Origin of the sequence: Lentimonas sp. CC4 (genome assembly GCF_902728235.1) — a bacterium.
Lineage (GTDB): Bacteria > Verrucomicrobiota > Verrucomicrobiia > Opitutales > Coraliomargaritaceae > Lentimonas.
Map to the genome: position 1 here is coordinate 2,983,889 of NZ_CACVBO010000001.1, position 461,373 is coordinate 3,445,261.

384 protein-coding genes, 4 tRNA genes and 2 pseudogenes (2 of these 390 only partly in view) are annotated in these 461,373 nt (G+C 50.4%); 210 read left to right on the forward strand and 180 right to left on the reverse strand.

Annotation, left to right across the window (positions count from 1 at the left end; translation table 11 throughout):
- On the forward strand, nucleotides 1-94 hold the end of the coding sequence (locus tag GZZ87_RS12840) for a metallophosphoesterase (RefSeq protein WP_162024963.1). 1,031 nt of this gene lie to the left of the window's left edge; 94 of the gene's 1,125 nt are visible here — the last part of the coding sequence; its start codon lies beyond the left edge, outside the window; the stop codon is at nucleotides 92-94.
- A gap of 16 nt (nucleotides 95-110) precedes the next feature.
- On the opposite strand, the gene GZZ87_RS12845 is transcribed toward GZZ87_RS12840, so the two are convergent.
- The gene (locus GZZ87_RS12845) at nucleotides 111-737 is read right to left on the reverse strand and encodes a TetR/AcrR family transcriptional regulator (protein WP_162024962.1); all 627 of its coding nucleotides are present in this window, start codon (nucleotides 735-737) and stop codon (nucleotides 111-113) included.
- Between the two features lie 130 nt (nucleotides 738-867).
- On the reverse strand, nucleotides 868-1,329 hold the full coding sequence (locus GZZ87_RS12850; RefSeq protein ID WP_162024961.1) for an acetolactate synthase: 462 nt from the start codon (nucleotides 1,327-1,329) through the stop codon (nucleotides 868-870).
- Between the two features lie 103 nt (nucleotides 1,330-1,432).
- Between GZZ87_RS12850 and GZZ87_RS12855 the strand changes: the two genes are divergently transcribed.
- Both GZZ87_RS12855 and GZZ87_RS12860 read left to right on the forward strand, forming a co-directional pair.
- Entirely contained in the window at nucleotides 1,433-2,422 is a 990-nt protein-coding gene (locus tag GZZ87_RS12855; RefSeq protein ID WP_162024960.1) for an aldo/keto reductase, read from the forward strand.
- A 161-nt stretch (nucleotides 2,423-2,583) separates the two neighbouring features.
- Nucleotides 2,584-4,455 (forward strand): VacJ family lipoprotein, encoded by a 1,872-nt coding sequence (locus tag GZZ87_RS12860; RefSeq protein WP_162024959.1) that lies wholly within the window; start codon nucleotides 2,584-2,586, stop codon nucleotides 4,453-4,455.
- A gap of 105 nt (nucleotides 4,456-4,560) precedes the next feature.
- Here the strand turns inward: GZZ87_RS12860 and GZZ87_RS12865 are convergent, their stop codons facing one another.
- The 6 genes from GZZ87_RS12865 to GZZ87_RS12890 form a co-directional block, all read right to left on the reverse strand.
- Nucleotides 4,561-5,433: a YicC/YloC family endoribonuclease gene (locus GZZ87_RS12865; protein WP_162051198.1), complete on the reverse strand. Its 873-nt coding sequence runs from the start codon at nucleotides 5,431-5,433 to the stop codon at nucleotides 4,561-4,563.
- 68 nt (nucleotides 5,434-5,501) lie between these two features.
- Entirely contained in the window at nucleotides 5,502-5,909 is a 408-nt protein-coding gene (locus tag GZZ87_RS12870) for a hypothetical protein (RefSeq protein WP_162024957.1), read from the reverse strand.
- 31 nt (nucleotides 5,910-5,940) lie between these two features.
- Nucleotides 5,941-6,663, reverse strand: a complete 723-nt coding sequence (locus GZZ87_RS12875) for a potassium channel family protein (RefSeq protein ID WP_162024956.1) — start codon at nucleotides 6,661-6,663, stop codon at nucleotides 5,941-5,943.
- Between the two features lie 82 nt (nucleotides 6,664-6,745).
- Nucleotides 6,746-7,873 (reverse strand): molybdopterin-synthase adenylyltransferase MoeB, encoded by a 1,128-nt coding sequence (moeB, locus tag GZZ87_RS12880; protein WP_162024955.1) that lies wholly within the window; start codon nucleotides 7,871-7,873, stop codon nucleotides 6,746-6,748.
- Between the two features lie 65 nt (nucleotides 7,874-7,938).
- Nucleotides 7,939-8,757: a PPK2 family polyphosphate kinase gene (locus GZZ87_RS12885; protein WP_162024954.1), complete on the reverse strand. Its 819-nt coding sequence runs from the start codon at nucleotides 8,755-8,757 to the stop codon at nucleotides 7,939-7,941.
- An 8-nt stretch (nucleotides 8,758-8,765) separates the two neighbouring features.
- Nucleotides 8,766-9,938, reverse strand: coding sequence for a helix-hairpin-helix domain-containing protein (locus GZZ87_RS12890; protein ID WP_162024953.1), 1,173 nt, complete (start codon nucleotides 9,936-9,938; stop codon nucleotides 8,766-8,768).
- 109 nt (nucleotides 9,939-10,047) lie between these two features.
- Here GZZ87_RS12890 and GZZ87_RS12895 point away from each other — a divergent pair, with 109 nt between their 5' ends.
- Entirely contained in the window at nucleotides 10,048-10,728 is a 681-nt protein-coding gene (locus GZZ87_RS12895) for a 4'-phosphopantetheinyl transferase superfamily protein (protein WP_162024952.1), read from the forward strand.
- Between the two features lie 182 nt (nucleotides 10,729-10,910).
- Here the strand turns inward: GZZ87_RS12895 and GZZ87_RS12900 are convergent, their stop codons facing one another.
- Nucleotides 10,911-11,240, reverse strand: a complete 330-nt coding sequence (locus GZZ87_RS12900) for a hypothetical protein (protein WP_162024951.1) — start codon at nucleotides 11,238-11,240, stop codon at nucleotides 10,911-10,913.
- Between the two features lie 9 nt (nucleotides 11,241-11,249).
- Nucleotides 11,250-12,557: an amino-acid N-acetyltransferase gene (gene argA / locus GZZ87_RS12905; protein ID WP_162024950.1), complete on the reverse strand. Its 1,308-nt coding sequence runs from the start codon at nucleotides 12,555-12,557 to the stop codon at nucleotides 11,250-11,252.
- A 136-nt stretch (nucleotides 12,558-12,693) separates the two neighbouring features.
- Between argA and xerD the strand changes: the two genes are divergently transcribed.
- Complete coding sequence (xerD, locus tag GZZ87_RS12910) at nucleotides 12,694-13,626, forward strand: site-specific tyrosine recombinase XerD (protein ID WP_162024949.1); 933 nt, start codon at nucleotides 12,694-12,696, stop codon at nucleotides 13,624-13,626.
- A gap of 10 nt (nucleotides 13,627-13,636) precedes the next feature.
- On the opposite strand, the gene GZZ87_RS12915 is transcribed toward xerD, so the two are convergent.
- Both GZZ87_RS12915 and GZZ87_RS12920 read right to left on the reverse strand, forming a co-directional pair.
- The gene (locus tag GZZ87_RS12915; RefSeq protein WP_162024948.1) at nucleotides 13,637-14,008 is read right to left on the reverse strand and encodes a DUF5329 domain-containing protein; all 372 of its coding nucleotides are present in this window, start codon (nucleotides 14,006-14,008) and stop codon (nucleotides 13,637-13,639) included.
- Entirely contained in the window at nucleotides 13,995-14,720 is a 726-nt protein-coding gene (locus GZZ87_RS12920; RefSeq protein WP_244652042.1) for an endonuclease/exonuclease/phosphatase family protein, read from the reverse strand. Before GZZ87_RS12920 ends, GZZ87_RS12915 begins: the two co-directional genes overlap by 14 nt.
- A 42-nt stretch (nucleotides 14,721-14,762) precedes the next feature.
- Between GZZ87_RS12920 and GZZ87_RS19770 the strand changes: the two genes are divergently transcribed.
- The 12 genes from GZZ87_RS19770 to GZZ87_RS12975 all read left to right on the forward strand — a co-directional run bounded on the left by GZZ87_RS19770 (nucleotide 14,763) and on the right by GZZ87_RS12975 (nucleotide 33,750).
- On the forward strand, nucleotides 14,763-14,912 hold the full coding sequence (locus tag GZZ87_RS19770) for a hypothetical protein (RefSeq protein ID WP_244652041.1): 150 nt from the start codon (nucleotides 14,763-14,765) through the stop codon (nucleotides 14,910-14,912).
- Between the two features lie 373 nt (nucleotides 14,913-15,285).
- Nucleotides 15,286-15,531, forward strand: coding sequence for a hypothetical protein (locus GZZ87_RS12925; RefSeq protein ID WP_162024946.1), 246 nt, complete (start codon nucleotides 15,286-15,288; stop codon nucleotides 15,529-15,531).
- A 130-nt stretch (nucleotides 15,532-15,661) separates the two neighbouring features.
- Nucleotides 15,662-16,951: a Gfo/Idh/MocA family oxidoreductase gene (locus GZZ87_RS12930; protein ID WP_162024945.1), complete on the forward strand. Its 1,290-nt coding sequence runs from the start codon at nucleotides 15,662-15,664 to the stop codon at nucleotides 16,949-16,951.
- Between the two features lie 145 nt (nucleotides 16,952-17,096).
- Nucleotides 17,097-19,475 carry a glycoside hydrolase family 95 protein gene (locus tag GZZ87_RS12935; protein ID WP_162024944.1) on the forward strand — a complete coding sequence of 793 codons (2,379 nt, stop codon included), beginning with the start codon at nucleotides 17,097-17,099 and terminating at the stop codon, nucleotides 19,473-19,475.
- A gap of 62 nt (nucleotides 19,476-19,537) precedes the next feature.
- A complete protein-coding gene (locus GZZ87_RS12940) occupies nucleotides 19,538-21,145 on the forward strand; it encodes a sulfatase-like hydrolase/transferase (RefSeq protein WP_162024943.1) in 1,608 nt (535 codons plus the stop codon).
- A 7-nt stretch (nucleotides 21,146-21,152) separates the two neighbouring features.
- Nucleotides 21,153-24,206 (forward strand): glycoside hydrolase family 95 protein, encoded by a 3,054-nt coding sequence (locus GZZ87_RS12945; protein ID WP_162024942.1) that lies wholly within the window; start codon nucleotides 21,153-21,155, stop codon nucleotides 24,204-24,206.
- A 42-nt stretch (nucleotides 24,207-24,248) separates the two neighbouring features.
- Nucleotides 24,249-25,523, forward strand: a complete 1,275-nt coding sequence (locus GZZ87_RS12950; RefSeq protein ID WP_162024941.1) for an acetylxylan esterase — start codon at nucleotides 24,249-24,251, stop codon at nucleotides 25,521-25,523.
- Between the two features lie 60 nt (nucleotides 25,524-25,583).
- Nucleotides 25,584-27,401 (forward strand): arylsulfatase, encoded by a 1,818-nt coding sequence (locus GZZ87_RS12955; RefSeq protein WP_162024940.1) that lies wholly within the window; start codon nucleotides 25,584-25,586, stop codon nucleotides 27,399-27,401.
- A 315-nt stretch (nucleotides 27,402-27,716) separates the two neighbouring features.
- Nucleotides 27,717-28,052 (forward strand): glycoside hydrolase family 95-like protein, encoded by a 336-nt coding sequence (locus GZZ87_RS12960; protein WP_348534058.1) that lies wholly within the window; start codon nucleotides 27,717-27,719, stop codon nucleotides 28,050-28,052.
- A gap of 151 nt (nucleotides 28,053-28,203) precedes the next feature.
- The gene (locus GZZ87_RS12965; protein WP_162024939.1) at nucleotides 28,204-29,004 is read left to right on the forward strand and encodes a hypothetical protein; all 801 of its coding nucleotides are present in this window, start codon (nucleotides 28,204-28,206) and stop codon (nucleotides 29,002-29,004) included.
- A gap of 265 nt (nucleotides 29,005-29,269) precedes the next feature.
- Nucleotides 29,270-30,574: a Gfo/Idh/MocA family oxidoreductase gene (locus GZZ87_RS12970; protein ID WP_162024938.1), complete on the forward strand. Its 1,305-nt coding sequence runs from the start codon at nucleotides 29,270-29,272 to the stop codon at nucleotides 30,572-30,574.
- 35 nt (nucleotides 30,575-30,609) lie between these two features.
- Nucleotides 30,610-33,750 carry a ThuA domain-containing protein gene (locus tag GZZ87_RS12975; RefSeq protein ID WP_162024937.1) on the forward strand — a complete coding sequence of 1,047 codons (3,141 nt, stop codon included), beginning with the start codon at nucleotides 30,610-30,612 and terminating at the stop codon, nucleotides 33,748-33,750.
- A 16-nt stretch (nucleotides 33,751-33,766) separates the two neighbouring features.
- Here GZZ87_RS12975 and GZZ87_RS12980 read toward each other — a convergent pair whose 3' ends face one another.
- Both GZZ87_RS12980 and GZZ87_RS12985 read right to left on the reverse strand, forming a co-directional pair.
- A complete protein-coding gene (locus GZZ87_RS12980; protein ID WP_162024936.1) occupies nucleotides 33,767-34,432 on the reverse strand; it encodes a response regulator transcription factor in 666 nt (221 codons plus the stop codon).
- Between the two features lie 39 nt (nucleotides 34,433-34,471).
- Nucleotides 34,472-36,541, reverse strand: coding sequence for a histidine kinase (locus GZZ87_RS12985; protein ID WP_162024935.1), 2,070 nt, complete (start codon nucleotides 36,539-36,541; stop codon nucleotides 34,472-34,474).
- Nucleotides 36,542-36,676: 135 nt separating this feature from the next.
- Here GZZ87_RS12985 and GZZ87_RS12990 point away from each other — a divergent pair, with 135 nt between their 5' ends.
- The 6 genes from GZZ87_RS12990 (at nucleotide 36,677) to pta (ending at nucleotide 46,175) form a co-directional block, all read left to right on the forward strand.
- Nucleotides 36,677-38,779, forward strand: coding sequence for an arylsulfatase (locus GZZ87_RS12990; RefSeq protein WP_162024934.1), 2,103 nt, complete (start codon nucleotides 36,677-36,679; stop codon nucleotides 38,777-38,779).
- Nucleotides 38,780-38,820: 41 nt separating this feature from the next.
- Complete coding sequence (locus GZZ87_RS12995; RefSeq protein ID WP_162024933.1) at nucleotides 38,821-41,307, forward strand: glycoside hydrolase family 95-like protein; 2,487 nt, start codon at nucleotides 38,821-38,823, stop codon at nucleotides 41,305-41,307.
- A gap of 215 nt (nucleotides 41,308-41,522) precedes the next feature.
- Nucleotides 41,523-42,377: an inositol monophosphatase family protein gene (locus GZZ87_RS13000; protein WP_244648093.1), complete on the forward strand. Its 855-nt coding sequence runs from the start codon at nucleotides 41,523-41,525 to the stop codon at nucleotides 42,375-42,377.
- A 51-nt stretch (nucleotides 42,378-42,428) separates the two neighbouring features.
- On the forward strand, nucleotides 42,429-42,671 hold the full coding sequence (locus GZZ87_RS13005) for a DUF6868 family protein (protein WP_162024931.1): 243 nt from the start codon (nucleotides 42,429-42,431) through the stop codon (nucleotides 42,669-42,671).
- A 115-nt stretch (nucleotides 42,672-42,786) separates the two neighbouring features.
- On the forward strand, nucleotides 42,787-44,016 hold the full coding sequence (locus GZZ87_RS13010) for an acetate kinase (protein ID WP_162024930.1): 1,230 nt from the start codon (nucleotides 42,787-42,789) through the stop codon (nucleotides 44,014-44,016).
- Nucleotides 44,013-46,175 (forward strand): phosphate acetyltransferase, encoded by a 2,163-nt coding sequence (gene pta / locus GZZ87_RS13015; protein ID WP_162024929.1) that lies wholly within the window; start codon nucleotides 44,013-44,015, stop codon nucleotides 46,173-46,175. The genes GZZ87_RS13010 and pta overlap by 4 nt, the downstream gene beginning before the upstream one ends.
- On the opposite strand, the gene GZZ87_RS13020 is transcribed toward pta, so the two are convergent.
- A complete protein-coding gene (locus GZZ87_RS13020) occupies nucleotides 46,150-46,566 on the reverse strand; it encodes a hypothetical protein (RefSeq protein WP_162024928.1) in 417 nt (138 codons plus the stop codon). The genes pta and GZZ87_RS13020 overlap by 26 nt on opposite strands.
- A 51-nt stretch (nucleotides 46,567-46,617) precedes the next feature.
- Between GZZ87_RS13020 and GZZ87_RS13025 the strand changes: the two genes are divergently transcribed.
- The 37 genes from GZZ87_RS13025 to GZZ87_RS13205 all read left to right on the forward strand — a co-directional run bounded on the left by GZZ87_RS13025 (nucleotide 46,618) and on the right by GZZ87_RS13205 (nucleotide 105,205).
- Complete coding sequence (locus GZZ87_RS13025; protein ID WP_162024927.1) at nucleotides 46,618-47,076, forward strand: hypothetical protein; 459 nt, start codon at nucleotides 46,618-46,620, stop codon at nucleotides 47,074-47,076.
- Between the two features lie 620 nt (nucleotides 47,077-47,696).
- A complete protein-coding gene (locus tag GZZ87_RS13030; RefSeq protein ID WP_162024926.1) occupies nucleotides 47,697-49,550 on the forward strand; it encodes a histidine kinase in 1,854 nt (617 codons plus the stop codon).
- Nucleotides 49,547-50,200: a response regulator transcription factor gene (locus tag GZZ87_RS13035; protein WP_162024925.1), complete on the forward strand. Its 654-nt coding sequence runs from the start codon at nucleotides 49,547-49,549 to the stop codon at nucleotides 50,198-50,200. The genes GZZ87_RS13030 and GZZ87_RS13035 overlap by 4 nt, the downstream gene beginning before the upstream one ends.
- A gap of 379 nt (nucleotides 50,201-50,579) precedes the next feature.
- Nucleotides 50,580-52,037 carry an alpha-L-fucosidase gene (locus GZZ87_RS13040; RefSeq protein WP_162024924.1) on the forward strand — a complete coding sequence of 486 codons (1,458 nt, stop codon included), beginning with the start codon at nucleotides 50,580-50,582 and terminating at the stop codon, nucleotides 52,035-52,037.
- Nucleotides 52,038-52,086: 49 nt separating this feature from the next.
- Nucleotides 52,087-53,607 (forward strand): arylsulfatase, encoded by a 1,521-nt coding sequence (locus tag GZZ87_RS13045; protein ID WP_162051197.1) that lies wholly within the window; start codon nucleotides 52,087-52,089, stop codon nucleotides 53,605-53,607.
- 5 nt (nucleotides 53,608-53,612) lie between these two features.
- Nucleotides 53,613-55,421, forward strand: a complete 1,809-nt coding sequence (locus GZZ87_RS13050) for an arylsulfatase (protein ID WP_162024922.1) — start codon at nucleotides 53,613-53,615, stop codon at nucleotides 55,419-55,421.
- Nucleotides 55,422-55,510: 89 nt separating this feature from the next.
- Nucleotides 55,511-56,938 carry a sulfatase-like hydrolase/transferase gene (locus GZZ87_RS13055; RefSeq protein ID WP_162024921.1) on the forward strand — a complete coding sequence of 476 codons (1,428 nt, stop codon included), beginning with the start codon at nucleotides 55,511-55,513 and terminating at the stop codon, nucleotides 56,936-56,938.
- A 22-nt stretch (nucleotides 56,939-56,960) separates the two neighbouring features.
- Entirely contained in the window at nucleotides 56,961-59,477 is a 2,517-nt protein-coding gene (locus GZZ87_RS13060) for a right-handed parallel beta-helix repeat-containing protein (RefSeq protein ID WP_162024920.1), read from the forward strand.
- Between the two features lie 12 nt (nucleotides 59,478-59,489).
- The gene (locus GZZ87_RS13065) at nucleotides 59,490-60,935 is read left to right on the forward strand and encodes an alpha-L-fucosidase (RefSeq protein ID WP_162024919.1); all 1,446 of its coding nucleotides are present in this window, start codon (nucleotides 59,490-59,492) and stop codon (nucleotides 60,933-60,935) included.
- Nucleotides 60,936-60,969: 34 nt separating this feature from the next.
- On the forward strand, nucleotides 60,970-62,700 hold the full coding sequence (locus GZZ87_RS13070) for an arylsulfatase (RefSeq protein WP_162024918.1): 1,731 nt from the start codon (nucleotides 60,970-60,972) through the stop codon (nucleotides 62,698-62,700).
- A gap of 74 nt (nucleotides 62,701-62,774) precedes the next feature.
- The gene (locus GZZ87_RS13075; RefSeq protein ID WP_244648100.1) at nucleotides 62,775-64,178 is read left to right on the forward strand and encodes a sulfatase-like hydrolase/transferase; all 1,404 of its coding nucleotides are present in this window, start codon (nucleotides 62,775-62,777) and stop codon (nucleotides 64,176-64,178) included.
- 31 nt (nucleotides 64,179-64,209) lie between these two features.
- The gene (locus GZZ87_RS13080) at nucleotides 64,210-65,265 is read left to right on the forward strand and encodes a glycoside hydrolase family protein (RefSeq protein WP_162024916.1); all 1,056 of its coding nucleotides are present in this window, start codon (nucleotides 64,210-64,212) and stop codon (nucleotides 65,263-65,265) included.
- 32 nt (nucleotides 65,266-65,297) lie between these two features.
- Nucleotides 65,298-66,803 carry an arylsulfatase gene (locus tag GZZ87_RS13085; RefSeq protein ID WP_162024915.1) on the forward strand — a complete coding sequence of 502 codons (1,506 nt, stop codon included), beginning with the start codon at nucleotides 65,298-65,300 and terminating at the stop codon, nucleotides 66,801-66,803.
- A gap of 39 nt (nucleotides 66,804-66,842) precedes the next feature.
- Entirely contained in the window at nucleotides 66,843-69,065 is a 2,223-nt protein-coding gene (locus tag GZZ87_RS13090; protein ID WP_162024914.1) for a right-handed parallel beta-helix repeat-containing protein, read from the forward strand.
- 48 nt (nucleotides 69,066-69,113) lie between these two features.
- Nucleotides 69,114-70,661 (forward strand): arylsulfatase, encoded by a 1,548-nt coding sequence (locus GZZ87_RS13095; RefSeq protein ID WP_244648091.1) that lies wholly within the window; start codon nucleotides 69,114-69,116, stop codon nucleotides 70,659-70,661.
- 20 nt (nucleotides 70,662-70,681) lie between these two features.
- Entirely contained in the window at nucleotides 70,682-71,113 is a 432-nt protein-coding gene (locus GZZ87_RS13100; protein ID WP_162024912.1) for a sulfatase-like hydrolase/transferase, read from the forward strand.
- A 23-nt stretch (nucleotides 71,114-71,136) separates the two neighbouring features.
- Entirely contained in the window at nucleotides 71,137-72,633 is a 1,497-nt protein-coding gene (locus tag GZZ87_RS13105; RefSeq protein ID WP_162024911.1) for an arylsulfatase, read from the forward strand.
- A 47-nt stretch (nucleotides 72,634-72,680) separates the two neighbouring features.
- Nucleotides 72,681-73,649 (forward strand): alpha/beta hydrolase, encoded by a 969-nt coding sequence (locus tag GZZ87_RS13110; RefSeq protein ID WP_162024910.1) that lies wholly within the window; start codon nucleotides 72,681-72,683, stop codon nucleotides 73,647-73,649.
- Nucleotides 73,650-73,701: 52 nt separating this feature from the next.
- Nucleotides 73,702-75,159 (forward strand): alpha-L-fucosidase, encoded by a 1,458-nt coding sequence (locus GZZ87_RS13115; protein ID WP_162024909.1) that lies wholly within the window; start codon nucleotides 73,702-73,704, stop codon nucleotides 75,157-75,159.
- A 278-nt stretch (nucleotides 75,160-75,437) separates the two neighbouring features.
- Entirely contained in the window at nucleotides 75,438-76,931 is a 1,494-nt protein-coding gene (locus GZZ87_RS13120) for an arylsulfatase (RefSeq protein WP_244648090.1), read from the forward strand.
- Nucleotides 76,928-78,328, forward strand: a complete 1,401-nt coding sequence (locus tag GZZ87_RS13125; RefSeq protein WP_162024908.1) for a histidine phosphatase family protein — start codon at nucleotides 76,928-76,930, stop codon at nucleotides 78,326-78,328. The genes GZZ87_RS13120 and GZZ87_RS13125 overlap by 4 nt, the downstream gene beginning before the upstream one ends.
- Before the next feature lie 48 nt (nucleotides 78,329-78,376).
- Entirely contained in the window at nucleotides 78,377-80,131 is a 1,755-nt protein-coding gene (locus GZZ87_RS13130; RefSeq protein ID WP_162024907.1) for an alpha-L-fucosidase, read from the forward strand.
- Between the two features lie 39 nt (nucleotides 80,132-80,170).
- Nucleotides 80,171-81,652 (forward strand): arylsulfatase, encoded by a 1,482-nt coding sequence (locus GZZ87_RS13135; protein ID WP_162024906.1) that lies wholly within the window; start codon nucleotides 80,171-80,173, stop codon nucleotides 81,650-81,652.
- A 43-nt stretch (nucleotides 81,653-81,695) separates the two neighbouring features.
- Complete coding sequence (locus tag GZZ87_RS13140) at nucleotides 81,696-83,894, forward strand: right-handed parallel beta-helix repeat-containing protein (protein WP_162024905.1); 2,199 nt, start codon at nucleotides 81,696-81,698, stop codon at nucleotides 83,892-83,894.
- Nucleotides 83,895-83,961: 67 nt separating this feature from the next.
- Nucleotides 83,962-85,851, forward strand: a complete 1,890-nt coding sequence (locus GZZ87_RS13145; RefSeq protein ID WP_244648089.1) for a glycoside hydrolase family 97 protein — start codon at nucleotides 83,962-83,964, stop codon at nucleotides 85,849-85,851.
- Nucleotides 85,852-85,891: 40 nt separating this feature from the next.
- On the forward strand, nucleotides 85,892-87,391 hold the full coding sequence (locus GZZ87_RS13150) for an arylsulfatase (protein ID WP_244648088.1): 1,500 nt from the start codon (nucleotides 85,892-85,894) through the stop codon (nucleotides 87,389-87,391).
- 25 nt (nucleotides 87,392-87,416) lie between these two features.
- The gene (locus tag GZZ87_RS13155; RefSeq protein WP_244648087.1) at nucleotides 87,417-88,937 is read left to right on the forward strand and encodes an arylsulfatase; all 1,521 of its coding nucleotides are present in this window, start codon (nucleotides 87,417-87,419) and stop codon (nucleotides 88,935-88,937) included.
- Between the two features lie 235 nt (nucleotides 88,938-89,172).
- The gene (locus GZZ87_RS13160) at nucleotides 89,173-91,578 is read left to right on the forward strand and encodes a PDZ domain-containing protein (protein WP_162024902.1); all 2,406 of its coding nucleotides are present in this window, start codon (nucleotides 89,173-89,175) and stop codon (nucleotides 91,576-91,578) included.
- A 62-nt stretch (nucleotides 91,579-91,640) separates the two neighbouring features.
- A complete protein-coding gene (locus GZZ87_RS13165; protein WP_162024901.1) occupies nucleotides 91,641-93,488 on the forward strand; it encodes an alpha-L-fucosidase in 1,848 nt (615 codons plus the stop codon).
- A gap of 66 nt (nucleotides 93,489-93,554) precedes the next feature.
- On the forward strand, nucleotides 93,555-93,767 hold the full coding sequence (locus GZZ87_RS13170) for a hypothetical protein (RefSeq protein WP_162024900.1): 213 nt from the start codon (nucleotides 93,555-93,557) through the stop codon (nucleotides 93,765-93,767).
- A gap of 131 nt (nucleotides 93,768-93,898) precedes the next feature.
- A complete protein-coding gene (locus GZZ87_RS13175) occupies nucleotides 93,899-95,662 on the forward strand; it encodes an arylsulfatase (RefSeq protein WP_162024899.1) in 1,764 nt (587 codons plus the stop codon).
- Nucleotides 95,663-95,756: 94 nt separating this feature from the next.
- A complete protein-coding gene (locus GZZ87_RS13180) occupies nucleotides 95,757-97,361 on the forward strand; it encodes an alpha-L-fucosidase (protein WP_162024898.1) in 1,605 nt (534 codons plus the stop codon).
- Between the two features lie 72 nt (nucleotides 97,362-97,433).
- Nucleotides 97,434-99,011, forward strand: a complete 1,578-nt coding sequence (locus tag GZZ87_RS13185) for a hypothetical protein (RefSeq protein ID WP_244648086.1) — start codon at nucleotides 97,434-97,436, stop codon at nucleotides 99,009-99,011.
- Nucleotides 99,012-99,048: 37 nt separating this feature from the next.
- On the forward strand, nucleotides 99,049-101,505 hold the full coding sequence (locus tag GZZ87_RS13190) for a putative glycoside hydrolase (RefSeq protein ID WP_162024897.1): 2,457 nt from the start codon (nucleotides 99,049-99,051) through the stop codon (nucleotides 101,503-101,505).
- A 354-nt stretch (nucleotides 101,506-101,859) separates the two neighbouring features.
- The gene (locus GZZ87_RS13195) at nucleotides 101,860-102,651 is read left to right on the forward strand and encodes a hypothetical protein (RefSeq protein WP_162071455.1); all 792 of its coding nucleotides are present in this window, start codon (nucleotides 101,860-101,862) and stop codon (nucleotides 102,649-102,651) included.
- A 239-nt stretch (nucleotides 102,652-102,890) separates the two neighbouring features.
- Nucleotides 102,891-104,387, forward strand: coding sequence for an arylsulfatase (locus GZZ87_RS13200; protein ID WP_162028362.1), 1,497 nt, complete (start codon nucleotides 102,891-102,893; stop codon nucleotides 104,385-104,387).
- A 233-nt stretch (nucleotides 104,388-104,620) separates the two neighbouring features.
- Nucleotides 104,621-105,205, forward strand: coding sequence for a hypothetical protein (locus GZZ87_RS13205; protein ID WP_162071456.1), 585 nt, complete (start codon nucleotides 104,621-104,623; stop codon nucleotides 105,203-105,205).
- A gap of 140 nt (nucleotides 105,206-105,345) precedes the next feature.
- On the opposite strand, the gene GZZ87_RS13210 is transcribed toward GZZ87_RS13205, so the two are convergent.
- Nucleotides 105,346-107,163 carry a sialate O-acetylesterase gene (locus GZZ87_RS13210; protein WP_162028225.1) on the reverse strand — a complete coding sequence of 606 codons (1,818 nt, stop codon included), beginning with the start codon at nucleotides 107,161-107,163 and terminating at the stop codon, nucleotides 105,346-105,348.
- 498 nt (nucleotides 107,164-107,661) lie between these two features.
- Between GZZ87_RS13210 and GZZ87_RS13220 the strand changes: the two genes are divergently transcribed.
- From GZZ87_RS13220 to GZZ87_RS13235, 4 genes are all read left to right on the forward strand, one after another.
- Nucleotides 107,662-108,456 carry a PEP-CTERM sorting domain-containing protein gene (locus GZZ87_RS13220; RefSeq protein ID WP_162028223.1) on the forward strand — a complete coding sequence of 265 codons (795 nt, stop codon included), beginning with the start codon at nucleotides 107,662-107,664 and terminating at the stop codon, nucleotides 108,454-108,456.
- Nucleotides 108,457-108,482: 26 nt separating this feature from the next.
- A complete protein-coding gene (locus GZZ87_RS13225) occupies nucleotides 108,483-111,467 on the forward strand; it encodes an arylsulfatase (protein ID WP_244648186.1) in 2,985 nt (994 codons plus the stop codon).
- A gap of 100 nt (nucleotides 111,468-111,567) precedes the next feature.
- A complete protein-coding gene (locus tag GZZ87_RS13230; RefSeq protein WP_162028222.1) occupies nucleotides 111,568-115,050 on the forward strand; it encodes a hypothetical protein in 3,483 nt (1,160 codons plus the stop codon).
- A 15-nt stretch (nucleotides 115,051-115,065) separates the two neighbouring features.
- Nucleotides 115,066-115,782 carry a hypothetical protein gene (locus tag GZZ87_RS13235; protein ID WP_162071457.1) on the forward strand — a complete coding sequence of 239 codons (717 nt, stop codon included), beginning with the start codon at nucleotides 115,066-115,068 and terminating at the stop codon, nucleotides 115,780-115,782.
- Nucleotides 115,783-115,845: 63 nt separating this feature from the next.
- On the opposite strand, the gene GZZ87_RS13240 is transcribed toward GZZ87_RS13235, so the two are convergent.
- Nucleotides 115,846-116,748 (reverse strand): hypothetical protein, encoded by a 903-nt coding sequence (locus tag GZZ87_RS13240; RefSeq protein WP_162071458.1) that lies wholly within the window; start codon nucleotides 116,746-116,748, stop codon nucleotides 115,846-115,848.
- On the opposite strand from GZZ87_RS13240, the gene GZZ87_RS13245 reads away from it, so the two are divergent.
- From GZZ87_RS13245 to GZZ87_RS13265, 5 genes and pseudogenes are all read left to right on the forward strand, one after another.
- Complete coding sequence (locus GZZ87_RS13245) at nucleotides 116,747-117,310, forward strand: glycoside hydrolase family 30 beta sandwich domain-containing protein (protein WP_162071459.1); 564 nt, start codon at nucleotides 116,747-116,749, stop codon at nucleotides 117,308-117,310. The two genes, GZZ87_RS13240 and GZZ87_RS13245, sit on opposite strands and share 2 nt — an antisense overlap.
- 233 nt (nucleotides 117,311-117,543) lie before the next feature.
- Nucleotides 117,544-117,951, forward strand: a pseudogene (locus GZZ87_RS13250) (sulfatase-like hydrolase/transferase); the annotation flags it as partial.
- A gap of 142 nt (nucleotides 117,952-118,093) precedes the next feature.
- Nucleotides 118,094-119,266 carry a glycoside hydrolase family protein gene (locus GZZ87_RS13255; protein ID WP_162028358.1) on the forward strand — a complete coding sequence of 391 codons (1,173 nt, stop codon included), beginning with the start codon at nucleotides 118,094-118,096 and terminating at the stop codon, nucleotides 119,264-119,266.
- 135 nt (nucleotides 119,267-119,401) lie between these two features.
- Entirely contained in the window at nucleotides 119,402-120,901 is a 1,500-nt protein-coding gene (locus GZZ87_RS13260; RefSeq protein WP_162051254.1) for an acetylxylan esterase, read from the forward strand.
- Nucleotides 120,902-121,018: 117 nt separating this feature from the next.
- Entirely contained in the window at nucleotides 121,019-122,086 is a 1,068-nt protein-coding gene (locus GZZ87_RS13265; protein WP_162025846.1) for a hypothetical protein, read from the forward strand.
- Nucleotides 122,087-123,112: 1,026 nt separating this feature from the next.
- Here GZZ87_RS13265 and GZZ87_RS13270 read toward each other — a convergent pair.
- From GZZ87_RS13270 to GZZ87_RS13315, 10 genes are all read right to left on the reverse strand, one after another.
- Nucleotides 123,113-123,194: transfer RNA gene (locus GZZ87_RS13270), tRNA-Leu, on the reverse strand.
- A 106-nt stretch (nucleotides 123,195-123,300) separates the two neighbouring features.
- The gene (locus GZZ87_RS13275) at nucleotides 123,301-124,299 is read right to left on the reverse strand and encodes a hypothetical protein (protein ID WP_162025845.1); all 999 of its coding nucleotides are present in this window, start codon (nucleotides 124,297-124,299) and stop codon (nucleotides 123,301-123,303) included.
- 94 nt (nucleotides 124,300-124,393) lie between these two features.
- Nucleotides 124,394-126,625, reverse strand: a complete 2,232-nt coding sequence (locus GZZ87_RS13280; RefSeq protein ID WP_162025844.1) for a cation:proton antiporter — start codon at nucleotides 126,623-126,625, stop codon at nucleotides 124,394-124,396.
- A gap of 116 nt (nucleotides 126,626-126,741) precedes the next feature.
- A complete protein-coding gene (gene cysE / locus GZZ87_RS13285; RefSeq protein WP_162025843.1) occupies nucleotides 126,742-127,530 on the reverse strand; it encodes a serine O-acetyltransferase in 789 nt (262 codons plus the stop codon).
- Nucleotides 127,531-127,583: 53 nt separating this feature from the next.
- Entirely contained in the window at nucleotides 127,584-128,333 is a 750-nt protein-coding gene (locus tag GZZ87_RS13290; protein WP_162025842.1) for a methyltransferase, read from the reverse strand.
- Between the two features lie 23 nt (nucleotides 128,334-128,356).
- On the reverse strand, nucleotides 128,357-128,971 hold the full coding sequence (locus GZZ87_RS13295) for a hypothetical protein (protein WP_162025841.1): 615 nt from the start codon (nucleotides 128,969-128,971) through the stop codon (nucleotides 128,357-128,359).
- On the reverse strand, nucleotides 128,964-130,760 hold the full coding sequence (locus tag GZZ87_RS13300; protein WP_162025840.1) for an aminotransferase class I/II-fold pyridoxal phosphate-dependent enzyme: 1,797 nt from the start codon (nucleotides 130,758-130,760) through the stop codon (nucleotides 128,964-128,966). Before GZZ87_RS13300 ends, GZZ87_RS13295 begins: the two co-directional genes overlap by 8 nt.
- An 86-nt stretch (nucleotides 130,761-130,846) precedes the next feature.
- Complete coding sequence (gene bioB / locus GZZ87_RS13305; RefSeq protein ID WP_162025839.1) at nucleotides 130,847-131,863, reverse strand: biotin synthase BioB; 1,017 nt, start codon at nucleotides 131,861-131,863, stop codon at nucleotides 130,847-130,849.
- A 91-nt stretch (nucleotides 131,864-131,954) separates the two neighbouring features.
- Nucleotides 131,955-132,368: a hypothetical protein gene (locus tag GZZ87_RS13310; protein WP_162025838.1), complete on the reverse strand. Its 414-nt coding sequence runs from the start codon at nucleotides 132,366-132,368 to the stop codon at nucleotides 131,955-131,957.
- Nucleotides 132,365-132,811: a DUF695 domain-containing protein gene (locus GZZ87_RS13315; RefSeq protein WP_162025837.1), complete on the reverse strand. Its 447-nt coding sequence runs from the start codon at nucleotides 132,809-132,811 to the stop codon at nucleotides 132,365-132,367. The genes GZZ87_RS13310 and GZZ87_RS13315 overlap by 4 nt, the downstream gene beginning before the upstream one ends.
- Nucleotides 132,812-133,098: 287 nt before the next feature.
- On the opposite strand from GZZ87_RS13315, the gene GZZ87_RS13320 reads away from it, so the two are divergent.
- Nucleotides 133,099-136,536, forward strand: a complete 3,438-nt coding sequence (locus tag GZZ87_RS13320) for a pyruvate carboxylase (protein ID WP_162025836.1) — start codon at nucleotides 133,099-133,101, stop codon at nucleotides 136,534-136,536.
- A gap of 200 nt (nucleotides 136,537-136,736) precedes the next feature.
- On the opposite strand, the gene bioA is transcribed toward GZZ87_RS13320, so the two are convergent.
- Entirely contained in the window at nucleotides 136,737-138,206 is a 1,470-nt protein-coding gene (gene bioA, locus GZZ87_RS13325; protein ID WP_162025835.1) for an adenosylmethionine--8-amino-7-oxononanoate transaminase, read from the reverse strand.
- Nucleotides 138,207-138,654: 448 nt separating this feature from the next.
- Between bioA and fabD the strand changes: the two genes are divergently transcribed.
- The 23 genes from fabD to GZZ87_RS13440 all read left to right on the forward strand — a co-directional run bounded on the left by fabD (nucleotide 138,655) and on the right by GZZ87_RS13440 (nucleotide 165,556).
- Nucleotides 138,655-139,560 carry an ACP S-malonyltransferase gene (gene fabD, locus GZZ87_RS13330; RefSeq protein ID WP_162025834.1) on the forward strand — a complete coding sequence of 302 codons (906 nt, stop codon included), beginning with the start codon at nucleotides 138,655-138,657 and terminating at the stop codon, nucleotides 139,558-139,560.
- A 99-nt stretch (nucleotides 139,561-139,659) separates the two neighbouring features.
- Entirely contained in the window at nucleotides 139,660-140,505 is an 846-nt protein-coding gene (locus GZZ87_RS13335) for a glycosyltransferase (protein ID WP_162025833.1), read from the forward strand.
- Between the two features lie 232 nt (nucleotides 140,506-140,737).
- Nucleotides 140,738-142,549 carry a translation elongation factor 4 gene (gene lepA, locus GZZ87_RS13340; RefSeq protein WP_162025832.1) on the forward strand — a complete coding sequence of 604 codons (1,812 nt, stop codon included), beginning with the start codon at nucleotides 140,738-140,740 and terminating at the stop codon, nucleotides 142,547-142,549.
- A 70-nt stretch (nucleotides 142,550-142,619) separates the two neighbouring features.
- Nucleotides 142,620-143,849, forward strand: coding sequence for a signal peptidase I (gene lepB, locus GZZ87_RS13345; RefSeq protein ID WP_162025831.1), 1,230 nt, complete (start codon nucleotides 142,620-142,622; stop codon nucleotides 143,847-143,849).
- Between the two features lie 435 nt (nucleotides 143,850-144,284).
- Entirely contained in the window at nucleotides 144,285-145,496 is a 1,212-nt protein-coding gene (locus tag GZZ87_RS13350) for a TIGR03862 family flavoprotein (protein ID WP_162025830.1), read from the forward strand.
- Between the two features lie 145 nt (nucleotides 145,497-145,641).
- Nucleotides 145,642-146,151 carry a sulfatase-like hydrolase/transferase gene (locus GZZ87_RS19780; RefSeq protein WP_244648122.1) on the forward strand — a complete coding sequence of 170 codons (510 nt, stop codon included), beginning with the start codon at nucleotides 145,642-145,644 and terminating at the stop codon, nucleotides 146,149-146,151.
- A 531-nt stretch (nucleotides 146,152-146,682) separates the two neighbouring features.
- Complete coding sequence (locus GZZ87_RS13360) at nucleotides 146,683-147,642, forward strand: hypothetical protein (protein ID WP_162025829.1); 960 nt, start codon at nucleotides 146,683-146,685, stop codon at nucleotides 147,640-147,642.
- 124 nt (nucleotides 147,643-147,766) lie between these two features.
- A complete protein-coding gene (locus GZZ87_RS13365) occupies nucleotides 147,767-148,498 on the forward strand; it encodes a sugar transferase (protein ID WP_244648121.1) in 732 nt (243 codons plus the stop codon).
- A 4-nt stretch (nucleotides 148,499-148,502) separates the two neighbouring features.
- Entirely contained in the window at nucleotides 148,503-149,675 is a 1,173-nt protein-coding gene (locus GZZ87_RS13370) for a hypothetical protein (RefSeq protein WP_162025828.1), read from the forward strand.
- A 20-nt stretch (nucleotides 149,676-149,695) separates the two neighbouring features.
- Nucleotides 149,696-150,244, forward strand: coding sequence for a heme NO-binding domain-containing protein (locus GZZ87_RS13375; RefSeq protein ID WP_162025827.1), 549 nt, complete (start codon nucleotides 149,696-149,698; stop codon nucleotides 150,242-150,244).
- Nucleotides 150,244-152,310, forward strand: a complete 2,067-nt coding sequence (locus GZZ87_RS13380; protein ID WP_162025826.1) for a PAS domain-containing hybrid sensor histidine kinase/response regulator — start codon at nucleotides 150,244-150,246, stop codon at nucleotides 152,308-152,310. Before GZZ87_RS13375 ends, GZZ87_RS13380 begins: the two co-directional genes overlap by 1 nt.
- On the forward strand, nucleotides 152,303-153,406 hold the full coding sequence (locus GZZ87_RS13385; protein WP_162025825.1) for a response regulator: 1,104 nt from the start codon (nucleotides 152,303-152,305) through the stop codon (nucleotides 153,404-153,406). Before GZZ87_RS13380 ends, GZZ87_RS13385 begins: the two co-directional genes overlap by 8 nt.
- 7 nt (nucleotides 153,407-153,413) lie before the next feature.
- Complete coding sequence (locus GZZ87_RS13390) at nucleotides 153,414-155,120, forward strand: SpoIIE family protein phosphatase (RefSeq protein ID WP_162025824.1); 1,707 nt, start codon at nucleotides 153,414-153,416, stop codon at nucleotides 155,118-155,120.
- A 1-nt stretch (nucleotide 155,121) separates the two neighbouring features.
- Nucleotides 155,122-155,490: a response regulator gene (locus GZZ87_RS13395; protein WP_162025823.1), complete on the forward strand. Its 369-nt coding sequence runs from the start codon at nucleotides 155,122-155,124 to the stop codon at nucleotides 155,488-155,490.
- Nucleotides 155,487-156,635, forward strand: coding sequence for an alkaline phosphatase family protein (locus GZZ87_RS13400; RefSeq protein WP_162025822.1), 1,149 nt, complete (start codon nucleotides 155,487-155,489; stop codon nucleotides 156,633-156,635). The genes GZZ87_RS13395 and GZZ87_RS13400 overlap by 4 nt, the downstream gene beginning before the upstream one ends.
- On the forward strand, nucleotides 156,635-158,278 hold the full coding sequence (locus GZZ87_RS13405) for a DHH family phosphoesterase (protein WP_162025821.1): 1,644 nt from the start codon (nucleotides 156,635-156,637) through the stop codon (nucleotides 158,276-158,278). The genes GZZ87_RS13400 and GZZ87_RS13405 overlap by 1 nt, the downstream gene beginning before the upstream one ends.
- A 15-nt stretch (nucleotides 158,279-158,293) precedes the next feature.
- Entirely contained in the window at nucleotides 158,294-159,553 is a 1,260-nt protein-coding gene (locus GZZ87_RS13410; protein WP_162025820.1) for a glycosyltransferase family 4 protein, read from the forward strand.
- Entirely contained in the window at nucleotides 159,550-160,419 is an 870-nt protein-coding gene (locus tag GZZ87_RS13415; RefSeq protein ID WP_162025819.1) for a glycosyltransferase, read from the forward strand. The genes GZZ87_RS13410 and GZZ87_RS13415 overlap by 4 nt, the downstream gene beginning before the upstream one ends.
- Nucleotides 160,416-161,657, forward strand: a complete 1,242-nt coding sequence (locus GZZ87_RS13420; protein WP_162025818.1) for a glycosyltransferase family 4 protein — start codon at nucleotides 160,416-160,418, stop codon at nucleotides 161,655-161,657. The genes GZZ87_RS13415 and GZZ87_RS13420 overlap by 4 nt, the downstream gene beginning before the upstream one ends.
- The gene (locus GZZ87_RS13425; protein ID WP_162025817.1) at nucleotides 161,650-163,014 is read left to right on the forward strand and encodes an O-antigen ligase family protein; all 1,365 of its coding nucleotides are present in this window, start codon (nucleotides 161,650-161,652) and stop codon (nucleotides 163,012-163,014) included. The genes GZZ87_RS13420 and GZZ87_RS13425 overlap by 8 nt, the downstream gene beginning before the upstream one ends.
- Nucleotides 163,011-163,631 (forward strand): uridine kinase, encoded by a 621-nt coding sequence (udk, locus tag GZZ87_RS13430; protein ID WP_162025816.1) that lies wholly within the window; start codon nucleotides 163,011-163,013, stop codon nucleotides 163,629-163,631. The genes GZZ87_RS13425 and udk overlap by 4 nt, the downstream gene beginning before the upstream one ends.
- Before the next feature lie 44 nt (nucleotides 163,632-163,675).
- Nucleotides 163,676-164,602 (forward strand): hypothetical protein, encoded by a 927-nt coding sequence (locus tag GZZ87_RS13435; RefSeq protein WP_162025815.1) that lies wholly within the window; start codon nucleotides 163,676-163,678, stop codon nucleotides 164,600-164,602.
- Between the two features lie 3 nt (nucleotides 164,603-164,605).
- Entirely contained in the window at nucleotides 164,606-165,556 is a 951-nt protein-coding gene (locus GZZ87_RS13440; protein ID WP_162025814.1) for a metallophosphoesterase, read from the forward strand.
- Between the two features lie 16 nt (nucleotides 165,557-165,572).
- On the opposite strand, the gene GZZ87_RS13445 is transcribed toward GZZ87_RS13440, so the two are convergent.
- From GZZ87_RS13445 to GZZ87_RS13455, 3 genes are read right to left on the reverse strand one after another with little or no spacing between them, the layout of a single operon-like run.
- Entirely contained in the window at nucleotides 165,573-167,252 is a 1,680-nt protein-coding gene (locus GZZ87_RS13445) for an exosortase-associated EpsI family protein (protein ID WP_162025813.1), read from the reverse strand.
- Nucleotides 167,245-169,596 carry a tetratricopeptide repeat protein gene (locus GZZ87_RS13450; protein ID WP_162025812.1) on the reverse strand — a complete coding sequence of 784 codons (2,352 nt, stop codon included), beginning with the start codon at nucleotides 169,594-169,596 and terminating at the stop codon, nucleotides 167,245-167,247. The genes GZZ87_RS13445 and GZZ87_RS13450 overlap by 8 nt, the downstream gene beginning before the upstream one ends.
- Nucleotides 169,597-169,647: 51 nt before the next feature.
- Nucleotides 169,648-170,526: a choice-of-anchor L domain-containing protein gene (locus GZZ87_RS13455; RefSeq protein WP_244648120.1), complete on the reverse strand. Its 879-nt coding sequence runs from the start codon at nucleotides 170,524-170,526 to the stop codon at nucleotides 169,648-169,650.
- Between the two features lie 527 nt (nucleotides 170,527-171,053).
- Between GZZ87_RS13455 and GZZ87_RS13460 the strand changes: the two genes are divergently transcribed.
- Nucleotides 171,054-172,184 carry a PAS domain-containing sensor histidine kinase gene (locus tag GZZ87_RS13460; RefSeq protein WP_162025811.1) on the forward strand — a complete coding sequence of 377 codons (1,131 nt, stop codon included), beginning with the start codon at nucleotides 171,054-171,056 and terminating at the stop codon, nucleotides 172,182-172,184.
- A gap of 532 nt (nucleotides 172,185-172,716) precedes the next feature.
- On the opposite strand, the gene GZZ87_RS13465 is transcribed toward GZZ87_RS13460, so the two are convergent.
- The 16 genes from GZZ87_RS13465 to GZZ87_RS13540 all read right to left on the reverse strand — a co-directional run bounded on the left by GZZ87_RS13465 (nucleotide 172,717) and on the right by GZZ87_RS13540 (nucleotide 190,218).
- Nucleotides 172,717-173,862: a glycosyltransferase family 4 protein gene (locus tag GZZ87_RS13465; protein ID WP_162025810.1), complete on the reverse strand. Its 1,146-nt coding sequence runs from the start codon at nucleotides 173,860-173,862 to the stop codon at nucleotides 172,717-172,719.
- Nucleotides 173,859-174,821, reverse strand: a complete 963-nt coding sequence (locus tag GZZ87_RS13470; protein WP_162025809.1) for a sigma 54-interacting transcriptional regulator — start codon at nucleotides 174,819-174,821, stop codon at nucleotides 173,859-173,861. Before GZZ87_RS13470 ends, GZZ87_RS13465 begins: the two co-directional genes overlap by 4 nt.
- Nucleotides 174,818-175,405: a hypothetical protein gene (locus GZZ87_RS13475; RefSeq protein ID WP_162025808.1), complete on the reverse strand. Its 588-nt coding sequence runs from the start codon at nucleotides 175,403-175,405 to the stop codon at nucleotides 174,818-174,820. Before GZZ87_RS13475 ends, GZZ87_RS13470 begins: the two co-directional genes overlap by 4 nt.
- Nucleotides 175,374-175,889, reverse strand: a complete 516-nt coding sequence (locus tag GZZ87_RS13480) for a hypothetical protein (protein ID WP_162025807.1) — start codon at nucleotides 175,887-175,889, stop codon at nucleotides 175,374-175,376. Before GZZ87_RS13480 ends, GZZ87_RS13475 begins: the two co-directional genes overlap by 32 nt.
- Complete coding sequence (locus GZZ87_RS13485) at nucleotides 175,882-176,691, reverse strand: archaeosortase/exosortase family protein (RefSeq protein ID WP_162025806.1); 810 nt, start codon at nucleotides 176,689-176,691, stop codon at nucleotides 175,882-175,884. The genes GZZ87_RS13480 and GZZ87_RS13485 overlap by 8 nt, the downstream gene beginning before the upstream one ends.
- Nucleotides 176,684-178,636: a hypothetical protein gene (locus GZZ87_RS13490; RefSeq protein WP_162025805.1), complete on the reverse strand. Its 1,953-nt coding sequence runs from the start codon at nucleotides 178,634-178,636 to the stop codon at nucleotides 176,684-176,686. The genes GZZ87_RS13485 and GZZ87_RS13490 overlap by 8 nt, the downstream gene beginning before the upstream one ends.
- A complete protein-coding gene (locus GZZ87_RS13495; protein WP_162025804.1) occupies nucleotides 178,630-179,490 on the reverse strand; it encodes a DUF4114 domain-containing protein in 861 nt (286 codons plus the stop codon). Before GZZ87_RS13495 ends, GZZ87_RS13490 begins: the two co-directional genes overlap by 7 nt.
- 148 nt (nucleotides 179,491-179,638) lie before the next feature.
- Nucleotides 179,639-181,150 carry an oligosaccharide flippase family protein gene (locus GZZ87_RS13500; RefSeq protein ID WP_162025803.1) on the reverse strand — a complete coding sequence of 504 codons (1,512 nt, stop codon included), beginning with the start codon at nucleotides 181,148-181,150 and terminating at the stop codon, nucleotides 179,639-179,641.
- Nucleotides 181,143-182,222 (reverse strand): polysaccharide biosynthesis/export family protein, encoded by a 1,080-nt coding sequence (locus GZZ87_RS13505; RefSeq protein ID WP_162025802.1) that lies wholly within the window; start codon nucleotides 182,220-182,222, stop codon nucleotides 181,143-181,145. Before GZZ87_RS13505 ends, GZZ87_RS13500 begins: the two co-directional genes overlap by 8 nt.
- Nucleotides 182,222-183,241, reverse strand: a complete 1,020-nt coding sequence (locus GZZ87_RS13510) for a polysaccharide biosynthesis/export family protein (RefSeq protein ID WP_162025801.1) — start codon at nucleotides 183,239-183,241, stop codon at nucleotides 182,222-182,224. The genes GZZ87_RS13505 and GZZ87_RS13510 overlap by 1 nt, the downstream gene beginning before the upstream one ends.
- Nucleotides 183,238-185,223, reverse strand: coding sequence for a hypothetical protein (locus GZZ87_RS13515; RefSeq protein WP_162025800.1), 1,986 nt, complete (start codon nucleotides 185,221-185,223; stop codon nucleotides 183,238-183,240). Before GZZ87_RS13515 ends, GZZ87_RS13510 begins: the two co-directional genes overlap by 4 nt.
- A 25-nt stretch (nucleotides 185,224-185,248) precedes the next feature.
- Nucleotides 185,249-186,409, reverse strand: a complete 1,161-nt coding sequence (locus GZZ87_RS13520) for a glycosyltransferase family 1 protein (RefSeq protein WP_162025799.1) — start codon at nucleotides 186,407-186,409, stop codon at nucleotides 185,249-185,251.
- Nucleotides 186,406-187,584: a WecB/TagA/CpsF family glycosyltransferase gene (locus GZZ87_RS13525; protein ID WP_162025798.1), complete on the reverse strand. Its 1,179-nt coding sequence runs from the start codon at nucleotides 187,582-187,584 to the stop codon at nucleotides 186,406-186,408. Before GZZ87_RS13525 ends, GZZ87_RS13520 begins: the two co-directional genes overlap by 4 nt.
- Nucleotides 187,581-188,786 carry a glycosyltransferase family 4 protein gene (locus GZZ87_RS13530; RefSeq protein ID WP_162025797.1) on the reverse strand — a complete coding sequence of 402 codons (1,206 nt, stop codon included), beginning with the start codon at nucleotides 188,784-188,786 and terminating at the stop codon, nucleotides 187,581-187,583. The genes GZZ87_RS13525 and GZZ87_RS13530 overlap by 4 nt, the downstream gene beginning before the upstream one ends.
- Before the next feature lie 14 nt (nucleotides 188,787-188,800).
- Nucleotides 188,801-189,904: a hypothetical protein gene (locus GZZ87_RS13535; RefSeq protein WP_162025796.1), complete on the reverse strand. Its 1,104-nt coding sequence runs from the start codon at nucleotides 189,902-189,904 to the stop codon at nucleotides 188,801-188,803.
- 14 nt (nucleotides 189,905-189,918) lie between these two features.
- Nucleotides 189,919-190,218: an STAS domain-containing protein gene (locus tag GZZ87_RS13540; protein ID WP_162025795.1), complete on the reverse strand. Its 300-nt coding sequence runs from the start codon at nucleotides 190,216-190,218 to the stop codon at nucleotides 189,919-189,921.
- Between the two features lie 211 nt (nucleotides 190,219-190,429).
- Here GZZ87_RS13540 and malQ point away from each other — a divergent pair, with 211 nt between their 5' ends.
- On the forward strand, nucleotides 190,430-191,995 hold the full coding sequence (malQ, locus tag GZZ87_RS13545) for a 4-alpha-glucanotransferase (protein ID WP_162025794.1): 1,566 nt from the start codon (nucleotides 190,430-190,432) through the stop codon (nucleotides 191,993-191,995).
- Between the two features lie 272 nt (nucleotides 191,996-192,267).
- Here malQ and priA read toward each other — a convergent pair whose 3' ends face one another.
- Genes priA through GZZ87_RS13565 form a run of 4 tightly spaced genes read right to left on the reverse strand, consistent with a single transcriptional unit; the run spans nucleotide 192,268 to nucleotide 197,150 of the window.
- Nucleotides 192,268-194,532, reverse strand: a complete 2,265-nt coding sequence (gene priA, locus GZZ87_RS13550; RefSeq protein ID WP_162025793.1) for a primosomal protein N' — start codon at nucleotides 194,530-194,532, stop codon at nucleotides 192,268-192,270.
- Nucleotides 194,519-196,255: an ABC transporter ATP-binding protein gene (locus tag GZZ87_RS13555; RefSeq protein ID WP_162025792.1), complete on the reverse strand. Its 1,737-nt coding sequence runs from the start codon at nucleotides 196,253-196,255 to the stop codon at nucleotides 194,519-194,521. Before GZZ87_RS13555 ends, priA begins: the two co-directional genes overlap by 14 nt.
- A 32-nt stretch (nucleotides 196,256-196,287) precedes the next feature.
- On the reverse strand, nucleotides 196,288-196,650 hold the full coding sequence (locus tag GZZ87_RS13560) for a hypothetical protein (RefSeq protein ID WP_244648119.1): 363 nt from the start codon (nucleotides 196,648-196,650) through the stop codon (nucleotides 196,288-196,290).
- A gap of 14 nt (nucleotides 196,651-196,664) precedes the next feature.
- Nucleotides 196,665-197,150, reverse strand: coding sequence for a Fur family transcriptional regulator (locus tag GZZ87_RS13565; protein ID WP_162025791.1), 486 nt, complete (start codon nucleotides 197,148-197,150; stop codon nucleotides 196,665-196,667).
- A gap of 142 nt (nucleotides 197,151-197,292) precedes the next feature.
- On the opposite strand from GZZ87_RS13565, the gene rplU reads away from it, so the two are divergent.
- Genes rplU through GZZ87_RS13585 form a run of 4 tightly spaced genes read left to right on the forward strand, consistent with a single transcriptional unit; the run spans nucleotide 197,293 to nucleotide 199,170 of the window.
- Nucleotides 197,293-197,607, forward strand: a complete 315-nt coding sequence (gene rplU / locus GZZ87_RS13570) for a 50S ribosomal protein L21 (RefSeq protein ID WP_162025790.1) — start codon at nucleotides 197,293-197,295, stop codon at nucleotides 197,605-197,607.
- A 27-nt stretch (nucleotides 197,608-197,634) separates the two neighbouring features.
- On the forward strand, nucleotides 197,635-197,886 hold the full coding sequence (rpmA, locus tag GZZ87_RS13575; protein WP_162025789.1) for a 50S ribosomal protein L27: 252 nt from the start codon (nucleotides 197,635-197,637) through the stop codon (nucleotides 197,884-197,886).
- Nucleotides 197,887-197,945: 59 nt separating this feature from the next.
- Entirely contained in the window at nucleotides 197,946-198,350 is a 405-nt protein-coding gene (locus GZZ87_RS13580) for a hypothetical protein (protein WP_162025788.1), read from the forward strand.
- Nucleotides 198,340-199,170, forward strand: a complete 831-nt coding sequence (locus GZZ87_RS13585; protein ID WP_162025787.1) for a hypothetical protein — start codon at nucleotides 198,340-198,342, stop codon at nucleotides 199,168-199,170. The genes GZZ87_RS13580 and GZZ87_RS13585 overlap by 11 nt, the downstream gene beginning before the upstream one ends.
- A gap of 236 nt (nucleotides 199,171-199,406) precedes the next feature.
- On the opposite strand, the gene GZZ87_RS13590 is transcribed toward GZZ87_RS13585, so the two are convergent.
- Both GZZ87_RS13590 and GZZ87_RS13595 read right to left on the reverse strand, forming a co-directional pair.
- Entirely contained in the window at nucleotides 199,407-200,615 is a 1,209-nt protein-coding gene (locus GZZ87_RS13590) for a type II toxin-antitoxin system HipA family toxin (protein ID WP_162025786.1), read from the reverse strand.
- Entirely contained in the window at nucleotides 200,608-200,835 is a 228-nt protein-coding gene (locus tag GZZ87_RS13595; RefSeq protein WP_162025785.1) for a helix-turn-helix transcriptional regulator, read from the reverse strand. Before GZZ87_RS13595 ends, GZZ87_RS13590 begins: the two co-directional genes overlap by 8 nt.
- Nucleotides 200,836-202,647: 1,812 nt before the next feature.
- On the opposite strand from GZZ87_RS13595, the gene GZZ87_RS13600 reads away from it, so the two are divergent.
- Nucleotides 202,648-204,285: an RICIN domain-containing protein gene (locus tag GZZ87_RS13600; protein ID WP_162025784.1), complete on the forward strand. Its 1,638-nt coding sequence runs from the start codon at nucleotides 202,648-202,650 to the stop codon at nucleotides 204,283-204,285.
- A gap of 135 nt (nucleotides 204,286-204,420) precedes the next feature.
- On the opposite strand, the gene GZZ87_RS13605 is transcribed toward GZZ87_RS13600, so the two are convergent.
- The 3 genes from GZZ87_RS13605 to GZZ87_RS13615 form a co-directional block, all read right to left on the reverse strand.
- Nucleotides 204,421-205,812 carry a hypothetical protein gene (locus GZZ87_RS13605; RefSeq protein ID WP_162025783.1) on the reverse strand — a complete coding sequence of 464 codons (1,392 nt, stop codon included), beginning with the start codon at nucleotides 205,810-205,812 and terminating at the stop codon, nucleotides 204,421-204,423.
- A 505-nt stretch (nucleotides 205,813-206,317) separates the two neighbouring features.
- Nucleotides 206,318-206,545, reverse strand: coding sequence for a ferredoxin (locus GZZ87_RS13610; protein ID WP_162025782.1), 228 nt, complete (start codon nucleotides 206,543-206,545; stop codon nucleotides 206,318-206,320).
- Nucleotides 206,546-206,556: 11 nt separating this feature from the next.
- Nucleotides 206,557-207,819: a U32 family peptidase gene (locus GZZ87_RS13615; RefSeq protein WP_162025781.1), complete on the reverse strand. Its 1,263-nt coding sequence runs from the start codon at nucleotides 207,817-207,819 to the stop codon at nucleotides 206,557-206,559.
- Nucleotides 207,820-207,952: 133 nt separating this feature from the next.
- On the opposite strand from GZZ87_RS13615, the gene GZZ87_RS13620 reads away from it, so the two are divergent.
- Nucleotides 207,953-208,312 carry a cupin domain-containing protein gene (locus GZZ87_RS13620; protein WP_162025780.1) on the forward strand — a complete coding sequence of 120 codons (360 nt, stop codon included), beginning with the start codon at nucleotides 207,953-207,955 and terminating at the stop codon, nucleotides 208,310-208,312.
- A gap of 185 nt (nucleotides 208,313-208,497) precedes the next feature.
- Here GZZ87_RS13620 and GZZ87_RS13625 read toward each other — a convergent pair whose 3' ends face one another.
- Entirely contained in the window at nucleotides 208,498-208,953 is a 456-nt protein-coding gene (locus GZZ87_RS13625; RefSeq protein WP_162025779.1) for a tRNA (cytidine(34)-2'-O)-methyltransferase, read from the reverse strand.
- A 492-nt stretch (nucleotides 208,954-209,445) separates the two neighbouring features.
- On the opposite strand from GZZ87_RS13625, the gene glpK reads away from it, so the two are divergent.
- Both glpK and GZZ87_RS13635 read left to right on the forward strand, forming a co-directional pair.
- A complete protein-coding gene (gene glpK, locus GZZ87_RS13630) occupies nucleotides 209,446-210,948 on the forward strand; it encodes a glycerol kinase GlpK (RefSeq protein WP_162025778.1) in 1,503 nt (500 codons plus the stop codon).
- A 90-nt stretch (nucleotides 210,949-211,038) separates the two neighbouring features.
- Nucleotides 211,039-212,616, forward strand: coding sequence for a glycerol-3-phosphate dehydrogenase/oxidase (locus GZZ87_RS13635; RefSeq protein ID WP_162025777.1), 1,578 nt, complete (start codon nucleotides 211,039-211,041; stop codon nucleotides 212,614-212,616).
- 120 nt (nucleotides 212,617-212,736) lie between these two features.
- Here GZZ87_RS13635 and GZZ87_RS13640 read toward each other — a convergent pair whose 3' ends face one another.
- The 4 genes from GZZ87_RS13640 to gap form a co-directional block, all read right to left on the reverse strand.
- Nucleotides 212,737-213,138 carry a diacylglycerol kinase gene (locus tag GZZ87_RS13640; protein WP_162025776.1) on the reverse strand — a complete coding sequence of 134 codons (402 nt, stop codon included), beginning with the start codon at nucleotides 213,136-213,138 and terminating at the stop codon, nucleotides 212,737-212,739.
- Between the two features lie 265 nt (nucleotides 213,139-213,403).
- The gene (gene tpiA / locus GZZ87_RS13645; protein WP_162025775.1) at nucleotides 213,404-214,183 is read right to left on the reverse strand and encodes a triose-phosphate isomerase; all 780 of its coding nucleotides are present in this window, start codon (nucleotides 214,181-214,183) and stop codon (nucleotides 213,404-213,406) included.
- Nucleotides 214,184-214,227: 44 nt separating this feature from the next.
- Complete coding sequence (locus tag GZZ87_RS13650; protein ID WP_162025774.1) at nucleotides 214,228-215,421, reverse strand: phosphoglycerate kinase; 1,194 nt, start codon at nucleotides 215,419-215,421, stop codon at nucleotides 214,228-214,230.
- Between the two features lie 188 nt (nucleotides 215,422-215,609).
- Complete coding sequence (gene gap, locus GZZ87_RS13655; protein WP_162025773.1) at nucleotides 215,610-216,635, reverse strand: type I glyceraldehyde-3-phosphate dehydrogenase; 1,026 nt, start codon at nucleotides 216,633-216,635, stop codon at nucleotides 215,610-215,612.
- A gap of 324 nt (nucleotides 216,636-216,959) precedes the next feature.
- Here gap and GZZ87_RS13660 point away from each other — a divergent pair, with 324 nt between their 5' ends.
- Nucleotides 216,960-218,060 (forward strand): fatty acid desaturase, encoded by a 1,101-nt coding sequence (locus GZZ87_RS13660; protein ID WP_162025772.1) that lies wholly within the window; start codon nucleotides 216,960-216,962, stop codon nucleotides 218,058-218,060.
- A gap of 116 nt (nucleotides 218,061-218,176) precedes the next feature.
- Here the strand turns inward: GZZ87_RS13660 and GZZ87_RS13665 are convergent, their stop codons facing one another.
- The gene (locus GZZ87_RS13665) at nucleotides 218,177-219,088 is read right to left on the reverse strand and encodes a LamG domain-containing protein (RefSeq protein WP_162025771.1); all 912 of its coding nucleotides are present in this window, start codon (nucleotides 219,086-219,088) and stop codon (nucleotides 218,177-218,179) included.
- 92 nt (nucleotides 219,089-219,180) lie between these two features.
- A complete protein-coding gene (locus tag GZZ87_RS13670) occupies nucleotides 219,181-221,613 on the reverse strand; it encodes an alpha-amylase family glycosyl hydrolase (protein ID WP_162025770.1) in 2,433 nt (810 codons plus the stop codon).
- A gap of 119 nt (nucleotides 221,614-221,732) precedes the next feature.
- On the opposite strand from GZZ87_RS13670, the gene mnmA reads away from it, so the two are divergent.
- Nucleotides 221,733-222,803, forward strand: a complete 1,071-nt coding sequence (gene mnmA, locus GZZ87_RS13675) for a tRNA 2-thiouridine(34) synthase MnmA (RefSeq protein WP_162025769.1) — start codon at nucleotides 221,733-221,735, stop codon at nucleotides 222,801-222,803.
- 60 nt (nucleotides 222,804-222,863) lie between these two features.
- Here the strand turns inward: mnmA and GZZ87_RS13680 are convergent, their stop codons facing one another.
- Genes GZZ87_RS13680 through GZZ87_RS13690 form a run of 3 tightly spaced genes read right to left on the reverse strand, consistent with a single transcriptional unit; the run spans nucleotide 222,864 to nucleotide 225,369 of the window.
- Nucleotides 222,864-224,327, reverse strand: coding sequence for a hypothetical protein (locus GZZ87_RS13680; protein ID WP_162025768.1), 1,464 nt, complete (start codon nucleotides 224,325-224,327; stop codon nucleotides 222,864-222,866).
- A 51-nt stretch (nucleotides 224,328-224,378) separates the two neighbouring features.
- The gene (locus GZZ87_RS13685; protein ID WP_162025767.1) at nucleotides 224,379-224,966 is read right to left on the reverse strand and encodes a prepilin-type N-terminal cleavage/methylation domain-containing protein; all 588 of its coding nucleotides are present in this window, start codon (nucleotides 224,964-224,966) and stop codon (nucleotides 224,379-224,381) included.
- Nucleotides 224,950-225,369 (reverse strand): prepilin-type N-terminal cleavage/methylation domain-containing protein, encoded by a 420-nt coding sequence (locus GZZ87_RS13690; protein WP_162025766.1) that lies wholly within the window; start codon nucleotides 225,367-225,369, stop codon nucleotides 224,950-224,952. The genes GZZ87_RS13685 and GZZ87_RS13690 overlap by 17 nt, the downstream gene beginning before the upstream one ends.
- Before the next feature lie 178 nt (nucleotides 225,370-225,547).
- On the opposite strand from GZZ87_RS13690, the gene GZZ87_RS13695 reads away from it, so the two are divergent.
- The 3 genes from GZZ87_RS13695 to tsaE all read left to right on the forward strand — a co-directional run bounded on the left by GZZ87_RS13695 (nucleotide 225,548) and on the right by tsaE (nucleotide 227,846).
- Nucleotides 225,548-226,333: an exodeoxyribonuclease III gene (locus GZZ87_RS13695; protein WP_162025765.1), complete on the forward strand. Its 786-nt coding sequence runs from the start codon at nucleotides 225,548-225,550 to the stop codon at nucleotides 226,331-226,333.
- Between the two features lie 92 nt (nucleotides 226,334-226,425).
- Nucleotides 226,426-227,403 (forward strand): thiamine-phosphate kinase, encoded by a 978-nt coding sequence (gene thiL, locus GZZ87_RS13700; protein ID WP_162026327.1) that lies wholly within the window; start codon nucleotides 226,426-226,428, stop codon nucleotides 227,401-227,403.
- A complete protein-coding gene (gene tsaE, locus GZZ87_RS13705) occupies nucleotides 227,400-227,846 on the forward strand; it encodes a tRNA (adenosine(37)-N6)-threonylcarbamoyltransferase complex ATPase subunit type 1 TsaE (protein ID WP_162026328.1) in 447 nt (148 codons plus the stop codon). Before thiL ends, tsaE begins: the two co-directional genes overlap by 4 nt.
- A 350-nt stretch (nucleotides 227,847-228,196) precedes the next feature.
- Here the strand turns inward: tsaE and GZZ87_RS13710 are convergent, their stop codons facing one another.
- From GZZ87_RS13710 to GZZ87_RS13720, 3 genes are read right to left on the reverse strand one after another with little or no spacing between them, the layout of a single operon-like run.
- Nucleotides 228,197-230,455 carry a transglutaminaseTgpA domain-containing protein gene (locus GZZ87_RS13710; protein ID WP_162026329.1) on the reverse strand — a complete coding sequence of 753 codons (2,259 nt, stop codon included), beginning with the start codon at nucleotides 230,453-230,455 and terminating at the stop codon, nucleotides 228,197-228,199.
- Nucleotides 230,418-231,569, reverse strand: a complete 1,152-nt coding sequence (locus GZZ87_RS13715; protein WP_162026330.1) for a DUF58 domain-containing protein — start codon at nucleotides 231,567-231,569, stop codon at nucleotides 230,418-230,420. Before GZZ87_RS13715 ends, GZZ87_RS13710 begins: the two co-directional genes overlap by 38 nt.
- 20 nt (nucleotides 231,570-231,589) lie before the next feature.
- Nucleotides 231,590-232,558 carry a MoxR family ATPase gene (locus GZZ87_RS13720; RefSeq protein ID WP_162026332.1) on the reverse strand — a complete coding sequence of 323 codons (969 nt, stop codon included), beginning with the start codon at nucleotides 232,556-232,558 and terminating at the stop codon, nucleotides 231,590-231,592.
- A gap of 364 nt (nucleotides 232,559-232,922) precedes the next feature.
- Here GZZ87_RS13720 and GZZ87_RS13725 point away from each other — a divergent pair, with 364 nt between their 5' ends.
- The 10 genes from GZZ87_RS13725 to GZZ87_RS13770 all read left to right on the forward strand — a co-directional run bounded on the left by GZZ87_RS13725 (nucleotide 232,923) and on the right by GZZ87_RS13770 (nucleotide 241,660).
- Nucleotides 232,923-233,381 (forward strand): response regulator transcription factor, encoded by a 459-nt coding sequence (locus GZZ87_RS13725; RefSeq protein ID WP_162026334.1) that lies wholly within the window; start codon nucleotides 232,923-232,925, stop codon nucleotides 233,379-233,381.
- A gap of 90 nt (nucleotides 233,382-233,471) precedes the next feature.
- Nucleotides 233,472-233,909: a type II secretion system major pseudopilin GspG gene (gene gspG / locus GZZ87_RS13730; protein WP_162026335.1), complete on the forward strand. Its 438-nt coding sequence runs from the start codon at nucleotides 233,472-233,474 to the stop codon at nucleotides 233,907-233,909.
- The gene (locus GZZ87_RS13735; protein ID WP_162026337.1) at nucleotides 233,896-234,423 is read left to right on the forward strand and encodes a type II secretion system protein; all 528 of its coding nucleotides are present in this window, start codon (nucleotides 233,896-233,898) and stop codon (nucleotides 234,421-234,423) included. Before gspG ends, GZZ87_RS13735 begins: the two co-directional genes overlap by 14 nt.
- Nucleotides 234,420-234,884, forward strand: coding sequence for a prepilin-type N-terminal cleavage/methylation domain-containing protein (locus GZZ87_RS13740; protein ID WP_162026339.1), 465 nt, complete (start codon nucleotides 234,420-234,422; stop codon nucleotides 234,882-234,884). The genes GZZ87_RS13735 and GZZ87_RS13740 overlap by 4 nt, the downstream gene beginning before the upstream one ends.
- On the forward strand, nucleotides 234,884-235,783 hold the full coding sequence (locus GZZ87_RS13745) for a type II secretion system protein (RefSeq protein ID WP_162026340.1): 900 nt from the start codon (nucleotides 234,884-234,886) through the stop codon (nucleotides 235,781-235,783). Before GZZ87_RS13740 ends, GZZ87_RS13745 begins: the two co-directional genes overlap by 1 nt.
- 1 nt (nucleotide 235,784) lies before the next feature.
- Nucleotides 235,785-236,912 (forward strand): type II secretion system protein GspK, encoded by a 1,128-nt coding sequence (locus GZZ87_RS13750; RefSeq protein ID WP_162026342.1) that lies wholly within the window; start codon nucleotides 235,785-235,787, stop codon nucleotides 236,910-236,912.
- A 22-nt stretch (nucleotides 236,913-236,934) separates the two neighbouring features.
- Nucleotides 236,935-238,302 (forward strand): hypothetical protein, encoded by a 1,368-nt coding sequence (locus tag GZZ87_RS13755; RefSeq protein ID WP_162026344.1) that lies wholly within the window; start codon nucleotides 236,935-236,937, stop codon nucleotides 238,300-238,302.
- Nucleotides 238,302-238,871 (forward strand): hypothetical protein, encoded by a 570-nt coding sequence (locus GZZ87_RS13760; protein ID WP_162026346.1) that lies wholly within the window; start codon nucleotides 238,302-238,304, stop codon nucleotides 238,869-238,871. Before GZZ87_RS13755 ends, GZZ87_RS13760 begins: the two co-directional genes overlap by 1 nt.
- 28 nt (nucleotides 238,872-238,899) lie before the next feature.
- Nucleotides 238,900-241,086 (forward strand): secretin N-terminal domain-containing protein, encoded by a 2,187-nt coding sequence (locus GZZ87_RS13765; protein ID WP_162026347.1) that lies wholly within the window; start codon nucleotides 238,900-238,902, stop codon nucleotides 241,084-241,086.
- A 37-nt stretch (nucleotides 241,087-241,123) separates the two neighbouring features.
- On the forward strand, nucleotides 241,124-241,660 hold the full coding sequence (locus tag GZZ87_RS13770; RefSeq protein WP_162026349.1) for a hypothetical protein: 537 nt from the start codon (nucleotides 241,124-241,126) through the stop codon (nucleotides 241,658-241,660).
- Between the two features lie 39 nt (nucleotides 241,661-241,699).
- On the opposite strand, the gene GZZ87_RS13775 is transcribed toward GZZ87_RS13770, so the two are convergent.
- From GZZ87_RS13775 to GZZ87_RS13800, 6 genes are all read right to left on the reverse strand, one after another.
- Entirely contained in the window at nucleotides 241,700-242,209 is a 510-nt protein-coding gene (locus GZZ87_RS13775) for a hypothetical protein (RefSeq protein ID WP_162026350.1), read from the reverse strand.
- A gap of 29 nt (nucleotides 242,210-242,238) precedes the next feature.
- The gene (locus GZZ87_RS13780) at nucleotides 242,239-243,207 is read right to left on the reverse strand and encodes a BadF/BadG/BcrA/BcrD ATPase family protein (protein ID WP_162026352.1); all 969 of its coding nucleotides are present in this window, start codon (nucleotides 243,205-243,207) and stop codon (nucleotides 242,239-242,241) included.
- Between the two features lie 90 nt (nucleotides 243,208-243,297).
- Entirely contained in the window at nucleotides 243,298-243,969 is a 672-nt protein-coding gene (locus tag GZZ87_RS13785; RefSeq protein ID WP_162026354.1) for a hypothetical protein, read from the reverse strand.
- 42 nt (nucleotides 243,970-244,011) lie between these two features.
- Nucleotides 244,012-244,575 carry a hypothetical protein gene (locus tag GZZ87_RS13790; protein ID WP_162026355.1) on the reverse strand — a complete coding sequence of 188 codons (564 nt, stop codon included), beginning with the start codon at nucleotides 244,573-244,575 and terminating at the stop codon, nucleotides 244,012-244,014.
- Between the two features lie 11 nt (nucleotides 244,576-244,586).
- Nucleotides 244,587-246,545, reverse strand: coding sequence for an alpha-amylase family glycosyl hydrolase (locus tag GZZ87_RS13795; RefSeq protein ID WP_162026356.1), 1,959 nt, complete (start codon nucleotides 246,543-246,545; stop codon nucleotides 244,587-244,589).
- Nucleotides 246,538-248,715, reverse strand: coding sequence for an HAD-IIB family hydrolase (locus GZZ87_RS13800; RefSeq protein WP_162026358.1), 2,178 nt, complete (start codon nucleotides 248,713-248,715; stop codon nucleotides 246,538-246,540). Before GZZ87_RS13800 ends, GZZ87_RS13795 begins: the two co-directional genes overlap by 8 nt.
- 285 nt (nucleotides 248,716-249,000) lie before the next feature.
- Here GZZ87_RS13800 and GZZ87_RS13805 point away from each other — a divergent pair, with 285 nt between their 5' ends.
- A complete protein-coding gene (locus tag GZZ87_RS13805; protein ID WP_162026360.1) occupies nucleotides 249,001-249,825 on the forward strand; it encodes an HAD-IIB family hydrolase in 825 nt (274 codons plus the stop codon).
- A gap of 16 nt (nucleotides 249,826-249,841) precedes the next feature.
- Here the strand turns inward: GZZ87_RS13805 and uvrB are convergent, their stop codons facing one another.
- Entirely contained in the window at nucleotides 249,842-251,902 is a 2,061-nt protein-coding gene (uvrB, locus tag GZZ87_RS13810; RefSeq protein ID WP_162026362.1) for an excinuclease ABC subunit UvrB, read from the reverse strand.
- Between the two features lie 374 nt (nucleotides 251,903-252,276).
- Here uvrB and GZZ87_RS13815 point away from each other — a divergent pair, with 374 nt between their 5' ends.
- Nucleotides 252,277-252,693: a DCC1-like thiol-disulfide oxidoreductase family protein gene (locus tag GZZ87_RS13815; protein WP_162026364.1), complete on the forward strand. Its 417-nt coding sequence runs from the start codon at nucleotides 252,277-252,279 to the stop codon at nucleotides 252,691-252,693.
- A 423-nt stretch (nucleotides 252,694-253,116) separates the two neighbouring features.
- On the opposite strand, the gene GZZ87_RS13820 is transcribed toward GZZ87_RS13815, so the two are convergent.
- The 10 genes from GZZ87_RS13820 to GZZ87_RS13865 form a co-directional block, all read right to left on the reverse strand.
- Complete coding sequence (locus GZZ87_RS13820; RefSeq protein ID WP_244648118.1) at nucleotides 253,117-254,595, reverse strand: putative Na+/H+ antiporter; 1,479 nt, start codon at nucleotides 254,593-254,595, stop codon at nucleotides 253,117-253,119.
- Nucleotides 254,596-254,862: 267 nt separating this feature from the next.
- Nucleotides 254,863-255,189, reverse strand: a complete 327-nt coding sequence (gene mnhG / locus GZZ87_RS13825; protein ID WP_162026366.1) for a monovalent cation/H(+) antiporter subunit G — start codon at nucleotides 255,187-255,189, stop codon at nucleotides 254,863-254,865.
- Nucleotides 255,186-255,392 carry a monovalent cation/H+ antiporter complex subunit F gene (locus tag GZZ87_RS13830; RefSeq protein WP_162026671.1) on the reverse strand — a complete coding sequence of 69 codons (207 nt, stop codon included), beginning with the start codon at nucleotides 255,390-255,392 and terminating at the stop codon, nucleotides 255,186-255,188. The genes mnhG and GZZ87_RS13830 overlap by 4 nt, the downstream gene beginning before the upstream one ends.
- Nucleotides 255,393-255,465: 73 nt before the next feature.
- The gene (locus GZZ87_RS13835) at nucleotides 255,466-255,792 is read right to left on the reverse strand and encodes a Na+/H+ antiporter subunit E (RefSeq protein WP_162026368.1); all 327 of its coding nucleotides are present in this window, start codon (nucleotides 255,790-255,792) and stop codon (nucleotides 255,466-255,468) included.
- Nucleotides 255,789-257,303, reverse strand: a complete 1,515-nt coding sequence (locus GZZ87_RS13840; RefSeq protein WP_348534062.1) for a proton-conducting transporter membrane subunit — start codon at nucleotides 257,301-257,303, stop codon at nucleotides 255,789-255,791. Before GZZ87_RS13840 ends, GZZ87_RS13835 begins: the two co-directional genes overlap by 4 nt.
- Nucleotides 257,300-257,647, reverse strand: coding sequence for a Na+/H+ antiporter subunit C (locus GZZ87_RS13845; RefSeq protein WP_162026369.1), 348 nt, complete (start codon nucleotides 257,645-257,647; stop codon nucleotides 257,300-257,302). The genes GZZ87_RS13840 and GZZ87_RS13845 overlap by 4 nt, the downstream gene beginning before the upstream one ends.
- On the reverse strand, nucleotides 257,647-258,093 hold the full coding sequence (locus tag GZZ87_RS13850) for an MnhB domain-containing protein (RefSeq protein WP_162026371.1): 447 nt from the start codon (nucleotides 258,091-258,093) through the stop codon (nucleotides 257,647-257,649). The genes GZZ87_RS13845 and GZZ87_RS13850 overlap by 1 nt, the downstream gene beginning before the upstream one ends.
- Nucleotides 258,090-260,429 (reverse strand): putative monovalent cation/H+ antiporter subunit A, encoded by a 2,340-nt coding sequence (locus tag GZZ87_RS13855; RefSeq protein ID WP_162026372.1) that lies wholly within the window; start codon nucleotides 260,427-260,429, stop codon nucleotides 258,090-258,092. Before GZZ87_RS13855 ends, GZZ87_RS13850 begins: the two co-directional genes overlap by 4 nt.
- 149 nt (nucleotides 260,430-260,578) lie before the next feature.
- Nucleotides 260,579-260,995 (reverse strand): hypothetical protein, encoded by a 417-nt coding sequence (locus GZZ87_RS13860; protein ID WP_162026374.1) that lies wholly within the window; start codon nucleotides 260,993-260,995, stop codon nucleotides 260,579-260,581.
- Between the two features lie 59 nt (nucleotides 260,996-261,054).
- Entirely contained in the window at nucleotides 261,055-261,609 is a 555-nt protein-coding gene (locus GZZ87_RS13865; RefSeq protein ID WP_162026376.1) for a hypothetical protein, read from the reverse strand.
- 137 nt (nucleotides 261,610-261,746) lie between these two features.
- On the opposite strand from GZZ87_RS13865, the gene leuS reads away from it, so the two are divergent.
- From leuS to lpxI, 3 genes are read left to right on the forward strand one after another with little or no spacing between them, the layout of a single operon-like run.
- The gene (gene leuS / locus GZZ87_RS13870) at nucleotides 261,747-264,326 is read left to right on the forward strand and encodes a leucine--tRNA ligase (protein ID WP_162026378.1); all 2,580 of its coding nucleotides are present in this window, start codon (nucleotides 261,747-261,749) and stop codon (nucleotides 264,324-264,326) included.
- Entirely contained in the window at nucleotides 264,326-265,144 is an 819-nt protein-coding gene (locus tag GZZ87_RS13875) for a hypothetical protein (RefSeq protein ID WP_162026380.1), read from the forward strand. The genes leuS and GZZ87_RS13875 overlap by 1 nt, the downstream gene beginning before the upstream one ends.
- 9 nt (nucleotides 265,145-265,153) lie before the next feature.
- Nucleotides 265,154-266,011 carry a UDP-2,3-diacylglucosamine diphosphatase LpxI gene (gene lpxI / locus GZZ87_RS13880; protein ID WP_162026382.1) on the forward strand — a complete coding sequence of 286 codons (858 nt, stop codon included), beginning with the start codon at nucleotides 265,154-265,156 and terminating at the stop codon, nucleotides 266,009-266,011.
- On the opposite strand, the gene GZZ87_RS13885 is transcribed toward lpxI, so the two are convergent.
- On the reverse strand, nucleotides 266,006-266,869 hold the full coding sequence (locus GZZ87_RS13885) for a class I SAM-dependent methyltransferase (RefSeq protein ID WP_244648117.1): 864 nt from the start codon (nucleotides 266,867-266,869) through the stop codon (nucleotides 266,006-266,008). The genes lpxI and GZZ87_RS13885 overlap by 6 nt on opposite strands.
- Nucleotides 266,870-266,929: 60 nt before the next feature.
- The gene (locus tag GZZ87_RS13890) at nucleotides 266,930-268,345 is read right to left on the reverse strand and encodes a PQQ-dependent sugar dehydrogenase (protein WP_162026384.1); all 1,416 of its coding nucleotides are present in this window, start codon (nucleotides 268,343-268,345) and stop codon (nucleotides 266,930-266,932) included.
- Nucleotides 268,346-268,420: 75 nt separating this feature from the next.
- Here GZZ87_RS13890 and GZZ87_RS13895 point away from each other — a divergent pair, with 75 nt between their 5' ends.
- From GZZ87_RS13895 to GZZ87_RS13920, 6 genes are all read left to right on the forward strand, one after another.
- A complete protein-coding gene (locus GZZ87_RS13895) occupies nucleotides 268,421-269,695 on the forward strand; it encodes a mechanosensitive ion channel domain-containing protein (RefSeq protein WP_162026386.1) in 1,275 nt (424 codons plus the stop codon).
- Nucleotides 269,696-269,722: 27 nt separating this feature from the next.
- On the forward strand, nucleotides 269,723-270,475 hold the full coding sequence (locus GZZ87_RS13900) for a TlyA family RNA methyltransferase (RefSeq protein WP_162026387.1): 753 nt from the start codon (nucleotides 269,723-269,725) through the stop codon (nucleotides 270,473-270,475).
- Between the two features lie 628 nt (nucleotides 270,476-271,103).
- Nucleotides 271,104-271,274 carry a hypothetical protein gene (locus GZZ87_RS13905; protein WP_162028602.1) on the forward strand — a complete coding sequence of 57 codons (171 nt, stop codon included), beginning with the start codon at nucleotides 271,104-271,106 and terminating at the stop codon, nucleotides 271,272-271,274.
- Between the two features lie 110 nt (nucleotides 271,275-271,384).
- The gene (locus GZZ87_RS13910) at nucleotides 271,385-271,678 is read left to right on the forward strand and encodes a DUF4190 domain-containing protein (RefSeq protein WP_162026391.1); all 294 of its coding nucleotides are present in this window, start codon (nucleotides 271,385-271,387) and stop codon (nucleotides 271,676-271,678) included.
- A gap of 294 nt (nucleotides 271,679-271,972) precedes the next feature.
- Nucleotides 271,973-272,293: a YbjQ family protein gene (locus tag GZZ87_RS13915; protein WP_162026393.1), complete on the forward strand. Its 321-nt coding sequence runs from the start codon at nucleotides 271,973-271,975 to the stop codon at nucleotides 272,291-272,293.
- A gap of 192 nt (nucleotides 272,294-272,485) precedes the next feature.
- Complete coding sequence (locus GZZ87_RS13920) at nucleotides 272,486-273,157, forward strand: rhomboid family intramembrane serine protease (protein ID WP_162026395.1); 672 nt, start codon at nucleotides 272,486-272,488, stop codon at nucleotides 273,155-273,157.
- Between the two features lie 33 nt (nucleotides 273,158-273,190).
- On the opposite strand, the gene GZZ87_RS13925 is transcribed toward GZZ87_RS13920, so the two are convergent.
- Together GZZ87_RS13925 and GZZ87_RS13930 are read right to left on the reverse strand one after the other, a co-directional pair.
- A tRNA-Val gene (locus tag GZZ87_RS13925) sits at nucleotides 273,191-273,267 on the reverse strand.
- A gap of 67 nt (nucleotides 273,268-273,334) precedes the next feature.
- Nucleotides 273,335-274,324, reverse strand: coding sequence for a phosphotransferase (locus tag GZZ87_RS13930; protein ID WP_162026397.1), 990 nt, complete (start codon nucleotides 274,322-274,324; stop codon nucleotides 273,335-273,337).
- 167 nt (nucleotides 274,325-274,491) lie between these two features.
- Here GZZ87_RS13930 and GZZ87_RS13935 point away from each other — a divergent pair, with 167 nt between their 5' ends.
- On the forward strand, nucleotides 274,492-276,084 hold the full coding sequence (locus tag GZZ87_RS13935; RefSeq protein WP_162026399.1) for an FAD-dependent oxidoreductase: 1,593 nt from the start codon (nucleotides 274,492-274,494) through the stop codon (nucleotides 276,082-276,084).
- A gap of 128 nt (nucleotides 276,085-276,212) precedes the next feature.
- Here GZZ87_RS13935 and erpA read toward each other — a convergent pair whose 3' ends face one another.
- Nucleotides 276,213-276,530: an iron-sulfur cluster insertion protein ErpA gene (gene erpA, locus GZZ87_RS13940; RefSeq protein WP_162026401.1), complete on the reverse strand. Its 318-nt coding sequence runs from the start codon at nucleotides 276,528-276,530 to the stop codon at nucleotides 276,213-276,215.
- Between the two features lie 139 nt (nucleotides 276,531-276,669).
- Between erpA and GZZ87_RS13945 the strand changes: the two genes are divergently transcribed.
- On the forward strand, nucleotides 276,670-277,662 hold the full coding sequence (locus GZZ87_RS13945) for a serine/threonine-protein kinase (protein WP_348534063.1): 993 nt from the start codon (nucleotides 276,670-276,672) through the stop codon (nucleotides 277,660-277,662).
- Nucleotides 277,663-277,686: 24 nt separating this feature from the next.
- Nucleotides 277,687-279,135 (forward strand): RNA polymerase factor sigma-54, encoded by a 1,449-nt coding sequence (gene rpoN, locus GZZ87_RS13950; protein ID WP_162026402.1) that lies wholly within the window; start codon nucleotides 277,687-277,689, stop codon nucleotides 279,133-279,135.
- Between the two features lie 6 nt (nucleotides 279,136-279,141).
- Here rpoN and GZZ87_RS13955 read toward each other — a convergent pair whose 3' ends face one another.
- On the reverse strand, nucleotides 279,142-279,915 hold the full coding sequence (locus tag GZZ87_RS13955) for an SDR family oxidoreductase (RefSeq protein ID WP_162026404.1): 774 nt from the start codon (nucleotides 279,913-279,915) through the stop codon (nucleotides 279,142-279,144).
- Nucleotides 279,916-280,055: 140 nt separating this feature from the next.
- On the opposite strand from GZZ87_RS13955, the gene GZZ87_RS13960 reads away from it, so the two are divergent.
- From GZZ87_RS13960 to GZZ87_RS13975, 4 genes are read left to right on the forward strand one after another with little or no spacing between them, the layout of a single operon-like run.
- Nucleotides 280,056-283,373 carry a UvrD-helicase domain-containing protein gene (locus GZZ87_RS13960; RefSeq protein WP_162051208.1) on the forward strand — a complete coding sequence of 1,106 codons (3,318 nt, stop codon included), beginning with the start codon at nucleotides 280,056-280,058 and terminating at the stop codon, nucleotides 283,371-283,373.
- Nucleotides 283,374-283,395: 22 nt separating this feature from the next.
- Entirely contained in the window at nucleotides 283,396-284,349 is a 954-nt protein-coding gene (locus GZZ87_RS13965; protein WP_162026407.1) for an endonuclease/exonuclease/phosphatase family protein, read from the forward strand.
- Entirely contained in the window at nucleotides 284,346-284,951 is a 606-nt protein-coding gene (locus GZZ87_RS13970; RefSeq protein ID WP_162026409.1) for a hypothetical protein, read from the forward strand. The genes GZZ87_RS13965 and GZZ87_RS13970 overlap by 4 nt, the downstream gene beginning before the upstream one ends.
- 11 nt (nucleotides 284,952-284,962) lie before the next feature.
- Nucleotides 284,963-285,151 carry a CPXCG motif-containing cysteine-rich protein gene (locus GZZ87_RS13975; protein ID WP_162026410.1) on the forward strand — a complete coding sequence of 63 codons (189 nt, stop codon included), beginning with the start codon at nucleotides 284,963-284,965 and terminating at the stop codon, nucleotides 285,149-285,151.
- Nucleotides 285,152-285,283: 132 nt separating this feature from the next.
- Here the strand turns inward: GZZ87_RS13975 and GZZ87_RS13980 are convergent, their stop codons facing one another.
- From GZZ87_RS13980 to GZZ87_RS13990, 3 genes are all read right to left on the reverse strand, one after another.
- A complete protein-coding gene (locus tag GZZ87_RS13980) occupies nucleotides 285,284-285,808 on the reverse strand; it encodes a hypothetical protein (protein ID WP_162026412.1) in 525 nt (174 codons plus the stop codon).
- 1,003 nt (nucleotides 285,809-286,811) lie between these two features.
- On the reverse strand, nucleotides 286,812-287,993 hold the full coding sequence (fabV, locus tag GZZ87_RS13985) for an enoyl-ACP reductase FabV (RefSeq protein ID WP_162026414.1): 1,182 nt from the start codon (nucleotides 287,991-287,993) through the stop codon (nucleotides 286,812-286,814).
- Nucleotides 287,994-288,152: 159 nt separating this feature from the next.
- Nucleotides 288,153-289,511 carry a UDP-glucose 6-dehydrogenase gene (locus GZZ87_RS13990; RefSeq protein WP_162026415.1) on the reverse strand — a complete coding sequence of 453 codons (1,359 nt, stop codon included), beginning with the start codon at nucleotides 289,509-289,511 and terminating at the stop codon, nucleotides 288,153-288,155.
- A gap of 113 nt (nucleotides 289,512-289,624) precedes the next feature.
- Between GZZ87_RS13990 and GZZ87_RS13995 the strand changes: the two genes are divergently transcribed.
- Nucleotides 289,625-290,248 carry a TIGR04282 family arsenosugar biosynthesis glycosyltransferase gene (locus GZZ87_RS13995; protein ID WP_162026417.1) on the forward strand — a complete coding sequence of 208 codons (624 nt, stop codon included), beginning with the start codon at nucleotides 289,625-289,627 and terminating at the stop codon, nucleotides 290,246-290,248.
- Nucleotides 290,249-290,310: 62 nt separating this feature from the next.
- On the opposite strand, the gene GZZ87_RS14000 is transcribed toward GZZ87_RS13995, so the two are convergent.
- The 10 genes from GZZ87_RS14000 to GZZ87_RS14045 all read right to left on the reverse strand — a co-directional run bounded on the left by GZZ87_RS14000 (nucleotide 290,311) and on the right by GZZ87_RS14045 (nucleotide 302,671).
- Nucleotides 290,311-291,468, reverse strand: a complete 1,158-nt coding sequence (locus GZZ87_RS14000; RefSeq protein ID WP_162026419.1) for a methyltransferase domain-containing protein — start codon at nucleotides 291,466-291,468, stop codon at nucleotides 290,311-290,313.
- Between the two features lie 54 nt (nucleotides 291,469-291,522).
- Nucleotides 291,523-293,607 (reverse strand): glycosyltransferase, encoded by a 2,085-nt coding sequence (locus GZZ87_RS14005; protein WP_162026420.1) that lies wholly within the window; start codon nucleotides 293,605-293,607, stop codon nucleotides 291,523-291,525.
- Nucleotides 293,604-295,088, reverse strand: a complete 1,485-nt coding sequence (locus tag GZZ87_RS14010; protein ID WP_162026422.1) for a glycosyltransferase — start codon at nucleotides 295,086-295,088, stop codon at nucleotides 293,604-293,606. The genes GZZ87_RS14005 and GZZ87_RS14010 overlap by 4 nt, the downstream gene beginning before the upstream one ends.
- 28 nt (nucleotides 295,089-295,116) lie before the next feature.
- Nucleotides 295,117-297,381 (reverse strand): NAD(P)-binding domain-containing protein, encoded by a 2,265-nt coding sequence (locus tag GZZ87_RS14015; RefSeq protein WP_162026424.1) that lies wholly within the window; start codon nucleotides 297,379-297,381, stop codon nucleotides 295,117-295,119.
- Between the two features lie 33 nt (nucleotides 297,382-297,414).
- On the reverse strand, nucleotides 297,415-297,795 hold the full coding sequence (locus GZZ87_RS14020; protein WP_162026426.1) for a hypothetical protein: 381 nt from the start codon (nucleotides 297,793-297,795) through the stop codon (nucleotides 297,415-297,417).
- 32 nt (nucleotides 297,796-297,827) lie between these two features.
- Complete coding sequence (locus tag GZZ87_RS14025) at nucleotides 297,828-298,556, reverse strand: DUF547 domain-containing protein (RefSeq protein ID WP_162026428.1); 729 nt, start codon at nucleotides 298,554-298,556, stop codon at nucleotides 297,828-297,830.
- A gap of 19 nt (nucleotides 298,557-298,575) precedes the next feature.
- Nucleotides 298,576-299,379: a DUF6503 family protein gene (locus GZZ87_RS14030; RefSeq protein WP_162026429.1), complete on the reverse strand. Its 804-nt coding sequence runs from the start codon at nucleotides 299,377-299,379 to the stop codon at nucleotides 298,576-298,578.
- 82 nt (nucleotides 299,380-299,461) lie between these two features.
- A complete protein-coding gene (arsS, locus tag GZZ87_RS14035) occupies nucleotides 299,462-300,442 on the reverse strand; it encodes an arsenosugar biosynthesis radical SAM (seleno)protein ArsS (RefSeq protein WP_348534064.1) in 981 nt (326 codons plus the stop codon).
- 247 nt (nucleotides 300,443-300,689) lie between these two features.
- On the reverse strand, nucleotides 300,690-301,724 hold the full coding sequence (locus GZZ87_RS14040) for a Gfo/Idh/MocA family oxidoreductase (protein ID WP_162026432.1): 1,035 nt from the start codon (nucleotides 301,722-301,724) through the stop codon (nucleotides 300,690-300,692).
- A 191-nt stretch (nucleotides 301,725-301,915) separates the two neighbouring features.
- A complete protein-coding gene (locus GZZ87_RS14045) occupies nucleotides 301,916-302,671 on the reverse strand; it encodes a glycerophosphodiester phosphodiesterase (RefSeq protein WP_162026434.1) in 756 nt (251 codons plus the stop codon).
- Between the two features lie 491 nt (nucleotides 302,672-303,162).
- Here GZZ87_RS14045 and purL point away from each other — a divergent pair, with 491 nt between their 5' ends.
- From purL to GZZ87_RS14065, 5 genes and pseudogenes are all read left to right on the forward strand, one after another.
- Entirely contained in the window at nucleotides 303,163-307,080 is a 3,918-nt protein-coding gene (gene purL / locus GZZ87_RS14050; protein ID WP_162026435.1) for a phosphoribosylformylglycinamidine synthase, read from the forward strand.
- Nucleotides 307,081-307,163: 83 nt separating this feature from the next.
- Entirely contained in the window at nucleotides 307,164-307,961 is a 798-nt protein-coding gene (locus GZZ87_RS14055; protein ID WP_162026437.1) for a four helix bundle suffix domain-containing protein, read from the forward strand.
- 12 nt (nucleotides 307,962-307,973) lie between these two features.
- Nucleotides 307,974-308,153 (forward strand): annotated as a pseudogene (locus GZZ87_RS19965) (Fic family protein); the annotation flags it as partial.
- 99 nt (nucleotides 308,154-308,252) lie between these two features.
- Nucleotides 308,253-308,438, forward strand: coding sequence for a hypothetical protein (locus GZZ87_RS14060; protein WP_162026439.1), 186 nt, complete (start codon nucleotides 308,253-308,255; stop codon nucleotides 308,436-308,438).
- Nucleotides 308,423-308,719, forward strand: coding sequence for a type II toxin-antitoxin system RelE/ParE family toxin (locus GZZ87_RS14065; RefSeq protein WP_162028590.1), 297 nt, complete (start codon nucleotides 308,423-308,425; stop codon nucleotides 308,717-308,719). Before GZZ87_RS14060 ends, GZZ87_RS14065 begins: the two co-directional genes overlap by 16 nt.
- A 184-nt stretch (nucleotides 308,720-308,903) precedes the next feature.
- Here the strand turns inward: GZZ87_RS14065 and GZZ87_RS14070 are convergent, their stop codons facing one another.
- From GZZ87_RS14070 to GZZ87_RS14080, 3 genes are all read right to left on the reverse strand, one after another.
- On the reverse strand, nucleotides 308,904-310,166 hold the full coding sequence (locus GZZ87_RS14070) for a PD-(D/E)XK nuclease family protein (RefSeq protein WP_162026443.1): 1,263 nt from the start codon (nucleotides 310,164-310,166) through the stop codon (nucleotides 308,904-308,906).
- A 398-nt stretch (nucleotides 310,167-310,564) separates the two neighbouring features.
- Nucleotides 310,565-310,984 (reverse strand): TA system VapC family ribonuclease toxin, encoded by a 420-nt coding sequence (locus tag GZZ87_RS14075; protein ID WP_162026445.1) that lies wholly within the window; start codon nucleotides 310,982-310,984, stop codon nucleotides 310,565-310,567.
- The gene (locus tag GZZ87_RS14080; RefSeq protein WP_162028589.1) at nucleotides 310,985-311,251 is read right to left on the reverse strand and encodes a hypothetical protein; all 267 of its coding nucleotides are present in this window, start codon (nucleotides 311,249-311,251) and stop codon (nucleotides 310,985-310,987) included. It lies immediately after the preceding gene.
- A gap of 188 nt (nucleotides 311,252-311,439) precedes the next feature.
- Here GZZ87_RS14080 and GZZ87_RS14085 point away from each other — a divergent pair, with 188 nt between their 5' ends.
- The 3 genes from GZZ87_RS14085 (at nucleotide 311,440) to GZZ87_RS14095 (ending at nucleotide 313,708) form a co-directional block, all read left to right on the forward strand.
- Complete coding sequence (locus tag GZZ87_RS14085; protein ID WP_162026448.1) at nucleotides 311,440-311,658, forward strand: hypothetical protein; 219 nt, start codon at nucleotides 311,440-311,442, stop codon at nucleotides 311,656-311,658.
- 206 nt (nucleotides 311,659-311,864) lie between these two features.
- Nucleotides 311,865-312,602, forward strand: coding sequence for a hypothetical protein (locus GZZ87_RS14090; RefSeq protein WP_162051205.1), 738 nt, complete (start codon nucleotides 311,865-311,867; stop codon nucleotides 312,600-312,602).
- A gap of 266 nt (nucleotides 312,603-312,868) precedes the next feature.
- On the forward strand, nucleotides 312,869-313,708 hold the full coding sequence (locus tag GZZ87_RS14095) for a hypothetical protein (protein WP_162026452.1): 840 nt from the start codon (nucleotides 312,869-312,871) through the stop codon (nucleotides 313,706-313,708).
- A 72-nt stretch (nucleotides 313,709-313,780) separates the two neighbouring features.
- On the opposite strand, the gene GZZ87_RS14100 is transcribed toward GZZ87_RS14095, so the two are convergent.
- Nucleotides 313,781-314,632, reverse strand: coding sequence for an SGNH/GDSL hydrolase family protein (locus GZZ87_RS14100; protein WP_162026453.1), 852 nt, complete (start codon nucleotides 314,630-314,632; stop codon nucleotides 313,781-313,783).
- 236 nt (nucleotides 314,633-314,868) lie between these two features.
- Here GZZ87_RS14100 and GZZ87_RS14105 point away from each other — a divergent pair, with 236 nt between their 5' ends.
- Together GZZ87_RS14105 and GZZ87_RS14110 are read left to right on the forward strand one after the other, a co-directional pair.
- Nucleotides 314,869-315,216: a thiamine-binding protein gene (locus tag GZZ87_RS14105; protein WP_162026455.1), complete on the forward strand. Its 348-nt coding sequence runs from the start codon at nucleotides 314,869-314,871 to the stop codon at nucleotides 315,214-315,216.
- 101 nt (nucleotides 315,217-315,317) lie between these two features.
- Nucleotides 315,318-315,752, forward strand: a complete 435-nt coding sequence (locus GZZ87_RS14110) for an MEKHLA domain-containing protein (RefSeq protein ID WP_162026457.1) — start codon at nucleotides 315,318-315,320, stop codon at nucleotides 315,750-315,752.
- Between the two features lie 409 nt (nucleotides 315,753-316,161).
- On the opposite strand, the gene GZZ87_RS14115 is transcribed toward GZZ87_RS14110, so the two are convergent.
- Nucleotides 316,162-317,349: a DUF418 domain-containing protein gene (locus GZZ87_RS14115; RefSeq protein ID WP_162026458.1), complete on the reverse strand. Its 1,188-nt coding sequence runs from the start codon at nucleotides 317,347-317,349 to the stop codon at nucleotides 316,162-316,164.
- A 338-nt stretch (nucleotides 317,350-317,687) separates the two neighbouring features.
- Between GZZ87_RS14115 and GZZ87_RS14120 the strand changes: the two genes are divergently transcribed.
- Nucleotides 317,688-318,524 (forward strand): cellulose binding domain-containing protein, encoded by an 837-nt coding sequence (locus tag GZZ87_RS14120; RefSeq protein WP_162026460.1) that lies wholly within the window; start codon nucleotides 317,688-317,690, stop codon nucleotides 318,522-318,524.
- A gap of 81 nt (nucleotides 318,525-318,605) precedes the next feature.
- Nucleotides 318,606-319,013 carry a Dabb family protein gene (locus tag GZZ87_RS14125; RefSeq protein WP_348534065.1) on the forward strand — a complete coding sequence of 136 codons (408 nt, stop codon included), beginning with the start codon at nucleotides 318,606-318,608 and terminating at the stop codon, nucleotides 319,011-319,013.
- 521 nt (nucleotides 319,014-319,534) lie between these two features.
- Here the strand turns inward: GZZ87_RS14125 and GZZ87_RS14130 are convergent.
- Both GZZ87_RS14130 and GZZ87_RS14135 read right to left on the reverse strand, forming a co-directional pair.
- Nucleotides 319,535-320,392: a formate/nitrite transporter family protein gene (locus tag GZZ87_RS14130; protein ID WP_162026462.1), complete on the reverse strand. Its 858-nt coding sequence runs from the start codon at nucleotides 320,390-320,392 to the stop codon at nucleotides 319,535-319,537.
- 193 nt (nucleotides 320,393-320,585) lie between these two features.
- Nucleotides 320,586-321,569 (reverse strand): MDR family oxidoreductase, encoded by a 984-nt coding sequence (locus tag GZZ87_RS14135; protein WP_162026463.1) that lies wholly within the window; start codon nucleotides 321,567-321,569, stop codon nucleotides 320,586-320,588.
- Between the two features lie 225 nt (nucleotides 321,570-321,794).
- Here GZZ87_RS14135 and GZZ87_RS14140 point away from each other — a divergent pair, with 225 nt between their 5' ends.
- Entirely contained in the window at nucleotides 321,795-322,037 is a 243-nt protein-coding gene (locus tag GZZ87_RS14140; protein WP_162026465.1) for a hypothetical protein, read from the forward strand.
- A 46-nt stretch (nucleotides 322,038-322,083) separates the two neighbouring features.
- On the opposite strand, the gene GZZ87_RS14145 is transcribed toward GZZ87_RS14140, so the two are convergent.
- The 3 genes from GZZ87_RS14145 to GZZ87_RS14155 all read right to left on the reverse strand — a co-directional run bounded on the left by GZZ87_RS14145 (nucleotide 322,084) and on the right by GZZ87_RS14155 (nucleotide 324,987).
- Nucleotides 322,084-322,929, reverse strand: coding sequence for a PEP-CTERM sorting domain-containing protein (locus GZZ87_RS14145; RefSeq protein WP_162026466.1), 846 nt, complete (start codon nucleotides 322,927-322,929; stop codon nucleotides 322,084-322,086).
- Nucleotides 322,930-323,325: 396 nt separating this feature from the next.
- Nucleotides 323,326-324,159 (reverse strand): DMT family transporter, encoded by an 834-nt coding sequence (locus GZZ87_RS14150; RefSeq protein ID WP_244648112.1) that lies wholly within the window; start codon nucleotides 324,157-324,159, stop codon nucleotides 323,326-323,328.
- Nucleotides 324,160-324,339: 180 nt separating this feature from the next.
- A complete protein-coding gene (locus GZZ87_RS14155) occupies nucleotides 324,340-324,987 on the reverse strand; it encodes a peroxiredoxin-like family protein (protein WP_162026468.1) in 648 nt (215 codons plus the stop codon).
- Nucleotides 324,988-325,136: 149 nt separating this feature from the next.
- Between GZZ87_RS14155 and GZZ87_RS14160 the strand changes: the two genes are divergently transcribed.
- Nucleotides 325,137-325,706 (forward strand): peroxiredoxin-like family protein, encoded by a 570-nt coding sequence (locus tag GZZ87_RS14160; protein ID WP_162026469.1) that lies wholly within the window; start codon nucleotides 325,137-325,139, stop codon nucleotides 325,704-325,706.
- A gap of 97 nt (nucleotides 325,707-325,803) precedes the next feature.
- Nucleotides 325,804-326,499 (forward strand): DUF1080 domain-containing protein, encoded by a 696-nt coding sequence (locus GZZ87_RS14165; RefSeq protein WP_162026470.1) that lies wholly within the window; start codon nucleotides 325,804-325,806, stop codon nucleotides 326,497-326,499.
- A 1-nt stretch (nucleotide 326,500) separates the two neighbouring features.
- Here the strand turns inward: GZZ87_RS14165 and GZZ87_RS14170 are convergent, their stop codons facing one another.
- The 7 genes from GZZ87_RS14170 to GZZ87_RS14200 all read right to left on the reverse strand — a co-directional run bounded on the left by GZZ87_RS14170 (nucleotide 326,501) and on the right by GZZ87_RS14200 (nucleotide 333,478).
- Nucleotides 326,501-327,391, reverse strand: coding sequence for a DMT family transporter (locus GZZ87_RS14170; RefSeq protein ID WP_162026471.1), 891 nt, complete (start codon nucleotides 327,389-327,391; stop codon nucleotides 326,501-326,503).
- Nucleotides 327,392-327,465: 74 nt separating this feature from the next.
- Nucleotides 327,466-328,596, reverse strand: coding sequence for a hypothetical protein (locus GZZ87_RS14175; protein WP_162026472.1), 1,131 nt, complete (start codon nucleotides 328,594-328,596; stop codon nucleotides 327,466-327,468).
- Between the two features lie 163 nt (nucleotides 328,597-328,759).
- Entirely contained in the window at nucleotides 328,760-329,323 is a 564-nt protein-coding gene (locus GZZ87_RS14180) for a lytic transglycosylase domain-containing protein (protein WP_162026473.1), read from the reverse strand.
- 85 nt (nucleotides 329,324-329,408) lie between these two features.
- Nucleotides 329,409-330,266 (reverse strand): RluA family pseudouridine synthase, encoded by an 858-nt coding sequence (locus tag GZZ87_RS14185; RefSeq protein ID WP_162026474.1) that lies wholly within the window; start codon nucleotides 330,264-330,266, stop codon nucleotides 329,409-329,411.
- Nucleotides 330,267-330,315: 49 nt separating this feature from the next.
- The gene (locus GZZ87_RS14190) at nucleotides 330,316-331,458 is read right to left on the reverse strand and encodes a TonB C-terminal domain-containing protein (RefSeq protein WP_162026475.1); all 1,143 of its coding nucleotides are present in this window, start codon (nucleotides 331,456-331,458) and stop codon (nucleotides 330,316-330,318) included.
- A gap of 6 nt (nucleotides 331,459-331,464) precedes the next feature.
- Nucleotides 331,465-332,064, reverse strand: coding sequence for a Maf family protein (locus GZZ87_RS14195; RefSeq protein ID WP_162026476.1), 600 nt, complete (start codon nucleotides 332,062-332,064; stop codon nucleotides 331,465-331,467).
- A gap of 43 nt (nucleotides 332,065-332,107) precedes the next feature.
- Complete coding sequence (locus tag GZZ87_RS14200) at nucleotides 332,108-333,478, reverse strand: TolC family protein (RefSeq protein ID WP_162026477.1); 1,371 nt, start codon at nucleotides 333,476-333,478, stop codon at nucleotides 332,108-332,110.
- A gap of 110 nt (nucleotides 333,479-333,588) precedes the next feature.
- Here GZZ87_RS14200 and GZZ87_RS14205 point away from each other — a divergent pair, with 110 nt between their 5' ends.
- The 6 genes from GZZ87_RS14205 (at nucleotide 333,589) to GZZ87_RS14230 (ending at nucleotide 339,771) form a co-directional block, all read left to right on the forward strand.
- Entirely contained in the window at nucleotides 333,589-335,235 is a 1,647-nt protein-coding gene (locus tag GZZ87_RS14205; RefSeq protein ID WP_162026478.1) for an NAD+ synthase, read from the forward strand.
- Nucleotides 335,236-335,368: 133 nt separating this feature from the next.
- Nucleotides 335,369-336,646, forward strand: coding sequence for a glutamate-1-semialdehyde 2,1-aminomutase (gene hemL, locus GZZ87_RS14210; protein ID WP_162026479.1), 1,278 nt, complete (start codon nucleotides 335,369-335,371; stop codon nucleotides 336,644-336,646).
- Between the two features lie 14 nt (nucleotides 336,647-336,660).
- Nucleotides 336,661-337,404 (forward strand): hypothetical protein, encoded by a 744-nt coding sequence (locus GZZ87_RS14215; protein WP_162026480.1) that lies wholly within the window; start codon nucleotides 336,661-336,663, stop codon nucleotides 337,402-337,404.
- 102 nt (nucleotides 337,405-337,506) lie between these two features.
- Nucleotides 337,507-338,961 (forward strand): cardiolipin synthase, encoded by a 1,455-nt coding sequence (gene cls, locus GZZ87_RS14220; protein WP_162026481.1) that lies wholly within the window; start codon nucleotides 337,507-337,509, stop codon nucleotides 338,959-338,961.
- A 114-nt stretch (nucleotides 338,962-339,075) separates the two neighbouring features.
- The gene (locus GZZ87_RS14225) at nucleotides 339,076-339,408 is read left to right on the forward strand and encodes a DUF883 family protein (protein ID WP_162026482.1); all 333 of its coding nucleotides are present in this window, start codon (nucleotides 339,076-339,078) and stop codon (nucleotides 339,406-339,408) included.
- 3 nt (nucleotides 339,409-339,411) lie between these two features.
- Nucleotides 339,412-339,771, forward strand: coding sequence for a phage holin family protein (locus GZZ87_RS14230; protein WP_162026483.1), 360 nt, complete (start codon nucleotides 339,412-339,414; stop codon nucleotides 339,769-339,771).
- 439 nt (nucleotides 339,772-340,210) lie between these two features.
- Here GZZ87_RS14230 and ccsA read toward each other — a convergent pair whose 3' ends face one another.
- From ccsA to GZZ87_RS14250, 4 genes are all read right to left on the reverse strand, one after another.
- Nucleotides 340,211-342,595 (reverse strand): cytochrome c biogenesis protein CcsA, encoded by a 2,385-nt coding sequence (gene ccsA, locus GZZ87_RS14235; RefSeq protein WP_162026484.1) that lies wholly within the window; start codon nucleotides 342,593-342,595, stop codon nucleotides 340,211-340,213.
- A gap of 132 nt (nucleotides 342,596-342,727) precedes the next feature.
- Nucleotides 342,728-344,239: an ammonia-forming cytochrome c nitrite reductase gene (nrfA, locus tag GZZ87_RS14240; protein WP_162026485.1), complete on the reverse strand. Its 1,512-nt coding sequence runs from the start codon at nucleotides 344,237-344,239 to the stop codon at nucleotides 342,728-342,730.
- A gap of 13 nt (nucleotides 344,240-344,252) precedes the next feature.
- The gene (gene nrfH, locus GZZ87_RS14245) at nucleotides 344,253-344,783 is read right to left on the reverse strand and encodes a cytochrome c nitrite reductase small subunit (RefSeq protein WP_348534066.1); all 531 of its coding nucleotides are present in this window, start codon (nucleotides 344,781-344,783) and stop codon (nucleotides 344,253-344,255) included.
- A gap of 305 nt (nucleotides 344,784-345,088) precedes the next feature.
- Nucleotides 345,089-345,853: a hypothetical protein gene (locus tag GZZ87_RS14250; RefSeq protein WP_162026486.1), complete on the reverse strand. Its 765-nt coding sequence runs from the start codon at nucleotides 345,851-345,853 to the stop codon at nucleotides 345,089-345,091.
- A 165-nt stretch (nucleotides 345,854-346,018) separates the two neighbouring features.
- Here GZZ87_RS14250 and metF point away from each other — a divergent pair, with 165 nt between their 5' ends.
- The 5 genes from metF (at nucleotide 346,019) to GZZ87_RS14275 (ending at nucleotide 349,331) form a co-directional block, all read left to right on the forward strand.
- The gene (gene metF / locus GZZ87_RS14255) at nucleotides 346,019-346,909 is read left to right on the forward strand and encodes a methylenetetrahydrofolate reductase [NAD(P)H] (protein WP_162026487.1); all 891 of its coding nucleotides are present in this window, start codon (nucleotides 346,019-346,021) and stop codon (nucleotides 346,907-346,909) included.
- A 156-nt stretch (nucleotides 346,910-347,065) separates the two neighbouring features.
- Nucleotides 347,066-347,377: a DUF971 domain-containing protein gene (locus GZZ87_RS14260; RefSeq protein ID WP_162026488.1), complete on the forward strand. Its 312-nt coding sequence runs from the start codon at nucleotides 347,066-347,068 to the stop codon at nucleotides 347,375-347,377.
- 66 nt (nucleotides 347,378-347,443) lie between these two features.
- Nucleotides 347,444-348,124, forward strand: a complete 681-nt coding sequence (locus GZZ87_RS14265; RefSeq protein ID WP_162026489.1) for a hypothetical protein — start codon at nucleotides 347,444-347,446, stop codon at nucleotides 348,122-348,124.
- Nucleotides 348,125-348,299: 175 nt separating this feature from the next.
- Complete coding sequence (locus GZZ87_RS14270; RefSeq protein ID WP_162026490.1) at nucleotides 348,300-348,635, forward strand: hypothetical protein; 336 nt, start codon at nucleotides 348,300-348,302, stop codon at nucleotides 348,633-348,635.
- A gap of 492 nt (nucleotides 348,636-349,127) precedes the next feature.
- On the forward strand, nucleotides 349,128-349,331 hold the full coding sequence (locus GZZ87_RS14275; RefSeq protein ID WP_162026491.1) for an ester cyclase: 204 nt from the start codon (nucleotides 349,128-349,130) through the stop codon (nucleotides 349,329-349,331).
- An 84-nt stretch (nucleotides 349,332-349,415) separates the two neighbouring features.
- Here GZZ87_RS14275 and GZZ87_RS14280 read toward each other — a convergent pair.
- Both GZZ87_RS14280 and GZZ87_RS14285 read right to left on the reverse strand, forming a co-directional pair.
- Nucleotides 349,416-349,489, reverse strand: a tRNA-Arg gene (locus GZZ87_RS14280).
- A 313-nt stretch (nucleotides 349,490-349,802) separates the two neighbouring features.
- Nucleotides 349,803-350,474 (reverse strand): response regulator transcription factor, encoded by a 672-nt coding sequence (locus GZZ87_RS14285; RefSeq protein WP_162026492.1) that lies wholly within the window; start codon nucleotides 350,472-350,474, stop codon nucleotides 349,803-349,805.
- Nucleotides 350,475-350,560: 86 nt separating this feature from the next.
- Here GZZ87_RS14285 and GZZ87_RS14290 point away from each other — a divergent pair, with 86 nt between their 5' ends.
- Entirely contained in the window at nucleotides 350,561-351,280 is a 720-nt protein-coding gene (locus tag GZZ87_RS14290) for a response regulator (protein WP_162026493.1), read from the forward strand.
- A gap of 65 nt (nucleotides 351,281-351,345) precedes the next feature.
- On the opposite strand, the gene GZZ87_RS14295 is transcribed toward GZZ87_RS14290, so the two are convergent.
- The 5 genes from GZZ87_RS14295 to GZZ87_RS14315 all read right to left on the reverse strand — a co-directional run bounded on the left by GZZ87_RS14295 (nucleotide 351,346) and on the right by GZZ87_RS14315 (nucleotide 355,052).
- Nucleotides 351,346-351,422 (reverse strand) — tRNA-His (locus tag GZZ87_RS14295).
- Nucleotides 351,423-351,514: 92 nt separating this feature from the next.
- Nucleotides 351,515-352,102 (reverse strand): ABC-type transport auxiliary lipoprotein family protein, encoded by a 588-nt coding sequence (locus GZZ87_RS14300; protein ID WP_162026494.1) that lies wholly within the window; start codon nucleotides 352,100-352,102, stop codon nucleotides 351,515-351,517.
- A gap of 7 nt (nucleotides 352,103-352,109) precedes the next feature.
- The gene (locus tag GZZ87_RS14305; protein WP_162026495.1) at nucleotides 352,110-353,117 is read right to left on the reverse strand and encodes an MlaD family protein; all 1,008 of its coding nucleotides are present in this window, start codon (nucleotides 353,115-353,117) and stop codon (nucleotides 352,110-352,112) included.
- Between the two features lie 44 nt (nucleotides 353,118-353,161).
- Nucleotides 353,162-353,920, reverse strand: a complete 759-nt coding sequence (locus tag GZZ87_RS14310) for an ATP-binding cassette domain-containing protein (protein WP_162026496.1) — start codon at nucleotides 353,918-353,920, stop codon at nucleotides 353,162-353,164.
- A 1-nt stretch (nucleotide 353,921) separates the two neighbouring features.
- Nucleotides 353,922-355,052: an ABC transporter permease gene (locus GZZ87_RS14315; RefSeq protein ID WP_244651321.1), complete on the reverse strand. Its 1,131-nt coding sequence runs from the start codon at nucleotides 355,050-355,052 to the stop codon at nucleotides 353,922-353,924.
- A 119-nt stretch (nucleotides 355,053-355,171) separates the two neighbouring features.
- On the opposite strand from GZZ87_RS14315, the gene GZZ87_RS14320 reads away from it, so the two are divergent.
- Complete coding sequence (locus GZZ87_RS14320; protein WP_162026497.1) at nucleotides 355,172-355,834, forward strand: HAD family hydrolase; 663 nt, start codon at nucleotides 355,172-355,174, stop codon at nucleotides 355,832-355,834.
- Nucleotides 355,835-356,497, forward strand: coding sequence for an HAD hydrolase-like protein (locus tag GZZ87_RS14325; protein ID WP_162026498.1), 663 nt, complete (start codon nucleotides 355,835-355,837; stop codon nucleotides 356,495-356,497).
- 3 nt (nucleotides 356,498-356,500) lie between these two features.
- Here GZZ87_RS14325 and GZZ87_RS14330 read toward each other — a convergent pair whose 3' ends face one another.
- Entirely contained in the window at nucleotides 356,501-357,184 is a 684-nt protein-coding gene (locus GZZ87_RS14330) for a UDP-N-acetylglucosamine diphosphorylase (RefSeq protein WP_162026499.1), read from the reverse strand.
- 146 nt (nucleotides 357,185-357,330) lie between these two features.
- Here GZZ87_RS14330 and hflX point away from each other — a divergent pair, with 146 nt between their 5' ends.
- A complete protein-coding gene (hflX, locus tag GZZ87_RS14335; protein WP_162026500.1) occupies nucleotides 357,331-358,599 on the forward strand; it encodes a GTPase HflX in 1,269 nt (422 codons plus the stop codon).
- 278 nt (nucleotides 358,600-358,877) lie between these two features.
- Here the strand turns inward: hflX and GZZ87_RS14340 are convergent, their stop codons facing one another.
- The 5 genes from GZZ87_RS14340 to GZZ87_RS14360 form a co-directional block, all read right to left on the reverse strand.
- Nucleotides 358,878-359,903: a hypothetical protein gene (locus tag GZZ87_RS14340; protein ID WP_162026501.1), complete on the reverse strand. Its 1,026-nt coding sequence runs from the start codon at nucleotides 359,901-359,903 to the stop codon at nucleotides 358,878-358,880.
- 34 nt (nucleotides 359,904-359,937) lie between these two features.
- Nucleotides 359,938-360,867, reverse strand: a complete 930-nt coding sequence (locus GZZ87_RS14345; RefSeq protein WP_162026502.1) for an AAA family ATPase — start codon at nucleotides 360,865-360,867, stop codon at nucleotides 359,938-359,940.
- 42 nt (nucleotides 360,868-360,909) lie between these two features.
- Nucleotides 360,910-361,629, reverse strand: a complete 720-nt coding sequence (locus GZZ87_RS14350) for a hypothetical protein (RefSeq protein ID WP_162026503.1) — start codon at nucleotides 361,627-361,629, stop codon at nucleotides 360,910-360,912.
- A 69-nt stretch (nucleotides 361,630-361,698) separates the two neighbouring features.
- Nucleotides 361,699-362,649 carry a serine/threonine-protein kinase gene (locus GZZ87_RS14355; RefSeq protein WP_162026504.1) on the reverse strand — a complete coding sequence of 317 codons (951 nt, stop codon included), beginning with the start codon at nucleotides 362,647-362,649 and terminating at the stop codon, nucleotides 361,699-361,701.
- A gap of 49 nt (nucleotides 362,650-362,698) precedes the next feature.
- Nucleotides 362,699-363,877, reverse strand: a complete 1,179-nt coding sequence (locus tag GZZ87_RS14360; RefSeq protein WP_162026505.1) for a hypothetical protein — start codon at nucleotides 363,875-363,877, stop codon at nucleotides 362,699-362,701.
- 360 nt (nucleotides 363,878-364,237) lie between these two features.
- Between GZZ87_RS14360 and GZZ87_RS14365 the strand changes: the two genes are divergently transcribed.
- Nucleotides 364,238-365,137 (forward strand): uracil-DNA glycosylase, encoded by a 900-nt coding sequence (locus GZZ87_RS14365; RefSeq protein WP_162026506.1) that lies wholly within the window; start codon nucleotides 364,238-364,240, stop codon nucleotides 365,135-365,137.
- Nucleotides 365,138-365,214: 77 nt separating this feature from the next.
- Here the strand turns inward: GZZ87_RS14365 and GZZ87_RS14370 are convergent, their stop codons facing one another.
- From GZZ87_RS14370 to acs, 5 genes are all read right to left on the reverse strand, one after another.
- Nucleotides 365,215-367,707, reverse strand: coding sequence for an ATP-dependent Clp protease ATP-binding subunit (locus GZZ87_RS14370; protein ID WP_162026507.1), 2,493 nt, complete (start codon nucleotides 367,705-367,707; stop codon nucleotides 365,215-365,217).
- A 21-nt stretch (nucleotides 367,708-367,728) separates the two neighbouring features.
- Nucleotides 367,729-368,817, reverse strand: a complete 1,089-nt coding sequence (locus tag GZZ87_RS14375; protein WP_162026508.1) for a protein arginine kinase — start codon at nucleotides 368,815-368,817, stop codon at nucleotides 367,729-367,731.
- Nucleotides 368,814-369,323 (reverse strand): UvrB/UvrC motif-containing protein, encoded by a 510-nt coding sequence (locus GZZ87_RS14380; RefSeq protein WP_162026509.1) that lies wholly within the window; start codon nucleotides 369,321-369,323, stop codon nucleotides 368,814-368,816. Before GZZ87_RS14380 ends, GZZ87_RS14375 begins: the two co-directional genes overlap by 4 nt.
- A gap of 179 nt (nucleotides 369,324-369,502) precedes the next feature.
- Nucleotides 369,503-370,369, reverse strand: coding sequence for a branched-chain-amino-acid transaminase (ilvE, locus tag GZZ87_RS14385; RefSeq protein ID WP_162026510.1), 867 nt, complete (start codon nucleotides 370,367-370,369; stop codon nucleotides 369,503-369,505).
- Nucleotides 370,370-370,510: 141 nt separating this feature from the next.
- A complete protein-coding gene (gene acs / locus GZZ87_RS14390; protein ID WP_244648114.1) occupies nucleotides 370,511-372,475 on the reverse strand; it encodes an acetate--CoA ligase in 1,965 nt (654 codons plus the stop codon).
- A gap of 215 nt (nucleotides 372,476-372,690) precedes the next feature.
- Between acs and GZZ87_RS14395 the strand changes: the two genes are divergently transcribed.
- From GZZ87_RS14395 to GZZ87_RS14410, 4 genes are all read left to right on the forward strand, one after another.
- Entirely contained in the window at nucleotides 372,691-374,466 is a 1,776-nt protein-coding gene (locus tag GZZ87_RS14395; RefSeq protein ID WP_178106565.1) for a hypothetical protein, read from the forward strand.
- Between the two features lie 92 nt (nucleotides 374,467-374,558).
- The gene (gene hisF / locus GZZ87_RS14400; RefSeq protein ID WP_162026511.1) at nucleotides 374,559-375,323 is read left to right on the forward strand and encodes an imidazole glycerol phosphate synthase subunit HisF; all 765 of its coding nucleotides are present in this window, start codon (nucleotides 374,559-374,561) and stop codon (nucleotides 375,321-375,323) included.
- A gap of 124 nt (nucleotides 375,324-375,447) precedes the next feature.
- The gene (locus GZZ87_RS14405) at nucleotides 375,448-378,123 is read left to right on the forward strand and encodes a phosphoenolpyruvate carboxylase (RefSeq protein ID WP_162026512.1); all 2,676 of its coding nucleotides are present in this window, start codon (nucleotides 375,448-375,450) and stop codon (nucleotides 378,121-378,123) included.
- Between the two features lie 70 nt (nucleotides 378,124-378,193).
- A complete protein-coding gene (locus GZZ87_RS14410; protein ID WP_162026513.1) occupies nucleotides 378,194-379,081 on the forward strand; it encodes an amidohydrolase family protein in 888 nt (295 codons plus the stop codon).
- Between the two features lie 102 nt (nucleotides 379,082-379,183).
- On the opposite strand, the gene GZZ87_RS14415 is transcribed toward GZZ87_RS14410, so the two are convergent.
- A complete protein-coding gene (locus GZZ87_RS14415; RefSeq protein WP_162026514.1) occupies nucleotides 379,184-380,125 on the reverse strand; it encodes a UDP-glucuronic acid decarboxylase family protein in 942 nt (313 codons plus the stop codon).
- Between the two features lie 55 nt (nucleotides 380,126-380,180).
- On the opposite strand from GZZ87_RS14415, the gene GZZ87_RS14420 reads away from it, so the two are divergent.
- Nucleotides 380,181-381,029: a hypothetical protein gene (locus GZZ87_RS14420; protein ID WP_162026515.1), complete on the forward strand. Its 849-nt coding sequence runs from the start codon at nucleotides 380,181-380,183 to the stop codon at nucleotides 381,027-381,029.
- A gap of 45 nt (nucleotides 381,030-381,074) precedes the next feature.
- Nucleotides 381,075-383,405, forward strand: coding sequence for a helicase C-terminal domain-containing protein (locus GZZ87_RS14425; protein WP_162026516.1), 2,331 nt, complete (start codon nucleotides 381,075-381,077; stop codon nucleotides 383,403-383,405).
- A gap of 93 nt (nucleotides 383,406-383,498) precedes the next feature.
- Here the strand turns inward: GZZ87_RS14425 and GZZ87_RS14430 are convergent, their stop codons facing one another.
- From GZZ87_RS14430 to hisG, 4 genes are all read right to left on the reverse strand, one after another.
- Complete coding sequence (locus GZZ87_RS14430; protein WP_162026517.1) at nucleotides 383,499-384,728, reverse strand: alginate export family protein; 1,230 nt, start codon at nucleotides 384,726-384,728, stop codon at nucleotides 383,499-383,501.
- A 439-nt stretch (nucleotides 384,729-385,167) separates the two neighbouring features.
- A complete protein-coding gene (locus GZZ87_RS14435) occupies nucleotides 385,168-386,217 on the reverse strand; it encodes an agmatine deiminase family protein (protein ID WP_162026518.1) in 1,050 nt (349 codons plus the stop codon).
- 36 nt (nucleotides 386,218-386,253) lie between these two features.
- Nucleotides 386,254-387,138: a carbon-nitrogen hydrolase gene (locus GZZ87_RS14440; protein WP_162026519.1), complete on the reverse strand. Its 885-nt coding sequence runs from the start codon at nucleotides 387,136-387,138 to the stop codon at nucleotides 386,254-386,256.
- A 9-nt stretch (nucleotides 387,139-387,147) separates the two neighbouring features.
- Nucleotides 387,148-388,029: an ATP phosphoribosyltransferase gene (gene hisG / locus GZZ87_RS14445; RefSeq protein WP_244648115.1), complete on the reverse strand. Its 882-nt coding sequence runs from the start codon at nucleotides 388,027-388,029 to the stop codon at nucleotides 387,148-387,150.
- A gap of 141 nt (nucleotides 388,030-388,170) precedes the next feature.
- Between hisG and bcp the strand changes: the two genes are divergently transcribed.
- On the forward strand, nucleotides 388,171-388,647 hold the full coding sequence (bcp, locus tag GZZ87_RS14450) for a thioredoxin-dependent thiol peroxidase (protein ID WP_162026520.1): 477 nt from the start codon (nucleotides 388,171-388,173) through the stop codon (nucleotides 388,645-388,647).
- Between the two features lie 4 nt (nucleotides 388,648-388,651).
- On the forward strand, nucleotides 388,652-389,389 hold the full coding sequence (locus GZZ87_RS14455) for a response regulator transcription factor (RefSeq protein ID WP_162026521.1): 738 nt from the start codon (nucleotides 388,652-388,654) through the stop codon (nucleotides 389,387-389,389).
- Between the two features lie 9 nt (nucleotides 389,390-389,398).
- On the opposite strand, the gene GZZ87_RS14460 is transcribed toward GZZ87_RS14455, so the two are convergent.
- The 3 genes from GZZ87_RS14460 to GZZ87_RS14470 are packed head-to-tail and all read right to left on the reverse strand — an operon-like array spanning nucleotide 389,399 to nucleotide 391,711.
- Complete coding sequence (locus tag GZZ87_RS14460; RefSeq protein ID WP_162026522.1) at nucleotides 389,399-391,111, reverse strand: GspE/PulE family protein; 1,713 nt, start codon at nucleotides 391,109-391,111, stop codon at nucleotides 389,399-389,401.
- On the reverse strand, nucleotides 391,108-391,320 hold the full coding sequence (locus GZZ87_RS14465) for a hypothetical protein (RefSeq protein ID WP_162026523.1): 213 nt from the start codon (nucleotides 391,318-391,320) through the stop codon (nucleotides 391,108-391,110). The genes GZZ87_RS14460 and GZZ87_RS14465 overlap by 4 nt, the downstream gene beginning before the upstream one ends.
- Before the next feature lie 10 nt (nucleotides 391,321-391,330).
- Nucleotides 391,331-391,711, reverse strand: coding sequence for a response regulator (locus GZZ87_RS14470; RefSeq protein ID WP_162026524.1), 381 nt, complete (start codon nucleotides 391,709-391,711; stop codon nucleotides 391,331-391,333).
- A 113-nt stretch (nucleotides 391,712-391,824) separates the two neighbouring features.
- On the opposite strand from GZZ87_RS14470, the gene GZZ87_RS14475 reads away from it, so the two are divergent.
- Entirely contained in the window at nucleotides 391,825-393,348 is a 1,524-nt protein-coding gene (locus tag GZZ87_RS14475) for a sodium/solute symporter (RefSeq protein ID WP_162026525.1), read from the forward strand.
- Nucleotides 393,349-393,373: 25 nt separating this feature from the next.
- On the opposite strand, the gene GZZ87_RS14480 is transcribed toward GZZ87_RS14475, so the two are convergent.
- On the reverse strand, nucleotides 393,374-393,610 hold the full coding sequence (locus GZZ87_RS14480; RefSeq protein WP_162026526.1) for a hypothetical protein: 237 nt from the start codon (nucleotides 393,608-393,610) through the stop codon (nucleotides 393,374-393,376).
- A 128-nt stretch (nucleotides 393,611-393,738) separates the two neighbouring features.
- Between GZZ87_RS14480 and dusB the strand changes: the two genes are divergently transcribed.
- The 4 genes from dusB (at nucleotide 393,739) to efp (ending at nucleotide 396,708) form a co-directional block, all read left to right on the forward strand.
- Nucleotides 393,739-394,722: a tRNA dihydrouridine synthase DusB gene (gene dusB / locus GZZ87_RS14485; protein ID WP_162026527.1), complete on the forward strand. Its 984-nt coding sequence runs from the start codon at nucleotides 393,739-393,741 to the stop codon at nucleotides 394,720-394,722.
- The gene (locus tag GZZ87_RS14490) at nucleotides 394,719-395,186 is read left to right on the forward strand and encodes a low molecular weight protein-tyrosine-phosphatase (protein WP_162026528.1); all 468 of its coding nucleotides are present in this window, start codon (nucleotides 394,719-394,721) and stop codon (nucleotides 395,184-395,186) included. The genes dusB and GZZ87_RS14490 overlap by 4 nt, the downstream gene beginning before the upstream one ends.
- Before the next feature lie 10 nt (nucleotides 395,187-395,196).
- Nucleotides 395,197-396,069, forward strand: coding sequence for a fructosamine kinase family protein (locus GZZ87_RS14495; RefSeq protein ID WP_162026529.1), 873 nt, complete (start codon nucleotides 395,197-395,199; stop codon nucleotides 396,067-396,069).
- Between the two features lie 81 nt (nucleotides 396,070-396,150).
- Nucleotides 396,151-396,708: an elongation factor P gene (gene efp, locus GZZ87_RS14500; RefSeq protein WP_162026530.1), complete on the forward strand. Its 558-nt coding sequence runs from the start codon at nucleotides 396,151-396,153 to the stop codon at nucleotides 396,706-396,708.
- A gap of 534 nt (nucleotides 396,709-397,242) precedes the next feature.
- Here efp and pyrC read toward each other — a convergent pair.
- Both pyrC and GZZ87_RS14510 read right to left on the reverse strand, forming a co-directional pair.
- Nucleotides 397,243-398,241: a dihydroorotase gene (gene pyrC, locus GZZ87_RS14505; protein WP_162026531.1), complete on the reverse strand. Its 999-nt coding sequence runs from the start codon at nucleotides 398,239-398,241 to the stop codon at nucleotides 397,243-397,245.
- A 129-nt stretch (nucleotides 398,242-398,370) separates the two neighbouring features.
- Nucleotides 398,371-399,513, reverse strand: coding sequence for a DEAD/DEAH box helicase (locus tag GZZ87_RS14510; RefSeq protein ID WP_162026532.1), 1,143 nt, complete (start codon nucleotides 399,511-399,513; stop codon nucleotides 398,371-398,373).
- 178 nt (nucleotides 399,514-399,691) lie between these two features.
- Here GZZ87_RS14510 and GZZ87_RS14515 point away from each other — a divergent pair, with 178 nt between their 5' ends.
- Nucleotides 399,692-401,110 carry a bifunctional class I SAM-dependent methyltransferase/glycosyltransferase family 2 protein gene (locus GZZ87_RS14515; RefSeq protein ID WP_162026533.1) on the forward strand — a complete coding sequence of 473 codons (1,419 nt, stop codon included), beginning with the start codon at nucleotides 399,692-399,694 and terminating at the stop codon, nucleotides 401,108-401,110.
- On the opposite strand, the gene GZZ87_RS19715 is transcribed toward GZZ87_RS14515, so the two are convergent.
- The gene (locus tag GZZ87_RS19715; RefSeq protein ID WP_206753327.1) at nucleotides 401,097-401,279 is read right to left on the reverse strand and encodes a hypothetical protein; all 183 of its coding nucleotides are present in this window, start codon (nucleotides 401,277-401,279) and stop codon (nucleotides 401,097-401,099) included. The two genes, GZZ87_RS14515 and GZZ87_RS19715, sit on opposite strands and share 14 nt — an antisense overlap.
- A 641-nt stretch (nucleotides 401,280-401,920) precedes the next feature.
- Here GZZ87_RS19715 and GZZ87_RS14520 point away from each other — a divergent pair.
- From GZZ87_RS14520 to GZZ87_RS14560, 8 genes are all read left to right on the forward strand, one after another.
- Nucleotides 401,921-403,132 (forward strand): NupC/NupG family nucleoside CNT transporter, encoded by a 1,212-nt coding sequence (locus GZZ87_RS14520; RefSeq protein WP_162071460.1) that lies wholly within the window; start codon nucleotides 401,921-401,923, stop codon nucleotides 403,130-403,132.
- Between the two features lie 134 nt (nucleotides 403,133-403,266).
- Nucleotides 403,267-403,731, forward strand: a complete 465-nt coding sequence (locus GZZ87_RS14525; protein ID WP_162026535.1) for a hypothetical protein — start codon at nucleotides 403,267-403,269, stop codon at nucleotides 403,729-403,731.
- Between the two features lie 888 nt (nucleotides 403,732-404,619).
- A complete protein-coding gene (locus GZZ87_RS14530) occupies nucleotides 404,620-405,606 on the forward strand; it encodes a DUF4062 domain-containing protein (RefSeq protein WP_162026536.1) in 987 nt (328 codons plus the stop codon).
- A 92-nt stretch (nucleotides 405,607-405,698) separates the two neighbouring features.
- Entirely contained in the window at nucleotides 405,699-406,682 is a 984-nt protein-coding gene (locus GZZ87_RS14535) for a hypothetical protein (RefSeq protein ID WP_162026537.1), read from the forward strand.
- A gap of 505 nt (nucleotides 406,683-407,187) precedes the next feature.
- Nucleotides 407,188-407,604, forward strand: coding sequence for an SMI1/KNR4 family protein (locus GZZ87_RS14540; RefSeq protein WP_162026538.1), 417 nt, complete (start codon nucleotides 407,188-407,190; stop codon nucleotides 407,602-407,604).
- Between the two features lie 73 nt (nucleotides 407,605-407,677).
- Entirely contained in the window at nucleotides 407,678-408,208 is a 531-nt protein-coding gene (locus tag GZZ87_RS14545; protein ID WP_162026539.1) for a hypothetical protein, read from the forward strand.
- Between the two features lie 25 nt (nucleotides 408,209-408,233).
- A complete protein-coding gene (locus tag GZZ87_RS14550; protein ID WP_162026540.1) occupies nucleotides 408,234-408,728 on the forward strand; it encodes a hypothetical protein in 495 nt (164 codons plus the stop codon).
- A 540-nt stretch (nucleotides 408,729-409,268) separates the two neighbouring features.
- Nucleotides 409,269-409,829, forward strand: coding sequence for a GrpB family protein (locus GZZ87_RS14560; RefSeq protein ID WP_162026542.1), 561 nt, complete (start codon nucleotides 409,269-409,271; stop codon nucleotides 409,827-409,829).
- Nucleotides 409,830-410,009: 180 nt separating this feature from the next.
- On the opposite strand, the gene recN is transcribed toward GZZ87_RS14560, so the two are convergent.
- Entirely contained in the window at nucleotides 410,010-411,668 is a 1,659-nt protein-coding gene (gene recN / locus GZZ87_RS14565; RefSeq protein WP_162026543.1) for a DNA repair protein RecN, read from the reverse strand.
- 10 nt (nucleotides 411,669-411,678) lie between these two features.
- On the reverse strand, nucleotides 411,679-412,248 hold the full coding sequence (locus tag GZZ87_RS14570; RefSeq protein WP_162026544.1) for a YIP1 family protein: 570 nt from the start codon (nucleotides 412,246-412,248) through the stop codon (nucleotides 411,679-411,681).
- A gap of 131 nt (nucleotides 412,249-412,379) precedes the next feature.
- Here GZZ87_RS14570 and GZZ87_RS14575 point away from each other — a divergent pair, with 131 nt between their 5' ends.
- The 10 genes from GZZ87_RS14575 to GZZ87_RS14620 all read left to right on the forward strand — a co-directional run bounded on the left by GZZ87_RS14575 (nucleotide 412,380) and on the right by GZZ87_RS14620 (nucleotide 426,087).
- Nucleotides 412,380-414,314, forward strand: a complete 1,935-nt coding sequence (locus GZZ87_RS14575) for an ATP-binding cassette domain-containing protein (protein WP_162026545.1) — start codon at nucleotides 412,380-412,382, stop codon at nucleotides 414,312-414,314.
- Between the two features lie 194 nt (nucleotides 414,315-414,508).
- Nucleotides 414,509-417,499 carry a tetratricopeptide repeat protein gene (locus GZZ87_RS14580; protein ID WP_162026546.1) on the forward strand — a complete coding sequence of 997 codons (2,991 nt, stop codon included), beginning with the start codon at nucleotides 414,509-414,511 and terminating at the stop codon, nucleotides 417,497-417,499.
- A 17-nt stretch (nucleotides 417,500-417,516) separates the two neighbouring features.
- The gene (locus GZZ87_RS14585) at nucleotides 417,517-418,626 is read left to right on the forward strand and encodes a tetratricopeptide repeat protein (RefSeq protein WP_162026547.1); all 1,110 of its coding nucleotides are present in this window, start codon (nucleotides 417,517-417,519) and stop codon (nucleotides 418,624-418,626) included.
- A 59-nt stretch (nucleotides 418,627-418,685) separates the two neighbouring features.
- Nucleotides 418,686-419,471, forward strand: a complete 786-nt coding sequence (locus tag GZZ87_RS14590) for a MotA/TolQ/ExbB proton channel family protein (protein ID WP_162026548.1) — start codon at nucleotides 418,686-418,688, stop codon at nucleotides 419,469-419,471.
- 28 nt (nucleotides 419,472-419,499) lie between these two features.
- The gene (locus GZZ87_RS14595) at nucleotides 419,500-419,904 is read left to right on the forward strand and encodes a biopolymer transporter ExbD (RefSeq protein ID WP_162026549.1); all 405 of its coding nucleotides are present in this window, start codon (nucleotides 419,500-419,502) and stop codon (nucleotides 419,902-419,904) included.
- A 3-nt stretch (nucleotides 419,905-419,907) separates the two neighbouring features.
- The gene (locus GZZ87_RS14600) at nucleotides 419,908-420,342 is read left to right on the forward strand and encodes a biopolymer transporter ExbD (protein ID WP_162026550.1); all 435 of its coding nucleotides are present in this window, start codon (nucleotides 419,908-419,910) and stop codon (nucleotides 420,340-420,342) included.
- Between the two features lie 99 nt (nucleotides 420,343-420,441).
- The gene (locus GZZ87_RS14605) at nucleotides 420,442-421,800 is read left to right on the forward strand and encodes a hypothetical protein (RefSeq protein ID WP_162026551.1); all 1,359 of its coding nucleotides are present in this window, start codon (nucleotides 420,442-420,444) and stop codon (nucleotides 421,798-421,800) included.
- A 195-nt stretch (nucleotides 421,801-421,995) separates the two neighbouring features.
- A complete protein-coding gene (locus tag GZZ87_RS14610) occupies nucleotides 421,996-422,814 on the forward strand; it encodes a DUF4339 domain-containing protein (RefSeq protein WP_162026552.1) in 819 nt (272 codons plus the stop codon).
- Between the two features lie 19 nt (nucleotides 422,815-422,833).
- Nucleotides 422,834-424,315 carry a YihY/virulence factor BrkB family protein gene (locus GZZ87_RS14615; protein ID WP_162026553.1) on the forward strand — a complete coding sequence of 494 codons (1,482 nt, stop codon included), beginning with the start codon at nucleotides 422,834-422,836 and terminating at the stop codon, nucleotides 424,313-424,315.
- A 104-nt stretch (nucleotides 424,316-424,419) separates the two neighbouring features.
- The gene (locus GZZ87_RS14620; protein WP_162026554.1) at nucleotides 424,420-426,087 is read left to right on the forward strand and encodes a peptidyl-prolyl cis-trans isomerase; all 1,668 of its coding nucleotides are present in this window, start codon (nucleotides 424,420-424,422) and stop codon (nucleotides 426,085-426,087) included.
- A 127-nt stretch (nucleotides 426,088-426,214) separates the two neighbouring features.
- On the opposite strand, the gene GZZ87_RS14625 is transcribed toward GZZ87_RS14620, so the two are convergent.
- The 4 genes from GZZ87_RS14625 to GZZ87_RS14640 all read right to left on the reverse strand — a co-directional run bounded on the left by GZZ87_RS14625 (nucleotide 426,215) and on the right by GZZ87_RS14640 (nucleotide 430,607).
- Nucleotides 426,215-426,580: a hypothetical protein gene (locus GZZ87_RS14625; protein WP_162026555.1), complete on the reverse strand. Its 366-nt coding sequence runs from the start codon at nucleotides 426,578-426,580 to the stop codon at nucleotides 426,215-426,217.
- A 699-nt stretch (nucleotides 426,581-427,279) separates the two neighbouring features.
- Nucleotides 427,280-427,783: a cell wall hydrolase gene (locus GZZ87_RS14630; protein ID WP_162026556.1), complete on the reverse strand. Its 504-nt coding sequence runs from the start codon at nucleotides 427,781-427,783 to the stop codon at nucleotides 427,280-427,282.
- 693 nt (nucleotides 427,784-428,476) lie between these two features.
- Nucleotides 428,477-429,253, reverse strand: coding sequence for an acyl-ACP--UDP-N-acetylglucosamine O-acyltransferase (gene lpxA / locus GZZ87_RS14635; protein WP_162026557.1), 777 nt, complete (start codon nucleotides 429,251-429,253; stop codon nucleotides 428,477-428,479).
- Nucleotides 429,254-429,275: 22 nt separating this feature from the next.
- Nucleotides 429,276-430,607, reverse strand: a complete 1,332-nt coding sequence (locus tag GZZ87_RS14640) for a bifunctional UDP-3-O-[3-hydroxymyristoyl] N-acetylglucosamine deacetylase/3-hydroxyacyl-ACP dehydratase (protein ID WP_162026558.1) — start codon at nucleotides 430,605-430,607, stop codon at nucleotides 429,276-429,278.
- 249 nt (nucleotides 430,608-430,856) lie between these two features.
- Here GZZ87_RS14640 and ffh point away from each other — a divergent pair, with 249 nt between their 5' ends.
- The 3 genes from ffh to GZZ87_RS14655 all read left to right on the forward strand — a co-directional run bounded on the left by ffh (nucleotide 430,857) and on the right by GZZ87_RS14655 (nucleotide 433,785).
- Nucleotides 430,857-432,215, forward strand: coding sequence for a signal recognition particle protein (gene ffh / locus GZZ87_RS14645; RefSeq protein ID WP_162026559.1), 1,359 nt, complete (start codon nucleotides 430,857-430,859; stop codon nucleotides 432,213-432,215).
- A 50-nt stretch (nucleotides 432,216-432,265) separates the two neighbouring features.
- The gene (locus GZZ87_RS14650) at nucleotides 432,266-433,327 is read left to right on the forward strand and encodes a 3-deoxy-7-phosphoheptulonate synthase (RefSeq protein ID WP_162026560.1); all 1,062 of its coding nucleotides are present in this window, start codon (nucleotides 432,266-432,268) and stop codon (nucleotides 433,325-433,327) included.
- Nucleotides 433,328-433,407: 80 nt separating this feature from the next.
- Nucleotides 433,408-433,785 carry a GxxExxY protein gene (locus GZZ87_RS14655; RefSeq protein WP_162026561.1) on the forward strand — a complete coding sequence of 126 codons (378 nt, stop codon included), beginning with the start codon at nucleotides 433,408-433,410 and terminating at the stop codon, nucleotides 433,783-433,785.
- A 305-nt stretch (nucleotides 433,786-434,090) separates the two neighbouring features.
- Here GZZ87_RS14655 and GZZ87_RS14660 read toward each other — a convergent pair whose 3' ends face one another.
- Nucleotides 434,091-435,110: a metal-dependent hydrolase gene (locus tag GZZ87_RS14660; RefSeq protein WP_162026562.1), complete on the reverse strand. Its 1,020-nt coding sequence runs from the start codon at nucleotides 435,108-435,110 to the stop codon at nucleotides 434,091-434,093.
- A 314-nt stretch (nucleotides 435,111-435,424) separates the two neighbouring features.
- On the opposite strand from GZZ87_RS14660, the gene GZZ87_RS14665 reads away from it, so the two are divergent.
- Nucleotides 435,425-436,297 (forward strand): glycerophosphodiester phosphodiesterase family protein, encoded by an 873-nt coding sequence (locus tag GZZ87_RS14665; RefSeq protein ID WP_162026563.1) that lies wholly within the window; start codon nucleotides 435,425-435,427, stop codon nucleotides 436,295-436,297.
- Nucleotides 436,298-436,459: 162 nt separating this feature from the next.
- On the opposite strand, the gene GZZ87_RS14670 is transcribed toward GZZ87_RS14665, so the two are convergent.
- From GZZ87_RS14670 to GZZ87_RS14705, 8 genes are all read right to left on the reverse strand, one after another.
- A complete protein-coding gene (locus tag GZZ87_RS14670) occupies nucleotides 436,460-437,680 on the reverse strand; it encodes a carbohydrate porin (protein ID WP_162026564.1) in 1,221 nt (406 codons plus the stop codon).
- A gap of 173 nt (nucleotides 437,681-437,853) precedes the next feature.
- Entirely contained in the window at nucleotides 437,854-438,591 is a 738-nt protein-coding gene (locus tag GZZ87_RS14675; RefSeq protein ID WP_162026565.1) for an SDR family oxidoreductase, read from the reverse strand.
- 14 nt (nucleotides 438,592-438,605) lie between these two features.
- On the reverse strand, nucleotides 438,606-440,078 hold the full coding sequence (locus tag GZZ87_RS14680) for a mannitol dehydrogenase family protein (RefSeq protein ID WP_162026566.1): 1,473 nt from the start codon (nucleotides 440,076-440,078) through the stop codon (nucleotides 438,606-438,608).
- A 77-nt stretch (nucleotides 440,079-440,155) separates the two neighbouring features.
- Nucleotides 440,156-440,815, reverse strand: coding sequence for a cytidylate kinase-like family protein (locus GZZ87_RS14685; protein WP_162026567.1), 660 nt, complete (start codon nucleotides 440,813-440,815; stop codon nucleotides 440,156-440,158).
- Between the two features lie 23 nt (nucleotides 440,816-440,838).
- Nucleotides 440,839-441,807 (reverse strand): ABC transporter permease, encoded by a 969-nt coding sequence (locus GZZ87_RS14690; protein WP_162026568.1) that lies wholly within the window; start codon nucleotides 441,805-441,807, stop codon nucleotides 440,839-440,841.
- Between the two features lie 12 nt (nucleotides 441,808-441,819).
- Nucleotides 441,820-443,298, reverse strand: coding sequence for a sugar ABC transporter ATP-binding protein (locus tag GZZ87_RS14695; RefSeq protein ID WP_162026569.1), 1,479 nt, complete (start codon nucleotides 443,296-443,298; stop codon nucleotides 441,820-441,822).
- Nucleotides 443,299-443,397: 99 nt separating this feature from the next.
- A complete protein-coding gene (locus tag GZZ87_RS14700; protein WP_162026570.1) occupies nucleotides 443,398-444,348 on the reverse strand; it encodes a sugar ABC transporter substrate-binding protein in 951 nt (316 codons plus the stop codon).
- 88 nt (nucleotides 444,349-444,436) lie between these two features.
- Nucleotides 444,437-445,330, reverse strand: a complete 894-nt coding sequence (locus tag GZZ87_RS14705; protein WP_162026571.1) for a carbohydrate kinase — start codon at nucleotides 445,328-445,330, stop codon at nucleotides 444,437-444,439.
- A gap of 137 nt (nucleotides 445,331-445,467) precedes the next feature.
- On the opposite strand from GZZ87_RS14705, the gene GZZ87_RS14710 reads away from it, so the two are divergent.
- Both GZZ87_RS14710 and GZZ87_RS14715 read left to right on the forward strand, forming a co-directional pair.
- On the forward strand, nucleotides 445,468-446,559 hold the full coding sequence (locus tag GZZ87_RS14710; protein ID WP_162026572.1) for a GntR family transcriptional regulator: 1,092 nt from the start codon (nucleotides 445,468-445,470) through the stop codon (nucleotides 446,557-446,559).
- A 49-nt stretch (nucleotides 446,560-446,608) separates the two neighbouring features.
- Nucleotides 446,609-447,274 (forward strand): AAA family ATPase, encoded by a 666-nt coding sequence (locus GZZ87_RS14715; protein ID WP_162026573.1) that lies wholly within the window; start codon nucleotides 446,609-446,611, stop codon nucleotides 447,272-447,274.
- 71 nt (nucleotides 447,275-447,345) lie between these two features.
- Here GZZ87_RS14715 and GZZ87_RS14720 read toward each other — a convergent pair whose 3' ends face one another.
- Both GZZ87_RS14720 and GZZ87_RS14725 read right to left on the reverse strand, forming a co-directional pair.
- Nucleotides 447,346-448,491: a PfkB family carbohydrate kinase gene (locus tag GZZ87_RS14720; RefSeq protein WP_162026574.1), complete on the reverse strand. Its 1,146-nt coding sequence runs from the start codon at nucleotides 448,489-448,491 to the stop codon at nucleotides 447,346-447,348.
- 98 nt (nucleotides 448,492-448,589) lie between these two features.
- On the reverse strand, nucleotides 448,590-449,402 hold the full coding sequence (locus GZZ87_RS14725) for a DUF1853 family protein (protein ID WP_162026575.1): 813 nt from the start codon (nucleotides 449,400-449,402) through the stop codon (nucleotides 448,590-448,592).
- Between the two features lie 167 nt (nucleotides 449,403-449,569).
- Between GZZ87_RS14725 and GZZ87_RS14730 the strand changes: the two genes are divergently transcribed.
- Complete coding sequence (locus GZZ87_RS14730) at nucleotides 449,570-450,625, forward strand: hemolysin family protein (RefSeq protein ID WP_162026576.1); 1,056 nt, start codon at nucleotides 449,570-449,572, stop codon at nucleotides 450,623-450,625.
- Nucleotides 450,626-450,776: 151 nt separating this feature from the next.
- On the opposite strand, the gene GZZ87_RS14735 is transcribed toward GZZ87_RS14730, so the two are convergent.
- The gene (locus GZZ87_RS14735) at nucleotides 450,777-451,859 is read right to left on the reverse strand and encodes a mechanosensitive ion channel family protein (protein ID WP_244654004.1); all 1,083 of its coding nucleotides are present in this window, start codon (nucleotides 451,857-451,859) and stop codon (nucleotides 450,777-450,779) included.
- A 162-nt stretch (nucleotides 451,860-452,021) separates the two neighbouring features.
- Here GZZ87_RS14735 and GZZ87_RS14740 point away from each other — a divergent pair, with 162 nt between their 5' ends.
- Nucleotides 452,022-453,122 carry a mechanosensitive ion channel family protein gene (locus GZZ87_RS14740; protein WP_162026577.1) on the forward strand — a complete coding sequence of 367 codons (1,101 nt, stop codon included), beginning with the start codon at nucleotides 452,022-452,024 and terminating at the stop codon, nucleotides 453,120-453,122.
- A 17-nt stretch (nucleotides 453,123-453,139) separates the two neighbouring features.
- Here GZZ87_RS14740 and GZZ87_RS14745 read toward each other — a convergent pair whose 3' ends face one another.
- From GZZ87_RS14745 to GZZ87_RS14755, 3 genes are all read right to left on the reverse strand, one after another.
- Nucleotides 453,140-453,997, reverse strand: a complete 858-nt coding sequence (locus tag GZZ87_RS14745; protein WP_162026578.1) for an MOSC N-terminal beta barrel domain-containing protein — start codon at nucleotides 453,995-453,997, stop codon at nucleotides 453,140-453,142.
- Between the two features lie 202 nt (nucleotides 453,998-454,199).
- Nucleotides 454,200-455,519, reverse strand: coding sequence for a hypothetical protein (locus GZZ87_RS14750; protein WP_162026580.1), 1,320 nt, complete (start codon nucleotides 455,517-455,519; stop codon nucleotides 454,200-454,202).
- A gap of 101 nt (nucleotides 455,520-455,620) precedes the next feature.
- Entirely contained in the window at nucleotides 455,621-456,682 is a 1,062-nt protein-coding gene (locus GZZ87_RS14755; protein ID WP_162026581.1) for a hypothetical protein, read from the reverse strand.
- A gap of 138 nt (nucleotides 456,683-456,820) precedes the next feature.
- On the opposite strand from GZZ87_RS14755, the gene GZZ87_RS14760 reads away from it, so the two are divergent.
- Nucleotides 456,821-457,435, forward strand: a complete 615-nt coding sequence (locus GZZ87_RS14760) for an SDR family oxidoreductase (protein ID WP_162026583.1) — start codon at nucleotides 456,821-456,823, stop codon at nucleotides 457,433-457,435.
- Here GZZ87_RS14760 and GZZ87_RS14765 read toward each other — a convergent pair.
- The 3 genes from GZZ87_RS14765 to GZZ87_RS14775 all read right to left on the reverse strand — a co-directional run bounded on the left by GZZ87_RS14765 (nucleotide 457,432) and on the right by GZZ87_RS14775 (nucleotide 460,476).
- A complete protein-coding gene (locus GZZ87_RS14765; protein WP_162026585.1) occupies nucleotides 457,432-459,165 on the reverse strand; it encodes an alpha-amylase family glycosyl hydrolase in 1,734 nt (577 codons plus the stop codon). The genes GZZ87_RS14760 and GZZ87_RS14765 overlap by 4 nt on opposite strands.
- 110 nt (nucleotides 459,166-459,275) lie before the next feature.
- Entirely contained in the window at nucleotides 459,276-460,196 is a 921-nt protein-coding gene (locus GZZ87_RS14770; protein ID WP_162026586.1) for an AAA family ATPase, read from the reverse strand.
- 118 nt (nucleotides 460,197-460,314) lie between these two features.
- The gene (locus GZZ87_RS14775; RefSeq protein WP_162026587.1) at nucleotides 460,315-460,476 is read right to left on the reverse strand and encodes a hypothetical protein; all 162 of its coding nucleotides are present in this window, start codon (nucleotides 460,474-460,476) and stop codon (nucleotides 460,315-460,317) included.
- A 247-nt stretch (nucleotides 460,477-460,723) separates the two neighbouring features.
- On the opposite strand from GZZ87_RS14775, the gene GZZ87_RS14780 reads away from it, so the two are divergent.
- Nucleotides 460,724-461,373, forward strand: the 5' portion of a protein-coding gene (locus GZZ87_RS14780; protein WP_162026589.1) for a thioredoxin family protein. Its footprint extends 58 nt past the window's final position; only the first 650 of its 708 coding nucleotides appear in the window; its start codon is at nucleotides 460,724-460,726; its stop codon lies beyond the right edge, outside the window.

Here is a 461,373-nt window from a genome sequence, read left to right on the forward strand (position 1 = left end):
GTCGAATCGGTTCGAAGGGCTACCACCGCTACGCTTCAATTGCCCAACTGAGATGACGCTGATCGAACTAGTGCCGATGCGCTCGATTCGTTGAGGCTGCGCGCCTCGTATTAGAGCAGGTTCGTCGGCAACTGATCTTCGATCGTTACTTCGGTTCCAGATTCACCTTGTGACACGCGGCCCACTGAAATATCTTGCGCGATATGATCAATGCAGTTGGGGCTAACTGGTTCGTCGCAAAGTTCGGCTTCCACTGTCAGTGCTGTGAGTGCTCCGACACGTTTCCACGCTTCACGTGGTTCGTAGTCTAAGCCAGAGGAGAGATGGTCCGCTAGTGTTTGCCAGAGCGCTGCCCACTCACTCGAAAAATGTTGAGTCAGCGGATTTCTTTCGGCCTTACGCCATCGAAGTATTTGGTGGGTCGCCGCGTCCGCTCGAATGTGGCGAGTGAGTATCTTGCAGAGTCGGCTGATGGCGCTAGATGCTGAACTATTCTCTGTCAGCGTGAGTTCACTGCATAATTCGTCAACAGAGGGCAGCCACTGCCGGCTGTCGGCAACTCGTTGGAGTAGGCCGTTTAGATTACCAAAATAACGGTAAATCAACACCTTGTCGGCACCTGCTTGATGCGCGACTGCATTGATGCCTAAGGCACTGCAGCCATCCGCAGCAACAAGCTCCAATACAGCATTGAGGAACTTTTCTTCGGTGTTGGAGCGAGATCGTTTGCGGGGCATTTCGAGAACTTAGAAGAGTTTTGCCGCGAGTCGCAAGTCTTGCTCTGCCTAAATGTAGATTTTTTATTGAATCCCTAACGGAGCTGTTAATTTTTAATAGAGTGCCTGCGTTATCAAGATGTGACAATCTCTAGCGTGCGATGTCGTCTTGGCCGATAATTTTTAGCTGATGCAGTGTAATCGTCTCAGCTGCGAGTTCGTTATCTTCCAAGCTGATTGCTAGGGCAGATCGATTGTTGGGGCGAGAGACGAATGGGTAAGTGTAGTGAATGTTAATTTCAGCTTGAACGAGTGCTGAGGTAACTTTTCGAATGTCTGCTTCACTGACTAGTTCGACTGCGAGGAGTTCACTTTGAACAAATGAGAATTGATGCTCAATGAGTAGCTTTTGAGCCTCTTCAGGGTAGTCGACGATGATTCGAATGATTGAGCTATCTGTGGTGTCGAGGATCGATAGCGCCATGATGTGCACTTCATGGACGGAGAGTAGGCCGATGATTTCGTTCAGCCGACCAACTTTATTGTCGGCATGGATCGAAAATTGAATAACGGGGCGAAAGGCTCCAGGTCTGCGCATCACATCAGTTGGCATAGTGATGAGAACATACCGATACTGTGCCAGCTTGCACGAATATTTTTTACAGCAATAAATACCCGAACTTGCTGTCGAAGTTGATTCATACATTCTGCATGTTATGTCATATACACCATGCTCCAATCGTTATAAAAAATTAGACTATGTTCGCTGCGGCCGCTCAGGACTGAAGTTGCCGTCTATCTCGCTGGGGCTATGGCATAACTTCGGCGATGTGGATGATTTCGAGAATGCGCGCGCGATGCTTCACTGTGCGTTTGATCAAGGAATTACGCATTTTGATTTAGCGAATAATTACGGCCCTTCCGCTGGTTCTGCTGAGAGCACGTTTGGCAAGATACTGAAGAAAGATTTACACCCATATCGAGATGAACTTCTGATTTCGAGCAAGGCGGGCTACACGATGTGGGAAGGCCCATACGGTGACTGGGGCTCGCGCAAGTATCTGATTTCGAGCTTAGATCAGAGCCTTCAGCGGATGGGGCTCGATTATGTCGACATATTTTACAGTCATCGTATGGATCCAGGCACGCCACTTGAAGAGACGATGGGAGCGCTGGACTATGCAGTGCGCTCGGGGCGTGCTCTGTATGCGGGGATCTCCAACTATTCTGCTGAGAAGACTCGTGAGGCGGCGGCGATCTTGCGCGAACTCGGCACACCTTGCGTGATCCATCAAGCACGTTATAATATTTTTGACCGTTGGATTGAGGATGGACTAACCGATGTGTTGGAGGACGAGGGGATCGGTGCGATCGTATTTTGTCCACTCGCACAGGGCATGTTGACCGATAAGTATCTAAAGGACGTGCCAAGCGATTCACGTGCGGCGAAGGCGCATGGTTTTTTAGAAGAAGCGTCTGTGCATAATCATATCAAGAAGATTCGAGCCTTAAACGACATCGCACAGGCTCGCGGGCAGTCGTTGGCGCAAATGGCGATTGCATGGGTGCTGCGGCAGAAGTCGGTGACCTCTGCATTAATTGGAGCGAGTCGACCGCAACAGATCTCGGATAATCTAGCGTCATTGAATGCAGCACCGCTGAGTGATGATGAATTACAGGCGATCGATGCCATTTCTTTGAGCTAATGTGCTGCCACGAAGTATTGGTAAGCTAGCCCGAACTCCCAGTATTCACCCTATATTATGGCCAATTTTCAACTTGTAAATAATTTGGTATGATATGAGCATCTGCGCGTAGTTACCCATGCTCATTTACCGGGCATCGTCGTTACAAATAACTAACTCTTATGAATCTAAAAACTCTTCCTATTATCCCACTACTGGCGGCGGCTGGGCTTTGTTCCTGCCAGTCGTCATACGATGCGTCGAAAATACCTGCTGCAAGTCATCCGACTGATGGTGAGTTGATGGTAAAAGCGGTCAATGACCCGATTGAACCTGTGAATCGTGCATCGTTCGCGTTGACTGAAGGCTTGTTTGATTATGTGCTCTATCCCGCGGCGAAGGGCTACAAGTGGCTGATTCCTGAGCCAGGCCGTAAGAATATTTCCAATTTTGGTGCCAATATTACTTATCCTGTTCGTCTGGTAAATAACTCATTGCAATGGCAATGGAGTGAGAGTTGGACAGAAACCAAGCGGTTCGGTATCAACACTACGGAAGGTGTTTTGGGGCTCTATGACCCTGCAACAGCCAAGTATTCTTTAAGAGCCAGCAAGGAGGACCTCGGTCAGACTTTCGGCAAATGGGGCTGGAATTCCCAAATGTATTTGTTCATCCCTGTCCTTGGGCCGAGCTCTGAGCGTGATGCTCTAGGTATGTTCGGAGATTCTTATCTGAATCCCGTTTCATACGTCGAGAGCCCGTATAACTATGTGAGCAAAGGGTTTCTAGGCTTCAACGAGCTAAGCATACATGCGGATACAATCCACAATTTCCTGGTGGAGAATTACGACCCTTATGAACTATCACGTTTGCTTTATAGCGCGGCTCGTGAGGCAGCAATTAGTAATTATGCGCATGATAGCACCAGCAGCGACGGTGCTGAGACTCAGACGCTTCGTGCTATTTTCGCCAAGCCAAGCAACCCAGATTTCAAGATGCAATGCATCGATGATTCGGCAGTGATTGAAGGATGGAAGCAGGAGTTGCCGTATTCACTCTGGCTACAGCCTGAACCTGCTCCGCTGATGGTTCAATTACCAGGCTTGGGCTCATTCCGTAAGGGCAATATGGATTTGGCGCTGGCTGAATTGGCTTACGAAGAAGGCTATAGCGTCCTAATTTTCAGTAATACCTTTAATTGGGAATTCATGACTTCAGCGCCTCAAGGGTATGCACCAGGGTATGTGAATCGCGATATGGAGCTTCTGCGCGAAGCTTACCAAGCCATTATGATCGATGCTGAGGCTACATATGGTGCAGATCATTTCCAACAGCGTTCACTCAGCGGCATGTCGATGGGCGCTTGGTATACCTTGAACCTTGCAGCTGATTTGAAGCACCGTGGCACTGATCACTTGGTGGATAATGTCATCGCGATCAATCCTCCGGTCAATCTTCTCGATAGCTTGGGCGCGCTTGATTTACTATATCGTGCACCCTATCAAAATGGCGATATGGACCGCGCAAAGCAGACTATTGATTCTGCAATTGCGAAGGCATTCATCAGTGCCAGCATGGGGTTAACGCCCACATCTGATCTGCCATTCACCAATACAGAGGCATCGTATTTGATCGGTTTGAATTTTAGATTGACGCTGCATGAGGCGATTATTGCAGGTGCTTTTAATGAAGAGCTCAGTGTCTTCGGTAGTAAGGGCGCACTCTATAAGGATATGGAAGCGCTGAGTTTTGATGACTATTATAAGAAAATTGCAGTCATGGTGAATGAGCGCCAAGGTGTGACTGAGAAGGACATCCAAGAATCTGTGAATTTGGAAAATCGTAGTGAGCAGTTAAAGCAAGTTAAAGGCTTACACTTGGTTCTCAGCGACAATGACTTCCTGTTGAATCCTAAGGAGTTGAACTGGCTGAAGACTACATTCGCTGGTAAGACTACAGTCTTTGAGCAGGGCGGCCACCTCGGTGAGCTCTGGCGTCCGGAACTGCAGGCAGCAATCCGCGAGCAGTTACGCAAGAACTATAATAATAAGTAGTCTTCACGCGCTTAAGGTTTAAGCATACATTGATAGACAACAAAAGGGCTCTGCAAACACTGCAGAGCCCTTTTTTCGCTTAAAGACGTAATGTTGTTGTCTGAATTACTCGACGTTCTGCACCTGCTCACGGATGCGCTCGAGAGCATTTTTGCCCTCGATCACGGAACGAGTGATTTCAATCGGTGAGGATTTGCTGCCTGTCGTATTGAACTCACGGTGGATTTCTTGGCAAAGAAAGTCCATCTTGCGTCCAGTGGCTTCCTTGGCATCGATGAATTCCTTGAACTGCTCAAAGTGGCTGTTGAGGCGGGTGAGTTCTTCACTGATGTCGGATCGGTCTGCGAAGATTGCGACTTCCTTGAGCACGCGTTCGTCATTGATGTCTAGTTCAAGCTTCAACTGTGTGAGGCGTGCCATGAGGGCATCTCGATAGGATGCGACGGTATTCTCTGCATTACTGGCGATCTGCTGGCGGATCGTATCGAGCTCCTGCATGCGCTCTTTCAAATCTTGTGCGAGTGCGTTGCCTTCGTTGAGGCGCATGGCGTCGATGTCGACCAAGGCTTGGTCAAAGGCTGTTTTGATCGAAGGCTCAAGCTCACGCCAATCAGGGAGTCCGCCATCATCTTTCTGCGTCTTCGCTAGTTCGAGTAGCAAGTGGCTATCTACGACGAAGGGTAGGCTACGGCTTTCAGCATAAGATTCTAATTGCTGTAGGCTCGCATCCATCTTTTTCGCACTCCACGACAGGCCTGTCTGCGCACCTTCGGTCGATTCGACCTTGATCTGAATATTGACACGACCGCGCTGAAACGCGCCCTTGAGCCAAGCATTGCATTGCTGGTCGAGTCCATTCCACTCGCGTGGGCAAGAGACTTGAGCGTCTAAAGTCTTACGATTGACCGAAGTAATTTCTACTTCGATGCGCACATTGTGTTCGGGGGCATCGGCAGAGCCGCGCCCATATCCTGTCATACTTCTCATAGTGCAGTTGTAGTCCGACGCACAGTGTGGCGGCGATAACATTTTTTAGGTCACTGGCATTAGTGCGTCTCAACGACTTCTGCTGTGACTTTACCGTGCGCTCCGATTCGGTAGTGTAGGTGCATCACAGTAGGGTCGTTGGTCGCGTTCTTAGGCAGGATAATCTCTTTTTGATGAAATTGATTATAGTCGTCTGTCCACGAGATGATAGCGTTTTCTGCCATCATGGTGCGTCCATCAAAACCGACGTTTAGGGACTTATGTGGCAGAATGGCATTGGTGGCGCCGACTGTGCCGTTTGGCTCGTGCCTGACATGGACATTGTGGAGTGTGCCTTCAGTGTCATTTTGAATTGTGGCTTCATTGACGACGAAACGTTGGTTTTTAAAGCTTTGGCATCCGGAGGTGCCAAGTGCCAAGAGACATGTGAAGAATAGTGCGAAGTAAGGCGCGAAAGGATATCTCATGATAGGGGGAGTGTGACCTCGTTATTGCTAATTAGTTGCCTTCTTTTTTATGGCTGCCGATGTGTCCGACCAAGCCTGCCACTAGAATTGCGGTATACATGACGCCTGTGACTGCTTCCAGATAGGCAACCATGCGTGCAAATTGGCTGACTGGTAAAATATCACCATAGCCTAGTGTCGTCAGCGTGACGAAGCTGTAGTAAAACAGTGCCGATCCTTTTGCGTGCAAATCGCCGTCGGTGACCGACACGAACGAGAATGAGTTCGGCTGCAATAACTCAATGAATGAATATAGTAGTGCCCAAGCGATGCCGATTAAGATATAAGCGACTATAGAACCACAAAGTTCATCAGCACCCATTTGCTTCTTTCTAAAAATCGAGGACAGAATCACCCAAATCACATAGACAATAAACAGGATCACAGTCGGGAGCAGTATCATATCTATCAAATCATAGTGTTTAAGCCCACTTTCTGATTTCAATATCCGGTTAATCAGTGAAATAAATATCAGTATAAATACAAATCCACCGGTATAGAGTGAGCCTTTGTCGTTATGCTTCTCATCCTGCAATGAAATCGCTAAACTTGACATTGTAATGAGGCACCATGCATTGAGGCATATGTCTCCAAAGCTTTCGTTTTCTACGAGAGGAAATAATATCAACGTAACTAGAAGGCAAATTAGGAACAAGGTGTATTTACCTGTCTTATCTGCGATTTGATGGATCGTATTTCGTATTGGATGTTTCACAATAGTCAGGGAAGGAGGCTTTTTACGAAGCCTGTTTTAGTCAGGTTGCGCAAGGTTTAGTTAATAGGTGATGTTTGCGGAGTTAGTAGGGCTGTATCTTGCAGTCGATTTGTTCGCCCCATGCCAGAATCCCACCTTGCAGGCTTTTGATTTCCGAGAAGCCATAGTGTGCCTTAAGGGCTTTCAGAGCTTTCATACTGCGCACGCCACCTTTGCAATAAACAACAGTTGGCAGGTCGGCCCTCAATCCTAAGGTGCTGAGATCGACCTGCTGCCCTAGCGCGTCTTTCAGAGGTATGTGCAACGAGTCGATTTTACACAGTTCGCGCTCCCATGATTCACGCACATCAATCATTTGCAGCGGCCTCTCGCCATCGGCCAATTTTGCACGGAGTGCTTCGGCGCTAATTTCCTCGCTCGCAGTCTCGGATGAGATTCCGCAGGCGAATTCGACTTCGGTTAATTCGGTTACGTTAGCAGCCTCGGGCACGCGCTTGAATTGCACTACAGTCTGGCTCATTTCCAAGGCATCAAAGATTAGCAGCTTTCCTGACAGTGGTGTGCCGATCCCTGTGAGGACTTTGATCACTTCCGTTGCTTGAATCGTCCCAACCATACCGGGCAACACGCCGAGCACGCCAATTTCGGAGCAATTCGGGGCATCCTTTGGGTTGGGCGGCACGGGGAATAGGCAGCGATAGGTCGGACCACCTTGATAGTTGAAAACACTCGCTTGCCCTTGAAAGGTATACAGCGCGCCATACACCAGTGGTTTGCTCGCGAGCACGCAGGCATCGTTCACTAGGTAGCGTGTGGGGAAGTTATCCGAGCCATCCAGCACGACATCGTAGCCACTGATCAATTCGATCGCATTGTCCACGCTCAGGCGTGTGGGGTGTGCCACCGCATTGATGTCCGGGTTTATCGCCATCAGGCGTGCGGCAGCGACGTCTGCTTTCATTTGGCCGACATCGGCATCGGTATATAGAATCTGTCGCTGCAAATTTGAGCGGCTGACACGGTCATCATCGACGATTCCTAGGGTGCCTACACCTGCGGCGGCCAAGTATTGTAGGGCAGGGCAGCCGAGGCCGCCCGCTCCGATAACGAGCACACGTGCGGCTTTGAGTTGTAACTGCGCGGTCTCACCAAATCCAGGCAGCGTTAAATGGCGTTGGTAGCGTAGGAGTTCGCTTTGGCTGAGATCCATTATTTAGGAAAGAAGCAATTGGATGAAGATCAAGTAAAGCGGACTGAGTTTGTGTGGAGTCTAACTCAGTCGATCTCGATCTCACTCGGATCGTAGTTCACCTTCGGATAGCTCAACTGTAGATCTTCTAGTTGTGCGACGACGATTCGAGCCACGAGTAAGTTACGCGCCCATTTTTTGTTGGCTGGTATCACATACCAAGGAGAGTGCGGCTTACTGGTCTTTTCAAAAACGTCTTCATGTGCGTCCTCGTATGCCTCCCATTTAGCGCGCGCGACAAGGTCGGACTGATCGAATTTCCAATTTTTAGCGGGCACATCGAGACGCTCCTGTAAGCGTTGTTTTTGTGCGTCGCGGTCGATGTGTAGGAAAAACTTTAGTATGATGGTGTCCTCGTCGACGAGTAATTGTTCGAAATCGTTGATGTGGCGATAGCGCTTCTTCCAGACCGATTCAGGTTTCAGATTATTCACACGCACCGCCAAGACATCCTCGTAGTGGCTGCGATCGAAAATCATAATTTCGCCGTTGGCGGGGGCACATTTGTGGACACGCCAGAGATAGTCATGTGCGAGATCATGGCTGGTTGGCTTTTCGAAGCTTGATACGTGAACGCCTTGTGGGTTTACGCCGCGGAATACGTGTCGAATGGTGCCGTTCTTACCGCTGGTATCCATTCCTTGTAGGACGATTAAGAATTTGCGTCGGCGATCGACGTGGAAGCGTTGCTGTAAATCCGCTAGGCGTATGTTCAACTCGTTCAGCTCTTTAAGTGCCTCCTTTTTACTTTCAGGGATATCATCCCAAGGCGATGCATCGATTTCGGAGAGCTTGTTGTTTTGTCCGTTTTGGATTCGGTAGTGTTTGTAGGCTGTTAAACTCATAGGGTCAGTTATTTACGGCTATAGACTAGCACGGTGTTAGCATTATGTTGAAATAGAAGGCCTGTGAATGAGCGCCCCGGTTCTTGATAGTATTGTATAAAAGAGTCGTAGAATTCGTCAGGAATCAAGGCTGGTATTTGCCCGCCCGCCTCATTTTGATTGGCAGTGTCCAACAGAACCGCTCGAAAACTATCTGGAGCACTCAAATCAGACTGTGCAACGGAGGCAACAATCACGGTCGCATCTTTGTTCAAATAACTGTCAATGTCGGCCAAATAAAATGCAGCGGTTTGCGGAGGTGGGGGCGGTTCATCGGTCAGCACTTGGTTGCGGAAGGCATCAATCTTGTTCAGTGTAATACCTGATATTTTTGCCAAATCATCGACTGCCGCGATCGGGCGCGCTGCGATGATCGAGGCAGCAAGGGCTGGGCCAATTCCTGGCAAGGATTCGAGTTGCTCGGCACTTGCGGTATTCAGTATAAGTTTGCCAGTGCGGCTCGCTGTGCTGACGACCACCGCTTTAGTCGAGGACGGCGTTGCGGCGGCGTCACGGTTTTCGATGTCGGCAGTGAGCGCGTTGAGACCAGCGAGTTGGAGTGAATCGGGTGAGTCGCTCCAAATCCCAGTCCGAGTGCGTTGAGCGTTGCGCTCGTGCTGCTTTAGCTTGCTTAAGTGTGTGCGTGGCATCACGCCGTCTGGCCAGCGGCCTTTGGTCGGCATGCCATAAATACGTGCGAGGCCGTTGCGAACTAAAGCTTCAGAGAGCATCTCGCCGGACTTGCTGCGAACGAGTCCGAAGAAGCGTTTCTGCTTACCGCCGCGTGCGTCTGCCCATTGGGTGATGACCGTGAATTCACCACGTAGGAATTTGTGCGTGTAGGCCTTGGCGAGTTGTCCCGCTTTGATGACGTCTGGCGCTGGGATTGAGAAATAACGAGCTTGGTCGCGCACTCGATCCATGTAGGCCTCATTGGTTTCGAGGCAATCGACGAAATAGAGACGAATGATGAAGGTCTGGTCCTCGTGTTTTACTTTAAAGCTATCACCGTCATTATTGGGGTCGCTGACAAGGCGGCAGTCTTCCAGCACTTCCCATACGCCAGTGTTGGTTTCAGCCCAAGAAGTCGCAGAAAGCAGTAAGCTACACAAACTAATCAGAGCAGACAGGCAGATACGCATGGCCTTATTTCTACTATGAATATTGACGGTGGCAAGTGTTGGAATGCGCTGAATTTGATTTCTCCTGAAGCTTGCGCATCTCATCGCCTTCGATTTGCTTTTGTATCTAGTGCCTAATCTGACTTTAACGAATGAATTACTAATAGCCCTGCAAGGAATCGTCCCTGCGGAGATTGTTTCGGCGGTCGATGTTGTCATGAATGAGGCCGAGCCCTTTGAATATAACGAAGAGGGTCAGCATCTGGGCAATGCAGTGGTTGCGCGACGCAATGAGTTTATCGCTGGGCGACGTTGTGCGCGAGCCGCGCTTTCTGGGATCGGCGAAGCGCCGTGTGCCTTGCCGCCTGATGCAGATGGCATTCCAGCATGGCCGAAGACTGCCGTTGGTTCGATCTCGCATTCTCGTGGCCTCTGTTGTGCCGCGGCAGCGACAGCGGAGTCGATGATCTGTGTGGGGCTGGATCTGGAAAAGACGACACGGCTAAGTCCACGTGCGATGGCGCGGGTCGTGCATCCTCTAGAAGCCAGCTTTGTTGACGGCGATCAAGCGAAGGGAAGCCTACTCTTTAGTGTGAAGGAAGCATTTTTTAAGGCACAATTCCCAGAGTGGGGAGCACAGCCGAACTTCAAAGACCTGGCACTTGCGATCGACAGCGAGTCTGAGCAAATGTCGGTTCTGGAGATTGCTCCGCAGTTGCCAGAAGCCTTACGTGATGCGGCCATGCGTATGCAGTTTCGCTACCGTTTTTTCGGCGACTATGTTGTTACGCTGTGTTGGTTGGGACGCTAGAAAGAGGACTGACTCGTAGTCTCAGTTGAAGTCAGTGGATTACTTAGACCCTGTCGTATCGATTCGGATTACGATATAGATTCTGATTAGGGGGATTTTAAAGTTGTAGGATGTGCCTATCGTAGAGGGCGCGTTTAGCTAATCCTAATTCACACGGCCTTTACTGTGCAAAGAACCGCGTCCTACACCTCGTCGCGCAACCAAGGGAGTTGCTTTAAGCCTTCAATGTCGCCGCGTGCCAGTTCCTTCCACAGGTGCAAGGCTTTGTCGCGTTTGATACCAGTCATGTAGCGGGGTTGGTCATCATCGTCATCAAAATTCTCGTATGTTACGACTCCATTGGGATACAGCGTAAGCGACCATCCACTGACATCATGCACGAGCGCTAGGTCAGGGTGGTCTGCTTCGTCAAAGTCAGGCATGTCGAGTTGCTGGATCAGCTCCTCCATACGTTCATCATCCGGATTTAGCTCCGAAATGCCATCCATATCAGTGGTGTGATAGAGATCCATCTGGGCTACCTATAAGTCTTTGTAGAGCACTTTGGAGTTTCGTCCATTTGCCAGATAGTTCGTTTTACGCGCCTCAGGCAGATCATCAGAGCTGCCTTCTTGGAACTCGCAAAGCTTGGTGAAAAAGTGAGTCGCCTGTGTGGTCATTGCGATCACACGCTTTGCACCACGCTGCTTTGCGTCGACTTCTGCATATTCTACCATGCGCCGACCGACACCTTTATTTTGATAAAATGGTTGCACATATACGCTCCCGATTTCGATCACAGCGCCGTCGTCGTAACCCTGCAAATGCACGCAAGCGACGATGCTGCCATCAATTTCGTAAACTAGAAAGTCGTCAATTGCATCTTCGATTTCTGTTTGCGAACGGTCACGCAATGTTTCCGAGCGCACACCGTTGCGAGTGATGTTATAGATCGAATAAGCATCTGCCTTCACTGCGCGGCGTATCGATTGGTATTCGTTACTGTATACCATCGTGCCGATGCCGACTTTATCGAAGATTTCATTGAGCAGTGCACCAAATAGGCGCCCATCGAGAATGTGTGCACGTGGCACGCCAGACTCGATCGCTTTGACGGCATAGTGCGCTTTGCTTAGTAAGCGTTCTGCAATCGTGGCTGCTTCGGTATTTAAAAGTTCAGCCAGTTCTGCGACTGGAAGATTCGTCAGCGGTTCACCATCGATCCGTAGCCCATCTTGTGTGGTGAGGTAAATCAACTTAGATGCGTCGAGTTGTGCTGCGAGTTCGGCTGCAAGCAGGTCGGAGTTGATCCTTAAAGACGCGCCTTCGCGACTAAATGCAATCGGCGTAATGATGGGGATCGTATTCGCTTCCAATAGACTGTTCAGTAGGGCGATATCGAGTTTGTCGACGCGCCCGCTGAGGAGTTGGTCTTCACCCTTGACGATGCCAAATTCTTTACTGCGCACAGCATTACTGGATGCGCAACGTAGGCCATTACGTGTCAGGCCTTGCATCACACTTAAGCTCACCAGTGCAGAGGCTTTGGTCGCTAACTCGAGCGTCTGTTCGTCGGTCTTACCTTCACCGTGTGCGTTGGTGATCTCAATTCCTCGTGTGTCTGCAAGTGTGTTCAGCTGCTGTCCGATGCCGTGCACGAGCACCACTTTGATATTTAGTGAGCGGAGCACTGCGATATCCAATAGCACATTCTGAAAATTCTCATGCGCGACGAGACTGCCATCCAACGCAATGACAAACACGTGATCACGAAACATAGGGACATATTTCAAAATGCCTCGAAGGTCTGTTGGTTTGATGGTGCTTTCGCCTATGGTCTGAGTGGTCATTAAAGTGCGGATTACGTGAATTAACCGGAATTATCAAGGATTCATGCCTGAAATGGAATGCTATAATTGTCTATTGTTTTCTCTGCAGTAAGCGAGGCTTGCCAGTCTAGCTTACCGTGCGTCAATCTACTTAAGAATGCCAACTGATCCTCTATCCACGATACCCGAAGCGTTTGTTGAGCCCGTCGAGAGCTTTCTGGCTTGGCTGGAATTGGAGCGTGGGCTCTCAACGAACACGATTTCGGCGTATGCGCGCGACTTGGCGCAATATACACACTTTTTGCTGCAACAAGGTGTCGCTGACTGGGGCGCAGTCAATGAAGGCGCAGTGAGCGCTTGGACTGTGCATTTGAGCGAAGCTCAATACGCACGCAGTAGTCAGGCGCGCAAGTTGTCTGCAATCCGAATGCTGGCACGTCACCTCGTGCGTGAAGGCGTTCGCAAAGATGACTTTACCGAGTTAGTTTCAGCACCGAAGCTATCGCGCAAGCTGCCCGAAGTGCTCACGCACGATGAGTTGAAGCGCCTGTTAGAAGCGCCACCAGCGTCTACGCCGCACGGTTTGCGTGACCGCGCCATTCTGGAGCTATTCTATAGTAGCGGCCTACGCGTCTCGGAGCTTTGCGGCATTTTACTACAAGCGATCAACCTCGACGACGGTTATGTGCGTGTTTTCGGCAAAGGATCCAAAGAGCGTATTGCCCCCATTGGCAGTGCTGCAGTCACTGCGGTGCGTGATTATTTGGCAGGGGCGCGGCCACATTTTGTGAAGGCGAAGACGGGGAGCGAGCTCTTCCTCAGTCAGCAGGGCAAAGCCATCTCACGTAAGATGGTGTGGGTAATGATTAAGCAATGTGCAGCCAAGGCCGGTATCAAGAAACCGATCAAACCGCACTTATTACGCCACTCCTTTGCCACCCATTTGCTTGAAGGCGGAGCCGATCTCCGGGCTATCCAAGAAATGCTGGGACACTCAGATATCTCGACTACGCAGATTTACACCTCGGTTCAATCCGCTCGCTTAGCGGATGAGCACGCACTCTATCATCCTCGATCTAAAGACGGGTGAAGGAGAGCACTTATTGTGTCTTACGAATCAGCACAAGCTGGGCTTCTAGCCAGACTTGCATGGTGCGCTGATCGCCATTGGGCTCAATAATATGGTAAGGTTTGCCAGACCATGAGCTTTTACTGGCAAGGCGTGTAATGAAGTGCTCGGTGGTGTCGGCGTATTTACCTCCACGTTTGAGCTTTAGACGCATGTGATCGGCACCTTCCTGGGCGGTGTAAGTTTTACCATTGCGCTCAAAGGTGCATCCGCTCTGCTCAACCGCTTCAATGAGCTGCTGAATCTCTTGAGCCGCAGCCGCACTCGGCTTGGCGGCGTTGAGCCAGTTCCCGAGGCTCAGAGAGAGAAGGACGATGGCGAGGAGTGTTTTAAATCGATTCATTGGTAGAAAGTGCGAGTGTTACGATTAGCGGGTTGTGATCAGAGGTATCGACTTCAACCACGCGGGATTGTTTCACTTCAAGGCCACGGGTGAAGATATAGTCGACGGGATGACCCATTTTATGACTGCGGTGATCTGGCTCGAAACCAACCTCCGTGAGGTTGAATTTTGAGGTAAACGGCAGCAGCACGTCTTTGCGCGCCTGCCTCCATGTATTCAGATCACCAGAAAAGACGATCGGGCCACTATGTGCTTCTAAAATACGGCCGACCTCGTCGAGTTGCTTGGTGAATGCTTTGGTGCCGAAGGTGAAGTTGATCGCATGCATATTGACCAGCAGCAGCGAGTTGCCGTCCTGCCCTAGTGGAAATTGCACGATGCTTGTTTTTTTAGGGGAACGCAACCAAGGCTCTGTCGCTTCAAGCGAACAAAAAAAGCTCGGTGGCACACGGCTGACGGTCATGACGCCACTGCTGTGCTTATTGGTTTCGTAACCGGGAGCAAACGACCAAAATAGGGGTTTTTCTCGTGGTTGCTTCATTTCTTCGACGAAGATCGCCTCCTGTAGCAACACAAGCTGTGTATTCGCCGCCATTGCCTTGAGTTCCTGCTTCCAACCTGGATTGCTGCCTTTCTCGATATTCCAGCAAATTAGCTCGAATTCGTCCTTCAACTCATGGTGAGAGGGCGCTGTCACGGTCTGGAGGCTCATGCTGCGAATGCACTCCTCTACAGAAAAGAAGATCGGCGCATCATGGTTCGACAGCCGATCTGGGGCACCATGCAGTGCGACAACGGCAAGCAGGCACGCGATGGTGAGTCGAATTACATTGAATGGCTGGTGAAAGTGCATGTGAGGGGCGATTATTTAGCGCCAGAAACCTACGACGCAACCTTGCACTGACCTTTATATCGCGGGAAAGTTCCATGCCAATCGCATTTGTTGACACATAAGATCAGCTAGTTGATGACACCGTTTTTTAGGTTCATCGTCGATGGCGGGGAGCGGACTCGCGGGGCAGTGAATTACTGAGGCGGAACGAAGCTCAATTGCGTTGTGGCACGGGCATCTCGGAGAGAGCCTGTTTTACGTGGTCGAAGCCATGCTTGCCTGTCATTCGACCAGCACATGGTTATAAAAAAGCAGGCGACGCATGCACCACCATTTTTAATCAGATATTCCCTAGTGCGCTGTGTGCACCAATAGCCATCCCGCGAATCGACGATAATACCGATTTTTATCCCACACATCTTCGGTCCACTCGCAGCTTAAGGTATTGGCAGTTGTTACTACTCATTCAGCCTGTGAGGTGTGGAACTTGATTCAAGGCTACGCCCAGCGTGACGTGGTCGTGCGTTACAAAGCCGGCTGCGAGAGGGTGGCGTCGCAAGTTGTTGCGATGCTTGACGAAGACTTCGGCTTATCCCAAGTGACGGTTTCTCCTTTAACAGTGTTAGTGGTGTCGTCATTGATTTTACTATTCCGCGATCGAACCGCTATGCGTAAGTTAGTGCTGCAGTAAACTAAGCCTCGGCCCCGAATCCGTAAAAAAAAGAAAAGCACAGACCTCGGGTAAACGCACGATTGGTAGATTTAATAAGTCTTGTATACTAGGGACACATAATTAGCTGTGCCCACAAATATCATACCTCATGAAACTACACAATAAATCACCCCGTCGTTCCTTCCTTAAAAAATCTGCCATTGCTGCGGGTGCGATACTCGGAGCTCCGATGATTCTCCGAGCTGAAACGTTGGGAAATGGCTCAAAAGCCGCCGCCAGTTCGCGAATGGGTATCGGTTTCATCGGCACTGGTCTCATTGCCCAAGGGCATTTAAGATCCTTCTCCGCAATGAAGGAGTTACAGGCAGTCGCTGCATGTGATGTTCGCCAGTCCAAGGTGGATGCGGCGCTCAAGACCTTATCCAATAAGGGCGCGAGCTCCGTCCTTGGCACCAACAACTACGAGGAGGTCTTACAGAACCCTGACGTAGATGTGGTGTGTATTGCCACGCCCGATCATTGGCACGCGGCAATCGCGATTGAAGCGATGAAAGCGGGTAAGGATGTCTACGTGGAGAAACCGATGACTCTGACTCTCGAAGAAGGCAAAGCGGTGCTCGCTGCGGAGCAGAAGTATGGTCGCATTCTGCAAGTCGGCTCTCAGCAACGCTCGTCGGCTCACTTCCGTATCGCAGCGAACTTGGTAAGGAATGGGCTGATTGGTGAAGTCAAAGAGATTTACGTAAGACTCGGAAGAATACCTCAACCGCCTGAAAACCCTCAAGTAAAGCCCGTTCCGGAGGGGTTCGATTATGAACGCTGGCTCGGCCCGACACCTTTCTATGAATACACCGATGAACGCGTTGAATCGGCTTACGGTGGTGGTTGGCGCTGTTACTGGGACTATGGCAATCGCAAGTTCGGTGACTGGGGTGCGCACCACTTCGACATCGTTCAATGGGCGCTTGGTCGTGATGATACTGGCCCTGTCGAGTTTATCCCCATGGGATACAACGGTGCTAAGCACCATCACTATCGTTATGCCGATGGCATTACGGTATGGCGCGATAAGGCGCCGAATCATGGGCACATGATTCGCTTCATCGGAACAGAGGGGGAAGTCCATGTCAGTCGCGGCAAGATTGCCACACTGCCGAAGGAACTCGTCCGCTACCGCGTTACCGATGACGATATTAAACTCTACGAGTCAAAGAATCACCGTCAGAACTTTATCGATTGCGTGAAGTCCCGTGAGCCGACGATTTGTCCGGCCTCTGTGGGGCACCGTTCCGGTAGTATCTGTCAGCTCGCTGTGATCGCCGAACGTCTTGTTCGTCCGATTAAATGGGATCCTGTAGCACAGCAGATTCTTGGCGATCCAGAAGCCCAATCGATGCAGACTCGCCCACGTCGCAAGGGCTATGAACTACCGAGCTAAGGTTCGGAGCCAGGTGGCCGTCGTTTGAAGCTGAAATGTATCACTCCGTTTCAGTGCAATAACTGAATGTTGATCACAGATTATGTGATCAAGAAATCCCCTCTGGTCACGCTCACTGTTAGCGCGACTATATATTATTACCATTATGATTAAAGCAGTCCTCACATCTTTATCGATCGGAGTCCTCGTCTCCCAATCCATCAGCGGAGCCAGAGCACCCGTTCCTGAACCACTCAACCCCACGGTCGACCTCAATTTCACGAGCAAAGCCTCCGCGCCAGAGGAGTCGCTGGCACTTTGGTATGATGAGCCTGCCGCGAAGTGGGAAAATAACGCGCTGCCAGTCGGCAATGGCCGCATGGCAGCGATGGTTTTTGGAGGCGTCGATCGTGAACGCATACAGTTTAACGAGGAAACGGTGTGGGAAGGGAAATATATCGACCGCCATAATCCGAAAGCCTTAGAGGCCTTACCAAAGGTTCAGCGCTTGCTTTTCGAAGGTGAAAATGAGGAGGCTAAAAACCTCGCAGCCAGCACCATGATGGGCATTCCGGCCCGGGTGAGATCCTACCAGACTTTGGGTGATCTCTTTCTGGAGTTCTCTAAGCCAGGTGAAGTGGCGAAGTATCGTCGTCAGCTTGACCTGACCACGGGCATTGCACGCACCACCTACCAAAGTGAAGGCACCACTTTTACTCGCGATGTCTTTGTCAGTGAGCCGGATCAAGTGATTGTCATTCGCCTTACAGCCGATCGCCCGAGTCAAATCAACTTCGCCGCACGCTTTGAACGCAAGCATGCCACCATGAGTGAAGGGCAGGGTAACACGCTCGTCATGCGCGGCAAACTCCAAGCGATCAATTATGAGGCGCAGCTAATCCCTAGGGTTCAGGGTGGTAGCGTAAAAACTGAAGATGGCCAGTTGATCGTTCGCAATGCCGACGAAGTCACACTTTTACTGACAGGTGCGACCAGCTATGTCAGCGCCGAAGACTATTCGGCAGACGCCACAAAGCGCTGTGACGCCTTTCTCCTGCCAGCTTCGCAGAAGCCTTACGGTGCGATTCTCGCGGATCACCTCCAATCACACCAAGCCTTATTCAATCGTGTTCAGCTCGACCTCGGCAGCAACAAAGCGCCGAACTTGCCCACCGACGAACGCCTGAAGGCGATGAAGGCCGGAGCAGAGGATCCGCAGCTTGAGGCGCTGTATTTCCAATATGGACGCTATCTCCTGATGGGCAGTTCACGGCCGGGATCTTTGCCTGCGAATTTGCAGGGCAAGTGGTGCCAACATTACCAAGCACCATGGAATAGTGACTATCATTTGAACATTAACTTTCAGATGAACTACTGGCCAGCGCAAGTCGCCAACCTCGCCGAGTGTCATCTCCCATATTTCGATTATATCGAAAGCCTAGTGCCTTACGGGGAGAAAACCGCAGAGCTGCATTACGGTGCTGACGGCTGGGTCGTGCATCACCTCTCTGATATTTATGGTAAGACCACGCCTGCTGATGGTGTGCATGGTGTTTGGCCAATGGGAGCCGCTTGGACTGTGCGCCAATTTATGGAGTATTATTGGTTTACCGGCGACGAAGTGTTTCTACGTGAGCGCGCCTATCCCATCATGAAAAGCTCTGCTGAGTTTGTTCTCGATTTTCTTGTAGAAGCGCCTGAAGGCACACCTGTTGCAGGTCGACTTGTGACGAATCCATCGCACTCACCAGAGAATAGTTTTATTAAAGAGGATGGCTCCGTGTCATTGTTTACCTATGCGTCGACGATGGATCTGCAAGTTATCCATGGTCTGTTCACCAACTTGCTGGAGGCCAATCTCATCCTCGGCCCCAATGGCGACTTCGATCCAGAGTTTCGTGCAGAAATTGAAATCGCTTTAGCGCAACTCGCACCCATGCAGATCAGTGAGAAAACGGGCCGCCTCATGGAATGGGTCGAAGATTATGACGAGCAGCAGCCTAAGCACCGTCACGTTTCGCATCTCTATGGCTTACATCCCAGTAATCAGATCAATAAGAACGACACCCCCGAATTCTTTGAGGCCGCACGCAAGTCGCTTGAAGCGCGCGGAGATAAGAGCACTGGTTGGAGCATGGGCTGGAAGACAAATTTCTGGGCACGCTTCCACGATGGTGAACGCGCTCACACGCTACTACGCACTCTATTGACTCAGGGGACCTTGGATAATCTGTTAGATACCCATGCGCCCTTCCAGATCGATGGCAACTTCGGCGGCACCGCTGCGATTGCTGAGATGCTCGTGCAAAGCCACGCTGGCGAAATCGAGTTTCTACCTGCGCTGCCCAAGGCATGGCCGACCGGCTACGTCAAAGGCTTACGAGCCCGCGGCGGCTTCGAGGTCGATATCGCCTGGAAGGACGGACAGTTAACGGAAGCCACCATACGATCGCTCAACGGTAAACCGCTGAAACTACGTTATGGATCCAAGACTTTCGAAAAAGATCTGGCGAAAGGCGCGTCATTCACTTGGAGCGGGGAATAGTGACCGCGCGCGGGAAAAGGCTACAAAAAGTGAAGCAGGTCAGGTTTAATAAAAACACACCAATGAAAACACATAGAACCCTCTTGTTAGCCGCGACTCTGCTTTCGTTCGCGGTCAATGTCTTTGCCGAAACCGCAGCGAGTCAAAAACCAAATGTGGTTTTGATTTTCACCGATGATCTCGGTTACGGGGATGTGGGGTGCTATGGTGCTAGCTTGGTGCAGACGCCAAATATCGACAGGCTGGCGGAAGGAGGTCGTCGGTTTACGGATGCCCATTCGGCGTCGGCCGTCTGCACGCCGTCCCGGTATGCGTTACTGACGGGGGAGTATCCCTTTCGAGCAAATAACGGGCGTGGCACTTGGGGGCCGTTACGGTATGATGTTGGGCTGTTGATCCCCACTGATACCTTTACGATCGGTAAGCTTTTTCAGGCTGAGGGCTACACCACCTCCTGTTTTGGGAAGTGGCATTTGGGCTGGGGTGATCAGGATAAAAACGATTGGAGCATGCCGCTCGGATCTGGTCCCAATGAGCTCGGGTTTGATTACTATTGGGGTATTCCCCGCGTGAACTGTAACCCGCCGTATGTTTTTGTGGAAAACAATATGATCGTGGGATACGACCCCGAAGATCCGCTTGTCCTCCTCAAAAAAGGCGAGACCCCGACACCTATACGCAGATTCCCAAAGGAGGCATCCACGAAAGGCGGAAACAGGTTCAGAGGTGCTGTGAAAGCGCACGAACTGTATGATGACGAAATGGTAGGAACACGGCTGACTGAACAAGCGGTAGGGTGGATTGAAGCGAATAACCCTTCGACCACCTCGACAGGCTCAGGGCAGGCAGGCTCAGGGCAGGAGAAGAAACCGTTTTTCCTACTGTTTAATACAACCAATATTCATCACCCGTTCACCCCAGCACCGCGCTTTAAAGGAACCAGCCAATGTGGACTATATGGTGATTTTATTCATGAATTGGACTGGATGGTGGGTGAGTTGATGCGCTGTCTGGAAGAGAACGGGCTGAGTGACAACACGCTCGTCATTTTCACCAGCGATAATGGCGGCATGTTTAATATTGCGGCACAAAACGCGTTTAAAGACGGACACCAAATCAATGGCGATTTGCTTGGGTTCAAGTTCGGCGGTTGGGAGGGGGGACATCGCGTTCCGTTTATTGCCAGCTGGCCCGGAAAAATCCCCGCTGGAACCGTGTCGGATCAGCTAATCTGCAGTATCGACATGATGGCTACATTTGCCGCAATCACCGGACAGACGATTGATCCTGTTGACAGTGTGAATATGTTGCCGGCCCTGGTTGGAAATCCGCAGAAACCAGTTCGTGAAGAGCTCGTGCTTGCCGCCGTTAAGTCGTCGCATTTGTCGCTTCGAAAAGGAAAGTGGATATACATTCCTGAACAGGGATCCGGCGGATTTAATGGCACCAATCCGGGTGCCCACGACTTTGGCGGGGCTGCGGCCGCTTCGTTTACTGGGCATCCGAACAGCGATGTTGTCGACGGCGAAATCAAGGCTGGTGCGCCGCCCGCACAACTCTACGATCTGGAAGCGGATGTAAACCAGACTCATAATCTCTACCATGACTATCCCGAAGTGGTTGAAGCGATGCGAAAGGAACTGCAAGGTTTTCGCGAATCCGTTAAATAAAATACAAATGATGTTACTCACCCCACGCTTTCTAAAGACACTCGCTGGCACGGCTTTCCTTTGCGCCGGACTTGGCCTTCCTACGTTGGCTCATGCCAATGCACCCGCGCAAAATATCCTAGTCCCAAAGGATATTGCCGTCGCAATCAAAGACACGGTCAAAGGCGGCCCCAATGTGCTCATTGGTGCAGATGACAACAGCGAGCATGAACAGGTCAGTAAAGTGTTCGACGGGAATATCGGTTCGAAACATTTCAACAAAGGGAAGCAGGCAGGTTTTGTGGTATCACCTGGTATCGGTGCCAGCATTGTCACCGGCATTCGATTTGCCACGGGCAACGACAAGACGGAACGTGATCCACTAAGGATCACCATCGAAGGCTCCAATTCCGCAGAAGCGTTCCATCTGGGCGCCGCCGAGTTTTCGCTCATTTACGAAGGACCGAGCGGCTTGGGAAGTCAGCAGGGACGCCAGAGCTGGGGGCAAACTATTCCGATTGAAAATGCTACGGCCTATAAGAACTATCGCGTCATTGTTACGAAGACACGCGGCGGTAATCGCACGGGTGTTCAATATGGTGAAGTGGAGCTCTTTGGTGTGCCAGAGATCGCCGGTCAGCCACGCGTAATTTACAAGCTTACAGAGGCTCCGGTGCCTATCGCAACTGAGCGCACCGCGATTCGTGCCACATGGCGTGATCGTGCTCCGTTAGACCAAGCGGAGCTCGCCGCTGCTCCTGCGGATACGCGAAACCTACTTTGGTATCGCCAGCCCGCGAAGATCTGGGAAGAAGCGCTGGCTTTAGGCAATGGCCGACTCGGCGCCATGGTATTCGGCGGTGTCGCTGACGAGCGCATACAGCTCAATGAGAGTAGCCTGTGGGATGGTTATCCCTTGAATCCCAGTAACCCGAAGTCGCTGGAAGCGCTGCCGGAAATTCGCCGCTTGTTGTTCGAAGGTCAGAACGAAGCCGCCGCAAAACTCGCATCTAGAACTATGATGGGGCAGCCGTCTGGCGTGAAGCCTTACCAAGCACTCGGTGAATTATTAATTGATGCGCCCGGACTTGCAGGTGCTAGCAATTACCAGCGTTCGTTGAATCTCGGCACCGCCGTCACCCGTGTATCCTACGAAAGCGAGGGCGTCACCTACACCCGCGAGGCCTTTGCTTCCGCGCCTGCCAACGTGATCGCAGTGCGCTTCACTGCCAGCCGCCCGGGCGCGCTGTCCCTGAAGATGACCTTGAAGCGTGAGAAAGATGCCACGTGCATCGCCGCCGATGACCCTCATGCCATCGTGCTGGATGGCCAAATTGACCGTAAGGACGAAGCGGGCGTGCAGCGCGGCCTGCGTTTTGCCGCACAGGTTTCGGCTGTCGCAGAAGGAGGCTCGATTACGAATACGGATGGCATCCTTACCATCGACGAAGCGACCACCGCCACGGTCTATATTACAGGTGCCACAGGTTATCCCGGTCTCAAAGCGATCGGCGAGTTGCTCGCCGAGGATATAAGCGGCAAAAGCTATCTGCCGGAGGGTAATCCCAAAGCGGACTGCGCCACGGCCATCGCGAATGCTCAAGCCCTGTCTTATCAGGAATTAAAGGACGCGCATGTCAGCGACTACCAGCAATACTTTAATCGCGTCAGCCTGACGCTCAATTCGGACAACAGCGCCGCGGCTCTCCTGCCCACTGACGAGCGTCTGCGCGCGCTCAAAAAAGCAGGCACGGCGGATCCAGGACTCGAAGCGCTCTATTTCCAGTTCGGTCGTTACCTGCTCATCAGCTCTTCGCGCCCCGGCACTTTACCCGCTAATCTTCAAGGTATTTGGGCCTGGCAGATGAAAACACCATGGAACGCCGACTTCCACAGCAACATTAACTTGCAGATGAACTACTGGCCGGCGGAGACCACCAATCTTTCGGAGTTTCACACGCCGCTGTTCGACTTGATGGACAGCCTAGTCGCCTCCGGTGGAGAAGTGGCCAGAGTCCAATACGGCGCACGCGGCTGGGTGCTTCATCACCTCACCAACCCATGGGGATTTGCGGCACCTGCTGACGGTGTTCACGGCGTCTGGCCGATGGGCGCCGCTTGGTTGTCCCGCCATCTTTGGGATCACTATACATTTACCAACGATCAGGAATTCCTCGCCGAGCGCGGTTGGCCGCTCATGAAAGGCTCCGCCCGCTTTATTCTGGATTTCCTTGTCGAAGCGCCGGCAGGCACCCCGTTCGCGGGTAAGTTAGTGACTAACCCCTCACATTCTCCCGAAAACAGCTTCCTCTTGCCCGACGGCTCCAAGGCGTTGTTCACCTACGGCGCGACAATGGATACAATGGTGATTCATGAGTTGCTCGAAAATTGCATCGCCGCCAGCGAGACGCTCAACGTCGACACAGAATTCCGTCAGGAATGCGAATCCGCACTGCTCCGCTTGCCCCCTGTGCGCATCAGTCCGCAATCAGGCCGCATCCTTGAATGGGTAGAGGATTATGAGGAAGTCGAACCACATCATCGGCACACCTCGCATCTCTTCGGTCTGCATCCCGGGAATATGATCAACAAATCCACGCCTGAGTTGTTGGAATCTGCCCGCAAGGTGCTCGATAGGCGAGGGGATCGTGGCACCGGATGGGGGCTCGCTTGGAAGATTAACATGTGGACACGCCTTCACGACGGCAATCGCGCTCACCTTTTGTTAAATAATCTTCTCAAAGACAAGACCTACCCGAATCTCTTCGACGCACATCCTCCTTTCCAGATTGATGGAAATTTCGGGGCGACCGCAGCCATCGCGGAAATGCTATTGCAGAGCCATGCGGGTGAGCTCGACCTTCTCCCCGCACTGCCGAGCGCCTGGCCGACCGGGATGGTGCAAGGCTTACGCGCCCGTGGAGGATTTGAAGTCGATATCGCCTGGAAGGACGGAAAACTAGTCGCCGCGAGGATACGCTCGCTTAATGGCAACCCGCTGAAACTGCGTTATGGGAATGTGACCATGGATATGGCTTTGGCGAAAGGAGCCTCGTTTAGTTGGGATGGCTACAGCAAGTAGATCTATCCGAGATAATCACACGAATCTTACTCGGAGACGACTATGAAAAAAGACTCAATTGCTATTTTTATCCTCTTGGCGTTAGGCGCGCAGGCGAAAGAGCTAACTGATCTCGAAAAGGTTATGGCGCTCGGCGGCCTAACGAGCGCACCAGCCGTCTACACAACCAGTGGCGAAGCGACCGAAGTCGATTGTGTGGGGTCGATCCAGTCGATTATGTATGAGGGGCAGGACTACAACGGTAAAGCTACGCGTGCTTGGGCTTATATTGGTATGCCTGCCGGAGCCAGCGAAGAGAAACCAGTGCCCGCCGTGGTGTGTTTACATGGCGGTGGCGGCACCGCATTTTCTGCCTGGGTTCAGAAGTGGAATAGACGTGGCTATGCGGCCATCAGCATGGATACCGGAGGGAATATCGTAGACCCGGAAACAAAGAAAAAAGTCAGACATGAATGGAGTGGCCCACCGCACGACAGAATCTATGCCGATAAGAATAAACCCATTGAGGGTCAGTTCATGTATCATGCTACGGCCAACGCTATTCTAGCCAATTCGCTGCTACGTTCTTTGCCGGAAGTTGATGCCGATAAAGTGGGTCTTACGGGCGTTTCGTGGGGTGGAGTGATCACTTCCACCGTCATCGGCATTGATAACCGTTTTGCTTTTGCCATTCCGACCTACGGGTGCGGTCACATGTTTGATGCATCAAGTCATTGGGGACCCATACTCAAGAATAACAAAATGTATAGAACGGTGTGGGATCCTGTATTGCGCCTGAAGAATGCCACCTTACCCGTGTTGTGGTTCTCCTCGCCGCAGGAAAAAATTTTCCCAATGGATAGTTTTGCTGATTCATATCGAGCCGCATCAGGACCTCGGATGGTATCGCTGGTTTCAGGGATGGGGCATGGGCACGGCAAGATGTGGCTCCGGCCCGAGAGCTATGATTTTGCCGACGACATCCTTAGTCATGGAACTGGTTGGTGTGTGCAGCAGAGTTTAAAGCTGAACGGTTCGACTGTGGAGGTGGTTTTTGCAGCAACCCGAAAATTGAAATCAGCGTCGCTCCTTTACGTCACAGGAACAGGCAATGTTGGCACGCTTGCTTGGACGGAAATCGACGTCACTTCGATGGTCGAAAGACCCTCCTCTGGCATGTGGACGATTACAGCGGAGCTTCCTGTGGATGCGACCGGATGGTTTGTGAATACGACGGCCAAAGCGAACATCGGCGGCTACCTTGGGGCTGGTGCTGTCGTTGCAAGTTCCGACTACCAGGAGGTCATACACTCAAATCCAGTTCCGTCTGATCGGTAGGATCTAAACTTTAATATGTATCCGAACGTATAACCACTTTAGCCTCTACTCAACATACCCATGCAATTAAAATCATTTCTGCTCACCCTCACTGCTATAGCGACTCTGTTGCCGTCTGCCTCTGCTGATAAAAACGATAAGCCGAATGTCATTATTGTTATCACAGATGATCAGGGTTACGGGGACTTCGGCTTTACGGGTAACCCCGTCATTAAAACGCCGAACATCGATAAACTGCGTAGCGAAGGTGTCTTACTCGATAACTTTCATGTCGATCCGACTTGCGCGCCGACACGCTCGGCTTTGATGACCGGTCGCTACTCTGCACGTGTTGGTGTCTGGCACACGGTGCAGGGGCGTAATATGTTGCGCACACGTGAGGTGACTATGGCCGATGTGTTTACTGAAAATGGTTACGCAACCGGACTCTTCGGCAAATGGCACCTTGGAGATGTGTATCCTTACCGTCCACAAGACCGTGGTTTCCAGTATGTATTAAAGCATCAGGCAGGTGGGGTTGGCCAGGCGCCTGACTATTGGGGCAACGATTACTTTGATGATACCTACTGGTTAAACGGGAAACTAGAGCGCTTCGAGGGCTTTTGCACAGACGTTTTCTTTGACGAAGGTATTGAGTTTATCAAAGCAAACAAAGAGGAGCCATTCTTTGCATATATTTCGACAAACGCGCCGCATAGTCCGTTCTACAGTCCATTGGAATACTCTAATCCTTACAAGGGTAACCCCGATGTTTCGATCCCTGAATTCTACGGCATGATCACGAATATCGATGATAATATGGCTAAGCTGATGGCCACACTTGAAGAAGAAGGCTTGGCTGATAATACCATCTTAATCTACATGACTGATAACGGAACAGCTGGTGGGGTCAAAGGTGGTCGCGGTTATGATGGCGGTATGCGTGGGCAGAAAACTTCGGAATATGATGGAGGGCATCGCGTTCCTTTCATTTTGCGCTGGCCGGCTGGTCAAATAGAGCCAGGCAAATCCGTTGAGCATCTGACCGCGCACTTGGATATCCTGCCGACTTTTATCGACCTGCTTGGCCTCAAAGCTCCAAAGGTCAACTTCGACGGATCTAGCCTGCGTGACTTACTTTATTCAGACGGCAAGGAATGGCCCGAGCGTGCCCTCGTGGTCGAGTCGCAACGTGTAGTGACTCCAGAGAAGTGGCGCAAGTCGGCTGTGATGACAGATGAATGGCGTTTAATTAACGGAAAAGAACTCTATAACATGGTGTCCGATCCAAGGCAGGCGAAGAGCGTGGCGAAGCAGTTTCCTGAAGTCTTCGATCGCATGCGCGCCGAATACGAAAAATTCTGGGAGGACGTCTCACAGGAACACGATTTGACAAGCTATATGGTCATCGGCTCGGAAGAATCGCCTATTGTGATGCTTTCCTCTCACGACTGGTTGATCAATCGACTGCCGCCTTGGAATCAAGGGCACATCCGTTCTGGTGGTGTCGCTGAAGTATCCTATTGGGCGATTGAGGTCGAGAAAGCTGGTGAATATGAGATCTCACTACGCCGATGGCCCGTTGAGGCCGACAAGGGCATCAATGATGGCACCTATGGCAAAGCCTTCAATTACACGCAGGCACGTATGCGAATTGGTGACATTGATGTGACTAAGGAGATTCCTGAGGGAGCCAAAGAAGTTACGTTTAGAGTCAACCTCGAAAAAGGCCTTACCGAGCTATCTCCAATTTTCATTGGACCGAAAAAATCAGCAACTCCTTACTACGCTTATGTCACTCACAAAGTGAAACCAGGCTGGCAAACACCCGCAGGTATGGGTGTGCCAATCTACGATCCATCTTTCGGTCGTGTGCCACCACAAAAAAAGCGTAAGTAGATCATCGATTGTCGTTTAAGCCTGTATGATCAGTATCTGAAAGTCGTGCGTCAGCTTAAAGGTTAGTTAGCGAAGTATAAGGCGAGTGACATCGCTTTTTACTCAGCCCAAGAACTCTATTTGATTAGTCAATTAACTAAATTTGTCAGAAAGTCCGCGAGCGTGTTTAATGGCATTTTAAATTACCCCCTTGATTCTTTATGCAACCGATGCGCTTTACCGGCTCTCAGCAATATTCAATGTTGAATGTGAAACCTATCACTTGCTGTCGGTTGCTTCTGTTATTCCTGTCTTTCCGGATGGGAGTGAGTGTTTGTGAAGCCGGGCTTAAAGTTAATTATCGACGCACATCATCCTTTCCAGATTGATGGAAATTCCGGGGCGACCGCAGCCATCGCGGAAATGCGGTTGCAGAGCCATGCGGGTGAGCTCGATCTTCTCCCCGCGCTGCCGAGCGCCTGGCCGACCGGGATGGTGCAAGGCTTGCGCGCCCGCGGCGGATTTGAAGTCGATATCGCCTGGAAGGACGGAAAACTAGTCGCCGCGAGGATACGCTCGCTCAATGGCAACTCGCTTAAGCTACGTTATGGATCCCAGGTCTTCGAAACAGATCTCGCGAAAGGCGAGAGCTTCCAGTGGAGCGGGGAATAGTGAGCATGACGACTAAGTTTAAGTGCAATTCTGAGCACGTGTAAAAGCACTATAGTCGATACATTAATATCTGATAAAGTATGGTTGTTACTCAATTAAAGTAACAAGGCATTCCGATGCCGAGCCATTCTTTACCATAACTAACCCCCCAATGGATCAAAAAATAACGATGAAAAAAATATCATATAAAAAAGTTTTCGGAGCGTTGGCTCTTACGGCCATTTTTACAGGTAGCTTCAGCTCTATTGCAACCGCAGTGACAAAAACACAAGCAAATGTAAATTATGGACAATTTACAGCAGACGCGACTTGGGTTGGTGGTGTTGCACCAGTCAGTGGCGCTGATAGCATTGTAGCCACAACGAACATGACCTATAACGGTTCATTTGAATTGGGTTCAGGTCAAACGTGGACAAGAACAGGAGGGAACTTCGTTTTTTTCGAAGGTGGCCGCGATGGGATAGCAGCCGCTTTGACCCTCAAATCGGGAAGTTCAATGAATTACGCGGGGAGGCTCAATGAAACCACTAGCCATATTGGTGCCAATGATTTAATACTTGAATCGGGATCTTCAATCTCGACGTCTGAGTTTAACGTAAGAATAGATATTGCGTCTAATTGGACGACTACATGGGTAGCCGATGCGACCGGGGTTACCAACTTTAACGCGGCGACTTCAAGAATCACTGGCTCCAGTGCGATCTTTGATTTGAGTAGTTATGACCTCGGAGCAAATGGTTCGACGATCGTGTTTATGACGACGGCTGAAACTGGCACGTTTGGTAGTGTGAGTATCCTTGGCGGTTACACTGCTGACGTTGATTACAGTTATAACGGAAATACACAGATTGCGCTCACTAATATATCAGCGATTCCAGAGCCAAGTGCTTGCGCAATGCTTGCTGGATTGTTGGCGCTTGGTAGTGTGATGATGCGTCGTCGCAAAGCCTGAGTAGTCTCATTATTTTAGGGGAATCTGCGGGGGCAGATTCATATTAGGGGTAAACGTCCGGAGCAATCCGGGCGTTTTTTCGTATCTCAGCATATTCCGGCACGGATCATGATTTGTGAAAGCTGTGGTCGGCTTAGGAAGCCACCTACGACCTCAGGCACTATAAAAACGCATCGCTCGTGTATATACCCTATAGTCAATTGATTGAACGCTGATACACTAATGTTACACCCGATTTACATGTCATCAGCGAGGAGTTATAATTATGATTAACAGACGCGATTTTATAAAAAAGAGCTTAGCTGCTGCAGTTTTTCCGACCATTCTTCCGGCATCCGTCTTTGGGCGCAATGGAGCGGTGGCTCCCAGTAATCGAGTGACGCTCGCTCATATCGGTTGCGGACACATGGCGCGTAACTTGCGCAATGTCTTCTGCTATCTTCCGGATGCGCAGATCGTCGCCTGTGCCGATGTGGAACGTTCGCGTCTAAACGACTTTAAGAATTTCTATGACTCCTTCTATCAAAAGAATCGTGGACAGAACCAGGGGGAAGGGGGCGCATTGTATGATGACTTTCTTGAAGTGTTGGCGCGCCCGGATATTGATGGCGTGATCATCGCCACACCCGATCACTGGCATGCCACGATGACGATTGCCGCCTGCCGTGCGGGGAAGGACGTTTACTGTGAAAAGCCACTGACACATACGGTCGGCGAGGCCTACGATGTGGCTTCTGCGGTTAAGCAATATGGGCGAGTGCTTCAGACTGGTTCGATGCAGCGATCCTCTCAGAATTTTCGCTTTGCAGTCGAGATGGTGCGCAATGGTCGTATTGGTAATGTCCATACCCTCAATGTTGCCGGGGGGGCGCCTCCCAAATTTTTGTATGATCTGCGTGAGGAAAACCAGGATGCCATGAATTGGGATCGCTGGGTAGGGCCTTCGACGATGCAACCGTATAATAGCTTCATTGCGCCGACCTCTGCCGATTATAAGGATTGGCCCGGTTGGCGCTTTTATAGTGATTTCGGTGGCGGGGTGCAGTGCGACTGGGGCGCTCACCAGTATGATATCGCCCAATGGGCCTTAAATCGCGACGGCGATGCACCGGTTGAGGTGATTCCTTCCAATTCTTCCAATCCCGAACAGAAGGCACTTACCTATCGCTATGCCGATGGCGTTCAAATCGTCAATCAGGGGTCTGGCAGTGTATTTACCGGACTGAGTCGCGGCGTAGAATTCATTGGCGATGAGGGCGCGATCTATGTCAATCGGGGTGTCATCGAAACGAAGCCAACTCGTTTGAAATTAGAACCGACACGGGGAGATGAGCTGACGGTTTACGAGTCGACCAGTCATGCTCGGAATTTCGTTGATTGCGTTAAGTCACGCCAAAAGCCGATCTGCGATGAAGTGGTGGGTGCATCGAGTGCGGTCGTGTGCCATCTGGGAAATATCGCCGAGCAATGCGGGGAGGCATTTAAATTCGATTACAAGACCGGCCTGACCGATAGCGCAGCAGCCAACCGCCTGCTCAACCCACCCAAGCGTCCGCAGTATGCGGTCTGATCTTTATATCTGGGAACTCAATGGATCTTTCTAAAATGAATTTATCGCAATCAATTGCTAAACAACTCCTAGTTGGCTGTCTCGTGTTCGGCCAGGCCGGCATCCTACTCGCTCAAAAAAGTCCGGCTGATGTTCGGGTGCTCGCCGAGAATGATCGAGCTGCAATCGCAGCCGCGATGCCGTCGGCATTGCAAACACAGGCGATCAAGCCGCGCAAGCTACTGGTGATGAGTCGCTCGATGGGCTACTATCATAAGTCGACTCCGATGGGGAATGCGTTCTTTGAGCAGGTGCAGTCAAAGTATCACGGCTACACCTTCGATTTCTCTGACAGCCAGGAAGACTACAGCGCGGATAAGTTACAGCAGTATGATGCCTTAATATTTAATAATTGCACAGGGTTGGAGAAAAATATCACGGATCCGGCCATTCGCCAGGGGATCATTGACTTCGTCCAGCAGGGCGGGGGACTGATGATCATTCACGGTGCAGCCGACGCCGGTAGTCACGGATGGGCCGCTTATAATGATATGATCGGTTTTCGCTTCGCGGGTCACCCTTGGGGAGCAGGCCAGGTGCATTGCTGTATTAACGAAGATACCGAGCACCCGCTGACAGAAGACTTCGAGGCGACCTTTCGTATTAAGGACGAGCTTTATGTATCGAGCGATCCGTTCTTCAGCCGCGACAAAGTCCGTGTGTTGCTCAGTGTGAATCTCTCAGATGTGGAGACCGCCTCCAAGCTGAAGCAGGAGGGGCAACGAAAACGGCAGCGCAGCGATCAGGACTACACAGTCTCCCATGTTCGTGAATTTGGTCAGGGACGGGTGTTTTACACGACCTTTGGTCATAACGACTCAGTTTATAAGGAAACTCGTGTGCAGACGCATTACCTAGGTGGTCTGCAATATGTGAGTGGCGACCTTGAGGCCGAAGATTTGCCTATTCCGCTTTACGTTCGCCTTCAGGCCTTTAAGGGGCCGCTCTTTTTTGAAGCGAAGCTAAAACTCTTTGCGATGGCGCGTCATGCACGCACTGCCGAAGAAAAACAACAGCTGACTGATCTGTGTAGTCGTTTGATCCGCAACGAGCAGGCAACCGATGCCAGCCGACAGGCAGCGATTGAGGCACTCTCGTTAGTCGCCACGCCAGCATCTTTTGAAACAGTGGCAGGTGTTCTCAACGAGACCGCACTGGCTCATCCTGCCTTGATGTTTCTGTCACAGCATGCGGATGCCGACACCTTCATGCAGCTTTCGAAGCAGGCATGGAGTTCACTCAATGAGCAAAGCCGGATCAAAGTGATCCAAGCCATGGGGGCACGTGGGGCAGCCTTTGCCGATCCGCTCATGACCTTCGCAGCACAAGGGGCGGACACGCAGCGCATTGCGGCGATTCGGGCACTAGGTCATTGTGCCACTCAGGCTCAAGTGGATGGTTTACTCGGCCTTACGAATGCACCCGGCATTGCGGAGGCGCGTGCTATCGCGCTGATCGATATCGCCAACCGCCTCGCACCTACGAATGCGTATCCGATCTATCAACGTTGTATCAATAACCACACTGACACTCCACTTCGGGCGGCAGCATTGGTTGGTCTCGTGCGTTTAAATCCTGCGACAGGTGAACCACTCGTCCTTCAATACTTATCGGATGACAATGCAGCAATGCGCCAGGCGGCCATTGCAGCTTCGCACTATGTGAACAGCGAAGCATTGACTGTTGCAATGGGTGCACTAGCCGTAGAGGTATCTGAATGGGACGCGATCTGTCTGATCCAGACACTGGCAAGGCGCGGTGATGCGCAGGTGCTTCCAGTGCTTGAACAGTTAATAGCGAACCCCGCTACACAATTAGAAGCGATCGATATGCTGGGCGCTGTGGATGGCGTCTCGCAGGTTGCAGTGCTGTCCGAGTTGCTGTCTGATTCTAACCCTGATGTCGCCAAAGCGGCCGAGGGGGCGCTCATTAATTTGCGAGCGGAGGGTGCAGATGAGGCGATCGCGCAGCAGCTTCTACTGGGTGCGTCAAATCAACAGATGGCGCTGTTGAAGGTAGCAGACGGCCGTCGAACGGCTGTGCTCGCTGCGGTTTCTGCAACGCTCTTGCGTTCGGATGACGCAGCCGTGGCCAACGCTGCCTTGAAGGTGGTCGTGCTGAGTGGGACTATAGCCGAACTAGAGACTTTGTGTGCACTGGCTCTGGAGCAGTCTGAAAATTCCAGAATCGGTAGTGGTATCGCCAAGCTGTGTGGACGTTTACATGATGATACGGCAGTGGCTTCGATCCTGATTGACTCTGCCCAACGCGCGACGCCAGAAGGGAAGGTCAGCTTCATTAAGATACTTCGCAAGTTTCCTTCGACAGTATCCGAAACGTATTTATTGAGCCAGCTAGAGTCGGGCAGTCCAGAGTTGCAGTTAGTGGTGGTGCCAGCGTTGGCTGAGTTTGATAGCGACGCGTCGAAACAGGCGTTGCTTCTCCTGTGCAAAAACGGTCGAACCGCCGCGATTAAAGACGCAGCCTTTAACGGGTATGCTCAGTTGCTGAAAAATGATCAGCGATTGGCACCGTCGGTAAAGCTTTCCGCACTGAGCGGGTTGTTGCAAGTGGCACGAACAAACGATCAGCGTATTGTTATATTGGATACGCTAGCGGGTCTGCCGGATCCGGGAGTGGAAGCACTCGCGGCAGCTTATCTAAAGGATTCGAATGGCGACGTGGCTGAGGCTGCAGCTTCCGCTATTTCGGGTAGTCTCGAACTGCTGAGCAAAGCAGATTGGACCTTTAGTTCGAATTTCAATGACAGCGCTAAGGAGCATCAGAAAATGATCGATCTAGACTCAACAACTCGCTGGACGAGTAAGGCCATGATGTCTAATTCCGATCCTATGTGGATCGTGGTGGATCTCGGCTACGAACAGGCGGTCAAATCGGTCACCTTAGATACGACTGGCTCCGCTGGTGATTTCCCCCGGACGTATGAACTCTACGTATCGAAGCAGAGCAATGAATTTGGTGCGCCGGTTGCCACCGGGACAGGAACTGCACTGACTGTAATCACCTGTGATGCTTTCGGGCGCTACGTAAAGATCGTGCAAACTGCGAAACAGGGACCCTATTGGTCAATCCACGCACTAAAAATCAACGGGCGCCCCAGCGGTGCAAAGAAGTAATGATCGTCCTTGAGGTTTAGCTTTTTGCTGTAAAAAGTCCCAACCGATGCCCCATGTTGACTGCGGCAGGAGCGTTCTTTACTTCGAGTTTATTATAAAGATTCGCCACGTGGCTGTCTACCGTGCTGTAGGTCACTTGCAAGCGAGCTGCGATTTCCTTTTTGACTAGGCCTTCACTCAGAAGCGTTAAAATTTCGAGTTCACGGTTGCTCAGGAGCTTCTTGATATCGTTTTGAGGGAGCTGCTTTTGCAGAGTGTTTAGTATAAATTTAGCGACTCCAGAATCGAGGGAAGCACCGCCCTTCATTATTTTGTGCATGCCATTGGTGATTTCGTGTAGCGCTGCAGATTTGAGCAAATAGCCAGATGCTCCGAGTGAGATAGCGCGAAGCACGTCGGCTTCGGCATCCGATTGCGTGAGGATAAGGATCTTGGCGCCGGGTAATGCCGTCCTAAAGTGGGGTAGTGCCTCTAGGCCGCTCATACCGGGGAGGTTTAAATCCAATAGTATGAGGTCTGGGACTTTGCGCTGGGCAGAACTATTGAGACTGCGCAAGGCGAGTTCTGCATTGCCGAATTCGCTGGTCAGTTCGATGTCGGTCTCATCTTCTAAGGATAAGTGAATGACGTCCCGGAATTCAGGGTTATCTTCGACCAGCATGACGCGTATGATTGTAGACATGTCTTTTTTTTGAGTGTTGTGGTGAACTGCGCTTTTTTTCTATCGAAAGCCTAGACGTTTAAAGTTAAATTTTAGAGTGATGCGTGTGCCGCCATCTTGAGGTTTTTCCACTTGAATCTTTGAGCCGAGTAGCTGACTACGTCGCATGATTGAGTTCGGGATGCGATTCTCTGGTGAGCTGTGGAGTCCTTGTCCATTATCGGTGATGACTAGCTCCAGATTCTTTTTGTTCGCGACTAAGCGTGTGGTGGCTTTTGTGGCTCCAGAGTGACGCAGTATATTAGTGAGGCATTCTTTATGGAAGAGGCAGAGGTCGATTCGTTTGCGGGGCGACAGTCTATGTAGTTCTGCTTCGCCTTCGAATGTGAGTTCGTGATCGATGCCTTGCAGAATGCGTGAGGACGAACGGCGCATTTGATCGGGCACATCTTCGTATATTTCTTTGGCTTCCAGCATATCGGTGCAGTAGCGTGCGGCTGCTCCGGTTCGCTCTGTGAGTCCCCGTATCCGTTGTAACAGTTTGTCTAGTTTGTCTGGTTTGTCTTTGGATTTTTGCGTTAAGTCGCTCAGTAGACCTAGGGCATGGAGGTTGGCTCCGAGTTCGTCATGCAGGTCTGCCGCGATGTGTTTACGGGTTTGATGAATCGCCCGTTGTCGGAATATCCGATTTACTAGAATTATGATGATCGTGCCTACGAGCAGTGCGGCGAATGATAAAAGCAGACGGTTGAAATTTGTCTTTTGGCGAGCATGGCGCTGCTTGAGTTCGGTTTCGACACGGGGACGTTCGGTCTGGAGTTCATGGCGTAGCGCGAGTTGCTCGATCCAGTCACGCAGCGGCAAAATATTGCCATAGAAGTTACGTCCGTCGGTCAAGGAATCGACCGAACGCGTCTGGCTATCTGGCTTGAAATTGCTACTAACAGGGCTTCCCTCTGCGACGTTTTCCCCTTGGTAGAGCAGCTCGATTTCAGCAAATCCGACTTTTTGATTATTTTTAACTTGGAGGAAAGGCTCCGTTAAAATCAACCGAACATAGCGGCATGTCGTCGTGGGAAATTTTCGAGTCATGATGGAGCCTAGGTCGAAGATGGAGTTCACCTGATATTCGACCAGTTGGACGGCGTCTGAGAAGTCTGCTTTGAGCGCGCCTTCAACAATAATTCCGCGTGGCGTGGCGAAACCACTATCAATGGATTGTGGAATTTGGTTGCTAACCTCGATCGAGTGCAGATTGATTTGATTCAGCGGCTGAGGGGATTGGAGATCGATATAGATCGTGGGTTTCTCTCCAGGGTTCGGTTCACTTAACAAGGCTACGCTTTGTTTTCCTTGGTTCGAACTCATCAGGTAGGGCATTAAGCCATCGACTAAGTAGCATTGATGGTAACCATTCGTATAGCTGTCGGCGCTCGAACTCGCTCTGGTTGGTCGGTGTAAGGCCACATTTTCCTGACCACTGAAAATGAGAATTTCGGACAGTTGAAGGGAATCGACGTTATCCCAGACGCGCTGTGTGCAAATGAGCGCTTCGACCTTGATCCAAGCGGCTTCCATCGGTGGAAACGAGATGACAACCGGCGCGATGCGCGGTAAGAGTTGATCGTCTGCAGTATAGTGGGCGACCATGGTGCCTGTGGAATCGCCCGCCAGTCCCACCACGACCTTAAACTCCAAAGGAAATGCATCCGCTTGAACCTTTGATGCGCCAGCTCGCGCCAGCGAAGGGACTAAAACGACTTGATCGATTTGGGTGTTCTCTTCGAGGTCGACCAGAATCCATTCATTGATACCCTGTGTAATGTGAGCGGTGCGATAACCAATCGCTCCGGTGCCAGTTTGCATGTTGAAGCTTGCAAGTGTCAGCAGCTGCGCGTCGATAGTGTCGAGCCGCGTCTCCAGTTGTTCGGTAGAGAGATCGTCCAGTGCTGCCGCAGGCATGGCCGATAGGGGCGACATGAGTTGCGCAAACGCAATGAAGATGCAGAGGCACACCCCTTTGTCATGTGTATGCCGGGTGACTGTCTTGCCTGCCTTTGTTATAATATACCAGAGTGCTGTCATCATTTGGTTTGCTTGATGTATACGAACCCGTGAGTGAATTTTCATTATCAAATTATGTGATACATCTGCCAAGCCTGATGTTTCTCACATGTATTATAGCACGTAGTCCGCTGGCTGACCCTAGTGTATATAAGGGGTGTTCAACGAAATAAACGGTGATATTATGGAAGTAACAATAATATGAAGAAATACATTCTAGTCGCTCTAGCCATGGCCTGCGTGAGCATTTCGTTCGCGTCTGCAAAGTTGCCTAACATTATCCTGATTTACGCTGATGATCTCGGTTATGGAGACGTCGGCTGTTACGGCGCCACTAAGGTGAAGACGCCTCACATTGATAAGCTGGCTGCTGAAGGACGCCGTTTCACCGATGCTCACTCACCCTCCGCGGTCTGCACCCCTTCCCGATATTCACTACTGACGGGGAATTATCCATTCCGGGCAAATAACAATCGTGGTGCGTGGGGGCCTTGCGGGGTAGAAAGTCCGCTCCTCATTAATACGGAAAAGGAGACCCTTGCGAGTCTGTTGAAAAATAAAGGATACTCCACCGCCTGTGTCGGTAAATGGCACCTCGGCTTCGGTGAAGGGGGGGTGCATCTAAATTCTCCACTACGTCCCGGCCCCTTAGAAGTTGGTTTTGACTACTATTTCGGGATGCCTGTTGTGAACAGTTCCCCTCCTTATGTTTATGTGGAAAATGACATGATCGTTGGCTTAGAGTCCGATGACCCGATCATTCTTTTAGATAAGGGAGTCAAATCAGACTTCCCTATGCCTAAACTCCCAGACGGTGCTTCTGGACGGGTCAGTAACCGTTTCACAGGAGCCAAGAAAGCGCATGAGCTCTTCATCGAAGAGGAAGTCGGCGACACCTTTACAGAAAAGGCTGTAACGTGGATTGAAGAGAATAAAGAAAACCCCTTCTTCCTCTACTTCGCGACGACTCATATTCACCACCCCTTTACCCCGCATAAGCGCTTTCAAGGGACTTCGGAGATAGGTCTCTACGGGGACTTTATTCATGAACTAGACTGGATGGTCGGGGAGCTCATCAAAACTCTGGAAAAGAACGGTCTGACTGAGAACACGCTCATTATTTTCACCAGTGATAATGGGGGAATGTTCAATGAAGGCGGGCAAGATGCCTTTGCTGCGGGACACTTCATTAATGGCGACCTAATGGGCTTTAAGTTCAGTGCATGGGAGGGCGGGCACCGTGTGCCCTTCATCGCTAAATGGCCTGGGCATATTCCTGCTGGAAGCACCTCTGATGAACTGATCGGAAGTGTGGATATGCTCTCAACCTTTGCGACCCTGACTGGTCAAACGCTAGATGAGAAGCAGCGTGGGGACAGCGTGAATGTTCTCCCAGCTCTTTTAGACGATCAGCATGCCTCCGTCCGTGAGCATCTCCTCATGACTCCTTTGCGACCGACACATCTTGGAATCAGAAAAGGGAAATGGATGTTTATTAATGCACAGGACTCCGGTGGATTTATAGGTAAGAAACCGGGTGGGCATGGCTTCGCCGGGGCTGCCGCTGCTAGCTTTATTGGACGTGTTAACAGCGACATCACCGATGGGACAATTAATGAAGACGCGCCTCCTGCCCAGCTCTACGACATGGAAGCAGATCGTAACCAAACGAAAAACCTCTACCATCAATATCCGGAGGTTGTGAAAGAAATGCAGACGCTTCTCGATGAAATTGTAGCTGAAAATCAAGCCAGAGAGAAAGCGCACCACGAGAAAAAAATAGTAAATAAAATTCCAGCCTCTCCTAGCTCCTTCAGTGCGTGCTTTGACTTTGAATCAGGTGCCCTCGCGCCTTGGAAAGTAATTAAGGGCGAGTTCGGCAACCCGATTGGTAAACGAGAACTCTTTGGAGTAGATAAGAAAGAGTTAAATAAACAAGGTGACTATTATCTAACCACACTGGAAACGGGAGTGAACGGGGGGTCTTCAGATAAGCAAACCGGTATCATTGTATCCCCTTTATTCATTCCCAAAGGAGGACCGATGACTTTCCGCGTGGGCGGAGGGGACAAGTCGAACCTTTATATCTCCCTCTGCACTGAAGATGGAGAAGAAGTAAAGAAGGCAGGCGGCGAGAACGGCTCGCTCATGATAAAAGTAGAGTGGAGTCTGAGAAAATACGCGGGTAACAAAATGTATCTAAAGGTGGTGGATGAATCAACTGGTGGCTGGGGGCATATTACTGCGGATAATTTCCAGTTTGATGCGGAAATCTTGGCGCACTATCCAGAATTGACGAAATGATTGAGATGATGAAACAGCGAAGTGAAGAAAAGAAAGTGACTATGAAACTTGTTAAGAAAACATTCAAAACTGGAACCCTGGCCGTTTGTTTGGTGATGGGATTGATTGCAACGACCGTCAATGCGGTGCAAGCGCCTGTCGAACTCTCGCCGACCACGATTGACTGGCCCGACTTTATGTCGCGGCAGGACATGGCCTGGAATAAAGTCCCAACGCGGTGGAATGAGGCGCCTTTCTTTGGCAACGGAATGATCGGCCTGTTCCTCTATCAGGAGATCAACAATCCAGATAACAGCGACTCAACCGATGCGAAAAATGTGCTTTCACTGCATCTTGGGCGCGGAGATTATTATGATAACCGCGCACCTTTGGAGGGGAATCATCATACGTGGATCTATCGTGGGCGACTGCCTATCGGCTTTTTTCGGATCAAGTCTGAAGGCGATATTACAGGAGTCGATTGGCGGATGGATCTATGGAATGCACGACTGGTAGGCACGGTTCAAACCACCAAAGGTAGTTACCAGATCGAAGGCAAAGTGCACGCACTTTACGATACGTTTTATTGGAAGGTCATTCCTGCCGATGGCGAATCAGTCGATTTCGAGTGGCAACCACAGAAAGCAGCATCGTATGCCAAATCCGTTTCGGATCGAGCGGTTGAGCGTGGGGAGTTGGATGGCAGAGAGGTTGCAGGTTTTTATCAACGATTTGCGGCTACGCCGTATCCGGAAGCGCCCGAAGTCGAGGTGATTGAGTCTGCGGCGGGCAACATAAGTCGACAAGTGCTCTATGCAGATTCAGGCGAATTAGTCATGGCCTGGAAGACGACCAAAAATGCAGCAGACCGTTCGGTAACTTTACTGGGAAGCATCGCGTTCTCGCACGAGATGGGCGTCGCCATGCTGGAGGCCAAGCAGGATCTCACTCGTGCAGTTGCAGAGGTAAAGGGCGAGACTTACACGCAGACCCACGAGCAATGGTGGCATACATATTATCCGCGTAGCTATGTGTCTGTATCCGATGATTTTTGGGAGCAATTCTATTGGATTCAAATGTATAAGCTCGCCAGTGCGAGTCGTGCGGACGGCATGATGTTGGACACGGCAGGGCCATGGTATCAGCCGGGCTTTCACCCGCTGGTGTGGTCGGATCTCAATGTGCAGCTATGCTATTGGGCGCAGTTGACCTCCAACCGCACGGATGTGGGTAAGTCGCTCTTAAATGTCATGGATCGTAATATCGAGAATTTGAGCAACAATGTGAATCAGGCGTGGCGCGACGACTGTTTAGATGCGAACACGGTGTTTCCGGGCAACGATTTGATCGCGCCGATCGGTCACAAAAAAGTGGCGGATCATGTTGTGTGGATGTTGCATAATTACTGGTTAACCTGTCGCTACGAGAACGACACCGAGCGCATGCGCGATGGTCTCTTCCCGCTGCTCAAACGCGCCAACGCTACCTATTTACGTTACATCGAGGATCACCCGCTGGATCTCGGCGACGGTAAGCTCCATTTCAAACACACTTGGTCGCCAGAAGCAGCCACTGGAGTGGATATGAACTACACCATCGCGCTGGCTCGTTGGTCGAGTCGTATTCTCCTAGAGATCAATGAAGCCAACAATTTGAACGATCCGAAAGCGGTGGAGTGGCAAAACTTGTTGGACAATTTGGTGGGCTGGCAGACGGATGCGAACGGCTTGCGACTCGGCAAAGACTTTCCTTTTGAACAGGCGCACCGACATTATTCTCACCTGCTTGGGTTTTACCCACTCTTTGAGCTGACTCCGGACACGGATCGGGAGCTATTGCAGACGTCGGTGGATCATTGGTTAAAGGTGACCGAGGACCCGACAAAGGTCAAAGGCTCGGCCATGCCCGTGACAGGCTACACTTGCTCGGGCGCGGCTTCGATGTATGCGGCCTTGGGTGATGGCAATAAAGCGCTGGAGTATCTACGGAAATTTACCTTCGTGAATATTTACTCGAACACACTGTATGCCGAAGGCAAAGAACAGTTGATTGAAACCCCGCTGTCGGCCGCGGCATCGATGAACGATATGCTCTTGCAGAGTTGGGGAGGGCGCATTCGCATCCTGCCAGCCGTTCCGGACGCCTGGCAGGATGTTCATTTCCAGACGCTGCTCTGCGAGGGAGGTGCCCTTGTCAGTGCCGACCGCACTGCGGGTCAGTTGACCTGTGCCAAAATCGAATCTCCGGATGAGCAGCGAATGATCGAGTTCACACTCCCGATCGAGAATCCTGAGTTCTCCATCATTACGAAGGACAATGCAGTGAAACCCGTCGTCTTAAAGCAAGACGACGAAGGCTTCTACCAAATCAATCTGCCAGCCGATGCGTCTCTGATTGCCAAACGCCCGGATGTGAACTTGGCCGAGATCCAGACGCTGAAATCACCCGCTAACTGGAAAAATATCTTTGGTAACAACGGACAGTATCAGAAGGTGCGAGAACAGTTTAAGGCAGAAATGTTCTTCGAGCCGATCAGAACGATTAAATAGATTTAGCGACTCCACCAGCTTTATGAAATGTCCCTCAAGTGATTAATTGTATCATATTGAAATCAGTGGGGGAGTGCTATGGTCAGGGTCAACAGTTATACTTTTTGTTTTGGTCGAGCGCGTCGGCTTCGCCCAATGCGTTGAGGTCTTTTACTTTGCCATCTTCTACTTTAGCGACCTAACCTAGTTATATGCGCCTATGTGAAACTGATCTCATGACTCTAGCAGGTATTGCTGTTACGGCGGTGCAGGAAGCGGGTGCCTTGATTCAAGATTACGCCCAGCGTGATGTGCTCGTGCGTTACAAAGCCGGCGGCGAGAACCTCGCGTCGCAGGTGGTCACGGAGGTCGATGAACTGAGTCAGTCGGTGATTTTGAAGCATCTGCTGCCGACGTGTGTGGCCTACGATTTGGCGCTCTTGAGTGAGGAGCAACCTGATGATGGCAGTCGTTTAGAGAAAATGGCTTTTTGGTGCATTGATCCACTTGATGGCACCTTGCCGTTTACGGAGTCGATCCCTGGCTATGCGGTTTCGATTGCGTTGGTTGCGCGTGATGGCTCTCCGTTGATTGGCGTGGTCTATGATCCCACGACCGGCACGCAGTATCAGGCATTGTCGGGGCTGGGGGTTTTGCGTAATGGCGCGACTTGGCAATTGGAAGCACGACCAGACTCGGCGGCGTTGCAACTGATCGCGGATCGTAGCTTGCCGAAGCAGCCGCAGTTCGATGCTGCGATGGAGCAGCTACGGAGCATTGCGACGGCGTGCAGCAACGGTGACCTTGAGACGAATTTGACAGGCGGTGCGGTGATGAATGCGCTGTGGGTGCTGGAGCGTGCGCCCGGGTGTTATTTCAAATTCCCTAAGCCTCAGCAGGGAGGCGGCAGCTTGTGGGATTATGCGGCGACGGCCTGCATCTACCGAGAACTCGGTGCGTGGTGCAGTGATTGTTCGGGGCGACCTTTAGATCTGAATCGTGCAGATTCGACTTTTATGAATCATAATGGGGTATTGTATGCTTCGGATCGTGAGATGGGGGCTGAGTTGCTTAAGCGTGTTGTTGGTTGATTCATCGTGAATCGGCATTTTGGATACATTTTCTCTAATCGCATGAATGCCATGGATATAGAAACTTTGACGTCATTTTTCATGTGGTGCACCGTCCTGAATGGTGGCTTGTTGATCTATGCGGCTCTGATGTGTGTCTTTGCGTCTGACTTTATCTATCGTATCCATTCTCGGTGGTTCCCGATGTCGAAGCAGGCCTTTACCATCGTGCTATATTCGTGGCTCGGTTTGTTTAAAATCGGCTTTTTTATCTTTAACGTGGTGCCATTACTGGCGTTGTGGATCATTGGCTGAGGCGGTAGCTCAAACACCGCGACTGCTTCCATTTAATGAATTTCTTGAAGTTAAATGGATCAAATTATCGATTAAGCTTAACTTATGCTGATAAATTCTTATGTAAATCTGGCTAATGACTAATACCACAGAGGAAAAGTGCGCAGACGGTGACTCGGTTGGACCGATTCGTAAAGCTGTGCTTGTTATTAATTGCGGCAGCTCGTCGGTTAAATTCGCGCTGATTGATATCGCGAGTGAACAACCGTTAATTACCGGTCTCGTCGAGTGCGTGGCTAGCCCAGAAGCTTCTTTGAGCTGGAAGCAGGATGGTGCTAAAGGGGAGAAAGCCTTACCTGATGCGAATTTAGTTGAGTGCTTGAGTGAGGTAATCGCGGTGTTACCTTCGGCAGCGGAAGTGATCGCAGTGGGACACCGAGTGGTGCATGGTGCAGAAGAATTCTCGGGCAGCGTGATGCTGTGTGACAAGGTGATGGGTGCGCTAGAGCGTTGCTCCGCGTTGGCACCTTTGCACAATCCCGCCAATATTGCAGGCATACGTGCCTCTCAAAAGGTCTTTCCTGGGTTGCCTCAAGTGGGCGTCTTTGACACTGCATTTCACCAAACCTTACCTCAGCACGCGTATTTATACCCAGTGCCTTACGACTGGTATACGGATCTCGGTGTGCGTCGCTATGGATTTCATGGCACCAGTCATCGTTACGTGGCGGAGGAGACTGCACGTCGCTTGGGCAAGGACATGTCTGATCTAAGTATTGTAATTGCACACTTGGGCAATGGTTGCAGTGCCTGTGCGATTGAAGCTGGGCAAAGCGTGGACACCACGATGGGACTTTCTCCACTTGAAGGACTTGTGATGGGGACTCGCAGTGGTGATATTGATCCAGCCTTACACGAATTTATTTCCAAGGCCAAGGGCTGGTCGCTTGAGCGCATTATGACGGCGCTCAATAAGGAGAGTGGTCTGCTCGGCATTTCAGGACAGAGCAATGACATGCGCACCTTAGTGGATGCAATGGACGAGGGCAACGAGCGTGCGGCGTTGGCGATCGAGGTCTTCGCGTATCGTTTGGCGAAGTCGATCCTTGGGTTGACGGCGGCTTTGACTAAACTCGATGCGATTGTCTTTACTGGCGGAATCGGTGAAAATTCTAATAAGGTTCGCGCCAAGGCACTGTCCCACATGCGAGTGTTGGGCGCGCAAATTGATCCAGAGCTCAATGCACAAAACGGAGACGCTGCGACTGGCTGCATTACGAAAGCGGGGACACTCCCAAGTCTCGTCGTAGCCACGAATGAAGAGCTGATGATCGCTCGTGAAACTTTAAATGTAACTCAATCATGAAACATGTATTCTTCTTAGCAGCCTCCGGAGTGGAGAGTGGTCTCACTTCCATTTCATTAGGTGTCTTTCGCGCGTTGGATCGTCGTGGTATTCGTGTCGGTTTCTGTAAGCCGATTAGCCAGGAATCTTTTCCAGAAGGCGAAGTCGATCCATCAATTAGCTTAGTGTCGAGCACAACAGGTTTTAAGCCAGTGGCACCGATGACACTCGATGAAGCGGAGCGCTATGTGCGCAATGATCAGATGGATGATCTGATGGAAAAGATCGTCGAGCAGGTCAGCACGCATGCCGACGAGGTCGATGTGATGGTGGTGGAAGGTCTATTGCCCACGGAGAGCGAGACCTTCCCCAATCGTATTAATCGATCGGTGGTGAAAGCACTGAGTGCCGAAGTTATTTTGGTCAATGCGCTGCGCAGCACGTCGATGGAGGACCTTCGCGAAAGCCTCGAAATGTCTGCATCGCTGTATGGTGGATGGCAGCGCAAAAATGTGATCGGTTGTATCTTAAATAAGGTGCAGGTGATGGATGCGGATACCTCTACTCAGACAATGAGTGTGCATGGAACTGGTAACAGTAAACGCCCTTCGAAGCAGATGAGCGTTGACGAACTGACTGCATTGAAAGAGCAGATTGTCTCCGAGTGTTCGATGTTTCAAGACCCTGACTTCGAGTTGATCGGTTGTGTCCCTTGGAACCCGGAATTGCCGTCGTTCCGTGTCAGTGATGTCGCTCGGCACTTAGATGCGAAGATTGTGAATGCTGGAGACTTTAATGGGCGACGCGTAAAAGATGTGCTGCTCTGTGCCCGTAATCTTTCACAGATTCTTCATGTGTTCGATGCGGGACGTCTCCTCGTCGCTCCCTGCGACCGAATTGACATTCTACTCACAGCGGCACTGGCGACGATGGATAAGATTCCACTTTCTGGCATCGTATTGACTGGCGGGATGGAATTGAGTGATGCGGTTTTAGACCTATGCCGACCGGCCTTCGAGCAGGGGTTACCGGTGCTAAGTGTTGAGACCGATAGCTTCGACACGGCGACCGCACTGTCTCGTATGCGTAACTACATCCCAGGCGACGATATTGAGCGGTTTAATACGACCTTAGATTATGCGGCTCGCCATTTGAACATGGAGGCGCTGGGTTCACGTGTAGCGAGTGACCTTGAAGTGCGCATGTCCCCAGCGGCATTTCGCCATCAACTATCATGCCGTGCTCGCAAAGCAAATAAACGTATTATTTTACCTGAAGGTGATGAGCCGCGCACGATTGTTGCCGCAGCGTCATGCCAGCAACGTGGACTCGCTCAATGTGTGCTAATTGGTAATCCCGATGACGTGAGCCGCGTGGCACTACGCCAAGGTGTGGATCTCAGCGGTATCGAAGTGATTGACCCTGAGGCAGTGCGCGAGCGCTACGTGCCGGCACTCATGGAGATGCGTAAGCACAAGAACCTGACAGAGAAAGAAGCGCGTGAAGCGCTCGAAGATACAGTCATGCTCGGCACGGTGATGTTGGCATTGGACGAAGTCGACGGCCTCGTGTCTGGAGCCGTTCATTCTTCGGCCAGCACGATCCGCCCGGCCTTGCAATTGATCAAAACCAGCCCAGGAGCAAAGGTTGTATCATCGGTTTTCTTCATGTGCTTGCCTGATCAGGTGCTGGTCTATGGTGACTGTGCGGTGAATCCAGATCCGAATGCAGAAAGCCTTGCCGATATCGCGATTCAGAGTGCGGAGTCTGCGGAGAGCTTTGGTATCCCTGCACGTGTGGCGCTCATCAGTTATAGCACCGGCCAATCAGGCTCCGGTGCAGACGTTGAGAAGGTGCGCGAGGCCACTGCGATTGCGAAGGCCGAACGTCCTGATCTCTTAATGGACGGTCCGCTGCAATACGATTCCGCTGCTGTCAGTGATGTGGCTAAAACGAAAGCGCCAGATAGTAAAGTTGCTGGTCAAGCCACCGTATTCGTCTTCCCTGATTTGAATACCGGTAATACGACTTACAAAGCGGTGCAACGTGCCGCCAACGTGATTAGTATTGGTCCAATGCTGCAAGGTCTGCGTAAACCGGTGAACGATCTCTCTCGTGGAGCACTAGTAGACGATATCGTTTACACTATAGCGATCACTGCGATTCAGGCAGACATCTAATACGTCGCGACGGAAAGTATTTCAACAAGGTCGTCACTGTAATAACGGTGACGACCTTTTTTTGTATTCGTTTTGGAGGTAAGGCGAATTGCTGTGTATCTGCCTCAGTGTGGTCCAGGCCAAGTCGATTGTCGCGAGAGCCTCGAAGTGAGCAGGCTTGCGTAAGGCAGGCCACGAGATTGATGATGACAAAGAGATCCGAGCGACAGTCGATTTGACTAACTGCGTCTTGTAGTAAGCCATTCGGATGTATTGGTTGCGAGGCGAGTGTGTCGCACAGATGTGCACCGGCGGCGAAGCCCATGCTTCCGACTTGGTTGGAAGCGATGCCGTCAGCTTCGCTCGATGTTGATCTAGGATGCGGAGCCACTGGTGCATCTATCAGTGGCACGGGGTGGCGCTATGGCGCGCGGGGATATTCTAGCACAGCCGTGGCGATGCCATGCGCGGCCAAGCATGGTGCACGCGATGGCCTTCTTCGGTGGGGCACTGGAACGCGAGCCGACTCGGGTATCGGCGATTGCTCGGAATCCTGCCTGGTGACTCTTGGCGATGGAGTCCTCAGAACGCCAATGAAACCACAGTTGCCGTCGGCTCTGAATACACCGATGCCTACGACTTCGATGTCTTGTCGCATCCATCTCTATTAGTCGATCATCGCTTTAAGGTAGATGGTGATAACGCAGCAACCGATGTGGCAGTGACGGTCGATACTACAACTGCAGGCGCTCGTTTCGGTTGGGTGTATAACGGAGTCCACGGCACAGGTTCAGCATTCCCTCGTCCTCGTATGTGGTCACGTTACACTGCCGATGATGAAGTCACCATCAGCCGCGGCTACTCGGGGCAGAATTCCCCAGCTTGGATCCAAGGCATCGACTTTAGTGGTTTGAATGACTAATTAGTAATTGTCTTCTCATAAGAACCTGCATTCGCAAGCATGCTGGTTCTTTCTCTAGAGCACCTGATTCAGTTACAATGCGAAACACTCACAAAGCATTGCCGCTGGTTGCCTCACCCGCGCCCCCGAATGCCTAAAGGACTTATTGCCTACATGGCTGGTAGAGGAGGGGAGCATGCTCCACGACCGTCGTGATCTCATGGGGCACTCGGTCTTGAGCAGTCGCGGTCGCTATGTGTGGGACGATGGAAGCTTGCTGGAAATCGAAATATCAGATGTAGACAACATTCCTGATGATGTTATTTTTACGGCTCTCGGATTTTATTTAGACTTAACAATACTACTGGAAACACGAAGGAGTTTACGCGTTTGATGGTTCTAACTGACTCGCCTGTTTCGGCTTAGACTGAGAGCTTTGGTTTAACCGAAGTGCTACGCCCTATTTGAAAGGGCTCAAGGCAATAATTCGTCTTGTTCGATTCTGTGTATTCAGATAAACAATGAAGTGAATGTGTTTTCGGTATAAAAGCGTATCAGTATCTATTTTTATATTTATTCTTGGATCTATTGTCCTATATGGAGCGAATGATCTGGAGGCGCTCGAGAAACGCCAGGATGCAATGAATGAACAATTGTCCGCTTTGGCGCAGCCTACTTTGAATATGGCGGTGGGCCAGATTGGTTTCAGATCGCTCTATCATCGGAAAAAAACGGAGCCCCTCGAGTGGATTCAAGTCGACCTGGAAAAACCTGTCACTGTGGACGAAATTGTGTTGGTTCCAGTCGTCAGTCGGATGTTTAGCCTCGGTGTGGTGGCTGATGCCTTTCCAGTGGATTTCAAAGTGTTTGTTGGCAGTTCGCCAGATGGGCCAAGGCAATTAGTAGCCGAATTCAATGGATGGACCTCTGAGCAAATGGGGATTGCGCCAGTCATCATAGACTTTGCACCTCAGCTTGTTTCATGGGTTAGAGTCGAAGCCACCCGTTTATCGCAAAAAGTTAGCGTTAACGATTATTATTTCCAACTGGCGGAGATGATGGTTTTCGGCGGGGGAATTAATTATGCACTCGGTGCGACGGCAACCTCTAGTTCGACGGCTGAAGAGAGTGCCGCTTGGAGTGTGTCCTATCTCGTTGACGGCGTTTTACCATACATTATGGACTCCGCATCGGAGCGTCAAAGTGCTGCATTTCTGAGTGTCTGGCTGCGTCAGGATTTCAAAGACGATATGATCATCGACATTGACCTCGAAGCCCCGGTTCGAGTGACAGGGTTGAGAATGTTTAGTATCGATCAGAATGAGACCTTCCCGCATAGTCATCCAGGTGACTTTGGGTTTCCTCGGAAGTTTCGGGTATTAGCTTCGAATCGCGCTGACTTCACCGAATCCGAAGTTCTATTTGATGTTTCTTTTAATAAAACATCTGAAATTAGCCCTATCATGGAGTGGCGCAGGCCCGGTAAGAGCTGTCGTTATCTGCGTATTGTAATTGACGAACCGTATTCAGAGTTTCTAAAAAATCGAACGCTCAGACGTATCGCACTTTCAGAAATCGAGGTGCTCAGTGATGGGCGTAATATTGCGCTCAACAAGCCAGTCAAAACGAACCTAGACTATAATAAGCGTTATAGCGCTGTTTCGGCGCTGACCGATGGGATGAATTCTTTCGGAGAGATTCTGACTATCCGTCGTTGGATGAACGAGTTAGCGCTTCGGCATACACTCGCTCAAGAGCTATTGATCGTCGAAGACGGGATCACTCAGGCGCATCTCGATCAAGAAGTGATGCTACGCCGTATGTTGACCGTCGTGGTCACAGTGGCAGCTGTCATGGTTTTGCTCTTTTTGATTGTTCTTATTCGGCGACAGGCGCATGAAGCGCATATACGGGAGCGCATTGCAGCCAATCTCCATGACGAACTCGGGGCAAATTTACACGCAATTGGGATGTTAGGCGACGTTGCGATCGAGGCACTGGATTCACCTGATCGGCTTAAAATTGCCGTTCGCAAGATTCGAGAGCTGACTGATCGAACGGGGCAGTCCGTTCGACAGTGCACCAACATGATGCAAGCAAAGGGAGCTGACATGGATTTTGTTCAAGAGGTCAAGAGTGATAGCGCGCGGCTTTTGTCCGGTATTGAAGCCGAGTTGGAAGTCGAGGATGCGGTAACGTTAAATGCCTTGCCTAGGCGTAAGCGCATTGATCTGTCGCTGTTTCATAAGGAGTGTTTGATGAATATCATTAAGCATGCGGATGCCACGAAAGTCACGGAGTCGATTCGTGTCGAAGACGGAACAGTGATTATGACCGTCCTGGATAATGGCATGGGGCTTGGTGAAAAGGTTCCCCTTGCTTTGTCGCGACGTGCACGTTTGGTTGGCGGTAAACTCGAAATTTTAAGTCCTTCAGATGGTGGAACGAAGGTAGTGCTGAAAGTTACAATCCCTAAAATAAAGATACTGAGATGAATGAAAAAATAAAAATTATGCTGGTTGAAGATAATCGTGAATACCGCGATGTGCTCACTTTCGCATTGGGTAACGAAGACGATTTTGAGCTGATCAGTCAGTTTGGTAATGCAGAAATGGCGTTGTCGAGTCTTCGCGGAAAAGGGACGGAGGAGTTGCCTGATGTCATACTACTGGACCTGCATCTTCCGCGGATGAGTGGCTCTGAGGCATTACCTTTCTTCCGTCAAGTGAGTGAGCATTCTGAAATCATCATTTTGACACAATCGGATCGAGAAGCTGATGTGTTTCACACACTTTCGCTTGGGGCCTCCGGTTATTTGTTAAAGTCTTCGACCGTCCCGCAGATCAAGCATGGGATCCGTCAAGTTGTGAGTGGTCATGGAGTTTTGGATACGGCAATCGCGCGTTATGTGATCAATACCCTGAAGACCCGTCCTGCGAGTTCTGCAACAAATGGATTACTATCTGACCGCGAGCTTCAAACACTAGAATTGTTGGCTGATGGCTTACAGAAGAAGGAAATCGCAGTAAAATTAAATATCAGCTATACCACAGTGAATACACATGTGAAACATGTATATGAGAAGTTGGATGTGCAAAATGCGCCCGCGGCGGTGCGAGTCGCTTATCAGTTGGGTATTTTTTAGGATTGGATAAGCTGAAGTTGTAGATCTTTGCATCCTGTATATGTAGGATGTGTGGAGTCCTGTATATGATTCATTGCATAGGGTCGGTGCTGCTTACATTTTGGTGAGGAAATCGACTTTAGGTTGGCAATCGTCGTGGTGCACCGTAGCCGCGATTCAATCATTTGTATTTATGCGCTCCTTGGGGGGGGAGCGTTTATAGGGGGCTTCGGCATTCATTTATGGGTGCCGGAGTTTTTTTGTTTCGGTTGTTTTAGGCAGGAGCACTTAGTGAAGCCTGCATGTTTTTTCTTATGGCATCCTACGTATGCAGGATGCGTCTCATCACTCAGATGATCTGTTGAACTGATTGTAGGCATTTGGATAGTATCCTCCTCTTATGAGTAAACCTATCATCGCATCGATCTGCATGCCTTTCTTGCTTTCGCTGACTAGCGTGAGTGTCGCGCATGCAAAAGAACCGAGTGAACCGCCAGTGGAGTTTCGTGAGCAATGGACGGCGCTGAATACGTCTGAGCCGAAGCAACTCGCTCGGGAACGTTTTAACGAAAACAAATACGGAATGTTTATTCACTGGGGGCTCTATTCTCAGGTAGGCGGTGTCTGGAAAGGTGAAAAAATGGAAGAGGGCGGGACTGGGCCGCGTGTCGCCGAATGGGTGATGCGCCGCAAAGGGATTTCTCGTGCTGAATACGCCGCGCTGGCCGACACCTTTAATCCAGTTGAGTTCGATGCGGATGAATGGGTAGCTATCGCCAAGGCTGCCGGCATGAACTATATAGTGATCACGTCCAAGCACCACGATGGCTTCGCACTGTTTGATTCTCAGGCCAACGATTTCAACGTGGTGAAAGCAACGCCGTTCAAGCGTGACATCATTCGTGAGTTGGAGCAGGCCTGCAAGCGAGGTGGCTTGGACTTCGGCGTCTATTACTCGCATGCGATCGACTGGGCCGATGGAGGCGACGGAGGTTTAAAGGACTATGCGGTCGGTGAGCGTCCTCCCTTCCGAGGGTTTGCGAATGCTTGGGACCCCGCTCCAGTTACTTTTCAGGACTACCTCGAAAACAAATCACTGCCGCAGATTCGCGAACTACTTGCGAACTACGACTTAAGCGAGATCTGGTTCGATACACCCTGCCATATTCTACCGGAGCAGAGTTTTGAGTTTTACACGACTGTGTATGAAGCGAATCCCGAGATTTTGGTGACCCAACGTATCGGCAATGGAATGGGGGACATCGGCACCCCAGGTGACAATAAGATCCCAGAGCAGGCGATTGAGAGCACTTGGGAAGGCATTGCGACGACCAATCACTCTTGGGGCTACAAGTCTTATGACGACCACTGGAAGTCCCCGATGGAAACGCTGTTCTGGTTGCTTGAAAATTCCAGTAAAGGAGGCAATTTTCTGCTGAATGTCGGCCCGATGGGCAACGGTATGATTCCCAAAGAATCGGTGGAGAATCTCCTGGGAGCCGGTGCGTGGCTCAAAGTCAACGGCGAGGCCGTATATGGAACCCGTAACTGGACCACCACCAGCGAAGGCCCCGGCAGCATTAAGCCGTCGAAACGTGCAGGGGCTTTTGAGCAACAAGTCACCCCGCAGCATTTTTGGTTCACCTGCAAGGACGATGCCGTCTATGTCTCTGCCCTCCAGCGCCCGGAAGGCAATACGGTCGTGATTCAAGCACTGAAAGACCTTTCGATCAAAGGGATTGAAGTGCTCGGAGAGTCTGGATCTGTCGAGTGGTCGAATACGAAGGAAGGGCTATCCGTGACTTTGCCTGATTTTGTAACAACGACACCTGGCTATGCGTTGAAAGTTCAGCTCTAAGCCCGATCGATCAGCCTAGAGTCCAAATATATGCTATCCAAAAATACTGATGAAACATTTAGTTAGAACACTCTTTTTAAGCCTTAGCCTAGTGGCAAGTTTACAAGCTGCTGACCAGCCCAATATCATCTTGGTGATGCCGGATGACGCGGGGTATGGCGACTATGCGTGTTTGGGTAATCCTTACATTAAAACTCCGACGATCGATTTGTTTAAAGATCAAAGCACGCTCTTTACCCAGTTTCATGTGAGCCCGAAATGCGGGCCTTCGCGTGCGGCGCTGATGAGTGGTGCGCACGAGTTTCGTAGCGGTGTGACGCATACGATACTTGAACGTGAGCGAATGAATCTAAAGATGGTCACGATGGCGGATATGCTTAAGACCGCTGGATATACGACTGGCATTTTCGGTAAGTGGCATCTCGGTGATGATGAGGCCTATCGCCCCGAAAACCGTGGGTTTGACGAAACCTACATTCACGGTGCGGGGGGCATCGGGCAGACGTTTTCTGGTTCCTGCGGGGATGCACCCGGAAACACAAATATTAACCCAGCGTTGTGGCATAATGGTAAATGGGTGAAGACGCAGGGCTACTGCACAGATCTGTTCTTCGGTCAGGCAGAAAAATGGATCCAACAAAGCGTGGCAGAAGATAAGCCATTCTTTGCTTTTATCGCGCCGAACGCCCCACATGGCCCGCATGTTCTTCCCGAGGAATATTATCAGCACTATCTTAAAAATCCGAAGACAAAGAAAGTCGCTAAATTTTATGGCATGATCGAAAATATCGATACCAACTTCGGTCAGTTGCTGAAGATGCTGGATGAAATGAAGATCGCTGATAATACAATGGTGATCTACCTCGGCAGTGACAACGGTGGCACGGCAGGCGTGAATATTTTTAATGCAGGCATGACGGGTAAAAAGATGTCGCCGTATCAGGGCGGACACCGGGTGCCCGCGTTCATCCGCTGGCCGAATGGCGGGGTGCAGGAGGGCGTGGAGAGTGATCGCTTAACGGCCCATGTGGATTTGTTCAAAACCTTTATGGCGATCACGGGCGCTCCGGAAACCGAAGCACTCCAGAACCAGCTCGAAGGCCGAAACCTGATGCCGCTGCTTAAGGATAGGACGGCCGAGTGGGCTGGTCGCACATGGATTAGCCATGTGGGAAGCTGGGCCACTGGAATGGCGGATGAATTTAAGCACCGTGAGTGCAATATCCAAAATGAGCGCTTCGCGCTCGTGAAGCACAACGAGCTGTATGACCTAAAAGCGGATCCAGGGCAGAAGCATAACGTCGCCGACCAATATCCAGAAGTGGTGGCTCAATTCCGCGAAACCTACGACGCATGGTGGGACACTGTGAAAGGCGATTTTGTAAACGAGGATGTAATCGGGCCTGAAATGAATCCGCTGAAGGTGGCGTATTGGGAGCAATTCGGTGGTGAACCCGATGCGGCGTTGCTGAAGCGAATGAACCCCATGAAACGTAGCCATCAATCCATTGTAGATAAAGCTCGCGCAAAAGAACTGGGCCTCGCAGTTCCCCAAAAAAATAAGAAGTAAATCGTATGATCAAAAATAATAGAAATTATCGGCTCCTGTTGGGGGTTGCTTTCGGGCTTTGCATTGCAGGCATTTGTTCTTCAGTGCAGGCGAGCTCCCGCCCAAATGTGATTTTGGTGATGACCGATGATCAGGGCTATGGCGATCTCGGGTGCCATGGTAATCCGATCTTGAAGACACCGGAGCTTGATAAGCTACATGCAGAATCGGTGCGGTTCACCGATTTTCATGTGAGTGCGTTCTGCACACCGACGCGAGCGTCGTTGATGACAGGGCAGCATGCGGGGCGCACGGGTGCTTACCGCACGACGGGTGGCCTCTCTATTCTTCGTCCTGAGAAGAAGACGGTCGCGAATCTTTTCGCTGACAATGGCTATGCCACAGGAATGTTCGGCAAATGGCATCTTGGAGATAACGCGCCGCAGCGTCCACAGGATAAAGGATTTCAAGATGTAGTCTGGCACCGCTGTGGCGGGATCGGACAGGCGTCCGACTATTGGGGGAATGATTATTTCGATGACACCTTTGAGCGGGTAACGCCTGGTAGCCGTATCGGTGAATTTGAGAAGTTTGAAGGCTATTGCACGGATGTATTCTTTGGTGAAGCGCTCAGGTTTGTTGAGCAGAACAAAGAGAAGCCGTTCTTCCTATATCTGGCGCTCAATGCGCCGCACGGGCCCTATCGCGTGGCACCGGAATGGGAGGAGCCATACAAGGGAAACAAGCAAGTTACCAATTCCGCATTCTACGGAATGATCGCCAACATCGACTGGAATATGGGCCTATTTCGAAAGCGCCTCGAGGAACTGGGCGTAGCGGAAAATACCATTTTAATTTTCATGACGGACAATGGCACCTCTGGCGGAGGGAAGTTTAGAAAAGGAGAGGATTCCCTTCCGTTGGCCGGCTATAACGCGGGGATGCGCGGTAGGAAATCCTCTATCTATGAAGGCGGGCAGCGCGTTCCGTTTTTCATTTATTGGCCGGAGGGCGACCTGACGGGTGGCAAGGATATTGAGACGCTTGCGGCTCATTTGGATGTTCTGCCGACGCTGGCCGAGTTGTGCGGCATGGACGTTCCTGATGCGTATGATGTGGATGGCCTATCGCTGGTTCCGCTTTTGAAAGGGGAGGCCAGTTCTTGGCCGCGTGATCATCTCGTCATTCAGCATCATGGCGGCAGGATTTTTTCTACACCGCTAGACGAGCCACTTGCGGATACTGTGGTGATGACTGAAACATGGCGCTTGGTAAATTCCTGGCGCGTGATACGTGAGCACAACTTTAAACTCTACGACATAGAAAATGATTTTTCTCAAGAGAACGATATTTCAGCGGATCATCCTGAAGTGGTGGAGCAATTGAAAGCGCTTTATCAGCCGTTTTGGGAAAAAGTGTCTCCAATAATATTGGGTGAAACGAGTCGAATGGATTTAGGCAATCTCGATCACAACCCAACTGAACTCTGTTCACAGGACTGGGTGGTTAAGAGAGGCTATCCTCCCTACAGTTTTGGCCAGATCAAAAAGCTACCGCGAAGGACCGCGCCTTGGATGGTTGATGTGAAGCAGGCTGGACGTTATCGCTTTACCCTGCGCCAGTGGCCAGAGGCTGCGAACAAACCTGTGGTGGCCGTTCGTGCTAAAGTTGAAATCGCAGGCAAGGAGAAAGAGGTGCCCGTTTCAGCTAATAGCAAAGGGGTTGTGATTGAAATGGATCTTCCCGCCGGGCCAACGGAGCTAGTCACCTATCTGTATGACGAAAAAGGCAAAGCCGGCGGTGCCTACTTCACCGAGGTGGAATTCCTTCAATAGAAATAAAGGAAACGTGCGGTGAAACTGCGATTCAGTGAACTTCAGCACTGATCCGTATCGTTCTCGATGCTGTGAAAATGATAAGTAAAATGCAAATTATTCAAAAAATCCGTGTGGCACTCTTATTGTCAGTGGCACTCATGGCAGGGCTGTCAGTTGATGCGGCGGAACGTCCCAACATTATTTTTATGCTGACCGATGATCAGCGTTGGGATGATCTTGGAGCAGCTGGTAATGAAGTGATTATTACGCCGAACCTCGATAAACTCGCCGAAAATGGCACGCTGTTCAGCCAGGCGACAGTCAGCAGCCCGATCTGTATGGCCAGTCGCGCCACCTGCTTTTTGGGGCAAACTGAGAGACGCCACGGAGTGAACTTTAGTTCCGGTCGGCCCTTAAAACCGGACGCATGGGTAAATTCCTATCCGGCGATCCTAAGAGATCATGGTTATCAAACAGGTTTTATCGGAAAAATCGGCATCGAAGCCAGATTTCTGGCAACGAGTTTTGATTACTGGAAAGGTTTTTTCAAGCAAGGGACGTATGCTCAATCCAACGGTCAACACTTGACGACTGTCATTGGCGACCAAGCCCTCGAATTTTTCGACAAGCGTGATAAAGACAAAAACTTTGTATTATCCATCAGCTTTAAGGCTCCGCATTTTGATGGGAAGGAAGGCCTGCCATCATTACCGCAATTTGAAGATCTATACAAAGACGTCGATATTCCCTTGCGCGGTGAAGAGTTTAAAAAAATAGAGAAGCCCCTAGTCAATAGCTTCACCGGCCCACGCTATGTGACGTATTATTCAACCCCGGAAAAACGTGCGGAAACCATCCGCAAACGCTATCGTCTTATTACCGGAGTTGATCATTGTGTCGGTCGTATTGTTGACGCGTTAGAGAAGTATGGGATTTCGGATAATACCGTTATTATTTTTATGGGAGATAATGGTTACCTAACGGGTGAACATGCGATGGCTGAGAAATACTTTATGTATGAAGAGAGCTTGCGTGTGCCACTGATTGTTTACGACCCGCGTCTGCCTGAAAATCAGCGTTCAATAAAGTCAAAAGCGCTTGCCTCAAATATTGATATCGCTCCAACCATTATCGATCTTGCTCAACTGCCTAAACCTTCAACGATGCAGGGGGAATCGCTAATGCAAATGATTAAAGGCAAAAGCAACGGACGTGATGCCGTTTTCTGCGAAAATCTCTATAAAGCACGTGGAGATTTACTGTGTGACACAATCCGCACAGAGAAGTGGAAGTTAATCGAATTTTTCAATAATCCAGAGTATGACGCGGAGCTATACAATCTGGAGAAAGACGGCAACGAGGCCGTGGACCTGATCGGAAATCCAGAATATGCACTGGTTGTTGAGGAGCTCCGAGCAAAGCTGCAGGCGCTACGTGTGATGCATGCAGGACATGAGTCCGGCTGGGTTGGTGGAAAGGCTGTCGTTTCCAGAAATAAAGGTGCTTCAGGTCGAAAGAATAAATCTGAAAAGTAAGTGAATCAAAAGGAAATATATAATGAAAACGATTTTTAGAATAATTTGTCTGGTGGGGTGCTTACCTCTAGCGGCGCATGCCCTTGAAATTCATGTGAGCCCGATGGGATCGGATGCCAATTCGGGTGCAAAAGATGCCCCTTTGGCCACGCTCGGCGCTGCTCGGGATGCCTTGCGCACCTCGCAGAAACTTGGGAAGGAACCTTGCTCGGTGACTTTGGCAGACGGGGTGTATTATTTGCCGGAGACCTTGCGCTTCACGCCGGTGGATTCCGGCTCGGAGCAGTATCCAGTTATCTACCGCGCACAGAACCGCGGCAAGGCGGTGGTGAGCGGAGGCTTAAAATTGGAGCTGGACTGGCAACCGTATCAGAACGGCATTTTTCAGGCAACAACCTCGGCCAGTTTGGACATTGATCAGCTGTTTGTCAACGGCACGAATCAGCGGATGGCACGCTATCCGAATTATGATGCGTCGAAAAAGACGGAGGCCTATCAAGGCTTCGCCGCGGATGCCTTTTCCAAGGAGCGCGCGACAGGGTGGGCGGATCCGTCCGGCGGCACTATCCACGCTATGCACAAAGCACGTTGGGGTGGCTACCACTACCGTATTACCGGAAAGGATGCGCAGGGCGAGGTTACCTATGAAGGCGGCTGGCAGAATAACCGCCAGATGGGGATGCATCAAAGCCAACGCATGGTGGAGAATGTCTTTGAAGAGTTGGATGCGCCAGGCGAGTGGTTTCACGATGCAAAATCGAGCACTCTATATTATATGCCAGATGCCTCGCTCGATCTGGAAAAGGCTGTGTTTGAGGTCGTGCGCTTGCGCCACCTGGTCGAGATCTACGGAGATCTGAAAAAACCAGTCGCCACCATGGAAATCCCTGATCCTGGAAATAAAATCCCGAATCTGATTTTGGAAACGCGTGAAACGATCAAGTCGGTTCAGCAAATTCAGTTGCAGGGGATCCGTTTTGCGGGTGCACGTCGCACCTTTATGGATACCAAGGAACCTTTGCTGCAAAGTGATTGGGCCATTTATCGTGGTGGCGCGGTTCACTTGCGCGGAACAGAACACATTGTGATCGAAAACTGCGACTTCGAAGAATTGGGCGGCAACGCCGTGTTTGTCGATGGTTACAATCGCTACAGCGTTATTCGTGGAAACTTGTTTAAAAATAATGGTGCAAGTGACGTAGCCTTTACCGGCTCGTTCTCGGCGGTGCGCTCGCCTCGATTCAGTTATTTAACGATGCCGCATTCACTCGATGAGGTGGATAGGGAAGTTGGCCCCAAAACAAATGAATACCCAGCAGATTGTCTCGTAGAAGACAACCTTATGACACGCTGTGGACGGGTCGAAAAACAGAGTGCGGGTGTGAATATTTCGATGTCCTCGCGGATTACTGTGCGTCATAATACTATTTTTGACACACCCCGCGCGGCGATTAACATCTGCGATGGCACATGGGGCGGCCATGTGATCGAGTGGAACGATTGTTTCGAGACTGTGTTAGAGACGCATGATCATGGCGCGTTTAACTCTTGGGGACGTGACCGCTACTGGCACCAAGCCGGTCCGTCTGGGGCTAGGCATAAGGACAAGAGCGGTAAGCCACTGATCAGTTACTGGATTGAAGCCGATCCGAACGCGCCGTTTTGGGATGCCTATCAGACTACAATCCTACGTAACAACCGTATGCAATGCGATCATGGCTGGGATATCGATTTGGACGATGGGTCCACCAATTACGAGATCTATGACAACCTGTGCTTGTCCGGTGGTTTGAAGACCCGTGAAGGTTATAAACGGATCGTCAAGAACAACGTGATTCTTGGAAAGGGCTATACCTGCAATGTGCCGTATCCGAAACCGACGCACGACATCTTTGAATCCAATATTCTCTGGGGCGTCGGTTATTCCGCTTCCAATCCGACGCTTTGGGGCGGTTCTAGAAACCGTAGTTTCATGCATAACTCTGCTAGCGAGGGCGCGGAACCTTGGATCGCAGGGCAAGGGAAAACCGGGGATGATGCGGACAGCCTTTATGGCAATGCGCAGTTTGTGAATCCGAGCATCGGCGACTTTACAGTAGCCGATGCTTCACCGGCGCTCACAACTGGTTTCAGGAATTTCCCGATGGAGGGATTCGGGGTTGTCTCTGACCGCTTACAGGCGATGGCTGAAGAACCGCCTATTGTCCTGCCCAGTAAGGTTGGGCCCAATATCGCTGCACAGGCGCGCAAGCGGATGGTTCTGGGGGCGGAATACAAAGCGCTGGATACGGAAGCTGAACTGACTGCCACGGGAATGGATTCCCTGCGCGGTGTCCTGTTGGTCAACGTGCCAGCGTCCAGTCCGATGGGCCGATACGGTTTTGAGAGCGACGATGTCGTCCTCGAGATTGATGGCAAAAAAGTTGTCCTCAAAAAGATCGCAAAAATCATGTCCCGTTTGAGTAAAGGCGAGCATCAGGCCGTCGTCTGGCGTGGTCAGCAATTACATCAGTTCAAATTCAATACAGGTAAGCAGTAATCAAAACACACCATGAAACGACTAAATATATCATTGAAACTGCTGATCATCACGCTCGGTATAGCCTTGCACACGGTTGTGAGTGCGCAGGTTGTGCCTGCGCCATCAGCCGATAAAAGCACAGGGCGTGCAGCATGGCTCGATGAAGCCAAGTATGGCATGTTTATTCACTGGGGCGTTTATTCGACATTGGCCAAGGGGGAATGGGTGATGTCAGGTAGCAAAATCCCAGTGGTAGAATACAAAGAGATGGCCTCGAAATTTAATCCGGTGAAGTTTGATGCGGAGGAATGGGTGGCCGTTGCGAAGAACGCTGGGATGAAATACATCACGATCACCAGTAAGCACCACGATGGCTTTGCAATGTTTGATTCCGAAGTCACGGATTACAACATCGTTGATTATACTCCCTTTAAGCGCGATGTGCTGCAGGAGCTGAAAGAAGCCTGCGACAACGCTGGAATCAAACTTGGATTTTACTACTCACAAACGCAGGACTGGGAGTTTCCGGGCGGTGCAGGGCGCAAGTGGGATCCCGCTCAGAAAGGTGATTTCCGGAACTATATTGACACCAAGGCTCTGCCACAACTGAAGGAGCTGATGACCAATTACGAGCCCACGCACATTTGGTTCGATACCCCATTTTCTAATAAAGGTAAGAATACCAGTCCCGAGTTGGCGAAGGAATTTGTCGATGTCATTCGTGAGGCTGATCCCGACACCATTATCAACAGTCGTCTTATGTTCCATGGTAATCAAGTAGAAGGATTAAAGCCTGAACAGTATGAAACTTTGAAAGAAGTTGGAGTGGATTTCCTCTCTTACCGCGACCGCACAATTCCACCTCATAGTCCTTGGGAATACTGGGAAACATGCATGACCTTGAACGACGCCTGGGGTTACAGAGCAAATGACCACAATTGGAAAACCTCTCAAATGGTAATCATGCAGCTTGTTGAAGTTGTCAGTAAAGGAGGCACTTTTCTCCTGAATGTAGGGCCGACTGCTGAAGGTGAAATACCTGCGCCTGCTATTGCAATTTTAGAATCTGCTGGAGAGTGGCTGAAGGTGAATAGTGAATCAGTTTATGGTGCTGAGGAAACCATTTTTGAAGGTTCAGGTGACTACATCAAGTTATCTGCCAAGGAACAAGCGACTCTTGAGAAGGATGCACTTGCGACGGGTGCGGGTAAAGGGAAGAAGGGGCATAAACAGAAGGACTATGCTTGGTTGGCGACAGGTCGCGAAGGAAAGCTTTATCTTCACTTCTTCCAATGGCCAATTGAGCCATTCGAGCTAGAGGGTTTTGACGCAGACAAGGTGACCAACGCCTATTTCTTAGCCGATCCTGGGAAGAGCCCCGTCCAATTCACCCAGACTGGCGGCACTGTTAAAGTGACGCTGCCTGCCAAGCCTCTGGATGAGTTGAACACGGTTCTCTGCCTGACGCTGGATTAATTCGCTGGTTCATAAAACCGCATCACTTAAGTCAATGAAGCTAAATTTCAATTTTCACACACTCAGGGTTTCTCTGAGCCTGTCATTTCTTTGTTTGATCGCTGCCAATGCGGCTGATCGTCCAAATGTTATTTTAATCATAACGGACGATCAGGGCTATGGAGATATCGGTGTGCATGGGAATCCCGTTCTTAAAACACCGAATCTAGATAAGCTACATGACGAGTCACTGCGCTTCACGGATTTCCATAGTCATCCGTTTTGCACCCCGACGCGTTCGGCCATCATGACGGGCCGCTACCCCGGTCGCAATGGAGCCTTCCGCACTAGCAGTGGTCGCACACTCATGCACACGGATGAGATCACCATGCCAGAGGTGTTTGCGGCGAATGGCTATGTGACTGGTTTGGTAGGGAAGTGGCACCTCGGTGATAATGCGCCGCACCGCCCGCAGGATCGTGGATTTCAAGAGGTGCTCTGGCATAAAGCGGGTGGGGTTGGTCAGGGCCCTGATTTCTGGGGGAATCGCTACTTCGATGATACCTATGAACGAGTCAAAGCAGGGAGCAAGCAGGGGACTTACGAGAAATTTGAAGGTTACTGCACGGACATTTGGTTTACGGAGGCAGCTGATTTTGTTAAGCGCCATCAGGATAAGCCTTTTTTCCTCTACCTATCGACGAATGCACCGCATGGCCCCTATTTTGTGGGTGATGAGTGGAAGGCGCCTTACATAGATCTTAAGCATAAATCCGTGCCAGAATTCTTCGGAATGATCGCTAATTTGGATTACAACCTCGGATTATTCAGGCAGTATTTACAGGAGCTAGGCTTGGCTGAGAATACGATCCTCATTTTCATGAGTGACAACGGTTCTGCTAAGGGAGTGCCTGTTTACAATGCAGGTATGTCCGGAGGTAAATCGCGTATTACAGATGGTGGCCACCGTATTCCTTTCTTCTTTCATTGGCCAAAAGGTGATATCGCGAAACCTCAGGACGTGCCTGGTTTAGCTGCTCATTTAGATATCTTTCCTACTTTAGCAGAGCTGTGTGGGTTGAATCTACCAGATGCATATGAGCCAGATGGAGTCTCGTTGACCCCAATCTTGAAAGCGCCAGAGGCAAGTTCGCCGCGCGATTTATTTGTGGTTCAGTTTCATGGAGGTGCTATGTTTGATGATCCCATCGAAGCTTGGACTAATTCTGCAGTTTTGTCGGAACGGTGGAGGTTGTTGGACGGCAAGAAACTCTTTGATATTAAGCAAGACTCAGCACAGAGAAAAGATCTAGCGACAGAATATCCAGAAGTTGTAGCGCAGATGCGTTCTCAATACATGCCATGGTGGGAGTCGGTATCTCCGCGGATGAAACTCGTCCGTATTGATATTGGTAACCCCGACGAGAATCCTACTCATTTAAACTCACAAGATTGGGTGATGGAAGGCACGAATCCTCCTTGGGCGCAGGGGGCTATTTCTAGGCGCCCTCAGGTCACGGGGCCTTGGATGCTCCATGTGCGCAAAGCTGGGACCTATCGTTTCACACTTCGTCAGAGGCCGCAGGAAGCCCCATCGCCTCTGAACGCAGTCCGGGCCAAGATTGAAATCGCTGGCTTAAGTCAAGAGGCGGATGTGCCTGCCGGTGCAGAATTTGTAAGCTTCACTCTAAATCTGCCAGCTGGTGAAACTGAATTGGTTACCTATCTCTATGATCAGAATGGTCGCTTCGGAGGAGCTTACTACACCGAAGTCGAAGCACTTTAATGAGTCGTTTTTCAAACCTTGAAGCAATTATTTTGCCCCGAAACCGCATCGTTAAATCTCTAAATAAAATGATAATAAAGAAACTGTTACCCGTCCTCGCGTTCGTAATCAGCGTTCCTGTTCTTCCTGTTCTTCCTGTTCAGGCAGAGCAATCTGCTGTTTCCCAGCCGAATATCCTGTTCATCTTTGCGGACGATTGGGGTTGGGCTGATTTGAGTTGTCATGGACACCCGTATGTCAAAACCCCGAATATCGACCGCCTAGCGAAGGAAGGGACTGACTTTTACAACTTCACCGTAGCGAGTGGCGTCTGCTCCCCCAGTCGCACCGCCGTAATGACTGGCTTGTTTCCAGCACAGCTAAGCGTGACAGGTCATTTTGCTACGCCAGGTAAAAATGCCAAACGCGGCATGCCGGACTGGGTGGACCCTGAACTACCTATGCTCCCTCGGATCCTGCAAGAGGCTGGGTATATGACGGGGCATTTCGGTAAATGGCATTTGTCGAACAACATGATCCCTGACTCCCCGCGGCCTGAAGTGTATGGTTATGACATGGTGGGAGCGTTCAACTGCTCTGGTGAACAAATGCCGGTGCATGACGATGCTAAGAATGCAATCGTTCTGATCGAGGAAAGTGTCGCAGCCCAGAAACCCTTTTTCATTAATCTGTGGGTGCATGAGCCGCATACGCCGTTCCATACGTTGCCTGAGTATCGGGAACGATTCCCCGACCTTGAACCAGGGCATAATGTCTATGCATCGGTGCTTGCGCATGCAGATGATCGGATCGGTGAAGTGCTGGATACACTAGACCGCTTGGGGCTGACCCAGAATACACTGGTGATTTTCAGCTCGGACAACGGCCCCGCAGGCAGCGGTAGTAAGGCCGGTAAGTTGACTGTGAAGACTGACTCGGCTACGGGCGAAGGGTTCGGGCATGGAGCTAGTGTCGGCACCACCGGAGGACGTAAAGGGCGTAAGGGGACGATTTACCAGGGAGGTATCGGCATTCCTTTCTTAGTGCGTTGGCCGGGGCATACACCTGTGGCTGCGGTTGATAAAACTTCTTGGATTTCTGCGGTCGATTTGTTGCCAACCTTTTGCGAAATCGCAGGGGCTGCCTTGCCGGATTCGTTTGAGCCTGACGGTGTCAGTCAGGTAGCTGTCTTGAAGGGAACGCCCGCGTTGGTGCGTAAAAAACCGCTTTTCTGGAAGAAGCAGGAAGCTCGTGGGAGTGACGCGGATTTTGCGATTTTGGATCGGAAGTGGAAGCTTTTGACTGATGTCAATTTCAAGAAGATTCAACTCTACGATATCAGCGTCGATCCACTGGAACAGGATGACGTCTCACAACAGAACCCAGAGGTGGCAGCAGAGCTCCTCAAAAAGGTCAAAGCGTGGAATGCCGACTTGCCGACCAAGCCAGATCCAGAGCTTTTTTCGGAAAAAAGACCCGAAAAAGCTCAAGAAAACTAATTCATCCACATCACATTCAAATTTTAAATCTATGAAACTAAAACACTTGTTCTGTGCCGCTGCGACGCTAGGCACCTTTTCTCAACCTGCAATCGCGATCGAAGAATCTGAGCCCGCTGCAATTTCCGTCGAAGAGTCGGAGTTTGTGAAATCGATGGTTCCTGGGCCTTTTATTCTGCCTTCCCCAGAAGGCACATGGACTTGGGGCATGGCTCCGATTTACGATGATGAGGGTAAGGTGCATGTCTTTAATTCCATTATTCCGCTGAAGGGCGGAAATTGGAAAAACAATAGTAAGGTCGTCCATTGGGTGGCGGATAAACCCGAGGGGCCTTATGAATTGCTTGGTGATGTATTTGTTAGTAAAGAAGCGAGCTACCATAATCCACAGATTTCAAAAGTGGGTGACACTTACGTTCTGGTGTTCTTGCTCAATCGTCACAACGATGCCAATGGATCCAGGCAGGAGGTGGGAATTGCCACTGCCAAATCACTGATGGGGCCGTGGACGGAGAGTCCGCATAATCCTGTGCTTGCCGCAACCGAACAAAACGGACAACACGCTTCCAATCCGACTCTCGTCGTCGCGCCGGACGGACAATTTCGCATTTACCACAAGACGCTGGGCAAGCGTGGTTTGAGGGAGATCTCTTTGGCGACCAGCGACAAGATCGAAGGCCCTTATGAGGTCTACGAAGAGAATCCCGTCCTGAGCTACGAGGACAAGAAAATCGACATCGAGGATCCCTACGCGTTCTACCTCAATGACATGTATTACATGATCGTGGAGGATCGACAGGATGTGAAAGGCATGCTGGAGGGCACTCATCCAGGTAAAGCAAGGCCCGGCGGCTTCCGTCCCGGCCTGATCTACCAATCCAAGGATGGAATCGATTGGGGTATCCCGAAAGTTGGCTATCAGACAAATGAGATTTACTATGGCCATGAACTAGCGCGTAGTGAGCGCCCGAGCATCTTGTGGAAAGACGGTAAGCCGGACTACCTTTTCCTCGCCTGCCACGATGATGATTCTACCGCTGGCTACATCTTGAAGATCAATGGCTGGGATGGCGAAACCTTCGAGTGAATCACCCTTCAACAGAGCAGCTACATATACTTATGAAAAAAGCAATATTTGCATTGTCGATCTCTTTACTGGGTGCGCCCTTTTTGTCAGCAACAGTGATCGAAGTATCGGCGGCGCCGGATTTGTCGGGCAGTCGACCCAATATTATTTTGGTGATGACCGATGATCAGGGAATGGGGGATCTTTCCTGTATGGGGAATCCGATAGTGAAGACGCCACATATCGACAAGTTTTACGAACAGTCGACACGCTTTACGGATTATCAGGTCAGTCCGACCTGTGCACCGACGCGCGCGGCGATACTCAGCGGGCAAGCTCCTTTCAAGGTCGGTGTCACGCATACGATTTATCAACGAGAGCTCATGTCGTTAGACACATTTACCGTCGCTCAGGCATTGAAATCAGCAGGCTACGCGACCGCACTTTTTGGCAAATGGCACCTCGGTGATGATCTGCCGTATTTACCTCAGAGCCGTGGCTTTGATGAAGTGCTTATGCATGGTGCGGGGGGTATTAGTCAGGGGGCCTACGGTGATTTTTCCCAGAATTCACGAAACCCCTATTTTGATAATGTTCTACTGCACAATGATACCGTGGTGCAGACCAAAGGCTTCTGCACGGATCTCTTTACGGATGCAGCTCTCTCGTGGGCTCATCAAAAAAATACCGATCAGCAACCCTTCTTCGCATTTGTTGCATATAATGCGCCGCATGCACCCTTTATTGCGCCAGAGAAATACAAGAAGCGGTTTCTTGAGGCTGGCTATGATGATAAAACTGCTGGCCGTTACGGGATGATTGAAAATCTAGATGACAACTTTGGCCGCATCATGACGCAGCTCGAGGAATGGGATATTCTTGAAAACACCCTCGTGATTTTCACGACTGACAATGGCATGAGTAATAAAGGCGGAAAAAAGAATGGTAAGCGGTTTTCTTATTATAATGCAGGTATGAAGGGGACTAAATCATCGGGCTATGAAGGAGGCACGCACGTGCCGTTGTTTTTCTATTGGAAGGGGGTGCTTTCTGAGGGAGTGGATATCGATCCCTTAGTTTCTCATTTCGATTTATACCCTACCTTTTGTGAGTTGGCAGGGGTTGAACTTCCCGAGGATATACAGACCCTAGATGGGCTTTCGCTACTACCTTTATTGAAGTCCCCAACAGCAGATTTCCCTAAGAGAACTCGTTTCCTCCACAAGGCGCGCTGGAAACCTGGCGAACGTGAGCAGAGCAAGTATTACCACAGCGCTGTTCGCACCGAACGCTGGCGCTTGGTTCACAACAAAGAACTCTACGATATTCAATCCGATCCAGGGGAAAGCACGAATGTTGCAGCGGACTATCCTGAAGTGGTTCAGCAACTCGGGAAGGAATTTGATCTCTGGTGGGACAGTATGTTGCCGTTCATGATTAACGAAGGCTTACCCAAGGTCGAGAGGTCGGATTTCCCTTTTCCGAAGCGATATAATAGGCAGTTGGAGGAAAGGGGGATCCCTGAGTGGTCGCCGCCAAGTTACACGGATGCTAAGTGAAGTGAAAAAATGAATACAGTTAACAATATAGGAATAATTATGAAAACACACTTAACACTTCTGTCGCTGGCATTGCTGTCAACAAGCGCATCAGCTCTGCAGGCTGCGGAGATTACTGTTTCGCCGAAGGGAGCGATTTTTAGTTTGGAGGCTGCGCGCGATGCGGTGCGTGAGCTTCGATCTGAAGGAGAGCGGGGGGATATTGATGTTATCATCGAATCGGGTGTTTATGCGCTCGACGAGACCTTGATTTTTGATTCGAGGGATTCCGCGCCCAAAGGAGCAGTGACTCGCTATAAGGCTGCCGAGGGAGCCAGCCCAGTAATCAGCGGTGGTCGGGTCATTGATAACTGGGAGGCGTCGGAACTACAGGATGGCAACATTTGGACGGCCAGTGTGCCATGGGCAAAGGGAGACGCTTTCTTTCACTGTCTATATGATGGCAGTGAGTTATTACAGCGTTCTCAATCGCCCGGCTTTGGTGCGAATTCGGACGGACACCGTAAACAATATGCCGGTGAGCTAGAGCATCGCATTCGCTTTACCTATAACGGTGATGTTTTAGAGAATAAGGAGAACCTTGCCGACTTAGAAATCTATGGAGCCCCCACGCGAGGCTGGTTGAGAAATTTCTTAGGGATAGCGTCGGTCGATTCTGCCAAGAAAGAGGCGGTGCTGAGTGTTCCCGCGACGTATAGTCTATTCGGCGGATTTGTGCTGGAAAATAGTGTCGATTACTTGGATGAGCCTGGTGAGTGGGCCGTAGATTCACAGAAAGGTATTCTCTACTATTGGCCGAAGTCAGGTAACCCGAGTAATCAGATTACAGCCCCTAGGCTAAATGAATTGATCCGGGTCGAGGGAGTCAATGATCCATCTTTGGCCGGACTAAAGGATCAGCCTGTCGAGGGCATTGTTTTTGAAGGGCTGACCTTTTCCTATGCCGACCGTCAACAGTGGTTGCCTCAGGACAAGGGAATACAACATGACTGGAACATGTGGGACAAGGCCAACGGGTTGATACGTTTCCGTGGTGCCGCACGCTCTGCTGTGCACGATTGTATCTTCAAAGATAGTGGCAGCGATGGCGTCCGCTTGGATCTTTATTGCCAGGATATTACAGTGGAGGGGTCGTATTTCACAAACCTTGGTGGCACGGGTATTTTGCTTTCTGGTTATGGTCCCGGTAAGAAAGACGTTAATCAGAACAACGTCATTCGAAATAATGAGATAGTGAAAGTGGGGCAGCTGTTTCTCCACTCACCGGGGATCTTCGTTTGGCAAAGTGGTCACAATTTGATCGCTCACAATCATATCCACGACCTTGCCTATACGGGAATGGTGATCTCCGGAGTGCGCCGCCGTTTCTTTGATCCTATTTTTCAGGAAATGGGTGTGAAGAACCCTTTTACCAAGTGGCAATTTGAAAAGGAGAACCGCGAACATTCCAGCACGATTCGTTGGGATGAAATTACCTTGGATGGAGATATTAATGATTGGAATCTTTACGAGCCCTACATGCATGCACGGGGTAATATCATCGAGTTTAATGAAGTGCATGATTGCTTGAAGCTGCTGCATGATGGTAACTGCATCTATTTATCCGGTAACGGAGATGGAAACATCGTGCGTTATAATGTGAACTATAACCATCCTAAGGGTTCCTTGATCCGAACCGACGACGATAGCCATGGAGCGACTGTCTACGGGAATTTGCTCTTTGGCACGATGGTGAGTCAGGGGATTGCAATTAAAGGTTTAAACACTGCTACGGGAAATGTATTTGTGAATAGCCAGCTATTGACGGGCGGTGCTGGCAACACGGTCGATCCAGACGCAACTCTCTCCAGAAATGTCTTCTACTTTACGAGTCGAGACGTGTCCAATGGGTTCCATTACGGTCTTCCTAAGGTAAAAGAAGGGCTCGATTATAACCTGTATTACCATTACAAACCAGGTAAAGCTCAAGAGCTGCTTGATGCCCAGATGGCTGCCAGTCGAACCAAGCTAGTGGATCGCAATAGTGTCGTTGCAGATCCGCTCTTTATCGACCCAATTCATGGGGACTTTGGTTTTCAGCCAGACTCACCCGCTTTGAAGCTTGGAATCGAACCGCTGCCACTCGCGATTGTCGAGAAGATGGGAACGTTTAACGATCCATTTATCAAGCGCTTTGCTTCGGGTATGCCGATGCACTCGCTGAATGGCGAACACGAAGTTAAAGGAAAAAAGGGGAAGCGCCCCTCTGAGTTGGATTTATAGTCCAGTTTCTGAGTTAAATTTTAAAATATTAAGACTATGCGAAACAGAATGAAAATACATACAATCGTATGTGCGACACTTGGCATTTTAGCCTCGGGATTTCTAAATGCGGCTTCGTCGAAGTCGGAGCTTACGAAGCCGAACATCATTGTCATCTACACCGATGATCAAGGCTATGGCGATGTCAGCGCGCTCAATCCGGAAGCGAAATTTCAGACGCCGAACCTAGATCGTTTGGTGCACGAAGGCATTGCTTTTACCAACGGGCATAGTGCGGATACGGTCTGCACGCCTTCGCGTTATGGATTGCTCACTGGTCGCTACCCATGGCGGACCAAGCGCAAGTCAGGTGTTTTGGGTGCGGAAGCCAAGTGCATGATCGTGGATGGTCGTATGACGCTGGCCTCCTTGTTGAAGGAGAACGGCTACCATACTGCCATGGTCGGCAAGTGGCACTTGGGGATGGATTTTCCGGGCAAAAGAGGGAAGCGCGATTGGACACAACCCGTGTTGGATATGCCCTTGGATAAGGGCTTTGACTATTTTTATGGAATCCCGGCTTCGATGAACTTCGGCGTGCTCGCATGGTTTGAGGGACGTTATGCGGCGGTGCCTCCGACTCTAACGACGAAGAAGAAAAAGAATCCACTTTATGTGGATTACCGTATCATTCCACCGTATGATGAAAAAGGCGGAATGGAGGTCGCGCCAGACTTTATTGATAACCAGTGCCTGACACGTTTCACGGATAAAGCCATCGAATGGATGGCGGGTAAAGCTGCGAGTGCGAAGTCTGGAGAGCCGTTCTTTTTGTATCTGCCTTACACGTCACCACATTACCCCGTGTGCCCTCTGCCAGAATTTCAAGGGCAGGGCGAAGCGGGTGCTTATGGGGAGTTCGTCATTGAGACAGATTATCATGTGGGTCGGATTCTTGAGTTTCTCAAAGCTGAAGGGCTGGATGAAAATACCTTGATCGTTTATACCAGCGATAATGGCCCCGAGCGCTCATGGCCCGGACGTCTTAAAGAGACAGGGCATGACAGTCGCGGTGGTTTTCAAGGTGGCAAACGTTCACCGTATGAAGGCGGGCATCGCGTGCCTTTCTTAGTTCGATGGCCAGCAGGTATTGAGCAACCCGGGCGCACCTGGGATCAAATTGTCGGTCAGACGGACTTGCTCGCAACCTTTGCTGAACTAACAGGAGGCACATTGCCCGATAATGCGGGTGAAGACAGCCAAAGCTTTGCGGCCGTGTTGACGGATGCGAAGGCGGACTTTGTTCGGCTGCCGCTGATCAACCGTGGTGAAGACAGCGGGCGTTACGCGATTACCGAGGGCAGCTGGAAGCTTATTTTACAGGGCAATAAAAACAAGCAGCCCGAATTATATGATCTAGCGACGGACCCCGCAGAAACCCAAAACGTGGCTGCTCAGCATCCAGAGAAAGTGACGCAACTGGAAAAGAAAATTACTAAGATCGTGGCAGGTGGCAGGACAACCGCTGGAACGATTCAGCCGAATGACACAGGCTATTGGAAGCAGCTCACCTGGATGACGGCAGAGGATTACCAGGGACTCTCGACATCCAAATGATTCCAATCATATAATTCCCGATGAAAACATATACTTCTATTATACGTTTTCTGTTGGCACTGCCACTCTTGGGGCAGATTTCCCTTCATGCGGAGCAATCCGCCGAGGCTGCGTCTAAGACTTTGGATGATCGCCCCAATCTCGTCTTTCTGATGATGGATGATCAGCGATGGGATACGCTCGGCTGCTATGGACGGACAGATGTTCTGACGCCAAATATCGACAAGCTCGCCGCAGAAGGTGTGGACTTGAGTCACTTGGTCAAAGGCACTCAGGACATGAATCAGTGGCGCGATGCCGTTTTAATGGAGAACTTTTTTATCGAAGAGCTCTATGATTTGAAAGCGGATCCACACGAGCAGACTAACCTTGTTTCAAATCCGGAATACGCAGACGTGCTGACTCAATTCAGGAGCAAAACCCAAGAACTTTACACCTTAGCAACAGATTAATCCATGCTGTGGTCAAATATATCATGAAATTTAAACAGTTATTATCACTGGCTTTGGTCGCTCTGAATGCATCGCTCTCAGCGGCTGAAAAGCCCAATATCATTTTTATATTCGCCGATGATATGGGCTATGGCGATGTGCAAATATTAAACCCAGAACGGGGTAAAATTCTGACGCCGCATATGGATCAGCTTGCACGGGAGGGCATGGTTTTTACGGATGCACATACCAGTTCAGCGGTCTGCACGCCGAGTCGATACGGCTTATTAACAGGGCGTTACAGCTGGCGCACCCACCTTCAAGAAGGAGTGGTCTGGGGCTTCAGTCCACCCTTGATTACAGACGATCGATTGACTGTCGGGGAGTTGTTGCAAGAGAATGGCTATAAGACAGCTATGATTGGGAAATGGCACCTAGGTATGACGATGCCCACGCCCGATGGCGTGCTTCCGGTTGGCAGAAAACCTAAGTCGCTGAACATCCTGTGGGACGGTGTGATTAAAGACGGACCGGCGGACCGGGGCTTTGATTACTTCTGGGGCATTTCCGCTTCGTTGGACATGGAACCTTACATTTACATCGAGAATGATCGATTCATGGGCGAGATCAAACAAGATGGTAAAAGCCGGACGGCGAAGGGGTTTAGTCGGGTAGATGTCTTGCCGGATATTGGCCGAAAGACGGTAGAATACATCGGCGAGCAGGATGGGGAGCAGCCGTTCTTCGTCTATGTGCCACTCACTTCGCCGCACACTCCGATCGTCCCCAGTAAGGAATGGGTGGGTAAGAGTGGAATCGGTAAATACGGAGACTTTCAAATGCAGACTGATGCGATTATTGGCCAAATCGTAGACGCTGTCGACACTGCCGGTTTGAAAGAAAATACATTGATCATTGTGAGTAGTGATAATGGCTGCTCTCGGGCTGCAAACTTCAATAAGCTCGAAGCGCAAGGCCACTTTCCCAGTGCTCATTTGCGTGGTTCGAAGGCAGATCTTTGGGAAGGGGGGCATCGTGTGCCTTTCATCGTCCGCTGGCCTGAGGTGATCGACGCGGGTAGTCAAAGCGATGTGCTGATAGGCTTAACTGATTTTCTAGCTACCTGCGCCGATATTGTGGGAGCTGACATACCTGCCGGTGCGGCGGAAGACAGTGTGAGCTTCTTGCCGGCATTCACGGGGCAGCCGATTGAAACCGCGCGCACTGGCATCGTGCACCACTCGATCAGTGGTCACTTCGCTTATCGCTCCGGCAAATGGAAGTTGTTGCTGGCTAGAGGGTCCGGTGGTTGGTCTGGTCCTGATGAGAAAAGTGCGCCCAAGGACGGACCCGAAGGGCAACTCTACGATATGGAGGCGGATCCGAGTGAGACGACAAACCTATATGAAACGCATCCAGAAATCGTGGAGCGACTTCTGGCTCAAATCGAGACCATTGTTTACAGCGGCCGAAGCACGCCAGGTGATCCCTCCAGTAACGACGTGGAGGATGCCGTCATCAAGCTTTGGAAGAATAAGTAATGAGTCAGACTTTCGTAATACGCACTCAGCATCTAAATATGAAAATTATGGACATTAACAAAGTAGTTAAAGCGGCTTGGATTACTCTGATTATCGCCCTTGTTTGTGCGTGGGCTCCAAGCAAGGCATACTCCAAGAATCAACCCTCCGGAGGGGTAGAGTATTACTCGTGGACTCTAGGCTACGAGCCGGATGAAACCGTGATTTACTCAGAGCCGACCAAGGGCAAGCCCTTGAAGCTCGATTGTTTCCTCCCGGAAGGGCATCAACCAACGGATCAGCGAGCTTGTGTCGTTTTCTTCTTCGGCGGTGGCTGGATGGGTGGTGATACTGAGCAATTTTATGGCTACAGTAAATACTTTGCATCTAGAGGCTTAGTGGCGATTTCCGCCCAATACCGGACTCGGAAAAGCCATAAAGCTATTCCTCAGGACTGTGTCGAAGACGGTAAAGACGCCATCCGCTATATTCGCGCTCATGCTAAGGAGTTAGGGATCGACCCTAATAAAATTGTCGTTGGCGGAGGATCCGCCGGCGGGCATGTCGCTGCGGCCACTGCGATGTGTCCGAAAATTGACGCGACACCAGAAAGCACTGTTTCGTGTCTGCCAAATGCATTGATGCTGTTTAACCCAGTATACGATAATGGGCCGGGTGGATATGGCCATTCACGTGTGAAAGACTACTGGGAAGCGATTTCCCCGATGCATAATATTGTTGCTGGTCTACCGCCAACAATTGTCTTTTTTGGCGATAAGGACAAGCATGCTACCGTTGAGACGATTAACACGTTTCAGAAAAAAATGGAGGATGCTGGTAATCCGTGCGAGACTCACATTTTCGAGGATCAGGGGCACGGTTTCTTCCACATCAGCAAGGGCGGTAGAGCAATGTTTGAAGACGTGCTGGTTAAGGCCGATGCATTCTTGGTCAAGAATGGCTATCTGACTGGCGATGATACTGTCTTGGAGTGGACTGACGAAACAATCGCGAAACTTCCTGATACGAATCCTTAACTTCAGAAATTATTAATATGAACAACCCTATTTAATTGGAGCTAGAGTCATTATGAACCCAGTTTTTAAAATCCGCAATATAGTGCTCTTGAGTGCTTTAAGCTGTATTCCTAGCTTGAACGCCGAGCCTCAGTTTCAAGAACGTTCAGAATGGCAGGTGCCCTTCGTCGATGCCGAATGGTTTAACGAGGCCAAGTTCGGAATGTTTATTCATTGGGGACTCTACTCCGAGCTCGGACGCGGGGAATGGGTGATGAACCGAGAGCGTATTCCCATCGCCGAATACAAGAAGTTGGCTGCTGAATTTAACCCTGTGAAATTTGACGCTGACGAGTGGGTCGCGATCGCCAAAGCCGCTGGTATGAGGTATATGACGATTACTAGCAAGCACCACGATGGTTTCGCGCTCTTTGACTCAGAGGTCAGTGATTGGAATATCGTCGATGCAACGCCGTTCAAGCGAGACGTGATTAAGGAGTTGTCAGAGGCATGTGCGAAGGAGGGGATCAAGTTTGGCGTCTATTATTCGCAAGCGCAGGATTGGACACACACCGGCGGATCAATGTCGCGCTCTGGCTACTGGGATCCGGCACAGGTCAATGATCACAAACAATTTAGAGAATATGTGGATACGATTTCCATTCCGCAGATGAAGGAAGTCATTGAGATTGGTAACATATCGCATCTCTGGTTCGATACGCCGATTAAAGTGAATCCCGAGATCGCCCGCAAGATGGTTGAAGAAATTCGTGCCGCTAAACCGGATGTCTTACTCAACAGTCGTTTGTTGTATCACGGGCATCAGATTGAAGAACTCACGCCAGAGCAATTAGATGAATTGGCAGAGATTGGCGTGGATTTCCTTTCCTATCATGATCGGAAGATTCCAGCTAAAACCTTTGCAGAATGGCCATGGGAAACCTGCATGACGCTGAATGGCGCATGGGGCTATCGTGAATCTGATAATCGATGGAAATCTCCGAAAGACGTGGTGCAAATGCTAGCACAGTGTGCCAGCAAGGGAGGCAACTTCTTGCTCAACTTTGGTCCTACCGCGGAGGGAGTGATCCCAGAGGACGGTGTGGAAGTTGTCAAGCAAGTGGGTGATTGGTTGCGAATCAATGGTGAGTCGATTTACGGCACGCAAGGTAGTAAGTTGCGCGAAACTGGAGCGACCAAGGTCGGGCCAGGAGTCAATCTGGATGGCAGCATGAAGAAGGAAGACCCAGCGTCCAAGCTATCGAAGCATAAAGTGATTGAGTTCGATTGGCTCGCGACATCGCGCCCTGCAAGCGCAGGTCAAGCGGCTAAAATTTATCTACATATCTTTAAGTGGCCGGGGGAATCTTTTGAGGTAGAAGGCATCACTGGCACCGTTAGCAAGGCATATTTTTTGGCAGATACAGATCAGTCACCACTGGAATTTACTCAAAAAGAAGAAACATTTTTGCTTCGTCTTCCATCGAGTGCGCCCGATCCGATCGGAACCGTTGTTTGTTTAGAATTTTAATAAGTTAATACTATTTGATATGGCCAAAAGATTTTTACTAGTAATTGCCTCACTGATACTATCAGTGTCCGTGTATGGCGAAACGAATCCGGTGACCCGCATCGCATGTGTTGGTGATAGTAATACGAAGACCCTGAGATAACGCTTATCGACATCCAATCCGCTATGGCTGGTCAGCAAGCGAACTGCAGAGATGGGGTTCATTATAATCAGGTAGGCAAACAGATGATGACCGATATCTTTGCTGCCAGCATTCAAAAACATATTTTAATTTCAAAATGATTAGAATTTCACTCCTTTCAATAGCAGCTTCAATGCTTTGCTCGTTGGTCTTCACTGCGGTTGTTACGGCTGCTGCTAAGCCAAACATTATATTCATCCTCGCCGATGATCTAGGTTACGGGGACATCCAGGCATTGAATTCTGAAAACGGTAAAATCCCCACGCCACATATCGATCAGATGGCTGCGGATGGGATGATCTTTTCGGATGCACATACCGGTTCGTCGGTCTGCACTCCCAGTCGTTATAGTATTCTCACGGGCCGCTATAATTGGAGGTCCACCTTGCAAGTTGGAGTGACTTGGGGCTTTGATCCGGCCTTAATCGATGAAGACCGATTAACCGTCGCGGGCTTTTTGCGTGAGCAAGGATATAACACTGCCTGTATCGGTAAATGGCATATCGGCATGGATCTACCTTCCAAAAACGGTAAGCCCACTGTCGGACGTGTGCCTAAAGAAGTGAATGTTGATTGGACCGGGACTATCGAAAATGGTCCCGTCGATGTCGGCTTTGATTACTACTGGGGGCTCTCCGCCTCATTAGATATGGCGCCCTATGCGTATATCGAAAATAGACATTTTATTAAAGGCGAAGCGCTTTCTGAAATGACGGGCAGGGTTCTGAGCGCTCCCGGTTTTAGTAAAGAAGCCGCGCTGGGTGACATTTGCGACAAGACGGTGGAATTCATTTCCAAACAGTCCGAAGATGAACCCTTCTTTATTTATGTCCCTTTGACTTCGCCGCATACCCCGATTCTACCGACCGAAGCGTGGCGCGGCAAAAGTGGATTGAATAGTGTCTTTGCAGATTTTGTGATGCAGACGGACGCCGAGGTCGGAAAAATTATCGATGCGGTCGACGCAGCCGGTTTCGGTGAGAACACCATCATTATTTTTACCGCGGACAATGGCGTCTCGGGAGCCTCCAAGCAAGGTGACCTCAAAGCGCAGGGGCATTTATCCAGCGCGCAGTATCGCGGTATGAAGAAGAGCATTTATGAGGGCGGTCACCGCGTGCCGTTTATTGTGCGCTGGCCTGCGGGTATACCGCCGAAGAGTCAAAGTGATGAAGCGATTTGCCTGACCGATTTGCTGGCGACCTGTGCCGATCTATTGAATGTGGAACTACCCGATACGGCAGGTGAAGACAGCGTGAGTTTCTTTCCGGTATTCTCAAATAAACCGATTCAATCCACTCGTAAGGGCATCGTGCACCACTCGTATCAAGGGGAATTCGCTTATAGGTCTGGCAAGTGGAAACTTTTGTTGACCAAGGTGGATTCGAAAAAGAATTCAACTGACCAATTATATAATTTGGAGGAAGACCCCAGCGAAAAAAGCAACTTGTATGCAACGCATCCTGAAGTAGTCGAGCGTTTGTTGTCTGAGTTGAAAGCCGATGTCGACCGTGGTCGTAGCACTGCAGGTCCGAACCTTAAAAATGATGTAGCTAAAGTGCAGTTATGGAAAAACGAAAAAATAAAATGAACAAGTCACTTCACCATCGTCGCGCATCCTGGATTACATTGATAAGCTTGCTGCTTGGAGCGAGCTTTTGTGAGGCTGGGCTGAAAATCTATTACATCCGCCATGCCGAGGGTGGGCATAATGTGAAACGCGATTGGGTCGCTTCGGGGATCCCAGAAGCGGAGTGGCCTGGCTATGTCGGAGATCCCAATCAATTCACGCCAGAGGGCAGGTTACAGCAGGCAACCGTCTCAGCCGAATTGCAGGCGCTTCAGGACTCTTTCGATTTTATCGCGTCGAGTCCGGCTTGGCGTTCCTACAATACGATTTGGCCCTATATAAAGGATGTCAACGCCGGTCCCGTTGAAATCTGGCCGGAACTGGAGGAACTCTCTGTCAGGGCGAAGTTCTTTTTTACACATGATTTGCCGGAAATCACCGAGCCCGTGCTCGGTCAAGGTCGAGAGCTCACCTTAACTGAGGAAGAGGCCGAGTGGTTTACGATACGTCCGGGCGGAGAATATGGCTTCAAGATTCCCCGTGCTTACGAGGATGATTCGTTGGGGGAGTCTGCTGCTGGATACATTGTCTTTAAAGCCGCGGTCGATATGATTTTAGATCGATTTGGTGGAACCGATCAGGCGATCCTTCTCGCCGGGCATGGAGCCAGTGGTAAAAATCTGGCTCGCCTGTTGACCAATGAGTTCGATCAAGACTCGATCGAGAATGCTGGAATCTGGATGGCCGAGCAGCAATCCGACGGCAGCTTCAAGATGCTGATATACAACTCGGTTGCGCTCGCGGGAGCCCGCGGCGAGGATGGCACCACCACGGTGCGGTTCGATGATCTACGCGCCGATCTCTCGGACGGTAAAATCAACGGTAGGAAGAAGAGAGATTCCGATGTGACGATCACAGTGGCTATGGACGAGGACGACATCGTATATTCGCTCTCCATCGCCAACCAGGATTTCGATGGGGTGGGGGGATCCGATGATTCACTTTCGTGGGACATCCGCGTTGAAGGTTTCAAGGGCGGCAGCATTACCGAAGATGGGAACGATTCGTCGGTGAAATTGGGCGCGAGTTCGCGAGTTCATATGAGTGACGACTACTTCGGTGTCTCCAATGAACGGTATGTCGACGAAGGTGACTCGATCCGGTTTTCCGTGGAAAACGTGGTGCTTGATGCGGCTGACGGCACGTCGGTTCAATTTGACGGCTTTGACGGGATCTACGGATCGGATGATTCCTATGTGTTCGGTGTGGGCAGTGGTCTACAATGCATGGTCACTGACGACGATGCCGTTTTCAATTTCACACCGACCGCCACTCTCACGCTTTCCTGTCCGACGAATAAATTCCGGGTTCGTGATCTGACTGGGTCTTTTACTGTTAATAGCGCCCCCTCGAACTGATCAGAAGTTTCACGGTCGGAGAAAAACACCATTTTAAAATTACCAAGGATGAAAATAACGAAAAAACTAGCCCGACTTGCTCACATAGCTTGCTTCGCCACGATGCTGAATCAGGCATCGGCAAGCGAGATGATTCCGGAGACGGAGGAACAGTTCGAAGAACGCATGCAGTGGTTCACCGATGCGCAATTTGGACTCTTCATCCACTACGGAGTGTATTCAAGCCTAGGTGGTGAATGGAAAGGCAAGCCGATACAAAAATATGCGGAGTGGATTCAGCGATGGGGAGCGATCAAGACGGATGAATATATCCCTCTGGCCGCGAATTTTAGGCCTGATAAACTCGATGCGGATCTATGGGTGAAAACCGCTAAAGAAGCGGGCATGACGTATATGGTGATCACTACAAAGCACCACGAGGGGTTCTGCTTGTGGGACAGCGAACTGACTGATTACGACCTTGGCGATACCAATGATTTTGATCGGGATATTCTCGGAGAGCTGAAAACGGCCTGCGAAAAATACGGACTTAAATTCGGCACCTATTACTCAATCCTCGATTGGCATCATCCGACCCAGCGTATCGAGCAAGCAGGTTTCCAAAGCCCGATGAGTGATAAGCCTGCTTATGTCGCCTATATGAAAGGACAGCTCAAAGAGCTGATTGATCGCTACGATCCCGCGATCATGTGGTTTGACGCAGACTGGGTGCGCTGGTGGACGGAAGAGGACGGCACCGATCTCTATAATTACCTTCGCGAGCTGAGCCCGAAGATGATTATTAATAATCGCTTCTCCAAGCGCGGGCACTCAGCCAAGGATTTCGGCACACCCGAAAACTCAACGCCTAGTGGGGCACTTGATCAAATCTGGGAGGCTTGCTGGACGGTGAATCGCTCATGGGGTTACAAGAAAAGCGACACGAGCTGGAAGAGCACCGAGGAGCTTATTCAGAAACAGATCGATATTAATTCGAAGGGGGGCAACCTGCTCCTCAACGTCGGACCTTACGGCGATGGTTCGTGGCCCGAAACCTCTACCAAGCTACTGTTGGAAATGGGGGAGTGGAACCAAGCGCATGCTGAAGCCGTTTACGGAACAGAGTATCTGGAGGCTGTGGCCCAAAAGTGGGGTAAGCTGGCTCAATCCAAAGCTTCAGACGCGGAAAGCGGAGAGATCTTTGCCTACGTTTTCGACTGGCCTGAGGACGGCATCATTCAGATTCGAGGCCTCACCGCTGCGAACGTGGAGGCGAGCACTTACGATGGAAAGCCACTACCGGTCAAAATCGGCGCGGAGGATTTGGAACTGGATATTTCATCCGCGACGGCTCAGCCCTACGCCACAGTCTTTCGCTTGAAATATAGCGGGGGCCTGAAAGCAAAGGAAGTCACCAACCAACTCGAACTGTCGGGTAACGAACTGATTCTTCAGGCTGGCACAGCCAAGCTCTCTGGCAGTGAGCTTACCCTGAAAGACAACACAGTCATCACCGGATGGACAAAGCCATCGGATGTTGCCACCTGGGATTTCAACGTGCCGGCACCTGGTAAATATACCGCAGTCATCCTCTATTCCATGGAGATCAAAGGCAAAGCCATCGTGAGTTTGAAAGTCGGAGACAAGACACTCAAATCCAAGTTTGAGCCGACCAAATCTGTCGAAGACTTCAGAGTCGCCTACCTTGGTGAGATGGACCTGAACGAGGTGGGTGACACGAAGGGCTCCATTCAGTTTCAGCGTATCAACCAGAAGACTCCATTTAATCTCCAGACGGTCTATTTCGTGCCTGTGTCAGACTAAGCAGAACATTGCTGTAACGCTCTCAAACAAATATAAACGATGAACTTCAAAACTACATTTATACAGGGATGCTTCCTCGCCTCCTTGTGCGCACACAGTGTTTTTGCGGAAGCAAAGCTGAACATCCTGATTCTCTATGCGGATGATATGGGCTTTGGGGATTTGGCGATTCAAAATCCCGACTCTAAAATTCCGACACCCTATTTGGATAAGCTAGCCGAAGAGGGCATGCGCTTTACTAACGGCCACTCGTCGTCCGGTATTTGCACCCCGAGTCGCTACGCGCTCCTTACGGGGCGTTATCACTGGCGGGATTTTCACGGGATTGTGCAGTCTTTTGGAAAAAGCGTCTTCAAGGCCGAGCAGTTGACCTTGCCGGAAATGTTGCAAGAAGCGGGCTATCATACCGCGGCGATTGGCAAGTGGCATCTGGGTTGGGATTGGGACTCGATTCGCAAGCCCGGCACAAAGGGCACCCATTTCGAGGCGTTTGATTGGGAGAAGCCCATCGCGGATGGTCCGCTCGCCCATGGCTTCGATCATTACTTTGGTGATACCGTGATCAACTTTCCGCCTTATGCCTGGATAGAGGATGATCGTATGCTGCAGATTCCAGATAGGATGAAGAAAGATTCTCTGTGGAAACCTTTGAAAGAAGGTAAATGGGAGGCACGCCCTGGCCCCATGGTGACGGGCTGGGACCCCTACGAAGTCTTACCTGAAATGACGCGCCGTGCGGTCACTTACATTAATGGGCGCAAAGAGGCGAAGGAGCCATTCTTCATGTATTTTGCCTTTCCATCGCCTCATGCTCCGATTGTTCCGACCGAAGAATTTGAAGGCACTTCAGAAGCCGGCCCTTACGGCGATTTTGTGGTGCAGACGGACTGGACTTGCGGCCAATTACTACAGGCTTTGGAGGATAACGGCTTGGCGGAAAATACCATTGTGATCTTTTCGGCGGACAACGGAGCTGAGCATTACGCGTATCCGCGCGCCATGAAATACGACCACTGGTCGTCTGCACCTTTTCGCGGAGCCAAGCGAGATACCTACGAGGGTGGGCATCGTGTGCCGTTCATCGTGAAGTGGCCTGGAGTGATCGAGTCGGGAGCTGTTTCCGACGCGCTCATCTCGCAAATCGATCTCATGGCGACACTTGCCGCAGTCAACGGCAGTGAGATTCCGGAGGGCGAGGCTGCGGACTCGCAAAACTTACTCCCGCTCTGGAAGGGCGAGACGACCGTATTGCGTTCCGATATGGTGCATAATACGTTTAATAATGACTACGCTGTGCGGCAAGGGGACTGGGTCTTGATCGCGGCGAAAACTGGGAATCATAACAAAGGCCGCTCTAGAGAATTCGAGGCAAAGCGAGGCTATAAACGCGATGACGCCTTGCCGGTAGAGCTCTACAACCTCCGCACCGACCCCGCCCAGCGTGTCAATATGGCCAAGGAGAATCCTGAGAAAGTGCAATCGATGCTGGCTCTGCTCGATAAGATAAAGCACCCAAATTAGAGACACCCCACTAACCCTACATACAGTCTATCTACTCCATTAAATGAATATAAAACTACCCATAATCGCTGTATTTTTGGCACTTTTGACGATGGCTGTATCGGCCACAGAAATTGAAGTAAGCCTCGGTGGACCTATCGACTCGCTTATTGAGGCGCGTGATGCTGTTCGTGAACTTCGCGCGAGCGGCGAGCAGGGAGATATTGATGTGGTTATCGCGGATGGAACCTATTACTTGGACGAGCCCCTTATTTTAGGACTAGAAGACTCGTCGCCGGCGGGTGCGGTCACTCGTTACCGTGCAGCCGAGGGTGCGCGCCCAGTGATTAGCGGGGGGCATGTCATTGATTCGTGGCAGAAAAGTGATTTAGCGGGCGGAAAGGTCTGGGTGGCTGAAGTGCCATGGGCAAAGGGCAATGCGTTTTTCCACGCTCTCTTCGATGGCAGTGAGCTGCTGCAACGGGCTCAGTCTCAAGCGATCAAGATCAGCTGTAAGGGTAAAGTCGATTACGCCTGCGTGCCCGAGTATCGCATCAACTTTGGCTATGCAAAGGGTGATTTAAAGGAGTGGGATAACATGGAAGACATCGAGCTCTTTGGGAGCCCAAGTCCCAAATGGATGGTGAATTATTTGCCGATTGCAGCACTCGACCCCAAGAAACTTGAGGGGCGTCTGGCGATTCCAGCGACGTATCGTATGATGGGAAGTTTCGTTATCGAGAACTGTATCGATTATCTGGATGCGCCTGGAGAGTGGGTGCTCAATTCGAAAGAGGGTAAGCTCTACTACTGGCCCAAGTCGGGAAAGCCGGGCGATGAAATCATCGCAACGAAGCTGGATGAGTTGATTCGTGTCGAAGGCGTGTCAGACCCATCGTTGGCTGGGACGAATGAGAAGTCTGTCGAAGGAATCGTTTTTCAAGGTCTCCAGTTGTCGCATGCGGATCGCCAAAAATGGCTACCAGGGGATAAAGGTATCCAGCACGACTGGAACATGTGGGACAAAGCCAACGGGCTCATACGCTTTCGCGGTGCGAAAAACTGCGTCGTGACAGACTGTGTCTTTATCGATAGCGGCAGCGATGGTGTGCGCATGGATTTATTCGCGCAGAACATCACAGTCGAGAATTCAATCTTTACCAACCTAGGGGGCACAGGCGTGTTGCTCGCAGGTTACGGTCCGGGGAAGAAAGACGTCAACAAGGGCAATACAATCTTTAACAATGAGATCACCGCAGTCGGTCAGCTCTTCCTGCATTCGCCTGGTATCTTCGTCTGGCAAAGTGGACACAATCGAATCGCGCATAATCACATCCACGATCTCGCGTATACAGGCATGGTGATCTCCGGTGTGCGACGCCGATTCTTTAATCCCATATTTGAGGAAATGGGGCTGAAGAATCCTTTCGCGAAATGGACGTTTGCCAAAGAAACCCGCGAGCACTCCAGCACGATTCGCTGGGATGAAATCACCTTGAATAAAGATATCCAAAATTGGGATAACTATGAGCCTTACATGCATGCGCGCGGAAACGTCATTGAGTTTAACGAGATTCACGACTGCTTAAAGTTACTCCATGACGGCAACTGCATCTATTTGTCTGGAGATGGAGACGGCAATATTGTCCGTTACAACGTCACCTACGATCATCCAAAAGGTGCGATGATACGGACCGATGACGATAGCCACGGAAACATTGTGAATAGCAACTTACTCTTCGGGACGACTTTTTCCACTGGGATAGCGATCAAGGGTCTGAATGAGTGCTCAGGGAATGTCTTTATCAATTGCTTCCTTTCAACGGGCAGGGCGGGTAATACGGTTCACCCGGATTCAAACCTGTCGCGCAATGTCTTTTACCACACGAGCACCAAGGTTTCTGGCGGCTTTCACTCTGGACTGAATAAGGTGAAAGAAGGGCTCGATTATAATCTCTATTATCACGAAGGGGGTAAGGCTCCGGCGGCACTTGCCGCTCAGAAAAAATCAAGTCGGGGAAAGCTGATTGATAATAACAGTGTCGCTGCCGATCCGATGTTCACGGATCACATTCACGGTGATTTTAGTTTCAAGAAGGGCTCACCCGCCATTGAGCTCGGTATCGAACCACTGACTCTAGAAATTGTTCAAAAAATGGGCACTTTAGACGACCCATTCCTACAGCGTTTCACGGATGGGGTGCCGATGCATTTTAAGCACAGCGGGAAGAAAAGGGGGAAGAAATCCGACCTGAATCTGTAATAAAATGATCAATACAATGTGCAGAATATGGTTAATTTTCGGCTGTCTGTTCACAGCCTCATCATTAGTGGCAGCACCAACTGTCGTTAGTTCACCGAATGGCGATGTTTCGGCATCATTCGAGATTACGAATGGGACATTGATGTATGCAGTCTCCAAGGACGGAATACCGATCGTGGAACCCTCAAAAATACAAATTTTTGGGGGCGCAAAGATGGCGATGATGGATCACTCGGTTCGTGAGAATGATACGAGTTGGGAACCCGTTGTTGGGCAATTCAGCTCGATACGTGATCACCACGTTGAGTTGACGCTGTCTTTGATAGCCGACGACCTACCGCTGACATTGCTCTGTCGTGTCTTTGATACAGGTATCGGATTTCGCTTTGTCTTGCCGGAGGCGTCCAAAGGCAGGGAGCTTACATTCTCCAATGAGTATAAAATACTGGATGCTGCGGCGAACTACAGAGGTGAGCGCGGATTGGATTTCACTAATAAGCGTGCCGAGTGGACTGCTTTCAGCCGGGAGAAAAGAGCCAAACTAGGAAAAAAGGCGAAAGATCCTGAATACCTGTCCAAGGAGAGTTATTTACGATTTGGTGAAGTGCCGGTTGTGACTGAGCGCACTGACGGATTGCATACGGCATTTCTTGAGTCGGATCTTTATTCGGCGGCTCCGTTTGAGCTGATGAGAGTCGAAATGGACGCGGAGGGCCAGTTCTTCAAGGCCTACAGTTCTGCCATATCAAGTGGCGAAGGACAAGTGACCGCGTGGCGAGCCATATTGATTGGGGAAACGGCTGGTGATCTTATCTTAAATACGGTCGTGCTGAATCTCGCTGCACCCTCCAAGATCGAGGAGACTGCTTGGATACATCCGGGTAAAGGCCTTTGGGACTGGCGCGTCCACGGATATAATAACGGTGATTTTAAGTATGGGATCAACACCCAGAGCTGTCTTCGCTTTATCGATTTCTGTGCCGAACACGGATTGGATTATTTCACTCTGGATGACCATTGGTTCAATAAAGCCAAAGATGGTAATATGCTGGTAAACCCCAATATCGACATCCAGAAAATCATCAGCTACGCGGAAGAAAAGGGTGTTATGATTATGCTCTATTATGACCGTCGCAGAGGTGACTTTGGTGATGAGAAACTCTTTAATCATTATGCCGAGTTGGGTGCAACGGGTGTGAAATATGGGTTTATGGGCAACAATGCACAGTTTACTCGTTCCGCGATGGATAAGGCTGCGGAGAGCCAGCAGTTGATCAATTTTCACGATAACCCTGTGCCCATGGCAGGCGTCGATAGAACCCTTCCGAACCTCATCACCCGTGAATATTGTCACGGGCAACAGGATGCTAGGACCGCGTTTACGCCGGAAACATTTCTTAGGATGGCATTCGTTGCTTCGCTGTCTGGACCGCTTGACATGTCGAACGGTAATTTCGGCCTAATAGGTATTAATGCGGGCGAGCGTGATAAAGGTCCAAGGATTCAAGGTAGCTATATTTCGACCGTCGTGAGCGAGGTGGCACGGTGTGTTGTGATATACACAGGTCTAATTACACTGCCAGATGCGCCTGAAGAATACGCCAAGAAACCAGATCTATTTGAATTTCTTAAAGCACTGCCTGTCACATGGGATAACACCTTAATTATCAATTCAAAGATTGGTGAATACATCACAACAGCACGCCGTCGCGGAGATACTTGGTTCGTGGGGTCGGTGAACAATCAAATTCCAAGAACGTTGGATGTGCCGCTGGATTTTCTTGAAGCGGGAAAAAGCTATGAAGTGACATTGTATCAGGACACACCTGAGACGCACGGCGTGAACAACCCAGAAGTTTATGAGATTAAAAAACAGATGGTGCATCGCGGAGATGTGATCACCGCTAATATGGCCCTCGGTGGTGGACACGCTATGATTCTGAAACCTGTTGAGTAATAATAAGTAAGGCAAATATATGATGAGCAAATTAAATAATATGAAATTAAGTATTCTAGCGGTAGCAACGCTGTGCTGTATCTCCCAAGCATGTTTTGGGGATACGGGAAGGCCGAATGTCGTTATTCTTTACGCCGATGATATGGGTGTGGCGGATGTCTCTTACGGCGATCCTGAGGCAAAGATTCAAACGCCGAATATCGATCGTCTTGCCAGCCAGGGTATGACCTTTACAGATGGGCACAGCTCATCTGGGATTTGCACGCCGAGTCGATATGCGTTGCTCACTGGGCAGCATCACTGGCGTCGTTTTCACAAGATCGTAGGCGCTTTCGGTGCATCGGTTTTTAAGCCAGAGGAATTCACGATTGCCCGTATGCTTCAGGAGCAAGGATACAGCACTGCGTGCTTCGGGAAATGGCACCTCGGCTGGGATTGGAATGCGATTCGTAAGTCTGACGCAGCGGCAAAGAACAAGAAGAGTGCTGAGGCATATGATTGGACGAAGCGTTTCCCCGGCGGCCCACTTGATCAAGGGTTTGATCACTACTTCGGTGATGGAACCATTAACTTTCCACCTTATTGCTGGATTGAAGATGATCGTTTTCTGACGATACCAACCAAGCCCGTGATGAAATCCAGACCCCTTGCGGGCGGCGGCGGCTTCAGGGGCGGTCCCATGGCCGAGAGCTGGAACCCTTATGATATTCTACCGACGATTACCGAAAAGACGGTCGAATGGATCGATGAGCAAAGTAAGGAGGCGCCTTTCTTCGTCTACATGGCCTTTAATTCACCGCATTATCCGATCGTTCCCAACAAGGAGTTTCACGGCACCTCTAAAGCTGGCTACTATGGAGATTTTGTCGTCGAGACAGATGCGATGGTGGGCAAAGTGTTGGACGCTCTGGAAAAGAAGGGCTTACTTGAAAATACCATCGTCATCTTCACTGCCGATAACGGAACAGAAAGACATGCCTTTGATCGCCTTATTAAGTTCGATCAATGGAGTTCAGGCGACTTCAGAGGTATCAAGCGCGATCTCTACGAAGGTGGGCACCGTGTGCCATTCATTGTCAGCTGGCCGGGTAAAATTGAAGCGGGGTCGCATACAGATGAAGTGGTGAATCAAGTGGATTTTGCTGCGACCTTTGCTGCTGTATCTGGATATAAGCTCAGCAATGAAGAAGCGATCGATAGCTACAATATACTGCCTGTGCTCAAGGGCGAAGATTACGTCAAACCGCTGCGTGCTGGAACCGTTCAGAATACGGTGAAGAATGCATACGCCTTACGCCAAGGAGACTGGGTTCTGATCGATGCGCCTACAGGAACGACTGAATCCGAAAAGAAGAGCTACGTGGAGTATTTCGACTTGGAAACGTATCCAAAGGATAATCCAGGGCTTCTCTATAATCTGAAAGAAGACCCTCGTCAGACAAATAACCTCTACGCCGAAAACCCAGAAAGGGTAGCAGCGATGCGTGACTTATTGAAAAACTACGTTGCCGGAGAGCGCTGTGCTCCGGAGAGAAATTAACCTAAATCTAAAACAAAACCATACAATGAAACATCCATTACTAAAATCATGTCTCGTCGCTGCTCTGAGTCTATCGGGAATGCTGACGACGGCTCTAGCGGCAGAAGCCAAACAACCTAACATCATCTTTGTGATGACGGATGATCAGGGCTATCCCGTCGTTGGGGCACATGGCCACCCCTGGATACGCACGCCGCATTTGGATAAGATGCACGAGGAATCGATTCGTTTTGATCGCTTTATGATGGGCTCTACCTGCGCGCCGAGTCGGGCCGGGATTATGGCGGGCGTGCATTCTATTCGTAATGGCGTTACGCATACCATCTACGAACGCGAGCGCCTTAATCCTGCGGCGATCACGCTTCCCGAAGTTCTCAAAACCGCAGGCTATACCTCTGGTTACTTTGGTAAATGGCACCTCGGCGATGAGGAAATCTATCAGCCGGATCAACGCGGCTTTGACGAATACTTCATCCACGGTGCCGGAGGTATCGGGCAGGCCTTTCCTGGCTCCTGTGCTGACGTGCCGAAGAATAAATACTTTGATCCTGTATTCAGACACAATGGAACCTTTGTGCAGACCAAAGGTTATTGCACCGACATCCTCTTCAAAGCAACTCTCGGCTGGATTCAATCGGTTAAAGATTCAGACCAGCCGTTTTTCGCTTATCTCTCTCCGAATGCGCCACATAGTCCATTCATCGCACCACCAGAGTATCAGAAATACTTTAAAGGCCTAGGATTTGATGGTAAAACCGCGGGTTTCTACGGGATGATTGAACATATCGACTACAGCATGGGAATCATGTTCGAACAGTTAGAAACTTGGGGTTTGTTAGAAAACACCATTGTCATTTTTACGTCGGACAATGGCATGACCTCAATCGGTTGTGGATTAAAAAGTAAAGCAGGTCGCCCACATAAGCAGATCGGAACAGACCCAGAGGGCAATCCAATGATGACCTACAATGCAGGGATGAAGGGACTCAAGGGCACTGTGCATGAAGGCGGAGTCAGAGTGCCTTTCTTCGTCCGTTGGGATGGAAAGATCAAGGAAGGCAGAACAGTTGATACAGTCGTCAACTACCTGGATATCTTGCCCACCTTAGCAGAACTGGCGGGGGCTGAGCTTCCGAGCACACAGGCATTCGAAGGTCGGAGCTTAGCCTCCTTCCTCTTTGAGGAAAACCCAGAATGGGAAGACCGTTTTCAGTTCCAACACGTAACACGCTGGAATCACGGAGTCAATCCCGACGATTTCAAATGGAAGAGCTACTCTGTGCGCAATCAGCGCTTCAGACTCGTCGCAGGCGTGCTTTACGACATGGAAAATGATCCAAGTCAGAACGAAGATGTGACGGATCAGTATCCTGAACTGGTAACTGAAATGAAGAAGGCTTACGAAAAGTTCTGGGATGATTCTCGTCCGCTTATGATCAATGACGGTGTGCCTCTCGCTGAAGAAAAGCCCTACCACGTCAATTATAACGAACAAAAGGCAACCACAGGGATTCCTCAGTGGGAAGAGCCTGAATTGTCAAACTAGGCACGCATTGCCGATGGCAAGTCGGAAAAGCTCAAAAACACGAATCTGCCCCATACTACATACGTAGGATGGGGCAGATCATTCGAATGATCTGTTGTGCTGATTCACAGGCATAACGTATGTTCCTGTCTTACTTTTTCTTCTTAATCATCCTTAAGTTGCCAACGATAGATGATCGACTCGTTCAGCTATGGCGCGGATCAGCCGCACCCCCAAACCAATTTATTTCAAGTATATGAATATACGAAAGTGCCTATCCTCTATCCTATTAATTGCTCCAATTGCGCTGATGGCTTCGGATATCTACCTCTCTCCTCAGGGGGACGATTCAAATATAGGAAGCAAAGTTGCCCGCGTCGCTTCATTGGCTAAGGCGCAAGAACTGGCCCGTCTGCACGCTGGAAAGTCACCCGTTACAGTGCATGTCGCTGACGGCGTTTACTATCTACCCGAAACTTTGGTGATGACTCCTGCAGATTCAGGGACTGCAAGTCATCCTGTCGTCTATAAAGCCGAGAACGAGGGCGGAGCCGTTTTAAGTGGTGGCTCTGAGTTAACACTTCGTTGGGAGTCTTACCGTAATGGTATTTACCAGGCGACAACGCCTCAAGAGCTAGAAATCGATCAATTGTTTATCAATGGTCGTAATCAGCGCATGGCACGTTACCCGAATTATGATGCTAAGTTGAAAGCGAAAGCGTATCAGGGCTTTGCTGCAGATGCTTTTTCAAAGAAGCGTGCGGAGCGTTGGGCAGATCCAGCCGGCGGTTATATTCATGCGATGCACACCAAACGTTGGGGCGGTTACCACTATCTCATCACGGGGAAGGATGCAGCGGGTGAAGTGACTTATGAAGGTGGCTGGCAGAACAATCGTCAGATGGGGATGCACAAAGACTTCAGGATGGTGGAAAATATATTCGAGGAGTTGGATGCGGAAGGAGAGTGGTATCATGACTCCAAGGCGAATACACTCTACTATAAGCCAATTGCTGGCACCGACTTACAAGCTGCTACTGTTGAAGTCGTCAGACTGCGCCATATCGTAAAATTTCAAGGCAGCGAGAACAGCCCGGTGAAGCACATTACTTTTCAAGGTTTTGTCGTGCGCCATGCGGCACGCACCTTCATGGATACAAAGGAGCCTTTATTGCGTTCTGACTGGGCAATCTATCGTGGCGGTGCCTTCTTCCTCACGGGAACCGAAGATATCAGCATACTGGATAGCGAGTTTGACCAGGTCGGTGGTAACGCAATTTTTGTCAATAACTACAACCGCCGCACTAAGATTAAAGGTTGCCACATTCACGATGCGGGTGCCAGTGGTGTCTGCTTTGTCGGAGATCCGAATGCCGTGCGTGATCCGCTTTTTGAATACAGAGAGAAGAATGATTTGTCCAAGATTGACCGGACTCCTGGACCTAAAACGAATAATTACCCCGCAAAGTGCTTTGTTGAAGACAGTTTGATCCATGGAATTGGGCGCACTGAGCGTCAACCTGCAGGTATTCAGATCTCGATGGCAATGGACATTACGATTCGAGATGTCTCTATCTATGATACTGCACGAGCAGGCATCAATGTGAGTGAAGGCACTTGGGGTGGGCATTTGATCGAGCGCGTTGACGTGTTCGACACGGTTTTAGAAACGCATGACCACGGTTCATTCAACTCTTGGGGGCGTGATCGATTTTGGCATAGTGACCGATCGGTCACTCAAGTAGCAGTGGATGCGGATCCAACGCTTCCTTTTCTCGATGCTGTTAAAACGACCACGATTCGTGACAGTCGTTGGCGCTGTGACCATGGTTGGGATATCGATTTGGATGATGGGTCGACCAACTACGACATTTACAATAATCTGATGTTGGCGCGTGGGTTGAAACTACGTGAAGGCTTCCGACGTTATGCGTGGAACAACATCACTGTTAATAACGGCCTGCATCCGCATGTCTGGTATAACAATAGTAAAGACAAGGTATACTCAAATATTTTTATGCTACAGGCGCGTCCGGTTGGCATACGTAAAGAGTCTATCGGAAATACTGTTATGGACAAAAATTTGTATTTCTCAAAAAAGCCTAACGTCATGGGTGCGACTCAAAAAATAGGCTGGGACGCAAACTCGATTCAGGCTGATCCGCTCTTTATCGATCCTTCTATTGGTGATTACCGGGTCAAAGAAGGCTCGCCAGCGTTCGATATCGGATTTCAAAATTTCCCGATGGATCAGTTTGGGGTGAAAAAGCCTTCACTGAAAGCGATTGCTAGAACACCAGTCTTTCCTGCGAATGAAGTGAATAAGACAAAGAAAGTCGCGAAGGCCAGGAACAAAAAGTCTGTTACTATGGCTGCAGACTGGTTGGGAGCAACGATTAGCAGTCTGAGTGGTGATGAGTTCTCTGCTTATGGTGTTAGCGAAGAGGAAGGTGGCGTCGCGATCATTGAGCTATCGAATACTTGGACGGCATCGGAATCTAGCCTCCGAGAAGGCGATTTGATTCAGGGGGTGAATGGTCAAGCAGTTTCAAATATAGATGAGTTCTTTAAGGCTCTTTCTAAAGTTCAATCTGGTGTGGTTCAACTGAAGGTGATCCGTAATCAACAGCCTATCGCAGTGAAACTTGAGCTCTCCAAGTAAAGTTGGGATTATTTTCAAAATTAGGTAAACGAAATCATTATCGACAGCTTTGGATAGAAATCATGAATAAAATATGCTTTATTTTCCTCGCGATGAGCCTGTTCTGGTCATGGCAGTCAGTGTCAGCTGAAAAGCAGCAGAGCATGGATGAAATGTGGGGGGACGAGAAGATTGATCAGCAATCGCAGAACCCTGGATTGAAATGGTTCACAGAAGATAAATATGCGATGTTTATTCATTGGGGTCTCTATTCTGAAATGGCAGGAGATTGGAAGGGCGAAACCTATTACGGTATCGGTGAGTGGATCATGAACATGGCCAGTATTCCCGTCGACGAATACAAGGCTTATGCTAAGAACTTTAATCCTGATCGCTTCGATGCTATCGAATTGGTTCGATTGGCAAAAGCGGCCGGAATGAAGACGATCGTGATTACCGCTAAGCATCATGATGGCTTTGCGATGTTTGACTCAAAAGCCAGTGATTTTACGGTGGTAAAAGCGTCGCCTTGCAAGCGGGATTTAATGAAAGAACTGGCTGATGCCTGTCATGCGGAAGGGATCCGTTTCGGTTTCTACTATTCGCAGAACAATGACTGGACGGAGCCTTATGGGGGCAAATACAAAGGCACTCGGCCAAAAGGATATACGCCTAAAGATTTCTCCATTTACTTTGAGCAAAAAGTGGCGCCTCAAGTGACTGAGTTACTTACGGGATATGGTCCTATATCGGTCATTTGGTTCGATACTCCGGGGGGCATGCCCAGGCAATATAGCCGTCAACTGGTTGATCTGGTTAAAAAACACCAACCAGAGTGTTTGATCAACAGCCGGATTGGTGGCGGATACGGGGATTATGTCTCTCTCGGAGATATGCACATTCCAACGATACGTCCGAAGCAAAAAGTTTGGGAAACAGTGGATACCACCAACAATTCGTGGTCGTATGCTTGGTATGATCAAAATTGGAAATCGCCTAAGACCATCTGCGAACGTCTGATCACCGTGGTTGCACGCGGCGGTTCGTATATGTTGAATATCGGTCCAAAAGGAGACGGCACGATTCCGGAAGGAGCGGTCTATTCGTTGAAACGCTCAGGTGCGTGGCTTAAAGCACATGGCGAAGCCATCTACGGGGCAAAGGCCTCTCCTTTTAATCAAGGTTTTTACTGGGGGGATATAACATCGAAGGAGAACGAACTGTATTTGCACATTTTTCAATGGCCTGAAGGGGGTAAGCTTCGGCTCTCCGGTTTGGGGGCGAGGGCACAGTCCGCCGTTCTATTACATGATAACTCCAAACTCGAAGTGTCGCAAAATGGACCGCTCATCGAAGTCAGTCTCGGTTCAGAGGTGGGACGTCATCTGCCACTGATTCCAGTTATCAAGCTAAGTCTAGATGCACCTGCCAAGGTCACGGATCAGGCAAAACAAGTGGACGGTCTGGGGCCAGTCACGCTACATGGGGAGACCGCAAACACGAAGGGATGCCGTGTGCAGAAGGAGCGGTGGATGGAAAAGTTTGGAGAGTGGGTTCACTACGAATATGTCGCAGGATGGCAAGATGTGGATGCTGAAGCGAGTTGGAATCTAAATGTAATTGAGCCTGGCAAGTATATGCTCAGTCTCGAGTATGCCTGCACGCATGAGAATGCAGGTTCCGAGTGGGTCGTGTCGTCTGGTGACGAAAGTATTACCTTTGTCACATACGAGTCAGGTTATGATCCGAGTAAGAAAACGATACATAAAGGGGATGCGCCGAGAGGGGCACGATTACGTAACTTTACGATCCCTCTCGGAGTTCTGGAATTATCAGAAAGTGGAGAGGCTCAACTGAAAATTTCTCCGCGTAATTTAGTCGGGGCGGGAGGCATTAGTATCAAAGCGGTTACGCTCGAACCGTATCGTTAGCCGCTAAGTCGAGAGCTTACCGCTGTATCGAATGATACCGAAATGAAGAGAAATTCAATTCAAGTTATGAATACCTTTATCCCCATTAACAAACGGATTGTGGCATTCATTAGTATGTCACTGGAGTCATTACTTGTGGGTCTGAATGTCGTGCATGCGCAAAAAGCATCTAATCAACAGCTAGCGGAGCTCCGTGAGCAGTGGACAGAGATGAATACGTCTGAGCCGAAGCAGCGCGCCCTTAAACGTTTTAACGAGAACAAAGGTCGAGCGGACTGAGACTGACGAGGGGCTTTCTGTTACGCTACCAACTTTTAAAACTACAACACCCGGCTACGCGCTGAAAGTTCAGCTCTAGCAGAGCTTGGATGATTCTAAACTTAAACGATCCTTCCTAGAGGTATAAAAATATGATGAAACATTTAATGAATACAGTCCTGCTGGGACTCTGTCTCGTAGGGGCTGCCCATGCGGTTGACCGCCCTAATGTGATCTTGGTGATGACCGATGATCAGGGCTATGGAGATCTTGGATGCCATGGAAACCCGGTTCTGAAGACACCCGAGATTGATAAGCTCCACGCTGAATCGATTCGCTTCACCGACTTTCATGTCAGTCCGTTCTGCACACCTAGCCGCGCCTCGCTAATGACAGGCAACCATGCTGGCCGCACAGGTGCATTCCGCACGACTGGTGGGCGCTCAGCTATGCACACCGACGAAAAGACCATCGCTCATTTGTTTGCAGATAATGGTTATGTGACAGGCATGATCGGGAAGTGGCACCTTGGTGATAACGCGCCGCACCGTCCACAAGACCGTGGCTTTCAAGATGTTGTCTGGCATCGTTGTGGTGGTATTGGTCAGGCCTCCGATTACTTGGGGAACGATTACTTTGATGATACCTACGAACGTGTTCGCCCTGGCAGCAGAGTAGGGCAGTGGGAGGATTTTGAAGGCTATTGCACCGACGTATTTTTCCGCGAAGGTATACGCTTCATTGAGGAAAATAAGGAAAAGCCCTTCTTCTTGTATCTACCACTGAATGCGCCTCATGGCCCCTATCGAGTTCCCGAAGAGTGGGCAGCACCTTACCGTGAAGACCCTGAGTGGGCACCCTTTGCGAATTTCTATGGGATGATTGCTAATATCGATTACAACATGGGTATTTTACGCGAGCGCCTTGAGCAGATGGGTCTGGCGGAAAATACGATTCTTATTTTCATGACAGACAATGGCACTGCGGCAGGCGCCAAGTTTAAGGGGCTAGAGTCGGAAGCGATCAAAGGTTACAACGCTGGAATGCGTGGCAAGAAGTCCTCGGTTTTTGAAGGCGGCATAAAGGTTCCATTTTTTATCTATTGGCCTAAAGGCGAACTCACGGGTGGCAAAGACGTGGAAACCTTAGCTGCACATATTGACGTGTTGCCGACGCTTGCAGAGCTCTGTGGTATTGAGGTTCCTGCTGGTTATGAACCAGATGGCTTGTCTGTAGTGCCTCTACTAAAGGGGCAAGCCGATGACTGGCCTCGCGATCATCTGATCGTCCAGTATCATGGTGGGTCGCATGGGCGTAGTGATTTGGATAAGGCATTTGCCGATACGACAGTTTTGACGGAGCGTTGGCGCTTGGTCAATTCGGGCAAAACTGAGCTTCATGATATCGAGGCAGATCCCGCTCAGCGTAACGATGTTTCTGCAGAGTATCCAGAGGTTGTCGCTAGTTTGAAGGCGATGTATGAGCCATTCTGGGAGTCGGTTTCGCCGCGTCTGGTGCATCCTGCAAGAATTGATTTGGGCAATCCAGATCAGAATCCCACTGAGCTTTGTTCACAGGATTGGTTTATGAAGAAGGGCTACCCGCCATATTCTCTAAACCAAATAAAAAGGCGGCCTAGAATCACTGCGCCATGGCGCGTTGATGTCAAACGGGCTGGTCGCTATGAGATCACACTACGTCAGTGGCCTGAAGTGGGGGATAAAGTATTGGTCGCAGAGCGTGCGAAAATCGAGATAGCAGGGCTTACTAAAGAAGCTCTGGTTCCAAAAGACAGCAAAGGTATAACTTTCGAGTTGGATCTACCTGCTGGTCCTACAGAACTCTGGACTTATTTATACGATAAAGCTGATAAAGCAGGTGGTGCTTATTTCACCGAGGTCAAATTCATCGAATAAGTGATTATTACCCTCAGGTGGGTTTAATGCCCCCTGAAATGCGGGAAGATTAAGAAGTAACTTTCCCTTAAATTTAAATAACACTGAAAAGAAAATGAAATTGAATAAAAATGTAATACTAATGACCGCTGCCTTAGTTTTTGCTAGTTCGACAGTGCACGCAGAAGAATCTGGAACACCTTATGACGGTAGCTGGGAGTCTTTACAACAGATGCCGGTGCCGTCTTGGTTCGACGATGGCAAGATCGGCATCTTTATTCACTGGGGGCCGTATAGTGCGATTGGCTATCGGAAAGGCGGACGCGGCTACGCGGAGCATGTGCCGAAAATGATTTATGTGCATCAAAAACACTATTTCCCTTACATGCAAAAACGCTGGGGCGCGACTCCGCCGGAGTTCGGCTACAAGGATATTATTCCTGAATTCAAAGCTGAGAATTGGGATCCAGATGCATGGGCAAAGCTGTTCCATGATGTCGGTTTCAAATACGTAGTGATGACCGCCGAGCACCATGATGGCTGGGCGAACTGGGACTCCGATCTGACCCCGTGGAACGCGATGGACATGGGGCCGAAGCGTGACCTCGTGGGCGATCTCGGCAAGGCTTTGAAAAAATACGATCTCAAGTATGCGCCTTCGTATCACCGTGAGCGTCACGCCTCGTTCTTCGCTAAGAAGCTCTATGTGGTTGATGCACAGCCGCAGGATTTGATTGCCGAGGAGATCAAACGTGTGCCTGAAGCGGCCTCGCTCTACGGGCCATTCGGTATCGATAAGGAATTTGTCGACGACTACGTGGCGCGCTGGAAGGAGATACAGACGAAGTATGAGCCAGATTTCCTTTGGATCGATGACATCCCGATCTGGACACGCGATGGGAACCAAGTGTTGAAGGGAACAGCGAAACCAGAGGTGCAGTATTTCTACGACCAATGCCGTAGTATGATTACCGACTTTATGAACGACGGAGCTAGGCGCGGTGCTGAGGTTTACCTCAATAATAAGGGAGGGAACCGCAATTGGCCAGACGGCGTGGGTTGTTTGGAAAAGGATAACCTGAAGCTCGCTGTCATCGGTCCCAAATGGGAGAGCTGCACGACCTTCGGAACCTCCTTCGGTTATCTGGATGGTGACAGCTATAAGGAGATCGACAGCGTCATCCATGAGATGATTGAGGTCATCGCCCGCAACGGAAATTTCCTAGTAAACATCGGTCCCAAAGCGGACGGCACAATCCCCGAACCGCAAATGGAACGCCTGATGGCGATGAAAGATTGGCTCACGGTCAACGGCGAAGCGATCTACGGCTCGCGCTATTGGAAAGAGAGCGGGCAGGCGAATGAACACCTCGCCTTCACCACGAACGGCACGAAACTATACGCCATTAAGCTCCAAAAACCTGAAGCGCCGTTCATTATTGACGGCACGGCTGGCTGGGTGGACGCGAACGTAAAGTCGGTCCGCTTGCTCGGATCCGATGCCGAAGTCGCCCATGAAATGACTCCGCAGGGGCTTCGTATTTCCCCACCGACTGATCTCGGAAATAGCCAGTATGCATGGTCATTCGAAATTGTGACCGACGAAGAACAACATCATCCCAACGTTGTTGAGTTAGATGCGGACAAGGCGTTGAGCGGAACGAAGAGGGTGAACCTCGACGGTGAGGATAGCGTTAAAAAGAATAAAAAGAAAAAGTAGTCCAGCAGTTGTCCGTATAGTGCTGTGGGGCGTCGTCAGACGTCCCACTTAGGATCATGTAATTTCCCAAAAATGAAAACAATATTAAGTAATAAATCAGCAGTCGTGGCGGCTTCTGCCGCGCTTTTCCTTGGTTCGCAAGCTGTCTTCGCAGATGAAGGCGCTTGGACTATCGATACTCAGCAGGAGTGGACACAGAACGTTGAAAACCAGGATGGCTTGGAGATCGCTGATGGAATGGCATCTCCTGTCGCCGAAACGGCGATATTGAAAAGTCGTCTGAAATCCTATACGGAGAAACGTCGCGCAAAGTCAGTCACTGTCAGTCAGTCATCCGTCTGGTTGAATTGGCAGCCGGTGAAGAACATCGGTCCGTCCAACCTTAAGGACGCACCGGTCTTTCTGCACATGGGCCCGGGCAACTACTGGATGTTCGGTCGCTACGGCGGGGCGGGGAAAAAGGGGCAAGGCGCCAGTTTGCCGGCGGAACTGGAAGGATTCGAAATCCCGCTCAAAACGACTGGGTATGCGAACCAATTTGACGCCCCCGGTGGACTTGAAAAATCAAAAGGCGGCTATCACGCATGGCAGAGTAAGGACATGGAGAATTGGGTGCATCACGGCCCAGTTTCCGATTATCAGGGGAAATGGCTGACCACTGCTGAAGTCGTGGACGGTAAAGTGCACTTTTACTATGACTTCCCGAATGATCAGGATCCGCATTTGATCATCGATGAAGATCTGGCCGATGGGCAGGTGGGGCAGAAGCTTGGTATGGCCTTCAAAGACCCCTCGAACGGATCGGATTGCGCCATCATTCGTGACCTCGATGGAAGCTTTCACCTGATCTACGAAGACTGGAGTCCGATCGACGCGAGCAAGCATGCTTGGGACTCGCCTCTGGCTGGCCATGCGGTGAGCAAGGACGGCAAGGGAGATTTCAATATTGTCGATCCCGCAGTGGACGAGCGCACTGAACCGACCGGAGAATTTGCGAAGCATGTGCATCCGCATTGGCACAAAGAAGACCCTGAAAATTATCCAGCGGAAACTGTTACCAAAGAACATGCCACTCACGGTATGAAGGCTGGTGGAAGTGCTGCGTTTGCAAGATACGAGATCCATGAGCCGGCACAAGATGCCTATGGGGATTGGGCGGCCATTTCAATCGGTGGTCAGTATTATCTGTTCTGTGACTTTGATCCCTCCAAGGCTCATGGCGATAAGAAAGCAATGAGCGTCGCGTGGTTCACTGCATCGAGTATCGACGAGCAATTCACATTTTGTGGTAATCTCGGTTCAGGCCACCCTGATCCGGATGTCATTTTTGCCGAGGGGCAGTTCTATCTGGCGACGCAAATGAAAACCGACTACGTGAGTTCCGGCCCGTGGGTGGACGGCGTGGAGTTACGTGTCGGAGTGGATACGAACCAGGACGGATCTGCCGATCACTGGAGCGACTGGCAGGAAGTAAAAGAGTCCTACGATTACATCCAAGGGTTTGCCAAACAAGTTTCGAGAATCCCCGCTTCGCTGGATCTGAGCGAGCTTCCGGAGGGATATGGATTCCAGCTCGAAGTGAAACTCACCGACACCACCGAGAACGAGTCTAAACCGATTCTGGATACAATCGACATGACCTTTGAGTAGGAGTGATGGACGATGCGGCATTATTGAGGGAATACGAATGAAAATAAAGCTATTTTTCATCGCCTATTTGTTGACGGTCTCTGTGCAGGCTTTTGCTACAGAAAACTCGGGGAGAACCAGCTATTTTTGGTTAACCCTGAACGCCGAAGCCGGAGGGACATCAACGAATGTGGAGGATGTCGTTATGAATAACGGTTACCGCATTGTGGATCGTGGTTCACCCGAGTTGAGCTGTTCTCGCGCAAAAGAGGGTGAAAGCTATGTTTACCGTGTGACTTGGCAGGGGAATCATTTTAAAAATAGCCCGAGTGCGGACACCCTGGCTTTTGATATCAAAGTGGAGGCTTTTGACGGAACCTCTTTTAATCTAGAAGAGGATGGTAAGCATGCTTCAGTGATAGCTCTTGGAGCACCCGCCAGTGTGGAGCTGACAAATGGTGCCCTGAGTGTCGCTGGAGGCAGTGGGATTAACAAAGGACAGACACTGCGAGTCACATTGGGAAATGTGACCTTAAACGGGAAGGACATAGATGATGAGGTCGGACTGAACTATACAGTGGATGGCTTTATTCATATGGGCCTAGCAGCGGTCAATGGAGGGTCTTTTCATAAATACATTACCGGACATGGAAATGGGCGAGGCATTCACTTTGTAAAAAGGAATGAGGAGGCATTTAGAATCGGTATCGGCCAGACTCCACTCTATGTCACTGGAGCAGGGAGCAAAGTTGCAAATAAGGGGTGCGGCCTTTCCAGTATTACTGTGAAGTTCAGAGTTACGGATCCATCGCTTAAAACGGAAGATCCGAATGACTTTTTCGCAGATCTTCCTTCTGGTCCATATTATCCAGCGGATGCTTATCCCGCTACGCCAGAATCAAAAGTCGAAAAGGATTATCCTGTGTTTTCTTGGGAACTCATTCCTCGTTGTATCATCTATAGAAATGCGTTTACATATGAGGAATCGGAGATCAATGAGATCGCTGATAATTACCCTCTGATCATGATGGAAAAGGCAAATTTTTCAGGGTTCCCCACCATGAAGGAGGGGATGATTAATACAGCCACCCGGTTGAAGCAAAGAAACCCATCCATCAAAACTCTTTTTTATTGGAACAGTTCAATATTCTATGGTGATTATGGGGTCATCCCCGGTTTCAATCGCGATGAATGGTTTAGTGGTAATTTGGTTCGAGGCAAAGTTCCGGGCTATAATTTTGAGAACACTGAATTCATTGCATGGTATAAGAAAACGATTATGACGATGCTTGAGAGCCCGGCCATTGATGGGGTTTTCTTTGATAAAATAGGAATGCCCAACTGGGAGATCATTACCGACACCCCTAAAGGAAAGGTCTGCACCGAAGTGTTTCATGAGGCTCCAGATAAACTGATGTTTGCCAATGGGCTGCGCCCCTCAAAAGATGGATGCAATCGCATACACATGAATATATTGCACGGTTCCTACCTGGAAAGTTGGTTTAAGCCGCGCAGTAACGCGAGTCCGTATGAGAGAGGTGTGATTGATTCTTATGCGACGACCATTGCATTGATCCAAGAAGCTGCAGCGAAAAGGAAAATGATTATCCTGAGAAGCGGATCTCATCAGGAAACAATGAAGATTATTTCCGTTGAGGGGCAGAAGCGATCAATGGAAGACCACGTTGATTTTAAACTGGGCATCTTCCTTGCCGGGGCGGGGGAATATTCTTATTTTATGTATCAGGATTCGGTCGCGGGAAAAGATCCTCAACACATTTGGTCGCCGAGCTATATTGATCAATTCCAGCGCCCTTTGGGAGCGCCGAATGGGGAGGCCATTCGAGACGGCTTTAACTACTCCCGATCATTTAAGCATGCGGATCTCTGGCTCGATCTCGTTGCAGAAGAATCCCAGTTGTTGTGGAAGAACACGATCGGTTCTCCCCAAATTGAGGGGGATGCGCTTAGTCAAACAGACGGTTCCTATATCTTAAAAGGCAGCGGGGTCATTGGGGCAAACGGAAACACTGACCAATGCTTCTCGCTATCGGATGCCCATTATGGAAATGGAGATCTGATTGCACGCGTCGATACTGTCTCTGGGGCAAACGCATTTTCGATGGCTGGGGTGATGTTTCGAGAGTCTCTAAACGCAGATGCTAAAAATGTAGCTGTTTGGGTCCGCCCAGATGCGACTGTTTACATGTCGACTCGATCACAAGACAATGGCGGCACTGTCAGTGTCAAAGCCCCAAAGAACGCAAGCTCGCGACCTGTCTGGGTCAAGCTGACGCGCGCCGGGGACGAGTTTACCAGTTTTTTCTCTGCGGACGGCCAAGCATGGCATGAGATTGGAACCGAGACGATTACAATGACCGATAAAATAGAGGGTGGGCTGGTGGTCGCTTCTCAGGACAACGCGACGTTTGCACTGGCACAGATCGGTAGCTTCACCCGCAACGAAGAATCCGTTCAACATGAAATGGTGCCACCTCGACCCACAAAGAAATAAGCGCCTCAACTTTTGCTTTGGATCGCCTGTCACGTTCGCATGAGCGATGACTTCTCAGCAGCCTTGGTGGGCTTATTGCTATGGTTCCTTCAGCCCCGCTAGTATTGCGGCAGGCCTGGCTCTATCCTGCATACGTAGGATGTAATAAATCGTATATATGATTTATTGTAAATCGATTGGGATCGCTGCAAGGTATGATTTTTAAATGTAAATCGTATTCTAGGCGAATCCACTTCCTCACTGCCGAGGGTGTCGGATTCTCGCAATTTATTCCTAACAAATCGCATCCTTGGCAATCCCCCCCAGCGACTTGACTTTTATTCATTCTCCTAGCGCTAAAACTAATACAAAAATATGAAAAGATACACATCATCATGCATCCTCGTCTCACTTCTTGCGTGTGTGGCCTCGAATGCTGCAATCGTTGCCAACGGCGACTTCGAAACGGCAGTTTCGACGAGTGGCACAGGCCCTGGGACTACTTTCTTTTACTTGGATGAGTCCACTGGTAATATTCAGAAAAACGACGATGGTTCAGTTTTAGATTCTGACACAGACGTGGACGAATGGGTCCAGCAGGTTTTAGCCAGTGTGCCTGATTACAGCGCGACCGGCGGAAACGGTGGTGGTGGCGGTTTTGTTATGGATCCGGCGACTAATCTCAATAACAAACCTCGTGCGATCATGCAGTTTGTCGATGATGGTAAAGCGACCACAGGAGTCGTCTCGATCACGCTTGATTTTAAGTTTAATCTAACAGGCACTGGGATGTTTGGTAATATCGAATTGTATGGCTGGAATGATGGCCAAACTGGTCCCGAGCTCAGCGCTGGTGGCCCGAACGCCAATGATCCGACTTATAATGTAACGAATCTGGGCGATGCAACTAATCTGTTGGGTGGGACAGGCGTGCAGATTGCCGCAAGCAGCTTCACGGCTGATGAATGGGGGACTGCGACGATCGCAAGTTCGCTGGATCTAGGCACCGGCTACGACTTCTACGCTTGGCGCGTGGGTATAGTGGGAGCAGATGGTCCGAACGATCTAGCTTCGTTCGATAATCTTATTGTTATTCCAGAGCCCGGCGCGTTCGCTTTGATCGCTGGCTTGTTGGGCCTCAGCTTTGTGATGCTGCGCCGTCGCTAGAAAAAAGTAAACGGCTCGTCTGTCGTTGAAAGACAAAAGCCTTCGGAACTGAAACTCCGAGGGCTTTTTCGTCTGTGAAGTCGCTTAGGCACCTGAATCGTATCCGCGCGGGCGTCACCAAATGATCATCGATTCGACCGCGAATCGGGTGCGTTTTTACGATCTGCCAGCCGATCCCTTCAATCATTGTATGAACCTAACAAAATGAGTTGAACCGTTAATAAACGATGAACGACCTTATGAAACAAAACTTAGCAATTCGTATGAAAGTCTTCACTTCGATCGTGAGTCTTTGCTTGGCTTCCGCCGCTAGTAACGCTTCGGAGAGTAAACCCAATGTGCTCTTGATCTATGCCGATGACATGGGATATGGCGAGATTCAGCGATTCCACCCAGAGGCGTCAAAGGTGCCGACACCACACTTGAACCAATTGTGCGACGAGGGGATCATGTTTACCGATGCGCACACCAGTTCATCTGTATGCACTCCTTCACGCTACGCATTGCTAACCGGCCGGTATAACTGGCGTTCAAAACATCAGTCTGGTGTCACGACGGGCGGCAAGCCGTGCTTGATTACGGAGGATCGAATGACGCTGGCCTCGCTCTTCAAAGAGCAGGGGTATGAGACCTTCATGTTCGGAAAGTGGCATCTGGACTTTCAGTATCAGGTTCCTAAAGGATCCAAAGCACCGAAAGGTAAAAAGAACGTCTGGAACTATGGCAGCCCCATTGGCACGACGATTCTCGATGGCCCTGTTACCAGAGGGTTTGATTATTACCTCGGGTTTCACCATTCCCGCACGATGAGTAGCCTGATCGAAAACGATAAGGTCGTCGAGTATGTCAGCTGTGTGGATACAATGGGGCGATTGACCGATGCGGTGGTGAAGACTCTCAATACCTATGCGAAAGAATCCCCGGATCAACCGTTCTTTATCTATTATCCGATGAATTCTCCTCATGCTCCGGTCGCTCCGCGTGAGGACTGGAAAGGCCGTGGCGGGATCGACGATCCTTATGCTGAGTTTGTTGCACAAACCGATGATGCGGTCGGGCAGGTCTTACAGGCTTTGGAAGAAAATGGGCTCAGCGATACTACCATCGTGCTTTTTGGCACGGACAACGGCTGCCACCAAAAACCAGAGAAGTTCCTTAAATACGGCCATTCTGTTTCAGGGCCTTTACGGGATATGAAAGCGAGTATTCACGATGGCGGCCACCGCATTCCCTTTATCGTGCGCTGGCCGCACATAATCGAAGCCGGAATGCAGAGCGATCAACTGATTTGTATGACGGATGTTTTTGCGACCTTCGCGGAGTATTTTGCATTCGATGTCTCGGATAATACCGCGGAGGACAGCATTAGTTTTCTTTCGACTCTGCAGGGCGCTGATTCGAATGTGTCGCGCGAGACCATCATTCATCATGATGCTAGAGGCCGCTTTGCGATCCGTGATGGTGACTGGAAGCTGATTTTACGGGCGGATGATAAGGTGGAAAATGCTGCCGGGCAGGAAGGCGAAGTTCAGTTGTATAATATGGCAGAGGATATCAAGGAGACTGATAATTTGGCTAATGAGCATCCAGAGAAAGTGGAAACCCTCCTCGCCCTGCTGGAAAAACAGGTCGCTGATGGAAGGACTGCCCCAGGCGCACTGCAGTCCAACGATGCGACTGTTGATATTTGGAAGAAGAGTGCAGGAAAGAAGATGAGTGAGAAAAAACAGAAATAGCACGATGACAGCATAAAAACTCTCTGTAGTCACGAGCCTGCCTGTTTCCTCGCTCTTTGTCAGGTCGTCCCGAAGCCGACGGGCGATCCTAGTGCGGGCCGAGCGGCCTAGTGATTCATCCATTAGACCTTTTCCCCACTTTTCAAGTCAGTGAGGTCGAAAACAGGAGAACGTCCAACGTCCAACTTTGAACGTTCAATCGTGAATGCAATAAGTGGAGGTGAGGTCATTCGATGCTCGAAGTTGGACGTTCAACGGCCAGTGTGCCTGATTACAGCGCGACCGGCGGAAACGGTGGTGGTGGCGGTTTTGTTATGGATCCGGCGACTAATCTCAATAACAAACCTCGTGCGATCATGCAGTTTGTCGATGATGGTAAAGCGACCACAGGAGTCGTCTCGATCACGCTTGATTTTAAGTTTAATCTAACAGGCACTGGGATGTTTGGTAATATCGAATTGTATGGCTGGAATGATGGCCAAACTGGTCCCGAGCTCAGCGCTGGTGGCCCGAACGCCAATGATCCGACTTATAATGTAACGAATCTGGGCGATGCAACTAATCTGTTGGGTGGGACAGGCGTGCAGATTGCCGCAAGCAGCTTCACGGCTGATGAATGGGGGACTGCGACGATCGCAAGTTCGCTGGATCTAGGCACCGGCTACGACTTCTACGCTTGGCGCGTGGGTATTGTGGGAGCAGATGGTCCGAACGATCTACCTTCGTTCGATAATCTTAGTGTTATTCCAGAGCCCGGCGCGTTCGCTTTGATCGCTGGCTTGTTGGGCCTCAGCTTTGTGATGGTGCGTCGCCGGTAGGGGAAGTAAAGCAATTCTGGATTTTATACTAAAGTCCTCAGGCAATTTGCCTGAGGGCTTTTAGGAAATGGTATGGTAAGCACTACCTAAACATTTGAATCTCTGTTACAGTCACAATGCTGGGCTATAGCCTCTTTCGCCTAATTGCTAGAGTGATGCCTGATCCGGAAAAATAGTTTCGCTGCATCGTCATCATTGCCTGAAGTGGTCGTCGCATGCAGTGCGATGTCATCGAACCGAACGCCATAGTTTTCGGCAGAACTATTGTAGAGGTAGTAGGTGAACGTGACTTCTTGATTACTATTAAAATCAGGAAAGTCGACAGTCACTTCTGAAACGTTGCTGTTGCCTGGATTTGGCGAGTAATCGATGAGTATGTCTTGTTCGCTCCCGGCTCCGATGCGATAGGTGATATCGATTTTCGCCGATGTTGAAAACTGGTTGGCGAAGAATACCAGCTTCTCGTAGGTGGTGTCTCCTGTCGCTGTGATCGAGAATGAGAACGTGTCACCTGCGGTGATCGCTGCGCTTCGGCTGGTTTCGGTGCAGCCGCCAAGGTTCAAGCCATTGTTGCCAGAGATCGAGGGGGAAAATAGCGAATGATTGATGATTCTAGAGTTGGTTCCGCCGCCAGTGAGGCCGCCTGCTTGGCTGAGGCGGGAGGCACTCGTCGTGGTGTTGGAGTCGGGCGAATCGTAAGAGGCCGTATCGAAATTCCCTCCGATCTCTCCCTCCAATCCATAGAAGGCGATGACTCCGGTCGGAAGGATGACGGAGGGCTGGCCTGTCCAGGTGCCTAATTCATTCGTCGCGGTGACTGATGCGAGCTCAACCCAGCTATCGGGCTCTAGCGTGTATGAGCGTTCCACACTGTAGGTTTCACCCGGTTTTGCCAACCATTCGAGGGTGTAGGTGTCTCCGCTCTGGTTGACGGCTGAATAAATTTTGAAAAAGCTGCTGCTGTCAATTGGGCTGGATCCGAGTCGGGCTTCGAGGCCGTCTTCGAAGCCATCGTTATCGCTGTCTGCATTGTTTGGATCAGTTTCGTAGCTCGCTTCCTCGCTAGTTAGAAGCCCGTCTCGGTCGACATCATTCGCCTCTAGGGCCAGCATTTGTATGGCGCAGGCTTTGCCTATTGCAATCTGGCCTGCGGCGTCAAAATGAACGGCTCCAGTATAAGTGGAAAACCCGTCGCTATTCGCGAAGGCTGCTTGGCGCACGGTTGCGGCTACGGTTTCCTGTGCTAGGCGCACAGTATAGGGACCTGAGCCCTCGGTCGTGATGTTGGAGTATTGGCTATCGGATAGGCCGCTGATGATAAAGGGCAGGGCGAAGGCGCTGGTCTCTGAACTACCGAGATCTGAACGAACTCGCTGTATCAGGTTCGTCAGATTGCCCTCGTAGGCCCCGGCAGCCGATCCACCGGTGTCGTGCTCGCCTTGCAGCCATAGCATCCCACCCAATTCGTAAGTGTGGCCGGCCTCGGTCAGTGCCAAGAGACCCGTCTGAACCGTCGCCACAAAAGTGGCGTAATTACTCCCTGAGGCTGACCAGTCACTGCGGAGGTTCGTCCCGCCATGTGTATACTTTATAATAGCGATGTTGGCCGATGGATTGGCGTCGGCCATGTCGCGCCCAAAAGAGAGTTCGCAGCCAAATTCAACCTCATTACCCGAGGGGTTGTTGACACCGTGGCCGGAACCTACCTGTAGATCGAGCCAGGTATCTTGGGTAAGGTTGCCATTTGCAGTATCTTGAGTCTTGTGCCAGTAGAAGCGCACGTCGGTCTGCGGAGCGGCCAATTCGTAGGCACTTAGTGGTGCAGTCGACAGCTCTGCGGCATCGCCACGTCCGTTACCGTTCGACTGCCCTCCGAGCAGGTAAACGCGATAATGAGCTGCCTGCACCGATAAACTGAGTGCGACTAGTAGAAGAAGGATTTTTGGGGTAATTTTCATGCTGTGGTTGGGGTGTCAATTCATCCCCTCTTGGTGAAGACAGTGAGGTTATCCTAAACGACTCACAACTAATTATACATATGATCAGCTGCATCCTGCGTATGGAGGGTGTAGTGAGTCATATATATGATTTGTTGCCTAGGATGTTGGATAATCGCAATTTATATAAATCTAAATCGCAGTATCGGCAATTCGCTCTTTCGCTGCTTTATTGATTTTCACAAATCCTAACTACATTAAACCTAACACAAAAAAGTATGAAAAAACACACATCACTCGTTCTTCTCACCTCACCGTTGTTCCCGAGCCTGGCACCTTCGCACTGCTCGCAGGGCTGACTGGTCTGGTATCTGTGATGCTTCGTCGACGCCGTTAGTCTTCGATTGAAGCAGTGACTCATATTGCTTGAAACAGTGGGGCGGATCGATGATCCGCCCCGCTTTGCGCATGGGGCAATTGTCCGATTTCTTCTAAATCCTGATGGCGAGACATATAATAATGAAAACAGGCAGCTGGCACTATCTTCTCATCTCATTCGTCACGTGTGTCTCTTCGAATGCCGCAATTGTTGGCAACGGGCGCTTCGATACGGCACCATCTACGTATCGACAAAACTCGGCTTCGGTCGGTTACTATTTGAATGCAGCCTCTGGGGATATTATTTGCGGAGGTCAATATCCATTTGAAAGGACTTTCGATACTAAGATAAACATAAACCAGTGGTTGATCACTCGAAACATCCAATCGCCTCAGTATGATGCAACTGGCGGCAACGTCGGTGGCGGCATGGTGATGCGTCCGGACGATGTATTGAAAAATAGACCGCGCGCGATTCTGCAATTTGCTCAAGATGACAAGACCACGACAGGAATCGTTAACTTCTCGATTGATTTCAAATTTAACCATACAGACACCGGAATGGTCGGCAATGTCGAGCTGTATGGTTGGAATGCGGGTGAGACTGGTCCGATACTCTCAATCGGTGGTTCAACTGCCAACTCTGCGGATTTTAATGTAACCGTCGCGGGAAGCGCGGTGAACCTGTTGGGGGAAACGGGTGTGAAGATTCACGCCACCGATTTTTCGGCTGACACCTGGAAGACTGTGACCATCGAAGGGGTGGACCTCGGCACGGGCTTCGATTTCTTCGCATGGCGCTTGGGTGTTGTCGGAGCTGATGATGGCGACATCGCTTCGTTCGATAATCTCGTGGACATTCCAGAGCCTGAAACGTTCACACTACTCTTTGGGCTCACTGGTCTGGTGTTGATTTTTATTCGCCGCCGCCAGTAGCCGATAAACACAATCTTTAAGGTTTTATGATAACTAATATTAAAAAAGGGTGCTTCGTGACTGTTGTTTTTGTTGCGTGGGCTGCGGTCGCTTCGAGTCAGACGACTTTGATCGATGCGACGTTTAACGATACGGACGACGGTCTGCTTGAAAGCTTCAGTAGTCTAGACAATGGCGCTGGGAATCCGGCTTGGGTTCAAGCCACTGGCGAGGCCTCGATGTCGGTCGATGACCCATCTGTTGGGACGCTGGGTGCGGTCAGTGATGGTTCATTTGATGGAACTATTTTACAATCCGATAGCTCGGTAGCGATTACTTTTGTCGTCGAATCGATTACCGATCCGGATGACGGCCCAACGAATAATGGGCACTGGCTGGGTCTACAAGGCAACGATAGTGAGCTCTGGAACAATTCGGAAGATGCCAGTGGCAACGATGCGTGGGCTGTCGGGGTTCGATTCTTGAGTGGTAACGTGGATTTCGTATACGACAAAGTCGGAGGGAACGAAGTGAGCATCGCTTCTCTGGGAACGTATACAGTGGCGAGCTTACAGGATGGTTACACCGCAGCGCTCACGCTTGATGAGGATGGTTGGGATATCTCTATTACTGGGATTATTACTAGCACGAGAGGCACAGGTTCTTGGCCAGCAGGGTTTGATTACTCCAACTTACAAGTGGATGACGCCGTCTATGCGGCTATGACGTATCAACAATCAGAGGAAGCAGGCACGATTGTCGATTTACAATCGATCTTAGTGGTCGGGGACAATTTATCATTACCAGTCGATCCGAATGCTGATTCGGATGGCGATGATATGATCAATGCCTACGAAAGCGCGAATGGCCTAGATCCTAATGACGCTTCAGACCGAAACACGGATTTAGACGAGGATGGCCTGACGAATTATGAAGAATTCCTGCTCGGCACTGCCGCAAATTTAATGGATACGGACAACGATGGCTTGAGTGATTACGCCGAGGTCAACCAGCACTTCACCGACCCTCTAGACGCAGATTCTGACGATGACTTTCTGAATGATTCTGATGAGTTACTGATTTTTAGAACCGATCCGAATCTACAGGATAGTGATTTGGACGGATTCGATGATGGTGCCGAGCTTGCTACGCTTTCGAATCCGCGTGATCTTTCGATTACTCCGACAGGGCAAGATAGTGACGAGGATGGGCTCTTAGATAACTTAGAAATAGAAGCTTTCGGCACCCTCGATAGTGACGGATTGGCTGACAATGACGGCGACCTCTTTCCGAACATTGTGGAGCAGGCTTTTGGTAGCTTACTCAATGATGCAGCATCGATACCGCAGCTCAATCTGGATGCTGGGTTGGAATTGACCTTCAAGCGCCATCTGATTGCAGGTGTCGGTTATGAGCTCTTAGTTTCCGAGGACTTGAAGACGTGGCAATCCTACCTAGGCTACCTTCTAGAAAATGCATCGTCTTCGGCGGGTGCAAATCATGAGGAAGCATCATACGATTTACTGGGCGATGCGGATCAACTATTTGTCAAAGCCAGTTCACGAACGGAGATTGTCAGTCGGCCCAATATCATTGTGATCTACACCGACGATCAGGGCTTCGGCGACATGGGAGCGAACAATCCTAATTGTAAATTCCCGACACCAGCACTGGACCAACTGGCGGCACAGGGGATTAATTTTACAGATGGCCATACCGCGGACACCGTCTGCACGCCCTCGCGTTATGCATTGTTGACGGGTCGCTACCCTTGGCGGACGAGCAGGAAGTCAGGTGTGCTCGGCGCGGATGCGAAGCCCATGATTGACAACGATAGGGCAACGCTGGCCTCCTTCTTGCGTGATCATGGCTACGCAACTGCGATGATCGGTAAGTGGCACCTCGGCATGGATATCCCTGGATCGAACGGCAACCGAACGTTCACGAGCCCGATCACTGACTTACCACTCGACAAGGGATTTGACTACTTCTACGGGATTCCCGCTTCCATGAATTTTGGTTATCTGGCTTGGATCGAAGGGCGCTTTACCGAAGTTAATCCGACTCTCAGGACCAGCAAAAAGAATAACACGCTTCCAGGCTCGTTCAATGACTATCGAATTACACCTCCGTATTCTGAAACGACGGGCGGGCTCGAAGTCGCTCCTGATTTTGACGACGTTTTATGCCTAACTCGTTTTACCGATAAGGCGATCGAGTGGATGAGGCAGCAAGTTCCCGAAGCTCGTGGCGGAAAGCCGTTTTTTGTCTACATTCCTTATACCTCATCTCATAAGCCCGTTTGCCCTCGCGATGATTTTCTCGGGCTGAGTGATGCGGGTGCATACGGTGATTTTATGATGGAGACGGATTATCATGTCGGAAACATCCTGAAGTTCCTTGATGAGAGTGGCCTCGCCAATAATACGATGGTGATCTTCTCCAGTGACAATGGTCCCGAGACCAACTATGCGGCGCGAGATAACGCTTACGGGCATGATAGTGCTGGGATCTATCGGGGAGGTAAGCGCGACGTGTATGAAGGCGGGCACCGCGTTCCCTTTGTGGTTCGCTGGCCGGCAGGTATTGCTGCTGATGGTCGTGTTTGGGATAAGCCCGTTTGCCAGACTGATTTACTCGCCACTTTTGCTGACATAATCGGTGTGACATTGGCAGACGATGAAGGCGAAGACAGCGTGAGCTTCTATGATGTGTTACGCGACGATTCTGCGAGCCCAATACGTCTGCCTATGATTGTTCGTGGCGAAACCGGCAGTCGCTATGCACTACGTGATGGTGATTGGAAGTTAATCATGCCGTCCTCCAGTGTGACGAGCTATGAACTCTATAATTTAGCGAATGATCCCACGGAATCGAATGATTTGTCAGGATCCACGGACCAGTCGATTATCGACCGTATTGCCGCAATGGAGGCCAGTATTACTGAAATCATTGTAAGTGGCCGCACCACGCCTGGCGCGGATGTTGGCAACGACACAGGGTTATGGAATGATCTTGTGTGGATTCCTTAGTCTTAGCTTATCACATCATACATATGTATGACGTGGGGACTCATACGCATGATTCGTTGTATACGGTTGATCGTCGCTCATTGTGTTTGAAATAATAGAAATGCCTATACCCCTAAAATTACGCGTTCCTCTTTTAGTTCGGAGGCGCCAACCGCAAGGTTTTGCCCTCGTCATCGCACTGAGTCTGATGGCTTTTGTGTTGTTGCTGTTGCTTTCGATTACAACGCTGGTTCAGATCGAATCGAAGGGTGCCCAGACGCAGATGCAGCGAATGGCAGCCGAGCAGGCGGCGCTGCTTTCCTTGAATCTCGCAATAGGCAAACTTCAAGAGACTGCGGGGCTCGATCAGCGGGTCACAGCGCCAGCTGAAGCTGCTGGTCGCACTGAGGTGGGTGCCAAACAACTCACTGGTGTTTGGCGTTCATGGGAAGGACTGAACCATCAGGAGAATGGACTACCGATTGCGCCTGTCTATGCGTCAAAATCAGTCACAGGAGATCAGGAAATCGCATCGACGAATACAGGTCGTTTCCTGGGATGGTTGGTGTCCTCGACATACGATTCTACGATTACGCCTGCTATAGACTTTGACAGTCCACCAGTTTTGACGGAGGTGCCTGATTCGACCGTTGTCTTAGTCGGTGAGGGGAGCGTCGGGCCAGATTCGGAGGATCGGGAAGTTCACGTCAGGGCGACTGAAATGGCGGACGGGAATACTGCAGTTGCATGGTGGATTAGTGGTGAGAATACCAAGGCGTTGTTAACGGTTCCAGAAGTGAGCTCAGAAGTTATTGAGTTGAGTCAACGCTTGGCGAGTTCGACCGAAGCAGACCCAAATGTTTTTGATATTCCAGAGCCCTATCAAGCTCTGGATGAGGAGCCCGATTACGAGTCTCAGTTGGATCTTGTTGCTGATCGGCGCGGTTTAGATTTGCTTTCAGAGAGAACTGCCGCCGACCCTATCGTTTCAGAGGAGTATTTTCATGACTTGACTGCCCATTCACGCGGGTTGCTGACAAATACCGCGACGGGTGGTTGGAGGCGTGATTTGTCTCTAATGAGTGAGCAGTGGGATGAGATGCCGGACAGTGATCTTCCACTTTTTACGCTATCGCCAGGTGTGGAAACCACCGCAAACAAATTCGCTTCTCTGCCGAAGGGACTGATATACCCATGGTCATCACGCTTCACAGATCCCGAGGAAGTGGAAGAAGATGAAGTCGCGAGCGGCACTGCCTCAGTTTCTAGTTGGGATAGCCTAATGGACTATATGAATTTTTATAAGAAGCTGGAAGGAGATGAGGGATCTGTATTGGTGGATTTTGATCCGGCACGAGACAATACGCATATTTCTGATGACTATTCTGTGCATCTAATACTCGCCCGTATTGTTTGGTTGTTCGCCTACTATGCGAATGAAGATTCTAGCGGAGTTTATGAACCCCGCATAGTCATTCGGCCGATTATCACTCTGTGGAATCCCTACAACGTTGCTTTACGCATTGATGAAAGATATAAAATTATTAATTATGCTACGGTCGGTGTGGTGCAACCTTTAAGGCTGAAATTTACTTTGGACGGCAATACTATAGGCACCTACAATTTGGCGCAATTGATGGCGGTATCATCTACTACAAAATCGAGCCAAGTAATTCGTGTTAATACTGATTCAGCAAATGCCGACCCCATTTGGAAACCTGGTGAAGTTCGCGTCTTTAGTATGGCCGGTGAAAGTCTCGATGAAGATAAGGCGAAGCTGAATGTAGCACTTGAACCAGGCTTGCGAATTGGTTCGGGGAGGATACTTTCTTTGCCGGATAAATTAACCGGAAGTGCTTCTGGCGAGTTCAAGGCCGAAGTCGTTATACCGGATGAGGAGACGCAATTTGCGGTGAATTTTGACCCGCAAGATGCTAAGAGTGGTCTATACAATGCAAATTATAAATCTATTGTTTCGAGTGATCAATTGACAGAGATGTGGTCGGATAATGAGATCACTAATAGTGGTAATTTGGGAGATTTAGCGGCTGACGACTCTCCTTTTCTCATCGCTAGTTATGGACTGCGATTGATTAATGCAATAGGTGATACAGATAATGCTTCAATCGAAAGTAAGGGGGTGTTTGAGACCAGCCCAACGTCTTGGTCCGTATCAGTGAGTTCGGCTGAACAGCGTAATCCGTTTGATTGGTTGTTCCTCTCTGTGAATGACTGGGGCGACTCGAGAATGCCGACTTCAGATGGTGCCTTGATTGATGGCTCGGATGAACCTGGGTATATTGGTTCTGGTTCTGGTTCGGATGAGGGTCTACCACGCTTGGTTGTGGCTGAGTTGCCGACTCGACCACTGACTTCTTTAGGCCAGTTACAGCATTATGATCATGCCAACTGTAACCCAAATCCGCCTCATTTTTTGAATCCAATCGGTAACAGCCACGCATCTTCTCAAATTGCTGCTGATGCTGTCTACAGTGCTGATACCGCTCTTTCAGATGCTAAAATTGTCTCATATGATCATAGTTATGTTGGCAATCATGTTTTGTTTGACGATTGGTTTGTCTCATCCATTGCTCCCGAGATGGAGTCTTGGTCTAAAACGGAGGATCGCGATGCCAAGACCGTTTATAAAGAATTTATTTCTGCTGAGACTGTGCTGCCTAATCGCGCTTACAGGCCAGCTGTGATATTGAGTGAGGCTGAAGCAGTCGCTCAATCCGACTCGCTTTTCTCCGACTCTAATGCCGATGCGTGGCATGATGTTGCCTCGGAGATCGAGGTCGAGGGTATGTTCAACATAAATTCTACATCAGTCAGTGCATGGACTGCACTACTACGAAATATGTATAACGAAGACGTGCCGGAACTTTCCATTACTGAAAACAGTTGGGATATCGGACTTACCAGTGGCGAGGGGCAACCAGTGAGTCGCACGACCATCGCTGGGCCTAGCAATGCGTCTGGAAATTATGCAAACATTTTGGCGACACATAAGCGACTGAGTGAAGTGCAAATTACGGCGCTTGCTGAGGCAATTGTCGAACAGGTTAAATTGAGAGGGCCTTTCCTTTCACTCTCTGAATTTGTCAATCGTCGATTGGTTGCCAATACCAGCCCTGAATTGGCAGCGTTAGCAAAGTCCGGTGCCCTTGAAGCAGCACTGGAAAGTTTATCTACATTGGGAGATGTGAACGAAAATCCGTATGCGGAGATCCAGAAGCTATTTGGCGATTCATCGGAGCCAGGGATTGTTTTTCCGGAAGCGGCCGAGGGTAATGTCGCCTACGCATTCCCCGGCTGGATCCGCCAAGCGGATATTTTGCGGCCAATCGCTCCGGTTATCTCTGCTCGCGATGACACCTTTGTGATTCGTGCTTACGGTGAAAGTAGGAATCGCATAACCGGGGGGACAGATGCGGGTGCTTGGTGTGAAGCGGTCGTTCAGCGACGTGCGGATTATGTGGATACTATCGATGAGGCAAGCGTTCTGCCAAGTGATGCGACCCTAACATCGGAGATCAATAAGCGCTTCGGCAGACGCTTTTCAATCGTTTCTTTCCGATGGTTATCGCCTGACGAAGTTTAGCCAATAACTATTTCTATGTTTGTTAATCCCTCTAAAAACCATCTCAAGGTAGCTTTTCTCGTCGCACTCTCTATTTTCGCCATAATGTCGGCGCATGCCGATCGTGTTGCACGTATCTTGTATTATGGTGCCCCGAAGTCGGCGCCTAAGACATCGTTTGTTTATACCGCGCAGGGGGAGGGTTACAGCCGCCGAAATCCTCAGGAAGTGGCATTAGAAAGGCACAACTTTTCGAAGTCATTTCTTCTGGCTAAAGGAGCGATTCGACTCGGATTTCTGCCGCAACGGCTACCTGAGCGGGCTGTATTTCCGGATGAGGCGCCGAGTCTTTCGATTCCAGCAAGTTGGAGTAAGGTGTTGATTCTAGTATTTGAGGATCCGAATAATCCGATCATGCCGATCCGCGTTGAAGCGATTGACGCCAGTGATAATGTGTTTGGTCCGGGTGAGTTGTTGTTTATCAATTACTCAGAAGCCTCGATATTTGGCATGGTTGGGGACAAGAAACTATTACTGAAACCCCAAACCACAGTCTTGCTGTCGGAACCAGCAAAGGAAAAAGGCTCCTACCGCGTGAAGCTTGATTCGGTTAAGGACACGATTGAGACTCGGCAGTGGTTCTTGCGTCAATCCTGGCGACATGAGCCCGAGGTGCGACGTGTCGTTTTTGTATTCCCCTTACCTGAGCCACGCGTCGCAAAGTTATACACTGCGCCGATCAGGAATTTCTGATATCAGATCAATGGCTGATTTTACAAGCAGCCGCTGGAAAAGTCGAAGAACCTATACCTACCTTTACTCTGGTTCGTCCGGGGTGGGAATAGAGCTCGCCCCCTTAATTTGATTTAGGCCACGGATCACTTTATATCTGCCTTTGAAAAAGCTCACATAGTCCTTGATCTCCTTTTCCTGTTTGTCGTTTTTTTGAGCGTCGGCTGCTAGAAAGAGGATGACGTTCATTGTGGGCGCTTGACCGCCTTGATCTTCGTAGAGTTCCTTGATTACATCTTTGAAGTAGCGTTCTACTTGGCGCTGCTCGATATAGTAGTGTGGTGCATATCCTGGGTGGGGGATCGTGTGTTTTAGTCCCATTGCGCCTAGCATTCCACCATCAATGATTTTCGGGGGTAGGCCATTCTTAGCACGCTGTTTGTTGAGGGCATCTAGCTTATTTTTTGCTTTTTTCTTTAATTCGTTCTCTTCGGATTTGTGTAATTTGAGGGCTTCTTGATACTTTGGGTCGGCCGTCTTTTGACGCCATGCTTCCTCTTCTTTTGGTGTCCACGGGCGGCGAAGCGAGTCGAATCCTCCGTGACGTCCAGTGATCAGAAAGACGGCATCAATTGACTGTTCGAGGAATATTTGAGTGACGTAGGCGTTTTCATTGGGGCTGTAATGTCGGCTGCCCATGATGGCCTGATGCACTGGATGTTCTGGTAACGTTTCGATCTTAGGGCGAACGCGACTGGGCAGACCTAGTTTTTGAGCGTCGGCATTGATCGGGCTGACCCATTTTTGTAATTCTTGCGTGACTTCCGCACCGGCTGGAATGGGTCTCGGTTTGAAAAAGTAGAGGTTCCCATTGTCGTAGAAGGCGACGTTGAAAAGGGTCCCCGCTGACAGATTAGACACCATATTGGTAATCTCCTGTTTGATGATTCGGTAGCTGTAGAGGCCTCCTTTGTTGTCTTCTAACATGTGCCGTCCGGCATCGATCACAAAAAGCACGCGCTCTGCGCGTGATTTCAATCCGAAAACGTTAATAACCTCGGAAGCGACTGCTTGGAAAAGAGATCGCTCATTCAAATGGAATGATGATCTCTTTTGGGGACTTTATAATAACTGGTATGGCACTTTCAAATACGGCGGCACTGCAGCGCTGCAGTGGAACCTGGTGCTCGACCATAACTACGGGCCGACACCAAGAAAGGATTCTCAAGCTTACGGTATCGTGACAGTCAACACGGATACGTATCAGGAGTCTAAGATGGAACGCGAATTCTACGGTATGGGTCACATTTCCAAAGCCATCGGCGGTGGCGGAAATCTCATCGAGAGCATTCTGCATGAGGGGGGCAAGCCAAGTGCACAGCTCAGAACCTTAGCGTTTAAGCGGACGGATGGGAGCCTCGGTTTATTTGTGATCAACAAGTCCCCGAAGTCGAATGCGAAGCTGACAATCGAATACCGAAATCTCACCTTCGACGTCATCATTCCAAAATACTCTCTGGCGACATACGAGTGGTCGGAGTTGAAGTAAATCACCGTGAGGTGTTGGGTGAAGCTATAGGATGAATTCATCCAATGCGCTTGATAACTTCAGGGGTAGTTGAATCCAAATAGGTCCAAATACCTATATGCAGATTTTTAGAATAGGGTAGTATGCATCATATAGTCATGTTCTATATGACTCCAACGCATTCAAACTGAAAAGCGGCTGTTGAATCGCCTCTAGCGACCAAAAGCCGCTTTTCATAACTGTCCTTATTTCAGATGAAACTGATTCACTTACACGTATCCCTAGCTCTATTTTTCATATCGCTTGCAAGCCAACTGGTAGCGGCTGAACGACCAAACATTATCTACATCTTAGCCGATGATATGGGCTATGGTGACGTGCAGGTGCTCAATCCTGAGCGTGGAAAAATCCTGACCCCGCATATGGATCGAGTCGCGGCTGAGGGCATGATTTTTACGGATGCGCATACGACTTCATCAGTCTGCACACCGACGCGCTACAGCATTTTAACAGGGCGTTATAATTGGCGGACGGAGCTGCAGAAGGGGGTGCTTAATGGCTATGGCGAGCCTCTGATTTCAACAGATCGCATGACGGTCCCGAGTTTCCTTCGCGACAATGGTTACACCACCGCGATGATTGGTAAGTGGCACTTGGGTCTAGGCATTTCGACAATCGATGGGGCAAGAGGAAGTTGTGAACGGTCGTAGCACGGCTGGGCCTAAGCAAGCGAACGATGTTCCGATAGCAGAAATCAAGCTGTGGAAGTCGATCGTTATTTACATATACAAAGCAATTGCCCCCATGAAAATAGATATCAGACAATCAGCATATATTATGCTGATACCCTTAGTGTCATTTGCTGCAGTTTCCGAGCTGAAAGTCGGTAATGAAAGCTCTATTGTTCAAAATGAAGCGCTGAACAGCACCGAGCTCAAAAAGCCCACCAACATCTTCAAGGGTAATCTTGAGCCAGCGCCCGTCAATGGGTCCTTCAAAATGAAGGATTACATCATCTGGGGAGCTTCTGTCACGAAGGGAGACGATGGCAACTATTACATGTTTGCATCACGCTGGCCTAAGTCGGTCGGGATGGGTAATTGGGTCACAAATTCTGAGGTTGTTCTGGCCTCCTCAGACAATGCTGAGGGGCCTTACACATTCGAGAAGGTGATACTTCCCCCGCGTGGCCCCGAGTTCTGGGACGGTATGATGACACATAATCCGACGATTCAACGGCATGACGGTAAATATATCCTATTTTATATAGGCACCACTTATGACTTCGAGATACCTAGCTCAAGAGTGAGTCGAGAGCTTTATGGTCAAGTATGGAACAGGAAACGAATTGGCGTGGCGGTAGCCGATTCACCATTTGGCCCGTGGCAAAGGTTTGACGAGCCTATCCTTCAGCCGCGCCCCGGTCAGTGGGATGGAGCCATCATCTCCAATCCGGCGCCTGTGGTCCGCGAGGATGGTAGTGTTCTGTTGATCTACAAGAGCGCTCCTGTCCCTTACCCAGCTCGAAATAAGAACCGTGCCTTACACTTTGGTGTTGCGCAGGCACCGCATTATCTAGGCCCGTATAGTCGCGTGAATGGTGGCCAGAAGATTGAAATTGAGGGTGCAAAGGACGCTCATGTTGAGGATGCCTACGTTTGGGAGGCGAATGGTCACTATCACATGGTGGCGAAGGTTTTCAGTAAGAGCCTGACAGGGGAAACCGGGGCTGGGTTTTATTCGTATTCTAAAGATGGAATAAAATGGATCTTACCAGAAGATCCTAAAGCTTATAGCCGCTCAGTAGTATTCAGCGATGGCACGACACGAACTCAGAAAAAGCTGGAACGCCCTCAGGTGCTTTTTGAGGAGGGGGCTCCAACTCATGTCTTCTTTGCTACGGCTAACCCAACAGGAGGGGATATTCATAATTTAGTCATTCCTTTGAAAAAGAATACCGATGCACTAAAGCCTTGAGGCTTTGTCGCGCAAACGTGATGCTGGCATTGGATTGTCTTGCCGCACAGCATCTCGATTATCGAGAAGATTTCCGAAGGTCCTGCCATTACGCTCGTCGCGCACTAAATTGAATCTTAACAAAAACCTTAGATAATGAAGTCCAACATATTCAAACAGCTCGCTGTATCATTGATTCTGATACCTCACTTCGCTTTGGGTGCGATGGATATATGGGGGAAGGGTGAAGTTCCATCCATTTCCGACCCGGCGGATGTGCCGCGCAGCTTGGATGCGATTTGGGATGTCTATGAGCAGGACTATGACAAATACAACCCGCTCGAAGCGAAATTCCATCAAACATGGGAAACCGAGGATGGCATTGTCATGAACTGGGTGCAGGTGACCGTGGGAACTTTTAGAGGCAAGAAGGCGGTCATTTGTGGTTATTTTGCTTATCCCAAAGGAGCTAAAAACTTACCGACCATTCTCGCATTCAAGGGCGCTCACCAGCCTGCCGGCGAACCAGTTGCCGAAGAGTGGGCTAAGCTCGGCTACGCCAGTTTTAATCCACACAATAGTGGTGGCCCCATCACCGAGGGAACTGTTGTCGGGCTTCCCAGCACCGATTGGGGTGCGATCCAACACCAGGGCGCGCTTGGGCCCTATGGAAACCTGAAACCGACCAACGATACCGAGTTCAATAATACCATTGATGATGTGTTTAGCCCTCGAAACAATTTCTACTTTCCGCGGCAAATCAGCTCGCGGCGTATTATTACCTTTCTCAGCCAGCAACCACAGGTTAATCCGGAGGCCATTGGCGTCACTGGGCATTCCACGGGTGGAGCATTGGCCACACAGGTGAGTATCGATCCTCGCATTAAAGCGGCAGTGCCCTCAATGGGGGGTGCCGGCGGACTCTATTTGGAACATCCGCATCTTACCGGAAATGTCCGCAATCAGGGGAATTTCAAAGGCGATGATCTGGAAATCGTGAAGGCCACAGTCGATGGTTACGCATACTACAAGAAGATGCACGCGCCGGTCCTCGCAGTCAGTTGCACCAACGATTTCAATGCACCGGATTGGAATTTTATCCAGTCGCTTAAATTAGCCACAGTCGATAAGCGCTTCAGTTGTGCTGCGAACCTAAGCCACAAAAGCTTACCGGAAGTCGCCATGGCCGGCTACCAATGGTTCGAGATCCATCTGAAGGGCAAGGGGCCGGATTTCCCTGGAACCGCTAAGACCAAACTGGTTCTAGAACAAGCAGACGGAATTCCTGTGTTTTATGCTGAAGTGCCGCCTTCTGAATGGAAGCTCAAGCGAGTGGATGTCTATTTCTGTAATAATGGGGATGTGAAAAAACGCAAGTGGTCGAACGCGACTCCGAAAGAAATGGGCAACGGGGTGTGGAGTGCACAAGCACCGGTTTCCGATCTCAGTGAGCCGCTCTTTGCCTTCGCTAATTTTATTTACGAAGTCGAACCGATTGCCGTGGGTGTCGCTCGCTTGGACGGTGCATCCGAAATGTGTGTGACCAGTGACTACGCGTATGTCTGGCCCGAGGCGCTTGAGGCCGGCGGAGTCAAAGTTACAGCGGAAAAAGCCGGTTTCATTGAGGGGAAGAAAAGGAAGTCTAAGAAAAAATAAGAGCTTAAAGCCACTTTTGAAGTCACCGCTTTGTTCGCGGTCGCATATACGGCAGTTACTGAAACGAAATCACTAGCGATTGATTGAGGGAATCTTGGGCACTCGGAACTTTTAATTATGAAAACAGCAACACGACTGATCGTATCAATCACAGTGCTTATAGGTGCTGTCTCGACTCTATTCTCGGCTGAACAGAAGGCGCAACATGCACGTGCCTTACCGTTTAGTGGCACTTGGGGAGTTCGGATCCTCCATCCGACTGCCTATGATAAAAGTATGACCCCCGAGGCAGAGGTGAATGCAGAGAACTTTGATGTCGATGTATTCATGGAGCAAATCGATCAATTGACGACGATTAATCATGTCGTGATCAACATTGGCCGAGGGCATCAAGCGAGTTGGTATGCCTCTCCCTATCCTGAAATGGCCGCAATTATGGGCGACGATTTGTTTCCAGAGCGCGATCTATTCGCTGAACTTTTGGATGCATTGAAAGCCAGAGATCTAAAGGTGCTCGTCTATTTTAGCGTCACAGGGATGGATCGCGGTTATCTTTCCAAAGAGCAATTGGCGACATGGAAGGCTTATCTTGAATCTGAAGGTCTATCCCATAATGAAGGTGTCGCCCAAATTATGGAGTATTATTCCATGAAGTTTGGGGATAAAATAGACGGCTGGTGGGTGGACCGCGTGAATGGACGATTGTTCGATGAGGAAGATCATCGACTGTTTGCGACTGCATTGCGCTCGGGGAATCCAAATGCCGTTATCGCGATGCACCGCAAGACAGGATATCCGATCGTGCAAGGCACTGCCTACTGCGACTTCACAGCAGGGCATCCGATTGCAGTGAAAGTTCAGCCGACATGGACGCCATCGAATGTGGCGATGGTTGAGCATATTGAATCGGGACCATGGCTCAATATAGCGGGTGAAGCAGACCTGGCTGAGGGGACTGCACTTGGGGCGATACTCATGCCATTTCAAGAAAAGTGGAGAAATGGCGCTGCTGGTTTTCCAACAGACCAGGCCATCGATTGGACCTTACGCACGATGCAAGCAGGTGGTATGTATACCTGGGCCATTGCTAGAGAAGGCTATGGATTTGCTTTGCCGCAATTTAAGCAACTTGTCGAAATAAATGCTGCGATCGAGGCGAGTCGGGAAGAATCGAGCTCAGAATAATTCTGTCCGCTCTTGTTAGTGGCAGTTATATTCATCGAGCTCTTAGTATCGCTCATTTAGTATCATCCTTTCACGGGGCCAATGAGTGTGTGCTCGCTGTGTCGCACGCCTACGATGACGAAGTGCTCCCTGGACGTTTGGATGTGACGGGCCATTGCGCATCGTGTAAGAGCAGAGATTGAAGAGGTTACAGGCCTTAAACGCCGTGCTGGCACCGAGGCGCGCATCAGCATAATCATTCGGAAATTTATAGGAGTTCCCGCTCGGGCTAAAAGCTTTCAACACCGAGAAATGATGGTGGGATCGGCAGTGTTGGGACACAACCTTTGGAAACTTACTCGGCTCGAACAGGCTCAGTAATCTCCACAGGTTGAATCCGCCGCCGTTTAATCTCTTTGATGGCATTGAACCCAGACAAGAGCGAATTTCAACGAGCGTTAAATCACGTGCAAGAATACTGCCAATCTCGGACATGACCTGGTTGCTGCTCGTGTGAAAGGCCTTAACACTATACTCTCGTAACGCACCCTTCTCAAACATCGAAGCCTTTCTCAGTTTAGGCAATACATCGGAAAATTCAGTGCGCTCGCCATCTGTGGCGTTGAAGAATACCTGACCTTGTGCGGATTTTTCGGCTGCTTGATCGTGTGCCTAGTCCTCAGCCTCCTCAAGGGTCTTGAACTGTTTTCTGATTCTATCATTCCCAGTAACCTTGATGGGAATCGTCACAGCGAATGAAGAACCAAAAGCTTTTGTTCCACTGGTATTAATTTTTTTCACGAATTCGTATACCACTGCCTCTGGGGTGCCTCATGACTTCAGCTTGATGCTAATCGGTGCATACCAGTGCTACATCTTGCCATGTGGCACTCCATATTTGACAATAATCGGGCAATATTATGTATTTATGATTTCGGGGGCGCGCGTAGACTTCCCCGAAAATCATCTTGAGAACAGTCATTCATGCTAGTTAATTACTGGTTCTGACCCAAAAAAGGCTCACTGCGAACAGTGAGCCTTTTAAAATACTCGGGGAGGGACTTGAACCCTCACGCCTTACGGCACCAGAACCTAAATCTGGCGTGTCTGCCAATTTCACCACCCGAGCGAAAGTGAAGATGATGTAGATGGCTGCCAGATCGCCCCTTGTCAATCACTGGGTGTGAAGAATTCAATTTTTATTTAAAATTCTGTCTACGCGAGGCTCAGTTCGCCTAGCGGAGCAAGACGAAGGCGAGTAGCGCAAGGAAGGGAATCGGGTATGACCAGCGGAAGAAGTGATTGAGCCTCAGTGCTTTGGCCTCGTTGCCTTTGTTGATCTGGCGAAATACCATCACCACTTCAATCAACCCAAGCAGCACCATGAGCGTCGATCCGAGCAGAAAGTAGTCCATTGTCGTCAAATAGGGCAGGTTGGGGAGTTCCCCTTGGATGACAAAGCGATGCGCAATGAGCGTCAGCATCGATGTTACAGAAACGCTGATGCGTGGATTGATTGCGTCGGGTGGTATCCAGAACACGAGCCATGCCATGCACACAATGATTACGGCTGAAGCTAATACTGTGCCTGCGTAGTAACCGACGAGGCGCTCGACTGGCAGCTCGAGCCTCATCCCTGGCACAGAAACATCCAAGCTGGGAATCGCATAGGGCTTTTCAATTAGTGATACATCGCCGACTGACCAATCTGAAATGGTTAAATGATCGGCTTGTCCTGTCCAAGTGTCATTGCGAACGAACTGCACTTCCTTAGGGGTATGTCCCCTTGAAAGGAAATCGATTACAAGCGTCTGCTTGTCATTGGGGAATCGATGTAGATCGAAGTGTGAGGTAAAGATGCCAGTTAGTCGCTGCCGATAGCTAACAGTGCCGTCTGACTGAACTTCGACGCGTTCTGGTAGCGTGCTGGTGATACTTCTTGCGTTGGCGATTAGAATCTGGGGGTTCCAGATGTCGTGTAGGGATAGAATCTGTGCTTGATCGCTATCATGCGTCAGGCGTGGATCTTTCCAACTGATCATCACAGTTATATCGCCAGTGAATGATTGCTCGGCACCGACGATCTTTAGGATGTCGATGATGTAAGCCGATGCTTGCACTACCGTTGGTGCGGATGGGGGCGTATGCTTGAGCCCAGCGCTTTCAGCGCCAACGACGAATGAATTGAGCAGGCAACTGGCTAATATGAAGCTAAATATCGATTTTGCGGTCACCTGACAATGGGGTTGATTGTAAGATATACCTAATTCTGCCTCCGCTTGCACAAAACGTCAAGGGGTGTCGTGAAGTTTGCGTGAGCAACCTGCTCTAGTTGCCAATCACGGCAATGACTTCCTCGATTCGTTGAGCGCTCTTGATTTGCTTGCGGCGTGGCTCAGAGCGGCAGCCTTTGGCGATCTCGGCAAGTGTGGAGAGATGCCCCTCAGTGTCTCCTGTCGGGCTGAGTAGGAAGAAGACAAAGTCGATGGCCTCATCTTGGCCTGGGATTTCGAGCCCATTCTTGAGCGACGCAATGTAACACACGCGGTAGTTCAGCTTGGAGCTATAAACGTGTGGAATCGCGATGCCGTGCCCCAAGAATGCAGGGAAGACACGCCCTTGAGCGCCGAGATCTTCGAGTATGGTTTCTTCCGACACGCCTTCGACGGCTTCGGCTGCGACGTGGGCGAGTTGCGTGTAGAGTTGCTCGACAGTGTCACACTCGATATTTAGGTAGCCTCCCATTTGCAGTGCTCGTAGCAGGAAGCCTTCGGAGCGGCGCAGACAGATGACTTCGTCGTCCTCTTTAACCATCTCTTTGAGGGCGCTGTCTTGTGGCACTGCCTTGAGTTGCTTGCTTCTGCGCACGAAGAGCGGATGCCAGTCTCCTGAGGGCAAAGTCATGCCTTCTTCCCACGTTACGGACTCGAAACTGCTTTCTTCTTGGAGCAATTCGCTACCGATGACTGCAGGGCGGGAGAGGTCACCGAAGACGGATACCCCAGTGAGCTGATCCTCCTTTGTTGTGCTATCAGAGGGGATCCAGCCAAAGACTTTCTCAGTGTCGAGCACTTCAGCCCAGCGTTGCATCAGGAGTTGGTTTAGCTCGACGTTATCGGTCAATGCTAAGACATAGCCTGCGCCAAATAGCGCCTGCTCTTCTTCGTAAAGTTTCTCTGCTTCCATGCCATCGCAGAGCATGGCAGGTAAGCCATCCTTTTTTGCCAGTGCGATATTGCGCGCATTGGTGTCGAGCAGCATGACATCTTGTTCGTCTTCGCGGATCAGCTGCCGAGCCAATTCACGGCCGAAGTGGTGTGCTCCGATGATGAGCCAATCATTGGGCGCTGGACGTTGCACGCGCAGGAGCTTCGCCACCATCCCTGCCGATAAGCCCTGGATCAACACGGTCGCACAAATAATGGAGTAGACGAATGACTCCAATAGCGCTGCGCCTTCGGGATCGCCTTTAGACTGTAGAGACAAAGCAAATAACGATGCCATCGATGCCGCCACGACGCCTCGCGGAGCGACCCAGCTCAATAGCGCTTTCTCGCGTAATTTCAAAGCGGTGCCCCAAGACGAAACCGCGATACTGATGGGACGGATCAGCAGAATCACAGAAAATAGCACCCAACCGCCGCCAATGGTGAAGAAATCGACGAATTGCTTTATTTCTAGGCGAGCCACGAGCAGTAAGAAGAGTAGGCCAATGAGTAGATCGACAATCTCGGCCTTGAAGGCTTTAACCTCTCGCAACTGGCGTGGCTTGTTCAGGCCGACGATCAATCCGGCTATGGTCACAGATAGTAGGCCAGCCTCGGGCTTGATCAGCTCGGTCAGCCCGAAGATCAGCATCGCGCTGGCGAGGGCAAACGCATTGACGATGTTATCCGGCACCCAGCCGTGTTTCATGAACCAGTAGATGAGATAGCCGCCAATGAAGCCGATCCCGCAACCACTCACGATGCGGATCATAAAATTCGGCAACGCCACCGCGCCACCACCTTCGACCACCCACTCGAAGCAAAGAATCGCGATGAAGACACCGATTGAATCGATCAACACCGCTTCCCAATGCAAAATGCTGCCAATCTTCTGATCAACGCGAATCCTACGTAGCAGCGGCACAATCACCGTCGGCCCTGTCACAATGATCAGGCTGCCCATCAGTAATGCGAAAGAGGGCGAAATCTCGAACACCAGAAAGGCCGTGAGCGCTGCGCCCAGCCAAGTGATCAGCACCCCGACGGTTAACAAGCGCTTGATGACCGTCGAGGTATGCGAGAAATCCTTAATATCGAGCGTCAATCCGCCCTCGAATAGTATCAGGCCGACGGCCAACGACACGATCATCGGAAGAAACTCGCCCAATTCATTGGGATGCAACAGGTTGAGCCCTTCGGATCCGAGTGCAAAGCCACCCAGCAGTAGCAGCACGATGGTTGGCAGGTGCAGTCGGCGAGATAACACCGTGAGTAAGCAACCAGCACCGACAGCGAGGCAGAGCGCCCAGAGTGCGTGTTGAGTCGTAGCCATGGCGAGTAGCGGAATCATCATATCGTATATTCTAATTTAAATCTTAATCCTGCTCTAAATCCTAATCGCAACATGCGCAGCAAGTGACATACCGATCTGGCCCGCGATCAACAAGCATCGAGCAATCAAACTTCAATTTAACTCTCGAAATTCTGGCACATACCGAGCGCTGGTGAAACTTCGGATGCCTTGCCTATCACTCGAGCGGGCACACCAGCCACACTAGTATGTGGTGGCACATCTTTAAGCACGACGCTACCAGCACCGACCTTCGCACATGCGCCGATCTCGACGTTGCCTAGGATCTTTGCCCCAGCACCGATCAACACGCCTGAGCGCACCTTCGGGTGACGATCACCACGGTCTTTACCAGTTCCGCCAAGTGTGACTTCGTGTAGAATTGAAACGTTGTCTTCGATGACAGAGGTCTCACCCGCAACAAAGCCAGTGGCGTGGTCGAGCAGTATCCCGCAGCCGATTTTGGCCGCTGGGTGGATGTCGACCGCGAACGTCTCGGATATCAGGCTCTGCAAATACAGCGCCAACTCGGTGCGATCATGCTGCCAAAGGTGGTGAGCAACTCGGTAGCAGACCAATGCTTGGAATCCCTTAAAATAGAGCAGGGGGGTGAGCGCATCTGGGCAGGCTGGATCACGCTCATAGACGGCGATCATATCAGAGGCGACATCCTGCAAAATCATTGGCTCATGCATGAATGCCTCGATAAACACGTCATGCAGCACGTTGACCGAAGTCGAGTGATTCACAAGTTTACGGGCCAGTCGGTAAGTCAGGCACTCGGCAAATGAACTACGGTCAAGGACAGTCTCCTTAAGTAAAGGCTTGAGCGCAGGCTCTCGAGCGACGATTTGCGCGGCTTCGTGGCGTATCTCTCCCCAGTGGGCGTCGAGGTCAATTGGTTGCATAGTGTAAAAATTGGATAGTGTTTCTGGTAGTGAACACCATGCAAAAATTACGGCTACGAGCTAGCCTTCAATTCCACACGGCAGAATGTCCAAGTCGCATAGACTCCCTGCGCATCGCTAAATTGCAACTCATAGTCTCGAAAAAAACGCATCATTTGACTGGGCGATATTTTCCGCGAAACTGCTGTGCCCGTGCTATGGAGTGATTTCCAGAAATCAAGGGCACTAGGGTAGTGATAACGTCGCTCATCAGACTCCATGCGCACAATTTCTAGCCCTGCTGATTCAAAGATCGTTCGCCATGCTGCATCGCCCCGCCAAATCAGGGGACTTTCGCCGCCAGTCACCGCAAACATTTCAGGTAAACTTGGCTCAATAAAGAAACCCGCCAGTATGTGTCCATTGGCATTTAGCAATTCGCGCCAGTTGCGCATGACCTGCACGGGTTCTTTCGCCCACTGCAGCACACTTGAGGCTGCCACGAGATCCCATTGACCGCCATTCTCAGGCTGCGCCGCCCAGGCATCGCGCACCGAGTGTGTTGCCGAAGGATACTTTGCCTCACAAAGCTCGACCATCGCCGGCTCGATGTCGCTGCTTTCCAAATATTTAAAGTGTTCAACGAGATGGCGGGTCAGTAAGCCCGTGCCCGCGCCGAACTCCAAGCAGCGTGCTGAATCAGTCGCCTCAGGTAGCCACTGTGCCAGCCACTGCGAGGCATGTGTCTGCACAAATGCATGTGCCTCGTAGCTACTCGATTTCTTCCCGAAGGAAGCGGCAGGGTTTACATTTCGAGGAAACATGGTCAGCGGCATATGAGAGCGATTTAGTAAGTTTCAATTTGGGGCAACGAGGCAAAGAGCTCATGGTATGAGTGGCTACAATTATCGATCAACTGACATTTAGACCATTGGGAATTCAGAACAATGCCTCGAACGAGGGCGTCCGTCAATCCGACGTAACCTTTAACACGGCACAATAGAGCTGTATCTGCTTGTAGACCAGCTAATTGCTCTAGTCCCCAGGTGAGGTCTTCGACTGGGTAGGGTAAATGCCGAGTGGGTTCATCAGTTAATCCTGACAATCGATAGAAGAGCTTGATCGCCTTCTCAGGTTGCAATTCCAGTCGCATTTGAAGGATGCCAAGCGAAGCACGTGGGGTCGTGCCACCCATCCGACTCTCTTTACAAAATGCAGTGAACGGTGCAAGGCAGGTCACTTCGGCATCCTCCGGCACACGTGCCAGTTCAGACAGTAGAATCAGGCTGCCCAACGAATATCCGCCGATACGCTTCGCGCCACTGCGTAGCACTGCCTCGAAGGCGTCTGGCGTGGGTGCGAGCACCTCATGCGAATAGTTAGGCAAGGCCGCCTCGGCCGCCGCTTTGAAGCGATCTGGGCAAATGCCCCAGCCGCTAATCCATATCCAAGTATTAGACATTATCAGTGTTTCCATGCTCAAAGCAGGCGACTAGCAGTGAAGTGTCCTGCTCCGTGAGCGTTGATTTAAGTGAAATTCGTAGCCGAGCTTGCCCTAGTGGCACAGTTGGTGGACGTATTGCGCCGACGCGAATGCCCGCCTCTAATAACCGAGCGGCCATCTCTAGCGCATTCTTTGAAGTGCCACAGAGCACCGGCAGCACAGCAGAATCCGTGCCTAGCACCTCCCAACCGAATCCGCGAAGTCGTGCACGTAAGTCACGTGCTGCTGCCTGTCCCTGCGTGCGCCATTCGGGATGCTGTTGAATAAGCTCAATCGCTGCCTGAGCAGTCGCTGCAGACGACGGCGGTAAATAGGTTGAGTAGATGAATTCGCCTGCCTCATTCACGCAATAGTCGCGCATCCATGCATCCTTGAAGATGGTATAGGCTCCTGAAGCAGCCAATGCCTTACCAAATGTGCCGACCAATATATCTACCTCATCCAAAACGCCATCAGCTTCAGCGAGCCCAGAGCCCGTTTCGCCATACCAACCAATCGCATGTGCCTCGTCTAAGATCCATTTAAATGTGTATTTGGATTTTAAATACGCGATCTGCTTGAGATCCGGCGCATCGCCATCCATCGAATACACACTCTCAGTGACGAGATGAATTTTGCGCGTGCCATGGTGCTGTTTGAGCAACGACTCCAAATGAGACAGGTCGTTATGACGAAAACGTATGATTCGCGCGCCACTCTGTAATGCGCCACTAATCAAACTATGATGAATCAAGCGGTCCGCGAGGATAAGGTCCTCACTGTCCACAAAGTGTTTCAGTAGCGCTTGGTTTGCCGCGTAACCGCTATTCCAAACCAACGCAGCGCGTTGATCATACCAATTGCTCAACGTCGCTTCCAAGTCGGCATGCGCCGCAGTGTAACCGCTGATCAGTGGCGATGCCGAGGACGACGTGCCCCATTTGGCGACTGCTAGATACGCTGCTTCAACGAGGGCAGGGTGGTGCCGTAAGCCGAGCGTATCGTTGTCCGACAGGTTCAAGCTACGCTCATCATGGTGACGCACCTTGGTCTCGCGAAAGACATGATTCGCTTTACGTGCTTCAAGTTTCGCAATGCGTGGGTTTTGAACTTCAGCAGGAGCGAGTTCCGATTTAGTTACAATTCGCAACAAGTCTGGCGCTAGGAGCTCAAAAACATGTGCACCTGAATGAACACACCCCAGCAGCGTTAGCTCATGTTTGTTATACGCATCCAGGTTCGAAGCGTTAACCGCAGGATCTGGGGGGGTGACTGCATTCAGGATAAATGCATGCGGCCGACCTTGCAAATAGCTGTGTAACAAGCGGCTTTGATTGATACTGCCTAGACGATTATCGACGACTGCGATCGTCAGGTCTGGCAAATACGCGTCGATGAAATCACGCCAATCTAACCCGCTCGGGTCGATCGGAACTGCAACACCTCCTGCACCTTCGATCAGGCGCACATCCGCTTCTGGTAGTTCTGCCAAGGCATTAATCAGTCCTGCAACGGTGGGTAATGAGGTGGCAGCATTGGCTTCCGCCATCGGTGCCAAGGGAGCCGGGTAGCTCATTAAGGTGTGCGCTGTTACATTCTCAGCATCTGCAAAGTTGCAGGCGCAATCCGCATCACCAGAGCCACCACAATCAATCGCTTTGACGATTTGCACAGTCAAGCCAGACGCCGAAAAATGCCGCGCCAACAGACCCGTGATGTAGGTCTTACCGACATCCGTGTCATTCGCGGTTATGAAAAAGGTCTGCATTCTGTATTGAATCGGAGGGATGGCCTCCGCGCCGTCAGCATATATTATTAGGACGAGACGGAGCTCCTCCCTACCGTTAAAATTGGCTACGAGCTCGCAGCGGCCTCGCGTTCAGGTGCTTTGACTTTTACCACAGCCTTGCGACCTTGCTTCTCACGAGCCACTGCGGGGTCGAGTGAATGTAGGCCGAAGCGCTCCAACATTTTCTCGTCATCCGAAGCTTCTGGATTTGCCGTGGTCAATAGCTTGTTGCCGATGAAGATACTATTCGCGCCGGCGATGAAGCAGAGCGCTTGTGTCTCTTCGCTCATCGATTGGCGGCCAGCCGAAAGACGGACAGTGCTGCGTGGCATCAGAATACGAGCCGTAGCAACCATACGCACGAACTCGATCGGATCGACAGGTTCTTGGTCACACATCGGCGTGCCTTCGACGGCGACCAACGCATTGATCGGCACCGACTCGGGCTGAGGATCCAGGTTCGCCAACTCAACGAGTAGCTTTAAGCGGTCGTCCTCGGCTTCGCCCATACCAACGATACCACCGGAGCAGACTTCGAGACCGGCCTTGCGCACATTCGAGAGCGTCTCAAGGCGGTCGTCATAGCTACGGGTCGAAATGACTTCTGTGTAATATTCGCGAGAGGTATCTAGATTATGATTATAAACTGTCATGCCTGCTTCTTTGAGTCGCTTGGCGTGATCCTCAGTTAATAGGCCGAGCGTGCAGCAGACCTCCATGCCCATTTGATCCACCGCACGGACGGATTCGAGCACGCTTTCAAACTGACGCTCATTAGAAGTGCCGCGCCATGCCGCCCCCATGCAGAAGCGAGTCGCGCCCGAGGCCTTGGCTTTGATTGCAGCCATCGTGACTTCTGCGGTGTCCATTAATGGCTCACGATCAACGAAAGTCGTGTAGCGAGAGGATTGCGCGCAATATTTGCAGTCTTCCGAGCAAGCACCTGTTTTTATGGATTGCAGCATCGAAAGCTGCACACCTGCAGGGTCTTGAAACTCATGGTGCGCTTGTTGAGCGCGAAACATCAGCGTAGTGAGAGGGAGATCATAAACCTCGCGAGCGGATTCAACTGTGACAGACATGCCGCCGTTGTAGGACTCTTAATTGTTAAGGCAAATTAATTTTCGATTAACAATGTAAGTTTAGCGTGTGTAATAACTAATAGTTGCTCGTCTAACTTTGATTCGACTTCCGTTTACGGCTACGTTTGGCTTCGCTGCGCTGCTTCAGATCTTCGAGCACTTCAGGCGGTAATGAGCCCTTCGTAAACTTGAAGGTCTCGTTCTTGAGGTGCACAACAAACGAATTCCCGACATCATCAATTGAGAACTTCCCCCAGCGAGCAGTCGATAGGAGACTGCGGTTTTTCAACTGAATTCCTTTATTGTCGAAGCTGAGGATCCGGTAAGCTGTCAGCCCCATACGAATATAGATACATCCAAGAACTACGAACGCAGCTCCAATCGCGGGGTAGGCCGCAGCCGACATGATCAGGCAATAACTGCCGTATGCAATGGCGCCGATTCCGACCAAGCAGTTGGGCTTACGTTTTGATAGAGCCAGTTTGTAGTCGATCGTATCCATCATCTGCCTGGCTGGCACATCTGGAAGACTTGCCTCAATTCATCCCAATTCGGGTCGTCTTCGACAGTGAGGTCGATCGGTAATTGGGGTATGTTTGAAAGCGCTTGATTAATGCGAATGCCGACCTCGCTGACGTCCGACAGATAAAAATGCCATTCGCGCGTGCCGCCTGTAGTATAGACGAATGCAAGCACGGCCAAGCGATCTGGGTCGAGCACATCAATGAGCATATTTTCAAAGTCCTTCATATCCGCACTTTGCGTGTCGTTCGGCATACCTGTGGCATCCGCTGCCTCGAACTGCCAAACGATCATAAGGCGACGTGGGTAGTTCGCATCCCCAAGGAATCCTTCTAGGCTGGGGCGAAAGCGTAAGACCGACGGTCTTTCAGGATTTTTTCCTTTGGCAATATTCCAAGCGTCTGTGTTGGCGGCTTCTAATTTCATTTCTGTATACGGTCAGTGTTAAATACGATCCGAAACGTTAAGGGGCGAGGGCAGGCGATGTCACGCTTTTAGGCGACAGTCCGCTAAGAATGAAGGGGAGGGCAGGTGCAGGTCGGATACGCGATGCGACTCCGACCTGCGCAGAGGCTAGCCCGCATCCCTTGACTTCAAGTAAACGCTGCCCCCTGACTCACCTTTTCCATTTAAACTCTTGCGACACTGCCTTGACTTGAGCGATTAGCTGGATTTGGTTCAAAGGCTACCCATTCAGAATTCTACTACCATCTATGAATAAACTACTAGCCGCGAATCGCAGTGAAATAGCTGTGCGCATCTTCCGCAGTGCAACCGAGTTGGGTTGCCGAACAGTCGCCATCTACGCCAATGAGGATCGCCTCGGCGTCCACCGTTTTAAGGCGGATGAATCCTACCTCGTAGGGCAAGGAAAGGGGCCAGTTGCTGCTTACCTTGATATCGAGAGTATTATTGATTTAGCCAAAGAAAAGCAGGTCGATCTAGTCCACCCAGGTTATGGATTCCTCTCTGAAAATGCGGACTTCGCCCGTGCCTGTGAAGCCAATGGTATTACATTTGTTGGCCCAAGCTCTGACTTGCTTGGCCGTATGGGCGATAAGATCGAAGCACGCAAGATTGCCAATGAAGCAAACGTGCCCGTGCTACCTGGCACCGAGGATCCAATTGCTGATCCCAATAAAGCGCTGAAGACAGCGAAGAAGATTGGTTTCCCGCTTATTATTAAGGCGGCCTTTGGTGGCGGTGGTCGTGGCATGCGTGTGGTCAAAGACCCTAAAGACCTGAAGTCGTCACTTGAGGAAGCACAGGGAGAAGCGCAACGTGCATTTGGTAATTCCGCGGTGTTCTTGGAGCGCTACGTTGAGCGCGCGAAGCACATCGAAGTGCAGATCCTTGGAGATAAGCAGGGTAATGTGGTGCACTTGCATGAGCGCGATTGCTCGGTGCAGCGTCGTCACCAGAAGGTGGTGGAGATCGCACCGTCCATTGGCTTGCCTGATCAAGTGCGCGAAGAGCTTTGCGCTGCTGCGGTGAAAATCGCGTCGTCCATCGGTTACTACAGTGCCGGCACGGTCGAGTTCTTGTATGACATGGATACGCACGAGTGGTTCTTCATTGAAATGAACCCGCGTATCCAGGTGGAGCACACCGTGACTGAAGTCATTACTGGTATCGATATTGTGCGTAGCCAAGTGCTGATCGCGCAGGGACACAGCCTGCACTCGAAAGAAGTGGGCATTCCACAGCAGGCGGACATCCCGCGTAATGGCGTGGCGATTCAGGCACGTATCACGACCGAAGACCCAGAAAAGAATTTTGCACCTGATTATGGTAAGATTGTGAACTACCGTTCGGCTGCTGGCTTTGGCATTCGTTTGGATGGTGCGATGGGCGACACCGGCGCGGTGATTACACCGTTCTACGATTCGCTTCTGGTAAAATTGACCGCCTCGGCGAGCACTTTTGAATTAGCCATTCAGCGCATGGATCGTGCGTTGCGGGAAATGCGTATCCGTGGCGTGAAGACCAACATTCCATTCATTGAAAATGTGGTGAATCATCCGATCTTCGTATCAGGGCAGGCGACTACCACATTGATTGATACCTCTAAGGAGCTATTCAACTTCAAGCGTCGTCGCGACCGTGCAACTAAGTTGCTCAACTTACTCGGTGAGACCATCGTGAATGGCAACGATCAGGTCAAAGGCCGTCCGGTGCCAATGATGGATCTACCTGTGATTGTGCCACCACATGACCATACTTCGAAATTACCGAAAGGCACGAAGGACTATCTGACTAAGCACGGGCCTGCGAAATTTGCTCAATGGACACGTGACCAGAAGAAGCTACTGGTCACGGATACCACGATGCGCGATGCGCACCAGTCGCTACTCGCTGCACGTATGCGTAGCTACGATCAGTTGAAGGTGGCCGATGCCATCGCACAGCGCGCGGGCGATCTCTATTCGCTAGAGTGCTGGGGTGGGGCGACCTTCGATACGTCGATGCGCTTCCTGCACGAAAATCCGTTCAAGCGCCTACGTCGTTTGCGTGAACGCATTCCTAATGTTTGTTTCCAAATGTTGCTGCGTGGTGCCAACGGGGTGGGGTATTCAAACTACCCGGACAATGTGATTCGCGGCTTCATTAAGCATTCCGCTGAATCGGGTATGGATATCTTCCGCGTCTTTGACTCGTTAAACTATCTTCCCAATCTTAAGGTCGCAATGGATTCAATCGTCAATGATACGAATTCTGTCTGTGAGGCAACGATTTGCTACACCGGCGACATTCTCGATCAGAAGCGCGATAAGTATACGTTGAAATATTACGTCGATATGGCGAAGGAGCTTGAGAAGATGGGTGCGCACATCTTAGCGCTCAAGGACATGTCGGGTCTCTGCACACCGAATGCTGTCTACAAGCTGGTCAAAGCGCTACGTAGTGAAATTAGCATTCCAGTGCATTTCCACACGCACGATTCCTCAGGCATTGCGGGTGCATCGATCATTAAGGCAGCCGAAGCGGGCGTCGACGTGGTCGATCTCGCCACGGCATCGCTCTCTGGTCTGACATCGCAACCCAACCTCAACTCCATCGTCAACGCACTACGCGGCGATAAGCGCGACACGAAGCTGGATCTTGGCTTCTTGAACGAACTTTCCATCTACTGGGAAGCCGTTCGCCAATTCTACGAGCCGTTCGATACGAGCCCGAAATTTGGCTCTGCAGAAGTTTACACGCACGAGATGCCAGGCGGACAATACACGAACTTACGCGAGCAAGCACGTGCCCTCGGGCTCGGCGCGCGATGGCCAGAGGTCGTGCGCTATTACCACGAGGTCAATGACGTGCTCGGTGATATCGTTAAGGTCACGCCATCTTCTAAGGTGGTGGGCGACCTATCCATGTTCCTTTTGACGAAGGGCGTAGAGCCATCTGATCTCGTCAACCTAGAGCCGGGGACTGCCTTCCCAGAGTCGGTGGTCGATATGCTTTCCGGCGGACTGGGTCAGCCGAAGGGTGGTTGGCCGAAGCCAGTGCAGAAAGTGGTGCTCGGTGATCGTAAGCCATACCGCGGACGTCCTGGTGCACGCGCTGAGAAGGTGGACTTGAAGGCAACACGCGAAGAGTTGACGAAGAAGTTCAAGCGCGAGATCAACGATGACGATCTGTTTGCGTATCTGATGTATCCACAGGTTTACACTGACTTGGATACGTATGTGAATACTTATGGGCATGCACGCGTTCTGCCGACCCCAGCGTTCTTCTACGGATTAAAAATCGGCGAAGAAATTTCGGTTGAGATCCAAGAAGGCAAAACCTTGATCGTAAAACTGATCAGTTCCTCTGAGCCGAATGAGGATGGTGAACGCACGTTGACCTTCGAGCTCAATGGCCGCGCACGCGAATGCATGGTGCTGGATCGATCGATTAAGACCGAAACCAAAAAGCGGACAAAGGCGGATCCAGCGGATCGCATGCAAGTCGGCGCACCAATCCCTGCGATGGTGAGTAGTGTTTGTGTCACCGTCGGCCAAGCCGTGAAACAGAAGGACAAACTCTGTGTGCTGGAAGCGATGAAGATGCAAACCACCGTTTATGCGCTCGCTGATGGTGTCGTGGATGTCGTCGAAGTGCAGGCCGGTGATCAAGTCGATAGCAAGGACTTGCTAGTCAAGCTGCGCTAACACAACGCTCCAAAGATTAAATACAAAAGCCCGCCGAATTCGGCGGGCTTTTTTTTGGTTCATCGTCGATTACAGGGAAAGGAGGGGCTTTGCTTCGCGAAGACCGCGAAAAGGCAAAACGTGCACGAAGTTCCGTAGCGCCTCCAACATTCGAGGATGCACCAATATCATAATTGGCTAAAAAGCAGTATGCCTACACCTCAGCACTCCGACTCGCCGTGACAGCAAGCACCGGCCTCTGAGTAACAATTCAGACAAATGAAGTCACCTGCGATTTGATCGGCGGTGGGGGTGCCGCAAAACTTACAGCTGCCGTTTGGTTTGGCCGCGCAGACTTCGTTGAGCGTCTGCACGATTCGTTCGCACATGAATGTGATTTCGTCTTTAGAAATGATCAGCGGCGGAACGATCAGTAAACTATGCCCAAGCGGGCGTAGGATGAGCTCGTGCTTGCGAGCGGCAAGGCAGACTTGCCAGCCCATACGGTCTTCGATGGGCCATTCGGGTTGCCCTGCAGTCGGCGCGAGGTCGATGGCGGCGGTGAGGCCGCGTTGTCGAATTTGCGTGACGTTCGGATGTGCGCCGAGTGTTGCGGCCAGTTGTTGGCCAAAGTCGGCAATGGTCTCAGCGAGCGTGCCGGCTTCGATCAGAGCGTTGAGCTTTTCGAGATTCTTGAGTGCAACGGCGCAGCCGATCGGATTGCCGGTAAAGGTGTGGCCGTGAAAGAAGGTGCGGTCGTCCGTCCATTGACCGAGACAGGCCTCGTATATCTCGGCTTGCACCAGTGTGGCAGCGAGTGGCACGTAGCCGCCGCTAATCCCTTTAGCGAGGCAGAGTATGTCGGGCGTGATCTCTTCCTGCGTGCAGGCAAAGACGCTGCCGAGTCTGCCGAAGGCAACGAAAACCTCGTCGAGAATCAGGTGAATGCCGTATTTACGGCAGAGTCGCTCGACGGCTTTGAGGAAGCCTTTGGGTTGCTGCTGCATGCCAGCGGCACCTTGAACGAAGGGTTCGATCACTAGGCAGGCGACGTTGGTCGATTCGAGTTCTAGATACGCTTCGAGTGCATTGAGGCTAGCGGACGCATCCGCAGCGTGGACTTCGCCGTTGGACTCATGGCAAGTCGGAGCAGGGAAGTGCCAGCGATCGAGAAACCATTCGCTGAAGCGCTCATGGAAGCGACCGGATTGCCCCGCAGCCATGGTGCCGATCGTGTCGCCATGGTAGCCGCCTTGCATACCGATCACACGTTTGCGCTCAGGCTGTCCCTTGAGTTGCCAATATTGATAGGAGAGTTTGAGTGCAATTTCGATGGCGTTGGAGCCGTTGTCGGAAAAGAACACTCGGTCGAGCCCTTCGGGAGCCGCCGCGCAGAGCCGGTGCCCGAGTTCAGCAGCAGAGGGGTGGCTGAGTCCCAAATAGGTGCTGTGAGCGACTTTTTGCAGTTGCCCGACGATGGCGGCGTTTAGATCAGGGTCGTTGTGCCCAAAGGTATTCGTCCAGACCGAGGCATTCGTGTCGAGGTAGCGGTTGCCCTCATTATCGTAGAGCCAGCAGCCTTCACCGCGATCGACATGGAGCTTTGGCCATTCGCAATATTCCTGCATTTGACTGAAGGGGTGCCAGGCGTGCTGGTTGTCCCATTGGTCGAGTTGATCGGTGGTCGGCATAAGCGAGAATTTACGAACGGAAAGGAGAGAAAGATCAATGCCATTCATTGGAGCGGGAAGGGAAATCAACTCCATCCTTAAGCTTAATGCCATTGCATCTGTGGATGCCTGTTTACCTCTCAGATAGTAGTAAATTCCAGATCACTAGGTTTTAGCCACAAAAAGGCACGAAGAAGCACGAAGAGACATAGCATAAGTTTTGTGTGCTTTTGTGCCTTTTTGTGGCCATAATTGATGTTAAGAAATGAGCCACTGCAGGTCGTCACCGGTTCCCGGTTACGCTACACGGTGAAAGAATCCGCCTCCTCAGGCAATGCTCCGCGCTAATTCTAAATTTTTAATTCCTAATTCTTAATTACCAGTGACCGCTTTCTAGTTGATTCCTGAAATAAGACCGCCCATTTTCTTCCGCTTCAGTCAAAAACAACCACCAGATAACTTAACTATTATGGCAACAGGACTACTTTTTTCAGGACAAGGCGCACAGCAGGTCGGTATGGGCCTCTCTCTTTATGAGAATTCACCCATCGCAAAGGCTCTCTATGACGAGGCCAACGAAATCTTGGGTTGGGATCTTAAAAAGATCTGCTTCGAAGGCCCTGACGAAACATTGACCGAAACCAGAGTCTGCCAGCCAGCGCTCTATGTGCATGGTTTTGTGGTTTACAGTATCTTGAAGGCAGAGGGTAAGCTCGACGACGTCACAGCTGCGTGTGGTCTGAGCCTCGGCGAACTGACCGCACTCGCTGCAGCGGGTGTATTTGATTTCGCGACGGGCCTCAAGCTCGTCGCCGAGCGCGGTCGTCTCATGCAGCTTGCGTGCGACGCAACTAAGGGCGGTATGGCTGCGGTGATTGGTGGCACACCAGAGGACGTGCAGACCTTCTGCGACGAGTTCGATATCGAAATCGCCAACCTCAATTGCCCCGGGCAAATCGTCATTTCTGGTGACAACGAGAAAGTGCTCGAAGCGGTGGCAGCCTCCAAAGGCCGCTTCAAACTGTGCAAGCCGCTCAACGTGGCAGGCGCGTATCACAGTCGCCTCATGGAATCCGCGCGCGATGCGTTTGCTGAATTTATCAAGGACTTCGACTTCAAGGCACCTGAGATCGCCGTTTACACCAACGTCACTGGCAAGCGCGTGAGCGAACCACAGGAAATCAAGGACGCATTGGTCAGCCAAGTCGTCTCTTCAGTTCGTTTCGAAGACAACCTCCGCAACATGGCCGAGGAAAACAGCCTCAGCGACTTCTACGAGTGCGGCGTCGGCAAGGTCTTGGCTGGTTTCGCAAAGCGTATCGACCGCTCCCTGAAGGTGACTGCGATCTCTGAGTTCAGCGAATTGCCAGAGTAGTTGCCCCATTGTTTTATCTTTGAAGCCTCAGGCTGACTCATCCTAATCGGATCGAGGCAGGCTGAGGCTTTTTTGGAACTGACTCACCGAGACCTATAAATGAAGACCACATCAATCATTTTAACCGTCCACAACAAAGAATTCATGATCGAAGATGTCATACGCGGCATCATGGATAATGTATCGGAGCACACTAGGGAATTGATTGTCATTTTTGACGGCTGCTCCGATCGGTCTCGCGAATTATTTGAATCCACGATTGATTCTTACAGAGCAAAAGACATCAAAATCATCACCGACGAGACTCCTGACATATGGGAGACCAAGGCGAATAATGTCGGGCTCAAAAAAAGTAGCTGTGATGGCTCGATCATCATCCAAGATGATATGATCATGACTGAGGCAAACTTTGACCAGCGCCTCATGAAGCCAATCAATGCGTTTAGTGATGTTTTTGCCGTGACTGGAAGAACCGCACATAATGATACGATCAAAGATGGTGACTTGGACGTGTATGACCATATTGGCAGAGAAAACCCCACAGGCACCAAGCCCTGTCATATTGTCAGGAAATTTCGAAAACACTTTAAGATAAAACTCAAAGCTCGTCGTGACATATTTGGCATTCGCGATGTCGTGAACCGCGGGCCTCTACTGATTGATAACAGCCGCTTGCAGGCATTGAACTACTTCGATGAACAATTCGCTCCACTGGACCTGGATGACCATGATCTCTGCTTCCGCGCATTCAAAGAACACGGGTGGGTGTGCGGATCGTATCAAATGGAATATCGCTCTGATCTCGAATGGGGGGGCACACGTATGAATTCAACCAGTCACAATATTTGGAAAAAATCATACAACAAAAATAAACAAATCTTAATGGATCGCCACAGAGATGCGCTCATGACTGAAAAACATAATGAAAATAGGGTATTGGCGTAAACAGCTTGCCGTTTAAAGCGCATTTAAAGGACTAAGAGTTTCAAGCCCATCAGTCGGCTACGTGACTTATAGAAGTGCTTGTAAACATGCGCCTTCTGCAATCTATTCGCGTGGATCTGCGTCGATTCCTCGTTTCAACACGCCTTTTTAGGAGAATACCTGTCAATCGAGCTGATCGGGTGTTGATTTTTTTTCAAAGCACGCGATCTTAACGCGCTTCCAGCCTTTTTACATGACCGATTTAGCCCATACTCGCAACTTTTGCATCATCGCCCACGTCGACCACGGCAAGACGACGCTGTCCGACCGTATCCTCGAACTCACTCGCACCGTTGAAATGCGTGACATGAAGGCGCAGCTCCTTGACTCCATGGACTTGGAGCGCGAACGCGGCATCACCATTAAGAGTCACCCTGTGACCATGGTGTATCGTGCGAAGAATGGCGAAGATTATACTTTTAATCTGATCGACACACCAGGTCACGTGGACTTCGCCTATGAGGTGTCTCGTAGTCTAGCGGCCTGCGAGGGCGCAATGCTGCTGATCGACGCCGCTCAAGGCGTTGAAGCACAGACTGTTGCAAACGCCCATCTAGCGACAGAGCAAGAGCTCGCGATCATCCCTGTGATCAACAAGGTCGACCTGCCGAGCGCGGATGTGCCAGCGATTGAAGTGCAACTCGAAGATGTGTTGGCGATCCCAGCTGAAGAGGCGGTCAAGACCAGTGGTAAGAGTGGCTTCGGTATCGAAGACCTTTTGGAAGCTGCGGTGCACCGCATCCCACCACCACGCTGGGCGGAGGTCGACGGCCTGCGCGTGCTGATTTTTGACTGCATTTACGACACCTATAAGGGTGTCATCTGTTACGTCCGCGTCTTTTCCGGTTCGGTCAAGATGGGCGATCAAATCATGACCATGAGCGATAAGCGCAAATCACAGGTCAAGGAAGTCGGACGTTTCTCTCCGGCCATGATCAAGCGTGATTCCCTGGAAGCCGGCGATGTGGGTTACATCGTCACCAATATGCGCGATGTCGCTGACATTCAGTTGGGTGACACGATTACGCACTCCGCAGCACCGACTGCTGACATGCTGCCTGGTTACAAGCAGGTCAGTCCGATGGTCTTCAGTGGTATTTATCCGATCGATACCAGCGACTACAACAAGCTCAAGGCGAGCATGGGTAAGCTGCGTCTGAATGACGCGGCCTTCGTCTATCAGTCGGAAAACTCCGTCGCGCTAGGCTTCGGTTTCCGTTGTGGATTCCTCGGCCTATTGCACATGGAGATCATCCAAGAGCGCATTCGTCGCGAGTATGACCTCGACGTAATTTCCACGTATCCAAGTGTTATTTATAATGTCACCAAGACCGATGGCACGATGCTCGAAGTGCACAATCCAGTGTATCTACCAGATGTCTCTGAGATCGAATTTATCGAAGAGCCAATGATTTTGGCTTCGATCCACATTCCTAACACCTCAATTGGTGATGTGCTCGCGCTCGTTGCCGAGAAACGTGGCATCTGTGAGCATACCGAAACCATCGACGGGCAGCGCGTCATGCTCGTCTGCAACATTCCGCTCAATGAAATTCTGATCGATTTCAATGACCGTCTGAAGAGCATTACCCATGGTTACGGTTCGATGGACTATGAAATGAACGGCACTCAGAAAGCCAAACTCTGCCGCCTCGACATCATGGTCAATGCGGAGCCGATCGATGCATTCTCTTCAATCGTCCACTTGGACAAGGCCGAGGGCAGGGGACGTGCACTCTGTGAGCGACTCAAAGAGATCCTACCGAAGCAGATGTTCAAGATCGCGATTCAGGCTGGTGTGGGTTCCAACATCGTCGCTCGCGAGACGATCAGCGCGTATCGTAAGGACGTGACTGCGAAATGTTACGGTGGTGATATCTCTCGTAAGCGTAAGCTCCTCGAGAAGCAAAAAGAGGGCAAGAAGCGCATGAAGAACATTGGTAGCGTTTCGATTCCACAAGACGCCTTCATTAAGATCCTTAAGACCTCCGACGGCGGCAGCTGATGAACGTCGAACGTTGAACTTCCAACGTTGAACATTGAATATTTGAGAACGAGACAGAGCCCCATCATCCATGAAAAAGTTACGCAAACAGGCAAAAGATCTACTCCACGCGGCCAGTAAGGTCTATCATTACCGACGCGACGTGACTTCTGTAGCCCGTTTGCAGGAACTGGAAAAGACGGTAGGCGAAATCGAGTCGATGCTCAAGGACACGTCCACCGAGAAGGCACCGTTCGAAGCGGCCATGAAACGCTTGGATGCCTTGTTGCGAAAAATCGGCGGTAAGATTTACCCGAAGACCTTTTGGAGCGATAATTTGGAAGTCATTCTAGTCGCAGCGATTCTAGTGATCGGTGTGCGCACGTTCTTTTTCCAGCCCTTCATCATTCCGACCAATTCAATGTATCCTACTTATAGTGGGATGAATACAGTCGTCTATGCAGCAGACGAAGCTTCACCGAATGCGGTGGAGAAGGTCTTTAATAAAATCACATTGGGAGCCAATCATAAGAGCCTCATCGCTGAGGCCTCTGGCCCCGTTTCATTGGTATTACTGCCTAACCCTAAAACAGGAAAAGTCGGCACAAGTCGTCCCGTCCCGTATCGAAAGTATTTCGTCCTACCAGCACAGCGCGCCGAGTATGTCTTTTCAGTCGGCGGCACGTTGCATTCAATTCAAGTGCCAGCAGAGTTTGATATGCTCTCCGCCGTGCGACAGTTTTTCCCAGATGCGAACCTAGCGATGGCTGTGCCATCGCAGGACAGTCCCAGTGGTCAAGCGTTACAATTGAATCACTCAGTAGCCGCAGGCGATCCGATTATGCGCTTCGACATCACTCTGGGCGACGCGCTGTTCGTCGACCGTATCAGCTACCATTTTAAACGTCCGAAGGCGGGCGATCCGTTCGTGTTTCGCACCAATGCAATCCGCGAAGAGCTCGGCCGCTTAACCGGCGATTATACCGACAAATATTACATTAAACGTATCGGCGGGGTCGGCGGCGAAACACTCGAAATCGTGGACAGCACCTTGCTCGTCGATGGTCAGCCACGCGATGAGGTCGAAGCCTTTGGCCGCAACGCAGCGCGAGAGGGCGAGTATAGCGGCTACATCAACCACACCTTACTTGCCGAAGGTCGTAAGCTGAAAATTCCCGACGATAAATTCGTCGCACTGGGCGATAATTCCGCCAACAGTCTCGATAGTCGCTACTGGGGCTTTGTGCCTGAAAAGTCAGTCATCGGCAAAGCGATCTTCATCTACTATCCGTTCACGAAGCGCTGGGGTGTCGCAGAGTAGGTGCAGAGACTTGAGGGGCGGAACAGGAGACCTGAGAAATACGACTCAGGTCATCCTTTGTATGGCTCGTGCTTACTATGCCGCACAGAACCAAGCGCGATGAGCTAAGACAATGTAGTTCTCACCGCTGCGAGCCGACAAATATACTCACGCGTATCATAACGAGTGAAATATGCCGCGGCTCATGGGGTCTGCTATGTGTGTGTTACTGAGGGAGGGAACGCCTCTGCGCCGGCCACTGAACCTAAGCACTTACACACCGCAGGACGAGGCGGAGCTCGTCCCTCCCCAATAATAAGCGTAATATTAGCATTAATAAGCGGTCTCAGCTCCGCTGAATAACAGAGCATAAGATCTTTTCAGTAGTAGATGTTTGTGCACTTTCATCGCAAGCTCGCTTGCTTGCCTGAGCGTTCTGCCATATCCACTCAATCTATGAGCAACCAAACACAACGAAATATCGCGATCATCGGCGGCGGCCCCGCAGGTCTACGTGCCGCAGAAGTGGCTGCTAACGCCGGCGCATTCGTTACCGTGTTTGATGCGAAGCCATCCGTTGGGCGTAAGTTCCTTGTCGCAGGTAAGAGCGGGCTCAATATCACCAACAGCGCTGCATTTGAGACCTTTGTCGCACAATATTCCGGCAAGGATTTACCCGTGCCCACATGGCGTAAAATCATCGGAGATTTTGATAACACTGCCATGACCGAATGGGCGCAATCACTCGGCATCAATACCTTTTCAACCGCTGGCGGTAAGGTCTTTCCAGAAACTAAAAAGGCCGCACCGATCTTACGACGCTGGGTGCAGCGTCTGCGCGAGATGGGCGTCGACTTCCAGATGAATCATCGCTGGTTAGACTTGCGAACGATGGGTGAGTTAATTGAGCTTGAAATCGAATGCCCAGAAGGGGTGTTTGATCAGGATTTTGACGCCGTCATTCTAGCAATGGGCGGTGGCTCATGGCCTAAAACGGGTTCCAATGGACAGTGGGTCAGTGTTCTTGAAAAGCACGGAATTGCCGTCGAAAAGCTACAATCGGCTAATTGTGGCTGGGAGGCGAACTGGACGGAGGCTACACGAACAGCAGCAGAAGGGTGCCCCTTGCACAATATCCACGTCCGCGTTGGCGAAGAACTACATATCGGCGAATTGATGATTACACGCTATGGCTTTGAAGGCACGCCGATCTATGCATTGGGTCGCACATTGCGCGAAATGGATGCACCCGAAATCGTGATCGATTTTAAGCCAACCTTTACCGTTGAGCGCCTGGTGCAGAAAATGGAGTCCGCACGCCGTAATTTCTTCCACGAAGCACAGCTACGCTGGAAACTCAGCAAAGGCGCCTGTGCGATTATTCAGCAACTCCATGGTGAATTCGATTCCGCTCAGGCGCTGGCCGAGGTTGTCAAATCCTGCCGCATTCCATTGAGCGGCGCACGACCACTGGACGAAGTGATTTCAACCAGCGGCGGCGTCGCATGGAATGAACTCGATGAGACACTCATGCTAAAGAAACTGCAGAATGTGTATTGCGCTGGTGAAATGATTGATTGGGAAGCACCCACAGGCGGCTTTTTGATGCAAGGTTGCTTCGCCACAGGTAGCACGGCTGGATATGCAGCAAGTTTAAAGTCAGTATAATTACACTGATATTTAAGGCTTTATTGATTTGAATGATTTCGCGCTCAGACATGTAGCACTGCTCTACACATTACGCACAATATATATTATGTCTAATTGTTGTTTTTTTGAATGACAGACTACTGCTCTCTCGCATGTTGAATCTATGAAATTAGTGCTTACCCTGATCTGCCTCATTGAGTTGGCAGTCGCACCGTTGATCGCCGCTGATACGCTACCACTGGAACGACCAAACATCCTGTGGTTGACGTCTGAGGACAATAATATCGCTTGGGTTGGATGTTACGGGAATCCAAATGCGAAGACCCCGAATATCGATCAGCTCGCCGATGACGGATTTCAATACATGCATGCTTACGCCAGCGCACCTGTTTGTGCGCCCTCACGCTCGACATGGATTACTGGCATTAACGCCATTTCCATGGGCACACACCCGATGCGCAGTCGCTACGACATTCCGCATGACCTCATTGCCTATTATCCTGATCAGCTTCGCGCCAATGGCTACTACGTCGGGAATGACAAGAAGACCGATTATAATATCGGTGGCCGACCTGATTCTGACTGCTGGGATAACCCCAACAAAGTCGACTGGAAGGCACTCAAGCAGCAACAGCCTTTTTTTCCAGATAATCAACTCAACACTGTCACATGAGAGCAAAGCCTTCGGCTCTGTCGAGAATACAACGCACGACCCCGCGCACACGCCCCTACGCACCTATCATCCCGACCTACCCGACATGCGTAAAAACTACGCACACTATCATGAAGCAGTCGCTAGAATGGATGCAGCCATCGGTGTGTGACTACAAGCACTGGAAGCTGCCGGCCTCGCTGAGAATACCATCATTATCTACAATTCTGACCATGGTGGCGTCTTGCCTCGCAGTAAGCGCTTCCTGTTCAGCTCAGGGTTACACTGTCCATTGATCCTGCGAATTCCTGAGAAATGTAAACCTATATACAGGAGTTAGAAGTAAGGAGTAAGAAGTTAGTCTTTGTTAATGAGTCGCTTAGGGTCAAGAATGCCTTCGCCAATTTGGCGAACTACAACATCTACATAAGACACTGACCATCAGCTTCTAACTTCTAACTACTGCCTCCTAACTCCTCTTTTTAGGATAAAGCACTCTGGCCAGCGGACCAAGCAGGCACACAGATCAATCGCATTGTCAGCTTTGTGGACATGCCTAAGACTTGGCTAAGTCTCACTGGGAGCGACATTCCCGCGACGATGCAAGGCACCATCTTTCTGGGTAATGCAGCCGAACCAGAGCCGGAGTATTATCACGCCTTCCGTGGCCGTATGGACGAACGCAATGAAAACGCACGTGCGATTGGCGATCAGCAGTATCTCTATATCCGTAACTATATGCCCTACACGCCCTGGATGCAGCAACTTAGCTATTTGTGGAAAATGAAGGCGACTCAAACATGGGTCGCTCATGTCGAATCCGGACGCGCCAGTGAGGTGGAATCTCGTTTTTTTCGTCCAAAACGCTGGACTGAAGAGCTCTACGACTCCCGCAAAGACCCCGATAACGTTGTAAATCTAGCCGACAACCCCGAGTTCGAGCCAGTGTTGGCACGCATGCGCACTCACCTGCGCGCATGGCAACTACAGGTGCACGAATCGGGCCTTCTACCTGAATCAGAAATGGTCAAACGCGCTGCAGAGCACGATACAACGATTTACGAAATGGTGCGCAACCCGGATTTGTATGACCTCCCTTCCCTGCTCAATGCAGCAGATTTGGCACTCGCAGAAGACGCTTCCAATTTACCAAAGCTAAGAGAACTGCTCAACCAAACTGACTGTGGTTTGCGCTACTGGGGCATCGTCGGTTGTTTTTTACTCAACGATGTCGAAACCGCCCGTAAGGGCCTCACTGATGATTCGCATGAGGTCCGCGCCATGGCCGCTTGGCTATTAGTCAAACACGGCGATCAGGAGGCAGGCCTCGCTTGCCTGAAAGCAATGTTGCAGAACCAATCCTATGCGACGCTCAAAATCCTCAACATTCTCGATTGGATGGACTGCGACGAGGCCGCACCTCTGATACCGACGGTTCGAAAACTCAAACTCGAAAAATATGAGGAACGGATGAAGCAAACCATCACGCATTCAGATATAAAAAAGATATAGATATGATTAGCTAAAACCAGTATTTCTAACTAGAAAAATTTGATCTTTTTTATTTGCTTGTCGACAATTTAAAGCATAGCTTATTTTCGAGATTGGGGTGATGTTACCTCCTCTCGTCTGAGCTGTGATTGAGAATCAAGATAACCTAAAAGAAACTAATTTTTGGGCACAGGGGATACTCTCAGGTGATGTTGAAAAATGGCAACATAGAGCTCGATTAAAGCGGCTACGTTGGCGCTTAATTATTCGAATGACCCTAGGGTTAAAACGATTGGTAGATATTGTTGGTGGATTATGTGCGATTGTCATTAGTTCGCCGATTTTTTTGGTTACTGCCTTGGCCATTAAATTGGATGATGGCGGCCCTGTGCTCTTCAAACAAGTTAGAGTGGGAGCTGGTGGTGAGCTGTTTGAGATTTGGAAGTTTCGTTCCATGGTCATGAATGCAGATCAAATCAAAGACGAGATTCTGGAACAAAACGAGCATGGGGATAGTGCCGTTACTTTTAAAATGAAAGATGACCCTCGAATCACAAAACCTGGTAAATGGATTCGTAAGCTATCAATCGATGAGTTTCCACAGTTCGTGAATGTATTGATCGGTAATATGTCATTGGTCGGCCCACGCCCGCCAGTGCCACGTGAAGTGGCTCTATATGGCGCAAGGCATCTGCGTCGGCTACAAGCCAAGCCTGGTATTACATGTCTTTGGCAAATCGGAGGCCGTGCCGATATCGATTTTGAAGGGCAGGTTCGCCTTGATCTACAGTATATACATTCACAAGGTTTTTGGGGCGATCTCATGATTATCTTAAAAACCGTCCCGGCCGTGTTATTAGGTAAAGGAGCCTACTAAGCAAATGAGCGACATTCCTGAACCCAATCGTGATGGTCCCGTTTTATGGCGTCTTACTTTACCAGACTGGGGGCGTTTAGATACTGTTTGGCAACGTCGACTGCCATTTGCGCTGTGGCAAGTGGGCGAACAAGCCTTGCTCTTTCACTGGCTGGATGCCGCTGTCGATCAAGGATCTGAAAAGGTGGTGCTCTACATTTCGGATCGCCCAAGCGATGTCCGTAAGGCGCTCAAGCAAGCCACACTTTGGCCCATCGAAATTGAAATTGTAACTGTTCGCACCATCGAAGGTGTTGAATCCGATGACTGTATCAATCGCTTGCCCAGAACCCCCACTCTAGCGGCAGACCCGAATGCGGGTTGGGAGTTAATCAAGTATTGGCACAGTCTCGAACAAGCGTGGCTGGTTAGCTTTACCGAAGAAACTAAAAGCTATGGTATCTATGCTGCCATTGGCCGTAGCTGTGAAATTGCTCCAGACGCCAAGTTAAATGCGCCCTTCTGGCTAGGAAATCATGTTTCAATTGGCCCAGGCGCAGTGATTGGTCCAGGTGCGGTCATTGAAGATGGCTGCATCGTTGCTGGTAACAATCGAGTCGTGCGTGCACATATAGCAGCTCACACTTATCTGGGCCCGGAAACGGATCTGATCGACAGCATCATTCACCGCAATAATTTACTCAACCTAAAGCACCAAGCCTATGTGCGCGGTCTCGAAGGTTTCGTCGCATCCAGTCTGCACGGCAATCAAGGCACCACTGCACAGGAAGCTCCATCCTTGCGCGACCGTCTCCGAGCCATGCGTCTACTATGGCGTTGGCGATCACAGCCAAGGCCAACTGGTCACTTTAAGGGAATCGATGGTCAACAATGGCCTGCGTTAAATAGTCGAGCAGTTGAAGACCGGAGCCCATGGCTACGGCTCGTGCTAAAAGGGCAACTCGCGCTCTTTGGTATCACGCCACGCGAAGCGAGCGCATTAGCAGACCTGCCGGAAGAATGGCAATCAATACTGCGTAAAGCTCCGCTGGGCGCTTTCAGCTATGCAGATGTGATGGGCGCGTCAGAGCCAGGCGATATGGAAGAAGCGCTTCATAGTGTGTATCATGCCACTGCAGATGCGACACTCTGCCGCCAGCTCTTTGATAATTGGTGGATGGAACTTTTTGGCAATTAACACTAAAATAAGGTAATAATATGAAAGGTATGGTATTTACAAATTTCCTCGAAATGGTGGAGGAACACTTTGGTTTCGAAATAGTGGATACCATTATTGATTCGTCGGAATTACCATCCAAGGGAGCTTACACCGCAGTCGGCACCTATCCACACACTGAGATGGTCGCCCTACTCCAGTCGCTGGAGAAGGAAACGAATGTTCCGATTGCTAAACTATTAGTGACTTATGGCAGCTACTTGTTTGCCAAGCTTGCAGAGGGTTATCCGATGATGTTGACCGACTGCAATTGTAGCCGTGATTTATTACTACGTTTGGATGGTGTGGTGCATGTTGAAGTGGCGAAGCTTTACCCTGACGCACAACTACCTCGATTTGAAACCGTCGAACTACCAAACGGCGACTTAGAAATGACATACCTTTCAGAAAGGCACTTAGAGGATCTCGCGGAAGGTTTATTACGAGGAAGTTTGGTGCATTTTAAAGATAAGGCAAGTATCACACGTCATCCAAAGGCAGATGGGTCTGTCATTTTTAAGGTTAGCTACAAAGGACATGAAGATAGCTAATGAATGATCCTAACATATGGGAAAAACGCTTTAAACGTGAGCGGACGGCTCGCCGCGAAGCCGAGCAACTGCTCGAAGTTAAAAGCTACGACCTTTATAAAAAGACATGCGAATTAGACGACCTAGTTGCCAAACAGCAGGTCACGATTGAGGAGAGGACTCGAGACCTAGAGCAAGCCAGTGCGCAAGCCCTTATGCTATTTGATGCCGTTAGCCACATCAATAATGGGGTCATCATTACTGGTCCAGATAATACCGTGATTTGGGCCAATAAAGCGACACAAGACATATCTGGCTACAGCCCAGAGGAACTTATGGGTAAAAAGCCAGGCGAGATGCTGCAAGGAGAGCACTCATCTGATGAGACGCGTCAACTTATGCGTGAAAAGATCCGAGCCCGCGAGCCATTTCAAGTCGAGATATTAAACTACGCCAAAGGTTCAAGGCGCCCTTATTGGGCGCATATTCAAGCATCTCCTGTTTTCGACGAAAATCAGTTGTTCAAATATTTCCTCGCAATTCAATCAGATATCACTGAGGCTCGTCACACCAAGGAACAATTAGCAAAAGAGATTGAGCGCGCTAATCAACTTGCGCAGAAAGCAGAGCAAGCGAACAAAGCTAAGACACGGTTCTTAGGCACAATGAGTCACGAGCTAAGAACGCCCCTGAATGGAATTATTGGCTATTCTCAAATCTTAGAAAATCAACCTACACTGGACGCGAAGCAGATTGCCCAAGTAGGCATTATACGTCGCAGTGGAGAACATTTACTGGCCTTAATCAATGACCTGCTCGATGTATCCAAAATCGAACAAGGAGAACATCAACTCAATCCTACGCAATTTGATTTAGAGGGCATGCTCAGTAGCGTCCTAGAGATTATAAAATCGAAGGCCGACGAAAAACAGATCCAGTTAAAAAAACTATATGAAGCGGGAAGGCACATACAAGATGGCGCTCGAATTCTTTTAATCGCTGATTCGCGGGCCTTAAGGCAAGTGCTGTTTAACTTGTTAGGAAATGCGATTAAATTCACTGAACAAGGTGCAGTTTCTTTGAATGTCGAGTTACTGGAACTTAATCAAAAAAGCGGACGATTTTTGTTTGAAGTTACCGATACGGGCCGGGGAATTCCATTAGAAAAACGTGAAAAGCTATTTAAGCCTTTCAGTCAAGTGGACGAGTCGCGTGATGCAGTCAATGGCACTGGCTTGGGACTATATATTGCACAAAAGTTTGTCATGTTAATGGGTGGGAATATTCAAATTAAAAGCACTGTGCTCGAGGGTAGCTGCTTTTATTTTGAACTCGAACTACCGGTGGAGATTTCTACAAGTCAGAAGCCGTCTGAAAGTGAGACAACGATTTTTCAAGGTGAAGGCTTCCCAGTTGCCTATATAGGTGAACCCAAAAAAATTCTGATAGTCGATGATGTTAAAGACAACCGCCTGCTGCTAAATGACCTATTGGAGCCAATAGGATTTGAAACTGATTTTGCAGAAAATGGACATGAGGCGCTACGCCTCGTTCGAAAAAAGCAATACGATTTGGTCTTAAGCGATGTCGTCATGCCATTCATGAATGGCTATGAACTCGTTGAAGCCATACGCTCAGATCCTAAGATCACGGCTCCCCCTATCTTTGCGATTTCGGCAAGTTTGATGCAACTCTCTACGATGGAGAAAAGGCGTATCAGGCAGTTTGATTACTTTCTCTCAAAGCCTGTAAGCGCGATGGATTTATTTGAGGCAATTCGAAAACCGCTTAACATTGAGTGGCTATATTCGAATGACCAAAAACTGACCGAAACTCAAACAGTAGATCAGGATAGTTTCTCTCAGAGTCAGAACGACCAGTTATACTCCCCTACCTCACCAATTAAAAAAGACATGATATCTCTAGCTAGATTAGGCGATGTTAAGGCCTTGTTAGAGCAACTGCCGAAATTGGAAGAGCTAGATGCCACCACTGCTACTAATGTTAAAACCTATTTAAAAAATTATAAAATAGATCAGGTTATCGCGGAATTAGAATCATCTTTGGGAAGGAATTCACATGCTTAAGTCACGAACCATATTATTAGTTGACGACAACGCCATTAGCATAGACATCCTGTTTGACATACTCGATGACCTTGGGCACCGAGTTCTGGTCGCTGAAAATGGGGAAGCGGCACTAAAGCGCTGCCAGCTTGCGAAGCCCGACGTAATCTTTATGAATAGTATTCTTCCGGGAATTGATGGATTTGACTGCTGTCGACAAATTAAAGCGAACAAAGACCTTCACCAGACACCAATCGTCATAATGGCTGATGAGAATGATCGCACGATTCGAACACAGTGCTTCAAATCAGGAGCTTGTGCTTACATCGCAACACCAGTTATCAGCAATGAAGTTAGCACTATTTTAAAGGATCAGCTGGAGCTGTTAGACTTCCGTGAAAACATAAAATCTTCTAAGCCACCTGTAAATCGGTCATCGAGCGATTTTGATCTGATCGTGGATTTAATTGCACATGACATGAAGGGCTCGATCGCTAGTATTAGTGGCTTCGCCGAATTGTTATCCGATCTTATGACCGAGAGTGAGGCCAACGAGCAATGGATGCAATGCATTGGACACATTCATAAATCAGCCAATGAAGTTGATGTCATCGTAGAGGCATTGGTGCTACTTAAGAATCTCAGGGGGCGAGAGAGCCAGGCGCCTGAAAGTATTGGCTTAGATACGATTTTTACAGATGCATGTGCCCGTTATAATCAATTAGAATACTGTCGACCATTCGAGTTAACAGCACACTCAATAGATTTGAGAGTCACCACACAACCGGCTTTGCTAGAAGAACTCATTCTGATTCTATTCCGCACTTTCAGCAATTTTATCGCAACAGAAGGTCCGTTTAAATTAAGCATACATGCTGAAAAAAATGATGATAGCAGTCTTCTTTTACGTTTAAACGCAAACACGCGAGCAATGAGCGCTGAAGAACTTCCGTATATTCTAGAAACACTACAAGGTAACAAACGAAAAAAGGTAATAGATGGAAATATCCTACTGTTATGTGCTCAAAAGCTAATCAAATGCTTAGGTATCAAGGCATGGTCCGAGCATGGTGTGGAGGAATCTCTAACAGTCTGCCTCACTCTCGAATCTAAATAACCTTATTATGACCGAAGAATCCGCACTTTACATTACTGAATTCAAACTGCCTGCGGATTTGAAGCAAATCCCCGGGGTGCGCGAACGCTTCATCGACTTCTTACTCTCGCTCGGTCTAGATGACAGGGAGAAAGAAGGATGGAAGCTCACCTTCACTGAATTAGTCAACAATGCAACTGAACACGGATGTCACGACAACTCCGACCTGTCTATCTATGTCAGGTGGTGGTCAGTAAACAATACTGTGTGTTTATTGACACAAGACGAAGGCAACGGCCCTCCTGAAGCATTAACTCGTAGTCCTTCCCTGCCTGATGATCCATTATCGGAGGGAGGCCGAGGTTTATTTATCATTCATAATTTTGCAGATAAATTTGAGCACTGGCGCTGCGAGAGTGGATATATTGCCCAAGTCACAAAATCCTACAAGCGTCTCAATAGTGTGTTACCAATGAATCCAGAAATGGATGCTATTTTGGACGAACTCTCTGATTGCTACGAAAGCCTATCACTGTTCGACAACATGGCTACGAACTTTTTAAAAGATGAACACTCGGATCGCTTTGTCCAATCAGAGTTGGATATATTCATGGATGCTAGGGGTTATACCGTCATTCACTTGGAATTATATCATCCAAATCAGAATAGTATCTATCGCTCCCTAGGTTTAATAAAATCGTATGGAGTCTTAGGAAAGATCGAACCAGCGGCTGCTGAGATACTGAACCAAAATGATTCATTCAATTGGTCTCCACGAGGTCAAAATTGTCCCTTCGATCAGGGCGAAGACTATCCCGTTGGGTGCTGTGTTCCCTTATATGTCGGCGATAAAATTGTCGGCTTAATTGCATTGGGCTGCGATCAAAAGGACAATGTTATCGTCTCGAATGATATCCGCAATTTGCGTGCGCTTGCTGATATTGTAGGCGTCTCAATTAGTCGCGAATTATTAGATGCTGAAAAAGACGAACGAAAGCGACTCTCGACCGAGATGTCGATTGCGACTACACTACAACAAAAGCTGCTGCCCGTTGCAAAAGAATACCCCGAAATCCCAGGTTATGATCTATTCTTCAGTAGTCTCAGCGCCTTAGAAGTTGCAGGTGACTTTGTCGAAGTGCGAAAGAATAGCTCAGGCGAGTATTTGGGCTGTGTCATTGATGTGATGGGTAAAGGTATTTCAGCTGCAATTTTGGCAGGTATCTTTCGTAGTCAGTTTATTGCTTACGCTTATCGCGGTGGCAATTTAGCGACCTTCATCGAGGGCGTTAATCAAGCCCTAGAAAGTCAATTAGAAGGCGAGACTCGGTTTATCACTGGCTTCGTGTTTATATTAAACTCGGAATCGCATGATATCACTTATGCAGCCGCTGGGCATCCTCCAGCACTTTGCTTACGAGCTGACGGCAGCTTGGATGAACTCGTATCCACAGGACCTCCTATGGGACTATTTTCAGACATTAAATACGCACAAAAGCAGATACAACTCGATCCCGGCGAGCGTATGATCATCGTCACTGATGGACTCTATGAATGGACCCAAGACGATGATATCTTTGGCTGGGAAGCGATGGTGGATTGGTTCACCAGCAACAATCATTTAGATGCTGATTCGCTATGGACGGAACTGCAGGCTAAAATGATAAGTGCACGTCACTCTCAGTCAATTGAACGAGAGGATGACGAAACACTCCTAATTTTAACACGTAAATAACATGAAAAAAGTATTAGTAGTCGATGATGATATTGTGATGTTTCGCCTCTTTCAAATGCAGGTCAAACGATCCGGTTGTGAAGGCTTTTTCTTTCGCGATGGCAAATCTGCATTGGAACAGCTGGAGAAAGTAAAACCGGACCTTGCGGTGTTAGACTATAACCTACCTGACCTGGATGGCGCTGAATTGTATAAGTGTATCCGCGAAACTGCAGGTATGGAAACGATCCCAATCGTTTTTGTTACCGGTTCGGTGCAGGATGAAGATTTACAAGCGATTAAATTACTTGGGGCAAATGCCGTGCTTTCTAAACCTTTTAGTCCAAGGATTCTGCAAAACCTCATTAAGCAATTATTGAACCTCGAATGAAAAAGACACTTCACCTCTTTATCTTTGCTGATGCGCTGGGCTGGGAGCTCGTGCAGCACTATGGCATCCTCAAAAAGGTGACGCCTCTTCAAAATAAATGTGAAACACTGTTCGGCTATTCAGCGACCTGTGACCCTACCATATTGACAGGTGCTTCGCCGCGCGAACACGGTCATTTTTCCTTCTTTGTGAAGTGTCCTCCTGAAAAGTCACCGTTCAAGGTGATGCGCTTCTTTAAATGGATCCCCGACCGTATCGGTGGTTACCATAAAATCCGTAATCGACTCAGTCGCTATTTTGCAAAATCGAAAGGCTATACTGGATACTTTCAACTCTACAGTGTGCCCTTTCGCTTTCTCCCATGGCTCGACTATACTGAAAAAAAGGACATTTATGAGCCGGGGGGTATCATAGGCGGACAGCCATCAATCTTCGAAACGTGGAAAGTATCCGGCAAGTCTTGGAATCGATCCAATTGGCGCAATGGCGACACGGCCAACTATGCTGAGGTCGAACAACTGATCAAACAAGGCCAAGTCGAACTCGCCTATTTGTTCACAGCAGGCCTGGATGCAACCATGCATCGCTACGGTCCCTGGTCTAAGGAAGCAAAGGCTGCGTTCCTCGAATTTGAAAAAAAGGTAGAAGCACTCAAAGCATTGGCCGAGCAACATTATGAGGAAGTGCGTATCGCCATTTTCAGTGACCATGGTATGACCGAGGTGACGGAAAACTCTGATCTACGACGACGCTGTGAGGCACTCCCCTTAAAGTATGGAGTTGATTACACGGCAGTCTGGGATTCAACGATGGCGCGATTCTGGTTTTCTACGGACGACGCGCGCCAACAAATTACAGCGCTACTGAATCAAGCCAATGAAGGTTCAATTGTCAGTGACGATCAGCTAAGTAAATGGCGCTGCGATTTCCCAGACAAGCGCTACGGCGAACTCTTTTATCTACTGAACCCTGGAGTCTTATTTGTCCCCTCCTTCCTAAATATGAGCCATGTGCCCGGCATGCATGGCTACTCCCCAGAGGACAAAGATAGCGCCGCCTCATGGCTCACTAATTTCGAAACAGATCAACCAGTCAACCGCCTCGAAGATATCTTTGCGGTCATGCAAGCCGCCTCCCAAGACTAATGTCACAAACTACCCCTCATTACATTGCAGGTCATAAAAACCCCGACACCGACTCAGTCGTCGCTGCCGAGGTGTTGGCTTGGCTGTATCACGCCATTTCCGATGCTCCAGATAATGCCATTCCGGTGCGACTCGGGCCCTTGAACCAGCAGACGCGTTGGCTCTTTGAGCAAGCAGATCGAACACCCCCGGCCCTACGTGAAAGCTGTCTCTACACGGCTGAAGAGATCGCCCGCCCCGTGCCATTTGTCTATCCTGATACACCACTACGAGAAGCATTAGAGACGATGCAACGTAGCTCAAATGACTTTGTGGTAGTAGTCGACGACGCTAACCATCCACTTGGAATTGTCAGTGATCGGACGCCACGCACCAACTATCTACTACAGTGTAACATTGAGGATTTAATCGGCACGCTACTCGATTTTGAGCATATTATTACTGGCTTACCACTAACTTGCTTAAATGGTTTCGATCGCGTTGGAGAAGTTCACCGGTTGGAAGTGCCGTTGCACAAGCACAGTATTACTGGAAACTGGGATCAGCACACGGCAATCGTGATTGGCGATCGAGATTTGCTAGTAGATAGCATTGCACAAAACCCACCGGCTGCAGTGATCCTAACTGGAGTTTCAGATACGCGTGCGGACGAAATATCAAAGCGTCTCCCCTGCCCTGTTTATCTATATCGTGGCTCTGTGATCAGTATGATGACGCGCCTGCCTGGTTGCTTCCCTGCTTCGGAAGCCATGATTGAGGAGTTTGCCACTATTGATAGCTTAATGAGAGAAGACGAAATCTCTCGGTTAATTAAAAAGACTCCTAGCAGTCTACTTGTCCTCGATTCCAATCAATGTGTGATCGGTAGTATTTCCGCCATGGACATACTGCGGCTTAAGCGCCCCAAACTGAGTTTGGTGGATCACAGTGAACGCGGGCAGGCCATCCATGGCTTAGCGGACGCAGAGATCGTTGAGATTATCGACCACCATCGACTCGGCGATGTTGAAACCATTCAGCCTTTAAGTATCGATGCACGGCCTCTCGGATCGACCGCTTCTATTCTGTATGAACGGATTACAGAAGCTGGACTAAAACCGCCAAATGACATCGCAAAACTATTACTCGGCGCACTGCTATCCGACACGCTGCTACTCACCTCTCCGACTTGCACTATTACAGATAAGGCACGCGCAAAAAAATTAGCGACGCTGGCTGGCGTGGAACTTCAAAGCTTTGGCATCGAAGTCTTACGGCAAAATGATGAACTGGCGGACGGCACCGCAGCATCACTGGTGAGTCGCGACTGCAAACCTTTCAGCTTCGAAGGCGTCCACTTCATCGCGGCCCAAATTGAAACGGTCGACTTGTCAATTTTAACGCCTCAGCGTGCGACCGAACTGAACGAAGCCTTCGCGCGGCAAGTCAAACTGACTGGCTCCGCCTTCGGCGCGTTAATGGTGACCGATGTGTTGAAAAGCGAAAGTCGTGTTATGATTGTGAGTGAGGATGCCCACTGGCTGCATGTTCACCTGCCACCAGACTTGCAGCAAAACGGACAAGCATGGATGCTGGATGATTTTGTCTCTCGCAAGAAGCAACTTATTCCCCTACTTTTAAACAATATTCGGCGAGCCCAGTAATCGACCCCAATTCCTATGCCTCCACAGCCTTCCAATCGCATCCTGCATATCCCACGGCGTTTCAGTCAGGACGAATGGGGTGGCACAGAAGCCGTCATTACCAATCTATGTGCTTCACAATTAGAGATGGGGATGCGTCCGGAAATCCACACCTCATTGGCATTGTCCGATACGCGGCAAGAGGACTTTAGAGGCTTCCCTATCTTTCGTTATGATTATTGCTATCCGTTCTTCGGCTTGAGCACTGAAGAGACGCATCAATTGGATAAGAAAGGTGGCAACCTACTCTCTTGGCCGCTCTACCGCGCATTGCGTAAAGCAGATGGAGTGCGATTGTATCATGCACACGTGACCAAGCGCACGGGTGCCTCCGTCCTAAAAGCGGCGAAGCTCGCGAAGCGCCCCTGTGTCGTCACACTCCATGGTAATATGTTTGATGTGCCGAAAGCAGAAGCCGACGAAGTCGTCGCCTCGCAGCAAGGTCACTTCGAGTGGGGCCGCGTTTTTGGAGCCTATTTTGGCAGTCGCTCAATGCTGGATGAGGTGGATGCGATTCTCTGCGTGGGCTATTCTGAATACGAGAAAGCAAAAGTAGCACTCGGCGCTGAGCGTGTTCACTTCTTGCCCAATGGTGTGCATCCTGAACGCTTTAAAGCCAGCGAGGCTGAACGTGCCCAAGCGCGCTCGGATCTAGGCTTCGCCGATGACAGCTTTATCTATGGCTGCATCTCGCGCTTAGACCCACAAAAGAATCAACTTCTGTTAATCGAGGCGTTTTCAGCCGTTGCACAGCAGAACCCAAAAGCGGGCCTACTCATTTGCGGCCCAATGACCAATGCCGGCTATGCCGCCAAACTTGAAGCCGCTGCCGCCGCTTCTGGGGCTGCGGATCGCATACGTATTCTGCCTCCAGTCACGCCAGACACCGCGGAGCATCGCGGTCGTTTTGCAGCACTGGATTGCTTTGTCCTACCCTCACGACATGAGCCCTTTGGTATCGTCGTGCTAGAGGCATGGGCCGCGGGTAAGCCTGTGATTGCCGCAAATGTGGGAGGATTACAACGTTTGGTGACGGACGGGCAAACGGGTCTCAAATTCGAGAGTGGCGAAGCTGCGGAGTTAATCGCCTGTATGCAACGAATTGCTAATGAACCTGATCTTCGAGAGGCATTGAGCAATGCCGCACAAGCGGAGGTAACGCGTTCCTACACGTGGCCTCAAATCGCCCGTCAACTCGAAGATATCTATCAACAAGTCGAAGCCAAATACCTATGAACCCCATCCCCGATAGCATCTCGCTCGTCATGCGCTCATACAATGAGGCATGGGCCATCGACGACACTTTAAAGGCTGTATTTTCTCAGGACTATACTGGCAGCATCGAATTAATCGTCATGGACAGTGGCTCGACCGATGGTTCGCATGAGATTATTAAACGCTATAATCCGAAGGAGTTTATCATCGCGAAACCAGGCACCTATGTTCCGGGCAAAGTGCTTAACGAAGGCTTTCGTCTCGCCAGCAATGAGTGGGTCGTTTTCCTGAACTCGGATGCGACGCCGGCCAATGATCAATGGCTCACTAAATTACTACAAGCAGCCGTCGACACACCGAAACTGGGTGCAGCCTTTAGTCGTCAAATCCCACGTAAGGATTGCGAGGCAGTGTTTGCACACGACTACGACCGCTGCTTCGGGCCAGACCGTGAATCCGACAACTGGGATCACTTTTTTAGCATGGTGAGTTGCGTGGCGCAAAAGTCAGTATGGGAGCAATATCCGATCCGCGAAGACCTCCAATACGCAGAAGACGATGAGTGGACCCGCCGCATGAAAGCGGCGGGCTACGCCACCGTGCTAGTCGTCGAATCCGTAGCCATTCACTCACACAATTATACGCCCGAACAATCCTACAAACGAGCCAAAGGCGATGCGATCGCAGTCGCACAAGCAGGCAACATCCCTGACGTGAATCGTCGTTGGCATCGCGACGTCTTTTTACCTGCAATCAAAGATACCTTAAAGGATTTAAAATATCTCAAGGCGCATGGAAAACTAAGTGAACTGCCACATGCTTTTCGTGTTCGCTATCAACAAAGACTCGGCCGTATGCACGGCTATAACGAAGGATGCCGCAAATGAATATTTTAGTGATCTCCAATCTCTACCCCCCACATGGCATCGGTGGTTACGAAGAACGCTGCATGCAAACCGTCAATGCCCTGCGCAAACGCGGACATACCGTCAATGTGCTCACCTCTGATCACTCGGTCGAAGGACGCGATTCGAGCGGCGAGTCCGGCATCTACCGAAGCTTAAAAGTGCATGGTTTTTATGGGCACCCCTGGCTTTCCATCCATAAGCTCTACCACCTGGAGCAGGCAAACCAAGTTGCCATGCAATCTTTAATCGACACCTTGCAACCCGATGTGGTGCACGTTTGGAATATGGGTGGTATTAGTAAATCCTTATTGCACACCTTAGAACAAAGCAAGCGCCCCCTAGTTTACGACATCTCCGATCACTGGATCGCCCGCAGCTTGAAAGCTGATGTGTGGCTCTCGTGGTGGAATGACCAAGGCTCCATCATGCGCACCACTCTCCGCAGCTTGGCAACACTCACAGGTGTCCGCAAATCCATCAGCGCTAAGGTGCCAACGGCATCGGTTCGCACGCTTAAGTTTAAGAATATTTATTTCTGCAGCCAATATATGCGCGACACGACAGCCAAGCAGGGCTACCCCGTCTCACATGCCAACATTGCGTATTGTGGCGTCGAGACGGAACGCTTCACTCGTAAGACAGAATTTTCGCCACCGCGTAAGTTCCTTTGGGTCGGTCGGCTAGCCGAGGACAAAGATCCTATGACAGCACTCAAGGGCTTTTTACGAGCGAGAGAGAGCTGTGGCGAACCACTTACCCTCGACATCTATGGTCGCGGTGAACCCGAATTCGTCGATCAGCTAAAGGCGACAATCGCGAAAGCCAAAGCCGAAGAGTTTGTCACTTTAAAATCTGCCACGCATGACGAAATGCGTGGACTCTATGCGCAATACGATGGCTATATATTCTCCAGTAACTGGGGAGAGCCCTTTGCCCTGACTCCACTCGAGGCAATGTCAGCTGGTGTGCCAGTCATCATGTGCCCTGACGGCGGTGATGCAGAGCTGCTAAAAGATGGAGACAATGCACTCAAATTTACGGCGGCCTCACCGAGTTCATTGGACGGTGCGATCACACGACTACTACAGATGCCCGACCATGGGCAAAAAATGAGTCGTATAGCACTCCAGTTGGTCGAAGAGCGTTTCACGGTCACAGTGATGACAAATACCATCGAAGCTATTCTCAAGCGGGCGGTTGGTCCGAAACATGGTTGATATAATTAAGGCCATTATCCTCGCTGGTGGTTACTTTGTAATCGCTCCTATCGGGGGGATCATCCTTTCGAAGGATCGGCGAATGGAAGACTTCGCGATGGGCTTGCTGATGTTTTTAATGGGGCTCCACATCGATACCACGGTGTTGATGCTCAATTCGATTGAATGGTATCGTGGAGCGACCAAAGGCTACGAATTTACCATGATGGAGATGCTGTCGATCAGCTTAATCTTTTCGACGATCTTTAACTCAGAACGAAAAACCATTTGGCTCCCGATGGGCACCTTACTCTGGTTTTTATACGTCGCCGCAAGCAGTCTCTCGATCTTTAGCGCATTGGAGATCAACTACGTGCTAATGAGTATCGTCAAACATGCCAAAGCCTGGCTCATCGTATATGCAATCGCCAACTACGTGCGCACGCGACGTGAGGTGCATATAGTGCTTACCGGCATCGCCGTCATGTTAATTTATCAATTTTTCATCGTCGCCAAGATGAAGTGGATTGATGGATTCTATCAAGTGCGTGGACTGTTTGAGCATCAAAATCCACTGGCCATGTTTACCTATATGGCGGCACTACCACTCCTAGCAGTCGCGATGTCGCCCGCGGTTAGCAAAGCGCGCGGCCTGTTTTACTTCTTCGCCTTTGCCTGTTCGGGGATCATTGTGCTGGCTTCCTTATCCCGAGCAGCACTCGCTTTTTTTGCAATGGGCACGGTCGCTGTCGTGGCAATGGGCTTCTTTGATCGTATATCGATTCGCCGTATATTAACGGTCGGAGCTATGGCACTCGGTGGCACCTTCGTCTTAGCGATGACTGCAGAGACCATCATTGCTCGTTTCAACGACGAAGGCAACGAAGCTAGTGGTGAGACACGCGATGTCATGAACCTTGCCTCCTTGGCGATGGTCAATGATAAGCCTCTGGGCGTGGGTTGGAATAACTTCGCGAAAGCAATCAATCACCCCTACCCTTATGGCGACGTGATTGATGACTGGAATCGTGACCGTGGACAGAAAGTCGACAACGACTACGCTAAAGGTGTGGTCGAAAGCCATTACTGGTTACTCAAAGCAGAGACAGGCTGGCAAGGCTACGTGACTTATATGTTGTTCATCATCGTCGTGACAGGCCGCACGATTCCCTTAATTCTAATGCGTCGTGGTAGCCTCGAAGCTGCCATTGCGGTGGGCATCTTAGTTGGATTTGGTATTACCTACGTGCATAGCAGTCTAGAGCGTGTGCTGACTCAAACAAAGAACCTCGCCTTGTGGATGACTTATATCGGCCTACTCGGAGCCTTACTGAAAATCCCCAAAGTGTCCAAAAACGAAACACCCGAATCCGAATGAAAGCACCTACACTCATCTTAGTCGCAGGGATCTCTGGATCCGGAAAATCAAGCTTTGTCCAAAACCTCGCCCAACACTTCGGAGAGGACCAGAGCATTGTCTTATCACTGGATCATTACTATCGAGACCTCACACATTTGCTAGAGGAAGAACGTGAGCATCAAGACTTTGATCAACCTGAAGCATGGGAACAGGCGCGTCTTGTTCGTGATCTACACGACTTAAAAGCAGGTAGAGAAATCGATATGCCCATTTATAACTTTGAGACACATTTGAGAATGCCCAACAGTGAGCGTATCCAACCGAAAAAGTATCTCATCGCAGAAGGTATTTTTGCCCTGTGTTATCCAGCTTTAAATGCACTGGCGGATCTAAAGGTCTTTGTCCAACTCGATGAAAAGGTCGCATTACAGCGGCGGATTGATCGTGATACCGCAGAGCGTGGCCGTAGTGAAGCATCGGTCATTGAGCAATTCACCAAGACCGTTCAACCTGGCAATAGGCGATACATTTTACCGAGTGCAAAGAATGCCGATCTTATTATCTCCGGCGACCTGTCGGCCTCGGAACAACTCTCACTCTTTTCTAAGCATCAAAATGCATCGCTCAACTACTAGAGCCAGCTCGATTGAGGTCCGGATGTATTTCATATGATTGCTCAATGAAAAATTGCACCATCGTATCCGCAGCGGATGCACACTACTTTTGGGGACTACTCCTGCTGACCGCGTCTGTGCGAAATGCCGGACTCCAGTGCCCCGTCCACTTATTAGTGCGCGATTTCTCTGAAGATCAAATCGCATCCCTCAAAGCCTTGGGCAATGTTTCCATTGAAATAATGGCACCTGCTAACCGCCGCAACCCCTGCACCTGGAAGCCTGCTGCCTTGCTGGGAGCTGATACCGAATATATCGCTTGGATGGATGCAGATTGCCTAGTCATTGGGGATATCAGCCAGTCGTTGAAGCCCACGAATTATGAATTTCAAATTCGAGTGCGCGACACAGTCGAAAATGCAACTGCCTACAGGAAACTCTACGCGCCAGGCGAAGCCGCGGGACCGGTGCCCGCTTCCGTGCGAACGACTTGGCAGCACGATGTGGACGAGGAAACCGTGCCTCGACTTCAAACCGCAGTCGTCACCAATTGCTTTGTCCTGCACCGACGTCATCTCAGTTTCATCGAACAGTGGCAGCAACAAATCGAAAAAGTCTTACCCATCGTTGATGATGGCGTCGTCAACCATAACCAACCCGCATACTTTATGACGGATGAATCAGTATTTTCATCCTTACTGACCTTTGGTGCCTCCGCGCCACCGATTGCAAATTTCCAGCTGGATCAGCTCTCAGAGAAGCATGTCGCACACTTTGGAGTCAAACCCAAGCCATGGGAAGGCTGGGCACAACCAACGTGGTATGCCTACGATGACGTGATGAAAACGATCGACTATGCACTCCAACAGTGCCCTACTCTTCCTGCACTGCCGCCGTCGCTACAACGTAAAAACCGACTACGTTCCAAAATGGGTGTCATCGCCCGTCATATCATTCCACGTATGAAGCAATTTATTCGAAAGGAGAACTAGAACTTGAAAACCGAGAATCAAGTTGACTACGAAGCACTCTCCAAACGTCTGGGTGAAGAGAAACTGCGCCAACGTTTACTCAAACAGGCTTACCACTGGGCTCAACTCACACATCAGGGCGAAGGAATCTTTAAAATAGAACGCTATATCTCGATCGATAAACTCGCTGAATGGGCACTGAAGCTTAGCCTTCTCTGGCCTCTGGCTCATCGGAATATTTTTAATATCCGCGAGATCGAAGTGCATTGGAAACTGGAAGGACTCCCTCGCTCCTTCGAAGGCTTCAGACTCCTTCAACTCAGCGATCTCCATGTGGACATCGATCCAGAACTCGCCAACGTAATCGCAACGGCGGTTCGCAATTGCAAGCACGACGCCTTGGTTATTACTGGCGACTACCGGAACACTACCAGTCAAAACCAAACCCCATCGATGCAGATGATGCCTCAAATCCTCATGGCCAGCGATCGACCACGTTTTGGGATCATGGGGAACCACGACTTTATCGAAAAAGTCCCCGCTCTGGAGCAGCACGGACTGCGTATGTTACTGAATGAATCCGCCTGCATTGAACACGGAGGAGCGAATCTCTGGCTTGTTGGCGTCGACGACCCACACTTTTACCAAACACACGATTTCGCGGCAGCACGAGCCCAAGTGCCCGATGGCGCATGCAGTATCCTGCTCTGTCATTCCCCCGAGGTGCACCGTGAAGCGGCAGAGCATCCATTCCAGCTCATGCTCTCAGGCCATACTCATGGCGGGCAAATCTGTTTACCCGGAGGACGACATCTGATCTGCCCGACCAAAGGACTGCCACGGCGTTTCATTCGTGGCCGATGGCAGAGCGGGTCTCTACAAGGCTACACCTCCCCGGGCACCGGCAGTTGCGGCGTCGCGGCACGCCTGAACTGCCCACCGGAAATGACGGTGCATATCTTACATCGAGCGTGATGTCGATAGATGTAGATTAAAAACGCGGAGTGATCACAGGAAGGCTCGAAAGGAACTCCTCCGCGGAGGACTCTTGTGAGTCATACCACACGACATAGAGGCTCCAGTTTGTTCTGCGACCGAAGAACTTTCTCCAAGTATCAGAGATTAAAAACATCGGGTAGTTCGCGATCGTGACTCCATTTTCATCACCAAACCAATAGATGAAAGTTCGCTTCGTCCCTGTTAGGTCATCCTCAAGTAAGAGTTTCCTCGCTTGGGATGGCAGCCCCATTTCGCTGGTAAACTCAATCACCCCACTCTCAATCGGTTTCCAGCCTAGCCCCATCTGACAGTATTCAGGCGTGTGGATCGTCTTTCGGTTTCCATCGGAAGGGACGATCATTACGCCGACCTGATCTTTACCGCGAATATACTGCCGGTTGATGACATTGCTTCGCTGATAAAATGTGAGGCTTTGAATATCCACGATATCGCTACCTTCCCATTCAGCATTGGCCCCCAACAGATACGGCAGTGCATACGTATTTGCCTCTTCTTTAAAGTCAGTTCGGACGAGGTAAAGCATACCAACTAATGTAACCGCAGCAGCGACAGTCATGAGAGCGGACCAACGGGTCATTTGCTGAATAGGTAAAAAAGGGCGCTTAATCGGCAAGCAGACAAAACAGAAAAACAACAACGCGATGACTGTTAAAAGCGCCTTAATAAGAAGAGGTGCTACGATGCCGTCGGTGCCTAGCGCTAGATTAATGATCTCACTGACTTTTGGGAAAGACAGAAACATAATAAACTGAAAAGGCAGACAACGAAGCGCAAAGTGTAGGCTTCGGTAAGCAAGTCCAATGACAAAGATTGAAGCCATCAACGTGATACCCATCACATAGTAGTTTGGGCCAGGAAGCTGCGAGATGAGCGCAAACAGCGATGTAACCGCAAAGAGAATACTCCCGAGCTTCATGTATTTGTAGTCCGCGGTCGTTGCTTTCCAACTACTCACCCAAGCAATGGCTCCAACTAAGAAAAACAGGTAACCATAGGTATCGTATTGATTATATGCCGTCCCTTTCCATGCGACCACACACGCAGAGATAACAGGTAGATATACGATACTAGTGAGCACTAGAGTGAATGCCAGCATGTTACTCGCAGGCGTGGTATCAGTATCGTCATGCGTTCGTCTGCGGGCCAATAATTCCGTGACCACAAAGAACCCTGGAAGTGCGATCGCGAATGCACTGAGTCCGATCAGTGTATGGAGTAGACCTTCTTCGATCACCTCGCCCCGCATGTAGCTAAACCCGATGAGCAGTGTTAAACGTAATCCGTTTGCGAGTAATGCAACCAGTGCAGAGAGCAAGGTGGCAATGACTTTGCAAGGAGGAGAAATACCTGGATGAATACCCCCCCAGAGAATACCGACAAAAAGCAAAGTGCGTAGCATCTCTGAACCACTGCAAGCTGGAATGATATCAAAAGTCATCCCAGGAAGGGACAGAATGGTGCCCTTGCGTGAAATATCCAGATTTGTGATACGGAGGCAGATCTCAGCGAGCCACGCTGAGAATTCTCGAAGCTGTAACTCGTAAATCTCACCGAGCACAGGAAATATAAAAAATATTAATGTGGCGATCGCGAGTGGCACGCCGATACGCCCAATGCTCGATCCAGATCGACTCCTCACGGCGTCACTCATTTAACGCCTCCAATGCCTGCTGAACTCCCTCGCGACTGAGCGTCGTCGTATTCCAGGCTGAGTCCTCCAAGGAAAGTAGATGACGATAGATCTCACTCGATTTGTCAGTCAATCCAACATCTCTGAAGGCTGCAGCTAAATATATATACAGTAAAATTTGAGGGTCATCATCTGATTCAGTCGAAATCTCGGCCATGCGTTGCTCGACCTCAAGTAACTTCTTTTGCTGCAGGGCCGGTGCTGATTGGCCAAGAGCGAGCTGAATCATCGCAGTTAACTGAAGGTAGCGTGCAGCTGCATCTTCAGGAGCACGTGTTAATACCTTATTGATTGTCCTCAAAGCATCCCGAGGACTGTTTGTTTGTAGCTGAAGCTTTGCGAGACGAGTCTGAGCATACGTATCATCCGGCGTGATTCTGAGAATATCCCTGACGACTGATATCGCTTTTTCTGGTTGCCCATTCAACTCGTTGACGATCGCCATTCCTTGGAGAGCAACCAGATTGTCAGGCATCTTATTGAGAATTTTGCGATACAGCTCTGAGGCTTCATCAACTCGCTCATCCTCGACCAGAAAACGAGCGTAATCGAGGTAGCCGTAGTAGTCTGCAGGATCAAGGGCTTTCTTGAAAAAGGGCTCCGCACGAACTCTGTCATTCAGCTTCATCGCAACCCTAGCTCGAACCAGGTTTCGGCTTCTTTCTGGCAAGCTGCTGCTGTCGCACTTTTCCAGGACCAGCTCTGTTTCCCCTTGTTCGAGTAGAAGCATGAGCTCAAACATTTGCAGGCCTACATCCGCTTCATTGGCCTCGACTAGAGGTTGAACGAGATCTAATGCATGATCTATATCGCCCTGCTCGTAAGCTTGATTGACAGTGGCAAGCTGGATACTCAAATCATCCTTAAACTGACGACTGAGCGCTGTTTGCAAGGCCTCGAAATTCGACGAATCCCCGGTTTTGTCGATGATTTGCGCAAATAATCGGACCGATGTAGGCGTGTAGAGCTCACGCTCATGGAGGTGATTGATCAACACAAGCGCTTCCCGAGGCTTGTTGCTCAGATAGAAAGCACGAGCAGCCTCAGTCACAAACAGTGGAGATTTAAAAAAGAAGCCAGCCGCTCCCTCGATCCGCTCCAGTGGGTGCATCTCTTCAATATCAGCATAAAGAGAGACGCCATCAAATGGATGTCCTGTGATCACAGCGTAGCGTATGCCTAGCCAAAACACTGCGGGAGAATCGTTCAAGAGGGACTCCATCCGAAGAAATAGGGAATCTGATAATTCCCCTCCACTAGCAATTTGCCCTAGGAACGTGTATAGGAGCTGTTCGCCCTCGAGTTGCTTCGGGTCAGCCTTGAGGCCGAGCAAAGGAGTCGTTACATTCCGCGAGGGAAAGACTAAACTCTCTTCCTTCGCTAAGCGGCTCAGCTCTTGCAACTGACCTTGAGCTTGATCTCCATTTAAAATGACCTGAAGGAGAGCGACGAAGATTCTTGCTTCATGAGCGACCGCCAAATCTACAGGATGATCACTTCTAGCCTTCACGAGTTCCGACATCGCCTGTTCCGCTTCAGGAATGCGCCCTTGGACGAGTGCGAACAGAGCCATCTTATAGTGCCACTCTCCATGCGGATCGTCCAGGTCGAGTGTCTGAATGAGTTGTTCAGCTTCTTCAAACCGGTTGTCGAAAACCAGCTGTGAACAAAGGAAGTTATAGCCTTTAATCCCCAGCCGTCCCTGGCTTGCATATTCGCGAAGAAGGGCAATTGATTCTTCCCTGCGCCCTATCATTTCTAGCTTCCGCGCAATTTGTATCAGAACGCCTTCATCGGCTGTTTGTTCGGCCAATGCTTTCCAAATTCGCAGAGCCTCATCATTACGGCCAAACCGAGAATAGAGGCGTCCTTTAGCGTTCAAATTCTCCGGAGATGGTTCAAGCTCTGCAAAAAGCAGCTCGAACTCTTCAAGCTTTTCAGCGGAAGTGCCTTCAAACGTGTCAATGATAACGAGCAGCACCGAAAGCTTCTTGATTCCGTCATTCCAAACCGTCCGCATGTGTTTCTGAGCATCCTCTGGCTGGTCCAGTGCTGCAGCGATTAATCCAGCCTCAAGTGCGAGATCTGTCCGAGAGGCGTCCTGCTCCAAGGCAGTCACTGCAGTATTATAAGCTAATTGAATGGAGCCTGCTCTTTTTAGCGCTCTAACTGTATCAATCGGATCTTCAAACGTTTTCTCAGCCGAACTAACCTCGTCCGAGGATGTGAACAAATAGGTAGCGATAATTGCGATCGCGAGCAGTATTGTCAGAGAGCTGAGGGATAAGAGGACTTTTTTTCTCATATTAAGATGTTACCTCTCATCGCATTCTAATAGATACGCTCGGGTTTAAAATCATACAGCGGAGCTTCGCTCGGCAGAGAAGCGCATACGGTAAACAATGCATGAAAGTGCCATCGCCATCAGTAACGCAGTGCTAGGCTCTGGAGCTCCCGATGGCGCCGCCGCGACCATCGCTTGAGAAAAGCTTCCAGCCTGCAAAAAGACGGCGGAATCGTAATATGCATCACCTGCATCCGCGATACCCATCTGAATATTATAGATTTCACCTGGCTCAAGCCCTGTGATTTCGGCAGTGAACACATCAGTGAACCCGTCATATTCAAAGGCATAAGGTGATTCACCCTTCTTTAAACTATTATCGTTAAACAGATCTGAGTTCGACAGATTGCTGACTGAATTGATCGAAACGGCAGTATCGCTACCAGGAAGCAGAGCGACATTTTCGCCATCCACAAAGAACCCGAACACATCATTATAACTAGACCCCACCCACTCGATGTATTCCTCTGAGGCGAATGAAAAGTTAAAAAAAGCGGAGTCGCCACTGCTAACAAAGTCAAAAGACAACACAGTCGCATCGTAAGTTGAGTATCCTGGGATGAGTGTATTCAGCATGCTATCTCCGGAAACACGCGAGTTGAAGCTCGTGCTTCCCGATGTATTGCTTGATGCGCCAGCAGATGAGGCCAGTCCAGTCGTCAGTATTACTCCAGAGCTAATGTCATTTCCTTCAGCATATCCGCCAGTAAAATATCCAATGGAATCAACATTCCCAGTATATTGAACATTGCTAATCTCGATACCAGCACCAACGAGCGACTGAGCCAAGGCCTCAGGAGTGTCCATTGCTGTGATCGTGGTCTGAGCATATGCTTGGCCCGCAAGGAGAAAGGCTAATGGAGTTAGTTTTCGTAGAATTGCCGATCTCATAATAGTGCTCATGGTCATTTTGGCGTATTGATCATTACTTAAGTTTTCATAAGTAAATGGAGTAACTTTTGTAGTATAGTTTGTATTCATTTTCAACTTTTTATTATGGGGTTATTGATTTAATTACGCTGGCAAGTGCTTGACACATCAATCTGATAGCTAGAATCGTGCCAACCTTTCATTTTAACTTTCAAGTTGTTGACCAGCAGCAATATACATAGCATGCGCAATTCCCCCTAAAGGCAGGATGCAAACGAGAACAGCAATTTATACAAATTCGACTGTAAAAGTTACAGCTACTCGCTCAACCAGTCCATAGCTGCGTTACAGGAGAGATTTAACGACTCTTCGAAATTGCCAGTGTGTGCTTGCAACCGCAGTGAATCGTTTTTTTTGAGCGTTGTTGCCGTTCAGAGCTCTGTGCATTGAGATAAGACGCATTCTGAAAAATGCGTCGCATGAACTGTGTTTCATTGTAAAAATACATTGCTATAAGCATCCTTTTTTTCTAAGTTTACCTTGTTTTTATGACACCTAAAAAAACTTACTTCGCACCTGCAGAGCGCGCTGATGAAGCCATCCTGAAAGCACAGGTTAGTTTTTTTGAAAATCAGGAAGATCAACGCTCTTTCGGGGATTCTATCCCTCTGATTTTTTTGATTCTAAACATGAATCGCCAAATAGTTTACGCGAACCATCGAATACTCGAGGCATTGGGCGAACAAGAGTTTGCCTGTATATTAGGCAAACGTATGGGCGAGGTCTTTCATTGTGTGCACGCGACCGAAGAGGCAGGCGGATGTGGCACCTCTCGTCATTGCGAAAATTGCGGTGCATTGAATGCTGTGCTGCAGGCGCAAAAAGGGACCCAAGCAGTTACAGAATGCAGATTGACGATGGAGGGCGAGCTATCCGCTGATTATCGAGTTTGGGCGACTCCACATGAAGCGAATGGCCAAGAATTTACCTATTTTACACTGCAGGATATTCAGCATGAGAAGCGCCGTAAGGCTTTAGAATACACATTCTTTCACGACCTCATGAATACTGCCGGCGGGATATCAGGTTTGACCGAAATTCTAAGTGATATCGATGATGAGAACGAGAAAGAAGAGATATTTGATCTCTTGGATAAGTCGGCTCATAGATTGATCGAAGAAATCCATTCAGGCAGAGCCCTCAGTATGGCTGAGAATGGTGATCTTAAACTAACACTGAGAGATTTTAATTTGGCTGAACTTCTAACCGACAGTATTTCGGCTTACAAAAATCACACAGCAGCATTGGGAAAATACATTCAGCTAACTGCTATAGACGAAGACTTACATATAGTCAGTGATCGGGCAATTCTAGGGAGAGTCATTGGGAATCTGATTAAAAATGCGCTGGAGGCTTCAGAGAGTGGCGGGTGCGTAACTGTCGGTTTCACTACCGAGGAAGACTCTGTCACGATCAAAGTAAACAACACTACCGTGATACCTCCTAGCGTTAAAGCGCAAATGTTCCAAAGATCTTTCTCAACAAAAGGCGAAGGACGCGGTATAGGCACTTACAGTATAAAATTATTTACTAAATACTTAAAGGGACAGGTGTCCTTTACCAGTGATGAAACTAGCGGAACCAACTTCTATATTAAGCTAAAAAAACAAATCAAGTAGCCTGCCGCTAGCTGAATGAATTGAATGTAACTACGCATGAATCCAACAGATGCTGATCCTCAGGTTTGATACGTTTGTTAGAATAGTTGACGATCGACTGGCGGCGGCGAACACAAGAAGTCAGTTGCAAACGTGTGCGCTCAAAATTATAATGAATCAATGGCATCGTGATGATGCAAAGGCTGCCCTATCCAGAGATTTATAACATTGTTGGCAATGAGTAATCCGCAATTACTGAAAAATAGAATCCATGCCACCAATAAAAGAATCCAGACTTTATGATAGATTAGCTCATGTATAAAACGGCCCAATACTGATCGGGAGACTACGCAGAGTGTTGTCACTGTGAAAAACAAATATGGATAGTAAAGGAAATGCACACTATCGCGTAGCCAAATCGGATAGCCTCCTAAATTGAGCCAAAACAATTCATTTTCTTTCCAAAGCGTCAGCCGAATGAGGCCGATTACAAGCATGCAACAACCGACAATCGCAAGGCGTTCAGACCAATGAGAAACTCGATGCGTCACACTCATAACCATGCCGCCAAGGCTTCGTTAAACTGCTTCTGAAAGTCTACCACGCGATGCCCTGACCACACGCGCGCTTTCAGTGTATTCATCTGCTTGGCATCGGCATGACGAATCGCATCCATCGCTTGAAGCCCTACTGTGAGGTCTCGGTATGGAAAACGCCATTCGGCAGGTAACCAATCACACATACCGTCCCTATCGGTTGCCGCCACGGGAATCCCATTGGCCAAGGCCTCCAGCATCGCGAGCGGAACGCCCTCATAGCGCGAGGGCATGATCAACGCATCAATCGCAGCATAGAGTGCCGAAGGCTCATTCGTCCATGGCAGGCAATGCACGTTTGAGTGCGGCGCGGATAGAGCTTTCAAGGCCTCCTCATCTGGCCCACTACCGAGAAAGACTAAATGCTCGTCTGGATGCTGCTGACTGCGCTCTAAAAATAAATCAAGGGCGCAGTCCTGCCCTTTTTGCTTAAACTCAATTCGACCAATCTGGCCCCATATGAAAGCCTCTGAAGGTAGGGTAAACTGCGCACGTGCAACTGATTTAGTCGGCAAATCCTCGAAGGGTTCCAGTGGTATCCCATTCTCGACAATCTGAATGCGCCCTTTGGCACCATAGGCGACCAACATATCACCGAGTGTTTTAGAAATCGTGATAAAACCATCGGGCACCGCATAAAGGCCGCGACATGTAAAGTCACGCAAGGCTCCTAGTTTCGCCCCCATTTCAGCATGGCGATGTGGCACGGGAATATAACTCACTAGCGGGCATGGAAGGTGCCCTTGTAAGCGAAACATGGAGCAACACTGCTCTATATTTCCTTGAATCACTAAGATGAGATCAGGCTTAAAGGCCGCGATTTGCTCAGCCAATCCGCGCAAAGCGGCACCTTCGGTATAGCGACGCAGTGCTTGAAATTTACGGCTACGGGTCGATGCATGATCAATCTGGAAGTCGACATCAGGGTGACTCGATTGAATGGTTTCCAGTCGTTCGCGATTCTTCTGATTCTCAGGGTGCAATAAGGTCAGCACATCCCATTCACCTGAAGCGACGATCCCCTCCATGGCATACGCAGCCATCACTTGGTGACCACCAAAGTCAGGGTTATCGTCGAGAATAAGTAGGCGTGGTAGGCTCATAGCTCAATTTGATAACGTTTAATTAAATTATAAATTGTTTTTTCGCTGACGCCCAATTGAGTCGCCGTGGTAGCACGCTTTCCGTCGTTCGCAAGTAACGCACCACGCACCGCCTCACACTCGATCTCGGCCAACGTTTGCCCTGCCCACTGTTGCTGCCCCACTGCAACTTCTTGATGAGTGCTCTCTAAGACAGGCAAATGCTCGGGTAACACCGTTTCGTCGTGGTCTATCAGCGTTGCCACGCGGAGCATGACATTACGCAACTCACGTATATTACCAGGCCAATCATACCCTAGCAGTTGATCGAGAGCGGCATCTGAAAACTTCGGAAAAGTCCCCTGCCCCATGGCTTTAGCCAGAAATTTAACCGCCAGCACCGGAATCATTTCCCGGCGCTCACGCAGCGCTGGGAGTTCAATTTCAAATACGTTTAAGCGAAAATACAGATCCTCCCGAAACTGTTTCGCGTGTATGGCCTCCTTCAACTCCTGATTAGTGGCTGCAATCAAGCGCACATTCACCGATACAGTCTCGGTGCTACCGACAGGAAAGAAGCAGCGATTTTGTAGAAAAAGTAAGATTTTGGGCTGTAGTTCGAGCGGCATTTCACCGATCTCGTCGAGAAATAAAGTGCCACCATCTGCCAATTCAAAAAGCCCTTTTTTATCCTTAAAAGCTCCCGAAAATGCTCCTTTTCGATAGCCAAAAAGTTCTGACTCCAAGAGCTGTGCAGGTATACTTGCACAACTAATTTCGACAAACTCACCCGTTCTGCGGGCACTGCAATCATGCACACATTTGGCTAAACGACTCTTCCCTGTGCCAGAAGCACCTGTTAAGAGAAGCGAATGATCACTCGCTGCGATACGGACCAGTTGCTTGCGCAATGTAGCAAAGCGAGCGCCAGGCAGTTCTGCTTCGAATCGCTGCATGAAATTATTATTTATTTCGCTCATGGCATGGTAAGCATGGGGATCAGTTCATTGACTACAGGCAAAATGCCCACTCCAGAATCTACAGGCTGTATCATGACCAGCACTGGCTCGCCGCCTGCATGGGAACGCAACCAGCGACGAAGCGTTGCGCGCATCCAATACTCCAAAGGTGAATCGAAAATCAGTTCACCGTTCGAATAGAAAAATAAGGCTTCGCTCGTGCCAGAGTCATTGAGCAACTTAAGCTTACGTGCGCACCCTCCAGCAAAAGGGATCACTTCATCTTGCTCAATGCTCCAACCAGCTCCTCTAAAGCAATAGCGAGGATCATGCACTGCTTGCCGGTTATGTGTGCCATCTAGAATTGTGATGGCGTAACGTAGCCCTTTCCATGAATAAACCCACTTATAACCATCCGCCTCGCCGAGCATATCGGCCTCGAATTCAGTGAGCGGAATGCTGCGTGCGCTGAAGCCTGGTCCAGATTGTGGAAAGGCGGCGATGCGTTCCGAAGCATCTTCCAACTCAAGTGTGCGTAAATAACCCGCCACTAGAATCATGAGAAGCAGTAAACTAAATAGAAGTATGACTTGTTTTTGACGCATAACGAAAGAAATGTTCCGTCAAACTATAGATCAGCAAAAGTATCGCAATAAGAAGCGTGCTCCATGGCAAAAAAGATCCCATATATGGAAAGAGGAGCCATGCCAATGCGGGCATCCATAAACTGGATAGCAGTATGAAACAAAGGCACTTGAACAACGCACCGTGAATGGGGAGGACAAATAAGATCCCGACTGCTAGATAGATAAAGGCCTGCAACTCACCCGCGATTCCCAGAAAGAGTAAACCACTAGCCAAAACAACGAGCAGTGTTTTGGGCCATGGCCAGATCATGGGGAATCTCCGCCACTGTAGCAGCGTAGCCAAAAGCCACAGTAAAAACGAAGCGAATGCAAAGCGCAGTGTGGGATCATGGAACCACGCATGCCAGATCGGCTGCGACATACCAATGGCCGTCAACGTGATCGCCCCCCAAAGCAAAGACGCTACATTGAACACAGAGGAAGCAGGCTCGGTCTTAGGCATATCCGTCACCTTCCTTGTTGAAGAGTGCTTCTAAGCCCAAGGCTAGCCAGTGATACAAAGCTAATAATACCACCAGCACCAGTAAAGCACCCCAAGTATGGAAGGCTCCTGCGGCTCGCTCTGCGCCAAAAGCCAAGCCCCAGCCCGAAATAATAATAATCCGCACGGTGTTGGCCGCCCATGCGAGAGCCGGTAAGAGAGCAAACATTCCCCAAAAGAGTGAGCGCTTAGGAAAACGTAGGAGCGTCAATGCGACCCCACCGCTAAGTAATACCTGCAGTAATTGCATGCCTCCACAGGCAGCTTCCACTGAAATCGGTAGCCCTTCTATTTCGAGCAATGTGCCACGCACGATGACATCCATTCCAAATAAATCAAAAAGATGACCAGTCACCGCTGCTCCACTCAGACGAAACCACCAACTGAGAATGGTTAAATCTAGCAACACCCAAGGGAACGCTCCGGCACACAGCACCCACAAGCGCAGTTTAGAGATCGCACTCTCTGGAAAACAAAATAGCACCGCCAACCCTGCCCACCCGAATGCCATTAGAGACATCTGATTGAGCAGCACTCCCAAAAATAAACTGATTGCAGCTAAACACCCCCAGCGTGTCTCAATAGGAACTCTGGGCTCTACAGCGGGATTTTTTAAAGCGACCCACCATGCCAGTGGAACCAGCGCGATGATCACCACCACATCCGCAGACAGATGCCACCAAGTTAAGTCCAGGAACCAGATTGCGGGCAGCATCAGGCCTAGTAACAGAGTGGCAATCCAACTGCGGTGCGGCTTATCCATCGCGCGTGTTTAGTTCGTTCAACAGTTGGCGAAACTTGGGCTCATTCGGTGCAACATTTACTAGCGTAGTAAGAAGCTCACGAGCTTCGGCATAGGCTTCGTTGCGAATTGCCGTGCGATAGCGAAACACACAGCCTTCCACGGATTCGGCTCCTAAACTGGTGTAAATCGCTTCGGCCACTGCCGTCTGTCCTTTCGCGAGTGCTGCACGAGCCTGTAATTCCTGCCCTGCCACGGATGTTTTTAGGTCTTTTCGCTGTCTAAAAACGGCATCTAAGTCCTCCCATTTTTGTTGTTCCAAGGCGGCTAAGGCGGCGATATAAGCGGCCCGATATCCAATCGCGCCTGGTGTCGCTAAAACACGATTAAGCTGTGCGATCCCAGTCTCAGTTTGGCCTTCTAATAAAAGCAGTTCACCAGCCAAGCCTTGCACCGCGGGATCGTTGGGATAGGCCTCACTGCGCTGTAAGCCAATGGCACTGCCGTAGAGCGCAGTCTGTGTCTTGGTGTCCGCGAACGGCAACCAATTGAGCAAAGTCTCTCCCTCATAAAGTGATTCAGGGATAGGACCTGGTAACAGACGATCGGCAGCTGACATCCAACCGTTTGCCATCAAGAGCGAGCCAATGGCATAGTCTGAAGCGAGAAATGACTCTATGGTGCTCAATGGGGTCTCAGTATCGGGCGCATCTTTCGGGCGGTAATCCTCTAAAAAGCGCAACCAGCGATGCACCTGCGGGCCCGCGTTAAATGCCATTCCACGTGGCCAAGTGCCTTCGACTCGCCACTCCAGCAGTGCAGTCAAACAGGCCTGTAATTCCGGCGCTACAGGGACTGGTTCCTTGTGCATGCTACGCAGAACACCCAGCGCAGCAACCTCGTCTGTTTCGCGTATTAATTCCAAGGTCCACAACCAATAATAGGCCTCACTGTTAGTCAGGATCGCAGGAGGTCGCGTATGACCTGATAAAAACTCAGCTGATAGGAAGGCGTCCGCAGGCGTCTCTGCTAATAATGGCGGCAGCGCTCCCCACCACTCTCCCACGACAGGTTCGAGGGCTTCGCCGCGCGATCGAGTGACACGTTCCCAGAACCAGACTTGCCACCACGCTCGTGGATCACCGCTGTATTCATAGCAGTCACGCCAGGTTTGAATCGCTTGAGGCAACGCATTTAATCGCAGGTAAAATTTCGCTAACAAGTGACCGTAGAGCGGGTTTTCAGAATCAAGCAGGAAAGCCGCGACATAATTCCGTCGAGCTTGGATAGGATCGCCCATACGTTCTAGGAACTCGGCGCTGATCGCGCGCAATTCAGCTGAGCGAGGCATTGCCAGGTAGGCAGCATTCAGCGCTTCGATGATCGCCGCAGAATCCCCTCCAGCGAGCAATGCAATCCGAAGCTGACGATTCACTTCATCATTACCCACACCTTGCCAACTGTTCAACGAGTCTAGGGCAAGTGTGCCTTCCCCCGCGCGAGCGAGCTCATCGGCCTCAAGTAGACGCCAACGGTTGGGCTGTTTGCGTATGGATTCTGGCCACTGTGCTTTCAGTTTTTCTGCTGGCTCTGGAGCCTGTAAGTGCATCTGCGCACGCATCCACCATAGTGCGGCTGATTCATTTTCCATTAGCACGCCAGGATAGGTGGCCACTAAGGACTCAAGTTGTGAATACGCATGACACTCAATCGCGGCTTGCACCATTAATGACGGCCATTTCTGCTGAATCGGCCCTGCTTGTTTCGGGCTAAAATGTGTATTCAATAATTCTAACGCCTCTGCCGCATCTCCTGCTTCCACCATTTGATAGGCATCGTTGTAGGTCATTTCCCACGCCTTTACTTGAGCATTTCTTTGCCATTTCAAATAGGTAGATACACCAAACGCAGTGGCACATAAAAGCACCACTGCGAGGCAAACAAAAAGCAAGAATCGCTTCAACATATACTCGATAGGATTTCACCGCTACGCCTACGGTGCATCACGAAACCAGCTAGGCACAGCACCGCCATCATCGACCAAACTGCCGGTTCTGGGTTTGCAAGGTAAGCAACATTTAGAGAACCGATATCAACCGCAAAGACAATGTCGTTAAAGTCGCGGTCGCCCCCGTTATAAAGGTCTTCAAATCCAATCAAAAGAAAAGGACTGTCAGGAATCGCAAAGGCTACCACGTGTTGTATTAAGTCTGGGTTCGTTGATGCATCTGAGGTATAAGTGTTACTGCCACCATTGGCACCGTTTGAAATCAAGAAGAAATCTACAAAGGTGCCAGTATCATATACGCCGAGATCTACGAAGTCCCCTGAGACTAAGGGGGTGTTATTGGTTCGATTCGCATTCTCCAAAGCGTCCGAATTGGTCAGAAAAGATTCATCCATAAACGTCGCACTTGAAGACGCATCTGGAAAAATTAAAGAGGCTGATGAGGTGTCTCCAGTGGCAATATCCTGAGTCGTGAACCCGAGGGTATTGCGATATCCAGCGCCCTCAGCGAGGAAATAGACACGCACAGCGGAATCATTATGCAAATATAACGACTCTGGATCGAGTGAAACTGCTGCAATGTCTGATAAGGACTGATATTCACTGAGATTCGCATTCACGAAATCCAAAAGCACTGGTAGGTCTTCGGATTGAAACGAAGCGGAAGCTTCGTCGGAACCTGCAGCCATCACCGAATCGATAATATCGATCCCAAAAGGCCGCGCACTATCTTGAAAGTCAGCTTCTGTTTGTGCAAAGCTGATCTGTTGAATGAGGCTAGTCGCAAGGATGAGTTTTAGAATGTTTTTCATAGGTGACTCTACTCTTAACGTTTTCCGTGCCAATTATTTCGATAAATTCGCAAGCGCCTGTCTGCCAGTTAATTAAAAATAATAATAATCTATTAGCAATCATTAATCAAATCGGATCAGTAATTATTGCAGGATCTTTTTGTAATAGTTACATTAATTTTTTAACCCGAATAACAATCCACAAAAAGGCGGGGCCCGCTGAAAGACTGCCCCGAATGGCCAAAGCGATAAAACCGCCTTCAGCAGGCATCGGCAGAAAATAAACCGTGCCTGCTAGGCAAGCGGCAAACAGAACAATGGGTGCCGCGGTGCTTAAAATAAATTGCCCATAGTGCATGATCCTAAGATCTAAATAGCGCAGTGCCATGGGCAAAACAAACAGCCAGCCTACCAGCACTGTCGGAATTAAAGTGCCAATTGCAACGCCCACGATACCGAAGCTAAAAGCTAAAATGAGACTGAGGACGAGGTTCGCGAGACCGTCTAAGAGCGATAACCCCAACAGCTTTTTCTCATACCCACACATCATGAGAATACGCTTGGTGCAACTATTCGTCAGTTGAGAAGAGAAGACCGCAAAGAGAAGGATATGTCCGACAAGTATAGTGTCAGGCTCAACCGTTGCCAACCCAGTCAATAGCTGGATTAAAGGCTCAAGATATACTGCGCACAAACCATAGAGTGGCGTCGTGATCAGAAATGTCAGCTTTGATGTTTTTAGAAGTAACTCGCGCAGCCCCTCATTATCACCAGAAGCGTTCATGTGTGCGGCAGCCGGGCTGAGCGCATCCTGTAGTTGGATCGTAAAAAGGTTCAGCATTTCTGCCACTTTATAGCCAGCTTGGTAAGCCGCAATCACCCCCACTCCAAGTGTAAATCCAAGCACTGCTTGGTCACTCTTGGCCATCAGTAGATTGCTAAAAGTGATGAGGTAAGCTGCGATTGAAAAGCCCAACTGCGATTTAACCACGCTCCAATCAAACAAACGTGGTGAAAGTGTAACTTCTGGAAGTCGACGCATCGCCACAAACAGCGCCCCCACATTCGGCAGTAAGGTCGTAATCACACTGACTAATACGATGACTGGAAATTCAGCACCTAGGTAAAGTGCGGTCGAGATACCAATAAAATTTAAGACGACCGATCCGGTATTCAGCCAATTTGCAATATCGATTCGATGCAGACCGCGTAGCACCTCAGGAAACAGACCGAATGGAAAAGTTAGCGCCAGACCGACAAAAAAGATGATATACGACAAGCTATACATCGCGTAATCTGCATCAGGCACTTCGATTGCGTGCAGAAACAGCCCACGGATGGATAGAAAGACCACTCCTAGGATTACAGCGAGTCCGACAAAGGTCCAAAGCATCGTGCTCAGCAGTCGGCTCAATTCAGCCCACTCCCCTTTAACGCTTTTTTCTGCGACCGCCTTTTGTGCCGTGAAGCCAAAGCCAAAGTCCAGCAAGATGCCGTAGCCAAAGAGCGACCAGAGCAATGACCAAAAGCCGAACTCTGCCGCCGATAGTCCACTGAAAAGCATACGAAAGAGAATCAGACCTAACAACAGGCGTGTGATTGTCCGGATATAGTTGCTTGCAGTATTACGCCAAAAATAACGCTTCCAGATCGGTGGTTCTACTGTATTTTGTTCAGTCATTGCCAATTGGAATAGTTACACCTGGGCCTTCATCATCGCCGGAGGTTTCAACCGCGTTTGCACCTTCACGCACCGCAATGGTCGTCGCCGCGGCATCAAACACGACCCAGAAATATCGTTCTAAGATCTTAAAGGGCCGATCAGGAACCCATACAATGTCAAAGGGCCTAAGCTCAACGTTGGTGGCCTGCCCCGCTACGATGGCGTTGAAGTCGATCACTGCAACTTTAGGGTCTGCTAAAGAACCACGTATGATCAGCACTTGATCTAAATCCGCATCGGGATGTGGCCCTTTGGCTTCAGCAATAGCCGATACAATATTGATTTTATCTTTATATCCAATCGCCTTCGGCTGCATGACTGCGCCTAACACATGCACGTTCTGCGAGAGCGAGGAAGGCAAGTAAACGTAGTCACCATCTTCTAGGTAAATGTTCTGGCTCATGTCGCCTTGTTTAATCAAAGCGAGTAAATCAACTGGCAAGACTTGGCTATCTCGGAGCACAAAACTATTTCCTAAATCAGCGAGTTCCTCAGTCGAACCACTAAAGCGTGAGGTGAATAAGCCGCCAGCTTGCGAAATACCCTCCAAGATGGTGGTCGGCTGACTCAAAGGATATAACCCTGGCTTATTCAAGCGCCCCAGTAGCCAAGCTCGCCGACTGCGCACTTCTCGCAGGGTGACATTGACACGGGGACTCGAGTAGTCACGACGTAGTGCTGTTTCCAATGCATGACTCAGTTCTTTGACAGTCAACCCGTCAGCTTTAATCCCCCCTGCGAGGTCATAATAGACCCGCCCGTCTGGCATGACGAAGGTTTCTGAACGGCTCCCATTCACACCCGTAATTTCAATTTCAACCCAGTCGCCAACTCCAACCTGATATGCGGCCTCGCTGGGATGTAACCAAGCAGGATTCAACTCACGCTTCGTTTCAAGTGTATGAAATGCCTCTTTATGCAACAAGCTTGCGTCTAAATCACGAGGATCAAACTCTTCGCGATCCACCTCGTGGCGGCACCCCGAGACAATGACCAATAGAACGCAAAAAAGTATGATAATATAACGCATTACTCGTCGTCGTCCTCCGGCGGTCTCCACCCCGTGCGCTTAAACCATGGGCTACCGATCGCATCTGGTATATTTTCATATGTCCAACTTGCTGCCGCACTTCTGAGGAAATTCTGCATCGCAGTGTCCAGAATTTGCTCTGCTTTATACCAAGGTCGATCATTTACATAAACGATGTCACCCGGTTCTAACGGAAAATCAACCTGAGTGCCTGCAAGGATCGATTTAACGTCGACAACAAAGAGTTCAGGATTGCTCATACTACCCCGAATGACCAGCACTCGGTCTCGCCATGCGCCTTCGGTAAAGCCCTCACGCCGTGTCACTGCAGAAATGACGCTGGCACGGTTGGTAAAACCCTGTGAACCAGGGTTTGCCACTGAACCAAACACGAAGTATTGACTCGATAGATTAGACGCTAGGTAAATGTAATCCTGCGGCTCCAAGAAAACATTTTGCGATAAATCACCCGCAAAATACAATTTAACAAAGTCCACATCTAAGCGCTTGCCATTACGGATTATGAACGAGCGATGTAAGTCGGCAATCTCGACCGTAGACTGCTCAAAGAGCCCAGTCTCAATCCCACGACTGCGAGCAATCGCTTCGAGTAAAGTAATGGGCCGATCTAAAGTGAAGACTCCCTTGTCCATGACCTTGCCGAGTATGACATAACGCTTACTTTTCAGTTCCCATGGCGTAATGATCAAGCGTGGATCGCGATGATACGCTTTGAGTGCTGTCTCGAGGGTCGCGCGTAGTTCATCGATCGTAAGGTCATTTACTTTCAAGCTGTTGACTTCGAGATAACTAATGGTGCCATCTGGTGCGATTCGCACACCTGGACGATCCAGTTCGCCACGACCATAGAAACGAATATTCACAACATCTCCTGGTCCTAAAGTATAGCGTTCTCGCCAAGAAATTGGCTCATTCTGCTCCACGGCCTCTTCGGCAGTGACTGCCCCGAAGAGAAGCGAAAGACCGGCAAGAAAAGCAATTCGCAGATATAACCTCATGACTCGCTTTGCTCCATTAATCGGTTCGACCATTTGTTGAGAGCGATCAGTTCGACTTTCTTAACGATACGGGGCAGCGTCCGTCCTGCTGCGGCGTCAATGATCAACATACCATTGGCCACTCCAAACAGTTTGCGCAACAGATCACTTTTATGCCGAGTCGTATCTCGTCCCGCACAGCTCGGTGAATTCAACAAATAATAGGCATCCATCTCGCGCAGTTCTCTAATATCCTGCAGACTGGGTGAGTGCACGAGTCGAATGAACACTAAGCTCTCTTCACTGTTAGGGCTTTCATCTAACGAATGCGCCCACTGATCAATTGCTGGATGTTTTTCTAACGCAGCAATATCAGGTGCTTCAGAGTCATCAATATTATAGAACACTACGGACTGACCTTCAGCTTGAATCAGATCCAATAAGGCCTGCCAAAAAACTGATTCATTCGACCCCACCTCCGTATGCGCAAATAGAAAGCGTTTACGTTCAGTGCCCTCCCCCGTGATGGCGTGCGTCAACCAAAATGCCTTCAACGCGCGCTCATTCAGAGCGGACTCATTTTGAGGAAACAAGTGTCGCGTCCACCACGAGCGTAGTTCGGCGTCTTGAGTCACATAATTAAAGATCGGGAGCGTTGCGGTTGCGATTGCCGCCTCCAATGGCGTGCGTAAGCCGGATTGTAGTAACTCCCAAAATATTGCAGTCAACAAGGCCACGCATAGGCCGCCAGACACCCCCACAAACCCAAGAAGTAAGGCTTTCACATTTTGTGAACTCACAGCCACCTCATCAACACTAGGAGTTTGAAAAATTCGCCAATAGCCCGGGGCTTTGGTTTCGTAAAATGCGGCTTCTTTGCGTCGGCTATCAAGCAGCGCTTGCGCGTCGATCAGCAAATTACGGTGACTTTTTAACTCGGAAAGCCTCAGGGCTTTTTCAGGTAAATCAGCAATTTCGGCTTCACGCTGAACGAGTCGAAGAGTTAAATCATCCACCATATGGGCCAATGATGTTTTCTCATTTTGTAAGGTAATAATTTCTAAATACAGGTTGTTACCTAGGTCACTTCCGGTGAAGTTTTTAAGGTCTTCAATGCCTGAATCTTCAGCAGCTCCGAGCTGCTCATTGATGTATTCGATCCCATAAAGCTTCTCTTTGACCATCGGATTCTCATCGGTGTAGCGACCTCGTAAATAGGTTAATTCTTCGCGCTTCTTCTTCAAGTCTGCTTCTAGAGGACTCTGCGCACGCAACTCTTGTCGATAGCGGCTGATCTGAACATCCTTAGTCTTCAGCTCAATCTTTGCATTTGCGAGGCGACTGCGAAGATTCTCCAATGCTGCTAAGCTCGATTGTGTTTGCTGGTCGACATCTACAAATTTATTTTCGCGTGCAAACTCCAAAATCTTTCGATTCGCCTGTTCTAGCTGCAGCTCTATTGCGTCGAGTTGCTCAGAGATAAAACTCTCCATCTGCCGCGCTTCTTCACGCTGCAGATCATTGGTAAAACGGATCACTTCATCCGCCCAAATCGTCACAGTGTTGATCGCATCTTCAGGACTAACTCGTGAGTGAGCCGTGAGGTAAAAGAGCGAAGTGTTCCGTTGCTTCGCAATTTCAACCATCGACTTCACCTGACCTGCACTCCGTGGTGGATCCAGCCTCGCTGCTGTGCCATGAAGGACTGCTGTCGAATACGTCGTTGAAAGCAGCGTATCGTCGCTTAAGTCACGAGGCTTGAATGCTTGTCCCGACTCACTCGTCTGCACGGTATTGGCGACTTCAGACTTGATCAGCTGCATCGATACAGAATAGCGGTTTTCCGCTTGAGTATTGCCCAAAAACCACCCTGAAAGTCCCAATACAACCGGCAAAACAACAAAAAACAACCAGCGCTGACGTATACCATACAGTAAACGGAGCGGATCAATCGGAATCGGGAATCGGAAAATAGCAGGAGATACTCGAGAGGATTGGCTCATTTAATAGGTGTGTTCTCTTTAGCTGCTAATCAGCAAATTCACTCATATTAAGCGTATTAAAGTAACTCTTGCAAGTTAGCTTTGCTGCAATATCCCAATCAAATGAACCAGCGTGCTGCTTGCCTGTGTCAATTCGACCCTGAGCCTGCTCAGAAGTTTGTGAATACAGCTTTTGTATGGCACTCGTGATAGCAGGCACCGACTCTGGATCGCAATAAATAGCGGCATCTCCACCAACCTCGGGAAGGCTCCCGCTGTTGGAACTGACCACCTGCACGCCGCAAGCCAAGGCTTCCACGACAGGCAAACCAAACCCCTCGATGAGACTAGGAAATATGAGTGCCTCTGAAGCAGCATACCACAGCGGCAGTTCAGCCTCATCCATAAATCCAGGCAGGATGATATCCTTAGCATACGGAGAGTCCTCGACACGTTTCTCAATGACTTCAGAGCCATGCCATCGAGCACCGCCGAGCACAAGTTGAATTGTCGTGTCACAGTTCTTACGAAATGCTTCATACGCTTCAATTAGGCGCACATGGTTTTTACCTGGATGCTCGAGCCGTGAAACAAAAATGTAGTAAGGTTGCTCTAAGCCGTGGGTCTTTCGAAATTTGCTTAAAGCTTCGTCTGTTTGCGGACGATAGATATCATGACTGAGTCCGTTATGAATCACCTCAACCATATCGGTTGGTAGTTTATAGAATTCGAGCAGATCCTGTTTCGTGAAATGGCTGACACTAATCACTGCTTCGCAGCGACGGGCTAACCAAGGTGACAGTTGACGCCCAAACAAGCCTCGTAGCGCACCGTATTTGTCTCTCAAACGAAATGGCGCACAGTCATGAATCGTAACCAGTTGTGGAATTGGTGAACGCGCCACGATGCGCCGGTAACTGGGAATATGCAGCAGGTCATACGACTGTTGCTTCAAGAGCCCCGGTAATTTGATTTGGTGCCAGAGCACATTCTTGATGCCAGATGTTGCGCCTTCAGGAATGGAGAGCCAACGGGAATCCTCAAATTCAGGAAAGAGGTGACGATCTGAATCAAAACCGGCGAGGTGCAACTCGATCGTATCAAATTTGCGCATACGATTGGCTAGCTCAACGACATAGCGCCCCACTCCAGATAATCCTTTTTGAATCATGCCAGCCGAAAGTAATATTTTGATAGGCTGATTCATGAGGCGGTTGCTGGGCTCGTGGTAATGGCAGATTCAAGTTTTTGACGAAGTGCATCGAGCGCTTCACTTTGTTCGAAATAGACGGGGAACTGTGCAGACAAGTGCATTGCCTCAATAATCTTTACGACAACATCTGCGGGTTGCAGAATACCGAACGCTACATCGGCTTGACGAGCATCGCGAGCGATTTTCGCAACTAAACCAATCGCTGAGCTGTCCATAAACGTAACTGCAGACAGATTAAGAAACACGGCTTTCGAAATATCGGCCGGTCGTTCGAGTGAATCCAAAACGCCACGCTCAGCTGCCCCCGACCAACTGATCCACTGCGCATCAGTATGCGAAACCTCCACAGGGGCGTGCGAAGTATTCACTACTTGATCACTTCCAGCCATCGACGAAACCTTGGAATCTCGGTGAGTCACCTTGCGCTGGCGATTGGCCATGACGACCAAATAATAGAGATCCTTAGCATATCGCTTCGCGAGTCGCTTAGGATCGCTCAACATACGCCAGCACCACTCCATGCCGATTTTTTGAATCCACACCGGCGCACGCACTTGAGTGCCACAAATGAAGTCCAATGACGCACCAATGCCTATGGACAGCGGCACGCCAATCTCTTTGTAATATTTAGAAATCCAATACTCTTGCTTCGGGCAGCCTACAGCCACGAGTAATAGGTCAGGCTTCGTTTGTTGAACGTCAGCCACGATGGCTTCGTTGGGCCAAGATTCAACAGGGCCAAACGGAGGCGAAAAAGTGCCCACAACCTCCATCTTCGGATAACGCTGTTTAAGAATCGTTCGAGTTGCCTCAAGGGTTTCTGTATCTGAGCCGAGAAAATAAACCTTCCACTCGTGTCGATCGGCTTGTTCAAATAGACGAAACACCATGTCTGAGCCAGCCACTCGCTCTGGCAGAACTGGCTTGAAGTAGCGCGAGAGCCAAACCAACGGCATGCCATCGCAGACAACTCGATCTGCATGAAACAGTATGTCCTTGAGCGGTTCATTTTCGTAGGCTTGGGCGATAAAGTCCACATTGGCAGTGATGTAATACGCGGGCGTCGCCTGCTCCACCGTAACGATCGCATCATCAATCGTCTCATCCATGGTAATGACATGAAACGGTAAACCTAAAAGAAACGCGACGTCTCGGTCTGACTTGCTCATAAGGCTTTCAAGTGTGTGGTTAATTTTCGGCCGAGTTGCTCCCAGCGGTAGTTTGCTTGCACCACTTCTAAGCCCTTGCCTTCCAGCATTGCCCTTAAATCAGCATCGCGCAGTAAACGAACCACTGCATCCGCAAACTGACGTGGCGAGTCGGCCAGTAATATCGCTTCATCTGGGGGTAAGTCTAGTCCCTGAGCGCCTAAAGTCGTCGATACCACGGGGCAGCGCATACCGAGGGATTCCACAATTTTCAGCCGTGTGCCACCGCCGATTCGAAGTGGGACGACCTGTATCCAACAGGACTGATAATGAGGGCGCACATCGGGCACTTCGCCCACTAAATCAACGCCCTCCAACTGCCCCCAACGAACGGAGCGCTCGTCCGGTGATTTACCGATTATTCGCCAAACCGCCTCGGGCATTTCCTGTCGAATCAGAGGCCAAATTTCATCGGCAAACCAATTGATCGCGTCGACATTCGGTGAGTAATCTAAAGCACCGCAAAATAATAAAGTAGGTGTATCTGTGGTCTGTCTGGGGTGCTGTTCAGCATCGAAGAAGGTTTCGTTAAAACCATTCGCCAAAACAAATATTTTGTCAGACTCTCCTAGTTTACTTTGTAAAAAATCGCGATCATCCCATCCGCATACGACCATGCCAGCTGTTTTAGCATACACTTCACGCTCCAAATGGGCAATTTTAAGTAGATTCTCCTTACGTAGCAGTCGTTCTTTGAGACCGATCTCAAGCGTATTAAGCTCCTCGGACTGGAAGAGCCAATCCACTCGACTACGATCCATTACAACCGAGGGATGTTTAGGGAAGAGCTCTTTTATATAAGGCCAGAGCACGAGATCGATGAAGATAATTCGATCATAGTTCTGCCCCTCTACAAACTTGCTCAAAGCTTCGGCGACTCCTTCGGCTTGCCAATGTTGAACCGTTGTAGGTAGAGGGTTGAGTAAGCGGTCAGGAACCAGCTTTTGCCATGGCGCATTTTGAAACGGAATCGCCAAACGCCGACTCGTGAACTCCTCAAAAGGTGCCATCGTGCGCGAGGAGTCCTCTTGCAAGCACGCCAGATCAATGTCGAAAGACTTCGAGAGCTCGACGAACAGGTGATACACACGCTGATAGGTGCCCCGATCCACTGGAAACGGGATGTAGGGCATGAAGAAAAAGATACGGGGTTTGGACGGCATTGTTGGGGTAACTGCTAACTATAGTAAGTCCACCACTTCGTATAGTGATGGGCTGCGGTTTGCAAATCAGGTAGCGCAGCTCCTAGGAGTCTGCCAGCTGTGTCGAAATCGACAGGTTCTGACAGCAAGCATAACAAGGATCGTTGTAGCGAACCGCGTGGATAATCTTTACGTGGCGATAAATGACCGCCTCGCTTGATTTGATCCCGAACCGAAAGTGCAAGGTTTTTTAAGCTGCTCGTCTCGGTGAAAAGTTTGCCGCGGTAGTGAATATAGGCATTCGCTTCTTCAAAACTGTGACTCAAACGCTTTGTTTCAACTTCAAGAAAACAAGTGCGCCAGATTTCGGTCAATTCGAGTTGAGTAGCGCGCAACTCTTCGATGGATGGTGCCACAGTCGGACGTAACTTAAAGGCAGTGCCTGCCTCGTGCAACGCGACGATACGAGGATCGATGCTCGCTTCTGAACGTAAGACTTGCTGACGCTCACGGACATAAGGACGATATTTGCCACGAATCGTTAACAATGCATCACCCAAGGCAAGTTTGGCCTTTGCTTGGTTGCGGTGCACCACACTCAAATTGGTTGCCTGCTCAAGGTCAGCCTTGGCAAAGAAGAGTCCCGAACCACGATTCCATAAAAGACGAGTCGCTTCGATCGGTTCAATCGTTTCCGAGCGTGCTAGAGCTTTATACTCCGTCAAATAGTCATCAGGTCCCATCACTTGGGTATGCGCTGCAACCAAGTCATAAAACATCATCGAACCTGGTGTCGCCTCTAAATCAGATCGCGGTAAGCATTTGCCTTCCACGTCAATCCCAAGAATCTCACTTTCATCACGCTCCCAGCGATGCACCGCATCGTTTAGCACTGGATTGTTCGGATCCTTGGTGAAAATAAAATAATCTAAGTCGTTGAAAAATGCTGGTTGGCCCTGCGCGTCGGTTGCGACTCCCCCTTCACTGCGGCCATAGCCACCGCCTAAAAAAATAGCCTCTGGCGCTTCATTTCCCAGATCTGAGAACCGTCTACGCGTGCGGTCAAAGTGTTCTTCCAACGCAATATTTAAGACATTGGGAAAGTTGGGCAAATCAGGCAATGGTTGGGGCGCACTCATTGACTCGGGGTCGATCAATCAGGCTCGATCTCCAATATACGGTGCAGGCGCAGTAATTCTAACACGCTTAGAACTGTCGGGGTTGGCTTACGCAAAGTTAATCTTTGATTTACTTGCTTGTAGAAACTGAGAAGTGCTCCGATACCCGAGCTATCGATAAATTGAACCTGCTCTATATCAACAATCACCCGCTCACGTCCTTTTAAATCCAGCTCGCTGAATAAAGACTTCATCGTCGTGGCATTCGAAGCATCTAAGGCTTCTACTTCTAAGGTAACTTCGAGGGTGCTATCTGTGTAATCAGTGCTAATCATGGCTCAAGTGTTTTCTATTTTAAAATAGTAATTTCCGGTGTTGTTTTATGCAATACCAAAAGGGAGTATTTCCGGATTTTAGTATTCTTCATCGGCTATTCTAATAACAAACGTTTTTTTCATAGTGGAATATGATTCGATGTTGAACGCCTTATCATTAATCTGTGTTGCTACGCTCAAACTTATCTATTTGTTGTTTCGCTAAATAATTATGACTGCACCACTCTACAACTGGCTCAATACACGCTCTAGCGGCATTCTTCTACATGTCAGCTCGCTTCCTTCCGATACAGGCATTGGCAACTTCGGTGCGGCCGCGTATCGCTATATCGATTTTATGGAATCTGCGGGCATGCGTGTTTGGCAGATCTGCCCGCTCGGCCCGACGGGCTACGGCGATTCGCCCTATCAATGCTTCTCCGCTTTTGCAGGTAATCCGTATTTTATCGATTTCGCCCCTTTAGTCGCTGAAGGCCTCATTCATGCCGATGAACTGGCGCCACTGAATGCGTTGCCAAAGGATCACGTCGATTATGGCGCGCTCTATGGTGCCTTCTGGCCAATCATCCGTCAGGCCTACGACCGCTTCAAATGCTCAGGCGCTGACCATTTCCAGGGCTACGGGAGTATCAAAGCCTTCCGCAAGGCACAGTCTGCATGGATCGAAGACTTCGCTCTATTCCTTGCCCTGAAATCTCACTTCGATGGTAAGTGCTGGTTGGAATGGCCTGCTGCCTTCCGCGATGCGGAAAAAGCACGTAAGAACAAGCTCTCCGCTGAAATCCTAGAGGACGCCGAAGCGCACGTTTTCTATCAATACATGTTCTACGGCCAGTTGGCCAAGCTACGTGCTTACGCCGCGAGTAAAGGCGTCGAAATCCTTGGAGATGCACCGATTTTCGTCGCGCTGGATAGCTCTGATGTATGGGCGAACCGCGCCCTCTTCCAGCTTGGTGTGGATGGCAAGCCGAAGGCCGTTGCCGGCGTGCCGCCCGACTACTTTTCCGAGGATGGACAGCTTTGGGGCAACCCACTCTACGACTGGAAGGTGCATCAAGACACGAATTTCGCTTGGTGGATTGAGCGTATCAAAGCCAACTTGGCGTTTTATGATATCGTCCGCTTGGATCATTTCAGAGGATTTGAATCCTACTGGTCGGTGCCTGCCACTGAAACGACCGCCCGCAATGGCAAATGGATCAAGTGCCCAGGCTTGGAGTTGTTCAAAGCAATACAGAAGGCCTGCCCTGATGCCAAACTCGTGGCCGAAGACCTCGGTGTGATTACCGACGAAGTCAACGAGCTACGCGCGGCCACCGGCTTGCCCGGCATGGCAGTCTTGCAGTTCGCCTTTGGTAGCGATGCCGGCAATGCGTATTTACCACACAACTACAGTCGTAACTGCGTGGCCTACTCCGGCACGCACGACAATGATACCAGCCTTGGCTGGTATCGCGGCTTAGCAGACGACTCTGAAGAAAAGAACTACCTGCGTCGTTATTTACGCGTATCCGGCGAAGCAATCTCATGGGATCTCGTGCGCTCAGCGATACAGTCCGCTGCGCATCTAGCGGTCGTGCCCTTGCAGGATTTGCTAAGTCTCGGCTCAGAGGCTCGCATCAACACACCCGGCGCCCCGATGGGCAATTGGCAATGGCGCTACGCCCCCGAACAGTTGGATGCTCTGCAAGCAGAGAGCTCCGACTATCTAAAAGACTTGATGCAAGACTACGGCCGCTCCGCAGCAGGCGCAGGCCTCGCGTATCCGGACTATTAGGAGGTTTTAGCATTCACATGACACAGGGATTGCTGCCTGTGCGATTGCCTCTAAGGTTTTGTTTTTGTGACTTTTTTGCGCCTTTTTGTGGCCAAAAAAACAGAACCTAAGCGACAGGAGTGTCGCTTCTATGAGCTGTCTGCATGTCGCGAACTCGACGTTTATCTGTGTTTAAAATCTCCTCACAGTCCTAATCATAATCTGACTCATACTCTTAATCTTCTGACCGTGAAATTGGAGTAAGAGTAAGATTAAGACGCCGATATTAAGACCTAACTCAGATTCATCGGATCGACGTCCATTAGGTCGATCACCTCTTTGTCCATCTTGAAGCTCTCACGTAGTGCGGCTAACTGACCGATCACCGCGCTGGCGCTGGGTGCGAAATACCACAACTGAAAGCGATACTCATCGCGGATCTTTTCGATCGGTGCGGGTGCCGGGCCGCGGATCTCGACCTTGTCGCCCATTTCGGTTTCGACGAGCTTCGTCCATTGATCGATGTAGAAATTCACTTTGTCGGGGTTGCGCCCGCGAAATAAGTGCCTGATCAAATGACGAAAGGGCGGATAGTTGAACTCGCGGCGTTGCTCCAGCTCTTCGAGTTGAAAGCCGTCGAAGTCGGTCTTACGGGCAAATTGAATTGGCGGCGCGTGCGGCGTGTGCGTTTGGATGACGACCTCCCCTGCCCGATCTCCGCGTCCGGAGCGGCCTGAGACCTGCACCACCAGCTGGAAGGTGCGCTCGGCTGCGCGAAAGTCCTCGATGTGCAGCGACATGTCGGCATCGACCAATCCCACCAATGTCACATTTGGAAAGTCTAAGCCCTTGGCGATCATTTGCGTGCCGACAAGGATGTCGATTTTACCAATACGGAAATCGTTCAGGATCTTACGATACAGATTCTTCTTCGACATCGAATCGGCGTCCATCCGGTGAATCCGTGCCGTCGGCAGGATCTTTTGCACGATATCTTCGATCTTCTGTGTGCCCTTGCCGCGCATACGAATCGCAGTCGATTTACACTCGGGACAACGTGTGGGCGCGGGTTCCTGTTCGCCGCACAAGTGACAGCGCAGCTGCTTATCCGTGCGGTGGTAGGTCTTTGGAATACTGCAATGGTCACAACCGGCCACGTAGCCACAATCCGGGCACAACATACTGGTTGAGAAGCCACGACGATTCAGGAAGAGAATGCTCTGCTCCTTTTTTTCATAGCGATCTCGGAGTTTGTCGCCGAGCATGCGAGAGATTGGTGAGGCCGCCTTTTCGGGCGAGGTTTCACGACACATGTCGACCACGTGAATCTTCGGTAGCTGACGGTTATCCACGCGGTTTAGGATATGATCCACCGCGTATTTGCCCTTCTCCACATTATAGAGTGATTCCAACGACGGTGTTGCGGAGCCCAACACACAGACCGCCTTGTTCAGGAAGGCGCGATACACTGCGACGTCGCGACCATTATAACGTGGCGACTCTTCCTGCTTGTAGGATGGCTCGTGCTCTTCATCCACGATGATGAGCTTGAGATTGTGCACCGGTGCAAAAATGGCCGAGCGCGCGCCGACGACCACGTGTGCTTCATTACTAGCAAGCGCCTTCCACGCGTCGTAGCGTTCACCTTCGGAGAGATGGCTGTGCCATACTACAGTATGCACACCACGGGCTTCGAGCCGCCCGCGCACACGACCGACAGTTTGCGGCGCGAGTGCCACTTCTGGCACGAGGAAGATCACCCCACCGCCACTGGCGACAATCTTCTCAATCGCATTTAAATAGACCTCGGTCTTACCCGATCCAGTTACGCCGTGCAGGAGTCGCACGCTAAAGTCATCTTTATCAATCGCGCCATGGATCGCATCCACGCAGGTGGATTGCTCATCGGTCAATGTGGGGCGCGACACTTCGGCCACCGTGTCGAAGTCACTGAGTTCGTCTTCGTAAGCGATACGTTCTTCTTCGGTATCGGTTTCGCGTAAAAATCCTTTGGTTATGAGCGCCTCACAAGCCGCCGCACTCATCTTTAATCGCTTGAGCACATCCGCACGAGCCTGCGGCTTGGTCTGTTGGCGAATGGTGCGCAGTAACTCGGCTTGCTTAGGCGCACGTTTTTCTAGCGCTGCTAGTTCCTCGGCAGTCGGTGCTTTCGCCGCTGAAATATAGCGGCGCTTTTTTACCTGCATCCCTTTGCGAATACACGCAGGAATCATGGTTTCTAGAATCGCCTCGGGTGTGGACGAGTAATATTGCTGCAGCCAGCGAAAGAGCTTCATCAGATCCGGCGGCATCACCGGATACGGCTGCACGATCTCGAACAGCATCTTGAGCTTGCCGGGCGGCACTTCTTGATCCGTGCCAAAGCGTGTCACCACGCCGAGCTCGCTGCGACGACGCAGCGGAATGCGCACCAGCGAGCCGACTTGGATGTCCGCCTGGCAGGCTGGCGGCACGGCATATGCCAGTGACTTGTCAAAGCCGGACATGGCAATGACTTCGACGATGCGTGTATCTGACTGAGCGCTACGTTTGTGCATCGAGTAAATCTTTAAAATCGCCCTCCTGCGATGAGAGTTCATCCCATGAGCCTTCACTCACTTTGGTGCCCTCTTTCAGGACAATGATTCGGTTGGCGCTGCGGATGGTGCTCAATCGGTGCGCAATGGTGATTGTGGTGCGACCGTGCGCGAGGCGTTCGATGGCTTCCTTGACGAGCTTCTCGCTCTCGTAATCCAGCGCACTGGTGGCTTCGTCGAGAATCAGGATTTTCGGGTCACGTAGTAGCGCACGTGCAATGGCGATACGCTGACGCTGCCCGCCTGACAGACTGACGCCACGCTCGCCGACCTTGGTGTCGAACCCTTCGGGCAAGGCCTCGATGAACTCCAATGCATTCGCGTTGCGAACGGCTTCACGCACTTCTGCCAACGTCGCATCGGGACGGCCGAAACGCACATTATCCAGCAAGGTGCCAGACAGCAGAAGATTATCCTGCATGACGATGGCACAGTTCAGGCGAAACTGCCGAATGTCGATCTCCTGTTGCGGAACACCATCGATACAAATCTCGCCGCCAGAGGACGAATAAAAGCCGAGCATCAGGCTGACCAATGTGCTCTTGCCCGAACCGCTGGGCCCAACAAAGGCAACATGCTCCCCTGCTTTGATCTTGGTCGAGAAATTGCGAATGACAGTGGGATCATCGTCACTGTATGTGAATGAGACGTCTTTAAATTCGATCGCTCCGTTGATGGCATCGAGTGAACGTTTGCCCTGCCATGCTTCCACGTAGCCAGAGTTCATTAACTCTTTAATACTAGTGTAGCTTTCTGCCCCGACCAGATACTGCATGCTGAATTGCGTGATCATATAGACAGGCTGGAAGCAAATCGGTAGCGACGCCACGAGTGCGATCATCGCCCCCATTGTCAACTTGTCCTCAATGACCAACCAACCGCACGCCGCGACCGCGAAAATCGACAGAGCGCTGACCGAAGTGAACAAAATGTATCCGAGCGACTGATTTTGGCGCATTTGGTCTTCGCGTTGATCACTGTAATCATCGCTCAATACATCCATCTGCTGCTTGGCTTGCTGCTCTTGGCCGTAGCCACGCACTAACTTAATCGCAGAAATAAATTCGTTGGCCTGCCCCGTCATCTTCTCACGTGCCATGCGCACCGCATGATTGGTGGCTTCAATCGGCTTAAAGAAATAATAGCGGACGATGGCAAAAATCGGCACGCAGATCATGACGATCAACAGCAGCCATGGATTAATGAAGGTCAGCGTCGCAATCAGTAGCGCCGAGCGCAGCAACTCTGGGAGCACCGCAGTGACGATCATGATCATCGTGAACTCTACATTGTTCGTATCAAAGGCATACTTCGAGAGCAGTCGCCCAGTCTGTATCGAATCCAGAAAGCCGAAATGCATGAAATTCAACTTATGAAACAGTCGCGAGCGCAGTTGGCGTAAGATCAACTGCACATCGACCGCCAGGTAGCTCACCGCCACGCGCATCGAAATGAAGTGCAATAGCAACAGCCCGAGCCCGAAGAGTGTGTAATGCCAGACGCCACTCAGGTTACCACTTGCCACCGAGTCGTCCACGATGCGCTGCGTGATCACCGGAAATGGAGTCACCGCCAGCACGCTGATGATGCGCCACAGCATGTAGCGCCACAGCTTTGTTCGCTGCCCCCAGATATATTTGATCAAGGACGGGTGCCCCAGTCCTATGGATTCATTCGCACGCATAGATTTGAAGCAGCAGATAAACTTCGTCTGACTTAGCCAATCCCCAATTCGTCGCAGAGCTTTAAAAATGCGCTCGACTCATGTAACTCGGACAGATCTGGATCATTGCACATCCAAATATAATCGTCGTAACCGAAAGTGATCGCGACCTTGAGCGCCTTGAGCGCATCGGCCAGGCGATGCTTGAGCGCGAGACTACAGGCCAAATTGTAATGCACAGTCGGATCTTCTGGCGTCAAACGCGCCAACTTGCGATCAAGGCGTAGCCCTGCGTCTAATTGCCCCGTCTGTGTGTAGAGGTGTGCTAACATCGAGACCACACGCACATCCTTAGGCATACGCCTGTGTAAGTCTTCAAAAAAGCTCAGTTCGAAATCAAAATTCTCGCGCTTCATGATCTCAGCAATACTTAGCGCTTCTTACCGCCTCGTTCACAGATCCCTGCTTCCTGTAGCTCTTTACAATGTGCAGATACCTGCAGGCGCTGTGTTTGCACTTCCAGTGCCAATTTATCCGCCACGGTTTTGCCATACCACTCCATAAAAGGAGCATCAATTTCGAAAATTTTGTCACAATCCAAGCAAATCACCTGCGCCTGAAAGGTGTTGGCCTTCTTATTCGCCATGTAGAATTTGTAGTCGCGCCCCACATCGACCTCACGAATCAGGCTACTCTCCGTCAGAATCGGCAATGCGCGATAAACGGTGGCACGCGACACAGAATCATCGATTTCACGCGCACGATCTAGAAGATCCTCAGCGGTAAAATGGTCGGGGTGCTCATAGGCAGCGTCAAAAATGGCCAAACGCTGGTTAGTAACGCGCAGACCTTTACTGGTAAGAAACTCCTTAAAAGTCTCTCTGACACTTTCGATATCTGGGATATTTGGCTCCATATAATACTTATTGAGACAGAATTGAGACTAGGAAAGAGGCCATGGCAAGCCCCCATTGAAACGCTGATTAAAAATACATGAAAAATAAGCTAGAAAAGCCTTGATTAAACGGCTCACAACGCTTTGCTCTCTCGTTTTTCCAATGAAAGCCACTATCAAAACACAAGGTCGCCAATTTACTGTAACTGAAGGCGATGTCCTCAAAGTTAACTCTTTCCCTAATACGGAAGCAGGCGACTCTATCGACATCAATGAAGTCCTCATGATCGGTGAAGGAGCAGACGCTCGCTTCGGATCTCCTCTAGTCGAGGGTGCATCTGTTAAAGTCACTATTCTCGAGAACAAGAAGGACAAGAAAGTTGTCATCTTTAAAAAGAAGCGTCGTCAAGGCTACAAGAAGCGCCGTGGCCATCGCCAACATCTTTCCGTTATCAAGGTCGAATCCATCAACGGATAAATTAAACCACTTAGGAGAACTTAAAAAATGTCACATAAAAAAGGACAAGGAACTTCACGTAACGGTCGCGATAGTAATTCAAAACGCCTCGGTGTTAAGAAATTCGGTGGCGAAGCAGTTATTCCAGGCAACATCATCTTGCGCCAACGCGGCACACGTTACCACCCAGGCGCTGGCGTCGGAATGGGCCGTGACCACACACTCTTCGCACTCGTTGCAGGTCGCGTAGCTTTCGATAAGCTCCACCGCACGATCAACATCGAAGAAGCAGTTGCTTAGTCGATTTTAAATCGACACACTTTCAAAATCCCGACTCTTTATTGAGTCGGGATTTTTTTATGTCTGAACCACTCGAAGAACTACGCGCGCAACGCGCCCTAATCCAGCAGCACCTAGACTGGCTGGATGCACGTATCGCTGCGAGCGAAGGTTCGAGCACAATAGCTCCCCTCGCCCAGGGTCAGTCGCAGAGCGGCGCGGAGGTGCCGAGCTCCCCTGAATTCGCGACAAAGGCCGAAGCCAGTGAGCCTGCTGCTCCAAAATCAGCGACAATGGCGCAGTTCGCAAAGCTGCCCGATCCCATTGAAGAACCTGCAGCGCCACTGTTTGACATTGATCCGGCAGCACAGTCATCGACCACTTCAGATATTCGCAAAGCCCAAATCGGCTGCCTCGCCATCTTTACCATCGCGATACTAGGCTTCCTCTTCCTACTCTTCGGACTGCCCTACCTTGTCGATTAACATCGTGATTCGCGCCCTCTGGCTCTGCCTATTAATCAGCGCGCAGGCGCTTGCCCTGCCATTGCAGGTCGGCAATGACTTTCCGCGAATTAATCAACAGACCATTGCAGGCGCCAGCGAAAGCTGCGGCACCATTGCATTGGGCAGCTGGTTCTTATGGCTAAGCGAGCATGGCACCCCAGAACTACAGGCAGAGCATGAGCTAATTACCGGCAGTCCATTTACCGTATGGGCAGTCGATCCATCGGCTCAAGCGACACTATCAAAGCTAGATACCATCCTTGGCGGCACTCAGGAAATTAAGCTGCAGCGCTTAATCGAAGGCGGTGTCGATTACTTCCACCAGCAACCAACCGAGGAGCTAGAGCTAGTCATGCGCTATTTCAATCTGCCGGACGAAGAGGCGCTGCGCCGACTAAACGACTCTGGAGCAGCCGTCATACTGCTACACGGGACTTACCGCACCAACGCGACGACGGCTGAATTAGCGCGAATCAACGGGCATTACACCTGCCTCACGGGCCAGTCAGAGGAAGGACTCACCATAAACACCTATGCCCGCGACTTCACATTCAGCTTAACCGAAATACCAATGCTACAATTGCAGGCCACAGACCGCTACAAAGCAAAGGGCATGGAGAGCATGATCCATATACACTACCCGAAGGCAGACTACCCTCGCTATCAATTGAGAGTTTACGCCGCAGCACAGAGCGAATTCGCCCAGATGCTCCAATTTAAGGGAGGGCAAAGCTTCGCGAGGCCGGATGAAACGATCCTCCTCGAAGGCGCCCTAGCCCTCTGGATCGAGCGCCGCTAGCTTAGGGAGGGACAGCCTCCGCGCTGTTCGCATAGCCACATTTCTATGCCTTCTAGTTGTTGCGCTGAACGCGGCTCTTTGAGCTCCTCCCCTGCGAAGGGAAGGTGACCCCGTCTGCGGGGTCGGAGGGGTTTCGGCCGGTTAGTTCAAAAAATCAGCTCATGTTGCGCGAACCCCTTCACTCCTACTCCCAAGGCTACGGCGGCGCAGGCCGTGGCACCTCCCAACTCGTGTTTTCAGCCGCGCAATCGCATCCATCGCTCGCTGAGCAGTTCGAAATAGGCCCGCTGATCGCTCTTTGATAAGCCGCTCTCGCGGATTCGGCGCTCCCATGGCGTCGCTTCAAGCTGCCCCATTACACGTGCAATCATGCGGGCATTGAGCCCACAGACTTCCCCGCCGAAATACTCAAGTAAGCCGTCTCGGCCTAAATGATCATTCTGACCGCCAACTGATACTGCACTCTCAACTGCGCCCTCCTTCAAGATCGCACTATTGATAAGTCCATATGCGGGCGAGAGCTCAATAAACGCTCCATTCTGCAGTAGTGACCACTTCTTTAGGTCTAACCCGCCATTGCCAGTCAACCAGCCAAACAGCACGCGGTGAAACAATCGCATGAGCTGTATCTTAGGATTGGTGCAGTAGCGCCGAATGCACTGCGCCACCCCCTCCACTGAAGCTCTGTCGCCTCCAGTCGCCGCCTGCCCGAGCAATTGGCAGGCAGATTCAAGGCGCGAGCGCTGGCTATTCTTCGCCCCTGAGCGATCAAAGCGTTCCATCCAAAGCACTGGCACGCCATCGGAGGTCTGAACGCGCCCCACCGGCGCCACTGTAAGGCCAGCGTCCTGCGCAAGGCGCGACGTCAGTAATTGATTTTCAACCGCACCGGGGCAATCCCCCGACTCTAGCAGCAGCCGATAGCTACCATTGAAGTTAACGAGTTGAAATGAAGACTCCTTGCGCGAGTAAATAGCACTCGCGCACGCACCGCGACTGGCCAGTGAGTGTGGAAACCCCGCCCCTGCGTTAAATGCAGCCAATTCCTGCGAACTATAGGGCAACGCGTGCAGTTCCGGCTGTATGCGCGCGCGACCTGAGCGCTTCAAGCCCTCAGGCTCACGGCCCAATGGCACGCGCTTAGGGTCGTCCGGCAGCACAGAAACCGCGCCCGGGAGATCAGCGCCTGTCGCTGCCAACAAGTCCCAATTGCTGCAACTCGGCGCGCCCGAGCTCTGCCACTGCTCCAGCGGCACCCCAGCCGGCAGCAGGCAAGCGAGTTCCGCCGGCAGGTCATGCCAATGCCGCGCCATATGTTGCACTGGCCAACTCAAGAATGCGGGAGGCCCGACGTAGCCATCTACGTAGCGAAAGCTGATACCGTCAGGATCACGTTGCAATACGCCCGCAAATACTTGGCCGACAAAGAGTCGCAAACTATCCATTAAGCGAAATCTCCGCGCCCAAAGGGCTCTTGCAGTGCACTGAAATGCCCAAAGCATCCATGACCGCCATGAGATTGCGAACGCTTAAATCATCCCGCCCGGACTCAATTTTGTAGAGAACTGACGCGCTCACACCGCACAAATCCTGCAATTCCAGCTGCGTCAAACCCTGCGCCTTCCGCGCCGCGGACACTAATTTTCCAAATTCACTATATTTCATTTTAATTGAACTGATTTCAATGACTCCTAAAATATATCATGCAATCAATAATCACAGATAGATCATAATCATTTTAATTCAACTGATATAGAAACAATCATACTTAAACACCAATGATCAGTAATAAAAACTACTTTATCGGTTTAATTGAACTGAAATATATGCACCTATAGTAATTTCAGTAAAACCTGCAACGCCTCCAAATGGTCATATTTAAAACCACTGATGGGCACCTCACCGTCAGCCAAGCATCATAATTGATGAAAAGCGTAGTCGAGTTCCTTGCCAGACATGGGCTGTCGGAATGTAGGTGCTTGACCGACACGGCCATCGATATCGCTTGCTTCATGTGAGGAGGAAGCTGGACACAGGAGAGTCACCGTTTCGCTTACGAATCATCCGTCTTTACGTCCTGCGTAGCGTGCAGCTTTAGCACAATGCCATTGGATATTTCGATACCTGTATGCTTTTCGGAGAAAATTAAAACCTAAAGCTCTGAGTTTTAGCCACAAAAAGCCACAAAAAGGCACGAAAAAAGGGAGTCACCTTTCCGCCCTACCATCGTAGTATTTCAGATGCGCTTACCCAGCGGCTCGGGAAGCACATAAGACTTCAACTATGGATTCGTAAGATAGTTGCCCCCAAGCAACACACCCAGTTATTAGCGTGTAGGCTGATCGATGCTATCGCGCATCATGATTTGTGATTTTTCGCGCAACACATTAGGGAGGAACGAGCTCTGTCTCGTCCTGCGTTGTGTGCTTTGGTTCTGTGCTGAGGTGTTCGGCGGACGGCAGCCTAGAACGCAGCAGGCAGAGTAGAACGCAGCAGGCAGCGGAGGCCGTCCCTCCCCAAGCAACCCACATATTCAGCCGATAAGCATGAGTCGCGACACTTTTCACAGATTATGATGCGCGTGAGTGGTAGTGGAGCTCGTATATCTATGGATGCGTTGGCATATAGTTCGTCGAAGTTGGTTCGCTACCGTTCGCAACGAATAAGGCATAGACCCTTAACCATTCGACTTAAACTACTTATAATCACGCATATACGTCATATAGATTTATGTATACGCGTAATTGCTATGGCGTGACCGGCATGTCATTATGATCATTCAAAATCCCCCATCTATCCCCTTGGAGTTCATTCAGTCACCCCAACTCTTTTAATTACGTATTTCAATACGTGCCTTGCTAGAGCGCACTGAATTAATTCCTCTTTAATTCCCCCTCCCCCCAACCCCGATAAAAATGAGAAGGCTCCACTCCGCGAAGTGGATATGCATTGCTGGCGCTTGCTTGCTGTTAGTTGAACTTATTCATGTAGATTTTTTTGCGAATAAGCCCTTGAGCGCACTTTGGAATGAACCAGGAAATAGTTCGTTCTGCATGTCTACTTCAGATCACACATGTGCAGACAGTCGTGATCTATTTATAACGTATAAAGCGTATCCCACGCCCGGAATTCTGTCGGCATTGGATGGTTCGTTTCAGTCTGAGACCAGATGTATACGGTCTGTTAATGGTGTCATTGACAGTGTGAATTCCACTGAGTCGCGCAACGTCACGCAGTCCATCGTTCGCTCAGACACAGGGCATATCTGCGCATTGATGAAGACTCGATGGCAATCCCCGTTTAGAATGTGAGCACTCCCCTTGACGGAGATCATGTCTCCATTCCACACCCCAATAAAAAAAAACGATCTGATGATATGAGATAAAAGATTCCCCGAAGTAAAGACCTACCCCATCGCGAACTGTCATATCAGTGCTGCGATTTTTAACCCCAGAAAATTATAATCAATTATTTAAAATGAAACTATCAAGTGTAAGAAGTAAAATGACTCGGCTCACGACCTCATTGGTCACCATTGCCATGGCTTGTTCCTGCGGTATCGCGCAGGCAGAGCTGGGTGACCGGGCGAGCTGGATGCGAGGCGCATTAGGCCTGATGTGGCACCCCACCAGTTATGACTGGGAGTTGTTGGAAGAGAACCAAGATTGGATGTCGATTGACCCCTTCCTCGAGCAGATTGAAGAGATCGACTCGATCGATTACATCCAGTTAAACTTAGGAGATGCTGCTAGCAAATCAGCGTCGCACACCGCGCCTAGTGATGTGATCGAAAGCTTCATGGGCGATGTAATCATTGTTCCGCGTGCCGCTTCGGGTTACGACCCATTTGAAGAGTGGCTAATCGCATGTAAAGCGAAGGGATTGAGAACTCAGGTCTACGTAAATAGCAACTGCCTCGTCTATGGTGATGCAACCATTTCCGAACGCTGGAAGGATTATTGCGACACGAAAAGCGCGGTAAAAACCTTTGTCAAAAGCCAGTCCTATCATACAGATGCTGACTATCCTGACCGGGCATACATGTTCTGCTACGCTGAGTATGTGATTAAAGATTATTCGCTTCGTTATGGAGACTTAATCGACGCGTGGTGCTTTGATAAGGCTAGTAAAATCACAGCCAACGGTGATGTATTAGACCCTGATGGTGTGATCAGCGATCAACGGTTGTTCGAAGCGTGGGCGAATGCCGCTCGCGCAGGTAATCCCAATGCAGCCGTTGCTTTTAATCATGGTGTTGGTTGGGTAGCGAAGCCCTTTAACAATACCACGCTTGTTGCGGATTATACCTTCGGCCATCCCTTTGGCGGAACCGGTGACCCTACCACGGAAAATCTCTATCCCAAGAACTTCAGCATGTGTGAGCAAATGGGTGAGACGAATGGCCATGTCTATATTAACGACGGCAGAGACTGGAACGACAAAGTAATGGGGCATTATTACCCAAAGATGAGCACCTCTGCATGGAACGGAGGCAATACTGCGGCCCTGACAGATGCGGAATTCTTGGAATGGAATGAAGTCGGACTCAGTGGCGGTGCGATCACTTGGGGATTACCAATCGTTCACTCTGATTGCAATAAGTCGTGGAAGGCTCCCGACCTGCTCGCGAAAGACTGGGCGATGGAACAGCTCAGATACATGAATGACCGGATTAGTGTCAGCAAAACGCACTATGTCCAATTCCGTAAGCGCAATGCACTCAACTATTGCCTCAATGGCGGAGGTGGCGGAGTTAACGGGCAGAATGTAAGCCTTTGGACTTATATTGATAACCATAGGAACTTGACCTGGGAAGAAATCTATCGCGGTGACGGTTTCTATTCTTACAAGAAGAAAGGAACGAACTACTGCATCGATGGTGGCAATGATGGAGCCAACGGTCAGAATGTTTACCTATGGCAAGAAGATGCCGATAATTACAATCAACAGTGGAAAAAGGTGGCGCAAGACGACGGCACGTATCAATTGCGCAAGCGAAATAAAACCAACTATGCAATTGATGGTAACCCCGATGGCGCAAATTCACAGAATGTGGATCTCAGAAAATCGGTTAAGACCAGTCAAGATATGCATTGGTTTATCGAATATAAATAAAACCAAGAGGGTGTGTCCGAAAGCTTAATAAGAGCTAGCGCTTTAGCGCACACACTCAGGTTGGAATCGTAATGATTTACAACGCTCCGCAGCGGCACCGAAGGTGCCACGCTGCGGAGCGTTTTTTTGTGGCAACTATTCCTTGGCCGGTAAAGCGTAGTCATCAACCTTCAGGTTTGCAGTGACCTGATTGAGCATCGCTTGCTTCTCATCGGCAGTGAGAGACGATGAAGCGTCTAAGGCTTGTATTGCCGCCTCTTGATTGACTGGAATCCAGGTTGCTAGAACTTCGCGCATTTGCCTGGTCCGTAGCGCTGGGTTAGAAATCGTTTCTGAGAGATCAAACGCTTGGGAGACATTGCTATATTTATAGGATGCGAGCGTGCTCTTGAGCGCCTCATCTCTGACCGAACCTGCTGCCAGTGATTGTATCCACTCGATGCCCACTTCCGGATCGTTGATGCTATAGACGGCAGCCAATTGTTGAGCAGTAATCATCTGTTCTGACTCATTCATATTGTTGAATTCATCTGTCAGCGTTTCCGGATCTTTCCGTGCTAATTTCATGGCAACCATGGAAAACAGTTCTTGATGATTCGGTTCACCAGAGTTTTGTAAGAGATAATTGAGCGCCTCTGCCCCTTCTGCCCCTGAAGCCCAGCGATCCATCACTCCAAGTAAGGCATATTTTCGTTCATTCCCATCGATAGTCTGTAACCATTCAAGCGCCTGGTTCACATCTTTTTCGGCTAGTTGTGTAGCGACTTGTGAGGCGAAACTTAACTTATTATCCCCTGAGAGCATTTGAGAAACAAGAGCCGCAGCCTGCTCCAGGTCTTGTTCAATATATTGCCCCATCACCTCATTGTAAATGTGCGTAAACTGTGGATTGAGTTCGGTCGTTTCTAGCCAATCGAATGCGGCATGAATATCCTGTTTCGCCCATTCATTCAGCGTTAAAGATAGGAGTTGATCGCGCTGTGCACTTGCAGTCAGTTGCTCGACCCGTGCAACCGTGCCTGCTGGATCGGACAGAGCCATCCCGGTGTAGGCTGCCCTTAAGAAGTATTGACGTTCGCCAGAATTCATTGCGTTCCTGCTAATCCAATCGAGTGCCCCATCAGGGCTTTTCTGCGCCAGTTTGCGTAAGCCAACGTAAACCAGATCCCCGCGGTTGGGCAGTTCACTGGCATATGCCAAAGCAGCATACGGATCCTTCTTTGCCCATTCAGAAATCAGCACAAGTAACAATGCATCATTCTCCAAATCATCTGCTGAAGCCTGCGCCTGTTGTGCCAAGGTCTGAAGGTCGTTTGTATTGATATCATCGAATAGCGAAGCGCTTGAAATCGAAGGGCTCCATGCTTGAGCGTCTTGAGTTTGCGGTTCGTCATTTTTGGACGAAACGTTTAGAACGTGTTCTTTGGATTCCTGTATATTCGGGCCCGTCGATCGCCCTACAATGATGCCTAAAGAAAATATTCCAGCTGCAATTATGACGCGTGAGATTGTGGAGAGTGCTTTCATGTTTTCTTAAGTCTGTGATGCTGGTGCAATAGGCGAAAATGACTGAATCAAGTAATATGAAAAAGCTTTTCCCTTTGTAGGAGCTTGTAGGGTTGGGTTCGAGTTTTTTGTTGGAGCTTTGTGTTTGGGGCACTTGTGTCGCGCCTTACCCACTCCACCATGCGTAGACATGGTCGGCAGACGGCGCATAGGCCGTCCCTCCCCAAGCTACCCTCACATACTCAGCAGATTCGTATACTCACGCGCATAAAGTATTGTGATTTGTGAAATCGAAGAATCTGGCGTAGGGGTGCTGCTTGCCGTTTCGAAAGGCTCAAGGCTCAGAGCTTGTCGAAGGGCGGCACCCGCGAAGGCAGCTAAAGTTTTACAACTTCCTATGCGTGTGGCCTTTGCGCGGGCTTCGCAAGCAAAGCCCCTACAGCAATCGCATGAATGCACTTTTCACAAATCATGATGCGCGTGAGTATATGATGCGCTTGAGTATACTAGCTAAACAAAAAGTGAATTATCCGATTTTGATGATATTCACGGGGCAGCCTTCTTCAGCTTCTTTGAGCACGGCGCGATCCTCTTCAAAGCCTTCGCCGTATTGAAAGGATTTATCCTCGCGAGTAACACGTAGGAGTTGCGCTTCGCCGTCCTCATCCATTTCCCAATATTGCGGTGCGACTTCCGCGCAAAGCATACAGCCGATACATTCCGGCTTCTTGTGGGCTATCTTTATGAATTTCACGGTATGGAAAGTTAGGCTTTGGATGGAGCGGAGACAGGCACCATGGTGAAGAACTTGTCGTTCTTACGCACGCGCTCGCTGACTTTGATCGCAAAGACGTCGCCGTTCTTGACTTGATCGACCTCGCCGTCGTCCAGGCGCAGGCTCTCGACCTTGCCTTCGATCACGCCGCTGGTTTCGCCAATGATCACGAACTCATCGCCGACTTTCACCACACCCGTGGCAGTGATCTCAGCGACGCCAATTTTCGAGTAATAATGCGTGACCTGCCCAAGCAACACCTTCTGGTGCGTCGCCTTCGAGCCATAGGCATTTGACCAACCTTGCTCACGACCGAGGTAATAGCCATCGGAGTGACCGCGGTTATAGACCTTCTGAATGTCTTCGAGCAATGTTGCCACAAACTCCTTCGAGTAGGTGCCAGCCTGCACGGCATCGACAGCCTTGCGGTAGGCGCGCGTGACGAGCTTCACATACTCAGGCGAACGGCCACGGCCTTCGAGCTTCAGTGTGTGCACACCTGCATCCAGCACTTGGTCAAGGAACTCGATGGTTGAGATGTCATTGGGCGACATCACGAAATTATTATCAATCAGTAGTTCCTTGCCGCTTTCCTTGTCTTTAACGATGTATTCCTTGCGGCAGTTCTGCACGCAGGCACCACGATTGGCCGAGGCATTGTCGGTAAACAGCGACATGCCACAGCGACCAGATACCGCAATACAGAGCGCACCATGCGCAAAGGCTTCGATTTCGACAATTCGGCCTGCTGGACCACGTAGGTCGGTTGCAAGCACTTGATCGCGGATCTTCTGAATCATCGATAAATTCACCTCACGCGCGAGCACGATACGGTCGCAGAATTGTGCGTAGAACTGGAAGGATTCGAAATTGGAAATAGACAGTTGGGTGGAGAGGTGCACCTCCAGTCCAAGCTCACGTGCCTTTAACACACAGGCCATGTCGGCGCAAATCACGGCATGCACCCCCTGCTCTTTTGCCGTTTCGAGCAGCTTGTAGCAGAGCTTCAAGTCATGGTCATAGAGCAAGGTATTCAGCGTCAAATAGCCGCGAATACCACCCTTGCGGCAACGCTCCATGATCTCAGGTAGATCCTTGACGTGGAATGAGCGACGCGAGCGAGCACGCATATTCAACTGTGCAAGGCCGAAGTAAACCGCGTCCGCACCGCCGTCGATCGCAGCCTGTAGTGAGGCGTAACAGCCTGCGGGTGACAGGATTTCAATGTGTTGTTCGCGTGATTCTGTTGTCATGATTCTAAAAATGAGTAGCCGTGCATGAGGAATAAAGACGCCGTAGTCAAGAATTGCAGATATCGGTCTAATGCCAGCGAGCATTCAACGTGTTTTTTAATGACAGTTCGCTCGAATTGCTTAGCCTAAGGATATGATTACAAATGTTCACACTATTGTCCCTGAAGTCGCTGAAGGCGTGCGTGGCGGCACCGGAACTGTTTATGCTCACAAGCTCCTAGATCTGTTCCCTGGCAGCGCCATTAAAAGTGTAGGAATCGTCCGACTCGAGCCCGGCGCAAGCGTCGGTGCACACTCGCATCATGGCGACGAAGACTTCTATTACTGCATCTCCGGAACCGGCATCGTCGTCGATAACGGCGTCGAGCATCCGTTCACTCCTGGCACGCTACAAATCACTCGCGACGGCGAAACACAGGCCATCCGTAACACCGGCGAAACCGAGCTAATTTTCCTCGGTGCGTTGGTTGATACGCCGACCGAGTTTGAGTAGGACGAACTCCCTCGGGGAGGCTGCGATAGACAGATCAAAAGTAAGTATCTTCGAGGTATTTCACGTCTCGAACGTAGGGGCTTTGCTCGCGAAGACCGCGCAAAGGCCACAGCACACATAGTTCTGTAACGTCTACTGCCCTAGCGGGTGCCGCAAGCAACACCCCGACTTCCGCATCCAGCAACCTAAACCGAAAGTTGCCGAATCGCCTCGTAGGTCGCAATGCCTGCTGAGGTCGACAGATTCAGCGAGCGCATCTCAGTGTTCTTATGCGGAATGGTGACGCGTTGCCCTTCCAGTTCGGTATGGAGCCAATCCGGCACGCCATGCCCTTCGCTACCAAACACGAGTCCATCGTCATCTGCGTAGTCCACATCCCAATACACATGATCGGCTTTGGTAGTGAAGAGCCAGAGCCGCTTTGGCGCAAACTCGCTCGCTTTAAACGCGTCCCAGTCGTCGTGATGGTGCACATCCAACGAGTGCCAATAATCCATGCCGCTACGCTTGAGGTGCTTATCTGTGATCGTAAAGCCGAGCGGGTGGATCAAGTGCAGGCGGGTCTCTGTGATCGCGCAGAGACGGCCGATGTTACCCGTATTCTGCGGGATCTCAGGATTAAATAGAACGATATGAAGCATTGATGCGAACTTTGAACGTCCAAAATCGAACGTCCAACATTGAATTCCACTGAGAGTGCATTTTTACTGTGCACGCACATCATTTCTGATTTATCGACACATACATTCTGGATGGACGAGTTCCGTTTCGTCTTGCGGTGTGATGGTGCTAAGGCTCGGCAGCAGGCGCGGAGGCTGTCCCTCCCCATATCCGAATTTGACCATCTTTAACTATCAGTATCAGATATATCCATCAAACTACATTCAGGAGTTACAATAAGGAGTCAGTCGGAGGTATGCCGTAGATGGCGTAGCAAGTTAGCCTCTGGTAATGAAGGACTTTCGCTTGTCGCCGCCTGCCGAGCGCAGCGACACTTTATTATGCCCTTGGGTGCAACCGAAGGGCGAAGCCATTTGGCGAAAGCCAAAGAAGTCATAATACACTGATGTTCAGCGCCTAACTACTACCTTCTAGCTTCTAACTACTCTTTTAGGATTCAATTACCCCATACAATGAAAACTGAAAAATACATTCTCGCCTTGGATCAAGGAACGACCAGTTCGCGCGCCATACTGTTTAACCACGAAGGCGAAATCGTCGCATCGGCTCAGAAGGAATTTGAACAAATTTACCCGAAGCCCGGTTGGGTGGAGCATAACCCGATGGAGATTTGGGCAAGCCAAAGTGCGACGGTCACAGAGGCTCTGATGCGACATAACATCGACTCCAACGAGATTGCTGGCGTTGGCATTACCAACCAACGCGAGACGACCATCGTTTGGGACAAGCAAACCGGTAAGCCAGTTTATAACGCCATCGTCTGGCAAGACCGCCGCACCGCTGGTTTCTGTCGCAAATTGCAAGAAGATGGCATTGAGGCAATGGTCACCGAAAAGACAGGCCTGCGGCTAGACCCTTATTTCTCGGCAACCAAATTAGCATGGATTCTAGACAACGTGCCCAATGCACGTAGTCGTGCTGAAAATGGGGAGCTACTATTCGGCACAGTCGACACATGGCTACTATGGAAACTAACCGGCCACAAAGTGCACGCCACGGATATAACCAATGCCAGTCGCACGCTATTGATGAATCTCACCACGGGCGATTGGGACGACTCGTTACTGGAACTATTCAGGATTCCTCGCTGCATCCTGCCAGAGATCCGCTCCTGCTCCGAGGTCTATGGGCATGTCGACAGTAGCCTCTCATACGCAGAAGCTCCGATAGCGGGCATCGCAGGCGACCAACATTCCGCCCTCTTCGGCCAAGCGTGCTTCACCGAAGGCATGGCTAAGAATACCTATGGCACTGGCTGCTTTTTATTAATGAATACGGGCAAACAACCGATTCGTTCGCAGCAGAACCTACTGACCACTGTAGCCTGGCGTATCGGCGATCAAACTGAATATGCGCTGGAAGGCTCCGTCTTCATTGGTGGCGCAGTCGTGCAATGGCTGCGTGACGAACTGCAATTGGTGCGTAATGCGGCCGAACTCAACGCATTGGCCGCCAGTGTGCCAAATAGCAACGGACTATTTCTGGTGCCTGCCTTTGCTGGACTCGGTGCACCGCATTGGGATCCCTACGCACGCGGTGCCATGCTCGGCATCACCCGCGGGACGAATCGTGCACACTTCTGCCGAGCGGCACTAGAGTCGATTGCCTTTCAATGTGCCGATTTGATCACAGCGATGGAGCAAGACAGTGGTCTCCCACTCAAGGAACTGCGCGTCGATGGCGGCGCTAGTCGCAGCGTGCCCCTACTCCAATTCCAATCGGATCTACTACAAACTCGCGTCGTGCGCCCCAAGAATATTGAGAGCACGGCCACGGGCGCCGCCTACCTCGCGGGGCTCGCAGTCGGATTCTGGAAAAACCGCAAAGAGATCGCAGCACATTGGTCAGCCGATGGTCAGTTCAAGCCACAGCATGATGCCTACGCAATGCAACCGCTACGTGACGGTTGGAGCAAGGCCGTCGGACGTGCAAAAGCCTGGGTAGAAGAGACTTGAGGGCTGAAACCTGAGACCTGAGACTTGAGGGCTGAAACTTGAGGGCTGAGACTTGAGAGCTGAGGCAAACGACACTTTGAATATTAAAATATGAATCGAGAGAAATCACTCCAATGCGTGCAGACAGCCACGCAACCATTCGATATCGTCATTATTGGCGGTGGCGCATCTGGGCTCGGAGCCGCAGTGGATGCCGCTGCGCGCGGCCACAGGGTTGCGCTCTTTGAGCAAGCGGACTTTGCCAAAGGCACTTCCAGTCGCTCCACGAAACTCGTGCATGGTGGCGTGCGCTACCTGCAACAAGGCAACGTCTCACTCGTGCTCGAAGCGCTGCGCGAACGTGGCCGCCTGGCTAAGAACGCCCCGCACCTCGTCCACTCTCAGGCATTCGTGATCCCGAACTACGCATGGTGGGAGGGACCCTTTTACGCAATCGGCATGAAGGTCTACGATCAACTCGCTGGTAAGCTGGGCTTAGAACCGTCACGGCACCTGAGTCGCGACGAAACCATCGCTGCGATTCCCACCATCGAGCAAGATCACCTCAGCGGTGGCGTCATCTATCAAGATGGACAATTCGACGATTCACGGCTTGCGATCAACCTCGCGCAAACGGCGACCGAGCATGACGCGTCGATGGTCAACTACTGCCGCTGCACAGGTCTGATCAAAGAGAACGGCAAAGTCTGCGGGGTTGAGATTCACGACATTGAGAGCGATACCACCTTTAGCGTGCGAGCGCTGTCTGTGGTCAACGCGACCGGTGTGTTTGTCGACGAACTGCGCAGTATCGATGATTCTACGGCCAAGCCGATCATCGCCGTGAGCCAAGGCATTCACATCGTGCTACCGAAAAGCTTTTTGCCGGGCAATGCAGCGATCATGATCCCAAAGACCGCCGATGGCCGTGTGCTCTTCGCGGTGCCGTGGCATGATCATGTTGTGGTCGGCACGACGGATACCCCACTCGATTCAAAAAGCTTAGAGCCACGTGCGTTGGCAGAAGAGCGGGAGTTTATCATGACGCATGCTTGCAAGTATCTGACCAAAGACCCATGCCCAGAAGATGTGCTCAGCGTCTATGCCGGGCTTCGCCCGCTGGTCAAATCTGGTGACAGTAATGACACCGCGGCGCTCTCCCGCGACCATACGATCCTGATTAGTCAAAGCGGACTCATCACACTGACCGGCGGTAAATGGACGACTTATCGCAAGATGGCCGAGGATGTGATCGACCAGGCACAAGAGCTTGCGAAGCTCCCTCGCTACCTGTGCCCCACTGAATCGATGAAAATCCATGGTTGGTCTGAGGCGTGTGCTATCTCAGACCACTTGAAAGGCTACGGGGCGGATGCCAAAGCCATTCAAGCAATCATTGCGACTGACTCAACGGCCGCTGACACGTTACACCCGAAACTTCCTTATCAAAAGGCAGAAGTGATCTGGCACGCCAGAGAGGAAATGGCACGGACAGTCGAAGATGTGTTAGCCCGCCGCACACGTGCGTTACTGCTCAACGCGGCGGCATCGATCGAGGCCGCACCGGTCGTTGCTGAGATACTAGCCAAAGAGCTCGGGCATGATACGGCATGGGAAGCCAAGCAAGTAGCCGCCTATGCCGAACTAGCCAAGGGCTATCTGTTTACCGACTCAGCGAGTGTGACATAAGTCGAAGCTTCATCTTAATCATACTCTTACTCGAAGTATTCGTGCCGAAAACCTGACGAATTCATAGAGGAGTATGAGTAAGATTACGATGATGACATCGGGAATCGTTATCCTCCGCTACTACCCCAACAAGCCATCCCAGTTTGCCACGACAATGTAGACCCAACATAATGAGCAGTTGACCAGTGCGATAAAGACCGCGGCACTGCCCATGTCTTTCGCCTGTTTGGCTAGTTCACGACGCTCAAACGAAATGTCATCGACCACCGCCTCTATCGCTGAATTCAGGATTTCCGCGATTAAAACAAGCAAGACAGAACCTATTAGCAATAAATGCTCTGCCACTCCTACGTTTAAGAAGCAGGACAGCACAATCAATACACTGCCGACGATGACCTCCAATCGAAAGGCTGCCTCCTTGATTGCGTAGCCTAAGCCGGATATCGAGCATTGACTCGCCTTTAAAAGACGAGTCGCGCCCTTATGTTTATGAGTCGAAGGATCTGGTTGGTCTGTGCTCATTGCGGTCACATTCCTGACAGTTTACCGTAAAACTTACAGACTAAAAATATTACAGTTATGTGAAAAAGGGAGGGATTCCCCTTCCATGGGGAGGGATGAGCTCCGCCTCGTCTTGCAGTGTGCTAGTGCAGAGGCTCGGTGCGTAGGCTCAGCTGACGGCAGCGTAGAACGCGGCAAGCGCAGAGGCCATCCCTCCCACAGTTCCCACAAAAAAGCCGGAGCGTTTCCGCTCCGGCTTTTGAAAGGTTTTGTATTCGAAAAACGACTACTTGGAAAGCTCGACTGCTGCTTCGATGATGCCAGCGAAGTCGCTTGCCTTGAGAGCTGCACCGCCGATGAGACCACCGTCGATGTTCTTCTGAGCAAGAAGTTCAGGTGCGTTACCTGGCTTCATGGAACCACCATAGAGGATGCGAACCTTGTCACCTGCTTCTTCACCAATGAGGCCAGCAAGGAGGCAACGGATTTCCGCGTGCACTTCTTCAGCCATTTCCGGTGTTGCAGTCTTGCCTGTGCCGATCGCCCAAACTGGCTCATAAGCGATGACGAGTGCATCTGCAGCGTCTGCAGTTACACCAACCAGTGCACCTTCGAGCTGTGTCTTGATCACTTCGTTGACCTTACCTGCTTCACGCTCTTCGAGTGTTTCACCGATGCAGACGATTGGCTTCAAGTTTGCAGCCAATGCAGCAAGTGTCTTCTTGTTAACGATCGCGTCAGTTTCACCGAAATATTCGCGGCGCTCGGAGTGTCCAAGGATGACGAACTTGCAGAAGAGATGACGAAGCATTTCTGCAGAGATCTCACCAGTGTATGCGCCAGACGCTTCGAAGTGCATGTTTTGTGCACCGAGAGAAACGTTGGAGTCGTTTACCACTTGTGACACGGCTTCAAGCGTCGTGAAAGTTGGGCAAACACATACAGAGACGTCGGTCTGAGGACCTACGACGCTGACTACGTCTTTAGCGAGCTCAGCACCTTCGGCTGAGTTCAAGTTCATTTTCCAGTTACCTGCGATGAGGTATTTACGTGCTGAGTTACTCATAATATTATAAAATTTGAATTTAGATTTAGGAGAGAAGAGATGACTTACGCTTGGTCAAGTGCAGTCACACCTGGAAGCTCTTTACCTTCGAGGAATTCGAGGGAAGCGCCACCGCCGGTGCTCATGAATGTGACTTGATCACCATAGCCAGCCATCTTGATGGCTTTCACAGAGTCACCGCCACCAATGATGGAGCATGCGTCTGAGTCTGCGATGGTCTTAGCAACTGCGAAGGTGCCCTTGTTGCAGGCATCGATTTCGAAGATGCCCATAGGACCGTTCCAAAGAACTGTCTTAGCATTCTTCACTTCTTCGCTGAAGAGCGCGATGCTCTTAGGGCCGATGTCAACACCTTCCCAGCCAGCATCAATGCTGCCTTCGAAGATCTTCGTTTCGCCAACAGTGCCAGCACCGAAGTCGAGATCTTTCACTGCAAGATTGTCGATCGGAAGAAGGAACTTAACGCCCTTCTCTTTCGCTTTCGCGAGAGCGGACTTAGCAGTTGGGATGAAATCAGGCTCGCTGAGGGACTCACCAACGGTGCGACCTTCTGCCAGTGCAAATGTGTAAGCCATCGCACCACCGATAATGATGGTGTCTGCCTTTTCGAGGAGTGCGTCGATCACTTTGATCTTATCGGATACCTTTGCGCCGCCAAGAATCACAGTGAGCGGACGCTCTGGGCTGTTTGTCTTGTCGCCGAGGTATGCGAGCTCTTTCTCGATGAGAAGACCGCAAACACAAGGTGAAAGGTGCTTTGCGACGCCTGCTGTGGAAGCGTGTGCGCGGTGAGCGGTGCCGAATGCATCGTTTACGAAGGCATCTGCAAGTTTCGCAAGAGACGCAGCGAACTCTGGATCGTTGTCTGTTTCGCCTTTGTAAAAGCGAACGTTTTCGAGGAGTGCGACTTCGCCTTCGCCGAGCTTAGCGACTTCAGCTTCAACTTCTTCACCGATGCAATCTTCGATGAAAGTAACAGGTTGGTTGAGTTGCTTGGCAAGCTCTTCAGCAACGGGTGCGAGGCTATACTTCGCATTTTTCTCACCCTTAGGACGCCCCAAGTGGCTGGAAAGGATGACCTTTGCGCCTTGAGCGATGAGGTTCTGAATGGTTGGAAGTGCTGCAACGATACGAGAATCGTCAGAGATGACTCCGTCAGTGAGAGGGACATTGAAGTCGCAACGAACGAATACGCGCTTACCGGAAAGGTCGACGTCTTTGATGGTTTTAGTAGCCATTATAAAAGTGATGAGTGGTGGTGAAAGTGAGAGTGGTAATGTGCCCTCGCTTCGCTCGTCGAGCGAGACTTGGCATTCCACCGATGTTAGAAAGCTAGTTTAAATAAAAAAGGCCGCCGCATCAGAGTATCCGCTAAATGGGAAACCTGCGCGGCGGCCAGAAAATTCAAGATGCGTTTAGCAAATTCTTAGAGGAACTTGGAAACCTTCTGAACGAGCTCAACAACGCGGTTTGAGTAACCCCATTCGTTGTCATACCAAGAAACAAGCTTGAAGAACGAGTCAGAGAGACCCATGCCGCTGCCCGCATCGAAGATGGAGCTAAGCTCGTCGTGGATGAAGTCAGAAGAAGCCACTTCGTCTTCAGTGTAACCAAGGATACCCTTGAGAGAACCTTCAGAAGCTTCCTTCATCTTAGCGCAGATGTCTTCGTAAGAAGTGCTCTTCTCAGTCTTAACTGTAAGGTCAACAACCGATACAGTTGGAGTTGGAACGCGGAAAGCCATACCAGAGAGCTTGCCTTGAACTTCAGGAAGCACGAGGCCAACAGCCTTCGCAGCACCAGTAGTGGAAGGGATGATGTTAAGAGCTGCTGTGCGGCCGCCCTTCATGTCCTTAGGAGAAGGACCATCAACTGTCTTCTGAGTCGCTGTGTAAGAGTGAACTGTTGTCATGAGACCTTCGACAATGCCGAAGTTGTCAAGGATGACCTTAGTCATCGGAGCCAAGCAGTTAGTTGTGCAAGATGCATTGGAGATGATGTCGTGCTCAGCTGTGAGCTCGTCGTCATTTACGCCGAGAACAACAGTCTTTACGCCGTCACCCTTACCAGGAGCGGAGATGATGACCTTCTTGGCACCCGCAGCGATGTGGCCAGCTGCTTTTTCGTCTTGAACGAAGAGACCAGTGGACTCGATTACGATGTCAACACCAAGCTCCTTCCAAGGAAGGGCTGCTGGACCTTCGCGAAGAGCGAGTGTCTTGATTTCGTTACCATTCACTACGATGACGTCGTCACCCTTAGTTTCTACAGTGCCCTTGAAGCGGCCTTGTGTAGTGTCATACTTAAGAAGGTATGCAAGATTCTCAGCAGGGACGAGGTCGTTGATTGCAACAACTTCGATCTCGTTTCCGAGAAGGCCCTTCTCAACGAGAGAGCGAAATACCAAGCGACCGATGCGGCCGAAACCATTAATTCCAATTTTTGTAGCCATTTTTATATGTGTTTTATTTTCAGTTTGAGATGAAAGTTAAGAAGGTTGGGACTTGTAATCAGGTTCAACACTTTGGCAAGAAAGAATCACACTTGCTTATAGTAATCCAACGCCAATCAAAAAGATCTACTAATACTGATTGGTCAAGTGATAAGTTAAACTAAAGTAAATTTTCTTATTACCTAACTGAATCGACAATTATACACGGCTAAAGTCTGCAAAAACCAATAAGCCCTCACTTGCTCTGATAAGAAAACTTGTTAAGCCTTAATTTTAATGCTAATCGGCATGCATTAATTATAAGCACTTGAACCCATCACTCTTATGAAAATCAAAAACTGGGACATCTTTCTATTCATCGTTTTCTACCACCTTCTCATTCTCGCACTGATACCTGCAGCGATCAGTGCGGCATCTTGGGGAGCTACGATACTCTTCCTGATCACTTACATTATAGGTGGTATGTCGATCACAGTAGGCTATCATCGCCTCTACGCACATAAGTCCTACTCAGCGAATGCGTTTTTTGAGTGGTGCGTGTTACTTGGCTCGGCGCTTTCGATGGAAATGTCTGCACTAAAGTGGTCACACGATCACCGTATTCACCACAACCACGTCGATACCGACAAAGACCCCTACTCGATCAAAAAGGGGTTCTGGTATGCGCACGTGCTCTGGTTATTCGACTACCAGCGTGATTACCAACCATCGCTAATCCCGGATTTGCTAAAAAATCCACGTGTGGTGCTGCAAGACCGCTACTACGGTGCTTTTGTCGTGGTGGTCAACCTAGCCGTGTTTGGCATCGGCTGTCTCTTCGTAAGCCCCTTTGCTTCCTTCTACTTCGGCGTGCTGCTACGCATGGCGATGATCCACCACAGCACATGGTTTATTAACTCACTCTGCCACACAATCGGTTCAAGAACCTACGCCCGTGAGCTCAGCGCAGTAGACAATGCCCTACTCGCGCTAGTGACTTTCGGTGAAGGCTACCACAATTACCACCACGCTTTTGCAGCGGACTACCGCAACGGCATTCGCTGGTATCACTTCGATCCGTCCAAATGGACTATCTGGCTAGCATCCAAGCTCGGCATGACCGATAAACTGCGCGTGATCAATACTGTCGCACTCCAGAAAGCACTGGTGCTTAAGGACAAGAAACTGATCATTGAGCACCTGGAAGAAGAAATGGACGCCGTTGCCGCTGAACTCAAAGCGAAACTGGAAGAAGTTTCCGCAGCTTTTGAAGAAAAGGCCGCAGCGATCATGCTCAAGGCACGTGAACTCAAGCAGGCAAGTGAAGATCAGAAACAGTCCATTCAGCAAGAGCTAAAAGCGCAACGCGCTTCGCTGAAGGTGACGTGGAATGAGTGGATCGTGCTGACCAAGCAAGTCGCGCGGGACTACGAACTGGCGCACTAGTGCAAATCGAAACCGCTTCGCGGACTCCGTAAAAACTACGCTCTGACAAGTCGCGGATCCGCTACAGCCAATAGACACTTGTGATTGGTGCGGCAATGAATGATGCGTGGCTCTGCCTAGCGCCGGCGTCGTGCGCAGACGGCTGCCCCTGATATCAGCCCTAAGATAAGCGCATAGGCATTCGGCTCTGGCACGGGTTGAAGCAAGAACTTCGGAGCCAAAGCCTCGTCCGAGAAGCGCAGCTCATCGACATATCCATTATCGTTATCGGTTTTGGAAAAATCATAGCCATCCATCTCAATGCCAACAAAGACTTCCGCACCGCTGCTGGAGCCATCGCCCCAATACAGCTCATCGCCAGCGTTAACTGTGGTAGATCCGATTACTTCTTGATCAAGATATAAACGTCCAATGCCGTATTCGTATGAGAATGCCACATGTCGCCACTCAGCCACACCGTTAACTGTGCCATCAAAATCCATACCATAAGAAGTCGAAATCGTATGCATCACTTGAGAACCTAGCACGCCATCATACGTCCAGAAATCAACTTTGAGTGCCTGTGGATCATAGATGCGAAACCCATCAGCAATCGGCACACTCGCGTTGGTAAGATCACTGGTGCTACGCGCGGCCATCACCGCAGTTGATTCCTCCGTGCGTGCAAAGAGCTCAACCGTCAATTCTGGCACATCTAATTTTGAATTATGCGCGGCCTTCGCGTTAATGTTCGGCTCCAAGCCGTCCAAACTCGCCGTATTGCTGGAACCGAATTCAGGGTCAGGCACAAATAATGGTGGTAACGATCCAGGACTCGCAGAGTCATCCACAGTCGCTGCATCAGCGATTAGTGCAAAGCCACCCAGATTCTCTAAATCTTTTTCATCACGAGCCTCAAGGCCAATGCCTGCATCATAATCTTTCTCGAAGCGGTAATACGAAAGCACAATACCTGACGCTTGCTGACTAACAGTCAGGCCAAGCAAACACCCAATACAAAATCTATAAGCGGCTTTATACATAAACATAAGACGAGTTAATTACTCTAAGATAAATTCTAACATTCCAATAAGGTAATGACCCTAATATCAGATTTACACTATTTTAACAACAAGCCAAGCTATTGCACGATCCAGAGACCGCATACCAATGGCGGCAAGTGCACTGTTTCGCCTCCCATCGGGATTCGAGCAGACTGAAGTCCGCTCATTTTAAAGCGATCTTGGTCAGCAATTTGAATGGCGCCTTCGAAGCAATCCGCATCGCAGGTAATATTCGCATATTCTAGATGTGGGTTAACTGCAAAAATCAGTTTCGGCGCATCAAGACTACGATCGGCATTAAAGACTGCAACGACTGCGCTCGAACCTTCAGCCACGAAGAACTTCAAATAGCCCTCTTGAAGCGCTCCATCGTAGCGGAATGCACGGCCGAGATCGGACAGTCGGAATTTAATCCAATTACGGAAATAACTATGCGTGCCGGAGAAAACCAAGCGTCGGTTGTAATCGAGGGCGTTTACATCCCCACGCTGGTAGGTATTTGAGATACCAAGCTTGGAGCGCATAAAGTCCTGTCCCTCGGCCAGCATGGGCACTCCCAAGGAAGCAAACAACACAGCTGCCATCAAATGCGTGCGACGGCGATCCAGCAATGTCGGATCGGAACCATCGCTTTCGGCGCGTTCGGTAATCCGATCCATCCAGCAATGGTCGTCGTGCGACTCAGTGTAGTTGATCGTCTGCGCTGCGAAGCGACTGCTAGAAGGCGAACCTGCCAAGAAATACTGGATCATGTCCTGGTTACCCTTCGCTTCGACGTATTTCGCAATTGATTCACGGAAGCCATCATTCCACGAAGCGAACCCCGTCTCCTTGAGTTCGTCCTGAATATGACCGCGGAAGCTCCACGGCTCCGCGATCAAGATGACTGAAGGCTTCACCTTCTTCAATTCGACTTCGATTTCGCGTAAAACCTCGATTCCGATCAGCTCGGCCAAATCAAAACGGAACCCATCGACGTCATAGGTCTCGATCAAATGTATTAAACTCTCAATGATGAGTCGGCGCGCCATAGGCGTATCACAGCGAAGGTCATTGCCGCAACCACTCCAATTCATCAGGTCATTCGCCTCATCCATGTGGAAGTAGTAGCATTTATCGACGAACAGCAAATGATTCGGCTCGCCCACGTGATTATACACAACGTCGACGATCACCGAGATGCCCTTGTCGTGAAAATCCTGCACCAAGCCGCGGAATTCTTCAATTTGCGATGCCTTCTCAGGCTCCAGCGCATAACTACTTTCTGGCGAGAAGTAGTTCGTCGTCATATAGCCCCAGTGGTAGTCTTCGGTCTCTATATTATCAAATTCTTGAATTGGCTGCAGCTCAATTGCGTTGACGCCAATCTCCTGAAGATACGAACCCTCGGCCTTCAGCCACTTACGCAGGCCAGAATAGCCGCGACGCTCCTCCGCCGTCAGTTCAATCGGAGCATGTGCTGCTAAATCACGAACGTGCCCTTCCAGAATGACCAGATCATGCCAGCCTGGCGGTGTAAACTGGTTCTCAATCTTCTGCAGGCGGGCAGGGTCAACCACAATGGCCGGACCGCGTGCCCCGAGACAGGCTTTTGCATACGGATCGAGCACCACAAAGTTCTCATCAAAATGAGACGTGCCCTCATGGCTTTTGCCAAGCACACGAAACGTATAGTAGGAACCGACGAGACTCTCATCGAACGCGACCTCCCAGGTCACGCCATCCACACAGCTCATATCGACCAACACTGCATCCGACGCATCCGCCTTCTGGCCGTAAGCCAGCTTCACGCCCGAAGCACGCGGCGCAAACAGACGAAACGTCGTGCGACCTTCCTCAACAATCGCACCGAGCGGCAAGTCAGTCGACGCCGACAGCAGGAATTGAGTGTGCGGCAACTCATGCACTTCTTCGTGTTCACCCTCGCGCCAAATGATTTTCTCGTTCCCCTGAGGGACATAGCCTTTCGGCGTTTGAAAACGAAAGATATGCTTACCCGTCTGCATCGGGTTAAATTCAAAATTAGAGACACCATCCGCGCAGCTCACCATATTAGGTGCACTCTCAGGGACGTCCAACCAGTGCCCATCCTCCGTCACGAACTTGAATTTAAACGTGCCCCCTTCAGGAATATCTTTAGCTGGCACGCTGACCTCATAGGTCGCACCCGCCTCGTCTTTCAGCGGCACAAGTTCCCACTCTGGCTCACCGATTGCCTCGCCCCACTCATTAAAGTCTCCTGCGAGGAAAACACGCGCTTTACTGTCTTGTAGCTGCGGGTAGCGCTTTGACTGAAAGGTAAACACCCAACTTTTTTTCCTGCGGAAGTAGCGGCAATAACGGCCGCTTTCTTCAGGGCTCAAGCGCTTCAGCGCACCCAGATCCTGATCAACCGGCCCCAGTAAAATCGGTGGCAAGCCACTCGCATCCCAGTCTGAGGATAGAATTACTAGCCCGGAATCATCCGATTCCCAGAATGCACGAGAGATATGTTCGACTGTATTTGCCATAAGTATGGGGTCTATCATTCAATTAAGATTCAATAGAGAGCAATACTCATTCCACATTGATATGCGTCTTCTTAATCCCGCGTATTGACGACACGATGTGAGCACGCTTTGGTCGGTCGATGAAAAAAATCCTTGTAGCCCTATCTGGAGGCGTTGATAGCGCAGTAGCTGCTCTTTTACTTAAAGAGCAAGGTTATGACGTGTCTGGAGCCTACATTCGCACATGGATGAACGAAGAAATGCCACTCGCGGACTGCCCCGCACAGCAAGACATCGAAGATGCACGTGCCGTGTCAGAGCACCTCGGCATCGAGTTTGAGATCGTCAACCTAGTCAACGAATACCGCGAGCACGTCGTTCACTACCTCGTTGAAGGGTATAAAAACGGCATCACCCCGAATCCCGACATCATGTGCAACCGCGAGATGAAGTTCGGCATTTTCCAGAATTATGCGCTCGAGCACGGCTTTGATGCACTGGCAACCGGCCACTATGTGCGCAAACGCCAAAACGCCGACGGTCGCTTCGATCTCGTGCAAGGCGTCGATAGCAACAAGGACCAAACCTACTTTCTTGCGATGCTCCAACAGCATCAGATCGAGCACGCCATTTTCCCTGTAGGCGAACTCACCAAGCCAGCGGTGCGCGAATTGGCGATCCAACACAAGCTGCCCAACGCCGACAAAAAGGACAGCCAAGGCATCTGCTTCCTCGGCGATATGAATATCAACCGTTTCCTCGAATACTACATCGAGGATAAGCCGGGCGACATAGTCAACGTAGACGGCAAAGTGCTAGGGCAACACAAAGGCCTACACCGCTACACGCTCGGTCAACGCCGCTGGATCGGCGTGCCCTCCAACACCGACAACGAGTTCTTCGTCGTCATCGGCTTCAACATGGAGCGCAACGAGCTCATCATCGGCTTCGACAAACCCGAGTCCCCTGGCCTCTTCGGCACCGAGTTCGATATCTACGGCCTCAGCTTCGTCAATCACCCGATCACCGAAACTTGCCACATTCTCGCGAAGCCACGCTACCGCGATGCATCGCAAGGCATCACCTACACGCCAACTGGTCCCGATACCGCGAAAGTCGTCTTTGATGAGCCACAACGTGCACTCGCATCCGGACAAATCATCGGCTTCTACGATGGCGAAACACTTCTAGGTGGCGGATTTTATCAGTAATCCTCAAAGGCGATATCCGCGATTCACATGACACATGGCCAGTGGAGTGGCGGAGTGACATCATTCTACTACATCAAAATAGCTCGCTATATCAATCGGGGACGAGCCGGACGTCTCATTTGTCATCTCTAACCAACTGGTCACCGCAAACTTGCCCGCTCCTTCAATGTTGTCTCTCAAGGCTTCATCGAAATGAAAGACCCCCCCGCCTACAATCGTTGCATTCAATGCGACAACACCACCATAAACATTACCACTGCTTCCGCCTCCATTTATGGTGACATCCCCATTCGGAGCATAGACACTCGCAGCCAACACACCATTGCCAGCGACCTTGATAGTTTGCCCGGCACTGCTGCCATCCATTTCAGCGGTTCCAATCACTGAAAAATCAGAGGCGACTCCTCCATCATTAGTCACACCATTACCACCGATGTCCAAATTGTTCGCCGTATAAATTGTTAACGAACTCCCTTTATCCTTATCATCAAACTCAGTTGAATTCGCAGTGTCATCCAAAACGACAGACGCCTTACCTGAAACACTAACATCACCAGACATGACAAAGACGACATGGCCCACTATCGTCAAGGCCGCCTTTCCCGATAGAGAAATCCCGCTAACATCATAATATAGGGGATTATCCGCATCATTCGATCCCACGATCGGCATTGTCCCATTGATGTTTACAGTTGGATAAAAACCAGATGGTTGGTCAGCTACAGGATAATCTGCATAAAAGTCAGAAGTAATACGATCCGGCTGATTCTCCCCGGCATTCTCCCCATCATAAGTCGTTACGGCACCATTATTCTTCACTTCTGCAGACGAGTTAGCATCCGTCTGCACATAGCCGTAGACCGTTCCATTCCCGACCTTTAACACCCCTCCAGAATCGTCTAGAAACGCACTAGCGACATAGATATCATCATTCCGATTCTTATACACCCCACTTTCAAGCGTTCCATACCCGACAGCAGCGCCATCCGAATTAACTTCAACATCATATGGACCATAATTTGAATTAAAACTATCCAGAGTTACGTTACTCCCGCTAAAGCTAATGCCATTGCGCGAAGCAAAACCCTTTTCGAATGGTTGAAACCCAGTAGTCAAATCGACTTTAACTTGTTTTGTAACAACTGGCATGACATCGCTATAGATACTGCCTTCCGAATAAACAGTAGGATTGGAGCTATTTGCATTAAAAATTACATACTGAACATCTCCCGTAACCCCGGCATCTGCCAAGAAATTCGCACTTGCGCCTGTTCGTTGAGAACCGCTGCCAGAACCAGCACTCAAGTCGGCAATCGCCATTTCAACACCCGACTCCGCGAGATTCAAACAGGAGGCATATAGTGACGAACGAACAGCAGCACGATGCTCATTACCAGCCATTTTCAAATATGAGACCGAGAGCGCTCCGATCACAAATGCAAAAATAACGGCTGTAATAAGAGCCGATCCAGAATCGCGGCGCGCTCCAGAAAGTAATGCAACAGATGTATTATTTTTTTTCATAATTTTATGCCTCCATGGGGATATTTACTTGATCCTATATAACCCTAAAAATCACATATTACGCATAAGGAAACGGGCAGAGATAATATAGTCAGAATTTGTTTGTGAAATAACGTTTTTCACTAACTTAGCATTAATCTGAACGGTCTTTGCTTCATTCAGGATAGATGTATCACCAGTCACGTCCACATCCGAGCGATTGTAAAAAATCATTTCAAAAGTTTCGACGTCTTCAAAGAGCACATCAGTTTTTAAGAGCGTCCCGCCACTGGAGTATTTCTTACGGGTAAAATCACTCGTATTCGGATCATACTTATAATTGATGGTATAGCCGCCAGCCTCAGCAGGCAGAACACACTCAAATTCATTCGCAGTCGCTACCTGAAGCGACTGTGTCGCATGAACGTCGCGGGAGAAATGCTCCAAGGTTTGGCGACTACTGCTGCTCATCGCACCATAATTCCCCAAGCTGACCATTCCTTTACTAAAAACCAGAAAAGTCGCCATTAAAGAAGCCATAACCATCGAGAAGACGGTAAGTGTCACCATAATCTCGACCAATGTAAAACCTCGTGTCTTTGGAGGCATCAGCCTTCTACCATTCATTCGAGGTTCTGAAAATCTATTGGATATAATCATAAAGCCCACCTTTTGTATATTGTGATATATATGTCCGATTATGAGGACGACCGCCAAGATCGACCCACGCTACATCCAAAGTCACGATCCTCACATCCCCTGAACCACTCACGTCACGCTGCATGGTATATACGTCGTATGCTGTTTCGCTAAACTCATTCGCCAATGACACATCGGACTCATTGACCAACGCGATCACCTCATCCCAAGGCATAGAACGAATGCGTTCAATCTCACTCTGCATAATTTGAGCAGAACGTGTGTGATGCCTTGAATTCTCAACCAGTGCCAGTCCCGACTTCAAACAAGCCATTCCAGAGACAATGACTATTGCAAATATCGCCATCGCGATCATCACTTCAATCAGTGAAAATCCTGCCTGTTGATTTTTCGAAGAACTCATATTAATTAAATATGCCAATGAAAGCAAAGATGACAAGAAGATTGGACATTTTGATTAATCGTAAACACTTAATAATAAGGATTTAACATATCACACGAAATCTAAGCGAACACCCTCAGCTATATTACGTATCAGCCGAACGAGCACCTGAGCCGTTCCCCTTATAAACAACAAATTTATGTCACCGAAAAAACTCATTTCCTGGAACGTCAACGGCATCCGCGCCGCCATCAAAAAGGGCTTCGAATCCTTTCTCGATAGCGAATCGCCAGATGTTATTTGCCTGCAAGAGACCAAAATTTCGCAAGACCTAGTCGATGGCTTTGCATTTGTCGGTTACCCGCACACTTACTGGAATTGCGCCGTAAAAAAGGGCTATTCTGGCACAGCAATCATCAGTAAAACAGCGCCACTCTCGGTGCAATACGGCCTCGGCATCGAAAAACACGACAATGAAGGTCGCGTCCTGACCGCCGAGTTTGAAGACTACTTTCTCGTCACGGTTTACACACCCAACGCGCAAGGTCACGACGAGAACAAGCGCCCCAAGCGCCTCGACTACCGCACCAAGGAGTGGGACGTAGATTTCCTCGCGCATTGCAAAGCCCTTGAAGCGACCAAACCAGTCATCTTCTGCGGTGACCTCAACGTCGCCCACAAGGAAATCGATCTGACCAATCCAAAGCCAAATCGTAAGAACGCAGGATTCACCGACGAGGAGCGTGCTGGTTTCGATGCGATCGTCGAAGCTGGATTCGTCGATAGCTTCCGCCAGCTCTACCCTGAGACTCCCGAACGCTACAGTTGGTGGTCGTATCGTGCAGCGGCTCGCTCACGAAATATCGGGTGGCGCATCGACTATTTCTGCGTCTCAGAGACATTCGCTCCGCAAATCAAGGATGCACTCATCCTCGATCAAGTCTTAGGCTCGGATCATTGCCCAGTCGCGCTGCTTCTAAGCTAATTGCTTCGCCATCTCCGGACTTCGGCGAGCTCAGTCGTGCCGCAGACCTCCGTCCTAATTCGTAATTCTAAATTCAAAATTCTAAATTCTGAATGCACCCATTCACGTCAGATCCCACCGGTAGTGTGGCTCATATAGGCGAAGTCGTATTGATTGACAAGATCAGCACGTGGCTTGGTTCGGTCAGCCCATCCGCACCACACGGCATCGGCGACGATTGCGCCGTGCTGGAGCCGATTGCGTCCGGTCGGCAGATCCTGACAGTCGATAGTGTCAGTTACGGGCAACATTTCGACGCCAGCGTGTCTCCCGAAGAGGCAGGCGCGAAGTTAATCAAGCGTAACCTCAGCGACATCGCCGCCATGGGAGGCGTGCCCGGCCCTGCGGTGTTGGCGCTACTTTGCAGCTCAGATCTTTCGATTGTTTGGCTGGAACAGTTCTTCGCAGGCATTCGCCAGACCTGTGAGCGCTACGGCGTGTCACTCGTTGGCGGCGACATCAGCAGTCTCGCTGCAAGTAACTTCTCGGCGGTGCTCACACTCACCGGAACAGCACAAACTCCGAAGCTTCGCAGCACCGCAATACCCGACGATCACATCTACGTCACGGGCACCTTGGGCGGCTCTATTCTCGGCAAGCACTATACGTTCGAGCCACGCCTCGACGAAGGTCGGTGGCTCGCTCAGAGGATGCATTGCAGCGCACAGATGGACTTAACCGACGGCTTGGCTAAAGATCTGAAAGCGCTGCTCCCCGTCAATTCTCACGCCGCGCTGGATCTCGATAAAATCCCCATCGCCTTAGCCGCTAAAGCGCTTTCAAAGCAGTCAGGACGCTCAGCGATGGAGCATGCTTGCTGCGATGGCGAAGACTACGAATTACTGTTTACCATGAACCCGCAAGTCGATCGTCACAGTTTCGAAACCGATTGGGCAAAGCAATTCCCGGAAACTGAGTTAACTCATATCGGAGTCATTCGCCCTTCCTCGTCGATGGGGTCCTTAATTGACTCTCAAACCAACACAGCCTTGCCATGGACGCATGGATTTGAGCATTTGAAATCAGAATGAGCAGCGCAGACACAGATCTACTTCAACAATTACGCAAGGGTATCGTCACCACTTCAGCCGAAGAGACCGAACAAATCGCACGCGCCTTTGCCGCACTGGTTCCTGAAAACCATGTGCTCGCCCTGCATGGTGACCTTGGCGCCGGTAAAACTACATTCATCCGCGGATTAGCCCGCGCTTGGGAGATCGTAGAGCCAGTCACCAGTCCGACTTTCAACCTCTATACGCTCTACAAAGGCAGCCGCCAACTGGTGCACCTCGACGCGTATCGCCTCGGTTCAGGCTCCGATCTCGATGCGCTCATGATCGACGATTTCTTAGCGCCACCATGGTGCCTTGCAGTGGAGTGGCCCGAACGCATCGCTGACAGTTTACCCGATGATGCCTGGCACCTCCACCTTGATATCGACGTGAATACTGCACACCGCATACGCCTAGATTAATAAACCTTAAAAGAGTAGTTAGAAGTCAGGAGGAAGGAGTTAGAAGCTGAGCATCAGTGTTTTATGGCGTCTTAGACGCTCGCCAAATGGCTTCGCCCTTCGGTTGCCCCCAAGGGCATAATAAGTGTCGCTGCGCTCGGTAGGCGGCTAAAGGAGAATCTACAAAGGCTTCATAATCGAAGACTAACTTCGAACTCCTGAATCTAGGATAAAGGTGCGTAGGTTCGCACAACTCTTGCTCGGCAACAGCTATACTGCCGCGCATAAAGAATTGTAATTTTTCGCTCAACACATTCGGGAGGGAAGAGCCTCGTCCTGCGGCGTGTGGGTGCTTTGGTTCTGTGCTGCCTTTAGCTGCCGTCATTTGCATTGCGTCGTGCACCGCTCAATCCGCGCCTGCTACGTAAAATTCGTTTCGCTCTTTTAAGGATCGGCCGAGCATCTGCCACCGAAACATCGGGTCCAAAGCGGAGCGCTTCCAAGTCACCACGAACGGTTTCTAGCCTTAGATCCTGTGTATCTGATTCCTCGATACGCACACGCAGTCGCGCTAGATAGCGAGCAGCCTCACGCCGAACTGCGCCCAAGCCAGCAGGGCGTCTTAGTAGGCGACGCAATATATCCACCAAGTAATAGCGAGCCCGCCAAATGCCTACCGCCACTAAACAAAGCACGGCAAACACACCTGTGCGAACAACACTACGACGACTAAAAGGCCGTGCGATCCACTCTTGGACCGACGCACCCATTTCCTTTAGCCGTGCCTTAATTGCGTCTAAAAGCTCATCGCCTAAGTCAATCATCGTCGACGCAATTTCAACTTGATCATCTTGATCAAAATTCACGATCCGTCGATACCACTGCATACGTAGGCTATCCACCCATGCGCTCATCCCTGTTTCGATTTCAAAATTTGCGGGTGTAGGGATTTCGGGGTCATTCGGACTCGCTCCAGGAGTGGGATCCACGCGCAGCCACTCTTGCGTCTGTGCATCATAAATCTCAACCCACGCATGCGCATCGCTATTACGAACCACAAAGAAATCTTCGACCGCATTCCAGCCACCACCCACAAAGCCGACTGCCATGCGGGCCGGATAGCCAGCATCTCTCGCCAATAGAACAAATGCTCCCGCAAATAATTCACAGTGACCGAGAGTGCCCTCTGTGACCCAACCAACGACGGGATCGCCCGCTCCATCCGCGCCATTGGGCTTCAAGGAATAGCGAAAGTTCTGCCTCAAGTAACTCGTCACGATCTGACTATATTGCGAAGCTGACAGTCCGTCGACATCATCAATCAGCTTACGATTCAGTTGAGTGAGACGCTCACGATCTTCGGCCTTCATATTCAGCTCTAAAGTCGTCAATGGGTAGCGCACCACCCCATCCTGCTCGGCGTAAGAATCACCAGTGAACTCAGCAAATGCCTGATTCTCAGCATCCGAAGCCGGTGCACGCACAGACCACACTAGATCCTCAATTTGATACGAAAACGCACTTTGCGGCACATGGTCGAGCCCGATCACATGCATATCTGGCAGCAGCACCATATCTTGCTTCGGCGGAGGAAAGCGCATGGAGTGGAAGGTGCCAGGCAAGGGCAAATACTGACTCACACGGTCTTCAAAAAAGAACGTCCACTTCTGTGCTCGGCGCTCCTTCCGAGGAATGCTCCAGTCCTCCCACCCCGCAAGTTCCCGAACGCGTTCCTGTCGACGAAACTCACGACTGAGCGGAGACAAACGAAACTGCCCATCATGATATTGATCCAACACCAAAATACGCCAATACGGCGTCGATTGAATGGCCGCCATACTCGGCACATCGACACGTAATGCGATACTATGATCTTCAGTGATTTCGGAAACTGAGCCAAGTTTCACATTATCGCTAAATCCCGATTTAGGCTTCGACTCCAACTGCAGAAAGGGAATGGCTTGTTCCAAATTAAAGCGCGGTATCAAGATAAAAATACCAGTGGAAGCAGCCACGACAAAGGCAAAAAGCAACGCCCCCAAAGCCAAGACCCGAAGATCTAGCACATGCCATACACGCCGCACTAAGTGGCTCCAACTGAACTGCTTCCAATCCGGCTGATAACTCACACTTTCGGATCCACGATCTAGCAAGCAGATCACAAACAGTAACGCCATCGCCACAGGCGTGAACAATAATATCTGCACCGCAAAGAGCAGCGATACTGTCAACGCGCCTGATACAACTAGACTAAACAGACACAACAGCACGAGTTGTAGGTCCTCGCGACGTGAGCGCGGAGCAAGTGTCCGGTAAAGTAACAACAGGATCACCATCCGCATCAAAGGCGGAAAGAAGTTTACGAAACCGAACGCGAAATCAACCAGCGTGACCACCAATATCGCCGGCCCCGCGATACGCCATGCCATCGGCGGAATAGCGGCAACCCAACGTGGTGCAACCAAGGCCACACAAACAGCGACACAGCCGAGCAATAGATGCAGCCCGCTATCCAACTCCAGCGCACTCAACGCCCAAAGAGACAGCAAAGCCAAGACGACTCCAATCAGCCACTTTAGCTCATGCAGTTCTTCAAGAGTGAGTCTGACCTGCTTGATTTGCTTCGACATAAATCGCGACTCCACTCTCCCCGCATGGTCGAAAGGTTAAACGGTTGGACCGCACAAACGCCTCAGGCAATTCAGCCTGCGGCTGACGCTCTAGGCATGCCAATTGGTCGAAGAAATCATGCAGTTCGTGAATATTTCGAACCGGCATCGCTCCAGAATCACCTATCAGCACTGACTCTAAACGGCCAAGATGAAATAAGTCTTCGGCCAAGGAACAGGCCAAAGAGCACAACACTTCAAACTGCTGCGGTGTCCAGCGAGATGCATCGGGGTCGAGCTGCAAATGATAGCCACTCTCGCCCTCCTGTGCGAGTTGGCGGATCATCAATCTCCGCATACGAGCCGTCGCTTTCCAATGAACCAGTCGAGGCGCATCGCCGCGCTCATAGGGGCGAATATTTAGCAAATCATTGCCGAGCCCTGAGTTTTTACGCGAAGCCCCCGCAGAGATACGTTGCCCACCGGGCGATGCCAGAAAGCTATAGTCAATACGCGCAGGCCAGACCAGCACCGACGTCTCCGAGTCGCTCCCAATTGTCTTTTGCAAAAATCCGAACGGGAACTGCGACTGCACACCCGACAACCGCAATTGATAGCGACCACGTCGCTGCGGCACGAACGTCCATTCCAATTTACACGATTCGCCAGCGCTCAATGCCTGATGCATGTAAAGGCGTTCGCTCGCCTCCGCCATTTCAGTGTCCACTCGAAAGCAAATCGCCATCGATGGGAACAGTGCTTTCGCATTCGCCAAATCCACTTCAGCCATCCCGACTTCTCCAACCTTTAGATGCGCCGGAGCCTGCAACTCCCACTGCAGCTTCCGAAAATTCATCCACGACAAAATACCACTTAAAATCAAGCTACTCAACAGCAGTGAAAGTGACAGAAATAGAATGTTACTCGCGGTGTTGTAAGCAGCGAGACCGAGGCCGAGCGATACAATGATCAAACACCAACCAGTCAGCGTCAGTCGTGTTTGCAGTAAATGACCAGGCAGTATTTGCCGCAGAAACAACGGCAAAAACCGGTGCTCCTGCTGCCGCGCAGTTGCAAAGAAATCCGGATCCGTCCAGTCGTGCCAATGACTTAGCTCTGTATTCTTATGTGCCATCTATCGAAAAGCGACCGAGTTCAAGTAGGCTCGGCGATCGCATCTAAGATCCCAACCAGCAAACCCTCGATCGAGCGCCGTTCTTCCAGAGGATCCGACATCGGCTTGCTCAGTGCGAGTCGGTGGCTGAAGACTGGCACGACGAGACTACGCACGTCCTCAGGCAGAACAAATGCACGCCCCTGCGCCAAAGCACGGGCCTGCGCAGCGATCTTAAGCGACAACGTGCCACGCGGACTCACGCCAGATCGGAAAGCACGCTCGGCGCGCGTCGCTTGCACAATTTCGACGATGTAGTCATACACTGTATCTTCGATAAAAACATCACGCACATAGGATTGCAGCTCACTGACTTCAGTCCGAGACACAACGACATCAGCCTCCAAATGGTCGTAATGTAAATTACCATGTTTAAGGATCTCCAGCTCGTATTCACGTTCTGGATACCCGACATTTATGCGCATAAGGAAGCGGTCCATCTGACTCTCTGGCAGCGGAAATGTGCCCTCGTAATCAACCGGATTTTGTGTCGCGATCACCATAAATGGCGGCGGCACGGTATAAGTCTGCCCATCCACCGAGAGTTTGCCGCGCCCCATCACCTCAAGTAGGCTGGACTGGGTCTTCGGCGTCGTGCGGTTGATCTCATCGGCCAATACGATATTTGCAAAAATGGGCCCACGTTTAAACGAGAATTCGCGCTCCTTTTCGTCATAAATCGACACACCAATAATATCTGACGGCAGCATATCGCTGGTAAACTGTATCCGTGAAAACGAGCAATCAATCGAGCGCGCCAAGCAATATGCCATGGTTGTTTTACCCAAGCCTGGCAAATCTTCGATCAAAATATGACCGCCTGCCAATAAGGTAATGATCACCTGATCGACTGCGTGTGTCTTCCCCTTAATGGTGCGTTCGATGTTTTGACGTAAGCGGTCGACGACTTCGAGTGCTCTGGGTGCTGGAATAGCTGCTCCTAGTTTCATTCGATAAACCATGTAAAATATGCCCAGAGAAGCAATAGGAACTGTCTATTTCTGCTCAAATTCAAATGTGTGCGCAACACTGGTCGAGAACGCTACATACCAAAAAATCAGTCGAAGCGACTGGAGTAATGCGATGAAGACTGAGTCGGTTCCTGCCATATCGACCTCACCCCTTGCACAGGTTCAAGCCTCATCGTGTTTTCCGCCCCCCACCGTAAGCCAGCACTCATCAACCCAATGCGCATCATCTCACATTCATTACTTACAACAAATCGTTATCTATCACCGAAAAACCCTCGACAGCGAAGCCACTCGAAAGCTTAATTCTAGCACCTGAGAATCGGCCACTCCTTACCAAAATCGCATGAAAACTGTTTATATCATCGAAGACGAAGAAATCCTTCGAGACCTACTGACCACCTTTTTTGCCTCCACATTTCCAGATCTAGAGGTGGTCGGCATGTCTGGCAATGGTGGCGAAGGTATCGAGCAATGCCTAGAGCTAGCGCCAGACCTAGTAATCGTAGACATCCAGCTCCCCGAGGTCAACGGCCTGGAAATCTTACACTTACTCAAGCGTAAGTTCCCAAAAATCAAGATTCTCGTATTTTCAGGTAAAACTTCCCCGCAAACAGTTAAAATCGCAGTGCGTGGCAATGCAGACGGATTTATCAACAAAATTTCAGGAATTGATGAGCTTACGAAGGCGATACGTGCAGTGCAAAAGGACGAGGAATTCTTCAGTCCTGAAATCTTAGACCAAGTCATGCGAATACGCGAAGAAGGCTCTGCCCATCAGTCTCGCCCACCATTTTTCGAATAATTCAAACAACTGGCACTTTTTTTAGTCGCACGAGTCTAAGCATTGACTACTACCCGCAACTTTCTCGAACAAAAGACCATTCATTCCTTCATGAAATCCACCCCATCACTTCTCTCCTCAAGTAAACTCCACCGTAAAAGTGGCTTCAGTTTGATCGAAATCCTCATCGTGATCGCACTCGTCGCGGTGCTCGCGACATTATCCATCGGCAAGTTGGATACCATCTTCGGAGGTCAGCAGGAAAAAACAGCAAGTATGTTCGTCAAGAGCTCAGTAAAAGCTCCGCTGATTGCATATCGCCTAGACATCGGAAGCTATCCCTCGAGCGAAGAGGGCCTTGCCGCCCTAATGAAACCACCTGCGGGTAAAGAGGGGAAATGGAAAGGCCCTTATGTGGAACAAGCGCCGGTCGACCCGTGGGGCAATCCGTATCAATATCAATTTCCAGGTGCGAAGAATGTAAGTGGCGCACGTAGCTACGACATATGGACGCTAGGCCCGGACGGCAAAGAAATTGGCAACTGGTAAACATCCCAGCCAGACGCTCGCAACATCGGGCTTCACGCTAATCGAGATAATCATGGTGCTCGGGCTGATGGCCTTTGCTGCCGCAGTCACGATCACCAACTTCGCATCAATGGCAGATCGCGGGAACTCTTATACCAGCGAAGAAATCCTACAAGCAGCAGTGCGCGAAGCACGCTTCATCGCAGCCAGCGAACGAACGGTCACTGAACTGCGCTTTGATAAAGAAAGCGGGAGTCTTCTAATTTCAGGGGAAACTGCTAGCGGTGAACCCTTTAAATTGGACGATAGCTTCAATCAAGACGGGCCAGCGAAGATACAGTTTTACCTAGTTCCGCCTTCCGAAGGGCTTGCACCGCCCACCGACGCTAGGCGCACACGACTCGAAACCACAGTAGTAAAATTCGCCCCCGATCGCAGTGCGTCCCCCTTTGTTGCCGACATCGACACCGGCAGTGGCACCCCCCTGCGCATGATTTTTGACCCCTTCTCCAGTTTGTTGATCACACCTAAATGAGTCCACGCCGCACAGTTCACGGATTCTCACTGATCGAAGTGGTAATCGCACTGGCGCTGTTTGCAATGGCATCCGTCGTCTTAACGTCCACCTTTGTGAACGCCCTACTCGCACGCGAGCACGGCCAAAGTAACGACATTCGCAATGCCGACATCCGTGCCGTGCGCATGCAGATCCTACTCGAGCCTAACATCGAAGATGCCGAGAACGGAGACCGCTACGAAACGCTCGAAAATGGCACTGCAACATGGAGCGCAACCATCGAGCCAACCAACGTCGTCGATTTGTTTCAAGTGCAACTCAGCATTGAGTTTAGCGAGCCTCAGGATCAACAAGCAACATCCCACACGGAGACCCTTTATTTACTGCGCCCTACATGGTCAGAATCCGACGAACGCTCTCAACTGCTTCAGGACAAAAAAGACGACCTACAACACTCACGCGATTTCGACCGATTCTAATGCTCGAACAACCAACAGCTAGTGCTGCGCCATCTGTGGACTTCGACGCGCTCAGTCGCGCCGCAGACCTCCGTCGACAACAGCCATCAACGGCAGGCATGACGATGCTTGAGGTGATCCTTGCAATTGCAGTGGCAGGCTTCGTCCTTGCAGCAGCCGTCTCTCTACTCGTATCAATCAGCAGTATTTGGTCAGAGCGCGCGCAGCGACATTTCTTTGTCGATCATGTCGATGGCGTCACCGAATTTCTCAACGCCACCTTCGCCACAGCAGGCACCGAGATCGCGACAAGCGACAATAATAGCGCCTCAAGCGGCGAATCGAACGAAGACGAAGGCGAAGCCGGAGTCGATACACCCGAAATCGAAGTGCCTAGTGATGAGACAAACGGCACGATAAAGGAAAAGGGTGACGCTGGTAATAGTGATACATCCAGTTCCGGCGGTGGCCTGCTGCAAACCTCTGATGATCCGGTTAGCTGGGCACGACCGCCCGGATTTTCAGAATCCAAGGAGCCACTCCTGAACTTTAAACTCACTCAAGCGCCACCGATACTAGTTGGCATTGAGAACGCCCCACTGCTCGGCCTCGACACATTCCTGTATTTTGACAAGTCCGAAGGCCTCAGCCTACTCTGGTATTCGATTCTTCAAGAAGATTCAGAAGATATCAACGACCTGCGTCGCACGATGATCAGCCCACTGGTAACTGGTATCAAATACATATACTGGGATGAAAGCTTCGAGCGATGGGAGGAAGAAGACCAACCTATGGAAGGCGACGGCAACGACCAATATTTACTCCCCCGCTTTATAAAATTAACTTTCGAGCATGAAGGTGAAACTCAAGAGCGCACTTTCACGATACCGGTTCCGTCCCGAACAGCGCTCATCTATTAATATGCTCAAAACAAACGCACAGCACCAGCAAGCGAAGCACGACCGCGCCCCCGCCAATCGGCAGCGCGGCAGTGTGCTGGTCGCAGTGCTCGCGATTATTTTAGTCATCACCTTCATGGTCACACGCTTCATGGACGAAGCCGTCGATGACCTAGAATATCGATCGATTTTCAATGAACCAGCGGACGTGCGCTCGTTTGGTTATGGCATGCTGGAAGTGGCTCTTGCCACCGTGCAGGAAGTCGCGCTCATCGACGACGGCAAGCTCTACGCAGGCGAACAAGGCTGGAACGATCCGATCACCTATGCCGGGATCACGATTCCGAACGGATGGGAGATCGATATCAACATCCGCGACGAAGGCGGCAAACTTCCACTCAATACCATGAGCGAGGATCTCCTCAACAAGCTCCTCGAAGAAACGCTAGACTTCGATTTCGGCACCGCACGCGAACTCAGCAGCACCTTAGTCGATTGGATCGATGAGGACGACAGCAAACGCCTCAACGGTGCTGAATCCGACGATTATCTAAGAAATAATCCACCTTATAAAGCAGCAAACCGCCCGCTCCAGACGCTCGACGAACTGCGCTTGTTAAAAGTATGGGAGGACGAGTTTTTCGATCAGGACGGCAACCCAAATGAATTATTCATTCAGCTCTCAGGGTTGGTCTCAGTCGTGAACACTGGAGCAGTCAACCTCAACGCAGCGCCCGCCGAAGTGCTCGAAGTCTTGGCACTAGAAAGCGGCTGGCAAGAAGACTACCTCTTTGACGGGCTCGATGACCCGTATCTAAAGAGTCCACCGGAAGGAGCGGGTGAAACCAGTGGAGTCGAGATCAACCTTCTACGCGTCACCGTCACCCTCCGACGTGGCGATGTGCCATTTATCATCAGCGCACTCGTCGAACCAGCTTTCAGCACAGAATCAGGATCTGACGGAGGCGTTGGCGCTGCCCCAGGTAGTTCAGCAGACGATGCACCAAAAACCGGTTCGGTTGAAGAGCAAGACGCCATGAATTTCCCTTTTAAGATCCTACAATTGAGCGAATACACTCAAGGTGGCGCAGAAACCCCGTCAGCTCGCCATTCCGCGATGGACATTGGCGAAGAAAGCGCTTCTTTCTAAGCCAAATTAGTTATACAGCCCCGTGATAGACAGTAACCCCACATCGACCCCCACTGAAACTGCCCCAGCAGAGCAAGTGCTCGTCCTACCCGGTCATCTGTTTTTCATCGAAAGGATCGAGGTGCCAGTCGACCTAGAGCCGTCTGAAATACAAGATTTTGTTGAGCTGAGCCTTGAGTCGATCGCCCCCTTCCCCATCGACCAGCTGAATTGGGGCTACCTCTATAGCGAAGACGCACCCGACATCCTGCTCTACGCCACACATCGTGATCGTCTCATGGCTGCCGGCTACACTGAGCTGCAGAGCTACGCATGGGTGCTTCCTGATTTTTCAACGCTCACAGGCGCATGCTTTCCAGACGAGACATTGGTCGCGTTGGAATCAGCAGATAACGTCAGCCTGCTACTCTTTGCTAAAGGTGCTAGTATCCCGAGCACTGTTCTAGTCACGCCGCTCGCCGAGGCCTCCTTAGGCAACGTGCTCAAAGCGGTCAACGAGCTCAAAGCCAGCGCACCCGATCTGCCTAAAACCGCCGCAACGCTTAACATACGCACCAGTGCGGTCGAGTTGAACGAACAAGGCCTGCCAACGTTCGTCCACGAATCTGCCGACGACTCACGCAGCGACCTCGAATATGGCGCGTGGACAACGCTCGTTCCGACCGAAGCACAGCTCTGGCAAGCAGATGTTCGCAGTGGCGACTTTAAAGAAACCGAACGCAGCGCCCGTCACTTAGGAGCCGTGCTACTACGGATTACTGGCTGGGCTGCCATTTTATCACTCGTGCTGATCGTTGGAGAGATTCTGTTGATGGCCTGTCTCGCTTGGGTCGGCACGCTCGATAATCAACTGGCGAACCAACAATCCGCCGTCTTCACAGTTGAGGAGAAACAAGCGCTCATGGTAAAACTCGAGCAGGTCTCTCAAAATGAGTTACGCCCCATCGCTATCCTAGAAGCGGCGAACACTATTCGCTTAGCGCAGAAACTGGGGATCGAATATGATAGCGCTATTATCGAAGGTCAAAATCACATCACCATCGAAGGCAAGGCCACCAGTATTAACGCACTCAACACTTACACCGAACACTTAAAGCGTTCCGGTCAGTTCGAGATCGTCGCAGCTCCAGAGTCCATCACCCGAGCAGGTAACACGACTTTTACCGTAACACTGGCCTACACGCACATCGAGCCAGAGGCACCAATCGCCGAGGAAGAAGTTATCGTAGTGGAAGAAGCCCCCATCATAGAAGAAACAGTGCCAACTGAGACGCCCGTTAAGATCGCACCTCCCTCAGCGCCTCGACTCTCCACACCTAGCGAGCGCGCAAAACCCCAACGTCGTGAACTTGTAACACCAACCACACCAACTGAGGAGGCCGAAATCTAATGCTACAACTCCTCAACAAAGCAAAGCGTCTCTTCTTAAGGATGTCCGTGCGTGAGAAGCTCCTCACCCTCCTGTTCATTCTCGTCATGCTCTTCATTTGGACAGGTAGCCTTCTGAGTCGCGCCTCCGCTCTGAACGATCACCGACAACTCGCTCAAGCCGACCTAGAAATACAGCAGCATTGGCTCGACCGTAGTGATGAGTATTCAGTCGGCCTGGCAAATGCACTCGAACGTGTCGACCCGCAGAAGACCTACGCAGGCTCGCAACTCTCAGGCCGTATTTTCAGTATCCTTCGTAAAGTAGCCCTCTCTGACCAAGCAGACATCGATCCTGTGCAAACACGGGAGGGCGAGATTTTCAACGACCATAACGTGCGCATACGTCTAAGCCGAATCTCGATTGCCCAATTAATTCAGTTCAACAAGCTACTCAGCCAAGAAACTCCTTACATCAACCTCCAGAGTGTCCGTGTGACGAAAAACCGAAAAAAACCTGAGGAACTGGATGCACGCTTTCAAATCAACTCCTTCGACCTGAACAACTCCTTCGACCTGAAGACCCAATAAGACGAATCCGCACCACGCTCTTTCGATCATGAATTCCACTTTTCGCACATTTCCACTCTTCATCAGTCTGCTCCTCGCATTTGTCACGATCAGCCACGCACAGGACGAGCGAATAGAGCCCGCAAGGCCAAGCTCAGAGATCGTCCCTCTAGAGCCTGAGGTTGACAATCCAGACGAAATGGTCGGCCTCATCGTGCTCAGTGATGAGACTGCCCTGCAAGTGCTCGACATGCTTGAGCAAATGACGGGCAAGATCATTTTACGTCGCCAAGACATCGCCGCCGTCAAAATTAACTTCAATTCCCGCGGCCCACTCACCAAAAGCGAAGCCGTCTTGGCACTCGAAAGTTTGCTCAGCCTGAACTCAATTATGCTCACTGATATGGGTGGACGTTTCATGAAGGCGGTGCCAGCCACCAGTGTAAACAGTCACGTGCCTGAGATGATTATTGGCAGCACACTCGATCGCCCAGCAAGTCAGCAAATCTACGCCAAACTCTTTAAATTCGATTACCTACAGGCCGAAGCCACCAGTGGCACTACCGTTCAGCCACTCTTATCGCAAAACTCCAGCGTCGTGGTCTTCCCGAAATCCAACGCCATGCTGATCACCGATGCGTTGATCAACCTACAACGCATTGAGCGCTTAGTCATGGAAATGGATAAGCCTCAAGTAATCCGCGAAGAGATCAAATTTATCAAACTGAATTTCATTCAGGCTTCTGAGATGCAGCAACGCATCGAAAGCTTAATTTCAGGCCCGCTAAAAAGCTACCTAGAAGGTAATACCAGCGTCGCTGCAGACGAGCGAACGAATCAGCTGATCCTGATCACCCACCCTGGCAATCTGGACGTCATTATGAATGTCATCGAGAGCGTTGATGTCGATGCCGCACCACTGACAGCCAGCGAAGTCTTCCCACTAAGACAGGCGAAGGCCGCAGAAGTCGTCTCCATCATCGATGAGATCATTTCCGGTCAGAAAGAAGGCACTGAAGAAGACACCAAAGTCGCCATTGAGAAAAATAAAGGCGCCAATCAAGATAATACCCAAGGCCCGCTTCCAGAAGGAGTCGGCACACCACAACAAACTGTCATCAACACAAAAACAGTCACCACTGAGAACGGAAGCTCCAGCAATAGCTCACTTCAGTTTTCAAACTTCGTCGGCCTTTCAGCCGACGAACGCACCAATGCCATCGTTGCCTATGGCACGCATAATGACTTGGAAACACTCAAAGAGTTGATCGATAAAATAGATCGACCGCTTCCGCAGGTGCTAATTGAAACTGTTATCTCACTAGTCCAACTCAAGGATGATAACAGTTTCGGAATCAACTCACTGAGCTTCGCTTACGATGGATCAACGAATACATTTACCGATATCGCACTTGGCACAGTTGGTGGCATCTCCATCACCGATGGTATTATCGATCTGGATAACCCCGAAGATTTCTCGCTCGCAGCTTCAATCGAACCAACGAATGAAGACGGTGACACTAAGCTACTTTCCGCTCCCAGCATTGTGGTGAGTCACAACGAAGAAGGCACAATTAATGTCAGCCAATCGTTCCCAATCATCACTTCATCAACGACTTTCAATGACAGTAACGGCAATACCAACGACAGCGTTGAATATAGAGATATTGGTATTTTACTCAAAGTCACACCGCTAATCGGTGCTGACGGAACCGTGCAAATGGTAATTGAGCAAACCATCGAGAACGTTGTCAGTGAAGTCGAGATTAACGGCAATAAACAACCAATCATCGGCAAGCGCGAAGCCACTTCAACCGTCAGTGTCAAAGATGGACAAATCGTCATCCTTGGTGGGCTCCAGCAAAACTCACGCATCAATTCAAACAGCTATTTCCCTCTGCTAGGATCGATTCCAGGGATCAAGAAACTATTTACTGGAGCCTCAGACAAGTTTGAGAAAACGGAAGTCATCATCTTCGTCCGCCCCAAAGTAATGCAAAACCCAGCCGAATCCGATCGCATCTCACGCGAATACTTGGAAAACGTGCTAGAGAAAGCAGCAATTCAAAAATACATGGAGAACGATTCAACCGGTGACATCTACCTAGAAGATAGTAAGATTGAACCTATGATCGAAAAACGTAAACAGGCCGAAGAAGCTGCGAAGGAAAACCCACTACCAATCGAAGAACCAGAGCCCAAGGAGCGCCCCTTCATTCGCTTTGGTAGTTATTAGTCCACAGCACCTACCCCACACGCAAAACCCACGCCACATGCACTTAAGAAATCTCATCAAGACTTCATTGATCGCAGCGGCATGCCTCACCTCCGGCATCGCGCTCTTTGCGAGCGAATCCAAACTAGAGAGTGATAGCCCTTTCTTGCCGCCAGGTTATAACAATAAAAAGCCCGAACCACCGAAACCAGTCAAACAAGTCAATGGTCCACTGTCGCGTGAACTAGAGTTTCGAGGAGTCGTCCAACTCGAAGGCGTCTACCAATTTAGTTTATTCCAGAAATCTGAAAACCGCGGCTATTGGATTGCTGAAAATGGGAGTGAAAACGGGATCAGCGTGCGTGACTTCAAAATCAAGACGATGACGATCACAGTCACGCTCAACGGCCGCGCCGAGCAACTCACATTAATGACTGCGACTGACAGTCCATTACCAGTCGCCACATCTCCAGCAGCCCAGCCACAAAAACAGCCCAGTCGACCAAACATCCCGGGGCTGAATACTACGAGCAAAAGGCCCTCCACCTCGAATCGGGTGATTCCACGTCGACGCGTGATTCTGCCGAAGAAATAGTCGGAGTTAGAACAGCCAATTGTTCAGTTTGAGCCTAGATCAGCAGTCAAAGATTACCAGCACTAGCCCGCTGCAATCGTGCTCATACTTATAAAAGTCCGACCAAAGGCCAGCGACTAGAAACGCGAACACAGAATCGCGATCCTCTTCGATTCGACCTGATCCGATCCATTTCGACGTCTTCAAATCAAACACTCTAAAACGTGCTCCAAGCACTGGAATCACATTACCATTGAGCGTCCATTCCGCCAGCGCTTGCCCACTATGCTGTGGTTGCTCGTAGCCAAACACACTCATGTGCGCAGTCAGTGGCCGACTTGATGGTAAACGATGAGGCACCCGCTCGAAAAAATCCACTTCACTGCCTTGATGCCAGTAAACGCGTGGTGCCTGCTTTGCACTAGGGTCCTCGCTCAACTGTCGACGAGCCGCATGACTGCGCAGGAACTTCGATAATTCCGCCGTCACAAGTTCCGCCGCTGCAGGTTCTTGATGAGGTTCATCAAACCATGCAGGCTCTGAATAATTGGTTCCGTTCGATACTGACATGATATAGCCGCGTAATGGCACTGAGACGCTCAGCCTACCAGTTCAGCAGTCAGTGCTTTCTCAAGTTCTTCAGGTAGCCCGTCATTCGATTTTTTACAAGCAACTACCACCGCCCCGACGATCGGAGACATGAGACTCTTCTGTATCAGAATTTGTGGCTCAGTGGCCTTTAATCGAGTGATAAACCGCTCACGGAACAGTTCAGACTTCTCCAAAAGACCACCGACCAGAACTAGCGGAGCCTCTTCCAAATTCGATTTACGATACGTCACTGTGACTGTGCGAACCAACTCCTCTACTCCACGATTAATAATATCGTCCGCATCGCTAACTCCAGCTTGAGCCAACTGTATCACCATAGGCGTGAGCGCAGCAACCTGTGGATTCGTGATTTCTCCGGTCTTTACCTTGCAAAGTAGCTCTTCAATGGAGGCGCAACGCAGGCGCTTTAAAACATTACGTTGCCATGGTCCCGCGGGCCGGCGGCCGTCAGATTCTTGGAATGTCATCTGCATCGCTTGTTTGCCGATCCATGACCCGCTGCCCAAATCATCATAAGCCGGCCCCCAGCCACCAGTGCGGTGCGTTAGGCCATTTCCATCACGCCCCAAGCAAATCGAACCAGTGCCAGCAATCAGCATTAGCCCAGGACGATTCGCAAGCGCACCGATCAGCGCGATATGCGCGTCGGATGTTAGAATCGGTGCCTCCGATGGCACAGGAGTCAAGCTGACTAACATCTCGCGTATTTCGTCTTTGTTTTTCGCGGACGCCGCACCAGCAAGTCCAAAGCATGAAGAGATATACTCAACATCATCCGGTAAATCCGTAAAGGTCTGGTCGAGCAACATTTGCAGATTACCATGCAACGCCTCCATACTCACTTGTTGAACATTTGATGGACCTGACACAGCTCGCCCAAGGATGTCTCCAGTTTCTGAGACGAGAAGACTTCGCGTGCGGGTTCCACCACCATCAATACCTAAATATGCTCTCATGCTATAGCTTATACATGGATAAGCACGGAACACACAAGACAGAGGAATAAAAAAATGCAATTTACGAGGAAGAACACTAGACGACTTACTTCACAGAATCGTCGCTGTCGATGGCTTCGACTCCACCTCCAGCGCAAACGTATCCACGGGCTCAATGATTGATTTGATAAAGTCAGACCAATCTGCCCGAGCCACGCCCATGTCCACTTGACCATCAAAGGTGGTAACCGTCTGATTTCTATTACGATATGCCGCGATCCGATCCCCCATCAAGTAACCGAATAAGCCTCCAAGGAAGAAACCAGCAATGAAGCAACCAGCCGTCACCTCCAGCGAGATGACCCGTAACACTACCACTTGTATCATCAAACCTAAAACACCAACGAAGGCCGCACCAATATATGAGAACGTTTTTTCAAAACCACTGACGATCTCATTGCCTACAATCAACGCATCAACCTTGCGCTTATCTTGGCAGGTAGTTGAAATTAGGACATATCTGGACCGAACCATGCCCTTGCCCTTCACGCTATGTATATCACTCCCTTGAGTGAGGCTCACGACACCCTTGAAATCATAATACCGACACTCCAGCTCAACACCATCGGCTGACTCATATTCTGAGACAGTCCAACCGTGTTGCTTCGCCATGCGCGCCTCAACGGCCCCAGTGATCCAGCGAAATAGCCCATTTGTTTGATCCGCGAGTGCCGTATCACTCAGTAAGTCTGGCTTTAATCTACGTGAATATCGATTAGGCATCGAAAACGTGTCTAACGTCCACGTAAACAACTTCAACTCAATTCAACTGAGACAGGCTGGTTTAAGTGGGGCATTCGCCCATTTAACAATCCCCCAGATCATTAAACCGAGCGACGAAACCCCTGCGGCAAGTGCGATCAGCACGCCTTTCACGATTAACCCAACGAAGCGGCCTAAGCTAAAAGGAGAAAACGAAACGATCCGAGGCTCTGAATCTCCTGTGACATTGAGTGTGACCTGACCAGCATCAGCCACCTCAACATAGCCTATGCTCTGACGCGCACGCCCATTCGACGAGAAGGTGGTATTCGCGGCACTCACTAACTCAAGCACCACGCCGCCCTTCCCTATCATCTCAATCTCTAAGCCATCTGGTAGTTCCTGTGCGTGATGATAGGTGCGGCCATCATACTCGGTCTGATAGTCATGCCACAGATAGTAGCGCCCTGGCGTCTCAACAAAAGCCATTGCGGTGCCTGGCGCTACAAATTCAACGAGATCGGTGCTGTCACGAAGTAATATCAGCACAATGGCCAAAGGCACACAAATCACACCCACTGCAAACAGTAGCACGCCTGCAATCATTTGTTTCAGTCCTGGTCTCATCCATGTCCCATTTAATGTTCTTCCAGCCACAGTAGCTCATACGGTGCGAGTGAAGTCGTCCCACTGGTGGAATACACACGCTCAGAAAAATAGTCCCGCATAAAGTGCGACAAGCCCGCGTAACGTAAGTCCGTCAAATCGATTGACTGTGACTTCTCTGAAAAGTTAGCCAGCACCACGATTTGACAGCCCTCTTCCCAACGTCGATATGCTAAAATATGTGGATGCTCTGTAAACAGCAGTTCCATCTGATTGCCCTGCAATGCAGGCATCTGCTTACGCCCATACAGAATGCGGCAAATCATATCGAAGCAATAACGACGGTAATCCGAACCATCCGCAGCGTCTTCGATCACCGACCAATCCATTGATGGACGATGAATCCAGCGACTGTCATCTGACTTATCTGAATCACTCAAATAACTGTAGTCGTTAAAAATCGCCCATTCTTCACCCATAAACAACATGGGAATGCCACCAATACTACAAAGCACGCCGTAAACCATTCGCATCCGCCGCAAGGCCATCTCAGTCAATCGACGGTCAGACTGAGTGATCGCCTGTTCCATTCCGATCAAAGAAGCCATCGTGCCTGAAACGCGCATATCCCCCGTCTCTTCATTATGCTGAAAAGGCACCCCGCGTGAGAAGCTGCCCTCAAATTGCCCAGTGTAGAAAGCATTCAAGAAACTTCGATGATCGTCTGGATTGATTCCGACCTGCCAGGCATCACCATTATCAAACGACCACCCGATATCATCGTGGCAACGTAGATAATTAAGCCATGCCGAACCGGCTGGCAATGACTGCCGATGACTCAGGGACTGCCGCAACAATTTCACCTCACGCGTCGCTAATGCTTCCCACAACAATGCCATCAGAGTCGGGTTATAGGAGATCTGGCACTCTTCAGGACTAATGTAACGCACCACATCGTCAGGATGCACAATTGCCTCCGATTTAAAGACCAAACTAGGAGCCACGATACGACAAAGTGCATTAAACGCCTGAATCAATAAATGCGCTTCAGGCAAATTCTCGCAACTAGTCCCCATTTGTTTCCAAATAAATGCAACCGCATCTAAGCGCAGCACTTCGACTCCAGTATTGGCCAAATACAGCATCTCCTTTGCCATCGCACAAAACACTTCAGGATTCGCGTATTTCAAGTCCCACTGGAAACTGTTAAAAGACGTCCAAATCCATTTCTGTAAGCTTTCGTGCCAACTGAAGTTACCGCGTCGAATCGTCGGAAATATCTCACGTAGCGTTTCTTCATAACGATCCGGCATCGTTCGATCATCAAACAGGTAATAGTAATCCTGATACGCACGCTCCCCCTCCTGCGCTTTTAATGCCCACTCATGATCATCAGAGGTATGGTTAAAGACAAAATCCAGCACCAGCGAAATACCTGCGCTGCGCAGTTCTGTAGCAAGTTTACGTAGCTCTTGCATACTGCCCAACTTGGGGTCGACACTCCTGTAATCCGAGACAGCATAACCGCCGTCACTGTTACCTTCACGCGCCAAAAAGAGAGGCATCAGATGCAGATACGTTAAACCGATTTCCTTAAAGTATGGCACTTTCTCCCGCAAACGGTGAATATCCCCGGCAAACAAATCGACATAAAGCGACGCTCCTACCATTCGTTCCGACTGAAACCAATTAGGATCATTTTCGCGCCGCAAGTCCAAGCCGCGCAACTCACCGCTGCGCTCCATCCACGAATCCACCATCGCCTTAACGATCTCAGTCAAATGATAAAAGAAATCGTAGTGCTGCCCATAGATACGATACAACAACCCGAACAAGCGCGGCCAATGCCGCTCAAAGCGAGCGTCGAGCAGTTCTATCGACTCATGCGAAACTACATGATTGCCTGACGAACCACGGATACGCTCATGGACGATTGGGCGCAATCGTTCCAACGAGCGGTCCGCTTCGTATTTTAAATCAAACTCAAGCATCTGGTTCAGTTACGCGATCATTCGGTATGCGTATATCTTCAAGGAAATTATAATAATCAATTCCTTCGATGATTCCAGCAGCGTGGTTACCTTCTGCAAAGTATACCCGCGGATGACGTCGAAGTTTTTCAAGCTCCTTGCTATAATTCCCAACAACGACTCCCAAGGTGTTTCCACTCAGCATGGTTTCATCATTCCCGGAATCCCCCGCAACCAAGACACTTTCCATCGGAAAACCCCACTTGTATGCCATATGACGAATGCTCAACCCGCTTCCAGCGCGAAAAGGAATCACATCCAAAAACATTCCCAGTGATACAATCAGATTCGCGCGAATTCCATTTTCACGCAGCATACGGCGAATCGCAGCAACCTTAGGTGCAACTTTCGCATCATAGCCATAGCTAATCTTGAAGCGAGACTGCTCGTGTTCATCTTGATAATGTAGACCATCAACCGTCGCGAGTAACTGGCGTATTGCCTCTGGTTCCCAACGAAAATCTATATGCTGCTGCCAACTCGTATCTTTAGTGAGATTCTTACCATAATAGATTTCAGTGCCAACCGCGGCAATCAACACTTCGGGGCGAGGCATGTCGTGCGCATCAATTAACTGTAAGGCTTCCTCATAGCAGCGTCCGGTCGCGATTCCAAAACCGATGTTCTCATCGACTTGGGCAATCAAATCAAAGAACCGATGCATCGCATCATCATCGCCAGTCAGTGTATTGTCGATATCAGCTACCACCAAACGATCAATCTGTGGCAGATTACGTGGCTTCCGTCCTCGACGTAAGATTGGATTGGGGTCCGCTTGCACAACAATTTCTTTTACACTCCGCATGTAGCGATCACAGTGCGTGTCCCAAGAGTAATACTCGTGCACATTCTTCAACCCAGCCTTGGACCAAACAGACCATTGCTCAGGCTCTAATAAAGCGTGCATCAATGCGCGCTCAATCGACTCAGGATCGAAGGGATCCACCAGACAACCATTGTGGCAATTACCAATAATATCATTGGGGCCACCATTGTTAGTCGCGACAATAGGAGCGCCGCTGGCAGCAGCTTCCAGCAGTGTTAAGCCGAATGGTTCTGTCATCGCAGCATTCACAAAAACGCCTCCAGTTCGAGTGATCTCACGATACAGTGTCGGCACTTCACGAGGCTCATGTTGCTTCGGATACGCCACCTTACCGTAAAGATCATACACATCGATTAAGGTCAAAATACGTGTCAATACAGTGCGCTGTCCAGCTGGCATCGAGCGGATGTCATCACGACTTCCAAGAATTAAAACTAGATTGGCACGCCGCTGCAGAGCGGGCGACTCTCCATACACCTTCACTAGCATTTCTAAATTTTTACGCTCATCAGGCCGAGCCATCGCCGCGATGATTGGCTTGTCTGGCTCCTTCAAAAAACTACGAATAGAAGCTACCAAATCAGACTGCGCTTCATCCTCAATCGGCGGGTGAAATGCGCCCAAATCAATACCCGGCGGAATCACTTCCATGCGTTCAGGAACGTAGTGTTCATAGCACTCGTATTGTTCCTTCACTTCCTGATGCGTGCTGGTGCAGATCAATGAACAAGTCTCCAGCGCAAATTCTTCCGCCTCAATACGTCGTGAAAGGCGATAGCGTTCCTCCATTTTCTCTTCACTGATTCCCGACTCCAACAAACGCTCTTTTTTGATGCGCCCCAAAGAGTGACCAGTAAATACAAAAGGCACACCCAATAGACGAGCGAGTTGCCCTCCACCATAACCAGACTCGGCATAGTGCCCATGAATCACATCCGGAAAGGATCGGTTCTTTTGAAAATATTGCAGACACTGATCCACAAAAGATTCCATGTATGGCCATAACCGAGTCTTACTAATGTAACGTTTAGGACCAAAAGCAATACGGACAATCGATGCCTTGTCATTCAACGGCTCAATTAGTTTGGCATAATCAGAGTCGACTCGCTCATCGATAACATGCCGCGTAATCAAATCAACATGCGCGACATCCTCCCGCTTCGACAGTGCACGCGCCAGTTCGATTACATAACGCGTTTGACCGCCAGTGTCCTCATCACGCCCATACTCTGGATCCGAGCCACGTATTAAACCATGCAAGCTAATTAAAGCTATGCGTATTCCTTTATCACTTTTATTGCTCATCGTATTTTTGTTAAATATCAGATATATAAACCCGACAGGAATGCCGAAGTTATCTATATATAAAATTTATATTTTAATGCGAGGGTTAAACCATAACACGCCTGTCAACCGTTAGTATTTAACAGACGGTTCAGTCGCCTTCAGATTATACATTTTTACTAGATAGAACAGAACCCAAAACACGGTCGCACAATACACGCCTAGGCGCGTAAATCAAATGCAGCAACCAGTTAAATGACAAGAAGGGTTGAAGACAAACAGAAGTGCTGCTATACCATCACTCTTATGCAACAGATAATGACCAGCACCATCGCGACAACGTCTCCTTTTGTATTAGTTACCGACCTAGACGGAACACTGATCCCCTTAAAAGACAGTGCAGAGAACACTGAAGCTCTCAATATACTGGCTGACAACATATCCGATAAAAACATCAAATTTGTCTACGCTACTGGACGTCACTACGCATCCGTCCTTGAAGCAATGAAACAATACGAACTACCCAAACCTGACTGGATCATTTGTGATGTCGGCACCTCCATCTACATCAAAGATGATTCTGGGTATACACCCTTTAAGCACTACCAAGAGTATTTGAGCACACGCACCCAAAAGCTCCCTCGCGAACGAATTGAGGAATTACTATCACATATAGCCGGACTCAACGCACAGGATAGCGAACACCAAGGTTTATTTAAAATAAGTTACTACTGTAGAATCACGCTACTTGAACAGTTAATTCATCAAGTGAATGGGAAGCTAAAGCAATTGAATCTCCCCTACCATTGTATGGGTAGCATCGACCCTTTCGAGAATCGTGGCCTTCTTGACATACTTCCCACAAGCGTCGATAAATCTCATGCGATCGATTGGCTTACAACACACGCAAATTTCAGCTCCGAAGAAGTTGTCTACGCTGGCGACTCTGGGAACGACTACGCAGCACTTTGCGCATTCAAATCGATCCTCGTCGGCAACGCCAGCGATGGGCTCGCAGAGCAGGTCATAAAATCGAAGGCACACTCAGCCGCAAAGACTTTTTACCATGCCAAAGGCTTCGCGACCAGTGGGGTTGTCGAAGGCTGCAAACACTATGGTTTGATCCGCTAGGATAACGCACCTGAAGCTAGCGCTTCTTTTTAGGCAATCCTTTAGCATTATAAACCGCCTTCTTACGCTTGTGCGGCTTTGCCTTTGCACTACCCGTCGCTCCGCCGCCGTGCTTACCTGTCTGCAGTGTATCGATCTGATCGCGCAGCATTGCGGCTTTCTCAAATTCCAGTTTCTGCGCCGCTTCCAACATCTCGCTCTCCAACTCAGCGATCACATGTGCCACATCGATGTCGCCAGACTCAGCTGCGAGCAAGTCATGCCCCTCAGTTTCGTCATAGCGTTTGCCAGGCGCTTGCAGGCTCTCATCAATGCTGCGCTTCACACCTGCGGGAGTAATTCCATGCTCGGTGTTGTATGCCAACTGCTTTTCCCGCCGCGCTCCAGTGACTTCTAATGTCTGGTTAATGGAATTCGTCATAACATCCGCATACAGTATAACGCGGCCTTTCTCATGACGTGCGGCACGGCCTGCGGTTTGGATCAAGCTCGTCGCGCTACGCAGAAAGCCTTCCTTATCCGCATCGAGGATGGCAACCAATGCCACCTCGGGAAGATCCAACCCCTCACGCAATAAGTTGACTCCGATCAGCACGTCGAACTCACCCAACCTCAAACGCCGAAGAATCTCTACACGCTCGATCGCATCGATATCCGAATGCAAATACTCCACACTCAGGCCCGACTCGCGCAAATAGTCGGCCAAATCCTCCGACATGCGCTTTGTCAACGTCGTCGCGAGCGTGCGCTCGCCTTGCTCCGTAGCCTTGCGGACCTCACCCATGAAGTCTTCGACCTGCCCCTTGATCGGACGAATCTCCATTACCGGGTCAATTAACCCCGTCGGGCGAATCACTTGCTCCGCAATGACCGATGAGACTTCTAACTCATGCGCTGCTGGTGTGGCTGACACATAGATCGTTTGATCCGTGATCGATTCAAACTCCTCAAAGGTCTGTGGACGATTGTCCATCGCCGAAGGCAAACGAAATCCATACTCTACCAAACGCTCCTTGCGTGCCCGATCGCCATTATACATTGCCCGCACTTGCGGCAACGTCGCGTGACTCTCATCAATGAAAAGTAGAAAGTCATCGGGAAAGAAGTCGATCAGGCAAAATGGACGCTCACCTGGCTTACGGCCCGACAGATAGCGCGAATAATTTTCAATACCCGTGCAAAACCCCATCTCCTGTAATAGCTCAATATCATATTCCGTGCGCATACGAATACGTTGCGCCTCCAGAAGTAAGTTCTGCGATTCAAACCACGCGATACGATCGTCCAACTCAGCGCGTATCTGTGGCACTGTCTCCGCAATTTTCTCCTTGGGCGTCGCGTATTGAGTCGCCGGATACAGATTAAATATGTCCAACACCGCAGCAGTTGCGCCAGTCAACGGATCCAATTCGCGAATGCTCTCGATTTCATCACCCCAGAATTCCACACGAATAGCAGTCTCCATATAGGCCGGAAAGATATCGACCACATCACCACGCACACGAAATGTGCCACGCTTGAAAGCGACATCATTACGCTCATATAGCACCTCAACGAGACGTTCGAGGAACTCATCTCTAGAAATCTCCATGCCCGCTTCCAGCGGAATCATCATCTCTTTAAAATCCTCAGGCGAACCGAGTCCGTAGATGCAAGAGACACTGGCAATCACGATGACATCCTTGCGACTGATCAACGATGAGGATGCAGCAATGCGTAGGCGCTCAATCTCATCGTTAATCGAAGAGTCCTTCTCGATATAGGTATCGGTTTGAGGGATATAGGCCTCAGGCTGGTAGTAGTCGTAAAAGCTGACAAAATACTCGACCGCATTATCAGGAAAGAAGGACTTAAACTCCGAGTAAAGTTGTGCGGCTAAAGTTTTATTATGCGAGAGAATCAGTGTCGGACGTTGCAGCTGCTGGATCATATTCGCCATCGTGAATGTTTTCCCCGAGCCAGTCACACCGAGCAAAGTCTGGCGTTTATTGCCCGCACGCACCGACTCCACCAAGGCCTGAATCGCCTGAGGCTGATCGCCTTGCGGTTGATAGTCACTGTTTAGTTTAAAATCCACACCACCACAGAAAACGAGGAACGATGTATGGGCAAGCGGAAGCGCCTGAATCCTACGTTGAAGCGACTGATATGCGCAACCCAAGTCGTAGCGAACTCGCGCTAGCGAGGTCGACCGAAGACACGGAGGCACACAGCAGACACGACTAGCCTCGCATCGTAATAATACACCCAACCACCGAACCGTGTAGCCAACTCGCGCTAGCGAGGTCGACCGAAGGCACGGAGGCACACAGCAGACACGACTAGCCTCGCATCGCTACAGTAAGTTTCCCAGAAGAACCATCCAGACATCCGAAGAATAGTGCACTGAATTAATCGAGTAACAGACTTCGGCTGTCGACAAATCCATCTAGAGGTCCATTGATCTGTCCTGTGAAACCGAAGAGCAAAGCAATCTTATTTTTTGATGGTAACTGTGGGCTATGCAATCGCAGCGTTCAGTTCCTTATTCGCAAAGATAAGCGCAAGCATCTCTATTTTGCACCAATCCAAGGTATCGCCGCTCAAGCCATCTTACCTGAGAAGTATCGACTGGCTCTAGATACAGTCGTCTATCAACGTGTTGCTAAAGATGGGCATACCACGCTTCTATTTCGCTCAGATGCGGCCCTGCTCGCTTTAATTGACACTCGTAGCCTATGGCGCTTCCTAGCGCGTATCGCGCTATGGCTACCACGCAGCCTTCGAGATCGGGTGTATGACGCCATCGCAATGCGCCGTCAGAAATCCCTGAAGTCTGCCACTTGCCCGATGCCTAGTCGGGAGGTGCATGCGCGCATCTTACCCTGAAATATAAACCTAGATTCGGCAGTTGCCATGGGCTCTGATTCTTAAACCGTTAATGGACCTTAATTAACGTCAATCCTGCCCACTGCCAAAATGGCGAATGAGATAACACGTGATTCCTAGTTCGAGGCGCCACTCAAGTATTTAAGCAGTATGTGTTTAGAACCTCTGATTAACCTTAAAAGAGTAGTTAGGAGCTAAATATCAGTATTTTATGAGCAATCTTCGATTCGCCAAATTGGCGCCAGCGAACGCGACTGTAAGGGATTCATTACCAAGGACTAACTTGCTACGCCATCTACGGCAGACCTCCGTCGTAGTTTTAACTCACCTTTTTAGGTTCAACTCAGCTTTTTAGGATAAAAATAGGCGCTTCGGATAAACCGAAGCGCCTATTGAAAAAATATCGCGACCTAATGCACGAGCCTAGTGAGGCAGGACAATAAAGACACAAGCCATCACTAATGTTGGAAAAAGCGCTCCGAGCAATAACTTGAACGGCGAAACTCCGTCCTTGAAATATTTACTCAAGATACTTTGCCCCGCGGGATTCGGCGCGTTGGCGATCACCGTTAAGCCACCGCCTGTCACAGCACCCGCGACCACGGCATACTCTAGGCCTTGAGAATTAGCCAAGGCCGCCCCAGTCTTAGAGATCCACTGACCTGCAATAAATTGGTCTGGGCTAAATACAGGGACCTGCGAGGCAAGGAAGGTAATTGCCGCATTATCATTGAATGCAGTTAGAATGGTTGCACCGATGAACAGTGGCACTTCCGCTAGTGAACTCAGCACGGGGGAAATCCACCAACCTTGCAGACCTCCATGCGTCACCAATCCTGCCAAGAAAAAACCCACCAAGATTGGCGACTTTAATTTGATGTCATACTGGTGATGATGCGTCGCCATGGTAAACGCCAAGAAAAACAAGAAACCTGCGATGAAGAATGCAGGATGGTGCAGTGTCAGCACTGTCCATGCAACAAAGCCTAAGTGCACTATAATAATCCAATATGGCGCAGGCTCTGGCTCGTCATCAGCTCCGCTCTGTTCCAATGCCTCATGGCGTGCTGCTAAGTCCTTAAACTCCTTCTTGAAGATGAAGAAATACACGGCCGTCGCGACCACGATCCCCAGCACCGCGCGCCACCCGAAATGCGTGAACATGAATGGCATGTTCCAGTGCCATGCGTTGGCGACCATCAAAACTGGAGGTGCAGCAAAGTGAGTGAGCGTGCCACCGACAGAAATGTTCACAAACAACAGACCCAGCGTCGCATATTTGAACTTCGGAGACGGGTCTAGCATGTAAAATTGATGACCAATCAACAGTGCAGCAATCGTCATTGCAGCAGGTTCTGTAATAAAGGAGCCTAATAGTGGAGCCACCACCAGAATGGACAGCCACCATGCCGCTGGTGTGCGCTTCCCGATCGATGCAACCGAACGTAAGCACGTCTCAGCGATTTGAATCACAGGTCGACTGGAAGCGATCGCCATAATAATCACAACGAACATCGGCTCTGTGAAATTACGGTTATCAATGTAATGCGCTGCGACTTCAAACCCCTCGGGCTTCATGAATACAAGTGCGAGCAAGAGCGGAATCAGCCAGATACCAAAAATCGCTTCGACCTCCCCCAAAAAGTGAAAGAGTGTCGACTTAAAGCTGACAGGGTCTTTGCCCTCAACATACTTCTTAGTGTGTAAGGCAATTGCATTGTGATGCTCTACCTCATATTTATGCGCGAGCTTGTTAAAAGTCGTCGCTAGAAATGTATGTGCAACCGCCAGTAGAAAGATGACAGTCGCCACGACATTAATCGGATCTGCGCTTGCACGCAGTTTTAACTGATCGATTAATCCAAGCTCCTCGCCCGTCTCAGACGCCTGTTCTAATTCCATGGCGTGGTATGTCGCCTCCGAGATTGGGAATTCTTGAGCATCATCATGAGATGCGTGACCTCCGCCTCCAGCATTGGCAAAACTAAGAGCACAAAGCATCAAGCCACCAATGACTGTTGCGTGTTTTAGGTGTATACAGAACAAACTAGCAATTAGGGTTCTAAAGGGATTCATAGAGCTACCTAGCAATCGCCAAAAACCACATTAAGCAAGATTTTTCCACATTTTATCCACATTTAATATTTAAAGCCCGAAGGCTTTAACCGCCTAGTCACGCTCATCTTCTGAAAGCTGATCACGTCCAGTCTTAGACCAAAGCTTAACTCCCTTACGATAAGCAACTTCTCCAATTGTCTGCGCAGCAATCGGGGTGGTAATATAGAAGAATACGATGATAAAAAGTGCGGTGATCGAAGCGCGTAGCGAATGAAAGTGCAATGCTGCAGCGCACACCATTAATGCAGCGCCAAATGCGCCCGCTTTCGTCGCGGCATGCATTCGCATGTAGAAATCAGGCATACGGTTCACACCCAACGCAGCAACGAAGGCAAAAAACGAGCCCAATATCATTAATACTGCTACCAATATACTCATCGTTTTGTCCGCCTCCCTAAATATCGTGCAAAAGCCACCGTCCCAAGAAAACTAACCAGGGAAATTCCAAATGCTGTCTCTAATAATATCATCTGCTCGAAATAGACAGCAAACAACACAATCAAGCAGAGGCAGACTCCTCCCACCAAATCTAAAGCGACGACTCGATCAAACGGCGTTGGCCCCATTAAAATGCGACGCATCGCAAGCACTAGAGCTGCCAATAGGAAGACTGATGAAATCGCAAATGCGATCGCAATTGGACTGTCAAAAGCTTCAAACCACACGTCTTACCCGCTTTCCGTAATCATTTAATAATTGATCAGCAATCTCCTCAACTTCCCCATCCAAATACATCGAATGAATGTAGAGCTTATCATGATTCTCCGACACGGTTAAGCCCAAGGTTCCAGGAGTCATTGTAATAAAATTTGCCATCAGCGCGATTTGACGATCACTCATATCAGCCACATTCAGCGCAATGATACCGGGCGTCATCCGGTGCGTGGGTGTCAACACATCGTAGGCCACCCGAAGATTCGAAACGAGAACCTCCTTCAAATAGAACAGCAAAAACTCAGCAAATGCAAATAAGCGCTTCATGGCGACACCTCCAATACTTCAGGCATCACTGCCGATATATAAGACTCTGGGTTTAATAATTGTGCAGCAGCTCGCTCCGAAAAAGCGAATAGAGGCTCTCCAACAATCCCGATCAGGATGGTTGAGACAGCCAAAATGACGATAGGGACAAGCATGCACGCGAGCGATCCGATCGGCTTGCCCGGTTGCACATCCACATCCTCAGGCTGTGTCTTCCAAAAAGCTTCAGCCCAGATCTTAGTCATCGAATACAAGGTCAGCACTCCCACAAGTAGGGCTGCCGTAACCGGTAGCCAGCTCTCGATCTCAATGCCGGATTTTACCAGAGCAAACTTGGCCCAGAACCCCGAGAGCGGTGGAATGCCCCCGAGCGAAAATGCCGGAATAAAAAACAGCACCGCGAGCCATGGAGCCGATACTGCCAAACCACCGACCTTCGACAAATCGCAGCTCCCCTTCAGACGTATGACCACCCCACTCACAAGGAACAGGTTCGTCTTCACAATAATATGGTGCACAAGATAAAAAATCGCGGCGGAAATCGCCAAAGGCGTCATAAATGCCAAACCGAGCACCATATAACCGATCTGGCTCACAATATGAAACGATAGAATACGGCGCATATCGAACTGAGACGCGGCGCCAAGCACGCCTGTAATCATAGTTAGAACCGCCAACCATAAAATGATCGTCTGCACTTCAGGAAACAAGGGTGCAAACATCAGCGTATACGAACGAAACAGCGCATATACCCCGACCTTAGTCAACAAGCCCGCAAAGACCGCGGACACTGCGGAAGGCGGCGTATGGTAAGATGCAGGCAACCAGAAGAAAAACGGAAACATACCAGCCTTTAAACCGAAGGCGACTAGTAACAACATCGAACTGCTAATGGCCCAATTCACATTCTCAGCCGCAGCCAAATGCTGAGCAATATCAGCCATGTTCAATGTCCCAGTTTTGCCATAAATCATGCCAGCACCGATCAAAAACATCACCGAAGAAAGCAAGTTTAGGCATACATACTTCAGCCCGCCTTCTAGCTCTTCCTTCGCCCCCCCCATTGACATGAGGACAAACGAAGCGATCAACATGACCTCGAACCAGACATAAAGATTAAACAAATCTCCAGTTAGAAAGGCACCGTTGACGCCCCAAATCAGAACGAGATAGAGCGGAAAAAAGAACTTCTTCAACCGCGCTTCATCTATTTCACTCAAGGCATAGATCGCTACAGCCGCGCCCATGAACGAGGATACCGCAACCATGATCGCACTAAATCGATCGGCGACCATAGTAATGCCAAGGGGTGCACTCCATTCTCCCATGTGAATCACTAAATAATCAACTTGGTCGACCACATAGAGTAGATTCAGCGAAGCCACAAAGGTAACACAGGCAAAAAAGACCCCGCCAATGCGCTGGAAAGTCAATGAACGTGCCCCGATCAACAGTGTAATCACCCCCAACAACGGGAGTATAATAGGTAGTAATAGCGCGTAATTAATCACGTGTCTGTATTATCAAAAGCGTTAATGTCGTCGTCGCCCACAGCTTCATGTGCGCGACAGACCAAAGTTAATAGGAACGCAGTCAGACCGAACCCGATCACAATTGCAGTCAGCACCATCGCCTGTGGCAACGGATCTCCAAAAGGTGCTTCAGGTGCAGTCGCACCCGCTTGGACCAATGCCGGACGTCCAGCCAGCAATCCACCAGAGGTAAATACCAATAAATTGGCTCCTTGAGAAATCAGCACGATCCCAATGACGAGCTTAACAATGCTGCGCCGCAACAAACTGTAAATGCCTGTCGCAAATAAGACCCCAATAAGAAAAGCAATTAGTGGCTCCATTATTTAACTCCCTCCCCATCATCTGGTTCACCTAATTCTGCCAAATTAAAAGTCGTATGAAGCGTAAATCCAATGACCACTAAATACACTCCAATATCAAATACCAAAGGTGTGCCCAAATGAATCGCACCTAACAGCGGCAGATAAAAAGTAGGCAACCACGCACCCGTCAAAAACGCCCCACCATGTAGCATCCCTGGCAAACCGCTCAAAACAGCAACCGCTAAGCCCACGCCCAGTAAAGTCACCGGATCAATACGTAACTTCGCTTTCGCAGCGTCCATACCACTACCAATCCCCACTAGGATAAATGCGGTCGCAGCCATCAACCCTCCGATAAATCCGCCACCCGGTAAATTATGCCCACGATACAACACCACTAAGGATAGTAGAAGTAAGCACGGGAACAGGATATGACTCGCCTGTCTTAATATAAAATACCTCATGAAATTCGCCCCTTTCGCCCTTTCGCCCGAACCGACACCAGCGCCGCAATTCCCAGTGCAGCAGCCGAAACCACAACGATCTCACCCAAGGTATCCATCGCACGGAAATCAACAAGTATGACATTCACTACATTCTTTCCCTTGGCTTCTGGATAACTCATCGCAGCCAACTTCTCAGAAATCGCATGGTTGAACTGAATGTTTACCGCTTTGAGCACCAAGAGCATAATGAGGAAACCAAAAGTGCTCGCTAAAACAGCATCTCGTATCCGCACCATCCGTCTAGAAATAATTCTGAGTGGTGGCAGTCGTAAAATTACATACATGAACAGCACCACCGTTAAAGTCTCAACCAGCAACTGAGTGATCGCGAGGTCTGGAGCACCATAATAGACAAAAATCATGGCGACTCCGAAACCCACAACGCCCAAGGCAACCAACACAGTCACATACGTCGTGGCAGTCACTGCAATGATACTGGCAGCGACCATAACCAGCACTAGGCCAGTCACAATTACATTAAACTCAGACCAATCGACATCAAATTGCAGACCCCCATAATTGAGAATTGCCCAGGACAAGAAACCTACGGTCACTGCAACAATCATGAAAACATAGTCATGCAAACGCCCAGTCTGAAGCCAGCTAGTTTGCGACTTAGCCAGCCACATCGTGCCATTGAAAATACGTCCATACATCGCATCCGCACCCCACGGACGAATTGCAGCGAGCACGCGATCAGATACCGCCCAGAACTTTGTGCGACAAAGAAACACCAATACTCCACCGAGGACTGTCACACCACTCAACAGCAGCGGCAAGTTGGGCTGAACCAAATGCCACAGTTCTAGTTTCAAATGCACGATTTCCGTGCCTTGAATGGAAGCGATCGCCGGCGAAACCAATGCCTCGGTTACTAAGAATGGGAAAATACCAATCACCAAACCAGCAACCGATAATACGATCGGGCCGACCCACATCGCAAAAGGCGCTTCGTGTGGCTTTTTAGGCAAGGCGGCAACGTTGGATTTCCCGAAGAACGGCCCGACGCCGGCCTTCAAGGCCAAGCCCATCATCAGCAAATTACCCACTAAAGCAGCACCTAGAAAGAACATCTCAAAGCCGTCAAGCTTCACGCCAGCCTTATAGATTAACTCTTTGCCAATAAATCCGAAGAACGGTGGTAAGCCCGACATTGAAAGCGCGGCTAAAACACCCGCGATTGCAGTAATCGGCATCAACTTACGCAGTCCACGGAGGATTGTGACATCACGCGTGCCTGTTTCGTGATCCACCGAACCCACCACCATAAACAGCGTTGCTTTATAGAGTGCATGCCCCAACAGAAACACAACCATCGCCTTGATCGCATATTGCGAGCCGATCCCGAGGAGTAAGGTCAGCACGCCTAGCACACCGAGTGTAGTATAAGCCAAAATTGCCTTCGCGTCTTTTTGAAACAAGCCGAGACAGACCGCTAGCAACAAGGTGACACTACCAAAAATCGCCAGCGTGTATTCCCACAAGCCACTGCCACTTAGCGCAGGGTTCAAACGCGCCATCAAAAAGATCCCCGCCTTCACCATCGTTGCGGAGTGTAAGTAAGCGCTTACCGGTGTGGGGCCTGCCATCGCATTCGGTAACCAGAAGTGAAAAGGCACTTGAGCACTCTTAGTAAAGGCACCGCCCAGCACCAAGATGACAATTGCCGTATACCAAGGGCTGGCGTGCAAAATATCACCCATGCCATTGATTTCACTAAACGACAGGCTCCCAGTCACTACGCCTAGTAATATAAAGCCTGCCAACATCGACATGGCTCCGAGCCCAGTCACCAACAGCGCTTGAAGCGCCTTCCAGCGAGCGATCTTCTGCTCGTGGTTGAAGCCAATCAACAAATACGAAGTAATACTGGTCAACTCCCAGAAAACAAAGAGCAGGATCAAATTATCCGAAAGCACTAAGCCCAACATCGCCCCCATAAAGGACAATAAATACAAATAAAAACGCCCTAAGCGTGGGTGTCCATGCATATAGGCACCCGCATACAGGACAATAAAGCCACCGACCCCCGTCACCAGTAGTGCCATTAACAAGGACAAACCATCCAAGCGTAAACTAAAAGCGGCTCCCAAGCTAGAAAACCACTCAACATTATACACTAGAACTGAGCCAGAGGCGATCGCACCTTCCTGCGACGCTAGTAACACAAAAGCTCCAAAGGGTGCTACCGCGAGCAACCAAGAGCAACGATCCTTCAAGAGCCGAAAAAGCAGCGGTGCCGCAAAAGAGGCACCAAACACAAGTAGAAGACTAAATAATAAAATTCCCGACATGGTAAGAAGATCGGCAACAAACCTAAGTCGACACGTTTATTCAAGACTATCTAGACGTTTTATAGAACATTTTTCTAAGACACTTCTATTTACAAAATGACCGAGTGCGCTGCTTTCATCCCTTGTAGATGAGCCATTTACCATTTTCACTAGCGTTGCTGCACTTGCAGCGGTGTCACTCCATGCAAGCGCCCTGAGTCCAACCAACCGACTAAATTGTTGGTGCCGCGCACTCCAACCACCATTCCCATAAAGGCAGTCAACGCCAATATTACAATGAGCCTACGCATCCAGCGCCCCTTTGAAACGGCGCAGCGCAGATCGATGACCGCGTTGGATAACCAGCCCAAATATGTGAATGCAACGAAGTAAAAATTAGCATCGTAATAGCTACAGATATAGTCACGCATCCACTGAGGATACTCGTGTTTCAAAAACTCATAGACCTCGGGACTTTGCCAAAAGCCCCAATACTCCCTAAAACCAGTGAGTAACAACAGCCACATCATAGCGACCACCACTAATATAGTCAGGAAATAGAATTGGTATCTAGGTGTTGTCGGCATCACGACTTAGATGATACGCAACGGCGCGGTGAGTCAGCTAGAAAGCTTAGAGTTTCAATCTAAGAATCTGGGCTAACGCCTGCTGCAGTCACTGGAACAGCTGAGCTAGAGCGGTTTTGACGAAATTGAAAGCGGTTAACATCTCGCAATGAAAGAATTTTACCAGTTTCTGCATAATTCTTCGATGTTTGCATCATCGACTCATACATACGCTTGTCTTCGATCTGCTTCGATGTCGTTCCAGTGCTGATTTGCGCCTGATCCTCCAATTGGGCGAGGCGGCCATTCCACTTAGAGATATCCATCTTTTTTTCAGGAAACTCCATCATTTCCGCCTTAAAACGCTCTTTGTCCTTGGTTTCCTCCATCGAAATGTTCGATCTCTTCGATCCAAGTGCAGAATAATGCGAGTCATATTGCTTAAACGGAAATGACTTTTTCATCAGATCCGACTGCTGTCCTCCCGACCAAGACTTCTGCTCAAATCGCTTCTGCGAGACTCCGGAGGCCTGTTTACCTAAAGAATCCACCCCAAATGCGTCACCATGTAACCAGGTGCCAGCCATGAGAAAGGCTGAAGTGATAAAAATAATGAGAGGGGCACGATTAAACATAAGGCAGCGAGATAATTAGGGAAACAAATCACAAATATCAAGAAAATCTCCCGATATGCCGGGGAAGAACTCCCCGACTCCGCCTTTGCAATATTGACGGACTGCAAACGAACCTTCTAAATCCGCCGTTTTCTAAAATGGCAACACAGACCACAGACTACGACTTTTCCGCAATCGAGCCAAAATGGCAGGATTTTTGGGAGCAAAACGCAACTTACAACGCTCAGGATTTCGAGGACAAACCTACGTTCTACATCCTCGACATGTTCCCCTACCCATCCGGCGCGGGCTTGCATATCGGACACCCTGAAGGCTACACAGCCAGCGATGCGCTAAAACGCTACAAAAAGGCCAAGGGCTTTAACGTGCTCCACCCGATGGGTTGGGATGCCTTCGGCCTGCCAACTGAGCAGTATGCGATCAAGACCGGCACGCACCCGAGTCTCACCACCAAGCAGAACGTCGCGCACTTTAAGACACAGCTCCGCCAACTCGGGTTCGCTTACGACTGGTCTCGCGAAGTGAACACCACCGATCCAGGCTACTACAAGTGGACGCAGTGGATCTTCATGCAGCTGTTCAAAAAGGGGCTCGCCTATGTGGATGAGAAGCCAGTCTGGTTCTGCCCCGACCTCGGCACCGTCCTTGCCAACGAGGAAGTGCTCAACACACCCGAAGGCCCACGCTCTGACCGCGGTAGCTTCCCCGTTGAGCGTCGCCCCATCCGTCAATGGGTGCTTCGTATTACTGAATATGGTGACAAATTGATCGCGGGCCTCAAAGACCTCGATTGGCCTGATTCCACGAAGCGCCTACAGGAAAACTGGATCGGTCGCAGTGAAGGTGCAGAAATCACCTTCGACATCGCGGGACATGACTCAGACCTCACCGTCTTCACGACTCGCCCAGACACACTCTTCGGTGCCACTTACATGGTGATCTCCCCCGAGCACCCGCTGCTCTCAAAAATAACTACCAGCGAGCAGAGCGACGCTGTGTTTGCTTACGCCGAGAAGGCAAAGAGCAAGTCCGACCTAGAACGTGCCGAATTGAGCAAAGAGAAGACCGGTGTTTGGACTGGCGCGATGGCGATCAACCCAGTCAACGGCAAAGAAATTCCGATTTGGGTGGCTGACTACGTGCTCATGACCTACGGCACCGGTGCCATCATGGCCGTGCCTGCGCACGATACACGCGACTTTGAATTCGCGAAGGAGTTCGACCTCGAAATCACCCAGGTGATCGACGACAACGGAGCCGCAGAGAAGGACGACAACGGCGCATTGACCGAGGCCTACACCGGCCCGGGCGACTTGATCAACTCTGGCGAGCAAACCGGCAAGAACTCTGAAGACGCCAAAAATGCGGTGATCGCTCAACTCGCAGCCGAAAAGCGCGGCGAAGCGACCGTCAACTTCAAGCTCCGTGACTGGCTCTTCTCTCGCCAACGCTACTGGGGCGAACCATTCCCCATCGCTTGGGTCAGCGAAGCCGATTACGCAAAGGTCAACGACGACTTCAAATCCGTCGAACGCCCAGTCAGTTGCCAAATCGACGGCGAGCTACGCTTTGCTGTAGCCTTGCCAGAAAGCGAACTACCACTCGCCCTACCAGAAGTCGAAAGCTACACGCCGTCCCCGGATGGCCAAAGTCCGCTCTCGAAAGCCGAAGCTTGGTTGCACATTTACGTGGATCCACAAACAGGTGCCACCTCCAACGAGCCTGTTGAAGGCTGGGTGAAGGCTTCTCGCGAAACGAATACCATGCCACAATGGGCAGGCTCTTGCTGGTATTACCTGCGCTACGTCGATCCGAAGAACACCGAAGCGCTCATCGACCCTGAGAAAGAGAAATACTGGGGCTACCCCGACCTCTACATCGGCGGTGCTGAGCACGCGGTGCTCCACTTACTCTATGCTCGCTTCTGGCACCACGTCCTCTTCGACCTCGGCGTCTTGAGCGATCCAGAACCATTTAAGAAACTCTTTCACCAAGGCATCATTCTCGGCGAAGACGGCGAAAAAATGTCCAAGAGCCGCGGCAATGTGGTCAGCCCAGAAAGTATCGTGGTCGACTACGGCGCAGATGCGCTACGCCTCTACTTGATGTTCCTCGGGCCGCTCGAAGCGATGAAGCCATGGAATACCAAGGGCATCGAAGGCATTGCACGCTTCCTTCGTAAGGCATGGCGCCTCGTCGTTGCTGAAGATGGCTCACGTAACGCCAAGATTGGTGCAACTGAGCAACTCGACGCTGAAACCGAACGCACGCTACATGCTTCGATCAAGAAGGTCACGGAAGACCACGAAGCCCTCGGCTTTAATACCGCAATCTCTCAAATGATGATATGCGTCAACCAACTTGGCAAAGCCGAAGCGCTGACACTCGAAGCGGTTGAATCGTTCATCAAGCTACTCGCACCACTGGCTCCACACATCGCTGAAGAACTCTGGCAGTTTCTCGGTCATTCCGGAAGCATTTCCGATGCGGGCTGGCCTACGCACGACGAGAGCAAGCTGAAGCAAGACACGGTTAAAATAATCTTCCAAGTGAACGGTAAATACCGTGGCGATGCGCAACTTCCTGCGGATGTCTCTAAGGATGACGCCATCGCAGCGGCGAAGGCACACGAACGTATTACGGCTCACATCGACGGTAAAACCATCAAGCGTGAAATCTATGTGCCTGGTAAGATCGTGAACATCGTAGCGGTTTAATGCGCAACACACTTCAGCCCTTTCGGAAAACACTCTACGGTCTAATCGCCGTAGGGTGTTTATCTATGGGGCTCACGACCGCACTGTCAGCCGACATGGCCGAGGGCTTGGCATTTGCAACCAGCGTCAAAGGTAACATTCAGATTACAGACACTAAAGGACAACTCACAGAACCGAACCTCCACGACACGCTCGTGCTCAACGGGGCCACCATTAAGACGGGGAAGAACGCGCACATCTTTTTTGCCCTTTCAAATGGTGTCGGTGTCGGAATCGGGTCAAGTTCTGAAGTCATCTTTGAGACTTATGTGCAGAAGTCCTTCCCTGAACGTAAGGAACGTCTCAGCTCTGAGCCCTCAGTATCGAACCTTTCGATACGCCTCGTAACTGGGAATCTCGCAATCGCCAGTAATCAACTCTCACCGCTCTCACAAGCGCTTGTGTATCTGCCGTCAGGCGACCTGCGCATTCACTCAGCTACCTGCATTGTGCAGCATGATGAACTAGGGTCGCACATTACTGCCCGTGAAGGCACTATCACATATTATTATCCAGATGGTGAAAAACGAGAGTTCATCGTAGAGTCGCAGAGCATTCGAATCAGCCCACAAAGCGCAAAGCTCGGCAAGGTCACCGAAAACATGACATGGACTTCGTTACCGGAAAGCATGGATAAATTTTCGAAAGCCACGCAACTCGCCAGTCAGCGCGTCCTCTTTAAAGCCGGTGACAATGGCAATCCGCCGCACGCCGTCCTGGTTGCCCCTACCGCGTTTTATGATCAGTCGATAGCGCGGCCCTACGAGTTCAACGATTAGACCATTCCTATGACTGCTCCCCTGTCGAAATTTCTACCTGAGACATTTGATCAGCGCCCGATCGGTCTAATTGCAGGCAAAGGTCGCTATCCAATACTCACCGCTGAGCGTATTCGAACAGCGGGACTACCGCTTCGCATCGTATCGTTTGCAGGCGAGACCGAGCAGTCATTGATCGACTCGATCCCAGCGAGTGAGCACATACAAATCAAGGTTGGACAACTAGGGAAGCTGCTCAAATCCCTACAAAAACTCGGTTGTGGCTATGCACTGATGGCTGGGCAAATCACACCTAGACGGTTGTTTCATGGCTTACACCCCGACCTTAAGGCGCTGAAGATTCTTAACAGTCTAAAAGTCAAAAACGCCGAAACCATATTTGGCGCAATCTCCAGCGAGATCGAGGCCGTCGGCATTTCCATGCTCGACGCGCGCACACTGCTCGATGATCAACTCGCTATCACCGGCTTGATGACTGCTGGGAAACTGAAGGCAGACATCACAGATATCGAGCACGGCATCCGCATAGCCAAAGGTATGGCCGACCTCGATGTAGGCCAAGGTGTGGTCGTGCGCCGTGGCACCGTATTGGCAGTCGAAGCCTACGAAGGCACCGACCCGATGCTACGCCGTGCAGGCACCTTTAAGACAGACGACCTAATTTTCGTAAAAACAGTAAAACGCGCACAAGACTACCGCTTTGACGTGCCCGTCTTTGGACAACGCACACTGGACGTCATGTATGAAGCAGGTATTCGCACCGCAGCTCTGGAAAGCGGCAGTGTCTTGATTCTCGACAAAGCAGACATTTTAGACAAAGCCCGATCCTTAAAAATTGAGCTGTATGGCTACGATGAGGCGTCATAATAACGGCGCATTGAGCCCATCGGGCAGTTTCGCAATCGTATATACATCGTAGCGATTACTCTTCCCCTCCAAGACATGACTCGGAGCAGGGCCAGCCAACTGAGGCGCTATACGCGGCCGCTTCACCACCACACGATAACGTGCACAAGACAAAGCAGCGTCCAGTAAGCCATCTGCATCTGGATCTGTTCCGACCAGCGAGTGAAAGACACGCATCTCTTTCTTCACCATCGCGCTCTTACTGCGCACCGGAAACATCGGATCGAGATAGACCACATCAGGCTGCTGATCAGCCGGTATCGTATTCAAATAGTTTAACGAGTCTGCTTCGATCAGCTCCATGCGCTCCAGCACCTCTTGTAATTCCGCATCTTCCGTCGCCGCGAAAGCGCGCGCCTGCAATAGGCCATCTTCCAGTAACGCACGCACCGCTGGCACACGCTCCAATAACGTCACACGGCAACCGAGACTCGACAACACAAAGCCATCTCCGCCAAGCCCTGCCGTCGCATCTAGCACATGTGGATGCACCCCCCCGCGCACGCCAACTGCCTTCGCAATCATCTGCCCTTTGCCACCACCTTGCTTGCGACGATACGTCACCGTGGCGCCATGAAAGTCGGCGCGAATATTCACACTATGATCTGGGCCTACTGCATGCAGCGTCAGCCCATCGGCCCCATAGACGAACACAAAGTCGTCCCCTGGACATTGATTCATCAAGAAACGTTGCACATGCTTCGCCTTCGCATCGCAGATCGAAGTGCCATCCACACAGCGCAAGGCCAAGCGCTCGCCCAACTGCTGAACATGAGGCAGTGAATCCGTGTTTAGAAAAACGATCGAAGATAAGGACATAGGATACAGTCAGGTCATAGTGTCACTAAACCGAGGGCAAGCCTACCATTCCTCCAAATATCAATCAACTGGCACCAACCGCACGATACGATCGGGTCCATTCAGCACGACATATAAAGCCCCATCCGGGCCACTCGCCACATCGCGCACACGCCCTAGATCGTTTATGATGATTTCATCTGAAACGACCTCACCTCCCTCAATGCTCAGACGATGTAACTCCTGAGACGCCAGACCGCCTGCAAATAGATCATTCTTCCAATTCGGAAACAGATCGCCTTCGTAAAAATCAATGCCGCAGACTGCGATCGACGGTGTCCAATAATGCGCCGGTTGCTCCATCCCCTCCTTTGCGGTCATCGCGGAGATCGGCTTCCCGTTATAGTTCATACCATGTGTAATAACCGGCCAGCCATAATTCCGCCCGCGCTCGATACAGTTGATCTCATCGCCACCGCGCGGCCCATGCTCGGACTCCCACAGCGCACCTGTTTGCGGGTGCAAATCGAGTCCCTGCGGATTGCGGTTCCCATACGCCCAAGTGCTCGGATAAGCACCCTCACTGTCGGCAAATGGATTATCGCTCGGAATACGTCCATCATCATGCACCCGATGAATCTTACCATTCGGCCGTGTCAGATCCTGCGCCATTTCCATCGCACCGCGGTCGCCGATGCCAAAAAACAAATACCCATCTTTAAAAACAAGACGTGTCCCAAAATGCACACCAGCCGAACGATGATATTCGAACGGCACCTCAAAAATCACCTGCTCATCTACCCACATGCCGTCACGAATACGTCCGCGTAGGATCTTTGTCATTCCCTGCGCCTTACCATCGCGCTCACCGCCACTCGCGGCTATCCCAAGGTAGATCCAACCATTATCCTCATAATCTGGATGTAGCGCTACCTCCATCAACCCTCCCTGCCCGTGCGACCATACCTTAGGCGTGCCGCTGATCGGCTCAGACAGCACACCCGCTCGTGCCACACGCAAGGCTCCAGCACGCTCTGTGATTAACAATCCACCATCAGGCAAAAACGCCACCGACCACGGCAACGCTAATCCGTCGACCACCGTCTCGACTTCAAACCGATACCCGCCAGCAGAATACACACCCTCAGCGACCGGCACCAAAACCTGTCCCGCTCGGTCCTTCTTTTGACGCATCTCCTGGATGTAAATCTCCAATGAGCGCACCTGCGAATCAGTTAACAACAAGCCAAATGGAGGCATTCCCATCTCCAAATTGCCGTTCCTCACATAATCCATAAACGTTAATTGTTCATTGATTTGCTGCCAATCCCCCACAAGTAACGAGCTCGCTTGGCCTCCTTCCAAGTTTTCACCGTGGCAGCTCGCACAATGTTGATTGAACAACTCCTGCACCTCGCCCGTGCCGATACGATTTTGCCCAAACAACGCAATTGGCAACAGGCAGCAAGCCACTCCTCGATAAACACTTGTTAACATGCCAAAATGCTAGGCAGAATGATTGAATATGCAAAAAGATTGCGACGACACTTTTAAAGCACTTACCCTGCTGTCATGAACTTTATCGAATACTGGCATACGCTGCTCCTCCAAGATGGCAGCCTGCAGCTACATGACTCTTGGCAACTCGTCAGTATGATCGTGCTCTTTGCGCTTTGCGCTAGAACGATCGGGCGTAGAGCCAATACACTCATCACTTCGCAAAGTAACCCCCTGCATTGGATCAAGCGTAACCTATGCTTTCTTGTATTCTGGTTAGTCATCACATGCGCCACCGTGGTTTGCTCCTCACTGCAAATCGAAACCCCGGCATTTCATTTCTTTACGATTCTAGGCTCCGTATGGATCATTATCGGTCTGCTCACTAGCTTCATTCCTGTTCAATTCTGGGCAAAATCGATAGCATCGATCGGCTACTTAATGACTGCTTGCTTCTTTTTATCTCAAATTGATGGCGACGCACATCTACTCCAAGACCTGCATTTTACAGTCGGCTCCATTGATGTCTCAGCGTGGGGCATCATCACAGGGGTCATCGCCTTTGCATTCACCCTATGGGTCAGCCTCGCGATGGCGAGTTTGATTGAGACTCAGCTACAACGTGTGCCAAGGCTCAGCCCTTCTTTGCAAGTGCTGATCGCAAAGATCGTTCGTATCGCATTCATCGTCGGCGCCTCTGCAGTTGCAATGAGCTCCATGGGCATCAACCTATCAGCCTTCGCCGTGCTGGGTGGTGCTGTTGGCTTAGGTCTTGGTTTTGGTCTCCAAAAAGTCGTCTCCAACTTCATTAGCGGCATCCTCCTGTTGATCGATAATTCAATCAAACCGGGCGACGTCATTGAAATCGACGGCACCTATGGTTGGATCAATAACCTGCGCGCACGCTACGCCTCCGTCATCACCCGCGACGGCACGGAGCATCTGATCCCCAACGAAGATTTAATTACGCAGCGGGTCATCAACTGGAGCTTCACCAATAACCTAGTGCGCATACGAGTGCCCATCGGCGTCTCTTATAATTCAGACCCGCACCAATGCGTAAAACTCGTCATTGACGCAGCCAGCACCGTCGACCGTGTGTTGGCAGACCCCCCAGCGAATTGCCACGTAATCGGCTTCGGCGATAACTCCATTGACCTCGAGCTACGCTGCTGGATCTCAGATCCCGCCAATGGCGTCGCTAATGTAAAGAGCCAAGTCCTTCTCAATATATGGGATAGCTTTAAAGCCAATAATATCGAGATTCCGTTCCCACAACGCGACCTACACATTCGCTCCAGCGATGTGCCACTTACAGCCACTGAGCAAACCACTAGCGAACAAAGCTAGAATAGCGAATTATCTCACTTTTTCCATATGTCCAACGCTAAGAAAATCCGACTCGACGAATTACTTGTCGCCCAAGGTCTCGCCGACACACGTTCCCGCGCCAAAGCCCTCATTCTCGCAGGCAAGGTTAAGCTCGGCACCGATCGACTCGACAAGCCAGGCCGCAGCCTACCCGCGGATGCACCGATCGAAGTCGAATCGCCCCCGCGTTTCGTCAGCCGCGGCGGTGAAAAGCTCGAAGGCTTTTTGGATCAATTCAATATCGATGTCACTGGCCTACGTCACCTCGACGTCGGTGCCTCCACCGGCGGCTTTACCGATTGCTGCCTACAACGTGGCACGATCAGCGCGACCTGCGTCGACGTAGGCCGCGCGCAAATGCACAACAAACTCATCCAAGACGAGCGTGTGACCAATATAGAGAAGACCAACGCACGCCATCTGCAACCCGGTGACCTGCCCTTCGATGACTATCCGCTCATCGTCATGGATCTCTCCTTCATTTCGCTCACCAAAGTGCTCCCCGCAGTCTGGCAATTCTTGGCACCCGAGGGTCGACTCATCGCATTAGTTAAGCCCCAATTCGAAGCTGAAAAGCACGAAGTCGACGCTGGTCGCGGCATCATTCGCGACGCATCAGTCCAAGAGCGGATCCTCAACAGCATCCAAGCCTTCGCCCTAGAGCAGCTCCCCGGAGCAACGCTCATCGGCACGATGGATTCGCCGATCAAAGGCACCGATGGCAACCGTGAGTTCCTGCTCGGACTCACACGGCAGTAAGCCGTCGTTGGCCTTGCATTCCAACGGATCGCCAGACGTCTGCCTGGCTCATACAGAATAGTAAGCACACGAACGTATTGTGCAGTTTGAGCAAGCACGCCGCCCCAGATCCCCGTGTAATGGAGTAGCCACTTGTTACGGCGGCCTCATCAGCAATACATCGCGCCCGCTCCACTCGAGGCATAAGGCGCAAAGTTTATCGAGCCGAGGTTTAACCCGAAAGTGATACAGACATTCCTGTCTGTCCCTTTAGAGTTTTCACTGATCACACGCAACAGGCAGGAATGCCTGTATCACACCACGAGTAAGACGCCGATTTGGCACTGGTTACGACAGTCTCATCAGCAAATATATAACACCTGCTTCCTTCTGCGCGACGCAGGACAGGTCGCTCAAGGCACAAAGTTTATCAAACGTAGGTTTGCGCTGAGACCGCAGAGAACTCTCATGGGGAGTTCACGTTCGCTTGGCACTTCACGAAAATAAACCCTTGATCAACCAGCAATAATGACTTACCAATCAATCGCAATGAACCCTTGCCCTGTTTATTGAACAATAAAGATGCGAATCAGTCAAAGCGCTCAATACCGATAGAGTCCCGTCAAAGTTTTCTAAGAAAGAAATAAAGATGAAACTTATCTTCATTATGATAGCTGCCCTCGCGGGACTAGGCCTCGTGCTTGGCATCGCCGCACTTTTCGTATCCCCAGTGCACGCGATTGCGCTCTTGATCCCTAGCTCCATATACATCTCAGCATTCATGGTCTCCTATACGATCGAAGAGCATAAGACGAATTGACCGACAGACCAAGCACACCCCCAATGAAGTGTCGATCCAGTCAACAGCCCCAAGCCCTGCCACGCTCAATGCTTCAGTGTTGAAGTGCTCAATGTTCAAAATGATCATAAATGAAAACCAACTCCAACAACTCCCCAAGCACGTCAAAACTAGCAGTCACTTGTTGCAGTGCTGCGATCATCAGCGCGGGGTGCTTCCCCTATAGCTTCATCCTGAGTGTGATTCCTATAGTCATCGGCCATATGGCTTTATCAGGGCACAAACAAAATCCAGACTTGAATGGGCGAGAGCTGGCATTGGTTGGCATTAGCGTAGGCTATGCCCTATTAGCCATCGGTATCATTTTACATGCCGGAGCCTATTTGCTATTCAACAATGTCACGATTGAGACGGTTACTAATTGAATGCAAAAAAGTTAGATCGAGTAGACGGTTATCAATCAATTTCGCTGGCGCAGATCTACCACCCCAAACTTCAACCAACAGAAGCATATGAATGAAAAATTGTAACACCAAAGAGTGCAGGTTCTCGATCGAATCGAAGCTCAGCTATCGGAAATAAAATGGTTCATCGCTCTATTGATTGCATCTGTAGCGTTCCCGCCCATTGCTTGGATTTTCCTCATAATCGCTGGACTCATTCTGATCTCAGGTATCCTTGCGCGTGTGTGCCAACTGTCATCCAAAAAATAAGAAATCATGATACTCACAAATACACCAACAATTGAAGAATACAGAATTACCCAAACCCTAGGCCTCGTCAGTGGCAATATGGTGCAGTCAAAGCACATTGGGCGCGACATCATGGCTGGCCTAAAGACGATCGTAGGAGGAGAGATCGAAGGCTATACAGAAATGTTTATCGAAGCGCGAAAGAAAGCAGAGAGCCGAATGGTTTACCAAGCGAAATCGCTGGGCGCTGATGCCATCGTCAATGTGAGGTTCACGACCAGCGCAATCGCACAAGGAATGTCTGAGTTACTTGCCTATGGAACAGCAGTTAAAATCGAAAAGCTTTAACTAGACAAGATAGGGAAATTTCGTCCTACAATCTTACAATAGAATGAATTTAGACAGCGGAGATATGTTCATCATCGGGTTGCCAGAATGAATATCACAAGACTAGCCTCCTTTAAATCCTAGTCCATGCCTTACCTTGAAACCTAAAACCAAGATCAGGGCAGAAGGGGCAAACGCAAAACATAAAAATCCGTGGCTCATTTCATAAACTTCCTCCGATCCTATTGGCCTATCGCGGTCGTATTTACTGCCTGTATTGTTGCCTTTGCCTTAGACGCGCTGACGTCAACTCAAAGCAACTATTGGATGGCACAATTTATGATGGTGCCAGCGGAGGTCACTTTAAGCTGGCAGGCACTGCTATCGAACGGCTTTGACTGGAGCCAGCTCAACTCACTGAGCACCTTACTGAGCTATGCGTTCCTCCATGCGGATGCTGAACACATCACCATGAATCTCATATTCATCTGGGTCTTTGGGTCGCTAGTGCTACGTGAATTGGGAGCACTCTGGTTTTTTATAGCATTTATACTCACAGCGATTACCGGCGGCATGGGGCAGGTCTTGCTCGAACCTAATTCGATGATCCCCGTTTTGGGCGCATCGGGCGCTCTTATGGGACTAGAAGGCATTTACCTCGGTATGGCTTTACGCTGGCGTCTTCCGGACCCAGATGTCTGGCCGATCTCCTCTCCAATATCACAAGAGCGGTTAATGCTGTTTGCTGCTTTAGGTATCTTAATGGATGTCAGCGGCATTATAGGCAATGATGCGGGCACCGCCTTCGGCGCTCATATCGGCGGCTTTATTGGCGGCCTTTTCCTTGGAACAACACTTATTCCGCGACCGAAGCATGCAAAGTAAACTCGCTACCGACGATAACCTCAAACTTGAAAATGGTAGACGGAGAGGGATTCGAACCCACGACCCCCTCGGTGTAAACGAGGTGCTCTAACCAACTGAGCTATCCGTCCTCAAGTTTTGAAAATCCAGAAACATGTCGCTGATGGTCACGGGATCAAGTAAAATCACAAAGTATCACTATATATTCTCCTGCAGCTCAGCCACCACCCCGCGTGCGACCCGCTCACTGTAACTATTGATCTTCCAATGCCCGGGACTCCAACCTTTCAAAAAGCGATGAAAGTCAGTCCACGCCACAGGAAAGAGTGTCCGCCAGTCGCGCTCCAGCTCATCCAAATCCAGATCCGAATCCTGCGCAATCAAGGCCTCACGTAACGCAGCGAAATACACATCTAACAGTGTAGCCTCCTGGCGCTCGCATGCTACCTCGTTAAGGCAACTACCAATCAGATACGCGACGTCCTTCATCCCACACCCGCGCCCCACGTATTGAAAATCAACCGCTGCGACCGATGCCCCATCCTCGGAAAAGCAAAAATTCGCCAGCTTCGCATCACCATGCACCAAGGTCTGATAGGGACTCGCCTTAAGTTTCTGATCAATTACCTGTGCCGCATCTTTGAGCGCCGGATCCTCTCGTGCTAAAATCGCCAACTCATCGGGGCGCGTTTCCAGATGCCAATACGTGCCACTCGCCCATAAGCCCAAAGGCTCGGCTCCCATAAACGTCGCGTGAAAATTTGCCAACCACGACAGGCACGCGTTCAGCGCCACAGCACCGACCGATGTTAGCCGCACACCAAACCCTGCGGCATCGAGATCTTCCATCACAATAATTAACTCATGGCCGACCGACTCCAACGCAAGGCACTTCGGCACACGGCAACCCACTCCACAACGCGCACTCCAGTCACGATACCATGCCGTCTCCACCTCATAGGACTTCAACTTCCGCTGATGCGAGTGATCTGTATTCCAACCCCGCGGATGTGCCACCCCCTCTGGCAACGATACATGCTTCACCACTACGCTCTCCAGCGCAGCGCCCTTTAGGCCATAGCGAACAATCGAGCCATAACCGCTCCAGAGACTCTGGATCACGCCCAAATCAACCAACTCCGTCGCGCCCGTCGCGCTCAATATTACCGATTTCAAATGTGCATTCATTCGAGCGCGAAGCATGGGCAGGATGAGCCACTATCCAAGTGAGAACTGCCACGCCATCTAACTAAATAGCGCCATCCTGATAATCAAGTCCCGCCACGTGCGTTTTCCGCTCCGAAAAAACAAACTTGTTCTCAGTGGCGAAGCAGCACAGACACTTACTCAAGACTATGCCTGAGAATACACCAGAAGGAACCGAGCAAGCACCACTCGTTGATATCGTCCTACCGATTGAAGAATCGGAAGATGCCGTAGCCTGGAGAACTGCCATCGCGACAAAGCTGGCACTTCCAGAGGCACGGATTGTCGACATGCGTCTACGTAAGCACTCGATCGATGCCCGCCAGCGGCAAATCAAAGCGCAGCTACGCATCGAAGTCGGTATTGATCAACCACTCCCACCTGAGCCTGAGTTAAAGCCCAACTACGCAACGCCGGCCACTGACGCGAAGGCAGTCATCATTATCGGCTGTGGTCCCGCCGGTATGTTTGCCGCCCTGCGCTGCCTGGAACTCGGCCTAAAACCTATCATTCTCGAACGCGGTAAAGACGCTTCCGCGCGTCGCTTCGACCTCGGGCCGATCCTCAAAGAAGGCACCGTCATCGAGGACTCCAACTATTGCTTTGGCGAAGGCGGCGCAGGCACCTTCTCGGACGGCAAACTTTACACCCGCGCAAAAAAGCGCGGCCCAATCCGCGACATCTACGAAACATTCGTCGCTCATGGCGCACCGGAACGCATCTTGATCGATGCGCACCCGCACATCGGGTCCAATCTCCTCCCAAAAGTGGTCATGGCCATGCGCCAATCCATCCTCGAAGCAGGTGGCGAAGTTCACTTCGGCGCGAAGGTCAATGAGTTCATCCTCAGTGATGGCCGTATCCGTGGCGTCACTACGGTCGATGGCCGCGAGTTTCTCAGCGACCGCGTCATCCTAGCAACCGGCCACTCGGCGCGTGACATTTATCAAAAGCTCAACGAGCAAGGCGTGCGCTTAGAGCAAAAGGCCTTTGCCGTCGGCGTGCGCATTGAGCACCCACAACCACTGATCGATAGCGCGCAGTATCACTACCCGCTCGGCCAAGAGCGCCCCCGCCTACTACCTGCCGCCAGCTACCGACTCGCCACCAAGATTGATGACCGTGGCGTGCACTCCTTTTGTATGTGCCCCGGTGGTTTTATCGTGCCAGCTGCGACTGAGAATGACGAAGTCGTCGTCAATGGCATGAGCCTTGCGCGCCGTGACTCCCCCTTCGCCAATAGTGGCATGGTTGTCAGTGTTGAGCCTGAAGATACAGAGCCTTTCAAAGCAGAGCACGGTGTGCTCGCAGGCATCGCCTTTCAAAAACAACTCGAAGTCGCGGCCAAAGAAGCTGGCGGCGGCGGGCAAGTTGCCCCAGGGCAGCGAGTCACCGACTTCCTAGCGGGGAAGGCATCTGCCGATCTTCCCGCAACCAGCTACTTCCCTGGTATCCTGAGCGCACGCCTCGACCAGATCATGCCTGAATGGATCGTGTCACGCATGCGCCGCGGCCTGAAGCTATTCGGTCAGCAAATGAACGGCTATATCACAGAGGAATGTAACCTAATCGGCTTTGAGACCCGCACCAGTTCACCGGTGCGCGTGCCCCGCGACGCCGACACGCTGCAACATCCGGACGTGCAAGGCTTCTACCCATGTGGCGAAGGTGCAGGTTACGCCGGAGGCATTGTCAGCGCCGCACTCGATGGCATCCGCTGCGCCGAAGCCGCAGCGAAATAGCGCGAAGTAAAACTAAAGTGACACAGGCATTCCTGCCTGTTCCTTTCAGCACGGCTAAAGACAGACAAGACAGAGGTCTACCGTAGATGACGTAGCAATGCCTGTATCACATCACTGCACAAAACACTCTAATTAAACGAGCGACCGCAACCGCATGTGCTGCTCGCGTTCGGATTGCGCACTTCAAAGCCTTTGCCGGAGAGGCCATCATCGAAATCGACTACGCTGCCGTCTAGATATTCTAGGCTCGTTTCATCGACAAGAAAGTCGACGCCGTTGCTTTCAAATAGCTTATCGTCGTCTTTTTTATCGTCAAACGACATCCCATACTCGAAGCCAGAGCAACCGCCTGCTTCCACTAGAATACGGAGTTTTTGCCCTTCGGTCGCTTTTTCTGCCTGTAAAATTCGGATTTGTGCTACGGCACTGTCAGTCAATGTAATCATAGCCGACAACAAATGCGCTTCAGATCCCCTGTCAACTGGATCTATGCTAGAAAAACGATATACAGCATTTTTCATGCTAGTTTGTCATATTTACTTGAAAAAAGTTAAAACCCACATCCTTATTCTATCCATGAGCCACATGAAGCACATATTCAATGAACTCCACTTCGAGATCGTCCATACGATCGCCGAGGGCGGCATGGGCATTGTCTATGAGGCCGAACAACGCGGCGCTGGTCACTTCAGTAAGCGAGTCGCGATCAAATTGATCCGCGAAGAATACTCAAAAATTGAAGAATTCCGCAAAAACTTCATTGGCGAAGCTCGCCTAGTCGCCGACCTGATCCACACCAATATCGTTCAGACCTACCATCTTGGCGAAATCAGCGGGCAGTATTTCATGACAATGGAATACGTAGACGGAATTACACTCGAAGACTTCATACTTCGCCACACGCAGACGCATCAACCGATCCCAGCCGACATAGCAGCCTTCATCGTGTCCAGAATCTGCCGCGGCCTCTCCTATGCGCACCAGAAGTGCGATACCAATGGCCGCCCACTCGGTATCGTTCACCGCGATGTCAACCCGCGCAACATCATGCTTGCTCACGAAGGTGATGTTAAGCTCACCGACTTCGGCATCGCGAAAGCACTCGACCTCATGTATAATGACGAGGGCGAGGTCATTGCAGGCAAAGACGAATACCTCTCCCCCGAGCAAGCACGACGCGAAGTCACCGACGCACGCGCAGACCTCTTCAGTTGCGCGATCATACTCGCGGAGATGCTACTCGGCGAAAATATCTTTGAATCCAACACTGGCGAAGCCACTCGTAAGAACATCCTAGAACTAACAATTCCAGATTTTATTGAAATGCGTCCGAACCTCGATCCACGCCTCGATGACATCCTACAACACGCCTTCCAGCGCGATCGTAATAAGCGCTATCAAACCGCTCAAAGTATGCTCACCGCTCTGGAAGTATTTCTTTACGGCGAAGGCTATGGTCCAACCAATGAGAAACTAGCCAGCTACATCCACGACCTTTTCGGCAAAAACAGCAGCAGCGCAGCAAAGCGCTGGGCTCTAGGCGAGACACCAGGGCTCGAACAAGACGAAGAGTCCTAAGGCCCATCACGTCATCATATCAGCATGAGTTCACAAGGCTTCCAACAAGTTCAAAAACAATCGCAGTCGCTCGTATTAGCGCCGCAACTGCGCAACTCTCTAAAGATCCTACAAGCACCAGCGGTCGAACTGCGCACTTCTATTCTAGAAGAGCTTCAAGCCAACCCGCTCCTCGAAGAGCTGGCGATCGACAGCATCAGCGTCGAAGAGCACCGCGAAGAGCCAAACGCGAATGAGCTCGATCAAGACGAGGAGATGGATTTCAACGCGGATGACTTTAGCGCCATTGAGCGCATGAGCGAAGACATGCGCGAGCACTACGCGCTGGAAAACACCGGCCAGAGCCACACCTCCGAGGATGAAGAGCGCCGCGAGCACTTCATGAACTCGCTCACCACCAGCACATCTCTGCAACAGCACTTGATCGAGCAAGCCGAACTCACAGACTGCTCCGATCAAGAGCGCGAGGCTCTCATCTACCTGATTGGTAGTATCGACGACAATGGATTTCTAACCGAGACCGTATCGAACATCGCCCTGACTAGCCGAATCCCATACAGCTCTGTGAGCAAGGCCTGCGAAACACTGCGAACCTTCGAGCCACAGGGCATTGGCACCAAAGACACACAAGACTGTTTAGCCACTCAACTAGAACTACGCGGTCGCGGCACCTCGACTGCAGCACGCATTCTGCGTGATCATTTTGAACTCCTAATCCGTCGTCGCATCCCCGAACTTAGCCGTAAGCTCGGTGTCACGACAGACGACATTCAGGATGCCATAGTAGAGATCTCCACGCTCGACCCGACACCCGGTAAACGCTTCAGCCCCGACTCTAATACAGTTATCGAGCCAGACGTCACTGTATTCAAAGATGAATACGGCGAATGGAAAATCGTGCTGAATAACGACTACATTCCACGCCTACGAATCAGCAGCACTTACAAGGATATGCTGGCCAAAGGCAATCTAAGTAAGAAGGAAAAGGAATTCATGGTCGAACGCATGCGCTCAGGAAAATTCCTGATCAACTCGATCGAGCAACGCCAACAAACCATCGAACGCATCACGCGAGAAATCCTAAAATTCCAGAGCGACTTTTTTGATGCTGGCGTGTCGAAACTACGCCCACTGACGATGAATACCATCGCTCAAACTGTCAGCGTTCATGAGACCACGGTTAGCCGAGCCATCGCGAATAAATACATTCGCACACCACATGGGGTCTTCGCGTTTAAATATTTCTTCACACCTGGCTACAAGGCCGGCGGCGGTGAGGCGGTTTCCAATAAATCCATCAAAGATATGATCAGCCACATCATTGATGAGGAGAATCCAGCCAAGCCCTACAGCGACCAAGGTATCGTCAACATCTTAACCGAAAAAGACATCAAGATCGCACGACGCACGGTGGCCAAATACCGTGAAGAACTAGGCATTCTACCGACCAACTTGCGACGTAGATACGAGTAGCAGGCTCTAAATCGAGCGAATGATTCCCCCCTCGACACGGAGTGAACTGCCATTGACTGCGCCATTTTTTGCAAGAAAGAGAGCCGCTTCTGCGATCTCATCAACTTGAGCAAAGCGCTGAATCAACGAGGTCGGCTCGTGCTCTTGAAAATAACTGCTCAAGACATCTTCCAACGGCTTGCCCTCCTGCTTCGCTAAGCCATCGAAATATTCCTCAACTCCACCAGTCCAGGTTGGCCCAGGCAGCAGTGTATTCACACGCACCGCCGTCCCCTTAGTCAATTCAGCTAAACCACGAGAGATTGAGACCATCGCGGTCTTCGTCATCGAATAGTGAATCATTTGCGGCAATGGTTTAACAGCCGCCTCGCTGGATACGTTAATAATACCGCCGCGGTCACGCTCCAACATGCCAGGCATCAACGCACGGCAAAGACGCACCATACTCATCACATTTGTTTGGTAGTAGCGCAGCCATTCATCATCGCCCAACTCAAAGAAATCTTCCACGCTAAAAATGCCCGCGTTATTGATCAAAATGTCAACCGAACCATGCTCTGCCAACTGAGCCAACACTGCTTGCGTCCCTGCCGCGGTTGCCAAATCCCCCCACGCACCTCCAGCGGCACCGATCTCCTGAGCGGCAGCCAGCGTTTTCACCTCACCACGTCCATGCACGATCACACGCGCACCATCTGCGACAAACGCACGTGCAATTGCTTGGCCTATGCCTTGGGTAGAACCTGAAACGAAAACCAGTTGATCCTGTATTATAGCCATGGTCATTAACATGACCTCAACGCACAAGGTTCGCAAATCACTAGAAACGGTTAAATGCAAAATAAGTGACTAATACTGATAAAGGACGAATCGTTCTTCATCAGCACCAGATATTGCAGTTAAAACCCACCGCATTGTAGATGGACAAGCGTGCCCATGCTCCTAGCATTCTAAGAGAATTGAACACACTGCAAAACATCGCCATTTCCGCCTCTGCTGGCTCAGGTAAAACTTACACCCTGACGAATCGCTTCATCTATCTGTTGCACGCCTTTGAGCAGCCTGAGCGCATCATCGCCCTGACATTTACCCGCACCGCCGCAGGCGAGTTCTTCCACAAGATCATCGAGAAACTCTGCGATGCTGCCGAAGATCCCGAAAAAGCCGCCTCACTGTCGAAGGAGCTAAAAATCCACGCTGACTGCACGCGCTACCACCACTTGCTGCAACTACTGATCCACAGCATGCATCGGCTCAATCTACAGACACTCGATAGTTTCTTCTTTCGCGTCGTCTCCGCCTTTGCGCTCGAACTCGGGCTCTCCGGCAGCCTCAACCTACTCGACGAAAGCAGCGAACCGCGCATGCGCAACGAAGTGCGTGATAGCATCGTGCACCGCCCCGGCGAACTGACCACCGAGCTCAACGAATTTTGGCATGCCTTCAAGCAAGCCACCTACGGCCAAGAAGCGCGCAGCATCGAAAAAGTCGTCTCCGATTTCATCGAGCAACTCTACTCACTCTACCTAGACACGCCCGATGCCAACCGCTGGGGCAACCCTCAACAAATCTGGCCACAAGGCTGCCCCTGGCAAACCAGCGCCCACCCCGATTGGGATCAACTCGCCAACAACCTGCTCGCCGCCCTACCCGAGGATCTAGGCAAAGCACAGATCAATGATTTCAACTCCGCGGCAAACGCGATCCGCAACTACGGCGCGAACGAAAAGCTCAACACCCTACTCACCAATGCCCTCGCAGTCGCGCCTGACATCTTCGCAGGCAGCGCCACGATCAAAGTCCGCAAAGAACTCCCACTCAGTGGCGCCCTCTGCACCGCCCTCGCAGACTGCCTGCGCGCCATCGTCTGGCACCATCTCAAACGTGCGATGGAAAACACCCAAGGTGTGCACCGCATCCTGCAAGCCTACCACGAAAATTACGATCGGATCGTCCGGCGCCCAGGCCGCCTCGCCTTCGCCGACCTGACACACCTGCTCTCGCCTGATGCCGAAGGTTCGCCCATGGGCGTGGACGACGAGATGACGCGCCAGCTCATGGACTTCCGCCTCGACGGGCAGTTTGACCATTGGCTATTTGACGAATTCCAAGACACCAGTCGTCCGCAATGGGAAGTCGTGGCGAATCTAATCGACGAAATCGTGCAAGACGGATCAGGCGAACGCTCGTTCTTCTACGTCGGCGACACCAAGCAATGCCTCTACCTCTGGCGCAACAGCGACGACCGCCTTTTCCACGACATCCAGACGCATTACAACTCCGGAGGCATGGAGCTGATTGCCAAGCAACCGCTTTCGATGTCTTGGCGCTCCGCTCCCGCGATTCTGGATGCGGTCAACGAAGCATTTAGCGACAACGCCCTCATCGGCGAGGTCTTCTCCACCGATGCCGCCGCACGCTGGGCACGCGCATGGCAAACACACGAGCCCTCACCTGCCACCGAAAAACTAAGCGGATTCAGTTGCTGGATCGAAGCCAAGAAGAACGACAGCCCCACCCGCAACGAACTGATCTTAAAAATCCTGCAAGACCTCAACCCGATCGAACGCGGGATGAGCGTCGGCGTGCTCGTGCGCAAAAACGCTGATGCCAACGAAGTCGCCGACTATTTACGCGAAAACTGTAGCCTACCAATCCATACCGGCTCGGCAATCAAACCCGCAGTCGACAACTCTGCCGGCGCTGCCCTGCTCGCACTGCTCAGCCTTGCCGCCCACCCCGGCGACAGACATGCACACGGCTACCTCAACCTGATCGACGCCTCCACCGAGGGCGCACCGCTCGCAAATGCCAGCGAAGCACTACGGACACGCCTACTCTCAGACAGCAACGAAAGCGCCGTGCGCTGGGCCGCCGAGCAAATTATCGAGCACTTACCCGCAAGCGACACACGCCACCGCGAACGTCTCAACCGACTCATCGACAAAGCACGCGCCTTCGACAGCGAAGAGCGCCGCGATATCGACGGACTGATTCACTTCCTGCGCAACAGCAGCAGTGGCGAATGCCACGCTGGCGAAGCCGTCATCATTGAGACGATCCACAAATCCAAAGGACTCGAATACGACGTCGTGATCCTCGTCAACGAAGACAAAACCTCGCGTAGCGAAACACGCATCAGCCCCCTGCTCGACCCACAAGGCAAAGCCGATTGGATACTAGAGCCGATCAAAAAGGATCTCATGCAGGCAGATCCAATGCTCAATCAACTGCTCGACCAAAGCACCAGCCAGCGTGGCTTCGGCAATCTCTGCACCCTGTATGTCGCCATGACTCGTGCCAAACGCGGTCTCTACATGATCAGCGATCTCGACCGTGTCAGCAAAACCTCCACCGTCCATTTCCTAAAAGAACGCCTCGGCCACGAAGCAACCGCCACCGAACTCTTCCCCATTCAAAGTTCAGAGTTGGACGTTCAACGTTCAACGTTCAACTACCCCGTGCTTTGGAGCATCGGTGATCCCAACTGGCACAGCTCTTTTGAGGCAGAACAGCCTGAATCAGCGGACACCTCCCACTCCACACTTCCCACTCCACACTTCGACCCCGCACACCCACGATTGACTCTGGCACGCCCGTCATCAGGCCATGCACGCCCACTCGCCGCAGCGAAGTGCTTCGACCTCGACGAACAAGCCAGCACCTTCGGCACCGCCGTCCACGACGCCTTCGAACAAATCGAATGGCTAGCGCCCGAGAAGCCCAAGAAGCGCACGCTCAAAGACGACAACAATCTAACCCTAGATCTCTTTGGCACAGAGAAAACGGGAGGGACGAGCTCCGCCTCGTCCGCAGAGCCCGAGTCAGAAACTCACCAGTCACCAGTCACAACTCACAATTCGCCGGAAGTCCGAAGCACACTCGCCGCCGCCTTCGACAACTCCGACATCCGCGCCCTTTTCACAAAGCCAAAGACCGCGTCCACCGTCTGGCGCGAGCGCGCCTTCAGTTATGTCGAAGTCGATCAATTCACCAACGGCATCTTCGACCGCGTTGTCATTCACTACGACACAAGCGGCGCAATCACGCGCGCCGAAATCATCGACTTCAAAACCGACCGTATCCACGAATCCAATACGATCCTGCAAGCCACCGACCACCACCGCCCACAACTCGAAGCCTACCGCAAAGCGCTCTCCAAAATTGTCGGCCTTAATGAGAGTGCAGTTGAGCTGAAACTACTTTTCACGGATGTCCCAGCGCTCGTGACTGTGTAGCTAAACCACTATCACCGACTCCGTGACCGAAAACAGACTACTCGGATACTTCAAAACACGACTCACCTATGGTGTCGTCGCATGTATTATTTGTCCTGTGCTTGGGGCACTCGGACAGTGGCATTGGATATTGGATTTATTTTCGCATTTCCGCATACAATACACGATCACACTACTCGGAATCGGAGCAGCACTACTATTATTGAGGCACACACGCTGGGGCTTCATCAGTTGCATCACAGGCATCGTGCTATCCATCAGCCTATTGCCCTATGCCCCGAAACAAGCACCCGAAACGCTTCCAGCACCAGAGCATAACTTACTCAACTACAACCTAAACACTGCAAATCGAAAATATCAGGAAGTGCTCGAATTCCTCCAGACGACCAACGCCGACATCGTCTTTCTAATGGAGGTCAATCAAACATGGATCTCAAAACTTTCCGCCCTAAAAGCAAGCTACCCATATTCCATCATGCATCCTCGGTCGGATAACTTCGGGCTCGCTCTCTACAGCAAACACCCAATCGATAATGGGATGATTCCAAGCTTCGGATCAAATGAACTACCAACGATTGAAGCTGCCATTCGTCTCCCAAAGCAGACACTACATCTCATCGGCACACACCCCCTCCCTCCGGTGAGCAAAGAGAACAGCGACAGCAGGAATCAACAACTAACGAGCATTGCTGCTCATATACAAAACACTTCACACGACTACCAAATCGTCACCGGTGACCTCAACTGCACTCCTTGGTCTTTCATCTTCAAAGACTTCACACAGCAAGCAGCACTCAAAGACAGCAGTATTGGCAACGGCATCGGAGGCACTTGGTTTCGTAAACTGGGATTTATTTCGATCCCGATTGACCACATTCTCGGCAGCGAGCGCATCACCTTCACGGAGAAGGAAATCAAAGACACGTTCGGATCCGATCACAGCGCGGTCCTTGTTAATTTCATTCTGCACCCATGAGCGACCTCCTCTATTACATCATCTGCAGTCTCCTCCTGACAGGTTTCAGCCTACTGCTGGTCGTGTTGATTGTCGCGCGTCGTATTAGAGGTAAAGTCGGCAAACTCTTCTCCGAGGACATTTCGCACCTCACACAAAAAGAAGCCACGTATCGACAACGGTTTCCCAACGAGGACGAGGCACAAATTCTGCAACGCGTCATTCGCAGCGAAGCACGCATTGCTGGCACCGTCGGATTTTTCGCGGGGCTCGGTGGCATCGTCACGCTTCCGATTACATTGCCAATCAATATTCTCGCGACGATCCGCATACAATACCGCCTCGCCGAATTCCTCATAAGCAAACAAGCGAACCGTCCCTTACGAACCGACACTCAACGCGCCAAAGCGCTCGCGGTCGTCTTTGGCAGCAGGCGCCTATCCGAGGCAGGCAGCAAAGTCGCCATTCGCACAGCCGGCAAATATGCACCACAGGCCGCATTAAAATGCATCCCACTCATCGGTGCCATCACCGGATTTCTAATCGATTACTACGGCACGCGCGCCGTAGGAAAAGTGACCAGTAGTCAGTCACGTGCTTCGTCACCCAAACAGCTCACTTAAGCCGACTTACCATGCACTCCGATCCATACTGTAATGTCACCTGCCCAAGTTGCTTCGAGGTATTCGCGGTGCCGGGTCCAGCCCCATCTGAAACTCCCACGGAGTGGGATTACGATTGCGAGGTCTGCTGCCGACCAATGCTTATAAGATTCACACTCGACGACAACGATGTGATCGCAGACGCAGAAGCCGCATGGTGATTAGACGTGATACAGACATTCCGGTCTGTTCTTTCCACTGAGGAGTGCTGCTTGCGGCACCCGCGACCGTTTGAGATGTTACAAAAATACGCGTGCGTGTCGCCTTCGCGCGGTCTTCGCATAGCAAAGCCCCTACCTCTGAGATGACCGACTATTAACTCTCAGCACAAAATATACACCCGAGCCAGAGACCTCTCCCTTACGCTTATTATAGCTACGCCCTAAAATATACCACTGATCTTTTTGATACACCCTTTCGGTATCAAAACCTTCCTTCTCATAGATCGGAGTCGTCACGCTCTCAGAGCCAACTCCATAAGTCAGTTCATCGACCTTAATTCTGCGCTGCATTTTTAGCCCCAAATGCACCTCATCTCCAGATTCGCCGAAAGAAGTTACTTTCATCGAGTATTGCCCATCATCTGCTACAATATCGAAATTAGCATAATCATCTTTAATGAGTTTTAATGCCGGAAACTCGTAGACTGAATCATGCTTCAATAATAGCTGTTCGGCATCATCCGTATCGTAGCTGGTTTTCAACACAGCTAACTGTAACCCTAAGTGCTCCTCATCTTGAGCCCGAGCAATTTCAACGGGAGCAGATTTACACGCAACCAAGCAGAGTGGGATTAACCATAAGAGTTTTTTTAGCATAAACATTACAATCGATAGGTGAACTCGGACAGCGACCAAAATGAAATTGAAGTGCTTCTCTGAATCGAAGAAAGGAACAGATCTTGTATATTCGTATCTAAGTTACCCGACGTATGGAAGTTCAAATGAATATGATCGAGCGAGGACTCATACCGTTTGCTATTTCTTTCGCTCTGCGAGCTGCGCAGGACACTAGTAAGACCCCGAAACTGATTTTCGAGGCTACGAGGATTCTGATGGAGCCGAGCCGTAAGACGGTTTCGCAGAGTGTTCAGGCTTTGGTTCGGCGGTCGTAACGGCTTCACCGATCCGCTACAAATCAAGTCACCAATCAGATCAACCTAAAAAGAGTAGCTATACCAACATGCGACTAAAACTGGTAAAAAGGTTTAACCGCAGAGATCGCTGAGTGCGCCGAGGAGATGGGGAGGGCTGCGTGAAATGCTCTGCGTCAGCTCTCAGCGTGCTCTGCGATCTCTAGCGTAGCGGGCGGTTAACAAATACAGCTGAAAAGTATTCACAGTGGTCTTCCCTTCGATGGCTACAGACTACCAGAAAATGTCAAAGGATGGTATTAGAAGTCAGAAGACAGGAGTTAGAAGCTGAATATCAGTGTTTTATGAAAAATCTTCGATTCGCCAAATTGCCGGCAGGAGATGCTCTCGTAAGCGCTTCATTACCAAGGACTAACTTGCTGCGCCATCTACGGCAGACCTCCGTCTGACTCCTAACTTCTAACTCCTGAATCTAGGATCAAGAATTGATCATTTTGAGATGCGCAACCCCAGCAATAAAAAAAGTGGCACAGACATTCCTGTCTGTCTTCATAGAGGGAGGAACCGCCTCTGCGCCGTCAGCCGAGCTCGGAGCATCTAAACGAACCACCACACTGCAGACGGGGCGAAGCACATCTCAGCCAGTATCACCAACAAAAAACCGCCATGCAGATGGACTGCGGTGGCGGTTTTGTTTTGAGGCGCGTAACCTCGAATTAAAGCGGATACTACACGCTGCTTGGCAGCGGTAAATCGACTTCCACATCTTCGTCATAATCGACGCCTGGCATTTCAAAGCCAAACAATGTGAGGAAGTTGTGCTGGTAGCCGGTGTAATCACCAAGAATGTCCAAGGTCTCGGATGTAATACTTGGCCAGATTTCAATGACTTTCGCCTGAATATCGGGCTGCATTTCCCAATCGTCGATGCGAATGCGACCGAGATCGTCGAGTTGCAAGTCTTTGCCGTAGAGGCGGTCATCGAAAAGGCGCACCATTTGTTCGATACAGTCTTCGTGTGTGCCCTTTTCCTTCATCAATTTAATGAGAATCGAGATATAAAGTGGCACAACTGGAATCGCCGAGCTGGCTTGCGTAACGACGGCCTTGTTGACTGCCACGTAGGCTTCGCAATCGTAAGCTTCTGTGATCGCAGCAGCAGCGCGCTCGACGTCTTTTTTGGCCTGACCAATGGTGCCATTGGTGTAAACGGGCCATGTGGCTTCGGGGCCGATGTAAGAATAAGCGACACTCTTTGCTCCAGGAGCGAGCACGCCAGCATCATCAAGTGCCTTCATCCAAAGTTCCCAATCCTGACCACCCATCACATTGATCGTGTGCTGAATCTCTTCTTCAGTGGCAGGCTCGATGGTCACATCCTTCACCTCGTCATGATCGGTATCCATCGTGCGATTGGTAAATGGCTTGTCACCAATCGGTTTTAAAACGGATTTGTAAGTCTCGCCAGTCTCTGGATCTGTGCGGCGCGGAGACGCCAAGCTGTAAACCACAAGATCAACCTGACCGAGGTCTTCTTTAATCTGAGCGATGGCTTGCTCCTTCACTTCGTTGGAGAAGGCATCGCCGTTGATGCTTTTGGCATAAAGACCGGCCTCGTGTGCCGCTTTCTCGAATGCTACCGAGTTATACCAACCAGCGCTGGCTGGCTTGCCTTTAAGCGAAGGACGCTCAAAAAAGACGCCAAAAGTCGCGGCATCGTAGCCAAAAGCCGCGGTGATACGCGAAGACAGGCCATATCCCGTGGAAGAACCTAAAACGAGCACCTTCTTAGGGCCATCGCTTCGCTTGGTCGCCTTTGCGACTTCGATCTCCTCGCGAACTTTAGCCTCACAACCTTTCGGGTGGGCGGTAATGCAAACATATCCTCGGATGCGCGGTTTAACTATCATGGTAATGCTTTAAGTAGTTGGATGAAATTATTAAGGTGAGAGTGAAAGAGACTCCTCCCTAAGAGGCAACTGGTAATTTCGATGTAAACAAAAAGACGCGGAAAGGAGGATCCCAACCGCGTCTGCTACTAAATTGCCTGAAAAGTGGCGATTTTCGGTCTATCCGCGCCCAATTCCAGACGCTTCGAAGCCAATTTGACGCAAAGCATCCAAATCAAGGAGGTTGCGACCGTCGAAAAGAAAGGCCGGTAAGTTCATATGATCGTAGATTTTTTTGAAATCTAAGGCCTTAAACTCATCCCATTCGGTTAAAATCAACACGGCATGCGCATCCTTGGTCGCTTCATAGGCATCTGCACAGACTGTAATGGATGTATCGTCTTCTGACAGTCCGAGATCGCGACGCATCTGCGCCTCGGAAACCTTCGGGTCGTAGATCGAGACATTTGCCTGCTCGTCGAGCAGATCTTTGCATATATAAATAGCAGCTGATTCCCGAGTGTCGTTGGTGTCCTTTTTGAACGCAAAACCGAGCACGGCGATTTTCTTGTCCGAGACGGTGTTAAACATCGTCGAAATCACGCGACGAGCGAACCGGTGCTTCTGGTAATCGTTCATCTCGATCACACCGTTCCAATAAGTCGCAGCTTCTGGGACGCCGAAGTGATCGCACAGGTAGACCAGGTTGAGAATGTCCTTCTGGAAGCACGATCCACCGAAACCGACAGATGATTTAAGGAACTTCGGGCCGATTCGGCTATCCGTGCCAATCGCATGAGCGACTTCGTCGACATTCGCGCCAGTCGCTTCACAGAGCGCAGAAATTGCATTAATCGATGAGATACGCTGCGCAAGGAAAGCGTTGGCAGTGAGCTTCGAGAGCTCGGACGACCATACATTGGTCGTCAAAATCTTTTCTGCAGGCACCCACTCGGCATAGACATCGACCAGCTTTTGAATCGCTACGAGGCCATCTGGGGTCTGATCGCCACCAATCAGCACACGATCTGGGTTTTCAAGATCGGCCACCGCGGTGCCCTCAGCGAGAAATTCAGGATTAGATAGCACCTGGAACTTACGCCCCTTGGAGTTAGACTCTAGAATGCGCTTAATCGACTCCGCGGTGCGCACCGGCAACGTGGATTTTTCAACAACGATCTTATCATTTTCCGCTACTTCAGCGATCTTACGCGCACATTTTTCAACGTAACGTAGATCCGCCGCGCGGCCCGCCCCCACACCATAGGTCTTGGTCGGCGTGTTGACGCTCATGAAGATGATATCCGCCTCGCGGATCGCAGTGTCGATATCGGTTGAGAAAAAGAGCGTCTGACCCCGGCAGCCCTTAACGATATCATCCAGTCCAGGCTCGAAAATCGGTAGCTCATCGGAGTTCCACTCGTCGATGCGCGCCTGATTAATATCAACCACAGTAACGATGTGATTCTCACACTTGTGAGCAATCATGGCCATGGTCGGCCCACCAACGTATCCAGCTCCAATACAGCAAATTTTCATAGAAAGCCTTAGGTATATTAAATCCCTCGCCATTCAAGGGAATTTTACTGCAATCAGAGGACTCAGACCCCTGAATATGACTCACCCTTCCACTGCTGCCACCAACGTAAGACATGTCCGCGATTTTACTCTTTCTTAAAGCGCCACACAGAGGCCACGTCAAAACACGCTTAGCACAGACGACTGGAGCCACGCAGGCACTCAATGTTTACCGTGCGCTGGTCGAGCGCCAATTCACTGTGTTGCCGTCACACGCATCGATTGAAGTGCACTACACTCCATCTGATGCCGACTTGGAGATGCGACAATGGCTCGGACACAGACACGAATACTACCCTCAAGTCGAAGGCGAACTTGGAGTCAAACTAGCACACTCCGTCTCATGTGCCTTTGAACGTGGCGCCAAAAGCGTCTGCTGTATCGGTGGAGATTGTCCTCAGCTCGATTTAACGCATTTCGAGCAAGCCCAAGCCGCGTTGGCCGACAACTGCGACGTCGTATTTGGCCCCTGCGAGGACGGTGGCTACTACCTCATTGGCCTCAATGCACCACAGCCTGAGCTATTTAAAGAGATCCCTTGGAGCTCAAGCAATACACTTGAGTGCTCCTTACAAAAAGCCGCTGATCTAGGTCTACGGGTCAAACTGCTCGAAACACTTTACGACATTGACGAAATTTCGGAACTACAACGCGCGATCACCGACGGGCGTTTGCCTTCCGAAATCATGGATCACTAGGTTTCAGATTTCAGCTATCCTACGTTTCAGCGTTTCCAAGTTTCAGTGTTTCCAAGTTTCCCTCAGCAGCACTCCCCACCTTCGACACAATGCGCCGCGTCGGTAGTCGCGTCGTAATCTTGCCCCTTCGTCTCTTTAGGGTGACGTCGTGCGCCCTTCACGCAATCAAACGCTTGGACTGAGTCAGCCTCCACAGGCTCTAATGGCTCTATTGCAGCGAAATGCCCCGCATACGGCCCGCTTTGTAGTAATTTAAAGGTCTTATCGCACACCGCAGTCCGCACACCGCGGTCAAAACGATGACCGTCATCATCCAATACCGACTTAAACGGGCCTTGATAAATCACTGCCTGATTGTGCTCAAGACACGGCCTTTGCTCGCCCTTAAAGGCCTGCACCGTCACCGAGCGAAACTCAATACCCTCGACAGTCTGCCATGGCTGCGTCTCAAACTTAACCAGTTCGATCCCATAAAACCCGGCATCTTCGAAGGCCTGCAAAAAACCTTCTTCTGTCAAAGCACCCGAAATACAACCACTCCACAGATGCGCATCCTCGCGCATCGCCGCAGGAACGAGTTCGTCACTCACGATATCAGAGATCACCGCTCGCCCACCGTTCTTCAACACACGGAAAATCTCGCGAAACAATTTCGGTTTTTGCTCGGGCTCCACCAAATTTAACACGCAATTCGACACCACCACATCTACCGACTCTGTTTGCACCAAAGGCTGCTTCACTCGCAATTCCTCGGCAATCTCATCCAACTTCAAAAAGTCACTCGCACTCGCGACTGGATGTGCCTCCAATTCCTCACCTAGCAAATCAAGATCCAGCGCCAGATCTTGAATTCGCCCCTTGCGGAACTCTACATTTCCATAACCGATACGCTCCGCGATAATCGGTGCATTACGATTCGCGACTTCCAGCATGTCATCCGTCATATCGACTCCGATCACCTTGCCTTCAGCTCCAACAACTTGCGATGCGATAAAACAAATTTTCCCCGTTCCCGAGCCCAGATCCAAAACCGTTTCGCCCGGTTGCACCCATTTTGAGGGATCGCCGCACCCGTAATCTTTCTCGATCACTTCGTCGGGAATCACTTCTAAATATTTCCTATCATACTCAACAGGGCAGCAGAGTGCCGCTTCAGGAGCCTTGGCTGCATCGGCATAGCGTTTTTCGACAGAAGATCGTGTATTGGTAGGTTGAGGCATAATATAAGTTTCGTTTAACTTGTAGCTGATAACTGGAGTTGCAACCGACGGAGATTATTTCCGAATTGAATAATATTCATCATATAGTTCGTAGCTCAGCGCTTCTGCAGCGCGGTGCCCATGCATTCGAGCGAATCGATAACGTGAAACAATACGCATCACTAAACGAAAACGCGTCAGCCATTTTTTAGGATTCCATTTTTGGTGACTCACCAAGCAGGGCTGATTCAAAAAAACAAACGCCCCACACTCACGTGTGCGCCAGCTCGACTCCACATCTTCCATCAACGGCTGCTTCGGCATCAACTGATAACGCAGCGCCGTCTCGCGATGGAAGAATTGCACCTGATCGCCAAACGCGGTGCGCGAAAACACCGCACGCAAATCATTGAGCACTTCAATCGGTAGTAACTCAGGGTTACCATCTTCAAAGCGTTGCCCCATCGCACCGCCAATCATATCGCTGTTTACGGCTACGGCACGCAACAAACACTCCACCGCAGACGTAGACAGCTGAGCATCGGCATGCAGCACCACCACCCAGTCCCCTTGAGCAGCTTCAAGCCCTGCGCCAATCTGCAAGCCTCGCCCTCGTTCACTCGAAAGCACACGCACAGGCAGTGAGGCACTATTGGCAATCACGACCGTTGCATCTGTCGACCCAGCATCAACAATGATCACTTCGTCAACCGCCACTGATTGTTCGATCACACTCGCCAGCGCCGCAGGCAACTGCTGCTCGGCATTGAGTGTCGGAATGACCACTGACACAGTCGAGGGAATGCGCTTCGGCTGTGCTTGCGCGGCCCGGGTCATCAAAGGCTCATCAAGGCCATCATCGCGGGCTTCGCAAGCAAAGCCCCTACGAACCACGGGCCAAAGCACGCGCCCCTTCGTGCTCCAGGCTTCATAGGCACACGCCAGCACGAATGGCCCCCAGAACACGAACTGCTGCCATGGAAGTAATCCCCATGACGCATTCGTCCACACAAAAAAGTAAACCCCACTGGTCAGCGTAAAAGTAATCCAAGGCAATGACGGGCGGAGACAGACGAACGGCAATATCCAGGATAAATACCAAAAGTGAACCGTCGGCGAAAGCACGATCAGCGCACCTAAGATCCAACGTAGGTGACTATCAAGCGAGGCACGATCACGCCAGAACCAGCGCCATAAAATAACGCCACCGAACAAACAGACCACAATCCCACTGCAAACCACACGTGGCAACCCCACCCCCCGCAATAAACAATCATACAGCAAACCGTTAAAGCTACTTGCCCCACCAAAGGTGAATAAACCACTGATCAAAGAATCCAAGGTATCGTAAAAATATAACGCAGGCAGTAACAGTGTTGCCACAGCCACACATCCACCCACCACCAATCGCTTCCCTGCAAAGAAAGGTATCAAAGGCAGCGCAATCCACTTCACTCCCGTCGCCACCGACGCCAAAGCCACTGCCAACATCCGACGACCCGACTCATAAGCCCAGAGCGCCCACACCAAAGGTGCCAGCATCAACGCATCAAAATGAGCCTCCCCAGCATACGAAATCAGCACGACAGGACATAGCGCATAAAAGCCCGAATACTCCACCCCGATCCCACGTCGCTTCAGCAACAGCAACACCCCGCCTAGCGTGAGTAAATCCGACAAAACAAACACCACCTTATACGACAGCGGCTGATACCACGCCCCACCGATCGCAGCGAAAGCCAATTCGGACAAGGGCGGATAGGCAGTCAGCCTATCCTTATGATTCATCCCCTCCCAATGCACATCGCGATACTGACTCACCGATTCCGCATTCGCCGTCTGTTCATACGGGCTGACTCCCGCACGCACTAGCTGACCTTCCCAAAGATAACGGCTGACATCATCCGAAGGCGCTGTCGGCAACAACAATAGTCGCAGGAAGATGGCCGACAGCCAGATCGCCCAAACAGCACGAGAGCTGGATTTAAATCGAGGAAATAAAAAGATACTGAACAACCCCGAGGCACCAATCACCGTAAACAGAAGCACCCGAAATCCGCCGGCCGAGTCAAAACTCGAGGTGACTATCGCATACGCCAACGACGCCCCCCCAGCCACGCACAAACACACAAACCAGGCAATATTACGCGACGACCTCATACCCTCGACATGCGCGACTCGGACAGACTATTCACGCCGATCAAACCGAACCCCAGCGCATAAATGGCAACAAATGGTATCAGCGCATATTGCTCCATATAGACAAGCGCAGCAATCGTGACGGCACAATACAATGACAGAAAAACCTCCAACTGTGGCACCCAAGTGCGCTTCACCAAGTATTCCTTAAGCAACTTTTCGCCCGACTTAGGCGTGCGCACAAATGTATTATCATTCCCAAAGGCACCTTGTAAGACCGCATTCGCATTCGACAGACATATCCCAAAACCAACCAAAAGAAGAAACGGCAAGCGCACCACCCGAGACTTCCAACTCTCGGGATGTATACAATACTGACAAATGATATAGCCCACACTCGGACCGACGGCAACTGGCAATAGCAGCCAGAAAAAGAAGTCAGATCGATAGTGCGCAAGCCCATCCTGAAAGTTAAGAACCAACGGCAATAACAACAGCGCCAAAATCGCCATCAAAAAGTGCAGCCCATATTGAGTCAAATGCACCGTGCCCTCGATCTTCTGCACAAAAGGAATCGGAGCACGCCACAGACGAGGTAAAGTCTTACGCGCCGTCTGTATCGAACCCTTTGCCCAGCGATACTGCTGACTTTTAAAGGCACTATACGTTTCAGGCAATTCAGCTGGCACCAGTAAATCCGGGAGATAGCGAAACTTCCACCCACCCAACTGTGCACGATATGACAGGTCCAAATCTTCCGTAATCGTATCATGCTGCCAACCGCCAGACTCCTCGATCGCAGTGCGCCTCCAGACGCCGGCCGTCCCACAGAAATTCATAAAAAGGCCATTCTGATTCCTCGCGGTCTGCTCAACGACAAAGTGGCCATCCACCCCCATCGCCTGTGCCCGTGTGAGCCATGACTTCTCCTGGTTAATATGATCCCAGCGCGCCTGCACCAGACCACAACGCTCATCCTCCCACAAGTGCGGTAAGGTCCGAATCAAAAAATCCTTCGGTGGAATGAAATCACTATCAAAAATCGCAATGTATTCGCCATTACAAACCGCCATGCCCGCCTCCAACGCACCGGCCTTATAACCGACACGATCATCCCGGCGAAACACTGAGATCATATAACCTGCTTCCCTTAGCTCAGTTGCTACCTGATCGACCAACGCACAGGTCTCATCATCGGAATCATCCAGAATTTGAATTTCGTGCAGTGCCTGCGGATATTCAATCGCCGCGACCGCTCGAATCACACGCTCGGCCACATTGATTTCATTATACAACGGAATCTGCGTCGTCACAACGGGCAACAAATCCGGCGTGTTAAACCGATCCGCATACTTCAGTTCACAGGCTTCGTTTGCAACTCTGCCAGACTTCATCTTCCGCAAAAATAAATACACCATGAAGTAGGTATTTAACCCGTAAAGAAGTAAGAAGAAGCTGCAGATCGTGCATGCCACTAAGATAAAAATACTGAAATAACTCATAAAATAAGTGCGAACACCAGGCCGCTCATCATTGCTTTTTGTTTAAATATTTATCGACCGGTGACAGCTCATGTATTTCCTGCATTCGCACTGGCGAGGCCTGCAGCGAATCATACACCACACCGCCCTTGCCGTCAAACCGACCAAAGCTCAGAACACCCGTCGGGCACGACTGGACACAGGCGGAACAACGCACACACTCGGGGTCTTCCATCGGTATCCCCTTGTTCGCAAAGTTCATGACATCGATCCCCTGGTGACAAACCGTCGTGCACACATTACACGAGATACACTTCTTCTTCTCCGCGAAAATACGATACTGTGAGAAACGCGCATAGATGTGCATCAAAGCCGCTAACGGACACGCAAAGCGACACCACACACGCCCAGAAAAGTGGAAGTAAAACGCGACTCCAAAGACGCCAGCTAACCACACATCCACCGCATATTTCCAATTCAACACAGGAATCCCCGACAAAATCGCGTTAAAGATCTGAGCTGCAAAATTCCCATCAGGCATCACCCACCCCACGATGCGGAACCCCATCATCACAAACGCCACAGCCAGTATCACTTGCCCTAGCATATTAAACTTATTCCAAAAAGGACCGTGCGGCATCTTATGGCGATGTGCATCGCCCAGTGTTTCGGCCAGTGCACCGCAACTGCAAATCCAGCCGCAATACGCCCCTTTACCCCACTTCCAAACAATGAACGGGATGAATACAAACGTCTGAATAAAACCAAGAATCAACCATCCCCACAACGGTTCCGAGGTGAACCAGTTATACACAAACAGAGGCCACGCGAGAATTAGACCAAAGGAACGCCAATACTCTCCATTCGGCCAAAACCAATCTCCGATAAGACCGCCGACTCCAGACTCCCACCAACCCAAGGCACCAAACCAAGGTAGTAAAATCCAAGGCAATAGAAACAGCGGTATAATTTGAAACAGCGACAGCGACAGCGTCTGCAACTTCACATACGGAGTGCGGCGTCGCTTAATACGACGTATCCCAAATGCCACGACACAGATGCAATACGCCAGCGAATAGTAAAAGCCCGGTTGGTTCATCGCACCGCGAATATGACTTAGCACATTTCGCGGATTATCCACCTGCGCTTGTAGCAAACCTCCGAGCGAAGTCACCCACCACGCCATTTTACCAGGACTCAACTGCGTCAACCACAGCCCCTTCTGCCAGTGATAAAACACCATGAATGCGATAAAGAATGCGATTAAACTGCCCCACACCTTCGGCGTCCAATCACCGGTCACAGGGATCTTCGATTTACGAAAGAAATCCAACGGAGGTTCTCGCCCAATCAGCGTATAAACGACATCGTTCGCCACAGTGCTGTCGACCGTATCCTCACCAGAGACAAGCACCGAGTCCTCATTGATTTCCTTTAGATTCGTGCCCATATAGAGCGCCAACTTACCGTCGTCCGCCAACGCTTGCACGCGCTCCACATTCTCAGGCTTTGCTCGTGAAAATTCGCGCTTGCGATAGCTCAACGAAACCATCGCCCCTGCCTCGACCAAAGCCACGGCAGCCTCTAAAGCCGAATCACCACCACCGACGACCATCACATTCTGGCCAGTCAACTCAGTCGCATCGATCAACCTATTCGAAACTTTATCCAAGGTCTCACCAGGCACATTCAGTTTACGAAAATTTCCAGTGCGCCCGATCGCCACGATGACACGCTGAGCCTTCACGGACTCCCCTTCGGTAAACTCGACTTCCAGCACGCCACTGTTTCGGCTAATATGCTGCACCTTTGCACGTGTCGTTTCGATCTCATGCGCGGTTTGCTGTGCCTTCAACTCATTCAGCAAGTCCTCTTTCACGTCCGCCTTAAAATGCAGTTCGCCTGCATTTTTCATTTCAGTCGGGTAAGTATAAATCGGCTTCTTCCGTGGAAAGTTATGAATCGTCGAAAAGCTTTCATCTGCTTCATAAATGACAAAATTGAGCCCTGCCTTCTTCGCTTCGATGGCTGCCGACATGCCAGACACCCCTGCCCCGACAATCACTAAATCATAGACATTGGCACTCGTGCCCGCTCCAGCCTTGAAGTCCGACTCCTCTAAGATCGCTGCCACCGCCTTGGCTCCTGTGTCGGCCGAAAATTTCAACAACGGCACGCCCGTCAAATCACCAACAACGCGCACACCTTTCACATTCGTGCGACCGTCCTCATTGACCTCGGGACCTTTTTCAATGCCTCCGGCAGGCCATTTGGTATGGAGCCAATACGTGTAACGGGAGATTAAATTCGGCATAGTTGATATAGGGGTAAAAGTCGTAAGTTCGGATCAATCCTTCAATCCGGCGGTAGTTAGCGCCAGATCAACACGCTCGATCAATGTGGTGATGTCTGCCGAATCATTAATAGACGCTGCATTCAATAACACATCTAGCTTGCCCGCATCTGATATGAAAATCGCTGGTAATGGTTCAGCAGCTAGGCTCGGATACTTCGCACTTAGTTCATTGCGATGCAATGCTTCCAAGGCCACGGGAAGCTGATCCAAGTAGGACTTCCACTCATCCTCCATGCGCGTCATCCCATACGTAATACGGCACAACTGACATTCATAGGTTTCCGGTGACAACGCTTTATGAACCGAGGACGACAGTGCATTAAAAAAGCCGCTATCAGCATTATAAACGAGGATCAGTTTAGTGTCAGGCATGGCTTATGAGTGTTCAAATTCCGGTAGAAGCACTACTTCGACGCATTGAGCGACCAATCGTAGTCGATCCACTTGACTGATTGTTTCACATCTAGCTTCGAAGCACGATAACGATTTAAATACTCTGCAGGGCTCTTCACTCCGAAATCATCTGCATACCATTTGAACAATTCCGAATACGCGGTCGATCTCGACCCAGTATTCACTCGCGCAGCACGACGACTCTCAGCAAACAAACGCGTCTGCTCATCAAGCTGCTGATCGAGACGCTCGCCGACATATGGCTCCGCTCGCAATGGCGGACAACTTTCACTCGCGCAATTCACTGCAAAATGAATACGTGGATCAAAATATGCCTTCAGTAAAATTCCTTTTTCAACATGATCTAAGCTTACCTTAGCACCGCTGAGCGAAATGTATTTCTTTTTAAAGACGCTAAATGGCAGCAACCCGATTTCCTTCACGGACTTTAATGGATAATGGTCTAAAACCGCCTGTAACATCGCCGCATTATATACGTTAATATAAAATGCCTTTTGCTCTGCGCGTTGCAGTTTTTGCACATCTACCTTTGACCAATCAGTGAGCACTGAATTAAGAGCCTGCACGTCCGACGAATTTGCCACCCAAGACTCATAAGCAACGCCATCATCCTTCACATATCTTTGCAGTAACTCAGCATACGTCCCTGAAGTTTCATTACTTGCGTTTAGCAGTCCCAACGCTCCGAAAATCCCTAGGCATATCATTATATATTTCATAAGCACGAATCTCTAATAATTAATTAAGTGGCAATTCACGCGCACCTGGTGGCACTGAAAAATCTACCTTTGATAAAGTGGTAAAATGAATATTAGAAACCACTCCGGTTCCCTTCGGGGCATCGCCCACGACTGCATGTGCGGCAGCATCCCAATGCCAGAGCTCGTAGCGAGTCGACATCTGCACACCATCGACATTCATGTAATCGAAATACTCAATAATCGAAGGCGTCGGCGTTGCTTTCTCTAAATCCTTACCATAGGTCACGATGTAGGACATCGCATCAACCAACTTTGTTTTTGGATCAATATAGAAACGATACCAATCGTCTGGAGTATCTCCCATATTTTCGCCGAAAGTCTGAAACACTGTTTCATATTTTTGCCCATCGACCTGCACTGATTGTAGGTCGCTTAAATGAATGCCGTCTCCCTTCATTTTGAATGGCGCCATCATAAACCATGGCCACGTCAGCACATGAAAACGCCCTTTAGAAGCTGCCGAATCTGCAGGACTCACCCACGCGGTGTTTCCATCAAATAGTATCGAGACACCATCTTTTCGATCATAGCGAGCGCGTGGCCCATGTGCTTCGAACGTAAAAGTGCCATCGACGATGGTCTTACCTCCAAATGCGATTGCAACATCCGCAACCACCACTTCTTTGCCCCACCAAGCTCGTAGTCCATGCGACTCTTGTGTCGCATCGACGAGCGCCTCAACTTTTGGTTCAATGGCCGACGCCGCCTGCGCGGAACCAACAAACGAAGTTAGACCAATTCCTAATGTAAGCACTAGATGATGCACTATTTTGAATCTCATGCCGATAGGAACAATGGTCAGTCTCTTTATTCCACGAATACTTTCAGCGTTACTAAGCTTATTCTCCTCGTGAACAATACACCTACACTGTAGCACCGCCGCAGCTGGAACCTTGTCCTGCGGTGCAGCCATAACAGTGAGTCCCTGTCAGAATCGGTAGCGCCACCCAATCCGTAAAGTTCACGTCCCAAACCTTCAACGGATTAGTTCGTTCTCGGTGTTGCAGGCCAAGTTGTTGATTAAAATCACAGTCATACACACGCCCCTCCCAATCGACGTTGATCGTATCACGGCACATGAGCCCCGAAACCGATGACGGGTTAAAGTTGTCGAGCAACAACTGCATGTAATCGGCATACTCCCCTTGGCGCTTTAAATATGAGGTAAAACGTGCAATCGGCATATTGGTGATCGCATATAAATTGTTAAAGGTAATGTCGAAATGTGCTTTCAGCTCCCGCTTGTAATCGGCCTCCAGCTCACCCTGCTCCGGAGGCAAACTCGCGCCGTTTGGATTATACACCAAGTCCAGCGTCAACTTTGGATCTGTGCCATAGCCCAAAGCATTCAAAGTCTGCAGCGCCTTAATACTCGAATCAAACACACCATCGCCGCGTTGCTCATTCACATTCTTCGGGCAGTAGCACGGCATCGACGCGACAATCTCGACCCCCTGCTCGGTATGAAAGTCGGCCACCCACTCAAAACCTGGTTCGTTTAAGATCGTCAAATTACAACGATCCATCACCCGCTTTCCCATCGCCCGAATACGCTGCACCATATGGCGAAAGTCGGGAATCATCTCGGGCGTGCCTCCAGTCAAATCAACCACTTCGATATCGGTGTTCACTAGCCACTCAAGGATGCGATCGACCGTTTCCCGCGTCATAATTTCCTTACGTCGCGGGCCCGCATTGACATGGCAATGCACGCAAGTCAAATTGCACAACTTGCCAATATTCACCTGTAAGACGCGAGGCGCCTGACGGGTCAGTTCAAGCCGATGCTCGACAAGGGTTGTTTCAAAAGAAGGTATATTTAGCAAAGCGCCGGACATGGGCATAGGAAAGCACAGATCTGCTAATTATTCCAGCATCCACCTAGAAATCTGAGATTCTATCCGTAGGGACCGTGCTTGGAGACTGTCCTCAAAATAGAGATATAACGATTTCAGACGTCATAATCGTAATCTTACTCCTAATCCTAATCCTCTCAGCAGCTCCGCAAGGCCTTTCATTACAACGTTTAGATTATGATGAAGAGAAGATTAAGAGCGCAGCAGCCAGACAAACAAAACCCGTATCCGAAGCCTAACGCACCGTATCCGCCTCGTAGCCTAGCCCAATTTCTGCACGCCACCAATCCAGTGCTTTCATATTACCGAGTGTATCATCAAAACGCATACCGACCGCGTCGGCACCGATTGGTTGCCCACGCATTTCATTGGTAAAGGCATCGATCTCGTAGGCATATAAATGACGCATCTTAGGCATAGCGACCTCTTGCACCGAGTTCTTCTCGTTCAGCTCAATTCGAATCGTGCCAGGGCAGCGCCACGGCATATCGACGGTGATGCAGCCTTTCTCACCATGAATCACCGCGAGATTCTCAGCTTGCATACGCACCGCGCATTTTAAGTTGGCCAACACATCGCCCTCAAAGCGCACCACTGCCGTCGTCCACATATCAGTCTTCGTCTTCGAATCTAAATGCCCCACGGCCTTCAACTCTAGCGGCTCTGCAAATAAACGACCTTGTGATCGCCCGGCAATCAAGCGCGCAAATGACATTGGATAGCAGCCTACATCTAAAATTCCGCCACCGCCAAGCGCCTTGGCTTGAACACGCGACTCTGGATTGGTTCCTGAATCAAAGCAAAAACTCGCTTCAATCATCCGCACCTTACCGATCACACCAGATGTCACCAAGTCAACAACCCGCTGAGTCTGTGGGTGATGCCGATACATAAAGGCCTCGCGCAGTAAGCAGCGCTTCGAGTCCGCAAGCTGTTTCGCCCGCTTCGCCTCACGCAGGTTCATCGTCAACGGCTTTTCACACAGCACATGCTTGCCTGCTTGCACACTGTGCGCAATCCACTCCAAGTGAAACGGATGCAGCGTTGCAATATAGACTGCATCGACCTCCGAATCAGCCAGCATCGCTTCATAGCTACCATAAGCACGTGTCGCACCATGCTCCTCAGCAAAAGCCTTTGCCTTCTTAATATCACGACTCGACACCGCGTGTAGCACACTATCCGGGCAATCTTTAAGCGCTGTCGCAAACGCATTGGCAATATTACCGCAGGCTAGAATACCCCAACGAACTGGTTGTTTTAATGTCATGATGGGAACGTTGAACATCGAACTTCGAACGTCCAACACCGAATTTGAAATCCCTCAAAAACCGATGTCTCTCGCTTCGAACGTCGAAGCGAGAGACACTGCCCAGGTAAATCTACAAGCGAAGAATCCGGATTCATCCATTCTAATTCAATGTTCAAAGTTGGACGTTCAATGTTCAACGTTCGAGCAGTTCAACGTTCGAACAACGCGACCAGCATGGCCGCCGGCTCATTGCTCGTGATCGAAGTCACCCCAAAGGTAGCAAACCGCCGCGCATCGGTCGCATCATCCACCGTCCAGATATTCAACGCGAGATCCGCGCTCAAGATCGCATGCACCATCTCGCGATGAATCCCCGAGTGACAGCGTAAGCCCACACCATCCGCTCGAATCTCGATCAGCGTCTCCAACACATCATCGAGCTTCAGCTTCGAGCGCCCCAGCCAATTCGACTGCACATCGATCAGCCAATACGCATGCAGCTCAGGACGCTGCTGCTTCAGCGATCGGATTACTTCGACATCAAACGCAATGATCGTGACCACCCGCAACTGAATCGTCGACGCATCCAAAACCTCCAACAGCGCTGGTAAAATCTCCACGCCCGTCTTCACCTCGATCAAGAGCTGCTTCCCACTCGGCGAAGCCGCCAACAGTTCACTCAATAGCGGAATACGTGACTCCTTAAACTCCTCCCCCTTCCACGACCCGACATCCAATGCCTGCAAATCCGCATAACTGTGATTCTCAACACTCAGTAACTTGCCAGCCACCCGCTCCGTATCCGCATCATGGATGCAGACCACCTGGCAATCCGCAGTCAGCCGCACGTCACATTCCACCCCATCCGCCCCCTGTCGCCAGGCCAGCTCAAACGCCGGCATCGTATTTTCAGCGGCATCCGCCGAAGCACCACGATGGGCAATCACTTGAGGAGGCATGCTCATGCGAGAAAACTAGCCAAGTTCACAAAAAAATCGACCCAAAACCGCCTCAATTCGAACTGAATGACTACTACGAATCACACGAATCTGCGCGAATCTAAACAATTGGATGTATTACAATCTGGGACGCACGACTGATTGGAGTTTCAACCACAAACAACTCACAACCTCAGCCACTCCCCCTATTTCCATCACTCATTCGCGTAGATCCGCGTGATTCGTAGTTCAAATCTAAACCCGCGTCCATCTGCAGTTAAAAAAGTTAGAGCCCTCCCACTCTACATCACCCCATTTTTCGGATTTTCAGGTTTTCAGCATTGTTCCCCCTCCCTTCCGTCGCCAACTTACCCGTCTTATTCATTCAGCGCCCACGGCACCTCTTCCAACTGAAAAGGCCCAGCGTTGAACCAGTCAAAATATTTCATTTCCACAATTCGATGTTGGACGTTCGACGTTCGACGTTCAAAGTTCCGCTTTTCTTCTTTTTTACTGCTATGCAACCGATCATTCTTCAGGGCCGTCCCGCATTCTCCGATTTCCGTCTCACCGCGCTTCAAGCCGCGCTCAACGCCGCTGCACCCGAGCTCGCGATCTCCCAGATCGACGCCGTCGAAGCCTATTTCATCGAGTCTGACAACCCGCTCAGCGACGAAACCAACGAGCGCGCCTTCGCACTCCTCGCCGCAGACCGCCACTTCGACCGCGAAGGCGGCTTCTTCGTCACCCCGCGTAAGGGCACGATCTCACCGTGGTCCACCAAGGCGACCGACATCTTCCACAACTGCTCCATCGAGGGCATCGCACGCGTCGAGCGCGGCATCCACTTCCGCCTCGTCGGCGCCGACGGCCTCGTCCTGACAATGGACAACCTCGGCCTGGCACTCCTCGCCCTGCACGACCGTATGACCGAAGCGGTCTACAACGACGTATCCGACTTTTTCGCCCACTTCGAGCCCTCCGAGCTGCGCACCGTGCCACTCATGGCCGAAGGCCCCGAATCCTTCCGCAAGGCCAACATCGACTGGGGCCTCGCCATGAGCCCCCCCGAAATCGACTACCTCGTCGCCGCTTACCAGAAAATGGAGCGCGACCCGACCGACGCCGAACTTGTCATGTTCTCACAGGTCAACTCTGAGCACTGCCGCCACAAGATTTTCAACGCCGACTGGATCGTCGACGGCGACAAGAGCGAACTCTCGCTCTTCAGCATGATCCGCAACACCCACAAGCTCGCCCCCGAAGGCACGCTCTCGGCCTACTCCGATAACTGCGGTGTCATCGAAGGCTCCCCCGCTGCTTGGTTCGAAGTCAACCAACGCGGCGAGCAGCGCAACTACCGCCACACCGAAGCGCAGCTCGACATCCTTTGCAAAGTAGAGACTCACAATCACCCCACCGCCATCTCCCCCTTCCCAGGTGCAGCGACCGGCGTCGGTGGTGAAATCCGCGACGAAGGTGCCACCGGTATCGGCGGCCGCCCCAAAGCAGGTCTCTCCGGCTTCATGGTTTCCAACCTCGAAGTGCCCGGCTACCCGCTCCCTTGGGAAAAGCACATCGCTGAGCACCCCGCCCGTCTGGCCAGCCCGATGGACATCATGCTCGAAGGCCCGATCGGCGGCGCTTCCTTTGGCAATGAATTTGGACGTCCGCAGCTCTGCGGCATGTTCCGCACCCTCCAGCTCGAACACAACGACCGACACCGCGGCTATCACAAGCCGATCATGGTCGCAGGCGGCATGGGCAACTTGAAGCGCGAACACGTGCTCAAAAAAGAGATCCCACCCACAGCCTTGATCATCCAGCTCGGTGGCCCGGCCATGAAGATCGGCCTCGGCGGCGGCGCAGCCTCCTCCATCGCAGCAGGCGCACAGTCCGAAGCCCTCGACTTTGATTCCGTGCAACGCGGCAACCCCGAAATGGAACGCCGCTGCCAACAAGTCATCGACGGCTGCATCGCACTCGGCGACGAAAACCCAATGCTCTCCATTCACGACATCGGCGCCGGCGGTCTTTCCAACGGCCTACCCGAGCTCGTCGAAAAGACAGGTGGCAAATTCCACCTGCGTAACATTCACAACGAAGACTCCTCCATGAGCCCCATGGAAATCTGGTGCAACGAATCCCAAGAGCGCTACGTCATGGGCGTCATGCCCGACCGCATCGAAGAATTCAAAAGCATTTGCGAACGCGAACGCTGCCCAGTCGCCGTTGTCGGCGAAGCCACCAACGATGATCAACTCGTGCTCGAAGACTCCCACTTCGAAAACAACCCGATCGACATGGAAATGAGCGTCCTGCTCGGCAAAACACCAAAGATGCTCAAAGACGTAAAGCGCAAGGTCGAAGACCACGCCGAACTCGACGTATCCGAGATTCAACTCCCCGACGCCATCGACCGCGTCCTGCGTTTCCCAGCCGTCGCCAACAAGACCTTCCTCATCACCATCGCTGACCGCTCCATTACCGGTATGGTCACCCGCGATCAAATGGTCGGCCCGTGGCAGACACCCGTCGCCGACGTCGCCGTGACCAGCACGAGCATGGACACCTACACCGGCGAAGCCATGGCAATCGGAGAGCGCACACCCATGGCGATCCTCAACGCCCCCGCCTCCGGCCGTATCGCCATCGGTGAGTGCTTAACGAACCTCGCAGCGTCCAATGTCGGCAAGATCGGCAACATCAAGCTATCCGCCAACTGGATGGTCGCAGCAGGCGAAGACGGCGAAGACGCCAACCTTTACGACACCGTTAAAACCGTCGGCATGGAAATCTGCCCCGCCCTCGGCATCAGCATTCCCGTCGGCAAAGACTCCATGTCCATGCGCACCAGCTGGAAGGACTCCTCTGGCAAGGATCAGAAGCAAGTCTCCCCACTCAGCCTCATGGTCACTGGATTCAGCAGCGTCGAAGACGTCCGCAAGACCGTGACCCCCGACCTCAAGTCCGACAATAGCGCGCTGCTACTACTCGACCTCGGTGCTGGCAAAAACCGCCTCGGCGGCAGCACGCTCGCCCAAGTTTACAACCAGATCGGCAAAGAAACACCCGATCTCGACGATCCTGAAAAATTCCTCGGCTTCTTTGCCGCAATTCAGGAGATGCTCGCCAACGATCTCATCCTCTCCTACCACGACCGTGGCGATGGTGGCTTGATCGCGACTCTAGCAGAGATGTCCTTCGCCGGCCGTAAAGGCATGAGCGTCATCCTCGACTTACTGGTTGCCTCCTCGCAGACACCTTCCGCCCTCAACATCCTGTTCGCCGAAGAGCTAGGTGCCGTCATCGAAATCGACAAAGCGAAGATCAGCACCGTCATGGCCGTGCTCGCGAAACACAATGTCAGCGACATCACACGACTCATTGGCAACACCACCAGTGACGACACGCTCAGCATCGCCTTCAACAACGAAACGATCTACAGCGAAAGCATCACCACGCTCAACCGCGCATGGTCCGAGCTCACCTATCACATGCAAGCGCAACGCGACAACCCAGCCTGCGCCCAAGAAGAGCACGAAGCCCTCCTAGACCAAGAAGCGTCCAAAACAATCGTCAAGCCCACTTTCAGCACAGCTGAACTAGATGAATTCCTAATTCGTAATTCTAAATTCGTAATTCAGGGAGAAAACCGCCCCAAAATGGCCGTCTTCCGCGAGCAGGGCATCAACGGCCAAAACGAAATGGCCTTCGCGTTTGATAAAGCCGGTTTTCTCCCGATAGACGTCCACATGACCGACCTGCTCGCAGGCCGCGTCGACCTTAAAGACTTTGCAGGCCTCGTCGCCTGCGGTGGCTTCTCTTACGGCGACGTGCTAGGCGCTGGATCCGGCTGGGCGAAGTCCGTGCTCTACAACGCAAAGTTACAGGACATGTTTGCCGCCTTCTTCGCCCGCGACGACAGCTTCACGCTCGGCGTCTGCAACGGCTGCCAAATGATCTCACAACTCAAGGACATCATCCCCGGCGCCGAAAACTGGCCTGCGTTCACCCGCAATCGCTCCGAGCAATTCGAAGGCCGCTACAGCAACCTAGAGATCACCAAGAGCCCGAGTATTTTCTTCCAAGGCATGGAAGGCTCGATCCTCCCGATCCCTGTCGCCCACGGCGAAGGCTTCGCGAACTTCAGCGCAACTGGCGATCTCAATGCGATCAAGGCAGGCAACCAACTCAGCCTCCGCTACGTAAACGGCAAAGCCGAGCCAACGGAACTGTATCCAGCCAACCCGAACGGCTCCCCCGAAGGCGCCACCGGCTTCACCACTACCGACGGCCGCGCCACGATCATGATGCCGCACCCAGAACGCTGCTTCCGCGCCGTTCAAATGAGCTACAAGCCAAACGACGTCTTCACCGGCGAAGCCGGCCCATGGTTGAAGATGTTCCAGAATGCTCGCAACTACGTTGGCTAAGCCCCAGTCAGATCGGTCTGATCCGACCAATCAGACCGATCAAAAAAAACAATCAGACCGATCCCCAACCAACCCCGAAGAAAATGCCCGATGCCCCCGCAGACCGCCAGCCAGCTAACCGCCGACTGCGGGCCAGCGGTGGCTATCGGCGCTTGCGTAGCTTTCAGACCACGACGCTCATCTACGACGGCACCGTCAGCTTTTGTCGCCGCTTCGTGAGCGGCTACAGCCGCACCCAAGACCAGATGATCCAGGCCGCCCGCAGTGGACGGCAAAACATCGCCGAAGGCAACCGCGTCGGCGCAGTCAGCTCCAAGTCAGAGCTCAAACTCACCAATGTCGCCCGCGCCAGCCTCGAAGAGCTACTGCTCGATTTCGAAGACTACCTGCGCCAAAACAAACTACCACTCTGGGATCCCAATGGCAGCCAAGCCAAGAAAGTGCGCGCGCTCGGCAGCCAGATCCGCAAGGCCCCCGAAGGTGCTCCCCTGCACGACCCGCAAGACACCGGCGATCGCGCCCGCGTCGCACTCTACGCTCCCGCACTCGAACACGAAGACCCCGCCGTGATCGCCAACAGCCTAATTTGCCTGATTCACCAGGCCAACTACCTGCTCGACCAGCAACTGATAAGTTTAGAGCAAACTTTCATCGAAGGCGGCGGCTTCTCCGAGCAGCTTGCTGCTGCCCGAATCCAACAGCGTCGCAAAAACGATCAGTCCGATCCGTCCAATCAGACCGATCAAAGCCAGATCCCCAAGTGCCCCCAATGCGGCGAACTCATGGCACTCCGCACCGCTCGCCAAGGCAAAAACGACGGCAGCCAATTCTGGGGCTGCACCGCCTACCCCAATTGCAAAGGCACCGTGCCGATCAAATAAAAAGAGCCCACCCTGCCCAACACCCAAGATCCGACCGATCATACTGATTCGTCCGATCCAACCGACCAAGTAAACGACCATGTAAGCGACCAAGTAAAACGCCTCATCAAAGCAATCGGATCAAAGGATCAAACCAGCTCCAAGTTGATGAAAGCCCTCAAGCTCACCCACGCCCCCGCCTTCCGCAAAAACTACTTACCCCCCAGACGGTTTAGCAATCAGCAGCATCGCCCCATTTCTCACACTGGATCCAATCTTGCTAAAACAGCTGAGACACTCCATCCTTTCACAATGACCACCAAGCAACAAGTAATCGAGCACCTCGAGCGTCTGCCCGAGACGGCATCGCTTGCAGATTTCAAGCAAGAGCTTGAGATCATGACTGCGATCCAAGAAGGCCAAAATGACGTGGCTGAAGGTAAGGTTAAAAGCGTCGATGAAGCTAAAGCCGAGCTCGACTCATGGTTTACCAAGTAATCTTGTCGAATCGATCTATCGACGACCTAAAAGGTATTTGCGAATACATTGCGGCAGAGAATGCAGAAGCCGCTCAAAAACTCGGACATGCACTTCTGAATCAGATTCAAGCTCTAAACGAGCTCCCTCGTCGTGGCCGAATCTACGACGCATCCGACTCAGTTACGATCTATGAAATCCCGATGAAAGGCTATCGTGCCTTCTATCAGATAAACGAGTCGGCCAAGCAAATTCAAGTCCTTCACATTCGTCACGCGGCACGTTCAGAACCAAAATTATAACTCGCGACCACCCCAAAAACGCTCGACCGTTACACTCAGACGCGGCAAGCTGGCCTCAAACCATGGATCGACCCACTAAATCGTTAAGTTTACAACCACAAAACACTGCCGCGCCACGGCAAATTGCAAACATAACGACATGACCCCATGTTCAGCCCAAAGCCCTCGAATCGACCGACACCTCTCAACTACCTTCAGCATTCTGAGCCTTAAAACACGAATCTAAACGCGGAAGTTCATTGGCGATTAATTGAACAACCTCCTTTAAACTTGGGTCTTTCAATCGCCTGCCAACCCAATCGAGAATTTTCTTAGCGATTACATCCGCATCAAGAACATCTTCTTCAAACGATATTTTAATTTTCTCTGAATACAAAGTAACCCAAGTCTTGGGACGCACCTTACCAATCTTCACAACTCGTTTAAACGGAGCTTGATGAGCTCTCGTCCACAAGGGTTCAATCCATTCATCTGGGCAACGACCAGCAACAACAGTCAAATAAACAGCAGACTTACCTGATAGGTTGATTTCCATCAGAATTGAGTGATTTACGTCCCCCCAATTATTACCGTGTTGATTACCTGCCTGATCCCAATTTTTGGGCAGAAAACGGACATAGGATTTAGTGCAATGTGACATCTGAATACCTAAAACATCTGCATTCCTACCAATGTGTTCTCTGATTGAATCAGAGGCCAACTTTAGGTTATCGGGGCGTTGCTCGTAAATAATATCAAAGGCGCGCTTATGTTTTTTATAAATCTGTTGCGCTAGACGTGCGATGTCGGACTCGTTCATAAATTTTTCTTCAATCAAGCGGAGATAATTATCGATAAGCACCTTAGGCTCATCACCAATAGAAAAGGTGCGAGCATTCACCGCGCTCTTGAGGCACTGGTGCACCTGCTCGTAGGAAGCTTGAATATAGCGATCATCTTTTGGCACTTCTTGGTCTTTAGTCAGGAAGATATAAACCTTCCTTCGACAGTGAGGGAACTCAGCCTCAACTACCGCATGATAACGCTGTAGTTGATCTGAATGCTGCTTTGAATTGATCTTATTCTCGATGCAAACAACCCACTCCTCTCCGCTTTGCATCGTCAGAATCAACAGTAAATCAATATGCTTCCACTCTCGACGGACTTCGACATTTACAAGTGCCCAAGTATCAACATCGATAGGCTCAAGACTTAAACTATGCTCTGACTCATATAAAATACGCATCAACCATCCCTGTAAAAACGAGCCTGCTAATCCATGGGATTCAGTGGGATCGAGCAACCAAGCAAGAACATTAGAATGCCGTATTTCGCCATGTTCAAACTTAAGCACCTGAAACAGATTGAAGCCACCAAGCAATGCCTCTAGCTGGATCAATTCGGGACAATTAACGATTAGCTCATTAAGGGCGTTATAGTCATGTTCTAGTTCAGTCGCTGATATCATGTGGATGCTGAACTATGAATACGTTCAACTATGTTTCGCAATTATTTTCTGACCGACAGAGACCAGAAAAGGGGTCATGTCGGAATGGCACTAACTTAAGGATATTTTATGGAATGACTGGGACCGGCTGCTTCAGCTGCCGACGATGAATAAGTTACTCGAAATCAATAAACTAGCCACGAAGAGGGCAGCTAAAGCAGCCTATCCCATTGAGCCAACAAAGTTCAGAAAAACAGCTTAAGTTAGTGCCATTCGGGTCATGTCGTTATGTTTGCAATTTGACATAATTTACATTGTAAGCAGCCCCCTTTCGAGGGTTTGGTTGCGTTGGCGACTGACTCTGGCGGGACAGACAAAATGTCTGTTTCACTTTGGCTTGGCAGTTCGATTCGCACCTGCTACAACACATGCAAAGCAGCCTCACCGCCAGTGAGTAAACAGGGAGAGATCCGTTTATCGAGCGTCGCTAACTTGCCTCGTTTCGCAACCGCGCTGGCTAATAGATAGTAATCTGTAAGGTGTTTTGATATGGGCAATTCAGGATAACGATCGAGTGTTCGCATTGAGACGGCATCTGGCCAGAATTGATGTCCCGGCTGGGCACAAAGTGCCACCAGCAGATCACGGGCGGCATCGGCGGATTGCGCACCATTGGGATAATTGATGTGCCCCAGAATCCGAATAAAACCGTTCTCCGTAATCGGACACGTTGCCCATCCATTGATATGATGCTCCCGAAACCAATCCGCCACGGTTTCGTGGTGGACGTGGTTTGTATCCACCAACGCGATCAGCACATTGACATCCAGCAGATACATTTAAATGCCTTCCTCATCCATCAGGTCATACACCATCTCGGAAGTCATTTGCTTTCCTCCGCTACTTTTTAAATACGGCATACCACGCTCATTGACTTCGTAACAGCACTCAGCGTCACTACGTCCGTAGCCCACTGGCTCAATTTCGCGGCGCAGGGCATGCTCGACTACCGCCTTCAATGTCATCCGGCGTCTGGCTGCAGTCGCCTTAGCCGCGATCAGCAAGGAATCATCAATATCCATAGTCGTCTTCATAATGTGGGTCATAGTATGGGTATATGGGCAATAGTCAACAAAAGCCCTGAAACTGAACCGTTCATAAGTGGATTGAACCATCGAACAGAAACAACCAGAAGGCAAAGAACTCCCAGCCGACTGTCACCGGACAGACATCACCGTAGCCAACGGTTATCCAGCAACTGGCGCTCGAACAATGCATGGAAGCGCTCAATAAAATGTCTAATGATGTGGCAACGGATATTAAGTCAGCGGATTGGAAAATCCTGATCGCTGCTGTCTTGAAGTATAAAACCAGCGCCACGAATATGTGGATCGCAGATCAGCTGAATATGGGAGTCCCCCACGCAGTCAGCCGCTACACAAGCACCTTCAAGCAGAATGGAACAGACCATGAGACACCCTTCCAAGAGCTAATTGCAAACATAACGAGTTGAGCTGAATGGCACGAACTTCAGTAAAGTAGAAGCGGCTTCCAGCCGCTTAACTCTGTATGAAAGCGGCTGGAAGCACGCTTCTACTCTCGTCAACGATCCTTCAGTTCGTGGCATTCCAACATGACCTTTTTATTAAAGTCCAACCCAATGAATTGCTTCTAGCTTGTCACTACGGATAGATTCTACCAGAGATAGGGGCAAAAATTATGAAGCTATCTGCCTACACTTTCATAGCTCTCCTTATCACGGTAATTTCGGCATCTGCTCTCAATGAAAAGCCTGAAGGCGAGGTGAAGCGCTACAAGATCACGCTAGAGCCAATGAAGTCCAACGCCGCAAGCGCTAGCGAAGTTGAGATCCCGCAAAATGAAGCGCTCATTGACCAAGATGCTAACGATGATATCGAAGCAGCGCCTGAGAAAGCTCAAGAAGACAAATCAAAGTGGTGGAAGCTATGGGGTAACGAAGAGGCCGAACGCAAGGAAGCTGACAAAGCACCCGAGGTCGGACAGCAAAAACGCGAAGAACAGAACCGCAAGTGGTGGAAGCCGTGGAGCCAAGATGCCCCCCTGCCCGATGAAGCTGAAAAAGAAATTGTAACGGTTCAGGAAAAGCCTGAAGCGAATAGCCGCAAGTGGTGGAAGCCGTGGAGCCAAGATGCCCCCCTGCCCGATGAAGCTGAAAAAGAAATTGTAACGGTCAAGGAAAAGCCTGAAGCGAATAGCCGCAAGTGGTGGAAGCCGTGGAGCGCAAACGTGACAGAGCCCAATGAAATTGCGGAACAGGCCGAAGTCACCAAGGAACCCACTCAAGAAGCGACTGATAGTTGGTGGAAGCCATGGGGCAAGAAAGACGCGGCAAAGGAGGAAGCCGACAAAGCCCCCGAAACGATCAAGGCACCGAGCGAAGCGAACACCAATAAATGGTGGAAGCCCTGGAACTAATTTCAGCACGGCAATCCACGTATTCTAACATTTTTAAAGGCAAAAAAGGGGCAAACCCTCATATGAAGATTCTACGCTTGAAATTGGGGCGTGGCCCTGTGCCTACAGCTGCAAGTGTGTCACAGGTCTTGGGAACAAGAAAATTGGGACTGTCGCTGATTAAGGTCGGTCGTAGGCTTGACCTTTGTCGCCTTTCTGGTGCTCATGTCCTCTTTGGACATTCAAAAGTTCGGATTCACTTTTATTAGATAAAACAGTCTCAAAATATGTATTCACTTCTCATTTCAGCGCTGGTCGCACTCGCAGTGGCTAGTGCCTCAATCGCTTCGCAGTTTAGCACGGGGACAACGGTCTTCTTTAGCCTAGTTGGATTTACTGGCACGTTTTTCTTGGTCGGATTCTTGGTTCGGAAAAAGATGTCCAAGGCTCAAGGTGTGCTTCAGGAAAGTATGGAAGCCGCTCAGAGGCGCATGCAGCGGAAGGTGCAGCAATTCCAGAACAAGCCCGGCGGCAACATTAAGCAGATACAAAGCCAGCTCGAAATGGATCAAAAGGCCATGTGCAAGCAAGGCTTAGAGCTCACCAAGGGACTCGAACCCTTCCGGAACTGGTCCTTGCTCACGGGACGCCAGATTGCGACCATGCGCCTACAGTTTAACTACCAGCTCAAGGAGTTCGACAAGGTGGACGAGATTCTTGCCACCTGCGGATTCTTAAGGGGCCCGATGATGATGGAACCCATGGCGGTGGCCATGCGGATGGCGCGCTGTTACAAGAACGATGATTTGGCGGGCGCGAAAAAGGTCTTCAAGCGCAAGATACTGTGGTTTCGCGGCGACCGCGGCACGTTGCTTTACGGCTTGATGTCGTGGATCTACGTGAAGGCAGGCAAGCCTGATGAAGCCCGTCAGGTCTTGTTGAAAGCCAAGGAAGCCACTGGAGTCGAGACCTTCACTAAGAACTGGGATCACCTCACCAATGACCGTGCAAAGAGTTTCTCCAATGCAGGATTGGGGGACGAATGGTATAGCCTCCACTTGGAGAACCCGCCGATGGTTAAGCAGCAGCGCAAGCGCGGCAATGGACGTAATCCGCGGGGCTTCTAGAGCGCTTCGTCCCCTTCGGGGGCAAACGAACTGTTCGACTAGCTCACCTGCTACCGCCCAAAAGGAAAAGGATTATTCTGCGTCGCTCTGCTCCAGAGCCTTGAGAATGGTTTCGGCCACCTGATCGCCCTGCGCGTTGCTACCAGTCTTGTTGTAATGAACATTACCGGGTTCGCTCCACCACTTGGGTTGATTGGGCTTTGTGAGCGTGAATAGATCGTTGATGATGACCTCGGGATAGTCCGCCAACACTTCGAGCGCTGCTTCATTGTATTTTTTGGAATCACCCGCGATTCTTGTAGGATTGAAGGCTCCTTCCGGCACAGGAGTGGTCGTCGCGAAGATGAGCTTCGCATCAGGTGCGAGTTCCTGCAAATAGGCCAAGATGCTTCTCAGGTTTTTCTTATAGTCCTCGATCGACGTCCTCGACTCAGGCTCGCTGCCATTGTCGGTAGGTTCTATTACAGTGAGATCGTGCAAGCCTACGTTGAAATGAATGACGTCCCACTGGAACGTCCAAGGCTGATCTAGCGTCACGTCGCGCATGACATCGTGCATTTGCGTCATCGCAGGAATAAGAACAGTGGAGTTCCCTCCGTTTTTATACAAACGATACACATTCGCCTGAACTCCGATATTCTTACGCACTCGCTGAGTGTATCCGATTGAGATCGAATCACCGTAAATCAAGACATTGGGCAGATCCGGGGCATTTTCCACATAAGCAAACTCCGGTCGCTTCGCGAATCGACCAGCCAATTTCGCCCACTGCCCTTTCGCGGATACCACGTTATCCGTATCTGCCTTCATGGCAGAACGCTTCGTCAACGCAGCGGAATGGCTCTCCTGCGCATGTGCCAACTGAAAGCCCCCCAACATCAGGGTCAGTAAAAGGATCACTTGTTTATCAAAAATATTTTTCATAGTATCTTGTTTTTCAGCCAGAAATAAAAAGGTGTAAAGGTGGCAAAGACAACAGTCCGACTAGCTCATATCAGGAAAATTAAGATCCGCCAAAGAGAGCTCTGAGGCTTGGCCCCACAGACCTACTGAAGTCCCTTGAGCAAGACAACTTTTATAGGTGCCCACATTACGGCCTTGGCGCACAACAACCTTCATATAACTATCCCCCCTTTTTCAATCGCTCAGAACATAAACACATGCCTAAAAACACAGACCCCACGAAGAACGTAATGCTCGCGTTCCAAGTCATCCCCCGGCTGAAAGCAGGTAATAATTTTGAAGTGGTGGACAAAGCCATTTCAGTCGTCAAAGCCGCTGGTGTCCCCTTCCAAGTCAGCGCCATGGAGACAACGATGAAAGGTGAGCTGACACAGCTACTCAAGATCGTCACTGAAGCTCAGCAGGCCTGCTATGAGGCTGGTGCGGTTGAAGTGATTACAAACATCAAGATTCACAGCAAAACCGAAGCGGCAACGGATACCTTCTGCACCTATGACCGCGGGGTAACGAAGGCCAATCATATGTTTCTAGATCCCCAAAGGTAAGCACCCACGATGCTGCTAAAACCTAGATATTACTGCGTTTTTCGTGGCAACATTTTAAGTATTCAACAAAACTTGCCCCAAGCTATTGGAAACTCTGAACAGTGACAGACTCGACACACACTAAGCTACTACTCGACAACTATTATCGTTGTTTCGGAAACGATCTAATTCTACGTGGCAGTGATGAAGCGGAGCGCCTCATGGACGCTCGCTTCGTGGTGCTTTCGCATGGCACACAAGCTGACCCTATCTTTAACTACGGTAATACAGCAGCACAGCGCCTCTTTGAGATGGACTGGGCGACTTTAACCGCCCTGCCCTCGCGTTATTCTGCAGAGTCAATGCACCGCGACGAACGTCAGCAATTGCTAGACGATGTCGCGGCTCAAGGCTACTCAGACAATTATCGCGGTGTCCGCATCAGTGCGACCGGAAAGCGGTTCTACATCAATTCGGCGCGCATCTGGATGCTACTCGACATCACAGGTAAGCACGTCGGCCAGGCCGCCACTTTTGCAGAGTGGGAAATACTATAAAGTGACAACATATCAACAGCGAGGTCGGCTCGCCAAGTTGGCGAGTCCTCAATATCCCGTAAGTCTCTGACGCAGAAATGCTAACTTCGAACTCCCGAATCTAGGTTTACTGACTATAGGTTTGGCGTATGCGACTCCTATCTGCTTTTAACCATTCGCTTGTCTGCGGTCAGCTTGCCGATCTGTCGAATGGCAGGAGTGCAAAACAGTCGCTCTTCGAGACGCCCGTTGCATAACTGATTTTACGTTCCATACACCTCAGCAATCCACCTCCCATGAAGCCTCCCCATAAACTTTAATAAAGTGGAACAACACAATGGCATACGCTTTAAAGCATAACACCTCCACGACAGCGGCTCTCCTTAACTTTAATGACTGTGCGGCAGAAACGATGCTCAAACCGCGGATTCTATCTAGCCTCGGACAGGCGGCGCCACAACGATTCCACCGGACCCATTTTGAAGTGACTCAGCCACCAATGAGCTAGGACGACTTGTGCGCCGTAAATGACAACTGCGATCAGCCACAAGGCTCCAAGTCCAACTGAACCAGCCAAATCGAACACACTAAACAGCCACAGGCCAATCAGCGTTTGTGAAATGTAGCAGGTGAAAGCCGTTTTACCAATGTTCGCTAGCCAGTTGATCGGAGCTCTCAGCCATCCTTGGAGGTGTTGATCAGCTCGGATCAGCAGCCCCATATACATGATCGCCACGCCAAGCTGTCCAATGACCGAGCAAGCCTTAGCGAAAACCTGTTGCGGTGCCACTGGCCACTGATCGCCAGCCGATCCACCAAGGAATTGAGTCAGAGCCAAGCCGCTAAAGCCCATAATGGCGGCGATTGCAATCGTGCGCAAATGCCCTCCCCACTTGGAGAAAAAGCCACTCTCGATCAACAAGCCGCCGAGAAGAAACAAACCGAGCACTCTTGTAATTCGACCATCAGGGAGCATGTCATACCAACGCCAAGCCACGTTGTGCAAGTTGAGTTTCAGGTATTCGAGGATATCTCCAGTGGTCAACACCATCACGATATCATTGGCGGCCCAAGTCGGATACGTTTTGTGTGCAACCTGCTCAACACCAGGCCACCCGGGTGCGAACATCAGCATGGCAAAAGACGGTATCATAAAACAGAGCAGCAGGAACCCCGCGAGCCATTTTCGGCTCACAGTCGACAGTTTCCGCATCATGAGCATCACGAATCCAAGCAAAGCATAAAGGGTCAAAATGTCACCAGACCAAATCACTGTATGTAACAGACCAAAGACAAGCAACCATGCCAAACGCTTGCGGTATACAGGCACCCAAGTCTCCGCCTGCCCCTGCTTGCGCTGCCATTGTAGCCAAAATCCAGCACCGAAAAGCAGGCAGAAAATCGTGTAGAACTTGCCGCTCACCAGCCATTGGTAGACCGTGTATAAGGCATCATCTGAGTCGGAACCATACAGACTGGGAATATCCTCCAACTCGATAAACCGGTAGCCACTCCAGCTTTGAATGTTGGCTAATAAAATACCGAAAATGGCCAAACCGCGAATTGCATCAAGTGATGTGATTCGTTGATTATTTTGAGGGATTTTCGAATGACTCATCTATGAATTCCTATATACATGGTTACCAGGAGGATACAACTCACCCTTTAAAACTAAAAAGCGGAATTCGTATAATAAGAGGATCACACAATCAACTGGCAACGCTACACTGTAGCATTAAACAAAAGGCTAAGCTGACAGATACGAATCGAAACGACGACAGCCTGTTAGGGGTTCACACCTGCAACCACATTACATCAGACAATTCGTCAAAAAAAACTGGACTAAAAGTTGACGACCAAAACTCAATTGTCTTGTAAGGATGTGTATAAATCCACGATCCATGAGCAGTTGTCCTTATTATTGCACCGATATATACACTAATATTTTCATCCACAATGAAGCATTTCGTCAAAATAGTTACTCTACTTTACCTGAGCGGATTCACTCAGGCTCATGGAATTATATTTAATTTTGAGCAAACAAACAACTGGGGAAGTGGCTACCAAGCTAGCATAACTGTCGAAAATGATGAAGACACTGATTTAGAAGACTGGGAGGTTTCATTTAGCCTCACCTCGAAAATCACCAGTTCTTGGGACTCTAATCGAGTTCAAAGCAATTTCGCCGACGGCCTCTGGAACTACACTTTCACGGCTTTTTCATATCAGAATAGCACTCTAGGCGCAGGTGACTCTGCCGTCATTCAATACGTTGCGGGCGCTGCTCCTACAACTGCCACACCTACGAATGTCGTGATCACTGGCTCAAACAGCGGGGACTCAGATATCGATGACGATAGCAGTGACTTTGTGACTCCAGATCCAGCGCCAGCAGTCGACGGCATCGCTATTAGCTACGTTGCCACCAACGAGTGGCTTACTGGTGCAACCATTAACATAACAATCTCTAACAGTAGCGAAGTGAGCCTGGACAACTGGATTGTCGGCTTTGAACTAGATCGCTCCATCACCAGTTCCTGGAATAGTGTTCAACTCCTAGGCGATTACGACGCTGATTACGCATTTGGTGCCCCTAGCTATGCAGAGACTCTCGCGGCGGGCCAAAGCTACACATTCGGAATGAACCTCGGCAATGGGTTTGGTTCGTTCCCGGAGAACCTTCGCCTCGTTCAATCCAATGGCATCACAGTTGTGCCAGAACCCAGTAACTACGCCATTATCCTAAGTCTGAGCATATTGTTATTTGCCATTTGTCGCAGGAGGTCTCGCTAAGTATTTGTCATTCCTCTGTGACGTAAGTAATCTAAAATATTAGTTCGCTTGCTAAGAACCGTATGCCTTCCACCCTGTATCATGATGAAAAAAACGATCCTCTTATCTCTACTTCTATCACTACTCTCTCCCTGGCAAAGCTTCGCAGAAGATACAGGCACTCTGGAGTTTAATCCCGAGTTCTCACACGTGGTGTATTTTTGGCTAAAACAACCAGATAATGCAGCCGACCGGAAAAAATTTGAAACCTCAGTCAAGCAGTTCATGAGCGCGACTCAATACGCTAAGACACGCTATATTGGGGTGGCTCCAAAGGCGTCGCGCGATGTCGTCGATGGTTCCTTTACTTACTCCTTAGTTCTTAGCTTTGAATCCGCCGAAGCTCAGGCAAAGTATCAAGCCGAACCTGCTCACACGGAGTTCGTCGAAGAATGCATGGACCTATGGTCAAAGGTCATCGTGTATGATTCAATACCTTTAGGTCAGTAAAAGGATTACAACCTCTCTTAAACCTAAATAAGTGAGTTTAACCGTTAATAAACGTGAATGCACGTTAATCATTTATCCTAAGAGCATACTGTTTAAACACTTAAACAACGCCTACAATGAAGAATCGAGAGATAGCTCATTCGCCATTCTGGCAGTGAGTTAGATTGACGTTAATTAATGTCCATTAACGGTTTAAGAATCAGAGCCCATACCGACTGACGAATCTAGGTTAAAATGCCTGCCGACCGATGAGGATCCCAAAGAACCCTAGGCTGGTATAACCGTCACGCGGCATGACGGCGCTGGCCTGCAGGCAACGCACGCACGGCACTGGGAAATACTTAAGAAAAAGGGCGAAGGACCTGCGGAACAATGACGCACAGTCCATCAATCATGACCTATCATCAGTTGAATGAGGGGTCGAAAGAAGGGGTAAACGTAAAATCTAAAGATTCGTCAACACTCCCCTACTCCCCGCGTCAGCTAAAGAAAAGATCTTGAGGCCGTCTTGTGCGAAGCCCCTATTCAGTCTCGAACTTTCGGCCACCGTTGAGGAATGCGTAGAAGAGGCCAATGATAAGGCCGCCTCCGACGTAGTTCCCTAAAAGCGAAAAGACGAAATTTTTGCCAGTGTGAAACAAGTCCACGGCAGAGGGTTCGAGCATGAGCGCGAGAACAAAGAGCGCCGAGTTGGCCACAACGTGTTCGAAGCCCATGTAAGCAAACACGGTGACCCCCGCGACGAGTGTGAAGATCTTAGCGATGAAGTCATCGCCGAGTTGCATCGCAATGATGATCGCGATGTTGATGAAGAAATTAGCAAAGATCCCCTTGACGAAAATAGTCCACGCACCGCTACCAATCGTCTTCGCATCAACGGTGTGTAGCAGAAGATGACTCATCTCAGGCGAAACGATATGGGAGGAAGCCACTAAGGCTGCGATAAAAACAATGCCTAGCATATTGCCAAAGAGGCAGAGACTCAACACGCGCAGCGCTCTTGAAGTTTTGATTTTCCGGTAGTAAACACCCACCGTGAAATACATAAAGTTACTGGTGAGTAGTTCAGAATTGGTGAAATAGATGAAGACCAGTGCCACACTGAAAGTGAGCGCGGTGATGTATTTTGAAATACCAAGATGAAGTGCATCTCCCAAATCTGCCTTCACCTGATAAGTAAATACATACATGAGCGTCACGATAAAGCCCGCCATCGCTGCGCGCATAATATAGCGCCAGATATAGCGCTGCTGCAGGGCTTCCTTACGAGAGATGGTCTCGATGATACGCTCCATGACTTCGCGGCCATAGAAGATTCGCGTCCAAACCATGTTTTCTGCGTGTGGTTCAGTCGGCTTTTTGTCGTGATTGTTAGGCATGATAATGAATCAGTCAGAGATTCGTTTGATCGCCTGTCGAGACTGGATTCCCCCTAAACCACAACGGGGGAAACGGATAAAAGCCAGAAAAGAGGTCTCAGTCAGTTTCTATATTTCGCGTCTGTAATTCTCAGAGAATAGTCTTTGCCACATCTTGTGGTATGACCTGAGATTTCAAATCTCCCGAGATGCATTAGCGATTCACATCCACTACCACACGCCCTCTGAGTTCGCCGTTTAACATTTTTGAGGCGTATGGTATTAATTCACTCAGACCGACTTCTGTGCTAATTGTTGCGAGTTTTGAAAGATCGAGATCGCGGGCTAGACGGCGCCATGCCTCCAGACGTTCCAATCGTGGACACATGACACTGTCGATGCCGGCTAAGGTGACGCCACGCAGAATGAAGGGAGCGACGGTAGCCGGAAAATTCATGCCACCCGCAAGACCACAGGCTGCAACAACGCCTCGATATTGCATTGTTGCGCAGACATTTGCCAGTGTTTGACTGCCGACGACATCGACTGCGCCTGCCCAACGCACCTCGCCCAAGGGCTTGCCTGGACTTGTAAAAACGTCGCGATCTAGAATCTCAACCGCACCGAGGCTCTTGATGTAGTCTCTCTCCTCTGGCCTTCCACTGACCGCGACTACGCTGTAGCCGAGTTTAGTGAGCACCACAGTGGCGACACTGCCAACACCTCCCGCTGCTCCTGTGACCAATATCTCTCCTTTATCGGGTGTGACTCCATGGCGCTCGAGTGCCATGACGCAAAGCATCGCCGCGTAGCCAGCAGTGCCGACTGACATTGCCTCCTGTGGGCTGAATCGGCCTCGAAGGGGAACCAGCCAATTCCCGTCAACTCGTGCCTTTTGCGCAAGGCCTCCCCAGTGTTTCTCACCAATGCCCCATCCATTCAAGATGACCACATCGCCGGTATCATAACTGGAGTGGCTAGAGTGCTCGACTTTACCGACCAGATCGACCCCTGGCACCATGGGAAACCTACGCGCGATTGGTCCCTTGCCAGTAATGGCGAGCGCGTCCTTATAATTGAGCGTCGAATAGTCCACTCGTATCGTGACGTCGCCATCAGGTAATCGACTCTCGTCGATGTCTTGTAGCGCCACACGGTAACCCGCCTCGTCTTTTTCAATTAGGATGCCTTTGAACATAAGGTTATATTTGTTAGAAGATAAAAAACCGTATGGCATTTAATGCCGAAGGTCTAGATTATCATGTTTTCTTAATCGTAATTCGTAAGGACGACCAAGCATGACACAAGGGCATCGGTGATAGTTGACACAAGACTTCGGCAACAGTCAATGATGGCATGCATACGCTCAGTCCACGACACCTAGTCGCTTGACTACGAGAGTAATCGGATAATCCTGCAACGGATGACTACGCCGATTGAAGAAAATTTCAAATACTACAAGAAAGCCGAAACGAAGGCGCTCGAAATCCTAGCGGAGATGAAGGCGACCACTCCTAAGAAAATGGACATTGAACTCGCGCTCCTCGTCGCGATTTTCGAGCTGCACAAAGGCGAGATGCCCGCCGAAGCAATCAGCAAAATCGTGCAAGGTCACCTGGAAACGGTTGAGCCCTATTACGCCGCTCAGGCACCGGAAAAAACTTGATCGAGGGGCACCACAAACATGAAAACACTATAACTGCAGCAAGTAGTTAAGCACGTCGCACGGAGCGACGCCTAAAGACTAAGCCCAAGCTAGCGACTCCAATCAAGAGTGCCGCCGCAGAAGGCTCAGGCACGACTGTCACGAGAAGGTTGTCTGCATATGCTTTATGATTTGTTCCATCGTTCTGGTCAAAAAAATCAACTCGAAGACCGTTCGTAAAGCCAGCGTTGAAGTCCTCGTCCAAGTCTAGATCTAAAACCGTGCCACTGACACTGGTCTCTACAGCATCTAGGTTTTGCAGCTCCCAAGCCATATCATACAGACCTCCGGAACCACGCGCAAAAGAGAATGTAAAGCTCTGCCACGTATTAGCACCGAAGTTAGTGACGGCTGTCTGTTTAACACCACCTATAAAAATTGAGCCTTCACGGTCATTGCGGATCTCAAAACTAGGCTCTGGGTCTTCATCAATATTAAGCATAGAAACACGCACACTGTCGTTTTCATTGGTGCCATCACGTGAGTTGTAGAAATCAAATTTGACCGTCATGCCGTCTAGGTATTCGTAATCCGGGAAGTAAAAATCACCCGCATTCGAATTAACGGTCTGATCTCCTCCGCCTAGCACTTGGCTAGAGGTATTGCCTTTGGTGGCGTCGGGATTCTGGCCTACCCACTGTTGACCACTTTTTAGCTTATAGAACCCACCAATGTCGCCGGTGCTCGGAAAAGTGGTTACAAGTCCATAGGTGAGGTCGTCTGTATCCGCTGCTTGGTAGTCTTGGAAGTCGGTTGATAGAACAATTGCATATCCCGCTAATGGTGTGGCTAAAATTCCAATTAGGACTGATTTGGTTAAGCGCGATAAAGCGACTGCTGTAATGTGTCTCATGAAAAATGAAGTCTCAAATGTGTGCGTAATGATAGTTACTGAAGGCGTAGTGTGGCTACGCCGACGAGCAGTTCAGTTGGATATGACATCACAGCCCCTTAGCAGCTTCTACTAATAGCTGCGAACACTTTAATTACATCAATCAGGTTGTCAAATGATCCGATCTTTTTTGATATACCTCGACGAATGGCTCTTCAGGTCGTAACGAAAATAGTGAAACGGCATGGATGGCGCAGTCACATCTAGTGGCCAACCCAAAGGGGGTAAAAAGTAAAATATATAGATCTGATTAACCCCCTGCTCCATTTAGTGAAGATGAATGCCACGCAAGGTAAGGGTAAGACGCTGACAACATCGGAAGATATCGCCTGAGCGAGTCGGGACCTTCAACTCCGATTAGCGACTCGCAACACGTTTCTTTTTGAGCACTAAAGCTACTCCACCAAGAATTAGAGCCGACGCAGAGAGCAGCCGGCCAGTCAGCTGTTCAGAAGCGAACAGCAGGCCACCAAATGATGCCAGCACAGGCACCACTAATTGCAAACCAGCCGCTCGTGTTGCGCTTAATTCTCGTAACACCATATACCAAATCGCGTAACCAGTCGCCGAAGCTAAAACACCAGACATTACAGCCCAAACCAGCCCTGCACTGGACCAAACTAAGGAATCCAGAGACACAATTATAATAAGCAAAGCAACTGGACTAGCTCTTAAGAAGTTACCAGCCGTATCTCGAACCGGATCCGTAGAAGCCTGTCCCAGAAGCGTATACGCACCCCAAGCAACGCCAGAGGTCGCCATCATCAGTCCAGCAGAGAGCGCAGGAGCCCCGACACCAGGGACTAGAAGAAGCCAAGCCAAGCCAATGAGCGCGAGCGTCAGCCCACTGACTTGAAGCTTCGAAGGCAGCTCGCCACGCGCAATGGACCAAACTACCATCGTGATTTGCACCAGTCCAAATAGAATGAGCGCTCCGACCCCTGTATCTAAATCAAGATAAGCCCAAGAAAATGAGACCATGTATATCGCCAGAGACAGCCCTCCAGCCAGTGTGCCACTGTGCATGAGCTGCTTTGCTTTATTTTGAAACAGATAAAAGCTGAACCAAGCCAGCGCGCCAGAAATGATACGAACTGCCGTAAACAGATTTGCATCGATCAATTCGCCCTTAAGAGCCACACGGCAAAGAACTGAATTTCCCGCAAAAGCCACTAAGGCGACAGCGGTCATGATAGATAAGCGAGTTACAGACATTTTTCTTTTTCCGCGCACCCTATGGCGTTGCGTCATACCCTTCAAGCGGTGGGCTATCGAGTCGAGATGGCACGAACCAATAACGCATCGATTTTCGCCAAAGGAACGAAAACAGGTCCTCGCCCCAAAGGCGAATGACAGCAGCGACGCCTCCCGTTAAAGGCGCTCCAATGCTTCGAGAATATCAGACGGTTCGGCACGTTTTCGATAATCCACATCAACAAACTTCCAGACCACTATGCCCTCGCGGTTGACAACAAATGTAGCTGGAATCGGAAGAATGTTGCCATTGCCTCCATTGATGGCGGCTAAATCAAGTTTCCGATCCACTCGCATATGCTCTAGGAGAAGCTCAGGCACTTCCCAAGCGACACCATAACGGGCGGCAACACTCGCTCCTTGATCGGAGAGGACGGGGAAATCTAAGTCGCTCTTTTCGCGCTGCGATAACGAAGCATCCGGCATTTGAGGGCTAATTAAGACCAATTCCGCCCCCTGAGCATGGATTTCAGCGAGTCGGTTCTGAAGCGCACGAAGTTCCAGGTTACAGTAGGGGCACCAACTGCCTCGGTAAAAGCTCACAATCAGTGGTCCCTTGGCCAGCAACTTTGAAAGTGCGATTCGACGACCTGACGCATCAGGCAATTCAAAATCAGGTGCGGGTGCTCCAATCTCTGGAGTATGGCTGCCAGCTTCGAAGTTACGTGCTTCGTCCAAGACGTCATCCACGGATTGCATAAACTCGGGTTTGGCCGAGCGCGTTTTTTCAATCTGAGCATCTGTTTGTTCGCGAAGTGTTGTCATGCCATGTTCTACGGGAGTTCAAGTGCTTTATCAACTCGCGGTATGATTTTCCCATGCAATTTGTAATTCTTACAGTCACTCTTCGAAGTGGATGCCTCCATCTATTTAGTTTCTAGGGAATATGTCATCACTTCACCACTCAAATACCCATGCTCAAAAAATTAACTAAGTCACTGATCCTATGCCTCACATGCGCCTCCGCGCCCGTTCTACTCAATGCAGTTACCGATGACCCTCGCGAAGTGAATCCCATCGAGGTGGGCAGCACGGCACCAGAAGCTGAGCTAAGCGACGTCGAAGGCAATACGGTTGCTTTGAGCGAGGCATTAGGATCAAAAAAGAGCATCCTAATTTTCTACCGAGGTGGCTGGTGCCCCTATTGCACAAAGCACCTCGCAGCCATTGGCCAACATGAGGAGACCATCTTAGAAAAAGGTTATCAGATCATCGCGATCTCACCCGACCTGCCTGAAGCAGCTCAAGAGTATGCTGATGGAATTGAATATAACTACAGCATCTATTCGGATCCTAGCCTGTCCGCAACCAAGGCCTTCGGCCTCGCGTTTGAATCGGTGAGCAAACGAACAAAAGCCAAACGAATTCTACCAGTCCCAGCGGTATTCATCACCGATACCGAGGGGCGCATCACCTACCGCCACTTCGATGTGAACTACAAAAAGCGCCTCTCAGCCGAAGACTTGCTGAAAGCCCTCGATTAAGATGGCGACATCGGCAAGGAACACGCCATAGCACCATGCCCTCCTTGCGGTTTGACACTGAATGGCGGGCTTCATACAAGTGCGCACCATGAGGTTTTTGTCTGCACTTCCACTCACTCTCCTACCCCTGCTCTCCTGCTTTGCCTCGGCTGAGCCAGTCGTAGACTCGCCCGAACCGCAACTGAAAGGCGATCAGGTAGTTCAGTTGATCACCGATCACTCTCTAGAAGGCTGGAAGGTTCCCTCGACACGATGGTCGATCAAGGATGGAGCGATCACGGGTGACACCATGGGAGTGAAACTCCAGACCCCAGAATGGCTCTATACGAACGACAGCTTTACTGACTTCATCTTCTCCGCTGAAGTCAAGCTGAGCGGCGGCCCGAAGGCCAACTCGGGGATCTACTTTCGCGTCACCCCCTTTACCTTCACTCGAGGCAAGCCGGGGACGAAATATGAAGCGCCCTCAGGATATGAGTATGATGCGGGGCTTGGCAGCAGGCACAATGGTTCACTCGGAGACTGGTATGCCCGCCCGAAGCTGAGAATATTTGCCGATCAAAAGGTAATGAAGCAGATCTTCAAAGCCGAAGACTGGAACCGCATGACCATCCGAGCCAAAGGCAAGCATATCGAATACTGGTTAAACGGAACGAAGATCATCGACTACACCGACAATGATCCCAAACGCTCCAAAGCGGGACCGATTGGCATACAAATGCACGACAATCTCGTGATGAAGGTAGCGCTTAGGAAAGCCGTCATCCTCCCCCTCGTCGATGATCAGAAGTGACCTAGGTCATTTTCGATGACAGGGACACCTTCGCACTACTAGTTCTAAAATTCTCAATTGTTGCTGCCCCCATGACGAGCGCGCAACCAATCAGAAGTTTCGTATTTGGCATTTCATCGAGTAACAGTGCACTAAAAACCATGCTATAGGGCACCATTAAGCTGGATATAATCAATACACTCCGGGCTCCCAGCACACGTAATGCAGATAGATTTAAAAAGTGCGGTAATGCGGTAAAGATTGAGCCTAGAATCAACAAGTAGCCCACATTCCCCTGAACTGCTTCAAAGTCGGTATTGAAACCAAAATAAGCAAACAGCGCCCCCACTCCGAGCAATTGATAAAACAATAGGGTCATACCAGAAGCACTACGCACCCGCGAGCGAGTATGCAGAATCTGGCGCATGGCGAGAAAGAATGCCGAGACGACTCCAAGTAAAACGCCCTGGGTGAATTCATTCTTCCAACTAAGGTCTGGAGCCAGAAACAGCACACCGATAAATACAACGACTCCAAGTAACAGGTCGATCACATCAGGCCACACCTTATGTATCGCCGCTTCGATCAACACCGATAGGACTGGTGAAACATACAGCGCCGTAATGCCAATTGCCACGCTAGACAGCTGAATCGCCGCGAAATACGTGCCCCAATGCAAGCCGAGAATGCAACCGATGCCGATCTGCATCCACATATCTCGTTGATGCGCCAACCGTAAAGACTGCCTACGTATACGACACAGAATAACAACTGACACCACTGCGACTACAGTGCGCCAGAACGTAATCACCTCAGCAGGCAACTCAATCAGTTTTGCGAATAGTGCCGTGCCTCCAAACAGCAAGGCAGCCAAGTGTGCATGCAAGATGCATTGCTTTCTCGAAGCGATCATTCAGGTGTCTTTGCAGAAAGACACAGTGCAGGTCAAACTCAGTTTAGTTAGATTTTCAGAGAATCAAACAAGTCTCAATCATCGGTGCGCACCCCGGCCTCGACTTCCCCTTGCTCAATAAATGCTTCACGCTCACTCATAGAATTGAGCCGATCGATCAGAGAATCTTCCACCTCTTGCACATATTGGCTACGCGTCTCCAATTCACTCGTCGCAGCCTTTAAATTCTCGAGTTTCGATTCGAGCTCTTGCTCCCGAATACGTAACGAATCCTCCGGTGATAGATCGGGCGCGGCACCCATGTCGCTCTCACGGATCAGTTCACCTTTAAGCTGATTGAGCTCCGTCTTTTGCAATTCGACGACATGCTTGTCCTCTTGAAGGCTTAAACGCAACGCATCGATCTCCTGCTCTTTTCGCTTTAATCGCTCTAAATCCAATGCACTGGACTCGCCTGAACCTTGTTGTGCACTTAGATTCTCTTGCATCTGCTCCATTTGAGCCTCCGCAACTTCAATTTCAGACAGACGTGAGATAACCAAATCTTCGGCCTGCAGCAATGCGTCAGAGCGAAGTTGGATATCTTCACGTGCATTCTGCAGCTCTTTCTCATCATTGATTAATCGCTCCTGTAGCGCCGAAATGTCAGCGCGCTTTCTCGCGAGTTGAAGACGATCTTGTTGAATGCGGGCTTCGTCATCCTTAATCGCCTTACGCTGATCATGCAGATTTGACATCTCAGAGCGGCTCAACACATGGCCGACCATATTCTTTTGATCAGCCAAGGTCTTGGAATGCTGCTTACATAAAAACGGCACGACGAGCTCCTGCCATGCCTGTCGCTCAACTGTGCTAAGTGTATGCGTCTGCCCCTCTTCAGTTTGCACCGCGATCACTCCAGGACGAATATCTTCGATGCGATCAGGGGCTTTGGCCGCAGCCATAATGAGCGCATGCGATTGCTTCTGAGATTTACTAGAGGGCACCAGTATCAGAAAAAACATATTCAAACTCACAAATCCTACGCCACCGAAGACGAATATGGATGCCATACGACTATCAAAAATAATAAAGGTAACGATGGCCACCACGATCGCGATGAGCAACGAGAAGGCGACAGCCCGTATGAGACAACGGGATGCGTTTCGCTCAAAGTGCTTACCTACATTCGTATCTAAATTTTCAAGACGATATCCTCGTTTCATTTGATATACAAAGTGCCTAGCGTGGCGAACTGTTCAAGAGCAGCAGCGCATTTCAAAGCGCATTCATCTACTTTTAACAGCATATGAAGCCCACCCCCTGCATTGATTACAGAGCATTCAAATACGATCTACGCAGATTCTACCGATAAATACTGAGGAGAACTCACTGCACGACTATTTCTGGCGGCGGAACAGGCCTCACATTCCCCGAGAAGATACGTTCATAGATTTCGTTTTTTGGTGGTTTGATCTGCTTCATATCAAACTCTTTATCCTTCACATAATAGGGCCCGTAACGATAACTCGCCGCCAACAATGGGTAGCTAAATGCATCATTCGACTTCAAATACGCACGGCAATATACCAGATAATCAATGGCGATACGTATATTTAACTGCCATTCCCATGCTAAACTATAGGACTCATCTGTCACTTGCTCCCATGCTGGACGAGTCACCTGCATGATGCCACGTGCCACCGAACTTCGAGCCTTCGCATTTAGGCTACTCTCGGCCCAAGCCACAGCATACACGAACTCCGGATCTAAATCAGCCTGACTGGAGAGCTCATTGATCAGCGCCCAGACATCTTCTGGTAGCACTTGTTCACGAGTTGGGCTATATTTCTGAGTGAGGAATATCGTCAAACACCCAAGCAGCACCCCTAGCGCCACTGCAACCCGAATAATGAGGCGTTCGTCTCGGTGGTAGTGATGATCGATGGGCATATCCGAGAGTGAAACACGCTTGGCACTATCTAACAAACAAAAGTCGCGTTTACCCCAAGAGTTGGGCTTGGGACAAAAACCGCTACTAACGACGAAAGCGACGTCCCTCTAAGGCACTGCGACCTGATGGTGCTTTCGACGCCATCGGAACGGGTGCTTTGCCGGCATGGAGACCTGGGCGAAAACGCATCACTGTAGCAAAGGCTTCTGGAAGTTCAGATACGGCCTTAAACTCATGCATCTGCCCCTTAAACGCATAGCGCATAGAAGTTTCGCCGGAGTGGAGCATCATGCGCCTCTCACCTGTTTCCATGGCGACCTCTTTATTAAAACTAAAGCTACCATATGTGCGGTCACCGACCACAGGGTGCCGATGATTTTGACACTGCACACGCAACTGATGGGTGCGCCCAGTCAATGGCATCAAGCGAAGCAGCGCGACAGGAAACCCTCCAGTCGGTGTCTTGATCACCTGATAACGCGTCTTAGCAGGAATGAGTTGACCGCCCTTAATTAGCTTCTTTCCACGATACACGTTCTTCTTTAATTGATCACTCCAAGAGCCTGCAGGTATCGCTGGCGCATGCTTAACTAACGCATAGTAAATCTTGCTCACCTTATGCGTTGAGAACATCTGTTTGATCGTGGTATTGATCTCGTCGTTCAATGCGAGTAGAATCACGCCAGATGTCGGCGAATCGAGACGATTGATCAGCCATGCACGGTGCTCCACATCACCGACCTTCCATGTAAACACCTCCTCGTCGTAATCATAATGAGCCTGGAGCAGCGCACGCTTCGTCTCTTCGTCCGTATTCGGATGCGACATTACCCCTGCAGGCTTATCGAGCGCGACGATACCATGTTTGTTTGAAGTAATCAAACGAACCCCGAGTCCTAAAGGCAAATCACTGACTTGTGTTGTATGTGAGTGGGCAATCATAAATAAAAAGTAAAAATAAGCCGAAGCGGGCAATTAGCACAATTACATTTTAACGATAGTGAAAGCTGACCTCTAACACACGCTCTTGCCCGAACACTTTCACCATTTCCTTTGTCCACGGGCGAAAGGGCGAACGCTTCGTGAGCGCGGTCTGACAGATCAAACTCGCTATCTCACTGGCGGTTGTGTGCAAAATTTCGACGTCGTGAATCACTCCATCTGCGGTAATTCGAAAACGCACGACCACGCGGGTGGATGTATCGATCGGCTGGAAGAACTCGATCTCTTGATACCATCCTGCCTGGAGTGCTGCGTAAAACTGCTGCTCATATTCGCCAAACTCACTAAAGGTCGCATCGATCGCTAATGCCCCACGGCGACTCGCGGAGCCTTCAGAGCGCATTAACGGCCCATGGATCAAGTCAGGAGACAATGTTGGACGCGCACGTGGCATCGGCTTCACGTTCGCACCACCGCTACCATCGCCCTCCTGCTGGGCTTGTTGCTCCACGGTCTGCGGTTGTGGCTTATAAACATTAATCGGGGCATCGGGAACCGGATTTTCGACGACTTCCTCACCGACGCCAGGCGTTTCAAGGCTGCTCCCAGGACCGTCTTCAGTTACAGGCTTCTGCTGAATAAATGCGGGGGCAGGCAATGGCTCGGCTGGCGGAACCATCGCTGCCGCTTCCGCACCGGCCTTACCGCCGTCAGTGCCCTCGCCTTCGCCAGGTTGAACGGCAGGCGCATAGACACCGGGAGTCACTGGCGGCACTTGCTCCATCGCACCTTGCACGATTTTTTGTGAATCTTCCTCGCCATCAACGCTGGGCGCATCGAGTAGTGCCTCGTTGGGATTCTCATCAGCGGCTTGCTGTGCCCGAAAAGAATACTGATCCTTGCGATCCGGCTCATTTTCAGGCGCTTCGGGATTGGCTTCAACGAATTTCAACTCTTCGGGGACGATGGGCTCAGGCGGCAGAAGCATTACTTCCATTTCCTCATTGCTCAGATCTGCAGATGCATCCGAGTTCATTAACACATCTGGCAATAGCACAATCGCACTGATATGAACCAACAGCGCTACCAACAGAGCCGCCGATGTCGTCCACCACTGCTCTCGCCGTGCTTCGTAAAACGGATTCTCCGTGCGTATTGCTGTAGATGATTGAACCAAAGTGTGTGTAGACAATCAGTTTTATGCGCGAAAATCAAAGCCGAGTTCTAATAAGCGAGCTTCCAGCGCTTGAATCGGCAATCCCATGACATTTTCGACCGACCCATCAACTGCTTCGATGATCATCTCGCGCCCAGATTGAATACCATAGGCACCCGCTTTATCGAGCGGGTTAACGCACTGAAAATACTTAGTAATCGTAGCATCATCCAAGGTTTTAAAACGAACCTGGCTGGCTTCCACAAAATCATCGCACACTTCGCCAGCCTGCCAACGCAGTGCGATCGCAGTATAGACAGTATGTTCACGACCAGAAAGCTGCTTTAACATTGAGCGCGCCTCATCCAGATCGACTGGCTTATTGAGCACGATACCGTCCAGCGCGACGGTGGTATCCGAACCAAGCACTAACGAATCGGGATACTCGCGAACTAGAGCATCTGCCTTCAATCCCGCATTATTGATGACCATCTGTGCAGGGCCACCGTCAGGCGAATTATGTTCTTCAACATCGGCTGGTCTGACGCAAAACGACAGACCGATGCGTTCGAGCAGTTCACTGCGCCGAGGGGAGGCAGAGGCGAGGATGAGTTGTTGTGGGTGCGGAGCTGCTTGGTTCATGTTCTAAAGTTTCGCAGCAAGCTCTCTACTTCTTTGACAAAGATCAATCCAAGACCGTCTCAACTGCACCGATTGCACGGGCAAAGGCCAGACGACTCAGGCTATATAGATAAGCCGAGTTCAAGTGACTGAGTTCAGCATCGGCGAGACCTTGCTGCGCATCGATTAGCTCGCGGTTATCTGCGAGCCCTTCACGGTAGCGTAAACTAGCCTGCTTCACTTCGTCATGACCAAGCACGATCTCCTGACTAGAGAGCTCAATCTCTTGATAGCGAGAGTTCATATCGAACATAGAGGTGCGAAACTCGCTCTCGATCTCTCGTTCCAGCACGCGCATTTGATAACTCGCTTGTCGAGCCGCTGCTGCTGCCTCGCGCTTTTGCGACCGAATACGCCCTCCCTCAAAGATCGGCACCGAGGCGCGCACCCCGACCAGCCAGGCTTTATCATAATCACCATCAAAAGCCTCATTCGAGTCATACCCCCAATCCCCAAACAGCTCCACACTTGGCAAGCGCCTCCAGGACGCCGCCTTACGCGCTAACAATGCCTGATCCAAGCGCTTCTTTTGACTCGCAAGTTCAGGCCGAGAACCAATCAATGACGCACCCTTCACTTCATACTCTGCCATCGCCGGAGGCTGGCGTAGCTCATTAATCAAAGACTCATCCAAGTGCAACTCTGAGTCCAAATCTAGATCCAGTAATGCCTTCAATTGTAGTAACGACGTCTTCACACGCGTTTTTGCAATCCAAAGATCGCGCTCATCTTGTAAGACCCGAGATTCCGCACGCGTCACATCAATCCGAACCCCCGCTCCGGCGGCCAACTGGTCATTCGCCAATTTCAAAAGCTCCTGACTGCGCTTAATATTACCTTTAACGATCTTTTCTCGATTCAGATCTCGCAACTGAGTAAAATACAGCAACACCGCCTGATCGAGTATATCCTGCACCGCCACCTCATAATTCATTTCCGCGATGTCGTGCTCCAACTTGGCGATTCGATAACTTGCATATTTATCAGCATCAAATACTGTCTGAGTTCCTTCCACGCGAGTGCCGAACGAGTTGAATGGCGACGAATCAAATGCATCGCCCGCAAAACCACGCCCAAACTGCTGCCGAGTCTGCGAAGCTGTCAGTGCCATCTGAGGTAACAAAGCCGCGCGCTGTTGAAAACTTTGCTCCAATGCACGGCGCACACTCTCGCGCTCGTAGAGCACTTCCGGACTGGTCTCTTTGATCAGCTCAAACATCGCGTCCAAGGTCATCACCTGCGGCCCGACTTCGACTGTCGTCGCTAAAATCGACGCAACCTCCGCCGCAGTTTCATTCTTCTGAGCAGTCGCGGAAACCGCCAGACACAAGGAAAAGCACAGCAACGCACTGAAAGTCTTGAGTTCTGTAAGCATTGGAAAATAGTCGTCTCTACAAATGGAAAATACGGAAAGAACTGTGACTATCTTTGCAGCTCTCACATTTGCAAGTCGCCAGTTCAAACAATTGTTTTAAAAAATACATTATGAAAATCGGTATCGCTCAAATAAACACCACAGTCGGCGACTTAGCTGGCAATAAGACACTCATACTCAACGCCTACCAAGCGCTCGTAGCCGAAGGCTCGGAATTGATCGTCTTCCCGGAGCTTGCCGTCTGCGGCTATCCACCCCGTGACCTACTCTTTAAAAGCCGCTTCGTAAGCGATATCGAGGCGACACTTAAGTCCATCGCGGCAGAAATCGGCTCGGTGCCCGCAGTGATCGGCACAGTCGAGGCACGTCCAGTCGCTGCAGCAGGTCGCCCGTTCTACAACGCCGCGGCATGGTGCGAAAACGGCGCAGTTCAGACGATGGCTCGCAAGTGCCTGCTGCCCAGTTACGATGTCTTCGATGAAGACCGCTATTTCGAACCAGCAGTCTCCCCTGTCATCCACGAGTGGAACGGCAAGCGCATCGGCCTGACAATTTGCGAAGATATTTGGACCGCACCCTCCGTGCCGACGAATCGCCGCTACAACGTCGACCCACTCACACATTTTGCCGAGCACGGCATCGATCTCCTGCTCAATCTCTCAGCCAGCCCTTGGCATGAAGGAAAGAACGAAGCCCGTGAACCTCTCCTTCAATTTGCAGCGGATCGTTGCAACTGCACCGCAGTTTACTGCAACGCTGTCGGCGGCAATGACGAACTCATCTTCGATGGCGGCAGCCTCGTCGCACACCCAGTGCGCGGACTCATCGCCGGCCTAGCAGCGTTTCGTGACGAAAACCGCATGATCGATATCGATGCACCTGCCTCATTCGTCGTATCCGAGCACTTCAACCTCAAAGGCAACGCAGCCACCCATGATGCACTCGTGCTCGGCCTGCGCGACTACGCCCAGAAGAGCGGCTTTAAGAAGGCACTCATCGGACTTAGCGGTGGTATTGACTCCGCCGTAGTCGCCGTCCTTGCAGCCGAAGCCTTCGGCCCTGAAAACGTGATCGGCATCGCCCTGCCCTCCGCGATTTCAAGCCAACACAGCCGCGACGACGCAGCCGCACTGGCAAAAAACCTAGGCATCCAATATCACGAAGTCGCGATCGCAGACACCGTCAGCGCCGCCGAAGTCGCCCTCAGCCCACTTTTTGAAGGCCTACCCGCTGATGTCACCGAAGAAAACATCCAAGCCCGTGCCCGTGGCGTGCTACTGATGGCAATGTCCAACAAGTTTGGCGCATTGCTACTCACCACAGGTAATAAGAGCGAAATTTCCGTCGGTTACTGCACACTGTATGGCGACATGTGTGGCGGACTCGCCGTGATCTCCGACTTGCCAAAGATGAAGGTTTACGCACTCGCACGCCACATGAACTTGGAGCGCGAAGTCATCCCAGTGAACACGATCGACAAGGCTCCATCGGCCGAATTGCGCCCCGATCAGAAAGATGAAGACTCACTGCCTCCATATCCAGTGCTCGACGGCATCCTGCGACTCTACGTCGAAGAAGGTCTCTCCCGCGCGGAAATCGTCGAACGCGGCTACAAAAAAGACGTCGTCGATGACATCGTGCGCAAGGTTGATCTGAATGAATACAAGCGCAAGCAAGCCGCACCAGGGCTCAAGACAACACCACTTGCCTTCGGCGTCGGCCGCCGCATCCCTATTGTTCAAAAATACATCGGCTAGGCGCGATGCTTGAACGTCGAACATCGAACGCTCAACCTTGAACGTCGAATTATTTAACTAATTTTAAAATCACCTCAACGTATTCAACGTTGGACGTTCGATGTTGAGCGTTCGACGTTCCATTTTTTCAAAAATGACCTCTTCTAACGATCTCTTCGAACGCGCAAAGCAACTCATCCCTGGTGGAGTCAATTCGCCAGTGCGCGCATTCCGCTCTGTCGGCGGCACTCCTTTTTTCACCGAGCGCGCCGACGGCGCTCACCTCTACACCGCAGACGGCAAAGACCTGATCGACTTCGTTTGCACTTGGGGCCCTGCCGTCCACGGGCACAACGATCCTGACATTCGTGCGGCAATCAGCCAGGCGCTGGAGAAAGGCACCAGCTTTGGCACACCGAACCCTTACGAAGTGGAAATGGCGGAGCTCATCGTCGAGATGGTGCCGTCCGTTGAAAAAGTGCGCATGTGTAATAGCGGCACCGAAGCCACTATGTCCGCAATTCGCTTGGCACGTGGCTATACCAAGCGCGATAAGATCATAAAATTCGCGGGCTGCTACCATGGCCATGTGGATTCGCTCTTGGTCAAAGCAGGATCCGGAGCATTGACACTTGGCAACCCAGACAGCGCCGGCATCCCAGCCAGCTTCGCGGCCGAAACCATTGTCGTCGAATATAACGATGCTGACGCAATCCGTGCAGCCTTCCAAAACCATAAGAACGAAATCGCAGCGCTGATTGTCGAGCCATTCCCTGCGAACTGTGGCTTCATACTCCCCGACAAAGGCTACCTAGCATTGCTGCGTGACCTTTGCTATGAAAGTGACACCGTGCTCATTTTTGACGAAGTCATGACAGGTTTCCGCCTCGCAGCCGGTGGCGTGCAAGAGCGCGTATCGATCACGCCCGACCTCACCTGCATGGGTAAAATCATCGGTGGCGGACTGCCCGTCGGAGCCTTTGGCGGTAAAGCCGAGATCATGGATCAGCTCGCCCCTCTCGGCCCAGTCTATCAAGCAGGCACATTGAGCGGCAATCCACTGGCAATGGCAGCCGGCATCGCCGCGCTTAAAAAGCTGAAGACCGACAACCCGTATCCAGCGTTCGAAAAGATGGGCACTACGATTCGCAATGCATTGATCAATGCCGCGATTGAAAAAGGCATGCCACTGCAAGTGCCACAAGTCGGCTCCATGTTTGGCATATTCTTTAGCGAGTATCCAGTTCGCAACTACAACGACGCGATCAGCAGCGACACGCAGCAATTTAACAAGCTCTTCCATTACGCGATGGATCACGGCGTCTATCTACCGCCATCAGCCTACGAGACTTGTTTCATCTGCACTGCCCACAATGGCAGCGACATCGAACGCGCAGCCGAAGTGCTCGCCGCTGGCATCAAAGCAATCTAGCGAAACAGAGCACCATGCACAGCTCAGTTCAGAAACTACTGACTCGACTGTGCTACCTTTTAATCGTGGCGCTGGTTTTTTCCTACACACGAAAAGACCAGCTGCCCGATTACACTTCGATTGATCAGCGACTGCTGCAGGCTCCCTTACAGCAGTCGATCGCCGCGTCCCCATTTAACATTGATTTCAAAGGTCGCAGCTACCAAGTGCGCCCCCGTGCAAGCTACGAGTTACACGGCCTAATTGTCTCCCACAACAATCCACAAGGCATCGGCGACATTTACCACGACTCCACATCAATCGACACGAAAGACCTCTGCGTGATCTGGGGACTAAATGTCCGAAGTAATGCATTTAACAAGGTCAGATACTGGAGCAATGCTTGGACGTGCTACTGCCAGTGGAACGAAAATGGTCTTCGCTTTTCACCAAGTCTATTATCAAATAATCACCTAATCACAGACAACGATGCAATCCGTCGTAAGATCTCAAACGTTGGTATCGGTGATCAAATTAAAATCAAAGGCATGCTGGTTGATTACCAGGAAATCGGCAGTCAAGGTGGGTGGCGCAATAGTAGCCTCACCCGTTCCGACTCTGGCAATGGAGCATGCGAAGTGGTTTTCGTCAAAGAACTCAAAGTGCTTCGCAGCACCAACCGTATCTGGCGCAAAGGCTTTCAAGTCGCCCTCATACTGCTCGCAGCAACACTCTGCATTAAATTTACACTTTTCTGGTTCTTCGACACCACGAAATAGGTGCGAGTCCAGAATTGCACAGAGCACTCAATGTGTTCATAGATGATCCCCTTTAGTCGACGGGCTACACCAGCGATCTAACCGAACTCGCCATTAACTGACATGACCGACTACATCACCATAGGCTCACTCACTTCGCTAGCGTATGTATTACTACACGTCGGAATCATTCTTCGAGCGGTCCTTAGGCCCAATCGCGAGCCTGCCTCACGCGTCGCTTGGGTCGTCGTTATTATCGTAATTCCAATAGCTGGGATGATTGCATATTTGCTGTTTGGCGAAACCAGCATCGGTCGTAAACGCGTTGCACGGATGAAAAAAGTCGTTGCCGAGATCGAAGCAACGATGCGTGCGCAAGATCCCGAAAGTGAATTAGAGCCACCCAATATACCTGAAAAATATGCACACTTATTTCAAGTTGGCAGCTCTATCAATCAATTCATCCCCGTCGGAGCAAACTCTGGTTGTCTACTGGAAGACTCAAATGCCACGATCGATGCCATCGTCGCAGATATCGATACAGCCACTGAGCATGTTCATCTGATTTTCTACATCTGGCTAACCGATAACAACGGGTTAAAAATTGTCGATGCGCTCAAGCGTGCAGCTGCACGAAGTGTCACCTGCCGCGTCATGGCCGATGGCCTCGGCTCACGCTCGATGGTGAGCTCGAAGCACTGGAAAGCGATGCAAGCAGCAGGTGTGCACGTCGCCGTCGCGCTGCCCATAGGCAATCCGCTACTGCGCCCATTGCACGGACGTATCGATCTGCGCAATCACCGTAAAATTGTCGTGATCGATCACTGCATTACTTATTGTGGCAGTCAAAATTGCGCCGACCCCGAATTTTTGGTGAAAGCAAAGTATGCGCCATGGGTGGATGCGATGATTCGCTTCGAAGGCCCCATCGCACATCAAAACCAGCAGCTCTTTGCGTCTGACTGGATGGGGCATGTCGATGAAAACTTAAATGAGCTACTGCAAAGAAAACCACAGGCCGACCAGACTGGATTTCCAGCACAAGTCATCGGCACCGGCCCAACCGTTCGCTATTCAGCGATGTCGGAAGTATTCGAGACCTTGATCTACGCCGCACGACAAGAGATCTGCATTACCACGCCCTACTACGTGCCCAATGAATCGATGCAAGAAGCACTCTGTGCCTGCGCGCGCCGTGGGGTCACCACCACTATCATATTCCCTGCCCGCAATGATTCCTGGATCGTCGGCGCAGCCAGTCACAGCTACTATGCCGACTTACTTGAAGCAGGCGTGCGCATTTTTGAATATAAAAGCGGCCTACTTCATACAAAGTCACTGACACTAGATAACGATATCACGCTCATCGGTTCAGCGAATATGGATCGACGCAGTTTCGAATTAAACTACGAGAACAACATTCTACTCTATGACCCCAAGCTCACGCAAACCGTGTGCGAACGACAGGCGCACTACCTAGCCGACTCCAAACAAGTCACTCTAGAAATGGTCGCGGCATGGCCCATCACGCGACGCCTGTGGAATAATACGATTGGTATGTTAGGGCCGATTCTCTAACTGTCGGAATATCATCTCAAGCCCCCCTTACAACTTGCAAAAATCACGACGGTCACGAAACTAACAGATCGACCAACACGTTGCAGCCCAATATCCACTTAAAGAAAGCACATTATGACTCAGCAAAACGAAAATGCCACCGAGACAAACACTTGCCCAGATCGTGAAAAACTCGTCGCCGACCTAGAGCAGCTACTCGCTGACGCCAAGGTGCTCACGTCTGATGTCTCCGAAACATCACAAGCCTATTTCACAGAGAAAACGGCGCACATACGCTCACAACTGACTGATGCCATCAACGACGTCAAAGAGCGCGGCGAATCGACCAAGGAACAAGCAGTTGAGACCATCGAAAAGGTAGAAGCGATGATCAAAGACAAGCCATGGAGAGCAGTCGGCATTGCAGTGCTCGCAGGCATCGTGATTGATCGTATTATTCGCGACTAGAGAATGAGCCAACTCCTACAGTCGATTCAGCAACTGCTAAAGTCGCGCTTTGAGCTCTTCCTCGCCGAGTGTCGCTTAGAGCGTTCGCGCCTCTCGCTACTCTTCACCCTATTAGGCTTAGCGTGTGGAGCACTCTTTCTTGCAGGCGCCTCGGCATTGACCGCAATAGTCATTGCCATTCCTGCGGAGCATCGAGTGCTCGTCCTCACCATCGCCGCGATACTCGCCCTGCTCGCCACAGTGATCTGCGCTGTCATGGCATCAAATATTTTGAGGTCCAAACAGTCACCATTCGAGGCAACAAGAGCCGAACTTAGGAAGGACGTTGAATGTTTAACATCCGCAATCAAGAACAAGCGATAAGAGAGGCACAGGCTCGCGCCACACAGGAGCGCAACGCCATAGAGCATTCGACTCAATCGGCCATCACCGCTTGCCAGAAAGTTCTCTTACGAAGTGCCCTCAAAACAGGCGTTCGCAAGGGCGCATCACGCTTACTTCGCAGTCGCAAAACAAGTGAAGACCAACCGAAGAAACGCCGGATCCCGAAGCGACTGCTCGGCACCATCGGGATTGCCTGTTCCGCCTGGCTGATCCTTTCCACGCGAAACGACTCCAAACGGAGACATTGAGGTGCCATTGGGGCGCTGATATCGGTCTATACTGCCGCGCATCATGTATTGTAATTCTTCATGGTTCAGGAATCTTCGCAGGGGTCGTGCTTGCGCGAACCGCGAAGGCAGGAGGCGTCTCGAACTCCATGTTTTTAAGCCTTTGCGCGGTCTTCGCAAAGCAAAGCCCCTTACCTTATGTTACCACTGCGTTGATCTCTGAATCTGTAAGAACCAAGGATCAGCAAGACAACAGCCGCAACAGTGACATACACCCATACAGGGATTGGAACGGGATCTCCTGTCGCGTAGGAGTGCATACCTGAGAGATAATAGTTCACCCCATAATAAGTCATCAAAATAGTGCCGTAGGCAGTCAGACTGAAGCAGGCGAAGAGGTATTTAGAATACACCGCTGTCATCAGTCTAAAGTGCGTCACCAAGGTATAAATAAGGATGGAAATGTAAGCCCACGTTTCTTTCGGGTCCCAACCCCAATATCTACCCCAGGATTCATTGGCCCAGATGCCACCCAGGAAGTTTCCAATAATCAAAAGCGTTAAACCAATGATCAATGTCGCTTCATTGGTATCGGTTAACTTACTGATTTCCAGCTCCAGCCTGTTTCGTTTGTTCAAAACGAATAGCACGAGTGTCATGCCTCCTAGAAGTGCACCGATGCCAAGGAAGCCATAGCTAGCAGTGATTACGGATACGTGCACCGTGAGCCAGAACGATTTCAGCACTGGGACAAGATTTGTAATCTCTGGGTCAATACTTCCGAGGTGCCCAGCAAACATGAACAAACCTGCCATAATAAAGGCAGCTCCCATCGGGAAGACCTGCTTCCGAAAGAACAACAGTCCGCCTAGACTCGCACTGAAGGCAATATACATCATGGTTTCATAAGTATTGCTGAGGGGCGCTCGACCACCGATATACCACCGTGCGACTAAAGCGAAGGTATGCACCCCGACGATTGCCACGAGAGGAATAAAAACCACAAACAGATGCCACTTGCTGAAGCGGACAGGATGAAATAAAACCCAAAAACCTAAACCGAGCAAAGCAATGCCTGCCAACAGGTAAGCGATACTCAGGCGCGGGAAGAGCTTCAATCCATTGTATCGGATCTCATGATCCACCACTCGCCTGCTCGGGATCACTGCGTTTCCGTATTGTCGCTGGTATTGGTCTATCTCTTCTACCAAGACGTCGAGTGCTGCATAGTTCTGAGCAAAGCCTTGATCCATAAACTCTTTAATCGTTCGTTGGATTGTCACCTCTGCGTTGTTCTCGGAGAGCGTCCAAATGGATTTGAAATCGACCCATTGATTATTCGGATCATCAATGACAGGGAACACCTTAAACAAGGCACCCGTGTAAACCATAAAGGCGATATTGAGACGCTCATCGACCTTGATCAGATCATTCTCAAAGGTGCCTCTTTGAGAGGGTTTTAATGCATGCGCACGCTCCACCTCCTCCTTCAAAAGATAACGGTGCCCCTCAAAGAACTGGTTAAAGCTGGCTCGATATTCAGCGTTCGTGCCAATCATCTTTCGCAGCTTAGGCGTTTTGACTTTGATCATCGGCACCTTCTTCCAGATGTCTTCACGGAAGAACATTCCCAAAACAACTTGATTGTGCGTCATCCCATCTAGGCTTTCTTTGCCACTGAGCTTGCGCACGATCTCTCTGCTGAGCGTATCCATGGGCTTCATACGCCCCATCCTAGATTGCACGACCAATCTTGAGAAATCATTGCTCACATCGAATGACTCCGCCTTGAATGTCTCAAAGTAGTTATCTTCGTATTCACCTGCCTCTAGCTGATGAGATGCAATCGAAAGTAATAAAGTGACTAGGAAAAGCGTGTGCTTATTAATTCGAGCCAGCAATATTCGCAACCTTGACCCTCGATTGAGCGGATTGAGTATTAAACCAATGAACAGAAGGAAATAGCCCGTGTAGGTGCACAACTTCCCCGGGTCTCTATTGACTGTCAGAATCGTGCCCTTCTCATCGGTGTCATAGGAGGTTTGAAAAAAACGATATCCCCGATAATCCAAGGTATGATTCATGTAGATACGATAATCCAATTCAATACTCTCTAGGCTATCTTTGACTGTCACATCACTCGAAAAGGCTGAAGGCGACTGACTTCCCGGATACCTTTCCATTTCAAATTTCTGTAGCGTGATTGCAAAAGGAAGCTCTTTAGTAGATCCATCTTCGAGTGCAGTAAACTGGCTCGATGATTCACCTTCACGTATATGCATTCGACCCTCTTCTCCGCCGTAACGCGTCACTCCAGCGCCAATCAGGATAACAATCAGCGACATATGTAAAAGCCCTTTGCTCAGGCTTTTATAGAGCTTAGTTCTAAACATGACGGCTAGCAGGTTAATCGCCGCAAGCGTTAGTAGCACTTCATACCAAAGCGCATCATAGATGTGAAGCCTGGCGACTTGAGTTCCATAATCATTTTCAACGAACGTGGCAACGGCTGCCCCCAGAGCAAGTGCTAGAAAGGTAAACACGAACAAAGTATTGGAGCTGAGGAATTTTTTCATGGTATTGAGCCGAGTAGAAGCCATCTCTACGCAAATAAGCGAGAATGGAAATCTTACCATTCTCGCTTATTGTATTAAATCTCTACGATTCCGTTGTTGGCACTTCTGCCAGCAATCAGACAAGTAAACTGTCTACTTGCTGAAGTATGAAGAATTGAGATCGACGTCCTTACGCGCTTCTTCATCCAAGTGACCTGCTTCAATTGCTTGCTTAATCCACTCTTGTTCGAGCGTTGCCTTAAACTTCAATTTTGCCTCAACCAAGTCCTCAAGAGGCACACCAGCAATTTCTTGGGCCTGCTCCTTTGTAGAGAAATCTGGCGCGCTGTAATCAATGGCATCATGAGCAGCGAGCACTCGAACAAGCTTCAAACGTGCTTGTTGTGCGGTCTCATTCGCAGAGGCAAGCAGACGAAGTGTCTCTTCTGGTGCGTGGAAGAATGAACCATGGCTGGCGATCGAGTAATCCCACTTCCACTGAGACGAGCGGATGTCATCGAGAATTGGCTTCATCTCCGTTTCTGTCGCACCGACCTCCCATGCCTTACCGGCTTCAAGGTGGGCTTTTGCTAGATTGTCCATCGCAATCTCCATGAGAAACTCTTTGCGCCCAAGTTTCTGAGCAACGATACCACGGAGTTTCCCTTCACTTTCGCGGTGACACTGCATGCAACTTCTATCCATGCTCTCTAAAGGCGAACCGACATTGTGATCAGAGAACTTTACAGAGCCTTCTTGTGTATAAGGCATGTGACAGTCGGCACAAGACACCCCTTTTTGCCCGTGGATGCCCGTCTGAAAAATTTCATAGCCAGGATGCTGTGCCTTCAACATGGGAGTCCTTGATATTTTATGCGTCCAGTCCTTGAAGTTACGATCATTGTAGTATTTCTCCATCCGTTCTGCAGTGAGGCCTTCAGACCATGGAAATGTAACCACTTTCGCGGTTTGAGTTTCACCCTCATCATTCGTCCATTCAGTAGGCTTGAAGTAATACTCTGAGTGACATTGAGCACACACCAATGAGCGTTTCACCTGGTGACTGGACTCTGCGAAGGTAGGCAACCCAGCGGACTCAAGCCCTCTGTCAAGATAAGGTCGGTTGATCTCAAGTTGTCCATCCTGGCTACTGTGACAATCCGCACAACCAATGGAGTTCGAAACCTCGTCTCCATATTTCGCCCACTTACCGGTGAAATATTCATTCTCACCTTCTTCGTCGATAAGACGCGGAACGTCCGGAGACTTACACGTCCAGCATGCCGTAGGCATCGGGCCCGTTTTCTCATCTTCGGGTGCCCCGGTGCGCAAGGTATTTATATTATCCTGCACCGCGTAGTAATGGCCTCTGGGAGCGTTGTAGTCCTTAGCAAAACCATAGCCCGCCCAAAGGATCGGCAACTGGGGCTTCATCGCCAACATATCAACGATGCCTTTGCTGTGCTTTGTCTGCTTCCAAGAGCTATATTGCCTCGGGTAGTATCTCGCCCATTCACTACTGTTCGACTCAATCGTGTCAGAAATGTAAGGTGCTGTCGCAATCTCCTTACGCTCCTGCTCTCTTTTGGTCACACTACTGGCGAGCAGCATGGCTCCAACGATCGCAATCACTGAGGAGATTAATAAAATTTTATATATTTTCATAACGGGGTTCCTACTATTTGACTTCTTTAACGCCTAAATTATCAGATGTGGTGGTTAGTCCACGCACCTTACCGTGAGGCACACTTGTGTGGCAGTCCCAGCACCTTCGCTCAGAGGCTGCAGTGCTGTGTTCAATGATGTGGTTGGTCTCACTGTTTGAGATCAGCGTGCTAACGAGGTTACTGTGACAAGAGATACAGTTCTTCTGCACGCGGACAGCTGCGTGGTCACTGATCTGTATGGCATTATCATACGTATCCAAGGTAAACGCCACAGAGTGATTCCAGCCGTCATGCGCCTTGGCTATGTATTTATCCACAAAACTGTCAGTGGGCAAATGACACTCCACACAAGTAACCATATTATGGGAACTATGCTGCCACGTCGCATACTGCGTATTCATGACGTGGCAATTAATACATGCCTTAGGATCTTTAGAAAGATAAGAAAGCGCTTTCGATTCTTTGGTGACATACCCCGCCATGATTAACGCGATCATGAAGCAAGAGAGTGCAGCAATCTTTAAAATAGTTGGTTTGTCCACGATAGTTAGGATCGTTTAGTGCGTTATCAGAAATACGGGGTTAATATTAGATTACTGAAAGACCTTTAGGCCGAGCTTACAATCAAATTCAATACTTATTCTTCTTTAATTCCTCATAACACCTGCCACCCTACACCTTTTGACCATAAGACAAGTCAACAAAGCCTGCCAAACATGTCACCATATTGATGAGAGAGAACGTAGCCGAGTTCCTTTAGGCGCTCGGCCGAATCGACAGTTACCACCCTCCCTGCAAGCGGATGGCTACCTAAAAGAAGCCAACGACCTTTGCCATTGAGCATCAACTAATCCACCGGATCATTGCTCTTACGAATAATCGCGGTCGGCTGATATAAATCACGGTTACTTGCTTGAAACTCAGCTTTAAGCCGCACGTTAAAATCAATTAAATCCACCATCTTCCAATGCTTCAACTGCCACTGGCCATCCACTTTGCCGCCATGCGCAACCCCAACAATCAGATGACTCGCATCGTCTAATATTTTATTGGTCGCTTTCTTCGGTTCGAAATAAAAAGTGCGAAAACTACTTTGCTCACTACCAAGTTTATAAATCTTAGGATCAATATAAAAGACGCGTCCACTCTCCCGATGCAGTAGACGCAAATCCGGATAGCCAGAGCGCTGACGTCCGCCGGAAGCATTGACTGGAATCTCACAGAGCAGTTCCTCCTTAGCATTGAGCAATTTCAAAAGACTGTCTTCCACATAGCGACTGATCTCATTCACCCGCCCCACTTTGTGTATTGGGTGCGATGCTACATTCAGCTCTGCCATACAGTCATTTAATGCAGTTGCTAACGCATCCGCCATCCAAGCATCCACAGGATCCCTCGAGTCTACTGGCAACACCTGGCAGCCAGAGACTGCTGAAACTACGTCCGAAAACGGCACATCGTCCAAGCGTCCTTCATCTTCAAGTAGCCAAGTAATCAGCGGTTTCACTTCGTTGGCGGCGACTTCGACCTCTGCCTCGACACTTGCCGTAAAAGCAGACAAACACCCTGCAAAGCAGAGTGCAAACGACCCTCGGTGTTTCCTATTTAACATGACCACACGATAAAAATCGTCGCATCCACGTCCAGCCTGATTCATTGACTGTGAGCGATACCATTCGTATGTAACCAAACATTCGAAATCTCCCCGCTAGAAATCCACTTTGACCACACATTCCACTTTACATATCATCATATCATTATATGTTGATTCGTTTAAATGAAATCACTTTCCATCAAACAACGTCTCGAAATCAACGATCCGCTCTTTTCTGTCGAATTCTTTCCGCCGAAATCGGATGATGCTGCACAGCAACTACTCAGCACAGCGGAGCGCCTGCAGACATATAACCCAGACTTCGTCTCGATCACCTACGGAGCCGGCGGCAGCACACGCAGTCGCACCCTCAACTACGCGCGTAAACTGCACGAAGACTACGGCTACGCCGTCATGCCCCACCTCACTTGCGTCGGGCACTCGCGCGATGAATTAAAGCAAACCATTGCCGAATTCAAAGCCGCAGGCCTCAAGCAAATCATGGCGCTGCGCGGCGATCCGCCAAAGGGAGAAACAGACTTCACACCGCACCCAGACGGCCTCAGTTATGCGAACGAACTCGTGCAGCTCATCCGCGAAGTCTACCCAGAGTGCGACCTCGGCGTAGCAGGCTACCCCGAGAAGCACCCCGAAGCACCGTCTCCAGAACTCGACCTCCTCAACTTAAAGCGCAAAGTCGACGCAGGCGCGACCTTCATCACCACGCAGCTATTCTTCGATAACGAAGCCTACTTCACTTTTGTTGAAAACTGCCGCCGCGCAGGTATCACTGTTCCGATCATGCCCGGCCTCATGTCGGTCGCATCGCACAAGCAAGCATTACGCTTCTGCGATATGTGTGGCACCTCGATCCCCGCCGCACTCAACGAGCAACTCATCGCCGCAGGCGACGACAAGGCCGCAGTCGAGGCAGTCGGCATCGAATGGAGCTATCAACAGGCTCGCGAACTACTAGAGAAAGGTGCCCCGGGTATCCACCTCTACATTCTCAACCGTGCTGGACCTGCGATTACTTTGATGGAAAAGCTACAAAGCGCGGGCTTTTACCGCTAGGTGATTGCTGGATCGTCGCAGGCGTCTAGCTTCAACGATTCGACCTTGTCCCTTCAGCTGCCCAAAGAGCACCCGGCTTCAGTCTCCCCATCGGGGCAAACCGCAGACGGTTCACCATCTTCGCGCGACTCGCGCTTCGTCAAACCTTCCCTCACCATGGCTAAACCAACCGACATACAACTCATCGGCAGTGAACTCTGCATCATCTGGCAAGACGGCAGCGAAAGCTTCTTTCCCAGTGAATTCCTTCGCCAACACTCCCCGAGTGCTCAAAACATCGGCGAAAAAGACATCTTCGGCAATCAATACGGCGGCGATGGTCCTAAGGCGTTCCCCGGCGTGACCATTGAGGGCTGGGACTTTAAAGGGAACTACGGCGTCAGCCCATGGTTCAGCGACGGGCACAAGAGCGGTATCTTCAGTTGGGACTACTTAAAGATGCTCGAAGCCAAACTCCAACAGAGCTAGGTAAATCGGTGACACCCTCAAATTAAGGATCGAACCTTGATACGCATTCGTGGTTAAGTCTTCCACATGGCGAAAAGCAGTAAAGGTAGATTAATCGGCACACTCATGGCGCTGGCCGCATTGGTCACGGCTGGCATTTTGGGTATGACGTTCTACCACTCGACTGCGAGCATCCACGAACTGCTCACAGAAAACCACGAGCTGAATAAAGCAGTCCGCAACCTCACTCAAGAGGACAATATCGGCTATGCAACCCTACAGTCGCAGTCCAAAAATGAACTAGGCGAGCTCCAGAGTGTCGTGCGCTTTGTGCAAACCGCGGCTGGTGATCCAAAAACGGTCGTCTCCGAGCAGCTCTTCACCATCACAGGCGACATCGTCCACTTCGATGCATTAATCGTTAAATTCACCAACGAATATGTAAAGGACGGCTCTGAGCGCGCCCTCTATTTATGGCGCCGCATTTACGGTGAAACCACTACACCAGCCGACGGCGAGGCAATCGAGATGGCTGGCAGCGCCCCCGAGCGCTACTACTCGATCACCGAGTCACTGAAGCTCAACAACCGAGACATCTTCTGGGAAGCTATATGGGATCTAGCCAACGACACCACCCGCCTCAGTGATTACGGTGTGCAAGCCGTCTTTGGCAATGCGGTCTACACACGCGTGGAACCTGGCAAAGTTTACCTATTTAAAATCAGCGCGACTGGGCAGATCTACCCCGAGACAGTTAATACGTATTGATGCCAATCTGTGACTTAAACTGCTAATCTATTATCAGTCTAAAGCGCTGCCTATGGTTGGAGATCGACCTCAGAAGTGCCGCGGCATCGATATCAAGCCTACAAAATTGAGATCACGTTGAAATCGTCACAATTTTATATTTGTGCTCTCCAGAAAACCGTTCGATATAAATTCAATGATACTAGAATCAGGTGAAACCATATTTGTTGCCAGTCGTCGCAATTTCGAAAGCGATCAGCGGCGCCACTTCGTCGGCACAGTCGAACGATGCACAGAGACAACCGTCCGCGCAATCGGCTATGTTTTCATGATGAACCTCAACAAACGATTTGAAAAGAAACCCGAAAAGCGGACGCAAATCTTCTCACTCATCGATTCCCGTATCATCATCAACGTGCTCCCATCAGGCGCGTCGCTCGACCACATCGAATACATTTCCCAGGCAAACCGCTTATACCTCTGCGATGGTCAAGATTTCATCTACGACATTAATGAGTTTAGAACAGGCTGAAGCGGTAAAGACTCACGCCAATCCCTGCGACGATGCCCTCCCCCTTTGCCTCCCAAATAATAGCAGCCAACCAGGCACATCTCATCGACGGCAACCACGACGCCATCGAAACGTTCTTCAGTCCTGACTATCTCGCACACGTCACAGGCAACGACGTGACTGGCGGGCATGACACCGTCCGGAAATATCTACAGCTATTGAACCTTAAAAGAGTAGTTAGACGGAGGTCTGCCGTAGATGGCGAAGCAAGTCAGGAGGAAGGAGTTAGAAGCTGAGCATCAGTGTTTTATGGCGTCTTAGACGCTCGCCAAATGGCTTCGCCCTTCGGTTGCACCCAAGGGCATAATAAGTGTCGCTGCGCTCGGTGGGCGACTATAGGAGAATCGACAAAGGCTTCATAATCAAAGACTAACTTCTGACTCCTAACTTCTAACTCCTGAATCTAGGTTGAACAGCACCTTCACTGACCTGCAGGTGGAGATTGAAATTTGAGTGGAAGGTGAAGACCGCATCGCATGGCAACGCACAGTGCGTGGGATACAGAACGCAGCCCTTTTAGGATTTCCAGCGACCAAGCGCCCCATCATTTGGCGCGACATGGTAACCAGCCGCTTTCAAGACGGCCTCTTCGCCGAAGATTGGGTAATCACCGATCTCGCTGAGCGCCTACTACTCGCAAGGAAGGCCAAGGCGTAAGCAATATACTCCAGCCGCGGGCATCCTGATACAAGCGGCAAGATGCCGCGTCTGCTCGACTAGAGCCACAAGCCCATCGGAACGTATGGGCGCTGGGGCTCGAACCCAGGACCGTCGGTTTAGAAAACCGATGCTCTATCCAACTGAGCTACGCCCACATATCATTCCGCTTGAGCGAGAATCGCACGAACAAAGCAGTTTTGCCCCAACACGCAATACGATTATTTACCTTAAAGTCATACTGCTCTAGTAGCGCGGTTGAAGCCATTTACCTGAGAGCATGCGATGTTCCAAGGTTGGTTGCGGCAGATACGACACGAAATTTTCAAGTATTCAACACTGGCTCACCGATTCATCACTGCGACACAACCTTGTAACCCGCTTTTGTAACCTAATTCGAAAATGTGCGCTGAATTAAAGGTGGCTCAACGATTTTTCAGAGAGCCTCCAAATACGCTCCACAGAAAACAATCAGTGCTTCTGGTGGGTGACTTCAGTCCAGTCGAGGCCGCCTTTGAATTTGACCACGCCTTTTGCCAAAGCAAAACGCACAAGGCTCGCCTCGTCACTGAGATTCAGTTTTTTCATCGCATTATGCTTATGGCGACGCACGGTGAATTCACTGATATCCAAAGCCGCTCCAGCACTCGCATTGCTGTGTCCTTGTGCGATCAAGCGAAGCACCTGAAACTCTCTATCTGACAATATTTTATAATATGCATCCGGATTCTCCCACATGCCCGTAATAATCTTCTGCGCGTGTTCTGAATAATAAACATCACCCACCGAGACGTTATTGAATGCAGCAAATAGCACCTCCAGCGACATTTCTTGCTTATCAACAAAGCCTAGGATTCCGCTGCGCGTGACTTCACGCAGGGTGTAGTCATCACACTCACTAGAAATCACTAAAATCCGGATATCAGGCTTCACCTCAAGCATACGCCGAGCGAGGCTTAAACCATCCAGCTTCGGCAGCATCAAATCTAGCACGACAAAATCAAAACTCTCTTTTTGAAAGAGAGCCCATGCGGCTTCCCCATCTCCTGCCTCTTTAACATCGTCGAACTCAAACTCACGATTCACAATACTCGCTAAAAGTTCGCGCACCAATGCTTCGTCCTCTACGATTAATGCCTTCATATGTTAAAAAATGGAATAGAGATAGCCACCGCGCGAGCCATTTGTCTTGTTATTTTGATAACACCCTCAGCAAAGATCTCATAAAAATGAATCCACCGAGAAAAGATACCACCATTCGTGGAGCCAGTGTGCTGATAGCAGACGACATGAACTTTCATCGTCATATTAACAAACAAGTGCTCAAACGCATGGGGGCAATCGTCCACGAGGCAACTGATGGCACGCATGCCTTAAAAATGCTGCAGAGCACCCATTACGACATCGTGATCATGGACATTCATATGCCTGTTTTAAGCGGGATAGAAGTCGTAAAATCAATACGAGCAACTGCGAACCACATACTGCCAAAGTTCATCGCACTCAGTGCACACGCCACCCCGAAAATGGAGGCAACCTGCCTAGAAATCGGCTTCGACCATTTCATTGAAAAACCCCTCAGCCCCAAAAAGCTAGAAAACCTGCTAGGCTACACCATTGAAGTCACGTCTACTGCACCCCTAACGATTGACAATAGCCTACTCAACTATCTAGCCGATAACGACCCCAATGCAATTGCGGCGCTAGAACTTCGCTGCCGCATGTCTTTTATACAGGAGATCGAACAATTAGAGCTTTTACTCCAAGGAACAGACCTATTGGCAATACACGCCTCGATTCATAAACTAAAGGGGCTCACAGGACTAAAAAAAGACAGAAAACTCTCAGATCTCTTAGGTTTGATCACCTCTAGCATTACAGTCACTCCCGCAAAGCATTGCCCCTCCTCACTTTGCCAGCAAATGAGGCAGCATATCGAACAAGCATAAGCTCCTAAGAATCAAACGATCATGATACAAAAAATCCCGAACTCGCTAGAATTCGGGATTAAAAGTGGGGTGGCTAACGGGATTCGAACCCGCGACCCTCGGCACCACAAGCCGATGCTCTAACCAACTGAGCTATAGCCACCATCTAGAGGAATGTGCGTGTCGCTCATCCCTAGAGAAGAGCCGATATGCTCTTCCAGATTGGCTTCTTGTCAATATTCCTTTGAAAGAATTTTATCTTTTTTTCAGTGACGCCCAAATCTCATTCGCGAAGGCTTCTAAAGCGACATTGAACCCAGTCACCATAGACTGTGGATCTCCCTGATTCCAAGTGCTTTCAGTAAAAGTAAACACGCCCGAACGTGACTCTCGTCCCTCTTGCTTTAGTTCCCAGCTAGCAGAGAGCAGGATACGGCCTTCTGCGGTTGCGATCAACTGATGAAAGCGCAGATGCAGCACATTGTCTTCGAAATTCGATTGTGGCCATGGGTAAAAGCCACTTTTCAGACCACCGCTGGCCACTTCGATATAGTGACTTAACGAACGCGCGACACCGAGGTCGATAGGTTCGGCCCAGCGTGCTTCCTCGACTTCAATGAGCTCACCATCCGCAGAACGAACCTTTAACCCATAGCCCTCCATATAAGCTGGAAAATAAGGGCGAGCGATATAGCCCCGCTCCACCTCTTGATCAGGCTGAACACTAGGCAGGTTGATCAGGCCTAAAGTATACTCCTTTCGAGTATCTTCACGTGGCTTCAAATTAACACACCCTACAATTGGGCAGACCAGAATCAGTAATGTAATGAGTCGTAGTAACATAGTCAGATCATTTAGAGGACTCTCGCCCTGTTATCAGTGCATTTGGATTACGCTCGATATACTCGACCAAGAAACGCATCGATTGAGCGGCACGCCCCAGTTCTCGAATGGCGCCCTCTAATTCAACTCGCATGGAAGAATCAGGCTCCAACAAAGCGCTACCGTCCGCGACAAGTTCGTCAAAGCCAGTCAGAGTCTGTTCAAACGCAGTCGTCCACTGCGTGATCGCCTCTGCCAAAGGTCCCTCCTCTAAATCATAGCTCTCGAGCGTCGACTCCACCTGAGCAAGGGCTGAACGCGTAGCAAGTAAAGTCTCCTCAAGCTCACCGGACTCCAACAACGCGTTCACACCATCCGCAGCCTTTACAAACGACTTGCTCATACCTGCAGTATCCAAGCCTTCGAGCGTCTGCGACAGCTCCACAAGCATGTGGTTTAGGTTCGCTTCTAAGCCTTCGTAATCAAATTCTGCCAGTGCCGAGATGACAGTGCCGAGTTCGTTACCGAGTTCATGCAACGATGAACCCAATGTCGGAATTTCAACCATACCGTAATCATTATCCCGGTGCTCAACAAATATGTTGCGCACATCACGCTGCATACTGAATTCGACAAACAGCTGCCCGGTAATCATGCTCTCAATGTTCAACTGGGCGACGAGACCGCGATCAATCATACCATGAATCGTCTTAGGCCCAAAGGTTTCGACTGAAGTGCCCAAATCGTTTGTGAGACGAGAACGATCAATTCTAATAATCACCGGGATCGACGTCGAATGCTCCGCCTGCCCCTCAACTCGAATCAAGATACGCTCAACTGCCCCCACAGGCACACCGCGATATTTCACAGATGAGCCGACACTCAGCCCATTCACTGACTGATCGAAAAACAGCACATAGCGTGTCGTCTGGCCAAACAACGAGAAGGAGCCAAAGAAGAGCACCAGCACCACCATTAAAGCGATGGATGCAGTGACAAATACTCCGATGATTTTTGGATTCGTTTTACGGCTCACGATGAAAACCTCTACATTTTTTATAATTTATCAACGACATAGCATTAATGTGCCGACTTACGTAATAGAAAGTCCTGAACATCCTGCGGAGTGTTCGGGTTCTTGATTAAGTCCTGCGGGTTACCGTCACAGATCGCGCGCTTGGTTTTTACATCCAGAAACAGAGCGCTATCAGCAATCGCAAAGATACTTGCCAATTCATGCGTCACAATAATTACCGTGGCACCTAAGGCATCTCGAAGCTGTAAAATCAAATCATCCAAGCGCCGAGAACTCAAGGGATCAAGGCCTGCAGAAGGTTCATCAAAAAACAAGATCTCAGGGTCTAAGGCGATTGCACGCGCCAAGCCTGCTCGCTTCTGCATACCACCACTCAGCTCAGATGGATAACGGTGCCCGAAGCCTGCTAAACCAACTAATGATAATTTAAACTCTACAACATCACGAATCTCAGCGGCACCGAGCGTCGTATATTCTTGTAGCGGCAACGCAACGTTCTGCGCCACCGTCATGGAGCTCCACAGCGCCCCCGCTTGAAACAAAACACCGAAACGACGCCGAATACGCTCGATCGATGCCGACTGTGGATCAAAGCGTTCGGCGCCGTAGTAAATGTCTCCTTTAGATGCCGACTCTAGGCCAATCAAATGCTTGAGTAGTGTGCTCTTACCACAACCACTCCCGCCCATCAGCACCTTAATCTCACCCGTGCGCACAGAAAAATTCAAGTCGTTCATCACGACATACTCACCATAAGCCATGGTCAGGTTCTTCACCGTAATCTTATCAGTTTGTTGATCCATCCTATATGCCTATGATTTGAAAAGCGACGGCGAAGATCGCATCTGCGATGACTAGCCACGTGATACCGGTCACCACAGCCGAGGTTGCGGCCAAACCAACAGCGCTCGCGTCCTTACCGCAGTGTAAACCACGATAGCACCCTGCGACCGCCACGATGATGCCAAAAACCACACTTTTAAAGATACCGACCCAAAAATCGTTCAAAGCGACCGCGTTCTGTATCTGATTCATATACTGAATCACAGTTACATCGGAAATGCCGACAGCGACGACCATACCGCCCAAAATCGAGACCACATCCGCACACACACACAGCAATGGCATCATCAAAATCAACGCAAATACCCGCGGCAACACCAAGAACTGCATTGGAGAAATGCCAAAGCAAGTCAACGCATCCACCTCTTCATTGACTCGCATACTACCAATCTGAGCGGCAAACGCTGCCCCCGTGCGACCAGCCATAATCACTCCAAGCATCACGGCCGCCAATTCTCGTGTCATCGCAATCCCCACCAAATCGGCAACATAGATATCTGCACCAAATTTTTGCAACTGCACCACACCGACAAAGGCCACGATCAAGCCCATCAAAAAGCTCAATAAGCTCACAATACCGAGCGCTTGCGACCCAGTGGCTTGGAGCAATGCGAGAAAATCACGTTTGCGCAGCTGCGAGCCACCACGAAGAAACGAAAAGATATCGAGACACAGTCTTCCAATAAAGTCGCAATAACGACCAAAACCAGCGAATGCCGCGAGCGTGCTTTCCCCTATATGCGCAAACCAGTTCGACTGCTCCTCTGCTGGCGTTGCCTTTGCCTCTGGCACAGCTAAAGACAAGTCGACCATTTGCTGCACACCGTCAGGTAAATCTGAAGCAATGAAGCGAAGCTTACGGTCAATTACCACATTATGACATTTACGCACAAATAATAACAGCGCGGTATCCCACTCTCCGATCTGAGCTCCCTCAAGCTGCAAAGAAGAAATTGAACTCTCATTTAAGGCAGCTTCGACACTATCAAAAATCGGGCGATCTAAACGTAGCAACCAATCTCCAGAAAGCAGCAGCACCAGGGTCGTCCCCTCTGCCCGCATATCCAATAGAGCTTTTTTTTCGGAATTCACACGACTGATGCCCATAATTAAAATATCTACAACTACTCACGTTCACTTGCCAGCAATCCCAGAACTATCCATAAAGCCCCAAACTGCGCAAACACAGCGACTGAATAAAGGATATTTTTATGAAAACGATACTCTTCGACCTAGACGGCACACTGATTGATCATTTCACGACGATCCATCGCTGCGTCGTATTTGCACAACAACAACTCGGATTGCCTGAATCTGACTATGAAACCGTTCGCATCACAGTGGGTGGCTCAGTGCCAGTCACACTAGGCAAACTCTTAGGCGAAGCATATGTGGAACGAGCCCTGCCACTATTCCAAAATCATTTCGAAGAGATCATGTTTGAAGATGTAATCTCGCTGCCAGGTTCCACTTGGATTCTAGAAGCACTCAAAGCACGCGGCTACAAACTCGGCGTCTTTACCAATAAAAATGGCAATCAATCGCGCACGATCCTAGAGCACCTGAATCAAGCACAATACTTTGACGAGATTGTCGGCACAGGCGACACCGCGTATCGCAAGCCAGAGCCCGAGTTCACCGCCCATATGCTGAACCTCTTCAATTCGAGTGCCGACGAAACCATCTTAATCGGCGACTCACCCTTCGACTATGCCGCCGCTGAAGCAGGTAACCTAAAATGCTACCTCGTAACAACGGGTAGCCACTCCGAAGCTGAGCTCGCAGAGTCCACGCAAGCCGCGGGGATCTACGCCGACTTTTACGAGTTAGGCGCCGCGCTGTTCGACCTCACTCACGAAACCGCACAGCTCTAAATGCCGAACGCGCAGCAACTCCCCCGCCCCAAAGCCATCCTTTGGGACATGGACGGCACCTTGATTGATCAAACCGCCGCAATCATCCGTGCTTACTGCGACGTGATCGAGGCAATGGGCGGTAGCACACCAGACGCCGATGTTATTCGCCGCAGCCTTGGCGGCCCCATGGCTGCTACGATGGCACTCTTCATTGATGACGCACATTTAGACGAAGCCTCGAGACGTTTCCGCCAACGCTTCCCCGAGATCATGTTTGACGGATTAATCATCCTACCAGGTGGTCTCGAGCTGATTGAAAGTGCCTATAAAGCACGTATTCCGCAGGTTATTTTCACCAACAAGCACGGCGACACGGCACGTAAAGTCAGTAAATACTGTGGCTTCGCCAAATACATACCGACCTGTATCGGCAATACCGATACAGACTGGCACAAGCCACAAGCCGAGCTGACACACCATGTATTAGAGCAAATCCAAGCGTCCACGGAAGGTGCCTGCATGATCGGCGACTCTCCGACCGATATCGAAACCGCGCATAACGCTGGCCTCCCTTGCTACTGCATCGCCACAGGTGCACATAGTATCGAAGAGTTACTAGCAGCCGGAGCAGAAGCCGCCTTTAGTAGCCTGAAAGAATTGAGAGCTGCGTTCGCGTTGTAAGATTTAATCCATTCGCGGAGCGGTCTTGATCTGCTCGCGAATGAACGCGATCGAATTCGCTCCCAGCGTGCCACGAAATGCCATCGTCGGCATCACCAGAGCACGTCGCCCGAGAATAGAGCCTGGATTCAACACTGCATTGCAACCGACCTCCGCAGCATCACCGACCAACGCACCAAGCTTACGTAGCCCCGAATCGCAACGCGAACCATCTGACATTTGAACCGGCACGTTCGCTTGATCCAGTCGAAGGTTTGAGCAAGTAACACCAGCGCCTAGGTGCGCTTTATTCCCCAGAACACTATCACCGACATAGCTAAAATGCGGCACCTGCACCCCATCCAGCAGTAGGCAGTTCTTAAATTCGCACGAGTTGCCCAGCACACAATTTTCACCTGCGATCACATTACCACGGATGAACACACCGGGGCGCAACTCAGTGCCAGCACCAATATAAGCAGGTCCTTTGATAGAGCCATACGGAGGTAATTTGACGGATGGGTGAATGAACACCTGCCCTTCAATGTGCAAGCCAGCTGGCACCTTAACCGCCAGCGGCTCGAATTCAAACGCCTTGAGCGCTTCAGCAATGAGAGGCACCCACAACCACGGAGCCAACTCGTCTGTGAAGACAGAGGCAAATGGCAACGATTCAGGAAATTCAAAAAGATCACTGGCTTTTAGCATATGGAAATCTGAACCATTCCTCACGACCACAGCGAACTTAAAAATGCCTGTAATTCAGGTTGGTATTCGTCAACAAAGCCCGTAAGTTCTCCCGTTCATCATTTTACAACCAATACTTCGTGCACGACGTTAAAGAAAAACCAAGAATGGTCGAACGGGCCATGCTCATCGGCATCACTCTCCCAGGTGAGACCGATTCCACTACACGCAGCTTGCTGGATGAATTACGAGAACTCGTGACGACTCTCGGCATCGGCATTCAACACGAAGTGCAACTGGCAATCCGTAAGCCTCAGGCCAAATTCCTGACTGGCTCTGGTAAAGCAGAAGAGCTAGTCGAAGAAGCCAAAGCGCATAATTGCGACGTCATCGTCTTTGATAATGAGCTGACTCCCGCGCAGCAGCGCAACTGGGAGCAAGCAGCCGAAGACAAAATCCTAGTAATCGACCGCCAAGAAGTGATTCTCGATATCTTCGGCAAGCGCGCACAAACCAAAGAAGCGGTGCTACAGGTCGAACTGGCTCGACTTGAATACAATTTACCGCGCCTCAAAAGCGCGTGGACACACCTTAGCCGACAACGCGGCGGTGGCTCCATGCAGCGAGATGCTGGTGAAACGCAGCTGGAACTCGACCAACGCATGGTGCGCACACAGATCACACGCGTGAAACGCGAGCTTGAGAGCGTCATCCAACATCGTCACGTGCAGCGCAAGAAGCGTATGACTGTGCCGGTGCCGACCTGTGCAATTGTTGGCTACACCAATGCTGGAAAATCCTCGCTGCTCAATAAGCTGACGAACTCGGACATACTCGCAGAGGACAAACTCTTCGCCACACTCGACCCCACTTCGCGCCGTTGCCCCCTGCCAAGCGGCCAACCCTTAGTCGTAACTGATACTGTGGGCTTCGTCCGCAACCTACCGCACCGACTCGTCGACGCCTTTAAAGCAACACTTGAAGAAGCTGTCGTATCAAACTTCCTGATCCACGTATTAGACATCAACAGTCCCGATGTCGAGGCACACGCGGAGACAACGCTCTCGGTGCTACGTGGCCTCGGTGCAGATGAAAAGAAGATCATCACCGTCTTTAACAAGATTGATGACCTCTGGAGCGAAGACACCCGCATTGCCCTCTCGTTCAGATATCCCGATGCATTGTTTGTAAGTGCGCATAGCGGCGAAGGCATTCCTGAACTACTAAAGCACATGGAGGGCATCGTCGAAAGCGACTTCTCCCAACTACGCTTACTCATACCGCATAATCGCTACGATCTCGTGGCGCGAATACACCGTGAAGGTGGCGTGCGTAAGGAAGAAGCCAGGGATGACGGCACCTACATCGTAGGCTCCGTCCCAGAACGACTGCTATCAGCGGTGCACCCTTACCTGCTACCCAACGACGAGTCGTAATACTATTACTGATATAGTTTGCGCATTGAAAATACCTTTCCTCGCCAACGCTAAGACATCACCTCTTCGCCCCCACCTGATACTGCTTTCTGTTTTTGACCTATATCCAGCAGTCTCTGGTGGCCAGAGAGCCTTAACTCTGTAAGCGGTGAAAACTCTTTTGTAGCAGAGCCGTAAAACGGTTTCGTTCGGAGTATTTGGGCTCTGATTCGGTGGTCGAAACGGGTTCCCCATTCCGCTACAAATCAAGTGTAAGTCACCGCGAAAAAGTCCTAAACTCAGGCCTCATCGACCATCTTACGAAGGTCTTTGCAAAGCTCGGAATCCAAATCCGGAGAAATCTCCTTAAGCTCATCAGCGACGTCCTCCGCTTTTGAGGGTCTAAACACGCCGAGAGCGAGGTGCGTCAGCCAATGTAGCACGCCTTCTGTCTGCGGATCGTTTAAGAACATCAACTCACGGCAGAGATATGCCGAATCATGCATACGCACGAGTAGGCGCGGTTGACGCCGCCCGAAGTAATGCAGGCATTCAAAAATTTCTGGAAGTAATTGAGACTCAACCACTGACGGCAATTCCATCCGTTTGCCCATCAATCGACCGCGCTTCCGCCGACGCTCGTGATACTCCTGCACTGCCTGTAAATCGCGGCGCGATAAACGGTTTAAGCAAAAGGAAATAGCTTCAGGCAGGTGAAAACCACGATGCCCCATACGATATGGGAAATACTTGGTCAGTCCCTTCTCATCTCCGTGCGCGAACACATTTTGAAGACTCTTATAGGCACCACCGATCCACGCCTTATCGGAGAGTCGGTCGAGGAACTCCATCAAATCGACAAAGGTAATAATCTCCTCTGAGACACAGAGATCACGCAAACTCTCATCTAAGTTGGCTAAACGAACAGGATAGTCCTGATAGAGACCATACTCTTCAACAAAGCGCATACGCTGTGAATGTGCCTGATTATCAATCTCCTCGAAAGAACCGAGATCATCACACTCTTCTTCAAAAAGAAAAGTGGTCTCACAAATTTCCAAGAGCAGCGTAGCCGACTTTAGATCGAGCTTCTCAACTTCGAGGAGCTCTTCGAAACTGAAATAAATATAACGAGCGACAATATCACCCTTGATGCGACCACCAGGACGCGACCAGCGTTGCGTCCCGGTGTTTTTCGCCAAACAAGAGATACTCAAATCCTCAAATGGAGAACCTTGAGCACGAAAAGCAACCGTATCCCACCGAGCAGAGAGCGCCTCAACGGTGCTTAAGCCTTTGGTATTCGGATTCTTAATGTTAGCCATTTATACTTATCTCTTTCTGAATATAAATCTGGAATTACGAAGCACTCGCCACTGATGCCCCGCCAGGTGTAGAAGCCTGTGCATTCACATCGTGTGCGAGAATTTCATCCGCCAAATCGCTATAATCTTGCCCGACACCATCGTGAACTTCACGGCTTTCGATCAAACAAACCGGCAGACCAAGCGTGACGGCACGTCGAACGATTGTCGCATCTCGAATACAGGTATTGTAGATTTTGGCTTCATTGGAGACGAGACGCTGCTTCTTGAATTGGTTCAAGCGAAGCTGCATACGCATTTTCGGCACACCAATATCAACGTTCGCCTTAATGGAATTAAAGACGACACCTGCTACACGAGCGAAGTTACCAATTTCCGGAGTGCGGAAACCAGCGGAACGACGATAGAAGAGCAGGAGTTTCTCAATCATCAGAGTAAATCCGATCAATGAGAGCGCATCGGGATTCGATGGAACATACAACTCATCAGCACTGAAAATACCGAGCTGCGATGCGTTTAGAATATTGGGAGGGCAATCGTAAACGATAAAATCATAATCCTTCTCCACCTCACGGATCTGCTCATTGAAGATCAGATAATGCGGATTTTGCGGATTAATGTTATACTCATTCTCAATATCGATGAGATTGAACGTCGTCGGGAGTAGATCGAGACCAGGCAACTGTGCGTTCCCTTGGTTATCGCGAATAACATCCTTAACGATCAAATCCTTAATACGATCTTCACCCGGTTCGAGAATCGAATAGACCGAACCACGCTTCTCCATGTTAATCCGATTCCAACGCTCAATGCGAAGTAGCCAAATACTGGAGTTTGACTGTGTATCCAAATCGCAGAGCAAAACACGTTTGCCCTTTTGCGCGAGGCAGGATGCCACATTGACGATCAGAGATGTCTTACCAACACCACCCTTGTAATTAATAAAAGCGAGCTTTCTTGCCATACTATATCTTTATAAAAGTTAAAACTTATTGCGCAGGATTGCTTAGAACTGTGTTTCGAAATCGTCGATAGTAGGTAGCTCTTCCGAGAACCCTACCGAGAAATCACCAAATTCCTGATCACCATCAGTGCCAGTGCGTTGCGAAGGCTCTGACTGCCCTGCAAGAATCTTCTCCGACAACGCGCGGTCGATGTATATCTCAGCCCAGTAACCATTTTCGACCTCATACTCGTCCGGAATGAATCCATACTTATCGAGAATCTCAAGAATCAGGGAAGAATCGGGCGTTGCACTAAAGCCACTCAACATACCGCGATCTTCGTGCGACTTGATGACTTCATCGACGATAAATGGAGGCACGATTCCGTCGTAAGAAGGATGAATCGTGTGTTGCCCAGCCCAGACCTGCCAACGATCGCGGTCGACCGAACGTTCAGTGCGTGAAAGCGCTTCAAAATAGTAAACCTTACGGCGAGTCAGACGCCGCACTAGCGCACATGCCTTCACATCACCGTGTTCGATTTCCAGCCAATCGCCGCGGCGGGGCTCTTCAATGGGATCGCGTGTTTGGGAAATGTCTTCTGGAGCTTCGATAAAATCTTTGCCGCCAGTGAAGCAATACTTTACCTCCGTCTCACCATGACGAAAAATATCAAGCTGACCCTTGCGAATCAGTTCTTCTTGGAATTTTTCAGCATCTTTGCGGGATGACGCCCACATGTATTTAGTGACTGAGGTTGTAACTTTGAACTTACGTTGCATGACAATGGAGTGTTATTAATTCAATTGAGATTGAGATAAAAAGAAAAGAGAAAGATCTCTTCAGTAAACTTAGCTAGCGGCTTGCCCCTCAGCTTTAGTGGACTCAGCGTCTTCCGATGCTTCCAAACCAGGCATCGCCTGAAGCATTTCTGATGCCGATTGAAAGCGATCCTCGGGATCATAGGCAAGGGCTTGCGCCATCCACTCATCCCACCGTGGATTGATCCCATTTACAGCACGCGTTGGTGGATCCATCGACAAGCAATGGCGACCTGTGAGCATACGATAGGTCATCAGGCCAATCGTATATAAATTACTCTGAACATCCGGACGCTTACCGACGCGTTGCTCTGGGCTATAGTATTCAAACGCGCTCAGCAAGGCAGGCAATAAGCGACTAAACCCAGGAAGCGGATCGAAAGGAGTCGGCTCCATCAAAGGGTTCTGTCGAAGCAGGTGAAAATCATCCCAAGCATGACCGATGAGGTCAGTGACACCAAGCTCTGATATTTTAACACCGTCTGCAGCGAGCAGTATGTTCGCGGGCTTCAAATTAGCATGCACCACGCCATTGGCATGCGCATGATCGAGGCCAAGCAGGAGATAATACATATAGTAGCATACTTCCTCTTCGGTCAACGCACCCTTATTGCGGCGCATCAAATCCTCTAGGGTGCGAATTTGAGTCTTCTCAGCCGTCAACTCTCCTTCGATATACTCCATGCGCAACCAGTAGAACATCTCCTCTTCGCCGAGATCATCGATCCGCAAAATATAAGGATGGTCGAGCTTCGTCTGAATACGCGCAGCTTGTTTAAATGCCTCAGCAGCTTCTTCGACAGCAAACCCCTTGGGGATCACCTTCACAGCAAACTGCTTGCCGAGGATGTCATGCTGAGCGAGGTAAACTTCGCCAATCGCACCTTTACCAACAAAACTCACGATGTGAAGGTTGCCGATATTCATACCCGACTGAAGTGAGCTAAGCTCATCGGTAAATCCCATTCCAGAAATATCCATAATCATTGAAAAGTGTTTCGTTAAATAGAAGTTAGTAACTCAGAGTGAGCTAGAAACGTTTCTTAGGCTTTGAAGGAGCCTTGATACGCGAGGGTGCGTTAGCTGCCTCAGTTCGCGCCTCTGCTGTCGCCGAGGCACCCGCTGAACCTGGTTTGCGCGGGGCCGGTGGCAATGCCGATCCAGAACCAGCCTTCACAGGCTTGCGTGGAGGAAGTTTCTTAGGAGTTGACTGATGCGGAGCACTAAACTCAACGACTGCAGGCTGTGGTTGACCAGCCTCAGGCACTTCAACTTCTGCAGTTTTCTCAGTGGACTTCACCGCTTGAGCTGCCTGCTCAGGGGTCAAATCATCCGCAGATGCAATCATGGACAACCCCGCAAGCAAAATAAAATCAAAGGTAATGAAGTTAAACAGGAAAAGCGTCAGCTCATCCCCCATTTTGCATACGTTCGCAAAACCAACTAAAGGCAACAACGCGGGCAGGAACAGCAATGAATAGACAAGCACCTGCTGCGAGGTTTCCTTTAGTTCAGGATGACGAGCCTTCGCTTTACGGAAGGCAGTCATCAAACGCGCCACTGGCACAATAAAAAGAAAACCGCCGAGCAGTGAGAAGATCAGAGCAGCATCTTCTTTGATATTTGGAATCAGCGAAATTGAAGTGCACGCAAAAATAAGGAAATAAGCGGTGGCATCAAAAATAACAGCCCCCTTCTCCGGCTTACTGCTGGGAGTCAAGAGGTAGTTCAGCACCACTGCAATCGCAGGACCGACCAAAACCCACAAGGCCACCGTCACGAACAAAGGAATGTTCCCTTCTCCTTTTAAATAATTCGCGAACAAGTATGTCGCAAAGAAGCCATACAAGGCAATCAAGCCCGAAGCAGCGGCGAGCGTCTTCGCACCTGCGACAAAACGCGCCTCAGCGACTTTCGATGCCTTGCGAAACAACACAACTGCCGCAAAACCTGCGAGGCAGAAAGTTAACACAAAGGATCCGTAGATCGCACCCTGAAATGCAGTAATCGTCTGGCCTTCAGCAGAAACCAATTCGGTGGCCGTAGTGGAAATAACTTCCGACGACTGCGTTGGCGCATCGGTCTGTAGATCATTCGATTTCGCGGACTTCGAAGATTGATCAACAGAAGTCAATAACGACGATTTCTTCGTAGATGAAGACTTAGCTACAGGTGGAATAGAGGTAAGTAGAGTGGCTTTTTCAGACATGATATGTAGAACGTTAAGGTCGATACCTAAGCGCAATGGTCAAGCCCCTTTATCGGTGGAGAACCAATCCCAGTAAAGCTACAAAAGTTAAAAAACACTTTTTTTACACTTTCTTAATGCTTCCTTAACTAAATCCTAGTGCCATTCACACTCAAAGTATAAGGTAAACATCCCACACGGAAAAAGCCGTAACATGAATTAGTTATGCATTGAACGTCAAAACACAAGAAAAATTTCCTAAATACAATAGCGGTAGCACGCATGATTGATCACACAAACTCCACAGGGCCAAGTGCCTTATTTAACCTCCAATTGAAAACTAGCTGGACGCTCCGCCCCGCTTGCTCAAAGTTCAGCTATATGTCTATAGGTCTCGATGCAGTATATGAGGAACTCAAGCGCTTACAGCTTGAAGGAATGGATCGTGTCTTCATCGAAGACCGCACCATGGCGCTGCTACAACCAGCACCGAAGCCACCTGAACCTAAAGCTCCTCGAATGACCATTGACCTGCAATCAGCAGTCAACTCCAACAGCAAACCGACCGAACTAGAGCCTAAACCAGCGCCACGCAAAAAAGCACCAGCGGTTACAATCTCCCTCCCAGAGGCACCCACAATCGAACTGCCCGACGGCGACGCGAACACCCAGATGCAGTGGCTCAAGGAACGCGTAAAAAGCTGCCCTACATGCACAGAACAGCTCAGAGAAGGCGAACAAGTGGTTTTTGGCACGGGCGCAATCAACGCAGACATCTTCTACTGCGGTGAAGCTCCAGGCGAAGAAGAAGCCGAGACAGGGAGCCCGTTTCAAGGAAAAGCAGGCGAGTTATTAACGAAAATCCTAGGCGCGATGGGACTCTCACGCGAATCAGTCTATTTGACTAATATCATGAAGTGGCGCCCCAAGCACAACAAGCCCTACGGCAATCGACCGCCCACACAGGAGGAAATGGAATTCTGCCTGCCCTATTTAAAGGCTCAAATCGAAATTGTTCAGCCGAAAGTCATCATCGGCCTCGGCAACACGACCGTGCCCGGACTACTCGGAGCAGACCCAGATCGCAAGATGGCTTCTATTCGCGGATCTTGGCAAACCTTCGAGGGAGTCCCACTGATCTTCACATTCCAACCATCCTACCTACTCTTCAACGACACAATGAAGACCAAGCGCATGGCGTGGGAAGACATGCTTAAAGCAATGGAGAAAGTCGGACTACCGATCAGCGAAAAGCAACAAGGCTACTTTCTGCCCAAGTAGCCAACTTGCAAATGACACGACTCAACAAAAAAAAGGCCGCAGTCACCTGCGGCCTTTTCGTATCAAAATCTCAAAGGCTACGAACCTGCAGCACCAGAAACTGGTTGATCTTGCTCAAAGCGCAAATGATCCCCACTGACCCCAACGCGAATCACCTCTCCGGCCTTGATGTCGCCACCAAGAATGGCCTCAGCCAAAGAGTCTTCGAGGTGACGCTCAATCGCACGACGCAACGGACGCGCACCATATTTCTCATCATACCCCTTTTCAATTAGAAAGGATTTTGCCTCATCCGAGAAGTCGAAGATCAAATCCTGTTGCTTCAAGCGGTCTGCGACATTACGCAACTCAAGCTCGACAATTGCCTTCATATCTTCGCGCCCAAGGGACTTAAAGATAACTAGTTCATTCAGACGATTTAAGAATTCCGGCTTAAAGACACGCTTCGTCTCATCGAGAATCTTCTCGCGAATCTTCTCGTATTCATTCTCACCATCGTCCTCAATTCCGAATCCCATCGACGTATTGCGCTGCAAGATCTCAGCACCGACATTGGAAGTCATAATCAAAATCGTATTACGGAAATCGATCTTACGCCCAAGGCTATCCGTGAGACGACCTTCCTCAAGCACCTGTAAAAGCAACTGGACCACGTCAGGGTGCGCTTTTTCAATTTCATCAAATAGCACTACAGAATATGGCTTACGACGAACAGCCTCGGTCAACTGGCCACCCTCCTCGTAACCCACGTAACCTGGAGGTGAACCGACAAGACGTGAAACAGCAAATTTCTCCATATATTCAGACATATCGATCTGAATAATAGCATCTTGATTGCCAAACATCTCTTCAGCCAAAACCTTAGCTAACAATGTCTTACCAACACCAGTCGGCCCAAGAAACATAAAGGATCCGATTGGGCGGCGTGGATCTTTCAAATCCGCACGTGAACGACGCAAAGCTCGAGAGACCACCTCCGTCGCGATATTCTGCCCAATCACTTCGCCCTGTAAGTGGGCTTCAAGCTTAAGCAGCTTCTTACTCTCCTTCTGCTCCATACGAGACAGAGGAATACCAGTCCATGCAGCTACGACTTCAAGCATGTCTTCTTCATCGACGACTATCTTCGTCTCCTCGCGGCTCTTCTTCCAGCTCTCAATAATGTCGACCTGCTTTTGACGAAGCTGCTTTTCTTCATCGCGGAACTTAGCCGCTTCCTCGAAGTGCTGCTTACTAATCGCATCTTCCTTCTTCGCGCAAACATCCTCAATCGTGGTATTCATATCCTCGATCTCTGGTGGTCGCTTCAAAGACTCTATGCGGGCGCGCGCGCCAGCTTCGTCCAAAATATCAATTGCTTTATCGGGCAAGAAACGAGCGGTGATATAGCGCTCAGAGAGCTTAGTCGCAAGCTCAAGCGCCGTGTCCGTAAATTTTACCTTATGGTGATCTTCGTATTTACTGCGAATCCCCTTGAGGATCAGAATAGTATCTTCGATCGACGGAGCCTCGACCTTGACCGATTGAAAACGACGATCCAAGGCACTGTCTTTTTCGATGTATTTACGATACTCGGCCAGTGTCGTAGCACCGATGCACTGCAATTCCCCACGGCTCAGTGCCGGTTTGAAAATATTCGACGCATCCATCGCACCTTCAGCTGCGCCTGCGCCCACGATAGTATGAAGCTCATCGATGAAGATGATTACATTCTTCGCACGGCGAATCTCATCCATCACCGCCTTGATGCGCTCCTCAAACTGGCCACGATACTTTGTGCCAGCTACCATTAACGCCAGATCCAGCGTGATCACACGCTTATCGACGAGAATCTCAGGAACCACTCCAGAGGCGATTTCGAGCGCAAGGCCCTCGACAATTGCAGTCTTACCGACTCCTGCTTCACCGATCAGCACCGGATTACTCTTAGTGCGACGGCATAAAATTTGAACGACACGACGGATTTCATCCTTACGGCCAATAACAGGATCCAACTCCCCCTTCTTGGCCAACTCTGTTAAATCGCGACCAAACGCCTTAAGCGCAGGGGTCTTCGCATCCTTCTTATCCTCAGGCGCGCCGGCTGTCGCACCACCAGCGGAAGCCTCCTCAGGCTCGCCAGTAAAATTCGGATCGAGTTCGGATAAAATTTCATTACGGCAGCGCTCGATATCGACTTCGAGGGACTTCAGGACACGAGCGGCAACGCCCTCACCTTCACGCAGCAGCCCTAGCAAGATATGCTCCGTGCCGACATACGAGTGGTTCAGCGCCTTCGCCTCTTTACCTGCGAGCGCTAGCACTTTTTTAACACGTGGAGTATAAGGAATATTACCAGAAGGCTTGCTTTCTGGGCCAGTGCCCACCTGTTTCTCAACCGCAGAGCGAACAGTTTGCAGGTCGAGCCCCATCTTTTGAAGCACGTTAACTGCGACTCCCTGTCCAAGATTAATTAGGCCAAGAAGCAAGTGCTCCGTCCCCACGTAGTTGTGGTGAAAGCGATCCGCTTCCTTACGGGCTAAAGCGAGAACTTGTTGAGCGCGAGGGGTGAAGTTATTCATTGGTTCCATCTTATTGTCGTTTCCTATGGGTTATTCCGATTCTTCAAGTTTGTCAAAAGCTAGAGCCGGTAGGTTCGCAAATTCTTCCCTAAGTTTATTCGCACGCGCAATATCGCGCGCATCGGGCTCGATTCCTTCGTGAGCAGCATACTGCACATGCCCTGGCTGGCACTCAATCACAAGCCGATCAACATCGGCACGGCTTGACTCAGGCAACATTCCAAAATCTACCGCGAGACGAATAAAGGAAAGTAAGTTTAGCGCCTCATCTGAGGAAATAACGTGCGAATTTCTAAGGATTCCAGAAGCGCGGCCAATCTGATCCAGCATCTTCGCGCGATTCTCTTCGAGATACTTACAACGTGCATTCAACTCGTGGTCGATGATCGTCTTCAGCACATTGGCCAAACGCTCAAGGATCTCAGTTTCACTCTCTCCAAGCGTCTGCTGATTCGATATCTGAAAAATGTGCCCACTCGCATCTGAACCTTCACCAAAGAGCCCCCGCACCGTGATCCCGAGCTGATTCACCGCGCGAATGACACGCTCCATTTGCCCCGCAATCACCAAGCCCGGAAGATGCATCATCACTGAAGCACGTAGGCCAGTGCCCAAATTCGTCGGACATGCGGTTAGATACCCAAAATCAGGCGAAAATGCCACATCGATCGTCTTCTCCAGCTCCGAGTCAAACGCATCAATTAACTTCCAGACTGACTTTAAATTGAAGCCCGTCTTCAGAAACTGAATACGCAGGTGATCCTCCTCATTAATCATCACCGAGCAAGTCTGCCCCTTGTTGATATACACGCCAGTGCCCTCTTCGCCGTCACACAATTCACGACTAATCAAATGACGCTCCACCAGCACTTGCTTCTCCAAGGCGGTGAGATCAGAAATATCGAGAAATGTGCCTTTATCCATCTGCGGCAACGCACTGATTTGATCGGTGCAACGAGTGAGCACATCACGGCGCTGTAAAACATCCGCACGCTCAGGAAACGGTGAGCCAACCAAATTACGAGCAAGTCGAATACGAGTGCTTAGCACCACAGGAGCGGCCTTCTTTGCCGCCTGCACGAGTTCCGCGCAATCATCATTAATAAGTGACTCGATCATTTAGGCGATACCTCCAGCTCATTAGCCTCCTTAATCGCTTTGATCTGATCGCGGAACTTTGCTGCTTCCTCATAGGCTTCCTCAGCGACCGCACGTGCCAGCGCATCGTGCAAGTTCTTTAACTGTATCTTGCTCGATTGTCGACTCAACGCGACAGTAGGCACCTTGCCCTTATGCGTCGTGCCAGCATGCATATCTTCAAGCACTGGAAGCACCAATGCTTTAAAAACTTCAAAACACTCAGAGCAACCAAGCCGACCAGTGACACGAAAGTCAGCCGTCCCTTGACCACAGTTCGGACACACCTCCTGCGCCTCCCCTGAAGTCGGAGCAAGCGGGGTCTTCGATAGCATATCTGCCAACGAAAAACCCTCTGGGTCAGTCACACCTTTCTTCTGGGCACAAGACTCACATAGATCCACTTTGTGGATCTTGTTGTTCACGATCTGCGTCAGATGCACGGTCGCCTCTTTATTACAGATGCTGCACTTCAGATTATCAGCCATAGTTTAAATAGTATAAAAGTCGGGATGCTTAGCAAAGCGAAAGATCAAATTCACCATACTCTAATGAGGTAAGCCAGCAGGTTTGCAGACTTTAGACAGTCTACAGCAAAAGTTGTGCCCATGGCCTAGAAAACACCCGAGTCATCAAATTACCCAAGTCGATCTAGGCCAGACACATCTTAAAGCATGGTGCCCTCGATCGACACGCGACGATGGAAACTCTCGAGGAATTTCGCAGTAATCGGGCCGGGCTTGCCATCACCAATCACACGCGCATCAATTTCAACAATCGGCACGATCTCAGCGGCAGTTCCAGTCAAGAAAACCTCGTCAGCCACCCAGACATCATAACGCGTCATGTTCGCCTCACGCCAAGGAATACCCAACTCATCAGCAATCGCCAATGCAGTATCACGAGTAATCCCCTTCAAGGCACCAGAACTCGCTGCTGGCGTAATCAACTCACCCTTGTGGACGATAAAGACATTATCACCTGTGCACTCTGCAATGTAGCCCTGATCATTCAGCATAATCGCTTCATGATAGCCGAGGTGCTGCGCTTCGATCTTAGCGAGAATGTTATTCAAGTAGTTGAGCGACTTAACCGCTGGCGGCAGTGCCGATGGGTTACAACGACGCGTCGGCACAGTGATGATCTTCAAGCCATTGTCGTAAAATTCCTGCGGATAGAGTTGAATCGTATCAGCGATGATAATCAGCTGTGGCTTATCGCAGTTTTTGATCGACAGTCCTAGGCTACCGACACCACGCGTTACGACCAAACGGATATAGCCGTTTTTCAAGCCATTCGCACGGCAGGTTTCGCATACCGCATCCGAAATCTCTTGGCGCGTCCAAGACAGCTCCAACATGATCGCTTTCGCAGAATACTCCAAGCGCTCCAAATGCTCATCGAGCTTAAACACGCAGCCGTCATAGAGGCGGATGCCCTCGAAAATACCGTCACCGTAAAGTAGCCCATGGTCGAAAACCGAGACTTTCGCCTCGTCTTGATCGACCAACTTATCGTTCATATAAATCTTCATAAAACCAGCGATGATGGAGGCGAAATTCGTTTTGTCTAGCCTCCATCGCGCTTCAAAGGCGAGTTCTCCACAAAAAAAGCCCTGCTGAAATATCCAGCAGGGCTTTTGCGCAAAAAAAAAAACGAAACGAGACCGAGAGCACTAGGACTCTTCGTATTGCCGACGAAGTTCCTCGACCACGCTCGGATCCGCCAAAGTTGTGGTATTCCCAAGCTCTTTGCCTTCAGCAATGTCACGCAACAAGCGACGCATAATCTTACCGGAACGTGTCTTTGGCAGGTCACTGGAAAACAGGATCCGCTCGGGTCGCGCAAACTTGCCAATCCTCTTGTCGATCATCGCAACAAGCTCCTTGCTCAACTGATCGTCATGCGAACGCCCCTTAATGACCGTGACAAAGGCAATCAGCCCCTGTCCTTTTATCTCATGCGACACGCCGACCACCGCAGATTCTGCAACATCCTGGTGCTCAACAAAAACACTCTCCAACTCGGCAGTGCCAATCCGGTGACCAGACACATTCACGACATCATCGACACGACCCAAAATCCAAATGTAGCCATCTTCATCACGCCGAGCTCCGTCACCAGGGAAATAATACTGACCGCCCCACTTACACCAATACGTGTCCTTAAAGCGCTGCTCATCTCCATAAATACCGCGCAACATACCTGGCCATGGTTGCTTGATCGCAAGAATGCCGGCCGCCACTTCCTTGCCATCGTCAGTCAGAATAGCTGGCTCGACACCAAAAAAGGGAACCGTCGCACACCCTGGCTTCGTCGGAGTCGCCCCCGGCATCGGCGTAAGCATGTGCCCTCCCGTTTCAGTCTGCCACCAAGTGTCCACAATCGGACACTTTTCGCCACCAATCACCTTATGATACCACATCCACGCTTCGGGATTAATCGGCTCACCAACCGTGCCAAGTAAGCGCAAACTGGACAGGTTGTATTTCTCAGGCCATTGATCGCCCCACTTCATAAACGCGCGAATTGCAGTCGGTGCAGTATAGAAAATCGTAGCACGATATTTTTCAATGATATCCCAGAAGCGGCCCTCATTAGGCGTATCAGGAGCACCCTCATAAACAATCTGAGTGGCAGCACACTGCATCGGCCCATAGACAATGTAACTATGCCCCGTAACCCAACCCACGTCTGCGGTGCACCAATAGACGTCCTCCGGCTTCATATCGAAAATATACTTCGTTGTCTGCTGCGTGTAGACCATATATCCGGCAGTCGTGTGAATAATGCCCTTAGGCTTCCCAGTCGTGCCACTAGTATATAGAAGGAAGAGCATATCCTCAGCTTCCATTTCCTCGCAGGGGCAGTCGATTGGTTGCTCTTGAACCAGACGATGATACCAATGGTCGCGACCTTCCTTCACATGACAAGGGAACGGCTCGCCATGCGCCCGCTTAACGATCACTACGTCCGTTACAGTCTCAGCACCTTCAAGCGCCTCATCGACAATACTCTTGAGCGGCAAGACGCGACCACGACGCCAACCGCCGTCCGCAGTAATGACACACTTCGCACCACAGTCATTGACCCGGTCGCGAATCGACTCTGCCGAAAATCCGGCAAAAATCACCGTATGAACCGCACCAATTCGCGCACAAGCGAGCAAAGCCAGCGCGAGCTCTGGAACCATCGGCAAATAGATTGCAACTCGATCGCCTTTCTTAATTCCAATCTGCTTGAGGCCATTCGCAAACTTACACACCTCACGATGCACATCCTGATACGTCAGCACCCGAGTCTCACCAGGTTCACCTTCCCAGATAATCGCAGCCTTGTTACGATTCGGCCCGTCCAGATGGCGATCGACACAGTTATAACACACATTTGTGCGGGCACCGGAAAACCACTTATAAAAGGGAGCCCCCGAAGCATCGAGCACGGAGTCCCATTTTTTAAACCAATGCAAATCCTCCGCTGCCTCAGCCCAGAAGGCCTCGGGATCTTCAATGCTTTTCTCGTAGAGAAAAGCATACTCTTCCATACTACTAATGTGTGCATTTTCAGCAAAAGCGGCTGGAGGTGAGAATTTCCGGTTCTCGTGCGAGACGGATTCCATCGAGGAAGAGTCAGTCGACATAGTAATTATTGGGAGTTGAGGGGCAGTAGAACATCTAGAGGCACGCGTTAGCACATCTAATGAAGAAATTACGAGCGAATGTATCACCGCTTTAAGGTCAATGACTTTCGCGAAATAATGCCCGTTTTTCAGTCTTTCCCGAAAGCTATTGACAAGCCCCTAGACGCAGAGCATCAAAACCTGCTCTCCGCGTTAAAATGACGCGCTTTCGATTAATGGAAAATTTTGCAGATCAGTGCCTCGATATGGCCCAGTCAATACTGGGACATAATCTCGAATCGATCAGTGAACAGGGAACTATCTCTCCTGTTGCTGGTGAAAACAGTCGCCACGACGAACCTGGACACGCCGCCCTTGCGATCGGTGAGTATTACCGGGCAACGAACGAAACAACGCTTGGTGAGTATGACTTAGTCGACCTCACCGCCCGTTGCGTTACCGCTCAGGTATTTACCGAGGAAGAACACGAGAATGGCCTAGCCTACTCGGCGCTCGGCCTACTATCATTCGGCCCAGCCAAGGATCGTAACCCAGTATGGGAGCGCCTACTCGACCCAACTCGCGAACAACTCGACAAGCAATTGCTCGAGCGCAGCGACTACGACAACCACTTTCAAAGCTTCAACATCGCCAAGGCGGTGACACGCTTCAGCCTCGGTTTATCTAAGAAGGACGAGACAGGCCGCCTGATCGACCGCTTCCTTGAGCGCATCGAATCAACATCTTCTACAGGCTACTTCGATGATGCCAGTGGCGAAGAAGGCAAGCTGAGCGGCGCATTCGACATCTACGGTGTCCTTAGCTTCGTATTCATCCGCCAATCACTTCAGCTTCACTCAAATCTCCACCTACGTGAACGCAAGCTTCCGAGCCTGCGCACTTACTCCGAGAAATACTTGAAGCTCATCCCTGATCTTGCACGTCAAGACGGCACAGGCTTCGCTTATGGACGCTCACTCGGCGCCTACGGCCAAATGCACTGCATTAGCCTCATCCTTCAAGCACTTCGTGATGGATGGGTCGCCGACAATCAGCGCGATCTCTACACAGATACCGTGCGCCGCTTGTTCATGAATTTCTTCGCAACATACCTTGACCAAGAACATGGTTACTTGGTCATCCGCGATGACGAACGCGACACAGTGCCTTACCATACCACACGTATGGCTAACTTCGACGCAGCTCGTTACCTCTGCCAATGGGCACGTCTCGCACGCGCCACAAAGGGAAGCGCCTCTCCATCAGCACCCGTGGCACCGCGTAAAGTCGCGCGCTACGTCAGCTTCGACAAGTCGCACAAAAAGGAACAAGGTCTCTTCGTTTATCAAGATCCTGACTCTGGTCTAGCAGTTCAATTGCCGCTCATCGCTTCTGGCGAACAAGGCAAAGGCACTTCCGACTACCTCGCCTTCCCACACTCACCTGGCATCTTCGACTGGCCTGTAGATAAATATCTACCGATCATGATGCCCGAGTTGACCTTCGGCGACCACGTCATCGTGCCATCTTTCTACGGTAAGAACTGCACCACTTCGATGGGTCTGCGCAATGCACTCACGTTCAAGTATGATCAGCCAGAGCTCATCACTAAGGACGAAAAAATCGTCCCAGGTCTTGGCAGCTGTAAGGTCATGTGGTCCTTCAAGGGCGGCGTCATCAATTGCGAATTCTGCTTCACAGTAAAACAGCAAGTGCAGCTTGATCGCATGCGCTATATCTTAGCGATCGCATCGCCACACAGTCGTTACCGTGTCGGCACCTCCTTCACTCTCGGCGAAGAAGGTCACCGCACCAACGTCATCAAAGACGACTTCCAAGCAGAATGGAAAGAGCTCGACGTTGTAACCGAAGATCCTGAATTCCGCACTTACTACGGTAACATGCACTACTTGCAAATCCTTGAGCGTGATCATCCATTGACCATGCGCCCTGGTATGCAATATCGCCTCGCGCTCTCTTTCGAGCCGGACATTGCATTTGCTGACGAATAAGTCTTCGTTTCAAACAAATTTCAGAATGCCGCAACCCTCAGTTTGCGGCATTCTTTATTTACAGAGATCCACTCCGATATTTAGTTTCTGCCATGCTCTCAGTCCGTATTATTCCCTGCCTAGATGTTCATGAAGGTCGCGTCGTCAAAGGCGTGAACTTTGTCAATTTGATCGATGCTGGCGATCCCGTCGAACAAGCCAAAGCCTACGAACTACAAGGCGCCGACGAACTCGTGTTCCTCGACATCACTGCATCCAGCGATGAGCGCAATACCATGATCGACGTGGTCAAACGCACCGCCGACCAATGCTTCATGCCACTCACCGTCGGTGGCGGGCTACGCAATGTAGAAAACATTCGCGACATGCTCAATGCTGGAGCTGATAAGGTCAGCCTCAACACTGCAGCCATCCTCAATCCAGATCTCATCCTCGAAGCATCCTCGAAGTTCGGCAATCAGTGTATCGTCGTCGCAATCGATGCCAAGCGCGTCGAAGGCGAAGCGAATCGTTGGGAAGTCTACACCCATGGCGGCCGCAACAACACCGGCCTCGATGCAGTCGAATGGGCAAAGAAAGTCGTATCACTGGGCGCAGGTGAAATTCTACTCACCAGCATGGACTCTGACGGCACGAAGGCAGGCTTCGACAACGGATTAAACAAGGCGGTCAGTGACGCGGTCGAAGTGCCTGTGATCGCTTCCGGCGGAGCAGGCACACTCGACCACATGGCCGACGCGATTACCGAAGGAAACACTAGCGCCGTGCTTGCCGCATCTATTTTCCACTTTGGCACCTTCACGATTCGTGAAGCTAAAGAGCATCTACAAAGTCGCGGCCTCCCCGTGCGCCTGTAAGTCGGCACCATCCCATTAAAACCGTCGTAATAAAACGACGGAATTCAATTAACGTGCCTAATTGGCACGAAAAGCGCATCCAATAGTTGCAGAGACTATAGTTTCGTATAGCTACCCACATCGAATGACCGCATCTACCAAAAAAAAATTCTTACAACTCGTTGAACAAGGCCTAGCACAGGTCGATGAAGAGCACACATACCTCGCCCAAGCATTCGTCGACGTGCTCACTTCGATGGGCGAAGATCGTGCGGCGCAATTAATCAAAGGTCGCCTCAAGTCCGCCTCTCCTGACTTGCTAGACGACAGTTGCGTGCAGGCAATCTCGTTCTACTTTCAATTGCTTAACTTGGCAGAAGAAAATGTGGCCAACAGCATACGTCGCACCCGTGAGGCACAACTCGGCATGTCCGCCGAACCAGGGCACTGGGGACACTATCTCAGCCGCTTAAAAGAAGCACGCATCGCACCCGATGTCGTTCGCGGCCAACTCAATGACCTTTGGGTCGAAGCCGTCTTCACCAAACACCCGACCGAGGCAAAGCGTTGGTCGGTGCTCGGCATTCACCGCGAAATCGTCCGCCTACTGCGCCAGCGCGAAAGCGACCGCACTCCACGCGAAGCAGAGCAAAGCGCAGAACAGATACGAGCCATCATCGAGCGCCTCTGGCTCACCGGCGAGATCTACATGCACAAGCCACAGATCAAGGATGAGCTAGACAACCTACTCTACTACCTGCGCGAAGTTTTCCCACAGGTCTTTGGTTTACTCGACGAAAACCTTGAGCACGCGTGGACAGAGACCTGGCCGCAAGAAGCCCCACTCGACTACACCGAATTGCCACACCTACAATTCGGCTCATGGGTCGGCGGCGACCGCGATGGCCACCCGCTCGTCACTTCAACAGTGACAGAAGAAACTTTAGAGACAATGCGCGCCACCGCAGTGCAGATCGTGCGTGCTCGCCTCGACGACCTAGCGCAGCAACTCACACTCACCGAAGCACGCAGCACATGCCCGACTGCGGTATTAAAACAAATCAAACGCTGGGGCGGCGATCACAATACCCAAGAACCATGGCGCATCTTCGTCATGCAACTCGCACAGCAAATCGACACATTCTCAGAGGCCGAATTACGCGGACATCTGGAAAACTTGATCGGTTGGCTCGAAGAGACCGGCGCCCACCGCTGCGTCCACAGTTACGTGCGCCCCATCCTTCGCTTGCTCGACAGTATCGGACTCCACCTAGCCCGCATCGATATTCGTCAGAATAGTGAATTCTACGAAAAAGCGCTCGGTCAAATGATGGTCGCCGCTGGCGTCAAAAATGGCCAACAATTCGCAAAATGGCCCGAGGCGCAAAAACTCGAATTCCTCAATCAAGAACTTCAAACCCCGCGCCCACTCACGCATGCCTCCATGCCATTGCCCAAAGAGGCAACTGAAGCCCGCGAAACACTCGCAGTTGTCGCGCGTCACATTAAGGTGCATGGCACCAATGGTGTAGGCGCACTGATCGTCAGCATGACCAGAAACCTCTGCGACTTGCTCACCGTCTACGTGCTCGCGAAAGAAGTCGGCCTCACCTACCAAGAAGACGGCCAACTACGCTGCATGCTCCCAGTTGTGCCACTCTTCGAAACATACGAGGATCTTGAAGCCGCACCAGGTATCTCCGATGCATTCCTATCGCACCCGTGCACACGTCAAAGCCTGCGTATCGGCACGTCCGAAGCCACTCCGCGCTTCATTATCATGCTCGGCTATAGCGATAGTAACAAAGACACTGGCATCCTCGCCAGCCAATGGATCCTCAAGAGCGCTCAGAGCAAGCTAGTCGAAGTCGGCGTCGACCATGGCGTCAAAATCACATTTTTCCACGGCCGTGGTGGCACCGTCGGTCGCGGCGCTGGCCCTACGCACCGCTTCCTTGAAGCACTGCCAGAAGGCTCACTCAACGGTGGCCTGCGTGTGACTGAACAAGGCGAAGTCATCGCCCAGAAATACAACACCAAGGCCACTGCCACCGCAAATTTGGAATGGCTCCTCGCAGGCAGCTTAGGTGCTCAATTACTCGCCCCTAAAATTGCTGCCAACGAACTGGTCGACCATGCAATGGAACGCCTCGCGAAGCTATCGCGTGCCGCCTATCGTGAACTGCTCGACGCAGACGGCTTCATGCAATTCTACCGTGAGGCCACACCAATTGATGCCATCGAGCAAAGTCGTATCGGCTCACGTCCGTCACGCCGCACCGGCAAGGCGAGTCTAGAACTCTCCGATTTGCGCGCCATTCCGTGGGTCTTCAGCTGGAACCAATCACGCTTCTACGTGCCAGGTTGGTATGGTGTCGGCAGCGCCCTCGATGCACTCGAAGCCGAAAATCCAGAAGCCTACGTCGCGATCCAGAACAACTTACAAAACACTCCATTCCTACGCTATGTATTTTACAACGTAGAGAGCAGCATCAGCAGTTCAGACGAGAAATGGATGCGCTCCTACGCCAGCCTGGTGCAAGACACCAAAATCCGTAAACGTCTGCTCAAGCAGATCCTCGACGAGCGTAAGCGCACCATCGAGCAGCTAGGTAAACTCTTCAAGCGCTCATTGCCAGAGCGTCGTCCACGCTTCTATAAAACACTCGATGAGCGTAACGTGCCACTCGCAGCTCTGCATAAGAAGCAAATCGAGCTGCTTCAGTTATTACGCAGCGGCACAACCAACGATGCCGCAGCGACTGACCACCTACTACGCGTTGTCAATGCCATCGCCGCAGGCTTACGCACGACTGGTTAACGCACAGGTTGCCAGTCACAGTTTCGGATTCCGATTTTCGTAAAACTCAGCTACAGTTCCCACAGTGAACATGATCGACAGCCACACCCATTGCTACCCACCCGAACTCGAGGTGGATCCGCGTGGGTGGGCTGAGGCACGTGGCGAACCACACTGGGCGGATCTCGTGGCTCCACTGGATCGCCCCTCGATCCAAGGCTGGGCCAGCCCCGAGCAAACACTTCAGGCGATGGACGCCGCAGGTGTGTCACAGTCGGTGTTACTCGGCTGGTATTGGGAAAACGAACACAATTGCCGTTGGCAGAACGAAGTCATCGCACAGTGGATCGCAACCGCCCCCGAACGCTTTATAGGCTTTGCTGCGATCCACCCAGGCAGTTCAGCGAAGAGTGTGATCGCTCAATGCGAATTCGCTCGGAGCCTTGGGCTACGTGGTGTTGGCGAAGTCCACCCAGGCATTCAGAACTTCAATTCCTCCAGCGAAGGTTGGCAGGCTCTAGCCGATTGGTGCGTCGCGCACAACTGGCCCATCAACTGCCACGCCACTGAAGCCGTCGGACACGACCACCCCGGCAGTGTGCCGACACCGCTGAACGATTTCCTACGCATGGCCGAAGCACACCCCGAGCTGAAGCTCATCCTTGCACACTGGGGCGGCGGACTCGCTTTCTTCGAGCTCAATCCCCGCCTGCGTAAAGTGCTGAAAAATGTCACCTACGATACGTCAGCCACGCCTCTCCTCTACGAGTCATCCATCTTCCGCCGCATGATCGAGATCATCGGGTCTGAAAAGATTCTATTCGGCTCCGACTTCCCGCTGCGTGTCTATCCGCGCACACAAAAGACGCCCGACATCGCGAGCTTTCTCAATGCGATTCGAAACGAAGCCGAATTAAGCGACGACGAACTCCAAGCGATCACGCACAAAAACATGCGTCGCTTACTCGGAGAAATGTAGGGGCACTCCTTGGGGCGACCGCGCAGGCAGTTTAAAGTCAGGAAGCTACAATGGGGGTCGGAGTTGTCGCGGTCTTCGCAGGCAAAGCCCCGACGAAGGCGCCTACCCCTCCGACAACACCTTGTCAAAGTAAGCAATCGTCGGCTTCAAACCTTCGTCGAGCGAGACTTTCGGCTCCCAGCCAAGCACCTTCTTTGCCTGAGTGATATCAGGCTGCCGCTGCTTCGGATCATCCTGAGGCAACGCTTCGTGTATGATCTTCGACTTGCTTCCAGTCTGAGCGATCACCTTTTCTGCGAGTTCCAGAATCGTAAACTCACCGGGATTACCGATATTCATCGGACCAATCACTTCCTCCTGATTCATTAACCCCACGAACCCCTCAATCAAATCATCACAATAACAGAACGAACGTGTCTGCTGTCCTTCGCCATAAACGGTGATGTCTTTCCCTTGCAGCGCCTGCACAATAAAGTTTGAAACCACGCGGCCATCATCTGGGCACATGCGTGGTCCATAGGTATTAAAAATACGGACGATACGGACATCGACACCGTTCTGACGGTGGTAATCCATAAACAAAGTCTCAGCCGCACGCTTGCCTTCATCGTAACACGATCGAATACCAATCGGATTCACATTCCCCCAATACGACTCGGGCTGTGGATGCACCGATGGATCCGGATCGCCATACACCTCCGAAGTCGATGCTTGAAAGACACGCGCCCCGACACGCTTGGCCGAACCCAAACAATTGATCGCCCCCATCACAGATGTCTTAATCGTTTTGATCGGGTTGTGCTGATAATGCACAGGCGATGCTGGACAGGCCAGATTATAGATTTGATCCACTTCTACTTTAAACGGATCGGTCACATCGTGCCGCATCAGCTCAAACAGTGGATTCTGCATTAAGTGAAGCACGTTGCGCTTACGGCCTGTGAAGAAGTTATCCATACAGATGACCTCATGACCTTCGCCCAACAAACGGTCACACAAATGACTGCCCAAGAAACCAGCTCCTCCAGTAATTAAAATACGCATGAATGAATCCAGTTGTGATTTTCTTTTATTTGCGAACACTAAACAGCACAACAGTATGAAAATTACACATTCCACGCCCAAACTCTCAACATCCACCTTCGTTATACTGATCTGCCTCTTACTGGCCCCCCTCACGATGTGGGCACAATCAGCGACACCTGAAACACCCACAGCCACTCAACGGCCCCAATTATCTGACATTACCAGTAAACGGCTAATCAAAAACTTCCTTGCGGTTTCAGGTGGCAAGCAAGCCTATATCGATCTAGTCAACGTAACCGCCACTGGAAAAATCATTGAAGCAGGCAGAGTAAAATCATTTCACCTGATCGAGACTCAAGATGGCCGTCGACAACTCACCTACACATGGAAGCACCTCGGCCGCACATATAAAGTGCTACACTCTTTCGATGGAGTGCAGACGTGGCAGCAGGAGCTCCTCCCCAAAAAGAAAGAGCCCCAACCAGTCACCGGCCGCAAAGCGCTACACTTTGCACGTCAGCATTGGCTCATCCAGCCCTTCATTGTGCCAATGAAAGCGGATTATGTGTTTATATATCAAGGTGAGTCGAAAGTCAGTGGGCGCCCCGCTTATATCATTACTGGATTTGGCAAACAGAATGAACGTAGCTGGTTTTACTTTGATAAAGAACGCTCACTCCTCACGCGATGGGGCGGCAAAGGCACCATCGCTGGCATCGAAGAATACATGGACTACCAAGCCACACAATTTGCAGTCGTCAGCGGCGTGCTCCTGCCCAAGCAGATCGACCTACTCGCTGAAAATTCGAAGTTTGGCACCATCACGTTCGATACCATAACCGCTAATCAAAAAATCGACGCTAAGATTTTCTATATGCCCCCCTCCACCGTCCCCACGCTACGACAAAAAATCGTTCGCTAGTCCTAGGCTTGACCTCCACCCGTCATTTGTCAGCCATGTCGGGCGATGCATATTGATCCACTCGCCCGAACCGTTCGCCTAAGCGTGCGCGAACTCGCCACCTTTCGCCAGGTGCCTGCGAGCGATGGGCACGGCGCCAGCCCGTGGCGTGCATCAGTCGGGCAGAAATGGCACAAAACCGCAGAGCGCCAAACATTGAACACCCACACCGATGCACGGTTCGAGGTGCCACTTAAAGCGACTTGGCACCATCACGACTGGACTTTTGAGATACAAGGCCGCATCGATCAAATACTCCCCGAGTCCGAGCAATTAATCATTCGCGAAGTTAAAACGATCCGCGGAAGATTGCCGGCCAACCCCGAAGAACTTGCCAGTCACTACCCCGACTATTTCGCCCAAGTCGCCATCTACCTCGGCCTCGCTCGTGTGCTCCCCGACTATGCGAACAACCAACTATCCGCAGAGCTCTGTTTCATCGACATCGAAACCGGCAAGCAGCAACTTGTGCCACTCACCGAAGACGACGAGCGCACCTTCACAAGTCAGCTCGACACACTACTCCCCTTCCTCGAAGACCGCCGCAACTGTCAACTCCGCCTGCAAGGCATCACGCTCCAACCCGCCTTTGAAACCCTACGCGAAGGCCAAGCCGAGCTATTCGCCACACTCGACCACGCCGCCCTCCAAAGTAAAACCGTCCTGCTCGAAGCGCCCACAGGCTTTGGCAAAACAGGCATTGTGCTCGAACATACTCTCCGCCAAATGCAAAGCGGTGTCTATGAACGTGCCATCTATCTCACCAGTAAATCGACCGGTCAGTTAGAAACGATCCGCCAACTGCGCGCCATGATTGGCGACAATCTGCGCTACATACAAATGCGCAACCGCTCCGAGCATCGCATCGACAGCGCTGTTCACACCTGCACAGGCGACAATCGTTGTAATGAGCACCTCGGGCAGAATTGGTTAGCCGCCGACATTTCACCAATTGAGCTGTTCGAGGACGCCACACTCAGTCTCGACCGCGCCAAAGACATTGGCGAAAACACAGGCGTTTGCCCCTACGCACTGACCAAAGGCTGCCTACCATTCGCCGAAGCATGGATTGGCGACACCAACTATATCTTTTCTCCATCAAGCCGCGCGGTCTTTTTAGAGCAACACGGATTCGACCCCGCCAAAACACTCCTCATCGTCGATGAAGCTCACAACCTGCCAGACCGCGCAGCTGATGCTCTCAGTGTCGAACTCAGCGCGGCCGACCTGCTCTTTGCCCTCGAAGAACTGCGCAACGCCGGCGCACCACACCATCTACTCAGTATCGGCGAAGAACTCATACGCTGCCTCGAATCACAATCGCAAGGTGAGCCGCTCCACCCCGACAGACGCTACGAGGCACTCGACCTCTGTGAGGATTTTGCACGACAGCTCAAAGATGCACACTTTAATTACGATGCTACCGCCCCCTTTGCGATAGACATCGTCTGGCGCATTCCCGAACTCGCACAACGCCTAGCCGAACCATCACATCAATGGCTACACTGGTGCCCTACAGTCGGCACGCTGCGCGCCAGCTGCCTCGATGCCAGCAAGTGGATCGCAGAATGTATCGCTCCCTTCGGAGGCAGTATCCTGATGTCTGCCACGCTCTCGCCAATTGAAAGCTTCCGTGAGCACTGCGGCCTCAAACGCAAAAACTCCACACTCGCGCAAGGCCACGCACCTTGGCGCGACGATGCCTACCAAGTCGCCATCGATTCCCGTGTGGATACTCGCTATAAAGAACGCGAGAAACACTACGAAATCACAGCACGCACCATCGACGCGCTCATCCACCAAAGCCCTGGTGTGCCAGTCGCAGTCTTCTTTGCATCCTACCTCTACGCCGAAAATATAAAAACCTATCTCGAAGCACTTAATCCAGTGGCTCGTGTTCAAGTGCAACCACGCGGTGTCGACCTAGCCGAACAGGAAACATTCATCGACGAAGGCCTCCTCATGGCAGATGCGCTTTTCCTCATACTAGGATCCAGCTATGCCGAAGGTGTTGATAAACTCGGTGGCCGAATCGACATCGCCATGGTCGTCGGTCCAGCACTGCCAGAAGTCAACGCCATCCAAAACGCAAAAATGGGCACTTACCATAGCACCGAGCGTGACCTAGCCTTCAAAGACGTTTATATCATCCCAGCGATGCGCCGCATCCACCAAGCCCTCGGCCGTATTGTCCGCGCACCAGGACACCGTGCCAAAGTCCTGCTCCACGGCAAACGCTACAGCCAAACGGCCTATCAACAACAACTCGCACCCGAATACCAAGATGCCACAACGATCCGAAGCGATGCCGACCTAGTAGACTGGTTACAAAGCTAGCCTTGCACATGTCATAAACGGCGTGAACGACAAAAAAGGCGGGATCGCCTAAACGACCCCGCCTCCAATTTCTACAACAAACAATACTTTAACTTAGTAAGAAAAATTCACGTCGAATGTAAACATGGTCTTATCAGCACCACCTGCACCAGCGAACTCATCGTCCGCCATGTAGTAACCATACTTCGCCATCAAAGTCGTATACTTGTTGACCTTATAGCTAGCGACAAAGTCAATTTCATCACCGTAGTCATTGCCATGTGAAGGATGAGTATCCGAATCGAAAGAGTGATAAACAAGCTTCACAGGAATACTCTTTTTATCCCAAACTGGAATCTTGTATCCCACATATGCGTAGAGGTCCTGTAGCCCACCGTCGATACCAGTGACAGGCAAGAAGACGTCAGCATAACCATTGAACTTATGCACAGTCGCGAGTGGTGTGCGGAAGCCATCACCTAGAACTTCAAAACCAGCACCAAAGGTGAAGGCTTCGTAGGCAGCTGAGAGGTCACCCGCCCAGTAGTCGGCATCGATATCAGTTGGAGACTGCGAGTTATCTTCCTGATGTGCATAACTAAATGCATAGTTCAATGTCACTTCATCCAACTTATACTTACCTGTGGCACGAATACCTGTGGTATCATTGGAGAACGCATCAATGTCACTACTCTTAATATGATAGTAGAATCCCGTAAGGCTCAACCAATCCGCAACCTTGTATTTGATATTTGCGCCAGCAGTATCCATTTTGGTGTTATCGGCATTCACGCGATTTACATTATCCATGTAAAAGCCATTCACAGTCAGGTTCTCAACCATTGTAAATGAGCCAGTCGCAGCATCGAAGGTTTGCATATTTTGGCGCCATCCCACGTTACCAATGAAGCGCGAATCATCGAGAATGTAAATCTGGCGACCGATCTTAGCCTTACCATAATCTTCATTCTGATAACCGAGCCAATACTGGTTAAAGTCAGTGCCGTCACCCGCATCATCCAAAGGGTGAATATCGTCGTGATCCCCACCGATGCGAGTCACAGTTTCACCTTCGACCATCGCATTAAAGCCACCAAAGGTCTCAGTCGTATAACCGTAGCGAATGCTCTCCGAAAAACCGTTGCGATGATTATCTGGCTTCGTATTCAGATTAAACACTTCATAGCGAGTCCGCGACGTGACATTGAACTTGCCTGGGATCGTTTCTTCCAGGCTCTTGAATTGCTCATCCAAAAAAGCCTCTGCCGATTCGGCCGATGCAAATGAAGCACTCCCCGCTAGGGCGAGCACTGTGATTAATGATTTAGTATATGTATTTTTCATTTCAGCGTAGTAGTTAGTTAAGTGCGTTGCACTGTATTGATAACACCACCTCTCATGCCAACAATACTAATAAGTCCCATTAATCACATGAACAGATTTCATGATGACTTAAAAAAAAAATCCTAATATGAAATCCCCCACCATGAGACACACCGCAATCAACCACTCCACAAAACGCTTCGCTTTATCTGACAATAACTTACGATTTATAACAAAACGCTTCAAACAAGTCACGGAAGTGACACGCTGACTCATACGACTAAATACAAAAACCATGACCATCGGCTCGTGCACACTGGATCGATAGGAATCTGGCTAAAACATTTCACTCCTAAAGCGATCGAGTGGTCAAAAACGTGACAGTTGTAGCGCGCAAAGTGCTCACCAGAACTCCAACGAAGCCCGATTGCTACCCACGGACAGATCACCCGTAGCTCTACTAGCAGCGAATTGCCGGCTGGTGCTGGCTCATGCAATGAATCGCACCACCTTCTCGGACGATATTCCGACAATCAAACCCGACAACCTCTCTCCCTGGGTAGCAATCCGCGAGAATTTCCAGCGCTTCGGCATCACGCTGCGGTTGACCATAGGTAGGCACCAGCACCGCACCATTCAGGACAAGATAATTCATATAACTTGCCGCGAGACGCTCTCCATCGAGATAGATCGGATCAGGCAAAGGTAACTGGACGGTGGCATACGGTTGCCCATCTGGGGTTCTGAATGCTTGGATACGACTGACATTTTCACTCAAGGCGGCAAAATTCCGGTCTTCCGGATCGTTAACAGATGCCATTAAAATCGCGTCAGCCTTAAAGAACCGAGCGAGATTATCAATATGCCCGTCAGTATCATCCCCCTCCAAGCCATCTTGCAGCCAAAGCACTTCGTTAATACCTAAGCCAGCGGATAGACGCGCCTCGATCTGATTCTTAGAAATCTCACCGTTGCGGTTCGGGTTCAGCAACACGACCTCAGTCGTCAACAATTGCCCGGCTCCATTACTCTCAATCGCGCCGCCTTCTAAGACGGTATCAAATGCAAAACGGCGCAGCCCCAAATGATCAGCGAGCCATGCGGATGCGTTGTTGTCTTTCTGCTGTAACGGAAATTTATTGCCCCATGCATTATAGATCCAATCCGTCATGCACAGCTCAGAGCGGTCTTCACTTAGCAAAAATAGCGGCCCATAATCACGACACCATACATCGTCGGTCTGGTAGTCGTAAAACGTCACCGCGCTGGCATCGCCCGCCTGGGCCATCAAAGCACGCAATTCTGCCTGAGCCGATTCGGGACACAGCACAGATACAGGCTGAAAACGAGCCGCGAGCACATAGAGCGCCGCCAATTGCTCACGCACCCGAGGCAACACGCCTGTCCAGAGATCATCGCGCGTCGGCCAAGCAAACCAAACAGCTGCTTGCGGCTCCCACTCTGCAGGAAAACGGTAACCCAATTCTTTCGGTGTGCTCAATGCTGTCATACTAAATAAAAGAGTCAGAACCTCGTTACACTGATCTTAGTCAATCATGCGTCGCGTCAAGCCACTGAAGCTATCAATCCGACGGTCACGAAAGAACGGCCAGATGCGCCGCGTATCTTCAAGCGCCTTTAAATCGCAATCAGCAATCACAATCGCCTCGGCATCCACTGGCGCCCGCTCCATCACTTGCCCATAAAAGTCGGCAACGAAGGATTGTCCCCAAAATTGGGTCGCGCCCTCGGTGCCGGTGCGATTGATCGCAGCCACGTAACAGCCATTCGCCACGGCATGCCCGCGCTGCACAGTCTCCCATGCAGTGTGCTGCGCTACGCCAAGCTCAGCTTTTTCTTCGGGCAACCAACCAATGGCTGTCGGATAAAACAAAATCTCCGCCCCCGCGAGAGCTGCTAGACGAGCGGCCTCTGGATACCATTGATCCCAGCAAATGAGCACCGATATTTTACCAAAACGTGTATCCCAAACCTTGTAACCAAGATCGCCTGGGGTGAAGTAGAACTTCTCCTCAAAGCCCGGATCTTGCGGAATGTGCATCTTACGATACTTGCCCAGATACGAGCCATCCGCATCAATCACCGCAGCAGTATTGTGATACACGCCCGCAGCACGGCGCTCAAACAGTGAACCAATAATGACAACGCCGAGCTCCCCTGCGACAGTTGCCAGGGCATCCGTAGTCGGCCCGGGAACTGGCTCAGCAAGATCGAACAGTTCAGTGTCCTGAGTCAGACAAAAATAAGGGGAGGTAAACAGCTCCTGCGTGCAGATGACCTGCGCGCCGCGAGCTGCAGCCTCCCTTATTTTATCAATCGTATAGGCTAGATTGGCCTTCGTAGATCCTTGCTCACGCACCTGAATCAGGCCGATTCGCACGTTGCGATCTGTTGAAGACGCTTCTGCCATACGCTGAAATTAGTAAACGACCTTATTGAGCGGATACTCAACAATCCCCTCAGCACCATGTTCTTTGAGCGCTGGGATGATCTCACGCACGACTTTTTCGTCGATAATCGTATCGATCGCCACCCATGCTTCATCTGTAAGACGGTTGATTGTTGGATTACGCAGTGCGGGCAGTTCCTTCAGAATTGCATCCAGCTTCACTTTCTCGATGTTGAGCTTCAGCCCCACCTTCGAGTGTGCTTCGAGCGCTGCTTGCAAGAGCAATGCGATATTCTCGATTTTCTTGCGCTTCTCTGGGTTTTCCCAAGCCGCTTTGTTGGCGATGAGCACAGTATTCGTGTAAAGTAGCGTATCAACGATACGCAGGTTGTTCGCACGAAGCGAGTTACCTGTTTCTGTCAGGTCAACAATCGCATCCACGAGGTCTGGCACTTTAACTTCGGTGGCTCCCCAAGAGAACTCCACGTCAGCATTCACGCCATTATCCTTCAAGTAGCGACCAGTGATATTCACCACCTCAGTGGCGATACGCTTGCCTTCCAGGTCCTTCACGGTCTGCACGGGCGATGCCTCTGGCACTGCAATGATCCACTTGGAGCGGCGGTTTGATGCGCGGCTGTAAACCAGATCACACACTTCAACGACGTCAGACGCGTTCTCACAAACCCAGTCCTGGCCGGTCAGGCCGCAATCAAAGTAGCCATGCTCGACGTAACGGCTCACTTCTTGTGCACGCACGAAGCGTCCGTCCAGCTCTGCATCGTCAAAAGACGGGCGATACGAGCGGGAACTCTTTGTGATTCCGAAACCAGCTTTTGCAAAAAGCTTGATAGTCGAATCTTCAAGACTGCCCTTAGGCAACCCGAGCATGAGTAATGGTGTCTTTTCCATAAGGGCAGAGAACTTGATGCAGGATGTCGTGGGCACAAGAAAAATTTCCTAGAATCAATGCCCTCTTGTTGAAATAAGTAATTGTAAAAAAAAATCTTAGCTCTATTTTTACAATTCCCCTCAAGTTTATAAACAATTCTGATGCCGCTCCCAACTCCACTCAGTCCTGGCCAAAAAGCCCCCTCGTTCAGCTATACTGAAAGCGGGAGCACCATCCTTAGCACAGAAATCACGACGCCTCATCTCATTTACTTCTACCCCAAAGACAACACTCCGGGCTGCACCAAAGAGGCCTGTGCGATACGTGACGTCTGGGCAGATTTCGTAGCAGCAGGGCTTAAAGTCATCGGCGTGAGCAAAGATTCCGAAGCCTCGCACATCAAATTTCAGGAAAAATTCTCGCTACCCTTCCCCTTAATTGACGACACTGAGCTTGAACTAGCAAAAGCCTTTGGTGTGTATGGCGAGAAAAAGTTCATGGGCCGTGTTTACGATGGGATCCATCGCATGTCCTTTCTGATCGCTGCCGATGGCACTATTTTAAAAACCTATCCAAAAGTGAAACCCGAGGCACATGCCTCACAAGTATTGGAAGACCTATCCCAATTTAACTCCTAATTTCATGAGTAATCAACCAAAGCCACTTATCGTCATCGCTGAAGACGACAACGACCTCGCTACCGTCATCTCAACGCATCTGGAACTCGCAAATATGCAGAGCCAAATCTGCAATGAGGCTTCTCACGTTGTGCGCTACTTAAAAAGCAACTTTGCAAACCTACTACTCTTAGATGTGCACCTCCCCGACTCTACAGGCTTCGCGCTCATGGACGAGTTGCGCAAAAACAATGTCAACATTCCAGTCATTTTCCTGACAGGCGAAAACGCTGAGCTTAAAAAGGTAAAAGCCCTTGAAATGGGTGGCGATGATTACATCACAAAACCATTTAGCTTTCCTGAACTGATCGCTCGGATCAAAGCAGTGCTTCGCCGTGCCGAAACTGTAAATGATGCAAAGATCACTCATAATACCACCACCACGGATGCGCCATTCGACTTCTGTGGAGCCGAAGTCAACCCGCAGCGCCTCGAAGTGCAATTCCCCGACGGCGTCGCAGAAAGTATCGGCCGTAAAGAACTCGGTATCTTCTCGTATCTCGCCACACATCCGAACAGCGTTTTAACACGCAAAAACTTGATCCACTCGGTCTGGGGCATACACGCTGATGTGCGCAGTCGATCACTCGATCAATATATTGTGAAAATCCGCGACCTCTACAAACGCCACGATCTCACGCTTGAGTCATTCAAAACAGTGCACGGTGTCGGCTACATCTACGACGTAGAAGAGACCCCCTGAAGTGGGTGCTTAATCCTTGGGGTCAAGTTCCCACTCACTCGTGGTCCGCGCCTCGACCTCATCCAAAGTCGTAAAGCCTAACAAGGCCTTCTTTAACGCATCATAGCGCAAGGGACGATACCCCGCACGTCGGGCAGCGAGAGTCAGCTCATCGTCTGGCGCTCCACGTGTGATAAGCCCACGCATCTCCTCTGTCACCAAGGCCAATTCATGAAATGCGATGCGCCCATAATAGCCAGTTTGTCGGCAATGTGCACAGCCCACCCCATGGTAAAGGAATGGTGTATTCACCGCATGACTATCATGGAAATAACGTTCTAACACGTGTGCCTCCGGCGTATATGCACTCTTGCAATTTTCACATATCCTCGCAGCGAGTCGCTGAGCCATCACTGCCAATATTGATGGAGCGACCATATACGGTTCAATTCCTATTTCAACCAGACGAACGACAGCCTGAATCGCGTTATTCGTATGCAGTGTTGAAAAAACAAGGTGCCCGGTCAAAGCAGCTTCAATTGCAATCTTAGCCGTCTCCAGGTCTCGAATCTCTCCGACAAGCATCACATCAGGATCTTGTCGAAGTAACGAACGTAATAGGGTCGAAAATTTCAGATCAATCTTAGCATTCACTTGCGATTGAATCACACCGTCCATCCGAGTCTCGATCGGATCTTCAATCGTGCAAATATTGACATCTGGCTTATTGATCTCATGCAAGGCGGCATACAAAGTCGTCGATTTTCCGGATCCTGTCGGACCAGTAACAAACACCATACCATTTGGCGCGCGAATCACCTCATTGAACGGCTGTAGAATCGTCTGTGAAATCATCATCTGATCCAGTGACTTAAAATCCTTCTTACCCGTGAGCGCCAAAATACGCAGCACAATCTTTTCGCCATAAATAGTCGGAATGACCGACACACGAAAGTTCACATTCCCCGACCCCAATGGAATCGAAATTCGACCATCCTGAGGGATGCGAGTTTCCGCAATATTAAGTTCACTCAAGATTTTAATGCGCGAGTTCAGCGGAGCATGCAGCGCAGAGGCCACGCGAAACACCTGCTGCAGCCGACCATCCACACGGAAACGTATATTCGTAAATGACTCCTGTGGCTCAATATGAATATCAGACGCACGTTCCTTAATCGCCAAATACAGCAGCGCATCACACAAGCCGATGATCGACTTTGACCCACCCGCCCCCTCCAACTCCTCAGGCTTGAGTTGAGACAAAATAGCCCCTTGAGTGCGCTCAAGCTGAGCAATCAATTCCTGCACGGTTTGATCAGTGCTATAGTGCAGCTCGATCGCATCACGCACCTCGACACTCAAACAAAACACGGGGCTAATATCCAGCCCCGTAATCGCAGACAGTCGACGCACTAGTGCCGCATCATCAGGATTCGGCATCGCAACAGTCATCGCATCCTCAATCACATAGAGCGGCATCACGTTGCCTTTACGTGCAATCTCAAGCGGTAAACTCTCAACCGCTTCACGACTAATGATAGTCGACAAGGGGTCCACATACGCACGCCCCAAACGATTACTCCACAAGAGACACCCCACATCCTTTGTAATCGCCCCCGACTCGATCAACGACTCCAGTAGCTCCAGAGAGTTCTCCTCCCCATTCGCACGCGCAAGATCATATGCTTCATTTGAAATCAGAATATGACTGGCCTCTAACTCCTCTCGAATAGTCATGCTCATGGCTTCCTCCTTTTACGGTGACGTTTATCGGCAAACATTTTGCCGATCTCCGTCGCATCTAAGAGTTCACGCCCCATCACTGAGTGCTCACGCTCTGAATGCACTTCATCGATCATCTCTTGCAACGAATAACGAAGCCCCTGCGCCTGACGCTTACTAGGCCCAGGCGAGTTCCCTGAGTCACTCGATGTTGGATTTAGATCACTCATCTTCAAACAATCACTCCCAAATATCCTCAATCAAAGCACTCAGTTGAGCCACGATGTCCTCCTTCGGTGTATCTTTACGGATATAATAAGAAGCACCCAGCTCAACACTTCGCTCCACGGCCTTTCGAGATGCGACTGAAGACGCCATCACCACGACCGCATCTTCATCAAATTCCAAAATTTCTTCGAGCGCTTCCATGCCCTCTTTCACTGGCATATTCACATCTAAAAGCACTAGGTCAGGCTTATGCTGTTTATAGATATCAACGCCCTCCTGCCCATTTTTCGCTTCAAAAAATTCATTAAATCTTATCTGCTTTAAGATAAGCTTCAAATACATACGCAGGTGCGGCTCATCATCGACAATCAATGCAGTATAAGGACGGCTCATGATGATTAATCTTCTGGTTGATAGGACTTCATGTCGAGAAGAAACATGGGGAGAAACGAGCCGACTTGACGTCAAGCGGCACGCCACCCAAGCTCTGCGCTTTTTCTATTAACGTGTTTGCTAAACTCACCCTATTCGACGGCCTGATCGTCTTACTCTACTTCGCTGCGGTTCTCGGCATCGGTCTCTACCACGCCCGCCGCAACAAAGGCTCAGACGACTTCATCTCCGGCAGTCGGCAAATGCCTTGGCTCGCCGTGCTCGGCTCACTCGTCGCCACAGAAGTCAGCGCCTCCACCTTCCTCGCGACACCGGGCGTCGGCTTCTCCGAGAACATGAGCTACCTACAATTCGGCGTCGGCTCCATACTGGCACGTATTTTCATCGCATTCGTATTCTTAGGTGCCTTCTACGCAGCCAACTATCTAACTATCTACGCCTTTCTAGCGAGTCGATTTGGCAACCACACACGCTATACGGCGACACTCTTCTTCTTTGTCACTCGTTTGCTCGCCTCCGCTGTTCGATTAATGATCGCAGCAAAAGGTATTAGCTTAATCTTAAACATCCCATTCGAATATTGCTTAATCACCTTCACCTTAATCGCTGTCATCTACACTGGAGGCGGTGGAATTCGAGGCATTATATGGACCGACGTGCTACAAGCAGTCGTCTTCATCAGCTGCGGACTGGTGCTCATCGCCTACATTGGACAAGACATCGGTTGGCAAACGATTTACGACATTGGTCATTCACACAACCGCTTCGATGTCTTTCAATTTACTCCGAAAGACTCAGACGGCGGTTGGCTGAGTTGGCTAAATGATCCAAAACTCTTTTTGATCGCCGTCATATTTGGATTTATCAGCACCGCAGCGGCCTTTGGCACAGACCAAGACATGACTCAGCGCATGCTTACCTGCAAAGACGTCAAATCCGCTCGCCGCAGCGTCATACTGAGCGGCTGTATTTCGATTCCTATTGCAGCCCTCTTTCTTATGGTTGGCATCGCCCTGTTTGCCTTTTACCAGGTGCACCTCGACGCCAGCCTCCCTCTACAGCAACTAGCCGATGGCAGCACAAAAGTCATCTCCGACGACATCTTCCCACATTTCATCGGTAGCCAACTCCCGCCAGGCCTACGCGGCCTACTCTTGGTCGGTGTGCTGGCCGCAGCGATGTCGAGCCTCGACTCCACGATGGGGGCACTGAGCTCATCTGCAATGGTCGACCTCTACCGTCCACTGTTCAAAAAGCAACTCAATGAAACAGTAGCACTACGGCTAACACGCGCTTTCGTTTGTGCATTTGGCATTTTACTGGCCCTCATTGCATGGATCTTAAAGGACGCCGAGGGCTACCTATGGCTAAGCTTTAAAATCGTCGGCATCACCTACGGCTCACTACTTGGCGTCTTCCTGCTCGGCATACTAACCAAGCGCGGATCCGACCGCGGCAACTGGATATCCATGCTCAGCGGAAGCCTCCTGTGCTCGACCCTGCTCTGGCTAATCGAAACCGATCGACTGGCACTGGGTTGGACTTGGTTAATCGTGATCGGGACGACATGGACGTTGTGCCTCGGCTGCTTATGGCACGAAAAAGCCCCGCGATCAAAAGAATCAACGGGGCTTTGAAAAATATTAAATCAAGGTAGATTTATTACATTGGGCAACATGCGCTCTTTTTAGCTACAGCAGCTGGCTTCTTTTCGCACTCAGTTTTTTTCTTAGCGCAGTCAGCTGCTTCTTTATCGCATTTAGCTGCGTCCTTGTCGCATTTAGCTGCCGACTTTTCGCACTTGGCTGCTTCTTTAGCACAGCTAGAATCAGCGTTGCCAGCACTCGCAGTGATGACGCCAGCAATTAACAAAAGAGGAATAAGTAGTAGTTTTTTCATAATATTTTTGATTGAGATGATTGATATGATACAGGTTCTATGTCTTGTCGAACCATTCGATAGACTTTCTATTGGAGCATTCTAACTTCTCCGTATTCCCTGTATTTCAAATAAATTTAGAACACCGAATGCTACCTTGGTTCCAAAATGATCAATTTCCGCTGTATCTCGCTCCCATGGCGCGAGTTACAGACATCGTCTTTCGTCAATTCTGTAAAGATCAGGGAGCCGATGTCATGGTCACCGAGTTCGTCCAGGCCGATGCCCTCACCCGCGAAGACCCCAAACTGTGGGAAACCGTCGACTTCACCGAAGAGCAACGCCCGATGGGGGTGCAAATTTTTGGTTCCAATCCCGATTCCATGGCCGCAGCCGCGAAGCTCCTCGCCGATCGTATCCAACCTGACTTTATCGATATCAACTTTGGCTGCCCCGCGGATCGTGTCATTTGCATGGATGCTGGCTCGTCCATGCTGCGTAACCCCGCAAAGATCGGCAAAGTCGTCGGCGCCGTCGTCAAGGCCGTGCCTGGCACCCCAGTCACTGCAAAAATCCGCACAGGATGGGACGATGACACCATCGTCGCCCGCGAAGTCGGCCACATCGTCGAAGGCGAAGGCGCGCAAGCCCTCGCCATCCACGGCCGCACCAAAGTGCAAGGCTACAGTGGCGAAGCCAACTGGCCACTGATCGCCGAAGTCGCCGAAGAACTCACCATTCCCGTGATCGGCAACGGCAACATCCGCAGCGCGCACGATGTGATCCGCATCCGCGAACAAACCAACTGTGCCGGCCTCATGATTGGCCGCGCCGCCCTAGGCTACCCGTGGATTTTTCGCGACATTAAGCACTATCTCGCGCACGGCGTCGTGCCCGAACCACCCTCGGTCACCGAGCGCTGGGACACCATCCTCGAATACACGCGCAAGATCATGGCGCGCCCCTTCCGCCAACAGAAGCACCCCGACCTGCGCTGGATGCGCCCCAAATTGATCGCGCTGACCAAGAGCATGAACAGCTCACGTAAAATCCGCGGTGCTCTCGGCCACGTCATTCACTTCGAAGACCTCGAACGCGTCGCCGCCGAACACATCGCACTCTTTGACGAATGAAAAAAATCCTCTTCCTCTGCATGGGCAACATCTGCCGCTCACCCGCCGGCCACTGCGTCTTTCAACATTTAGTCGATGAGGCAGGACTCTCGAATCAATTCGAGATCGAGTCCGCGGGCACCATTGGCTTTCACGTCGGCTCACTGCCCGATAGCCGCATGCAACAATCCATGCGCGCGCGCAACATTCCGATCATCGGCCGCTCTAGACAACTCAAAGCGGCCGATCTCGAAGACTACGACCTCATCTTAGCGATGGATCGCGACAACCTAGCTGATGCCCGTGCCCTCGATTCCACTGGCAAGTTAAAGCACAAGGTTGAGCTCTTCTGCGATTACTGCACCGCACACAACGAAACCGAAGTGCCCGATCCCTACTACGGCGGCGACCGCGGCTTCGAACACGTGCTCGATCTGATCGAAGACGGCTGCGCCAACCTACTCAAAAAGCTAAGCTCTCAATAGTTCGCCAGCAATGGATCCTAAACTAGTAAAAGCAATCTCCGCAGCGATCTCACTGGCGACCGACACTCCTTTTAGGAGCACGCAACAAGCCCCTATTAGCGGAGGCGACATCAACGATGCTTATCTGCTTTCCGATGGGCAGCAGTCGTATTTCGTCAAGATCAACAGCGCCGCAAAGCTCGACATGTTCATCACCGAGTCGCAAGCACTGGCAGCGATACGCAAAAGCCGCAGCATTCGAGCACCACAGCCCATCACACATGGCCGCAGCGGTGCTTACGCATTTCTTGCGCTGGAAGCGATACAGTTCGGCCCACCCGCCACACAAAGCTGGCAGCAAATGGGGCAACAACTCGCCACACTTCATCGCACCACTGCCGAACGCTTCGGCTGGCACCGCGACAACACCATTGGTAGCACCCCTCAACTCAATCAAACAACCACCCATTGGAGCGAGTTCTTCTGCAAACAGCGTCTGTGCCCGCAACTGGATCTCGCCCAAGCCAACGGCATACGCCTGACGCAGACCGACGTATTATTGGAACGCGCCGCAGCACTGCTGGCAGACCATCACCCCGATGCGTCGTTACTCCACGGCGACCTATGGAAAGGCAACACCAGTTTTTGCAATGATGGCACGCCCGTGATCTTCGACCCCGCCAGCTACTACGGCGACCGCGAGACCGACCTAGCCTTTACCGAATATTTTGGCGGGTTTGCCCCCGAGTTTTACGACAGCTACCACTCGGCATGGCCCCTCCCCACTGGCCATGATCAACGTAAGCCACTCTACAACCTCTATCATACCCTTAACCATGCCAACCTCTTCGGTGGCAACTACGTAACCGAAGCGCAGCAAACAATCTTTCGACTGCTCGCTTAACAACCCCACCCACCCGAATCGCTTGACAGCCTCGCGATGCGCTGGAAGATCAGCTTCCTTTTTTCAACATCTACAAAATATATGGCATCACCAACAGACGTTCGTAAGGGCAAGGTCCTCAACTATCAAGGCACTCCGCACCTCGTGCTCGACGTGCAGCACCGCACACAAGGCCGCCAGGCTGGCTTCATGCAAGTCACCATGCGCAACTTGAGCTCCGGATCCAGCACCAACACCAAGATCCGCACCACCGACTCCGTCGAAATCATGCACACCGACATGGTGAAGCTCGAGTATAGCTACGTCGATGGCGACGGCTACCACTTCATGGATCCCGAAACTTTCGAAGACATCATCCTCGACGCTGGTCTCGTCGAAGACTCCAAGGATTTCCTCGTTGAAACACAGGTATACAGCATCCTTCACGTCAACGACAAGCCGATCCAGATCGAACTCCCTGCCTCCATCGAGATGAAGGTCACAGAATCCGCTGAAGGCATCAAAGGTGACACAGCCAGCAACGTGCAAAAGCCAGCGACACTCGAAACTGGCCTCGTCGTGCAAGTGCCACTCTTCATTAAAGAAGGCGATGTGCTCAAGATCGGCACATCGGACAAGTCCTACATGGGCCGCGCATAAGCGATCCAACACAGCACACTTTCAAAACAAAAACGGCGAACGCATGATGCGTCCGCCGTTTTTTTGTGCCAGCTAGTTTGAAGTGAAACAGACATTTCTGTCTGTCTCGGGTAAGTGAAACAGACACTGCCGTCTGTCTCGGCTAAGTGAAACAGACATTCCTGTCTGTCTTGAGTAAGTGAAACAGACATTCCTGTCTGTCTCTTCGCATTTCAACAGACAACGATCAGGCAGGAATGCCTGTATCACTTCTTCCTTTAACCTAGATTTAGGAGTTAGAAGTTAGGAGTCAGACGGAGGTCTGCCGCAGATGGCGTAGCAAGTTAGTCTTTGATTATGAAGCCTTTGTAGATCCTCCTATAGCCGCCCACCGAGCGCAGCGACACTTATTATGCCCTTGGGCGCAACCGAAGGGCGAAGCCATTTGGCGAGCGTCTAAGACGCCATAAAACACTGATGCTCAGCTTCTAACTCCTTCCTCCTGACATGCTTCGCCATCTGCGGCAGACCTCCGTCTAACTACTCTTTTAAGGTTTAAACAATCGACGTCACTGCCCACGGGATCGTTTCCCCCGCACGGTATGGCACGACATCGCCATAGCGCTCGGGAACGACCATACCAGTCTTTTCCAACGTCACACGCTTCGACAGCGGCGTGAAGTTGTGGATACGTTGCGCATTGCCACTCACAAATGCCTGCAAGTTATCCAAAGCATCGTGTTGCTCAAAGAGCTCGACCAGCGTCGGCAAACACACCGGCGCAGTGAACAAGCCCGCCGCACAACCGCAGCACTCCTTCTTGGAAATTGGATGCGGCGCGGAATCGCTACCAAACATCAACTTAGGGTGCGCTTGCAACGCCGCAGCCAACAATGCCTCACGATCCTCGGGACGCTTCGCAATCGGCTTGCAGAACAAGTGTGGCTGCAACATTCCGCCAGCCACATCATTGAGTGTAATCATCAAGTGATGCAGTGTCACCGTCGCATGCAGATTCTCATAGCGATCCAGCATCTCCACCGCGTCGCGCGTTGTGATGTGCTCCATCGTAATTTTTAGCTTCGGATACTTCTGTGCCAAATACTCGTAGCTGGCCAAAAACTCCTTTTCACGATCCATCACAAAACCATGCGTCTCGCCATGGATCATGAGCGGAATGCCCATCTCTTCCATTAACTTGAAAGTGCTCTCAACCGCGCCGAGTTCCTTAACGCCCGCCTCACTATTCGTCGTCGCACCAGCCGGATACAGCTTGATACCGAAGATGTGCTCACGAGCTGCAGCGAGCTTCGCCTCAGAATAGTTGCGAAAGAACAACATCATCATCGGATCAAACACCGTATTTCCCTTCGCCGCATTGATCTGATCGCGATACACCTTCAACCGCTCCAAATTATCCACTGGCGGCACCAAATTCGGCATAATGATCGCACCCGAGAAGTGCTCCGCGCTCAGTGGTGTCACGCACTCCATCATAGCCCCCTCGCGGAGGTGTAAGTGCATATCAAGAGGTGAATCAATTACAAATTCCATTCAAGCAAGCTATTCAGACGCCCCCCTGCCTGCAAAGCATAAAGCACTCTGGCATGTGAAGATTTCCAGTAGGCCGGATGATTTGCCCCACAATACAAGAGCAACCAAACTGAACTGCTGAGCGACTAGTTACTCGCTCAAATCCAAATCAGCGCTGTCGATCATCGTGACCTGCTTACCCATTTTCTTCTGAATCACTTTAAAATGGTGCAGATCGTCTGGAGTAATCAGCGAGATCGCATCTCCCGAAGTATCCGCACGCCCTGTTCGTCCGATGCGGTGAATGTAATCTTTAGGCGAACGAGGCAGCTCGTAATTGATTACGCAGGGCAAAGACTCGATATCAATGCCACGCGCGAGTAGATCCGTCGCAACCAACACAGGAAGCTGCCCAGACTTGAAGCGCTGCAATGTATCGCGCCGCGCATTCTGCCCCATCTTCGAATGCACCGCTGCAGCGTTGATCTTATTTTTAATGAGCTTGCGCACGAGGTTATCCGCGCGGCGCTTAGAAGACACGAACACCAACACCTGCTGCCCCGCATACTCCGACTGAATTAAGTGGCGCAGCAACGGCCCCTTCCGTTCCTCTGACACGGAGTAACTCAATTGATTGATCAATTCGATATCATCGACCTCATCTTCAATCTTACAGACGAGCGGATCGGTCAATAAGACCTGTTGCACTTGCGATAAATCGTTACTGAGCGTGGCCGAGAATAACAGGTTCTGCCGTTCCACTGGCAACAAGGCCAAGATTCGATCGACCTCATCCTTAAAACCAAGGTTCAGAATTTTATCTGCCTCATCGAGCACCAGCGTCTCAATCGATGACAGGCGCACCGCGTTCTTCTCAACCAGGTCGAGGAGCCGTCCTGGCGTGGCGATTAGCACATTCACGCGACCAATTGCCTGCATCTGCGTATTGATTGAGACACCGCCATACACCGCGAGGCATTTAAATTGTTCGTCTAGGCATGGTATAAAATCTAGAAAGACTTCGCACACTTGATCAGCCAACTCACGCGTCGGCACTAGCACCAGCACCGTCGGTTCGCGATACTGCAGAGCCTTCGCCTGCTGTAAGTGCTGCAGAATCGGTAGCACATAGCTGACCGTTTTACCTGAACCCGTCTTCGCGATGCCTAAAACATCCCTACGCTCTAGGATCGCGGGAATGGCCGCCCGCTGAATCGGGCTCGTTTGTGTAAATTGATAATGGGCAAGCGCGGGAAAGAAATAAGGCGCGAGGTCGAGATCTGAAAAAGACATAACTAAAAAGAAGAAACTAAGTGCAGTGTGACTGCGTCAATCAGTCCCTAGGCATAGGCGATGCGCTTGGCGATCAAAAGTCTTCAACTCGCACCTTTCGCCCTTTGCGCGTCCAACTCTACGTTAAGAGAAAATCATAATCGACCTGAACCAGTGTTCATGATCTAAAGACCAAATAATGCCCATCACTTCACAAATCCTCGAACGCACTTGGAATCGCCTCAAAGCGCACTATTCGGAGCCAACACCTAGCGGCGCATGGAGCCGCGCCTATCGCCGTATTTTAGGCAGGTATTACCGTTTTCTAATTCCAAGCGGTAGTCGTGTGCTAGAAATCGGCTGTGGCTCGGGCGAATTGCTCCAACACCTACCTGAGCGTAAAGTCGCAGGCATGGATCTCGTCGAAGCACAAATCAGCGCCGCGAAGCAGCAACTCCCGGGCGTGGATTTCACTTGCGCGGCCGGCGAGACCGCCACCTTCAGTCAGACCTACGACTACCTCATCCTATCAGACACGCTCAATGAAGCAGCCGATGCCCAACAACTCTTAGAAAACCTGCACCACGCAGCCACGCCTGATACGCGCCTGACGCTCAATATCCACAACACGCTCTGGCGCCCAATACTCGGGCTCAGCACCGCCATCGGACTCAAACCAAAACGCCCCCAGCTCAACTGGCTCTCCACCGACGACCTGCAGAATCTACTCGACCTCGCGGGCTGGGAAATGGTGCGCTCCGATGCGCGTATCCTCATTCCTCACGAACTCTGCGGCCTCGGCACACTAGTCAACAAATTCATCGCTCCACTCGTTCCATTCGCCTGCCTGAGCCTCTTCTTTGTCGCTCGCCCGAAGCAGGCACCCGTCCCTGCCGACAGCCTCTCCGTCACTGTCATCATCCCTGCTCGTAATGAGAAGGGCAATATCGAGGCCGCGATTGAGCGCACACCCCATATGGGCAAGTCCACCGAAATCATTTTCGTCGAAGGTAATTCCCAAGACGACACATGGGACACCATTCAAGCCGCGATCAAAAACCACCCTGAACGCGACATCAAAGCCTACCAGCAAACTGGCAAAGGCAAAGGCGACGCCATGCGCCTCGGCTACGAAAAAGCCACTGGCGACATCATCATGATCCTCGATGCGGATCTCACAGTGCCACCTGAAGATCTCCCGAAATTCTTTGACGCCATCCAACTCGGACACTGCGAATTCGTCAACGGTGTGCGCCTAGTCTATCCGATGGAAGACGAAGCGATGCGCTTCCTCAACATGTGCGGCAATAAATTCTTCAGCATGCTCTTCTCGTGGCTACTCAGCATGCCGATCAAAGACACGCTCTGCGGCACCAAAGTCTTCAGTAAGACACACTACGAACTCATCGAAGCGAACCGCAGCTACTTCGGCAACTTCGACCCCTTCGGCGATTTCGATCTCATCTTTGGAGCAGCGAAGCTAAACCTAAAAATCCGCGACCTGCCGATCCGCTACCAAAGCCGCACCTACGGCGAGCCACAAATCGACCGATGGCGCGACGGTATGCTGCTCATACGTATGGGTATCTTTGCTGCTCGTAAGATTAAGTTTCTGTAAGCTCCAAGTCCAACATCTCGGTGCTGAAGTCGTAGGTAGCTTTTGTGCGCCTAAGCAGACGCGACAGCCAATCCTGTATCGGCAACCATGGTAGCGAACTCGCGCTAGCGAGGTCGACCACTGTAACATCGTAGGGGCTTTGCTTGCGAAGCCCGCGCAAAGGCGACACGCATAGGAAGTTGTAAAACTTTAGCTGCCTTCGCGGGTGCCGCCCTTCGACAAGCTCTGGGCCTTGAGCCTGTCGAAACGGCAAGCAGCACCCCTACCCCAGATGCTTCGATTTCACAAATCACAATACTTGATGCGCGTGAGTATAACATCGCATCGCGCAGCCGATCCTGTATCAACAGCCATTGTAGCGAACTCGCGCTAGCGAGGTCGAACCACTGTAAGATCACACGAGAAAAATGCAGACGCGACTATACTCACGCGAATCATGATTTGTGAAAAGTGCTTTCATGTTATTTCGCTATCTTGCTGTAGGGGCTTTGCTTGCGAAGCCCGCGCAAAGGCGACACGCATAGGAAGTGGTAAAACTTTAGCTACCTTCGCGGGTGCCGCCCTTCGACAAGCTCTGGGCCTTGAGCCTGTCGAAACGGCAAGCAGCACCCCTACGCCAGATGCTTCGATTTCACAAATCACAATACTTATGCGCGTGAGTATAACATCGCATCGCGACAGCCGATCCAACCTCAGCAACCATTGTAGCGAACTCGCGCGAGCGAGGTCGAGGTAGAGGTCGAGGTAGAGGTCGAACCACCCAAGCTAACCGCTTGCCAGCCAGCAGAAAGCTCTCCAACCTCTGCCGTCATGTTGATTAGTCTCCTGGGTTATCTTGTGCTTATTACGGTGGCGTGGCTTTGCTCCACGGCTCGAGGAAAGATCAATTGGCGCACCGTGCTCGGCGCAATCGCCATCCAATTCGCATTTGGCGCGCTGGTGCTCTATGTGCCAGCAGGCAAAGTCGCACTGATCTGGCTATCGGAGCTCGTCGCTGCTGTAATCGCATATGGCGACGACGGCATCGGCTTTGTATTCGGCGGATTGAGCGACCCCTCGCAAAGCCTCGGCTTCATTTTCGCATTCAAAGTGCTGCCAGTCATCATCTTCTTCTCGTCACTCATTTCAGTGCTCTACTACCTGCGCGTAATGCCAGTCGTAGTCAAATGCCTCGGCAGCGGCCTTCAAAAACTACTCGGCACGAGCCACGCAGAATCACTCAGCGCGACGGCCAACATTTTCGTGGGGCAGACCGAAGCACCACTGGCAATCAAGCCCTACCTAGCACGCATGACGCGCTCAGAATTTTTCGCAGTGATGGTCGGCGGTTTAGCTTCGATCGCAGGCAGCGTGCTAGCAGCCTATGCATCAATGGGCATCGAGCTTAAATATTTACTAGCAGCCTGCTTCATGGCTGCCCCCTCCGGCCTATTGTTAGCCAAACTCCTGATTCCCGAAACCGAAACGGCCGACAACAGCTCACTACCGGAAGACTTAGAGGGCAAGCCTGCCAACGTTTTTGACGCCGCAGCGGGCGGTGCATCCGACGGCATGCGACTGGCGCTCAATGTCGGTGCAATGCTCCTAGCGTTCATCGGACTCATCGCATTGATCAATGGCGCGCTCGGCTATATGGGTGGGCTCTGCGGATACGAGGCGCTCAGCTTACAACTCATCCTTGGATGGGTGTTCAGCCCAGTCGCTTGGTTGCTTGGAATTCCATGGGAGCACGCAACCATTGGCGGTTCCTTTATCGGGCAAAAACTGGTGGTAAATGAGTATATCGCGTTCAACGAGTTTAAAGAAGTGCGCGACGCACTGAGCACCCGCACACAGGCCATCATTACCTTCGCGCTTTGTGGATTTGCCAACTTCTCTTCGATTGCAATCCTACTCGGCGGCCTCGGTAGTCTCGTTCCATCGCGCCGCGCAGAAATCGCTCAACTCGGGCTCAAAGCCGTGCTCGCAGGCACACTCGCCAACCTCTCCAGCGCAGCCATTGCAGGCATGCTTATACAGTAAATAAAGCACCTTAATAAGGAGTAAAAAACACACGACGCCAATGGACAGCCACGCCCGATCAGGCATACTATTGTCATAGGCAATTGCCCGATTGCCTCCCCCTCCTACCCCAACCCTAGAACACCCTATATTCGATGGATACCTCAACTTCGACACGCAAAGAACCCAGCGCACGCGTTAGCTGGGAGACCCTCCACGCTCAAATAGCTTCGGTAAAGAGTAATATCTCATTCAAAGAACTATCCACAGCAAAGAGTGAAAATATCTTCATACTCAACACGCATCGACAGATCGTGTTCATCACCCGCAGCGGTTTAGATTTATTCCAGATCGAAGACCCCTCAGAAGCCTACGGCTGCCGCCCAGGCGAAATGATGGGGTGCGACCACGCACGAGCAAACGGCTGCGGAGAATCCGAAGAATGCAAAGAGTGTGGAGCCTATCAAGCAGCCCTCGCCTGCTTACAGCACAACAGCGGCACCAAACGCTTCCACTTGAAGCAAGCAGACCGCGAACAGACCATCGACTTCACCGTCCATACAGAAGCAATCAGCCTACAAGGTGAACTCTTCATCATGGTCTCATTAATCCAGGACTAGCGATGCACCGAACCCAAGTGTAGCTTATTCAACTGGCTCTAAAAGACCGCGCATCCTCATACTTTGCGAGTTTCGTGCCATCGGGCCAGACCTCACGTGATTACCAAAGTCCTAGCGTGACGATTCACCAACCGTTTCGTTCGCACTAACACTTCCCACTCTCACTAACACTCTCACTTCCACTTCAAAGCCGCGTGGAGCGAAGTCGCGTTAGACGAAGTCTTATACGCGCACGAAGCTCTTTACGCGGTCACTCGCCGCAGGCGCTCACTCTCGGCGCAGCCGAGTCAGCCGAGTGTCATAACGAATCCAACGGGCTCCGCACTCCCATACCGGGCTTTTTCATCACATGCGTGTAGATCTGCGTCGTCTCCCGCGTAAAAAGGCTGCGCCTCACGCGGTTTCGATTAGACCGCGTGCGCGTAGCGTTTTACGCGGCGCCCAACGGGGAAACTGTATAATCTTCATAACACCTGTAATAGTGATCAAAAATATACTTAAATCAAACCGATGAGTTAATTGAGTGCACGATTAGCCGGAATATAAAAATCAAAAAAAAAACACACAAAACAGATACATCCTATTGCCTATGAGCTACTTGCTGACTTTCAGAATGCACAATCGGAGATTTAAAAAAAGTGATATCATTCACTCAGCTTCAAAAACCACTGCTGAGTGCACGAATCGGCGGAAACTAAACCTTGATATTGAAACGATATTGACTTAGCTCACACACACATCATTACCGCTTACCCTACTCCTACACTGACAAACAGCCACAATAATCAAACGGTTCCCTTGAAATTGCCTCAAAATAAAACAAACCACCAACCCTTGTTATCATTCACTCAGTGAATGACTTAACACTGTTAGCTACCAGAAAATAAAATGAAACCACGCGTATTTGTCAGCTCAACAATAAGAGATCTCCAACACATTAGGGACGCAGTTCGTGACGTAATCGAAGAGCTAGGCTATCAGCCCGTGATGAGTGAGCACGGTGAAGTTGGTTTTTTGCCAAGCGTAACTGCTGCTAATTCTTGCTATCAAGAGGCCATGGATTCTGACCTTGGAATACTTATCATCGGTAAACGGTATGGAGACGAGGACGATAATGATGAAGTCAGCGTAACACACAAAGAATTTCGAACACTCCATGAGCGTAGCATTCCATTGGTTACACTCATCGAAAGGGATATTTTCGCATCCAAGACAATATTCGATGCCAGCGAGAATAATGCGTCCATAACAATCCCAGGAATGGATAAGCCAGGAAAAACCTTCGATTTTGTAGAAGAAGTCATGCTGTCCCCATATAATAATGGCGTGAGTGAATTTAGGCACATTGCGGAAGTAAGAGAATACATCAAAGCTCAGTTTGGCCATATATTCGGAGACCTACTCAGAAGGAGGAATGAAACAAACAAATCGGAACTACGTGATATTCTTTCTGCTGTTACAGCATTAAGGCATGACATCAACCAGGGCAGTAACGATCCGAATTCAAACCGATTCCTTAAAGCATCTAGATATTTACTTAGTGATGATGCAACGCACTATAAAAGCTTCCTAAATAATTTATGCGGATCATTTGATGCGGCAGTGCAAGCAATCCTAGAATATGAGTCATTCGATGCACTCGTTGAAGGGCATGGTGCAGAATTAACAGTAGTCTCCGATAGTCAAAGTTTCCAAGAATGGTGGAATAGAAATGAGACAACCTGGGCTTCATCCTGGGGGGTTCAAAGTAACACAGGCGGCTTTGGTGTTGGTGGATATGCAAATCTAAGAGAAGGTGGAATCGGGATATCTGAGAGGGTTCAGCAAATATTCCGAGGAAACCACCAATCCATTCGGGCTCATGCAATGGAATAGGAGCTAACCAGACGGCGCACTCAATAGATTTCGCTACCGCTCATCTATCGAGTGGCCTTAACGTTCGGCAAAAGAAAAAACAACCACCGCCTATGAAGCACATAATCTCTGCAGCATGCACATTTCTCCTTTTCTCAACACCATCAATGGGAACTGAGCTTCTTATCCAAAATGCCTACTCAACCACCTCAACCTTGAACAGTGTAGAAGGTGGTTATGCGACAAGATGCATTGAATTTACTGTAGGCGATGAGCCATTTACTGTAGGCTACTTAGGATTCCTAGACGACTACGGATTCGACATGCCACCAGAAACCAGCGAGCTACCCCTCGGATTGAGCGCTAACCACGAAGTAGGTCTGTTTTCAGACGATGGAATACTGATAAGATCAATTACAATCGAATCAGGAACTGCTCCTCTCTATTACATGAACTATAGGTGGAAGAAGCTAGCACAACCTATTGTCCTTGAACCCAACGAACGCTACTTGCTGGCAGGGACCAATTTCGCATGGGATAAAGGTGGTGAACTTTATGCAAAAGCGCGTGCCGCCGACATCCAAACCAGCTCATCATTCACAATTCACCAAACAGCGCACTTTGCATTCAGCTCAACTCCAACTGGGCTTACCTATCCAAATCGAATTCTGGATGGATATGATCCAGTGCTAATCGTCAACCTGGCAGGAATAAGTGAAGATCTAGACAATGATGGAACTCCAGACTTCCTCGAGGAATCTACCTTCGGAAGATTTGATATAAACCCAGCAACAGATACAGATGATGACGGTCATACTGACATTGAGGAAGCCATCTCTGGAACGAATAAGAATGACCAGTCCTCCAAATTAACAACGATTTGGACACCGGGCGAATCCCAAAGCATTCGTCCCTCAGTTTTGGTTGATAACCGCATCTATAAATTGATGCGCTCATACAACTTATCTAGTTGGACAGAAATAGAGAGCATCACCAAAACTCCAGAAGTCGATGAAGTTAGCTTCGACATCAGCTTTGATCCACAAGAAGATGAGCAAAACTGCTTCTTCACGATAGAAGTCCAGTTGCAACCATAGAAACAAGTAACAAGCCTGACCTTTAGAAAAACACAGGCCGAACCAGTCGGGATATAGACAATGTATTTCGCTGACGCTCATACATGTATACCCTCGACGTTCTGGTAAAATAAAATGAAACGCTCATCATACTCCGATAGACTTCGAATTGCACTCGAAGGAAGCCCAAAAGATGAAGAGGAAAAAGAGAATTCAATAGATATTCTCAGAGCGACAGTGCCTCTAGGTCTAATTTTCGCCCTAGCTTCTTTGATGATATGCGGCCTAGAAATCTATACGGGGCTCACACATTGGCAGGAGTGGCTCCAGGTCGCCTTCTTCACGACATGGCTGGTATACAGCTGCAGATTAAGCTGGAAGTCTTATCGCGCCCTAAAGAAACTCCAAACGAAGCCAGAACCAGTCGACGCAGACAACCAGATAACCCGCCCTTAAAACTCTAAAAACCAACTGGACGACTGAGCATTCAGGCTGGTCGTCTGGTCTCTACGTTCAGTAAAAAAGAATGCTATCGTTTAAAAACAGCACTGCTCTCCCCTCTGAAGGTGACATTTTAGAATTGGAATCAAAATTGAACATTCAATTACCGGAAGACTACCGAGCATTTTTAAAAGAAACGAATGGAGGACGTCCTAGCTTAGAATTATATGACCAAAGTTTTGTTCTTAAGGAATTATGGTCGCTTGGGAGCAAGCCTCCTTGGGACTTATCTCACAGAAACAAGTTTTTTGAAGAGACACCCAAGTATTTTGAAATAGGGTTTAGCGCCTGCGGGGACTCTATAGCCATTCAAGTAAAAGGAAAAAATAAAGGAAGAATCGTTTGGTTCGACCACGAAGTAGAACCTAGCTTGTTCAGGAGTAACCTGAGGACCTTGAGCGACAGCTTTACCAAATTCCTAGACCAACTTAAACAAATGTAAACTGAACCAGTCAGACGACTCAATGAGTTTCGCTTCCGCTCACTCATAAGTCTCTTCGACGATCGACGAAGGAATGAAAAAACGAATCATAGCTATTTGCATCATCAGCTTTCTAGCAGGAATTGGCGTGGATAGGATATTTGTTCACTCCGAAGTGAAAAAACTAGAAGCGGAAGTCACCACTGCCTTCGGTAAAATGTTCGGTTACGAAAACGAACAAGCAATGAAATTGATGGAGACCGTAACCGCTGAATATTCGGCTGAAGAGTTTGTCCAAATCTTAGAAGAGGTGGCTGCGATAGGGCAAAAAACTGAAAGTCTATTTCATGATGAAAGGCTCTTTAGCGTTCTACGAAATCTCTCTTATCTTGAGACATTGAGAGAATCAGGGGCTGGCACTTTAGACCGTGAGATGAGAGAGGATGTCCTTCGATTCTATGAGAATTATGAACACCTTCTTCTGGAAGAACCCTCCAATCAATTTGAGAAGTCTTCACTTGCAGCTCTGAAAAGAATTCAGGACGATCTCAACTTAGTTGAACAGACCAAGGAGGTCGATCCAGACGGTGGTATCAACTCCGAGTCGCAGCGCTCCTCTCCGTGATACACCTCCACGTTGGGTAAGAAAAATGAAAAAAGACAACCTTAGAGATGTTTCATACGCTTTTGTATATTCGACTCTATTCATCACAATATTTGCCCTAAAGAATCAAGTATTTCTAGCATCGCTGATCTGCGACAACTTCATATTAATAGCGGCTTCTTACATATCAATCATAGTCTCATATCAATTATTCTTCAACAAAGAGAAGTTCATCAAGCAGCTTAAACATCGACTTTCAGAGTCTCAAGAGAGGAAATTCAAACTAGTCGAGTTCATCCTAATCATACCATTCACACTCTTCTTCTTTTCAGGGGCTTTGATGATCTTCTCTTCGACCTACGGCTTGATCCACTTGTCGAAAAACTCCCCTGAACTAACCATCTCAAAGATGTTAAATTCCATGCATGAATTCATTGGAGATAAACATGAGTTCATACTATTAATCCTATTTTCACACATTCCACTCATACTCGGAATAGTTTTATCAGGCAAACTCCTTCAACAGTTCGAAAGAAAATAAGACCCCAACCAGTCGGGAGATGGACAATAGATTTCGCTGGCGCTCATCTATGCATCCCCTCTACGATAGATGAAAGAAATGAAACGATACAGATCCGCGGTTGATTGGTGGCTTGGACTCATCCTTGTCGCTTGCCCAATGTTCTGCATTGGACTGGGAATCTACTTCTTGACCTACTCAGCGAGAGACGGTGGCTATACGATTATCGGAGGTCTAGCCATCGCAGGAATTATAGCCCTATTTCTACCATGCCATTACACACTCCACGACGACCACCTACTTATCAGGTCTGGCATCCTGAAAAAGAAAATTAAATATACTGAAATCAGAGAGATTGAAGCATCTTCATGCCCGATTAGTGCCCCAGCATTATCCTTGAAACGAATCAGAATCGAATCGAATTCAGGTTCAGTCCTCATATCGCCAGTGAACCGAGATGAGTTCATAGCCACTTTAAGGAAACGATCGAACCAGTCGGGAGATGGACAATAGATTTCGCTGGCGCTCATCTATGCATCCCCCTTCACGATCGCTAAGAAAATGAAAATCGAAGTCGTCCAATATCGCGCTGAATGGAAGGAAGCTTTCGAAGAAGAAAAGCAAGCGATCTTAGCACTCGAATTTTCGGCAATTGTTCAGGTTTTTCACATAGGAAGCACGTCGGTGAAAGAACTAGCAGCAAAGCCGATTATCGACATTATGATAGAAGTTGAATCGCTAGAGGAACTTGACCGAAACAAAGAGGCAATCGCATCGCTTGGATACGAGGTCATGGGAGAATTCGGAATCTCTGGACGACGATATTACCGAAAGGGAGGAAGCAATCGGACTCACCAGATACATGCTTTTCAGTCAGGAGACCCGAACCTACTTAGACATCTAGCTTTTCGAGACTACTTGGGTGAACATCCAAATGTGAGAAAAGAATATGGAGACCTTAAAATTGAGGTGGCATCACAGTGCGACCACGACATCGACCGATACTGCGACGGAAAAGAGGACTTCATCAAGTTCCACGAGGCGAAAGCTCTCGACTGGATTAACCAAAAGAGCGATCAAGGTGGAGTGATCAACTCCGAGTCGCTTCTCTCCTCTACGTGATCATCCTCGACGATATACAAAAGAAAGAACCCAGAATTTCCAACCGCAGCGTAAAAGACTTCGTCTCACGCAGCAGGCTTAATCACGCTGAGTGGACGCTTATCCAGCACGACATATCACAGGAGAATAGATTGAATAAACGTAAATCAGACGTAACACCTCAAGAAACCAACAGGCGCACTACACCAGTAACTCCGCAGCATGCGCCCTCGCCGACTCGGAATGACGGTCGCCGAGCATACGGGCAAGTTCATTGAGACGTGTGTCACGGCTATCGTGTATCGGCCCAATGGATACGACGGTCGAATCTTCATCTTGCGACTTCGTTACCACGAAATGATTTTGAGCGAGCGAAGCAACTTGCGGCAAGTGCGTGACACAGAGCACCTGATGGCGTCCTGATAAGCGCGCTAATTCCGCACCGACTGCGCGACCGACTTCGCCACCGACATTCGCATCGACCTCATCGAAGACGAGTAGTGGCGTGGCATCTGCTTCGGCCAACACGGTCTTGAGCGCAAGCATCACACGAGCGGTCTCACCACTCGAAGCGATCTTATTGAGCGGCAACAGATCCTGCCCTGCATTTGGAGAAAATAGGAACCCGCATCGACTATCGCCAAATTCTTGCAGTTCTGCTTCGGGGATCATCTCGATCTCTAGACGCGCCTTTTTAAAGCCCAGTGCCTGCAATAGCAGTGCAGCTTTATCCGCAAGTATCTTGGCGGCTTTTTCGCGTGCCTTGCGTAGTTTCGCAGCTACTTTACGAAGTGCTGCTTCTTGCTTGGCCGCAGCGTTGCGTTTCGCCTTCAGCGTGCCTTCGATGTCGCCTTGCACCGCCAGCTTCTGCGCGAGCTCCTCGCGCTTTGCGATCACCGCTTCGACACTGCCACCATACTTACGGCGCACTTCCTGCCAGAGGTTCATCCGCTCAGTGGTCGCCTCGACTGCCTCGGCGTCGAACTCAAAATCACTGGCCAATCGACCAGTCTCTTCGCCGAGATCCTGCATTTCAATTAGCAAGCTACGGGCACGTTCAAGCAACGGCTCAGACTCGGCATCGAGCGTCACCAACGACTCATAGTGCCCCACGATCATATTGAGCTGCTCGCACAGTCCTTGATCTCCAGAAAGCCCCTCGGAACAATCTGCAGCAAGCGTCACGAGATCCTGCCCGCTCGACATGCGAGTATAATCGCGCTCCAGCGCTTCAATCGACTCTTCTGATACGTCGACACTATCAATCTTGTTGATCTGCTTACGCACGAACTCAATTTCGTCCTCATCCAAGCGTTCGCCTTTTTCGAGGTCCACGATCTCACGGTGCGCGGCGCGCCATGTCGCATAGCCATCTTGATAAGAAGTCAGCAGATCGGCATTGCCTGCGTAAAGATCGAGCATCTCCAACTGACGGCGCTCTTGAAATAATTTTTGCGGCTCACCGGGTCCATGAAAATCAATCCACGACTCCCCTAGCCCTTGCAACTGGGAAAGCGTCGCCATGCTGCCATTGATCTGCACGCGCGGCATTTTTTTGCGGTGAATACTGCGCTGCAATAGTAGCACGCCGTCTTCGCAACACGGAAGCCCTGCAGTCTCCAACAACGCGTCCATCTCCGTGGAATCTTCGAAATATAAGGCAGCCTCGACTTCGAGCTGATCGGTGCCCTGGCGAATCATGGTCTTATCGGTGCGCGCACCGGAAAGCAGACCCAACGCGCCGAGCAGCACACTTTTACCTGCACCGGTCTCACCAGTCACTGCGGTAAAGCCCGCATCCAACTCCAGCGTCACTTCATCGAGCAGCGCGAGGTTCTTGATTTTAAGATATTGTAACATGGCAAAAGATTTAAACGGCGGCACCAAAGAGCTTGGCCAGCAACTGTGCAAACAGCGTCAACGGAAAGAAACTGACCAGCACGGTAACCACCAAACACAGAAAAGTCTTCAGCACGCTCAGGCGCAACGCCGCCGAAAGCGCTAATAAGATGATCACATACCCATAAACGAAAACAGCGAAGAAGACCGGTGCATAGCTGACAATCACTTCAGCATCCATCTCCGCACCGACCATAAACGAGAGCACGATCGACAGTAGCGTCCATGGCAATAGCCCGAGACCGATCGCGGTGCGCGTATCACGCTGTGCCGTCTCCGCACCAAACCACCGCCCGAAATTGCGTGTCAACCAACCGAACAAATACAGCCCGATCACCCCTGCCATTGCGCCCAACACAAATGGCAGCGGCCCAGATTCTGTTTCTACGTGTGCAGCATGGCCACTTTGCACCGCACCAAAGAAGGCGGCAATCATCACTGCGGAAGCGTGGCGCTGCCCCTCATCGAGGATGGCACGCATCGAGCTAGCGGGCTTATACCAAAGTGTAAGCAGAGGAGGTTTATTATTTATAGTGCTCATTTGTCCAATTGATTACCCCAAAAAAGCAGAACTCTGCTCGCATGCAAGTCTGCGTCGAAGCTAAGGTGCATTTAAAGCGCTCTTTTGCTTTGCCTCTTTGCTCGCTTCGACGAACCTCTGCGCACTTTCCTATGCTTACCTTCTCAAAACTCAGTAAAGGCTTCGGCCAAAAGACCCTCTTCACCGATATCTCGTTTCGTATCCTACAAGGCGAGCGCATCGGCCTAGTCGGCCCCAACGGAGCTGGTAAGACAACGCTCTTCAACATCATCCTTGGCAACACGGAGCCGGATCAGGGAAAAATCGAACTGGATCGCGGCACCATCGTCGGCTTCCTCCCACAGGAAAGTGCCCCCGCTGGCGAAGAAACGGTCGCCGAGCTAGCCACCTCGATTTCCCCAGAATTCGTCGACATCTACAATGCCCTGCGCAACTTCCCAGATCCGGATGCTCCCGAACGTATCGACGCCCAAGAGCAATTCGTCGACCTCGACGGCTACACCTTAGAAGCCAAGGCAAAGCGTATTTTGGCTGGACTCGCCTTTCGCCCTGAAGACTTCGACAAGCCGGCACATACTTTAAGTGGTGGCTGGATCATGCGAGCACACCTTGCCCGCCTGCTCGTGATGGAGCCAGACATTCTCATGCTCGATGAGCCGACCAATCACTTGGACCTGGAGACATTGGGCTGGTTTCAGAATGAATTGTGCAACTACTCCGGCGCGATCCTGACCATCTCGCACGACCGTGAATTCCTCAATGGCATCTGCGACGGCATCATCGAGATCGCCAATGGTCACCTGCACCGCTACCACGGCAACTACGACTACTACATCACTCAAAAGGCGGAACGCGAAGTGCAGCAACTCGCCGCTTATAATAACCAGCAACGTGAAATCGCTCACCTAGAAGACTTCGTGCGTCGCTTCCGCGCCAAGGCATCTAAAGCATCGCAGGCACAGGCACGCATGAAGACGCTCGAAAAGATGGTGCGCCTCGCACCACCCGAAGCCGCTGCCGACACCATTTCATTCAGCTTCCCGCAGCCTCAGCGTAGCGGCCAGCGCATTGCCACTTTTGAGAACATTCAACAAGCCTACGGCGACCACGTCGTCTATACAGATCTGAACCTCGTCATTGAGAAGCAAGAGCGTATCGTGCTGGTCGGCCCCAATGGTGCGGGTAAATCCACGCTATTAAAGATTCTATCTGGAGCAGTCGAAATTCAAAGCGGCGTGCGCGAACTCGGACACAATGTCAGCGTTGGCTACTTCTCACAACAGCGCGTAGATGTGCTCGACGTCGAACGCACTGTGCTCGACGAAGCAATGGAGCGCGTCCTGCCTGGCATGAACGAACAAAAAGTGCGTGGTATTCTCGGCGCCTTCCTGTTTCGCGGTGACGACGTCTTTAAACAAGTCAAAGTCCTTAGCGGTGGCGAAAAGAGCCGCCTCGCCTTGGTCAAGCTACTACTCAACCCGCCCAACCTACTGCTACTCGACGAACCGACCACCCACCTTGACATGCCCAGCATCGACGCCCTCATCGGCGCGCTGAAGGATTACACTGGCACGCTCGTCTTCGTCAGCCACGACGTGCACTTCATCCGTGCCATCGCAAGACGCACCGTTCAAATCCAAGCAGGCAGCACCACCAATTTCGTCGGTGACTACGATTATTACTTGCGCAAATCCAAGGCGGCTTCCGAAAAAAGCGGCCTCGTCGCTGGTATCAAAAATGCCCGCCCTGACTTTGAAGCGAAGTCTAGCAACAAGCCAAAAGTCGTCAGCGCCAAAGAGCGTCGCCGCATCGAAGCAGAGAAGCGCAAACTTGAATCCAAGGGGCGCAAAGGCGTAGAAAAGCGCGTTGCGAAGCTCGAAGAAGAGGTTTTGAAGCTCGAAGCAGAGCAAGCTGAGATCACAGAACAACTGGGAGATCCCAGCGTTTATGCCAACAAAGAGAAGGCAAAAGAGCTAAATCTACAGTCCGCTCGTGTCTCTAAACGCTTGAAGGAAAAGAACTACGAGTGGGAAGTCGCCGCAGAAGAACTCAGCAAGCTACTATGATAATATATAACAGCAAGTTGAATAGCCTCTAATACCATAGTCTGTTAATTGCAGAAAGTGAGTGTTTTCGCTTTACACATAGCGGCTCAATGGGGACGTTAAAGGCTTCTGGAAACTGTTCACCCCGTCACCAGCAGACTATTTTGTTAGCAATCCCCATCAAAAAATCGTTTACGATCGCATCACTCATTTGCTTGAGCTGCATCTCACACGTCCACGCACAAGACGCCTCACAACTGGGCTTCTCTGACCTGCAAGCACAGGCCAACTCGCTCGTCGAGCAAGGGCAACTCGAGCAAGCCATGCCGCTACTCGAAGAGCTGATCAAGCGCGTCGAAGCGACTGACAATTCAGACATCAAGCTCGACTTTCCCATCTTTCTGCTGGGAACCGCGCACATCCAACGATTCGTTGGCTCTGGCAATGCAGGCGAACTGAACAAAACCTTAGAGTGGTATGACAAGCTCCAGAAGGACTATCCCCAAAGCCCGAAGGTCAAGGATGCCCTACTAAAGAAGGTCGATGTGCTGCGCATCTTAAAGCGTGAAGACGACGCCGTCGCATTGATGAAGCAACTGCTGGACGGCACCTACTCGATTCGCCTCAATCTAAAGCAGGAAAGCAAGCTACTCAAAGATCTCACACAGATCTACTATAACAAGGGTGACTGGAAAGATGGCTTGCCAATCTTTGCGAAGTTGATGAACACCTCACGTAACTTCGAAGATAAAGCCTGGGCAGCCGCAGCCAGCTTCGAAGCCTATGTCGCCGAAAAGCGCCTGGACGATGCGATGGCACTGCTACCGATCCTCGCACGTGAGTCCGAAGTCCGCTATCTACCTCGACTCAACGTCGCACTCTTAAAGACGAGCGACACTATGGTCGCTCAAGCTCGCCTCAGTGATGCCGCCATCTTGCTCAACTTGATCAAGACGACTGACATCATGATCGAACACAACGAAGCCGCCATCGTCGAGAAGCAGGCGAGGATCAAGTTTAACCAAGACATGGGGCGCAGCTCAGAAGCAACTGAGCGACTCAAGCAAGAAGTGAAAGGCATTGAAGCCACACTGACACAGCTGCGCAAGTTACCAACCCTCCGCAACGAATTGCTCGTGCGCCGCGCACGTAATTATACAAAGACCGCACGTCGCTACGAAGCGTTCTGGATGTTCTCCGACCTCATGACAGAGAACCCGAATGATCCGCAGGTCGAATTCTACACCTACGCGACCTTCTCGAACGCCCTTCAACTCAAGAAGACCGAAACCGCAATGAAAGTCGGCAAGGCATACTTGAACCAATTCCCGAACGGCGACTTCTACTCCGACATTACCATCGCATTGGTCAGCACACTGAAAGACAGTGGTGACACGACCGAGTATGTGCAACTCGCCAAAGACTTCCTCGACACTCACCCGCTTGACGTCGTCTCCAGCAACCTACTCGCACTGTGGGCAGGCCACTATATGGAGGAAGGAGACTTCGCAACAGTCATCAAGCAGACCACCAACTGGCTCAAACAACACAATCAGCCAATATTCGAAGACGGTCTCTACTATTGGTGTGGACTATCACAGCTGCAAACTGGCGCATATGACGACGCGATCGCAAACTTCAGCAACCTACTGAAGAAATACCCAACCAGTATCTATGCCGAAGACGGCCTATTACGTAAGGGTGCCGCACAGTTCTACGCACAGAAATACGAAGAATCCCGTAACACACTCTACAGTTACACGAAAGAGTATCCACGCGGCAATGCACTCGACCAAGCGTATTACTTCCTTGGAGAAGTCGAAAACCTCGCTGGCGATCTCGAGCTCGCCCTCCAGCACTTTAAAAAAGCTGACGACATCACCACCTTGCAAGACATCCACGACGGTGTCGCCTTCAGCATGGGCACCATCTACGAGCAACTCGGCCGCTACGAAGAAATGGCTACGCACTTCATTGCCTATACCGAGCGCTTCGGCGAACAAGGTCGCCTGACCGATGCAGTCTTCGAACTCGGCCGCGCCAACGAGTTCCTCCGGAAGCCCAACCAAATGCTCGCACTTTACCGCGAATACATTCAGAAATTTGCCAACGATCCGGAAAATGACGGTGTCGATGCGTTGATCGAAGGCTACGCAGAGAAGTATAATACCAATAAAGCCACACTCGTAAAGACCGTCGAATTCCTCGATGCGTTGGATAACGACCTCGAATTTCGCACCAAGATCGTCACCGACCGTGGCTATTTATTCGAATACTTCTACGTCAACAACGACCTAGACCAGACACTCTACAACCGCCTGCGCAACCATCCACAATTTGATGATGCGCTAGTGAATGACCTCACACCAATTCGTGAAGTCACCGACATCTACCGCCAGCAATTGGTGAATTATCCAACAGAGACTCCAATCGAATTCTTCCGTGCTCAACTAGCAAAGGCTAAAGCATCCAAAAAGCGCATCGCAGAAACTCGCATGCTCATGGGGCTCTACCGGAGCGATGTGGAACTCGCACCAAGCAGAAGTTACGACAGCGCATTCTTAAGCCAAGTCACACCACGCGTGATTCTCTATATTGCGGATTACTCACGTGCGGATCGACTCAACTTCGCAGTTGAAGCATGGAACACCGTGCTCACAGAATACCCGACAGACGATGCCGCAATCGTCTCCTACATGCGCCTAGCTGATGTCAGTGAACGACGCGGTGACAAACCTGCCGCACTCAACTATCTCAAAGCAATTGAAGCTCAATTCCCTGGCACGCCGCAATTGCCCGCAGTCATCCTACGTCAAGGAGAGCTCCTCTCCGCGATGGGACGTGGCGACGAGGCCCGTGAGAAATACCAATACATTCTACGTGTGCCAGACTGGCGCGGCATCATGCATGCCCGCGCACTCTTCCAAACAGGCGAGGCCTACATGGCAGAGAACAAATACCCCGAAGCACGCGGATTCTTCGAGCGCACATACTTAGGTTATTCCAATATCAGTGAATGGGCCGCTCGCGCTTACCTCGCCGATGCCAATGCACTCTTAGCATTAGGTGAAAAGGCAGACGCAGCAAACGTTCTAGCCGAAGCAGTCGAAACACTCTCTGAGACAGCACCACCAGAGTTAATGACACCCATTCAAACGAAGCTGAAGGAAATACAACCATCAGTCGCCCCATCGCCCCAGTCATAACAGCCCCACATAAACGGATGCGTTACTTTTCACTCAAAGCCCTGCTCTTCGCAGCACTCTCTCTCAGCTTTACTCTCTCTGGTTTTGCCGAAAATGCTTATTGGACCGAATTCGGCAATAAACCCGTATACGTCGAGCAAAACAACGGACGTTCGAAGCAGAAACTAAAGTTTGTTGATTTCAAAGACAAAATGCTCGTCGCCCAGATGACAATCGATGGCAACGTCGCAGAAATATCGCTCCCAGTAAGCAAGTCGATGGTCAACACACTGAGCTTCAACGTCAGTGAAATGCAACAGGCCAATAAACTGATTCGCGATGGCAATGACGCGGGGGCAGTGACTCTCCTACGCCCAGTAGTCTATCCCTTGGTCAAGTTCAGCCAAGTCCCAGAACTATTCACTCAATTGCACTCACCAGTCCGAGCATTGATCAGCAGTCTAATCAGCTCAGGAGAACTCGCCGAAGCCGATGACCTCCTCAGCCGCATCCCACTCAACAAGGTCAACATTAAGTATAGTGAACTCGCGATACAATTGATGCAGGACTACTTAGCCGAAGGCAACTTCGAGGCAGCCGCACGCATCGCACGCGAGCTCCCTAAGAGCGGCGATTATACTTCGAACATCACACAAGTAGTCAACGCAGCCGACGCACTACGCGGTGCAGGCGAATACGAAGCAGTCATCCCACTCTATCGCGAAATCGAGGGTTCTGTGCCCCAAGAAGTTCGCAAAAACGTGCGCATGTGGCTCGCTTACAGTCTGGTGCTCGCCGACCGTGTCGATGAGGCCTCGCCAATGATCGACAGCATGCAGGAACCGGAAGCGAAAGACCGCCTATTCTCACTCTACAAACTGCTACAAGGCTCTCGCGAATACCGCAACGGCAACTACGAAGACGCCCTCGATGTCCTGACTCGCGGTTTTGTCCGTGCGCAAACCTCTTACGTCTGGGTGCCTGAAATGCTCTACCTCATCGGCGATTGTTATGCACGTGCCCAAGACCCGACCGCCGCACGTAATGTCTGGTCAGAAATCACTGTCCTCTACCCTGAGTCGCCTTGGTCGAATCGAGCCGCTGAATCGCTCAACAAACTCCCGAAGCCAACTTCTGCCGCAAATTAATCTGTCACTTCACATATAAACTCAAACTAAACACATCAGTCTTTTATACAAAACACGTCATGAAGATATCAAAGTTCCGCCTCCTCCCCTCCTTTGTCGCGATCGCACTGTTTGCCGTCGTCACCCAATGGACAATGACTCAAACACTCAGTGCACAAACGGAGGTCGTCGAAGAAGTCGACGTAGAAGCCGAAGCCGCACCAGCAGATGATGACAAGTCATTGATCGACATGTATAAAGCAGGTGGCTGGGCGATGTATCCCCTCACCCTACTGTCAGTCGCTGGATTTGGTCTGATCGTATATAACTTCATGGCCGTCAAGCCAGGCCCCATCCTTCAAGCTGAGGTCGTGCCACAGATCGAAGAAGCCCTCAAAGCTCTGGACATCTCAAAAGCAAAAACCATTTGCGATGAGAACCCCGCACCGACCACCAATATCATTAGCGCCGGCTTAGCTCGTGTGGATGTCAACCACTACAACGCCGAACAAGTCAAAGAGGCAGTCGAAGAAGCTTCCGCCGAAGAACTGGCCGATCCATTCGTGCTGATCAATTACCTTTCCGTCATCGGTTCGCTCTCTCCAATGGTCGGCCTCCTCGGAACCGTTTCCGGTATGGTTAAGGCGTTCAACGTGATCGAAGCTGAAGGTGCTGGTAGTGCTCAAGCGCTGGCAGGTAACATTTCGGAAGCCTTGATTACCACCGCCTCTGGTATGATCGTCGGTATTCCCGCCATGTTCTTCTTCTTCTTCTTTAAGAATAAATACGGCAAGATCACTTCGCGTGTGGGCCGTATCGTCGGTGACCTTCAATTCACCATCAACACAGCGATCACAAAGCGCTAATTCGCACCTAAGCGATTTAATTTAACCGATGAAAACCTGGACCCCAGAAGAAGTCGACCCGGAGTTTGAACTCACTCCGATGATCGACGTCGTGTTCCTGCTCATCGCGTTTTTCATGACATTGATCAGCTTCATCAGCGCCGAGCTCATCGAGCTCAAGCTGCCAGAAGCTAAGCAAGCGACAATCCCGGAAGATCCGGGTGAGCGGCAATACGTCTCAGTTGATCTCGCAGGACAGGCCTATTATGGTGCTTATCCGATCAGCTATGAGGCACTCCCCGCCGCTTTAGTCGCCACGCGCACCGCACAGCCCACAATGAAGATTTATCTTCGGGCAGATGCGGACACACCTCATCGTCATGTCAATCGCGTCATGGAGGCCTGCGCAGAAGCAGGCGTCTTTGACCTCATATTCGCCTCAAACAAGGATTAAACTGTGGCTGCTGTTAATAAAGTTTTAGAATCCGAGGATAAAGTCGACATCACACCGATGATCGACGTGGTGTTCCTGCTACTGATTTATTTCATGTTTCTGCCGCTCCAACAAGAGGCTGATATTGGAATCAAACTCCCTAGCGCCACCCCACCAGCTGAGAACCTAAAGTTACCCAGTGAGCATATCATCGAGATTTTTCCAAATGGACTCGTATTGCTCAACGGTGCACCGATGGACTCTTCTGACGACCGAGTGATGGCTCGTCTCTCCACTACACTGACTCGACTGCGCATGTCTTCGGACAGACTCGGCGACGATACAGTGGTGAAGATTCAAGCAGACCCCGACTCTCCTCACAAACGTTCGATCGACGTGCTCAACGCCTGCTCCAAAGCTGCCATCAGTAAAGTCTCCTTTGCTTCGTATGCCTTGTAGCGCGGCCTGTCGCTAAATTCAAATACCACGAGCCCGACTATTGTAGTCGGGCTCGTTTTTCTCCACATCCCAACTTTCTCAATTTATTTTCTGTAGGACATGCTCCCCCCCACTAATAAAAAAAAGATGAATCCGCTGTTGATGAAAGTCATCATCATCAGCGTGGGCATTCATGTTATTGCCGGCTTTATCGCTGGCATTATCACTGTTGCAAATATCGTCATCCAAGAAGAGACGCAATTTGAAGAACCACCTGCAGTGGTCGAAGAAGAACCACCGCCACCGGTAAAGGTTCAGATCAAGCCACAACAACCCAAGCAGCAGCCCTCACAGAGGCTCACCATGCGCCCGGTGGCTAACATTGCAGTCGCCAATGTTGACGTCAATTTGCCCGACATGGACCAGAGTTTTACCGTCAGTGCTGGTCTCGGTGGCATCGGCGGCGGACAACTGATCGGCGGCACTCGCGGCAACATTGGAATGGGAATGTCTGACATTAGCGTCTTTGGATTGAAGTCCCGAGCGGAGCGCGTGCTATTCGTAATCGATGCGAATAAGCGAATGCTCGAAGACAAAAAAGGCGGCATGAATAGTTATAATGTCATTAAAGACGAGATTGTTGACATGGTCGGCAACCTCTCTGCTGGCACTCTCTTTAACGTCGCTTTCTACGACTATGGACGGCTAAAATTCTTTAGACCTAATACGGTCCCCGCGGGCACCGAGATCAAGGCAGAACTGGCAAAATGGGCAGCACCCATCAATGCCGACTATAAGGATCTAAAGCTAAAAGACACAACAAAGCCCAAGCTACAGGATATTGGCGAAAGTGAAGTGAAAGCAGCAATGACTGGCGCTCAATATGCCAGCGGCAACGAACTAACATATCTGACGCAAGTATTCCTAGAGCAGTCAATCGATGCGGTATTTGTGATTACGGGATCACATCAAGGCTTCCAGCGCATCATTAGACCAGCGAACGAGCGTGAGAAAGCAGAATGGCAACGCGTCACCTCAAAACCTGACTATCAAAAGAAGCTGGCAGCCCACAAAGCAGAACAAGCCGAGATGAAAAAGCGAGTGGCTGCGGAAATGAAACGCGTCAACGCGGCACGCGCAAAAAAAGGGCTTCCACCTAAAGTCATCGCAAACAATGCAGCGGGCGCGCTAGGCCTGAAATGGAAAAACCCGCACCCAGGCCGTGGACCACGTTATTACATTGAGGTAAATCACATCGAACGGTATTTTAAAGAGGTCATCAAAGCACTCTACGAAGATGAAGGAGCTCAGCCCCCATCGATCAATGTCGTCCTATTCCTAGCAGGCGATGAATCATACTCGGAAGAACGCGAAAAGAACCTGAAGCGATATGTGCGCTTCTTTGGTGGTAAATCCCGTGTGATCCGTGGGCAGGATGAAATCAAGAACGCACGAAGTTCAAAGAATACACAAAACTGACATCACTGACTCAAGCAGGTAACACCCCCAAAGGCAGCTGAATTACGGCTGCCTTTTTTACATCTGCGGCGTTGCCAGCAGGCCACGCATGGATTCATTGAATTTCGCTTGCTGGCTAGTCGTTTGAATGACAATTTTATACGTAACTCTAATTGCTGAACAACACTAGCAACACAGGATCACCCTCCACAGATTATGGCTGACTACTACATCCGCACACCCGACCGCGAAGAATCCCGGGGCCCTTTTGACGCTTCACAACTTTTGACCCTAGCAGAAGCAGGCCAAATCACAGTAAACACCCTTCACTACGACGAAACCAAAGAAGAGTGGATTCCCATCGCCTTGAATGAACAACTCAAAGCGGATGTCTTTCCTGACCGCGAAAAGCTGTCACTGAAAGTCAGTGAAACCAAGAAACCTGAAACTCAAGAAAATGATGAGTCGCAGGAAAAAGAAGGCCTAAATGTCACCGACATGCTAGCCGCCGCCGAACGCGATACAGATGAGACACGTCACTTAAAGAAGAAGGAAGAGAGCCTGCATAAGGCGGCCGCATTGTCGACCACCAGCATCGGCATCATGTTGCTACTCTCGGCCATCGCACTGCTATCACCACACTTCGCAGTGATAAACGCAGCGATCTCAGAAGAACGCGCAGGCTCGATCTTCAACTACCCGTTCATTGCCATCGGGCTCTTTGACTTTATAATGGCAGCATTTCTCTTTCTCGCCGTCACGGAGATCTACCCACTCCTACGAGCACGAGCCATGCTCACGCTAGGCTTTGGAGTCTATGTAGGCTGGTCGATCGGCGATCCTATAATAATGCTCGCAGCCGGAGCGGCTGGAGTTGGTATTTTCTACGCAACAATCGCGCAGCGTTACTCGACCATGATCATTGTAAGTATACTAGGAATCGGTGGGAATGCAGCACTTGCCTATCTATCGATCATCGGACACTTCGCAGGGTTCTTCGACAGCGTGTATTTCAATCTAATCCCGACCGAATAACATTCGCTCGCGTAACATTTTGAATAGCCAAACAAATTCGGCAACTAAGCACACAAAGCCAAATTGGTTAGTGCGCGCGCAAAAGCAATTAGCACGCTCGCGTAACCTACTTGATAAAGACATATGGGAGCTCGAACACCTTGGTCGTAGAAGTGCACGCGCACGCATCTATCTATTACTGCGTATCTTAACGCTAACACTTCAAGGGCTTCGCCGCAATAAGCTGCCAGTGCAATCTGCAGCCCTCACCTTTTACTCGTTGATTGGAATCGGCCCCCTCATCGCCCTAGGTATCATGATTTCCAGCTTCGTCATGGATCAAACTCCAGCGGATGTAAGCAGCTCCGGGCAACCGGCCGAGAATAGGGCTGTTGCTTGGATTGAAACGGCAATCTCCTACGCAGCACCACAACTATCGCTTGACACAGATAACTCGGACGATGTCGACGCTGGACTGGCACCTGAAATCACCGAAATGATTAACAACTTCATGACGGCAGCACAGTCCGGAAAAGTGGGCGTCGTCGGCTCCCTGATGCTCTTCGTCATCGGCATAAAAGTGCTCTCCTCGATCGAAGGCTCTTTCAATTCACTATGGGGCGTTGATAAAGGGCGTAAACTCGGAGAACGCATCGTCGTCTACTGGACGTTTATCAGCCTCGGAGCAGTCATGGGAGCGGCCTCGTTGACATTAGTATCTTTTAGTCGAATCGAAGTTCTATTTGACTACCTGCCATTCGGAGAAGAATTCAAATTCATCTTTCGCCTCTCCACGCCCATCATCGTCTTCGTGATCATCGTGCTGCTGTTGACGCTCTTCTTCCGCTTTATTCCAAATACCAGCGTCAACTGGAAACCAGCATTTATGGGAGCCACGCTGGTTGTCGCACTGTTACAGCTCTATAACATGCTTTCATTTCTCTATGTGCAGCAAGTCGTGAACACGCGCAGCCTTTACGGTTCGGTCGGCATCATAGTCGTTCTCATGCTCGGACTCTACGTTTTTTGGCTGCTCATTTTGTTCGGAGGACAAGTGACCTACGCAGTGCAAAATGCTGACTTTTTAACCAATGAGAATGCATGGCAGAAAACCAGCGAACAAACGCAAGAGGTCATCTCACTTGCCGTCTTGATCTTGGTCGCCAAGCGATTTCAAGCAGGTGAGGCCCCCTCCCGAGCCAGTGAACTACATCAAAAACTCCGCGTGCCCAGCCACATATTAAATTCCAGCATCACTCGGCTCTGTGACCTCGGCTACCTGACGCCCGTCGCCATCAAATCAATTGAAGACGAGCGTGATCACGCCTACCAGCCAGGGCACCCTCTGGAGTCCATTACGCTGGGTAGATTCAAGCAGGCATTTCAATCCTATGGCAACAACGACGGTGCTGACCTAGTCGCACAGCACACTCCCGAGGTGAGCATCTATTTAGAAGAAATTATAAGCCTAAAAGACTGCCCTAAAGCCCAACTCACGATCAGTAACCTCATTCAAGGTTAATCGTAAACACCACACACGCTACAATTCCTTTACCATACAGAAAGCAAGGGATTGACAGGGCATAACCTGCACCTAACCTCGCCGCTTTCTTATTACCTTTTGTCATGATTTCTTGGATTCAAAACCATCTCATCCGCCACGGTCGCTGGATATTCCTCACTCTTCTGACGGTCATTATCGTCGCATTCGTTTTCACGATTGGTAATACGCCTGGTTGCACAACAGACCAAAGCGCCTACCAGGAGCAAAACTTCTATGGCTACGACCTCAATTCGCCACGCGAAATGGGCATCATCAGCGAGAAAGTCTCCCTGAGTGCGATCCTCAACACTGGTCGTCCGATTCAGAACGAGCAGCAATTCCAATCGCAAGTCACCAGCCGCATCGCTCTTCTGCACTTAGCCGAAGAAATCGGCGTGCCAGCACCGAGCCAAAAGGCGCTCGAAAGCTACATCAGAACTAAAGCCGCTTTCCGCGGCCCCGACGGTCAATTCAGCCGCGATGCCTACACCAGCTTCGTTGACAACATCGAGTCCAACCCACGCATGCCGCAAGGTCTCTTCGTCGTCGTCCTCGAAGAAGACTACCGTATCGATCAAATCGGCAAATCCCTCGCCGGCCCAGGTTACTTACTTCCTTCCGAAGCGCTCGCACAAACACAGCGCAACGAAACCACGCTTAAACTAGCGACAGCCGAAATCAGCTATGCAGACTTTACACCCGAAGTCGCACCCACCGAAGAAGCACTGACTGCATACTACACAGCAAACACCAGTCGCTACGAGATCCCAGAACGTATCCAAGCGAGCTATGTCACCTTCCCTGCATCAAAGTATCTCGATCAAGTCGTCGAGGCCGAAGAGTCTGCCCTGCGCGAGCACTTCATAGCGAACCGTGCACGCTTCGTCGCAGAATACGAAGCCACTCAGCCCAAAGTTGACGCCGACACAGAAAAGCCACTCGTCACCTTTGAAAATGTTCGCGAGGCCGTAGTCTCCGATCTCGCCGCCGAAGCTGCGATGCGCATTGCCAATGAAGCGGCTCAAGCCTTTGCCTACACACTCTACCGCGACAACATCGAGCAAGACTCCGCGGCATTCAACAAGTTGCTCAATGAGTCTAGCCTCTCTCTAGCCGAAATTGCACCTTACACCGCAGAAGGTGCCGCACGTCGCGCACTCCCACAAGATATGCTTGAGTCCGCGTTCGCACTCTCCAAGAACCGCTACTTCTCAGATGCCTACGAACTCGACAATGGCTATGGAGTGCTATTCCTCAATGGCCGTATCGCCCCTGAAATCCCTGCATACGAAACAGTCGTTGCCGTTGTCACAGCCGACTACAAAGCAGAAGAGAAGCGCCGTCTCTTCAACGAGAACGGTGAACGCCTCGAAACTGAGCTCAAAGCCAAGGTCGCCGAAGGCACCAGCTTTGTCGAAGCCGCTGAAGCACTGGGCCTTAAGGCTCAAGCAAACGAAGCCTTCAAGGTCGGCGAAGCACCACGCACCTTCAATCCAAGCGCACTGCAAAAAGCACAAAGCATGGAAGCCGGAGAAATCTCTCCGATGCTCACCAGCGGCCCAACCGGAACCTTCGTCTATGTCGAAGAAAAGATCGTGCCAGAGATCGCGTCGGACGACGAAGACCTCACACAGGCGAAGAGCTTTCTTCAGCGCTACGCCTCCTACGTCAGCTCCAACGCATTGGTTAGTGAGCTAGTCGCCAAGGGTGTCAGCGAAACAGACGCAGCCGAAGTGCTCGACGCGCAATAGGCCACCAAGCAATACACTTTCATTAGCTTCGTCTCGCTCAGCGGGACGAAGCTTTTTTGTGCCCACACGCGCCCTGCCTTCCCTAATACCAAAATCTCGCACTAAAACTGAATAACGATGGTGAATGTCATGCAAAATGATACAGCAAAAGACACGTGTCCAAAGTCTGGCTTACGCTAAGTCTAATTTTTGGTTCACCGTCACTTTCTATGGAAGCATCCGCTTGGTAGTGAATTTCTGAGATATACTCACGCGCATCAAGTATTGTGATTTGTGCAATCGAAGCATCTGGCGCAGCGATGCTGCTTGCCGTTTCGACAGGCTCAAGGCCCAGAGCTAGTCGAAGGGCGGATCCCGCGAAGGCAGCTAAAGTTTTACCACTTCCTATGCGTGTCGCCTTTGCGCGGGCTTCGCCAATTCGACAGAGCTCATGGTCTGGGCCAAGCAAAGCCCCTACAGTAAGATAGCGAAGTAGCATGAATGCGTTTTTCACAAATCATGATGCGCGTGAGTATGAAACGAAGCCCTATTAAATTGTAGAACGGGCTTCTCAACCTGTCCGCCGTCGGCTTCCGTCAGAACCTTTAGGCGACGCTGGAAGCCGACGGCGAAGGTGGAAGAGAGCTTGTTTTGCGCTACCGAGGGTATGCGCTCCGGAAAGCAGCAGAAGCACGAACCACAAGTTAAAATAAGACAAGCCTCAGCGTAATAATCATCAATCCTCCCCAATCAAATCGACGATGAACCTATTTTTTTATAACACATAAACCTATATTCAGGAGTTAGAAGTTAGGAGTCAGACGGAGGTCTGCCGTAGATGGCGTAGCAAGTTAGTCTTTGGTAATGACGTGCTTACGGCCGAGTCTGACGCCGCCGAATTGGCGAGCGCTTAAGGGGCTATAAAGCACTGATGCTCAGCTTCTAACTCCTACCTTCCAACTTCTAACTACTCTTTTTAGGATAAACGATCATGATTTTGTATACATCTGAGTCGTTAAGGACACAGAGTGATCGTTAAGCGCCATTAAGCGGTCAAAAATAAATACCGAACCAAACAAGTCAGAGCGATCATGCTAAGTTCATTTCAGCATTATTAAGACGGTCTACAAACGCGTATACTACAGCGAGCCCACCGCTATACAGCCAAGCACCACTCCACCGAAGGACAGCCTCAAAACGGTGTCAAAGTAACCTATACTTCTCGGAAGAACGCGTGCATCCCGATACGCTTGGTAAATACCATTTGCTCGCGCCAACTCTGAGGCGGATGGATGCAATAATGTGTCGCACCACCGGTATTGTCATTGCCGAGACGACCCGCGCAATACGCGTCCACCATGGCTAAAGCTTGCGGCCATGTGCGGTCTTTCATCGCACGCGCGATCGCAGGGCCATAATCAGGATGCTCCTGCGAGGTAATACTATTGATACAGGAAAATGCTTTGCGTCGAGCCACCTGCCCGACCGCACGACTCGGATCACCCTTCGCGCGATTGTTGATAACATGCAATACTGCAGCCATTCCGCGCTCACCTTGGTTGGCCGCTTCAAGCACCAACACCGCAGCAATGATCTGCCGGTCATAACTACCCACTTTTGCACTAAGCGAAGTAGCTGAACCGGCCGCAAACGCACACAGCAACAGCGTTACGCGTAGCAGCGTAGAAAGTGCGGGAAATATTCGTAGAATTTGCATAATAATGAAAGGGGAGCAGAAGCTTTCGAATTCTAACACTCTTGCAAGGCTACATTTTGCCAGCACAGAACTTTAACAAGACCGTTACAAAGTATTTACAACCAGCAACTAACGTAAATCAGCCCGATCCCTCCACTGCCCTCGCCTAAAGCTAAACCACTTCTTTTAGCACCTCGATTGAGACGATGCTCACATGCAAAACCGTCAAATAGGCCTCCTCATTCGCCCGAACACCGCGAACAATGATCCTAGATTTAGGAGTCAGAAGTTAGGAGTCAGAAGTTAGGAGTCAGACGGAGGTCTGCCGTAGATGGCGTAGCAAGTTAGTCCTTGGTAATGAAACGCTTACGAGAGCATTTATCACCGCCTACCGAGCGCAGCGACACTTATTATGCCCTTGGGCGCAACCGAAGGGCGAAGCCATTTGGCGAATCGAAGATTCTTCATAAAACACTGATATTCAGCTTCTAACTACTGTCTTCTAACTTCTAACTACTCTTTTAAGGATGATCCGCGTTGAGCGTTACTCCACTGCTTCTGCACTGGCTGATAGAAACATAAGGCTATGCTTAGAGCATCCGATGATGCTCAGATTCCTAGGCAGCGACAGTAAAGGTAAATCCAACGCCGACGATACATACTGAACATGAATCGGCCGTTAATTTAATAAAAAATCAAACGACGAGACGTGCCTCACCCTAAACCACGTTGACTATCAGCAGTGAAATCAAGGAACGTCTTCACCACCCGGTGCTCGATATCCTCATTTTTCGTCAACCACTCAACTGCTTGGCTACGATTCAGGCCGTCTTTGAAAAACGCCTTAAACACACGGCGCGCCAACGAAATTTCCTCCTTGCTGTAGCCTGCGCGTTCGAGCCCCACTTTATTAATAGTGCGAGCCACTGCTGGGTTACCGTCACTGATCACATACGGCGGCACGTCTTGCACGACTTTAGAAGTCGCACCGACCATCGCTCGGGTGCCGATACGGCAAAACTGGTGCACTCCGGCACCCCAGCCAATATTGGCGTAGTCATCGACGATGACGTGCCCACCCAGCGCAGCGTGACTACTCATCACTAAATGATCACCCACCACGCACTCGTGCGCGATATGGCTGTAGGAAAGTATATTGTTATCGTTACCGACAATCGTAAGCTGCTCAGCAGACGTCGCGCAGTGCACCGTTGTAAACTCACGGAACACATTGCGGTCACCGATCTGCAAACGATGCACACCACCCATATATTTCAAATCGTGTGTCTTACCGCCGACATAAGCATACGGATGCACCTCGTTGCCCTCGCCCAGAGTCGTCGCACCATCGACTGTCGCGTGGTGCATGACCACCGTGCCTTTGGCGATTTTCACTTGAGCACCAATATACGCATACGCACCAACACTGACAGACTCGTCAAGTTCGGCACCTGGCTCAATGATTGCGGTAGGATGAACTTCAGTAGCCATCAAATAATATCTCGATTTGTGATTACTCAGAAGCGTCTGCCAGCATGAACATCAGTTCGGCGCTAGAAACAGTCTTACCACCGACAGAGCAAACGCCCGTCGCTGTCGCGATCTTATTACCACGAACCTTGATGATCTTCACTCGAATCTCAACAGAGTCACCCGGCTCAACTGCCTGACGGAATTTAACCTTATCGACGCTCATAAAGAACGCGATCTTGTTCTCCTCCACGGGCAAGCGACGTAGCAGCAACAAGCCTGCGGCCTGCGCCATTGCTTCGATCTGCAACACACCCGGCATTACAGGACGGCCTGGGTAGTGACCTTGAAAATACGGCTCATTGATCGTGACATTCTTAAGAGCGACTAGCTCGTCATCATTCGGCACATCCGTGACACGGTCAATCATGACGAACGGATAGCGGTGTGGCAGCAAGTCCATCACACGACGAATATCCATCACCTTCTCGGGTGCTTCCTGAACAGGCGCCTTCTTCGCGGACGCCTTTTTAGCCCCCTTAATTTTCTCCAACAACTTCGCACGCAGCACTTTCGAAAGTTCTGCATTCAACGCATGCCCAGGGCGGACTGCGATAAAGTGTGCCTTAATTGGCATACCGACCAGCACGATGTCACCCACGATATCGAGAATTTTGTGGCGGACGAATTCTTCCTTAAAGCGCAAGGGCTCCTTGGATAGAATCTTATCGCCCTTGATTACAATCGCACTATCGAGACTACCGCCCTTGATCTTACCAAGTTTCAGCAACTCTTCGATGTCTTCGTAAATCGTAAATGTGCGAGCGGGCGCGACCTGTGCAACATACGTCTCTGGGTCAATATCGAGGCTCAAATGCTGTGTATGAATGCCACGATCGTCCGTCGATGTGCAAGTAATCCGGAAGCCATCATACGGCAGCGCAATGATCGAACTCGCCCCACGAGTCACCGAAATCGGTTCTTCAAGCACGAAATATTCACGCTCAGCGTCTTGCTCCACGGGCTCAGCCTGCTGGATCAAATTCACGAAATGCTTGGCAGACCCATCCAAAATAGGCGGCTCACTCGCATCCATCTCAACGAGAACATTATCTACGCCACAACCGTTCAATGCACTCAGCACGTGCTCCACGGTATTTACCTTCGCATGACCATCTGCAATCGTCGTGCTGCGCACAAGATCCGTCACATAGTCAACCAGCGGCTTCAGCTCCGGCTTGCCAAACAGGTCTAAGCGCTGAAAGACAATACCGTGATTTTCCGGTGCTGGCTTGAGTGTAAGGTGAACCTCTTCGCCTGTGTGCAAAGATTTCCCACTAATTGAAACTTCCCTAAGAATGGTGCGTTGCTTCATAAAAAAAATAAGGTCATATGGCCTTTATTCCCGAAAGGCTCGGATTGGCCAAAACGGAGTAAACTACGAAATCGAAGCGTCATGTAAAGCATCCGTTTCGAGGTAGATTTAATCCGCTACGACCTGCTCACCTGCTAATACTGCGAGTCATCTCGTCAAACAACGCCCACGCACACACGTATCTCTCAAAATTTCCCGTTGCCTCTGCGCAATCGCCCCCTACCGTCGCGACCTTAAATTTAGACGAAAATGCTCGAAAACCTTACAGACAAACTGGGATCTGCTCTACGCAACTTGCGCGGTGTAGGTAAACTCACCGAAGAAAACATGGCCGAAGCACTTAAGGAAGTGCGCAAAGCCCTACTCTCTGCCGACGTTCACTTTAAAGTGGCCCGCGAGTTCGTCGCCAATGTGCAGGCGCAATGCGTCGGCCAAAAGGTGCTCAAATCCGTCACCCCCGGACAGCAAGTCATCAAAATCATTCACGACGAGCTCGTAAAGCTCCTCGGCGAAGGTGCCACCGACCTTGAAGACAAGAAGCCCCTGCGCATCATGATGGTCGGCCTCCATGGTTCTGGTAAGACCACCAGTAGTGGCAAGCTCGCTCGCTACCTTGCGAAAAAGCGCGAATACCGCCCCGCCCTGGTGGCCTGCGACGTCTATCGCCCCGCTGCGATCGATCAACTCGAAATGCTCGCCAAGAACGAAGGCTGCACTTTCTACGGCGACCGCGAAGAGAAAAACGTCGTCAACATCGGCAAACGTGGCCTCGAAGCCGCTAAATCAGCCGACGCCAATCTCATTATTTTCGATACTGCAGGCCGCCTCCAGATCGACACCGATCTAATCGAGGAGATCAAAGACCTTAAAAACGCCGTTCAGCCCGACGAAATCCTGCTCGTAGCGGACTCAGCACTCGGTCAAGAAGCCGTCAACGTCGCCAAACATTTCCACGAAGCCGTCGGCTGCACTGGTATTATCCTGACGAAGCTCGATGGTGACGCCCGTGGTGGTGCTGCTCTCTCGATGAAGTCGATCACCGAGGTGCCCATCAAATTCATGGGTCTGGGCGAAAAGCCGGACGAATTCGAAGTCTTTCACCCCGATCGTCTCGCCTCTCGTATCCTCGGCATGGGTGACGTCGTCTCCCTCGTTGAGCGCGCACAGGAAAACATCGACGAGAAAGAAGCCGAACGTCTCGCAGAGAAAATGCGTAAGGCCGACTTCAACCTGGAAGACTTCCTCTCCCAAATGCAACAGGTTAAAAAGATGGGCTCACTCGGTTCCATCGTCAGCATGCTCCCCGGTGCCAGCGGCATACAGGTCGGCGACGAAGAAGAGAAGAAAATGGCGCGCACCGAAGCGATCATCCTTTCCATGACTTTAAAGGAACGCCGCAACCCACGTATTCTTCGCGGTAATCGCCTCAAACGCATCGCCGATGGCTCTGGCGTGCAAGTGCGCGACGTCAATGCACTACTCAAACAATTCGGGCAGATGCAGAAAATGATGAAAATGATGAACGGCGGCAAAGGCCGTAAGATGATGAAAGCCATGAAATCTCAAATGAGCGAAAGCGGTGGCATGCCCGGGCTTCCAGGTATGTAATACCACTCCGCTATTCTTAATTCCTAATTTTTAATTCCTAATTCTCAAAGATGTCCACTGCACACGACAATCGCCGCATAGCCGGCAACCGCCCACTCCTACCACCATCGATTCTCATTGAAGAGATCCCCCTCTCCGATAAAGCCACCGCCGTAGTAGAAAACGGACGGACCGAGAGCGAAGCGATTCTCAATGGCTCAGACGATCGCCTGATCGTTGTTGTCGGGCCTTGCTCGATTCACGATCCCAAGGCTGCGATGGACTACGCGCAACAACTGCTTCCACTCGCGGAGAAATACAAAGCCGACCTGCAGATTATCATGCGCGTCTATTTCGAGAAGCCGCGCACCGTCGTCGGCTGGAAGGGCTTGATCAACGACCCCAATTTGGACGGCAGTTTCGAAATCAACTCCGGCCTACGCATCGGCCGCAAGCTCCTCGTCGACATCTGCGAACTCGGCCTCCCCACTGGCGCCGAATTCCTCGATACCATCATTCCGCAATTCATTGCCGACGCCATCGCATGGTCGGCGATCGGCGCACGCACAACAGAGAGTCAGGTGCACCGCGAACTCGCATCCGGCCTTTCCATGCCGATCGGCTTCAAAAACGGCACCAGCGGCAACGTGCAAATCGCAATCGACGCCGTCCGCTCCGCAGGTCAACCGCACTGGTTCCCTTCGGTCACCAAGCAAGGTGTGACTGCAATTTTCCAAACGACAGGCAACCCCTCCGCTCACTTGATTCTCCGCGGAGGCAACCGCACTGGCCCAAATTACGAAGCGAAGGAGATCGAGCCGATTTTAGAAAAGCTGGCAGCCGTCGATCTACCGCAAAAGCTCATCGTCGATTGCAGCCACGGCAACAGCAACAAGGACTACACCCGCCAAACCGCAGTCGCTAAAGACCTCGCTACGCAAATCGCCGCAGGCCAACAAGGCATCGCCGGCGTCATGCTCGAAAGTCATCTCGTCGCAGGCCGTCAAAACTACGACGTCAATGGCGACAATGTTTACGGGCAAAGCATCACCGACGAATGCATCGACATGCCAGCGACCGAAGCGATCCTCGCCGATTTAGCACAAGCCGTCCAAGCACGCCGCAAGGCCTAGTGTCATTGAACCACGGATCAAAAGCATCCTAATAATCCGCTCAATCCGCGGTTAAAAATATACATTAACTCCCCATCAAGATGCTGCACGAGGAAATCACAAAAGACATCATCGGCGCAGCGATGACAGTCCTGAACGACCTCAAGCCAGGCCTTGATGAAAAGCTATATGAGAATGCCCTAGTCATCGAGTTGCAGGCACGTGGCCATACAGTTGAGCAACAAAAAGAATTCTCCGTCTACTATCACCACCAACTCATCGGCACACTAATACCAGACCTGATTGTTGACAATAAAGTCATTTCGGATCCTAAAATTGCATCCGCTTTCAACGATACACACATCGCTCAGATGCTCGGGTATTTAAACATCACTGGCTTACAGGTAGCACTTCTGCTCAATTTCAAAAAATCGACGCTCACTTGGAAGCGCATCGCAAACGAGCACAAGGAAGAGTGAACATTTAACCGCGGATTTCGCGGATAACACGGATCAGAAGTATCTTAAAGATCCGCGCAATCCGCGGTTAAAAACACAGCCGCAAAGCATAAACCTGACTCAGTGCCTACAAGTAAAGAACCCTATTCAAAACGCACCACAAACGATGCACAACACCTGAATATTTGACCGCGGATTTCGCGGATAACACGGATCAGTAGCATCCCAATATTCCGCGCAATCCGCGGTTAAAAACACAGCCGCAAAGCATAAACCTGACTCAGTGCCTACAAGTAAAGCCCGCGGTTAAAAGCAGGCTCACCCCACTATTCTTGCGCAGGCACATCGCGCCCACAAATCATCTCCCATAAGCGATCTCGCGAAGGCTTCGAAGGGTCGCGATAGTGCACCATCTCGGTATGCGCATCCGCCTTTGCGGGATCGATACGTATCCCCCAGAGTGGCACCACCGAGTCCGGCCACATCGCATAGCGAACATCACCGACCACGTCAGGCTCAGTCGGATGCTGATACAGAAATCCCTGTGAGAAAAATCGGAAGCGCTCTATATCACGCCCAAGCACAGACTCTGGCGCCACGGTTGCCGCCGCATCGGCAACCGTAAAGTGTTCGACAGACGTCCCCTCATAGAAGCGCGGCGCAGCACCTGGCAGGATCGACACGGCATCCACATAATAGCGCCCCTCAAACTCATAGATCAGTCGCCAAAGCAGCACATTGCCAAACGATGGCCTGATCGAGTATCGCTGCGGAACATGCCCCCGCGCTTCGGCCAACTGCTGTGCCATCTGCGTGGCCTTTGAGCGCTGAACCCCACAGAACCCGAAATACAATGCACAGAGCACCAAAGCCACCTGCGCAAAACGCGGACGCCTCCAAGCGAACGCAAACAAAGTTAAAAATGCCAACGGCAAGGTAAACAATGGATCGATTACTGATATCAGATCCCACGACTCACGGTGGTAGTTGAACGGCCAATACAACAAGGTGCCATAACTCGTGCACGCATCCAATAAACCATGCGTCAGCGCTCCCAAGATCGCATAGAGCGCCCACTCTCGAAACGTCACCTTCGCGCGATAAAACAGCAGCTTAAATAACCCCGCGACACAGAGCCCAATCAAAGGCGCACTGATCAGCGCATGGGTAAAATGGCGATGATATTGTAAACTCAACAACGGATCCGAGGCCGAACGAATCAACACATCTAAGTCTGGCGCCGCACCTGCCACCGCACCAATGAACGCAGCCCAGCGCGTCTGATCCCGTGGGCAGCAAGCAATAGCCACTGCGGCACCCAAACTAGCTTGTGTCAGCGGATCCATCTCTTATGCCGACATCTGCGCATTCGGATCACCCTGCAAAGCGACAGCCAATGAGGCATGGGCAATCGCCGGCAAAATAGTGCGACAGCAAAAAAATAATTTCATTAGTAATGAGTGATGGACAATCAGGTTTTAAGGGACTCTAGGCCATGCCGCAAAGGCGTCAACTGCTAGGCACAATAAGGGTTCGCACCGAAAAAGAAACCTTGAACCCCTGTCCCCAGATGGCTTTCGTGCCGATTTTGAAAGCCGAACCATTCATCTGGGCGTCAATTGATCACATGGAGATAAGACGACAGCACATATCGAACAAGATGCTCAAGCCACTAGCTTTTACCTACTGCGGTCTACTCCTATGCCTACTAACAGGGTGCGACTTCCTGCAACACACCTCCAGCTTGAGCGATGTCATGAAGGCTCAAATCGGAAAATCCGAAGACAGTATTCCTTCCTATCCATGCACCCTCGGAGCCCACCGCGGTGCCTCTGTCGACTACTTGGAAAACAGCCATCCCGCCCTGATGGCCGCAGCTAAAGAACCCCGCTATGCGTTTGTCGAATTCGATGTCCAATACACCAACGACGGGCAAATCGTAGTCTTTCACGACAAGCGTCTACTGCGCCTCTTCGGCAAGCTCGCAGCCATCGGCAACTCTAGCTACTCCGAACTCCTTAAAGCCACCGACGGTCAAATCGCGCGCTATGAAGATGTCATGGATTCAATCGACAAAAAGGTGAACATCGAGATCAAGTCACAAGGAGACGACAAGGAGGACTGTCGTTTGGCAGAGGCCATCATCGCTGACGTTCGATACCGTGGACGTGAAAACGACATCATGATCAGCTCGATCTCCAGTGCCGTCATCCGCACCATCAAAGAAAAACACCCTTCGATTCAAACAGGACAAATCTATTGGATCACCTCCTCCACCTATCTGCACTTCGATGTATTAACGGAGCGTCTGTATAAAAATTTCAACGAGTCACAAGCGGATTATTTAATGCTCCACGTCTCGAATCTACGAAACATCGAGCGCTTACTAAAGCTCAAGCCCCAAGGCAAAACCGTCATGTTTTGGGACTTCGACGACAATATGTATTTAGTGCGCAAAAACTACCACGACCGCCTATGGGGCACCTCTGCCATCGCCAACTTCTGGCAGCGTATCGTCTATAAATTCACCTAAGGCGGGGAAGACCCCAAAACAGAGTTTCGAAGCTACGAATCAAATTACCATTCGAGTCGTCACGGATAATATAGCGCTCATCCCTTATTACAAAAAATGCGGTCGGGGCTGCTATTCGTGCCTCCCCGACCGCAAAATGATACGGCTGTTACTGTCTCAGATTTAGAAAGCCATTCCAATCCACGCTCCAAGAACAACCGCATCGTCGATGTCACCAGTGCCGCCTGGATTCTGGATGTATTGCACAGCGGGTTGGATATAGAATGCTGGAGCCAACTGTATGCGGTGGCCTAGTTCGTAAACCATTTCGTAATCGAGGTCTTCGCCAATGGAATCACCATAATCGTCGCTAAGCTCACCATAAGTGACAAAGGCCATAGTGCGATCATCTTCACGGCCGGGAATCAATCCCTTATAGTTAGCACCTGCACTCACTTGTAGAGGCGTCATCGCAAGATCATCCTGGTCGGTATAGGCACCAAAGGCGAAGAGTGTTAAGTTCTCCATCGGTTGGAAATCGAAGTGACCATAGATGCGATGGGAGTTATTGGCATCACCACCGTCGAACTTTGTGTAGTCTACTTCAGCATGCACCACCCCGACATATAGTTGGGCTGGACGATCATAGATCGTGGGCGTCCAATCATATTGAGCCATGAAGGTCACCCCATCATCACTATCCCAACCAAAGTCTGTTCCAGGGATATTATCCCAGATGTCCTCTCTGTTTTGATAGGCACCGAATTTGAACGTGTGCTCTTCACTCTGCTCATACTTAACTCGAGCGTGCCATACCGCTAATGGGAAGGAAACGATTTGAGGTTGATTCAACATCATCGCACGGATCGGACCATTGATCGATGTGCTCAACGAGTAGCGATAGAGATCATCATTTGCGAAATCCGAATCCTGACTGTCGCGTCCAAACTTAAAGGAAAGGCGATCGTTCAAGTAAGTATCAATTGCAATTTGATAGAGGATCGTCTTCTGACCGTCGGGGCCACCGTAGATAGTCATCGGATCGTAAATACCGCCAACATCATCGGAGACACTGTCCCCGTGTCGATCGACGACAGATAGTTTCATAGTCGTTGCTTCCCAGCCAAAAAGCTTTTCGAAGTCCAAATCTAATCCAGCGTAAACCTGACCGGTAAACTCTTCGTCGTTTCGAATACCACCCGATACGTTCGCACCGACGATGGCATCATAGTATAAGAAAGGCGTGATTCCGGATTCTTCCAGATCCTGACGGACGCCACCCCAGTCACCTGTTAAACGTTCACGTTCAAAAATCGATCCAGAATCATCGGACTCGGCGAAGGTAAGACAGGAGGAAGCAATGAATGCTGAGGTGAGTAAGAGACTCGTAGTTTTTGTTTTCATAGTATGTATGATTTGAGGTTTTTATGGTATTTTTATTGAGGTTAATTTTTGCTAAAACATTGGCTACAGAGTGAGCTGTCACAGAGCCCTCGGATCTGGGGCTTTGTGTGTTTTAGTTTTTCGACGAGGCTGAAGGTAATCTTCAGCTCGGAGTGATTTGTGTGGCTGCTCGACTAGAGGTCGAAATTTGTTGGCATTAGAACGAGGTCACGAATGGTTACATTACGCGGTCGGCTGAGCATGAACATCAAGGCATCCGAAATTTCTTGTGGGTCGATCAAGCTTCCCGTTTCAAGTGCCTCCTTCAGCTTTTCTTCTGGCCAGTCGGAAACCAGATTAGTCACGACAGGGCCTGGAGAGATCGATCCCACGCGAACGCCATGCTTAAAAACCTGACGGCGGACCACTTGCACAAAGCAATTAATCGCCCACTTCGAGGAAGCGTAAACCGGTTCCCACGGTGTGGGATAGTGAGCGGCCAATGAACTCGTCACAATGATGTCACCCGTCCCACGCTTGATCATGTGTGGCAGCACCGCATGGACGTTTTTCATGACTACATTAACATTCAGGTTGAGCATCCGATCGATCGCCTCGGCACTGCCATCAACTAGGTCACCGCCGACGTAGAGACCTGCGTTGGCATGGAAGATGTCGAGTTGGCCAGCCTGTTCCAAAATCTGCGGCATCATCGTGGCACAACTTTCAGGATCTAGTAAGTCGAGCACCATAGGTATCACACGATCACCGAACTCCTCGTGAAGTGTTGCGAGCGCAGCTTCGTCGCGATCAATCACCACAACACGAGCGCCTGCCTCAAGCATGCCCGTTGTGCTTGCGAGCCCAATACCGGATGCCCCACCAGTCACAGCTGCAACTTTGCCTTCGAGTGTAGTATTTTTTTGAGTCATTTTAATCTATGGGTTTAGCGGATGCAGTCCTTCAAAGTCACTTCAGCGCCCTTCTCGTAGAAACTCTTGAGTATCGTAGATACCGTTTCGACAAAGACAGGTTCGTTCGCGAGGCTTTCACTAAAGACTTCGCGCATCGCCAAGAGTGGCCGTGCATCTGTCCCAGCAGCTTTCACGCGTTCACGTAGTGCATCAGCCATGGGATCTAGCATCGGCATTGCCTTACCGGAATCATCCTGCCCGTTTAGGAAGCGAAACCATGATGCGATCACAAAGCTAAGCATCTTAATGGATCCACCGCGCTTCAGTTGAGCAGTAATTGACGGCAGCACAAAGCTAGGAAGTCCAGCCGAGCCATAAATAGAGATACGGGAGAGCTGATCCCGAATCGCTGGATTTGCGAAGCGTTCGATGACAGAGTTTTTATAATCTGCGAGATCGATACCGGGAACGGGCGATAAAGTTGGCGTTGCCTCATCGTCCATCATCTTCCAGCAGAGAGTGCGAATGTCCGCATCTTCCATCGTTTCATGAACGAGCTCTTTACCGAGCAATAACCCAATATAACAGAGCGCCTGATGAGTGCCATTGAGGAGCCGCAACTTCATCAATTCGTAAGGAAGCACGTCTTCGGTCATCTGCGCGCCAACATCCTCCCATTGGGGGCGGCCTTGCACAAAGTGATCTTCAATCACCCATTGCTTGAACGGCTCAGTCATGACTGGCCATGCATCTTCGATGCCAAATTCGTCTTGGACGATCGCACGTAATTCATCGGTCGTCGCTGGAGTGATCCGATCCACCATGCTATTAGGGAAAAGGCAGTTCGCATCCATCCAATTTCTAAGTGTCGGATCTCTCAACTCGGCATAGGCGGAGAGCATTTTCTTGGCGACCGAACCGTTGCCTTGAATATTATCACAGGACATGATCGTGAATGGCTGCAGGCCGCGTTGACGCCTACGGTCGAGCGCCTCAAGCAGGTATCCAAACGAACAGGAAGGTGTGTGCGGATTCGCAAGATCCCGCTGCAGGTCGGCATGCTGCGTATCCAATTCACCATTCGAATCGAAATAGTAACCGCCCTCAGTAATCGTCATCGATACAATGCGTGTATTGGGCGAAGCCATTTGCTCGATTACTTTCTCCGGATTATCAGGAGCATACACAAAATCGCCGATTGAACCAATCACGCGGGCAGTGTTACCCTGGGAGCTTCGCTCGACCACCGTGTAGAGGCAATCTTGAGTTTGCATGACCTCATGCATGCGAGCGTCGTGCTTGAGTAAGCCGACCCCACAATATCCCCAAGAGGGATCTCCACCTTGATTCAGTAAATCGTCTGTATAGACTGCTTGGTGTGCTCGGTGAAAGCCGCCCACCCCTACGTGCATAATGGATTGGCTGACCGCTTGGCGGTCGTAGCGTGGAACTTGTATCCGTGTATCCAGTTTACCGATATTTGTGCTATTTAATTGAATAGTCATTTTATAAAAAAGTTTAGTGTTTATAAGATCACACCGAACCTGAAGGATGTGATTGTATTCTTTGATTGAGCGACGTCTTATGAACTGATGCGCCGTTCCAATGCCTGCTCAATCGCATCCAATAGAAGTGGGTCGACCGTCACTTTCCGTGCGAGCTCGGCACCGGCACGAACATCCTTCGCCTCTTGTAAACGAAGCGCCTCAGTAATCCAGGATTTGGCGGTTTGCTGAGGGATGACATCGGTATTAAAAACTAGGTCGAGATCACTCTCGTCATGCCATTTACGGCCGTAAAATCGCTCCACAAATTTGATCCGAGCTTTATCGTCGGCGGCGATTCGTTTCTTCGCCTCGGCACGATCGACGAAGCCTTCTCGATCCATCACACGGTCGACTCGAACATCAAGCGGTGCATGTAGGCGCACATTGAGCACATCAGCATATTTGTTTAACGTGACATAGCCACCACGTGCCAGAATCACAGTGCGTCCGCGATGCGCCAAGGCCCGCATGGTATCGTTCAACATCGAAACCATTGCGAGGTTCTTAGAGTTGGCCAAGTCCCATAGATTGGGCGGCGAAGTGTAGAGCTCGCCGAAGCGGGTCATCCCGTATTGTTGCAAGGTCGCTTGCAAAATGTATTTGTCGACGAGGTCGTAGTCTAGCGCCTCAGCTAGTTGCTGAGCGATGACTCCGGCCTCACTGCCAACGAGCCTGGAAATTGCGATTGTATTCATAATACGCTCCTCTGGTTTATGGATTAGCTAGTCTTGCGGTGTTGCAAGCAGTCGAAGGCAACAGCGATTAACAGCACGGAGCCTTTGATCACCATCTGTGTGAACTCAGTCACATTCATCAGAACCATACCGTTGCTAAGGACGCCTAGAATTAAGACACCAGCCACGATATTTGAGATTCGTCCGAAGCCACCGGTTACGCTAATTCCACCTAGCACACAGGCTGTCAGGATTTCAAATTCCAGCCCCTTACCTGCGGTGACCGTTGCTGAGTTTGTTCTCGAAAGGATCACAACGCCAGCGACACCTGCGAAGAATCCAGATAAGGAATACACCAGGTATTTAACATTCTTGACCTTAATTCCGGAAAGCTTAGCAGCTTCTTCATTACCGCCCACAGCGTAGAAATAACGGCCAAAGTAGGTCTTGTTCAAGATGAAGGCACCCAGCGCAAGCACAGCGATCATGATCACTACGGGCACCGGAATCGGGCCGATATAGCCCTGCCCAATCACGGCGAAGGACTCTGGGAATCCATAGATCGGCAAGCCCTTGCTAATGATAAATGCCACACCTTCGATGATGATCATCATCGCCAACGTCACAATGAGTGGTGGCATCTGAAGATTGGCAATGATCCAGCCATTCGTGAACCCAATAAAGGTTGCCATCGCGAGAGTGATGAAAATAGCCAACACGGGATTCATACCAGCATTCACCATAAACCATCCACAAACCACATTGACCAAAGTGATGACCGATCCCACAGAGAGGTCGATCCCTCCCAGCAGCAGGACAAATGCGAAACCGACCGCGGCGATACCGAGCATGGACACCTGACGTGCAACGTTAATTAAATTATGACTGACAAGGAAATTCTCCGTAGCGATTGAGAAGAATCCGACAAGCACCAACAACACGATGTAGATGCCGTTCTGCTTTGCGAAATCGACGGCTTTAGCCGTGCTTTTTAATTTTTCTAACTGTCCCATTTTAATATTCTCCTATTTTTGAGATGCAAAATTCATGATGCGTTCTTGAGTAAAATCCTTTCGATCCAGGCTACCCGAAATTTTGCCATCGCACAGGACGACGATTCGGTCGGACATGCCCATGACTTCTTCCATTTCAGAAGAAATCATCAAGACGGACTTACCGTCTTCGACGAGCGAGTTGACGAGTGTGTAAATTTCGGATTTGGCTCCGACGTCGATACCTCGAGTGGGTTCATCAAAGATCACTAGGTCGGGCTTGGATGCCAACCAACGGGCGATGATCACCTTTTGCTGATTCCCGCCACTGAGGTTCTTAATGTTTTGTTCGATCGAGGGGGTTTTGATCCGAATGGATTGTTTATATTCTTCGGCCATTCGACGTTCTTCTTTACTGTCGACGATGAAGAACTTGGAGATGCGCTCCAGCACAGCCATACTCGTGTTACTACGAATCGTCATATCCATTAAAGCACCCTTCCCTTTTCGGTCTTCTGGAACCAGAGCGATACCGCTGTCGATCGCGTCTCTAGGTGTCTTCGGGTTCACTTCACTACCATTGAGTCGAACAGAGCCACTGGTTTTCTTTGCAGCACCGAATAACAGTTCTGCAGTCTCCGTGCGCCCAGATCCGATTAATCCGGCAAACCCTAAAACCTCGCCCTTCTTGATATTAAAGCTGATATCGTTCACCCCGTTACCGGAAAGATTCTGAACATCCAATAACACTTCATCGGAGATACAGTCTTTGCGTTTCGGGTAGGTCTCCTTTAATTCACGTCCGACCATCAGTTTCACAAGTTCATCCATATTGGTCTCACTCGTTTTTACGGTATCGATCTTCTGACCATCTCTGAGCACGGTAATGCGCTCGGTGAGTCGGAAGATTTCCTCCATGCGGTGTGAGATGTAGATAATCGTCACCCCGGAAGCCTTCAGTTTTTCGACCACTAGATAGAGGCGTTCAGCTTCAGCTGAAGTGAGCGGCGCAGAAGGCTCGTCCATGATCAACACCCGAGCCTTTTGTGACAAGGCCTTGGCGATTTCTACAAGTTGCTGGTAGCCGACCGTCAAGTTGCTAACAAGCTCGTTGGGATCGATATCGATATCAAATTGCTCGAAGATCGCAGCAGACTCGCGAACCATGGCCTTTTTATTAATGACCAGACCTTTGCGGATCGCTCGACCGAGAAAGATATTTTCTGCAACAGACAGTTCACCGACCAGATTGAACTCTTGGTAGATGACGCCGATGCCGTGTGATTCGGATAACTGCGGCGTGAGTGAAGCAAAGCTTTCACCTTCGATGATGATACTGCCGGCATTCGGTTTGACCGCACCGGTGCAGCTCTTAATCAAGGTCGATTTGCCAGCGCCATTTTCGCCGACCAGAGCATGCGCTTCCCCTTTGACGAATTCGATGCTGACATCATTCAGGGCGATCACACCGGGATATTTCTTCGTAATGTTCTTTAACTCTAGAATGTTCATTTGATTGAGTTGCTGAGAGAAGATGGGTGGGTTGAGACAATACAGGTTGGCGCAGATTCTTGGCTCATGCGCCAACCTAGCTTTAGAGAAGAGTGAGGCTTATTTGCCTAAGAACTCATCTACGTTGTCTTTTGTGACTGGGATAAATGAACGGTAGATTTCTTTCGTCTCAATCGGCTCACCGGATTGAAGCAGAGCAACCATATTCCAAATCTCAGTAGCGATTGCCTCGTTCGTGCCTGTTACAGCAACAGTCATACGATTACCTTCGTTATTCTTCATGGCATACAATTCAGGTTGTGTTGCATCCGCGGCAAAGATGCCGAATTTGTCTGTGACCTTATTGGCAGCCTTTGCAGCCTCGTTCGCGCCGACGGAACCACCGCCACCGATGGAGCAGACAACTTCTACATTCGGGTGGGACTGAAAGATGGTTTCCATCTTCTCAATGCCCTCTTTCGTGTCGATCGCACTCGTCTCTGCGACGATCTTAGCCTTCGGAGCCAACTCGACGATGGCGTCGCGGATGCCGTTACCACGTTCCAGTAAAATGGGCAATTGTGGGTAGTTAAGAATTGCAACTTCTGTAGTGCCGCCGAGCTTTTCGTTGATCCAATTAGCCGCGTGTGTGCCGATAGCATAGCCTAATTCATGATTATCAATCAACCATGCGACATCAGCGTTCTTCAGGTTATCATCCCAAGCGAGCACTTTGACCCCGGCCTCACGAGCTTGCTTTAGAGCGAACTCGACGCCTTCCGGATCTGCAGGATGAATAATAATGACATCCACTCCGCTGGAGACGAAGTTTTCAATCTGTGTGATTTGCTTACCGACATTGCTGTCGCAGGCCACATAGTTAATGCGACCGCCATTGGCTTTGACTTTTTTCTCAATGGCTTGGCAATAACCAGCCCATGCTGGGTTACTGAGCGATTGCACGGTCATGCCAATTCTTACTGTAGCATCCGCACTGTCGCCACTTCCACCGCATCCAACAATTGAGAGCGACGCGAAGCAAAGGAGTAGTCCTGTTATTATTTTTTTCATTTTTATATGGGGTTCTTTTTTTATTTATTTTGGATTAGATAAAGTGGTTGCAGTGAATCCTGTTTTACAGAATCTGCAAATAACGACGCTAGATAGATGATTCAATTTGGAGCAGGTCATTCGGAATCGCTGGGGTCGCACCTTTCTGTGAGCAGACATACGCGGCTACCCGATTGGCGAAGTCATTCACTTGCCCCAAAGGCCAGCCTCGTAGCGTGCCCATACAGAGCGCGGCGGTGAATGAATCACCCGCCCCTACAGTATCGACCACCTCCGCTGCCATTCCTGGGAAATCGTGGACGGAATCCGCAGTAACCAACAAACTGCCGTGCGAACCACGGGTGTAAGCGACCAGGCGAAGATCAAACAGCTTCCTGAGTTGAACCAGTTGCTCGCAGCTGTCGCCGCCCAAATCAAATAGGTCGAGTAAAACAGGTAGCTCCTCATCGCTAAGCTTGAGCACATTCGCTAACTGCAGAGACTTTCGAATCAGCTCTTTAGAGTAAAAAGACTGACGCACGTTCACATCGAAAATCTTAAGTGCGTGCTCAGGCATCTCACTTAAGAATGCATGGATGCTCTGACTTGACTCAGTCGAACGTTGCGAGAGCGAGCCAAAACAGACTGCATCGAGTTGACCTGCGAGTTCGCGGAGATCCGCTGTGAATGGCAGGTGATCCCAGGCGACATTCTCATGAATCTCGTAGGTAGGCTTACCCGAGTGGAGCACGACATCAACCGTGCCTGTTGGATGACTGGCACTTTCCTTCACATAGCGGACGTCCACGCCACTCTCAATCAACTGACCGCGAAGCTCGATGCCCAAGGCGTCCGATCCGATGCAGCTTACTGGCCAGCTCTCCGCACCAAGTTGGTGCGTGTGATAAGCAAAATTGGCAGGTGCGCCGCCAATGCGCTTGTGGTCAGGGAAGACATCCCAGAGTAACTCTCCAATACCTGCGACTTTAAATGTAGGGTTCATAAGACAAGGTTTGTCAGCGAATTTAAAATTCAGATGGGGTGCTGACTAAAATCAACAATCCACAAAATATAACAAATGTAAACAATTAGAATTACATTTGACATATTTAAAGCTTACATTTAACTTACATTTAAACCATGAATGACCCAAAGCCACTTTACCTGCAGATCTACGAAGACCTACACACTTCGATCCGCAATCAACGCTACGCCCCCGGCGACCTACTCCCCAGCGAGAAGACGATTTGCGAGCAATACAAGACCTCTCGCCCCACCGTAGCCAAAGCGATCAAGATGCTGAGCGACGCAAAACTAGTGCATCGCCAAGCCGGATTCGGCACTCAAGTGCTCGCACCCGACTCTTCCGGTCTATCGGCAGGCTTACTCGTCCCTGGATTAACAGAGACTGAAATCTTCACCCCCATCATTGCCAGCATCATCGAGACTGCCCCTAACTTTGAACTCCAGATCGCACAACCCTACGAACTGAATCGATCACAAGACCGTAAGGCTTTGGCGCTTTCCCAAGTCGAGCAATTCATAAAGAAGAAAGTGAATGGCGTCTTCTTCGGCCCGCTTGAAAAGATCCCAGATGCCGAAGCCTTCAATCTAAGCATCGTCGAACGCTTCACCGAAAAAGGGATACAAGTCGTGCTACTAGATCGCGATATCTATCCATGGCCACAGCAAGCTCCTTTCGATATGATCTGTATTGGGAACATTGAGGCAGGCTTCACCATGGCGAATCACCTGCTGGAAAATGGCTGCAAGCAACTCGCTTTCGTTTCATCGAAAAATCCGGCAATGACCGTAGGGCACCGTATCATTGGCACCCGTCAAGCACTCCTGCAAAAAGGCTTCTCCGCCCGCAGCCTCCTCTACGTCGAATACGAACAGGACGATCCCAGCACAGCGGCCGCTCAGTTAATCGAAGCAAATATCGATGGTATTGTTTGCGCCAACGATGCCACTGCCGCCGTAATCCTGCGCGCCCTACTCGACCTTAGCGTAAAGATTCCAGAACAGATTAAAGTCTGCGGATTTGATGATGTAAAATACGCCTCGCTCCTCAGTGTGCCTCTGACGAGCTATCGCCAGCCTTGCCAAGTTATGGGACAACTCGCTGTAGAAACAATGGTCAACCGAATCAAACACCCAGAAAGGCCGCCCCACCACATTGCGCTCCATGGCACACTCATCGTCCGGGAATCCTCCCAGATGCGTGCTTAACCCAGCCCCCTAAATCGAACATTGATTGATATTCATCCCCTCTACACTCATGCAAAAAGAAACGAAAACATACGGCGATCTCATCAGTGAACTCTCATCAAAATACGATTCACTACCTGAAAATTGCCAATACTGGATCGGTCTCGCAGGAGGGCCTGGAAGCGGCAAGAGCACCGTCGCGCGAAAAATCAAGGATGCGCTTGGCGACAAAATCGATGTGATTCCGATGGACGGTTATCATTTCTATCGTTCCGAACTAGACGCGATGGCGAACCCTCAAGAGGCCCACGAGAGACGAGGCGCGCCATTCACGTTTAACGCTCAAAAGTTGGTCGATGATCTGACCCAAGCTCATCAAACTGGTTCTGGTTATTTCCCAGGCTTCGATCACAGCAAGCGCGACCCTGAAGAACAGAGTGTCCGCCTGGAACCCGGGAAAAAGATAGTCATCGTGGAAGGAAATTATCTCCTATTGAGTGACAGCCCATGGAATGTCCTCCAGCGCGATGTTTTTGACGAAGGATGGTTTCTCTATGTCCCGCTTGAGGAATGCAAACGACGGGTCTTAAAGCGTCATCATCAGGTAATGAAAATGACGAAAAAGGAATCAATGTGGAGGGTATTGACCAACGATGGACCGAATGCAGAGCTAGTGACCAATGAATCGATTGAGAACGCGGATAGAATAATCGAAATTCAAAGTGATAAAACATGAGTCTGAATGACACAGACTTAAGCGATTGAAAGCAGGCATCGACTTCCAATATCGCACAGTCGCAGCAGCCACTACAGACGCTCGCTAAGGCTACCAACTTCCCATGCGTCCAACATCGAGAGCATCGCTTCAAAAGTCGCACTGCGCCCTGAGCGAACAAAGTGACCGCTAGCGAGATTACCCGCCAGAACGATGCCCGCGTCATCCAATCCGCAGAGCGCTGCGGCGAGACAGCCAGCACCAAAATTATCACCGGCACCCGTCGAGATTAGAGGCTCTTTACAATACGGCCCAGGCACGTAGACCGTGCCCGCTGCACTGGCGCAAACGGCACCATCATTTGGGTGGATAATGATTCGATCCACATCGGTATTAGCCTTTAGGAGCGCAGCCAAAGCGACGACAGAATCCGGATCCTTTTTACCCAAAAAGTCCCCGCCGAAATACGCACCCATCTGCCACGCTTCTTTCAAGTTAAAACTAAGCATGGTAGTGAACTGCGCAGTGATGCCTTCCAGACGCTGCAGAAGATTATCCAAGTCCTCTTTCGGACGCCCCTCAAACTCGGCTAGATCCATGAAGCAATGCACCTCTTTGGCAGTGCGCCCCAGCGCCTTGGAACGCTCCGCTAAATAACTCCAGATACCGCCAACATGCACCAATTTACCCCAGTTCACCGCGGCAATACAATCGGCCGACTTCAACTCTGCGTCCAGCGCGGCTTCACCGACCACTTCGATCAAACGCTCTAGAGTGATCTCTGCGCAGGCACGCAAATCACCCAGCATAATTTTTCCGTCAGTAAACTCTAGACAATCACTGTGAGCCGGATCGGCCAAAGAGTAGAGTCGCTGAGTCTTGGACTCGAGCGCCTCGCGGTAAATCGGCAGAATTTCATCCCGCCCCATCGCCCCGATGTAGGTCACATCGATTTCACCGCTAAAGATATCATTGAGTCCAGACGCATAGAGCGGGCCGTTGCCTCCGAACTTATCGCCAAGGTGCTTCACCGGATAAGAGGCCGCAATTCCTGCCGCAGCCGTGACCTTCGGCCCAAACTCGGCCATGGAGGCGGGCTGCTCCAGTCGAATAAAGGTGTCGATAAATCCATCGAACCCACAAATCCCCGAGAGATTTTCAGGGATGGGCTTGCCCAGTTTTTCACGAAAAGCTGGCAGGACGGTTTCTGTGAGGTCTCGAATATCAGCATATATCATAAATGATCTATACACTGTATCGAGGGCATTTGACCAGACAGATCTGAGCGGCCGCAACGAACCAGACAAAGAACGACAAGTGGAGCCAGTTCCGAAACTTAGTGCTCCTGCCAATCGTCAGGCACCAGAAAAAACGGTTCATCTGAATCCGGCAGCACAAACATCGTGCAGCGCTCAGTTGCCAGTGATAACAACTCCGACGCTTCGATTCGTTGTAACTCTGCCTTCAACTCGGCAGTGAAAACCACAGGCCACAGCGCCTTCGGCACCAGACACACTCCATCCACCCCAGAGAACCAAGACTCCCACTCACGCACATAAAGCCATTGACCGCGTTGCGCACTCGGCGCAATCGCCTCTGGCAACGGGCAATCGTCTCCGCTCAATGGACTGAATAACCGTCCATAGATCAATTGGCGCACCACAACCGTATCGACATTGAACCGATCCTTCAGCAAGCGACGCGCTTCGGGCTGTTGACTGAGCAGCAATTGATGCGTGCGCATTCGATCCAACTTGCGCTGCCAATTATCTCGAGGATCTGGCCCTGGATACATCCAGCCCTCAGCCGTATGCGTCGCTAGGTAGAACTTAACCGCTAGCTCGAGGTGAACGTGCATTTGCTGCTGGCGATCATACAAAACGAAGTCTAGCTCGCCGAGCGTAACGCCTGCGTCGTCCACGACCTGCACATGCGAAGCGATCCGATCCAACTGCTCCGATGCATCCAGCAGACAGTCCAGCGCATCTTCGTAAAGGTGACCCAGTTTTTGCTGAAAATTGAGTTCGATCCCCTCCGACACGACCTCGCCCAGCAAAAGACGATCCAGTATGGCAGCTTCAGCTAAATCCCCCACCAATAAAGGTGCAGCTCGTAAACTATTTAGCAGTGCTTTCGTTTCTAATCCCATAATAGCTATGACACACTTTCATTCAGATGATTGGCCGCCAATCTGTTTCTTTAATTAAACTGAAAAGGCATCATCCGACTCAAAATAGTATGCGCATGAGAATAACCACGATCATATCGTGATATTGTGATTCACTTCCAAGCACTCACCATGCATCTTCCTCTGCTATGACACTGTTACTCTTCTACGTCGGCATCGCGCTCGGATTTTCCTTTTTGTGCTCCTTATTGGAGGCCACCCTCCTCACGATCACACCCACGCAATTGCAAACGGCCAAATCAAATGGCAAGCAATGGGCACTACGCCTGCAAGGACTGAAGCATAACATCGACAAGCCCCTCTCCGCGATTCTTACGCTCAACACAATCGCCCACACGATGGGCGCCACGGGAGCCGGCGCACAATATACCCGTGTGTATGGCGACGCTACTGGCGGTGTCTTTGCCGCCATCCTCACACTACTGGTTCTCATCCTCTCCGAAATCATCCCAAAGACACTCGGAGCGCGCTACACGCTCTTTTTTGCGCCGTTCACAGCAAGAGCGCTTCCGATTATGGAATGGGGACTGCGCCCAGTCGTCTGGCTGTGCCAAGGCATTACACGACTCATCACCTTTGGCGACGGCCACGCTCATCCAAAACACCGCGAAGAGCTGTTAGCGGTCGCACGAATGGGCGAAGAAGATGGCTCCATCCGAAAAAGCGAAAGTAGAATCGTCCGTAGCATGCTCAACATGTCGAACGTGCAGATTGATAGTATCATGACACCCCGGCCCGTCATGTTCACTTTATCAGAAGAAGTGACACTGCAGGCGTTTGCAGAGCAAATCGAAACACACCCGTTCTCAAGGATCCCAGTCTACGGCGATAACCACGAATTCATCTCTGGCTTCGTCCTACGATCCGACGCGCTCCAAGCCTGCCTAAAAGACCCCAAGCATCCGATCGCAAGCGTAAAGCGTAAGATGACCTTCGTATCCAAGCTAATGACAGTCGATGCACTGTTTCGGCAAATGACGGAACAACGCCAACACATCGCCATGGTTCAAGATGAATACGGCAGCACCGTTGGCCTCGTCACGCTCGAAGACGCGCTGGAAACCCTCGTCGGCATTGAGATCGTCGATGAGCAAGACACTGTCGCCGACCTACGCAAACTCGCTCACAGCCTATGGCAACAACGCGCCAAAGAAATGGGTATCAAAACCGATATAGATACTTAATCCTTAAAAGAGTCGTTAGAAGTCAGGACTTAGGAGCTAAACATCAGTGCTTTATAACACCTTTGCTTCTCGCCCAATCGGCGGCACAGACGACACCCGAAGCGCTTTATGGCCAAAGACTAACTTCGAACGCCTGCCTACAAACGACTCTTCAAGAATTATGCACGTAGAGCGTGCGCGTCGGATAAGCAAATTCGATATTCCGCTCAGCGAACCCTCGGCAGATGCCTAAATTGATCGCCTGCTGGATATCCATATAAACCGCATAATCCGAAGTGTTCACATAGTAAACGACTTCAAAGTCATAGGAGCTATCACCAAACCCCTTGAAGTGCGCACGATCAAAACGCGTGCCTTCAATCGATTCGATCAACTCACGCACCATCGGCGGGATCGATTCCAACTGCTCAGGTGTTGTCTGATATAAAACGCCAAAAGCAAAAGGCACACGGCGTTCCTGCATGCGTTTGTAGTTGCGCACTCGACTACTAAGTAAATCGTTATTAGAGAAGATCAATTGCTCACCAGATAGGCTACGCAAACGGGTGGTCTTAAGTCCAATCTTCTCAACCACTCCCATCAAATCGCCTACGATGATGAAATCTCCGATCACAAAGGGCTTATCCAGAACGATCGACAGCGATGCAAAGAGATCACCTAAGATGTTCTGCAGCGCCAGAGCGACCGCGATACCAGATATTCCCAATCCTGCAACCAGTGCGGTCACATCATAGCCTAGATTATCCACCACCAATAAGAAGGCCAGCGACCAAATCAATAAACGCACGAGAAACGATAAGCCATGAACCACCGAAACGGCGGCAGGATTATCCTCACGCCGTGCATCCGTATAAAAGACAATATACACAGAAACCATACGATTCGCCCAGACCGCAGCTTGTAGCACCAGCACAATTAAAAGAGTGTAATCGAGATAATTGCCCTTTGCCCCAAAATCCAGTAACTGTGCCCCACCCCAGATCGCGACCACCATCAACACAAAGCTCTTCGTCGACTTCAACGCAGCCGCGAGTAAATCGTCCACAACTGTCGCGGTCTTCGTGCTCAAACTCGCAACCTGACGCTGTAACACCCGTAAAATAAGCTTCAGCAACAAGAACAATACGACAGCAGCGCCAACCGCATACAACCAAAGGTCGAGCGTATTACCTACAAGTTCAGTATTATAGATCGTTTCAAACCAATTACTCATGCAGCACGGTGTAGCACGCATGATACCGAACTGTAAAAAAATGCAGGTATATTGCCAATATACGTTAACAATTCATCGAAAGAACAAAAAATCTAAGAGTTCGACCGACGGCACAGAGTATATACATGGTTCACATCGAGGCATGCTATCTGCTTAGGCAGTCATATCACACACGTATATGGTATGACACTCTTCGAAAACCTGAGCACGACCTCAAATGCCTGGATCATTTTGGTCTGCAGTTCATTCGCCTCCGCTTTACTGCTATTTCTAGTCAGCAGAATACTGATTCGACGACTGAGGGCACTCACAGCACGCACCCGCTACACCATAGATACACTACTCGTTCGAGCATGTGCCCCCGCCTTAAGTATCCTTTCGATCATCGTATGGATTCTTATCGTTGAGTGTCTCTTACGCTATACGGAACTCTTCCAAGCGCGCCCAATGGGCTTCCTTAAAAGCATCATTCAGGTGCTTTCGATTATCGCAATCCTGCTCTTTTTTGATCGTCTAGTGCATGGCCTGATCGGTGGTTACTCTGATCGCTCCGATACCATCAAAAACAGTAAGAGCATCATTCAAGGCATCTCACGCGGCCTGATACTCAGCATCGGTTCACTGGTGTTACTTGGCACGTTGGGCATCTCTGTGACACCCATCATCGCGTCACTAGGCATCTCCTCGCTCGCAGTCGCGCTCGCCTTACAACCGACTTTAGAAAACTTTTTCTCCGGCACGCAACTTGTCATTGATAAACCGATCCGCGTGGGCGATTTCATAGAATTAGAATCTGGCGAACAGGGCTTTGTCGATCGAATTGGCTGGCGTTCGACTTGGATCAAAATGCTACCGAACAACACCGTCATCATACCCAACCGAACGATCGCAAACTCGAAAATAATCAATTATTATTATCCAGAAAAAGAATTGTCCGTTCCAGTTGAAGTCGGCGTGCACTACAATTCTGATCTGGAACATGTCGAGCGTGTCACACTCGAAGTGGCTCGAGAGATCCTAGTTTCCCATGAATGGGGAATCGATGATTATAATACTTTCGTCGTCTATACTGAATTCGGAGATTCCAGCATCAACTTCACCGTCATGCTACGCGCCAAAGAATACTTCAATCGTTTCTGGGTAAAGTCCGCCTTCATTAAGGCGCTGCACAAACGCTACGCCGCCGAAGGCATTAACATCCCCTATCCGATTCGTGCGATTAATACGGAACAAGAATCAGCAGTTCTGCCGATCATCAACCAGAAACCATCAAATGCCTCCTAGCCCCCGCATTGCATACACTAAATTAAATACACTGGATCACCAACTGAGATAGTCGCAGCTTGTGTGACCTCTCCATAGATCCCGAGGTTCTGATTCGCGTCTTTGACGATACTACGCAAAATACTTTTGTCTTCACCACAGCGTCCCTGTGACCGAACCACTGCGCCGCAACGCGGTGCCGTGTCTACGCAATGAACTGCAGCCTCACCGATTCGTAGCGATTGATCCAACCAAGCTTGCTCGACTAACCCCGACATACCAGGCAGCGTCTCAATCATAATGTTTGGACGAAAACGCGCGATATCCCAGTCTGCCGCTGCATTGAGTTGATGCATGTGCTCTAGACTCGCAGTAGTAAGAATATGTAACGATGCGACTAAGAAAAAGGTGCCTGGTCTGGAAACATTTTCCTGCGCTTCCAACGGCAAGTTATCCAGATCAGGAAGTGGCTCTCCTGGTTCACGTTCAAAGGTAGCTTTCAATTCTTCCAACCATGTATGGTCATCTTGCTTATGACGCTTATAGAAGGAAGCGTCCTCACGCGGTCGTAAGCGCTGCAACAAACTTTCATAGCCAATCAACTCAGAGACGTAACGATGCGCTAGTGCAGAATCACTGGTATGCGTTTGACCATCGGGAAATTTAATCACAACAGGATTGCAGCCATCATAGGGCTCCAAACACACAGCACTGCATTGCAATAACTTCGGGCGAAACTTACAGCTCTGTATTTCCTGCCGAGCGACATCCTGCACCGCCCAGATACGATCGCCCTGCAAACCTTGGCTACCCATTGGACAATGTGGCATCGATTCACCCGCCATCCCCTTAACTGGGTAGCGCCAGATAGATTGAATGCGCCCCACCTGTTTCATAGTAAGTGCTGCTCCGATACCGCTTTGTGAGAGTTCATAGCCCTAAGCCGGAGCAAGATCTATGCTCGTGCTTCACTACATCAAAAATTAATCAAAATGGGTCCCACACACAGTCTCCCAATCAACCAAGAACCATGAGTATAAAGAGCTCAATATGTGCGAACTGGCAATTCCTTGGCTCTCCAAACTATGAGTTTGCAAATCAATTCTTCCGCTGCCCCTCTTCAGAAGGTGCAATCTCGGGATTGTCGGCCGCCCACGCAGCATACGCTTCGGGTGCAGCACGCTTCCAATCCCTTGCGACTCGTCGGATCGTATCAGCGCGCAACTTCGTATCATTGACCGAGACCGCGAAACTCATGGCGGCATCAGGGTCCACTCGTGCGACCTCACGCGAATACTCAGCGACAGATCGATCCAGCTCAGGAGAAGCCGGCTGTTCATTTAGATATTCGCCCGCTTCGTAGGGATCTCGCTCTGCCCACTCCTCGATCACTTCAGCCATGGCTCGGGCATATAGCTCTGTGTTTTCCTTATACCCCGAAACAAACTCCAATGCAGCTTGCGGGTCCTGCTGAGCCCACTCTTGCGCCAACTCAGGCACCGCGGCTCTTAGAACCTCCGGATCCTTGATCGCCGACAAGCGCACCGCCGCGGCCGCAGGGTTGCTCTCCCCTAATTCATCGGCCAAGCGCTCCAGTAGCTCACGTCGATTTCGAGTCGCTGGCATTGCTGCCAAATCATCCAAAGCCATCACCCCACGTTCGCTGATCAAATTCCGGGCGATTTGTGGCGCCGTCCAGCGATCCATTAAATTCGACTCGCCCTCTAAGCCTGAAAGATACTGCAGCGCTTGTAGCGGATTACTTTCACTCCAACCGACCAATAACCCTCGTTGGTAGCGTGCCGGATTCTCGCTAGCATCGACCCATGCACGGGCGCTTGCGGGATCCAGACTCGCCCATGAGGAGAGCGCAATCCCCGCAGCCATACCCGCATGACGCCCACCGCGCTCTTCCGCATAAGCCACCGCTGCCGGTGCATCACTGCGTCCCCAAGCATAATACATCATGCTCATCTGCTGCATCCGGTCAAAATCGTTCGGTTGACTGGCAATCAAATCTGCAATCGCTGGCATCTCCTCGGAGCTCGCCTCAGAGAGCAACAGCGCCAGCTTTGAGATGCGCTCCAAATCATTCGATGCCGATAGCGCCTCTTGAGCGGCTCCCAAAGGATCGATCTGACTCAAGCGCAAAAAAGCGTCCAGCGCTGCCACTTGTGGGTTCAGTGTAACGGAGGTCATTTCCTCCCCTCCGAGTTCGGCATCAAGCACCCGAGCCTCCTTCAGCTCCAGAGCGATTGCCTCGCCTCGAACCCGTGCATTGCTCGCAGTCGCATCACTGTGCGCCCCAGCCTCAGGCTTCTCATCGCCCAGACGTAAACCAATAAAAACGCCCATCAAGAGCGTCAGCAGGCAGGCACCAATCAAAAGTATCGGACGTATCGACGGGGAATTTCTCATAGCGCACTATACCACATTCTTTAAAAGAAAAAACCTAGTTTGAATAATTTGCCAAACACTCGGGCTCAATGCTGGCAGCTCTCATTTCAACAGCTCTCACACTAAGGCCCCCATGTAAGTTGATTCGCCTGACCTGCGGCATGCCAAAGTTCACGTTGCTTCAAATCCATGACGACGATACGGTGCTCCTTCGTGTATACCCGCTCAACCGCACCGGTCGCATTCTGCTTACGGCTCACCCCTCTCAGACGCTTCCCAGTCACCCCAAGCGCTAGATAGCGACCACAGGGCGATTGCACTGCACCGCGCGCGTTCCACAATTCAGGCTGATGCTGATACTTAACCGTCAGCAATTCTGACACGGCATCCTGCTTGAAATCGTAATACTGCAAATCCGCGCCGCTGCGACGAAACCAGAAGCCTGCACCATCCGCTGACCAAACAGGATAATGCCCAGCCCGCAGGAGTCGAGCGCAGCGGTTCGACTCCAGATTCCACAAGTGCACACCCTCGCAACTGATCAGTGCTTGAGCCGATCCATCAGGGGCAAAACAGCCGCTCTTCCCATGTCCCTCAGACAGTGGAGCACTCAAGAGTCGCTGACCATTCAGGCCGACTAAATACACACCCTCCGCCCCAGCAAAAATCATTTGGCGGCGAGCCTGGCTAAACGCCAATGGACGATACGCGTCCTGACACAACGGACGATACGCGCAGCGCTGCTCCCCAGGTCTCAATGCAAACAACTGATGCTCGATGACGACGCGATCATCACTAGGGCGATCCGTAGCAATCAGCCCAAAGAGTTGACCACTCGCCCCTTTCTGAGATGCGATCCACTCTAACTGCCAAAGCACCCATCGATTTAACGGCAGCGAAAGCACGGTTTCAGAACTACCTATCTCTAGATCATACGCTCTTAATTCACTATAATCCCGCTTCGCCAAACCGGACGCGCACACATAACGATACGCTTTTTTAGCAAGTGGATCATAAGCGATCGGGCACTCAACAACACCAACTTCCCCGAGGTCGTAGCGCAGCGAGAGATCACCACTCAGGTGAAACAAGCGCCCCGCATCTTCTACCAATAGCGACGGCGCACCGGCACGTGGAGCCACCTCACTCCATCCTTCAGCTAGTTCCAACTCCAGTTTCTGCATAAGTGCGCCACTGTAGAGAAAGCGGCTCTAATTACTACGAAAAATACGACCCTTTTTTCATCTCCCTCTTCCGATACACGGTTGACCTCAGCTGCCGAACTCAGACCTTAGAGCACTATGTTGAAGCATCACTCATCCATGAAAATACTAGTCGTCGGAGCCAGTGGCCAGATCGGCCGACGACTGGTGCCAAAGCTCATCGACGACGGGCACCAAGTTGAGGTCTGTCTTCGCAACCAAGCACACGCACCCGAATTTGAGCGAATGCATGCATCAGTCAGGTTCGCCGATCTGGAAGGCGACCTCGGCACACTTTGCGCAGGCGTCGACTGCGTCATCTTTACCGCAGGGTCTGGCGGATCGACAGGCAAAGACAAAACACTGACCGTCGATCTCTGGGGCGCGATACAATGCATTCGAGCAAGCGAGGCAGCCGGAGTGAAACGCTTCGTAATGATCAGTGCATTGAAAGCATCCGAACCGAACCGCGGCAGTGATGCCCTCAAGCCCTACCTCGTAGCAAAGCACGCTGCGGATGAAATCCTCAAACACAGCACACTCAATTACAGCATCCTTCGCCCCGGCAGACTCACCGACAGCACAGACAGTCGACCGGTTCGAGTATTTCACGAATCTGAAACAGCGGACTATGCAGGCTCCATTTCGCGCGCCAACGTCGCAGAATTTATTCGGCAACACCTGCGAAGCGTCGAACGAAATGTGATCCTCGATTTAATTGAGTCAGTTGATTAACCAGCGGAGGAACAAATAACCGCGACTTTCCAATTGCCCACGGCGTCGTTCTGTAGGAGAACATGACCATCGTGCTTCACGACTTCAGCGATCGATTGACTGGCAACAATACAAGCATGATTGCTATAGCGCACAGTAAGCGTCTGACTTTCGCGGCACCAATCAACCTTTAGTCGATCAGGATTGAGAATACCAGCGTGCGTCCATGATTTACGCATCTGTATCAGTGATTGAATCCATCGAAATTTATGGTTCGGCACGGTGTGCGTATGGCATTTGGAACGGCTAAATGCTTCAACCGAATCTGGGGCCGTCATTTGCGACCAATCATAATCCGCATACTCTTTAGCTCGGCCTTCACGTATTAGCTGCAATAGTTGCTCATTCTTGTGATCGACAAAATAAAAAAATGGATTCGGCTCTCCATATTCATCTCCCATAAATAACATAGGCAAGTGCGGCATCAAGAAAAGCAAAGCTGTCAACAACTCCCATTCCGACAGCTCTAATGCATTGAGAGCTCGCCGTCCCAAAGGATCGTTCCCCGTAATGTCATGATTGTTCAGATAAGCAATATGAGTTGCCCCTGGGTGCTGCGCAGCAGCAGAACCTCCAACACGCTGAGGTGCCCATGGAACTCCATCAAAAATCCTCCCAGCCCCTAGCACCTGCAAAAAGTCCTGCCAAGGCTGATAGGTTCGCTTATTATGTGTGCATACCTCTGTAAAACTCGCCTGCGCTGCATACGCGAAGTCGTCGCACCAAATACTATCAACCCCCCATGAGACCTCCGAATCAGACGACTTCAAATACAGCGAATTGTGAACGTTGGCCTCGCCTATCAACAAAATATTACGGTTCTGCGCCCGAGCCAACTCATCTATTTCCTGCGAAACTTCCCGCAGCAGATGGATTGCTGAATCATCTTTAATATGGTGAATCGCATCGAATCGGAGTGCATCGATATGAAACTCATCTACCCACTGCAAAATATTCTGACGCACGTAATTTCGAACTGGTAAAGAGTCGTCCCCATCCAGGTTCAAACAATTTCCCCACGGAGTGCTGTGCGTTTTAGAAAAATACGCCCCATACGTCTGTAGACAACAACCTTCTGGACCGATATGGTTATAAACAACATCCAACGCTACCGCTATTCCGCATAGGTGGAGTGCATTGATCAACCGTTTTAAAGCCCGCGGACCACCATATGTATCCTGCACAGCAAATGGAAAAACCCCATCATAGCCCCAGTTCCAGCGTCCAGAAAATTGAGCAACTGGCATCAACTTTACACAAGTAACACCGAGATCCTGGAGTCGATCAATATGCTCAATAATTGCCTCAAAAGTCCCAGCTTCGGTAAAAGTCCCAACATGTAATTCATAAAAAATACATGCTTCAAGCGGGATGCCACGCCACTCATGGTCTTCCCACTCAAATGTATCAGGAACATACGCTGACGGCCCCAAAACACCTTGAGGTTGATAGCGCGAACAAGGATCAGAAAAGCATTCCCCAGAATCACTAACGTAATAATAAGTAATTACATTCCCTGTAAATGGTATGCGACAGCAATAAACCCCCTGATCACAGAGCATTGAAAGATGTCGAGTCACACCGTCGACTGTTACCTCCAATGAGAGTGACGACTGATAAGGCGCCCACACACGAAAGACTAATTCATCTCCCTCCTGACTAACGCCCATTCGATCTGAAAGATTTAGCATATGATCTCTTCTTAAAAACGAGTCACAGCTTGCGGCAGCAATATCTGCTTAGCGATAAAAAACGAGGCCCTGCAAATCGTATCAACAGACGCCCTGCGTGAAGGTCGAACCTAAGCCTCCACCAAAACGTGCGCCGAATCCATGTTTTTACGCGAGTGACTCATAATCTCTTTAGCAACAGATTGGTAGTCATCGCGAACAGAGCCTTCTTTCTTCGCGGTCCCGATCAAACAAACTGGAAGGCCTAATGTCACAGCACGCGGCACAATCACTTCATCACGAACCTGTGAATTAAAGATCTTCATATCTCCGGCTACAACCCCTTTGCCCTTCAGCTGATTAATACGCACCTGCGTGCGCATTTTCGCAGAGATTAAATTCACATTTGTCTTAATTGAGTTAAAGATGGCACCCCTAACTTCAGCGAAAGGGCCCATACTTTCAGTGCGATACATCTCTACCGCAGAGTAGAAATTCTGAAGCTTTTCAGCCAATAAGGTAAAACCGATTAAACTAAGCGCATCTGGGTTACAGGGCACATAGATTTCATGACTTGAAAAAATACCACATGCTGAGGCAGACAGAATATTGGGCGGACAATCGAATAAAATAAAATCATACTCGTCCTCAATCTCTGCGATCTGCTCTTGAAATAACACACACGGCGGACGCCCATCTTTCGACTCATACTCTTCCTCCAGATCAATGAGCGAAAAAGTCGTCGGCAGTAAATCCAGCCCAGGCAACGCAACATCGGCATCCTCAGGCGAGTAAACCACATTTTTATAGATACAATCGCGAAGCCGAGCCGTGCCTGGTTCAAAAATCGTATAAATATACCCACTCTGACTCTCAACCAATTGATTCCAACGAGAAATTCGCAATAACCAGATACTCGAATTGGATTGCACATCCAGATCAACGATCAACACACGCTTCCCTTCTTGAGCAAGAGCCGCTGCCACGTTCACGATTAGCGAAGTCTTCCCAACTCCCCCTTTATAATTAATAAAACTGATCTTTCGGGTCATAGTAGTAATGATAAACAGAAAGGAGCTAATCCCAGAATAGACAAACTATAATATCATAAAGGAAACGTAAAAAGCGCACCTAAACCCGCTCCCAGAACGAGTCCATGAGTTCACACGATTACTCAAGATAATCTCGGTTGATTCGCCAACCGGCATAGACTCCGAATAGACTCATCGTTGAGCTAAAGGCAAACGCTGCATAAATCCCATAGGGAGCCCCCAACCACCAACCCAAGTAACTAAACACAGTCAGTGTAACGAAAATGCAGAGCTTATTCATTCGCCTGTCTTAGTCGGTAGCATTGCTTGGGCGATATCTTTATTCAACCTATGTCACGCCTAGAAACATTGGCATCTCAACTGAGATGCAAACGTCACAACCACAAGGTATCACACAGAATCCCGACATTGACCTCGCTGACTTGTTAAGCACGGTGAACATGTAAAAAACTCACTTATTTTGAATCTACATGCACTACCGTCACTTGCTCCTCATCTGTTCCCTACTGTTTATATCACTCAACGCATTGCAAGCTGCCGAAGCGATAATCAGAATTGGCGACAGTTATAAGCAAGTCGTCAAAGCAATCGGAAAACCTGATGGTGACTTAAGTGCAGGCAGCAAACGAATCTTAACCTACGGCACAGCGAAAGTAATACTTCGTGCAGATAAAGTCACAGAGGTAAGCGATGACTTAGACAGTAAGCTGCAAGTTCGAAATAAAAACCAGGAGTCCGTAGAAGCAAAACGTAAGGCAGGGCTGGTAAACTATAAAGGTGAATGGATGAAGCCTGAACAGGTCGAGGCTTTGATCCATGCGAATGCTCAAGAAGCATTGAAGAACCGGTCCAAACAGAGCCGCAGCGCAAATAGCGGAATCTGGTATACTAACTTCAAACAAGCTGCATCACTGGCAAAATCTCAAAATAAAAAAATGCTGATCAACTTTACTGGATCGGATTGGTGTGGTTGGTGCATCAAACTCGATAAAGAAGTATTCTCACAGACTAGCTTCACTCAACATGCGGCTCAGAATTATATTTTACTGAGGTGCGATTTTCCCAAACGCACAAAACTCCCGACGGCACTCCAAATGCAGAATCAGACCCTTGCGAAGAAATTCGGAGTCCGCGGATTTCCTACAATTATTGTGCTGAAGCCAGATGGCAGCGTGTA

Coding starts and splice junctions, on each gene's coding strand:
- GZZ87_RS12845 (WP_162024962.1), bottom strand. CDS start 737: ATGCCCCGCAAACGATCTCGCTCCAACACCGAAGAAAAGTTCCTCAAT.
- GZZ87_RS12850 (WP_162024961.1), bottom strand. CDS start 1,329: ATGCCAACTGATGTGATGCGCAGACCTGGAGCCTTTCGCCCCGTTATT.
- GZZ87_RS12855 (WP_162024960.1), top strand. CDS start 1,433: ATGTCATATACACCATGCTCCAATCGTTATAAAAAATTAGACTATGTT.
- GZZ87_RS12860 (WP_162024959.1), top strand. CDS start 2,584: ATGAATCTAAAAACTCTTCCTATTATCCCACTACTGGCGGCGGCTGGG.
- GZZ87_RS12865 (WP_162051198.1), bottom strand. CDS start 5,433: ATGACAGGATATGGGCGCGGCTCTGCCGATGCCCCCGAACACAATGTG.
- GZZ87_RS12870 (WP_162024957.1), bottom strand. CDS start 5,909: ATGAGATATCCTTTCGCGCCTTACTTCGCACTATTCTTCACATGTCTC.
- moeB (WP_162024955.1), bottom strand. CDS start 7,873: ATGGATCTCAGCCAAAGCGAACTCCTACGCTACCAACGCCATTTAACG.
- GZZ87_RS12885 (WP_162024954.1), bottom strand. CDS start 8,757: ATGAGTTTAACAGCCTACAAACACTACCGAATCCAAAACGGACAAAAC.
- GZZ87_RS12890 (WP_162024953.1), bottom strand. CDS start 9,938: ATGCGTATCTGCCTGTCTGCTCTGATTAGTTTGTGTAGCTTACTGCTT.
- GZZ87_RS12900 (WP_162024951.1), bottom strand. CDS start 11,240: ATGGATCTCTATCACACCACTGATATGGATGGCATTTCGGAGCTAAAT.
- argA (WP_162024950.1), bottom strand. CDS start 12,557: ATGACCACTCAGACCATAGGCGAAAGCACCATCAAACCAACAGACCTT.
- xerD (WP_162024949.1), top strand. CDS start 12,694: ATGCCAACTGATCCTCTATCCACGATACCCGAAGCGTTTGTTGAGCCC.
- GZZ87_RS12915 (WP_162024948.1), bottom strand. CDS start 14,008: ATGAATCGATTTAAAACACTCCTCGCCATCGTCCTTCTCTCTCTGAGC.
- GZZ87_RS12920 (WP_244652042.1), bottom strand. CDS start 14,720: ATGAGCCTCCAGACCGTGACAGCGCCCTCTCACCATGAGTTGAAGGAC.
- GZZ87_RS19770 (WP_244652041.1), top strand. CDS start 14,763: ATGGTTCGACAGCCGATCTGGGGCACCATGCAGTGCGACAACGGCAAG.
- GZZ87_RS12930 (WP_162024945.1), top strand. CDS start 15,662: ATGAAACTACACAATAAATCACCCCGTCGTTCCTTCCTTAAAAAATCT.
- GZZ87_RS12935 (WP_162024944.1), top strand. CDS start 17,097: ATGATTAAAGCAGTCCTCACATCTTTATCGATCGGAGTCCTCGTCTCC.
- GZZ87_RS12940 (WP_162024943.1), top strand. CDS start 19,538: ATGAAAACACATAGAACCCTCTTGTTAGCCGCGACTCTGCTTTCGTTC.
- GZZ87_RS12945 (WP_162024942.1), top strand. CDS start 21,153: ATGATGTTACTCACCCCACGCTTTCTAAAGACACTCGCTGGCACGGCT.
- GZZ87_RS12950 (WP_162024941.1), top strand. CDS start 24,249: ATGAAAAAAGACTCAATTGCTATTTTTATCCTCTTGGCGTTAGGCGCG.
- GZZ87_RS12955 (WP_162024940.1), top strand. CDS start 25,584: ATGCAATTAAAATCATTTCTGCTCACCCTCACTGCTATAGCGACTCTG.
- GZZ87_RS12965 (WP_162024939.1), top strand. CDS start 28,204: ATGGATCAAAAAATAACGATGAAAAAAATATCATATAAAAAAGTTTTC.
- GZZ87_RS12970 (WP_162024938.1), top strand. CDS start 29,270: ATGATTAACAGACGCGATTTTATAAAAAAGAGCTTAGCTGCTGCAGTT.
- GZZ87_RS12975 (WP_162024937.1), top strand. CDS start 30,610: ATGAATTTATCGCAATCAATTGCTAAACAACTCCTAGTTGGCTGTCTC.
- GZZ87_RS12980 (WP_162024936.1), bottom strand. CDS start 34,432: ATGTCTACAATCATACGCGTCATGCTGGTCGAAGATAACCCTGAATTC.
- GZZ87_RS12985 (WP_162024935.1), bottom strand. CDS start 36,541: ATGAAAATTCACTCACGGGTTCGTATACATCAAGCAAACCAAATGATG.
- GZZ87_RS12990 (WP_162024934.1), top strand. CDS start 36,677: ATGAAGAAATACATTCTAGTCGCTCTAGCCATGGCCTGCGTGAGCATT.
- GZZ87_RS12995 (WP_162024933.1), top strand. CDS start 38,821: ATGAAACTTGTTAAGAAAACATTCAAAACTGGAACCCTGGCCGTTTGT.
- GZZ87_RS13000 (WP_244648093.1), top strand. CDS start 41,523: ATGACTCTAGCAGGTATTGCTGTTACGGCGGTGCAGGAAGCGGGTGCC.
- GZZ87_RS13005 (WP_162024931.1), top strand. CDS start 42,429: ATGGATATAGAAACTTTGACGTCATTTTTCATGTGGTGCACCGTCCTG.
- GZZ87_RS13010 (WP_162024930.1), top strand. CDS start 42,787: ATGACTAATACCACAGAGGAAAAGTGCGCAGACGGTGACTCGGTTGGA.
- pta (WP_162024929.1), top strand. CDS start 44,013: ATGAAACATGTATTCTTCTTAGCAGCCTCCGGAGTGGAGAGTGGTCTC.
- GZZ87_RS13025 (WP_162024927.1), top strand. CDS start 46,618: ATGCGCGGCCAAGCATGGTGCACGCGATGGCCTTCTTCGGTGGGGCAC.
- GZZ87_RS13030 (WP_162024926.1), top strand. CDS start 47,697: ATGAATGAACAATTGTCCGCTTTGGCGCAGCCTACTTTGAATATGGCG.
- GZZ87_RS13035 (WP_162024925.1), top strand. CDS start 49,547: ATGAATGAAAAAATAAAAATTATGCTGGTTGAAGATAATCGTGAATAC.
- GZZ87_RS13040 (WP_162024924.1), top strand. CDS start 50,580: ATGAGTAAACCTATCATCGCATCGATCTGCATGCCTTTCTTGCTTTCG.
- GZZ87_RS13045 (WP_162051197.1), top strand. CDS start 52,087: ATGAAACATTTAGTTAGAACACTCTTTTTAAGCCTTAGCCTAGTGGCA.
- GZZ87_RS13050 (WP_162024922.1), top strand. CDS start 53,613: ATGATCAAAAATAATAGAAATTATCGGCTCCTGTTGGGGGTTGCTTTC.
- GZZ87_RS13055 (WP_162024921.1), top strand. CDS start 55,511: ATGCAAATTATTCAAAAAATCCGTGTGGCACTCTTATTGTCAGTGGCA.
- GZZ87_RS13060 (WP_162024920.1), top strand. CDS start 56,961: ATGAAAACGATTTTTAGAATAATTTGTCTGGTGGGGTGCTTACCTCTA.
- GZZ87_RS13065 (WP_162024919.1), top strand. CDS start 59,490: ATGAAACGACTAAATATATCATTGAAACTGCTGATCATCACGCTCGGT.
- GZZ87_RS13070 (WP_162024918.1), top strand. CDS start 60,970: ATGAAGCTAAATTTCAATTTTCACACACTCAGGGTTTCTCTGAGCCTG.
- GZZ87_RS13080 (WP_162024916.1), top strand. CDS start 64,210: ATGAAACTAAAACACTTGTTCTGTGCCGCTGCGACGCTAGGCACCTTT.
- GZZ87_RS13085 (WP_162024915.1), top strand. CDS start 65,298: ATGAAAAAAGCAATATTTGCATTGTCGATCTCTTTACTGGGTGCGCCC.
- GZZ87_RS13090 (WP_162024914.1), top strand. CDS start 66,843: ATGAAAACACACTTAACACTTCTGTCGCTGGCATTGCTGTCAACAAGC.
- GZZ87_RS13095 (WP_244648091.1), top strand. CDS start 69,114: ATGAAAATACATACAATCGTATGTGCGACACTTGGCATTTTAGCCTCG.
- GZZ87_RS13100 (WP_162024912.1), top strand. CDS start 70,682: ATGAAAACATATACTTCTATTATACGTTTTCTGTTGGCACTGCCACTC.
- GZZ87_RS13105 (WP_162024911.1), top strand. CDS start 71,137: ATGAAATTTAAACAGTTATTATCACTGGCTTTGGTCGCTCTGAATGCA.
- GZZ87_RS13110 (WP_162024910.1), top strand. CDS start 72,681: ATGGACATTAACAAAGTAGTTAAAGCGGCTTGGATTACTCTGATTATC.
- GZZ87_RS13115 (WP_162024909.1), top strand. CDS start 73,702: ATGAACCCAGTTTTTAAAATCCGCAATATAGTGCTCTTGAGTGCTTTA.
- GZZ87_RS13120 (WP_244648090.1), top strand. CDS start 75,438: ATGATTAGAATTTCACTCCTTTCAATAGCAGCTTCAATGCTTTGCTCG.
- GZZ87_RS13125 (WP_162024908.1), top strand. CDS start 76,928: ATGAACAAGTCACTTCACCATCGTCGCGCATCCTGGATTACATTGATA.
- GZZ87_RS13130 (WP_162024907.1), top strand. CDS start 78,377: ATGAAAATAACGAAAAAACTAGCCCGACTTGCTCACATAGCTTGCTTC.
- GZZ87_RS13135 (WP_162024906.1), top strand. CDS start 80,171: ATGAACTTCAAAACTACATTTATACAGGGATGCTTCCTCGCCTCCTTG.
- GZZ87_RS13140 (WP_162024905.1), top strand. CDS start 81,696: ATGAATATAAAACTACCCATAATCGCTGTATTTTTGGCACTTTTGACG.
- GZZ87_RS13150 (WP_244648088.1), top strand. CDS start 85,892: ATGAAATTAAGTATTCTAGCGGTAGCAACGCTGTGCTGTATCTCCCAA.
- GZZ87_RS13155 (WP_244648087.1), top strand. CDS start 87,417: ATGAAACATCCATTACTAAAATCATGTCTCGTCGCTGCTCTGAGTCTA.
- GZZ87_RS13160 (WP_162024902.1), top strand. CDS start 89,173: ATGAATATACGAAAGTGCCTATCCTCTATCCTATTAATTGCTCCAATT.
- GZZ87_RS13165 (WP_162024901.1), top strand. CDS start 91,641: ATGAATAAAATATGCTTTATTTTCCTCGCGATGAGCCTGTTCTGGTCA.
- GZZ87_RS13170 (WP_162024900.1), top strand. CDS start 93,555: ATGAATACCTTTATCCCCATTAACAAACGGATTGTGGCATTCATTAGT.
- GZZ87_RS13175 (WP_162024899.1), top strand. CDS start 93,899: ATGATGAAACATTTAATGAATACAGTCCTGCTGGGACTCTGTCTCGTA.
- GZZ87_RS13180 (WP_162024898.1), top strand. CDS start 95,757: ATGAAATTGAATAAAAATGTAATACTAATGACCGCTGCCTTAGTTTTT.
- GZZ87_RS13185 (WP_244648086.1), top strand. CDS start 97,434: ATGAAAACAATATTAAGTAATAAATCAGCAGTCGTGGCGGCTTCTGCC.
- GZZ87_RS13190 (WP_162024897.1), top strand. CDS start 99,049: ATGAAAATAAAGCTATTTTTCATCGCCTATTTGTTGACGGTCTCTGTG.
- GZZ87_RS13195 (WP_162071455.1), top strand. CDS start 101,860: ATGAAAAGATACACATCATCATGCATCCTCGTCTCACTTCTTGCGTGT.
- GZZ87_RS13200 (WP_162028362.1), top strand. CDS start 102,891: ATGAAACAAAACTTAGCAATTCGTATGAAAGTCTTCACTTCGATCGTG.
- GZZ87_RS13205 (WP_162071456.1), top strand. CDS start 104,621: ATGCTCGAAGTTGGACGTTCAACGGCCAGTGTGCCTGATTACAGCGCG.
- GZZ87_RS13210 (WP_162028225.1), bottom strand. CDS start 107,163: ATGAAAATTACCCCAAAAATCCTTCTTCTACTAGTCGCACTCAGTTTA.
- GZZ87_RS13220 (WP_162028223.1), top strand. CDS start 107,662: ATGAAAACAGGCAGCTGGCACTATCTTCTCATCTCATTCGTCACGTGT.
- GZZ87_RS13225 (WP_244648186.1), top strand. CDS start 108,483: ATGATAACTAATATTAAAAAAGGGTGCTTCGTGACTGTTGTTTTTGTT.
- GZZ87_RS13230 (WP_162028222.1), top strand. CDS start 111,568: ATGCCTATACCCCTAAAATTACGCGTTCCTCTTTTAGTTCGGAGGCGC.
- GZZ87_RS13235 (WP_162071457.1), top strand. CDS start 115,066: ATGTTTGTTAATCCCTCTAAAAACCATCTCAAGGTAGCTTTTCTCGTC.
- GZZ87_RS13245 (WP_162071459.1), top strand. CDS start 116,747: ATGTGCCGTCCGGCATCGATCACAAAAAGCACGCGCTCTGCGCGTGAT.
- GZZ87_RS13240 (WP_162071458.1), bottom strand. CDS start 116,748: ATGTTAGAAGACAACAAAGGAGGCCTCTACAGCTACCGAATCATCAAA.
- GZZ87_RS13255 (WP_162028358.1), top strand. CDS start 118,094: ATGAAAATAGATATCAGACAATCAGCATATATTATGCTGATACCCTTA.
- GZZ87_RS13260 (WP_162051254.1), top strand. CDS start 119,402: ATGAAGTCCAACATATTCAAACAGCTCGCTGTATCATTGATTCTGATA.
- GZZ87_RS13265 (WP_162025846.1), top strand. CDS start 121,019: ATGAAAACAGCAACACGACTGATCGTATCAATCACAGTGCTTATAGGT.
- GZZ87_RS13280 (WP_162025844.1), bottom strand. CDS start 126,625: ATGATGATTCCGCTACTCGCCATGGCTACGACTCAACACGCACTCTGG.
- cysE (WP_162025843.1), bottom strand. CDS start 127,530: ATGCAACCAATTGACCTCGACGCCCACTGGGGAGAGATACGCCACGAA.
- GZZ87_RS13290 (WP_162025842.1), bottom strand. CDS start 128,333: ATGTTTCCTCGAAATGTAAACCCTGCCGCTTCCTTCGGGAAGAAATCG.
- GZZ87_RS13295 (WP_162025841.1), bottom strand. CDS start 128,971: ATGTCTAATACTTGGATATGGATTAGCGGCTGGGGCATTTGCCCAGAT.
- GZZ87_RS13300 (WP_162025840.1), bottom strand. CDS start 130,760: ATGCAGACCTTTTTCATAACCGCGAATGACACGGATGTCGGTAAGACC.
- bioB (WP_162025839.1), bottom strand. CDS start 131,863: ATGTCTGTCACAGTTGAATCCGCTCGCGAGGTTTATGATCTCCCTCTC.
- GZZ87_RS13310 (WP_162025838.1), bottom strand. CDS start 132,368: ATGATGGATACGATCGACTACAAACTGGCTCTATCAAAACGTAAGCCC.
- GZZ87_RS13315 (WP_162025837.1), bottom strand. CDS start 132,811: ATGAAATTAGAAGCCGCCAACACAGACGCTTGGAATATTGCCAAAGGA.
- GZZ87_RS13320 (WP_162025836.1), top strand. CDS start 133,099: ATGAATAAACTACTAGCCGCGAATCGCAGTGAAATAGCTGTGCGCATC.
- bioA (WP_162025835.1), bottom strand. CDS start 138,206: ATGCCGACCACCGATCAACTCGACCAATGGGACAACCAGCACGCCTGG.
- fabD (WP_162025834.1), top strand. CDS start 138,655: ATGGCAACAGGACTACTTTTTTCAGGACAAGGCGCACAGCAGGTCGGT.
- GZZ87_RS13335 (WP_162025833.1), top strand. CDS start 139,660: ATGAAGACCACATCAATCATTTTAACCGTCCACAACAAAGAATTCATG.
- lepA (WP_162025832.1), top strand. CDS start 140,738: ATGACCGATTTAGCCCATACTCGCAACTTTTGCATCATCGCCCACGTC.
- lepB (WP_162025831.1), top strand. CDS start 142,620: ATGAAAAAGTTACGCAAACAGGCAAAAGATCTACTCCACGCGGCCAGT.
- GZZ87_RS13350 (WP_162025830.1), top strand. CDS start 144,285: ATGAGCAACCAAACACAACGAAATATCGCGATCATCGGCGGCGGCCCC.
- GZZ87_RS19780 (WP_244648122.1), top strand. CDS start 145,642: ATGAAATTAGTGCTTACCCTGATCTGCCTCATTGAGTTGGCAGTCGCA.
- GZZ87_RS13360 (WP_162025829.1), top strand. CDS start 146,683: ATGCCTAAGACTTGGCTAAGTCTCACTGGGAGCGACATTCCCGCGACG.
- GZZ87_RS13370 (WP_162025828.1), top strand. CDS start 148,503: ATGAGCGACATTCCTGAACCCAATCGTGATGGTCCCGTTTTATGGCGT.
- GZZ87_RS13375 (WP_162025827.1), top strand. CDS start 149,696: ATGAAAGGTATGGTATTTACAAATTTCCTCGAAATGGTGGAGGAACAC.
- GZZ87_RS13380 (WP_162025826.1), top strand. CDS start 150,244: ATGAATGATCCTAACATATGGGAAAAACGCTTTAAACGTGAGCGGACG.
- GZZ87_RS13385 (WP_162025825.1), top strand. CDS start 152,303: ATGCTTAAGTCACGAACCATATTATTAGTTGACGACAACGCCATTAGC.
- GZZ87_RS13390 (WP_162025824.1), top strand. CDS start 153,414: ATGACCGAAGAATCCGCACTTTACATTACTGAATTCAAACTGCCTGCG.
- GZZ87_RS13395 (WP_162025823.1), top strand. CDS start 155,122: ATGAAAAAAGTATTAGTAGTCGATGATGATATTGTGATGTTTCGCCTC.
- GZZ87_RS13400 (WP_162025822.1), top strand. CDS start 155,487: ATGAAAAAGACACTTCACCTCTTTATCTTTGCTGATGCGCTGGGCTGG.
- GZZ87_RS13405 (WP_162025821.1), top strand. CDS start 156,635: ATGTCACAAACTACCCCTCATTACATTGCAGGTCATAAAAACCCCGAC.
- GZZ87_RS13410 (WP_162025820.1), top strand. CDS start 158,294: ATGCCTCCACAGCCTTCCAATCGCATCCTGCATATCCCACGGCGTTTC.
- GZZ87_RS13415 (WP_162025819.1), top strand. CDS start 159,550: ATGAACCCCATCCCCGATAGCATCTCGCTCGTCATGCGCTCATACAAT.
- GZZ87_RS13420 (WP_162025818.1), top strand. CDS start 160,416: ATGAATATTTTAGTGATCTCCAATCTCTACCCCCCACATGGCATCGGT.
- GZZ87_RS13425 (WP_162025817.1), top strand. CDS start 161,650: ATGGTTGATATAATTAAGGCCATTATCCTCGCTGGTGGTTACTTTGTA.
- udk (WP_162025816.1), top strand. CDS start 163,011: ATGAAAGCACCTACACTCATCTTAGTCGCAGGGATCTCTGGATCCGGA.
- GZZ87_RS13435 (WP_162025815.1), top strand. CDS start 163,676: ATGAAAAATTGCACCATCGTATCCGCAGCGGATGCACACTACTTTTGG.
- GZZ87_RS13445 (WP_162025813.1), bottom strand. CDS start 167,252: ATGAGTGACGCCGTGAGGAGTCGATCTGGATCGAGCATTGGGCGTATC.
- GZZ87_RS13450 (WP_162025812.1), bottom strand. CDS start 169,596: ATGAGAAAAAAAGTCCTCTTATCCCTCAGCTCTCTGACAATACTGCTC.
- GZZ87_RS13455 (WP_244648120.1), bottom strand. CDS start 170,526: ATGAGATCGGCAATTCTACGAAAACTAACTCCATTAGCCTTTCTCCTT.
- GZZ87_RS13460 (WP_162025811.1), top strand. CDS start 171,054: ATGACACCTAAAAAAACTTACTTCGCACCTGCAGAGCGCGCTGATGAA.
- GZZ87_RS13465 (WP_162025810.1), bottom strand. CDS start 173,862: ATGAGCCTACCACGCCTACTTATTCTCGACGATAACCCTGACTTTGGT.
- GZZ87_RS13470 (WP_162025809.1), bottom strand. CDS start 174,821: ATGAGCGAAATAAATAATAATTTCATGCAGCGATTCGAAGCAGAACTG.
- GZZ87_RS13475 (WP_162025808.1), bottom strand. CDS start 175,405: ATGCGTCAAAAACAAGTCATACTTCTATTTAGTTTACTGCTTCTCATG.
- GZZ87_RS13480 (WP_162025807.1), bottom strand. CDS start 175,889: ATGCCTAAGACCGAGCCTGCTTCCTCTGTGTTCAATGTAGCGTCTTTG.
- GZZ87_RS13485 (WP_162025806.1), bottom strand. CDS start 176,691: ATGGATAAGCCGCACCGCAGTTGGATTGCCACTCTGTTACTAGGCCTG.
- GZZ87_RS13490 (WP_162025805.1), bottom strand. CDS start 178,636: ATGTTGAAGCGATTCTTGCTTTTTGTTTGCCTCGCAGTGGTGCTTTTA.
- GZZ87_RS13495 (WP_162025804.1), bottom strand. CDS start 179,490: ATGAAAAACATTCTAAAACTCATCCTTGCGACTAGCCTCATTCAACAG.
- GZZ87_RS13500 (WP_162025803.1), bottom strand. CDS start 181,150: ATGACTGAACAAAATACAGTAGAACCACCGATCTGGAAGCGTTATTTT.
- GZZ87_RS13505 (WP_162025802.1), bottom strand. CDS start 182,222: ATGCGTTATATTATCATACTTTTTTGCGTTCTATTGGTCATTGTCTCG.
- GZZ87_RS13510 (WP_162025801.1), bottom strand. CDS start 183,241: ATGAGGTTATATCTGCGAATTGCTTTTCTTGCCGGTCTTTCGCTTCTC.
- GZZ87_RS13515 (WP_162025800.1), bottom strand. CDS start 185,223: ATGAGCCAATCCTCTCGAGTATCTCCTGCTATTTTCCGATTCCCGATT.
- GZZ87_RS13520 (WP_162025799.1), bottom strand. CDS start 186,409: ATGAATCAGCCTATCAAAATATTACTTTCGGCTGGCATGATTCAAAAA.
- GZZ87_RS13525 (WP_162025798.1), bottom strand. CDS start 187,584: ATGAGCAAGTCAGACCGAGACGTCGCGTTTCTTTTAGGTTTACCGTTT.
- GZZ87_RS13530 (WP_162025797.1), bottom strand. CDS start 188,786: ATGCCGTCCAAACCCCGTATCTTTTTCTTCATGCCCTACATCCCGTTT.
- GZZ87_RS13535 (WP_162025796.1), bottom strand. CDS start 189,904: ATGAGTGCGCCCCAACCATTGCCTGATTTGCCCAACTTTCCCAATGTC.
- GZZ87_RS13540 (WP_162025795.1), bottom strand. CDS start 190,218: ATGATTAGCACTGATTACACAGATAGCACCCTCGAAGTTACCTTAGAA.
- malQ (WP_162025794.1), top strand. CDS start 190,430: ATGACTGCACCACTCTACAACTGGCTCAATACACGCTCTAGCGGCATT.
- priA (WP_162025793.1), bottom strand. CDS start 194,532: ATGCACAAACGTAGCGCTCAGTCAGATACACGCATCGTCGAAGTCATT.
- GZZ87_RS13555 (WP_162025792.1), bottom strand. CDS start 196,255: ATGCGTGCGAATGAATCCATAGGACTGGGGCACCCGTCCTTGATCAAA.
- GZZ87_RS13560 (WP_244648119.1), bottom strand. CDS start 196,650: ATGAAGCGCGAGAATTTTGATTTCGAACTGAGCTTTTTTGAAGACTTA.
- GZZ87_RS13565 (WP_162025791.1), bottom strand. CDS start 197,150: ATGGAGCCAAATATCCCAGATATCGAAAGTGTCAGAGAGACTTTTAAG.
- rplU (WP_162025790.1), top strand. CDS start 197,293: ATGAAAGCCACTATCAAAACACAAGGTCGCCAATTTACTGTAACTGAA.
- rpmA (WP_162025789.1), top strand. CDS start 197,635: ATGTCACATAAAAAAGGACAAGGAACTTCACGTAACGGTCGCGATAGT.
- GZZ87_RS13580 (WP_162025788.1), top strand. CDS start 197,946: ATGTCTGAACCACTCGAAGAACTACGCGCGCAACGCGCCCTAATCCAG.
- GZZ87_RS13590 (WP_162025786.1), bottom strand. CDS start 200,615: ATGGATAGTTTGCGACTCTTTGTCGGCCAAGTATTTGCGGGCGTATTG.
- GZZ87_RS13595 (WP_162025785.1), bottom strand. CDS start 200,835: ATGAAATATAGTGAATTTGGAAAATTAGTGTCCGCGGCGCGGAAGGCG.
- GZZ87_RS13600 (WP_162025784.1), top strand. CDS start 202,648: ATGAAACTATCAAGTGTAAGAAGTAAAATGACTCGGCTCACGACCTCA.
- GZZ87_RS13605 (WP_162025783.1), bottom strand. CDS start 205,812: ATGAAAGCACTCTCCACAATCTCACGCGTCATAATTGCAGCTGGAATA.
- GZZ87_RS13615 (WP_162025781.1), bottom strand. CDS start 207,819: ATGACAACAGAATCACGCGAACAACACATTGAAATCCTGTCACCCGCA.
- GZZ87_RS13620 (WP_162025780.1), top strand. CDS start 207,953: ATGATTACAAATGTTCACACTATTGTCCCTGAAGTCGCTGAAGGCGTG.
- GZZ87_RS13625 (WP_162025779.1), bottom strand. CDS start 208,953: ATGCTTCATATCGTTCTATTTAATCCTGAGATCCCGCAGAATACGGGT.
- glpK (WP_162025778.1), top strand. CDS start 209,446: ATGAAAACTGAAAAATACATTCTCGCCTTGGATCAAGGAACGACCAGT.
- GZZ87_RS13635 (WP_162025777.1), top strand. CDS start 211,039: ATGAATCGAGAGAAATCACTCCAATGCGTGCAGACAGCCACGCAACCA.
- GZZ87_RS13640 (WP_162025776.1), bottom strand. CDS start 213,138: ATGAGCACAGACCAACCAGATCCTTCGACTCATAAACATAAGGGCGCG.
- tpiA (WP_162025775.1), bottom strand. CDS start 214,183: ATGAGTAACTCAGCACGTAAATACCTCATCGCAGGTAACTGGAAAATG.
- GZZ87_RS13650 (WP_162025774.1), bottom strand. CDS start 215,421: ATGGCTACTAAAACCATCAAAGACGTCGACCTTTCCGGTAAGCGCGTA.
- gap (WP_162025773.1), bottom strand. CDS start 216,635: ATGGCTACAAAAATTGGAATTAATGGTTTCGGCCGCATCGGTCGCTTG.
- GZZ87_RS13660 (WP_162025772.1), top strand. CDS start 216,960: ATGAAAATCAAAAACTGGGACATCTTTCTATTCATCGTTTTCTACCAC.
- GZZ87_RS13665 (WP_162025771.1), bottom strand. CDS start 219,088: ATGTTTATGTATAAAGCCGCTTATAGATTTTGTATTGGGTGTTTGCTT.
- GZZ87_RS13670 (WP_162025770.1), bottom strand. CDS start 221,613: ATGGCAAATACAGTCGAACATATCTCTCGTGCATTCTGGGAATCGGAT.
- mnmA (WP_162025769.1), top strand. CDS start 221,733: ATGAAAAAAATCCTTGTAGCCCTATCTGGAGGCGTTGATAGCGCAGTA.
- GZZ87_RS13680 (WP_162025768.1), bottom strand. CDS start 224,327: ATGAAAAAAAATAATACATCTGTTGCATTACTTTCTGGAGCGCGCCGC.
- GZZ87_RS13685 (WP_162025767.1), bottom strand. CDS start 224,966: ATGATTATATCCAATAGATTTTCAGAACCTCGAATGAATGGTAGAAGG.
- GZZ87_RS13690 (WP_162025766.1), bottom strand. CDS start 225,369: ATGAGTTCTTCGAAAAATCAACAGGCAGGATTTTCACTGATTGAAGTG.
- GZZ87_RS13695 (WP_162025765.1), top strand. CDS start 225,548: ATGTCACCGAAAAAACTCATTTCCTGGAACGTCAACGGCATCCGCGCC.
- thiL (WP_162026327.1), top strand. CDS start 226,426: ATGCACCCATTCACGTCAGATCCCACCGGTAGTGTGGCTCATATAGGC.
- tsaE (WP_162026328.1), top strand. CDS start 227,400: ATGAGCAGCGCAGACACAGATCTACTTCAACAATTACGCAAGGGTATC.
- GZZ87_RS13710 (WP_162026329.1), bottom strand. CDS start 230,455: ATGTCGAAGCAAATCAAGCAGGTCAGACTCACTCTTGAAGAACTGCAT.
- GZZ87_RS13715 (WP_162026330.1), bottom strand. CDS start 231,569: ATGGCACATAAGAATACAGAGCTAAGTCATTGGCACGACTGGACGGAT.
- GZZ87_RS13720 (WP_162026332.1), bottom strand. CDS start 232,558: ATGAAACTAGGAGCAGCTATTCCAGCACCCAGAGCACTCGAAGTCGTC.
- GZZ87_RS13725 (WP_162026334.1), top strand. CDS start 232,923: ATGAAAACTGTTTATATCATCGAAGACGAAGAAATCCTTCGAGACCTA.
- gspG (WP_162026335.1), top strand. CDS start 233,472: ATGAAATCCACCCCATCACTTCTCTCCTCAAGTAAACTCCACCGTAAA.
- GZZ87_RS13740 (WP_162026339.1), top strand. CDS start 234,420: ATGAGTCCACGCCGCACAGTTCACGGATTCTCACTGATCGAAGTGGTA.
- GZZ87_RS13745 (WP_162026340.1), top strand. CDS start 234,884: ATGCTCGAACAACCAACAGCTAGTGCTGCGCCATCTGTGGACTTCGAC.
- GZZ87_RS13750 (WP_162026342.1), top strand. CDS start 235,785: ATGCTCAAAACAAACGCACAGCACCAGCAAGCGAAGCACGACCGCGCC.
- GZZ87_RS13760 (WP_162026346.1), top strand. CDS start 238,302: ATGCTACAACTCCTCAACAAAGCAAAGCGTCTCTTCTTAAGGATGTCC.
- GZZ87_RS13765 (WP_162026347.1), top strand. CDS start 238,900: ATGAATTCCACTTTTCGCACATTTCCACTCTTCATCAGTCTGCTCCTC.
- GZZ87_RS13770 (WP_162026349.1), top strand. CDS start 241,124: ATGCACTTAAGAAATCTCATCAAGACTTCATTGATCGCAGCGGCATGC.
- GZZ87_RS13775 (WP_162026350.1), bottom strand. CDS start 242,209: ATGTCAGTATCGAACGGAACCAATTATTCAGAGCCTGCATGGTTTGAT.
- GZZ87_RS13780 (WP_162026352.1), bottom strand. CDS start 243,207: ATGAGAGCATATTTAGGTATTGATGGTGGTGGAACCCGCACGCGAAGT.
- GZZ87_RS13785 (WP_162026354.1), bottom strand. CDS start 243,969: ATGCCTAATCGATATTCACGTAGATTAAAGCCAGACTTACTGAGTGAT.
- GZZ87_RS13790 (WP_162026355.1), bottom strand. CDS start 244,575: ATGAGACCAGGACTGAAACAAATGATTGCAGGCGTGCTACTGTTTGCA.
- GZZ87_RS13795 (WP_162026356.1), bottom strand. CDS start 246,545: ATGCTTGAGTTTGATTTAAAATACGAAGCGGACCGCTCGTTGGAACGA.
- GZZ87_RS13800 (WP_162026358.1), bottom strand. CDS start 248,715: ATGAGCAATAAAAGTGATAAAGGAATACGCATAGCTTTAATTAGCTTG.
- GZZ87_RS13805 (WP_162026360.1), top strand. CDS start 249,001: ATGCAACAGATAATGACCAGCACCATCGCGACAACGTCTCCTTTTGTA.
- GZZ87_RS13820 (WP_244648118.1), bottom strand. CDS start 254,595: ATGGAATTAGAACAGGCGTCTGAGACGGGCGAGGAGCTTGGATTAATC.
- mnhG (WP_162026366.1), bottom strand. CDS start 255,189: ATGAGTATATTGGTAGCAGTATTAATGATATTGGGCTCGTTTTTTGCC.
- GZZ87_RS13830 (WP_162026671.1), bottom strand. CDS start 255,392: ATGCGTCGCATTTTAATGGGGCCAACGCCGTTTGATCGAGTCGTCGCT.
- GZZ87_RS13835 (WP_162026368.1), bottom strand. CDS start 255,792: ATGAAGCGCTTATTTGCATTTGCTGAGTTTTTGCTGTTCTATTTGAAG.
- GZZ87_RS13845 (WP_162026369.1), bottom strand. CDS start 257,647: ATGGAGCCACTAATTGCTTTTCTTATTGGGGTCTTATTTGCGACAGGC.
- GZZ87_RS13850 (WP_162026371.1), bottom strand. CDS start 258,093: ATGAGGTATTTTATATTAAGACAGGCGAGTCATATCCTGTTCCCGTGC.
- GZZ87_RS13855 (WP_162026372.1), bottom strand. CDS start 260,429: ATGTCGGGAATTTTATTATTTAGTCTTCTACTTGTGTTTGGTGCCTCT.
- GZZ87_RS13860 (WP_162026374.1), bottom strand. CDS start 260,995: ATGCCGACAACACCTAGATACCAATTCTATTTCCTGACTATATTAGTG.
- GZZ87_RS13865 (WP_162026376.1), bottom strand. CDS start 261,609: ATGTTTAATCGTGCCCCTCTCATTATTTTTATCACTTCAGCCTTTCTC.
- leuS (WP_162026378.1), top strand. CDS start 261,747: ATGGCAACACAGACCACAGACTACGACTTTTCCGCAATCGAGCCAAAA.
- GZZ87_RS13875 (WP_162026380.1), top strand. CDS start 264,326: ATGCGCAACACACTTCAGCCCTTTCGGAAAACACTCTACGGTCTAATC.
- lpxI (WP_162026382.1), top strand. CDS start 265,154: ATGACTGCTCCCCTGTCGAAATTTCTACCTGAGACATTTGATCAGCGC.
- GZZ87_RS13885 (WP_244648117.1), bottom strand. CDS start 266,869: ATGTCCTTATCTTCGATCGTTTTTCTAAACACGGATTCACTGCCTCAT.
- GZZ87_RS13890 (WP_162026384.1), bottom strand. CDS start 268,345: ATGTTAACAAGTGTTTATCGAGGAGTGGCTTGCTGCCTGTTGCCAATT.
- GZZ87_RS13895 (WP_162026386.1), top strand. CDS start 268,421: ATGAACTTTATCGAATACTGGCATACGCTGCTCCTCCAAGATGGCAGC.
- GZZ87_RS13900 (WP_162026387.1), top strand. CDS start 269,723: ATGTCCAACGCTAAGAAAATCCGACTCGACGAATTACTTGTCGCCCAA.
- GZZ87_RS13905 (WP_162028602.1), top strand. CDS start 271,104: ATGAAACTTATCTTCATTATGATAGCTGCCCTCGCGGGACTAGGCCTC.
- GZZ87_RS13910 (WP_162026391.1), top strand. CDS start 271,385: ATGAAAACCAACTCCAACAACTCCCCAAGCACGTCAAAACTAGCAGTC.
- GZZ87_RS13915 (WP_162026393.1), top strand. CDS start 271,973: ATGATACTCACAAATACACCAACAATTGAAGAATACAGAATTACCCAA.
- GZZ87_RS13930 (WP_162026397.1), bottom strand. CDS start 274,324: ATGAATGCACATTTGAAATCGGTAATATTGAGCGCGACGGGCGCGACG.
- GZZ87_RS13935 (WP_162026399.1), top strand. CDS start 274,492: ATGCCTGAGAATACACCAGAAGGAACCGAGCAAGCACCACTCGTTGAT.
- erpA (WP_162026401.1), bottom strand. CDS start 276,530: ATGATTACATTGACTGACAGTGCCGTAGCACAAATCCGAATTTTACAG.
- GZZ87_RS13945 (WP_348534063.1), top strand. CDS start 276,670: ATGAAGCACATATTCAATGAACTCCACTTCGAGATCGTCCATACGATC.
- rpoN (WP_162026402.1), top strand. CDS start 277,687: ATGAGTTCACAAGGCTTCCAACAAGTTCAAAAACAATCGCAGTCGCTC.
- GZZ87_RS13955 (WP_162026404.1), bottom strand. CDS start 279,915: ATGGCTATAATACAGGATCAACTGGTTTTCGTTTCAGGTTCTACCCAA.
- GZZ87_RS13960 (WP_162051208.1), top strand. CDS start 280,056: ATGGACAAGCGTGCCCATGCTCCTAGCATTCTAAGAGAATTGAACACA.
- GZZ87_RS13970 (WP_162026409.1), top strand. CDS start 284,346: ATGAGCGACCTCCTCTATTACATCATCTGCAGTCTCCTCCTGACAGGT.
- GZZ87_RS13975 (WP_162026410.1), top strand. CDS start 284,963: ATGCACTCCGATCCATACTGTAATGTCACCTGCCCAAGTTGCTTCGAG.
- GZZ87_RS13980 (WP_162026412.1), bottom strand. CDS start 285,808: ATGCTAAAAAAACTCTTATGGTTAATCCCACTCTGCTTGGTTGCGTGT.
- fabV (WP_162026414.1), bottom strand. CDS start 287,993: ATGATAGTTAAACCGCGCATCCGAGGATATGTTTGCATTACCGCCCAC.
- GZZ87_RS13990 (WP_162026415.1), bottom strand. CDS start 289,511: ATGAAAATTTGCTGTATTGGAGCTGGATACGTTGGTGGGCCGACCATG.
- GZZ87_RS13995 (WP_162026417.1), top strand. CDS start 289,625: ATGTCCGCGATTTTACTCTTTCTTAAAGCGCCACACAGAGGCCACGTC.
- GZZ87_RS14000 (WP_162026419.1), bottom strand. CDS start 291,468: ATGCCTCAACCTACCAATACACGATCTTCTGTCGAAAAACGCTATGCC.
- GZZ87_RS14005 (WP_162026420.1), bottom strand. CDS start 293,607: ATGAGGTCGTCGCGTAATATTGCCTGGTTTGTGTGTTTGTGCGTGGCT.
- GZZ87_RS14010 (WP_162026422.1), bottom strand. CDS start 295,088: ATGAGTTATTTCAGTATTTTTATCTTAGTGGCATGCACGATCTGCAGC.
- GZZ87_RS14015 (WP_162026424.1), bottom strand. CDS start 297,381: ATGCCGAATTTAATCTCCCGTTACACGTATTGGCTCCATACCAAATGG.
- GZZ87_RS14020 (WP_162026426.1), bottom strand. CDS start 297,795: ATGCCTGACACTAAACTGATCCTCGTTTATAATGCTGATAGCGGCTTT.
- GZZ87_RS14025 (WP_162026428.1), bottom strand. CDS start 298,556: ATGAAATATATAATGATATGCCTAGGGATTTTCGGAGCGTTGGGACTG.
- GZZ87_RS14030 (WP_162026429.1), bottom strand. CDS start 299,379: ATGAGATTCAAAATAGTGCATCATCTAGTGCTTACATTAGGAATTGGT.
- arsS (WP_348534064.1), bottom strand. CDS start 300,442: ATGCCCATGTCCGGCGCTTTGCTAAATATACCTTCTTTTGAAACAACC.
- GZZ87_RS14040 (WP_162026432.1), bottom strand. CDS start 301,724: ATGACATTAAAACAACCAGTTCGTTGGGGTATTCTAGCCTGCGGTAAT.
- GZZ87_RS14045 (WP_162026434.1), bottom strand. CDS start 302,671: ATGAGCATGCCTCCTCAAGTGATTGCCCATCGTGGTGCTTCGGCGGAT.
- purL (WP_162026435.1), top strand. CDS start 303,163: ATGCAACCGATCATTCTTCAGGGCCGTCCCGCATTCTCCGATTTCCGT.
- GZZ87_RS14055 (WP_162026437.1), top strand. CDS start 307,164: ATGCCCGATGCCCCCGCAGACCGCCAGCCAGCTAACCGCCGACTGCGG.
- GZZ87_RS14060 (WP_162026439.1), top strand. CDS start 308,253: ATGACCACCAAGCAACAAGTAATCGAGCACCTCGAGCGTCTGCCCGAG.
- GZZ87_RS14065 (WP_162028590.1), top strand. CDS start 308,423: ATGGTTTACCAAGTAATCTTGTCGAATCGATCTATCGACGACCTAAAA.
- GZZ87_RS14070 (WP_162026443.1), bottom strand. CDS start 310,166: ATGATATCAGCGACTGAACTAGAACATGACTATAACGCCCTTAATGAG.
- GZZ87_RS14075 (WP_162026445.1), bottom strand. CDS start 310,984: ATGTATCTGCTGGATGTCAATGTGCTGATCGCGTTGGTGGATACAAAC.
- GZZ87_RS14080 (WP_162028589.1), bottom strand. CDS start 311,251: ATGACCCACATTATGAAGACGACTATGGATATTGATGATTCCTTGCTG.
- GZZ87_RS14085 (WP_162026448.1), top strand. CDS start 311,440: ATGTCTAATGATGTGGCAACGGATATTAAGTCAGCGGATTGGAAAATC.
- GZZ87_RS14090 (WP_162051205.1), top strand. CDS start 311,865: ATGAAGCTATCTGCCTACACTTTCATAGCTCTCCTTATCACGGTAATT.
- GZZ87_RS14095 (WP_162026452.1), top strand. CDS start 312,869: ATGTATTCACTTCTCATTTCAGCGCTGGTCGCACTCGCAGTGGCTAGT.
- GZZ87_RS14100 (WP_162026453.1), bottom strand. CDS start 314,632: ATGAAAAATATTTTTGATAAACAAGTGATCCTTTTACTGACCCTGATG.
- GZZ87_RS14105 (WP_162026455.1), top strand. CDS start 314,869: ATGCCTAAAAACACAGACCCCACGAAGAACGTAATGCTCGCGTTCCAA.
- GZZ87_RS14115 (WP_162026458.1), bottom strand. CDS start 317,349: ATGAGTCATTCGAAAATCCCTCAAAATAATCAACGAATCACATCACTT.
- GZZ87_RS14120 (WP_162026460.1), top strand. CDS start 317,688: ATGAAGCATTTCGTCAAAATAGTTACTCTACTTTACCTGAGCGGATTC.
- GZZ87_RS14125 (WP_348534065.1), top strand. CDS start 318,606: ATGATGAAAAAAACGATCCTCTTATCTCTACTTCTATCACTACTCTCT.
- GZZ87_RS14130 (WP_162026462.1), bottom strand. CDS start 320,392: ATGCCTAACAATCACGACAAAAAGCCGACTGAACCACACGCAGAAAAC.
- GZZ87_RS14135 (WP_162026463.1), bottom strand. CDS start 321,569: ATGTTCAAAGGCATCCTAATTGAAAAAGACGAGGCGGGTTACCGTGTG.
- GZZ87_RS14140 (WP_162026465.1), top strand. CDS start 321,795: ATGACTACGCCGATTGAAGAAAATTTCAAATACTACAAGAAAGCCGAA.
- GZZ87_RS14145 (WP_162026466.1), bottom strand. CDS start 322,929: ATGAGACACATTACAGCAGTCGCTTTATCGCGCTTAACCAAATCAGTC.
- GZZ87_RS14150 (WP_244648112.1), bottom strand. CDS start 324,159: ATGACCGCTGTCGCCTTAGTGGCTTTTGCGGGAAATTCAGTTCTTTGC.
- GZZ87_RS14155 (WP_162026468.1), bottom strand. CDS start 324,987: ATGACAACACTTCGCGAACAAACAGATGCTCAGATTGAAAAAACGCGC.
- GZZ87_RS14160 (WP_162026469.1), top strand. CDS start 325,137: ATGCTCAAAAAATTAACTAAGTCACTGATCCTATGCCTCACATGCGCC.
- GZZ87_RS14170 (WP_162026471.1), bottom strand. CDS start 327,391: ATGATCGCTTCGAGAAAGCAATGCATCTTGCATGCACACTTGGCTGCC.
- GZZ87_RS14175 (WP_162026472.1), bottom strand. CDS start 328,596: ATGAAACGAGGATATCGTCTTGAAAATTTAGATACGAATGTAGGTAAG.
- GZZ87_RS14180 (WP_162026473.1), bottom strand. CDS start 329,323: ATGCCCATCGATCATCACTACCACCGAGACGAACGCCTCATTATTCGG.
- GZZ87_RS14185 (WP_162026474.1), bottom strand. CDS start 330,266: ATGATTGCCCACTCACATACAACACAAGTCAGTGATTTGCCTTTAGGA.
- GZZ87_RS14195 (WP_162026476.1), bottom strand. CDS start 332,064: ATGAACCAAGCAGCTCCGCACCCACAACAACTCATCCTCGCCTCTGCC.
- GZZ87_RS14200 (WP_162026477.1), bottom strand. CDS start 333,478: ATGCTTACAGAACTCAAGACTTTCAGTGCGTTGCTGTGCTTTTCCTTG.
- GZZ87_RS14205 (WP_162026478.1), top strand. CDS start 333,589: ATGAAAATCGGTATCGCTCAAATAAACACCACAGTCGGCGACTTAGCT.
- hemL (WP_162026479.1), top strand. CDS start 335,369: ATGACCTCTTCTAACGATCTCTTCGAACGCGCAAAGCAACTCATCCCT.
- GZZ87_RS14215 (WP_162026480.1), top strand. CDS start 336,661: ATGCACAGCTCAGTTCAGAAACTACTGACTCGACTGTGCTACCTTTTA.
- cls (WP_162026481.1), top strand. CDS start 337,507: ATGACCGACTACATCACCATAGGCTCACTCACTTCGCTAGCGTATGTA.
- GZZ87_RS14225 (WP_162026482.1), top strand. CDS start 339,076: ATGACTCAGCAAAACGAAAATGCCACCGAGACAAACACTTGCCCAGAT.
- GZZ87_RS14230 (WP_162026483.1), top strand. CDS start 339,412: ATGAGCCAACTCCTACAGTCGATTCAGCAACTGCTAAAGTCGCGCTTT.
- ccsA (WP_162026484.1), bottom strand. CDS start 342,595: ATGAAAAAATTCCTCAGCTCCAATACTTTGTTCGTGTTTACCTTTCTA.
- nrfA (WP_162026485.1), bottom strand. CDS start 344,239: ATGAAAATATATAAAATTTTATTAATCTCCTCAGTGATTGCGATCGTT.
- GZZ87_RS14250 (WP_162026486.1), bottom strand. CDS start 345,853: ATGTTAAATAGGAAACACCGAGGGTCGTTTGCACTCTGCTTTGCAGGG.
- metF (WP_162026487.1), top strand. CDS start 346,019: ATGAAATCACTTTCCATCAAACAACGTCTCGAAATCAACGATCCGCTC.
- GZZ87_RS14260 (WP_162026488.1), top strand. CDS start 347,066: ATGGCTAAACCAACCGACATACAACTCATCGGCAGTGAACTCTGCATC.
- GZZ87_RS14265 (WP_162026489.1), top strand. CDS start 347,444: ATGGCGAAAAGCAGTAAAGGTAGATTAATCGGCACACTCATGGCGCTG.
- GZZ87_RS14270 (WP_162026490.1), top strand. CDS start 348,300: ATGATACTAGAATCAGGTGAAACCATATTTGTTGCCAGTCGTCGCAAT.
- GZZ87_RS14285 (WP_162026492.1), bottom strand. CDS start 350,474: ATGAAGGCATTAATCGTAGAGGACGAAGCATTGGTGCGCGAACTTTTA.
- GZZ87_RS14290 (WP_162026493.1), top strand. CDS start 350,561: ATGAATCCACCGAGAAAAGATACCACCATTCGTGGAGCCAGTGTGCTG.
- GZZ87_RS14300 (WP_162026494.1), bottom strand. CDS start 352,102: ATGTTACTACGACTCATTACATTACTGATTCTGGTCTGCCCAATTGTA.
- GZZ87_RS14310 (WP_162026496.1), bottom strand. CDS start 353,920: ATGGATCAACAAACTGATAAGATTACGGTGAAGAACCTGACCATGGCT.
- GZZ87_RS14320 (WP_162026497.1), top strand. CDS start 355,172: ATGAAAACGATACTCTTCGACCTAGACGGCACACTGATTGATCATTTC.
- GZZ87_RS14325 (WP_162026498.1), top strand. CDS start 355,835: ATGCCGAACGCGCAGCAACTCCCCCGCCCCAAAGCCATCCTTTGGGAC.
- GZZ87_RS14330 (WP_162026499.1), bottom strand. CDS start 357,184: ATGCTAAAAGCCAGTGATCTTTTTGAATTTCCTGAATCGTTGCCATTT.
- hflX (WP_162026500.1), top strand. CDS start 357,331: ATGGTCGAACGGGCCATGCTCATCGGCATCACTCTCCCAGGTGAGACC.
- GZZ87_RS14340 (WP_162026501.1), bottom strand. CDS start 359,903: ATGGCTAACATTAAGAATCCGAATACCAAAGGCTTAAGCACCGTTGAG.
- GZZ87_RS14345 (WP_162026502.1), bottom strand. CDS start 360,867: ATGGCAAGAAAGCTCGCTTTTATTAATTACAAGGGTGGTGTTGGTAAG.
- GZZ87_RS14350 (WP_162026503.1), bottom strand. CDS start 361,629: ATGCAACGTAAGTTCAAAGTTACAACCTCAGTCACTAAATACATGTGG.
- GZZ87_RS14355 (WP_162026504.1), bottom strand. CDS start 362,649: ATGGATATTTCTGGAATGGGATTTACCGATGAGCTTAGCTCACTTCAG.
- GZZ87_RS14360 (WP_162026505.1), bottom strand. CDS start 363,877: ATGTCTGAAAAAGCCACTCTACTTACCTCTATTCCACCTGTAGCTAAG.
- GZZ87_RS14365 (WP_162026506.1), top strand. CDS start 364,238: ATGTCTATAGGTCTCGATGCAGTATATGAGGAACTCAAGCGCTTACAG.
- GZZ87_RS14370 (WP_162026507.1), bottom strand. CDS start 367,707: ATGGAACCAATGAATAACTTCACCCCTCGCGCTCAACAAGTTCTCGCT.
- GZZ87_RS14375 (WP_162026508.1), bottom strand. CDS start 368,817: ATGATCGAGTCACTTATTAATGATGATTGCGCGGAACTCGTGCAGGCG.
- GZZ87_RS14380 (WP_162026509.1), bottom strand. CDS start 369,323: ATGGCTGATAATCTGAAGTGCAGCATCTGTAATAAAGAGGCGACCGTG.
- ilvE (WP_162026510.1), bottom strand. CDS start 370,369: ATGAAGATTTATATGAACGATAAGTTGGTCGATCAAGACGAGGCGAAA.
- acs (WP_244648114.1), bottom strand. CDS start 372,475: ATGTCGACTGACTCTTCCTCGATGGAATCCGTCTCGCACGAGAACCGG.
- GZZ87_RS14395 (WP_178106565.1), top strand. CDS start 372,691: ATGGAAAATTTTGCAGATCAGTGCCTCGATATGGCCCAGTCAATACTG.
- hisF (WP_162026511.1), top strand. CDS start 374,559: ATGCTCTCAGTCCGTATTATTCCCTGCCTAGATGTTCATGAAGGTCGC.
- GZZ87_RS14405 (WP_162026512.1), top strand. CDS start 375,448: ATGACCGCATCTACCAAAAAAAAATTCTTACAACTCGTTGAACAAGGC.
- GZZ87_RS14410 (WP_162026513.1), top strand. CDS start 378,194: ATGATCGACAGCCACACCCATTGCTACCCACCCGAACTCGAGGTGGAT.
- GZZ87_RS14415 (WP_162026514.1), bottom strand. CDS start 380,125: ATGCGTATTTTAATTACTGGAGGAGCTGGTTTCTTGGGCAGTCATTTG.
- GZZ87_RS14420 (WP_162026515.1), top strand. CDS start 380,181: ATGAAAATTACACATTCCACGCCCAAACTCTCAACATCCACCTTCGTT.
- GZZ87_RS14425 (WP_162026516.1), top strand. CDS start 381,075: ATGCATATTGATCCACTCGCCCGAACCGTTCGCCTAAGCGTGCGCGAA.
- GZZ87_RS14430 (WP_162026517.1), bottom strand. CDS start 384,728: ATGAAAAATACATATACTAAATCATTAATCACAGTGCTCGCCCTAGCG.
- GZZ87_RS14435 (WP_162026518.1), bottom strand. CDS start 386,217: ATGACAGCATTGAGCACACCGAAAGAATTGGGTTACCGTTTTCCTGCA.
- GZZ87_RS14440 (WP_162026519.1), bottom strand. CDS start 387,138: ATGGCAGAAGCGTCTTCAACAGATCGCAACGTGCGAATCGGCCTGATT.
- hisG (WP_244648115.1), bottom strand. CDS start 388,029: ATGGAAAAGACACCATTACTCATGCTCGGGTTGCCTAAGGGCAGTCTT.
- bcp (WP_162026520.1), top strand. CDS start 388,171: ATGCCGCTCCCAACTCCACTCAGTCCTGGCCAAAAAGCCCCCTCGTTC.
- GZZ87_RS14455 (WP_162026521.1), top strand. CDS start 388,652: ATGAGTAATCAACCAAAGCCACTTATCGTCATCGCTGAAGACGACAAC.
- GZZ87_RS14460 (WP_162026522.1), bottom strand. CDS start 391,111: ATGAGCATGACTATTCGAGAGGAGTTAGAGGCCAGTCATATTCTGATT.
- GZZ87_RS14465 (WP_162026523.1), bottom strand. CDS start 391,320: ATGAGTGATCTAAATCCAACATCGAGTGACTCAGGGAACTCGCCTGGG.
- GZZ87_RS14470 (WP_162026524.1), bottom strand. CDS start 391,711: ATGAGCCGTCCTTATACTGCATTGATTGTCGATGATGAGCCGCACCTG.
- GZZ87_RS14480 (WP_162026526.1), bottom strand. CDS start 393,610: ATGAAAAAACTACTACTTATTCCTCTTTTGTTAATTGCTGGCGTCATC.
- dusB (WP_162026527.1), top strand. CDS start 393,739: ATGCTACCTTGGTTCCAAAATGATCAATTTCCGCTGTATCTCGCTCCC.
- GZZ87_RS14490 (WP_162026528.1), top strand. CDS start 394,719: ATGAAAAAAATCCTCTTCCTCTGCATGGGCAACATCTGCCGCTCACCC.
- GZZ87_RS14495 (WP_162026529.1), top strand. CDS start 395,197: ATGGATCCTAAACTAGTAAAAGCAATCTCCGCAGCGATCTCACTGGCG.
- efp (WP_162026530.1), top strand. CDS start 396,151: ATGGCATCACCAACAGACGTTCGTAAGGGCAAGGTCCTCAACTATCAA.
- pyrC (WP_162026531.1), bottom strand. CDS start 398,241: ATGGAATTTGTAATTGATTCACCTCTTGATATGCACTTACACCTCCGC.
- GZZ87_RS14510 (WP_162026532.1), bottom strand. CDS start 399,513: ATGTCTTTTTCAGATCTCGACCTCGCGCCTTATTTCTTTCCCGCGCTT.
- GZZ87_RS14515 (WP_162026533.1), top strand. CDS start 399,692: ATGCCCATCACTTCACAAATCCTCGAACGCACTTGGAATCGCCTCAAA.
- GZZ87_RS14520 (WP_162071460.1), top strand. CDS start 401,921: ATGTTGATTAGTCTCCTGGGTTATCTTGTGCTTATTACGGTGGCGTGG.
- GZZ87_RS14525 (WP_162026535.1), top strand. CDS start 403,267: ATGGATACCTCAACTTCGACACGCAAAGAACCCAGCGCACGCGTTAGC.
- GZZ87_RS14530 (WP_162026536.1), top strand. CDS start 404,620: ATGAAACCACGCGTATTTGTCAGCTCAACAATAAGAGATCTCCAACAC.
- GZZ87_RS14535 (WP_162026537.1), top strand. CDS start 405,699: ATGAAGCACATAATCTCTGCAGCATGCACATTTCTCCTTTTCTCAACA.
- GZZ87_RS14540 (WP_162026538.1), top strand. CDS start 407,188: ATGCTATCGTTTAAAAACAGCACTGCTCTCCCCTCTGAAGGTGACATT.
- GZZ87_RS14545 (WP_162026539.1), top strand. CDS start 407,678: ATGAAAAAACGAATCATAGCTATTTGCATCATCAGCTTTCTAGCAGGA.
- GZZ87_RS14550 (WP_162026540.1), top strand. CDS start 408,234: ATGAAAAAAGACAACCTTAGAGATGTTTCATACGCTTTTGTATATTCG.
- GZZ87_RS14560 (WP_162026542.1), top strand. CDS start 409,269: ATGAAAATCGAAGTCGTCCAATATCGCGCTGAATGGAAGGAAGCTTTC.
- recN (WP_162026543.1), bottom strand. CDS start 411,668: ATGTTACAATATCTTAAAATCAAGAACCTCGCGCTGCTCGATGAAGTG.
- GZZ87_RS14570 (WP_162026544.1), bottom strand. CDS start 412,248: ATGAGCACTATAAATAATAAACCTCCTCTGCTTACACTTTGGTATAAG.
- GZZ87_RS14575 (WP_162026545.1), top strand. CDS start 412,380: ATGCTTACCTTCTCAAAACTCAGTAAAGGCTTCGGCCAAAAGACCCTC.
- GZZ87_RS14585 (WP_162026547.1), top strand. CDS start 417,517: ATGCGTTACTTTTCACTCAAAGCCCTGCTCTTCGCAGCACTCTCTCTC.
- GZZ87_RS14590 (WP_162026548.1), top strand. CDS start 418,686: ATGAAGATATCAAAGTTCCGCCTCCTCCCCTCCTTTGTCGCGATCGCA.
- GZZ87_RS14595 (WP_162026549.1), top strand. CDS start 419,500: ATGAAAACCTGGACCCCAGAAGAAGTCGACCCGGAGTTTGAACTCACT.
- GZZ87_RS14605 (WP_162026551.1), top strand. CDS start 420,442: ATGCTCCCCCCCACTAATAAAAAAAAGATGAATCCGCTGTTGATGAAA.
- GZZ87_RS14610 (WP_162026552.1), top strand. CDS start 421,996: ATGGCTGACTACTACATCCGCACACCCGACCGCGAAGAATCCCGGGGC.
- GZZ87_RS14620 (WP_162026554.1), top strand. CDS start 424,420: ATGATTTCTTGGATTCAAAACCATCTCATCCGCCACGGTCGCTGGATA.
- GZZ87_RS14630 (WP_162026556.1), bottom strand. CDS start 427,783: ATGCAAATTCTACGAATATTTCCCGCACTTTCTACGCTGCTACGCGTA.
- lpxA (WP_162026557.1), bottom strand. CDS start 429,253: ATGGCTACTGAAGTTCATCCTACCGCAATCATTGAGCCAGGTGCCGAA.
- GZZ87_RS14640 (WP_162026558.1), bottom strand. CDS start 430,607: ATGAAGCAACGCACCATTCTTAGGGAAGTTTCAATTAGTGGGAAATCT.
- ffh (WP_162026559.1), top strand. CDS start 430,857: ATGCTCGAAAACCTTACAGACAAACTGGGATCTGCTCTACGCAACTTG.
- GZZ87_RS14650 (WP_162026560.1), top strand. CDS start 432,266: ATGTCCACTGCACACGACAATCGCCGCATAGCCGGCAACCGCCCACTC.
- GZZ87_RS14655 (WP_162026561.1), top strand. CDS start 433,408: ATGCTGCACGAGGAAATCACAAAAGACATCATCGGCGCAGCGATGACA.
- GZZ87_RS14660 (WP_162026562.1), bottom strand. CDS start 435,110: ATGGATCCGCTGACACAAGCTAGTTTGGGTGCCGCAGTGGCTATTGCT.
- GZZ87_RS14665 (WP_162026563.1), top strand. CDS start 435,425: ATGCTCAAGCCACTAGCTTTTACCTACTGCGGTCTACTCCTATGCCTA.
- GZZ87_RS14670 (WP_162026564.1), bottom strand. CDS start 437,680: ATGAAAACAAAAACTACGAGTCTCTTACTCACCTCAGCATTCATTGCT.
- GZZ87_RS14675 (WP_162026565.1), bottom strand. CDS start 438,591: ATGACTCAAAAAAATACTACACTCGAAGGCAAAGTTGCAGCTGTGACT.
- GZZ87_RS14680 (WP_162026566.1), bottom strand. CDS start 440,078: ATGACTATTCAATTAAATAGCACAAATATCGGTAAACTGGATACACGG.
- GZZ87_RS14685 (WP_162026567.1), bottom strand. CDS start 440,815: ATGAATACAATCGCAATTTCCAGGCTCGTTGGCAGTGAGGCCGGAGTC.
- GZZ87_RS14690 (WP_162026568.1), bottom strand. CDS start 441,807: ATGGGACAGTTAGAAAAATTAAAAAGCACGGCTAAAGCCGTCGATTTC.
- GZZ87_RS14695 (WP_162026569.1), bottom strand. CDS start 443,298: ATGAACATTCTAGAGTTAAAGAACATTACGAAGAAATATCCCGGTGTG.
- GZZ87_RS14700 (WP_162026570.1), bottom strand. CDS start 444,348: ATGAAAAAAATAATAACAGGACTACTCCTTTGCTTCGCGTCGCTCTCA.
- GZZ87_RS14705 (WP_162026571.1), bottom strand. CDS start 445,330: ATGAACCCTACATTTAAAGTCGCAGGTATTGGAGAGTTACTCTGGGAT.
- GZZ87_RS14710 (WP_162026572.1), top strand. CDS start 445,468: ATGAATGACCCAAAGCCACTTTACCTGCAGATCTACGAAGACCTACAC.
- GZZ87_RS14715 (WP_162026573.1), top strand. CDS start 446,609: ATGCAAAAAGAAACGAAAACATACGGCGATCTCATCAGTGAACTCTCA.
- GZZ87_RS14720 (WP_162026574.1), bottom strand. CDS start 448,491: ATGATATATGCTGATATTCGAGACCTCACAGAAACCGTCCTGCCAGCT.
- GZZ87_RS14725 (WP_162026575.1), bottom strand. CDS start 449,402: ATGGGATTAGAAACGAAAGCACTGCTAAATAGTTTACGAGCTGCACCT.
- GZZ87_RS14730 (WP_162026576.1), top strand. CDS start 449,570: ATGACACTGTTACTCTTCTACGTCGGCATCGCGCTCGGATTTTCCTTT.
- GZZ87_RS14735 (WP_244654004.1), bottom strand. CDS start 451,859: ATGCGTGCTACACCGTGCTGCATGAGTAATTGGTTTGAAACGATCTAT.
- GZZ87_RS14740 (WP_162026577.1), top strand. CDS start 452,022: ATGACACTCTTCGAAAACCTGAGCACGACCTCAAATGCCTGGATCATT.
- GZZ87_RS14745 (WP_162026578.1), bottom strand. CDS start 453,997: ATGAAACAGGTGGGGCGCATTCAATCTATCTGGCGCTACCCAGTTAAG.
- GZZ87_RS14750 (WP_162026580.1), bottom strand. CDS start 455,519: ATGAGAAATTCCCCGTCGATACGTCCGATACTTTTGATTGGTGCCTGC.
- GZZ87_RS14755 (WP_162026581.1), bottom strand. CDS start 456,682: ATGCAGAAACTGGAGTTGGAACTAGCTGAAGGATGGAGTGAGGTGGCT.
- GZZ87_RS14760 (WP_162026583.1), top strand. CDS start 456,821: ATGAAAATACTAGTCGTCGGAGCCAGTGGCCAGATCGGCCGACGACTG.
- GZZ87_RS14765 (WP_162026585.1), bottom strand. CDS start 459,165: ATGCTAAATCTTTCAGATCGAATGGGCGTTAGTCAGGAGGGAGATGAA.
- GZZ87_RS14770 (WP_162026586.1), bottom strand. CDS start 460,196: ATGACCCGAAAGATCAGTTTTATTAATTATAAAGGGGGAGTTGGGAAG.
- GZZ87_RS14775 (WP_162026587.1), bottom strand. CDS start 460,476: ATGAATAAGCTCTGCATTTTCGTTACACTGACTGTGTTTAGTTACTTG.